We start from the raw sequence: 379,797 nt of genomic DNA on the forward strand, positions 1-379,797 counted from the left end.
GTTTCCCATTGTTTTTTTATTGATTTTAACCATCTTGGCCGGCTGCAGTTCAGCCTCGGACACAACGAGGGACAGATCGGCCGAAGGTGATTTTCCGCCGCCCGTGGCAGCGGCCATCCGGGATTCCTTTTGGAAGGGATAACCGAACCGATCGACTTATCTTCCTTAAAAAAACTTGTCAATCTAAAAAGCCTTACATTATCTTATACCAATGCTGAAAATTTAGATTTTTTGGGTGAACTTCCTCATTTGGAGTATTTGCAGTTGGAGGGGGTTGGTTTGGAGCAGTTGCCCGATTTTGGCAAGCTCCGCCTTAAATCGGTAAATATCAATGACAGCGATATCGAATCATTGGATTTTATTAAAAATTGGGATGCGCTTGAATATCTTTCTTTATCCAGTGCGAGGTTAAGCAGTCTTGAAGGTATACAGCAAGCTAAGAATCTCGAAGGATTGCTTATCTCCAATAACCCGGTTAATGATATCAGTTTATTGAAAGAGCTTGATGTCCTGGAGCGTTTAGAACTGCGGAGCACCCGGGTAACCGATCTTTCGCCGCTGGCCGCTCTCGAAGATCTTAAGCTTTTGGACATTCGCGATGCCGACGTTCGCAGTAGCCCCTGTTGCCAATCTGCCGAAGCTCAAAATATTGCTGGTTACGAAGAAAAACATAGACGATTTGCCAAAAGTTCCGGACACCGTCGAGGTATCGGAAACCAATGTCCTCGCTTATTAGCAGTTGCAATTACTCTGTGTAATAGGTAATATAGTCCACTTTGCCTTTTTGAGTGATTACATCCTGCAAGGTCGTGTTTTTGCTGCTTCCCGGGTCGTTTACTTTGAACATGGAAGCGGTGATTTCCGTGTAATAAGGATATCCGTCAATATCGACGGTAAGGGTGCCCGAAAAGCCTTTAACGACGACCAAATGATTAGGCACATGCACCATCACCGGGATTCGGCTGTTTACAATCAGTTCGAAAAGATCATCGCGAATATTGTCAAAAGAGCCGTTGGTTTTATTGTGCCAGGTGTGGGAATAAGCCTTAGCGGCGGTATCCCAGGCGAACGGACAATCGGCCCCTTTGTAATCCGATTTAAGTTTGTCCGTTAGCGTTCCGGGGTCTACATTATCGCCGAATCCCTTAAAGATCATGGCGGCCGAAGTCAAAAAGCAGCCTTCTTCACCAATCGTTCCGCCACAGCTCGTTTTTTTGCTGTACCACTTGTTTGTTCCGTCATTAAATTGTTTAAAACTAGGTGTTTTTAAATCGACATTATACGTTTTTTTTGCCATCATAACTCCACCTTCATGTTGAATTCGGAATGAAATAAATTCCGTATACTATTAAAGTGGAGTGAAGCTACTAAAAAACAACCGGAATTAGAGGATTCGGGGTATAGAAAAAATCAGGCCCTCATTTTTTTACCCAATCGATAGTCTTGTATAGTATTGTCAATACCTTTTTTACTATGTTAGAATGAAATCAAATGAAACTGCATAAAATAAAGAGTGAAGATGCGCACATCTTCACTCTGGCAACAGCCGCTTTGAAGAGCGGTCGGCTGTAGTCAAGGTCAGAGAAATAGACCATCTCCTACCACGGGCGGTCTATTTCTTTTTGTTTTGGTTTAACGTAGTGACTATCGTAATGACCAAACCGATCAGCGTTATTAAAAACGCTCCGAATTGAATCATTAAAGACAGCACGTCCTTAACCTCCACAGGCATCACCTCCTTCAAGGGAGACTAGCCGACCACCCATCTCAGCCATTCTGTTGTTAGGGGTATTATACCACAAATTGGAAAGGTACAAAGAGAGGATAATAGAAACAATGGCAATATTAGCAATCTCTCAAATTCATCATGTCTTCTAGGCTCGTTCGACTATCCTACTCTGGTAACTCATCAGGAAAATGGCTTAATTTGTTGGCAAGTTCATTTTTGCCCGTTAAAATTTCTGCCACCAGTCCCGCTCCAAGTCGAAATCCGCAGGTGAAAGTTGCAATCAACTCCATATCATGAATCTGAGCGTACAAATCCAGCAAAGCCTCAAGCTCCTTAAATTCCTCTTCGGAATGCCGTTTTTTCCAGTCCGTCATCGTTTCGGATACATCTATGTTTACCTGACGATACTGCGGATCCTCGGGAACTATCTTTTCAGCCGGACATAAAATGCCGTTGTAAAGCTGTTCTATAAGACTGTTCATTTCTCCCCATCCTTTCAGAACATGATTTCAAGACAATACCTCTTTTTGGATTTATTATCCCGTTGTCTACAACAACAATCCACGGAGTATACTCTACAAAATGATATTTTTTTATGTTATAGAGTCTTATAAAGAAACCGCTACTTTAAAGCGGTTTTTCTATTTTTATTTGAGGACCAGTCCGCATGGAATGGTCAAATATAAGGAGGATTAACATTTGATTTAATAAAAACGGCACTAAGCCGAGATCAGTGCTTGACGAAATAAATTATGACTCTAGCTCTATTGATTCGAGGAGCCGGACTGAGGAATGAGATGGCTGTCTATATATAGCATTCTTGTCTTGGTTTCCCTGCAGGCTGCTTTGCACGATTATCCCTTTCGTTCAGAGGGCAGGGGGGGGGGCTAGGATGTGAGGGATTAATAAGGAAAAAATATCTGCTTCTTACAAACCTATCTTCTTACAAACCTATCTTCTTCTCCTGAATTTATCTTCTTCTCTGATTAAACGGGATAATCGTGCAAAGCGTCCGGACAGCGGATGTTGATCTGCCGACCTGCCCACCGGCCTTCCCTGTCCTCAAGCTTTCAACGCCTTTCCAGCTTTTCTTTCCATGACCGGTTGCCGACATCACTGTCAAGCACTGATGATTAGACTGAGTCAAAAAAACATTATTTCCCTGTTGTATAAAGAACGTGTGTTTGCATATACTACAAACAAACGTTCTTATTTGGAGATGGTACTGGTGAAAAAATACATTGGCCGGACCGTTGAGATCATTTACATGGACCGCTTGGGAAAAATCACCCAGCGAAAGATCAAGATTCATGACGTCCGTGAAGGTCTGGTGCGGGCAACTTGCCTTGCTTCCGGCGAACCCCTGGCTTTTCGGCTGGATCGGATTTTGGCCTGTGTCCCGGTTAATCATCGGGGACACGATGCTTCTTAACCTAGATTAGTAAATTAGCCTTATGAACATGATCGGGGCAGTTCTCCAAATTCATAATATACGTTTGAGATGATGCAATCGGATTAGTGTTAACAAATTATGATGGGGTAGGAGTCTTGGCCTTCCGGTGTTTTTCAACCGTTCATACTGCATAGCATGCTTCAGGAGTAAGTGTTATCATAGAAATACAATATAAGTTGGTTGGAGGTGTAGACGTTGAAGTGGGAGGAAGTTCGCAGGCTGTACCCAAACCGTTTTGTTAAACTCCGTATCTTGGAGGGGCGCATCGAAAATCAAGTGCGATATGTTGACGATATGGCAATCATTCAGGCTTTTGACGATAATGTAGAAGCCACACGAGAGTTAGTTCGAGCAAAAGACGACATTCTCGTCTACCATACGGGTAAAGAGAAAATTGAAGTCCCCATCAAACAGTTGTTCGGACTAAGGGGTTAATTATGATAAACGTCGTGTCTGAAAACGGCCTTTTGTTCACGTCAGTAGAGATTTTATTTCGAGGAAGATCTACAGTGGTCAACCGGATTGTTATAGATACCGGAGCTGCTGAAACGATCATTTCCCCCGACGCGGTCGAAACAATCGGTATCGCTGCAGAACTTGATGATTATATCCATTCTTCTTATGGTATTGGTGGAAGTTTGCATAATTTTTACATGAAACAGGTTGACGGGGTAAGGCTAGGAGCAGTAGGCCTGAACGATGTAAAGCTGGATTTTGGCGTTATTGACCCTCAGGGGCATATCAACGGACTGCTTGGACTTGATCTTCTTATGAAATTAAATGCCGTTATCGATTTGAAGCATCTAACTTTATCCCTGGGTACTTCTTAGCCTAGATTAGTAAATTATCCTCATAAATATGTCCGGGGCAGATCCATGCTGCTCCGGACTTTTTGTTCATTTATATAGGTGAAACGGATCATTTGTGGGATGTTATCCCAACTGAGGAATTGTGAGGCCGGCGGCGGGCTGATAGAATGTATTGAAGTGTTTTTTCCATAAAATATCTAAATGTCCAGGAGTACGGAATGAATAGGACAAACTATGTGCTGTCGCAAGATGAATGGTTTTACCTATGCTTGCTTTCCGGTGCCACTACCTTGTTCGGTGTGGAAAATGTGCTGGATGGCCTTGATTTGCAGGAGGCCCGCCAACGATGGGAGAAGGTGTCCGGCCGGCTGAAGAGCAAACATATTATGACGGAGGAAGATGAGGATCAACTATACATAGAGCGTGATTATGCTGCGATTGCGGAAATTTTGTCGTTCCCGGACCAGGTGTTTGCTTGTTTGGTGGAAAAAAACGGGGCAGTCTCCATGGAATTTATCCATTGCCGGGCGGGGATGTTCACGCGCTTAACTGGGGGAGAGACTTGCGAGGTCCAGCTTTGTACCGGGCGGGAAGAAGCGATTGCCATGCTCCGGGAGCAGTTTTTGCTTAGCGATTGTGAGCAGGAGGCGTTTTATCGTTTACCTGCGGTGGAGGCCAATTACGCTCTGGCGCTTGCGGGAGCTGGAGAACAAGGAGCAGCAACGGCTCTTTTGCAAAAGCTTGGGATAGATGGCCAAACCTCGTCAGACTTAGCGGAAGCCTTTGGGCCACAGTCCGATTGCCAGGTCATTGCCGGATACCATCTAGCTTCTGGAGAGGAGGCCGAATCGTTGTTTACCTGCGCGAGAACAGAAAAAGGAACCTGGATGCTGGGGATGATGCCGGAGCGGGGTCAGGTCCTTTTGTTTCGGTGCAAACCGCTTTCTTCCCTTGAACAACTTTTTGCGTTTCCAAGCATGTTGGCGAAAGGAGGGGAACGTCTTGGAACTGAAGGTCGATCCGGCCCGCATTAACGGGCTCGCAGACGAAGTACGCCGGTTGGAGCAACAGTTCGGGGATCAAGTCACAGTTACGCTAAAAAGAGTATCGGAGTTAACCAGTAGAACAAGCTCGGCTTATTCCGAGTCGGGAGTCCGCTCTGCAATATCTGAAGTGGAGCGGCGGATGGAGCGGATTAGGCAGCTGTCCCGGGAGATCGGCGACGAATTGCGCACGAAAGAGAAAACGCTGCGCTGGGCGGCGGACGAGTATACTCGCCAGGAGCAGGAGTCCTCTTTGAAGGCGAAGCAGTTAAAACTTCCGGTTACCTTAAACAAATTTGCCGGGCTCCCAACGATTTCAGAGAATAAAACGACCGTCCTTCCTTTTCCGTTTTCGGCGTTTTCCTTATTCTCCCGAGCGGCGGTTTACCTCCCTATCACGGTGGAGCCGCTTACGAAAGAACTGACCCTGGACCCGGAGCATTACAGCGATGAAGTGCTAAAACTTCAGGAAAGATTGCACGAGCTGGGATATGAGCTGGAAGCGAACGGTTATTTTGACTCGGCCACGCTAGAAGCAGTTAATCGGTATAAAGAAAAATACGGACTGGACAATGCTGGCGATCGGCAAGGAATCGTGGATGAAAATGTGTGGCGGACTTTGTTCGGGACGCTGAGCGGGCTGCTGACGGTGCAAATGCATGGTCAGACCTACTCCGAGCCGTTGAAAATGGCGCAGCTGCGTTTGCAGGAGCTGGGGTTTGAGGTCGAGGCGAACGGCTATTTTGATGAAGCTACCGTACGTGCGTTGGAAGGGTTCCGGGAGGTTTACGAGAAGGATCAAGACGGGCTCGAGGGTGTAATCGGGCCAGCAACCTGGCAGGCGCTGTTTAATATGCCGAAAGTGGAACCGGTTGAGGAGGCCAAGAACGAACCGCAATACTTTATTATGGCGGATGATCCACGTAGCTATTCGCTGGACGACGTACTAAACCGCGATGATCCGGAAGTTCAGGAGCGGCTGAAACAGACCTGTTGGGCAGATTTGACCAAGGAAGAACAAGACAGGATCTATAACGAGCTGAAAGAACATGAGAAAAAAGAAGAAAACGAGATGCGGCAAAAACAAAGCGGCATCGGCAATCCTTTTTTTGCGAACCTAATGGTCGGTGGATCGAATGCTGTGGTGAACGCAATCAACACGGCCTCGGCAGGATTGCCGGAGCTGCTTGCCGAATGGATTATGGGACCGGAACCGGAAGGTTACGTAAATCCGTTGGACGATCCGTACGGCAAAGGAGCTGGCGAAGCTGCCGGAAATGTAGTCGGGTTCTTTTTGCCCTTTAAGTATTTGAAGGCAGTGAAAACCCCGGCGGCCCTCTCCAAGCTATCACCCACGCTTGTCAGATCCATGACGGCGGGAGCGATCTTCGGCACAGCCACCGAAGCATCTGACGCGGTAACCGACTTCAAGAATGACGGCGCCCAAAACCTCACAGGCCGCGCCCAAAATATCGCTCTCGATACCGCTATGGCCGGAGCCGGGGACGTGACCTTCACCTATGCGTTTAAGCTCGTTTCCAGCGCGCTCAAGAGTACTGCGGGACAAAGGCTGACCGGGTGGCTGAAGCGTTCGGAAGTGGATGAGGTGCCGGCAACGGAAGGAAAGTTGGAGACGCCTGTTCCGAGTAAGGTGGCTGAGGGAACGGGGGATGCCGTTCCTAAGATAAAAGAACCTGTAGTAACTAAAACCCATAGAGGATTAGAGTATGAGTTTGAAAATCCATCTGGATGCACTTTGAATTGGATTGAACAAAATCTCAATAATATTCCTAATGCAATTACAATTGCTAAAAGTAGCAAGAACCCTGGAACTGCTATTGAGGGGAAAGTGGGTGAATTTGTAAACAGCAAAACAGAAGTTACCCATTTCGGTGTAAAAGTGGAAAACATTACAACTGGAAAACGAGCTGGAGATATTGATATTGCTACACCAAATCAGTTCATTGAGGCCAAAAAGTCCACAAGTGTACTTAAAAAGGATCAAATAATAAAATATACAGATTCAAACGACCCTAATTATTTTAACTATCAGAATAAAGAGGTTATCATTTATATTGATGAGCCGATTAATATGTCAAATCCTAGAGTAGTAGAATTAATTAAGAGCATAGAAGAGATACCAGATGTAAAAATAGTTAATTCCCTCGATGAACTTGGAAAGGTGCTGAAGTAATGGCGATTTTTTTAGCTAAAGAATCTTCAAATATTTCATTATTGGATATTTTGGAAAATATTGAAAAAATATCAGAGAATAATAATTTATATTGGGTGTTTGATAAGAGATTTGACGAGTCTGGAAATTTTAGATGTATTCATGCCACTATAAGTGATATTCCGCTTGACAAATATTCAGAGAGAAAGATTCCATTCTGGGCATTTGATGAGAAGTTTGAACATAATAACTACATAAACCTTGATTTTTATAATTCAAGTGAAAATCTCTTCAGACTGATTATGGTGGAAGATTACAACCTGAACGAAGAAATACTGCTTAAATTTAGTTATCATTTTATCAAGGCATATAAAGATATCAAGCTCTGGACCGAATTTGATTGGTTTTATGAATTAGATGATTTAGAGAAAATAATTAGAAATCCGTTTGATAATGAATGGTGCTATAAAAATCCAAAGGATAGTTTTTAAGGGCTACTTGGAGGCTGTTAAAAGGGCCTAGGAATTTTGTGTAACCATCGTTCAATATAATCAACCACACCACAATGCGAGCTAGCCGCCCGTGTTGTGTTTTCTTTTTTTAATACTAGTTGTAGCTGATGACTCCGAATTTAAGAATTAAGAACAATTTTTACGAAATGAACACATCATTCATCCAATAACACATATGAAATCTGGAAACTTTCATATGTGTCATTTTTTTATAATCCCCCCTCTGTCGTCTGTGATGGGGACAACAAGGTCCACACTGATGCTTACAACAGAAACCGCTGGCATTTTATTATTAATAACCAAACTGGGGAAATGACAAGAGGAAATTTAGCGTATTAGACAACAACAGCGCTAACGGTTGTGAGCGCCGCTATTTTGGCAAAATCAAGCTGAAATAAATCGTAACGGTTGCAGGAGAGCTTATTTTGCATTTTTTTAGGGTTCTGGGGCATTTTTACGCTAATTAAGCCCCACTACAACCGTTAGAAATCGAACCGCCCGTTTTTTCGCCAAATAAGCGCGTCCGCAACCGTTAGGAATCGCCGCTAGCTCAGACATTTACCACGGCCCCTCCCCTTTAGTATCCAAACATTCAGGCTTACTCCCCTTCGGAATAAGCCCTTTCATTTGCCGCCACGCGAGTTTATCCGCCCTCTCATAAACCCATTCGAGCCTATCTGCCCAAGTCTTTATACCCAATTACTGGGATGTATCAAGTAGGAAGGGTATATATTTTTAACATTGGATTTATAGTAAAATTAATCCAAACTGCCGTAATTTAAACTTCCTGAATTTTCCTAAGGTTAAGGTTGGTGCATAGGGTGACTGTGCTTCGCATATCAAGAATCGTGGAAAAAACAAAAGTCGAAGGTCCCGGGCTTCGTTATGCGATATGGGTGCAGGGGTGTCCGATTCGCTGCGCGGGATGTTTTAATCCGCATACGTGGGAGATGGACGGCGGGGAAATCCGCGACATCGACGAGATCGTTTCAGATATACAGGCTGTCCGAAATACCTCTCCCGAATTGGAAGGTGTAACTTTCCTGGGGGGCGAGCCGTTTAGTCAGGCGCATGAGCTAAGTGTCTTGGCCAGGAAGGTCAAAGAGATGCACCTGTCGGTCGTTACTTTTTCCGGTTATGACTATGACACTATTCGTAAATCAAGCCATGCGGGTTGGCAGCAATTGCTAAAGGAAACCGACCTGCTGATCGATGGTCCATATATCCAAAGCCAGCATGATTTAAGCCGTCCCTGGATCGGTTCGCGAAATCAGCAGTATCGTTTTCTCACGGATCGATATAAAGAACTGGAGGCCCGTTTGCCTGACATCGCGAATAAAATAGAAATACAGCTGCACGCCGACGGCACCATCACTGCTAATGGAATGGCTCAATTGGCGGATTTGGAGCTTTTGCTGGGACTGGGTTATGAACGTAAGGAGGATAAAGGATGAGTCTGGAAATTGTGCTGATTCCCGTCGCGATTGCATTAACCAAGGAAATTGCCGAAGGGATCTCCCGCAAGCTGGAAAACAAGGAGAATAACCTTCTAATCCTGGAAACGCGCATGAAGGATGAAACTCTTCTGAAGCAAGCGCTCGAGGATTGGGATTGTTCGTTCCGTACCGCTGAGGGGGTGGAGGCCGTGGGGGTTGCTTCTTCCGTTACGAACGAGGTTATTTTTACGGTCAATGAAGCAGGTTGCTACACGCTGATTCTGCCTGAAACGGCGGACCAGGCCGCTTATGAAGAGTGGATTGCCAACGTTGAGCAATCTTATGCTCGTCTCCTTCAGCAAAAGGTCTATCAGAATCTGGTGGAGAAGGCAAGAAGCCAGGGATTGATCCTGGAACAGGAGGAGCGGCTTAGGGATCGTTCGATCCAACTGACGTACATATTGAATAGATAAGGAGATAGGCATGTTTAGAACGTATACCGAGCGCGGGAAAGCCTGGGAAATCACCAACAGCTGGTGGATTCTTCTGACTTTGGTTCCTTTTGCGATGACAAGTTTTATCGCTTTTTTGTACATAGGACTCCGGGTAAAGCAGCGGCGTTGGCAAATCTGGGGGATTGTTTATTTGGCAGCCATGATTACCGCCTTTTCTACAACAGCAATTGGGATTGGCGCGGCCATCGCACTGTCCGTGTGGGTTGCGAGCATTGTGCATGCTTTTAACGTAAGGCCGGCTTTTCTGATTCAGCTGGATGTGTATAAGGCTAATGAGAAAGTAAGGAGCCAGCAAAAAGCCACCCAATTGAGGCAAGAGGCGGAAGCGAAGTTCCAAGCGGCGGGGAGCACGACCCAGTTTAAGCCTCCGGCACCCAAAAAGAAGGCGGAAGCGGATCAGCCGGAACGTGCGGGGAACGAGGATCAAGAGTCCGAACATCGCGAAAAGACGGATGGGCCCGCAGCAGATGCGCCTGCAACCAACCTAAACCAAACCGGCAGCGGACGCCGGATCGATTACTAATGAGATGGGGTTGAAAATGTGACTACCGCGAACCCAACCAATAAAACGAAAAAACATCTGGCCAATTTGTTCCGGGCGCGCTTTCCGTACCTTTACATTCAGACCTGGGAGGAGAACCGGATTTTATCCTTGATTCGCGAGGTCGCCCAGGACGCCGAACTTATCAAAACGCCGCGGGAAGTGATGATGTGGCGGGTAACGACCGGCATGATCGACGGGAAAGGCCAAGCGAAGGGGGATACGAAACCGCCCCTGAAGGCGCTGGAATTCATCGAAAAATACGATAAACCGTGCATTTTTGTGCTGCAGGATTTTCATGTGTTTTTTGGCGGGGAATGGCGGGCGCCGGATTATCAGATCATCCGCAAGCTCAGGGATATGCTGACCAATATCAAGCAGAGCGAGCATCCGATCAACGTTATTTTTACGTCTCCGTTTTTGATGCTTCCGGACGATTTGCAAAAGGACGTCACGATCGTCGATTTCGAGCTGCCTTCCTTTGAAGAGATCAAGGCCGTGCTTGAGCAAATGATTCAAATCAATGAGCAGAGCGGGCGGATTCAGATCGATCTGGATGATGAAGGCAAGGAGCGGTTAGCCAAGGCGGCGCTTGGCCTGACGCTTTCGGAGGCGGAAAACGCCTTTGCCCGCGCCATGGTCGAGGACGGAAAGCTGAATGTCCACGATGTCGAAGTCGTCCTCCAAGAAAAAGAACAAATCATCAAGAAAACCGAAATTTTGGAGTTTGTACGCAGCGATTTGAAAATGGCGGATGTCGGCGGGCTGGAAAACTTGAAGCGCTGGCTGTCCAAACGCAACAAATCCTGGCTGGATTCGGCCCGCAAATACGGGCTGCCGGCTCCTAAAGGGGTGCTGATTACCGGCGTTCCGGGCTGCGGCAAAAGCTTGATCAGCAAATCGATCAGCTCGATGTGGCAGCTGCCGCTGCTGCGGCTGGACATGGGCAAAATTTTCAGGGGAATCGTCGGAAGCAGCGAGGAGAACATGCGGAAAGCGATCAAAACGGCGGAGGCGATTTCCCCTTCGATTCTGTGGATCGATGAGATCGAGAAAGGCTTCAGCGGATACTCCGGGGGCTCCGATAGCGGCACCTCGGCCCGGGTGTTCGGGCAATTTCTGACCTGGATGCAGGAGAAAACAAGCCCCGTATTCGTGATCGCGACGGCGAACAACATTTCCGCCTTGCCCGCCGAACTGATGCGCAAAGGAAGATTCGACGAAATTTTCTTTGTGGACCTGCCAACCAAGCGGGAAAGAAAGGATATTTTGAAGGTCCATATTTCGAAACGGTTGACGGACCCGGAAGTTTCCGGCGAGTTTGAGCTGACGGATGAAATCCTGGAGCATTTGTGCTCCAAATGCGAAGGTTTCGTCGGCGCGGAGATCGAGCAGTTGGTGATCGATGCTTTGTTTGAGGCCTATGCGGAAAATTCGGCGGTTCGTCTGGAGTATTTTGAACGGGCCATCGCCAACACCGTGCCGCTTTCGGTGACGTTGGCCGAACAAATTCGCGGGATCCGGGATTGGGCGAACGTTCGGGCGGTGGCGGCAACTCCGAGAGAGGACCGGGAAGAGTACGCGAATGAAGGCCTCGCCAACCCCTATGGCGGAATTCTGGCGGGCACAGGCGAGTTTGATGACGTCCGTTTTAAACGCGGCGGAAGAACGGTCGATTTTTAAGGAGGGCATGATGATGGAAAAAATTCAAATCCGGATATGTCCCGATGGCCGGATCAAAGCGGAAACGCTGGGCATCAAAGGGGAGAAATGTAAGGATGTGATCGGGCTGCTTGAAGGGTTGCTGGATGCTGATGTGGTGGAGACCCATTTGAAGCCGGAGTTTTATGAAATGGCTGGGTTAAAGTTACACGAAACGTTAAGGCGGGAGGAATAAGCAGTGTATTCAACGAGTGAAATCCGTTCGGCCGCGAGAAGAACGGCGCAAGGAGAAGCGGACTTGAGAAGGACCGAGAAACAGCTTGGCTCCCATGTACAGGAGACGTCTTCCTGGTGGAAAGGAAAGGCCGGGACTGCGTTCAAGGATGATTATACAGGAAAAACCAGGAATGAAATCAACCGGCTGTGTTCGGAGATCCGCGATATAGAGTCGGGGCTTGAACGGCTGGCCCGGGAAGTCCAGATCGCCGATGACCGGCGCAGGGCTGAAGCGGCAAGAAAGGCACAGGAGCTAGAGAAGCAAAAGAAAGCCAAGAGATAATCCGAGATACGGAGTGCGATTGAATGATACTGAATGAACAACAATACCTATGGTTATGTGAATTGACGGGCACCGGGCTGCTGACTTCGCAGCACTCCGGCAGTGTGAAGGAAATCGCTCGCGGCCTGCAGCCCTCCCTTGCGGATCGGGGGCTGGGGGATTTGGCCGAGGCCATTCTGGAGTCCGCACATTTAGCGGATTTGGAATTGCTTGGGCAGGGCGGCGAACGCGGCACCGAGTGGGTTCTTTTTGCGGATCAGGCGCATCGTCAAGGCGTAATCACCGTTTCGGACCCTAAGGCGTCCGAAGATGACGATACATATTCGTTCCCGTTGGATGGAGTGGTCCATAAACTTCGGGAAGTGCTGGACCCCGGGATAAAGCATGTGTTTACCGGACTGGGGCAAAGAGGCTGGCATGCCGCTTTGCTCGCGGAAGCGCTGGAGGCGGAAGCCGTTGTTTTTGGCGCCCCGGCCATGGAAGAACTTCCGGGGAAGGCCGTCAACTTTGTGGGAGAAGATGATCCGGTAGGGGACCATACCAGGAAAGTTGTTTTTGTGAAGCAGGCGGAGGAACTTAGCGAAGATGACGAAGCTTTTTTGTATAGAAAGCTGGTCTTTGAAGAAAGCGGGAAGGCGGTTGTATCGGGGCAAAGCGAATTTTCCCGGTTTGTAAGCTGGTTTTATAATACGGCCGGGACTGTGGAACCTGAGGTATGGAAAATCTTTTTCCCCGGATCGGAAGAAGAGGAAGCTACGCTGCTGGCGGATCTTGGGGTTTACTCCGTTTTCATGAAGGTCGGTGAACTGAATAAGGAGAAGCTTCTTCACGCCATTGACACAACAGTGCGATATGCCGCCGGACAATTGGAAGCGGGCCGCGATCAGTTGGCAGCCGAGCTGGATAAACTGCCTGATGAAAACTATGAAACCTTAGTTTCGGAGAAGGCGGAAAAATATGCAATGAAGGCAACGGATTTCGTGATGCGTATCTTTGAAAGCGTCCAGACGGTGCTGATGGGAGTCACTCTGTTTACGCTGGAGCAGGAAACGTTTGATATGGATACCCCGATTGACAGTTTCCGAACGCAAATCTATGACTTGCTGGACCAGGAATTGGAGCGGGTAAAGGCTTGCCTCGACCAAGCGATCGCCCGCCGGCTGGAAAACTCCTTCCAAATCCCCGATTTCGGCTTTGAATGGTAAGGGAGAAAACGGATGAGTCAACGGGTGGTGCGAATTTTGCTGGTTGTGCTGGCAGGTATGATGATTACTTTAGGAGTGAGCGGCTGTAGGGGCAAGAAGCAGGATCAGCAAGCCGAGGAAAAACAAATCAAGCCCGGAAGTCATTAAAGAACGGGTTCTGACTCATTTGTAGGAGAAATATGGGGAAGAGTTCGTGGCGGTGTCCTTTAGCGGCAGCGGTTGGGCTTACCCTTATAACCAAATGTATTTGTATCCGAAGAGTGGTTTGGAATCAAATCGTTTTGAAGCTCGTATTGTGATTAATAAGGATGGTACCTACGATATTTCAGACGGGTATTTTGGGGTTTTAATTGCTCCCGAATACGCGAAAGTGGTTTCCGGATTGGTAAAAGAGATTTATGACGATTTCAAGTTTTCTTTAAGTTTTAATGAAGGCGTGTATCCGGAAAGGCTCACATAAAATGGTTGGCAATTCGAAGTGAAGTGAAAACATATGGGGAGAGAACTAATGGCGGAATTAAGCGAAAGCCAATTAATACTCTTCCCGGTTCGGCTTTGGATGGTAAGGGGGAAAACGTATGAGTCAACGGGCGGTACGAATTTTGCTGATTGTGTTGGCAGGAATGATCATTACTTTAGGAGTGAGCGGATGTATGGGTAAGAAGCAGGAACAGCAAGCCGGGGAAAACAAACCGAACCCGGAAGTCATAAAAGAACGGGTTCTGACTCATTTGCAGGAGAAATACGGGGAAGAGTTCGTGGCGGTGTCCTTTAGCGGCAGCGGTTGGGCTTACCCTTATAACCAAATGTATTTGTATCCGAAGAGTGGTTCGGAATCAAATCGTTTTGAAGCTCGCGTAGTGATTAATAAAGATGGTACCTACGATATTACAGACGGGTATTTTGGGGTTTTAATCGCTCCCGAATACGCGAAAGTGGTTTCCGGATTCGTGGAAGAAATTTATAAAGATTTTAAGTTTTCCGTCGATTTTGGCGAAGGTGTGTTTCCGGACCGTTTGAACAAGAACACGAAACTGGAAGAAATTTATAACGAAAACGAATATTTCAATGCGGATATTACGGTTTTTGTAAAAGAAGAATCGGCCAAGGGAATTGATACTATTGATAGTTTAAGTAAGGTTGCTGCGAAAATGATAGAAAAGAAATTGGTCGGGAATGTATCCATTTATATAGTTAAGAATGAAAAGTTTGAATCTATAACGATGGAAGCTTTGAATGCGGTAAACGAGGATGAATACTTCATTGGAGATAGCAACACTGTTATGATCGGCAACGATTTGAAGATTTTGGATTTGGAGTAGGAAGGAGGCGGAACAATGGGGGAACTAAGTGAAAGTCAGTTAATACTTTTGGATAATTTAATTTATCTTGATGGTGTGGCAAACAGAAACGGTAAAACCGTTAAAGTGATTGTAAATGATCTTTTAAAGGGCGGGCTGGACAAAAACCGCACCGTAAAAGACGGTATCGTCAGCTACCCCGGTCAAATGTCCAGAGAAGAATGGATTACTGTATTACAAGCCACTAAAAAAGATCCCCAATTAATGAATTTAAAAGTTAAACATGGTGATGTCGGAAATGTATACGATAAAAATGGAAATCTCGTCATTGATAAGCACGGGAAACCATTAGAAGTCGGGGCCCGTATGGCCACCTTTGTCGATTCCGACAAGAACGCGACTGTTGTTTTCCGCGGTACTTCCGGAGATCTCGAATGGCATGACAACGGTACAGGCGGATATTTAACTGATACCGAGATGCAGCAGCGTGCTTTGGCATATATTGAGAAATTGCCCTATAACAACATTACGGTTACCGGCCATTCCAAGGGAGGCAACAAGGCTCAGTATGTCGGGATTCTTTCCGATAAGGTGGATCGGGTCGTTTCCTTGGACGGACAGGGATTTTCTAAAGAGTTTATTGAAAAATATAAGGATCTGATCGAAGCAAATAGTCATAAAATCACATCTGTTTCCGCGGAAAATGACTACGTAAATTGCCTGCTGATTCCGGTGGCGGGTAAAATCATCTACATCGATACCGAATATCAAAAAGATTTTCTCAGAAATCATAGTCCGGGTATCGTGCTGGATGAAAACGGGCAGCTGCGGGAGGTCACCGACCAAGGGGCGATACCTCAGCTCGTAAACGATTTAACGATTTATTTGAACGCCCATATGGAAGAGCCGGATCGAAGTTATGCGATGGATGGATTGTTGGCTTTAATGGAAAGCGGGAAAGAAGGGTTTCAAAAAGAGAGCCAATCCCAAACCGATCAAAGCATCAAAATTGTGCTGCCGTATGTAGGGGATTACCTGCTGGAGAAAGCCGCCCAGGGAGGAAAAGATTTTGGAGGCCTTTTGGCAAGCGCTTTGGGTGCCGCAGTCATGCCTCGGGAATATCTGGATGATTTTTTGCGTTATTTGAAAATCAATGCCGACAATTTCGGCTACATGTTTCAACTGGGGAAAGAAGTCGGAACGATCATTAAAGATATTGTCCTGGAGAAATTATTGGGCTTCTTGTCCGATTTGGCGGATAAAATTTCGGATAAAGCTAAAGCGATTGGGGATGCCATCGCCAGCTTTGCCGGCAAAATCAAAGACGGTTGGGACGCCATGGTCCGCAGTATCGAAAACTTTTTCGCGGATGTCAAACAAGCTGGCGAAGCCGCCATGCAGGCGGTGAACCGGTTTATGGACAAACTCGTTCAGGGGGTTCAAAGTTTCTGCAACTGGATTGCCGAGGGAACCAGAAAGGCGATCGAAGCTGCCAAAAATGCCTGGAACAGTTCCGTGGATAAGGTAAAAAGCTGGTTTGGGGACGTGGAAGAAAGCATTTCCAATAAAGTGGGTGCCCTGAAAGACGGGATTAAACATGTAGTCGAACTAACCCGGGAAGGTTTCCGTAAATTTATTGACGCGTCGGTAACCAAAGCGAAGGAGATCGGGAATTGGCTCGTTACCAAGCTGGATCAGGCCCGGAACACGGCGATCGAGATCGGCGCCAACGTCAGCGCCGCCTTTACGGCGATGGCGGATAAATTGAAGGGAGGTTGGGAAAGCGTGAAGACCGGCATGAAAAATTTGGCCGGGAACATTAAAGAGACCGCTGTCCGGGTTGCCGAGGCGATGGCGCGTTTTGCCCAAACCTTGAGCCGGGCGGTTAAAAGCTTTTGCGATAAGATTGTTGCAGCCTATAAACGGATGATGGAAGGCCTGAAACAAGGCTGGGATAACCTCGTTGGCAATATCAGTACGCTTTTCAGCAAAGCGACAAATTTGATCCGACAGGAAGTCGCTGAATTTAAAGACAATGTGAAGTCGGCGGTAAGCATGACCAGGGGCAAAGTGAAGGATTTGGGTAAACAGGCCGTTAAGGGAATCAAGGGATTTACGGGCAAAGTCGTGAAGGGAATGTCCAAAATCTCCGGCGGGCTGCTCATGGTCAGCATAAACCGGCTTACCGACCTGCAGACCAAATTTAAACGAATGGACGATGATTTTGTTTCCACAACCAGCCGAATCGTGAACGATGCGGAGCGGATCGCGTCGAACGTCTCACGCGCCTACAGCGAGTCTAACGTGCAAGGTCAAGTTCGCCAGCTGCAAAGGGCGATCGACGGTGTTCGGAACCGCCGCAATCAAGTTGCTGCCGAAATGCAGCGGAAAATTCGCTCCCTCGCGATGGCGCGGGATCAATACATGAAGATCGAACGAATGTTGAAGAGTAACATGGGGAGTTTGACGTAATCTAAAGCAACTTGCAAGAATAGCTTAGCATCCTGGGAAACCAAGGAGGGCTAAGCTTTTTTTGTCTATATGAATATATAAAAATATAACTAAAATCATTGACAAAATATAGTACATAAGGCAAATTATTAATCGTAGAATTGCCTGCATTTTACATAATAAAAAATAACTTGATAGCTTGCCAGGCAATTATACGAAATTTTGACAGAAAGGGAGGGGATAGCAAATCCATCAACTTGATCACTTTACGTTTCCAAATGAGAAGGAGGAATACTATGACAAAAAAATGGCTTCAGTGCAGCACCGTTTTGTTCATCGCTTTTCTGTTATCTTTTACTATGAATACCTCTTCTATGAACGTCTCGGCAGCGCAGGATTTTACTCAGGGCGTTGACGTATCCGGCAAGAACGTGACTTTATGGTTCAAGTCAAAGGTCGATACGACATGGGTGGATGTCCATTATACGGTGAATTCGGGCGTTCAGCAAAATCTCAGAATGACTTACAACGCCGGTGCCGGAAGATACGAGCAATTTATCGATTCGGCCGCCGGAGCCGTGATTAAATATTTCTTTACTTATAATAACGGAAATCCGGCTTATGACACGACGACCTTCACCTATCAAGGCACGGGGCAAACGGAACCAACGGAACCAACGAAGCCAACGGAACCAACAGGCGGCTCGATTTACTCGATCCCGGCTTCTTCGATTCCCAATCCTACCGGAGGCGGAGTCAGCCTCAAAGTTATGAACGGCACGGGCGGGGCCTATGCCGACAATCAAATTTACTGGGGGGTTATCGGCAAAAATCCGGCCAACGGCCAATGGAGTTATTTGAACCTGTCCGGTCAACTCGTGCCCATTTCAACCGCTTTAAACGATGCTCCCGGTCATTTAACGAAAAATGGCGCCAACTATGCCAACATCTATCACAAGGTTAGCGACACTTCCTGGGTTAATCTTCCCAAGATCACTTCGGGCAGATTATTCCTTAGTGTAGGTTCTCCTTTGTATATTAAAACCTTTAATGACGGTTTCGCTGGTCCGGATCTCAACAATCCTACCGATCCCAACCTTGATGTCTATTTCGACTTTGCCGAATTTACGGTCGATGATGCCGGGTATCATGGGAACACAACAAGGGTTGATCAGTTCGGCTTCCCGGTTCAGCACCGCTTGGTCAATAAAGTGGGGAATTACGACCGGACCGTAGGCGAGTTTGAATCGGAAACCCGTTCCGGTTTGTTTGCAAAATATAAAAACGAAGTGCCTACCGAGTTCAAATCGCTGGGAACCTTGCAGGCGCCCTATCGCATAGTCAGTCCCATGATCGGGGCGTTTAAGTCCGGGGGAGCCTATGAAAACTATTTTGCTGGCTATTCCAGCATCTCCACCCGCGACATCCTGCTCGGCATCGGCGGCGCCAGCGATCCTCAGGTTTGCGCGGCACTCAACCGGCACGTATTTACGTCTTCCAATTGGAACGATGTCAGCCAATACTATAAAGCTGCGCCGGCCAATTATTATGCAAAATTCTGGCATGATCACAGCATTGACGGTCTGGCCTACGGCTTCGCCTACGATGACGTAAACGGACAAGCCGCTTACCTGGAAGTCGGCGATCCCAAAGGTGTGATCGTTAGAGTAGGATGGTAGATTTCTGCCTATTTCAATTTTAGTAGATTGATGAGAAGAAAGGACTGAACATATGAGGAATCATAAAAAGAAATTCTCTTTTTTAGTCGTATTGGCATTATTGATTTCACTTTTCACTCCACTAGGGTTTAACGCGCAGGTGTCCCAAGCGGCAGCCGATCAGGCTGCGGCCGCGGCCGATACCGGCCGGGTTTTACTGGCCAGCGCCTATCCGGAATGGGATAGCAGCAAAGTTTATCTCAGCGGAGACATCGTCTCCTATAACGGTCAGGAATACAAGGCCAAATGGTGGACCCAAGGAGACACCCCCGGTACATCTGAGGTTTGGGAATTGGCCGCACCATCGGACGGTACCTATCCGGCATGGAACAGCGGTGCAGCTTATGTTGCCGGTAATATCGTTTCTTACAACGGCCAACTGTATAAAGCCAAGTGGTGGACTCAAGGGGAAACCCCCGGCGCTGCGGACGTTTGGGAACTGATCGGGGACAATCCGACCGATCCAACCGACCCGACCAATCCAACGGATCCAACCGATCCGACAGATCCGCCCCTTCCAGGCGGCTTCAAAGTAGTGGGCTATTACCCAAGTTGGGAACCCGGCAAGATCAACACCATTCAATATCATAACCTGACGCATATCAATTATGCATTCGCCATTCCGACCAGTGAAAGCGGGCTTCTGCCGCTGGAGAATGCCAGTGCTGCCAGCCAAATTATCCAGACGGCTCATGCCAACGATGTGAAGGTCCTGCTTGCGATAGGCGGCTGGTCTTACAATGGAACCCCGCTGGAGAACACCTTCATGGCAGCGACCAGTACGCCGGAGAAAATTAAAAAGTTCGGCGACGCTATCATCACCATGGCCAAGCAATACGGGTTTGATGGCGTGGATATGGACTGGGAGCACCCGAGATCGGACGGTTCAAGCAAGCAGCAGTATGAAGATTTGATGGTGTACTTGAGCAAGGAGCTTAAAAAGCAAAACATGCTCCTGACTTCCGCCGTCATTAGCGGCGTGACTCCGGAAGGCGTGATTTACTGGGATGCAGCGGCTCACACTGATAAGGTCATCAATGCGGTGGACTGGTTTAATGTGATGGCTTATGACGGAGGCGACGGAAACAGACATTCCACCTATGATTTTGCCGTCCTTAGCGGAAAGTATTGGAAGGAAACGAGAAAAATGCCCGCGGAAAAAGTTGTTTTGGGCGTTCCTTTCTACGGCAGACCTTCCTGGGCTACCTATGCCGCTATTTTGCAAGCCAACCCCAATGCCTATAACACCGACGTTTCTATGATCAACGGTATGGAAGCTTACTATAATGGAATTCCGACCATTAAGAAAAAGACCCAATTTGCCCTGGAGCAGCTTGGAGGCATCATGGCCTGGGAGCTGACCCAGGACACCACCGATACCAGCAAAAGCTTGCTGCAGGCCATCGGCGATACCGTAAGAGCTTATAATAAATAGTCAAAAAAAGCGCGAGCAGCAAGGGAACTAATCCCCTGCTGCTCGCGTGCTTTTCACTGTACGGAACCCTTAATTGATCTCCAAATCAAACCCGTTCTGAATGTAATACAGATCAGGATAGGCGATATTGCGGGTAACCAGGTTGTTGAATGTGGCCGAACCGTTGCCGGTGTAAGTAAAGATCGCGGCGCCTTGATGCGGTCCGGAGAAACGCGAAGTGGTTACCCCGTCCAGGCCGGTGCCGTCGATCGTGATGTTGTTGAACACGATGTTTTGGAAGCCGCCGCCGTATCCGAGCTGGATGGCGTCACGTTGGCTGTTGATGATATCGATGTTGTTGAACGTGACGTTCTGGATGGCGTCAGTCGAAGCTTCCAGATCGATGGCGCCGCGTTCTCCGTTATATAGGTCTTTGCTGGTGCCGCTGTTGATGATCGTGGTATCCGTGAACTCAATGCCGATATTATTTTGGAAATGATAACCCGGGAACACGGTGTTCATACGGATGCCGGAGCCGCCGACAGCGTCGATGATCAGGTTGTGGGTAGCCTTGTGTCCGCTGCCGCCAAAAATGCCGATGCCGCCGGCGCGCCAGTTGTTTTCGATCGTGTTGTACGAGAACGTATTGTTAACTCCGGCGGGAACGCCGTTTACGTTACTCGTCCAGATGGCCAGCGCGTCGTCGCCGTTATTGCGCAGGTTGCTGTTGCGTACGGTCGAATGGCTGGTGCCTTGGGCGAAATTGACCCCATCGGCAAGGTTGTTGCGGATGCGGCTGTTTTCGATGACCAGCCCCGTTGCGGTCATGGCCGGCGTATGGGCGTAATCCCCGACCCAGAACCCGCATTCAAAATGCTCCACCCATACGTTGTGGATCTTCGAGTTCGTGCCGAAATTGTCCATGAAACCTTTATACACGGCTTCCTGGTTGTATCGCGACCGCAAACTCGAGTTCATGTATACATTACTAAAATCAAGCTGACCTGAAATGCGGAGCGAGATGCCGCCGGACGCCCGATTGGAATTGGTGAACTGCAGATTCGTATGCCAGATCCCCGCGCCCATGACCTTGAGATCATCGATCATTTTGCTCGCCGAACCGATTTCCCACATGCCTCCAAGATGGAAGGTGCCCTCCGGAATATACAGAGTTTTGCCTTCCGCCACAGCCGCATTCACGGCTGCTTTAAAAGCGTCAAGGTCATCCTGGCCATCGTCCGCGACAGCGCCGTAATCGGTGACGGAAACCGCATTGGCCGGACGCGCGATAGGATCGGGAACCTGCTCAATTTCAATGAAGTCTACACCGTATTCGATGTTGTCGCTGCCCTTTTGAATGCGGATCGTGTCGCCGGGTTCAAGGGACGTGTCCAGCTTCCAATGCACTTCATCGAAACGGAAGAGCGGGCGTCCCGCGCCGGGCGTATCTCCGGGCTGATCACCCGAGAAGTATTGCCAGTTATAGTACGAGGTCAACGGTACGGCCTTCACCTTGGCGCCGTTGACATAAACGTCAAGTGAGCCGTTTTGTCCCATCCCGTCGGAGGAATCGGGCATCGTGAAGCGCATCGTCACACCGTCCCCGCCTTGCCCCGGTTTAACCGTCCATTCCAGATAGGAGCCGCTTGAAGGCAGGGCGACGTATTTTTGACCGGAGGCCTCGGATGCGGTCAGCGCCTGATCGAAGGCCGGCGCGCTCATCAGTACAGCGCCGCCGCCGCGGACAGCCTCATCGGTGTCATAGCGGAAATACGGCATGCTTGCCCCACGCTGAGCGTACACGGCCAGGCTGGCCGAACTGGTGTTGTTTTCCCGTTTCACCGCAGCTTCATTCTCGTCCGGGGCCACGGTGATCTGGACCGTGTAGTTTCCGTCCGCTGCCGTCCACGTTCCCGGAATGGCGATATCGGCGTCTGCGCCTGCCGCCAAAGCGCCCTGATAAGCTCCGTTTAACGTTTGCAGCGTTGTGCCGGCGGCATTTTTAAGCGTTAGCGTAACTTCATGTGCGCCGCCAGCCGTTGCGATCGAGCCTTGGTTTTTTAGGTTCACATGAAAAGATACCGCGTCCCCGGAAGCCGGGGGGCTTGGCGTCCAGGAGACCGTTCCGACCAGGTCGGAGCTGGCTATGGGCGCGATGACGAGCGGTGTTGGATTCGTAAATTCGTTGTTCGTCTTATCCAGCTCGATTACCGAATTGCGCTCGTCGGCCTTGGCGCTGACCGTGTAAGATGCGGCGGTTTTCGCGCCGGCATTCAGCGATACTGTCGCTACAGCGCCGGCATCCAGCGCTTCGACAGGGGAAGTGCCGGCCAGCGTTCCGTTCAGGTAGAAGCCCACATCCGTCGCTGGAGAGGGGGATGTGCCGATATTTTTCACGGTTGCATTTAAAGTAACCTCATCCGTTTCACCCGGGTTATTCGGCGTCCAGGATAAAGCGGTCACGGTTAAGTCCGGATTGGCCGCCGGGACACCGAAAACCTGAAACTCCGCAACCTGCCCGCCAGGCGCTCCGGAGTTTGCCGTGAACCGCAGCTGTACGCTGCTCGCCGTTCCGCTGACGGGAATCGTTACAGTGTTTTGCGTAGCCGGGTTAAAGGTGTATTTTGCCGCGGAAACCAGGTTCGCAAAGGTCGAGGAGCCTTGCTCGCGGCCCAGCACCTGGATCGTTTGCGTGCGCGTTCCCCACTCGCTTGCCGGGTTTAGTTTGATCACTACCGAGGAAAGGTTGGCGTTGGCTCCCAAGTCTACGGTTAATGTGCTTGGATGGCCGTTTCCTTCCCAATACGTGTTTATGTTGTCATCATTGGCATTGGCGGCCACATAATTGAAGGTGGCAGAGGAGGCCTCAATCGGTTTGCCGGCCGCCAGATTTGTCCCGTCGCCTGGCTCTTCACCAGGATCGGTGCCAGGATCAGGATCGCCGCCCCCGTTCTCGCTCCCGTATACCTCCACTTCGGAAAATTGCGCTGCCGGCCAGCCCGTATTGGCCGTCACTTGGATTCGGACGTAACGGGCGGTAAAGGCCGCAAAATCGATCTCCACCGTGTTGTCGGCTGCCGGATCAAACGTATACTCGGCGGAGTCGACGATGGGCGAGAAGCTTGCGCCGTCATCGCTTCCCTGAACCGATAACGTTTGCGTGCGCGATTCCCAGCCCGCCGGCAGCTTCAGAACCACCCGGTCGACGCTGGTTTCGCTGCCCAGGTCGGTTTGAATCCACTGCGGAAACGCATTGTTTGTACTCTCCCAATAGGTGTTTTGATTATTGTCGAAAGCGTTTGCAGCAACATAAACGTCGTTATGGCCGCTTGCCGCACTGGCTTTACCCAAGGCCAGGTTGGCCCCTTCGGCGGCTTGAACCGCAGATGAACCGAGCGGGAGCAGAACGGCCCCTACCAACAATGCCATGATGCTTAACCATACCCAATACTTTTTCATTAGTACCCTCCAATTTTTTAAGAAGTTCAACAATTTTAGACTAATAAAACCTACGATATATTCACTCCTTTTCAATAATTTAGAAAATAAGCATAAACGCCAATCCTTCTAAATGGAAGTAGTTTTTCTACGGGAATGATGTGTAATTTTACGCAAAAGAATGGTAATTTTCTTCCCGAAGGCTCGACATTTTTTTGCAAAAGACTCTTGACTATCTAGTCTATCGGACTTATTCTAAAACTAGATTGGTAGATTTATGAAAGTTAAATATTTTAGTGGTTGATAAAGGCAAATCCATCGAAAGGTGGAGACGCAAAACTATAGGGGTTAAGGCGGCATGTTCGCTATACCAGCCAGTTACCGATCAAGAGGCCAGCGTTTCTTTAACGTTGCATGGCGGACCTTCTTATTTCGGTAAGAAGGTCTTTTTTGTTGGCTTGGACTTCATTTTCATATTGATAAAGGCAAATCCATCGAAAGATGGGGACGCAAAGCTATAGGGGCTACCACGGGAATCCGTAACGCCAGCCAGTTGCCGATATGGAAGCCAAACGTAAATACACGGTATTTCGTTTCTTCCTGAATCGGTTGAATACGCATCGTATTCGGTGCGCTTCGGGAGGAACACGGGATGAGACGAATCGTTTATTTGGCGTTTGCACTTATTTTTGCTATGAATCTAGCGGCAATTCCGGCCCATGCGGAAGATAATCAAAGTTTGGTTAATGATATTGTCGTGTTGCCTAAAGAGGAATACAACAAGAGCGATGCAGGCAAAATGATAAGCCGTCTCTCCGAAATTCCGGCTTCTCTTCTTGAGGGCTTGAAGGACAACGGCGTCAAAATCAAACTGGTCAACGGCAAAATTACCGATGAACCGGAATTTGCCCAGTACAAGGGCGTTACTCCGAGAGGCTGGGAGAAGACCGGGCTGACCTGGGACGATGTGCCTGGCGTCAGCATGAACGTGGTGATCGTAAGAATCGGGTACAGCAACAAGGGGAAAGGCCACAACGGACAAAACCTGGAGCTTCATGAAACGTTCCATGCGATTGACCGGATTGTGTTGAATAACATTAGCTCTTCGCTTGAATTTACGGAAATTTGGCAAAAAGAAGCTAACAATGATTACAGCGGGGACGGTTATCTTTCGGCGTATTCGAACGAGTATTTTGCGGAGACGTCAACCTTGTATTTTTACAGTGAAGAAACGAAGAAGAAGCTGAAAGAGGACATGCCTTTGACCTACGAGTTTTTGGACAAGCTGTACGCCGCCAATTAAACATAAAAAACAGCTCCCCTCCGGTTGGCTTAACCGGAAGGGAGCGTGCTTTGTTCTTATTAAGGATAGACGCGGCCAGGTTTTACTTCTTCCCAAACCTCGACTCCGGATTCATTTCTGGAGTATTCATGATGATTGGTGGCTTCAAGAATATCGTAGTAATACCACATGCTAGAGATATTGTCCGGCCACTGCTTCGTATCCTTATGAATTCCGTCCTTATCGACTTTTCTGTTCAGTACGCTGTTGATGAATTTCGCTGCTTCAGCCCGGGTAATATATTGATCCGGTTTGAAGGTTCCGTCCGCGTAGCCTTTGATCCAGCCTTTGTTGGCTGCGGAGGCGATATATTTTTCCGCCCAGTGTCCCGTGATGTCCGTGAACATATCGTTTGACCGTTCGTCCAGCTTGTCAAAGCGGGAAGCGATCGCCGCAAACTCGGCTCTGGTAATATATTGCCCCGGCTTAAAGGTGCCGTCCGGATATCCCGTAATAATTCCGGCATTCCCCATCGTAGAAATGTGCTTGTTGGACCAGCGCGTATTTCCAACGTCGGAGAAGGAATTACCGGTTTTCAGGTAGGCGGAGCGGCTTTCATCATCCAGCAACCGGTAGAAGATCGCCGCGACTTCTTCACGGGTAATATTGTTCAGCGGCTTAACCGTGCCGTCCGGGTAACCGTTAATGTAGTCGTAATGGTTTTCCATTTCAAGTGTTGGCGGAACGGCAGGCAACGGCGGAAGTGGATCTACTTCCGGTGTGCTTGGGCTTGGATTTGGGTTTGAACTTCCCGAATTATCCGATCCGCTGGAGCCGGATGAATCCGACGATTTTTTAGTGTAGTAGAACGTGTACTCTTGGCTTTCCTGATCACTAAACGTGTAGGAATCGGTTGTTTTCACCGGAGTGTAGCCGGATACCGATACGGCCGTAAGTGTTTTCGTCTCCCCCGGCTTGCCGGATACCGTGGTCGGGTTCGCAAGTTGCCGGTTCGTGCCCTTTTCCAAATACTTGACGGTTAATTGACGATCCGCTGATGCGTTTTTCGTGTAAAAGAAGACATAAGTCTGATTCGGATCGTTGGTCCAAGTATGCGTGTGGTTCGCAACTTCCGGAGTATATCCATCTACCTGTTTAGCGGAGAGGTCTATTTCGGCGCCAATGCGGCCTTTGTAGATCTCCTGTGCGACCAGCTCGTTACCTGTTTCTCGATCTCGATAGGAGACGGTGATCTGTGCCAACTCAGCCGGTTCGCCTTTAACGTAGTAGATGGTGTATTCCTGTCCCGGTTCTAGTGTAATTTTAATGTCGTACTTGGTTTGTTCCGGGAAATAAACGGCGTCGGTCACTGAAATAGGTTCAGGATAAAAGACCAAATTCGTTCCAGCAATACCTTTGGAAGTCGTTGGCCCGATAAGCTCTTCATTGGTCTCTCGGTCCACATGGTGGATCGTTATATTACGTTCCTGACCGGTATTACTTTGAGTATACTTGAAGACGAATTGCTGCACCTGATCTTCCGTGAAGGTGTACGGTACTTCATAAGCGTGCGGTTTGTATACCGCCCCCGTGACGGTGTCCGTGTAATCTACGGCCGTCAGAGTAATTTTTTCGCCTACTTTGCCCAAACGCTCGGTTGGATTCAGCAGGTCTTTACCTGTCTGCTGATCCACGTATCTGACGGTCAGAGTTCTGCTGTCTTCTGGTTCGGTGGCGTTGGCTGTGTAGTAGAAGATGTGCGGAGCATTTTCCACGCCAAGCTCATAGTTGTAAGTTGGCTCGACCGGGGTGTAGCCCGGGATGCCAATCGCTTTGAGCTCGAGCGTTTGCCCGGTCACGCCTTCAACCGTAGTTGGGTCAGCGAGTTTCTTGTTCGTGCCTTGCTCGAGATACTGCACTTCTACGCTTTGCTTATCAGCCGTGTAGTAGAAGGTGTACTCGTTGTTGCCTTCGGCTTTAATCGTGTACTCATACGACTCGTTTTCCGGGGTGTAGCCCGGGACTTCGACAGCCTTCAGAGTTACGGTTTCGCCGGTGTGCCCCGTTACGGTTTGAGCCTTAGCAAGTTCATTCCCCAATTCCTTATCAACGAACTTCACTGTAACGGTTTGCTCGCTCGGTGTGTAGAAGAAGATATGCGGAGCATTTTCCACGCCAAGCTCATAATTGAAAGTTGGCTCCACCGGGGTGTAGCCCGGGATGCCAATCGCTTTGAGCTCGAGCGTTTGCCCAGTCACGCCTTCAACTGTAGTTGGGTCAGCGAGTTTCTTGTTCGTGCCTTGTTCGAGATACTGTACTTCTACGCTTTGCTTATTAGCCGTGTAGTAGAAGATGTACTCGTTGTTGCCCTCGGCTTTAATCGTGTACTCATACGACTCGTTTTCCGGGGTGTAGCCCGGGACTTCGACAGCCTTCAGAGTTACGGTTTCGCCGGTGCGCCCCGTTACGGTTTGAGCCTTAGCAAGTTCATTCCCCAATTCCTTATCCACGAACTTCACTGTAACGGTTTGTTCGCTTGGTGTGTAATAGAAGATATGCGGAGCATTTTCCACGCCAAGCTCATAGTTGAAAGTTGGCTCAACCGGGGTGTAGCCGGGGATGCCAATCGCTTTGAGCTCGAGCGTTTGCCCAGTCACGCCTTCAACCGTAGTTGGGTCAGCGAGTTTCTTGTTCGTGCCTTGCTCGAGATACTGTACTTCTACGCTTTGCTTATTAGCCGTGTAGTAGAAGATGTACTCGTTGTTGCCCTCGGCTTTAATCGTGTACTCGGCAGTTTTGTTTTCCGGAGTGTAGCCCGGAATTTCAGCTGCTTTGAGAGTTACGGTTTCGCCGGTCACACCCGGAACATTTTGAGACGGAAGCAGTTCTTTCCCCGTGTTCTTATCCACAAACTTCACCGAAACGGTTTGTTCGCTTGGTGTGTAATAGAAGATATGCGGAGCATTTTCCACGCCAAGCTCATAGTTGAAAGTTGGCTCAACCGGGGTGTAGCCGGGGATGCCAATCGCTTTGAGCTCGAGCGTTTGCCCAGTCACGCCTTCAACCGTAGTTGGGTCAGCGAGTTTCTTGTTCGTGCCTTGCTCGAGGTACTGCACTTCTACGCTTTGCTTATCAGCGATGTAGTAGAAGGTGTACTCGTTGCCTTCAGGCTGAATCGTGTACTCGTAAGACTCGTTTACCGGGGTGTAGCCCGGAACATCGGCAGCCGTCAGAGTCACTTTTTGTCCAGCAGCACCTTTTACCGTGGTCGATTGAGCGAGTTCTTTTTCAGTTCCCTGCTCCAAATAATGAACGGTGACTGTTCGTTCAACCGCTTCCTCATATCCAAACCAAACCGTTGGTGTTGGATTGGCGGCGGTGAGCCGGATGCTTGCAGGATTTTCCCCTACTTTCCATTGATACCCGGCAATGTTTTTGGCTGTTACGGAATATTCCGCAGCCCCGATCGGCAAAGCCTCATTCCCGTTTTGATCCTTGTAATACTCGCTATAAAGCAATTCCGCGAATTCCGGCCCTTCCACTTCAACGCCTTCGGCATTGACGGGCTTGCCGTTCGCATTGACTTTATAGCCCTTCATGAGGATGGAACCGTTGCCGATACTTACTTTCGGCACCTCAAAATCCTTCGAAACTTTCTCGTTGTTAACATTCGTATAATCGATTGTCGTTTTGCCGTTCGTAGGATAGAGGATGTCAGAAACGGGGTTTTTGGATTGGTCCAAGACCACTTTGTAAGTCAGTGTAGCAGGTTCACCTTCGGCGATGTTGCCGATGTCCCAAGTAAATGTCTCGGTTGCGGCGTTCCAAGTTACCGTACCTTGCGATGCGGAATAATCCTGAGGACCAACTTGTGCGCCTTGCTTCTTGAGATTGAACATGTCTCCCATGGGATCAACGACTTTGGCCTCTTGAGCCGCATAGGCGATTTTTCCGGCCATTTCGCGGAAAATCGTGTTCAAATCATCGCTGTTGGCAGGGAAGTAACCTTCGCTTTGAATATCTTTCAAGACGTTCATCGCGTTGCTGTTGTTTGAGACTTCCAAGCCTACCGAAAAAATCTTGAGTCCTGCATCTTTGGCGATTTTTGCTTCGGAAATGGTACCGATGCCGTTATCTTTCACAGAATAGTTGTCAATTTTGTAATTCGACAGAGTGTAATTACTACCATTTCCAAGCCTATTCCCATAATTAAATTTTGTGATCGCAAATTTATAATTGCTGTTAGTCCAATCGAAACTCGTAGCCTCTGTTCCTTTGAAGCTGTAGGTCGGCTCGCCGTCGCTCAAAACAACGATGAATTTATTTTGCGCCGAACTGCTGCTCAAAAGATCGCGGGCATTTTTCACCCCTGCCTGAATATTGGTGCCGCCGTTGGCATTAATGCCGTCAATGGCATTCTTCAACGCTTCCTTTTGCGCCGGTCCTTTAAAATCAGAAACCAGCGTGGCGGATTCGTTAAAGGATACTACCGCAATCCGGGTGGACGATTCGGTTAACAGCAAATTATCCACGAATTTTTTCGCGGCCGTTTTTGCGTTGGCCATTTTTTTATTGGTTTCCCAAGGCCAAGTTGTATTCACCATACTCCCTGACTTATCGATGACCAGCACCACGTCCGAGCTAGTCTGGACGTTTTTTCCCTCAGCCTTGAGCGTGATTTCCCATTCGCCCGGGTTCCCCGTAGGTTGGGCGGTTTTGCTCAATTGAATGGCTCCGGGATTCGGCCAGACGGGATCCCCCGAACTTGCGCCGAAGACAGAGATGGGACTCGCAAAAAGCGAAAACATGCAAATCCAAGATAATATAATTTTTAACCCGCGTTTCATAGGTTCCTCCTCATTTTTTCATAGAATTCCTCCCTTTCAGGCACTAATGATCTACCCTCCCTTGCTGCTTGGGTATTTTATATATCTCACGGAAAAATCCGTTGAGAACGAGGGGAAAATAAAAAGGCTGCATAAACAATTACATTCATTGTTATGCAGCCGGACGGTCATTAATTCTTCACAAATTGTTAGACTCCAAGGCTTTGCGACCTAATCTTTCGATTAGTGTGCCAGATATTCGCTTGTGGTTAAAAAGGCCTAGCGATTAGTTAGATATTACCAAACAGATATTAAACAATTTCAATATATTTCAAAAAAAAGCACTTGTCAACAATGAAATTGATAAAAAAATCACAGCAAAGATGATCCAAGCTTCCTCAAAATCGGAAATACTCACAAGCAAGGCATCTTATATTAAACATTATAACGTTATATTTACTATACGATACTTCCGTGTTATGCTAAACGCAGCTTAAACATTATAACGTTTATCCAAAAGAGGCGATCAAAGTGAAAGAAAAATTCGTTCTCCGCCATCTTAAACGGGTGACCGGAGAAGAGATCGACATCGTGATCGAGGCTGGGAAAATCGCCGCGATTACCCCAGCCGGCCAGGCTCATGGAGACAAAGGATGGAGCGGACAGGAGCTTGCGGGCGCCCCGGCAACATCGGAGGCGTCCAGTCTACCCGGACGTGTGGACATCACCGACGGAACAAGAACACGCAGCGCTTCCCCCGTCTACGTATCTAGCGGTTGGATTGATATGCATGTCCACGCTTTTCCGGAATTCGATCCGTACGGTGACGAAATCGACGAGATTGGCGTCAAGCGGGGCGTCACGACGATCGTGGACGCCGGCAGCTGCGGCGCAGACCGGATCGGCGATCTCGTGGCCAGCGGGAAGCAGGCCGACACCAACCTGCTGGCGTTTTTGAACATTTCGCGGATCGGGCTGAAACGCATCGACGAATTGGCGGAATTGGCTTGGATCGACCAGGACCGTGTGAAACAGGCGCTTGCGGATTACGGTGCTTCCATCGTCGGCCTCAAGGCGCGGATCAGCCATAGCGTGGTCCGTGAGAACGGCGTGGAGCCGCTGCGCATCGCGCGGGAGCTTTCGCAGAAGACGGGGCTGCCGCTGATGGTGCACATCGGTTCCGCGCCGCCCGATATCCGGGAGGTAATCCCGCTGCTGCAGCGAAAAGATATCATTACTCATTACCTCAACGGCAAAGCCAACAACCTGTTTGATGCCGAGGGCGAACCGCTTCAGGTGCTCCGTGACGCCATCAGCCGGGGCGTTCATCTCGATGTCGGCCACGGCACGGCCAGCTTCTCCTTCCGGGTGGCCGAGGCGGCCAAACGGCACTGCATCGGCCCGGATACGATCAGCACGGACATTTACCGGGGCAACCGGCTGAACGGCCCGGTGTACAGCATGGCGAATGTGCTGAGCAAGTTCCTATACCTCGGCTACTCGCTTGAAGAGGTCATCGCCGCGGTTACCACGCGCGCGGCGCAGTGGCTAGGCAGGGAGGAGCTTGGCCGCATCAAGGTCGGCGATCCCGCTAATTTAACGTTGTTTACCGTAGAGGAAGCAGCGGCTACGCTTGTCGATTCAGAAGGAGAGCAGCGCGTCTCGGACCGCCGCATCGAAGCCAAAGGAGTGATTGTTGATGGAAAATTCATTAAATGCCAAGTACGGGCTTAAACGCGTCATTAACGCCAGCGGGCGGATGAGCATTCTGGGTGTGTCCGCGCCAAGCGACACCGTGATGGAGGCGATGAAGCAGGGCGGCCAAAGCTATGTGGAAATCGCCGACCTGGTCGACAAGGCTGGAGATCATATCGCAAACCTGATCGGTTCCGAGGCGGCGGTGGTCGTAAATTCGGCTTCGAGCGGCATTGCCCTTTCGGTTGCGGCGATCGTGACCCGGGGTGACCGGCGCCGCAGCCTGCGTTTGCATCAGGAAGAAATTCCGCAAAATGAAATCATTATTTTGAAAGGGCATAATGTGCAGTACGGGGCACCGGTGGAAACGATGGTTTATCTCGGCGGCGGCAAGCTGGTGGAAGTCGGCTACGCCAATGAAGGCCGGGCGGAGCATATTGAGGACGCGATCGGCGATAAGACGGCGGCGATTTTGTATGTGAAGTCGCACCACGCTGTGCAAAAGAACATGATCTCCGTCGAGGAAGCGTGGGAGGTGGCCCGGCGCAACAACGTGCCGATGATCGTGGACGCGGCGGCGGAAGAGGATCTGCAAAAATACGTGAAGTATTCCGATCTGGCGATTTATAGCGGCTCCAAGGCGATCGAGGGTCCCACTTCGGGGATCGTCGCCGGGAAGCGCGCCTTCATCGAATGGGTGAAGGTGCAACTGCACGGAATCGGACGAAGCATGAAGGTGGGCAAGGAAACTTCCTTCGGCTTGCTCCAGGCGCTGGACGAATACATCGTCAAAAAGGACAACAGTGAGCAGGAAAAAGCGGCTTTGCAGGCGTTGATGCCGCTCGGCAGCATCCCTGGAATCTGTGTGACCATCGTGCAGGACGAAGCCGGCCGGGCGATTTACCGGGCTCGGGTACAAATCGATCCGCAGCAGGCTGGTATCACTGCCAAGGAAATGGCCGAGCGGCTGCAAACCGGCGAGATCGCCATCTATACCAGGGACTATGGGGTTAGACAAGGGTATTTCGATATTGATCCACGCCCGCTATTGGGCGACGATATCCTTGTGCTTGCCGCAAAAATACGTGAATTGGCAGGAGGACGTTAACATGTCGCAGATTGCAAAAAGATTTTATAAAAACCGGGTTGCCCTCAATGTGCTGGCGAAAGATATCGCCAATGCCAAAGAGGTTTTCGAAGCGGCGGAAGGCTGTGTGCTGGTCGGAGTGCTGTCCAAGGACTATGCCACGGTAGAGGAAGCCGTGACGGCGATGAAGCAGTACGGCCGGGAAATCGACGACGCGGTGTCGATCGGCCTCGGCGCCGGCGATAACCGCCAGGCGGCGGTCGTCGCGGAGATCGCCAAGCATTATCCCGGAAGCCACATCAACCAGGTGTTTCCGGCCGTCGGAGCCACGCGGGCCAATCTTGGAGCGCAGGACAGTTGGATCAACAGTTTGGTTTCGCCGACGGGCCAGGCCGGGTACGTGAATATTTCCACCGGCCCGGTCAGCGCCGCGCAGCAGGAGCTTGCGGTCGTTCCGGTTAAGGCGGCGATCGCTCTGGTGCGCGACATGGGCGGCAACGCGCTGAAATATTTCCCGATGCAGGGACTTAGCCGCGAAGACGAGCTGCGCGCCGTAGCAAAGGCTTGCGCCGAAGCGGACTTTGCCCTTGAGCCGACCGGCGGCATTGACTTGGACAACTTTGAAGCTATTTTACGGATCGCCCTGGAAGCTGGAGTTCCGCAAGTGATTCCGCACGTGTATTCTTCGATCATCGACAAGGAGACAGGCAAAACCAATGTAGCGGACGTACTGCTGCTGACCAAAATCATGAAAATGCTGGCGGATCAATATGCCTAAGCGCATAGCGGCGTTCGGCGAGGTCATGATGCGCCTGCAGGTGCCGGGGTATGAGACGCTGCAGCAGGGAGATACACTGAAGTACTCTTTTTCCGGCACAGGCGTCAACGTCGTTTCCGCTTTAACCCGCTACGGGCATACGGGATGGCTGGTCACCCGCTTACCGGACAATTCGCTGGGCGACGCCGCAGTAGCCTACCTGCGCAAGCTTGGCATCGATGTCGCCCGCGTCGTCCGCGGCGGCCAATACATCGGCATGTACTTTTTGGAAAACGGCTTTGGCGCGAGGCCCAGCCGCGTGACTTACACGAACCGTCTGGAGAGCAGCTTTAACACCGCAACCGAAGGGACTTACGATGTTGCGGAGATCGCGGCCGGTATCGATGCGGTTCATTTCTGCGGAATTACGCTGGCGATGAATGACAGCGTGCGCGCGCAGATGAAATTGCTCGCCGAAGCGGTCAAACGGCGGGGCGGCCAGGTGATTTTCGACTGCAACTACCGTCCGTCCCTCTGGGGAGAAGGCGGCTATGCCAAAGCCAAACCGCATTATGAGGCGATGCTGCGGCTGGCCGATATCGTGTTGATGAACGAAAAAGACGCCATGCTCACCCTCGGCATGAACACAACGAAGCGGGAACGGGAAGAACAGCTCGCGGAGCTGATTCCGGGCGTGGCGGCAGAATACGGTATTTCCGTGATCGCCGGAACGCACCGCTTTATCCACGGGGACAATTCCCATTCACTGCGCGGATTTGTGTACAGAGACGGGCGATTGGTCTTTTCCGAGCGGCTGACGTTTTCCGTTTATGATAGAATAGGGGCAGGAGACGCTTTCGCCAGCGGGATCATCCACGGCGAGCTGGCGGGCTTCGCCCCGGAGCAAACCGTCCGGTTTGCGGCCGCGGCGGGGATGCTGGCGCATACCGTGCCGGGCGACACCCCGATGGCGACAGAGGCGGATATCCTCCGGGCGATGGAGCAAGCTTCCCCCGGCGATGTGGAAAGGTAGGGAACAGGGCTGTGAGTTTGTCCCGCAAAGATAGACCGTTATACTTGCAAATCAAAAATATCATCAAGGATCGGATTCTCCATGGCGTTTATCCCCTGGGGACGAACATCCCCTCCGAACCTCAGCTTGAGCAGGAATTCGCCGTAAGCAAAATCACCGTCCGCGGAGCGATCCAGGAGCTCGTTCAGGAGGGGTTTTTGGAAAAGGGCAGCGGCAAAGGCACCCGGGTGATCCGCAACAAAACCGCCTCCAAATGGTCGAAATGGAAGCATTTCACGGAGATTTTGGTGGAAGATGGCCATCGTATCCAAAAAGAGTGGCTGAGCGCCGAAACCGTCCGCAACACAGCGGAATCGGAGCTTTACGGGCTGTTCGGAGAACGTTGCACCAAGCTGGAACGGGTTTATTTTCTCGACGGCAAGCCTTATATTTATTACGTGCATTATGTGGCACCGACGCGAAAAGATTTGGAACTGGCGGATCTTCAGGATCATTCGTTTTACGAACTGTTGGAAGAGCAGGGCATTGTCCTGGATAAGCTTCGGGACGAGTTTGCGGTATCCGTTCCGCCGTCCGAAGCAAGGGAGTTCTTGCGCCTGGCCGAGGGGCTGCCCGTCCTGAAACGCTCGCGTTATTCGCGGGATGCCCAGGGTAAGGTGGCGGAATACAGCATCGGCTACTACAATACGGAATTGCAAAATTACGTCGTCGATTATGATGCGTAAGCGCGGCGTTCATTCTTTATTAAATAAAGGCTGTCCCGGCAGGCGGTCCAATCCGCTTCGGGAGAGCCTTTTACTTTGGCTGTTAAAAGGTGAAACACAGCTTTGCCTGTAAAAGTTGAACTAGAGCACAGGACGGGGGAAGGCAAGAGGGGGAAATGATTCTGAAGAAGCGGTAGCGTTCGCCTTTGTGAGCGGATTTCTACTATATTTGAATTCGCACAATCAAAGAAATCCGGGAACAACAGCGATCGTAAGAACATTTCACCCGGCTGCCTCTATCCGTACAATTTTTAGTTCAACTCATATGACTAGCGGATGAAGCCTCACGGCAAACCAACGATATTATTCGGACGTTTTCGAAAGTTTATGGGATATTTCCTCCGAAAAGCCGGGGCTATAATAGCAGTAGGGCATATATAAAGGGCTTACATGAGGAGGAGCACAGATGAAGATTACGAGGCACCCGGACAATCCGATCGTGGTACCGGGAGATTTTGAATGGAGAAAAGTAACCGTATTCAATCCTGCGGTGATTATCGATAACGGCAAATTTTATATGATCGAGCGGACGGCGGGATCGCTGACCCCGTGTAAAAACTTCTTGGGGCTCCTGGAAAGCGAGGATGGCGTGCATTTCACCCATGTGAAGGATGAACCGATCGTCACGCCGGACATGCTTGGTTTTCCTTACGGAAGCGTGCAGGACCCGCGGATCGTCAAAATCGACGGTACGTTTTACATGAACTATGCGCTGCGTCCGTGCGCGATGAGCTACTATCCGACCGGCCGGGGCGTGCCGGAGCGCTCGATTCCCGAGTATCCGGACGGCTGGGGCGAGCAGGAGGGGCATTGGCTGACGCGCTCGTCGATCCTGGCCTCCAAAAACCTGATCGACTGGGAGTTTGTGGCCGACACGACGCCGCTCGACATTAACGACCGTGACAACATCTTGTTCCCCGAGAAAATAAACGGCAAGTTCGTGCTGCTGCGCCGGCCGGAGGAATATGTAGGCGAAGCCTATGGCACGGAAAAAGCGGCGATGTGGATCACCTATTCTGACGATCTGATCCATTGGGAGGAGCCGAAGCTGCTGGCGAAGGCCGAAAACCCGGCCTGGGAATCGCGCAAAATCGGGGGATCGACGCCTCCGGTGCGCACCGATCGGGGCTGGCTGGTGTTGTACCACGGGGTGGACGACGAGATTGTGTACCGGGTCGGCGCGATGCTGCTTGATCTGGATAATCCGGAAAAAATTATCGCCCGCACGAAAAATTTCATCATGGAACCGGAAACGTATTACGAAAAATTCGGCTACCAGATTCCGAACGTGATTTTCCCGACGGGGAACGTGGTGAAGGACGGCCTGCTCTACATCTACTATGGAGTGACCGACACGGCGATCGCACTGGCCACGGTACCGGTAGAGGAGCTCGTCGATTACATTTTGAACGAACCTCAAGCTTAAAGAGGTAGTTCAAAAAGTCAACTTTTGAAGATTTAAGAATGAATAGTCACCGAAGTGTGCCTTCCTTAAATCGCAAGAAAAACTTCAACTTAGGGCGGTCTGTCTTCTTTGATTGTGCGCCGATAGAGTTTTTCTTATCACGAAGCAGGTCAGAAAGTGGTCTCGACGTCGAATCTTGAATTCAGCCGGGCCTTCCGTTGCTCACGTACCCAACGTACGCTCCGCTACTCAGTCCCTAGCTTCATTCAACCTTCTCGGTGCTGAAAAGCCGACTTTTTGAACACGCACTTAATGCTCGTTCCATGGAATGACCGCGTCAGAGCGGTTATTCTCAGAAGGGAATTGCAAACGCTTACTGAAAGCGTGACGAAAATTCTTGCCATAGTGTGACATCGTAAAAATAAAATTAGAATGTTAGATTATATAACATATTTTCTGCAACTAAAATCTAAGTCGTCAAAATCACCTTAATATTTTGGATATAATCGAAGATTTGTGGGATATAGTCGAATATTCACTCCTTTTATAATAGGTAATATAACGGATGAAGATATAAAATAGGTCATTATCTGTTATGTTTCGGAAATGATTATAAAATAACACGAGAAGAGGGTTGATTATGGGCAAAACACAGAGAGGCAAAAAAGTGGTACTGCTTGGTTTGGTTGCGGTGCTGTCCCTGTTCGCGGCGGCTTGCGGCAACGATAATGCGGCCGAGGGCGGCAGCGGCAACGCCGGCGCGGCAGGCGGGACGGAAACGATTACTTTGAACATGATGCATCCTTGGACGTCCCCGAACGTGGACAATGAAGTGTACAAGGCGCGGATCGCCGAATTCGAAAAAGAGCATCCAAACATCGTGATCAAGCAAGACGGCGTGCCGTCGGCCCAATATAAAACGAAGCTGCGTACCCTGGCGGCGGCCAACAATTTGGCGGACATCAACGTCGTATGGCCTGGTGCGGATTTGGCTCCGCTCGTTGCCGGCAACCTGCTGGAGCCGATCAACGGGATGATGGACAACTGGGGTTCGATTCTGCCGGAGAGCGCGCTTGCCGGATTCAACGTGGACGGACAGCAATATGCGATACCAACCAAACAGAACTTCGTGGACATCATTTACTACAACAAAGAGATGTTCGCGCAGGTGGGTTATGATCAATTCCCGGACACCTACGATAAATTCATCGATGCGGTGAAAAAGCTGAAGGCAGCGGGGATCACCCCGATTTCGCTCGGCAACAAGGAGCAATGGCCGCTGCAATCGTCTTACATTTCGATCATCGGCGACCGCTTTACGGGCAGCGATTTCCTGCCGGCGGTGCTGGCGGGAAAAGCGAAGTTTACCGATCCGGAGTTCGTCAAAGCATTATCGGTCATCGATGAGCTGACGAAGCTGGGCGCCTTCAATACGGACGCCAACAACATGGACTCCGTGCAAGCCCAGGATTATTTCATTCAAGGCAAGGCGGCGATGCATATTTCCTCCGCGACCGTTGACGGCAGAGTGCGGATCAACAACGAAGAGGGGGACAAGTTCGGCATCGCCCTATTCCCAAGCGTAGAAGGTGGCAAAGGCGATCCGAAGAAAAGCGCCGGCGTCGTACAATACGGAATCGCCATTAAAAGCGGACTTGATGAGAAAAAGAAACAGGCTGCCGAAGAGTTCATGAAATATTTTGTAAATGAAGATCTGTACAAAGAGCTGATCCGCAACGGCGTTGTCGTGCCGGCGAAAGTGGAGATTCCGGAGGATGCCAGCCCTTATCTGAAAGAAATGCTAGCGCTGACCGGGAACGGAACGGCTCCGGTATTCGACAGCGTCATTCCTACGCAGGTGGTGGACGTGCTGCAAAACGGGCTGCAAGCGTTGACAGTGGGTCGAGGCACGCCGGAAGAGCTGGCCAAGGAAGTTCAGGAAGCCATGGATAACATGAACTGATTTAAAAATCTGCCTTGTGGAGAAAACCCGATTACCGGGTTTTCTTCATTCATAGGCCTTAAAAGCAAGGCATGAAGCCTAATCTCGACATAAAGGAGGGACCTGAAGATGCAAACTTTACGAGGAACGAAGCTGGCGATATTTCTCGGCTTGCTTCCGGCGCTGATCGTCTATGTGGGCATTGCCATCGTTCCGATCGGGCTGTCGCTTTATTATTCGTTAATGGATTGGAACGGCATTGGCGCGATGAAGTTTATCGGGCTCAAAAATTTCGCGCACATTTTAAGCGATGACACGTTTTGGCTGTCCGTCAAAAACAACGTCATCATCATGGTGACCGGCCTGATCGGGCAAATTCCGCTGGGGCTGCTGCTTGCGCTCCTGCTGAACCGCGGCCTGAAAGGTTCCGGCTTTTTCCGCACCGTCGGCTTTATGCCGGTTGTCATTTCCTCCGTGATGGTGTCCCTGATCTGGGGCATGATCTACAACACGGAGTACGGCATGCTGAACAATCTGCTTGGCTTTCTCGGCCTGGACGGCTGGAAGCAGAACTGGCTCGGCGATAACCGCTGGTCCATGCTGGCGATCAGCATCGCCTACATCTGGCAAAACTGCGGGCTTTATATGGTTATTTTCCTGGCCGCGCTGCAAAATATTCCCGACGAGGTCAACGAGGCCTCCGAGCTGGACGGGGCAACGGGGCTCAAGCGCACCTGGCGCATCACGATTCCGATGATCCGCGGTACGATCATGGTGGGAGTCGTTTACAGCATCAGCAACTCTTTCCGCGTTTTCGATCTAATCCAGATTTTGACTGGCGGCGGCCCTGCTCATCAGACGGAGGTCATGACGATCCATATGTACAACAGCGCCTTTATGAACATGCGTTACGGTTACGGCAGCGCCGTGTCGATCCTGATCTTGCTGTTCAGCCTGATCGTCATCAGCCTGATCAACCGTTTAGGCCGCGAGAAAGATGCTTAAGGAGGGAGGGATTTGCGATGCATAAAAAGTCCTTAGGGTTTCGATTATTTGCGTACACTTTTTTGAGCCTATTCGCTATTATGAATATAGTCCCGCTTTTTTGGATGGTGGTGAACTCCTTCAAAAAGGAGCAGGAATACGCGGCCAGCCCGTTTTCGCTGCCGGAAGGCCTGCAGTTCTCCAACTATACGGAAGCGTGGAAGGTCGCGCATATGGACGTTTATTTTTTGAACAGCATCATCGTCACGTTTGCTTCCTTGCTTGTGACCGTATTTTTCGGGGCATTGGCCTCCTATTTCCTGTCGCGGTTTGATTTCAAGCTGCGCGGCTTGACCTACGGATTGTTCCTGTTGGGCATGCTCGTGCCGATTCACGCGACGCTGATTCCGATTTTTCTGATTATGCAGAAACTGCATTTTCTCGATACGTATTTGTCGCTTATTTTGCCGTACACCGCGTTCCACCTTTCTTTGACGATCATTATTCTGGAGGGCTTCATGCGGGGTTTCCCCAAAGATTTGGAGGAATCGGGCGTTATGGACGGCGCGGGGATTTTCCGGATCTTCTGGTCGATTATTCTCCCGATCACCAGGCCGGCGCTCGCCACCGTTATTATTCTCAACTTCATTTATAACTGGAATGAATACCTGTTTGCGCTCGTGCTGATCAGCTCGGCCGAACTGAAAACGCTGCCGCTGGGCCTGGCCAACTTCGTTGGCATCGAAACGGCAAGCTTCACCTTGCAGATGGCCGCGTTGACGATGGCTTTGATCCCGATCATCATCTTTTATCTGCTGCTGCAGAAGCAACTGGTCACCGGCATGACGGCGGGCGCAGTCAAAGGGTAGGCGAGAGGGACAGGCGAGTGGAAGGCCGCCCGCGCCAGGCAAGAACTAGCGGTAAGGCCGCCGGTGCTATGGAAAGAACTGGTGGCAGGCCGCCTGCGCAAGGCAAGAACTGGCGATAAGCCGCCGGTGCTATGGAAAGAACTGGTGGCAAGGCCGCCATGCAAGGCAAGAACTGGCGATAAGCCGGCCTGAGCAAGACAAAGAACTGGTGGCAAGGCCGCCCGCGCTAGGGAGAAATGGCGTGCCGAACGCCAACGCACAAGGCGATGAAGCTAACGGACACCAGAGACGTTAATCGGCTCAAAACAGTGGCTTAAAAATTGTAACGGACACAGGCGACGTTATTGCCCTTCAATCAGCTCAAATAGTCACCATTGGAGGCAAATAAGGTCTTCCGTGTCCGTTAAATCGGGAAATACCCGGGAAATGGGCAAATAAGGTCATTACAGTCCGTTACAGCGCTGATCGGCGCTTTTCTTGATCACCCAGACCTAGCATCAACATCACGACCCCACGGAGGCGACAGCATGATGACAAGCTACAGAAAGGTTCTCGGCAACTTTGGCTTAAAACGGAAGGCGCTGGTCATCTTTTTGCTGTTCGTCATTTTGCCGACCTTCGGCGTTGGTGTGGTTGTGCAGTACCAATTCAACAGGGTGCTGAGAAACGAATTCATCAATTCGACGAAACGAAATTTGGACAATGTCATGGGCCAGCTCGGCGAACAAACGAAAATGGTCGAGGACATCGCCAACTATTTGATATTAAGTCCGGACATGAGGAACTTTCTAAGGACCTCCCCTCCGCTAAGCAGCGAACAGCAGGCCAACCTGAAACGCAACATTGAGGATTTCCTGACGTTCCAGCTGATGTCAAAAGCCTACATCCGGTCGATCGAAATTTCCGGGTTTAACGGCAGCTTCATCGAAATGGGTGAACCGTTCAGCGGCGACGAACAAAGGTGGGAGCAGGCCGCCAAAGCGCGGAAAGGTGCGATCACCTGGACCGAAGGTTACACGCTGCACAGCGATTGGAATGGAGAAGTCCGCGTGCTGTCGATGTTCCGTGTCCTCAATTCCTACAGCCAGATTACGAAACCGCTCGGCCGGTTGATCATCCGCATGGATGAAGCGAGTATCGTTGGTTTGCTGGAAAAAGGAATCTTCAAGGACGGGGCGGGCAGCGTGTTTATCGTTGGTGGCGACGGGCAGCTCATTTTGGGATCGCAGGATCATATGCCAAGCGGCTTCAAGCCGGATGCTTCGCTTTTGGACAAGCTGGCTTCCGGCCGGGGCGATCTGACCTATGAAGTGGAAGGCAAACGTTATTTGACGATTTACAACCGCATGGAAAACACGGACTGGCAAGTGATCGCGATGATCCCGGAAGACAAGGTTGCCGAAGAATTCCGTGGGATCAAGCTGACCATGCTGGTGATTTTGACGGCGATCCTCCTGCTTGGGTTAACGGCTTTGATCGGTTTTCACTATACGATTATCCGTCCGATTTTGCGCTTGAAAAAAGAAACCAACAAAGTTGCGTACGGAGATTTCAACGCGCGGGTTCCTGTGAGTTCCAATGACGAAATTTCCGAATTGAACCGCAAATTCAACGAGATGGTGCAAACGATCCAGCAGCTGATCGAGCATAAATACAAGCTGGAGCTGAGGGAGCGGGAATCGGAGCTGAAGCTGCTGCAAAACCAGATGGACCCGCATTTTTTGTACAATACCCTGGACATGATCCGCTGGACGGCGCGTTTGGAAAAAGCGGCCAAATCGAGCCAATTGATCGAAATGCTGTCGAAATTTTTCCGTTCCAGCGTGAATAATGGGAGCTATCAAACGACGATGCGCAAGGAGCTGGAGTTTGCCCAGTCCTATTTGTATCTGCAGCAGCGCCGGCTTGGCGGCAAGCTGAAATATTCCCTGTATATGGAGGCGGGGATTGAGGAGGCCGTCACGCTCAAGGCGACGATTCAACCGCTGGTGGAGAATTTCCTTAAACACGGGTTGGACCGCAGCAAGCCGGTAAGTGCAGTTCGTGTGCGCTGCTATACCCATGAAGGCGAAATCTGGGTGGACGTCATCGATAACGGCAAAGGGATGGACCCTGGCAGGGAGGAAGAGATCCGGGCGGCCCTGGAGCATTCGCCAAGGAACGGCAATCGGGAGGGCGCCATGCACAACATACACGAGAGATTGTCGATCTATTTTGGGCAGGATTATGGTTTGCAAATCGTTAAAACTTCGGCCAAAGGGACATGGGTGCGGCTGCGTTTTCCCCATACCCAAGGCCAAGAATTAGGGGGTGAGCGCCGTGATTCGTAATCTTTATTCGAGTTTGGCGTCCGACGGAGCGGATAAGCGCATAAGAATGCTGATTGTGGACGATGAGTCGGTGATCTGCCAAGGGCTTCACTATACGATCGACTGGGAGGAGCTTGGCGTGGAGGTCGTGGGAGAGGCCTATGACGGACAAGAAGCGCTGCGTTTGGTTGCGGAACAAAACGTCGACCTGCTGCTCACGGATATCCGCATGGACGGCATGGACGGACTGGAGTTGGCCGCCCGGCTGCGGCAGGACCATCCTGAGGTGCAGGTGGTCATGATCAGCGGTTATGAGGATTTTGGCTATGCGCGCCAGGCGATCCGGCTTGGGGTCAATGATTATTTGCTGAAGCCGGTCGATATCGAGGAATTGACGGAAGTGGTCAAAAAAATCGTCCAAGATATCCGCGTGCGCCAAAGCGAGAGCAGCGACCAGGAAATCAAGCTGTGGCTGTTGGGCATGGCCCGTCATGGGACCGCTTACGGAAAAGAGGCACCGGCTTCGCTGCAGGGCGTCCAGTTCCGCATTTTGGCCACCCAGTTGGCCGAGTTCCACGAACGGTTCGCGAATATGGAGCAGGAGCATTATGAAACGGTCCAGGATTCCTGGCTTCGCGGGCTTCACGGCCATTTGGAGTGCGCTTCCTTTCGGACGGTTTCCGTCTTTGACCACGATAATTTGCTGATCACGCTGCTGTTATCGGAGACCTGGGTCAAGCCGAAAATTTGGGACGATTTGCTGGCCTCGGCCATACCGCCGCTGGCGCCTTTCGAGGGCGGACGAATCTACTGCGGCGCTTCCCGAATTTACGAAAACCTGGCCGATACCGCAGACCGCTGCGCCGAAGCCGCCCGGCTGCTGGCCTATCATGCTTTAGAGGGCCGCCGGGTTCTGTTGGCCGGGGACGACGAAGAACTCCTGGCCGGCCGGAAGAAGGCTGACTTCGATATCGCGGGAACGGTGCAGCGTCTCGTCTCCGCTTTGTTCAAACAGGACCAGAAGGAAGTCAAAACATTGGTGGAAGAGATGTTCGGTCTTTTCCGCGAATCGCGTTTTTTGCTTGCGGAAATCGTGAAAACGTATGAGGAATTATTGGCCCTGCTGCGCCAGCGCCTGCGCAAAAGCGGCATGACCGGACTCGACTTTGGCCATCAGGGCCAGCTGGATCTGAACATTTACAACTCCTATGCCGGGCTCGAAACGCTTGTCCTGGAGGATATGGAGGAGCTGCAGCGGCTGATCGATAAAAACGGGATCGACAAGTCTTACTGGATTATCGAAAAGGCGAAAAAATTCATCATCGAGCAGCACCGCACCGACCTCAAAGCTTCCGAAGTGGCCTCCTGGCTGAAAATCACGCCGAGCTATTTCAGTTATATTTTCAAGCAAAGCACGGGAAAAGGGTTCACCGAATACATGAATGAAATGCGGATCGAACATGCCAAAGCCCTGCTCGCGACGACGCATGACAAGGTGTTTGAGATCGCCGACAAGGTCGGCTACAAGGAATATAAATATTTCGTGTCCGTGTTCAAATCGTATACGGGCATGACGCCGAAGGAATACCGCGGGCTCATGGTCAGCATGGATGCGGCTGCGGACCCAAATGAATAGAGGCCGATAGAACGGGGGAAACGGGATGGAAAAATACAAGCAGTCCGCCGCACCGGTGGAGGAGCGGGTGGAGGATTTGCTCGCCCGGATGACGCTTAGGGAAAAAGTAGGGCAGCTCAACCAGCGGATGTACGGCTGGGATGCCTACGTCCGGCAAGGAGATGAAATTGCGCTCACTGGCGCGTTTAAAGAAGAGGTGTCCCGCGGCGGGGGAATGGGGGCGCTGTACGGCTTGTTCCGCAGTGATCCCTGGTCGGGCGTAAACTACGAAAACGGCATCACCGCGGCGGAAAGCGCCAAAGCGGCGAACATGGTCCAGCGGTACGTGCTGGAGAATACCCGGCTCGGCATCCCCGTGCTGTTGACGGAAGAATGCCCGCACGGCCACCAGGCGCTGGGCGGGACGCTGCTGCCGGTCAATCTCGGCGCCGGCGCGACCTGGAACCCGGCGCTAATGGAGCGGGCATACGCCCATGTGGCGGCGGAAATCCGCAGCCGCGGCGCCCATGTCGGCCTGGTCTCGGCGCTGGATATTTTGCAGGAGCCCCGGTGGGGGCGCTCCGAGGAATGCTTCAGCGAAGACCCTTGCTTGGCCGCCCGGTTTGCGGAGGCCGCGGTCCGCGGAATGCAGGGCGAAGACCCGACGAAGCTGGACGCGCCGGACAAGCTTGCGGTCGTGCTGAAGCATCTATGCGCGCAGGGAGCGGCGCAGGGCGGCCGCAACGCCGGTCCGGCGGCGATCGGGCCGCGGGAGCTGCGGGAGATCCATCTCCCGGCAGCCCGGGCGGGAGCGCTGGCCGGAGCCGCCGGTTTTATGGCGGCGTACAACGAGATCGACGGCGTGCCCTGCCATGCTAACCGCGAACTGCTGACCGGCATTCTCCGCGAGGAATGGGGATTTGACGGTATCGTGATGGCCGACGGCTGCGCAGTCGACCGGCTGCTGGCGCTGACGGGCAGCCACGAATCCGCGGCCGCGCTGGCGTTAACGTCCGGCGTCGACCTCAGCCTGTGGGATACCGCTTTTTCGACGCTGGAGGAAGCGGTCTTGCAGGGGCTGGTGCAGGAAGCCGACATCGACCGGGCGGCCGCGCGCGTGCTGCGGCTGAAATTCCGGCTGGGCCTGTTTGACCGGCCGTATGTTCCGGAGCTGCGGCCGGTGAGCGTCGTCGGCAACCCGGCATTTCAGGAGGTGAACCTGCAGGTCTCCCGCGAAGCGGCCGTGCTGCTCAAAAACGCAGCCGGTTTGCTGCCGCTTGCGCCGAGCGTGAAGCGGATCGCGGTGATCGGGCCAAACGCCGACCGGTTGTACAACCAACTCGGCGATTACACGAGCGTGCAGCGCGAAGGCACCGGTATTACGGTGCTGCAGGGCATCCGCTCGTGCGCCCCGCAAGGCGTGGAAATCATTCACGCCTTGGGCTGCGGCATCCGCGACCGTTCTATGGCGGGGATCGCGGAGGCGGTGGCGGCCGCGAAGGGTGCGGACGTCGCGGTGCTCGTGCTGGGCGGCAGCAGCGCCCGGCAATTCGGCGGCGACTTCGACAGCAACGGCGCGGCCATCGTCTCGGAGGGCAGTCCGTCCGAGATGGACTGCGGCGAAGGCGTCGACCTCGCGGACCTGTCGCTCGGCGGCGTGCAGCGGGAGCTGGCCGAGGCTGTCGCCGCCACCGGCACGCCCGTCGTTGCCGTTGTGATCCAGGGCCGGCCGCATGCGCTGACCGGGATCGACGACCTGTGCGGCGCCGTCCTGTGCGCCTGGTATCCCGGCACGCAAGGCGGCCGGGCGATCGCGGAAATCCTCTTCGGGAAGGTGAACCCGAGCGGCAGACTGCCGGTTTCGCTGCCGCGTTCCTCGGCCCAGCTTCCCGTTTATTACAATCAGAAGGACCCCGGCCGGCCCCGCGTCTACGTCGATATGCCTTCCGTGCCCCTGTACCCGTTTGGTTACGGGTTAAGCTATACGACTTTTGCTTATGCGAATCTGTCGTTGTCGCGAAACGCTGTCTCGGTCGGCGAGTTGGAGAGCGGGGAGAAGGTAACGGTGCGCGTTGAGGTGGAGAACACGGGGGCCTGCAGCGGCGCGGAAACGGTCCAGCTGTATATCCGCGCCCGCGAATCGTGCATTACCCGGCGGATCGCCGAGCTGAAGGGGTTCCGCAAAATCGAGCTGAACCCGGGAGAACGCCGGACAGTCGAATTCGCCCTTGGCCGCGAAGAGCTGGGCATCTGGAACCGCGAACTGCGCTTTACGGCCGAGCCTTGCCGCGTCGCCGTTCAAGTCGGCAGCAACTGCCGCGACACCATCTCCGCCGAGCTGATCGTGACGGGTTGAAACGATTGGGCGGTCGAATGAACGAATGAACGAATAGCGTCTTTCGCCAGAGTACTAGAAAAAGCGCGAGGGCAGGAGTACATAACTCCTGTCGGTCTCGTGCTTTTTTTGCTAGGACGCTACCGGGTAGAGGGAACCAAATGCAAAAATGCATTTGATTTTTCCGCTAACCCCCCTTTTCGAGCAGGTGAAATGCAAAAATGCATTTGATTTACAGCCGTTCGATAAAAAAGTCTCTTTCGACCGGATATGAACTGCACATTTGCATTTGAACCCCCTGTTTCGAGGAATCTCGACAAAAACCGCCTGCACTTTTGCGTTTCGTAGGAAGTTCGCACACTCCTCGCGGTTCTTTTCCCCGTCTATCCCCTGCCAAACGTAAGAGAACAACTTTTCTGCGGTTTATCGGGCGCCCTCACTTGATGGTTGATCAGGCGCCCCACATGATGGTTTAGCGGATAAATCCGTCGCTACGATTTAGCAAACAAATCCGTCGCTACGGTTTAGTGGACTAGTCCGTCTCTGCGTTTTACCGTGCACTTCCGCTGCTCAACGCTCGGAATGCTCATCGCGCTTTTGCTTTTCCGCTGCTCAACGCTCGGAACACTCATCGCGCTTTTGCTTTTCCAAGTCCCGGTAGGCGCTGGGCGACTGGCCGGTCACTTTTTTGAACAGCATGGAAAAATATTTGTCGTTACCGTACCCGACGCGGGAAGCGATTTCATGGACCGGTGCGTCGCTATCCGACAGCAGGCGTTTGGCCTCTTCGATGCGGCGGGTGATCAGGTAGTTGACGGGCGAATCGCCCAGTTCCTTTTTGAACAGGTGGGATAAATAATGTTGGCTGACGTAAAGCGTGTCGGCGATTTCTTTTAACGTGATGCTGCGGGTGTAGTTCTTATCGATAAATTGTTTGGTTCGGACCGTGATTTCGTTTTTGTCCTTGAACGGGTCAAATGGATGTTTGACGTCGACGATCCGGTACAGGAGCGTAATGAGCGACATCAGCAGGTTGTTGCTGAGCGTTTCGTAGCCCAGTACCTGCGAATCGCACTCCTGCAGCATTTCCGACAGGCAGCTTTCCACTTTGTAGGCGTATTTTTCGCACGGAATAACCGGCTCCACGTACGCGGGAAGCAGTTGCCCCTGCGGAACGCCGCCGATATGCACGTTGCTTACGCCGCAGTAAATCAATTTGAATGGTTCCGGACTCAGCGAGCGCTCCTCGTGCGGTACTCCGGCGTTGTATACAGCCACGTCCCCGGGGTGCACCTCGTAAGTTTTGCCCGCGATCCGGAATTCTCCGGCGCCTTCGACAATATAAATAATTTCGCAAAAATTGTGGATCTGCGGCGGGGCGTAAAAACGGCGCTCATCGACGACTTGGCCGGCGAACAGCAGCTCGGGCGTTTTTTTTGAAACGGAAACGGTCGCTTTTGCGATGCGGAATTTCGATTTTCGGCACGCTAGGGTTCCTCCCCACGATCGGATGGATACTCCTATTATATCCCAAGCGGGTGAGGTTGAAAAAAAGCTGGACCGTAGGCTTCACATCTCAACAAGCCGATATGATCGGGGGCGGTTCCAGGTTTTCGCGGCCTGCCTGGCCTGGCGTTCTGATTGGAAATCTCCAATGGAATCAGAAGTGAAGTGGGGATGCAGCGGTTTGATTGGATTTTTCCAATGAAGGGGTAGAGTAACTCCGACGGGCTGAGAAGATCACTAGTGTACGGTACGCGAAATTCACGCCTGCGCAGGCCTCATATTTTCAAAGGATGCTTATTTGGAATCTGTGCCGGTCGGCTGGAGACGATTTGCGGGCGAGGTTCACTTTTTTGCGGTTTTGCGCTGCGAATAGGGCAATATAGTAGGTTCTCGAAGTTGGTTAATTCATTTTAAAATGGGACCATATTCCAAGGTTAAGGAGGCAGGGCGGGTATGGTTGAAAACGATTACAGATGGAAAAACGGATTTCCGAAAATCGGCATTCGCCCGACGATTGACGGCAGACGGCGGGGGGTTCGGGAATCGCTTGAGGAACAGACGATGAACCTGGCCAAGGCGGTTGCCCGCCTGCTCAGCACCGAGCTGCGGTATCCGAACGGGCAGCCGGTGGAATGCGTCATTGCCGATACCTGCATCGGCGGGGTAGCGGAAGCGGCGGCCGCGGCGAAAAAATTCAAGCAAGCCGAAGTTGGCCTGTCGATCACGGTGACGCCTTGCTGGTGTTACAGCACGGAAACGATGGATACCGCCCCGATGATTCCGAAGGCGGTGTGGGGTTTTAACGGCACCGGGCGGCCGGGGGCGGTCTATTTGGCGGCGGTCTTGTCCGCGCACGCGCAAAAAGGGCTGCCGGCGTTCGGCATTTACGGGGAAGACGTGCAGGACGAAGGCGACGACCGGATTCCGGCCGACGTGCAGGAGAAGCTGCTGCGTTTTGCCCGCAGCGGGCTGGCGGCGGCGATAATGCAGGGCCAGGCCTATTTGTCGATGGGATCGGTGTCGATGGGGATCGCCGGGTCGATGGTGAACGACGCTTTTTTTCAGGAATATATGGGCATGCGGAACGAATACGTTGACATGAGCGAATTTACGCGCCGGATCGCAGAGGAGATTTATGACCCCGAGGAATACAAGCGGGCGCTGGACTGGGTGAAAAAGAACTGCCAGGAAGGGCCGGACAACAACCCGGCGCATCTGCAAACGTCCCGGGAGCGCAAGGATCGGGAATGGGAAACGGTCGTAAAAATGACGCTGATCGCGCGCGATCTGATGATCGGCAATCCGCGCTTGGCTGAACTGGGCTTCGAGGAGGAAGCGCAAGGCCATCATGCGATCGTCTCCGGGTTCCAGGGACAGCGCCAGTGGACGGAAGCTTCCATCTGCTGAAAACATCATGGGGCTGTGGATTTTGCAGGAATGCAAGCGCAAATGGGAGCAGGGAGGCGATAGCTTCACGTTTGCCAAGCTCGTCACTCTGGCGGAGGAGGCCGAGCCGCTGCGTTCCTTGATCGATCCGGATGATCTGCGTTTTATGAATCCTGCGGATATGCCGGGGGAAATTCGCAGCTTCTGCCGGGAGACCGGCCAGCCGCAGCCGGATTCGGCCGGCAGCACGGTTCGCTGCATCCTGGAAAGCCTGGCGCTGCGCTACCGGCAGGTGTTGGAGCAGGCCGAGACGTTGACCGGCTCGCGTTTTGCCGGCCTGCACATGGTGGGCGGCGGCGTTCAGAACGAGCTGCTGTGCCGCTTTACGGCCGATGCCATCGGACGCCCGGTCTGGGCCGGACCGGTGGAGGCCAGCGCGATCGGCAATCTGCTCGTACAATTCAGAGCCTCCGGCCGGATCAAGGATATGCGGGAAGGGCTGGAACTGGTGAAGTCGTCGTTCCCGCTGCAAACTTTTGAGCCGGGCGGCCTGGAGCGCCAGTCGGAATGGACGGCAGCCTATGAGCGATATCTGCTGCTTGCCGCTTCCCTGATCGACGGGCGTTCCCGTTCCGGCAGCTAGGTTGGCGGTTCGTTTACTTACTATAAAAAATTTGGGAGGCCGGTGTATGTTAAAAGGAATTTCCGGCTTGATCACGCCGGATTTGATCAAAATTTTGATGGAGATGGGGCATTCGGACGAAATCGTCATCGCCGACGGCAATTTTCCGGCGGCCAGCCATGGCCAGCGTTTGGTCCGCTGCGACGGGCACGGAGTCCCCGAACTGCTGGAGGCAATCCTGCCGCTGTTTCCCCTCGATGTGTACGTCGACCGGCCCGTGTCCTTGATGGCGGTGACGCCGGGGGAAGCGGTGGAAACGCCGATCCGCGACAAATACCGGGAAATCGTAAGCCGGTACCATCCGCTGGACGACAATGACCCTTTTGAGGAGGTCGAGCGTTTCGCTTTTTACGAAAGGGCCAAACAGGCCTATGCCATCGTATCCACCGGGGAAAAAGCGCTGTATGCCAACGTGATATTAAAGAAGGGTGTCGTCATTCAAGCGCCTTAGTGCCTTAGAGGCTGCTCTAGCCAGATAGCTGATTCCTGCGGTCTGGGTGCAACGCAACGTTCTGATTGGAAATATCCAATAGAATTGAAAAAATACCGGCAAATACAACGGCTATATTGGATGTTTCCAATAGAATCGCACTAGCGTTGCATTAAATCCGACAAGATACATTTTCTCGCCACCACATTCTAACGGTTGCCACAGCCGCTATTTGCTCCAATATCGCTGTTTTCAAATTCTAACGGTAGCCATAGCGCTTATTTAGCTAAAACCCGATTATTTGGGCTCGGATTTGATCAGATAACAGCGCTCACAACCGTTAAAATTTAGAAAGGGCCTTTTTTTGCAAAATAGTGACTGATACAACCGTTAGATTTCTGGCGTGATCTCAAATGGAATAGCGCGCAAGGTGTACCAGAGATTTTGTGTAAGCGTTAATGCAACGCCAGTGATAGAAATTGGCTTGGCACGGTGAAAAACGGGCGCTTTGAGCGAAATCTATTGGATTTTTTCCAATCAGGCGGTAGGGCAACTGAACTTTGTTACGGTTATCGGCAGGCCGATTCGAAAATCTTCCGTGAAGGGAACGGAGGATTTTTTTATTTTTTTTGAAAGCGCTATATCCAAAACGAAACAAATGATTTAAAATTAAAACAAACAAAAATAAAGAAAAAAATAAATATTCAAAAATGGAGGTAAAGAAAAAACATGGTTCAGAACTTATGGGATTCATCCAAAGCAGCAGCATTAACTCCCGGACTCGATGAGCTGGTGTACCGTTCCAACCTGTTGGGCGCGGACCGCCGGGTATGCAACTGGGGCGGAGGCAACACGTCGAGCAAAACAATCGAACAAGATTTTCGCGGGCGTGATGTCGAAGTGATGTGGGTGAAAGGCAGCGGCTCCGATCTGGCGACGATGAAGGCGGGGAATTTCACCGGCCTGCGTATGGACGATATCCGGCCGCTGTTCGAGTGGGAGGAGATGTCCGATGAGGAGATGGTCGCTTACCTGGCGAACTGCATGATCGATGCCAAACATCCGCGCGCGTCGATCGAGACGCTGCTGCACGCATTTTTGCCGTTTAAGCATGTGGACCACACCCACCCGGACGCGATCATCAGCTTATGCTGCGCCCATAACGGCAAAGAGATTGCCCGGGAAATTTACGGCGACCGTTTCGTCTGGGTTCCTTATATCCGGCCGGGCTTCACATTGTCCAAGATGATCGCCGAAGGCGTGCTGGCCAATCCCGAAGCGGAGCTGGTGCTGATGGAGAAACACGGGCTTGTGACCTGGGGCGATACGCCGGAAGCCTGCTACGCCAAAACGATCGCGATCATCAATGAAGCGGAGCGTTACATCGAAGCGAAGATCCAGAAGCAAGCCGCGGAAGGCCGCGTGTTCGGTGGGGCTAAGGCCAAGCCGCTTCCGGCGGAGCAGCGCAAACAGATCGCGGCGGCGGTTATGCCGCTGGTTAGAGGGCTGGCGAGCGGCGACAAGCCGGTGATTGTCACGTTTGACGACGAAGCAGACGTGCTGGAATTCGCCGGCAGCCGTGAGACCGCGCAGCTGTCGCAAATCGGCGCCGCCTGCCCGGATCACCTGGTGCACACCAAGATGGTGCCCTTGTTCGTCGACTGGACGCCGGACGAGGACGACATCGACGGGCTAAAGAACAAATTAAAGGCCGGTATCGCCGCCTATAAACAGCAGTATCAGGCTTATTTCGACCGCAACAAGCAGGCGGATGACGTGATGTTCGACGCGGCTCCCCGCGTGATCCTGATCCCCGGCCTTGGGATGCTGAACACCGGCAAAAGCTGGACCAACTCCAAGCTGAGCGGCGCTTTGTACCACCGGGCGATCGCGGTGATGAAAGGGGCGACCGCGCTCGGCCGATTCGTGTCGCTTAGCGAAAACGAATCTTATAACGTGGAGTACTGGCCGCTGGAACTGTACAAATTGTCGCTTGCGCCCGCAGAAGCGGAATTCTCCCGCAAGGTCGCTTTTATTACCGGAGGGGCCGGCGGCATCGGCAGCGAAACGGCACGCCGTTTGGTAGAAGAAGGCGCTCATGCTGTGCTCGCGGACCTCAACCTGGAAGGCGCGCAAAAAGTAGCCGCCGAAATCAACGCCAAATACGGGGAAAACCGGGCGCTGGCGGTCAAAATGGACGTGACCCAGGAAGAGCAGGTGGCGGCGGCTTATGCCGAAGCGGCGCTTGCCTACGGGGGCGTCGACATCATCGTCAACAACGCCGGACTCGCCACCTCCAGCCCGTTTACGGAGACGTCGCTGAAGGAATGGAATTTGAATATTTCCGTGCTTGGCACGGGGTATTTTCTCGTGGCGCGCGAAGCGTTCAAGCTGATGAAGGAGCAAAATACCGGCGGCAGCATGGTGTTCATCGGCTCAAAAAACTCGGTGTATGCGGGGAAAAACGTCACCGCCTACAGCTCCGCCAAAGCGCTGGAAGCTCATTTGGCCCGCTGCATCGCGGCCGAGGGCGGGGAGCTCGGCATTCGCGTTAACACGATTTTGCCGGATGCGATTTTACAGGGCTCGGCGATCTGGAACTCGGGTTGGCGCAATGAGCGGGCCGCCGCTTACGGCATCGAACCGGATCAATTGGAGGAGTATTACCGCAAGCGGACAACGCTGCTCGTCAACATTTATCCGCGCGACATCGCCGAAGGCGTTGCGTTTTTCGCTTCGTCCAAAGCGGCCAAAACAACCGGCAGCATGCTGACGATCGACGGCGGGGTGCCGGCGGCTTTTGTCCGCTAATTTGTTTGCTAATATGAAGACTAGTAGATTGTTCCTGAAATAAACGTGAGCATGGGGACGTTCTTTCTGTAGGTGATAAAATAAAGACAAAAAACGGCGTTATTTCAGCGGTATTTCTCATTTTGAGTAAAATAGAGGAATCTTTTACCGCTATTTTCTTATATCGCCGGAAAATAGCCGTTTCTCCCACCGTTCATGGGAAAATAAGGACATAAAATTCCGCTATTGGTGATAGGCTACTTCATTCCGGAAAATAAGGGCATAAAATTCCCCTATTTTTATGAGGGGGTTCACGGAGGGGCTCAGGCAGCACCTCACGTTATTTTCAAATCGTTCAACTAGAAAGGATATGGCAGGAGGATGCAGATGTTAGCTGCGGAGAGATATGAAAAAATCGTCCGCCTCGTCAACGAACGCGGCAGCATACGGGTGTCGGAGCTGAGCGAGCTGTGCCAGGTGACCGAGGAGACGATCCGGCGCGACCTGGACCGGCTGGAAAGCGCGGGGCGGCTGCTCCGCTCCCACGGCGGCGCGGTCAGCGTGCAGGGCCACCAGCCGGAAACGCCGTACTTCGAACGCGAGGTCATGCAGGCGGAGGAGAAAAAAAGAATCGCCCGCGAAGCGGTAAAGCGGATTCAGCCCCGGGAGCGGATTTTGCTTGATGCAAGCACGACGGCCTGGTATATGGCGGCCGGTTTACCGGATATGCCGCTGACCGTGCTGACCAATTCGCTGAAGGTGGCCGCCGAGCTTGGGAACAAGGAGCAGATCGAGGTCATTTCCACCGGCGGCCAGCTGGCGCGGCGTTCGATGTCCTGGGTGGGGCCGCTCGCCGAGCGCTCTTTGGACGCGTACCACGTCGACAAGCTGTTTTTATCCTGCAAAGGATTCCATCTTGGACGCGGGATCAGCGAGTCGAACGAGTTGCAGGCGATGGTGAAGCGGAAAATGATCGACATCGCGGACGAGGTTGTGCTGCTGGCCGACGCTAGCAAATTCGGGCAGCAGTCTTTTGCCCATGTGGCTTCGACCGAGCGGTTGCATACGATCATTACTGATTACCGGCCGGATGAAGCGGTTTTAGGCGAGCTGGGCAAGCGGTCGATCGAGTTGATCTCGGTTTGAGCGGATGACCGGATTGACCGGAGCATCCGTTGCTCCGCGAACACCGGTCAGCGAGAAAACGCATGGGAGGTGCTTAAGATGAACAAACAAACGGACGATGGAGTGCGTGCGGAAACAGGGGGGATCGCAACAAATTCAACGATGAAGACAGATTCGGACGCTGCCCCGGACATCAAGGTGTCGATGTTTATCACCTGCATCAGTGACGCGGTTTATCCGCGCATCGGCGAGGCGATGGCCCGGCTGCTTGCCCGGCTGGGCGTCAAGCTGGAGTTCCCGGCGAAGCAGACGTGCTGCGGCCAGCCGGCGTTCAACAGCGGGTACTGGGACGAGGCGCGGAAGTCGGCGGCCACACTGCTGGAGGCTTTTGCGGACAGCGACTTTGTCATCGCGCCTTCGGGGTCGTGCATCGGGATGATCCACCACTATCCCAAGCTGTTCGAACACGATTCCGTCCGGCTGGAGCTGGCGCGGGAGCTGCAAAGCAAATCGTACGAGTTTACACAGTTTCTTGTGCAGGTGCTGGGAGTTACCGACCTGGGTGCCGTGTTTCCGCATAAGGTCACGTACCATCCTTCCTGTCATGGCAGCCGGCTGCTGGGCATCAAGGACGAACCGATGGCGCTGCTGCAAAACGTCCGGGACCTGAACTTGGTTCCGCTTCCGTTCGCCGAGGATTGCTGCGGCTTCGGCGGGACGTTTGCGGTGAAGATGGCCGACATCTCCGGGGCGATGGTGACGGAAAAAGCCGACCACGTGCTGGAGACGGAGGCGGAGGTGCTGACCGGGCTGGACATGGCCTGCCTGATGAACATTGCCGGCAATTTGCGCTACCGCAAGCAGCCGGTGCGCGTCATGCATCTGGCCGAACTGCTGTACGAGGGGGTGAGCGAAACATGAACCAGGGAAGTACGACAGCGCCGCAAGCCCAAGCCCAAACCCGGCCTTCCACGGTCAAAAAGCGGGCTGAGCTGGCGCTGAACAACGATTTTTTGCGCAAAGCGGTACGTTTTACGACAGAACGGCTGCGGAACGGAAAAAAGAAAGCGTCTGAAGATCACGGTCATTGGGAGGAATGGCGGGAGCGCGGGCGGCAGATCCGCCTGCATACGATCGCACATCTTGACTACTATTTGAACCGCTTTGCCGAGCAGGCCCGGGCGAACGGCGCGCACATCCATTTTGCCGCGACCGGCGAGGAGGCGGTTCGCATCGCCCTGGAGATCGCCGAGTACAAGCACGCCGGCTCCGTGGTCAAATCGAAGTCGATGGTCAGCGAGGAGCTGCACATCAACAAAGCGCTGGAAAATATCGGCGTAGAGACGGTGGAAACCGACCTGGGCGAATACATCATCCAGCTCGCCGGGGAGGCCCCGTCCCATATCATTATCCCGGCGATCCATAAAAACCGCTACCAGATCGCCGAACTGCTGTCGCGCGAAGCGGGGGAGGAACTGCCGCCCGATACGGCCGTGCTGGCCGGTTTCGCCCGGCGGAAGCTGCGCGCCAAATTTCTGGAGGCGGACATCGGCATGACCGGCTGCAACTTCGCGATCGCCGAGACCGGCTCGATCGTACTGTTCGAAAACGAGGGCAATGCGCGGATGGTGTCGACCGTGCCGAAAACGCAGATCACCTTTATGGGCATGGAACGGATCATCCCGTCCTGGACCGATCTCGAAGTGATGGCGACGCTGCTGCCGCGTTCGGCGACGGGGCAAAAGCTGACCGTCTACATGTCCGGCATTACGGGACCGCGGCGAACCGGCGATGGCGACGGCCCGGAGGAAATGCACATCATCATCCTCGACAACGGGCGCTCCGAGCAGCTCGGCGATCCGGAGTTCCAGGAGCTGCTGAACTGCATCCGCTGCGGCGCCTGCCTGAACGCCTGTCCGGTGTACCGCCACATCGGCGGCCACGCTTACGGCGGGACGTACAGCGGCCCGATCGGGGCGGTGCTGACGCCGGCGCTCAACCGCAATGTGGCCGAATGGGACGACATCGCTTCGGCCTCCAGCCTGTGCGGAGCTTGTTACGAAGCTTGCCCGGTCAAAATCCCGCTGCATGACATGCTTGTCTATTTACGCAGACGCAAGGTCGAGCGTGGCTACGGGAACAAGCTGGAGAACGCCGGGATGAAAGGCTTCGCCGCCGTGATGGGAAATTCCAAGCGGTTTCACCAAGCGCTGAAGCTCGGGCGCGTAGCGCAAAAGCTCGTCGTGCGCGGCGGCGAAATCCCTTCGCGGATCGGCCCGCTGAAGGGCTGGAACAGCTACCGCGTCGCTCCGAGCCTAGCGCGGCAGCCGTTCCGCGAGCGCTGGGGCGGGCTGGAGCGGGAGCTGAACGCGGCATCCCAAGCGGCGCAGCCGGCGGCGAGCCGGAACGCGCAGGAGCGGCTGCAGGCCGCGCTGAAGCAAAGGCTGGCCGGCGGGCAGCAGTCTTCAGGCCAGCAATCGCCCGGCCAGGCAACTGTGCAGAAAGAAGGTCATACGTATGATGGATAAGAACTACGGGAATTGGCTTAAGGAGATGGAAGCGGATTCGCACGCCAAACAGGAGCAGTTTATGAACCGGATCGCGGAGCGCTTGAAGCGGCCGAGACTGCAGGAGGCTCCGCCGCGCGCCTTGAGGGGAGCGCCGGATTACTGGCAGGAGTTTGCGTGGAGTCCGGAGGAGCGGCTTAACCGGTTTGCGGAAAACTTCACGAGCGCCGGCGGGCATGTGGTGCGGCTGGCGGATATGGATGCGGTTAAGGCATTTATGCTCGAAAAAGCGGAGGAATTGAAGGCGCGTTATATTTTGCGCCAAAACGATCCCGCGCTGGCGGAGCTTGGGCTGGAAGCGGACCTCGCCGCGTCCGGGGTCCGGCTGTCGGTGTGGAACACCGCTGCCGAAGAGCCGTGGATCGCCCGCGCGGCGGAGGCCGATTTTGGCATCGTCATGGCCGATTACGCCGTGGCTTACACCGGCTCCCTGGTCGTGGGTTCGTCCCCGGAAAAAGGCCGCTCCGTCAGCCTGCTGCCGACGGCGCTGATCGCCGTCATCCCTGTCGACCGGATGAAGACACGGCTCGGCGAGGTGCTGGACGAATTTGACGAAGCTGGACGCTCCGCCCTGCCGGCCGGCATCCATTTCATCTCCGGGCCAAGCCGCTCTGCGGACATCGAAAACGACCTGACGATCGGCGTGCACGGCCCCGGCGTTGTGTTTGCCCTGCTGGTCGGTTAGTACAGCACCTCGATATTTTTGTCCCGCAGCAGCTTCAGCCAGGTTTCGGAAGGGCGGCGATCGGTGATCAAATAATCGATCTGCTCCCAATCGGCCAGCTTGACGAAGGCGGTTTTGTCGAATTTGGTGTGGTCGGCGAGCAGGATCACTTTGCCGGCATGGCGCAGCATATGCTTCTTGAGCTCGCATTCCGGCTCATTGGAATCGGAGACACCTTTTTCCGGCGACATGCCTTTGCAGCTGATGATGGCCGTGTCGGCGTTGTATTTTTGCACCGTCTGTTCAGCGGTTGGCCCGACCAGCGACAGCGAGCGGCCGCGCAGCGAACCGCCGGTCGAGATGACCTGCAGCCCGGAGCCGGCGAATTCCTGCAGCACGCTGACGGAATTGGTGATGACGGTGACGTTGTTTTTCGGCGGCAAGGTTTTCAAAAACTCAAAACAGGTCGAGCTCGGGTCAACCATCAGCGTGTCGCCGTCATGGATCAGGTCCATCGCTTTCAGGGCGATTTGCCGCTTGACCTCCACGTTCAGCGTATTGCGGGTCGTATACGGAAGATCCTCGTTCGTGTGCAAGACCAGCATGGCGCCGCCGTAGGTGCGGTTGACGATCCCCTCCTTTTCCAGCTTTTCGAGATCGCGGCGGATCGTCTCTTCCGTCACCTCGAACATCCGGCTTAATTCCGATACCAGCACGCGTTTGTCCTGATGCAGCAGGTCGATGATTTTTTGTTTTCGTTCAGCCGCCAGCATGGCGTTCACCTCGGGATTCGTTCTTTTTGTAAGGCCCCAATTGGCCTAGGCTTCCATTTCATCATAGCGGTAAACCTTAACCTTATCAATGTCATAAATCAGACAAAAACAAAAATAAAACAACATATACAATCTTTATTTTGTTGACAACACAGAAAAACGGGCGTAGGATGAAATTGAACATTTCAAAGCGAGGAGCGCTGAAGGGATGAATCATCATATCGCTGTCGATATCGGCGCCTCCAGCGGGAGGCTGGTTGCGGGAAACTTGCGGGGCGGTTTAATGACGCTGCGGGAAATCCACCGGTTCGACAACGGCTTTGCGGAGAAAAACGGACATTTTTATTGGGATATCGATCATTTGTTCCGGGAAATTTTGCGGGGGCTGACGGAGGCCAAACGGCTCGGCATTGCCAAATGCACGCTTGGCATCGACACCTGGGCCGTGGACTATGCGCTTCTGGACAGCCAAGGCGAACGGATCGGGGACGTGTTCTCTTACCGCGATCCCCGCACGAATGAGGCGGTGGACGAGGTCCACCGGCAGATGCCGTTTGCCACGATCTACGCCAAAACCGGAATCCAACACCTTTCTTTTAATACGCTGTATCAATTGTACGCCCATGACCGCCGCGAGCTGGCGGCCGCCGAGCAGATCCTGCTCGTTCCGGACTATTTGTATTATTTGCTGTCGGGGCGGCGGATTCATGAAACGACAAACGCTTCGACAACGGCCATGCTGAACCTGCAAACCCGGGATTACGATGCGGAATTGCTGGCCCTGCTCGGGTTGCCGCGGGCGAAGTTTCCCGCTTTGACCGAACCGGGAACACCGCTTGGTCCGCTGAAGCCGGAGCTGATGCGGGCGTACGATCTTCCCGAATGCGAGCTGATTTGCGCCGCCACGCACGACACGGCTTCCGCCGTGCTTGGCGTACCGGCCAGCGGAGAATCCTGGGGATATCTCAGCAGCGGAACGTGGTCGCTGATCGGCGTGGAGCGGGACGCGCCGCTTGCTACACAGGAGGCGATGGAGCGGAACTATACGAACGAATGGGGCGCTTACGGGACGTATCGCTTTTTGAAGAACATCATGGGCATGTGGCTGATCCAGGAGGCCCGCAAGGATTACGGGAAGCAGTACAGCTTTGCTGAGCTCGTCACGCTGGCCAAGGAAGTCCCGCCTTTCCGTTCGCTGATTTCCTGCAACGACGACCGCTTCCTCAACCCCCGGCAAATGACGGAGGAAATCCGGCGCTGCTGCGCGGAAACCGGTCAACCCGTTCCGGATACGCCGGGCGAGGTGGCGAGATGTATTTTTGACAGCTTGGCCTTATCTTATGATTTTTACATTAAAGAATTGGAACGTTTGACCGGGGAAAAAATCAACACTTTGCATATCGTCGGCGGCGGGGCCAATAACGAACTGTTATGCCAATTGACGGCGGATGTGCTGGGGATCGCGGTGGAAGCGGGGCCGACGGAGTCGACCGCTTTGGGCAATCTGGCCGTGCAGATGGTGAGCTGCGGCGTTATCTCGAATATCGGCGAGGCCAGGGAAATCATCCGGCGCTCTTTTCCGGTTCGCAGTTATGCCCCGCAGCCGGTCGATGCCGAAACGATCGCTGAGGCGCGCAGCCGGTTTGCGGCACTGGCGGCGCCGACGGTCCACCCATAAATGAAAAAAGAGGAGGAGAAAACGATGGAGCAAAGCATTGCAAACAGCTATAACGAAGCCAAAAAGCTGTACGAACAGCATGGGATTGACGTTGAAGGCGCGCTTAAGCAGCTCGCCCAGATCAAAGTATCCGTACACTGCTGGCAGGGGGACGATGTTCGGGGATTTTTAAATAAAGACAAAGAATTGAGCGGCGGCATTGCGGTCACCGGCAGCTATCCCGGCCGGGCGGGGACGCCGGATGAGCTGCGAAAAGACTTGGAGCAGGCGTTCGCTCTAATTCCGGGAAAACATAAGGTCAACCTGCACGCCATTTACGCCGACACGGATGAAACCGTGGATTTGGATGCCTTGGAGCCGCGGCATTTTACCGGGTGGGTTGACTGGGCGAAGGAGCAGGGGCTTGGCCTCGATTTCAACCCGACATGTTTTTCGCATGATAAGGCGAAAGACGGGTTTACGCTCAGCCATCCCGACCCGGAAATCCGCCGGTTTTGGATCGACCACTGCAAAGCTTCGCGCAAAATCGCCGAATCGTTCGGCAAGGCGCTGGGCCAGCCGTGTGTGACGAATGTTTGGATTCCCGACGGGTTCAAGGATTCGCCGGTCGACCGCCTGTCGCCGCGGGTACGGTTGAAGGAAGCGCTTGACGAGGTTTTCGCCGAGAAGATCAGCGAGGAATATAATATCGACGCCGTCGAAAGCAAATTGTTTGGCATCGGCTCGGAAAGCTACGTGGTCGGATCGCATGAATTTTATATGGGCTACGCGCTCACGAGAGGCAAAGCGGTATGCTTCGATTCCGGCCATTTCCATCCGACCGAAACGATTTCGAATAAGCTGTCCTCCTGGCTGCTGTTCGGCGATCAATTGCTGCTGCACGTCAGCCGTCCGGTTCGCTGGGACAGCGACCATGTGGTCACGATGGACGACGAGTTGCTGGATATCGCGCGGGAACTCGTTCGCGGCAATTTGCTGGACCGCACGCATATCGGGCTCGATTTCTTCGACGGCAGCATCAACCATATCGCGGCTTGGGTCATCGGCACCCGGAACACGCTCAAAGCGCTGCTGCGCGCAATGCTGGAGCCGGTCGACCGGTTGAAGGAGCTGGAGCTGGCGGGCGATTACACGTCCCGGTTGGCGCTGGTCGAAGAATTCAAATCGTATCCGTACGGGGCGATCTGGGATTATTTCTGCGCTTCGCAGGGCGTTCCGGTGAGAGAAGCGTGGCTGGCGGACGTGAAAAAATACGAAGAGAACGTCCTGGCGGTCCGCGGGTAAAGTAAACCAGCGTTTTACTGATTTTTTTCAAAATATAAATATATAGAAGGAGAGGAACCTGCTGTGAATACGATAACAGAAGTGGAGAAGAGCCGGGTTTCGCGGGAGATGGAAATTCCTTTTATCCGGGAAATGGCGGAAATCACGTATCACATGTGGCGGCTGGGCTGGGACGAACGCAACGGCGGCAACATCAGTTATTTGCTGGACGAGGCAGAGGTGCTGAAGTATCTTGGCAACGGGCAAGGAGAGGAGAGCCAAAGAAGCATTCCGCTTTCTTTTCCGGTGAAGGAACTGGCGGGCAAATATTTTATCGTGACGGGGTCGGGCAAATATTTCCGTAACGTGATCTCCGATCCGGAAGCGAATCTGGGCGTTGTGCGGGTTGCCGCAGACGGGGAGCGGATCTCCGTGCTGTGGGGACTGCGTGACGGCGCGGTTCCGACCAGCGAGTTGGCCTCGCATTTCATGAGCCACATCGAACGGTTGAAGGCCGATCCCGAGCATCGGATCGTCATGCACTGCCATGCCACTAACGCGCTGGCGATGACGTTCATTCATGACCTGGACGAGAAAAAGCTGACGAAAACGCTGTGGGAAATGTGCACGGAATGCCTAGTCGTTTTTCCGGACGGCGTCGGCATCGTGCCGTGGATGGTTCCGGGCAGCCCGGACATCGGGCGGGCCACCGCCGCCAAAATGTGCGACCATCGCGTCGTGATTTGGCCGCAGCACGGGATTTTCGGCACAGGCCGCACGATGGACGAAACGTTTGGGCTGATCGAGACGGTGGAGAAAGCAGCGCAGATTTACATGCTGGTCGCGCACCATCCGATCAAGCAAAGAATCACTGACGCGCAGTTGCTTGATTTGGCTAAAGCGTTTGGGGTCACACCGGCTTCAGGGATATTGGAATAAAGGATACGCACCGAAAAAAACGGGCTCCGATTTGGGGGGCCGTTTTTTTAACATATCAGAAAGTATAAAATTCCGAGGGAGGAGAAGAGGAATCAGGGGGCTAAGGGACACCAGAGCCGTTATTTGCGAAAAAACGGGAGTATGCAAAATGTAACGGACACAGATGACGTTATTTACCTCAAATCGGTCTGGATGAACGGGTTTAGAGCGAAATAGGGTCGCCTGTGTCCGTTAGGCTGGGAAATCCCCGGGAAATAGGCGGATAAGGCCGCTGGTGTCCGTTAGAGTAACGTCCAAAGTAGAAGTCAGAGCCATTAAAGGACGCCGTTAGGCGTTTTTCTTAATTATACGCGGCGCTTTTTAGCGAAAAACGCTATTGCCTTTTTGAACGGACGACTTTAAAATAAAGGTATCAAAATTTGTACGTACAACATTTTGTTATAAGTTTTTTGTAATCCGATGTATGTACAAGTTGGCGATGAAGAAACAATACTTTTTTGGGAGGCGTTTTATATTATGATGCAATTGAAACCGCATTCTTTTTGGTTTGTGACCGGCAGCCAGCATTTGTACGGCCCGGAGACCCTGGAGCAGGTTGCCGAGCATTCCCGTATCATCGTCGAACAGTTTGGCAAAGATCCGGTGTTTGATTTTCCGGTGGTGTTTAAACCGATTGTTAAGAGCTCTGATGAAATATACAAATTGATTTTGGAGGCGAACGGCGATGAGTCGTGCGCGGGGATCATCACCTGGATGCACACGTTCTCGCCGGCCAAAATGTGGATCGCGGGGTTGTCCCAGCTGCAGAAGCCGCTGCTTCATTTCCATACGCAATTTAACCGCGATATTCCGTGGGAAACGATCGATATGGACTTCATGAACCTGAACCAGTCGGCGCACGGCGACCGCGAATACGGCCACATCGGCGCGCGCTTGGGGATTGCCCGCAAAATCGTCGTCGGCCACTGGGAGGACGCGGAGGTGCGCGCCAGCATCGCCGGCTGGATGCGGACGGCCGCGGCTTACGCCGAAAGCCGCCAGCTGAAGGTGGCCCGGTTCGGCGACAACATGCGCGAGGTGGCTGTGACCGATGGCGACAAGGTTGAAGCGCAAATCAAGTTCGGCTGGTCGGTGAACGGCTACGGCATCGGTGACTTGGTGCAGGTGCTGAACGAGGTGAGCGATGCCGAAGTGAAGGCGCTGCTGGAAGAATACGCGGAAACGTACACGATCACGCAAGCCGGCTTAAGCGAAGGACCGGTCCGCGATTCGATCGCCTATCAGGCGAAACTGGAAATCGCCATGAAACGCTTCCTTGAGGCCGGCGGGTTTGGCGCGTTTACGACGACGTTTGAAGACCTGCACGGGCTGAAGCAGCTTCCGGGCCTGGCGGTGCAACGCCTGATGGAAGCCGGTTACGGCTTCGGCGGCGAAGGCGACTGGAAAACCTCGGCCCTGACGCGCGTGCTGAAGGTGCTGGCGAACAACAAAAGCACGTCCTTTATGGAGGACTACACGTATCATTTCGAGCCGGGCAACAACATGATCCTGGGCGCGCACATGCTTGAGGTATGCCCAACGGTTGCGGCAACGAAGCCGGCGATCGAAGTGCATCCGCTTGGCATCGGCGGCAAGGCCGATCCGGCGCGGATCGTGTTCGACGGCCAGGACGGACCGGCGGTGAACGCTTCGCTGGTTGACCTGGGACACCGGTTCCGGCTGCTCGTCAACGTCGTGGACGGCGTGAAGGTCGACAAGCCGATGCCGAAGCTGCCGGTGGCCCGCGTGTTGTGGAAGCCGCAGCCATCGCTGCGCGAATCGGCGGAAGCGTGGATTTTGGCCGGCGGGGCGCATCATACCGTCCTGTCCTATGCCATCACGGCGGAAAATCTGGCGGACTGGGCGGAAATGGCCGGCATCGAAGCGGTGTTCATCGACAAAGACACCTCCGTGCAGCGCTTCAAAAACGAGCTGCGCTGGAGCGACGCCGCATACCGCTTGCGTTAATCGCAGCCGAGTCGGACCAGCGGGTGGATATTGCTCGCGCTAATCGCAGCCGCTTGGACGGCCCCGGCAGTTGCATTGGTTTCGTATCTTGCTTAACCTATGCGTTCACCCGGCGTGTGATACAATAGCGGTTATATAGGTGAATTGTGAGGGTGGACGAGAAATGAACGATAAGAGAGTTCCAAAATATTTACAGTTGAAACGTGAATTGCTGTCGTGGCTGGAGTCCGGAAAACTGCAGCCCGGCAACCAATTTCCATCGGAAAACGAAATTGCCGAGCAGTTTGGCTTAAGCCGCCAGACCGTGCGGCAAACGTTTGGGGAACTGGAGAAAGACGGCTGGCTGGAGCGGATCCAGGGCAAGGGGACATTCGCCCGTAATCCCGAGCGCCGGGAAGGCGAAGCCGTCAAAACGATCGGCATCATTACGACGTATATTTCCGATTATATTTTTCCCCATATCGTCAGGGGAGCGGAAGCGGAGCTGCGCAGCCGGGGATACCGTCTGCTGCTGTCGAGCACGGACAACACGAAAGAGAAGGAAATGGACAGCCTGCAGCTGATGACAAGCCAGCCGCTCAGCGGCCTGATCATCGAGCCGACGAAAAGCGCGGAGGGAAATCCGAATTTGGGGTATTTTTTGGACCTGCAGGAAAGGGGGATCCCGTATTTGATGATCAACGAAAAATACCGCGAGCTGGAATGCCCTTGCCTAAAAGTGGACGACGAGGCGGGGGGCCGCAAGGCGGCGCGTTATTTGCTGGAGAACGGGCATCGGCAGGTCGCCGGTTTTTTCAAAAGGGACGACCTGCAGGGCGTTAACCGATTGAAGGGCTTTTTGTCGGCGCACCGGGAATACGGAATTTCTGTCTCGCCGCAGCACGTTGTGACTTATACGACAGAGCAGAAGGCCGACTTTACGTATATGCGGACCATCGAGCTGCTGCAAGGACCGCCCGAGCAGCGGCCGACTGCCTTCGTCTGCTACAACGACGAACTCGCGGTTATCTTGATGGATGCCGCGGCAGCCTGCGGTTTGCGGGTTCCGGAGGACCTTTCCGTCATCGGGTTCGACGACTCCAGCCTGGCGGCCGCTTCGGGAACGAAGCTGACGACGCTGACGCATCCGAAAACCGTCATGGGCGAGCTGGCGGCGAGGCAACTGATCGGCATGATCGAACAGGGCGATAGATATGAGGATACGGTGTTTGAACCGGAGCTGATCGTGCGGGATTCCGTGCGGAAGCTAAACGGCAACTAGAGCGGGATTCCGTGCGGCAACCAGAACGGGAACCTGCGCGGCAGTTGAACGCTAATTCGAGCGGGAATCCCTCCGCCTGCGGCGGGAGTATTTTTGGGAATGTGAAATTTTGGGTTAACTTGAAATGGGTTCGGAAAGGAGCTGGACGAACGATGCTGGAAACGTTAAAACAGCAGGTGCTGGAAGCGAATCTGGACCTGCCGAAACACGGGCTTGTCACTTTTACCTGGGGGAACGTGAGCGGAATCGACCGGGAAAGCGGTTTGTTTGTCATTAAGCCGAGCGGTGTGCCTTATGAGGAATTGAAGGCGGAGCATATGGTCGTCGTTGACCTTGAGGGGAACGTGGTGGAGGGCGATCTGCGCCCATCCTCCGATACGCCGACGCATATGGTGCTTTACCGTTCGTTCCCGGATATCGGCGGCGTCGTGCACACGCATTCGCCTTGGGGCACAAGCTGGGCGCAGGCCGGACGGGCGCTGCCGGCGTACGGGACGACGCACGCGGATTATTTTTACGGGGAAATTCCCGTGACGCGGCCGATGACCAAAGCGGAGATCGATGGTGCTTACGAACTGGAGACCGGCAATGTGATCGTAGAGCGTTTTAAAGGGCTCGATCCAAATCAGGTGCCGGGTGTGTTGGTGCATTCGCATGCGCCGTTTGTGTGGGGCAAGGACGCCCACAATGCCGTGCATAACTCAGTGGTGCTGGAAGAGGTGGCGAAAATCGCCGCCCTTATGCTGCAAATCAATCCGGGCACGCCGCCGATGGACCAGACGTTGCTCGACCGCCATTTCCTGCGCAAGCATGGGGCGAACGCGTACTACGGGCAGAAGTAATTAAAGCAAGTTGTGCGAAGGTCAAAGCAAATGAAGCGAACGTCCATGGGGAAACAACAAGTTTTGCCGCTAGCAGGCGTTCGCTATTTTTTGGGGGAGGGTATGAACATGGGCAAAAAATACACGATTGGCGTCGACTACGGGACCCAGTCGGGACGCGCCGTGCTGGTCGATCTGTCGAACGGCCAGGAGGTTGCCGATCACGTTACGCCTTATCCGCATCACGTGATCGATGAGCGTCTTCCCGGATCAGGGATCAGGCTGGAATATGACTGGGCGCTGCAGCATCCCGGCGATTACCTGGAAGTGCTGCGGCGTTCCGTGCCGGCGGTGCTAAAGGAGTCGGGGATCGACCCGGCCGACGTGATCGGGATCGGGATCGATTTTACCGCCTGCACGATGCTGCCGGTCGATGCCAAGGGGCAGGCGCTCAGCTTCGACCCGGAGCTGACGGACAATCCGCATAGCTGGGTGAAGCTGTGGAAGCATCATGCCGCCCAGCCGGAAGCCGATAAAATCAACGAGATTGCCGCCGCGCGGGGAGAGGCCTTTTTGCCGCGGTACGGGGGGAAAATCTCGTCCGAGTGGATGATTGCGAAGGTATGGCAAATTCTCGACGAAGCGCCGGAAATTTATGAAAAAGCCGACATGTTCCTGGAGGCGACAGATTGGGTCATTGCACAAATGACCGGCACCATCGTGCGCAACAGCTGCACGGCCGGCTACAAGGCGATCTGGCACAAACAGGACGGTTATCCGAGCAAGGAGTATTTCAAAGCGCTTGATCCGCGTCTGGAAAATCTGACGGACACGAAGTTGCGCGGCGAGGTGATACCACTTGGTACGAGCGCGGGCGGGCTGCTGCCGGAGATGGCCGAGATGATGGGCCTTGCGCCGGGCATCGCCGTCGCGGTCGGCAACGTTGACGCGCATGCGGCCGTGCCGGCCGTTGGCGTTGTAACGCCGGGGAAATTGGTGATGGCCATGGGCACGTCAATCTGCCATATGCTGCTGGGCACCGAGGAGAAGCAGGTGGAAGGCATGTGCGGTGTCGTCGAGGACGGCATCATTCCGGGGTATTATGGTTATGAGGCCGGGCAATCGGCGGTGGGAGACATTTTTGAATGGTACGTGGAGGAAGCACTTCCGGCGTACGTCAAAGAAGCAGCCGACAAAGAGGGCCTGAACGTGCATCAATGGCTGGAGCGGGAAGCTGCCGCTTACAAGCCGGGGCAAACCGGTCTGCTGGCGCTTGACTGGTGGAACGGCAACCGGTCCGTGCTCGTCGATACCGATTTGACCGGGATGATCCTCGGCATGACGCTGCTGACCAAGCCGCAGGAAATTTACCGGACGCTGCTGGAGTCGACCGCTTTTGGCACCCGCAAAATCGTCGACGCGTTCCATCATAACGGCGTCAGCGTCGATGCGCTGTATGCCTGCGGCGGCCTGCCGCAAAAAAACCGCCTGCTGATGCAAATTTACGCGGACGTGACGAACCGCGAAATCTTCGTGGCCGATTCCAAGCAGACACCGGCGCTGGGCGCGGCGATGTTTGCGGCCGTGGCGGCCGGCGCGGCGGCGGGAGGCTACGACACGATTCTCGACGCGGCCGATAAAATGGCCCGGGTCAAAGAGGAAACGTTTAAGCCGATTCCGGAGCACGTGAAAGTGTACGACCGCCTGTATCAGGAATACAGCAAGCTGCACGACTACTTCGGCCGCGGCGAAAACGATGTGATGAAGCGGTTGAAGCGGATTAAGAAATCGGCGGAGTAAGGGTGTTCTGATTGGAATTACTCCAATAGAATTGGAAATTAAGTGGTAAATACAGCGACTTGATTGGATATTTTCCAATAGATTGGCTCGGAAGGATGCAAAATGGGCATCTGAGCGAAATCTATTGGAAGTTTTCTAATGAGCGGGTGAAACGGCGTTCGATTTCCGACAATCTATTGGATATTTTCCAATGTGAGGTGGAGGGCGTCAGGTTGCGGAGAAATGTTTCATAGGATTACCGGCGTATGGTATGCCACAATATTGATAGGCAGTGCGTTCATGCAAATAGTAGACAGGTTGAAATAGTAGACAGGTTGCAAATAGTAGGCAGGTTTATGTGAATAGGAGGGAGAAGGACCATGCTGGAGATGGATGGTTGGCAATTACAGCATCTGGAGCGGATTGAGCTGGAGCAGGGAGTGCTTCGGGAGGTCGCGCCTTTTTTGCGGGAGCGGGAATATCACCGCTCTATTTTGGTGGCGGACGAGAACACGTATAAAGCGGCGGGCGAAAGGCTGGCCCGCGATCTTGAGGGCGCCGGACTCGCTGCCAAGCTGTGCCTGATCCAGCCAAACGACATGGGCGATGTCGTGGCTGATGAGGCGTCGCTGGTCCAATTGCTGCTGGAGATCAGTCCGGAGGAGACGAATGCGCTGATCGCCGTCGGGTCGGGCACGATCCACGACATCGTCCGCTTTGCCGCCCATAAAAGCGGCAAGCCGTTTGTTTCCGTCCCGACGGCACCTTCCGTGGACGGTTTCACCTCTGCCGGCGCGCCGCTGATCATCCGCGGCGTCAAAAAGACCGTCCCGGCCGTGCCGCCGGTCGCTATTTTTGCCGACCTCGATATCTTGATGTCGGCACCTCAGCGCCTGGTCGCCGCCGGCTTCGGCGACATGCTGGGCAAATACACCTCCCTGTTCGACTGGAAGTTCTCCAGCCTGACGGCGGGGGAACCGTATGACGAACAGGCGGCGCTCATTACCGAACGGGCGCTGCGTTCGTGCGTGGAGCATGCCGGTGAGATCGGCGCCCGCTCGGAGGAAGGCATCCGCGCCCTGATGACGGCGCTGATCGAGTCGGGCATCGCCATGCTGCTGTTCGGGCAGTCGCACCCGGCCTCGGGCGCGGAGCACCATCTCTCCCATTATTGGGAGATGGAATTTTTGCGCCGGGGCGAGCGGGCGGTGCTGCATGGCGCAAAAGTCGGCGCGGCCTGCGCCGAGATCGCCCGCGTCTACCATGACGCGGCCGCGCGGGGGATTTACCCGGGCGCCGAGCCGGAGGCGCTCGGGCAGCGCGGCGCGCAGGTGCGCGAATGGCTGAAGGCTGTGCCCGAGGAGGGGCAAATTCGCGATTTGCTGCGCCAGGCGGGCGGAACGGCGAGCCGGACGGAGCTGGGCATCGACGATGAATTGTTCGCGCGCAGCCTGCGCGAAGCCCATCGGGTCCGGGACCGCCATACTTTGCTGCGGGCGCTCAACGAAGCGGGCGAGTGATCACGGAACGGAAGCGTTGTGGGGACCTATCTTCAAGGTAGCGGTGAGGAACTCCGAGGCTTTTAGCCGATTCGAACAAAAACGAGCTGAAGGCGGTATAAACCGCGAATCGGCTCGTTTTTTTTGGCATTCGTTTTTTTATGAAGAGATTTTTTCCGCTTCTCCAATGTTCAGCATGGACATGAGGGCCAGCAGGGCGCTGGTGGGATGCGAGTTTTTCCGCACAACCAGCTCGGTTTTCGTTTGCCGGAATGACTCCGGAACCTGGTGGACGCAAAGATTGCCGGCGTTCGCTTCTTTTTCGACGACGACCCGCGGCAGCAGCGAGATGCCAAGCCCAGCGGATACGCCTCCAATTATCGCTTCCAGCGTGCCGAATTCCATCGTGTACGGGTGGTTTTTGCCGCGGGTGTGCAGCCAATGCTCCAGCACCTCCCGGTACGCGCAGCCCCTGCTGTACACGAGGTTCGGTTTGGCGAGCGCTTCGTCGAGATCCGTGATGTCCGGCGGGGAAATCAGCACCACTTCTTCCTCGAAGACGGGATAGGCCTCCAGGTCGGGGTGGTTGGAGTGCCTGCTGATGAAGGCGACGTCCAGGTCGTATTGCAGCATTTTTTCCATCAAACGCTCCGACAAGTCGGTGATCAACGAAATTTCCACTTTCGGATACCGCTTGTAATATTGGCTCAGCAGCTTGGGCAGGCGCACGGCCGCCGTCGTCTGCGAAGCGCCGATCAGGAGCGGGCCGCTCGGTTCACCGGAAGAGGTGAGGGCCGCGGCGGCTTCATCCAGCAAGCCGATGATTTTGTCGGCGTAATCCAGGAGCATTTTGCCGCTGGAGGATAACGTCATTCCCCGGTTATGGCGATGGAACAGCGCGGTCCCGAGTTCGGATTCCAATTGGCGAATGCGCGAGGTCACGTTGGACTGCACGTAGCCAAGCCGCAGCGCCGCTTTCGTAATGGAACCCTCCCGGGCCACCGTCTGAAAGATCCGCAAATCCGCACTCTCCATGGTCGATTCCCTCCCGTTTATTTTAGTATCAGAAAAAATGATATTTAATATCTATATCAATCATTATACATAATCATAGTCCTCCGGTACAATACAAACATGAATTCAGAAAAGGGGGCTGCAACATGAAAATGAACGGATTCAAATATACCGGCCTGCTTTTGTTGACCACATTTTTGATGGGGATTGCTTTTCCGGTCGGCAAGCTGGGGTTAAATTATGCTCCGCCTTTTTTATTAATGGGGATGCGATTCGTTTTGGCCGGAGGTTTGCTCGCGCTGTTGACGATGAAAAAGCGGCAGCCTTGCGGGTTAAAGCAATGGCTGCAAGCCGCAGCCCTCGGCTTGTTTCAGTCGGCCGGCGTGATGGGCTGCGCCTACTACAGCATGCACTGGATCACTTCGGGGGAATCGGCGATCACCACCAGCACGAGCCCATTGATGCTGCTCGTCATCGGGGCGGTCATGAACCGCGGCGGTTACCGCGTTTGGCAATGGTTTGGGGTTGTCATCGGGTTTGCCGGCGTGCTGCTGACGTTTGGATTGCATATGAAAATCGAGCTAGGGACCTTTGTTTCTTTTGCGGGAGCGGTTTGTTTTACGGTCGCCACGCTCATCATCAACCGCATCGGCCCGGCATTCGATTTGAAGGTCCTCGCCGCCTATCAGATGATGGCTGGAGGAATTACGCTGCTTATTTTAAGCGGGCTGACGGAAAAGCCGTTTTTCTCCGTTACTTTGACATCGGTGCTGGTGCTGCTCTGGTTGGTGGTTATGTGTTCGATCGTGCAATTTTCGGTCTGGTTTTATTTGCTTCAAAACAGCGATCCGGCCAGGACAAGCGCTTTTCTGTTTTTGGTGCCGCTGTTTGGCGTGCTTACAAGCTGGCTGCTGCTGGGCGAGCAGGTGAGCTGGTATGTATATGCGGGCGGAGCGTTGATCTGTGCGGGTATTTTTATGGTGAATTGGCAGGGCAAGCGGGAAATCAGTGGCGCCGAAGAAAGGGAGGCCGGAAAGAGTGACACGGCCGAGGCGAAGGGGCAAGGGAGCCGTACCATAACGGACATGTAAAGAGGAGGGACAGAGATGAGTTTCTATAACAAAGTAGTTTTAGTCACCGGCGGAGGCACGGGAATTGGCCGGGCCACCAGCCTGCTGCTGGGCGAAAGAGGAGCGGCCGTCGCCGTCAATTATTCGCGATCCGCGGTGGAGGCGGAAGAAACCGTACGGGAAATCAAACAGGCGGGGGGCCGGGCGTTTGCCATCCGGGCGGACGTGTCGCGGGACGGCGAGGTTCGGGATATGATGGAGCAGGTGGTACGCCAATTCGGCACGCTTGATTATCTGGTCAACAACGCCAGCATCACTCGGTATATCGCGATGAACGATCTTGAAGCTGTGACCGAGGAAATATGGGATGATCTGCTTGGGGTCAACGTCAAGGGGATGTTCAATTGCGCGCGCGCCGCGGCACCCTATTTGAGAGAGGGAAAACAAGGGGCGATCGTCAATGTCGGAAGCATCGCGGGAACGACGGGAAAAGGCTCGTCCCTCCCTTACGCTGTTTCGAAGGCGGCCGTACACGGCTTGACCAAATCGCTGGCGCACGCTTTGGCGCCGGAGATCCGCGTATGCGGCATCGCTCCGGGAGCGGTTGCGACGAGATGGTGGGAAGGCAAAGAAGAACAAATGCGGTCGCTTATCACCCATCTGCCGCTAAAGCGCATTTCCCCGCCGGAAGAGGTCGCCCAGCTCATTTGCGCCGTGTTGGAGCAGCCTTCGCTGACAGGGCAGATTATTACGGTGGATAATGGGCAGACGATGTAGCCTGGTAGCGTGGAGCAAGTTGTGAAAATCCGGCTGCTAGCAACGGACCTGAGCGACTTTATTTGCTCGAAAAGACAGAGTTTCTTTTTCTAACGGGCCTGCTTGCGGGACCACCATCATAGAAATAGCGGAACTTTATGGTCTTATTTTCCGGAACCCGGCATGTTCATCTCCATTAGCGACAATTTTTGTCCTTATTTTCCAATGAACGGTGCGAAAAGTGGCCATCTCTCTGTGATTCACTAGAATAGCGACATAAATTTCCCCTATTCCTCTCCAACTGGGTGATCCCGCCGAATTAGCGACATTTTTTGTTCTTATTTCCTGGCTTGAGTTTAGCCCAAAGCGCAAGTCTGCCAGAAGTTCAAAAACCGAGCTTCCGGGCAGACTTTTTGTTATGCCACCGTTCGGCTATCGTCTTCAGTTATTGTCTTCAGTTATCGTCTTCAGTTATTGTCTTCGGCTATCGTCTTCAGCCATCGTTTCCGGCTATCGTTTTCGCACATTGTTTTCCCGCTCTCCTTTTCCCGCAAACGGCCATTGCCGCATCGCTTATGAGACGGCAAAGACGACGCGCCTAGTGGACCTGGTGCACCAGGACAACAAGCTCGTGTCCTGCCCACCGCTTGCCTCACTCATCATGCACGTCATACAGCACGCGGGCCAGCAGGTCCTGGCTGTAGTTGCCGAAGTTTTTGCCGTAGATCGTCAGGCCCCGCTTGTTGACGGCTTTGTCGGTGACGGCGATGCGCAGCGTCAGCTCGGATTTGTAGTCGAGTCCGATTTCACCCAGCGTGACGTCAGAAATCCGGCAGCCGTCGATAAAGCTGCCTTCATGGTTGATGCGGATCAGTTTGAGCATGCCGTACTGGTTCAAATGCGGCGGCCACCAGTCCGGGTTGAAGGTCCCGCGCGCGTCCCCGAAATCACCCGGACTGGTCCAGAAGCCAAGCTCCACGCCGTTCAGATAAAAATAGATATCCGACGGATAATTGTCGTTAAAACCTGGGGCTTCCGAGCCAAGCTCCAGTGAAAATTGGATCTCGCGGAACGTCTGATTCGGTTTGAGATAGTTCGGGATCCGGTATTCCAGGTAACCTTCGGACAGCCAGATGATCTCCGAGTCGATCCGTTGCGGATCGGCGAAATAACGGGGATCGTCGAAATCGCCGATGATGCTGTCCTTGGTGGCCAGCCCGCAGGTGGGGAGAACCTGATAATTGCTGTAGTGCCCGACCTGAATTTCCACTTCGTATAAATTGTCCACCTCTTTGCTCCGCAGATCCACCATCAATTTATCCTTGTTCAGATAGCAAATTTTCTGGATGCCGTGTTTGCCGACGGAGGTGTTGATTTCGATCAGTCCGCTCTCTTCCAGCTTTTTGATATGCATCGTGATCGCGCCGTTGCTCAAGCCCAGCTTGGTGGCCAGGTCGTTTAAATTCAGCGCCTGATTTTTGGCGAGCAATTCGAGGATTTGAATTCTGATCTCCGAACTTAACGCTTTAAAAATTTCAATTCCGCTCATCAAATCCTTAATGTAGATCATCGTCATAAACCTTCTTCCGCTAGAGATAATAGAGTTCTATTTTTGTTTATTTTAGATAATTATAAACTAATGGCACTGTTTAATAAATAGTTAAATGAAAAAATGTAAACCTCCCTTCAAAATTAGTTAAAATTTGCAGAAAATTCACGCTTAAATTTACTGAACTCTAAAATAAAACACTCGATAATACACGATACAAATGATTATTTCGCCGTAAATCCACAGTTTATTTGCTTGTTTTAAATTTATTTCACAAAAACATAAAAAGATTTAGAAAAATATATTTACAACGATATTCTCGTGTGCTATTTTATACCTGTAAGCGGATTCATTCAAGTTATTTCGAAACAATTTATAAAATTGTAAAACGGAAGGTGATACCATTGTCGTCAACCGCACCTAGAGCAAGCATGGTCGTAGACAAAGCATTCAAGATTGCCGAAGTAGATAAACGCATATACGGCTCTTTTATCGAGCATTTGGGCAGGGCGGTATACGGGGGAATTTACGAGCCTGCGCACATTACGGCGGACAGCTTAGGTTTCCGCAGCGACGTAAAGCAGTTGATTCAGGAATTAAACGTACCTATTATCCGCTATCCGGGCGGCAACTTCGTTTCCGGCTATAACTGGGAGGATGGAGTTGGCCCCGTGGAAGCTCGCCCCAAGCGGCTGGAGCTGGCCTGGAGAACGGTGGAGCCGAACGATGTTGGAACTAACGAGTTTGCGGCCTGGGCGAAGGAAATCGGCTCGGAGGTGATGATGGCCGTAAACCTGGGCACCCGCGGTGTGGACGCGGCCAGAAACCTGATCGAATACTGCAACCATCCCGGCGGCAGCTACTGGAGCGATTTGCGCCGGAGCCACGGCTACGAACAGCCGCATCGCATCAAAACCTGGTGCCTGGGCAACGAGATGGACGGACCGTGGCAGATCGGGCAGAAGACGCCTCAGGAATACGGCCGGATTGCTTATGAGACGGCCAAGGCGATGCGCCTTGTCGATCCGGACATCGAGCTCGTGTCCTGCGGGAGTTCCAGTTCCTCGATGCCAATGTTCCCGGAATGGGAAGCGATTACGCTCGATCACACCTACGAGGTAGCCGACTACATATCCTTGCATCAATATTACGGCAACCGGGACAACGACACGGCCAATTATTTGGCCAGATCAATGGATATGGACCATTTCATCCGCACGGTGATCGCGACATGCGACTACATCAAAGCAAAAAAACGCAGCAAAAAAACGATGAACCTCAGCTTTGACGAATGGAACGTCTGGTACCACTCCAATCAGGCGGACGCGCAAATCGCGCCGTGGAGCATCGCTCCGCCGCAGCTCGAGGACATCTACAACTTCGAGGACGCGCTGCTCGTCGGCAGTATGCTGATTACGTTCCTGCGCCATGCCGACCGGGTCAAAATGGCCTGCATGGCCCAACTGGTCAACGTCATCGCCCCGATTATGACCGAAAACGGCGGCCGGGCCTGGAAGCAGACGATTTTTTATCCATATATGCATGTGTCTAAGTATGGACGCGGCACGTCGCTGCTGCCGATCGTCGACTCGCCGGTTTATGACGCGCAGGATTTCACCGATGTTCCTTACCTGGACAGTGCCGTCGTCTACAACGAGGCGGAAGAGGAACTCACGATTTTTGCCGTCAACCGCCATCTTCATGAAGCGCTGGAGCTTACCTGCGATATTCGCGGCTTTGAGGGATACCGCTTGACCCAGCATCTTGTGCTGGAGCATGAGGATTTGAAGGCCGTCAATACGGCGGACCGGGAGAACGTAAAACCTCATACTGGGGGAAATGCAGTGTGCATGGACGGTATGGTCAGCGCCCGTCTTGCCAAAGCGTCTTGGAACGTCATACGCCTAAGCAAACAAGCAACTGAATAGTATAAAGCGTGTAGAAATTCAAATTCCAGGGAGGGTCAAATATGAAAAAAGGAATAGCCATGCTTTTGATTTTAACGATGGCCACGTTTTTATGGGGCTGCAACAAGTCCGCGTCGACGGCCGGAGGGGAAACCTCCGTGCTCGAAGGCGGGGCCGGCGAAAGCGCGACGGAGCTGTCCTATTGGACATTCGTGGAACTGCACGGACAGCATTTCGAGAAGATGCTGGAGAAGTGGAACGCGGCAAATCCGGACCGGCAGATTAAGTTGAACGTGACGGTCATGCCTTATGACGATATGCATAATAAATTGTCCATCGCCGTGCAAACGGGCGTAGGTGCTCCGGATATCGCCGATATCGAGCTGGGGAAATATCCCGACTTCATGCAAGGGACCCCGCAACTGGAATCGTTGAACGACGTGGTCGAACCTTACAAGGATACGGTCGTTCAGTCGCAATTGGATCTTTACAGCAAAGACGGAACGGTTTACGGACTTTCCACGCATGTCGGGGCTACCGTAGCTTTTTACAACACGGAAATTCTAAATGAAGCGGGCGTCGATTACAAGACGATCGTTACCTGGGACGATTTCAAAAAAGCCGGGATGCAAGTATATGAGAAAACCGGCAAATACATGGGGACCGCGGACACAAGCGCAACCTGGCAAGCCTCGATGCTGCTGGCCCAGCAAGGGGCCGATTTTACCGATGATGCTGGCAATCCCAAGGTGAACTCCGAGGAGTTGGTCAAAGGGCTGTCGATCCTTAAAGACCTGCAGGACAACAACGTCATCGCCACAATCGCGGGCGGTCAACCCGATACGGAAGAAGCTTACGGCGAATTTAATGCCGGAAACTATGCGACCGCTTTCATGCCGCTCTGGCAAATGTCGAGATATACGAACTATATGAAGGATCTCTCCGGGAAGATCGCCATCGCTCCTTTGCCCGTCATCGAGAAAGGGATGCCTCGCTCATACGGCGGCGGCGGTACGGCAACCGTCGTCTCCAAAACGGCCAAGGACATTCAGCTCGCCAAAGAATTTATCGCTTACGCCAAGCTTTCGCTTGATGCCAATATCGAAATTTGGAATACGCTTGGCTTTGATCCGATCAACATGGACGTGTGGGATATGAAAGACGTGACGCACAATCCGGAAAACCAGTTCGTGAAATATTTCGTCAACAACCCGTTTGACGTGCTGAATGAGATTAAAGACGAAATCCAGCTGATCAAATCGACTTCGGCTTCACCGACGATCAACAACGTGCTGTGCACGGTCGCGCTGAACGAAATTTTTGAAGACGGCAAAGACGTCAAGCAAGCGCTGGACGATGCCCAGGCGCAAATCGAACAAGAACTCAAATAGAATGAAAAAGTCCCGGAGCTGCTCTTTCCATGAAGAGTAGCTCCGTTTAAAAAGGAGTAGAGTGATGATAAAAAAATTCCTATACTCGCAAAAAGTTGCTCCTTACGTTTTTGTGTTGCCGTTTGTGCTGGTGTTTCTGATGTTTTGGGTGTATCCGCTGGCCAACTCGGTCGGGATGAGCTTCCAAAAAGTCACGCTGGGACAGGAACCGGCCTGGATCGGTTTTGACAACTACGGCAAATTGATGGGCGACGGCGTGTTTCTTAAAGCGGTGATAAACAGCGCCATCTATATGGTGCTGACTTTGGTGATCCTCATTCCGTTTCCGATGCTGTTTGCGGTGTTGATCAACACTAAATTCATGTGGGGAAGGGAATTTTTCAAATCTTCGTTTTTCTTTCCCGCATTGACTTCTGTCGTTGTGGCCGGGACGATCTTCCGGCTGATGTTCGGCGAAATGGAAGGCTCGCTCATCAACAGCTTTTTGGGCTGGTTCGGCCTCGATCCGGTCAAGTTCTTGAAGGGACAGGCGACCGGGATGATCGCTTTGGTGGCGCTGGCGACGTGGCGGTGGACGGGGGTTAATATGCTTTATTTTTTATCCGGACTCAAAAGCATCCCCGAAGAATACTACGAAGCCGCGTCGATCGACGGAGCCTCCCGCTTTCAGCGCTTTACGAAAATCACCATGCCGCTGCTGAAGCCCACGACCATTTACGTGCTGACGATCAGTATTTACGCGGGGCTGGCGATGTTTATCGAGAGCATGATGTTATGGAACGGCAACAATTCTCCGAAAAATATCGGGCTCACAATCGTCGGTTACTTGTACCGGCAGGGCATCGAGAAGAACAATCTGGGATACGCGGCGGCGGTTGGTATCGTGCTGCTCGTCATTACGATGGCGATTAATTTAACGCAGCTGGCCTTCACCGGCATGTTCAAAAAGGAGGAGGAAGCATGAAAAAAGAACTGCCGCTCAAAGTCGTCCTTTTTGCTTTTTTCGCCGTGTTGTGCGTGCTGATCCTCATTCCGTTTTACGCGGTGACGATCGCCTCCTTCAAACCGGGGGAAGATTTGATCCGTTACGGGCTGAATTTGCGGTTTGACCTGTCCGCCATGAGCTTCGACAACTTCATTTATTTGTTTACCGGCGATCATTCTTATTTTCTGTGGTTTTTCAATTCGCTGCTGCTGACGGTTGTGCAGGTCGTCCTGACGCTGCTGGTCAGCGCAACGGTTGCTTACGGATTTTCGGCCTATGAATTCAAAGGGAAAAACACGCTGTTCGTTTGCGTCCTGCTCATCATGATGGTCCCGTTTGAAATTTTGCTGCTGCCGCTGTATACGCTGACCTACAACATCGGGTTGATGAACTCGTATTCGGCGATCATTTTACCGGGCATCGCCAGTGCGGCGACGATTTTCTTCTTCCGCCAATATTTGCGCGGGATTCCGAAGGAGATCATCGCGGCCGGCCGGGTGGACGGAGCGAGCGAATACGGCATTTACGTCCGGTTGATCCTTCCGGTCATGAAGCCTTCTTTTGCGGCGATGGCGATTTTGAACGGGATGAACAGCTGGAATAATTTCCTGTGGCCGTTTATGGTGCTGAGCAACGCCGATAAATATACGCTGCCGATCGGGCTCAAAACGCTGCTGACACCTTACGGCAACAACTACGATCTGCTGATCGTTGGCTCCTTTTTTTCCATCATTCCGATCTTTATTTTGTTCGTCGCGTTTCAAAAGTACTTTATCGACGGCATGACCGCGGGCGCGGTGAAAGGTTGAGCGGGTAACAGAGCATTGGGGAATTGGGAAGCTGAATTAAAATTAGGGCGAGGCTCTGGGCATAAGCAAGCTATAAAAACTCGGGCGAAAAATAACGGGAAAAAATGGCGCTAATTCGGCAAGGTTACCCACTTTGAGAGAAATAGAGGAAATTTATGGCGCTATTTTCTTGAATCGCAGGGAGATGACCGCTTATTGGACCGTTCGTTAGAAAATAAGTACAAAAAGTTCCGCTAATGGCGATGAACATATTCAATCCTCGAAAATAAGACCATAGAATTCCGTTATTTCCGAACACATATATAAAGGAGAGAGAACCGATGGACAAAAATAGAGAATTTGTAAATCCGCTCGTGGAGCAGCGGGCCGACCCGTGGGTATACAAGCATAGTGATGGATATTACTATTTCACCGCCTCGGTCCCCGAATACGACCGGATCGAAATCCGCAGATCGGCGACTATTCAGGGTTTGGGAGAGGCTGAGGCGGTCGTAGCCTGGCGCAAATACGACTCCGGCCCGCTGAGCGCTAACATCTGGGCGCCGGAGATTCATTATATCGACGGTAAATGGTACATCTACTTTGCCGCCGCCCGTACGACGGAGACGAAGGAAGGACTGTTCGACCACCGGATGTATGCGCTTGAGAATGAAGCGGCCAACCCGCTGGAAGGCCAATGGGAAGAAAAGGGACAGGTTCGCACTCGCTGGGAAACGTTCTGCCTGGACGCAACGACGTTCGAGCACCGTGGGGTGCAGTATTATGTCTGGGCGCAGAAGGACCCGGACATTGAGGGCAACTCCAATCTATACATTTCAAAAATGAGCAACCCGTGGACGCTGACCGGGGAACAGGTGATGATTTCGACGCCGGAGCATCCGTGGGAAACGATCGGCTTTAAGGTGAACGAAGGTCCGGCGGTGTTAAAGCGGAACGGGCGTATTTTTATCGCGTATTCGGCCAGCGCCACAGATCATCACTACTCTATGGGGCTGCTGTCGGCGAGTGAGGATGCCGATCCGCTCGACGCCTCAGCCTGGACGAAATCGCCAGATCCCGTGTTCTGCACGAACGAGGAGACGGGACAATACGGGCCGGGGCATAACAGCTTTACCGTCTCCGAAGACGGCCGGGACGTCATGATTTACCATGCTCGCAATTACAAGGAAATCGCCGGCGATCCGCTGTACGATCCAAACCGCCACACCCGGGCCCAGTATTTCGGCTGGAATCCCGACGGAACGCCGGATTTTGGCATTCCCGTGCCAGATGGAGTCCGCTCTTGAGGCGAGAGAAGACGGGATAGACCCGGAGAAAAAAGGCGACCAACCGCTGCCGGCTTGATGGCAGCAGGGAGGTTGCTTTTTTTTACACTATAGAGGGAACAGGAGGCTAAAGGACACCAGAGCCGTTATTTACGGAAAAACGGAGGTTTGTAAAATGCAACGACACAGATGACCTTATTTAGCTCAAATCGGCCTGGGTGAACTCGTTTAGAGCGAAATAACGTCAACTGGGTCCGTTAGGCCGGGAAATATCCGGGAAATGGACGAATAAGGTCGCTGGAGTCCGTTAGAGCAGTATACCCATCCCTCCAATCGCTCTAACGTAGAAGTCAGAGTAATCGCCGTCAGGCGTTTTTCTTATGGTTTGCGCCGCCGGAGGATCAAAATAGTGCTATAACGGAGCAGGATAATGTTTGTTCCTCTTTTTGTGAATAACTTATAATTATTGTAAACGTTTCATCAGACCATTCGCTGGAAGGTTGGTGTATGCGAAACATTTTCCGGCTGGAGGAATGCAGCATGATTAAAGTGCTAATTGTTGACGACGAGCCGAAGCTGCGCGAGGGACTTCGCACGTTTATCGACTGGAATGCGCTCGGGTACACCGTGGTTGACACGGCCGCAAACGGAAACGAGGCGCTGGATAAATATGGGCGGTATCATCCCGGCCTGGTCGTGGCCGATATCCGGATGCCCGGGATGAACGGTTTGCAGCTGATCGAAAAGCTGCGGAGCGAGGATCCGCGGCTTCATATTGTGATCCTCAGCGGTTACGCGGACTTCAGCTATGCCAAACAAGCGATGACGCAGCGGGTGGACGGTTATTTGCTGAAGCCGGTCGACGAGGACGAGCTTACGGATTACTTGGTGAAAATCAAAAAGGCGGTCGACGAAGAGACCGCATCCGAGGAATGGAAACACGTTACGGCGGAGTGGACCCGCGAATCGCTGATCCAGTCCGTTTTGGCGGGTACGGATGAGCAGCAGACGGTGCCGATCTGCGAACGGGCCGGAGAAGTGGGAATCACGGGCAAGATTTATCAGGTTTTGCTGTTGGCCGTACATGCCGAGGACGATGCCGATCTGGGCGCGGGGGAGTTGCTGAGAAAAAAACTGGCCCACATGTTTGAGGATACCGGGCGGGGCTGGGTGTTCGGCATTCATGCCAAGCTTGGCGTGCTGTTAAAAGATCCGCTGCTTGCTGTGGAATACGAAAGCGTATACAGAGAGATCCGGGAAGAGCTAAGCGGCACCGGAGCCGAGTTTACCGCGGCGCTTGGGAACAAGGTCGGATGTCTGCCGGACATCCGCAGTTCCTACCTTGAGGCGTGCGAACTCCTTAAGCTGCATTTCTTTTTGGATCAGGGTGCCATACTTTCCCCGGAGGCGCTGCGGAGCGGGGCGCCATCGGAATTGCCGGACACCTCGATCGAAGAAATCGGCGAGCAGCTGTATTATGCTCTGGATATCGGGAACCAGGAGGCGATACAATCGCTCGTGCGGAAAGCCGGGCAGACCCTTGCCGCCGGCGGGTATCCGGAGAAGGAAATCAAACGCCGTTTTGTGGAAGTGCTGACGTCGATTCTCGGCAAGGCCTTGAAGCAGTCTTCCGCGTTGCAGGACCGCAGCAAAGAGTTTTCCGATTTTTTATCGGAAATTCACAAAATGCGGACGATTGAGGGGCTGTATGAGAAAACGGAATTCCTGCTGCAGCAAATTATGCACCAGCTCGGGGAAGGCGGCAAACACCGCGAAGTGAAGATCATGCTGGACCTGATTCACCGCAATTTCAACGAAAATTTGAAGCTGGAGACGTTATCGGGGATTTTTAATTATAACAGTGCTTACTTGGGCAAATTGTTCAAAAACGCCACAGGGGAATACTTCAATACTTACCTGGACAAAGTGCGGATCGAAAAGGCCAAGGCGTATCTGGAAGAAGGGCTAAAGGTGTACCAGGTGGCCGAAAAGGTCGGTTATACGAACGTCGATTATTTCCACAGCAAGTTCAGAAAGTACGTTGGAACTTCCCCGTCCGCTTACCGCAAAACAGCAAGCAATGCATGAGGGAAGATGCTTAAAATGAAATGAAGCGCCTGAAAACAAAGCAGCGAATGTGGGTTGTCTGGACAAACATCGCTGCTTTTTTGTGACTGGGTGAAGAAAAGTGGAATATTCGTTGTATAAGTTGTACGTACAACATGGAAGAATATCGAAGGTCCTTATAGTATAAGTATGTGGACACGGTTGTGTACTCCGGTTTTACGAGGGATGAAGCATATGACAAGGACAGCCGGGTGAACAAAAAGTGGACGAATACCAATATTGATCGGCTGATTGAGAGCGGCGAGCTCACGGGCGTGAACACGGGGTGGTTCAATAGCGACGGCTCCTACAACAACGCACTTTATCCGAACGCGATCGACGCTGCGCCGTTTTTTGAAGAGGACGGGAAGCTGTGGATGGCTTACGGTTCCTGGTCGGGCGGCATTTTCCTGCTGGAGCTTGATCCGGCGACGGGACGGCCGATTTTTCCCGGTAAAGATGGAACGACGGCGGACGGCAGGCTGGTCGACCGTTATTTCGGCACGAAAATCGCCGGCGGGTATACGAAATCCGGGGAAGGTCCGTACATCGTTTATGATCGGGGGACCGGCTACTATTATTTGAATGTGTCGTACGGTTGGCTCGGCGCAAGCGGCGGATATAACATCAGACAGTTCCGCGCGGCGAGCCCGGACGGCCCGTATGTGGACGCGGCGGGGCAAAATGTCGGACGGCGTTGGCGGCAAGGCGGCGGTGTTTGACGGAAATTCCGGGATCAAGCTGCCAAGCGGACTGATTGCCGGAAACTGTTATTCGGTTTCGTTTTGGGTCAATCCGCAGCAGTATACGCAGTTTACGACGGCGTTTTTTGGCGCCAATTCCACGTCAAGCTGGATCAGTCTGGTGCCGGAATCATGGGACAACAATACCATGCTTTGGTCGGGCGAAGCCTGGTACGACGGGGCGACCGGCGTTAAGCTCCCGTTGAACGAGTGGCACCATGTCGCCTTCACGGTCGATGAGGGAGCGGTGAAGGTCTACATCGACGGGGAGCAGAAGTTCGCCGGCACCGGATTCCCGGGCGTGTTCACGACTGACTCCGGCACATTTAGCCTGGGCGTGAACTGGTGGGACCCGCCGTTCAAAGGCATGCTGGATGAGCTGCGTATCTATGATATCCCGGTCACGGAGGCCGTGATTCGCAAGCTTGCAGAAGAAAAAGGATGATAGAAAGCCCAGGTGGGGCGTTGGCAGCGGCCGTTTTCCGAGTGCGGAAAGCGGCCGTTTTGGTGTTGGGCGCGGCTGGTGATTCCTAACGTTTTTGGGATATTTCTCTGATTCCTTTCCCAACCCAGTGCCCAAATATGCTAAAGGAATAAAGGACCAGTGTATTTATGATAACCATGGCTGGCGCAGACTGAAGTTCATAGAAATGACTTAATCCGTATAAAGGACCTGCGAAAATAAACACTGCAAGCATAGGAAGCAACTCAAGCCACTCAAGTTGTAACAAGTAACCCAATATATATATTAACATCCCGATCCCCCAATAATACGTTAAGAACCTGATGAACCCTATCCCTTTCCTGCCTAATATAAACCCGTAAACGCCCCAAAGAATGACATAAATAACGGATAGCAGAGCTTGCTCAGAGCTTGGGTCGCCACCTTTCAGATAGGCACTGAAATTTACAATGCTTATAGGGATAGAAGTGATCAGAACGAATAGGGTATGCATATTTTTGGGGGCCATGGACACCATCCTTTCATGAGGCATATTCATACCACTCATAGATATACTCTACAACGCCGTCGCACCTCATTCCAGTAATCTCGCTCACATTAACCCAAACGCCTAGGTCTTCTCTTCGATCCTAAGATCCGAGATGGAAAAGAACGCAGCATCCTTTAATTGGTGTCTTGGTATCCCTGCATGCTGCCTTGCACGATTATCCCTTTTGTTCAGTGGGTAGAGGGTGGGGGCTAATCACGGTCCTTTCATTTTTGCGGTGTCTTGCCCCATTCCTCCCGTCAGGTCCGCTTCACTTCTCCTAAACCTCCTTCTCACAAACCTGTCTAACGATCTCGAACATGTCTGCTTCTCCCAAACCTATTTTCTTCTCCTGAATTTATCTTTCTCTCTGCTTCCGGATCAAATGGGATAATCGTGCAAAGCGTCCGGACAGCGGATGTTGATCTGCTGACCAACCCTCATTTGCTTGATCTTTAAGATCGTCTTTTAATTTCTTGTTGATTCAATACGTGGATTTAAGAAAGCGAGTTGATCTCAGAGATCAACTTCTCCTCTCCTTAAGCAGATAATCTAGATTTTTACATGAAAACATGACTAATTATCGTTGTATAAAGCGCTTTCGGACCATTGTATGATGGGGGAGATGAAACGGAAGCGGTTTTGGAACGCGTGATTTATGCAGCGCTTATAAACCGGAAATTCAAAATGGGATGAGGTCGTGACATGAGTTATCCTTATCAAAACCCGGATCTTCCGCTAATGGAACGGGTGAACGATTTAATATCGCGTTTTACGCTCGAAGAGAAAATCGAACTGATGTGTCAGTATCAACCGGATATTCCGCGCCTTGGGGTGAACAAATACAAGCATGGCACGGAGGGGGCGCATGGCGTGGCCTGGCTTGGCGAAGCGACGGTGTTCCCGCAAAATACGGGGCTGGCCTGTACCTGGAACCCTGAACTGCTGCAAAAAATCGGCTCCGTCATCGGGGACGAGGCCAGGGTTTACTACCAGCGCGACCCGGCCGTTAACGGGCTGACGATTTGGGCGCCGACGGTCGATATGGAACGGGACCCGCGCTGGGGGCGCACCGAAGAGGCTTACGGGGAGGATCCGCATTTGACCGGGGCCTTGACGACAGGGCTGGTCAAAGGTATGCAGGGCGATCATCCTTTTTATTACAAGGCTGTAGCCACCTTAAAGCATTTTTACGGCAACAATAATGAGGTGGACCGCGGAAGCGCATCGGTCAGCATTGATCCGCGGAACAAGCGGGAATATTACTTGAAGGTGTTTGAGCTGGCTTTTCGCGACGGGCGCGCAGGTTCGATGATGACGGCGTACAACGGCATCAACGGAACGCCGTGCAACTTTAATCATGAGGTGAACGAAATCGTCAAAGGTGAATGGGGCATGGACGGCTTCGTCGTGGGCGACGCCGGGGACGTGCTCGGCACCGTGATGGATCACCATTACGTGGACTCTTACGCCGAAGCGGTCGCCGGCTCAATTAAGGCCGGTATCGACAGCATTACGGATGATCAGCCGATCTCGCAGCAGGCGCTGCGCGATGCGTTGGAGCGGGGACTGCTGACGGAGGCCGAATTGGACCATGCGCTGAGCAATACGTTCCGCGTCCGTTTCCGGCTTGGCGAATTCGATCCAGCGGAGCGGAATCCGTACAGCCATGTGCCGGAATCAAAGCTGTGCGCGCCTGAGCATGCCGCGCTTGCGCTGGAAGCGGCCCGCGAATCGGTCGTGCTGCTGAAGAACGACAGGCTGCTGCCGCTGGGCAAGGACGCGGCTTCGGTGGCGGTGATCGGCCCGCTGGCGGACGAGGCGTTCACCGACTGGTACAGCGGCACGCCGCCGTACCGCGTAACTCCGCTGCAGGGCGTAACGGAGAAAATGAACGGCCGTCCGGTGCATTTTACGACGGGGCTAGATCGGATTCGCTTGCGTTCGGCGGCCACCGGCAAATACGTCGGTATCGCCGCCGGCGAAGAGGGCGGAGCTGCTCTGACGGCAAACTGCGAAGACGCGGAACAGGCCGAAGTGTTCGAGCGGAACGATTGGGGCTGGGGACAAATTACGCTGCGGGCGCTCAGCAACGGGAAGTTCGTAACCGAAAGCGAATCGGGCCGGCTCGAGGCGACGGCGGACGAGGCGCGCGGCTGGTTCGTGAAGGAAGCGTTCGGGTTCGAGACGCAGGAAGGCGGCTCCGTGCGGATGCTGTCGTGGGAAGGCAAGCCAGTGTCGGTAGACGTCCGGGGATACATGAACGTCGAAGCGGACCAGGAAAAGGGCGCCGGTGAAACTGAAAGAGCCGTAATGGTTGGCGCTGGTGCAACTGTTGGTGCGGGAGCCGCAGTAAGCGAGGGGGCCAACTTCGCCAATAGAGGAGCCGCTGCCAGCGTACATGACGGATTTATCGTTGAAGTGGTGCAGAGCGGTTTGCAGCAAGCCGCCTCAGCGGCGAAAAACGCGGAAACGGTGATCGTGTTCGTCGGCAACAGCCCGTTCATCAACGGGAAGGAAACGATCGACCGGCCGGACATTACGCTGCCGCCATCCCAGCAGGCGCTGATTCAGGCCGTTAAAGAGGCCAATCCGCGAACGGCTGTTGTCATTGTCGGCGGGTATCCGTTTGCGGTGAACTGGGAGCAGGAGCATGTCCCGTCGATCATGTTTACATCCCATGCAGGACAAGAGCTGGGGCATGCCGTGGCTGACGTGCTGTTTGGCGACTACAACCCGGCGGGCCGGCTGAACATGACTTGGTACAAGTCGGCCGAACAGCTTCCGGATATTATGGATTACGACATTATTAAAGGGAAGCGGACCTATCAATATTTTGACGGAGAAGTGCTGTATCCTTTCGGACATGGTCTGAGCTACACGGCGTTCGAATACGAAGGAGTGTCCTTGAGCGAGACGGAAACCGGACAGGACGGTACCGTCACCGTATCGGTGAACGTCCGGAATACCGGTGAGCTGGATGGGGACGAGGTTGTTCAATTGTATGTCCGGGCCGAAGCTTCCCGCGTGCCCCGGCCGCTTAAGACATTAAAAGGCTTTAAGCGGATTCATTTGGCGGCCGGCGAGTCCAAGACGGTAACGCTGGAATTAAAAGCATCCGAGCTCGCTTTCTGGGATGTGACCCGCGAACGGTACTGTGTGGAAACCGGCGCCTACACGATTATGGTCGGCCCGTCCTCGGGGAAAATCGCGGCTGCGGCAACGCTTCGGGTCAACGGGGAGACGGTTCCGCCGCGTTTGCTCCGCGAATCGGTCAAAGCGGTGAATTACGATAATTATGACCGGGTCTTTATCGACGAATGTCGCGAAGGCGGGGAGAGCATCCGCACCGTTCAAGACAGCGGCGGCTGGATCGCGTTCCATGATGTGGATTTCGGCACAGGGGCGTCGGAGTTCGAGGCGAGAGTTTCCGGGCATCTCAAGGGCGGGGAGATCGTCATCACGCTCGATTCGCCGGATGGAGAAGCCATTGGAACGTGCCGGGTACTGCCGACCGGCGGCCGTCAGGCCTGGACGACGGTGACCGCGCCGGTAACGGGGGCTTCAGGCCGCCGGAGTGTATACCTTCACATCAAAGGCGAGGTACAGATCAACTGGTTAAAACTGAGTTGATCGAGAATTATCTCGTCGGAAGCAAGACTTAACTACTGAGAGCTACTAGGGAAGCGATTGCGGATCGCAGTTGTTCGGCAATGATTTTGCGTTCGTAAATCTCACAAGGGGAAAGGGATACAAAAAGAATATTCTTTTCAATTTCGTCATCAGCGTCCAGTGAATAGTGGGCTTTGTCATAGAAGCGGCGGCGAATGTAATTCTTCTCCAACCGTTCTGCTTCCAGCAAAGCGTCCTTTATTTCGTTGGGTATATTAACAAAAAAGTCTGAATTATAAAACGGTTAAAAATCCCGCAGATTGATTTTTGCCATAGGGCATTCCTCCATTTCGATTTTTTAGGGATTAATGAATCGAAATGGAGAGGGGGAGAGCGGCAGCGGAGCCGGTCTGCATTTATTATAATTTTTTTGAACTTTTGGAGAAATGGAACGTCAGCTAAGCCAAACCGTTGCAATAAAACAACGGTTCCTCCCAAATATGAAATAGCGGCTTTGGATTCATGAGATCCTCCTATCCTAAAGCCGCTATTAATGAAATTTTGGACTTTTATATGCCGTTTGGCAGCTATTAAACTATAATCCTTATTCAAAATCCCAAAGATTCACCAACGAGGATAATCTTTATTCTCCCCGCTGGTTTACACATTCTTGTTTGGACGATGTAAGAACAGATACAATCATCTGTTTTACAATCTCCGCAAGCACCATTAATCAGGCAGGGCGTTTTTTGCGGCGAATGTAAAAATGGGCTGGACGAGCACGAACAGCGGTACACATTAATGGGGGCCGCATATGTTCTGGCTCTTATAACTGCGTCTTCAGCGGTCTTACAAACCTTATTCATCCCAACGATAGCAATAACACTTTTCGGTCCAAAGGTAATCGCCGCCGTTCGATTGCCCACACTGTCTACATTGACCAATATGCCATCTTCGCTAACTGCGTTAATGCTCGTTAAATAAGTGTCGCACAAAAGAGATTGGCGCATGAGGTCATAACGTTCATCCATTGTTTGCGCTTTATCACGATCAGTGATTATATAGCTACCTTGACGTACTCGATTAAGGAGCCCGATTTCCTCAAGCGTGACTGACCCACCCCATGATACCGAAGAATGTTCCGGAATAAATGATAGTGCCTTTTCTACAGCTTCTATGGCGTTATCACAGTAATAAGCCTCAAACTTTCTGCTTTGCAGATTTTTAATAACCTTTGATGCTAAAAGCCGATTTCTCGCTTTTATTGAATTTTCTTTCCCTTGCATTGTTCTTCCTCCATTCTGACGTTAGAAAAGGTGACTAAATTTCTTGTGTATTCACGATTAATATAATATAGTAAAAGGAAAAATTATGTTGCATGTGCAACGAGGGGCCTCTCATGAACAACTTAGATTCCCTATGTCAATCACGTTTATTTTCGGGGATTTCACCAAATGATATTCCCCAAATGCTTAAATGTCTGTCAGCCACACGGAAAGAATATGCAAAAGATGAGATGGTTGTCCGTGAGGGCGATTTAGTTGATGATGTCGGCATCATATTGCAGGGTAGCGCTCAAAGTACGAAATTGAGCGTCACGGGAAAACAAATTATTGTATCCCTCCATTATCCGGGCGGATATACCGCTGTTTTAACAGCGGCTAGCCGTGGAAGAAGATGCCCTATGTCAATACAGGCATTGGAGCCGCTTGAGGTTCTGTTTATTCCTGTCAAAAGCATATTGAGCCGTTGTACGAAGCTTTGTGTGGCTCACGAACAATTACTTGGAAATCTTTTTGATAGTATTGCAGAACGAGCATTAGAACTGCATGACCGAAACGACTGTCTGATTATGCCTACTATTCGGGATAAGGTCTTAACTTATTTAACAAGAGTTATGCGTGAAACTGGAACAGAAACTTTTACTATTCCTTTTGATAGAGAAGCGATGGCCGAGTATTTAGATGTAGATCGAAGTGCTTTATCCAGAGAGCTTGCATGGATGAAGCGGGACGGCTTGATTGACTTTTATAGAAACGAATTTAAGCTATTGCAAAAAGCGGTAGAAAAAGATTTTCACTAACCGGCAAGCAGGGCAAGTGTATTGACACTTGCACATTTTTGAGATTTTCCCTTGCGGGAAAACTCAAAAATTGCTTGTTGGGGAGTGCCTTCCCCAAACCCTACGACTTCGGGCCAACTTGGCCCGAAGTCGATGCTTCGCACCTCATGTTGCGTCATGTCCGCTATCGCTCCATTTCCTTATTTTTCTGCGCGTCCGTCAGGCCGAGCAGATGGTCTATATTGCTTTTCACCGTTACAATTTCCTGCATGGCCTTTTTAGATTTTGTTGCGTTCGGCTACAATCTCATTGGAGCGTTGCCCGTTGCCGGTACGTGGACCCTGCTTTTTGATGGCTTCCAACTGCATTTGCAGGGCTTTGGCCCGTTCACTGGGCAGGATATTTTCACGCTGATTGGTGTTGTCCTCTACCATCTGCGTGATGGCCTGTTCGTCTGTCATGTTGCGGATAATACAAGGCATATCCGCAAATCCGGCTAATTCACTGGCTTTCTGGCGGCGGTGGCCGGATACGATTTCATAGCCGCCATTTCTTCATCATTACGAACCTGAAACGGGTGGTCTTTGAAAGCGAAAAGCTCGGAAAGATTAAGGTAAACAATCTGTTCCTGTTCGCCGGGGCGTGGTGCTTCCCTCGGTTCGGGTTTTTCCTCTTTATCTGTTTTATGGCATGAAAAAAGGGACTTGATTTTTTAGGTCAAGCCCCAACGGGATATTTGCAATCCCTCCTTTCAACTTCGGGGCAAGTTGACCCGAAGTTCCGCTATCCAGATACAAAAATACCGCCCATCTTGTCCCATTGGGCGGTATCCTGTGTAATTTTGCAGTTTTCCTTAATTAACTGGTTCAGTTGAGCCCTAAGCCTCGACCGGTTCTTGCAGCTTTTTGCGGAATTCCGAAGGCGAGCAGTTCATCGCCTTGCGGAACACCCGAATAAAGTAGCTGATGTTGTCGTATCCGACCTCGAGCGCGATGTCGGATACTTTCCGCTCCGGCTCGCGCAGCAGTTCGGTGGCCTGGCGGATGCGGTACGAGTTGATGTAATCGATCGGCGTCTGCCGGGTCATCGACTTGAAGAAGCGGCAAAACTGCCCTTCGCTCATCGGAATCAGCGCGGCGAGCTCAGCGAGGCGGATCGGATGGCCGTAGTTTTGCTGAATGTGCAAAATGACCGTTTTCAGCCGCTCGATTTTGGACGATTCGCTGCGGCTGCTGGCTATGCGGCTGACGGCCCGGCCTTCGGCGGCGATTTCGGCCAGCATCAAATACAGATGGCCTTTCACCGCGCCTTCGTATCCGGTCGTTTCGTTGCTGCAGACTCGCATCATCGCGAGGATGTGCTCAAGCAGCGAAATTTCAAAAGGCTGCTCCCGGCGGATATGGCGGGGGAACGTCGCTTTCCGTTCCTGCAGGGGGAGAACGAGATTTTCCTGGACCGCGTCATAATGTGCGCTGGCCAGCAGCTGTGTATCGAACACGAGGGAGAAAAAAGTGCAGCCCAGATCCCCGAGCGCATGCGCGGCGTGAATGTCGCCCCCGTCGATAAACACCGCTTCCCCGGCGCGAACCGGAAAATAATCGGTGTCGACCTGGAATAACGTTTCCCCTTCAAGGCAATAAAAAAGCTCGGCTTCCTCGTGCCAGTGGCAGTCGATGACATGCTCGCCCGGCCCGAAGCGGTACCAGTATGTGCCAAACGGCAGGCGCTGTGTGCCGTGGCTTTTATTCTCATGCAAAGAGCGGCGGAGTGCTTGGTCCATCCATCATCACCTCATCAATATAGTGTTATATTATCGTCGAATTATGTTAGTTTATTGTGATGCGTATCAGTATAATGCAAGTATAGAACGTTTTTCACCGTAAAACAATGCGATATGAGGAAGGACGGTATTGAAAAATGAAATTTACCGATGGCAACTGGCTGATTCGCGATGGGATTACGTTATCTCCTGCGGTACAAGCTTACGATTTTCAAGTCCAAAACAACACGCTGATCGCTTCCGCTTCAACGACGCCGCTGCGCGGCCGGGGTGACATGATCAATACAACGCTGCTGACGATGCAATTCCATTCCCCGCTTCCCGGCGTGATCGGCGTCAAGCTGATTCATTTTGCCGGCGTTGTGGACCATGGTCCTCACTTCGAGCTCAACGAAGGCGGAGCCCATGCGGAAATTACCGAAAACGAGCAATATGCCGAACTAAAAAGCGGCAGTCTGAGCGTCCGCATCAACAAAGGCGCGCAGTGGTCGGTCGATTTCTATCGTGGCGACGAGCGGATTACCGGCAGCCGCTTCAAATCGATGGCTCATGCAACGGAATCAAACGGCAATACGTATATGCGTGAGGAGCTCGATCTGCGTGTCGGAGAATGGGTATACGGCCTCGGAGAACGCTTTACGTCGTTCCTGAAAAACGGCCAGATCGTCGATATCTGGAACAAGGACGGCGGCACCAGCTCCGAGCAGGCGTACAAGAACATTCCTTTTTACGTCACCAATAAGGGGTATGGCGTACTCGTCAACGATCCGGGAGCGGTTTCGTTTGAAGTCGCTTCGGAAAAAGTGAAAAAAGTGCAGTTCAGTGTTCCCGGAGAATCGCTGGAATATTTCGTGATTGATGGTCCCGAGCCAAAAGACGTGCTGAACAAATACACTGATTTGACGGGCAAACCTTCGCTTCCGCCGGCCTGGACGTTCGGCCTCTGGCTGACGACCTCTTTTACGACCGACTACGATGAAGCGACGGTAAACTCCTTCGTGGACGGCATGGCGGAGCGCGATCTTCCGCTGCACGTCTTCCATTTCGACTGCTTCTGGATGCGGGAGTTCCACTGGACGGATTTCAAGTGGGATGAGCGCGTTTTCCCGGATCCGGTTGGCATGCTGAAGCGCCTCAAAGAAAAAGGGCTGAAAATTTGTGTGTGGATCAACCCGTACATCGGCCAGCGCTCCCGCCTGTTTGAGGAAGGCAAGAAAAACGGCTATTTGGTGAAAAAAGCGAACGGCGACGTATGGCAGTGGAACCTGTGGCAGCCGGGCATGGCGCTTGTGGACTTCACGAACCCAGCCGCTTGCGAATGGTTTGCCGGCTACCTGCGCGAACTGGTCGACATGGGCGTTGACTCGTTCAAGACCGACTTCGGCGAGCGGATTCCGACGGACGTCGTTTATTACGACGGCTCCGACCCGATAAAAATGCATAACTACTACACGTACCTGTACAATAAAGTCGTATTTGAAGTGCTGGAAGAAAAATTGGGCAAAAACGAAGCCGCCCTGTTCGCCCGTTCCGCAACGGTCGGCGGCCAGAAGTTCCCGGTTCACTGGGGCGGCGACTGCTACGCCGATTATGAATCGATGGCGGAAAGCCTGCGCGGCGGCCTGTCGCTCGGACTCGCCGGCTTCGGCTTCTGGAGCCACGACATCGGCGGATTCGAAAACACGGCCCCGGCCCATGTATTTAAACGCTGGCTCGCCTTCGGCCTCCTGTCCAGCCACAGCCGCCTGCACGGCAGCAGCTCGTACCGGGTGCCTTGGGCTTACGACGACGAAGCCGTCGACGTCACGCGCTTCTTTACGAAGCTGAAATGCCGCCTGATGCCTTATATGTTCGACACGGCGGTGCAGGCGACACAGCAGGGCGTGCCGACGATGCGGGCGATGTTCCTGGAGTTCCCGGACGACCCGGCGTGCGATACGCTGGACCGTCAGTATATGCTGGGCGACTCGCTGCTTGTGGCCCCGGTATTCAGTGAAAAAGGCGCTGTCACGTATTATTTGCCGGAAGGCAATTGGACGCATTTGCTGACCGGAGAAGCGGTGGAAGGCGGTAAATGGCGCAAGGAAAACCACGATTTCTTCAGCCTGCCGCTGTTCGTCCGCCCGAACTCGATCCTGGCCACCGGGGCGAATGACACGCGTCCGGATTACGATTATGCCGACGGTGTAGAACTCGGCTTGTACCAGCTGGCCGACGGAGCCGCGGTATCCCGCACGGTGCGCAATGCCAAAGGGGCCGCGGAGTTGAACGTGACGGTATCCCGCAATGGCAACGTTGTGACGTTAAGTGCCGAGGGCGCCGGCAAGCCGTTCCGCGCCGCACTGCACGGCATGGGCGAAATCGCCTCCGTCCAAGGCGGGACGCTCGCCGCGAACGGAACCATTGAAGTGGCTGCGTTCACCGGCAAGGCGGAGCTGCAAATCACCTTGAAATAATGCTTCATTGCCTGTCGCGGCGACGGCGCGAGGGTGTACAATTAAACACGGACAGACGGACCGTAGAGAACGGCCGCCTGGAAATATCCCCTTTTCCCCTTGGCAAGAGGGGATATTTTCCTTTTAAGTGAGTGTTCAAAAAGTCAGGTTTTCAGCACCGAGAAGGTTGGATGAAGCTAGGGGCTGAGGAGCGGAGCGTACGTTTTGGGTACGTGAGCACCGGAAGGCCCGGCTGAATTCAAGATTCGACGTCGAGTTCGCTTATTGACCTGCTTCGTGATCAAAAGATGACTTTTTGAACTACCTCTTTAAGGAGGCGTCATTTATTCCAATGATCAGTAAAATCGTACAGTTCACGAATAACTTAAAACTCAAGCACAAACTGCTCATCTCCTATATCGTTGTCGTGATGATTCCCGTGTTGATTGTCGGCGCTGTCGTCACCGCATACTTCCGCAATCAGGCGATGGACCGGGCGATCGCCCAGACCACCAACAACGTCGAAAGGGTGAAATCGCGCGCGGCGTCGATGCTTCGCGTGCCCAGCGACATCTCGGATATTTTTATGCTGGATGAAAAACTCGAAACCCTTGTCACTACCCGCTATCCGTCGGTGCTTGAGCTGACCAAAGCTTACCTGAACTATAACGATTTTCGTAGCTACGTTAGGCAGTACCGGGAAATTTCGGGGATTCGGTTCTATTTCGACAATCCTACATTAATCAACAACCTCGAGTTTATACCGGTCGATGAGCGGACCGCGTCGGCGAACTGGTACCGGCGGGCGGTGTCCGAAAAAAGGATCGGCTGGTTTTATATTAACGACAAAGAGGATGTGGAGCTTCCCGTCCGCAAATTAAGCCTCGTCCGCCAGATTTCGTTTGAAGGCACGCGGAAAAGCGGAGTGCTTATGGTCGTTCTGAATCAGGACGAACTGAACCGGATGCTGCAGCAGGAGCCTTTTGAAACGTTTATCGCCGATGAGCAGGGGTATGTTGTGGCTGCGAAAAACCCGTCATTGGTTGGCACGACGCTGGAATCGCTCGATTTCGGCATTGATTTGCGGGTCCTGCAAAAAGGGACGTTCAAGGCGGATGTCCAAGGTGCGCCTTCTTACCTGGTGGTGGATACCTTGCTTCCCGATTCAAGCATGAACGGGCTGAAGATCGTATCCGTGTTTGCGACGGAGTCGATCGTCAAGAGCGCCAATACGGTTAGCCTTTTTGGAATGGGGATCATTTTACTCGTCCTGCTTATCGCCTTCGTGTTCGTTTATATCGTTTCTTTTTTGACCACGAGCCGGATGCTGCGGTTAAGCCGTCACTTAAACCGGCTGGCGCTCGGGGATCTGACCGTCGTATCCCCGATAGACGGGAATGATGAAATCGGGCATTTGTCGCGCCAATTCAACTACATGGTCGGCAGCATCAATCAGCTGATGCATCAGGTGGTGGAAAAAACGGAGCAAAACAACGCCCTGGAGCTGGCGCAGCGGGAAATCAAGCTGAAAATGATGGCCAGCCAGATCAACCCGCATTTTCTGTTTAATGCGCTGGAATCGATCCGGATGAACGCGCATCTGAAGGGGGATAAAGAGATTGCCAACGTCGTGCGCCTGCTCGGGAAAATGATGCGGAAAAGCCTTGAAGTCGGCCGGGAAAACACACCGCTCAAAGAGGAATTGGAAATGGTGCGCTCCTACCTGGAGGTCCAGAAATTCCGCTACGAGGACCGCCTGAAATACGAGCTGCGGATCGATCCGGCGGCGGAGGACATCCGGGTGCCGCCGCTCATCATTCAGCCGTTGGTGGAAAACGCCGTCGTTCACGGCGTAGAGGGCAAGGAGGACGGCGTCAGCGTGGAGATCAGGGTGGAAGTGAAAGAAGCGCTGGTGCATGTGACCGTCAAAGACAATGGAACAGGGATGACGCCGGAGCGTCTGGAGGAAGTGAAGCGTTCCATTGCTGCCGCCGAGGAAACTCAGCGGACGCGGATCGGCCTGCGCAACGTCCATCAAAGATTGGTGTTGTCCTATGGAGAGGAGCACGGTCTGCAAATAGCCAGCACGCCTGGATCCGGAACGGAAATTACCTTTACGCTGCCGGTATATGTCTAATTTTTATATGGTTTTGTTTGAAATCTGTCGGGTATTTCCATTCTTCCCCTTCGCTTATGATAGAACTATAGAAATGAAAGGGGGACTGGAACCTGTGGAAACGCTGTCATCAAAGCCCGGCACTAATGTAAGCGTTGCCCCTAAACCGCAAAAGAAGCGGAGAAAAGGTACCTGGCAGAGTTTAGTGCAGCAAAAGTATTTATACTTGATGTCCATGCCGTTTGTCATATGGTTGTTCGTATTTAACTATGTTCCGATTTGGGGCTGGACGATGGCTTTTCAGAATTATAAGCCGGCCAAATCTTTTACCAACCAGAAATGGGTGGGGTTCGATAATTTCGTGGAGTTGTTCCAGGACGAAAGGTTTTATCTCGTGCTAAGAAACACGCTGGCCATGAGCGTCATGGGGCTGATCGCCAACTTTATTTTTCCGATCGCCTTTGCGGTGCTGCTCAATGAACTGCGGGGCAAATACTTCAAGCGTACGATACAGACGGTTTCCTATTTGCCGCACTTCGTATCCTGGGTCGTTGTAGCCGGGATCATCACGAAAATGCTTTCCAACGACGGCGGGATCGTCAACGAGCTGCTGATGGCGCTTCATATTACCAACGAACCGATTCAGTTCATGTCGCAAGGGAAATGGTTTTGGGGGATTGTAACCGCTTCCGATGTATGGAAGGAAACCGGCTGGAACGCCATCATCTATTTGGCGGCCATTACGGGGATCGACAAAGAGCTTTATGAAGCCGCTCGTGTCGACGGGGCCGGCCGTTTCCGGCAAATCTGGAACATCACCCTGCCGGGGATTCGGACAACGATTTCGGTGCTGCTGATCATGTCGATCGGCCATTTGATCGGCATTGGCTTCGAGAAGCAGTTCCAGCTCAGCAATACGCTGGTCACCGACTATTCCGAAGTCTTGGATATGTACGCGTTGAAGTACGGTATTAATATCAGCCGTTTCTCGTACGGTACGGCGATCAGCATGTTCACTTCGGTTGTAGGCATCATCCTGCTGCTCGTAGCCAACGGCGTTATGAAGAAAACGACGAAAGAAAGCATTATGTAGGGGGAGGGAACATAGATGGCAAGCAGCAGCAAAGCGTTCAACCTCACCAGAGGCGAAAAAGCGTTCAATGTTTTCAACTTTATTCTGATGTCGGTCATTTTGATTATCACGCTGTACCCTTTCCTGAACGTGCTGGCGATATCGCTTAACGATTCGACGGATACGGTCCGGGGCGGCATTTACATCTGGCCGCGCGAATTCACCTGGAAAAACTACGAAACGATCTTCGGTTATACCACCCTGATTCAGGGCTTCAAAAATACGATCCTCCGGACGGTGCTGGGCACCGTGCTTGGGCTGATCAGTTCTTCGATGCTGGCCTTTACGCTCAGCCGGCCCGATTTCAAATCGCGCAAATTCGTATCCACGTTCCTGGCCCTGACGATGTACTTCACGGGCGGTCTGGTGCCGACGTACATGCTGATGCGTCACCTCGAACTGATCGGGACGTTTTGGATTTATATTCTGCCCACTTTGGTCAGCGCCTTTAACGTATTCGTCATCCGCTCGTTTATCGACGGACTGCCGTATGCGCTGCAGGAATCGGCGAAGCTCGACGGGGCCAACGATTTCACGATTTACTACAAAGTGATCTTGCCGCTGTGTAAGCCAGTTTTAGCGACGATCGCTTTGTTCCTGGCGGTGGGCCAGTGGAACTCCTGGTTTGATACGTATTTGTACAACGGCAGCAAACCGCATTTGACGACACTGCAATACGAATTGATGAAAATATTGCAAAGCACCAACCAAGGCGCGAATATGGCAAATGCCAACGATTTGGCCAACCAGATGGCACAAGTGTCGCCGGAATCGATCAAAATGGCCATCACCATCGTCGTTACTGTTCCGATTCTGGTCGTGTATCCGTTCCTGCAGCGCTATTTTGTCGACGGGATGACGCTGGGTGCGGTTAAAGCTTAAGATGATTGGCTCTCAGCCGGTAGACGCAGGTCTATATAAGTTGAACTAAAGAACTGCGGAAGTTAGGCAAGATCAACTTATATAGCCTGTTATACAATATATTTTTTTGAATAAGAATACGGAGGGAAAGAATACATGAAATGGAAAAGCCCTAAAACTTTCGCGGCGATTTTGCTGGCCAGCACCTTGCTGGTCGGAGGCTGCGGCAGCAACAACGGCGGGTCCGGCGGCTCCGGCGCAAATGGCGGAGCGAGCGATGATACGAGCCCTGTCACCTTTACATTTTTCGGTGCTGACGCCAGCCCGAACTGGAACAATATGCAGGATGAAGTGGGGAAAGTCATAACCGAAAAAACCGGCGTAACGATCGAAGCCGAATTCGACGTGGGCAGCGGCGGCGGCGACAACAAAGTCGCCTTGATGGCGGCGAGCGGCGATGTGCCTGACCTGATTTTCGCCAAAGGGAATTTGTCCAAACTGGTGGATGCCGGCTATATCGTGGATATGACCGATCTGATTGAGGAGCACGCGCCAAACATTAAGAAAATATTCAGTGAAAATATGAACCGCCTAAAATACAGCAATGAAGATCCGGCGATTTATTCGCTCCCGACCAACGTTGGCGTGGATCAGCAATATTTTGATGCTGGCGGCGGGTTTGAAGTTCAACAACGCGTCTTGAAGGAACTCGGATATCCGAAGGTGAACACGGTGCAAGACTTTGAAAACGTCCTCAAGCAATATGTGGAAAAACATCCAACCACGGACGGACAACCGACGATTCCGCTGACGTTGAACGCCGACGACTGGAGAATCATGATCTCTGTTACGAATCCGGCATTTATCGCTACGGGCGCTCCGGACGACGGCGAATACTACGTGGACCCGCAAACCTACGAAGCAAAGCTTCATTATAAGCGTTCGGAAGAAAAGGAATATTTCCGTTGGCTGAACCACATGTACAATGAAGGTCTGCTTGATAAAGACACGTTTGTGCAAAAAGACGACCAATACAAAGCGAAAATCGCCAGCGGCCGCGTGCTTGGCCTGATCGACCAGGAATGGGGTTACATGGATGCCGAAAACGCGCTGAAAACGGCCGGCAAAGACGAATACACGTATGCGCATTTCCCGGTCACGTTAAGCGAAGAGTATAAAGACCACTCCTTCCAATCCGCCGGCATTGACGGTTACGGCATCAGCATTACGACCGAATGCAAAGATCCGGTGCGGGCGATTAAATTCATCGACTGGCTTTCTTCCGATGAAGGCCAGGTCCTGGTAAACTGGGGGATTGAAGGCAAACACTACACGGTTGACGAGAATGGCAAACGCGTTATACCGGACGAGATTACAGATCGTAGGGTAAATGATACAACGAATTTCACGAAACAGACCGGTCTCGGCAATCCGGACGGTTTATACAAAATCTTTGGCGCCCGCTACGGCGACGGTGTTAAAGATCCTTCCGGCAATTATTATACGACCAACTTCCCGGAACAAATCGTAGAGAACTACACCGAAGCCGAGAAGGAAACGCTGAAAGCTTACAATGCAACCACCTGGAAGGATCTGTTCCCGCAAGAGGACGAATTCCCGGCTAAAGAATGGGGCGCTCTGTACAACATGCCGGTTCCGACAGACGGGGATTATCAGGTTATTTTCCAGAAAACGCAGGACATTATCCGCAAACGGATTCCGGAAGCCATTTTGGCCAAGGAAGCGGACTTCGACAAGGTGTACGACGCTTTCCTCTCCGAACTGGACAAAGCCGGGGCCGCGAAAATGGAAGCCGAATATACCGAACTCGTTAAGAAGAGAGTCGAATTGTTCACCGGCAAAGAATTGTGATAAAACAGGACTGTCGGGGATACCCGTAAATATGGAAATGAACGAAAAGGCCCGTATTTTCATCGGGCCTTTTCTGCGGATTTATCGTAAAATCTAGAGGTGTACAAAAAATCGGGAGAAGGTGGCCAAACTGGTACGTTCAGCAGAAGCCGGATGGAAGTTATGGTATAAGCAGCCCGCATCGCGTTGGGAGGAAGCGCTTCCTGTAGGCAACGGGCGAATCGGCGGCATGATCTATGGTGGGGTGCGGCAGGAGCTTATCGCTTTAAATGAAGATACGCTCTGGTCGGGTTTCCCCCGCGATACGCAAAATTACGACGCGCTGCGGCATTTGAAAAAGGCCCGGGAGCTAATATTTTCCGGGAAATATAAAGAAGCCGAGCAGTTGGTTGAAGCCAAAATGGTCGGCACAGGGACCGAAGCGTACCAGCCGCTGGGCAATTTAAAGCTGGAGCTGTTGGAAGATGTTCCGGAGATTTCGGATTATTGGCGGGATTTGGATTTGGACGCGGGTGTGGCGACCGTTTCTTACCGGCTTGGCGGGACGGTCTATAATCGCGAGGTGCTGGTCAGCGCGGTGGATCAGGTGCTTGCGTTACATATTAGTGCTGAAGGAGAGGGGACGATCGACCTTTCTGTGTCCCTCGATTCTCCGCAAGTGTTCCGAACGGAAGCACTTCCGGGGCGAGTGGGGATTGTCATGAAAGGACGCTGCCCCAGCCATATTGCCGACAATTACCGCGGCGACCACCCGCAATCCATATTGTATGAAGAGGAATTGGGGTTATCTTTTGAAGCGCATATGCATGGGCTAACAGAAGGCGGAACCGTCGGGGCGGATGAGTCCGGCCGGCTGATCGTCCGCGGAGCGCGGAAGGCGATGTTTTTGCTGGCTGCGGCTACCGATTTTGCCGGATATAAAACGATGCCCGGGACGGGGATGGCTGAAGGTGAACTTGGTGAAAAATGCAACGCTGTTTTGAAGGAAGCGGCTTCGCTTGGCTATGAGCGGCTGCGGGAAAGACATATCGCGGATCACCGCGGCTTGTTCCGCCGTGTCGAGCTGCGGCTTGGGGGCGGGGAGGCTTCGGAGATGCCTTCCGCTGAAGGGCTTGCGGGCACGGAGCTTTCGCAACTGCCCACCGACAAGCGGCTCGAAGCTTATCGCGATGGAGCGCAGGATCCGGAACTGGAAGCGTTATATTTTCAGTACGGCCGCTATTTGCTGATGGCCAGCTCCAGACCGGGAACGGAACCGGCCAATTTACAGGGAATCTGGAATCCGCATATTCAGCCGCCCTGGAACAGCGGGTATACGACCAATATCAACGCGCAGATGAATTATTGGCCGGCGGAGGTGGCCAATTTAAGCGAGTGTCATGAACCGTTGTTCCGGCTAATCCGGGACCTGAGCGACACGGGGGCGAGAACCGCGCGGATTCATTACGGCTGCCGGGGATGGACCGCTCACCACAACGTCGACCTGTGGCGCCAATCGACGCCGACGGACGGCCAGGCCAATTGGGCGTTTTGGCCAATGGGCGGCGTATGGTTGTGCCGCCATCTTTGGGAGCATTACGAATTCGTGAGGGATGATAAGTTCCTGCGGGAGACCGCCTATCCGCTGATGAAGGGGGCGGCGGAATTTTGCCGGGATTGGCTCGTTCCGGGCCCGGACGGGCTGCTGACGACAGCACCGTCGACCTCGCCGGAAAATCAGTTTCTGACGCCCGAGGGCGAGAAGTGCAGCGTATCGGCGGGAACGACGATGGATCTGACGCTGATTCGCGAGTTGATTGAGCATACGATTCGGGCGGCGGAAATTTTGGGCGTGGATAAGGAGTGGCGCCGTGAACTGGTGGAAATTGCGGAACGGATGGCCAAGCCGCAAATCGGCCCGGACGGCAGGCTGCAGGAGTGGAGCGAGAACTTCGCCGAACCGGAGCCGGGACACCGTCACGTCTCGCATTTGTATGGGCTTTATCCCGGCGATTCGATTACGGTGCGGGATACCCCGGAGCAGGCGGAAGCCGTACGGAAATCGCTGGCATCCCGCATCCAAAACGGCGGCGGCCATACCGGCTGGAGCTGCGCTTGGCTGATCAATCTGTACGCGCGTCTGGGGGAAGGCGAGACGGCGCACCGGTTCGTGGAAACGCTGCTGTCCCGTTCGACGTATCCGAACCTGTTTGACGACCACCCGCCGTTTCAGATTGACGGCAATTTTGGCGGGGCGGCAGGAATCGCTGAGATGCTGCTGCAAAGCCATATGGACGGCATCGATTTGCTGCCGGCGCTGCCCAAGGCCTGGGCGTCCGGCCAGGTCAAAGGGCTGCGGGCGCGCGGCGGATTTACCGTCGATATAACCTGGGAGAGCGGCGGGGTCGCATCGGCCTGCATCACATCGGCTGTCGGCGGATGGTGTACGGTGCGCGGCCTAAACGGACGGCGGATTCATCTCCCGGACGGAAGCACCGCCGGGGACGGGGAACGCTTTTGGACTGAAGCGAATACGTCGTATTGGATTCGGTAGGCTTTCTGCGCAGGAGCTAACCCTCTAGCTAACGGACCTGGATGACCTTATTTGCCTGAAAAGACGCTAAGTTTACTTCTAACGGACAGTAGAGCCGCTATTTGCTCAAAAAAGGCTCGAAATGTGCGCATAAGCGCCCAATAAGGTCTATGGTGTCCGTTACATTTTGTAAACTGTTGATTTCGCCGAAATAACGTCGCTGATGTCCGTTAGGATTCTCTTTATGGCCAAAGTAGCCTACTGGCTAGTTAAAACCGAACAGTATGCAATACAGTTGTATGGAAAAATCGGGGCATCGTGCAGGAATACCTGAATTTTTGCAGTATTGTGCCCGCCGGAAATCTAACGGTTGTAGCAGCGGCTATTTTACGGAAAATGACCTTTTCTAGATTCTAACGGTTGTGATCGCCGTTATTTGCCCTAGTCGAGGTGAAAATAGCCCGGTTTTAGTGAAATAAGCCCTACAGCAACCGTTAGAGTTCGAAATCGGCGTTTTTGGATCAAATAGCGGCTGTGGCATCCGTTAGAGTTTGTTTTTTGGTCAGAAACGATATGTTGCCGCATCACTGGCCGCCGGAACTGTTTGGACATCGTGCCGGGCCGAAATGGCGATCGTCGGAACTTGGTGTGTGTACGCCCGGTCAAGCTTTATGGCGATCAGCGTTACTTGGGGCGTTTACGCCGGGCTGTGCTTAAGGCAACCACCGGCCATCCCTAATGCAATTTCGGCTACCTTAATGCAACTCCGGCCACAACCGATGCAACCACCGGCCGCATCTAATGCAGCCGCCGGAACTGCTGCGGCGTCATGCCGGTATGCTTGCGGAACGTGGCGACGAAATGGCTGGCGTCACGGAACCCGGTTTTGCCGGCGATGGCGGCTACGGTAACTCCCGGTTCGCCGGCCAGATGCTCCTTGGCTTTATGGATACGCATTTGGGTGAGATAAGCGTATGGGGATACGCCAAGCGTATGCTGAAACAGCTTGCTTAAATGACGCCCCGACATGCCGATGACTTCGGCCAGTTGATCCAGACCGGTGTCGGGGTTGCCGTACTCTTGCTCCATCCAATGCAGCAGCGGCGCCAGCTTCGCCATATTGCGGGAGACGGACATGTTGCTGGCTTGCCCGAATTTGCTGAGCATGCCCAAAAAACGGTAGGTGCCGGCCGACGTCTCCAGGCCGAACAGGTCGGTGCCGCTGCCGACCTTGTTCAGCATTTCGCCGAGCAGCGGGACTAGAGGAGCCTCCTGGTCCCAGCGGAATAAGGCGGAGTCGCGGATGCCGAAAGCCGACAAAATCGCCGCGGCAGCCACGCCGCCGAAGGTTAGGTAATACGTTGCCCAGCCGGCGCCCCGCTTCGCCTCATAGGCGTGGGGCATCCCGGGAGGCAGCAAAACGCCGCAACCGGACGATAACACGACACTTTCGCTGCCGTAGGTAACCAGGCCTTCGCCTTCTTCGGTTTGCAGCCAATGATAATAGGGATATCCGTTCGGACGGGTGATTTTTTCCTGACTCGGATTGTAACCGATGCTCTCCACAAGAAGCGGAAGATCGGGGTTGGCGGCGGGAGAAAAAACAAAACGGGTAAACGCGCGTGCGCTCATATTTTTCCCTCCTGGGATGAGTTCCACATTATTATATATCAAAACAATAATATTATATATAAAGCGGATAAGAAACTTCCTAAAATGGAGATATAATTATATTACTCTTAAAAGGATGTGTGCGCAGTGATCAACGAAAAACTGCCGAAAATATGGTACGGCGGCGATTATAATCCGGAGCAGTGGGGACCTGAAACCTGGCAAGAGGATGAACGAATGTTCAAGCTGGCCGGCATCGACGTGGCTACCGTAAATGTGTTCTCCTGGGCGATGCTGCAGCAGGACGAGGATACTTATGATTTCAGTTCCCTTGACGCAACGATCGACCGTTTATTTAAAAGCGGCGTGCACGTGTGCCTCGCGACAAGCACGGGCGCTCATCCCGCCTGGATGGCCCGGAAATACCCGGACGTGCTGCGCGTCGATGTGCAGGGGCGGAAACGCCGGTTCGGCGGCCGCCACAATTCATGCCCGAACTCGCCGGCTTACCGGAAATATTCGGAGAAGCTTGCCGGGCTCTTGGCCGAGCGGTACAAGGATCACCCGGGCCTTTTAATTTGGCACGTATCCAACGAATACGGCGGATATTGTTACTGTGACAACTGCGCCGCGGCGTTCCGCACTTGGCTCAAGGAGCGTTACGGCACGCTGGATGAAGTGAACCGCGCCTGGAATACCCGCTTCTGGGGGCATACGTTTTACGATTGGGAAGATATCGTTGTTCCGAACGAGCTGAGTGAAGAATGGAACGGAAACCGCACCAACTTCCAAGGGATTTCCCTGGACTATCGCCGCTTCCAGTCCCAGTCGCTGCTCGACTGCTACAAGCTGGAATACGAGGCCATCAAAAAACATACGCCGAACATACCGGTAACGACGAACCTGATGGGCTTTTATCCGGAGCTTGATTACTTCGAGTGGGCCAAATACATGGATATCGTGTCCTGGGACAACTATCCTTCCCTCGATACGCCGGTTAGCCATACGGCGATGACTCACGATCTGATGCGCGGACTGAAAAGCGGAGCGCCGTTTATGCTGATGGAGCAGACGCCAAGCCAGCAAAACTGGCAGCCGTACAACTCGCTCAAACGACCGGGCGTGATGCGGCTGTGGAGCTATCAGGCGGTTGCCCATGGGGCCGATACGGTGTTGTTCTTCCAACTGCGCCGGTCCATCGGAGCGTGCGAGAAATACCACGGCGCCGTGATCGAGCACGTCGGCCATGAGCATACCCGCGTGTTCCGCGAAGTTGCCGAACTCGGCCGGGAGCTGCAGCAGTTGGGCGACACGCTGCTTGATGCCCGCACGGAAGCCAAGGTGGCGATTCTGTATGATTGGGAAAACCGCTGGGCGACGGAGCTCTCGAGCGGACCGACGATCGCGCTGAATTACGTCAAAGAGGTTCATAAATTTTACGATGCGCTCTTCGGGATGCATGTGGAATGCGATATGGTCTCGGTAGAAGAGGATCTGAGCAAATACGAGATCGTGATCGCGCCGGTCATGTATATGGTGAAGCCGGGTTTTGCAAAAAAAGCGGAGGAATTCACCCGGAACGGCGGCACGTTCGTTACGACGTTTTTCAGCGGCATCGTGGACGAAAACGACCTCGTGACGACGGGCGGCTATCCGGGAGAACTGCGTCAACTGCTGGGCATTTGGGCGGAGGAGATCGACGCGTTGTTCCCGGAGCAGAAGAATCAAATCGTCATGAAGCGGCCGTGGGGTGATTTGCAGGACCAATACGAATGCGGTTTGCTCTGTGACCTCATTCATGCGGAAGGCGCCGAAGTGCTGGCGGAATACGGCTCGGATTTCTATAAAGGCATGCCGGTGCTGACGGTGAACCGCTTCGGAAACGGCCGGGCGTATTATGTCGCCAGCAGTCCGGAGGCTTCATTCCTTCAAGGGTTCCTCAAAAATCTATGCGAGGAAAAAGGAATCAAGCCTTTGCTCGAAGCCCCCGCAGGCGTGGAGACGGCACGCCGGGTGAAAGATGGCAAAGCTTATCTGTTCCTGCTTAACCACAACGCGGAAGACGTCCAAGTGGACATCGGCGCTGATGCCAAAAAGGAACTGCTTAGCGGGGACACGCTGACCGGAACCGTAACCGTGCCCGGCCGTGGCGTGCTTATCCTGGAAGGTAAATAGAATCACGTTCATCAAGCACCCTGCAGACGCTTTTCGTGTGAACGGGGTGCTTTTTCATAGGAGGCAACGGTATGGAAAGCGCAATCAAGCGGCAGCTGTCCGGCGAGGAGCTCACGGCCTTAGTGGAGCGGGCATTTCAAGGACAGAGACGATTGGAAGGATATGAGGAATTAAAGGACGGCTGGTTCAACTCCGCGTACGCCTTGACCCTGGATAACGGCATGAAGACGGTGCTGAAGCTTGCTCCCATTTCGGAGGAAGGGATGCTGCGGTATGAGCGGAATGTGATGACGGCAGAGGTGGAGGTGCTTCGTCTGCTGGACGCGGCGGAAGGCATCCCGGTGCCCCGGATTCTGTACGAGGAGCGCGGCGTAGAGGGGAGCGAGTGGTTCCTGATGGAGTTCGTTCCGGGCGATCCTTACAACAAGGTGAAGGAGCAGCTGGGGCCTGAGGAACGGCGGGATATTGAAGTTGAACTGGGCCGGGTGAACCGGCGGATTAACGAAATTCAAGGAAAAAGCTTCGGGTATTACGCAAGGGAAGACGGTCAAGGGAATAGCTGGCCGGCCGTCTTTACGGATATGATCGGCGGCCTTTTGGCCGATGCTGCGGATAAAGCCGTACCGCTCCCGATGGATGCAGAGGAGATATTCGTCCTGCTTCGGGAGCGGCAGGCCAGCCTGGCGGAGGTCACGGTTCCGCGGCTGGTCCATTGGGACTTGTGGGATGGGAACGTATTCGTCAAAGACCGGCGTCTTATCGCCATCATCGACTGCGAAAGAGCGCTGTGGGGCGATCCGCTGATGGAATACTACTTCCGCTCGTTTGTGGAAAACGGGGCGTTCCTGGAAGGCTACGGCAAGCCGGCTTTTACGGAGGCGGAGCGCGAGCGGATGGCATTGTACGACCTGTATATCGCCTTGATTCTGCACATCGAATGCAGGTTCCGCCAGTACACCGACACGAATCATATCCACTGGGCGGAGGAGCATTTAACCCGTACCTGGAATGGATTTAAATAAGGGTGTTTAATGGTGGCCCGCATTCTGGCCGATTACCTGGATGAAGTATATTTTAGCGAGATGAGGTAAGCACAGGGCCGATGAAATGAATGACACATGAGCATGACTCGTAAAGGCATAAGCATGACGCACGAGATACGCACGAGATACGCACGAGATACGTACGAGATACGCACGAGATAAGCACGAGATGACGCACGAGCATATACATGATCGTTGTATAACAACGGGGGCCGCTTCATGCTGTAACGGTAGGAGCAACAAAATCGCGGGTTGCAGGGAGATACTCCTCGGCAACCCGCGATTTTTAGGAATAAGATGTAAGAGTGTTGGCATAACCAACTGCAAAAGTGCATTTGATTTTCCGTAATTCCCCTATTCGAGGCAAGTGAGATGCAAAAGTACAGTTGTTTTGTGCCTATTTCGGCAAAAAGTGGCTATTGGCCACAAATGAACTGCACTTTTACATTTGAACCAAGTGTTTCGGGGAATCTCGACAAAAACCGCCTGCACTTTTGCATTTCGCATAATTCCTCGCCGAGGAACCGTGGACCCGCGCAATGTTACCTCTTCTTAATACTGCATCAGCAGACTAACATTTTGCCAACCGGCGCCAACGGTCCAGAAGACGAGATAGTCGCCGCGCCGCACTTGGCCGGCTTGCACGGCCTCATGAAGGGCCAGCAAGGGGCTGGTCGAAGCGGTGTATCCGAATCTGTCGCCGATGTAGACGACTTTGTCCTGAGCGATTCCCAGACTTTCGGAAACACGTTTAATATTGCCGATCGTAAACTGGGAGAACAGGAAGCCGCCGATTTGCTCCTTGTTCAGATTGTTGCGCTCCAGCAAAATGCGGATCGAGTTCACCGCGGATTCCGCGCAGACCGAATCATCGAACGGCGTAAACTGCACTTGTGCGTCTTTGGCCGTGAACTCCTCGCGGTACAAATTCGACAAACCATGGGCCGGGAACAGGGAGTTGTCGATCACGGACGTATCGGTTTGATAGACGGAATCGATCAGCCCGCGGGTTCCTTCTGCCTGCTCCAAAATGACGGCAACCGCCGATTCGGCAAAGTTGGAATAATAGATGGGCTGCTCCGGGCTGTGAACCGACAGATAATCGGCCCCCACGACAAGCGCCCGCTCCACCCGGGGGTTGGCCGTCATATAGCGGCAGGCTTGCTCGATCGCCACGAGCATGCCCGCGCAGTTGGCGTTGATATCAAAACAGGCTGTAGAGAGGTCGCCGCCCAGCGTATGGTGCAGCTTCAGCGCATTGCTGGGGAGCAGATACTCCGGTGTTTGCGATGTAAAAATAATCAGGTCTACATCCTTGGCCTCAAGACCGCTCTTCCTCAGCACCAGCTTTGAGGCTTCCGCCGCCATCGTCAGCGTATTTTCTTCCTTATTGTCGATTATAAAACGCTTGTTACGGCCGAGCGCGGTTACGAGACCGGTCACATCCGTCCCTTTTTCCGCAAAATAGTTGATGTAGTATTCGTTGTCCACTTCATTTGCCGGATGGTAGATGGCAATCTCGCGAATTTGCACACCTCTCATAGCCATCTCTCCTTACACTTCGATGATTTCGTAGCTGTCCAACTTAACGGTCCGGGCCACGCGCGAAAGCTGCATTTTTAAAATCGGATTTTTCGCAATCCGCAGCGTCACTTTTTTGAAGCCGTCTTTTTTGTAAAGCCCAAAGCAGCCTTCCAGCAGCGGCAGTGAATCCGGCGCGGAGACGTTCAGTTTGGTGCAGTCGATGTCGATTTCATACTCCGGCACGGAAATGGTTGAAATCGCTTTGCTGTAAGCTTCGATGGACGATTGTCCGTCTTCGGGCGAAAAGGTTCCTTCTACTTCGGCGTGAAATACTTTAGCGGATTGATCGATTTTAATATTAAAGCTTCCCATTGGATGTGGTTCCTCCTGTAATCGTTAATAGTTAAAAATTGAAAAAAATTACTTTTTCAGCGCCTTTAGACGATCGAGAATCGGCGCCGGCTCGCTGCCGTCGGTATTCACCTCGATCAGGCAAGGGCCCGCCATTTCCCGGATGAATCCGGGGATTTCGTCCATATCCTCCAGCCGGTCCACGGACATCGTGCGGATTCCGGCCGTCCGCATCATGTCGGCGATGGAAATCCGCTCCTGCTTATAGTCCGGCATCGTGCGGTTGTACAGAAATTTTTGCCCGCGTTCGACATAGGAAAGCATGGCGTTATTGATGATGATGTAGGTGATAGGCAGCTTGTACTCTTTGGCCGTAAGCATTTCGGAACCGTTCATGAAAAATGAACCGTCTCCGGCGATCACGGCCACCGGACGGCCCGGATCGGCCAGTTGCAGCCCAGGCCCGCCAGCCATCGCCGAGCCCATCGCCCCATAGTTCAAATTGATTTCAAAGTCCCCGCCCGCGGGAACTTCCAAATATTTTAGCGCGAAGTTGGTGAATTCTCCGATATCGCACACATAACGCGTATCCTGCGGCATCACCTTGGACAGCTTCTCCAGGAACAGCCGCAGCGACAACCCCGTATGATTGAGTTCATAAGGTTCATTAAGCGGCAGCGGCTTCTTGAACGCCCCTGGCGACGGCTGAACGTGCCGGAGAAGATAGGGAACCGCGTCCTTGAGATCGGCGACTACCGCCGCATCGGTTTTGAAGACCTTCCCAAGCTCTTTGCCATCGCGGTCGATATGAATCACTTTCCGTCCGGCCACCAGCGCTTCGTTAAAGTTGCAGGTAGAGGCTTCGCCAAGGCTGGTTCCCAAGATGAGCAGGCACGAAGCCGGGGAAGCATTGACGTGTTCGAACGCCGCGTCGGTGCTGGAAAATCCGTAGTTCCCCAGGTTAAGGGGAAATTCCGCGGGAATGATTCCTTTCGCCGACGGCGTCGTAATGATCGGCCACTGCAGCCGCTCGCTAAGGCGCATAATCTCTTCGGCAGCGTTCCGCCCGCCGCGTCCGACCATAATTAGCCCACGCTCCGCTTCGTTCAGCAGGGCGGCCGCCCGGTCCAGCTCCGCCGGATCGAACGGAATTTGCTGAAGCAGCGCGGGATTCGGGGCGGCGGGAAGGCTAAGGGGCGCATCCATCCGCTGTATATCGATAGGCACGGAAATATGTACCGGCCCGAAAGGAGGTGTAAGGGCGATCCTTACCGCCTTGTCCAGCTCGGCCATGACTTCCGCTTCGTTCATGACCGTGTTGCTGTATTTGGTGATCGGTCTGACGATATCCTGGGCATCCATCTCCTGGATGGCTCCTTTACCGATTTGCCACCGGTTCACGTAGCCGGTAATTACGAGCAGGGGAGCCTTGGCCCGCATGGCGTCGGCGATCCCGTTCATCATATTCGCTACGCCTACCGCCCCGGCGCCGGCGCAAACGGCCAGCTTCCCGGAGGAGCTGGCATACCTCGCCGCCATATAAGCCGCACCGGCTTCGTTTTTCGTAATGATCGGCTTCATATCGACATCGATCAACGCATCATAAATCGGACCGATGATTCCTGCCGGAATCCCAAAAATATAATCCACTCCGGTTTCCTTCAAATACTTGAGTATGGCTTCGGCTATGTTCATATTCCGGATGTCTCCTTGTCCTAGAGTTGAAACGCATCTCTGTATTCGTTCACCAGTGCTTCCGCACGTTCGATCTCCTCCGCGGAGAAAAAGTGCAGCTTGCCTATCGAGGCGACGACGACAATGCCTTGTACCGCTCCATCCTGCATGACGGGAATAACCATGATGCTGTCGATCCCGAACAGGAAAAACTCATCCGCCGATCGAGGATCATTTTTGACGTCCTGGACCACCGCCGTTTCAGGATGGGCCAGCAGTTCGCGAAGCAGACGGTCATGTTCGATATAGACCGGATTTTGCGCATGTACGCTTTTCCAGCGCTCTACGCCAAGGTGATCCGTTTTCGTTTTCAACACCGGATTCAAGCGGCCTTCCCTGATTTCGTGATAGGCGATATCGGCCACGCCGGTCAGGCGCTCCAGCGCATCAAACAGCAAAGCTAATCGCTCCATGCCCATCCTCCTCGCCGCTAGATTGAATATCTGTTTAATAGGGACTTCAGTTTATCCGCTTCCGTCTCAAGCTGCTTGGAAGATTCGAGCGTTTCTTCCATGGCGGTCAACTGTTCTTCCGAGCAAGCCATGATCTCTTTGGTCCCGGCCAGATTGACCTCGGTAATCTCGAGCGTTTGTTTTACGGAGTCCATGATTTGTTCCGTGCTTGCGCTGATCTGCTGCGTAACCGCGGAAACCTCCTGAACTCGGGTGGACACTTGCTCGGCCAAATGCACGATTTGCTGGAAGGAGTCGCCGGCAGAGGTAACGAGGATGCTTCCGGTCTCGACCTCGGTCATGACCCGTTTCATCGCTTCGATCGATTGATCGGAGCCTGTTCGGATATGTCCGGCCATCTCGGCGATATCCTTGGCCGATGCCGCTGACTGCTCGGCAAGCTTGCGGATTTCGCCTGCAACCACCGCGAATCCTCTGCCGTATTCGCCCGCTCTTGCGGCCTCGATAGCCGCGTTGAGCGCCAGCAGATTGATTTGGCTGGAGATTTCCGAGATCAGCAGAGTGACTTTGTCGATTTCCTCCGTTCGCTCGCCGAGTTGGTTTACGGTTTCCGACGAAGCGACCGTGGTTTCGTAAATTTTGCTCATTTGGTCAACCAGGCGGTCGATGCCTTCATTGCCCGCATTCGCCTGAGCCGCGGCCTCAGTCGCTTCCTCCGCGACCCCTTGCGATGACAGGGCGATGTGCTCCATGCCTTTTCCGACTTCTTCCAGCATCAGGTGGTTGTTCCGCGCGCTTTCGACAAGCTGCTCGCTTCCTTCGGAAATCATTTTGATTGATTCCGTCACCCCTACAACAAGGTCGTTGCAAAACTCCATATTGCCCGTTAAATTCCGCGACGTATCGGCTACCTTGGCCGACATATCCTGCATATGCCCGGCCGCTTCCCTTAATTGGACGCCGATAAGCTTCAGGTGGCCGGCCAGCTCGCCGAACTCGTCCGTCATCTGCACGTCGCCGTCAAAAGCTAAATTGCCTTCTGCCATAGCTTTGGTCCGCTCGGCCATTTTTTGGACCGATTTGTCGAGCAGGCGGGCAATCAGCACGGCTTCCCCCGCGCTTATCAAGGCAAACAGAACCATCATCAGCACGGCGCTCCAGCCGTTCATCAGCCCAAGCAGATAGAAGACCAGAACGAGCACGATCGCCAGCACCGCAAGCGGTCCGGCAACCAGCAACAACAATTTGCGGGCTAAGCCTTTACCGAAATGTGATAATTTCAAGTTACTTACTCCTTTGCCGTCACTCTATTTCCCTTAGCAGCTGCCGTTTTCCGTGTTTCGCCGTTTTTACTTTTTGGAAGCAGGTCCCCTCCTTGCCCGTAACTTGCCGCGACGATGTAACCAGCCCCAAAGCCCAAATGAAGCCAAAAAAAAGAACTTTCGCGAAGAAAGTCCGGCGGCCAACAAGCCCAAGGTTCAGCATAAGGTTGGCATCCCGGCGGTCATGATTCCGTTAAGAATTTTAGACCCGTGGCTTTGCGTCCCTGCCTTTCGGACAGGTTTGCGATTTACATCTTATTCCTTGTATTTGTTTGTGAATGATGGGAGATTGAGGTCGCGGCGCTCCCACAAATTTAGGAATATAATACTTATATCGGAGGGCAGGTCTTGATTTTTCATAAAATTTTTCGGTAAATTCAAAAAATTTTCAAAAATAGGGGACTAGAGGTGGGTGTCCATGGTTCTAGATGTGGAGGGAAAATATGGGATTGATGGGATAAAAGAACTATATATCCCATTTTTAGATTCGAAGCATTGATAGCTGACCTGCCATATACGGCTGGTTGTCCTCTGACGTAGAACCACCGCAACCGTGAACCCACCGCAACCCCGTAGCGGCTAACGGACCTGAGCGACCTTATTTGCCCTGAAAAGCGGAGTTTCAATTTCTAACGGACCAGAGAGCTCTTATTTGCGCGAAAATGACTAAAAAAGCGCCTTTATATGCCCAATAAGGTCTCTGGTGTCCGTTAAGTTCAAAAAGCCCGCGATTTTGCCGAAATAGCGGCACTCCGGTCCGTTAGGATGCGGCGGGGAGCTCATCGGCTTGATTAAGCGAAAATAAAGCTCGCCGGACGGATGGTCAAGTCAAACAAGAAGTTCGCCTGCCAGCCAAGCGTTAGGTAAAGCAGCGCTTCGACCGTTCTACTAGCTCTGTTCCAGGATGGTGGCCAGCGTAGTGCGGTCAAGCCCTTTGACCAGCCGGATCAGCAGCTCCTTGGCGGCCGCGTAGTCGTCGGTATGGATGATGGACGACGAGGTGTGGATGTACCGCGAGCAGATGCCGATCACGCCCGAAGGCACGCCGATGCCGCTCAAATGTACCGGGCCGGCGTCGGTTCCGCCCGTAGACACAAAATATTGGTATTTGATGCGGTGCGTGTCCGCCGTGTCCCGGATGTATTCCACCAGCCCCCGGTGCGTCAGCATCGTCGGGTCGAATACCCGCAGCAGCGCGCCTTCGCCCAGCTTGCCGAAGGCGCGTTTGTCGCCGGTCATATCGCCTGCCGCGCTGGCGTCCAGCGCAAAAAAGATGTCCGGCTGGATCAGATTGGCCGCCGTGCGGGCTCCCCGCGTGCCCAGCTCCTCCTGTACATTGGCTCCGCAGTACAACACGTTGGGCAGTTTTTCCCCATGCAAAGCTTCCAACAGCTCGATCGCCAGACCGACGCCGTACCGGTTATCCCAGGCCTTGGCCATGATTTTTTTCGGGTTGACGAGCGGCATAAATTCGCAAATCGGCAAAATTTGCTGCCCGATTTGCACGCCGGCTGCTTCCGCTTCCTCGCGGCTGTCGGCACCGATATCCAGGTACATCGATTTTAAGTCGACCGGCTTGCTGCGCTGGGCTTCATCCAGCAGGTGGGGAGGCGTCGATCCGACCACGCCGACGATTTTCCCTTTCGGCGTAATGATCTGCAGGCGCTGCGCCAATACCGCCTGGCTCCACCAACCCCCGAGCGGTTGAAAATACACCATCCCGTTATCGCTGATGCCGGTAGTGATGAAACCTACCTCGTCAAAATGCCCGGCGACCATAACCCGCGGACCCTGCTCATCGCCGCGCAGAACCCCAAACAAACTGCCAAGCCGGTCCTGAACGAACTCCTCTGTATAAAGGGATATTTTATCCTTAACGAAAGCGCGCAGCTCCCGCTCAAACCCGGGAGCTGCCGGAAATTCGGTCAGCTGTTTAAACAGCTGCTGCGTTTTTTCATTCATCTTGTTCCTCTCCTTTTTTCCTGTAAATGGCAAGATCGAACGCTCTTTACTTAGTATGAACTACCTTGTTCCGATTGTCCACGCGCCTGAAAAGGCCTGTTCTTTTGCCGCCGGGCCAAGCACCAAACCCTTAGCGATGCATATACTGCAGCAAGCAAGGGGCCAAATAAGGGAGGCAACAAAATGGAACGCCGCTCCATGGATTGGCTGTTGATCTGTCTTCTTTTTATCCTGTTGGTCATCATTCTTCTACTTCTTTTTTAAAAACAAATAGGACGCCTTGGACGCCAGTTCCGTTGACTACGCTAATCATTTTAACCCAATGCCCGGTGTCCCGAACCCGCCTAAGCGATCTTGGGCGGGTTTTGTTTTGTTTCCGCTGCGCTATGGATGATTTACCAAACATAACAAGCCGGGTACTGACAAATAATGAATATACCGTGCTTATAAGGCATGAGCAGAAAAAGGAGGGATACCGTTTGCCAACAAAAAGTAAACCGGGCGCCCGGGTAAAGCTGAACCATCTGCTGCTGACGGAAGAGGAGTACAAGCAGGTTGCCGATGGGCATAAGCCAAAGCCGAACATTTGGGGCAATTGCCTTAAAGCTTTTCTGGTCGGCGGTTTCATTTGCCTAGTCGGACAAGGTATCCAGCAGTTGTTCATGACGTTTGCCGGGATGACTTCCAGGGAAGCGAGCAGCCCGACCGTCGCCGTGCTGATTTTGATTTCCGTCATTCTCACCTCGCTTGGGGTGTACGATAAAATCGCGCAATGGGCCGGGGCAGGCACCGCTGTTCCCGTAACGGGCTTCGCCAACTCGATGTGCTCCTCCGCCATCGAATCCCGAGCGGAAGGGCTGGTGCTTGGCGTAGGGGCCAATATGTTCAAGCTGGCAGGATCGGTGGTCGTGTTTGGCGTGGTGGCCGCTTTCGTCGTAGGGATGATTTATGCGATTTTCGGTTTGGAGGGAGGCCACTGATGCTTATCGGCGCACAAACATGGGAGTTCCGATCCAAACCGGCCATCGTTGGGGCGGCCACGGTCGTGGGTCCTGAGGAAGGAGGCGGACCGCTGGGCGGTACCTTTGATTTCGTGTACGACAATTTGGAAATCGACGAGAAGACGTGGGAGAAAGCCGAACGCAAGCTGCTCGAGCATGCCTCCGCCCTGGCTCTGGTCAACGCGGGCATCGCCCGGGAAGAACTGTCCTGCTTTGTTGGCGGTGATTTGATGAATCAGATCATTTCCGCCACCTTTGCGGCCAGGGCCATCGCCGCCCCGTATCTCGGCGTCTTTGGCGCCTGCTCCACCTCCATGGAGAGTTTGGCGCTGGCCGCGCTGATTGCCGATAGCGGAGCCGGACGATACGTGATGGCCGGCACGGCGAGCCATAACTGCACGGTGGAGAAGCAGTTCCGTTATCCGACGGAATACGGCTCGCAGAAGCCGGCAACGGCCCAATATACGATAACCGGGTCGGGGTGCGCTATCGTGTCTTCTGAGGGAAAAGGACCGCGGGTCACGCATGCCACGATTGGCCGCATTCAGGACCTCGGCGTGAAAGACCCGTTTAACATGGGAGCAGCGATGGCGCCCGCGGCCGCGGATACGCTCGTTTCCCATTTCCGCGATACCGGGCGGGGACCGGAGGATTATGATTTGATCGTCACCGGGGACCTTGCGTCGGTCGGACATGCTATCGTCCAGGATATTCTGGCTAAAGACGGCGTCCGGATGGACAAAACGGAATTTAACGATTGCGGGCTGATGATCTACGACCGCGACAAACAGCCTTTCGTCATGGCCGGAGGCAGCGGCTGCGGGTGTTCTGCCGTGGTTACCTACGGTTCGATTTTGCAAAAATTAAAAAACAAGGAGCTAAACCGCGTACTGGTCGTTGCCACCGGAGCGCTTTTGTCCCCGCTATCTTATCAGCAGGGGGAGAGCATTCCATGCATTGCCCATGCGGTCGCTTTGGAAAAGGAGGACAACGAATCATGATTTATGTATGGGCGTTTGTGGTCGGAGGGCTGATCTGCGTTGTCGGCCAGCTGATGTTCGATGTGTTTAAATTGACGCCAGCGCATACGATGAGCACGCTGGTCGTGGTGGGGGCGATCATGGATGGGTTAGGCTGGTACGATCCGCTTGTCAAATTCGCCGGAGCGGGGGCTTCCGTGCCGATCACCAGCTTCGGGAACTCCCTGGTTCACGGTGCGCTGACTGAGCTTTCGCAAGAGGGCTGGGTCGGGGTCATTACCGGCATATTCGAAGTGACCAGCGCAGGGATTTCTTCAGCGATCATCTTCTCCTTCCTGGCGGCGTTGGTCGTCCGGCCAAAAGGTTAGGAAATAAATAGCAACCCGGCTTTTGCGGGCAGGTGAGTGTACTCTCAATCTATCTTCATGTAGAATAGGTAGATATATACAGGTTCTATTTGGGAGGGAAAGACACGTGCCCGTTCAAGAGCAATCGATACGAACTTTAACCGCAGTAAAGAACAATTTAGAATCTTGCATTTTAGGAAAATCCTTTGAAATCCATCTCCTGCTCTCCGCGCTGCTTGCCGGCGGACATGTATTAATCGAGGATGTCCCGGGTACGGGGAAAACGCAGCTGATCAAAGCCCTGGCCAAGTCTATGCGCGGCGATTACCGGAGGATTCAATGCAATCCCGACATTTTGCCTAGCGATATCACGGGCGTATCGGTGTTTCATCCCCATGAGGAACGCTTCGTATTCCGGCCCGGGCCGGTCATGACCAATATTTTGCTGGCCGACGAAATCAACCGCGCGACCACTAAAACACAGTCCGCGCTGTTGGAAGTGATGGAGGAGCGCAGCGTGACCGCCGACGGCCTCACCTATGAGCTGCCTCGGCCTTTCATGCTGTGCGCAACCCAGAACCCGATCGATTTCGAAGGGACTTATATGCTTCCCGAGGCTCAATTAGACCGGTTCATGCTGAAGATCGGGCTCGGTTACCCCGATGCGGCCACCGAAAAAACGATGCTCCGCTCCCACAGCCAGGGGCAGCCTGTCGATCAGCTGCAGCCGGTGACGACGATGGATGAAATCGCGGCCATTCAGCACGAAATCCGCGATGTTTACATCAGTGAAGCGCTGACCGATTACCTGCTGGAAATCGTCCGCCGCACGCGCGAGCACCAAGATGTGCTGCTCGGAGCTTCGCCGCGCGCTTCGCTGGCCTTCGTGATGGCCGCCAAAGCGTACGCTTTTTTACAGCAGCGGGATTACGTGCTGCCGGATGACATCAAGACGCTGGCGCCGTACGTGCTTGGCCACCGGATTTTGCTTCGTCCGGAATCCCGGTTGGGGCAAATCCATACCGCCCAGGTCCTGGAGCAAATCATGCGGCAGGTTCAAGTGCCGGTTTCCATAGGGCGGTAATTATGCGGGCGATTCTTGAAGGAGTTAAAGCGGGGCTTGCCACCCGGAAATTTTGGAGAGTGGCCGCCGTATGGCTGATCTGTCTCCTGTACGTTTTGTTTCAGGGCGGCAAAACTTCGTTTATGTTGTTGATGATGGTATCGGTACTGGCCGCTTATTGGGCGCTCGGGGGGCTTGGCGGTGTCAAGCGGATCCGGGGGGCGAGAAATTTAGCGCTCGAAGAACGCGGCGGGGTGCTGCAAGCGGGCGGGCAGGTACTCGTCAGGCTTCAGCTGCAGCTTCCAGCGTTTATGCTGCTGCCGTACCTCGTCATCCGCGAGACGCTGAAGCGGCACAACGGCGATACCTGGGCGTTTGAAGACAGTGTGGTTCCGTATTTTCGCGGACGCGCGGAGCTGGTGTATAAGACGCCTCCGCTTGAACGGGGGAAATACGTCTTTGCCGGCACGACCTGCAGTGCCGAGGATATTTTCGGGTTGATGGAGCATACGGGAACGGTCCAGTCCGGCGGAGAGTTCCGCATTTTGCCGCGCACCGTGTTCATTCCGCATTGGGAGCTGTACAGCCGCAATTCGCGTTTGGCCGGGCCGGAGACGGCCATTTCCCTTTCGCGGCGGGAGACGACGCAGATTAACGGGGTTCGCGATTACGTATACGGCGACCGGATTTCCCGGATTCACTGGAACGCTACGGCTAAAACCGGGACGTGGAAATCCAAGGAGTTCGAGCATGAGTCGCTGCCGAAGACGTTTTTGCTGCTCGATGCCCATGTGGCCAGCTATGCGAATGCAGCCCAGTTCGAGCTGGCCGTGTCGACGGCCGCCTCTTTGCTGGAGTATGGGGCAAGGGCGCGGATCAGCATGGGCATGGGCACGATGGGAAAAACGTTCCGCCTCTTTGCTCCCGCCGAAGCTTATCTGGAGCGTCAACAGATGATCCATCATCTTGTGGACATTGACGCGGACGGCTACGGCAACCCTCTCGACAAGCTGGAATCGCATAAAGAATGGTTTCCCCCGGGAGCGTTTTTTATTCTTATCAGCCCGCTGGCCGATGACAAAGCGCTGAACATGATGCGTTGGGCCAAAATGCGGCAAATGGTGCCGTATCATATCCAAATCGGGAGGGAACATTCCGCGTCCGCTCATCCGCGGGCGAATCGAAGCCAGCCTTCCGCTTGGCAGCAGACGCTTCACGAGCGGGGACTGCGGGGCGTTAAGATCGCTTCCCTGGACGAGCTGCCCGCAGCCATGTGGGGGGTGAGGTTATGATGACGGCGGCGCCGCACTGGAAATGGTTTTCGTACCGGCTGCTCGTCATGCTCTGGCTTACGGTTATCGCCATGCAATGGATCGATTTTACGGAGCCGATATGGTTTTCAGTCACGACCACGCTGGTCACGGTCACCGTCATAACCATAGCGCTTATCGAAGTGCTGCTGCCGATTAAGTCGGCCTGGAAATGGACGGTCAAAATCGTGCTTGTTCTCGCCGGATGGCGGATCGTCTTGACCGGCTACGGCGTTTACGTCCCTTACGGTCCGCTGTTCCCCGATCAGATCCGCGGCATGGCGCTTTCGTTCGTTCCGTATATCTGGTTTTCGCTGGCGGCTTGGGCGCTGCTGGAGCTGGCCGTGCGGCTGGTCGTCGGCCGTAAACGCATCCTGTTGTTTCTGGCCGCGCATTTCCTGGCTTTCACGATTTTGGACTCCTTTACTTCCTATTATCTATGGTCCAATGTCGCTTGGCTCGTTTTTGCCGGACTTGGCTGGCTGGCCAGCTGGCATTTTTACGAGTACCGGTTGAAATATCCGCAAGGATGGAAGCGGCTCCGGCGGCAGCCGATCAAGATTGCTGTAAACATCGCCCTCGTGTTTGCTTGCGTCTTGCTGATCGGCATCAGCATGCCGGCGGTTTCGCCGACGCTGACCGATCCTTACACGGCCTGGATCAAGCGAAGCGGTGGAGCGGGGGGCGATGCGGAAACACCGCTTGCGGGTGTTGTTGAAACCACCGGAACGGTCGTGTCCCAGGAGGAAGTCATGTCCGGATACAGCCGGGACGACAAAGACTTGGGCGACGGCTTCGAATTCAGCTATAAGCCGGTCATGTCGGTATCCACGCCCGTTAGGTCTTATTGGCGCGGGGAAACCCGCCGGATCTATTCGGGGAAAGGCTGGGCCGATCTTGAGGATGAACCGAGGCAAACCGAACGGTATCGGGGAGCGTCCTCCGCTGGACCGCTTGCCGCAGATCATCCAAATAAGATCGAGACGAGGCAGGTTGAACAAATCATTACGATGAACACCGACCAGGCATATCCGGTGCTGTTCGGCGGCTACGCGATGGAGAGCGTTGAGCTGCTGGACGACAGGCAGCAATCTGCCGATATGCGCTGGGCCCGGCGGGAAGGCGAACTGTTCTGGAACGGATACCGCGATCCCGGCGACTTGCCGGATTACCCGCGAAAATACAAGGTTGTGGCTAATATTCCGCTCATTCCGCTGCAGGAGTTGAAGCAGGCCGATTATGACACGCTGTATCCGGAGCCCCCGGACAGGGAGTACTTGCAGCTTCCGGACAGCCTGCCGCAGCGGGTGAAGGATCTGGCGCAGGAGGTCACGGCGGAAGGGGGTACGCCGTATGAGAAAATGGAGCTGCTGCAGGCTTATTTGCGGCAAAACTTCGAGTATACGAATAAGCCGGATTTGTCCCGGCGCGAAAGCAGCGACTTCGTCGACGGTTTTCTGTTTGAAATCAAGCAGGGCTACTGCGATTATTATTCGACGGCGATGGTGATCATGGCCCGGTCGCTGGGGGTTCCGGCCAGATGGGTGAAGGGCTATGCGCCGGGAACCCAGCCGAGCGAAGAAATGATGATGCGAAACCCGGGGATCAGCGGGGATTACACGGTGAGCAACGCCGACGCCCACTCCTGGGCGGAGCTGTACTTTGGCGACTACGGCTGGATTCCATTTGAGGCGACGCCCGGCTTTGACGCGCCGATTTTGTTCGCCGAGGAGGACAGTGTGGAGACGCTGGCGCCGGAGCCCGCTCAAGAGACGGAAACCGCATCCGTAGAAGAAAGCTTCCTGGATAAGATCGACCCGGCCGTGCTTCGCCGCGTATCCTTCATCGCTCTGGCCGTGCTGCTGGCTTGGGGGCTGTATCAGGTACGGAACGAGCTTTACTTTGCCTGGCTTCGCCTGCGACTGGGCCGGCCGTTGACGCCCGGTGAGAAGACGGTGTTTGAGACGCTGCGGGTGGTCAAAAGGCTGCGGCTCAGAGGACTGACGCGCGGCGACCAGGAAACGCTGCGGGAAACGTTCGCCCGCTGGAAGCGGGAAAAGCCGCAGTTGTCCGGTGTACTCGACCCGCTGCTGGCCAGCTTCGAAAAAGCGAATTACAGCCCCGCCTCCGTCTCGGAGGAAGAATGGCAAGCGGCCCGTCGTCTCGCCCGCGATCTGCTCAAGCGGACGACTAGGCGCGGCGGTCCGAACCGCGAGCTGCCATCGCAGCTTTAAGCTGGTGAAACGAAGCTGATTTTACGTTCCCCCCGCGCCACCCGCGCGAGGGGGCGTTTTCTTTTAAATTGAGAGTTCAAAAAGTCAGGTTTTCAGCACCGAGAAGGTTGGATGAAGCTAGGGACTGAGGAGCGGAGCGTACGATTTGGGTACGTGAGCACCGGAAGGCCCGGCTGAATTCAAGATTCGATGTCGATTAATCCCCATAGTTCACACTTCGTGATCAAAAGATGACTTTTTGAACAACCTCTTAAAGGTAGGCATTGGGCGGCAGATTATGGTATAGTTTGTCGTATGGAAACTGAGGTGAACATAATTGTTTGAGATATTCATACCGAAAAAACGCGTCGACAGCGTGTTCGAAATCGACCTTGATGAGCTGTACGCTAAGGGTTACCGGGGCATCATCACCGATTTGGACAACACCTTGGTCGGGGCGAAGGCGCCGCTTGCCACGCCCGAGCTGATCGAATGGTTCGGGAAGGTGAAAAAAAGCGGGTTTAAACTGGTCATTGTGTCAAACAATAATTTGAACAGGGTGTCGGTGTTTGCGAACCCTTTAAATATCGAGTTTGTGCATGCGGCCAAAAAACCGTCCGCCGCGGCGTTCCGCCGGGCGATGGAGATGATGGGGCTGACGCCGCAGGAAACGGTGGTGGTTGGCGACCAGATGATGACCGACGTGTTTGGCGGCAACCGCCTGGACTTGTTCACGATCCTGGTGCTGCCGATCTCCGTGCAGGATGAAGGGTTGGGAACGCGGATCAACCGGCTGCTGGAGCGTTTCGTCAAACGGCGGCTGGGCAAAGTTGGATTATGGCTGGAGGAGGAAAAAAAACGATGACGGAGGAACGGGGAACTGCAAGCGGACTTCGCTGCAGCGGGTGCGGCATCACGCTGCAAAGCGAGGCGCAGGATAAGCCGGGATACGTCCCAAGCGGAGCGCTTGCCAAAGAGCCGGTGATCTGCCAACGCTGTTTTCGCATTAAAAATTACAACGAATCGTCTTCGGTGACGGTGGAGCAGGATGAATTCCTGCGGCTGCTAACGCAGATCGGCGGCAAAAAAGCGCTTGTCATCCATATCGTTGACCTGTTTGATTTTCAGGGCAGCGTCATCTCCGGGCTGCAGCGGTTTATCGGCAACAATCCGGTGCTGCTCGCCGTGAACAAGATCGACTTGCTGCCGAAGGTGACAAACTGGAACAAGGTGCGGAACTGGATGCAAAAGGAAGCGAAGGATATGGGGCTGAAGGTGGAGGACGTCGTGCTGTGCAGCGCTAAGCAAAGCAGCGGGTTTGACCGCCTGCTGGAGGCGGTGGCGGCTCATCGCGGCGATCGCGACGTATATGTGGTCGGGGCGACCAATGTCGGCAAGTCTTCGCTCATCAACCGGTTGATCCGTGATTACAGCGATTTGGAGCAGGAGCTCACCGTTTCGCGTTACCCGGGCACGACGCTCGATATGGTCCATATTCCCCTCGATGACGGCCGGGAGATCATCGATACTCCGGGCATCGTGTACCCTTCACGGTACAGTGAGATGGTCGCCCCTGGCGATCTGGGCGTCATTTTGCCGGAGAAGCCGCTGAAGCCGGCGGTGTATCAACTGAATGAAGGGCAGACGTTGTTTTTCGGCGGCTTCGGACGTTTCGATTTCGTGCAAGGGGATCGGCAATCGTTCACCTGCTTCGTCAGCGGACGCGTGCCGATTCACCGGACGAAGCTGGCGCGGGCGGATGAGCTGTTCGCGGACCATGCGGGAGAAATCTTGGCGCCGCCAAGCCGGGAAAACATAGACAAGCTTCCAGGATGGACGCGGCATGAGTTCAGGATTGACAAAGGAAGCCAAAGCGATCTGTTCATTTCCGGCCTGGGCTGGATTAAAATCAACAGCGACGCCGGGGCCGTCGTGGCCGCCCATGTTCCGAAAGGAATCAAGGTGCTCGTGCGCCGTTCGTTAATTTGATTTTGAGATGGCCCAGGGGGAAAAACTATGAATGATCAAGTAAGAGAGCATTATAAACCGCCGCTGCTGCTCGGCGTGATCGGCGATCCGATCATGCATTCCAAATCGCCGGCCATGCACGAAGCAGCGATGAAGGCCTGCGGACTCGCCGGCTCTTACCTGCCGTTTCATGTCAAAAGCGAGCGGCTGCAGGAGGCCGTGCAAGGGATCGCGGCGCTTGGTTTTCGCGGCATCAACGTCACCGTCCCGCATAAATTGGAAGTGATGAAGTATTTGGACCGGATCGACGAAGGGGCGCGTTATATCGGCGCCGTCAATACGGTGGTCAACGATGGCGGCACGCTGACGGGGTACAATACTGACGGCATCGGATATATCCGTTCCTTGAAAGAGGAGGCGGTGCCCGATCTGACCGGCAAAACCGTGGTCGTGTTGGGTGCCGGCGGCGCTGCCCGCGGCATTATTTACGCGCTGCTGCTGGAACGCCCCGCGCAGGTCATCGTGGCTAACCGGACAGCCGATAAAGCAAACGAACTGGCCGCTGAATGGGCCCATCTCGGCCGCCTAAGCGGCTGCGGTATGGGGGAAGCGGCGGAATATTTGCAAGCGGCGGATATTGTAATCAATACGACATCGGTTGGGATGTACCCGCATGTACAGGATACCCCGATCGATCCCGATCTCCTTCCGGAAGGGATCGTCGTCAGCGATCTGATCTACAATCCGCTGAACACAGAGCTGCTGCGGAGAGCAGAACTGAAGGGCTGCACGATCCACAGCGGACTTGGAATGTTTATTTACCAGGGCGCGTACGCGTTTGAACATTGGACCGGCCTGCCCGCTCCGATCGAGGCGATGCGCGCGGCGGTCATGGCCAGTATGGCTATGCACATTTGAATGTTAAGGGGTTTTGAATATACAATGCTAACAGGAAAACAAAAACGTTATTTGCGCAGTTTGGCGCACGGGCTACAGCCGATTTTTCAGGTAGGCAAAGGCGGAACGAACGAGCATATGGTCCGCCAGATCGCGGAGGCGCTGGAACGGCGCGAACTGATCAAAATTTCCGTGCTGAACAACAATCTGGACGATCCCAAAGAAATTGCCGAAGAGCTGGCCGAGGGGGCCGGCGCGGAACTGGTGCAGCTCATCGGCCGTACAATCGTCCTGTACAAGGAATCGCGCGAATATAAACAAATCGAGCTTCCTTAGGGTTGCCCGGGGGGAAACGAACATGAAAAAAGTCGGGATTATGGGCGGGGCGTTCGACCCGATCCACCTCGGCCATTTGCTTGCGGCGGAATCCGCCAGGGAGCAGCATTATCTTGAAGAGGTTTGGTTTATGCCTTCGCATATTCCGCCGCACAAACACCGGGCCGGGGTCAGCGGCAAGCAGCGGCTGGAGATGGTCGAGGCGGCCATTCAAGGCCATCCTGCCTTTAAGCCGCTCGACATTGAGCTGAAGCGGGGCGGCGTCTCCTATACGGTGGATACGATCCGGGAAATCCGGGGGCAGCATCCCGATCTTGACTTGTATTTTATTATCGGCGCGGATATGGTGAATTACCTGCCCAAATGGGAAGGGATCGAGGATTTGACCGGAATGATCACGTTCATCGGGCTGCAGCGGCCGGGCAGTTTTCTGGAGTTGGATGCACTGCCTCCGTTTATCCAGGAAGCGGTGCGGCTGGCGGAAATGCCGCTGGTCGACATCTCTTCCAGCCTGATTCGCAGCCGTTTGGCGCAAGGTCGTTCAGTAAGGTATATGGTGCCGGATTCCGTGCATGATTATATGACAAGGAGCGGATTGTATGGAATACAGTCGTGACGAGCTCATTGCGGCGGTTTCGTCGGGGATGCCGTCAAAACGCTGGAAGCATGTCGAGGGCGTAATGGAGACCGCCGTCATTCTTGCCGGGCGTTATGGGGCCGACCCGGTCAAAGCGGACCTGGCGGCCTTGCTGCATGATTTGGCCAAGTTTTGGCCGATTGACAAGCAGGAAGCGATCATCCGCGGCAACGGCCTGAACACCGAGCTGTTGGAGCATGACAAGCAATTGCTGCACGCCGAGGTGGGCGCGTTTATCTCCCGCAGGGATTACGGGGTGGAGGATCAGGAGGTGCTTGACGCGATCCGCTACCACACCTCCGGCCGGGTCGGCATGACGCTGCTGGACAAAATCGTCTGCCTGGCCGATTATATGGAGCCGGGGCGCGAGTTTCCCGGCGTGGAAAAGATTCGCGAACTGGCCAAGACGAATCTGGAAGACGCGTTGATCGCCGGCTTCGATTCGACCATTTCTTTTTTGCTGGAGAAGGGCAAACCGATTTTTCCGCTGACGCTGCTGGCACGCAACGATTTGATCAAACAAAGAGCAAAAACCAAGGAGGCTGAATGAATGGCGGTAACATCAAATGAATTGTTAAACCTGGCGGTTCAGGCCGCTGACGATAAAAAAGCGATGAACATCGTGGCTCTCGATTTGAAAGGCATTTCCCTGATTGCCGATTATTTCGTCATTTGCCACGGCAACTCGGATACGCAGGTGCAGGCGATCGCCACCGAGGTGCGCAAACGGGCCCAGGAGGCCGGAGCGCAAATCCGCGGCATTGAGGGCATGGATTCCGCCCGCTGGGTGCTGATGGACCTGGGCGATGTCGTCGTGCATATATTCCATCGCGATGAGCGCGAATATTACAACATCGAACGGCTCTGGTCGGATGCCAAAGTTGTGGAGACGGTATGAGTCTCGTTGCGGGCACTATCGTTTCTTTGCCGATCGACCGGGAGGTTTCGCCTTACGGCTATTTTCTCAGCGCGGGCGGGCAGGACATCCTGCTGCATTATTCCGAGCTGACCCGGCAGGTGAAGCCGGGCGAAACGGTTGATGTGTTTTTGTTTTACGATACGGAGGACCGGCTGGCAGCGACGATGAAAAAACCGCTGCTTACGCTCGGCGAACTCGCTTTGCTGGAGGTGGCGGACGTGCATCCCCGGCTGGGTTGTTTTCTGGAAATGGGGCTGGGGCGGCAGCTGCTGCTTCCGATCCGTGAGCTGCCTGAGCTTAAGGAGCTGCATCCACGGGTGGGCGACCATGTTTACGTGATCATGGAGCATGACAAGCAGGGACGGCTAAAGGCCAAGCTCGCCGGGGAACAGGAGCTGGCTCCGCATACGTTTCACGCCCCGCAATCGTGGAAAAACACTTGGGTGGACGCGATTGTGTACAAGCCGCTGCAAATGGGCACGTTTGTGATCGTGCAGGGCGGCGTGCTCGGGTTTGGCGCGATCGGCATGATCCATGCCTCGGAGCGAGGCCGTTTGCTGCGGCTAGGCGAGAGCGTTCACGTGCGGGTCGCCCATGTCCGCGAGGACGGGCGCATCAATCTGTCGATGGCGCCGCGCAAGGAAATCGGCATGGGCGAGGACGCTGAGCGCATCTTGGCCTATTTGCGCAGCCGGCCCGGCGGCGGTATGCCGTATTCGGACACGACGCCGCCCGACTTGATCAAGCAGCGCTTCGGCATCAGCAAGGCGGCGTTTAAGCGCGCGCTCGGTAAGCTGATGAAAGAGGGCAAGGTCGTGCAGAAGGAGAGCTGGACCTACTTGACGCAGCCGCCTGAGGCCGGGGAAGGAAATGCCGGGGAATAGGCTAAATCACAGAAAGCGCGGTGACGAAATGGCTTCGTATCGAAAATTTGCCTACGTATATGACGAACTGATGGAGGATATGCCATACCCGGACTGGATCCGCTTTGCCCGTACAGCCTGGGAGCGGCACGGGATGCCGAAGTCAGTCGTCGATCTCGGCTGCGGCACGGGCAGCATCACGATTCCGCTCGTGAATTCCGGCTTCGAGGTGACGGGCATCGATTTATCCGCCGACATGCTGGCGGTGGCCCGGCGTAAAATGGAAGGCACGCCTCAGGGCGTCCGCCTGTTCCGGGAAGGCAGTGTGCGCTGGGTGCAGCAGGACATGACGGAATGGGCCATGCCGGAACCGGTGGATTCGGTGATTTCCTTTTGCGATTGCCTCAATTATTTGCTGGAAGAGGACGATATCGTCCGCACCTTCCGCCGTACATACGAGGGGCTGAAACCCGGCGGGACGTTCCTGTTTGACGTGCATCACCCGAATACTTTGATCCGGTACGAGGAGGAGCAGCCGTTTATTTGGGACGAACCGCGGGTGGGGTATATTTGGACGTGCGAGCGCGACCCGTTCCGGAATGAAATCGAACACCATTTGACGATTTTTGCCCGTGAAGAGGAAAATGGACCGGGTTTGTACCGCCGCTTTGAAGAGACGCATACACAGCGCGCCTATGATCCGGCGTGGATGAAAAGCGAGCTGCTGAAATGCGGCTTCCGCGAAGTGAACTGCTATGCCGATTTCGAGTGGGTCGAGGCGGGGGATGACGCCGCGCGGTTGTTTTATGTAGCCGTGAAATAGGGCATGCTGCGACGGTAGAATAAGGGCCGGCGATAAGGCTAACAGTATAAAACGACATAATAGCGTTCGTGTCCTGGTATCCCTGCATGCTGCTTTGCACGATTATCCCTCTTGTTCAGGGGGTAGAGGGGGCTAATCTCGGCCCTTTCCTTTTTCCCGGTGTCTTGCCCTCCATTCCTCCCGTCAGGTCTGCTTCACGTCTCTAAATCTCCTTCTCACAAATCTGTCTAACGATCTCGAACATGTCTGCTTCTCCCAAACCTATCTTCTTCTCATGTATTTATCTTCATCTCTGCTTCCGGAGCAAACGGGATAATCGTGCAAAGCGTCCGGACAGCGGATATTGACCTGCCGATATTTCTTGCCACGGTCGCTTACCGACCCTCCCTGTTAAGCGCTAATTATTAGGTTGAGCCCTATTTTTTTGGTTTATTTTTCGCCTCTCCTCAGCGAGTTTTTTTCTTGAGACCACTTACTTCACAGTATTACTGTCAACAACTTTTATCGGTGTACTGAAACTTGGGCGTGGGTTACTATCCGGAAGAGGGAGACTAACGGTAGTATTAAATTGATGGTTTCCGACTTCCGTTTTCAGATGACCGCCGTATTTTCCGGTTACTCTTCTAGTATTTGTTAGAATCGAACAGGGTAATATGCAGGCAAATTCATATGAAGTTTCTGTTTGAAACTTCACAAAAAAGACACATACTACTTCATTTTTTGTTCACCTAAAACAGTTATACATGATGGAGAGGGGGGACGAGGTTGGACGAGAGTGAATGGATTAGGCGTATCCAGCAGGGGGAAACCCAATATCTGACGCAACTGATTGAACTCTACTATGCTGACATTCAGAAATATTGTTACTGGCGGATAAGGAATGAGGAAGAGTCGAAGGATTTGACACAAGAAACCTTTTATCGTTTTTGTCGACATATTGAAGGTTATAGAAATACAGGAAAATGCCGCGCTTACTTATACACGATCGCTCGCCATCTTTGCAATGATCATCTACGGAAGCGGCCGCCCCTATCTTGGGAGGAAGCAGCGGAGGAGGCGGAAAGGAAAGTCTTGCAGCAAAGCATCTCGATAGAGGATCAGGTAGAAAGGGGGCAACTGGTACATGAGTTGCTCCATTTGTTGCCTGAAGAGCAACGGGAACTGGTGTTCATGCGGTTTTGCTTGGATTTGACCTTCCGAGATATCGCTCGCATAACAGGAGTGAATGTTTGTATGGTGCAATATCGGGTTAAACGTGGTTTGACTGTACTAAGGCAGTACTGGGAAAGGAGTGAATCTGTTGGACAAGGAATCGCGAAATACCATCATCGCCGCCCTACAGAATTACCCCTCCCTCCCCGTTGACAAGCAGAAGTTAGAGGAAACCGTCAAAGGGGCGAGAGAGATACTGCACCGAACACGGGTGACCCGCAGAACATCCTTTTCAGAGTTTTATATGACCCAGATTCGCTTCATCAGCTGGAAGGTGTGGGTTGCGCAGTTGTTTATTGTACTTGGGACAGCTCTGATGTTACAGCATTCTCTTCACAAATCGAATGAAAATATCCAACTTATCATGCTGGTCTCTATTGCCGCACCGTTACTGGTGACAGCGGGTATACAGACGCTAACGCGATCGTTAAGCTGCCGTATGCTGGAGATCGAATTAAGTACGCGTCATCTTCTGGAGAAGCTAATATTGGTTCGCATGAGTTTGTTGGGAATAGCGGATCTGATAGGTCTGACAGTGTTGGCCATATTATTGAGCACCTACATGAAGATGGATATCAGCATCATTCTGCTCTATTTGCTTGTGCCCTTCAATTTGACCTGTCTTGGTTGCTTATGGCTGTTGAATAGAGTTCGCACCCCGAGCTGCGGGTATTACTGTTTGATTTATTGCGGTCTTGTGGCATTAGTACAAATGATACTGGCACTTAATCCCTCACTCGGAATGTTTGAAACATCGGCAATCGGAGTATGGCTGGCATTGCTGCTGCTTACCGTCACAGGAATTACTTTCGAGGTACGCGGAGTACAAAAGGCCTGTCGGAGTATAGAAACTGCGTTGAGAATAGTTGTGTAAAATTATGGTTATATAGTAATAAATCGGTGTGGAGGGACGCTCAATGATGGAAATAACCTTGAAACAGGTAAGTAAGCAATTTTCCGCTAAAAAAGCGGTGAACGATATTTCGGTTCGCCTGTCCAGCGGTGTGTATGGTCTGCTTGGGGCTAATGGCGCGGGAAAAACAACGTTGATGCGGATGATCTGCGGAATACTCAATCCGACATCGGGAACGATTCAGATGAACGGCCAGGATATTGCCCGCATGGGGGAGCGTTATCGTGATCTGCTGGGCTATTTGCCGCAGGACTTCGGTTATTACCCTGATTTCAGTGCGGAGGAGTTCCTGTGGTATGTAGGTTCGTTGAAGGGACTGACGCTATCGGCGGCGAAGGGGAAAACTCGTGAATTGCTGCGCACAGTTGCTCTGGAGGAAGTGGCCCGCAAGAAAATCCGGACCTTTTCCGGAGGCATGAAGCAAAGGCTGGGCATTGCCCAAGCGATGCTTAACAATCCTAGTGTGTTGGTGCTGGACGAGCCGACGGCGGGACTTGACCCCAAGGAGCGGGTACGGTTTCGCAATTTGATTGCCGATTTGGCCAAAGATAAGATCGTTATTCTTTCAACGCATATTGTGTCGGATGTGGAGTACATAGCCGACCAAATTATGGTGATGAAGAAAGGAGGACTGTTGATGACCGGTACGGTGGCCCAACTGACTGCTACCATGGAAGGTTGTGTATGGTCCTGCCAAGTTTCGGCCAGAGAGGCGGATGAATGGAATGCCCGCTATTGTGTAAGCAATCTGCGGCATGAAGGGAATCAGGTGGAGTTGCGCATCGTGTCCCCGGTAAAGCCCTCCCAGGATGCGGTATCGGTTGCGCCTACGTTGGAAGATTTGTATTTGCACCATTTTCAAGATGAAACGGCTGTAACAGCCGGTGAAGAAAAATAGGGGGACCACTTATGGATGCGTTGACCCGATTTGAACTGGGGAAGATCACCCGCCGGAAATCATTTTATGCAGGGATTGCGATTTTGGCGGTAATGATCGTATTTATGGCAAGTGTGTTAATTGCGAACACCCAGATAAGAGGTAAAGATGGGAACTATTTATACGGAATACCGGCTATTCAATTAATAAGGGAGTACAACCGTCAGCTTGCCGGCCCGTTGACCCCCGAAAAAGCAGCGGATGCGGTGGAATGGAGCCATAACGTGAGGCATGATCCGAAAAACCTTGATGAAAAGGGGGAAATGAGCATAAAGGCTTATGCTCAATATGAAGTAAAAAATAATCAGATTTATTCCTTGATTAGTTTTGCTTTTAATCCTTCGGGTGAGTACGGTTATGATATTATCGACAGAATGAAGCCAAGTGACGCAAAGGCGTTTTACCAGAAGCGGATGGAAAAGGTGAATCTGTATTTGAATGATGAATATTCCTATGGCAATTATTCAGCGGAGGAGAAAGCTTTTTTTATGAAGATGAATGAAAGCATTCCTGTTCCCTTCCAAATGGATTATGTCACCGGTTGGGAAAATGTGTTTGAAAATCTGCCGAATCTCTTCTTAGTCATTGCTTTTGTGATCGCAATCTGTCTCGCTCCCGTGTTTGCCGGTGAATACCAGAGCGGGGCTGACTCGATCATCCTATCCTCCCGCTATGGCCGAAACAAGGTTATCGCTGCTAAATTAAAAGCCAGTTTCTTCGTATCCCTGGGACTCCTGATCTTTGCGGTGGCGGCCTATACGCTCCTGCTATTGGGGATCTATGGATTTGATGGCGGGAGTGCAAGCGTACAGATGATTAAGGACTTGGCACCTGTGCCCTACACGGTTTTTCAAGCGTATTTATGGGCGGTCCTCATCGGCAGTCTGGCCTGCCTGCTTGTGGGAGCGGTGACGCTGTGGTTGTCGAGCCGGATGAGGGGCCCCTTTCCCGTTATCATTGTTATCGGAATTTTTCTGATCGGTCCGTTGTTCATTCCGGCCAGCAAAAGCAGCCGCCTGTTTAATCATTTAATGAATTTGTTTCCGGGAAATATGATGGACGGATTTAAAAAACTAACCGGTTATGAAGTGTACCATATTTTTGGTCAAATGATTTTGGAGTATAAAGTCATGACAGGGTTTGCAGTAGTCGTTATAGCGTTGTTGGTGCCTCTCTCTTATCGTGCATTCCAAAAGCATCAGGTGGTTTGACGGCGAGTTATGGTGCCGCAATTATGCAAAACATCAAAAAGATCATCCTCCAGGGAGAAGTGGACACTGTTGAGTACAACGGAGAGCAGATTGAGTTATCACATTGAGTACAATCGCGAGAAACTACTTTGAAAGCACGCCGATATACGTTTGTCTACGATTTTACGGATGAAGACACCCGGATGGAAAAGGGTGTATACTATTGGGGCGGCTTGACGGCAAATTTTGCGCTTGTTTCGTATCGAACAGGAGAACAAAAAGGGAGAGAGATTTAAGATGAAAAAAGGGCTGGTTGTCTTGTTTCAAGGGGATTCCATTACCGACGGCAATCGGGACCGCGGAACCGACCTCAACCATATTTTGGGGCACGGCTACGCCTACATTATCGCCGCCAAGCTGGGGAACGAATACGCTCATCTCCAGCCTTCTTTTATCAACCGGGGGATTAGCGGAAACCGGGTATCCGACTTATACGCGAGATGGAACGAGGATGCCATCAGCCTAAAGCCGGACGTCATCAGCTTGCTGATTGGGGTCAATGACGCCTGGTTCACCGTGAACGATCAGCCGGGCGGGTTTACGGACCGGTTTGAACGCGCTTACCGCCATCTGTTGCAGGAGACGAAAGAGGTTTTGCCGGACGCCAAGCTTGTTCTCTGCGAGCCTTTCATCCTGAAAACGAGCGCAACGGCGGAGAAGTGGGAGTTGTGGTGGGAGATCATTTCCCGCTACCAGCAAACCGTACTCCGTTTGGCGGAAGAGTTCGGCGCCGTGCATGTTCCGCTTCAGGCGGCATTTGAGGAAGCCGCCCAAAAGGCAGATGCGGAATATTGGTTGTGGGACGGCATGCACCCGACCGCAGCCGGCCACGATCTGCTTGCGAAGCAATGGCTTGCGGCCGCGGAAAGCGGCAGGGTGTGGGGGTAGGCATTTATTAGTATCATACAGGGTTCTATTAACGGAGGAGTATCCGTTTATGGAACCTTTTCTTGTGCTCTGATCTTATTACGTGTGAAACAGCCCCTGCGCTTCCCGGTGAGCGCAGGGGCTGTTTTTGCGTGTAGCTGCAAAGCTCTATTACTTGGAAGCTTTATATTTATCTAAGTATTCCTTAACCTTCGCCGGATCGGCGGCGAGCTCGTTGCCGGTTTTGACCAGCGGGCTGACGGTGGAGGCGGCTTTGATTTTGTTGTTATTGTAGAAGGCGAGAATTTCGTCCTGGTTGATGGAATAAAGCACCGCTTTGCGCAGGTCTTCGCTTTTGGCTACGTCCCGGCCCGCCGTATTGAAGAGCAAGTAGCTTACGCCGTTGCTTTCGATCGTTTGCAGCTTCAGCTTGCTGTCGCCTTTCACGATATCGTATTTCGTTTCCGGCACACCATAATAGAGGTGGATTTCGCTGTTGCGCAGCGCAGAAAGCGCACTGTCTGTATCGGCGATGAAGCGCACCTTCACCGTGGAAATTTTAGGCTCGTCTTTGGAGCCCTTGCGGTAACCGGGATTTTTGTAAAAGATCGCTTCGTAATCATTTTTGGATGACAAAATATAAGGGCCGCTGGCATACAAAGTGTTGTTGTACTGGCTGCCTTCCGTGACCGTGTTTTGGTCGCCGTACGGGATGTCTTTGTTGACATCGAAGGTGGCTACGTCATACGTATTAATGCTTTCCACCTGTTTCTTCGACACGATGCCAGCAGATTGATGGGCCAGGTAGTTCAGTACCTGCGGGAAGGGTTCGGTGGTGGTCAATTTGACCACCTGGTATTTGCCCGCTTTGTTGTTGGCTTGGGTTTTATCGGCGACGAGCTCTTTAATTTTCGTATCCAACCCCGCTTCCAAAGCCTCCTTGACGGTTCCGCCGCCGCCGGCTTGCTTGATTCCCTCCAGGGAAGCGATGTTCGTGACGATCTCTGCGGTTTTGATATGTTCATGAAGGCTGTACGTCCGGTGATCCGGCACCGAGTTTTTATCCTTGGCCCGGTTCAGGGAGAAAACGACGTCGTCGGCGCCCACGCGTTCGCCCGAATCCACGGCTTGTTTATTTTCAATCTTGGCGAAATGGATATCGTCCCGGAGCAGGAAATAGTATTCCGAGTTGCCTTCGGCGATGCTGTGGTTGTAGGACAACGAGCCGTCCGAGGTGATTTTGTCGTCATCCGTAAGATTGATTAAGCGGACGTACATATTGGTATTGAGCTGATTGATCGAGCCGTCGTTGCCTTTGATCGGGTCGAGCGAAGTCAGCACGGAAGCCGATTGGGTAAGCAGCAGCGGCTCTTTGTTCCGTTTGGACGTGTCGTTGAAGTCGATGCTTTCCCAGGCCAGAGCGCGGGATTTGGACAGTCTGACGGTCTCGGGATTCAGGATGTCTTTGTTGACGGCTTGGCTTTTCAATGAAATGTAAAGCGGAGCGATATAGGCTTTGTCGAACACGAGGCGCTGCTCCAGTTGCTTATACGTTTCTTTGTATTGTTCCGGCGTTTCCGTCGCGGCCTGATCGATCAGCTTGTCGATCTCCGGGTCGGCCAAAATGCTGTAGTCCCCGCCCGTTTTGAACAGCGATCTGACCGCGTAATCGGGATTGCCCGTCACGGTTGTCCAGCTGGAGTGGGCGATATCAAAATTCCCCGCATCCTCCTGGGCCTTAAAGCTGCCGTAGTCCGGCTGAATGTTCAGCTTGACGTTGAATCCGTTTTTGGTAAGCTGGTCGCGGATGATGTTCAGATCCGATTCATTGATGCTCATCCCCAGAAGTTCGATATCGACGGGCGTTTGGTCCGTTACTTTCTCCGTTTCGTTTTCCGTCTTCGTCTCGGTGTTCGTGGCCACGTCCGATTTGGTTTTGACCGTGCAGCCGCCGGCGATAAGGACAAAAGCAAGCAACAGGATAAACCAAGCGTATTTTTTCATAATGACTCCTCCCATAAATAAAAAGATGTTTCAGCAGTTAAGGTTAGCCGAGCTTTGGATCCAGGGCGTCTCTGAGGCCGTCGCCGAAAAAGTTAAAGGACAACACGAGCAGGATAATCGCCAGTCCGGGGAATACGGCCAGATAAGAATGGGTTTCCAAGTAGGCGCTGCCCAGCTTTAAAATATTGCCCCATTCCGGAATATGCGGCTCCACCCCGAGACCGAGAAAGCTGAGGCTGCTTGTGGAAATGACCGCGGTGCCGATCGTTAAGGTGGATTTGACGATCATCGGCGCGAGCGAACCCGGCACGATATGCCTGAAAATGATAGCAGCGTTCGAAGTCCCCAAGGCCCGGGCCGCTTCGACAAATTCAAAGGTGGACACCAGCAGCACATTGGCCCGCATCGTTCTGGCGTAGGTGGGGATTGCGCCCACACTCAGCGCCAGGATCAGATTCACCGTATTGGCGCCGAACGCGGCGATAATCGCAATCGCCAGCAGAATCCCGGGGATGGCGTAAAGAATATCCAGCGCCCGCATGATGATATTGTCAGTGTGCCGTCCGTAATATCCCGATATCGCGCCCAACGTGCCGCCGATCAAAACCGGAATCACGGTGGAGATGAGGCCGACCACCAGGGAAATCCGGGCGCCGAACACAATGCGCGAGAACAGGCATCTGCCAAAGTTATCCGTCCCCAGCGGATACGCAAGGCTTGGCGGCTGGAGAATCGCCCCGTAATTGTTTTCCGTGGCCATCGCGTAATCAAACGTAAAGTAGCTGCAAACGGACAGCGAAAACAAAAAAATGATAAAAAACAAGCCAAGCATCGAAGTGACGCTTGCGTTGAGCTTCTCCCACACGTCCTCCCATCTGGTAGCCGAAGGATTGTCGCGGTTATGGATTTTAACGAGCAGATTCACGCCCAGCAGCAAAGCGAACAGGTTGCCGGTAACGGAGGTCAAAATCAGCAAACACGCCACCCAGGCCAGCCATGGAGCGGGCTTTCGGCCGCCGGCATACTTGGCGACGAGCAGCAGGGCGACGAGGTGAAACAGGGCGAAAAACAGCAAACCGGACATGGACGGCAAAAACGTATCCGATACATAGGGTTTGAACAGGTTTAATGCGGACAGCGCCATCACGAACAAACCGGTCAGCAACGCGTATACCGCCAGCGTGTACTCCGGGCTCCGCCGTTGTTTAATTTTGTTCATATCTCAATTGCACCCGCTTTTAGAGGTAGTTCAAAAAGTCATCTTTTGATCACGAAGCAGGTCAAGAAGCGGATTCGGCATCGAATCTTGAATTCAGCCGGGCCTTCCGTTGCTCACGTACCCAAAACGTACGCTCCGCTACTCAGTCCCTAGCTTCATCCAACCTTCTCGGTGCTGAAAAGTCGACTTTTTGAACGATTACTTTTAATATTGTTTCATCTTCGTCCGGATACGAGGATCGAAGAAAGCGTAAAAAATATCGACGGCCATGTTCACTAGAGATATGGTAATCGCGGTATAAACGACCCCGCCGATGATGCTGGGGATGTCGGGGATAAATTGCTTGTCGACGATGTAGCTCCCGATCCCGCTGATGTTGAACACCTTTTCCGTGACGGCCGAACCGCCCAGCATCCCGCCAAATTGCAGGCCGATCACGGTAATGATCGGAATCATCGCATTGCGCACCGCGTGCTTCAGCAAAACTTGGCGTTTGCCCAGCCCCTTGGCCTTGGCGGTAAGAATATAGTCTTCGTGAATGACCTCCAAGGTGGACGACCTGGTCATCCTGGCCACGGCCGCCGTCAGTCCGGTCCCCAAAACGACGGTCGGCATGATGTAGGACAGTGCATTTTGCGGATTAAAGGTGGCGGGCAGCCAATGCAGCTTGATCGAAAAGTTCAGGATGAAAATAAGTCCCTGCCAAAAGCTGGGTATCGATAAACCGATCAACGCGATGAACATAAACGTATAGTCCCACAGCGAATTTCGTTTGACGGCGGAAATGATTCCAACCGGAATAGCAATCAGGATGGCCAGCAGCAGCGAAATCACGGTTAACACCAGCGTGACCGGAAACTTGCGGGCGATGGTGGCCGTGACTTGTTCATTGCCCGAGAACGATTTGCCCAGATCGAACGAGGCGATGCCTTTGATCGTGTTCCACAATTGGACGAAATAGGACTGGTCGAGTCCGTAAATTTTGTTGAATTGGGCGATTTGCTCCTCCGTCGCGGTTTCGCCGAGAATATTGGCGGCGGGATTCATCGGAGAGAGGTGCAGAATCGTAAATACGAGGATGGACACGCCCATGATCACGAACAGGCTCATCACCAGTCGCTCAAACACGTACTTCAAGTAAGGATGGGTATAAAGAAAGATCAAAGCATACATCGGCAATCCGGGAAGGAACGTCAGCGCCAAAAACAGCGGCTGTTGAACCAGGGCTTGAAAAGTGCTGGCGAAGCTGGTTTTTTGCAGCCGGCCTTGCGCCAGCTTTCGTTCGGCTTCATTTACGGCCGCCTCATGGAAGCGGACTTCGGCTTCTTTCTCCGTTTGACGTTTCAGTTTCCCATCCGCTACCGCTTGACCGAAAAATAACTGCTTGCACTGCAATTCCTCGGCAATTTCCGCTCTCAGCCTCTCTTTATAGCCGGATTCCAGAAGCTCCTTCCTGGCAGCGGTCAGGAGTGAACCGTAAGCGTCGTTTCTTTTGCGAAATATGTATATCAGCAGAACAACGAAATGGACCGGGGCCCCCAATAACCAGATGAAGTAACGATAAGCGGGATTTATGCTCATTTTGCCGTAAGCGATGCTGATCGTTTCTCTGATGGACAGGGTCTCCATTTGCTCTTTTGTCGCCGTAACGGCCGGCATAGTTACACCTCCTTACGTTTTTAAATTGAATTATTCCGATCGATATAGTATATATTAGGTAAGCTTGTTTTTGATGTCAATGATTGATTTTCATGAGTTAAACTGGAAGGTGTTGCGGAAAATGGAACCATTACTGCGGGTCAACAATCTCTCGGTTACTTTTCGGACGCGTGATCAGGAGGTCGAAGCCGTGCGCGGGGTCAGCTTTGTGGTGGGAAAAGGAGAAACACTGGGCATTGTCGGCGAATCCGGCAGCGGAAAAAGTGTCACCGCCCGTTCTATCATGCGCCTGCTGGCTTCCCCTCCTTCATATGTGCAAGAAGGGGATATTATTTTTCTGGGGAACAATCTGGCCGATTACTCGGAAAAAGAGATGGAAAGCATTCGCGGCCGGGACATGGGAATGATCTTTCAGGACCCGATGACCTCGCTGAATCCAACGCTCAAGATCGGTGAGCAAATTTCCGAGAGCTTGGTTAAGCACCGGAAATTATCACGCAAGGAAGCGAAGGCGGAAGCTATCGAACTGTTGAAGCTAGCAGGCATTCGTCATAGCGAGCTGCGGTATGAACAATATGCCCATGAGTTCTCCGGCGGGATGCGTCAGCGCGTGATGATCGCCATCGCCCTCGCTTGCCGTCCCGCGCTGCTTATCGCCGATGAGCCTACGACGGCGCTGGATGTCACCATTCAGGCGCAAATTTTAAGCTTGATGAAAACGATGCAGGAGCGGTTCGGTACTTCGATTATTTTGATTACGCATGACTTGGGCGTTGTGGCCGGAATGTGTGATCGGGTTGTGGTGATGAAGGATGGCGAGATTGTGGAAAGCGGAACGGTGGAGGGAATTTTCGAGCAGCCGCGCCACCCGTATACCCTGAAGCTGCTACACGCTCTGCCGCGCCTTGACGAGAAAAAGAAGCCGAAGCCGGCTCCGCTTGTATCTGCGGGTTCGGACAAAGCACGGCCTTTGCTTGAGGTTAAATCATTGAAACAATATTTTGACTTGGGCAAAGGAACGATTTTAAAAGCGGTCGACGACATTAGCTTTCAGATCCAAGCAGGGGAAACGCTTGGCGTGGTCGGCGAGTCGGGAAGCGGCAAATCGACGACCGGACGCGCTATCCTGCGTCTGCATCAACCGACGGCCGGGAATGTGTATTACCAGGGGATTCCGGTAAATCGGTTGTCTTCCGCCGAAATGAAAACGATGCGCCGTTATATGCAAATGATCTTTCAGGATCCCTACGCCTCGCTCAGTCCCCGGCTGAAAGTAGAAGATATCGTCGGCGAGGCCCTCGATGTTCATCGGCTGGCCGGCAGCCGGGCCGAGCGGAAGAAAAGGGTGGAGGAACTGCTGGATATGGTCGGGCTTGACCCCGCTTTTGCCCGGCGTTATCCGCATGAGTTCTCCGGGGGACAGCGGCAAAGAATCGGCATTGCCCGCGCGCTGGCGGTGGAACCCAAGTTTATCGTTTGCGATGAGCCGCTTTCCGCGCTTGACGTATCTATTCAAGCCCAGGTGGTCAAGCTGCTGGAGGAGCTCCAGCAGCGGTTAGGCCTGACTTATTTATTTATCGCACATGATCTTTCCATGGTGAAGCATATCAGCGACCGCGTGGCGGTGATGTATATGGGCAAAATCGTGGAGTTGGCCGAAAGCGAGGAACTGTATGCCAATCCGCAGCACGAATATACGAAGTCGCTTTTGGCCGCCATTCCGGTGCCCGATCCGAAGCTCGAAGCCCGTAAAAAGCGGGAGCTCGCCGATGACCATGCCGAAACGGTTAAATACGATGTCGAGCATTCACGGCTCGTTGAGGTGTCCGAGGGGCATTGGGTGGCAGAACGAAAATAACCCGCCCGGGTTAGCGCCAAGGGAATCGGGTTATTTTCAAGACATGTTCTTGGAGGTTTCCCACCCAAGTGTTTGTACCGGGGAGGCTGTGGCGCAGCCTCCTTGTTTCTATTGTTATCTTAGCATATCGAATCTTATACCTCAATACACACGGTATAAAAGGGCTCAAGTTGGAAATCGGTGCTTGATAGCCGGCTGCTGGAACGACGAATCATTGGCCTGCAAAATAGCGGAACTTTATGCACTTATTATCCAGAGCCTAGCATGTTCATCCCCGTTAGCGGCATTTTTTGTACTTATTTTCCTGTGAAAGGTCCAGAATGCGGGCATTTCCTTGTGATTCGAGAAAATAGCAACATAAAACTCCTCTATTTCTCTCCAATTGATGGATATCTCTGGAATAACGCCATTTTTTGCCTTTATGTTTTGCTGGAGTTTGTCAAGTACCGTTTTTGGTTTTGAGCCCGTCTAAACTCATCCACCTTACTTTTTATACAAATCTTATTCGCCGTTGTTTCAGTCATAACAATTTGGCCATATATTAAGTAAGACTATTAAAATTTAATAGAATAGAGGAGTGAATCACCTAAATGCGTATCCGATTGCATAGGAGCAGAAAGCTGATGAGTTTGCTGTTGGCTATCGCAATGCTCCTGAGTATCTTCGTTCCATTCGGTCCTGTGCACATGGTACAAGCTTCCCCCCAAAATGATCAGGTCGTGATCAGCCAGGTGTACGGAGGTGGAGGGAATAGCGGGGCGGTGTACACCCACGACTTCATCGAATTGTTTAATCCTACAGACCAAGCCGTTGATCTTACAGGCTGGAAGGTACGTTATGCCAGCGCAGCAGGTAATTTTACGAACGCAACTTCACTAAGCGGTATTATAGGGCCTCAACAATATCTATTAATTCAGCAAAACGGCGGTTCCACGGGGAATCCTCTCCCCGCGCCGGACCTGACAGGGAACCTCAATCTGAGCGGAACCAACGGCAAAGTGGATCTGGTTAACGCAGCGGATGAACGGATCGACTTGATCGGCTACGGTACCGCAAACGATTATGAAACCGGCGCGACGGCAGCCTTGTCCAACGGCACGGCCGCGATCCGCAAGGAATTGGCCACGGGCCAATCCGGAAACCGTGGTCTGGATACGGATAACAACGCCGAGGATTTTACGATCGCGGCGCCGGAGCCCAGAAACAGCGCGTATACGGATTCGCCGTCAAACCCCGGCAATAGCCTGGGGCCTGTGACGGCCAACCCGGAACCAAACGCCTGGCCGGCCGGGACAGAGATTACGCTGAGCCCCCCTACAGTGACCGCTTCGGTCTATGCGGCTGTCTATCTGCCGGGCGATCCTGAAGCAGAATTCCAGCCGGTGAACGGTCCGCTCGTGATCAACGGGCCGGCACGGATCGATGCCTACGCCGCCATGGACGGCATTCCGGATGGGCCGGTCACCTCGTTTGAATACGAGGTTTTGACGAAAACGCCGGTTGCCGAAGCACGCGGCAAGGCTAAAGGCGACAACGTTTGGACGGAAGGCATCATTACGCATATCGAAGGCAGAGAAACTTATATTGAGGACGATACGGCCGGCATCGTGCTTTACGACTACCCGCTTAATGCGGGTGTTGGTGATCGGGTCAGCGTGGCCGGCGTAATGGACATCTACAACAACCTGCAGGAGATCAAGCCGCATGCCCTGCTGCCGCATGAGGTCACGGGCAGCAATGTCGGATCGCCGGAGCCCCTCCGGATCAGCGGAGCGAATCTCGCCCCGGATCAAGGAGAAGCTTATGAGGCAAGATTGGTCTCCCTGGAAAATGTCTTCATCAAGTCCGAAAACCGGGCGGGCGAATATACGGCCGTACAGGACGGCCACGAATTCATTATTTATTCCGGCCTGTCCAAGCTGGAACCAGGCAAAACCTTCAGCCGCGTGACGGGCGTGGTAAAGCAGTATGGCAGTGTCTATGAGCTGATCCCGCTGAGTGACGGTGCTTTGATCGAAGACATGTTCTCCGTAATCGCTAGTCCGGGAGCAGGTCCGATCATCACCGGCAGTACGGTTACGTTATCCAGCCCGACTGCGGGCGCAAGCATCTATTATACGGTGGACGGGACTGAGCCGACAACGGCAAGCACGCTTTACAGCGCGCCGATCCAAGTGGATCGCGATATGACGATCAAGGCGATCGTCGTTTCCGGCACAGATGTAAGCAAAGTGTATGATTTTGCTTATACGGCCACTGAGCAGCCGCGGATCGCGGACATTCAGGGTGAAGGGCATATGTCGCCTTATAACGGCCAAACCGTCAAAGATATCGAAGGTATCGTCACGCAATACGGCTATACTTTCTCGAACGGAAGCATTAAAGGATTTTACATCCAGGATACCGCGCCGGACTCCAATCCGAATACGTCGGATGCGATTTTTGTTTACTCAATGAACAACAGCCGCCCTCAAGTGGGCGATGTCGTATCCGTCACCGGCAAAGTGGCGGAATATAATGAAGGAAGCTCCACGAATCTGACCACAACCCAGATTGAGCTTCAGTCCTACAGGACCATTGAGGAGAAGAAGCCGCTGCCGGAACCGGTCACGCTGGGCAAGGGCGGACGTCCGATCCCTGCGTCGATCATCGATAATGACGGTTTTCAGGTCTTTGATCCGGACGAGGATGCCATCGACTTCTATGAATCGCTGGAAGGGATGCGGGTAAGACTGCCGCAGCCAACAATTATTAGTCCATATTGGACGAGCAATGGCACCTACAATATTCCAACCCGGGTCGAAAACGATGTACCGGACGTCATTACGCCGGCTGGCGGTCTGGTGCTGAAGGAGCAGAGGAATTTCAACCCGCAGCGCCTGCTTGTTGCCTACGGCAATCCGGGACAGGAAGTGAGCACGGGCGATACGTTCGCGGATGACGTGATTGGCGTTATCGGGTACAACAGCGGGAATTTCAAAGTGATTCCTGGATTAGGCGGGCTGCCTGCCATCAACAGCGGTTCTTATGAACAAGAGGTATCCACGATCGAGGTGAAGGACGATCAGTTGAGAGTAGCGACCTACAATATCGAGAATTTCTATCCGGGTGTAGGCTCCGCCAAAATCAACAAGCTTGCGGAATCCATGGTCCGGAACCTGAAATCCCCGGATATCATCACCTTAGTTGAAGTCCAGGACAATAACGGGGAAAAAAATGACGGGACAACGGCGGCGGATCAGAGCTACCAAGCCTTGATCACCGCCATTCGGGCAGCCGGCGGACCGGCTTACAGCTACACGGACATCGAACCGGTTAATAACAACGATGGAGGAGCGCCGGGGGCGAATATCCGGGTAGGCTTCCTTTATAACCCTGAACGCGTCCAATTGTCGGATAGCATCCTTGGTAAAAAAGGCTCCTCCACCGATGCGGTGGTCTATGACGCGGCCAAGGATCAACTGAACTATAATCCGGGCCGGATCGATCCGATGAACAGCGCGTTTGAGGCTTCCCGTAAGCCGCTCGCCGCACAGTTTGAATTCCGCGGCGAAAAAGTGATCGTGATTGCCAATCATTTCAATTCGAAGTCCGGCGATCAGGGGCCGTTCGGCAATACACAGCCGCCGCTTCTCTCCAGCGAAGCCCAGCGCCACCAAATTGCGGCTGTCGTGAACGGATTCGTGAAAGATGTCCTGAAGGACAATCCTGAGGCCAATATCATCGCCATGGGCGACTTGAACGATTTCCAATTTACCCAAACCGGGACGATCCTGAAAGGAAACGAGCTCGACAACCTGATCGAAACGCTGCCGTTGGAAGAACAATACACATACACCTATGACGGCAACTCGCAGGTGCTGGACCATATTCTGGTTAGCAAAAACCTGACCCGGTCCGCCAATGTGGATGTGGTTCATCTCAACGCGGATTTTGCCCCGTCCAAAGGCCGCGTGTCCGACCACGATCCGGTCGTAGCACAGATTGAACTCCAAGGCGGGGCGGCTGGCGGATTCCCGCTGACGATCCTGCATACGAATGACACGCATGCAAATCTGGATACCGTCAGTTCACCGGATAACATCGCGCGCCGGGTGGCGGCCATCCGGGAGGAAAAAGCAGGCGCGATCAACCCGCTGCTCGTGGATGCGGGCGATGTGTTCTCCGGTACACTGTACTTTAATCAATACCTGGGGCAGGCGGATCTGGAGTTTATGAATTTGGCGCAGTACGATGCGATGACCTTTGGCAACCACGAGTTCGATAAAGGGTCCGAGGTGCTGAACAAGTTTATCGAGAATGCCAGCTTCCCGTTTGTCTCTGCGAACGTGAATTTTTCGGCGGATCCTCTTTTGCGGGAAAAATTCAAGAATGAAGTCTCGCGGAATGCGAAAGCCGGCAACATCTACCCGGCAATGATTACGGAGGCGGACGGCCAGCAGGTAGGTTTGTTCGGCCTGACTACCGAGGACACGGCTAATATTTCGTCTCCGGGGCTCGTTACGTTTGACAACGCGGTGCAAAAAGCGAAGGACACCGTTGCGATGCTGCAAAACGAAGGTGTCAACAAAATTATCGTACTGTCGCATCTGGGTTATGACGTTGACGTGAACCTGGCCAAAGCGGTGGAAGGCATCGACATCATCGTCGGCGGCCACAGCCATACCAAGCTGGATCAAGCCGTGGTGGACCGCACCGGCAGCGCTCCGAAGCTGATTGTGCAGACCGGTGAAAAAGGCCAGTTCCTGGGCAAGCTCGAAGTCGTCTTCAACGACGAAGGCGTCCTGCAGGAATGGAACAGCCGCTTGATCTCCATTGACGAGAAGGACGCAGACGGGCAGTATGTCATCAAACCCGACCAGGAAGCGCTGGACATTCTGAACACGAAGTACAAACCGGGGGTCCAGCAGCTTATGCAGGCGGAAGTCGGTTTGACGGAAGTGAAGCTGAACGGGGTTCGCGCCGATGTGCGGACGAAGGAAACCAATCTCGGCAATCTGATTGCGGACGGTATGCTGAATGCGGCGCAAGCGGCCGGTACGAACGCGGTGATCGCCCTGCAAAACGGGGGAGGCATCCGCGAGTCGATCGAAGCCGGCAAGGTCACGATGGGCGGCGTCATGACGGTGCTTCCGTTCAATAACGATTTGGTGACCATTACGCTGACAGGACAGGAAATCAAAGAGGCGCTGGAAAACGGGGTGTCCAAAATCCCTGCGCAGGACGGGCGGTTCCCGCATATCGCCGGCATGAGATTTTATTATGATTCAACCAAATCGCCGGGAGAGCGGGTGCTCCGCATCGAGGTGAAGGGCAAGAACGGCTATGAGCCGATCAATCCGAACCAAACGTACGAGGTGGCCACGAATGCATTTACCGCCAAGGGCGGTGATTTCTATGCTTCGCTGGAGCGGGCTTATTTGGAAGGACGCGTGAACCTGCTTTATCTGCCGGACTACGAGGTATTTTCGAACTATGTGAAAAAGATTGGCACCATTACGGCCGCAACCTCGGCTGTGGAGGGACGGATCGTTGATTTGAAAGGAGCTCCGCTCCCTGAAGAGCCTGGGAAACCGGGCACACCAGGCAAACCGAGCAAGCCGGGAGATTCGGGCAATTCAAACAAGCCAAGCACCTCGGGGCAAACAACACCTCCGGCAACGACTCCGGTACCTGGTTCGACAACACCGGCCGAGCCGGGTAAAGTACAGGTGCAGGTTCAGGTCGAACAAGGCGAGGCCACAGGCACGGTGACCGGGGCAGCCATGAAGGAAGCTTTGAAGCAGTCTTCGGGCGGTAAAGTTACGATTGAAGCCGTAAGCACAGAGCCGGTTCAGTCCGCTTCCATTACGGTGGAAAACGAGGCGCTGCAAGCTTGGCTTGCCGGGTCGGACGCTCAGGTGTTGAATGTTGTAACGCCTCTCGGAAGCTACGACTTGCCGAAGCAGGAAGTTCATCTGCAAGCTTTGGCGAATGAGACAGGCACCGACACGGCCGGTGTCCGGCTGGTAATCGGGGTGAACGTGGATGCCGATGCGCTTAAGGCCGCGGCGTCTAAAGGTTACCGCGGGCTGCAAGCGGTGAAGTATAGCGTGGCAGCACAAGCCGGAGACGGCAAAACCGTTGCGCTGAATGAGTACGCATCCTACGTGAAACGATCGATATTGCTGGAACAGCCTGGTCCATCCGCTTCGCTTGCGGTGGTGCGCCTGGACGGCGGCGGTTATACGCCGGTACCGTTCAAAGTGAACGGGCAGCAGATCGATATCTACAGCCAGGCGAACGGGACCTATCTGGTGATCGAGAACGCGGTTACGTTCCGGGATATTGCTTCCCACTGGTCTAAGGCGGATGTCGAATCCCTCGCCGCCAAGCTGATCGTCACCGGGCGCACGCAGCAAACCTACGTGCCGGATGCCCCGGTCACGCGGGCCGAGTTCGCAGCGCTGATCGTGAGAGCCCTGGGGCTGTCCACTTCAGAAGGGACGGGATTCTTCGAGGATGTAGCGGCGTCCGACTGGCACGCTGGTCAAATCCAGGCGGCCGTGAAGTCGGGCATCGTGGGCGGATATGCTGATGGCACGTTCAGACCGGATCGGACGATCACGCGGGAAGAGATGGCCGTGATGGTATTCAAGGCGCTTGAATACGCCGGATACCAGCGCGGCAGCGCTCCGCAGGCCGCTTTCGCCGACGGGGCCGAGGTCGGCGCTTGGGCCGAAGAAGCGGTGCAAGTCCTGAATGGGCTCGATATCGTAAACGGCGACAGCCGCAAGCGATTCGCGCCGAAGGCGAACATGACAAGAGGCGAAAGCGCCGCCGTGCTCAACCGGATGATACGGGAACTGACGTATGAGAAGTAAGAGGAAAGCCGGGCATTTGCCCGGCTTTTTTTGAACCTTATAGAATTTATAAAAATTTCGGGCATGGCAGAGGGCGATCCGCAGGTAGAGAGGGGGAGGAGAAGAGGGACCTGGGGGGCTAAGGGACACCAGAGCCGTTATTTGCGAAAAAATGGGAGTTTGCAAAATGTAACGGACATAGATGACGTTATTTACCTCAAATTGTCCTGGATGAACGGGTTTAGAGCGAAATAGGGTCGCCTGTGTCCGTTAGGCTGGGAAATACCCGGGAAATGGGTGGATAAGGTCGCTGGTGTCCGTTAGAGCCGCGTCCAAAGTTGAGGAAGAGCCTCCAATCGCTTCAAAGTAGAAGTCAGAGCCACTAAAGACGCCGTCAGGCGTTTTTCTCATGCTCCACTGGCATAAAAAATGGCTCATGCGGATACATTGCGGCATGAGCCATTTTGAATCCAGTCTGTTAGTGTGACTGTCAGTGCTCCTGAATTAAAGCTCTGACTTCGTCTGCGGAAAGTTCGGTCATGTCTGCAATAGTCGAAACGTCGAAGCCACTTCAGCCGTTTATTTGAGCGGCATCGGAAGGAGTATAAACTCATTATTCCTATTGCCGTTTTTACGGCGGACGAAGTCAAGGAGGAGAAGAATACGCTGGAGATGGGCACGCCGCAGCAGTCAATTTTGCGGTTTGAATTTATGAAGGTGGAGCTGCGGAAGCAACCCTGGCGGCAATTTATCGATTCCGGCAATCCGGTGGCTGCTGCACTGCTGGCGAAAATGGGCTATACTAAGGGAGAAGAGCGAGAAATACGCCTGGCGTATTTACGGATGATTTTACGGCTACAAGGAAAGTTGGATGATGCGCGAATGGCCTTGCTCATGTCGGTAGCGGATCAGTATTTCAATGCCGATCCCGAGCAAGACAAGCAGTTGCTGGAAGAGTTGAAAGAACAATACCCGGAGGTAGGTGAGTCTATTATGAAACTGATGCCTGCGTGGAGTCGTAGGGGGTACGAGGAAGGCTTGAAGGAAGGTTTGGAAGAAGGCTTGGAGAAAGGGATTGAGAAAGGGATTGAGCAAGGAATTGAGAAGGGCAGAGAGCAAGGCATAGCCGTGGGCATGGAAAAGGGAATCGAGAAAACTGCCCTCAATATGCTTCGCGAGGGAGTGGAGATTTCGCTGGTTGCCAAAGTTACGGGGCTGTCTGAAGAGCATGTCGTGAAGCTGAAGAAAACAAGCCCCATAAAATGAACTGAACTACTCCGCCCAATACTGCAAAATGTACCTCAATTCGGTTTATTGGTTCCATTGAGAATGGAACAACTCCATGCCGTCTTTACCACCACGAGAAAAATTTAAATAGTTATTATGCCCATTATTCAGTATAATTTTGTATGAATGCTTACGAAGAATGAACCCTTCAGGAGAGGATTAACGATCTAATGAATGTAGCAGTAAATAAACCAGCAAAAACAAACCGGCGCTCCAAATCGTCTCCGCCGCCCGTCCGCATTTTTTCGCTTGGCGGCATCGGCGAAATCGGCAAAAACATGTACGGCATCGAATACAGGGATGAAATCATCCTGATTGATGCCGGCCTTAAATTTCCGGATTCCCGGCTTTCGGGGATCGACTGCATTATTCCGGATATTCGTTATTTGATTGATAACAAACATAAAATGAAAGGGCTTTTTTTGACGCACGGTCATGAAGACCATATCGGGGCCATTCCCTTTGTGCTTCGCCAGCTGCAGATTCCGATTTACGGCGGGCCGCTTACGATCGGTTTGGTCAAGGCGAAATTGGAAGAATACCGGCTGCAGGGTGAGGCGGAGCTGCATGTTTTTCATGAGGAGGACCGCTTTAAGTTTAACCATTTGGCTGTGCATTTTTTCCGGACGACACACAGCATTCCCGACGCATTTGGCATCGTGGTCGATACGCCTTACGGCTCCGTCGTACATACGGGGGACTTTAAGTTTGATTTCACGCCGGAGGACCGTCCGGCCGACCTGTTCAAAATGGCCAGCGTCGGCGGAGAAGGCGTACTGGCGCTGCTGGCCGACAGCACCAACAGCGAGAAGGAAGGGTTCACTCCTTCCGAACGCCGCGTCGGCGACGCGATCCTGGACTCATTCCGCGGCTGCAAAGGGCGGATTTTATTCGCCACGTTTGCGTCCAACGTCCATCGGCTTCAGCAGGTTGTGGAGGCGGCGGCGCTGTGCAACCGGAAAATTGTCGTCATCGGCCGCAGCATGGAGAAGGTATTTGCCATCGGACAGGATCTGGGGTATATTCGCGTACCGGAAGGCATGCTGGTTGATGTGAAGCATATCGACCGGTTTGAGGACCGGCAGATTTTGATCGTATGCACGGGCAGCCAAGGCGAACCCAATGCTGCCTTAAGCCGGATCGCCTCGGGCGCTCATCGCCATGTGCAGGTTTATCCCGGGGACACGGTGATTTATTCTTCATCCCCGATCCCGGGCAATGCGCCGAACATCAACCGGAGCATCGACGCGTTGCTGCGGGCCGGGGCGCACGTCATTTATGGCTCGATTTTCGATATCCATACGTCCGGTCACGGCAACCGCGAAGATTTGAAGCTGATGCTCAGCTTTATCCGGCCGAAATATTTTATCCCGATTCACGGCGAATACCGCATGCTGCTGAACCATCGCAATTTGGCGCTGCAGACGGGCATTCACGAGGACCGCGTGTTTATCCTGAACATCGGCGACACGCTGTCGGTGTTCCGCAACCGGGCCAAACGGGGCAAAACGATCCCGTCCGGCGAAGTGTTCATCAGCAACGGAGAGATGCGCACCTTCGAAGATGAGCTGCTGGTCGAGCGGATGGAATTGGCTCAGGAAGGTATCGTGATCGTGGTCATGACGGTGGACCGGAACACTAGGCAGATTTTGGCGGGACCCGACATCGTGACGCGCGGTTTCGTCTATATGCAGGATGCCAGACCGCTGTTGCGGCGGGCTGAGGCACAACTGAAGCGGAGCCTGAACCGGATGCGGGACAAGGAATATGACCGCAAAGCCTGGCTGCGGGCGACTCAGCAGGTGATGCGGAGGTATTTTATGAAAGAGGTTGGCCGAACGCCGCATATCATGCCTTCCATTTTGGAGGTATAAAGCTAGGTCGACAGGAGCTTCCCGAATCAGGGAGGTTCCTTTTTTTAAATTGACCCTTGATTCATAGTTTCATATAATGTGTAAAAATATAGTAAAAATGGGGCGGGAGGGAGAGAGGAATGACGGAAACATCAACGATACGTTCGGTAATCAGCCATCAGTTGGAGATGAAAGGCTACTCGCTGAACAGCTTTTCCAATCGCTCGGGAATCAATCGCGGAACGCTCAGCGCGATTTTAAACGGCAATCCTCCCAAACCGATCTCGATCGGTCAGTTGGATTCCATTACTGAAGCCCTTGATCAGCCTCCCGGGAAATACTATTCGTTTTATATCGACGAATGTATCAATACGAATCATCCGAACCGGCGGCGGTTGAAGGCGTTTTTGCTGCGGTGCGCGGAAATTGGGGAGTTGGCAAGGATTGAGGAAGTATTATCGCGTGTAACGGAGGACCTGTCCTATCTCCCGATGGTTTTTGCGACCGGCGAAGAGCTGTATGCGAGCGGCAATTATGAAGCGGCGATTCTTTTCTACTATAGCGTCTGCGAAAATGAGAAGTATCAGCATGCCGAGCGGCTGGCGATCAGCCAGTATAGGCTGTTCCGCTTATCCATCGGCGACGATGCGGAAAAAAACTTGCGGGCCGCCACCTGGTTCGAGCCGTACCGCAACCGTCTGCCCGAGGATATTCAGCTCGACGGGCTGCTGCATTTGGCCAATGTGTATTACACGCTGCGGCGGTGGAAGTACGTCGAAGTTTTTGCCTATGAACTGCGGGCTCTGGCTACGAACATCTATGAGTGCAACAAAAAAAACCGGGGTTTTTTCGATGGGGCCAGATCGGAGCGCGAGCTGGTGGTGTATTACGGCCAAAGCTTTTTGCTTAAAGGATCGGCGCTGGAGCACCAGGGCAAATACGGCGAAGCGCTGGATTGCGTTGACGGCTATGCGGATCTAAGCTGGTTCGAGGGCTTAAACGAAACCGGCCGGGCAGAGGTGGCGAAGTTTAAAATCTGGGCCAAAGCGAACAGGTACAATTTGGAGGTATTGAACGGCAACGAAGCGATTCTCCCGGAATACGTGGCGTTCCTGAAAAACCATCCGCATGAAGTTCTCCCCAGCTTGCGAATCATCGTCGAGGCGGCGAATATTAACAATTTTTTGATAGACGATGTATTAAAAGAGTTTTCAGTTAGTACAAATTTATATAGCCGGTCCGATAATTACTATGTTTCGCTGGTCAACAAGGATCGTTATCTCGACTTGATTTACCAGCTGGCGATTTACCATTTTCGCCACAAGGAGATCGCTGCCGGGTTGGAGAAGTTGTTATATGCCCTAAGCTATGGGATTTCTCTCAACAACAAGGAGCATTTCTTTAAGATGGTTCCTTGGTTCGAGCAGCATAGGGGGCAAGCTTCGGCTCAGCAGCTGAAAGATTATGAAACATTGATGGGAGTGGTGTTAAAAGATGCGGAATTGGGTTCTGGCCTTCGTGTTGGTGATTAGTTTGGGCGCCGGCATCGTTGGGATTACGCCTCCATCCGGCGGAACAACGGCTTGGGAGAACGGGGTTGGGGGGTAATTTTCCCTTAGAAACATAACTGGTTATTGAAATGTTAAAGTCGATCCATCTAGGGTTAAAAGCCCTGGCATTTCGGCTTTTTTTATTGGATTTTTAAGCTGGTAGTGGAAATATGGTGTTATTTAAGTGCAACAAACAAAATTTTACCAAGGAAATATTTGCAATTTCGTTCTACTCGAGTAAAATGAAATCACAGATATTCTACTGCAGTAAAACGCCTTGGCAAAGGAGATTAGCCATGCAAATAAAGTTATTCGATTCTGAACTAAAGATAATGGATGTTCTTTGGAAAAACGGCGATACAACAGCAAAGCAAATTGCGGAAACCCTGAAAGAGCAAGTCGGATGGAATAAAACCACGACTTACACCCTAATCAAAAGATGCATCGACAAGGGGGCTATTAAGCGCATTGAGCCGAATTTTCTATGCCATCCCCTTGTGTCCATTGAACAGGCAAGAGAACTTGAAACAACGGAACTAATCAACAAAATGTATGATGGTGCTGCCGATCAGCTTGTCGCTTCCATTTTAGGACGTAAAAACCTGTCTGCGGAAGAAATCGAAAGACTAAAGCAGCTTGTTAACAGACTCGAGTAAGGGGGATGGTTATGAGCCTGTTAAAAATGAGCTTTTCGGCTGCTATCCTTATTCTGGTCATAGTGGTAATCCGTGCGTTGCTACTGCACAAGCTGCCCAAAAAGACCTTTCTTGCACTGTGGGGAGTAGTCTTATGCCGCTTGTTGATGCCCTTTTCTATCCCGTCAAGGTTCAGTATTTTTACTATTGCGGATATATTGAAAAACAGATTTTATGAAGCGGATTTGACTCTAACAGGAATGTCTGTTTCCCCTAACCATATGGCTATTACAGAAACCATTCCAACCTTGCCGGAAGCGGTGCCTGAAAATAATTCGCTTGTATTAGTGATTTGGCTTATTGGTTTGTTAGCCTGCGCCTTGTTTTTTCTTGTAACACATCTTCGTTGCCGCAGGGAGTATAAAACCGCGCTTCCGGTTGACAATGCGTTTCTGAAGCTCTGGCAGCAGAAGCATTCAACAAGGCGAAATGTTCAAATCCGGCAGTCGGATAAGATTGCCTCGCCGCTGACCTATGGAATATTCCGGCCCGTAATACTTCTGCCTAAGCAAACGGATTGGACGGATGAAACCCGGCTGCGCTATATCCTAACGCATGAGTTTGTGCATATCCGGCGCTTTGACACGTTTACCAAGTTATTGCTGGTTAGTGCATTATGTCTGCACTGGTTTAATCCTTTTGTATGGCTGATGTATGTGCTGGCAAACCGGGATATTGAACTGTCCTGTGACGAAACCGTTGTGAGAACATTTGGGGGAAATATGAAATCTTCTTATGCTCTGACCTTGATCGAGTTAGAGGAAAAGAAGAACCAACTTACACCTCTTGTAAACAATTTTAGTAAAAATGCGATCGAAGAAAGGATTGTGTCTATTATGAAAATTAAGAAGCATTCGATAGCAGTAATATTTGTTGCCGCTCTGCTTGTAGTAGGTGCTACAGCGGTGTTTGCATCAACCTATCCATCAGAAAACGAACCAAATACAGGTATAGCTATTGCTGATACCAATACGTCCAGCTACGAAGCCGAATCGTATGAAAAATACGAACCATTTGGTTTAACTGCGGATTTAGACCATGACAATCTATATTACGAGGGCCAGTTAGTGCGTATTTTTGAGGATGAAATCCCGTTTACTGACGGTGCAAGTGCTAAAACCTCTCACTATACTCAGGAAGGAACTATTGATGTAAAAGTGATAAGAAATACTGACCTTTCTATTATGAAAATTCAGCAAAATAGTCAACAAGAATTTGAATCAAGAGATTTAGCTTCTTTTGAAGTTCAGGCAAGCGATAAGGTCGTTGGTGCAGCTACGGTAAATCAAACTTCAGATGAAAAAGCAGAAGATATCTTTGCTCCTTATAAAGATTTTGGACTTGAATATGACGCTGACAAAGACCGCCTGATCTACAAGGGGCAAACCGTAAGAACATTCGCAGATGTTTTTAATGCTGAAGGTGAGATGATTTCAAGATTTGATGAAGAAGGTGTTATCAATGTCAATACAATACGGGATTTAACAAACGGAGATAAACTGACTGGCTTGGAGACACAAATACCGACTGAATGAGATATAGTATCGTTGATACAACCAGTAGGCAGACCGAGTTGTTATTATTGCCGCTAATTTTCGCCTGTTTCAAAGGATTTTGCGGATTGCCAGCAATAAGGGAAAGCACGTCTGAACATCGACGGAAGCAACGCTGGTCCTAAACCTTGGCGACACGTTGCCAGTGGTGCATTATCCATGTCTTCCATTTTAGAAGTATAATTCAAGATTGACAGGAGCTTTTCGAATAAGGGAGGCTTCTTTTTTTACTTTATAGAATTTATTAACTCAACTTTCGCAGCAAAAAATCGGCAGACAAGCCTTGATTTAGCTGGGTAAAGCAGCAATCCAGTGCCGAAGTTGACGCTGAATCAGAGGCGGACAGTGTCTTCCCTAAATCGGGCAAGCAACTCGACCGCTTTGCTGCGATTCCGCTCAAACATGGAAGCATGGAAGCGCCAACGATGAAGAGGACGTTACGATCCGCCGAGGTCAGCGCATCTACCTTTTGCACCGTAGCCGTTTCGAGCAGTGGCTCAAATCGACGCCAGGTGGGGGGCTATCTAAAGGGTTCGTGTCTTGGTGTCTTGGTGTCCCTGCCTGCTGCTTGCCTTTGCACGATTATCCCTTTCGTTCAGAGAGCAGGGAGTAGGTGGGGGGGCTAGAGCAAGGGTTCCCAAAAAAGAGAGAAGAAAAAGAGAGAAGAAAAAGAGAGAAGGAAAAAATGAGGCGGTTCAGGTGAGATTTTCGGCTTGATAAAGGAACGTACGTTTGGTATAATGAAATAAATAGAACACACGTTCGCAAATTCTTGATTTGGAGGGCGAGCGAACATGGAGGTCAATGCAGGAACGGAACTTCAACCATTCACCAGCCGTTATAACAGCGAGCAGGCCTGCATGGAGGCGCTGATCGCGATGAAGTGGCCGAACGGCTTCGTCTGCTCGCGCTACCGCTCACACACGGTGCAGTCGTCTGACTTCCCGGCGTATCCTCTTGTTCGAGTGCGGAAGGTGCGCGCATCAAACGTCGGCTTTGGTCGGTACGATTTTTTGAACGAACGCATCTGCCCCTGCCCAAGTGGTTCAAGGCACTGGAGTTGTTCCTGCTTGAGGGCGGCATCTCGGCGATTCGGCTGAGCCAGGTGATCCGGGTCACCTACAAAACCGCCTGGTGATGCTGCACAAAATACGCCATGCCGCCCTAGAATTCGATGCCCAGGAGCTGCTCTGCGGAGACGTGAAGGTGAACAGCGATCTGTATGGGCGCAATCCGTCCCGGTGTCAGTTTCTGCACCCGTATGCCACGGCGGTCATAGCGGGATGCACGGTCACGGAGTCGGGCGAGCCGGAGTAGGTCAAAATCCGCCTGATACCTCATAAGAGAGGAGACGGAAAAAGAGCAAACTGTCACGAACTCGCCGCGTTCATCAACGGGCATGTGGATGTCCGTACATCGGCGGTACAATCGCTCCTTCTAGCCTAGCGGCTGTATGCGCCTTTGCGGAAAGTGGTGAGAGAGGCGTGGGAATCACTGAAGAGTACATTTGTAGCCTTGGGACTGAAGCATCTGCAGGCGTACCTAAACGAATACACCGGACGCCGCCGGCTGCACCTGCCCGGAGCGAAAGAAACGATGCGGCAGAATTTACTGCGCATGTGTGTGGCGATTCCGGCGCTCCCTTACCGCCGGCTGATCGCACGCCAACCGAATCAGCCCCTTGCGGCTGCGGCCTGATGGTGGCGCTTGGACGGTAGGTTAGCTTAATGCGAATCAACTTGCTTGGTGTGGGCTAACATGAACGGTACAGGCGTTGCTGCAGAGGGAAGGGTTCAGGCTACAGCAAAATCACGGTCTTTTCGTTTCCCTCGCGTCTTGTCCTTGATCTCCTGTCTTGACTCTTGTCCGTTCTGTTTCACCCCCCCTAAACCTGCTTTCTTCTTCTAAGAAGTCTCATTATCTCGAATCGATCAACTTCTTCACCAAATATTTTCTTCTTCCGAGCTTGTCTGTTTCTCTGCTACCCTGATCAAACGGGATAATCGTGCAAAGTCTCCAGACAGCGAGTGTTGATCTGCCGCCCAACCCACCGGTCTTCCCTGTCCTCAAGCTTTCTTCGCCCTTTCGCGTTTCTTGCCACGATCGGTTTTCGGCTTGACTGGTAAGCAAGGATGATAAGGTTGAGCCAGAAAAGAATACTATGATTCGTTTGGCAGTTGATTTAGGTCGGGCTGATGGTCTATAACAATGAAACACACCTCTTCTGTCTGATCGTAGAAGCTCGTCACTCTCGCTTTACCAAACGAAGCAGTGTTTTTCTATTTTGCCAGTCGACTATCTTAATTCTTTGAAAACCTTCAGCTCAAGGACTCAAGCTGATTTTTGCTCTGTGAAAGTTGAGTTATAAAATTTCGGGTCTGGTAGAGGGCGATGCGTAGGTAGAGAGGGGAGGAGAAGAGTAATCTGGAGGCTAAGGGACACCAGAGCCGTTATTTGAGGAAAAACGGAGGTTTGCAAAGTGTAACGGACACAGAAGACCTTATTTACCTCAAATCGTCCTGGATGAACTGGTTTAGAGCGAAATAAAGGTATGTAGGTCCGTTAGGCTGGGAAATACCCGGGAAATAGGCGGATAAGGCCGCTGGTGTCCGTTAGAGCAGCCAAAGTAGAGGCCAGAGCCATTAAAGGACGCCGTCAGGGTTTTTTTTATTGCCTCGGATGCTGCTCAAGCGAAGATGCGGGAGCGTCCTTTTTTATAAAAAATCGTAAATTTTTAGGATTACACTAGCGTTTAAGAAGTTTCAACCTTAATGTTTCGCTGAGCAAAAAGCGGCTGCAAGGGCATTAAGGACACGCGGAAATCCTGTGTATGGAATCAACTGAATGATGCCTTCAACAATTTGAGCTGCTGTTAATCCGAATGTAAGACCTGTGTTAATATGCATTTCCAACTGTGGCTCTGTACCCTGGGTTACAAGAGATGAAATGGTAACTAGCGCACGTTGTTCATACGCAAATTCAATAATGTATTTTGCTACATCTGGAGCAATGTCCTTGAGATCATCCGAGATCTTGAGGTGGGTAGATATTTCATCATGGTTTGGCAGAGTGTACTCCATCAATTTATCGAAGCCGTGTTGGTACCGGTTTTTATCCATTTTACCGTCCTCCTGAAAGTGTGTGTTTTGCTGACAGGAGATACTATACCTCAGTTTCTTCCAGGTGTTCTTTATATAGCGATGAAATGTACGTTATGAATTCGCGTACCGCATATGAGATATACTTTCCTTTCTTTAAAATAATCCCTAATTTCCATGGGATAGCAAGCCATCGTGATGGATGGCGGTTACACCGCGCAATAACGCAAGCAGCGACAGCCATGGGAAGGGAAAATAACCTTCCGGGCTGTCGCTGTTCGATTGAACTATGGTATCACGTCGGCATAACGGACATCACGCTTCCGATGTGCCGGTTAGCTTAGGTTTGTTACTCCGCGAACGCAGGGACAAAGCGAACATCGCCGGGATCAGGGCAATGGCGACGCCAACCCCGCCGAGCCAACCGACCGCAGCAAGGGACATCCCTTCCACAATAATGCCGCCGATGACGGCCCCCGCAGCCATCCCCAACTGTACGATGGATGTGTTCAAGCTTAGGACGATCCCCGAAGCCTCCGGCGCCATGCCGATTAGGAAAACTTGCTGAACCGGTCCTGTCGACCAAGCGAAAAAGGCCCATAACATCAGCAAAGGCAGCACGAGGATAGTCGAATGGGGGAACGCCGCCAATAAAAATAAGACACCGGTGTGAAAAAGCAAGCCTCCGATCAGCGTGCGGGGGATTCCCCATTTATCCGCGCCGTAGCCGCCAACTTGGGAGCCAAGGAGACTGGCCAAGCCAAAGGCAAACAAAGCGATGCTTACCATTTGTTCGCTCATTCCCGTAATCGTCAGAAGGAACGGCGAGATATAGGTGTAGAGAATCGTGTATCCGAATATCCAGAAAAAACTGATGGACAAAGCCACGGAGATTCGGGGACTTTTCAGTAAGGAAAGTTGTTCGCGAATCGGAACGGGAGCATCTCCCTGCGCTTTGGGGATCGCCAGCAAAAGAACAAACATCGCGATCAGGCTAAGTACTCCGATACCCGTAAAGATCAGTTTCCAATCATAAGTGCCGGCAATAATCCTCCCCAGCGGAACCCCGAGAATGAGCGCGAGGTTAAAGCCCAGAAGAACGGTAGCGATGGCGCTGCCTTGCTTGCCGGGATGAGCGATCTTGGTCGAAACGGTCAGGGCGACGACCATAAATACCCCTGTGCTTATCGCCAAAATAATTCTCGCCCCGAACAGCATGGCGAAACCAGTCGTTGTGACGGTAATGACGTTGCCTGCGAAAAATAACGCTAGGGCCGCCAGCATCAGTTTTCTTCGCTCCATTCTAGCAGTGAGTGCAATTAGAATGGGAGTTCCGATCGCATAGGCAAGCGAGTAGACGCTGATGAGCTGCCCGGCCGCCGCTACCGATACCCCAATATCGCTTGCGACCATATCCAATATGCCGGCGATAACGAATTCCGAAGTTCCGACCAAAAAGCTGACAATGGCCAGCACATAAATTTTCCATGAGTTCCTCATGTGGTTCCTCTCCTTATTCATTTCATTTTTACATTTCTAGAACTATAGAAATCATGCTTAAAAAAAATTACGACAATAAATAAGGGGCGTATTTCTCCGCCATTTCCCGATTGACGCTATAGTAAATAAACGATCCGTCCTTGCGAAAATCAATCAAGCCGGAGTCCGTCAATTGCTTCAGATGATGCGATAGCGTTGAACCGGCAACCGATCCAAGTCTCTCGCCGACCGCGGTGAAGCATAAATAATCCTCTTTCGCGAGCAATAAAGCGATTTTCAGCCGGGTGGGTTCCCCCAAAGCTTTATACACTTTTACCGCTTGCCCGATATCTTCTTGAAGCTGCCCCATTTATGGTCTCCTTTCCACATGTTCTGTAGTTCTATAACTGTCGAAATCCATATTAGCATTGCGTTACTTAAAAGTAAAGGGGATTGTTCCCGGGATTTTTGAAAACGGTTTATTGACAAGTCGAATATTGTCGTTTATACTGGGGGCATACCTGCAGGGAAAGATATTTTTTTAAAGCATTACTGAAACGTTTCAGTATTGTTGAGACGATTTTTTTTGAACATTTACTGTAACGTTTCAGTAAACGCGAGCACATGAGAAAAAAGTTACCGGGGTGACGCAAAAATGAGTAACAAAGAGGCCGCAACAAGCATTATCAAGCTAGTGGGGGGAAAGAGCAATATTTCCAGCTTGATTCATTGCGCCACAAGGCTGCGCTTTGAACTAAACGACAGCTCTCTTGCCGATCGGGACGCGCTTAAAGCGCTGCCGGCGGTGCTCGGGGTAGTCGATTCTCAAGGGCAAACGATGGTGATTATCGGCCCGCAAGTGAATGAAATGTATGCCGAGATTATGCGGCAGTTAGAGACCGGCCCAGACGCACAAGCGCTGGACAGCGGTCCCGCCAACCCGGGGGATAGCGCTCCAACCACCGCCAAAGCCCCTAAAAAATCGTGGTTCGATAAGCTGCTTGCCACGATTTCGGCGATTTTTACGCCGTACATTCCCATTCTGGCGACCTCCGGGATTATTAAAGGTCTGATCGATATTTTGGCGCAATCCGGGATTCTCCCTAACACAAGCAATACGTATTTGATTCTGGCCGGTGCGGGCAACGCCTTGATTTATTTCTTTCCGATCCTGCTGGCGTTTACGGCCGCGCAAAAGTTTGGGGCCAGCCCTTATATTGGCGCGGTGATCGGTGCGGCTTTGATGGAGCCGAATATTACGGGGATTACGACAACGGGCAATGTGATCGACTTTTTGGGGATTCATTTTACCGCGATGAATTTTTCCAGCACCGTCATCCCGATCATTTTGGCGATTTGGGCCTACTCTTATCTGGACAAGCTGCTCAAAAGATTTTTGCCCAAAGCGCTCCAGTTCATCTTTGTACCGCTCCTGTCCGTGCTGATCATGGTTCCTTTGACTTTGATGGTGTTTGGGCCGGTCGGCGGATTTTTGGCTAATCTTGTCGCTGACGGATACGAGTTTTTCCTTAATTCCAATGTCATTATCTTTAATGCGATCTTCGGGGCTTTGTTTGTCTATGTCATTATGCTGGGCATACACTGGGTCGTCCTGCCTCTGCAGTTATCGTACCTGGCGGAACATGGCATGGAATACAGCCTCGGATCGGGCGGAATGGGCAACTATGCGCTGCTCGGAGTCTGCCTGGCCGTGATGGTGATTTCCAGAAACAAGGAAGAACGAACAATCGCCAGTTCCTCCGCCTTCGTCAATTTTCTGTCGGGCGTTACCGAACCCGGGTTGTACGGGGTGGTGATGAAGAACAAAAAATATTTCATCTCCTTGACGCTAGGCGGTTTGGCCGGAGGCATTATCTGCGGCGTGACCAAAACCTACATTACGAACTTTGCCTTTACCGGTTTGTTCGGATTGCCGGCATTCCTGTCGTCCCCGACCGCGCTGACTTATTTTATCGCCGTGGGCGTTACGCTGATCGTATCGTTTTTTACGACGGTTCTGTTAAGCAAGCAAAATATCCGGTTCAAAAAGCCGCAGGCATAAACGGGAGACGCCAACGTCGGGCAGCCGAAGCCGCAGATCGCGCAGACTCTTAAAACTACTCTATAATAAAAATAAAAACGGATGAATAGGCGCGAGGTGCAAATAGAAATGGCTACGATCAAGGATATTGCAAAACTGCTGGATATTTCGGTTTCGGCTGTGTCCATGGCTTTGAACGACAGTCCCGAAATCGGTGAGAAAACCAAAATCAAAGTAAGAGAAGCGGCAAAACAGTTGAACTATGTCAGAAACGGCTCGGCGATCGATCTACAGCGCAAAAAAACCAATGTGGTTCTGCTCATAACCGATAATCCGACCCGCCCGTATTTTACGGATTCCTTAACCGTCGTGCAAAATGAGCTGATGATGAAAAATATCGATTTGGTTATTATTACGGCAAACGACAAGCACAGAGGTACGGCGGAGCGGTTTATTTCCGAAAATAGAGCGGATGCCGTGATCTGTATGTCCAAGTTTATTTCCGACGAATTTGTCAATTTGTATGCCAACAAGAGCATGCCGATTTTTGTCATGGGCAGAGCGCCGGAGTTAATTGCGAACGAGAATGCGGTCAATGTCGCCCTGGATTATGAACGCGTCGGAGAGGATATTACGGAATATCTGATTGCGAAAGGGCACCGTAAAATCGCCTTCGTCAGGGGCAGCAAAACTTCGGTCGGGACGAGTTACCGGTATAAAGGCTACTTGCGAACTTTAAAAAGATATCAGCTTACGCTCGACAAGGAGCTCATTTTTGAGGCGCGCGGCAGCGATTACGACCATGGATACGGTGTTACGGAAAAAATCATCCGCAAAATCGCTTCCGGGCAGGTCGACGCGATTTTTTACGCCACTGACGATCTGGCGGTCGGCGGTTTGCAAAAGCTGCTGGAAAACGGAATTGCCGTGCCTGAGGATGTATCGATCGTAGGTTACAACAATTATCCGATTTCCAGAATGGTTACTCCCCCGATCACGACGGTGGACCTGCATCAGCAGAAGATTATGCGGAGAGTGGCCAAATCTTTGATCGCGATGATGGAAGGAAGCAAGACGAAAGCGGACGTGGTGAAAAAACTGCAAAAAGACGCTATTTTCCAATCGGAAATTATCGAAAGAGGTTCCGTTAAAAATAGAGAGTAAGGAGAGAAACCGTATGTCAACTCGGAAGTTGCCGGACGACTTCTTGTGGGGAGGAGCCGTATCGGCCAATCAATGCGAAGGGGCGTGGAATATCGGGGGGAAAGGAGTGAGCACCGCCGATGTCGCCGCCGCCGGCAAGCATGGCCAAAGCCGATTGTATACCGAAGGCATTCTGAATGACGTTTATTATCCGAATCATCAGGCGATTGATTTCTATCACCGCTATCAGGAGGATATCGCTTTGTTCGCCGAGATGGGGTTCAAATGCTTCAGAACGAGCATTCACTGGACGAGAATTTTCCCCCAAGGCGATGAAACGGAGCCAAATGAGGAAGGGTTGGCTTTTTATGACCGGGTGTTTGACGAGTGCCTTAAATACGGAATCGAACCGGTGGTCACGATTTCCCATTATGAGACCCCGCTGTACTTGGTCGAGAAATACGGTTCCTGGACGAACCGGAAGATGATCGATTTTTACGTCAAGCTATGTGATACCTTGTTCCGGAGATACCGCACGAAAGTAAAATATTGGATGACCTTTAATGAAATCAATGTCATTACTTTGAATCCGCTGATTGCCGCGGGCATCCGCGCCGAGCAATACGACCGCCCGGAGCAAGCGGTGTATCAAGCGGCGCATTACCAATTGGTGGCCAGCGCCAAAGCCGTGGAATTGGGGCGCCGGATCAATCCGGATTTCAAAATCGGTATGATGATGCTGTACCCGCTGTCTTACGCGGAAACCTGTTCCCCCGAAGACAACTTGGAAAATATGCACAATATGGATCTTCATTATTACTTCTCCGATGTTCAGGTCAGGGGCTACTATTCTCCCAAAGCCGATAAATTTTTGGAACGGCAGCAAATCGTGCTTGATGTAACGCCGGAAGACAAACGGGATTTGATGGCCGGAACCGTCGATTATGTCGGCATCAGCTATTATATGTCCCTTGTCACGAGCGCTAACCCCGAACGGAAAATTCAAGTGAAAGGGAACATGCTGGACGGCATTGTCAACCCTTATCTGGAGAAAAGCGACTGGGATTGGCAAATCGACGGCTTAGGTTTGCGAATCGCTTTAAACAACCTGTATGACCGGTATCAGCTGCCTATTTTTGTGGTGGAAAACGGCCTTGGCGCCGTGGACGACAAACGGGAAGGCGAGATGATCCAAGACGATTACCGGATTGACTATTTGAAAAAACATATCGCTCATATGAAAGACGCGGTTTTGCTGGACGGGATAGACGTGATGGGTTATACCGTCTGGGGCTGCATTGACCTCGTCAGCGCCTCCACCGGGGAAATGAAAAAGCGCTACGGCCTGATCTACGTGGACCGGGATGATCAAGGCCGGGGAACTTTGAACCGCGAACGGAAGAAGTCTTTTTACTGGTATAAAAATGTCATTTTGTCAAACGGCGAGATGTTGGATGATCCCGATAAATAGCAGACAGAGGAGTGGTACGGATGAAATTTCCCAACCTATTCAAGCCGATCCGCATTAAAAATGTAGTGTTCCACAACCGGATTATCGCCACCCCCGCGGGGCCTTACCATGACAAAGCGATCGGCGGCGCCGGCGTGATCATTACCGGCAGCGTCAATGTCAGCCGTAAAAGAGCGAGCTATTCCCGGCCGGACGAGCCCTACGCCTTTGATAAATACCAGATGGAAGCAACGCGAAACCGCGTCATTGTCGCCCATCAGGCCGGAGCGAAGGCTTCCCTCGAGTTGATCCATTCAGGCCAATACGCGCGCGTCGACGATTATGCGATCGGCCCGGTCGATCTTGTCAGAGCGGACGGCACCATCGTAAAAGCGATGGACGAGCAAATGATGGACGAGGTGGCGAACGACTGGGCGGAAACCGCAAAAAGGGCCAAGGAAACCGGCTTCGATCTGGTGATGCTGCATTTTGCCCACGGCTGGCTGCCGGCTGAATTTCTCTCTCCGCTGTTCAATAAACGCACGGACGAATATGGCGGTTCTTTTGAAAACCGGATCAAGTTCCCGAAAATGATCATCGACCGGGTGCGCGAAGCGGTTGGCCCTGATTTTGTCGTGGACATGCGAATCAGCGCTTCCGAAATCGTCGACGGTTCGATCGAATTCAAGGACGTACTGGAGTTTATCAAAATTGTCGAAGACAAACTCGATATGGTGCATATTTCGGCGGGCCTGGACATCAATTACGAAGGCAATGTGCATATGGCCCCGACTATTTTTAAAGAGCATATGCCCAACGTGGAATGGGCCGCCGAAGTGAAGCGGAACGTCAAGATTCCCGTGGCCGTCGTCGGCGCGATTATGAGCCCGGCCGAAGCCGAATCGATTATCGCCGAGGGCAAGGCCGATTTCGTGGCCCTGGGACGCCCGCTGATCGCCGATCCGTTCTGGCCGCAGAAAGCCAAGGAAGGCCGAGACGAAGATATCGTCCCCTGCCTGCGCTGCCAGTACTGCTACCATATTTCCACGGAGCGGAAAAATGTCGGCTGCTCGGTCAATCCGCGATATACCCGTTACGACCTGGTTCCTCTGGAGCTGCCAAAAGCGAAACAGCGCAAGAAAGTCGTTATTATCGGCGGTGGCCCGGCCGGCATGAAAGCCGCTTTGGTGGCGGATGAGCGGGGGCATGAGGTTATTTTGCTGGAAAAGCAGGATTCGCTTGGCGGGGCGCTGCGGTATGCCGAGTATGAGGAACTGAAAATCGATTTATACAATTACATGAAATATCTGATCACCCAAATCAAGAAATCCGGCGTTAAGGTACAATTGGGCGTAGAGGCTACACCGGAGCGGGTCAAGCAACTGTCCCCGGACGCGATCATTATCGCCGTTGGCGCGGTGCCGTTTACGCCTCCGATTAAAGGGGTGAACCAAAGCCATGTGCTCGGAGCGCTGGACGTATATACCCGAATGGATGAAGTAGGGCAGGAGGTCGTGCTGATCGGCGGCGGTTCGACCGGCTGCGAGCTCGGCATCGAGCTGGCGCGGCACGGCAAAAACGTGACGATTATGGAAGCGGGAGACTTGCTGGCGAAAAACGGAAATATTCTGTATCGCGTTGCTTTAAGACAAGCGATGGACAAACAAACAACGCTGCATGTCAAAATGAACGTCCGGATCGGGGAGATCGCCCCGGATGGCGTGGTTTACGAGGAGAACGGCGAGCGAAAACTCCATAAGGCCCAGACCGTTATTCTCTCGACGGGGATGCGGACGAATCCGCGGCTCATCGACTCCTTCTATAACATCGTCCCGGACACCTTCATCATTGGCGACGCCAACAAGCCGAGAAACGTGATGGATGCGACCAGAGAAGGTTATTTTATCGCCAAAAATCTATAAGAGGTAGTTCAAAAAGTCATCTTTTGATCACGAAGTAGAATCATGGAGCTTAATCGGCATCGAATCTTGAATTCAGCCGGGCCAAGCGGATGCTTCCGATGTATGTTTCCTACGGAAACATTTCAGTTGCTCACGTAGGATCATCCTACGCTGCGCTACTCAGTCCCTAAGCTTCATCCAACCTTCTCGGCGCTGAAAACCTGACTTTTTGAACACACATTTAAAGTTTGATAACGGAGGCAGAGTATGTTTGGTTGGAAAAAGAAAAAGGCTGTGGAGCAGGTTCTGGAAGTTCCGGCTCCGCTGTCAGGCAAGGTTCTCCCCCTTGCAGAGGTGCCTGACGAAGCGTTTGCCGGCGGACTGATGGGAGAAGGCATTGCGATTCAACCTGTGGAAGGGAAGGTGACCGCTCCGTTTGCCGGCAAGGTGGTTCATGTGATGGAAAAAAGCAAACACGCCGTCATGCTTGAACACGAATCCGGCGCGCAAATTTTGATTCATGTTGGAATGAATACCGTCGCCCTGAAAGGTGAAGGCTTTACAGCTCATGTGAACTCCGGTGACTCCGTTGCACAAGGGCAACTGCTGCTGGAATTCGATATCCCCGCGATCGAGCAGGCGGGTTACACGGTGATTACGCCGGTCATTGTCCCGGCGGGCCAGGAGCATATTAAGCGGATTGAGGTTGCGGAAGGCCAGACAGACGGACAGCAGGGTGTTATACGGATTTATTATTAGAACTTTGCTCCATTAGGGCGGCTGCTTCATTGACTTTAGTCAGGGGACAGCCGCTTTGCCTTTTTCCATTCCTCGTGCAAGCGGTATACTCTCTTCCAAAGCTCATCCCGTTCCAGTGTGCTGTAATTAACGAGACGTTCCTGAAATATGTCCGCAAGCACATCCAGCCAGCGCGATTTTGTAACAAGTTCCTCTTTCTGTACGGAGTTTCCTTCGCGTTTACTCCATATACAGCCTCTTAATTCGTTCCCGCCGTTCGCATGCCGTTGCCGGACGAGGAATAAGTTGATCCAGGGCGATTGCGGTAAAAAATGGTCTTATTTTGAGCAAAACAGCGGTTGGGGAGGAATAGAGGAATTTTTTACCGTTATTATGGACGATCGTGGCCGGATTGCGGCGAATAGGCGAGTGATCAAGGAAATAGAAACAAAAAATGTCGTTATTTTCTTTGAAAGAGCAGGAACTGATCAAATAACGCCTAAAATTACCGCTATCTCAGTTCAGGCGCGAATATCGAGCGAATTGATGATCGTACATCATTATTTTTATAAATCCATCATGAAAGCGTTGACATGTAGAAAGTACGTTGCTATGATGTAATCATTAAAGAAGCCATATAAAAAATAACAGATTGGCGAGGATGGAGTATGGAACTGGAAAGACGATTGACGCTCAAGGAGTTGGCCAAGCAAATCGGGGTCTCACCGGCGACGCTGGACCGTGTGCTGAACAACCGGGGAAACGTGAAACGGCAGACTTACGAGAAGGTGTTGGAGAAGATCAAAGAGCTGAATTACATGCCGAACCGGTCGGCAAGCTTCTTGTCGCGGAAAAATGAATACGCCATGGCCGTTGTTTTCCCGGAACTGCCAGAGTACTTTTGGCAGCAGGTGGAGAAAGGGATCAACATCGCCATCGAGGAGTTTCGCGATTTTGGCTTGCATGTCTCCGTGATCCGCTCCGACAAATACGATCTGGAGCCGCAGAAGAAAACCGTACAGCAGTTGATCGATTCCGGCAAATACGACGCGATTGCGATCTCGCCCAACGATCCGCAGGAAATGGCCGATATCATCGACCATGGCGTCGATCAGGGCGTGGCGATCAGCACGTTCAACAGCGACTCTCCGCTCAGCAAAAGGCTGTTTTACGTCGGCTGCGATTACCGTATTGCCGGCCGCCTGGCCGCGGATGCCTTGTGCAAGTTTGTCGGGCACAAAACCAAAGTGGGGCTCGTCATGTCCTACACCAATTTTCAGATGCAGCAAAAGGTGACGGGATTCCGCGAGGTGGTGGCCGAATACGATCATATCGACATGGTTGGCCCGCTGAAGCTGAGCCAGGAGGATTACGAGTCGCCCAAAGTGTTCGCCGATTATTTCCGGGAAGTGGACGGCGTTTACGTATCCAGCGCGAAGCTGGATGTCGTCGGCAAGCATCTGGAGGACATGGGAATGGACAACCCTCCGGTTCTGATCGGTCATGACATGACAGAGGAGACGTACCAGTTGATGAACAAGGGGATCGTCACCGCGACAATCTGCCAGGATCCCGTAAATCAGGGGTACCTGACCGTAAAGTCGATGTTCGATTATCTCGCGTCCGGAGACAAGTCAGGCATCAAAGAGAACATCACGAAGCTTGAACTAGTAACAAAGGAAAATGCGCGTTATTACGTGTAGAGGTTGTTGAACTTGCACGTATAGTCGGCAGGCTGCTGTAAGCGCGCTTTTTTTAAATCAAAATGATGTACGTACATCATTTTGTTGATGGAAAATATATGAATGTGGCATAACTGCCTCCGTTTTTAGCAGAGTTTTGAGCAGAAAAGCGGCAGTGCATGCAAATACAAACAAAGTCAGACTAAGGGGGATTTGGACATGTTGAAAAATGTAAGGGCTCTCATGGCAGCAATGGTCGCATTGGTGGTATTACTCACAGCTTGCGCGCCGAATACGGAGTCAGGCGGCTCCAACTCGGCGGCAAACGCCGGGGGCGCGGGCGGCAATGGGAATAAGGTCGTCATTAAGTGGTGGGATTCGATGACCAGCGACGCGACCCAAGGGGCGCTGCAAAAAATCATCGCCGATTATGAGGCAGCGCATCCCGACGTGAAGATTGAACGCACTTATGTTTCGTTTGCGGACATCAAAAACAAGCTGTTGCTTGGCTCGGTCGGCAATGACATGCCCGATATTGTCTGGCTGGACAATCCGGACCATCAGGCTTTTGCAGCCGCGGGCATCCTGGCCGACTTGACGGACCAGATCAAAGAGTGGGGCCAGGCGGACAAATATTTTAAAGGCCCGTGGTCCTCGACGATGTATGAAGGCAAAAACTACGGTGTGCCGATCGGCAGCAACAATCTGGCGCTTTACTACAACAAGGACCTGCTGGCAGCCAAAGGCCTGACGCCGCCGAAAACCTGGGATGAACTGAAGGAAGCGGCCAAACAGCTGACGACAAAGGATGTATACGGGTTTGCCATGACCGCGGTGAAAACCGAAGAAGGCACGTTCCAGTTCCTTCCCCTGATGTACCAATCCGGGGCGGATATCGACAGCTTTGACAGCCCGGGAACGGTTGAAGCGGCAACGCTCTTGAAATACATGGCCGACAACGGCTACATGTCCAAAGAAGTCATCAACCAGAAGCAGTCCGACACGGTCGTCCAGTTCTCCACGGGCAAAGTCGCAATGATGATCAACGGTACATGGCAAATTCCGCTTTTGCGAAAAGAAGGCAAAGTGAACTGGGGCGTCGTCGAACTGCCGGTGAACAAACAAGGCGGCACGATTCTCGGCGGGGAAAACTGGGCGATCACGAATGCGTCCAAGCATAAGGATGTCGCCTTCGACATCATCAAATTCGCCAACGAGCCGGAACGTTTGAAAGCGTTTGATCAGGCGGCGGGCCGTCTGCCGAGCCGTTCCGACCTGCTGCAGGATCCGTTCTGGCAGAACGATCCGGAACTGAAGGTGTTCGCCGACGCCATGGAAGTGGCCAAAGCGAGAGCTTATGGTCCGGAATATCCGAAAATTTCCGAGGCCATTCAAATTATGCTGCAGGAAGTCATTACGGGCGGCAAGTCGCCGGAGCAAGCCGTGAAGGAAGCTGCCGGCAAAATCGAGCCGTATGTGAAAAAATAGTCCAATAGGGGGAGATGTCATGTCCCGGAAAACAACGGCTTCCGGCGGGGAAATCTCCCGCGGAGCGAAATGGTTTTCGTCATGGAACAATTACTTGTTCGTCGTACCTGCCTTGGTGTTCATGGTTGTTTTTATCGGTTTTCCGCTTTTTTACAACCTGATGCTGAGCTTTCAGAACGTTAATGTATACAATTTGAGCGGACAACACGATTTCATCGGGTTGTCCAATTACATCAAGTCGCTGAAGGATCCGGTATTTTATGCCGCATTGCAGAATTCCGCCGTGTTTACCGTGCTGAGCATCTTTTTTCAATTTACGATCGGGTTTGCGTTGGCGCTCTTTTTCAATTTGAAATTTCCCGGGCGCAACCTGTTCCGTTCCTTGATGCTGCTCGCCTGGATGCTTCCGGTGGTGATCAGCGGCACCGTGTTTCAGTGGATGCTGTCCGGTGACTACGGGGTTGTCAACTATTTTCTGCAGGCCTTGGGGATCATCGATCAGCCGGTGAACTGGCTTAGCGAAAGCAATACGGCTTTGCTCGGAACGATCGTAGCCAACGTCTGGATCGGGATTCCGTTCAACATGATCATTTTGCTGTCCGGATTGCAGGGCTTGCCCGAGCATCTGTATGAAGCCGCCAAGCTAGACGGGGCCAACCGGCTGGTGCAGTTCCGTCATATCACCCTGCCGCTGATGCGCCCGACGATTCTCGTCCTGCTCATCCTCGGCATTATCAATACGTTTAAGGTGTTCGACCTCATCTTTATCATGACCGCCGGCGGGCCGGTCACGGCTTCGACCGTGCTGCCGATCTACGCCTACCAGTTGTCCTTCTCGACGCTGGAATTCAGTCAGGGCGCTTCGGTGTCCATGATCATGTTTCTGATTCTGATCGTGATTTCGATCGTTTACCTGAGAATGTCCAGCAAGGAGGAGGTCCGCTAATGACGAACGCCAAATGGAAATCCACCGGAGCGGCCTTCATCGGCATATTGATCATGGTCGTGTTTCTGTTTCCCGTGTATTGGATGATAAAAACATCGCTTACCCCGGTCACGGAGCTGTACCATAATCCGCCGCATCTCTGGCCGGTTGGAGCTACTCTGGAATCGTACATCAATAACTTCGTCCGCAACCAGGACATGATCGGCTATATCGGCAACAGCTTGATTATCGCAACCGGGACGATGGTGATGTCACTGCTGCTGTCGATTCCGGCGGCTTACGCCTTGGCCCGCCTCCCGATCAAAGGCAAGGCGCTGATGATGATCTCGGTGCTGTCGATTCAGATGCTGCCGGGCATTATGATGGCGATGCCGCTGTATATCATGTTCTCGAAGGTGCATTTGAACGATAATTTCGCCGGGTTGATTTTTGCCGACCTGATCCATTCCCTGCCGTTTGCCATCATTACGCTGCGGCCGTTTTTCCTGGCGCTGCCAGGTGGGCTGGAGGAGGCGGCGATGATCGACGGCTGCAACAAGTTCACTTCGTTTACGAAAATCATCCTGCCGCTGGTCAAGCCGGGTCTGATGACGGTGGCCGCGTTCTGCTTCCTGTTCGGCTGGGGTGACTTCATCTTCGCGTTGACACTGACCTCGAGCAATGCGGTTCGTCCGCTGACGCTGGGCCTGTACCGATTTATCGGCCAGTACGGGACGGAGTGGAACAACCTGATGGCGGTCGCCACCTTGGCGGCGCTGCCGATCATCGTCATTTTTGTCTCCATGCAAAAATACGTGGTCGGCGGGATAACGGCGGGTTCCATGAAGGATTAATTTTTTAAATATCTTATAGTGCGAGTGGAGGAAACAGAGATGAAATTTACTGATGGGTATTGGCATGTCCGGCCGGGGGTAACGCTTAATTATCCGGTGGAGGTGCGCAACGTCAGAGCTTCGCGGGAGCAATTGACGGTGTTCGCTTCCTGCAAAAAAATCGTCACGCGCGGGGACACGCTGAATACGGCGATCTTGACCGTCAACTACACGTCTCCGATGAAGGATGTCATCGCGGTGGAACTGGTTCACCATAAAGGCCGGCAGGCGAAAGGGCCCGAATTCGAGAAACGGGTTGACGGCGGACTTGAGGTTCATATCGAAAACGGCGAGGAGATCGCCAGACTGACCAGCGGGAAGCTCAGCGTGGAGGTTCATAAAAAGGAAGGCTGGAGCACGCATTTCCTCTATGGCGGCAAGCGGCTCACCGGCAGCGGCTATAAAAGCCCAGGCCACATGAAAATGCCGGATCAAAGCACCTATATCCGCGAACAATTGGACCTCGGGGTTGGCGAATACATCTACGGTCTTGGCGAGCGCTTTACTCCTTTCGTAAAAAACGGGCAAGTCGTCGACCTGTGGAATGAAGACGGCGGCACCTGCAGTGAGCAAGCTTATAAAAACGTACCTTTTTATCTGTCCAGCTACGGCTATGGCGTGTTCGTCGATCATCCGGAACGCGTCTCCTATGAAGTGGCTTCCGAGGTGGTATCCAAGGTGCAGTTCAGCGTGCCCGGCGAATCGCTCAAATACTATATCATCGGCGGCGAAAACCTCAAGGAAGTGCTGGACAACTACACCAAGCTGACGGGAAAACCGGCTTTGCCTCCAGCCTGGACGTTCGGGCTGTGGTTGACCACCTCGTTCACCACCAGCTATGACGAACAAACGGTGACAAGCTTTATCAACGGCATGCTTGAGCGGAACATCCCTTTGCACGTATTCCATTTTGACTGCTTTTGGATGAAGGAATTTCAATGGTGCGATTTTGAATGGGACAAAGACGTCTTCCCCGACCCGGAAGGCATGCTGAAGCGTCTCAAAAGCAAAGGCCTGCACATCTGCGTTTGGATCAATTCGTATATCGCCCAGCAGTCCTGCTTGTTCGATGAGGGCAAAGCAAACGGTTATCTCGTAAAAACGAAAGACGGCGACGTGTGGCAGTGGGACCGCTGGCAGGGCGGCATGGGCCTGGTCGATTTCACCAATCCGGCGGCTGTCCGCTGGTACAAGGATAAGTTAAAGGCACTGCTCGAGATGGGCGTCGACTGCTTCAAAACAGACTTCGGCGAGCGAATTCCGACGGATGTCGTGCATTTCGACGGATCGGACCCGGTCAAAATGCACAATTACTACACGCATCTGTACAATAAAGCGGTGTTTGAGGTCCTGGAGGAGGTGCGGGGCAAAAACGAAGCCGCGGTGTTCGCCCGTTCGGCCACAGCCGGCGGCCAGCAGTTCCCGGTGCATTGGGGCGGCGATTGCTCGGCAACGTACGTCTCGATGGCGGAAACGCTGCGCGGCGGGTTGTCGCTCGGCATGTCCGGCTTCAGCTTCTGGAGCCACGACATCGGCGGCTTCGAGAACACGGCCACGCCGGACCTGTATAAGCGCTGGACTGCCTTCGGGCTGTTGTCGTCGCATAGCCGGCTGCACGGCAGCCAGTCCTACCGGGTACCGTGGCTGTTCGACGAGGAAGCCGTGGACGTGCTTCGTCACTTTACGCAGCTGAAGGACACGCTCATGCCGTATATTTACGGCGCCTCCGTAGAAGCGACCAAAACGGGCGTGCCGGTCATGCGCGCGATGGTGCTGGAATTCACGGGCGACCCGGCCTGCGAAACACTGGACCGCCAGTACATGTTGGGCGATTCGCTGTTGGTCGCTCCGATCTTCAACAGTGAAGGAATCGCCAAGTATTACTTGCCGGAAGGGCGTTGGACGAATTACCTGAGCGGCGAGGTTAAGGAGGGCGGACGTTGGGTGGAGGAGCGGCATGATTACTTCAGCTTGCCGCTGCTGGTTCGTCCCGGCAGCTTGATCGCGGTGGGCGCGAACCGGGAGCGTCCGGATTATGATTACGTGGACGGTGCCCGGCTGCACCTGTTTGAGCTGGAGGACGGCCGCGAGACGGCGGCCCGGGTGTACAACCCGCAAGGCGAGCTGGAACTCGAGGTGTGCGTGCAGCGGCAGGGCGAAGCCTTGACGGTGAGCCGGGTGCGCGAGGCGGCGGGCAAGCCTTGGGAGTTGGTGCTGCGCGGCATTTCGGAAGTAGCCTCGGTGGAAGGTGGCACGGCGGCTGCCGGCGAGCAGGGCGTGCGGATTGTTCCGCAGGCGGGAAGCGGTGAAATAAGCATAACCTTGGCTTAAGCCGAAGGTTGGTGCTAAAGTGAAACTTGATCAGACTGGGACATAAAGCAAACCGGTCCAGATTATTTCAAGGAGGCGGAGCGGGCGGGGAATAGCGGTAAAAAATGGTCTTATTTTGAGCAAACCGCAATTTGGGGAAGAATAGCGGAACTTTTTACCGCTATTGGTGGATAACTAGGGCAGCAATAGGGCAATGGGCCGTTTCACTGAGAAATAGCGCCCTAAATTACCTCTATTCCTGATGAATAGCCAAATCGATCACAATAACGCCCTCTAATACCGCTATTTTACCGCCGCGGCCCGTGTTCCTGCCAAGCCAGCATGTTAGAATGGCCCTCATCTACTTGTCTTTCAAGCCAGCATGTCAGAATGGCCCCCCATCTACTTGCCTTTCAATCCGGCGTGTCAGACTGCCCTCGTCCACTTGTTTTGCCGGCTCTCACGGCTGTGGACTGGGCCGCCTCGGAAGGCAGCGTTATTCCGCGTTCCCCTTCCCCTCTCCTCAAGCATCCGCATATACCAACTCCACCACCAGATGCTCGTCATAGTTTCCGAAACCTTTGCCAAATAGCGTAACCCCACCCTGATGCAGGGCATCCTCCTCCACGGAGATCCTGAGTGTCCATTGCTTGCGCCGGATATCGACGTCGTTCAGCGTAACGCCGGATAACTTAACGCCATCCATATAAGTCCCCTCATCCGTGACGCGCAATTGCTTCAACAGCCCGTACTGGTTCGTATATTGCGGCCACCAGTCGGGCGTGAATTTTCCCCGCCGATCGCCGTAATCGCCCGGGCTGGTCCAGGTTCCCAGCTTGACCTCATTCAGGGTAAACGTAATGTCGGACGGATAGTTGTTGTTTACGCCGGGCGCTTCCGAGGCGATTTCCATCATGATCAAGAGCTCGCGAGGCCGCTGGCTCGACAGCAGAAAATTCGGGCATTTGTATTCGATATACCCTTTGCCGAACCACAGGATGGCGGCATGAATCCGCTCCTGGTCCCAAAAGTAGCGGGGATCGTCAAAGCTCCCGATAATATGGACGGTTGTGGCCAGGCCGCAGGTAGGCTCGATATGGAAATCGGAGTAATGCCCGATCGGAATTTCGGTCCGATGACTTTGGCGGCTCGCGATTTGTTCGGCCGGAAAAACAATTTCAAGCGAAGTGGCGGCCAGGGAGCATATTTTTTGCAGCCCGCTTTTGCCTGGGGCCATTTGCGTGGCGATCAAGCCCGCTTCGCTAAGTTTGCGTACGTGCATGGTCATGATGGCGCTGGACAATCCGGCGGCGCCGGCCAGTTCCTTGACGTTCATCGGCTGCTCGGACAATAAACGCAAAATATGCAGCCGCACAGGGCTCGCTAACGCCTCGTACACAGGCAAAGATTTTTCCGTAAGATCGAGTTTCATCATGCTTCCGCCTTTATCCATTTAATTAATAAATATATTACTTAAAAGTCGAATGGTTTACAATACTCAAAATGAATTGGGCCATTTTTTCGGAACATGATTGACGTTAATTATGATGTGCAGCTATAATGAGTTTGTAATATATAAATTAATTAATATAAATATTAACAAAGGAGTGAAACGACCGATGACGCTGAAGGGTGTGCTTAACGCCGATTTGGGGCAAGGAACGATCAACCGGAATATTTACGGCCATTTTTCCGAGCATTTGGGCAGATGTATTTATGAAGGGATTTGGGTCGGGGAGGACTCGCCGATTCCAAATACGAACGGAATACGCAGCGACGTTGTGGAAGCGCTTAAAAATATTAAAATCCCGGTGCTGCGCTGGCCGGGAGGCTGTTTTGCCGACGAATACCATTGGAAGGACGGAATCGGCCCGCGCGCAGGCAGAAAGCGGATGGTCAACACGCACTGGGGCGGGGTTGTGGAAAACAACCATTTCGGCACCCATGAATTCATGGAGCTGTGCCGCCAGTTGGAATGCGAGCCTTATATCAACGGCAATGTGGGCAGCGGAACCGTTCAGGAGATGTCCGAATGGGTGGAGTACCTCACCTTTGGCGGCGAATCCCCGATGTCGCAGCAGCGCGCGCAGAATGGGCGGGAAGAGCCGTGGAAAGTGACCTATTTCGGAGTCGGCAACGAAAACTGGGGCTGCGGCGGGAACATGCGTCCGGAATATTATGCCGACGTATACCGGCGTTATCAGACGTACGTGCGCAACTACGGCGACAACAAAATTCACCGGATTGCCTGCGGACCGAATTCGGACGATTACAACTGGACGGAGGTCCTGATGCGGGAAGCGGCCCGGTTCATGGATTCGCTTACGCTGCACTACTACACGGTCCCTGGAGAATGGCAGAGTAAAGGTCCGGCCACGGGGTTTACGGAGCGCGAATGGTTCACGACGCTGCGGAAAGCGCTGCACATGGACGAGTTGATCACCCGCCACAGCGTCATTATGGATCAATACGATCCGGAGCGGCGGGTCGGGCTGATCGTGGACGAATGGGGCACCTGGTACGACGTGGAGCCGGGCACGAACCCCGGGTTTTTGTATCAGCAGAGCACGATCCGCGATGCGCTGGTGGCCGGGCTTACGCTGAACATCTTCCATAAACATCATAAACGCGTACGTATGGCCAACATTGCCCAAACCGTGAACGTACTCCAGGCGGTGATCCTGACCGAAGGGGAAAAAATGCTCCTGACGCCGACGTACCACGTCTTCGACATGTACAAGGTGCATCAGGATGCCGAATTCCTGGACCTGACGCTGGATGACGGAAGCTTCAACTTCGATGGGGAGGAACTCCCCGCGGTGTCGGCTACGGCTTCAAGGAACAGTGAAGGCAAAATCCACATCAGCTTGTGTAATCTAAGCCACCTTGCGCCAACCGAAGTCGCTCTGGATATTCGCGGGCTGGCGGGGCAAAAGCTGTCCGTCACCGGGACGACGCTGGCCGGCGACAAGATCGACGCGCACAACACGTTCGCCGCGCCGGACAATGTCAAGCCGCAGCCGTTTTCCGGGTTTGCCCTGCAGGACGGCCGACTCGCGGCCACGCTGCCGCCGATGTCGGTCACCACGCTGGAACTGACGGCGGCAAGCTAAGGAGCGCCCAAGATGGCTGGAGAAACAGCGGAATGCAAAGGCTGCCGGGAGGAATACAAGGTGACCGAGGCGCAGATCGCCCGGATTTTGGCGGCGCCGATGTTCGCTGCGGAGCACTGCGTGCCCGACGAGATTTATGAGGAGCGCCTCCGGGCCTGCAGCGCCTGCCCCAAACTCGAAAACGGCATAACCTGCCGGGTTTGCGGATGCATCGTTCCGGTCGTCGCCAAGCTGAAAGAACGCGCTTGCCCCATGCCGGGAGGCGGCAGGTGGCCGGCGTAAGAGCGAGCAGGCGTAATCGGCGGATCGGTAAGGTTTGCAGAAGTATTTCGTTACCGGGATTACACTGGGGTCGGTGAAGGAATAGCAGCGATTCCGGTCACTTTAAAGTAAAGAGCTTATACCAGCGGCTGGCATAAGCTCTTTTACTTATGATCATTCGCTTAATTCACCAGGCTCGAAGGCCAGTTGCCGTACCATGCATATCCGGTTCTTCTCTCTTGATCAATATCGCTGAGTTTGTACTTCACTACGCCATCACGCATTTGTAAATTGTTTACTTCTCCAATGCAAGCAGTCTGGTTTTCATCTCCAGGCCGCCGCGGTAGCCGGTGAGCGCGCCGTTTTTGCCGATGACCCGGTGGCAGGGCACGGTCACGAGCAGCGGGTTGGACCCGATCGCCGCGCCGACGGCCCGTACGGAGGACGGCTTGCCGATAGACTCGGCGATATCCGAATAGGAACAGGTTTGTCCAAACGGAATGTCGCAAAGTGCTTGCCAGACGGTGAGCTGAAACGGGGTTCCCTGCAAGTCGCTGGGAATGGTAAAGCTATGGCGTTTGCCTTGAAAATACTCGATAAGCTCGGCGGCATAGGACGCCAGCTTCCGGTCGTCGCGAACGAGCGGGCTGCCGGGGAAGCGGCGGGAAGCCCATACGGTCAATTCGTCAAAAGGCCGATTAGGAGAGCCGACATACGCTAACCCTTTCTCCGTTGCACAGATGTATAAGTTCCAATCTTGATCGGTAAGCTGCGACCAGAATAAGGTTTGCGCTTGGGTTGTTTTCATCATATTAAGCACCTCCAAAAGTGATAAATAGCTCTATGGTTTCCGCCGGTCAACGCTTTTGCGAGCTTCTATATTCCGCAGGCGTGAGTCCGGTTGTTTTTTTAAACAAAGTGATGAAATAAGCCGGGCTGCCGATGCCGACATCCAAGGCGATGTCCGTGACGGTTCGCCGTGAATGGATCAGCGCCATTTTCGCCTGATTGATTCTGCACTGCTGGATGTATTCTCCGGGGGTCATCCGTTTGACGCGTTTAAAAGTACGCTGCAAATGGAAGGGACTGCCGTGGCACATATCGGCCAGCGTTTCCAGCGTCAGCTTCTCCTGGTAATGCGCATCAATGTAATCGGCGATCTGGTCCACCCATTCCGCATCGGGCAACGGCCGGCCATCCGGCTTGCAGCGCTTGCACGGACGAAATCCGGCGGCTTTGGCCTGTTCGGCATCCGCGAATGTGCGCACGTTTTCCCGCTTGGGCGGTTTCGATTTGCATGATGGCCGGCAAAAGATCCCCGTGCTGCTCACCGCATAAAAAAACCGTCCGTCATACGCGGCATCGTTATGGATAATCGCCTGCCACCGCTCCTCGTTAACGATGGGATGCTTCCCGTTTGTCATAAGATCACCTCCAGACTCAGTATACCCCTGCCTTCCGAACCAAGCTATGCTTTTCGAATAGAAAAGCAAGATAACGAAATGATAGGATCGCGGATCGTGTTAAAACTATAAGTGTAGAAGCGTGCGCATAGAAGCGGACGCCAAAGTAAGGGGGTTACTTTTATCAGCCAGACATATTCAGGGGAGCCGGACGCGGTTTGGGAAGATCAGGGGGACCTGCTGCGGCTGACGGTTCCCAAGGAATTCAGTTTTGCCGAAAACATGAAATACTTGTCGCGGTCGTCCAACGAGTGTCTGTCGCGCATCAGTGATCAGCGGCTGTACAAAGCTATTCCGCTTAAATCCGGCGAAACTCCCGTCGTGGAGATTAGTGCGGACGGGAGCGATGTCCTTACGGTCCGGTTCCTGGGCGGCACCGCTCCTTTCCGGAAACAGGATCGTGAAGCGGTGGCCTGCTATGTCAGGGATTGGTTCGATTTGGATACGGATTTGCGGCCGTTTTATGAGTTGGCGAAAGGGGATGCACTGCTCCGGGAAGCGGTGAATTCATTTTATGGTTTGCGCAATATCGGAATTCCGGATTTGTTCGAAGCCATAGCCTGGGGGATTATCGGCCAGCAGATCAATCTGGCTTTTGCCTACACCTTAAAGCGCCGCCTCGTTGAGCAGTTCGGGCGGTCCGTGGATTGTGAGGGAGAACGGTACCTTGTATTTCCTTCCGCCGGGGACATCGCCGCCTTGAACGTTCAGGATCTGGAGGGAGTCCGCATGACCCTGAAAAAATCCGAATACCTGATCGGGGCGGCCCGGCTGATCGCTGCGGGAGAATTGACGAAGGAAGGGCTGCGGGCGGCAGGCGGGATCAAGGAAGCGGAGAAACAGCTCGTCAGCATCCGCGGCATCGGACCGTGGACGGCCAATTACGTGCTGATGCGCTGCCTCAGAATGCCGGACGCTTTTCCGGTTGACGATGTCGGATTGCATAACGCGGTCAAGCATGTGCTTGGAATGAACCGGAAGCCGAGCAAAAAAGAGCTTTTGGCCTGGGCGGAAGGCTGGAAAAAGTGGGAGTCGTATGCGACCTTCTATTTGTGGAGAGTGCTGTATTAGCGTTTGATAACTACCGGCGAGTATGGAAGCAGGCAGCCGCCGTGGAAGAAATCCGGAGCTGCCTGCAGGTGATTTCCGTTTAAGTGCGAGTTCAAAAAGTTGGGTTATCAGGACCGAGAAGGTTGAAAGAAGCTAGGGACTGAGTAGCGGAGCGTAGACAGATCTACGTGAGCAACGGAAGGCCCAGCTGAATTCAAGATTCGACGTCGAGTCCTCTCCCTGTACTGCTTCGTCATGGGAAGACGACTTTTTGAACAACCTTTTTAAAATTATCTGGCCATCCAGCCGCCGTCCACGCACAGAATATGCCCGTTCAGATAATCCGAAGCGGTGGAAGACAGGAACACGGCCGGGCCTTTCACGTCGTCCGGCGTACCCCAGCGGCCGGCGGGAATGCGGTCCGTAATCGAAGCCTTGCGGTTCTCGTCGGCGCGGATCGGTGCCGTGTTGTCCGTGGCCATGTAGCCGGGAGCGATCCCGTTCACCTGAACGCCGCTCTCCGCCCATTCGTTGGCGAACGCTTTGGTGAGTCCGGCGACCCCGTGTTTGCTGGCTGTATAGCCGGGAACGTTGATCCCGCCTTGATAGGAGAGCATGGAGCAAATGTTGATGATTTTGCCGCTGCCTCTTTCGATCATATGCCGGCCGGCGATTTGCGACAGCAGGAACACCGTATTCAGATTGATGTTAATGACGTCGAACCAGTCTTTTTCGCTGTGGTCTTTGGCCGGCGCACGGCGGATAATCCCGGCATTGTTGACGAGAATGTCGATATGTCCGGTGAGCTTAAGCGCTTCGTCGAACGTCTCCTGCAGCTTGCTGTGATCGCTCAAATCAACGATGATTTCCGCACCTTTTCTGCCGAACGCTTTGATTTGTCCGACCGTTTCCGCACTGGAGCTTAGCGAAGCGCTGACGACGTCGGCGCCCGCTTCAGCCAGCCCTGCGGCGATGCCCTGGCCGAGACCGCTGGCCGCGCCCGTAACTAAAGCTGTTTTCCCCGTTAAATCAAACCATTTCATGAATAATGCACCCCTTATCATTTCAATTTTCCGTTTCAAAACTCGATGATGATGCCGGTATGTTCGTACCTGCGCGCCGTGTCGGCGCTAAGTCCGCCGTCGGTGATGATCCGCGACAACTCCTTTAGCGAGGCGAATGTGCGCAGCGCCGTTTGTCCGAACTTTTGATGGTTCATAACGGCGATCGTCTCACGGGCCGTTTCGATCATGGCGCGCTTGAGGCCGATCAGGTCGCCGGTATAAATCGACAGCCCGTGTTCGGGATGGATCCCCGTCGCCGAGATAAACGCTTTTTGAATGTTCAGCTGCTTGACGTAAGCCGCCGCCTCCGGGCCGGCCAGCATGTTGCGGACCCGATAGCCGCCCGGAACAACGAGGCGGATTTGGTCTTTGACGGCCAGCTCGCCGATAATATATACATCGTTGGTAATGACGGTCAGCGGGCGGTTGTCGAGCCGGCGGGCGATTTCCAGCGTCGTGCTGCCTCCGTCCAGCGCAATAATGTCGTCCGCTTCGATATGAAGCAGCGCTTTGCGCGCGATCTCGGCTTTCTCCTCCGCATGCTTGGCCAAAGGCTCCCGGGACGGCAAAATCCCGAATTGGTCCCCTTGCGCGAGCACCGCCCCGCCGTGTACACGGACCAGCAGGCCCTGCTCCTCCAGCTTGGCGAGATCTTCACGGATCGTCTTGCCGGTAACCCCCAAAGTTTCGCTTAATTCCGCTACCGTAACCTCTTTGTTCGTTAGCAGAATCTCCATGATTTTCTCGTACCGCCGTATCTGACTCATCGTATAGCTTCACTCTTCCGTTAAGGTTTTACTTCCTAAAATAAGAGTTCAAAAAGTCAGGTTTTCAGCACCGAAAAGGTTGAATGAAGCAGGGACTGAGTAGCGGAGCGTAGGATAACCTACGTGAGCAACGGAAGGCCCGGCTGAATTCAAGATTCGATGTCGATTAAGCTTCTTGACCAGCTTCGTGATCAAAAGTTGACTTTTTGAACAACCTCTCTTATTTTAAATCTTTCATTGCCACCGCGTCCATGTCCCCGTATGCTTTGTTGTCGCCGGCCATGCCCCAGATAAATGTATAATTGCTTGTGCCGACGCCGCTGTGGATCGACCAGCTCGGCGAAATGACGGCCTGTTCGTTACGCATCACGATATGGCGGGTTTCATCAGGCCCACCCATCAGATGAATGACCACGGCGTCCTCCGGCAAATCGAAATACATATAAGCTTCCATGCGCCGCGGATGGACGTGAGCCGGCATCGTGTTCCACATGTTGCCCGCCTTGAGCTGAGTCATTCCCATAACGAGCTGGGAGCTTTGAAGGCCGTTTTCGTGGATCAGGCGGTGGATCGTCCGTTCATTGGAATTTTCGATCGATCCGAGCGCCGCCGATTCCGCCTCGGCCAAAGTCGTTTTGGCGGTAGGAAACTCCTTGTGGGCCGGAGCGGAGTTCAAATAGAACTTCGCCGGCTTCGCCGCGTCCTTGCTTTTAAAAATAACTTCCCGCGATCCTTTCCCCACGTACAGGCAATCTTTGGTGCCCAGCTCGTATTCAGTGCCATCCACCACGATCGATCCCGGCCCGCCGATGTTAATGGCGCCGAGCTCGCGCCGCTCCAGGAAATAAGCCACGCCCAGCTCTTTGAGATCGGTTTCCAGCTTCACCTCGCGATTTACCGGCGCAGCGCCGCCGACGATCAAGCGATCCTCATGCGTGAGCACGAGTTCGAGCTTATCCGGCGTAAATAGCTGCGGAATCAAAAACTCCTGGCGCAGCCGGGCCGTATCAAACTGTTTCACTTCATTCGGATGAGAGGCATAACGACGTTCCATTTTTCTACCGTCTCCTTTTTTTGTTTATTTGGGTGTATAATGTTCATATAGGTTCATATTAATCCCGTTTGTGTTCATTTGGCAAGTATTATCTGCGTGAATCCGTAAGCGATGGAAGGAGCGGTTATGAACCCTTATCAAAAAAGAATGAAGGAAATCGCCGGAAAAGCGGCCCGCGGAGCATGGAATCGGCCTTTGCTGAACAGCGGGTTATGGTTTCATGGGGACGTTCGGGATAACTTTTATTACGCATCCTATTTGTTTGCCGCCGCGGTGGATGTGGAAGAGGAGCCGCCGTTTGACCGCGATGAGGGCAGACGTTTGGCCGAAGCGGTAATGCTGCGCGTCCTTCGGCTGCAGGATACGAACCCGGACAGCCCGCTGTACGGCCATTGGCCGCTGGGCCTTGATCCGGTGCCCGAACAGGCGCCGCCGCATGTTCTGCCGGTTGAACTGATGGGCAGTCTCATGGTGTTTTTTCGCCAAACCTATGGCGGGCAGATGAGCAAGGAACTGGCGGAACATTTCGACGCCGCGTTAGAGCACGTATATCAGTGCGGATTTTACCGCAAACCGCTCGTGCATTACGGCCATCATGAGGCGAAATATACGGCGGCCAAGCTGATTTTCGGACGGTGTTATGACGATGCCGTGCTGTTTGCGAACGGAAGGCGCTGCCTGATGCAGACGCTGGAGAAGATCCGCCGGGAGGGCATGGCGGAATACGGGGGGCTGCCATGGTTCTGGCATTGGGTTCAAGCCTTCACCTGCGCCTGGGCGCTGATCGAGGAGCCGGAAGTAAAGGCTGAGCTCGCCGAAATGCTGGACCATCTATGGGAGGTCAGGGCGCTTTATTATTTGAAAGGGGCTTGGGCGGGCCCTCATTCCCGGGGCTGGCCGCATGATGCGCCGAAGGATGCCAATGTGCTGCACGATTACGTGCAGTTTGGGGATTTCGGGTTGCCGGAGGAAATGCCGCGTACGGAGTATGCCGGGTTCTTGTTTTATGAAGCTCCCGAAAACGCGCGCCGTAGAGCGCTGGAGCATGCGGAGCCGGCCGAGGTTTGCAGGGCGGTCATCAAAGAGGTTGATGGCGAGAAGCACAAACTGCATTCCTACGTATATGTGACGAACCGTTTTGCAGCCGGAGGACTCTGGGAAAGAGTGAAGGAATTCGACAACGAGCAGATCCGCTGGTTGTTCAGTCTTCCCGTGCGCCTAGAGGGGAAAGGGAATCAGCTGTATTTTTTTCATCCTGGCGAAGGGTATAATATGGAGGGCGGCGACCCGCGCCATCAGAGCGAATGGACTAGCGTACTGTATCGCAAAAACGTCGTCATGGCGCTGTACCCGCTGCCGGAGGACGTGCCGGATCTAGTGATCGGCGTGCTTCCGGAAGGAGAATGGACGTTTGGGGCGAATGCTATATTTGGCAGGGCGGAGGACGTGTTTTTCGCCGTTTACCTGACCGGTTATTATGAAATCTGTGATCAGGACGGGTATAACCTGGTCGTATGCCGGGGGCGCCGGGGCGGCGCTGTTATCGAAGCGATGGGTCTTGAGGATGCCGAACGGCTGGGTATTGCCGAATTGAAGGCTTTTTCCTCGACTATGTCTGCCCGCGCGCCCCGATTCACAGCGACGGCTGGGAAGATGAGCGTAGAGTACACCGTCAGCTTGAACGGCGACAGACTTTCCTTGTGTGCATCAGGTCCCGGCGATCCGGGAGAACTGAAATTGAACGGCCAACGTTTGACGTGGAATTATGATTCGTTTTAGATTACATTTAATATAGAGAATCAATAGAAAAGAGGAATTTCCATGAAAAAGCTGCAGCTCGTACAAAAAATCGTCGAGGAGGGCGTTGTTGCCGTTTTACGCGGCGAGACGCCGGAGGAAGTCGTGTTAATGGCCGAACAGGCGATTGCCGGCGGCATTAAAGTGATCGAAGTAACGATGACGATCCCGTTTGCGCTGGAGGCGATCGAGAAGCTGGCCCGCAAATACTCCTGGGATGCGAAAGAAGCGTCGAACTATGCGATTATCGGCGTTGGCACGGTGCTCGATCCCGAGACGGCGCGGGCGGCTATATTGAGCGGCGCCCAATTTGTCGTTGGGCCATCGCTGAACCGCGATACGGTGCTGCTCTGCAACAGATATCGTATTCCTGTCATGCCCGGCTGCATGACGATCAAGGAAATCCAGGAGGCGCTAGAACTGGGGGCGGACATCGTCAAGCTGTTCCCGGGCAACCTGTATAATCCATCGATGATCAAGGCGATCAAAGGACCGTTGCCGCAGGCCAACATCATGCCTACTGGCGGCGTATCGCTGGACAATTTGGGCGAATGGATCAAAGCTGGCGCTGCGGCCGTCGGTATCGGCTCCGATTTGACGAACGAAGCGGTGAAGCAACGCAATTTCTCGCTGATCGCCAAAAAGGCGGCGGCCTACAAGGAAGAATATTTGAAGGCCAAGGGATTGAAGTAATTTTGCGGAAAATATAATACCAGCCGTGAGCAGCCGTACGAATAAACAAACTAGCCGCACAATAGGCAGCGATTGTTTCGTACGGCTGCGTTAATCTATCTGGTGACATTCTATCCTGCACAGTTCCGGCGGGGACGAGCTGCAGGCTATTATAGTCTCGGGTTTGCAGACGGGTAACAGGTAACAGGTAACAGGTAACAGGTAACAGGTGGGGCAGGTAACGGGGATTCCACGGCCTGACACAACGTTCTGATTGGATATAATCCAATAGAATTGGAAATTGAGAGGTAAATACAGCAGCTTGATTGGACTATTTCCAATAGATGAGACTCGGCAGACGCAAAATGGGTGGTTTGAGCGAATTCTATTGGAAATTTTCCAATGTGGGGGCAAAACTTAGACCGTTGTTCGGCAATCTATTGGAATTTTTCCAATGAGAGGTGGAGGGGCGACCTTGGTGCGGGAGCTCTGACGTTATCACACACGACATTTCTTGTGGCGGTGAACTACGAGCCGATAAGTCGGGGCGGGTGGCAGATTTTCAATATCTGATGGCGCTTCGAGGCATCGACAACTATTTGGGAGGAATGAGGCATGGATCTGGGACTGAAAGGAAAGCGGGCGATCATCACGGGCGGCAGCAAAGGCATCGGTCTGGCTACGGCCCTGACGCTTGCCGGCGAAGGGGCGCGGGTGGCGATTGTAGCCCGCGGGCTTGAGGCGCTGGAGGAAGCGGAAGCCAAACTAAAGGAACAAACGGGAGTCAAACCGCTTATCCTGCAGGCGGACGTCTCCTCGGAATCCGAGGTGTGCCGGGCCGTGGAGCAGGCGGCCGCGGAGTTTGGCGGTATCGATATTCTCGTGAACAATGCCGGTACTTCGGCGGCTCAGCCCTTCGAGCAAGTGGAACCGGAAGCGTGGGGCGCCGACCTCGATCTCAAGCTGATCGGGGCGGTGAACTTCGCCCGGGCGGTCATCCCCCATATGCGAAAGAACGGAAGCGGCGCGATTCTCAACGTCACCGCGATCAGCGGCAAAGCGCCCGGCGCCTCTTCGCTGCCCACCTCGGTCAGCCGGGCGGCCGGGCTCGCCTTAACGAAGGCGATGAGCAAGGATTTGGCGCGCGCTAACATCCGCGTGAACGCCGTTTGCATTGGCCTCATCCGCAGCGGTCAGATCGAGCGCAAATGGAAGGCGATGGCTCCAGAGCTTACCTGGGAGCAATTCGCCGCCGATCCCCGCTTCGGCATCCCGCTTGGCCGCATCGGCCAAACCGAAGAAGCCGCAAAGGTTATCGCTTTTCTGGTATCGGACGCGGCGTCGTATGTGACCGGCACAGCGGTAAATATCGACGGAGGTACCTCGGCGGTGCTGTAGCGCGGGCGGCGCGGGGCGCGGCAACGCAGGTAAATGCGGTCATGAAACCTAACTATAGCGGTCCTGTCCGGAAAAGGCGGGGCCGCTTTTACTTCTTTAATGTCGAAAAATAAACTTTGCGAACCGCAATGCGGGAATTCGCTTCATCCCTTCCGTTCCCAAAGCGCTGCCCACCGTGCCAAGCAATGCGCTCGCGGTAGCCAGCTTAATCAGGTAGTAAAGTCCGGTTCCGGCGATTAAATCCAGGATGATAAAATTCCGGATCGTAGACGCCTTGATCGTCACAAATATAAAGGGACGATGTTTCGTTTCGGCCATGTGATGTTTCCACCTTTTCCGTAATGTAAGAAACAGTATTCGCTGTTTTTCATATATATTGATTGTTTGGTTTGTACCATGCGTGTAATCTGGAAGTCCCGTTTGGACAAAACCGCTTGGCGGTCTTTTTGTGCATGCCGGACTACAAAAAACTTAAAAAAATGCACATGGAGCTTAAAAACGAGCGGTAAGCTGAGAAAACCTGCATGTTAAAGTAAAGTGACGAAGCTGTATAATGGAAAACACGTAATCGTTCCATTTCGTTTGAGCTCGGTGTGATACCCTTGTGATGGGAGGAATGCGGCATGAGGATCAGGGTCATATTGGCGGACGACGAGCCGGTCATATTGCGCGGTCTAAAAAAACTGATAGCTTGGGAAGAATTGGGGTTTTCGATGATCGGAGAGGCCAATGACGGCAACGAACTGAGACAATTGCTGCGCGAATGCCGCCCGGATCTGATCATCAGCGATATCAGCATGCCGGGATGCAGCGGCATCGACATTATCCGCGAGATCCATGAACAATCCCTGCAGGTAAAAATCGTTTTCATTAGCGCATACCAGGAGTTTGCCTATGCCCGGCAGGCGCTTCAATACGGCGCTGTAGACTATTTGGTCAAGCCGGTGAACAAAGCGCATTTGGAAAGCGTCGTCGGCAAGGCGGCGGCGCTGATCCGCGAGGAATACGAAGGCGAGCGGGCCAGAGAAATGCTGACCCATTACAAACGGAAACAACGTACCGTGACGATCGAAGAGCTGCTGGACGGCTTGATGGACGGGGACAAGCGGGCGGCTTCCGAATTGACCCGCATGGGCGCGATGGCGCTGAGCCGGCATACGAGCGTCTGTATGCTGGAGCCGGATGAAACGATGGGAAGCGCCTCCCGCTGGGAAGAACGGGAACGAAAGCTTGTCCATTTCGCGCTGCACAACATTATCAAAGAAACGATCGAGCCCGGCGGCAACTGCTTGATGTTTCAGAAAGACGGAAGGTTCGGGATCCTGATCCAGCATGAACACGCGGACGAGCCGTGTAAGTTGGCGTACGACCTGCACGGGAAGATCAACGCTTTCCTCAAATTGCCGGTTTCTCTTGGAATAGGCCGGCCGGTATGCGGCATCGAGGCGGCCTCCGATTCCTACCGCGCCGCGTTGAAAGCGCTTAACAACAAATATTTCACTGGTCTTAACCGTGTGATCGAGACGGATGGAACTGCGGCGGATCGCTCTGAAGAGTTATGCAGCATCGCGGAGTTGGAGGAGAACATAGCCAAGGCGCTGATGTCGCAGAACAGGGAGGAACTGCATGTGGCGACGAACCGGCTTCTTGCGGCGATTGAGCGGCGGGCGGCGGACGATAAGCAACTGGCGGTGATGAGCGCGTACAATGCGATCCTGCTGCTGGATCAGCATATGGAAAGAATCGGCATCCAGCTGGGCGCATCGGGCCATGATCCCAACGCGTTGTTGGCGAGATTGTCGGGGCATGCGACTTATGAAGGCGTAAAAAAGGAGTTTGCGGCGATCGTGGAGCATGCCTGCAAACAGATCGTCCATAAGCTGGCAAACAAAGAAATCGCTGAGCTGCGCCGGATCCAAACGTATATGGAGAAGCACTACGCCGAGAGCATCACGCTGGAGTCCATGGCAGCCATGATTTATATGAACCCGTACTATTTCAGCAGCTTTTTTAAAAAGCATACCGGGAAAAATTTCAAGCAGTATTTGACGGAGGAACGGATGAAGCATGCGCTCCGCCTGCTTTTGGAAACGGACCTGATGATTTATGAAATCGCCGAGCGAGTCGGCTACAACAACGCCCGCCATTTCAGCGACATGTTCAAAAAGATGTACGGCAAGCTGCCGCAGGAGTATCGGCAATCCGCCAGCGTGGAATAGGAGAGGGGCATATGCGCTTACGCAGCAAAAAATTTACCAGCATTTTCGTTAAATTTTCGGGGGCCTTCATTTTGGTCGGGCTGGTTCCGCTGTTTACGCTGAGCCTTTTTTCGGTGAACACGTTTACGAGGTATGTAGAGCGGTATACCACCGGGAATTTGCAGCAGATGGTCACGTACATGAGCTATAACCTAAACACCGCTTTTAATGAATATAACGAAGTGTCGAAGCTGATGTATACCGGCAACTACGAAGGCTTCATTGAAAGCTCCAGGCAAAACCAGACTTATAATGTCGATGAACTGGAACAAATCAACAATATTCCGATCAATTCGTTTCTAAAGACGTTGCTGTACAGCGACAATTATATCAGCAGCGTGTATTTTGTCCGGGAGCGGGACGGGAAACTGTATTATCAGGAAAAAGAAAACAGGGGGATGGACGCGGAACTACTGCCTTATGGAGCATGGCGTCGGCAAATGAGCGCCAATCCTTCCAAAGTGGCGATCTTCCCTACGCATACCGACGATTATTACCTGGCATCAGGCCGCAAAGTGTTTACCATCGGCCGCAGCCTGATCGATATTTCCGGCAAAGTGACGGCCGAGCCGAAGATCGTCGGCACGTTGTTTCTGGACGTGGACGCCGCGATTTTCGATCAGTATTTCAAGGAGCTTCATCTGCGGGAGCAAGACGAACTGTATTTACTGGACGGGGACGGCAACGTCTATTTCAGCAATCGGGAGGAGGTGGCCCTTTCGCCTGGGGAACAGGATAAGCCCAAGCCGGATCAAGGAATGATGGTGATCTCGGAGCCGATCCCGTTTCTGAACGGCAGCCTTACCGCGCGAATTCATCGCGCTTCGTTGTTTCAGCAGTTGCTATCGGTGCGAATGACCGTGTTTATCGCCATCGCGCTGTGTGCCGCTTCGCTTGTCGTGATGGGCGCCTGGTTCTCGCGGCGGTTGTCCGCGCCGATCCTCAGGCTGATGAAGCAAATGGCCAAAGTCGAATCGGGAAACCTCGATACGCAGGTGGAGGTGCACAGCAACGACGAGTTCGGCAGGCTTAGCCATAGCTTCAACCGGATGGTCGAGCGTTTGAAGGCGTACATCGACGAAGCTTACGTGGCGCAGATCAAACAGAAGCAAACGGAATTAAACGCGCTGAAAAGCCAAATCCGCCCGCATTTTTTGTACAACACCCTTGAAGTGATCCGGATGAGCGCGGTGGATAAAGATGACCATGAAGTGGCCGACATGATTCTCTCGCTCTCCAATCAGCTGAAATACGTCATCGATTACGGCGAGGAGAAGGTCAGCATCCGCAGCGAACTGGACAATATCAGAGACTACTTTTACATTATTTCGGTCCGCTACGATCAGCGCTTTGAGTTCAGCTGCCATGTTGCTCCGGAAGTGGATTTGCATTGGCAAATCTTAAAGCTCTCCCTGCAGCCGATCGTCGAGAACGCGATCCAGCATGGGTTAAAGCAGCGGGGGAGAGGTACGGTCGGGCTTACCGTCGAAAGACGCGAGCGGACCATTGTCATCACGGTTTATGATGACGGCGTCGGGATGAGTTTCGATACACTAATGCGTTTGAACCGCGCGCTGAACGATCCCGAAGCTCCCGGCAAAAACATCGGGCTCAAAAACGTGCATGAGCGGATCAAATCGGTCTTCGGCGAACCCTATGGGATCGTCATCAACAGCCGGGAGCATGTCGGCACCTCGATTGTGCTTACTTTTCCCATTGTGGAGGAAACGGCGGCAGAACGGACGGGAACGTAAACTTTCCGTTCGTTTTTTTGTGCTTGCGGCTGCCCTGGCTTTCTTAAAAATACGCATGCCGAGCTTAAAAAAGTTCATTCTGCCCGAGAAAGGCAGATGTTATGCTTGAACTAAGGAAACGTTTTCAAAACGGTGGTGCGCACATCGTTTCATCCGTTTCCAGTTCGCAGGAACAAAGGGAGGTTACTTTAAAGATGATTAGAAAAAGAGGCTCAAAACTTTCCGCCCTGGTCTTGGCGGCATTCATGGTGCTCAGCGCATGCGGCGGAGGCAACTCCGGCGGAAATACGGCGACAACGCCTTCAACCGGCAGCAATGGAAATGCCGCCGGGGGAGATGCTCCGAAAGAGATCAGCTTTACGATCGGCTACGCTTCCGGCGACCCTGCCACGAAAAAAGCGATCGCCGATACGGTTCAGCGATTTATGGAAGCGAATCCGCAGATCAAAATCAAAGATATCAGCGAAACGTCGTCCGCCGCTTATCTGGATTGGCTGAAAACGAAGGATGCGGTCGGCGAGTTCCCGGACTTGGTGGAAATGCGGGATACGGAAGTGTTTGCCGATGCGGGCAAAATCGTAGAACTGCCGTCCGATTTGCTGGAGTTGTTCAACGACCCGCCGAAGGTGGACGGCAAGGTATGGAATGCGCCGATGCAGGTCAACTCGCCGCAGGGGATCATTTACAGCAAGAAAGCGTATGAGCAGGCTGGCATCACCGAGCTGCCGAAAACGTACGACGAATTCATCGATATCCAGGAGAAGCTGAAGGCCAGCGGCATTTCGCCGATCGTGGTCGGCGGCAAAGATATTTTCCATATGGGCTTTTGGGTCAACAAGTTCCTGATCGACCAGGTGTACGCAAACGATCCGGATTGGAACTCGAAACGTACGGCCAAAGAGGCGAGCTTCACCGACGCGAACGTCGTGCAAGCGATGACGGACTATAAAGAGCTGTTCCAAAATTACGTCGATAAAGGCTGGCTGAGCACGGGCGACAATCAGACGGCATCCTTCCTGGTAAGCGGAAAAGCGGCGCAGTTGTACTCCGGAACATGGATGTTCACGCAGATCGCCGAAGCCGACCCGAATTTCGAATTCGGCTTTTACGCGCTCCCTGACCGCGAAGGCAACGTAAACGTGATCGGCCTGCCTTCTCCGGCCGGCTGGTCCATATCGGCGGAGGCCTCCAAAGATGCGGACAAGGTGGAAGCGATCAAACAGTTTATCCGCTTCTTCTTCGAGCCGGAAAACTATTCGCTGTATTTGGCCAGCATCAATGCGATTCCTTCGACCAAAGAGCAGGTTACCTATGAATCCAGCGAGCAGATGCAGGTGGTGCTCGGTCTGATGGCCGATCCGAATGTTAGAAAATCGCTGGCGATCAACAACTGGTGGGGCGAAAACCAAATTCCCCCGCAGTTCCGCAACTGGTATTACAAGCTGCTTCAGGAACTGGTCGCAAAGGATGGGGACGTTCTGGAATACATGAAGCAGGCGGACACGGAATACGACAACGAAGTCAAAGCCAATGCGATGTAAGGCAGCCCGGCAAAAACCGCAGGAACCTCCTTCGGGGAGGTTCCTCTTTAATCTCAAGCGTTCCGAAGGAGGGAGACAACCATGGCTGCACCTGCCGTTAATTCCGGAAAAACGTATGCTGCTACGAAAAAGAAGAAAAAATGGCAGTCTTATGCATTGTTCTTCATCTTGCCGTCCTTTATTTTGTATACATTGTTTGTGATCGTTCCGACGTTTGGCAGCGTCTATTACAGCTTCACGTCATGGGACGGCATTAGCGCCGACGTACGGTTTATCGGACTGGCCAACTTCGTGGAAATTTGGAATAGTCCGCGCGTCCATAACGCGCTCCAGAACACGTTGATCTTAACGATCAGCCTTGTCGTTCTTGAGAACTTGTTTGCCATTCTGCTCGCGATGCTGGTCGACAAAGTGCGCTGGCTGAGCAAAATATTCCGCAGCATCTTTTATTTCCCCACGCTGCTTAGCGGCATCGTGATGGGGTTCGTCTGGGCGATGATGCTGAATTACAACTTTGGCGTCGTAGGCCAATTGCTGGCCAAGATCGGCCTCGGGGCTTTCGCGGTTGATTGGCTTGGAGATCCACGCTACGCTATGCTGGCGATTCTTTTATCCACGGTCTGGAAAGGCGCCGGCTATTATATGATCATATATCTCGCCGGACTTCAGGGTATTCCCCAGGAAATGAACGAAGCGGCCAGCATCGACGGCGCAAACGGCTGGCAGCAGTTCCGCCATATCACGTTTCCGCTGCTGGCCGGATCGGTGACCGTATGCATGGTCTTGTCCATGATCAGCGCCCTGAAAATCTTCGATCAGATCGCGGTCATGACGGACGGCGGTCCCGGCTTTGAAACCGAAACATTAACCTATCTGATCTATAAGGTCGGATTCGGCGAGCTGCGGCAAGGGTTCGGGACGGCGCTGGCCATGGTGTTGTTTTTCATTATTTTGATTATTACCGTGTTACAAGTGAAGATTCTCCAAAAAAGGGAGGTCGAAATGTAATGTCGTTGCAAACACGTAAGCTCGTGATCGATGTTTTGATATTAATGGCGACGGTCATCGCGGCGGTATTTTTCTTCTTCCCGATCTTCTTCAACATCATGTCCGCCTTTAAGAGCAATGCGGAAATCATGAAAGACGCGGTCGCACTTCCGACATCATTGTACTTGGAAAGCTTCAAATACCTGCTGACGGAAACGAACTACCCGCAGGCGATCGTAAACAGTTTGATTTTGACGGTCGTATCGATTGTGTTCCAGGTGCTGTTCATTCCGATGGCCGGATACGCCATCCAGCGGCGGAACGCGAAATGGACGAAATTCGTCTTTCTGTATTTTCTCGCCGGGATGATGATTCCGTTCCAGGCCTACATGATCCCCCTGTTCAAAGAGCTCAAATTACTGGGGTTTTACGGTAGCTTGGCGGGGCCAATCATGATATACGTCGCCGGTTCGGTCGGCTTCGGCAGCCTGCTGTATTCCAGTTTCGTCAAGGGGATCCCGGAGGAAATCGAGGAAGCGGCGGAAATCGACGGCTGCTCCCGGGTGCGGATTTTCTGGAACATCGTGTTCCCGCTGCTCGGCCCGGTAACGGCCAGCATGGTCGTGCTGAACGGGCTAGGTATCTGGAACGACTTCCTGATGCCGATGCTCGTCCTGCCGTCCGGTGAACCGAAGACGATGGTCGTGGAAATTTACCGCTATATCGGCGAGTTCTCCTCCCGCTGGGATATGATCTTTGCCGGTACAACGATGTCGGTCGTGCCTGTGCTGCTCACCTTTATTTTCCTGCAGAAATATTTCGTCAAAGGGATTGCGGCGGGAGCGACGAAAGGCTAGGAGCCTTTTACGTCGATTGCGGTTTTGTGCAAAATTTATTCTGTTGCCGCAAGCTACGATATATGGCCGATTTCAGCTGAACAAAGATTATGTCATGCGATTGACCAATGTCAATTTGCTGCGCAGCTTTTACATGGAGGCCGGATTGTGGAGTTACAGCGGAAATGGGGGTACGACGACCGCTTCCACGACGAACATTTCAACAAGCGAATCATCGGGTATTCGTGGTTAAGAGCAAATTCACGATGAAAGGAAGGGACACCCTTTGTTAAAGGATACAGAGCAGCAATGGTTGAATGACGTCATCGCCAAAGTGACGGTCAAGATGGACGCGGTCAGCGAGCGTTCCCGGAACAAAATTCCTTATACGACCGTAAACGGCGTGCATGACGACCGGGCTACGGAAAATCCGACGGGTGACGTTGCAGATGGCATCAACTGGTGGACGAACGGTTTCTGGGCAGGCATGTTATGGCTGATGTACCATGAAACCGGAGACGAAAAATACAAAGAAATTGCGCAAATTTCCGAAGCGAAGCTGGACCGGTGCTTTGAGGAATTTTACGGCCTGCATCATGACGTTGGTTTCATGTGGCTGCCGACCAGCGTCGCGAATTACCGGGTGACGGGGAATCCGGAATCCCGCAAGCGGGCGCTGCATGCCGCAAACCTGCTGGCGGGCCGGTTCAATTTGGCGGGAGGCTTCATTCGCGCCTGGAACGATCTGAAGGAAGGGGATACGCGGGGCTGGGCGATCATCGACTGTATGCTCAACATTCCGCTGCTGTACTGGGCCACGGAAGAAACGGGCGACCCGCGCTTCAAGCAAATCGCGATGAAACACGCGGATACGGCCATGTCGGCGTTTGTCCGTCCCGACGGCTCCGTCAATCACATCGTCGAATTCGATCCTTTTAACGGCGGCGTGGTCCGTACGCACGGCGGACAGGGCTACGGAGAAGGCTCCTCTTGGACGCGCGGACAGACCTGGGCCTGGTACGGATTCATGATGAGCTATAGTTATACCGGGAAAGACGAGTATTTGCAGACGGCCAAGCGGGTGGCGCATTATTTTATGGCGAACATTCCGGAGGACGGGATCATCCCGGTCGATTTCCGCCAACCGGAGGAGCCGAAACTGGCGGACGATACGGCTGCGGCCATCGCGGCCTGCGGGCTGATCGAGATCGCCGAGGACGTAGGCGGGCACGAAAGCCGATCGTATGCGGCGGCGGCGCTGAAGCTGCTGAAAACGCTGGACGAATCGCGAATCGATTGGTCGCCGGATACCGACCAATTCCTGCTATACGGTTCCGGAGCCTACCATGCCAAGACGCATCATCACCCGATTATTTACGGCGATTATTATTTTATCAAGGCGTTATTCAAGCTGAAGGGCAAGCATGGCGATTTCGATTACTTCGATTATATCGAGCATCCCGTCAAACCGGACAGTTAAAAGGTACATGAACGGATCAAAAAAATTGTGCCGGGAGAGATGAAAGGCTGAGGATGTTATAGTTTGAGCGGAGGGGCAAGGAGTTTCTTGGAAAAGACAGCAAAGACGACCTTAGTTAAACTCGGCGTGGTCGTCTTTTTGTACAATCACAAATATTGACGATTCATAGATATCTATGTATAATCGGATCATGCTAAAATACAATTCTGCTTCCATGATTGGAAGAATTCACGAAGCTGTTAACAGCAGGATTATATTCGAGCTGGAGCGTAGAGGCATTGAAGGGATAGTTCCTTCTCATGGGGATATTTTGGCTCGTCTTTATCAGGAAGACGGGTTGTCCATCAAGGAGCTTGCCGAGAAAATCCATCGTACGCAGCCAACCGTTACGGTACTGGTGAACAAGTTGGAAAAGCTTGGGTATGTCAAGAGAACCAAAGGGAAGGAGGATGCGAGAGTAACCTCTATATACCTGACGGACAAGGGAATGGAATTGGAGCCTGTTTTCCAATCTATTTCAGATGTCTTGAACGAAGTGATCTATGGGGGCTTATCCGATTCAGAAAGAGAGCAGCTTGAAAAATTGTTGGACCATGTTTATCGCAGGTTCTAAACAGTAAAATTTTTTTTAATCTAGTGCATAGATATCTATGTAACTTTGAATAATAATCAAAAATATTGCTAATGCGGAGGTACTAGTCATGAAACATTTGATCGTCTACGCTCATCCTAGCCAAGAAAGCTTCAACCACGCCATTCTGGAGACTGCGGCAGGTACACTGAAAAGCAAAGGGCATGAGGTTGTCGTACGTGATTTGTATGCACTCGGTTTCCAACCTGTTCTTAAACCTGAAGATACGCAAGCTATGAAAGCCGGACAAACTCCTGCGGATATTAAAACGGAACAGGAATATATCGCTCAAGCGGACGTTATTACGTTCATTTATCCCATTTGGTGGACGGGATTGCCTGCGATTCTCAAAGGATACGTTGATCGGGTATTTGCATACGGCTTTGCTTATGCCTATGGCGCTGAAGGCATTGATCAACTGCTGAAAGGCAAAAAAGGGCTGATTATCAACACCCACGGTACGCCTAAAGAAATTTACGATCAAATCGGCATGAGCGAAGCGCTGAAACTTACTTCGACAACGGGTATTTTTGCCTTCACGGGCATTGAATCCGTTGGACATTTGCTGTTCGGCAATGTTCCAAGCGTTGGCGAAGAGGCCCTTAAGGGACATTTGAAAGAGGTTGAAGAAACAATTAATTCTTTATTTTAAAGGAAGTTCTTGAAACCTGGTGCGGTAATCCGCACCGGTTTTTTTGTATGACGGTAACTACGTTTTTCTAAAATCACCGAAAGCGGAAATTCGGATACGCCTATATTTATATATTGTATATTCTCCCGAAAACCCATTAAAATGAAAATCACTTGGGTTTATGTTATTTCAACGAAGGAGCCGCGCGGTGTTAAAACGAATTGTTATCATCTGTTTGATCGGCTTGATTTTTTCGGCCTTCATTCCGTTATCGATATACATATGGAACGGCAAGACGGTACAGGACTTACGAATTCGGAATGGAGTTTTGGACCTCAGTTCCTGGGATTATGAACAACATGGGCGGATTAATTTGGACGGCGATTGGGAGTTTTATTGGCACAAGCTGCTCTCACCGGACGATTTCGCTCCTATGGGGAAGGACAAACCGGTTTACGACGCCCTCATGGAGGTTCCTTCGACGTGGAACGGCAAACGGGTAAACGGTGTAACGCTGCCTGCCTACGGATTCGCAACCTACCGGGCCGTTCTGAAAAATTTGCCCCATGGCGGCATCTTTGCGCTCAAAAAAACGAATATCCGCTTTTCCAGTACGGTTTACGTCAACGGACAAAAACTGTTTGACGACGGCAAGCCGTCCGGGCGGCCGGAAACGTATAAAGCGGGGAATATTCCGCAAATGGGGTATTTTGCTGCCGGGCCGGAGGATGTTGAAATTATCGTCCAGGTCGCCAATTACGATTATGTGAATGCCGGGATTCCCGTTTCCCTTTATTTTGGTGAGCAAGCTGCCATGGTTCAGCACCAGAAGAAGGCGCTGGCCCTTGAATTCAGTACACTGGCGGCGTTAGGCATCCTCGCTCTCATCTATTTCATCTGCTATGTTGCAGCCGCGTTATACCGCAGGAAAGACAATTTGGTGCTTTGGTCCGCAGCCATTTGCCTGTTGTTCGTGGTTTATCACGGTTTGATCGGAGAACGTCCGCTTTTGCTGTTCCTGCCGGGGGTTTCGTTTGAGACGATCTACAAAATCAAGGATATGAGCGCGATCACCTGTTTTATATTGCTGGCCTGCTTCTTTTATAAATCGCAAAAAAGCCTCACTTCTCTCAAACTGATTCAGGCCGTTATCGCGCTTTTGGCTTGTGATCTCGTTCTGATCGCAATTTTGCCGATCGGGGGTTATACCCCGCTGCAGCCCTACGTGATGGTGGTATATGAATTTTTGCTTATTTGGCTGCTGTGGGAATTCGCTGTGATTTTCATTAAGAGCAAGCGAAGCGAGCGATTTAATTCGTTGTTGCTGTTTATGGCGATTCTGACGATCAACTTATATTCCCTGGATACGATTTTATTTGCCCTTTCCTTGAAAGAGAGCCTTTGGTTGGAGCAGCTGTATATCCTTATTTTCAACGTCATCATGGTTTTCCTGGTTGTGCAAAAGTTCTTTGAAGCGTATCACACGGTCAATGAAATGAAAAACGATTTGATCCGGCTCGACGAAATCAAGGACGATTTTCTGTCCGACACCTCGCAGCGGTTGACCGCGCCGTTAAACAACATCGTGACGATCGCGGATTCGCTGCTGAAGGGAGCGGAGGGACCCGTTTCCGACAGCCAGGCGCTCAATTTGAACGTCGTCATCAGCAGCGGCCGGAGGCTGACGTTTATCGTTAACGAACTGCTGGACTACTCGAAAATAAAACATGGCGACATCAAACTTTTTAAAACCCGCATCCACCTTAAGGACGCGGTCGACTCGGTGATCCGGGTGCACATGTTTTTGCTTAGCGGAAGGCAGATCCGGCTGGTTAACAAGGTGCCAGACAAATGGCCGGCCGTTTACGCGGACAGCAACCGGCTGATTCAGATTTTGCACAATTTGCTTGGTTACGCGATCAAAGCTTCAGAGCGGGGAATTGTTGAAGTTAACGGGGAAATCCTCAGGAATCAAATCAGGATCACGGTAAGGAGCAGCGGCGCGGGCATGGCGGAGGATATGATCGATCGTCTGTTTCAAAGCTTGGAAGACCGGGAGGATTCCGCGGAAAATCCGTATGGCGGCACCGTTCTCGGATTAAGCATCACCAAGAAGCTGGTGGAGCTCCATGGCGGAACGATCAGCGCCCGCTCCGCCCCGGGGAAAGGCATGGCGCTTCACTTTACCCTGCCGCTCGCGGATTCATTTTCGGAAAATACGGACAAGGCGATAAACGCAAGCCTGGCGACGGGGTTCGCATTCAGCCACTCGAATGAGCCGGCCAATGGGCGCAAGGAGGCGCCTCTTTCTGCGGAATACCCCATTTACGTTCCGGGGACAAGCGATGAAACGATCCTGGTCGTAGAAAATGATTTGGCCAACCTGCAAGCCATGTCCAACTTGCTGAAACTGGAAGGCTACTCGGCAGTGTTCGTCAACCGCGGGCAGCAAGCGCTGGAGGAAATCGCCGCAGGGAAGTCTTTTTCCTTGGTCATATTGAACATCACGCTGCCGGATATGAGCGGCTATGAAGTGCTGATCCGCATCAGGGAGCGGTTTTCCCCGTTTGAGCTTCCCGTTTTGATGCTGACGCCGAGAAACCGGGTGAAGGACATGAAGTTATCGGTGGAAAACGGAGCCAACGATTTTGTCGGCATGCCGTTTGAATCCGAAGAACTGCTGGCGCGTGTGCGTAGTTTGACCGAATTGAAGGCTTCCGTAAAGAACGCCAAAGATGCGGAAATCGCCTTTTTGCGTTCGCAGATCAATCCGCATTTTCTCTACAATGCGCTCAACTCGATTGCCGAGTTATGCGTTCAAGCTCCCGGGCAGGCGGAGGAACTGACGTTGGAACTCTCCCGCTATTTAAGGGGCAGCTTTGACTTCAAGCAATTGGTTTCGCTGTCGACTTTGGGGAATGAACTGGAGCTGCTGGCCGCTTACGTTCATATCGAGAAAGCGCGATTCGGCGAGCGGCTGGAGGTCGAATATGAGGTGGATGCCGAGCCGTCGCTTCAAATTCCGCCGCTGATTTTACAACCTCTGGTGGAAAATGCCATTCGGCATGGCTTGATGTCCCATTTGCAGGGCGGAAAGGTGAAAATCAGCGTCAAGAAAACAAGCGAGTCCGGGATCCATTTTTCCGTGGAGGATGATGGACGCGGGATGAGCGAACGGAAGCTGAAGGATGTGCTGAGCAAGGATAGGTATCAAAAAGGCGTCGGATTGTGGAATATCAGTCAACGCCTCAAGCTGCTTTACGGGAGAGGGATCTCTATTGAAAGCGCCGAAGGAATCGGCACCAAGGTTTCCTTCGATATTCCTGGACAAACCACAGTAACGGACGGGAGGAAAAGGCATGCTGCGGACGATGATCGTGGACGATGAAGAACTGTCGTTAAAACGGCTATCGAGAATTTTGGCGGAGAGCGGACGAGTGGAGAGCTGCCGGACGTTTCAAAACCCGCATGAAGCTTATGAGTATGTCAAATCGCATCCGATAGACGTAGCTTTTCTCGATATTTCCATGCCGGAAATCGATGGAATGAAGCTTTCCAGCCGTCTGCAGGAGCTGGATGAAGCGATTTACATCGTCTTTGTCACCGGTTACGACTCGTATGCGGTACAAGCCTTTGAACTGAGCGCGCTGGATTATTTGCTCAAGCCGGTCACCGTGCAGCGGGTGGCCAAAACATTGGATAAAGTCGGCGGAAGAGGCGGATTAAAGCCGCCGGTACCCGAGCTCGATATTAGGCTGTTCAACGGATTCCAAATTTACCGCAGCGGCCTCTTGCGGGAACCGCTTAAGCTGCGGAGCCCGAAAACCATAGAACTGTTTGCTTACCTGATTTGCCGGCGTACCGTCAGCCGCGAAGAAATCATCGATACGTTATGGAGCGGCCTTGCTCCGGAAAACGCATGGAAGAACTTAAATTCGACGCTTTATTATATCCGCAAGGCGATTGACGAGTCCAAAACGGGGAGCAGGATCATTTCCGGCAAAAACGAAATTCGCATTGAAGCGGGCGGCCTTTTTTGCGATTTGTACGAATTTGAACGGTTGCTGACGGACATGAGGCAGGCGCCGGAAAGTAGTTCGTCCATGATTAAGCGGGCGGAGGCTTTGTATGCCGGACCGTTGCTCAAAGGAAAAACTTATGAGTGGGCGGCCGATATCGCGCGGCGGCTTGAACAGGATTACATCCGGATGCTGGAGCATGTCGCAAGGCAGCACTTGGGGCAGGAAGATTTTATGCAGGCGCTGCATTACTTTTGCATCATTATGGAACTCGATGCTTTAAGGGAGGACATCGCTCTGGAAGTGATTCGCATCTATATTCGGCTGGGCAGGAAGAATGAGGCGCTTAGGCAATACCGGAAGCTTGAGGAACTGCTGCGGCAGGAGCTTGGAGTGTTGCCCAATGAGCAAATCCGTGCGGTGATCACTACGTTAAAATCATAAACGCTTATGCAGCGAAGCTTCGGAAGCGGTAGACTTTCGGAGCTTTGTTTATTTTTGGTTTACTCGAATAATATAAAATTTACGCAAATACTGTCGAAATTTGAGTATCGATAAGGAGAAGGGAAGAACAGCATGAAGCAATCGATTATCAAAATAGCCTTAAGTACAACGCTGTCGGCCGGCCTGGCCGTAACCGGCGCTGCTCCGGTCCAGTTGGCCATGGCGCAGGCATCATCATCCATATCGTGGAACGACAGCGGTGACACACTCTCCGTGATGGTGCCGATTGCGGAGGATAATTACAGCAGTGCCGGGACGTATGTCCGGGATCTGTTGAACGGCAAAGTGGCGGATCCCGACAATACGGGTATCGCCGTCGTCAGCGTCGACGATGCTCAATTCGGAACCTGGGAGTTTTGGGATGCGGGCGCCAATCAGTGGTATGCCATTCTTCCCGATGCAGACCGCGCCTATTTGCTCTCCAGTACGGACCGGATCCGTTTCGTGCCCGCCCGCGACTGGAACGGGACATCGACGATAACCTATCAATTGTGGGATATGTCGGCGGGAGGTTATGCCGCCCATAGTTTGGTGGATACCGCTTCGGGATCGGGCGTTTTCAGCGCGCAGGCGGGGAATGCGCAAATTACGGTGATGCCGGAAAACGACGCCCCCCGTTTAACCGAGTCCGGCAGCGGCGGCTATTATCTCGGATTTGACGGCAACGGCGATTATGTCTCCATACCCGATCCCGGAATTTACGGGAATTCCTTTACCGTGGAAGGATTTCTGAAAGTTGACGGGTTTAAAACCTGGATGCGTTTCTTTGAGTCGTCCAACGGCGTAAGCAATTACAATGTGTTTGTCGGTTTTGACCAAGGAAAAATGAATTTTACCGCCTATACGACTTCCGGGCCGGCGAATGGCTACAACAATTTTACTACCGCGGAGACGTTCCCGCTGAACCGCTGGGTTCATACGGCGTTCGTGTACGACGCAAGCCAAAAGAAAGGATATATTTACTGGGATGGCGTACTCAAAGCCCAAAGTACGGTTAATTTAAGCGCAGCGGCTTACAATGTCAGCCGCGCAAACAACTGGCTCGGCAAGAGCTCCTGGGCTGTGGACGGCTATTATACCGGCGGCATGAAAGACGTGAGATTTTGGAGCAAAGCGAAAAGCCAGCAGGAAATCATCGATGAGATGAAAGCCGATTTTACGGGAACGGAGCCAGGGCTTGTCGCCAACTACAAACTGAACGACAATGGCGACGGAACGGTTGCCATCAGCACGCCTTCCGGCAGAAACGGGAATATTACCAATGCGGCCTGGACCCAAAACGATGGATTTATGGGCGTAACGACGATGAACAAAAACACGTCGGCGACGCGTTCGTTCGATGCGATTGATCCGGACGGCGGGGATGACGTCATCGCGACTGCCGTTTCTTCCAATGAGGCGCTGATTCCAGGCGCCAATCTGGTCATCACGGGAAGCGGCGAAGACCGGACGCTCACGATTACCCCGAAGGCGAATGCTTACGGGACCGCTACGATTACGGTAACGCTGGATGACGGCTCGGCGAGCAATTCGTATTCGTTTAACGTGATCGTTAACGATACGGGTGCGACGGTCGTTACGGGCGTTACCCTGGATAAGGATCATCTGGACTTGACCGAGGATGGAGCCGGCGAGACGCTGCATGCCACGGTGGAACCCGGGAATGCGGCGAACACGAACGTAACCTGGAGCTCCAGCGACGCATCGGTGGCCACGGTCGACCCAAACGGGATGGTAACTCCGGTAGGGCACGGAAATGCCGTAATTACCGTAACCACGGCGGATGGAGGTTATACGGCGACAGCAACGATTAACGTCGCCGGCGTCCCGGACGCACCAACCAATGTGACGGCCATTCCTGGCGACGGGAAAGCGACGATCAACTTTACGGCCCCGGCGGATAATGGGGGCAGCCCAATCAAGGAATACACGGTAATCGCCAGTCCCGGCGGGAAGACCGTGGCAGGAAGCGGAAGCCCGCTCACGATCACGGGCCTGGAAAACGGAGTGGAGTATACCTTCACGGTGATCGCCACCAATCGCGCCGGGGATTCGGCAGCTTCGGCGCCTTCCGGCAGCGTCACTCCGGTGCCTCCTGCTCCAGGCGCTCCGCTGCTGCTTCAGCCGGCAGCCGGCGATCGCCAAGTGTCGCTGAGCTGGCGCGGGGTAGAAGGCGCGGACGGATACAAGGTGTTCCAAAGCGAAACTCCCGACGTGATCGATCGCGAGGTGGCGAGCGTGACAGGCGCGGTTTATGACTATACGGTAACGGGATTAACCAACGGAACGACCTATTACTTTACCGTAAAAGCGATGAGCTTCGGCCAGGAAAGCGCAGCGTCCTTGCCGGTCAGCGCGACGCCGATATCCGTACCGGGAGCGCCGACGGATGTGAAGGCCGTAGCCGGAAACGGGCAAGCCGTCATCTCGTTCACGCCGCCGGCCGATCAAGGCGGAAGTCCGATCACGGGTTATGAAGTGACGGCTATGCCGGGAAATATTACGGTAACCGGGACCGCCAGCCCGATCACGATCACCGGTTTGACGAACGGGACGAGCTACACGTTTACGGTGAAAGCGATCAACGGCGTCGGCAACAGCGGTTCGTCGGCTTCGTCGAATGCCGTTACACCAACTCAGCCTAGCAGCGGCGGCGGCAGTGACAGCGGCAGCAACAACAACGGGTCCAAAAACAGCGGCGGATCCTCATCGTCGGCCGCAACTGCGCCGCAAACCCCGGCGGTTCCATCCGCTCCGGCCGATTCCGGGACTTCCGTGGATGTGCTGGTGAACGGCAAAGCGGAAAGCGCCGGTACGGCCAAGACCGGTAAGCGGAATGATCAAACCGTAACGACGATCGCCATCGATCCGGATAAACTGGAAGAACGTCTGGCGAATGAAGGTGAACATGCCGTCGTCGCGGTGCGGGTGGGCGACGCGCCGGATGTCGTTGTCGGGGAATTGAACGGCCAAATGGTCAAAAATATGGCGGCCAAGCAGGCAGTTCTGGAAATCCAAACGGATCGGGCTACCTATACTTTGCCGGCCGATCAAATCGATATGGATTCCATCTCCGCGCAAATCGGCGGATCGGTGGCGCTGAAAGATATTAAGGTGCAGGTTGAAATCTCAGCGTCGACCGCGGCGATGGCCCAGGTCGCGGAGGATGCTGCGGCAGCCGGCGGGTTTACGCTGACCGTAGCGCCGGTTGATTTTACCGTCAAAGCGGTTCATGGCGACAAGACGGTGGAGGTTTCCAAGTTTAACGCATATGTAGAGCGCCTGATCGCGCTTCCGGACGGCGTGGATCCGTCGAAGATCACTACAGGCGTCGTCGTGGAGCCGGACGGTTCCGTACGCCACGTACCGACCAAAGTGGTTGTTACAGGCGGCAAGTACTTTGCGCAGATCAATAGTTTGACGAACAGCACCTATTCCGTCGTATGGCATCCGCTTGAATTCAGCGACGTGGCCCAGCATTGGGCGAAAAACGCCGTGAACGACATGGGTTCGCGGATGGTGGTGGACGGCGTCGGCGGCGATTTGTTTAATCCGAATCAGGATATTACCCGCGCGGAGTTTGCGGCGATCGCAGTACGCGGACTGGGGCTGGAACCGGTAAATGCGGGCCAAGCGTTCCCGGATGTGCCGGCATCGGCCTGGTACAACGTGGCGGTCCAAACGGCTTCGGCCTATGGATTGATCAACGGTTTTGAAGACGGAACATTCCGCCCGGACGAAAAAATCACCCGGGAGCAAGCGATGGCGATCATCGATAAAGCGATGGCGATTACCGAATTGAAAGCCACCCTTAACGGCCAGGGCGAAAAGCTGCTTGCTTATCGCGATGCCTCGGCTGCGGCGGGCTGGGCGAAGGACAGCATCGAGGAGTGCCTGGAGGCAGGTATCGTGACGGGCAGAAGCGGCACAGAGCTTGCGCCGAAGTCGCATATCACTAGAGCCGAAGTTGCTGCGATCGTGCAGCGTCTGTTGCAGAAATCGAATCTGATCTGATTTGGATTTAATGGAAAAAGGGTGGTCCCGATCATGGGATCACCCTTTTTTTGGCGTGCGTTGTTTAGTCCAGGTGATACGGCTCCAGGTCCGCCGGAAGCGGGGCCGGGGGCGTACACGTGCTTTGCATTTCGTAATAGCGGCCCGAGTCCGAGGAATCGTGGAAGCCCCACATCGCTTCCAGCACGTGGTACGCGAGTTCGCCGCTGGCGCGGTGCGGGCGGCCGCGGAGCAGGGCGGCGGCCATATCGGCCGGGCCAATGCCGCGGCTGTTCTCGGCGTAGCCCGGCAGCAGCGGCGCCTCGGTCCACTCCGTTTCACCGAGCCTGCGGTATTTCACCGGGCCGCCGAACGTGTTGGGATCGGGCACTAGCAGCGTGCCTTCGGTGCCGTGGATTTCAATCGGCGGGAGCGTGCTGCCGCCGAACACATCAAAGCTCGTGATCAGCGTGGCGATCGCGCCCTCCGCGAATTCCAGCGTTCCGGCGACATGCGTCGGCACCTCCACGGGGACCCGCTGCCCGCGTTTCTTCTCGCTCGTGATCGTACGCTCCGCCAGCGCTTTGCCGGTGATCCCGGCGATGCGCCGAACCGGACCCAGCAACTGAATTAATGCCGTCAAATAATAGGGGCCCATGTCGAACATGGGGCCGCCGCCCTTGGCATAATAAAATTCCGGGTCCGGATGCCAATGCTCGTGGCCGCGGCTCATCATAAACGCCGTGGCTGACACGGGCCGGCCGATCACGCCGTCCCGGATCAGCTTCAGCGCTGTCTGAATGCCGGCCCCGAAAAACGTCTCCGGCGCGCTCCCGACCAGCAGCCCGCGGCGGCGGGCCGCCTCCAGGATGGCCTGCCCGTCCTCGCGGGTGACGGCGAGCGGCTTCTCGACGTAAACATGTTTGCCGGCCTCCAGCGCCTTCAAGCACACCTCCGCATGGGCTGCCGGGATCGTCAAATTGATGACGATTGCGATGTCCGGATCGCCCAGCAGTTCCTCAACCGTGCAAACCCGGGGAATGCCGTAGCGTTCCGCCTGTTCCCGCGCCCGGGACAGATCCAGATCCGCACAGGCCGCAAGCTCGAGCTCCGCGAATTTGCGGCAGTTTTCCATGTAAATGCCGCTGATTTTACCGCAGCCGATGATGCCAACCTTGATTTTTTCCATTACTGGCTGTCCCCCATCCCGGTGTAGGCCCCAGACCCGGCCGCATCCGAAGCTCCGGCGGCCTGAAGTTCCAAAGCCCGCTGCTTTCCTTCCGCAGCCCACAGCAGCCCGCGCGTCATCAGCTCCTTCACCGGAGGAAGCATGGTGACATCGGCATGATGGCCCAGCGAATTATAATACACCCGGCCTACGCCCCACCGTTTCGTCCAAACGACCGGCATATCGACGGATTTGTTGAGGCGATGCGGTCCATCCACGACCGGGAACCGGGTGGTGGCCAGCACTTCCACGGCAGGGTCAACATGAAGATAATACTGCTCCGTATCCACGAAGAAATCCTCGATCCCCTCGGTCAAAGGGCTTGATCCGGGCTTGATTTCGACCTTGTAATGTACCCCGTCGTTGCCCGGATGGGCAACCCACTGGCCGCCGGTCATGAACTGCCAGTCCACGTTGTTGCGGAACGAGTCGCACATGCCGCCATGGCATCCGGCCAGGCCGGTGCCGCTTTGCACAGCCGCCGACACGTTGCCGGCCTGCTCCTTGGAGATCTCCCCCATCGTCCATACCGGCACGATCAGGTCGAGCCCAAGCAGCTTTTCGGCATCCGCATAGGCCTCCAGCGTGTCGGAAACCTCCACGTCAAACTGATGCTCCCGCAAAATGCCGGCAAAAACGCTTGCAACCTGCTCCGGTTCGTGTCCGTCCCAGCCGCCCCAAACGATTAGTGCTTTTTTCATCTCGGTTTTCGTCTCCTTATCCATATCTTGCGAATTTTAATTTCTCACATCGCTCAAACCGCTCACATTTCAGAAATTTTCACCCAGCGCCGTTCATCCACCGAGCGTTCCACCGCTTCCAGCACCGCCTGGCATTTGACGCCATCGCGGAAGTTCGGCTCTGGCTGTCTGCCTTCGCGAATTGCGCTTGTCAGCTCCAGCATTTCGTGCGTAAACGTATGCTCGAAGCCAAGCGTATGCCCCGGCGGCCACCAAGCCTCGGCATACGCGTGCGCCGGATCGGTGGCAAGCACGCGCCGGAAGCCCTGAACGTCCTCGTCGTCCGAAGTGAAGTACACCTCCAGCTCGTTCATCCGCTCGAAGTCGAATTTCACGCTGCCCAGGCTGCCGTTGATTTCAAACGCGTTCGTCGAGCGGTGTCCGGCCGCAAACCGCGTCGCCTCAAAGCTGCCCAGCGCCCCGTTTTCAAAGCGGGCCAGAAACAGTGTAGCGTCGTCCACAGTAACCGGGCCCTTCGGCGCGTTTTTGCTGCTTTTGGCGCTGAGTCCGGTCATATTTTCCGCCAACGGGCGCTCCTTGATGAACGTTTCGCTCATGCCGATCACTTCCCGGATGTCGCCGACCAGGTAATGGGCCAGATCGATCAAATGCGCGCCGAGGTCGCCGTGCGACCCCGAACCGGCCACGTCCTTCTGCAGCCGCCAGACGAGCGGGAATTCCGGATCGAGAATCCAGTCCTGCAGGAACCAGGCCCGGAAATGATAGATTTGCCCGAGCCGGCCGCTTTCCACCAGCTTTTTGGCCAGCTTCACCGCCGGAGAAAACCGGTAGTTAAAGCCGACCATATGGGTGACGCCGGCCGCTTCCACCGCCACCAGCATCTCTCTGGAGTCTTGCAGTGAAAGCGCTAACGGTTTTTCGCAAAATATGTGTTTTCCCGCTTTCGCCGCGGCCAAGGCGATTTCCTTATGGGCGTCGCTTGGGGCGTTGATGTCGATCAGGTCGATATCGTCCCGGGCCACAACTTGCTTCCAGTCGGTGGCCACTTCCGGCCAGCCGAGCCGGTCCGCGGCCTCGCGCGCAGCCTCTTCGTTCCGCCCGCACAGCACGGCCATCTCCGGCTTCAAGGCCCCGGGGAAAAACATCGGCAGGGCCCGGTAAGCGTTGCTGTGGGCTTTGCCCATAAACTTGTAACCTATCATTCCGATACGCAGCTGCTTCATTGAATCCCTCCAAATCGATTGAAGAACAAAATTTTTGTCTTCATGTATTCATTATAAGTTGATAGAAGCCTTCGACGCTCGCCAGTTTATGCGGATTCATAGTCAAAAATTGCGTATTGAAGCTTTTAAGCTTGTTTTGCCTTGCGTTTCTATGATATTCGCGGAAACTGCTAGATATACTGGACTCGGAAAAAAATGCTATATCACCTTCAAAATAGCGGTACTTTATGTACTTATTATCCAGAGCTAGGCATGTTCATCCCCATTAGCGGCATTTTTGGTCCTTATTTTCCTATGAATGGTCCAGAACGTGGCCGTTTCCTTGCGACGGGGGAAAATAGCGACATAAATTGCCTCTATTTCCTTCGAATGGACGGATATCGTCGGAATAACGACCTTTTTTACCCTTATATTTTTCTCAGGAGTCCCGGGGGTACGATTCAGAACTTCAAGGCCCGGAATTACGCAAGGTAGAGGGAATGTATCCCCTTAGCTCCTTGAAGACGCGGTTGAACGTCCGAATGCTGGTGAAGCCGCATTCCAGCGCGATTTCCATAATGTTTAGATCGCTTGTTTGCAGCTTTTGCTCGGCGGTGAGCACCCGGATCGAATTGAGGTAGGTTTTGAAATTCATGCCGATGGCGCTTTTGAACGTTCTGCTGAAATGCGACGGCTCCATATGAAACTGCCGCGCCATGAAGCTGACGTTCAGTTCCTCATGATAGTGCTCTTCGATGTAGGAGAGGATCTGCTGGATCCTGGCCCGCCGCGATTCAAGCTTCTCCTTGGCGCCAGTGTCCATGCGGCGCGTCTCCAAATGCCGGAGCAGCGTCCCGCACACCTCCAGCACGCCGGCTTTCATCAACATTTGATATCCGGGCCGGGCGCCGGCCCGTTCCTGGAAAATCCGCTCCAGACACGGCTTGATCGGGTGAAACCGCGGGTCCTTGTCCGAAATGAACGGGGAGGCGAAGCGGAAATCCTGCGGCCAGCCCTTGACCGGACCGATCCACTCCGGCTTAAAGAGCAAAATCAGCACCTGAGAAGGCTGGTCCCGGCTGTCGAAGTAATGGATGTCGCTGCTGCTGCAGATGACGATATCGCCCTGGTTTACCTGGCGTTTTTCCTCGTTGACGCCGATCAGCAGGCTCCCCGATTCCACGTAGATAATTTCGATTTCCGCATGGAAATGGGGGTAAAACGACAGGTTTTGGCTGCGGAAAATATTCATCGGAAGGTCGGGATCGAGCTTCCAGTTTTGATAAAAGGATTTCACGATTTAGCTCACTCCGCACGGATTTGGTGTACTGCCTATCCTTAATGTACTGCATTTTTGCCGGAGAATCAGCCTTTTTTAAATAAAACGAAGACGGGAATAGGAAGCAAGCAAGGATCATAGGATAGGGAGGACAAGACAAAAAATGGAATTTTCCGGAGGGTATATGATTGAGCGATGGGTCAAAATATTTCAAATTGCCGCAACTTATATCGGCACGGTCGTTGGCGCCGGATTCGCTTCAGGCCAATCGATCATGCAGTTTTTTACCGTTTACGGACCCGTGGGGGCAGTGGGGATAACCATTACTACTTTTCTGTTTATGTGGCTCGGAACGAAAATGATGGTGGTGGCTCACCGGATCAAGGCGTTCTCCTATCAGGAATTTAACGACCATCTCTTCGGGCCGGTTCTCGGCAAGCTCGCGAATGCGCTGACTTTACTGATCCTGCTTGGCGTAACCGCCGTGATGCTGTCCGGGACGGGCTCCATTTTTGAGGAGCAGCTGCACTTGCCTTACCAGATCGGAATTGTTCTGAGCATCGTGCTGGCCTATTGGGTGATGACCAAAGAGATGAACGGGATCGTGGTGGTCAATGCGCTGGTCGTGCCGATGATGCTGCTGTTCACCTGCCTGATTGCGATTTATGTTGTCGAGCCGGGCGGCATCATGCGGATTACCGAGTGGCAGCGCCAGCAGCTGCGGGATTATGGCTGGGCGCTGAGCGCGTTTATTTATGTGGCGTTGAACTTTGCCTTTGCGCAGGCGGTGATGGTGCCTCTGGGCAGTGAGGTCAAGGAGGAAAGCACGCTGAAGTGGGGAGGCTTCTGGGGCGGAATCGGTCTTGGTGCGATGCTGCTGATCTATCATTTTGCCATCAATGCCCGCATGCCGGAAATCATGGAGCTGGAAATCCCGATGGCTGAAATCGTGCGCGGTTTGGGGGCCTTTCCATATGTGCTGTTCCTGCTGGTCATTTACGGGGAAATTTTCACCACCTTGATCGGCAACGTGTTTGGCATGACCCGGCAAATCCAAAGTCTGTTTCCGCTCCCGAAAAACGCCGTTATTCTGGCCGTGCTGCTGGCCTGCTTTCTGATCAGCCAGGTCGGCTTTGCTTCCTTGCTAACCTATCTGTATCCGCTGTTCGGTTATATCGGCATGCTGCTGCTCGCCCTGCTGGCGTTCAGGCGTCTGCCGCAGGCTGACGGCCCGCCGATTGACCCGCCCGCCGAACCTCCCGGCCTTACCGGCGGGCTGGGCATCCCATTTTCCGCCGCGCCCGCGTACGAGCTGCGAGCCCGCGGCCAGCAGCGGCAGAGCAGTCTGGAAAATGAAAAACAGGGCCATGGATTGAAAAAAGAGGAATGAATATATCTTGACTGCAAACACTCCAGGAATTATATTTGTTGTAATTTAGCTAACAGAATACGCTAACAAATCATCCCCCTTTAGTTCTAAAGGGGTGTTTGCGTTTCTGTGATTTTACGTCAAAAAGGAGGTTTTGCATGTTGGTGTTTCTCGTCAGGGCCTTAAATGACATGCAGCTGCGGAAAAAATTGTCGCTCATCTTCATCGCGGTATCGATGATCCCGCTATTGATCAGCGGGGTGTTCCTCACCGCCAAGCTGCGCGCAGTGATGATCAGGGAGGCCTTCGAGCAGGCGGAAAGCAATGTGGACCGCGTCAAAAAAAGAACCGAGGAAGTGATCAAGGTCCCCCTGGACATTTCCTACCAGCTCTCCAACGACAGCCGCATGAAGCTGGTGGCCGGACGGAATTACGGCAGTTATATCGAGGTGATCCAATCTTTCAGGCAGTATACGGATATTCGCGATTACATGCGGCTTTATAAAGAGGTGAGAGGTATCCGGCTGTATACGCCCAATCCGACGATCCTGAACAACTGGGAGTTCATGCAGCCGGACGCTGCGACGGAGCAATCCGCCTGGTACAGGAATGCGCTTGACCAAAAAGGACTGGCCGGCTGGAGCTACATTGAGGACGAGCGCGACCAGACCCACTACCTTAGCCTAACGCGGAAAATTACGCTGGATAACCGGAAGCAGGAATGCGTTCTGGTCATTAACGTGGATTCCTCGCTGCTGAATTCCATCCTCGCACAGGAGTCGTTTTCCACCATGATTGTTGATGACGACAACAATATCGTGGCCGCGAACCGCCCCGGCATGTACGGCAACAACCTGTCCGACGTGCATGTCGACCGCAATGTGCTTACGCAAGCGGCGGGCAGCTTTGACGCCTGGCTGGAGGGGCAGCCTTCGAAGGTTGTCATCGCCAGCCTGGTCCCGCAGAGCAGTTGGAACGGCCTGAGGATCATTTCGGTGTTTTCGGAAGCGGAAATCGTCAAGGACACGAACCGGGTGATTGTGCAGGCGACGATCGTCATTGCCGCCAGCATGCTGGCCGCCATTCTGCTGGTTTATGCCTCCGCCTCGCTGATCACGGGCCGGCTGCTGCGGCTCAGCAAACAGATGTCCAAGGTGGGCAGCGGCTCATGGAATACATATCTAGACATCGACGGCAAGGACGAAATCGGCCAGTTGTCCCGGCAATTCAACGCGCTCGTCGGAAGGCTCGGCCAACTGATGTCGGAAGTGCAGGAAACCCACCGCCAGAAACGGCGGCTCGAACAAAAGCAAAATGAAATCAAGTTTAAAATGCTGGCCAGCCAAATCAATCCGCATTTTCTGTTCAATACGCTGGAATCGATTCGGATGGAAGCCCATCTCCGCGGCGAGGAGGATATTTCCCAGGCCGTCTGGCAGCTAAGCCATATGATCCGCAGCAGCCTGGAGATCGGCAACGAACAGATCTCTTTAAAGGAAGAGCTGGATATGGCCGTATGTTATTTGGAGCTCCAGAAATTCCGTTATGAGGAAAAGCTGATTTATGAGCTGAATATTGAGCCGGGGGCCGAAGGCGCCAAAATCCCGCCTTTGGTCATCCAGCCATTGGTGGAAAACTCGATCATTCACGGATTGGAGAACAAGGAGGAAGGGGCGACCTTGATCCGGATTCATGCCGGCGCAATCAAGGATAAGGTCATGGTGGAGATTTGGGATGACGGTGCGGGGATGGAGCCGGAGCGGCTGTACCGGATTAACCGGGAGCTGAGCGAGCCCCAGGAAACGGATGGCGCGAGCCGGATTGGACTGCGCAACGTTCATGACCGGCTAAAGCTGTCATACGGAGAAGCGTACGGCCTGCATCTCGAGAGCAAGCGGGGAGAAGGCACCAGAGTTTCATTTTTCATACCGGGAGGGACCAAGGATGTATCAAGTGATGATTGTGGATGATGAGCCGAAGCTGCGGTCGGGTTTAAAAACGCTGATTCCGTGGGAGAGCTTGGGCTTTGAAGTGGCGGCTACGGCGGCGAGCGGTAGCGAAGCTCTTCGTTTATTTCAGGGGATTGTCCCCGATCTGCTGATCGTCGACATTCGCATGCCCGGCATGGATGGGCTGCATTTGATTCAGGAAATACACTCCTTGGGTTTATCGCCGCATTTCCTGATTTTAAGCGGGTATGCCGATTTCGAATATGCGCGCAAAGCGCTGGAATTCGGTGCGGACGGCTACCTGCTGAAGCCGGTGAACAAGGAGGAATTAACCGCCAAGCTGCGGCAATTAAATCATAAACTGGCGCAGGAACAGCGGGAGGATTGGCTCAAAAGCGGCGTGCTGACAAAGGAATGGCTGGTCTACTCCCTGCTGACCGGACAAATCGGGGAAGACGAGGAAAAGGTAAGGGAAATGGCCGGACAAACCGGGATGCTGTGGCCCTGGTATGAACTCGTGCTTGTGCGGCTGAGTGTTGCCGGGCCGGAACAGGCCGAAGCCCTCCCGCATTTCCGGGCTAAGCTGGCTTCCGCCTTTACGGCCGGCGGACGGGGCGTCGTGTTCGGGATCGCTCCTTACACCGTGCTTTTGGTCAATGGGCCGCTGCGGGGCGAATCCGGCCGCAAGCGGCTTTACTGCGAGCTGCGGGTGCTGGCGGACGAGGTGAATGCACAGGTGGACGCCGCGGCCGGGGGAGCCGTGCACGAGCTTCATCGCATCGGACAATCGTACAAGGCGGCCGCAACGCTCCTGGAGCGGAGCTTTTTTTACGAGCCCGGAAACATGTTAGGTCCGGATTCGCGCCGGGATTTTGCCGGAATTCCGCAGACCGGGCCTCACGAAGAACGGCTGGATGAAGGGGAGCTGGCGTTCCGGCTGTTTTACTTCGTGGATGTCGGCAATGCCGGGGCTTTGGAGCCGCTGCTGGAGACCGCTTTGCGGCAGTGGGTGGCCGAGGAATGCGGGGAGGCAGAGATCAAGCAGAGGTTGTTCCAGGCGGCAAACGAGGTGATCCGCAAAGTTCCGCCGGAATTCCGGGCCAAACCTGAAGATCCGCTGGAGCCGGCCGCGTTTTTGAGCGGGATTTACGAGCAAAGGCATATTCGCGGGCTGTTCGACTACGTATTGCGGTTTCTCGAAAAGCTTGCTCTTGCCGCGGACTCCCCCGGCCAGGATCAGGAAATCAAAAGGCTGCTCGACTTTATCCACCGCCATTATCACGAAAATCTCCGGCTGGAGATGCTGGCCGGCTTGTTTAATTACAGCAGCGCTTATCTGGGGCAGTTGTTCAAGAAGAAGACCGGGGAGTATTTCAACGCTTATCTGGATCAAGTGAGGATACAAAAAGCGAAGGAGATGCTGGCCCGGGGCATGAAGGTGTATGAGGCCGCGGAACGGGTCGGATACGCCAATGTGAACTATTTTTATGAGAAATTTAAAAAGCTGGAGGGACGTTCTCCTTCCGAATTCCGGCACCCACCGGATGAATGAAAACGCTGAAACTTTCGGAAAACCGTCTAAATTCGCGGGTGAAATCCCCGAAATTTCCCGTATGTCCCGGGCGGTCCGGTTGAATTACGATAAACGCGAGGAGGGAGGGGAGAAAATGAAAACGGTAACAGCCGAGCCGCGAACCGGCGGCAGCTTGGACAGAAAGCCGCGAAGGTGGAAGGTGTTCAAGAGCCAGAAGTACTTGTACCTGATGTCGTTTCCGTTTGTGATCTGGGTGTTCGTGTTTCAATATTTGCCTCTCTGGGGCTGGACGATGGCCTTCCAAAACTACAAGCCGGGCAAAAGCTTCTGGCAGCAAAAGTGGGTGGGGCTGGAGCATTTTGAGGCGTTGTTCCGGGACGGCCATTTTTATCTCGTGTTAAGAAATACGCTGGCGATGAGCCTGATGGGCCTGGTCGCGGGATTCGTGTTTCCGGTCATGTTCGCCCTGCTGCTGAACGAAGTCCGGGTTCAGGCGATGAAGCGGTTCGTGCAAACGGTCTCCTATTTGCCGCATTTCGTGTCTTGGGTGGTAGCCGCCGGTATCGTGAGCAAAATGCTGTCCACCGACGGCGGGGTCGTCAACGCGATTCTGGTCCAGTTGGGGCTGATCGATCAGCCGGTTCAGTTTATGGCCAAGGGAGAGCTGTTTTGGGGTATCGTGACGGCCGCGGATGTGTGGAAAGAGACGGGCTGGAACGCGATCATCTATTTGGCGGCGATCGCCGGCATCGGGCCGGAGCTGTACGAAGCGGCCCGGGTGGACGGGGCCAGCCGGCTGAAGCAGATGTGGCATATCACGCTGCCGGGCATCCGGCCGACGATCGTGGTGCTGCTCATTATGTCGATCGGGCATCTGATCGGAATCGGGTTCGAGAAGCAGTTTCTGCTCGGCAACCATATAGTCAGCGACTATTCGGAGGTGCTCGATTTGTACGCGCTCAATTACGGGTTGTCGATGGGCCGTTATTCATTTGGGACGGCGATCAACATTTTCAACTCGGTCATCAGCCTGCTCTTATTGTTTATTGCCAACGGAACGTTCAAAAAAATTACGAATGAGAGCATTATGTAAAACGGAAAGGGGGGTGAACATGGAAACGGCCAAAACCTCGGCGCCCGTCAGGGGCAAAGCGGGCAAACGGGCTTCCAGACCGCTTTCGGACTGGATTTTTGACGGCGTGGTGTATTTGTTGATTTCCCTGATTACGGTGGCTACGCTGTATCCGTTTTTGAACGTGCTGGCGATCTCGTTCAACGATTCGGTGGATACGGTGCGCGGCGGCATTACCATCTATCCGCGCGAGTTCACGCTGGAAAACTACAAGCAGATCTTTAGCTACGGCGGTTTGGTGACCGGGTTCAAAATCTCCGTGCTGCGGACCGTCATCGGAACCGTCGCCGGTCTCGTCAGCGGCTCCATGGTCGCCTATACGCTGGCCCGGAGCGATTTTCAGGGGAGAAAGTTCGTATCCACGTACCTCGCGATCACGATGTACGTTACCGGCGGATTGATTCCGGGGTTTATTTTGATCCGCAATCTGGATTTGATCAACACGTTTGCCGTGTACATCCTGCCGGGTCTTGTAAGCGCGTTCAATATTTTCGTCATTCGCTCGTTTATCGACGGTATTCCGTATGCGCTGCAGGAATCGGCCAAACTGGACGGGGCCAACGATTTTACGATATACTGGCGCGTCATTCTGCCGCTGTGCAAGCCGGCGCTCGCCACGGTCGCGTTGTTCCTGGCGGTCGGCCAGTGGAATTCCTGGTTTGATACGTATTTGTACAACGGTTCGAACGATGCTTTGACGACGCTGCAATATGAGCTGATGAAAGTGCTGCAAAGCACGACGACGAACGCAAACAACATCCGCGGGGAGAACATGTCCCAGTTGATGGCGCAAGTCTCGCCGGATTCCATCAAAATGGCGATCACAATCATCGCGACGGTGCCGATCCTGGTCGTCTATCCTTTCCTGCAAAAATATTTCGTCAAAGGGATGACTCTGGGGGCCGTAAAAAGCTGATATTCAGCACAAAAAAAGGAGTGATATCGCATGTTGAAGGCAAAAAAGAACAAGACTGCGGCGCTGCTGCTGGGATGGATCCTGCTGCTGAGCCAGCTTGCCGGCTGCGGCGGGGGAAATGCCGGGACGCCCGGGAGCGGGACGAACGGGGCGGATCAGAGCGGCGGGCAGAGCTCGAACCGTTCCGGGCCGGTTACCTTGACCTATTTTTCCGAGGATCCGAGCAGCAACTGGAATAACATGCAGGATCGGGTCGGCAAGGTGCTTACGGAAAAAACCGGGGTGATTCTCGATGCGGAGTTTGCGGTGGGTGATCCCGTGCAGAAGGTTTCGATCATGGCGGCTACCGGGGATGTTCCTGATCTGATTGCCGCCAAGTCGGACCTCGGCAAGCTGATCGATGTCGGCGCCGTACTCGATTTAACGGAGCTGATCGACCAGCACGCCCCGAATATCAAAAAGATGCTGGGCGACAAAATCGTCCGCATCAAATACAGCCTGGACGATCCGGCGATTTACGCGATCCCGACCTGGTCTGCGGTGGATGAGCGGAAGTTCAAGGCGGAAGGCGGGTTCGAATTGCAGCATCGCGTCGTCAAGGAAGCGGGGTATCCGGAAATCCGCACGGTCGAGGATTACGAGAAGGTGATCAAGGACTATTTGGCCAAGCACCCGACGGATGAGAACGGCAACAAAAATATCGGCCTTACGCTCAACGCCGACGATTGGCACATGTACCAGGTGACCAATTCGGGTTTCATGACGACCGGCGCTCCGGATGACGGGGAATATTATGTGAACCAGGAAACGTTTGACGTCACCTATCATTTCCGCCGTCCTGAGGAACGGGAATATTTCCGCTGGCTCAACCATATGAACGATATCGGGCTGCTGGACCCGGAGAGCTTTGTGCAAAAAACGGACCAGTTCAGAGCGAAGGTCGCCTCCGGGCGTGTGCTTGGGCTGATCGATCCCGCCTGGGACTTCGGCGAATCCCAGCAGGCGCTGAAAGCGGCCGGGAAATTCGATCAGACTTACGGGCATTACCCGGTTACCCTGACCAAGGAATACAAAGACACGAGCTTCTGGCCGGCCGGTTTTGACGGCGGGTACGGCATCGCGATCTCCAGCAAATGCAAAGATCCGGTGACCGCGATCAAATTCCTCGACTTTCTGGCGTCCGAAGAAGGCCAAGTCCTAAACAACTGGGGCATTGAAGGCACCGATTACGTGGTGCAGGACGGCAAACGCGTCGTCCCCGTGGAAATCCAGCAAAAGATGGATAGCCAAGGCAACGCCTACACAAAAGAATCGGGCATCGGCTTATATTGGAACCTGATGGTGCATTACGGGGACGGGATCAAGGATTCGACCGGCAATTATTTTACGAAATCGAATTCCGAGCTGCTGACAGCCACCTATAGCGAACCGGAAAAAGAGGCGCTCGCCGCCTACGGCATCGAGCACTGGCGCGATCTGTTCCCGAAGGAGGAGGAGTTCCCGGAAAGAAAGGCCGGCGCCGTTTACAACATCGCTTTGCCCAGCGACAGCACGGCCGCGATTCTCGGGACGAAAATGAGAGACATCACCTGGAAACGTATCCCGGAAGCGATTATGGCCGATCCGAGCAGGTTCGACCAAATCTGGGACGACTACATGGCCGAGCTGGAAAAAGCGGGAGTTCGCGAGATGGAAGAGGCGTACGGACAATTCGTCAAAGACCGCGTCAAGCTGTGGAGCGGGAAATAATATAGATGCCCGTACGTTCGCGTACGGGCTATATTTTATTGGGCCGTTGTACCTATTGTTCAGAAATTGTCGAGGTCGGTGTGGTATGATAAGATGATTATTTTCTTGTGGAGATCACATCTCAGAAAGTCGGGGCAGCAAAATGATGATGGAAGGCAGCTACAACTATTATATTGTCGCGCTATCGGTAGCCATTGCGATATTGGCATCGTACTCCGCGTTAAGCATCGCCGCCAAAATTTCGTTCTCTGACGGAAAAATGAAGTTATTCTGGCTGCTTGGCGGTTCGCTCGTCATGGGAAGCGGTGTTTGGTCCATGCATTTCGTGGGAATGCTGGCGTTTCATCTGCATGTTCCCATGAAATACGATCCGTGGCTCACCTTACTGTCAATGGGGGCCAGCGTAGCCTCGTCGTTTATCGTGTTTTATATTACCATGCCTAACGACGTCAAGCGCTACCTTATTGCCATCGGCGGCCTTATGATGGGAGCCGGGATCGTGACGATGCATTACATCGGAATGGAAGCGATGGTCATGCCGGTGAAGCTGTCGTACGATAAAACGCTGTGGGCGTTGTCGGTAGTCATTGCGATTGCCGCTTCCTACGCGGCGCTGTTTTTGTTTTTGCGATTTCGCAGCCAGAAAGCGTCCAGTTGGCCGAAATGGCTGTCTGCGGTCGTGATGGGGTTTGCGATTTGCGGGATGCATTATACGGGAATGAGAGCGGCGCGGTTTCACGCTGCCGGAGATATAAATATTACTCACGATTCCTCCATGGATATCTATTTGCTGTTTGCCGTCACCGTGACGATATTCATCATCCTGCTGGTATCCTGGGGAGCGATGTTTTTTGACCGCCATGTCCTCGAGAAAATGGCGTACATGGATGCCATCACCGGGCTTCCCAACCGCAACGAGATGAACCGGTTTTTTGACAAATATACGGGTGAGGAAACCTTGGCGGTTCTGTTTATCGATTTGGACCAGTTCAAAGCGATTAACGATACATTGGGGCATAATATCGGCGATTTGCTCGTACAGGAAGTGGGGCATCGCCTGCAGCAGTTTGTTCGCCCGGTTCGGCAGGCCTTCCGGATTGGGGGCGACGAATTTCTGTTCATCGTCAGAGGGTGCGAGCGGGAACAAGCCGAACAACTGGCGGGGGAAATTTTAAAGAGCATCAAGCAAGTGGTCCGAGTGGAGGGGAACGAGCTGTATGTCACGGGGAGCATCGGCATCAGCATCGGGTCGATCCGGGATTCCGACCGCTCCGTCCTGCTCAAGACCGCCGATACGGCGATGTATAAGGCTAAAGGCTTGGGCAAAAACCAGTACTCGGTTTACACCGATGAAATGGGCGTCAAAGAGGTCCGCAAAATGGAGTTGGAAAAGGACTTGCAGCTTGCCCTGGAGCAGCGCCAGTTCTATATCGAATATCAGCCGAAATGGAATGTGAAAATGCATCGGATGGCGGGATTTGAGGCGCTGCTCCGCTGGCAGCATCCCCGTTTGGGGATCGTTACGCCGACGGAGTTCATTCCGCTTGCCGAAGAAACGGGGCTGATCGTTCCGATCACCCGCTGGACTATGGAGGAAGCCTGCCGGCAATGCAAGGTTTGGCAAAGTCAGGGAATCCGCCAGCCGGTGTCCGTGAATTTGTCCGGGCGCCTTTTTCATACCGACAGCTTGATCGATATGGTACAAAGCGCGCTGGCGGCGGCGGAGCTCGCCCCGGACATGCTGGAGCTGGAAATCACGGAATCCATGGTGCTTTACGACATCAACGAGATCGTCCGGCAGCTGGAAGCGGTGCGGAAATTGGGGGTACGGGTGTCCATGGACGATTTCGGCACAGGATATTCGTCGATCGGTCTGCTCGACCGGATTCCGATCGACGCGCTCAAGCTGGACCGCCTGTTTATCAATGACCTGGAATCCCCCAGCAAACGCGCTATCATTAAAGCGATCGTCTTGATGGCGGAGAAGCTGCGGCTGGATGTGGTCGCCGAAGGCGTGGAAGACAAGGAGCACATCGATTTTTTGATGCAGCTGGGCTGTCACGTCATGCAAGGTTTTTTCTACGGCAAGCCGATGAAAAACGAGGAAATCGCCGATTGGGTAAGGTCGGCGGGAACGGGGATGGGTGGCGCCTTGCAGGCAGTACCGGAGTCCGGCACGGGTCCGGTAATCGAGTAGTTGGCTCTGAGGCTTGGCCGAGTTGCCTGCTGCTTAGTTCTTTGTTAACTAATAGAGGCGCCTTGTGGGCTGGCTGCTTAATCGATGAGTTGGCGAGTGGCTTGCTGGCCTAGTCGGGGGAGTTGCGAGTTGTCATCTGGTCTGTTCGGCGTCGGGTGGCCCGATCGCGTGCGGCTAACGGACCTGAATGCCCTTATTTGTTTGAAAAGGCGGGATTCCAATTTCTAACGGACTGAGATGCTCTTATTTGCTTGAAACGGAGCGAAATTCAGCGTCTAACTGCCAAATAAGGTCTCTGGTGTCCGTTACGTTTTGAAAACGCTTGATTTCGGTGAAATAAAGACGCTGGTGTCCGTTAGAATCGGTATTCGGTCTATTAGGTCTATGTTACTATTAAATAGGAAAAATTATCCGGGAGGTAGAATTCATGAAAAAGCGGATTGTTGTCTTGAGTATGGCGATCATGATGGTCGCGGCAAGCGCTGCCCCTGCCGGTGCGCATCCGGGCCGTACCGATGCCAATGGAGGCCATACGTGCCGGACCAACTGCGAGAAGTGGGGGCTGGAGTACGGGGAGTACCATTATCATAATGGCGGAGGTTCAAGCTCCAAGTCCGGCGGCGGTAAATCCAGCAGCAGTAAATCCGGTTCGAGCACAAAAAGCAGTTCTACTTCGAAGAAAAAGCCGGCGAACAAGAAAACGTCCAGCAAGCCTGCCGCTCCCGCCTATCAAACGACAAATTTGACGTTGAAAATAAACGGCGAGCAGGTGTCAATGGAGCATTCTCCCATCATGATTCAAAATACGAACCTCGTACCTCTGCGCGAATTGGCGAAAAGTTTGGGGGCGTCAACGACTTGGGATCCCGACTCTCAAACGATCGGCGTCTCCAAAGACGACAATAAGATCACGCTGACCATCGGAAGCACAACGGTGTTCTATAATGGCGTTCAAGAGACGATCAGTGCCGCCCCGAAGATCATCGAAGGTGTTACTTACGTGCCGGCGCAAGCCGTTGCCAAGGGATTGAAAGCAAACTTAAGCTACGATAAAGAGTCGGAGGTTTTGGACATATCCCTGTGATATTAAACCATAAGCACAAATGCTGCGATATACGGGTACAAATCCCGTCCGCGGCGTTTGTGCTTTTTGTTTGCCCTTTTTTGGAAGGGAGTCATTGACAAGGCCATCCGGATCAATGTAAAGTAAACTAAGAGTTTACTTTATTGCATGCATGCGTAAACGGTGGGAGGGAGCCTATTGGGAACTCGGGAACGAAGACAGAAAGAACAGGAAATCCGCCGAAACGATATCATCGAAGCGGCGGAGAAGGTTTTTTTCGAAAAAGGGTACCATTCGGCCACCATGGATGACGTAGCCAAGGCGGCGGAATTCAGCAAAAGAACGGTATACATCTATTTTACCGGCAAGGAACAAATTTATTTTGAAATCATGATCCGGGGTTACAAACGGCTGATCGGCATGCTGCAGGAGGATTTGAATAACGGGGATTTTGCGGACGCGATTGAAGCGATCAGGCGGATGGGCTGGACGATGTACCGGTTCAACCGGACGTTTCCGGACTATTTTAAGGCGATTATGGAATACGAAACCGGAGAACGCGATTTTCAAAAAGGAATCCCGGATGCGTCAAGGGAAGAATGTTATGGGCTTGGCGAAGAAATCATGGGAACCTTAATTAGCCTGCTGAAAAAAGGAATAGCGGAGGGTTCCGTCCGCGCCGACCTCGATCCCGCCAAAACGGCGTTAGTTTTATGGGCCTGTATTATTGGTGTTTTTAACACCGCAAGCAAGAAGGAAAAATACATCCAGAGCTATTACGGCACAACGGCGGAGGAATTGGTTTCGGAATCGGTTGCACTGATGATTTCGTCTATTCAGTCTGGACGGGGAGGAGACCCCCTATGAGCCGGCGAAGGGGGAGAAGAGCTTTGATGATAGCAATAGCAGGGATTGCAGGTTTAGGTCTGGCAGCCTTTGCGGGACTGCTGCTGGTTAGCGGAGCGTATATGCCCGCCGAATATTTGGAGCCTTGGCCAAAAAATACGGTACAGCAGTTTGACGACCCGCGTGTTCGCCTTACCGCCCACGGTTTGCTGGCGGCCAGCGGACATAACATGCAGCCGTGGAAGATCAAGCTTGACGACAGCGATCCGCTGGCTTTTTATCTGTACGCCGACAGTGAGCGCCTGTCCGAACAAGCGGATCCGCTTTCAAGGCAAATGATGGTGAGCCAGGGCACGTTTTTGGAGTATGTGCGGGTGGCCGGACGGCAGTTGGGTTACGAAACATCCGTCGCTTTGTTCCCGGATGGCGGATATGACGAAGGAAACCTGCGGGCAAGCATGGACGCCAAACCGGCGGCACGGATCGAACTTGAACAAACGGACCCGCAAAGCGAGCCGTTATATAACTTCCTGTTTTTGCCGGATACGAACAGATTGGCGTATCAGCCGGGCAAGCTTGCCCTGGAAGAGGCCAAAACGCTTGAACGCTTGAGCGTGGGGGGCGGCATCACCGTCAAGGTGTACCAGGACGAGGAAGATGTGCGCAAGCTGGGAAGCTATGCGCTCAGAGCTGCCGAGGTCGAAGCGGGCGTAAGCCGCGTAATGGAGGAAGCCGGCGTTATCTTCCGCGCCAATGAACGCGAGAAAAACAGTTACCGGTATGGCTTTTCCGTGGAAGGGCAGGGAACCTCCGGCATGATGCGGCATGTTGTTCAGGCGTTGGTTACCTTGTTCCCCTCGATGAACGCCGGGCAAGCCGCGGCCGATCGCTATGTGCGAATCGCTAAAGAGTCGGTCTCCGGCACCTCCGCTTACGTGATGATCCTTTCGAACGGCAACAGCCGCACGAGTCAAATCGCCAGCGGCATGGCGTACAGCCAATTGATCCTGGAAGCGCACCGCTTGGGGCTGGCGGTGCAGCCGCTCAGCCAGGCGTTGGAGGAATATGCCGAGATGAAGGAGCTGTACGATGGCATCCACCGTGAATATGCTCCCGGCGGAGAGACCATCCAGATGCTTGTCCGCATCGGCCGCCCTGCGCGGGAGGTTCCGCAAACGATGCGCCGTGATGTGCGGGAGTTGATCGTGGGAAATTAGCGGAATGATCCGGAAATTACGTGATAAATCCGCGGGCGGGTACCTCCTTATAACGCAGCGAATGTACGGCGGTGCGTTTAAGCAAAACAGGAGTGAACCGGTGATTATCCGGTTCACTCCTGTTTTGTATAGTATATTTAGAAACGTCCGCTAGTCCGATTCGTAAACCGCTTCGGGCATTTTTCCGGAGTAGATTAAGCATCTGTTTAGTACGCTTTGAAGGGTCTGTTCATTGTAAACTTGAGCGGAATGATTGTGAAGAATAATTTTACTGACCCAGTCTATGGCTTTTTGATAAGACTCGGGGTCATACACTGGGACATGAAAATTTGCCAATTGTCTATGAATCCAGTATTCTTCTTCGGTCGGAGTAATGCCGATCATCCGCAGCTGATTATACCGTACCTTTTTTGCACTCTCATTTTGTATGGTCAGGTATTGCCTTGATACTTGCCCTTCATGAGATCTGTAATAAAGTACACAAGAAGGCAAGTTAGCCAGCCGGGTGACTTGAGCGAGCCGTTCCCACAGTTCATAATCCTCCGCGTGTTTATATTGTTCGTCATAACGGATGCCGTGATTATGCAATACACTTGTACGCATTAAGATGGTAGGGTGACAAATGCAAGAGTGGAACATTTGCCAACAGCGAATTCCATCATGGGTAACCGGTTTAGGGATAAGGTTGCGGTTATGAAGCCATTTCATAAACCCTCCCAGCACCCCAATTTCGGGGTGGGTGTCGAGAAATGCGACCTGACGCTCAAACCGCCTCGGGACAGAAATATCATCGGCGTCCATTCTGGCGATGTACTCGCCGTTCGCCATTTCAATTCCTTGATTAAGGGAAAAAATTAACCCTTTATTTGTATTGTGACTTATGAGCCGTATTCTGGGATCATTTACTTGCTGCAATTTTGCTAAGGTATCGTCCTGGGATCCGTCGTCAATGATGATAAATTCAAAATCTTTAAATGTCTGATCCAAAATACTCTTTACGGATTTAAGAATATAGCGCGACGAATTGTAAGTTGAGAGAAGCACAGTAACTTTGGGCACAACCATCCCTACCTTCCGGTTAAAGTAATTTTCTTAGTCATCCTATGTTGTCTTCTAACTTCAAGAAACTGGCAACTACCGGATAAGGAAAAATATGTTTAGTGGATAGGAGAGGAAGGGAAAGTCCGCTGTATTCATAGGCGATTCCATACCGCCCTTGCAAGCCGTTCTACCGTGCAGGAATGTTATACCATGGATTACCTGAAGCAGTCTCGCCAGGGGCTGCTTTTTCTATCTCTCAAACAAGAGCATCCCAATCTTTAAAAACCGGCTGCAGCCCGTTCTGATATAGCATCTCGCGGATTTCCGGCACGCTGCGCCCGTCCGAGATCTTAAATTGCGGCGTTCCTCCGGCATCGGTGTGACCTCCAACCGCCGTGGACACCCCCGCCGACATCTTGGTCACCCCGAGATGCACCAGTTTATCGCGCAATGGAGCGGGTTCTCTGCTGGACAAGGTGATGCCGGCCCGGGGCAAAAAGAGGCGATAAGCGGCAATAATCTGCACTAGCGCCCTGTCCGTCACTTCCGCTGCCGGATGAAAGTCTCCCAGAAAAGGGCGGAATCTCGGGATCGACAAGCTGATCTCGCAGTCAGGGTACTTCTGCTGAAGATAATTGGCATGCAGCGCCGTAATAAACGCCTCCTGCCGCCAATCATATAAACCGAGCAGGGCGCCGATATTTACGGAACGAAATCCCGCCGCTGAGCCGCGCTCCGGCGCGTCAAGGCGGTTTTTAAAATTACGCTTGGGGCCTTTAATATGCAGCTTCCCGTACGTTTCCCGGTGGTACACTTCCTGAAAGACGGTTAAACTGTCAACGCCCGCCTCGGCAAGCTCCCGGTATTCGGCGGTGGACATAGGATTTACTTCAATGCCGATCGAAGCAAAATACCCGCGCAAAACCTTGACGCAATCCTTAATATATCCGACCGGAGAGTCTTTGCGCGATTCGCCCGTCAACAGCAAAATATGGCGGATGCCGGCAGAGGCGATCGCGGCCGCTTCCCGCTCGACTTCTTGCATATCCAATTTTCTGCGCGGAAAATCGTAGATAGAACTAAAGCTGCAATATTCGCAGTGATTCACGCAAAAATCGGACACATACATCGGGGTAAACAACTGTATGGTATGACCGAACTGGCTCCGGGTCACTTGCCGGGCCATCTGCGCTATTTCCTCCAGGTGCTTCCCGGCCGCCGGGGACAGCAAAACGAGCAAATCTTCTTCATTTATTTTCCGTTTTGCCAGCACCCGCCTAATATCCGCAGCGGAATATTGCGGCCAGCGCTCCTGAAAGGGAAACTGTTCCAACGACAATAGCCTGTTATAAAAACTCATTCGTCCGCTCCTATTCGTCCAGGAATCCGGTTAATGGGGAGGAGGCGACAGCTTCTTGCTGCACCGGGCCCAATCCCGCCAAATAGGCCTGTCTGCCCGCCGCTACCGCACCGCGGAACGCTTCCGCCATGCCAAGCGGATCGCGTGCGGTGGCGATAGCCGTGTTCAGTAAGACGGCGGCGGCTCCCATTTCCATCGCTTCCGCCGCTTCCGAAGGCCGGCCGATTCCGGCGTCCACGATGACAGGCAGCCCCGCTTCTTCGATCATCATGCCGATCAGCTCTTTGGTGCGCAAGCCCCGGTTGCTGCCGATCGGGGACCCAAGCGGCATGACCGCGACAGCGCCCGCGTCCCTTAACCGGAAGGAAGCCGTCAGATCCGGGTTCATATAAGGGAACACCGCGAATCCCTCGGCGGCCAGCACTTCCGTGGCTCTGATCGTTTCCATATTGTCGGGAAGCAGGTATCTCTGATCATTAATCACCTCTAATTTGATCCAATGGCCCATGTCCGCCGCCCGGGCAAGCCGTGCGATCCGGATGGCCTCTTCGGCGTTACGGGCCCCGGAAGTGTTTGGCAAAAGCGTCATATGCGGCGGGATATGGTGAAGGAGATTTTCCTCCTCCCAGTCCGGGTTAACCCGCCTTAACGCTACGGTAATAACTTCCGCTCCCGACCTTGCGATCACTTCGGGAATCAGCGTGTTCCGGTTATATTTGCCGGTGCCGATAAATAATCGGCTGGACAACACCTTGCCGCCAATGTGAAATACATCTTCCATGCTTATCAGCCTCCCCCTACAAAATGTACAAGTTCAATGTGATCGCCCTCGGTCAGCCGGGTACTGGTGTACGCCTCTTTTCGGACAACCGTTCCATTCAGCTCCACCAAAATTCTTTCCTTATTCCATGGGCTGTCAGCCAATAAATCGTCCACCGTAACGCAATTTTCTTTCAGCAGGGTGTCCCTGCCATTTAAATGAACCTGCAACATTTTCACCTCCTCTCAGGGCCACGCGGCATGAATGGCGTCGCGATAGGATTTGGCTTGCGCCGCCGGATCTGCGGAAGAGTAGAGGCCGGACAGAACGGCAATACCTTGCGCACCGTTGCGAATGATATCCGCCGCGTTATCCGGCCGTATTCCTCCAATGGCAATGACCGGAACAGGGCAGCGAGCGCAGACCTCCGCCAGGATGTTAAGCCCGCGCCCGGGAAGGCCGGGTTTGCTGGACGAATCATAGATATGGCCCAAAAGACAGTAATCCGCTCCTTCACTCGCGGCCGCAGCCGCTTCCTCGGCGGAATGAACGGAACATCCCATTCGCATTCCTTGGGCAAGGGGGCGTACGGAAGCTGCCGGAAGACTGTGGCCAGCCAGTTGAATATTTGCCGCACCGGCGGCCAGCGCAACATCCAGCCGGTCGTTGATGACGATTTTTTCCAGCGGTACTCCCGCTTGGCGCATCAGCTTTACCATCTCAAACTGCTTTTTGGCCGAAAGCTGCTTATCGCGCAAATGAATGTAATCGACATAAGGAAGAACAGCCATCGCCACCCTCAGCAGTTCATGGACACGGATTCCTTCGGCCGATATAAGATGAAGTTCAGGCGCAGCATAGGATGGGGAACGATTCATCATGCGGATATCACTCCTAGTTCCATATATCAATGCTAAAAATAAAGGTACTTTATGTACTTATTTCCTGAGCCCTAGCCTGTTCATCTCCATTAGCGACATTTTATGTACTTATTTTCCTGTAAATGGTCAAGAACGTGGGCATTTCCATGCGACGGGGGAAAATAGCGCTATAAATTTCCTCTATTTCTCCCAAATGAACGGATATCAGCAAAATAGCGACATTTTTTACCGTTATTGGTTTTGAGCTAAAATAAATGCCAAAAAACCGCCCTCCTTCAGGAGGGCGGCTAAGAACAATAACGGGAAATAAGCCATGACAGGCATCAATCCATTCTTAACTCTCCACTTCCCTACGCAGGTATTAACCAGTTCAGGTTCAAAGGGTCCGAATTTGCATTCGTCTCAGCCTTGCGGCACCCCTAGTGTCGATTCCATATGCGATTTATTTACATTTTACAATATACATGATTATCCACAAAATAACAATCATTCATGGTGAACAAAATCATTTTTTGCTGCCGATCAATAAAACATCAGCCTCGAAATCGTGCATTTCAATGATCGTGATGTTCTCCCGAACGGTAACTTGAGGGAGCGCGAACCGCCGATGCTCCAGGTCAATAAGCGTAAATTCGTATTCGCTAAGGTCGGCATCCAACTTCAGCACGGTGTTGACCGGCACATAAACGGCTACCTTGGTGAAGTCGGCGGTGGCGGCCGCGCGAATTTCCTCCGTGTTTTTCAGCACAATGTTCCAGGGGCGTAAATCGGTCAGTTCGTATAGCTCAAACAGCCGTTTGGCAAAACCGTAATCCCAGGCTCCTTCAAATTGGAGCGCGGACCGCCAATCGTAAGGGCTGTCGAAGCCTTCGCCGGTCACGCCGAAGCGCTGGCCTTTCCGATGCCAGCTCCAAATCCCATGCGCCCCGTAGGTCACTCCCGCTCCGGCCCCGGAAAGCAGGCTTTGCCAGGCGGCTTTGCGCACATCGGCCCGGGTAAAGCGGCCATAAACCCGGCGGCTATAGCCCATCTGCTCATAACACGGTTCGGAATTGATCGTAGGCCGGGTATTAGGCTTATTGTAGAACTCCAGCGCTAGCGTATATGCCGTAGCTTGAAATTGCGAATTATGGCCGGACTGGTACATATAGAAATCGAGATCGGGATTGGCGGAAAATTCATCGGGCAACATCGCCAGCCTGCCTTGGATATGCAGGGTGGTCAAACACTGCGGACTATGCTGTTTCACGGCACGCAGCGCGGTTAAGTAATATTGCTTAGCGCGTTCGGAAGGAAAATCGGTATCCCCGCTGACCACATAAATCGGATGATATTTGGAAAACCGGTTGGCTGCATAACGGACGTAGGGCTCCACCGCTTCCAGCGGCATCTTCTTCTCTTCACGAAGCTTGGAAGCCCAGGTATCCGGGATATAATTGCACCATAACAGGACAAGCGCGGGGACAAAGCCTCGATCTACAGCCATTTGCACCATCGTTTCCGCTCTGTCGAAATAGGACTCGTTGAATTCAAAAAAGTTGTAACCGCCGCCCGCATCGCTGGCGAAAGGTTCAAACTTTAGCTCACTGCCGCTGGCATCCCATTGCCTAAGCAAATTCATCTGCAGCACATTAAAACCCTGCTGTTTGCGGTAATCCAGATAGTAAGCCCATTCCTCCAGGGTAATATTGGTAAAGGCGCTCCAGACAGTATCGGCCAAATAGAAAAAAGGCGCGCCCTCATGCACGAAATAACGTTTGTTTGCGGATATTCCCAGTTTGATCATCGGTTCTCACTCCAGCTATCGTAATGGCGAAAAACGGCGGATGGTTAAAAATTCCCGCCGTTTTTCGTGGTGTCTCTCTTTACATACTATTATAGGGAAACCGGACTTACTGTAGCCACATCGGACCCCTCTTGCTTATTCTTTTCCTCAGCTTCGCGTTCCTTGTTCAGGAGCTGTTTGTCCAGCGCCCGGAAGAACGGATAGTAGATCAGCATACAAATCGGAATCAGCACCAGCTGCGCCGCGGCCAATTTCCAGCTGCCTTCAATAAAACCAAGCGCAACAATCGGTGTCCCAAATGGCGGATAAATTCCAATTGGCGCCGGCAGCAGGCCGATGGTGGTGGCCACGTATCCGAGCACTGCGCACACAAGGGGAGCTGCGACAAACGGAATGGCCAGTATGGGATTCAATACGACCGGGATGCCGAAGATCAGCGGTTCGTGAATCGAGAAAAAGGTTCCCGGAAGGCCCAGCTTGCCGATGGTGCGCAGCTGCTTGCTTTTGGCCATAAACACCAGCAGCAGGGTAAAACCAAGCATCGGTGCGTAATTGCAGAAGATGGACCAGAAAGCCACGCCGATAACGTTCGGCAGCGGAGCTCCGGCTTGAAACGCCTCCAGGTTGGCCAAATCCAGGCTCATCCAAATCGGTTTTACGATCGCCAGAGTAACGATGGCTCCGTGGATGCCGAACATCCATAGCGCCTGCATAATCAGCACCGCGGCGATCAAAGCCCCCAGCGATCCGCCAAGTCCTTCCAGCGGCAACTGCAGATACGTGTAGATAAAGTCATGGACCGTGCCGAAGGAAGTTTGCATGAATACGCCGGCCACAATGACGAACAACAGAGCCACCAGAATGGCGGGAATCAGTCCGGAAAAGGTTTTAACCACGGTTGGCGGAACACTGTCAGGCATTTTGATCGTCCAGTTGCGGTCGACAATCCAGATGTACAGGCGCGAGGCGAGCAGGCCGACGATCATGGCGACGAATAAACCCTGCGCCCCCAGCCATTGCATCGGCAACGCCCGTACCGTATCAAAAGTCTGAACGGGGGTGACGATTAAAAACGAAAGCAAGGCGGTAGCCGCGGGAAGCAGCGGATCCTTGTCGAAAGCTTGTGCCAGCCTGTAAGCGATGAAGAATACCGCGTACACTGCGATAATTCCGGTCGTCATCGTCGAGGCCAGGCCGATTATGCCTTTCACCGGTGCGATGAAGTTTTGATAAGGCTCCCATGCCAGCGCGGAGAAAAGCGTGGCGAAGGCGCCGATGATCAAGAATGGAAGGGTGGACATCAGCCCGTTGGAAATGGCGCTCATATAACGGTTTTGCTGAATTTTCCCGGCCGCTCTTTGCAGTTTGTGCGAGAACTTTGGTTGATTGTTCATTATTTTCAACTCCTGCTCCAGGCTTCATAATGAGATGCTAGAGAACGCTTCCATTTATTAGGATTAAGCGCTGAAATCTTAAAGGGCCAATGCGTCGGCAAGCACTTTTTCTCCGTTCATCATCCCGTAATCCATCGTATTAATAACGCTCACTTTGATGCCTTGAGGTTCATACTTTGCTTTGAAATCGCCTTCCAGGTAACCGACCTGCGGTCCGATCAATAGCACGTCCGTTTTGTCCGCGTACTCTTTAAAAGAACTTTCGGAAGTAGCTCTGATTTCAACTTCAAGATTTTGCGCCTCCGCGGCCTTCTTCATTTTCTGTACAAGCATGCTTGTCGACATTCCCGCCGCACAAACCAACGTAATTTGTTTCATTGTTTGTCCTCCTCTTACAGGTTATTTAGTCTGTTGTAAAGCTCCACGATATGTTCGGCCAAATCCCGCGTCGTGATCGCCGACATCAGATGATCCTGGGCATGCACCATCAGCAGTGTAACTTCATGGGCGGTTCCGCCTGCTTCCGCCTGAATCAAACGGGTTTGCGCCTTATGCGCTTTAACCAGTTCGTCTTTGCCTTCTTGAAGACAGGCTTCAGCTTGTTCGGTTTGCCCCTTTTGGGCGAGAAGGATGGCCTCCATCGCCTTGCTTTTGGCGACACCTGAATTTGTAATGATCTCCATTATGATTTCCTGATACTCATCCACAGCTATCACCTCGTAAATAATATCTCTGTCTCTTGCAAACTCAGTGTATACGATTTCATAACATATCTGTATGCATTCCTTTTCCGCTGCTAGCGGAAATCGGCTGCTCTAATCAGGATGCGGGCAAATTCATCATAAGAGTCGCAATTTAGCATCTGCTGGACGATTTCCGCATGATCCACGATCCTCATCAGATGATCGTACATGGTCGTCGGGGGTTCCTCGCCGTTCTTGTCTATGCTGAGCAGACAAACAAACTGCACGGGCTTGCCGGCCCAGTCAATGGGCTGCCCCAGCGTGCAAACCGCCCATACGGTACCGTCGCTTTGCGGGATAAGCGGATGGGGGATGGCCACTAAATTTCCGTAGGCAGTGGGCGCGGCATGTTCACGCTCCAGGACAAGTCCGATGAACCCCTCGGCGGAACGGATCAAACCGGCGGCATGCATACGCTTGCCAAGAAAAGAGATAACTTCTTCCTTGCTTGTAAAACTTTGTTGCAGAAAAACAAGATCTTCGCGAATATAACGGAGCGGGTGCTCTTTTTTGCCGCTGAGCAAAGCTTCGATCTTATCCATATCGCCTGTGCCAAGCAAGGTTTGCACTACAACGACCGGAACGGGCAAGCTCTGGTGAATCGGCACGGTGCTGACGACAAAATCGATGGCATGCAGCGGAATCTGCGAAAGCTTATAGTACGGGGTCGTTTCCGCCACTTCAAGCCGGGCCCCGAACGTGCTTTGCAGCTTATATTGCAGCAGGCGCGCACTGCCGACTCCGGAAGTGCAGACAACGAGGCAGCGTTTGGGCCGGGAAGTCATTCGCTGCCGTTCAATGGCGGCTCCGACATGAATCGCTAAATACCCCATTTCCGCTTCCGGAATCGCAATATTCAGTTTGCTTTCAATCAGCTTGGCGGCAATGACTCCGGCTTGAAAGGCTAGCGGATAATTGGTTTTCACATGGTCCAGCAGCGGATTGCGAATGTTCATCCCGTACTTCACCCGATTTAGCGCCGGCTTCAGATGAAGGCATATGCCCATCAACAGCTCGGAATCATGGCTGACGTTTAAGTTCAAGTCCCTGTCGATCTCAGCAAGAATGCTTTTGCCAAGCTCGTAGATTCGCGTATCCAGCAGCTTTTCCGGCGTTAAGCTCTCGCTTCGCTGATCTTTAATCCCCGCGAGCCATTTATTTCCGGACAGATGCAGGGAGATATAAGCAACCTCGGCCTCGGGAAAAACCATACCCAGTTCTTCCCCGATTAACGCCGCGATTTGCTCAGCGGCTTTAAATTCCTCGTTGCCGCGAATATCCGCAATTTCCGCCGAAGGCATGGCTACCTGATTGCCATCACGAATTCGCTTGCAAGCAATCGCCATATGAATGACCAGATTATTGAAGGCTACATCGGAAAGGGCTACGCCAAATTTTTGAATTTGTTCCAGAATGATTCCGCGAATCAGGGTCATCTCTCCGGGCGCGAGGATACGCGGCGTATTTTCCAAACGGCCGATTTGCTCGTCGCTTGAACGGTTGATGATAAATTCGGACATGCAAAAGCGCAGCCGCATTTCATCGCCTTTAAGCCTGATGCCGTAATTGGGGCGCGTCTCTATTGATATTCCGTAAGCTTGCAGGCTTCGCTTTACCTCTTTGAAATCGTTATTCAAGGTAGATCGGCTGACATAAAGCTCATCGGCCAAATCCTCCAATTTTAAAAAGTGATCCGCAATCAGCAGCCGCCGGATCATATATAATTGACGATATTCGGGAGAGGCGGGATCATTGGGTTCGTTTACGACGAACAGTTGCTGCAGCAAATCGCGGAAAGCACGGTCGTCCGTGATTTTGAGCGCATACCCCCTTGATCTTACAGGTTCGATGGTCGCCCCGTGCTTGTTCAGGAAATCATCCAGCTCCCGAATGTCGCTGCGAATCGTTCGTGAAGTGACTTGAATCAATTTGGCAAGATACTCGCTTTTGACAGGAGCGTCGGAAACCAGCAAATGCTGGAGAATGGAAACCATACGTGCATTCATTTCAAGAGGCAGCTCCTTTCATGCGGAATTTTGCTCCATGTGGTTTTAACATTGCCATAAGGGGCATGATCTAATAATCGTTGTTAGTTAACGAGGGTGTTGAGTGTGTGTTTAGTTTTAATTTATAAAGTTTATATGAATACAACCGCAAATGACACGCTGATTCGATATTACTATGCTATTTGGCAAAAGAGCAAGATGTAAATATTTAAAAAAGCTTCTAGAGTCCTAATTAAGTTTAGCAATTCGTTTAGTTTAAGGTGGATCAAAAAAACGCGGCACTATAGGGTTCTTTAACGCCTATACCCGCCGCTAAGCAAAAAATGTGGAGTTTCCATGCGATTTATAGTTGAAGCAATATAAGACATTCTATATAATACGGGTCTGAGTTTAACTAGGGGTTGATGTTATTGAAATGGATCATCGGATTGCGCAATGTGAAGACGGGGATTGCTATTTTCATCTGCTTAACTGTGTCAACGCTTCTGCATTTGGAGTATCCTTTTTACGCGGCGATCGCTACCATTATTTCGATGGAAAATTCGGTGACCAATTCGTTTAAGGCAGGCAAACACCGGACGATGGGTACGTTTATCGGCGCGATCGTCGGCGCCGGCTTTGCTTTTCTCGAGCCGCGGAACGCGTTTTACTGCGCCATCGGGGTCATGGTCGTGATCTACGTCTGCAACTTGCTGAAATGGAACAAATCGGTTTCGATTGCGTGCATCGTTTTTCTGGCCATTATGCTTAATCTAAAACCGGGCGAAAATCCGCTGTCTTACGGGTTTCACCGGATCACCGACACGCTGATCGGGATCGCCGTTGCGGTCATCGTCAATTACGTCGTGTTTCCGCCCAGGCATGAAGTCAGCCTGCATAAGGCGCGCAAAGCGCTGGCCAAGCGGATGGCCGAGATGTTCGAGCAAATGGCCGAACAAGGCGAAGAACCTGATTTAAAAGGTCTTCGTTCCCAGCTCAGCAGCCTGGAGAATTATTATCAGCTATGCAAATATGAGTTCCACCTAAAAAAAGATCTTGGCGATACGATGGACCAGATCGGCGAGGAAATCGAATCGTACCGGCATATTTACGAGCATTTTATTATTTTGCGGTGGCTGATTGACGAGCATCGCTTGAATCTGTCGGCGGCGGATGGCGGCGATGGGGCTGATGCGGCAGGGCGGCCCCGTACCGGACAGGCAGACACCGGAATGGAGGCCGACGCGGCGCCGGCCATCGTTTACGACTATCATGTGAAATGGATCTATGATGAAATGCAGCAGCTTGGGCTGCCCGTTCCGCTGAAAGAGCGGATCCGGTGGGCGGGAGGTTCTGTGAAAGTTGAGTACGGGGACCGATTGTTCTAGGGCAGTCCGGGCACGACGATGCTGCAGTCGCTCCGGTTCGCAAGGCAGCCGGGAACATGCCAGCGATCGGGTGTATCCTGTACCCCGCGGATGTCCGCGGCGAACGGTTCCGCGGGAAAAAGCTCTGAACACAGCGTCACCGACTGGCCGTCGGCGGCGGCATTCAAATCGGGGAGCGTTATCCGTTCCCCCTGCGTTGATCGGAAGCGGTAATGCTCCGTCCGCTCCGCCGAAGCGGTATCGATCCGCTTGTTGAAATCGATGCGTACGGCACCTTTTCCGAGGCGGCTCGCCTTCACCGCCCGCGGCGGCTCCTCATACATCCACCCGCCGATGGAATATTCGTAGGCGGTCCAGGAGGCGTAGCCAAGCGAATCCGCGGTTTCGGCGAACCGCTGCGTCCATGCCGCGCTTCGCCGCATTTGGCGCTGCGAGCCGATATCGGTCTGCAGCGCGAGCGGCAGCTCCGGATACAGGCGGCGCAGCGGTTCGGCGAACGGGCGGTACCGCTGGGCATAATCGGCGGGAAGACGCCGGCGCATCCAGTCGGGCCAGTGGGTCTGCAGCACGTGCAGGTCAGGCCTAACGGCCGCGATCATCTCCCCAGCGTCGATGCCCTGCAGCTCGCGGACGGCGCCGACCGGGTCCCGGCCCGCATCGACGGCAATGGACCATGTCGCGATGCGCAGCTTCGGCCGTGCCTCGCGGATGCCCCCGGGGCCGTTCACAAGGCGGGCGAGAAACCGGTTGACCGCGTGAACGCGGAATTCGACCCACTTGCGGTAACGCTCCCGGTCTTTTTTGTAATAGGCCGGGGAGGTGCGGTGCACGAATTCCGGAGGAAGCGTTCCGCTGTAGGAGCGGAATGCGGTTATAGCCAGCGGGCCAACATCCCCGTACGTTCCGGTGGCCAGACCGTCCCACTCCGGGAAATACGCCTCGGCAACTTCCAGCCCGTCGAACGGATGCTCTTCTACGAGACGGACCAAGGAGTGCCGTTTCCAATTGAGGTAACCCTCGCTGTGGGGGGAGAGGCGGGTGTAGCCGTCCTGGGGCGGCTTCAACAGCTCCATGCGCCAGCGCTCCCAACCTGCCGGCAAATGGTCGGTGACGTACGTGCCGTTCCCCAGCGTCATCGCCCAGACGAACAAACCATGGTACTTCAGTGCTTCCACCAATCTGCCGTCTACCCGGTCCTCCCGCGTAACGAAATACCGGACAGAGCGGTATCCGGCCTGCTTCAGCTCCCGCGCCACGCTGTCCGCCGAGCGGTCCCGGTAATAGGCAAACGCCGGATCGATTTGAATGGAAGGTCCGAGCCAAGCTTCTTTCCGCATTCGTTCTTCACCGTCCCTTACAGGCTAGGGCCGCACGCCTCCCAAACCCGATTCATCGTTTGTTTCCATGGTAATGGGATTAAAGTTTTTGTGCAACTTTTTACAAAGGTACATTTTTCCTATTCAGGTAAAATTAAAAATAGCCGATAAAATTTATATATCTGCAATACTTTGAACCGCAAGAGCACGGTGTGGAGTTGATATGGAATGACTAAGGATGTTTTGGTGGAGTTATCAAAAACGTTAAATACAGCATGTGAAAAAGGGATTTGGTTAGAAGCAACGTTTTTTATGACGTGGCAAGAGAATGTTGAAGACTTCTCTGTTGCGTATGATGCCGAAGAAGGTCAATATAAAATTGTGATTAAACTAAAAGAGTTTAGCTTACAAGCAGTAAAAACAATTTTTGCTTCTTTGGTAAAATTTATTGAATATAAATCGACGTTCTATGTTAGGGAAGATAAAAATGATTCCTTCGAATATTACCTGCTATCTTCAACTGATAGCAAAGAGGGATTCTTCTTTCATGTTATTTTTCAGTAAGTCTAAGGATCTTGGGATATTGTTCTCAAGGTCTTTTTTAGGCTTAACCTGGAAAACGGTGGTTGACATAGCCGGCTACTGAAACAGCGAACCGTTGGCTGAGCCTTCAAAATAGCGGAACTTTTTGTACTTATTATCCGGAGCCAGGCACGTTCATCCTCATTAGCGGCATTTTTTGTCCTTATGTTCCTGTGAATGATCCAGAACGCGGGTATTTCCCTGCGACCGGGGAATATAACGACATAAATTACCACTATTTCTCTTTGAATGGGGATATCGCCGGAATAACGCCCTTTTTTGCCCTTATGTTTTTTTGCAGGATTTTCTCAGGCTTAGGCAGCCTGGTTTATTGCAGGTTTTTCTGATTGTTTGGTTAATGCCGATGATAGGTTGTGGAAAACTATTATATGGCAGCTTCGACACAACCCTGTGGATGAAAAATATGGGGAATATTATAGAAAGCGGGACGACAGGATTTGAACCTGCGGACTAATTCTCACAAACCTTTGTCAGGAAAATGGGTAATTTGATGTACGCTTTTTATTCTTTATCCGATTCTTCCGTAAATCGTGCGACCTCCGAGCATTTCCAGATTATTTGGGGCAACAGGGATACAACCGGAACCGTAAATCGGCAATTTGCCGAAGGTAATTTGGCAAACCTGGAAGCTATTCGTTCATTTTACATTGATCAGATTGGCTTAGGGGATATCGGAAGTTCTCAAAACCCATGGATAACCGGAAAATATAAAACAAATATTTATATTGCGGAAACTGGACTGGATAAAATTTCTAATGATTGGGCTTATATGTCCGTTGACCAAGATTCGTTTGGCTTCATTGTCATGATGCCGGGAGCCATGCGCGTGGATCCGCCAAGCTGGGTGGTGCCCCATGAATTGGCGCATGTCTTTATTTTCCACAACGGAGGAGTTGTCCCTTATGCGTGGAATGAAGCGATTGCCAACTTCCTGCGCAATGAATATTTAGGCAGTGATTATTATAGTTATGGCGGCAGGGTATACGGCCCAACCTCTGACTTTTTCGCCCCCTATGTCCTGAATTCGGAATCCCATTTCCCGCATGTAAAAAATTGGTACGATGCTTGGCCTATTTTCCTGTACATTAACGAAAATCCGGACAACCTCGGCGGACTTGGCCATCAAGCATTGCTGAATTTATTAACTTACGGCCGGGAGGACTCTACCTATTTTGCATCCATGGAAAAGGTAACAGGCGTTTCTATTAAAGAAATCCTGGGCGGAATGGCGAGAAGAATGGTAACGATGGACTTTAAGAGTCAGGAATATTATTTGGATTATTTGGATGATCTTTTGAGAACCCGCGGCAATTATGAAAAGATTTATACGACTTTGGAAAAACAAAGCGATGGCTGGATGACTGTGCCTGCCAGCAAAGCTCCGCAACAGACAGGATATAACATTGTTCCTTTGAATATCGATTTAAGCAAAACTTCCGTCACGGTTGATTTCCAAGGAACGAGCACGGCGAGAGGCGCTGATTGGAGGGCCAGCATTGTTACCGTAACGCATGCGGGAGACGCCAGATATTCTACAATATGGAATAACGGTCAAAACACCGTCCGTCTGCAAGGCGATGAAAAAGCCGTTTATCTAGTCGTTTCCGCAACGCCTGACCAAATTCAATATCTTGATATTAATCAGGATGGCATTACGTACCCTTATAAAGTAAAGGTGACGGCGAATTAAAGCAAAAGTGATTCAAGATTTAGATTCCTTTCAAAGATAACGGACTGATCTTGTATTTCAAAAAAAGCAGACTCTACCTGACGGGTCTGCTTTTTTTGTATATTAAATGATATAACCAAATGATGGATTGGAGGAGCCATGATGGATTGGATCAGGGGCAGCAGCTTAATTGAATATGTTGGTGAAGAAAGAATGGTTTTCGACAGCCCGGATTTCCGCATGGAAAAAGCGGACCTAAACCGGATTCCGCAAACTATGACGGCATTGGGGCAATTTTTTACGGCGGCGAGCCTTTGGTTGGAACCGGACACGATGGTTATCCTTCCGGCGGATGACGAAGAGATGCGCAATTTAGTGGTGGACCAGTTGGCGGTGCATTTTGAAAAGGTGAGGTATCTGATCCGGGGGGACAAGGTGGAGGAGGTAAACATGCAGCGGTTAAAAAAAGGCTCAGCTGAGCTGTTTGACGCTGCTGACACCGGAATATTTCCGGTGTTAAAGGATTTGTACCGGGAGCCGCGGCCAACGGAACGCCAATGGAGCCGAAGAAGCCTACTGTATTATACGGTTGAAACCGGCAGGCTACAAGCTTATGATGCTTCAGGGACTGAAGATATAAAACGGTTTCTACAAAAAGCTTATTTTGACCGGGGCGAAACCTTTGTTTTGCAGCCGCAGGGTTGGACGTTTGAGGAGGATTTGCGTGAGTCCGTTGCCCTGCGGTTTTTTGCCGGATTTGTTCCGTTTCTTACGCTAATCGTTGATGGGGACACCCATCAGGTACTGTCGTTGGAGTTGTCCGGAGACGAGGTTATTCACTCCGTTCAATTAACGGGGGCAAATCTCTTAGCACCGCGCAGACATAAAAATTGCTTGTATTTTGACCTTGGCCAGGGCTTGGTTTATGTGGTTTATCTGGACGGGCAGCCTCCGGTTAACTCGTGGCAGGATTTGAAAAAATGCGTGTTATTTCAATTAGCCGAACATGAAAAGTTTGCGGATTTCGACCATGAGCAGGCGGAACAGGTTCCGGAGGGAGTCAGTATCTTGTTGGATCAGGATTCCATCCGATCGTTGCTTGACACGGTGAATCGGGTGTTAGCCGAAAATAATTCTCTTACTCGTAGCCAGAAAGTCTTTGATCAAAAAGCCAACTCCTTGAAATTATAAGGGGTTGGCTTCTTTTTTTAGAAAGTTGCAATTTTCCTATTTAAGAATTTTTATGAAAAGACGATAAAACAAAAGAGTCTATTAATACTTAATCTGGAAAGAGAGGGACTTAAATGAGATTGAGGAAGTTGCTTCTTGTTGTGATGGCTTTTTTACTGCTCATCGGAAATGAGGGGCTTATCTCGGTTTTTGCCGAAGGGGACAATGATCCCACTCTGAGGGTGGCCGCTGGTGCGAAACCGTATTTGCTGTCCGAAGAATTAATAGGGCCCGGGTTGCTTCAGCCGCCGGGGCAAGATCTCGAAGCAGTCGAATCTCCGGCTTTGCCTGAAGGGCAGTCCGTGACGGACAGCGTTTACCGCGCCCTGCTTGCGGTGGAGAAAACGGAGCTGGTGATCCATCCGGGAGAAAGCGTCCGGTTTACGAACGACTCTGGCGGTTATATCGCCATAACTGCGGATGCTAAGCCATCGAATGGTATTTGTTACGACTATGTCTCATACAACAGCAATGGAAAGGTAGTTTCTGAGGATATGTGCTCTACCGGGACTGTCGGTATGCAGGATGGCTATACTTCGGTCATTACCGTGGACTACGACCAGCCACTTACTGTCAAATTTAAACCGGAATTAACTTACAGTTATTCTTCAACTCCAGCTTTATTGAAAAAATCACTAGTTCGTGGAGAAAACTATATTTTTTCCAACCAAGGCGACGCAGCCAGAAGTATCATGAGCGATGCTTCAACTTCAAAAGAAAAAAGTTATGACTATGCGATTTATAAAGACGATGGCTCTTTAGTCAGCTCTGGTTTAGACTCGGTGTCCAAACCTATACTCGGCGTTGGAAACGAAATTGTTCTGACGGGGGCTTCAAACAATCCGGTAACGGTCGCGGTTCCTTACGAAGGCTATTCTGGTTATGAAAGTGACGAACCCGCTTACGATAGCGTTTTACTGAACTCGGGGGAAAGCTATAAATTTACCAATGTAGGCACAAAATCCGACCGGATCGAACATTCCGGGTCAACCAAAGATAAATTTGACTACGTTGTTTATAACGAGGAAGGCACGGAAACCTCCCGGGGAACGAATACTACTACTCTGCCCCAGGTAGCTGTAGGAAGATACGCTGTGGTTACACTTCTCACCGAAAATCCGGTTCGTGTGGGGGCTCCGTATAGAACATTTATGAGCGGAGGCCGGGAAGATGATGCGATTACGCGGATAACGTTATCCCCTGGAGTGTCTTACAAGTTTACGAATAACGGAACGCTTCGCAATCCGATTAAAAACAACGCGAGAAAGGTAGACGGTTTGTACGATTACACGGTTTTTGAAGCGGATGGCAGCTATTCCTCCGAAGGGTTTGACTCCATCAGCACGCCTTGGTTGCCCGCAGGCGGTTTTGCAATTATTACCGTACAAGGCACAGCTGCTGTTACCTTTGACTATACCGACGACTTTTCCGCCGATCCAAGCGATGAGTCTTCACATTTCAGAATGACTCTCTCGCAAGGCGAAAGTTATGAGTTCAAGAACATCACTTCGTCCGCGCGGTATTTACGCAGTAATGCGACAAAGGACAATCGTTTTGATTGGGTGGAGTATTATCCTGACGGAACGCAGCAAGGCAAGCGCGAAAATACGTATACCAACCCTCAGGTGTCCGGGGGCAACTCAATTGTGGTCACGACCGTGTCCGCTCCGGTGACCTTTGGCGCGAACTATCGCCTGTTCTCCTGGAAGGACAAGCCGGGTGAAGCGATCTCCAAGCAAGTCATCCATTTGGGAGAATCCTATAAGTTCAGCAATACGGGCTCCAAGCTGATCACAATAAACAGCGACGCAGGCGAGGTGGGGGGCAAGTATGATGTCGCCGTCTATAGTGGTGACGGAAGCGTCCACAGCGTCACGTTTGAAGAAACTGGAAATGTGTCGATTCCCGCCGGGGGATACGCGATCCTCACTGGGGAATCGGCAATTCCAGTGACGATCTCTTACACGGATACGTTCACCGTTGTCCCTGCGGAGCACCCGGCTTTGCTTAGAGCAACTGTGGCTCCGGGAGACTCGTACACCTACGTAAACATCAGCGATGAGACAGAAAACTTGTACAGTAATGATACCGCTACGAACGAGTTTGCTTATGTCATCCGGCGTCCGGACGGCACCGTTTCTAGCGATGGCCCGGGCCGCCATACTTATGTGCCGGTTCAGGCAGGTTATTCCGTTACGGTAACGCCGCTCACATCCTCCATCACTTTCGGAGGGGTGTATACCTCATTCACGGGTAAACCGGACGAAAATCAAATGGTGAAGCAGGTCATCCGTCTGGGGGAATCTTATAAGTTCAGCAATACGGGCTCCAAGCTGATCACAATAAATAGCGACGCAGGCGAGGTGGGGGGCAAATATGATGTCGCCGTCTATAGCGATGACGGTAGCGTCCACAGTTCCACGTTTGAGGAGAAGGGAAATGTGTCGATTCCAGCCGGGGGGTACGCGATCCTCACTGGACAATCGGTAAACTCGGTGACAATCTCCTATATGGATCCGGTCACAGTAACCCCCGCAGATCATCCGGCCCTGCTGCGAGCGACTGTAGCCCCAGGTGCTTCATACACCTATGTCAACACTAGTAATGAATTGGAACGCTTATACAGTAATGCAACCACGGCGAACAGGTTTGCTTATGTCATCCGACGTCCGGACGGCACCGTTTCTAGCGATGCCCCGAGCCATTATACTTATGTGTCGGTTTCAGCAGGCTACTCCGTTACGATAACGCCGCTCACATCCTCCATCACTTTCGGAGGGGTGTATACCTCGTTCACGGGCAAGCCGGACGAAAATCAAACGGGGAAGCAGGTCATCCGTCTGGGAGAGTCTTATAAAGTCAGCAATACGGGCTCCAAGCAAATTAAGTTAAATAGCGATGTAAGCGAAGTCCAGGGCAAATATGATGTCGTCGTCTATAGCGAAGATGGCAAAGTGTACAACAGCGTATTCGAGGAGACGAAGAATGTGACGATTCCCGCCGGGGGATACGCGATCCTTACTGGTCAATCGACAAACCCGATGACAGTATCCTATACGGATCCGGTTACTGTAGCTCCCGCAGATCATCCGGCGCTGCTGCGAGCGACCGTGAACCCAGGCAGTTCGTACACCTATAAAAATGTCAGCAAGCAAACGGGGTATTTGTACAGTAATGCTAGCGCGACGAACAAGTTTGCTTATGTCGTCCGGACCCCAGACGGTACCGTTTCTAGTGATGCCCCGAGCAACCAATTTTCGGTTGCGGTTCGTGAAGGCTACTCCGTTACGGTAACACCGCTTACGGCCTCCCTCACTTTTGGAGCGGTATACACCTCGTTCACGGGGATGCCAAGCGAGAATCCCATAGCTAAGCAGGTCATCCGTCTGGGAGAGTCTTATAAAGTCAGCAATACGGGCTCCGAGCAGATTAAGTTAAATAGCGATGTAAGCGAAGTCCAGGGCAAATATGATGTCGTCGTCTATAGCAAAGATGGCAAAGTGTACAACAGCGTATTCGAGGAGACGAAGAATGTGACGATTCCCGCCGGGGGATACGCGATCCTTACTGGTCAATCGACAAACCCGATGACAGTATCCTATACGGATCCGGTTACTGTAGCTCCCGCAGATCATCCGGCGCTGCTGCGAGCGACCGTGAACCCAGGCAGTTCGTACACCTATAAAAATGTCAGCAAGCAAACGGGGTATTTGTACAGTAATGCTAGCGCGACGAACAAGTTTGCTTATGTCGTCCGGACCCCAGACGGTACCGTTTCTAGTGATGCCCCGAGCAACCAATTTTCGGTTGCGGTTCGTGAAGGCTACTCCGTTACAGTAACGCCGCTCACGTCCTCCATTACTTTTGGAGCGGTATACACCCTGTTCACGGGGATGCCGGGTGAAAATCCGGCGGTAGGGCAAGTAACTTTAACGAACAATGAAAGCTATTTGTTCACCAACTTGGAATCTTCCGCGCAGACCTTGATGACGGATGCAAAGGCCGCGATTCCGGCGCTGTATGATTACGCGATCTATGGTACGGACGGAAAGCCGGAAAAAGCGGAGTTCGATCAGGACGGCAACTTGTCCGTTCCCGCAGGAAATCAGGTCGTCGTTACGGTAACTACGGCTAACCCTGTTACTTTTACCTACGGACAAGCCTTTGAGGCCAGTCCAAGTGCAGAACCTGCGCTGCTGAAAAAAACGTTGGAAACGAATCAAAGCATCGGCTTTAAAAACAAAAGTGCTTTTGAAGCTAAGCTTACGACAAACGCCAGCACGTCGTCCGGCCATTATTTCGACTACACGATCTTTGACTCAAGCGGAGCTGTGGTGCGGCAAGGAGAACAAACGGTGACTTCCTATGGCGTACCTTCCGGCGGAAAAATACAAGTCAAGACGACATCGGCGAATCCTGTGGTTTATGCGGCGCCTTACCGGATATTTGAATTCGCCGAAGCTCAGGAGCACATATTTGAAGAGCTCCAGCATCGTCAACTGCTTGACGTTAAGAAGGCCGCCGGGGAAAACGGTTATTACCGGTTTGTCGCTCCTGAAGCCGGGCGTTATCGCTTTGTGACGAAGGAAATGAACAATTTCGCCCAGCAGCCGGTTTTGACGCTGTATGACCGTCCGGATCTGCTGGAACCGATAGGCTCCAGTGAACAAGCCGCGCAGGAGTTCGGCATCGACTATACCGTGCTGGAAACCGATTTGACAAGCGGGCAAATCGTGTACCTGAAGCTGTCGGAAAAGAACGGGCTTCCGTTAGAACTGCAATTGATCGTATCGATAATGACGATCGTCCCGGAAACGAAACTGCAATACAGCCTGGACGGGAAGCTTCTGCAAATGACTTTTCCGACCGGAGACAAATTGATTTACGAGTATGACTCCAAAGGCAACCTGATGCAAAGAGTGAAAAAAGTGTATCCGTTCTAAACGGTTGGAACAACTAGGTTGGCTATAAAACAATCGAGGTGATATGGATGTTGAAAAAAGTCATGAGCCTGATGTTATGTCTGGCTCTGTTCACCACGGGACTAGTGGAAACCGCAGTCTATGGGGCTGAGAAAAACAACCGTGAAACGGCACCATCTTCATCAACGGCTCCAGAAGAGATCCTGACGGTTTCCGGCATAATGAAAAAATACGGCGTCAGTGAAACCTGGATGGATGAGCAACTATCCAAAGGATACACGCTGTACCAGATCTACACGGCGCTGAAAAACGGGAAAGGAAGCTATGAAAAGGCTGTTTCCCGGTTTAATGTAGTGCGCAACATCGGAAATAGTCCGGAGCTGCAGAACTCTACCGATAGGGGGAACAGCGGCTCCACATTGACCGCGCCTTCGGATGAGGCTGTGCAGCCACTGCAAGCGTCGGCCTTAGCCTCCGACGTTGATCAAGCAGCACTGGAGCATATTTCCCTGCAGGATGAGTCTTCCCAATACGAAATTAGCTATGGCGAAGACTCGATTTCTCCGGCTACAGGGGATATGAAGCTGCGGTATGCGGATTTTTCCCTGCCGGGAGTTCTCCCGTTCACACTGATCCGCACCTACGACAGTGCGCGGGCGAATGAGGAAATCGGAGTGGCGCTGGAGAATGGCGCGTATGTGAATCAGGCCCGCGAGCGCAGAGAAGAACGCGATTCGGCTTTGGGCCGGGGCTGGAGATGGGAACTGCCCTTAATCGAGGTTCGGGATGATTCACGGATTCTGGATTTTCCCGGTATCGGGCGATATAACCTGTCTGCCGATTTGAAGCTGGAAGGGTATCTGTGGAACGATCTTAAGCTGACGAAGGATACGGCCAAAACGGTCGGCGGACTGACCAGCGAAACGAAGGTGTCGGTGCTGAACGGGAACCAGTATTATTTCAGTTCTTCCGGCCACCTGATTCTGATTGCCGATAACTACGGAAACCAGGTTGAATTGCATTACACTGCCCACGGCAATGGGACCGTTCTGTCCCGTATCGTGAATAGCGACGGCAATGAACTGGCTTTCACGTATACGGGGAACCGGGTAACGGTAACCCAAAAGGGTACGGACAGAAAGATGGAATACTACACGGCAGTTGATGACGATCAGCCGATTCTATCTGAGGTTAAAGATGCCTTTGGACTTAGTACGAAATATTTTTACTATTATCCAGAATCCCGGTTTAACTTTTTGGCGGCGCTTAAAGATCAGGAGGAGCAGCAGCCCGTTAAGCACTCGGCACTGCTGCTCCGCATCGTTCATCCGAGTTCGGGGATGACGGAATTTGACTATACGCCGTTTAGTAAGCAAATCGGGGAGTACGCTACCGACTTTGTATTCAAAGCGAATCTGCGTAAGGATGTCTATTCCACGACGCTAGGGGATGAAGTCCTTCAGCGGCTGACGTTCAGTTATTCCGGTGAAGATCTGACGAGCTTCGGACAAGCGGCATCGTGGACGACTACGGTGGCAGCTCCCAGTTCCAAAGATACGCTTAAGTTTGGCAAGGCTTTTCAAGGAAGTGGCCAGCCGGATATTCATTACTTGAACGAGCGAGTAAGCGCTGACGGCGTCACGCAGTACAAGCAGCAATATACTTACGATGACATGACGGGCCGGAATCTGCCTGCGGAGGTTACGGAGAGCTACCTGCAGGGCGGCGGCGAGTCGCAGCCTCTATCGGTTACTTACAAATATAATGATCAAGGTCTGATTTTGTCGGAAAACTGGAGTACCGGGCAGGAAACCGTATACGAGTATGCCACGTCGGCTGAATCGTATTTCTGGGCCTTGCCGAAACAGGTGCAGACGAAAATCAGCGAAGGGCAAAAACGCTTTGAAACCGTAAAGTATAACGATCAAGGGAGCGTTTTGCAGTCTGCCATAAGGGAAAACGGGGCAAGCGGCAAACTGCTGGCCCAGACTGATTTCGAATATGATGCTTACGGAAACGTCACCGCTTCGAAAATCAAAGATGATAGCCGGGTGAATACCGTAACTTACGCCTACGGGTCTCCTTATGGCAAACATTTGTTGACGGGGCAATCGATAACCGTCAGTTCGGTCATCGGAACGCCTTCCGTTTCGAGCCAAAAGTTTACTTATTCGCCTGCAGGGGAAGTGCTGACGGCCGAAGACGAAGCGGGAGCGGTCACTACTTACTCGTATGATGCGGCTGGACGAATGGTAAAAGCGTTGTATAGCGACCAAAGCACGACAACCGTGAAGTATGATGATGTACTGAATACTGTAACCACGACGGGACCGGAAGGCATCGTTACCGTAGAAAGATACAATCCGTTGGGGCTGCTCAGGCAAGAGACCGTGGACGATGCTCTGTTTACGTATGCTTATGACGAAGAGGGGAACTTGAAAGAAGCGACCGATGCGGAGCAAAATAAAACAAAATACGCTTATGACGGGTTTGGCCGCCTAACAGGTACGGTTTATGCTGATGGTTCCCAAGACGCGACGGCATATGATATGGTGAACCGTACTGTAACTTATACGGATCCGGCCGGCGTGAAGAACCGTCAAAAATTGGACTTGCTCGGAAATGCGCTGGCCGTGGAAGAATGGAAGAACGGAACATATACACCGCTGCAGCAAGCTGTTTATGACCTGGCCGGGAATGCGGTATCCGTTACCGACGGAAACGGGCAGCAAACCGTATACAAATACGATGCGCTCGGGCGGATTTTGTCCGTGACCGATCCGGAGCAGCGTACCACGGAATATAAATACAGTCTGGCAGGGAATTTGATCGCCATCCAGTACCCGGACAACAGTTATGTGCAGAAAGAATATAACGAAGCCGGGCAACTGATTCGCCAAAGCAATGAGGAGCATAAAGCGGAACTTTTCTATTACGATACCCGAGGCAATCTGACAAAGTCGCTGGACCATGCAAGCCAGTTAACGGAGTACGAGTATAACAGCGATAATCTGCTGACGAAGATTCAGGCTCCGGATCAGCAAATCCAGTACACGTATGATACGATGGGACGCCGTACGGGGATGACCGACAGCACGGGCAGCACGACGTATGACTATAATCCGTCGGACGGCTCGCTAACTGGGATTCATTATCCGGATGGTACGCGCATCGATTATACCTATAACAAGCAAATGCGTACGGGATATACGCTGACGGATGCCTCCGGCAAGGCTGCCGGCGCAAGTTACACGGTAAATGAAATGAACCGGGTCAGCGCTTTGGATGTGCTTCTTCATGTGTCGGGATCCAAACAATCGACGCTAGCAGCTAAAGCGAACGCATCAGGATCTCTCGACCGGATCACGTTTAACTACAAGGCCAACGGACAGCTGGAGAAGGGAGCCTCGGGCAACGGACCGAGCACGTCCTTTAGCTATAATGGATATGATTTGACGGGGATGACGGTAAACGCAGGCGCTGCGGCGAATGCGAAAAGAGCGGCAGCACTTGCGGAAAGCGAAATTGCCGAATCCGAAACGCCAGAGAGTTCGGATTCCAAAGCTAAAACAGATAGCTCTACAACAGTAACCGAGGCGACTTACGCCTTTTCCAAGCTGAATGCAGCCACCGGTCATGAGTTTACGTATGAATACGACCTGAACAAAAATATTATCGGCCGGACGCAAAACGGAGCGGCGGATACGTTTACGTACGATCCGCTCAATCGAATTAAGATCGAAACTGGTTTAGACATCAACAAAAAATACAAATACGACGAGCGTGGCAACCTGATGGATGTAGAAGGCCGATCGCTTCGCGGGCTAACGAATGCGAACTACACTTTCGACAGTTTGAACCGTTTGACGAAGGTGAAAACCGAAGACGGAACCGAAGTCATCTATACTTACAACGGTGACGGCCTGCTGTACGAACGTGTGGCAGGAGAAAAGCGAACCCGTTATTATTATGATGAGGGAGCTAAACTGATCGCCGAAGCCGACGTCAGCAGCGGAACGCCAAACGTCACCTATACCTACATTTACGATTTAAGCGGCCGACTGTGGTCCCGCGTTGACCAGGCTACGGGACAAGTCCAGTACTACCAGCTTAACGGCCACGGTGACGTCGTCGGCCTGACCGATAGCCAAGGCAACCAGTTCAACACCTACACCTACGACATCTGGGGCAACCCGGAAACCGAAGTAGAGACGGTTCCTAACGTGTTCCGTTATTCGGGAGAGTATTGGGACAACACAACGGATTTGCAATACCTGCGCGCCCGTTGGTATGACCCGAATGCGGGAAGATTCGTGTCGAAAGATTCATTCGAAGGAAGTATTAACAATCCGTTGAGTTTGAATCGATATTCGTACGTTGAGAACAATCCGTTGATTTATGAAGATCCTACGGGTCACTATATCATGCCCATGGCGCCGACTCCTTCGTTAACCTGTGCTGTAGACATGAAAAATTGTAAGACGAACCTTGACGCACAGGTCAAGGGGGGCAAAGCGGCCTTTGATACCGTGTATCTGGACGACGCCAAAACTTTAATGAGTAATGAAGCAAGTAATCTCGAAAAAGGGCTGGTACTTTCTCAGTTTTTACCTACAATTAAGTTTATTAAAATGTACAAGAAAACGGAAAAGGTTGTTGATTCAAGTAAGGATGTTATTAAATATACGAAAACAATAGAAAAAGCATGCAACTGTTTTACAGCAGGAACCAAGGTTCTTACAGACGAAGGGGAGAAGAATATCGAAGACATTAAGGTCGGAGATAAGGTTCTCGCCAAGGATGAGAATAACCCTGATGGTGAATTGGCTTATAAGGAAGTAGCGGCTTTATACCGTAACCAACGTGATGATATAATTGAAATACATGTTGGTGAGCAAATCATCGAAACGACAGATAACCATCCGTTTTGGGTTGAAGGCAGAGGGTGGGTCTTAGCCGATGAACTTCAAGTGGGCGACAAACTCCAAAAGGCTGACGGAAGCAACTTGATGATTGATAAGGTCGAGTTTGTTAAACTTGATGATCCTATTACGGTTTATAACTTTACGGTTGCGGACTTCCATACGTATTATGTGACGGATATTGGAATTTGGGTGCATAATACGAATTGCGTAAATGTTATCTCGAATATCAAAGATAAACGTCTGGTTAAAGCTGCTGAAAAGATGGGAGAAAACAAGAGAATACAGAGTGAAGCAGACGCATTAGTGACGCGTTTGCAACAAGGAAACACAAATCCTGGTAAAGGTAACAATTCTTTGGGTTTCGGCGGTATACATGAACTTCGAGGCGATAACGGAGCGCGAGTATATTTTAGAAATACTAGCAATGGTGTGGAGATTGTTGCCAAGTCATCTAAAGCTAATCAGGACGAAGTAATTCGTGTATTACGTGATTTATATGGAAAATAAGATGATTGGAGTTTGCGATGAAAATCATAAATATTGAATACCCTTTGTATTATGACGGCTTAGATAAAGAAAATGGGAACATGGATATTTTCGTTAAACTTGATGATGGGATGACATACACCATGGTGGTTACTACACCTAATAATTACTATTGGTATATGGACAAGGAAGGTCTTGATTATATTCCAGCTTCACCTCCAGATATTATTGTAAGAAGTTTGGATAAGGAAATAGTGGAGAAGGCACTTCAAACTTATATTCAAGACAATGCCTATTGGCTAAAACTATATTTCCTTGCAGGTGAAAGCAACGGTGTATTCGATGAAAAGCAAATGGACAGAATGATACAGAAAATCAGAAAATCTAAAGAAGAGATATTTGGTTCTGAATAAAGTAATGTCGATACTAAAACCTTGAGGGCGGCAATCCTCAAGGTTTTCTTTTACCCCCACCCAGCGCCGAGTGATTCGGGCGGTAAGTCCCGAAAGAACTTAACCCTCATCACACCTGAATGATATTCCTCTTATATGCCTGTACGCGCATGCAATGCTTGAGAAATATAACCTTTAATATAATCCTCTAATCTCGAAAAAGCCCAATGTCATCAGTTACCATCATGTTAACGTGATGATATTATTAAATTGCATGTTGGGGAGCCAATCAACAAGACAACCGACAACCATCCGTTTTGGGTCGAAGGAAAAGGGAGGGTCTTCGCAGATGAACTTCAAGCAGGCGACAACCTCCAAAAGGCTGACGGAAGCAATCTGACGATTGACAAGGCCGAGTTTGTTAAATTGGATGAGCCAGTAACGGTTTACAACTTTACAGTTGCGGACTATCATACGTATTGTGTAACGGATATTGGGATTTGGGTGCATAATACGAACTGCTTCATTAGGAGGATATATCAATTTTAATGAGGCACCATCATACGTGCAAAATACGATTACAACAATTAGGAACACTGGCAGTGCCCCACAAGGATGTGTAGGAGGCCGAACATTTAATAATCGAGGCAATAATGGAGAGATGAAACTCCCTACAACTACAACCTATAAAGAATATGATGTTCATCCTTATCAACAGGGCGTAAATAGAGGGACTGAGTAGCTCGTGATAGGTGATGACGGCATAGTTTACTATACAAATGATCATTATAAGACATTTGTTAAAATTAAGTAGGAACGAGGTCAGTGAGTATATGATTGCTAACAATTTGAATGTGACTTTAGGTCAACCGCACTTCTATATTAAGATAGGTGACCAATCAGACTTTACGAACTTACTATGGGATTGTATAAAGGTTAATAATAATATTAAATTAATTGCCAAATTGGTACGGGGAACAAAATGTAATACAGTTGAAAAATTATTTGATGAGTTTTCTGCTGTGCTTCAGTTCCCTTGGTATTTCGGGGAGAATTGGGATGCTTTTGAAGAGTGCATAAACGATCTTGGGTGGTTCAATGCCGATGCTTATGTAATATTCATTAGTAATTCAGAGTCTCTTTTAGAGTTAACCAATAAAAATCTTGATACATTCTTAAATATATTGAAGACCACTACTTATGAATGGGAGAAGGGGAGGGACTTTGGAGCCATGAAGACATCTCCCACACCATTTAATATTGTATTTCATGGTACCGGAAGTAAAGAGCAGGAGATTATCGTTAGATTTCGAGAAGTAGGGATCAATTTAGAAAGATTGTAACAAACGTGAGGCCTTGGGGGATATTTACCCCGAGGTCTTCTATATACTTTAGTCACCCAGTGCCGAATAATTCGGACAACGTGACCCCAAAGAACTTGACCCTCATCCTCCCCGTATGGTGCTTCGCTAAGATGGTTTGTACGCACATGTAAGATATTGAAACATATTCACCTTTATTACTATTCTTTAGCCATGCAAAAGCGCTATAAGGACATATTGGAAAAAGGATATTGGAAAAAATGACTTGAATATAAGGCACACGGCGATGAATTCTTGAGATATATTTATGGATAAAAATATTCAGTTAAAGGAGAGGTTATATGCTCGAAAAACTTATTAATGTCTTTAAAGGTAATTCAATCCAAGATATTTATTTGCTTGGTTTTGTAGACATTGAAGATGGGCGCGCGGACTTTTGTCCTGATATGCGTTATTATTATTTTGAAGTTGGCGAGAAGTATATCGAATTTGAATCAATTGACCAATACTCAAAACTAAGTGTGAAGATAGTTGATTCAATACGATATCAATTTGAAATTGATGAGGATATGTTTCCGTGCAAGACGTCAGTGAGTCAAATTATATTGACTGACTCGATGTCTGTCAAAAATACTGTTAAGAGTATCGTTATAAACGGTTTAGATTTGAAAGATAAAGAACAAATTATCTGCGATAGCCTTCAGTTAAACTTGAATAATGGACAAGAATTGTTTTTTGACCCATCTTTTTATTTTGGTATAAACATCGGTGGGGCAGAACAACGGAAGTTTTGGATTGAGAACCTTGCAGAAAACACAAAACCTGATGAATTAGTAATTGAAGTTTAAATTTGCTACTGGCCATGAGGAGACAAGCCTCAAGGTCTTTCTTTTATCTCTACTCAGTGCAAAAAGAATTGGGACTAAATAAGAACGTATGATTGCATCCTAAAAGTTGAGATGCTATAATATTCCTGTAAAGATGATTTTCACCCCTACACTCCCCTATTGCTGGAGACAAGGGTTTGCCCGCCGCTCAACTTTGATCTTCACAAAGTCACTTCGAGTAGGGCGTTTGTACCGAAAGGACAAGCCAGTGCAGTACCTCTCCTGCGAACTTCCGTCAGATGAAGACTGGATGTGAAGTGAGGATAAAGCAGGATAAAAGGCGAATGCCACCTGATTCCGAAACTCCCTTTGCCGGAGACGAGGAACGACGAGAACCGAAAGGCTCTGATAAAAGCAGTTACCCGCGCATGCACATGCGCCCTGAAAATTGAATGAAGTGTTTTTAAAAGCCGATTCTTGCATGGATCATTTCATGCCGGGATCGGCTTTTTTGCATTTTATAAAAAAATTGAGAGGATGATCCGAGTATGTTTAGACGCTGGTTTAAAAAAGTGAAGAATGTTGATTCTGCAGGTCCGACAAATAGCAGTTCAAGTCATATTCCCAATAATGAGGAATGGCTGGCGCTTAAACGAAAATGGGAAAAGTCCAGGCTTGAACAGAGTCAACAGTTGCTTATTCAGGAAGGAGTCGCTTCTATGCAGAAAGTGAAAGAGACTCTTGAAGAAGCATTATCATTATTAGACGATGCTTGCATTGAATCGGAAGGTCCGTTAAGAGTGAAGCTGCATCAAATCTGGAGCGAGTTGGACGAACTCGTAAAGACTTATATGGGTGAATAATTCAAAAAAAATGACTACGACCTGTCTGATGGCTCGCTAACCGCGATTCATTATCCGGATGGAACGCGCATCGATTATACCTATAACAAGCAAATGCGTACGGGATATACACTGACGGATGCCTCCGGCAAGGCTGCGGGTGCAAGTTACACGGTAAATGAAATGAACCGGGTCAGCGCTTTGGATGTGCTTCTTCATGTGTCGGGATCCAAACAATCGACGCTAGCAGCTAAAGCGAACGCATCAGGATCTCTCGACCGGATCACGTTTAACTACAAGGCAAACGGACTGCTGGAGAAGGGAGCCTCGGGCAACGGACCGAGCACGTCCTTTAGCTATAATGGATATGATTTGACGGGGATGACGGTAAACGCAGGCGCTGCGGCCAATGCGAAAAGAGCGACAGTACAGGCGGAAAGCGAAGTTGCCGAATCCGAGACGCCGGAGAAATCGGACTCTAAGAAGGCCGAAACAGCTCGCTCTGCGACGGCAACCGAGGCGACTTACGCCTTTTCCAAGCTGAATGCAGCCACCGGTCATGAGTTTACGTATGAATACGATCTGAACAAAAATATTGTCGGCCGGACGCAAAACGGAGCGGCGGATACGTTTACGTACGATCCGCTCAATCGAATTAAGATCGAAACTGGATTAGACATCAACAAAAAATACAACTACGACGAGCGCGGCAACCTGATGGATGTAGAAGGCCGATCGCTTCGCGGGATAACGAATGCGAACTACACTTTCGACAGTTTGAACCGTTTGACGAAGGTAAAAACCGAAGACGGAACCGAAGTCAGCTACACTTACAACGGTGACGGCCTGCTGTACGAACGTGTGGCAGGAGAAAAGCGAACCCGTTATTATTATGATGAGGAGGCCAAGCTGATTGCAGAGGCTGACATCAGCAGCGGAACGCCAAACGTCACCTATACCTACATTTACGACCTAAGCGGCCGTCTGTGGTCCCGCGTCGATCAAGCTACAGGCGAGGTGCAATACTACCAGCTTAACGGTCACGGCGATGTTGTTGGCCTGACGGACAGCCAGGGCAACCAGCTCAATACCTACACCTACGACATCTGGGGCAATCCGGAAACCGAGGAAGAGACGGTTCCTAACGTGTTCCGTTATTCGGGGGAATACTGGGATAACACAACGGATTTGCAATACCTGCGCGCCCGGTGGTATGACCCGAATGCGGGAAGATTCGTGTCGAAGGACCCGTACCAAGGCAGCATCGGTAATCCGCTCAGTTTGAATCGGTATTCGTATGTAGAGAATAATCCGTTGATTTATACTGACCCAAGTGGGCATTTCAAATGGAAACCCTATGATGTCCAGGAACTTACACTCTTACTGGATGACGCCAGGGTGAAAACAGAATTCAGCAGAAAAAATAAAAATTATCAGTTATACAAGGATACCATATGGGATCGCTACAACTTTGAATCCTTCATGGATGAAAACCAGTACAGCTACTTATATGACCTGGTAACAGGGACAAGCGCCTATAACAACAATGCTGGAACTGCAGTTTGGGCTAGAGAACAATTAGCAAGTGCATATTTTAAATCGAAAGAGGCAGAATATGTCGCAGCCCTTGCCCTTACAATGGCAGGAGGCATAGGTAACAGAACTATAGTTAAGAGTAATCAAGGTAAGAAGATGACTTCTAACAATACTAAATTGGGATGCAACTGTTTTATTGGTGGCACTAAGGTTCTGACAGACGAAGGGGAGAAGAATATCGAAGACATTGAGGTCGGAGATAAGGTTCTCGCCAAAGATGAGAATAACCCTGATGGTGAATTGGCTTACAAGGAAGTAACAGGTTTATACCGTAACCAACGTGATGATATTATTAAATTGCACGTTGGGGAACAAATCATCGAGACGACCGACAACCATCCGTTCTGGGTTGAAGGTAAAGGTTGGGTCTTCGCAGATGAACTTCAAGTAGGCGATAAACTCCAAAAGGCTAATGGAAGCAACCTGACGATTGACAAGGTAGAGTTTGTTAAATTGGATAATCCAGTAACAGTTTACAACTTTACGGTTGCGGACTACCATACGTATTATGTAACGGATTTAGGGATTTGGGTGCATAATACCAATTGCTTTAGCGGTTCGGGGGCTGACTTAGCCAATTTAGCAAGAAATTCTAAAAAGATAGACGGGTTACAAGGTATGACTGTTTCTGCTAATTTAGTGAATGAAGCGGCAAGTAATTTCGTCGGTAAAGGTGCTAAGATACAGAAGATTGATGGAGGTATGTGGTATGTAAGTAAAGATGGGCTAAGTAGAGTAAGAACAGGTCAAAAAGCTAAAGGTACTTATGAAGCTAACTTTGAGACCCTTGACTCAAAGGGGAACGTTTTAACGAATTACCATGTTCAGATTAAATAATATTGGGATTTTTGCATAGGGAGGATTCTATGATAACACCTGTACTAAAAAGGATATTAGTGAGTAGTGAACCACAATCCGAAAATGATTTTGTTGTTCCTGCAATTGCGGATATTGGTTCTAAGGATTTTGAAGGAGTGGACTATTTTTATTTCAGAATAATGACACCTACAAGACTAGTTACTATTTTAGAAGAAGATAAGATTTTAGATGGGAGGGCTACATTTATTGTCAATGAATTTGATTTGGCACTAGTGGAAAAGGAAATCAATAAAATTTTGGAGGATTGTATTCGTCCTACTTGGGATGAAGTAGCAAAGGCTATTAACCGCCATTTGAATTGGGAATACGATAACATCCAGTACGAGACACTTGATGAAGCAATGGCAAGATTGAACAAGACTAAATGATTTCAAAGACCTTGAGGGAGTTAACTCCTTAAAGGTCTTTCTTTTTACCCCCACCCAGAGTCGAATGAATCGGGCGGCACATTTTGAAAGAACTTAACCCTCATCACCCCCGTATGAAATTCCCCCTGCCGAGAAAAATCATCGTGAGAGTAATGATTGGATTGACTTTTCGTCCTGACAATAATATATTATTGTCAGGACGAAAAGCGGGGTGAAGCCATGTCGTCCAAAAAGATGGGGCGTCCTCCATCTGACAATCCCAAAAGTGAAAAGATTGAGATACGTGTCGATCAGGAAATGCTGAGCAAGCTCGATGCTTCCGCCGAGAAGCTGAATACGACACGTTCAGATATCGTGCGCAAAGGGATTGAGATGGTGTATGACGATCTCCAAAAATAAAGAAGGAAGCGGCTCGTCCAACGAAGAACACTGCCGCTTCCTATCCCGCAATCGCTTTAATAAGCAGACTGCATAAATATCCTACCATGTGCAGGAATCTCATTCAAGCGATGCGATTACATTTATGGGAGGAATGAACATGAAAACGATTCTGGAAGCCCTGTACCGAGGGCAGCTTCATCCTGATGAGGCGATTGTGCCGTCTCATCCTGAATATCGTCCTTTAAGCCGACAAGTGGAAGCACAGACGGAGAAGTGGCGTGAACGATTGGGTGAGGATGCGTTTCGTGAGCTGGAGGAATATTTTGATCTGTGCGACAGTGTGGACAGCATGCATATAGAAGCTGCTTTTCTGCAAGGATTCAGGCTTGGAGCCAACCTGATAATTGAGGTCATGAGCAAACGAGAGGAGTTGGTTCCGAATGCAGCTTCGGGCATGTCATTATGATGACAAACAGCAACACATTGACAGTTATAGATGCGGACGGGACAATATACCGCTTCTACTGCTTTGAAATAGAAAATGCTCTCGATATGTAAACAGCAGAGAGTAATTGAAGCAGCAAGACGAGTTTCATATTGAAGAAATATTTGGGCCTGAGAATCTTGAAAAGGAGTTATCAAAATATCTTTCTGACTTCTCAAAAATGGATGTCGAATGGAAATGTGATAACCCACTATAACTTTGTATTAGACCTTGGGGATGGTAATCCTAATCCTCAAGGTCTTTTTTATGCCTCCGCCCAGTGCCGAAGAATTTTAGCAACGAAACTTTGGGAGAAGCTAAATTTCATATTCAGGTGGAAGGTGTCTTTTCCGTTTACAAATCCATAATCCAATCTTCGCATTGTCTTAACTGTAGGTTACTAGAATTAAGGATACAATACGCGATGGAGTGGGAGAACCGAGTCCGGTATGAAGGTGATGATCGTTGAAGACGAAATCTTGGTGCGGCTCGGTTTAAGGAAATCGATTCCATGGTCAACGCTTGGGATGGAGCTGGTATGCGAGGCCAAAGACGAAGAGGAAGCTTACGACATGTTCAAACGGCATCTTCCCGACATCGTGCTTGTCGACATCGCGCTTCCCAAGATGGACGGGCCGCAAAGTGATAAATGAAAAGCAACAATCGGACAAATCGGCCTCCTTTTAACATATAGAGATAAATAATCGGTTACTTCCTGTCATGTCCTCCCTGCCGCATCCCTCTTATAATCTGAATTGTCGAACAACAAGAAATACGAGGAGGAGTTCAAATGAACGCCGGCAAAATTGCCATGCGTACCCTGAAAGTATGGATTGCTGTTATCATCGTTTTTGTCTCGATCAGCCCCGGTATGAACACATTCGCCGCTGGGCCAGTTTCCGCGAACGGAGGTAATACCGGCAGCAATGGCGGCAAACCGCCAAAGAACCCTGTTCTGACGTTTCCCGTCATGAGCGATGCGCATGTTGGCATTGAGGATGTATCCGTAGATGGAGCAGCTAAATTTAAAGAAGCCTTAGCGGTCTATAACTCTCTTGCCAAATATGATGCCGTCGTGATCAACGGCGACCTTGTGGACAGCGGGACGATCGAACAGTACGACACGGTCATGAACATTTTGAATAAAAATAAAATAAAAGGGGCCAAGTCGATCATCATTCCCGGCAACCATGAATATTACGCCAGCGATGAATTTGGCGGCGATAAGTTTAAAGCGACGGAACGGTTTTATGATAAAACCGGTATGAACACAGGCGGAAACCATGTGGAAGCCGTGGACCCGCAGACGGAAAATGCGGGCGTTTTCTACGACACCTGGGTCAAAGGGTACCATTTTATTGTGATGGATCATGACCGAAGCGCCATGTCCGACGCCAAATACCGGTGGCTTGAGGAGAAGATCAGCACGGATCAGAAAGGGAAGAAGGCAGACCCTGCAAAACCGGTATTTGTGTTTACTCATTATCCGTACCGGGATACGACTTATGGCAGCGAAAGCGCAGGTTGGAAAAATCCGGCCGAGTATGCCAAATTTAAAACGGTCATGGACAAACATCCCAATGCCATGGTGTTTACCGGGCACACGCACTACACCCTGGAGCACCCCAATACGATCAACGCAGACGACGGTTTCATCCGCGTGAATGACGGCGCAACCGCGTTTGTGCAAGCGCACGGTTACAGCAACGACGGCGATATTTACTTGGACAAAAAATTATCGCAAGGTTTGCTCGTCAAGGTATATAACGACCAAATCGTCATCGAAAGAAGAGAACTTGACCAAGGGGGCGCCGTCATCGGAGAGCCTTACAAGATTAATTTGAAAGATCCCGTGAAATCGGCAAAACAATATTCGGCCGATACCCGGAACCCTGAATTCAAGACGGGGACGAAACCGACAGTATCTTCTGTCACCGCGGTATCCGCCATGCTCACATGGCCAAAGGCCGTAGACGATACTCGTGTAGATCATTATGAAATATACGCGAATGGTAAGCTGATCGGCGCGCCGCTCGTTATATCACCATATGCCGAGGCTCAGACCCATTCTTTTGCGGCAAAAGGTTTATTACCCGATACGGAATATGCCGTAGCTATAAAAGCGGTCGATGCGTTCGGAAAATCGTCGCCGCCGATAACCGCAGCCTTCAGAACAGCGGCTGCCCCAGCAGGTTACGACCCGCAGCAAGCGGATGTTCTGGACATGGATTTTACGGACATGGCGGGCAATGTCGTGAAAGATCGTTCCATCAACCAAAACGATGCGGTTCTCGAGAATAACGCCAAGGTAATTTAATGATTTTCCCCGTGAAGCAATGATATCATGTTGGTAGGTACTGATTGATCTCCTGCTAATCCCGGCAAAACGACACTAACCAACGAAGTCAGCAACATTGTGAAGATAACTAATTTCTTCCTCCTTTAATCCTCTTTTGATCATTTTTACATATTGGTTGTTCTGAGTAGCTGTCGCAAAATCCCTTAATGTCTCATAATAAAAAACGGCCTTTTTAAAAAATCGGCTGTTATCCGTTTCAAAGGATAATTGCAGCATATTTAAGCAGTTATCGATTGCACGTTTATATTCTGATTGATTTACAAAGTATACGATTAATTCATTGTATAACCATTTGTAAAGGCAAGTAATATCAATGATCTCGTGATTGATAGGTTTATTTAACTGCTCAATTTGTTTAGTAAATAAGCTTATCTCCTTATCCACTTTAAATTTATGCATATTTGCGGCTCTTAAAATACTTGTTAAGCCGGGGATGATTTCACCCTGATTTTCTTTAAGAAATTCCACATAGCTGTTAAGGATGTTGATATTTCCGGATAGCAACTCAACCTCATATCGATTGGGTAAAGCTATATATTTGAAGAACTCGACTTCATTTTTACCCTCATGGTCTTGAGGATTAAGCCAACTTAAATCAGAGTATTGTTGGATACATTGTTTAGATTCATCATATCTTCTCAATTCTTTTAACGCTGACCCTTTAATTAGTAAGCTATAACCGTAGTAGTAAATATAGGATTTCGTTGGTTTATAGCTTTCCAGGGTGATGTTCTTTGCACGTTTCAATAAATCATCGGAAAGCTGTATCAGCTTATCCCACAGTTCCAACGAATAACTCATTTTTAACATTTTAATAATGGTGTCAAGATCGAGGTAGTTAGTATCAATGTTGTCGTTAGCATATAACCCTGCTATAAATTCCATTCGTTTTCAACTCCCTATATCTACCATTTGTACAATATAGTTTACGGAGATTTTGAATTATAGTCAATATTGAATTATTGGTTCAATATGTGAAATCAATAAATATGAACAAAATAAGAAAAATTTACAACTCCATAATAACTTTCAAGCGGATATTTGATATCATGGCGGTGGAGTGTGATCGAATGGCTAAAATTTTGATCGTCGATGATGAGAGGGCAATCAACGACTTGATTGCTCTAAATTTGAAAATGGTAGGGCATGAATATATTCAATTATTCAGCGGAGAGCAAATTTCGGAGGTTTTAAATGAGACTCGTGTCGATTTGGTCATTCTGGATGTGATGTTGCCAGGGCTTGATGGATTTGAACTTATTGATCGGTTTGTGAAACGTGGGATTCCGGTAATCTTCCTGACGGCGCGAAATGGCGTTTCCGATAAAGTGCATGGCCTGGAGAGCGGGGCGGAGGATTATATCGTCAAACCGTTCGAAGCGGTGGAGTTGATCGCCCGGATCAATGTGGTGCTGCGCAGAAACCAGAAAAACACCACCGAATTCAGCCTGGACGGAACGACGGTGGATCTGGAGAAGCATATCGTGACGGTGAATGGACAGGCCGTGGAAATGACCAATAAAGAATTTCAACTGCTTGATTTTCTCGTTCAAAACAAAAATATCGCGCTCTCTCGCGAAAAAATCATTGAGCAGACCTGGGGCTTCGATTTTTATGGCGATACGAGAACCGTTGACGTGCATATCCAGAGGCTGAGAAAGAAGCTGAACTGGGAGCACTGCATCAAGACGGTGTATAAATACGGATACAGGCTAGAGGTGTAAAGGTGAAATTTTGGCAGAAAACGTATTTATGTGTGCTGTTGGTGTTCTTGATCGCTTTTGATCTTGGAGCCTATGCGCTGCTGCAAAAAAGCTACCAATTAAACGAGCAGATGGATATGTCCAGGGGTGTAAGCGAATATGAGAGCATCGAGCAAACATTAAGCTATATCCTGCGGGCTTTTGCCAACAATACCGGCAGTTCGGGCTATGAGATCGTCATTTCCGGGATCGCTCAAAATTATTATAAAGAGGGCATCCTGACCGAGGTTTATGATGGGGATCGGTTGGTCTTTTCCAATGCCTATCAGTTTGTGGGCGAGCGGGAAGAGCTGCAGGGAGGGCAGCGGGAAACTACATACAGGAAGCTTGACGGGAAGCTGTGGATCTTCGTAGGCGGCAGCATGGAGTTTAACGGGCTTAAGCTGGTCATATCAAGAAGCTCCGCTTATCTGCAGGATTATTATAATACCCTGCTCAACTATTTTATTGCCTTGAGTGTAGTCATTTCCTTGATTTTATCTGCTGTGCTTATTTTGCTGTTATTCAGGTTAACCGCTCCGGTCAGAAACCTGAACAATGGCGTAAGGGACATTGCGGCCGGTGCCTATCACGAAAGGGTCAAGGTCAAGGGAAGCGATGAGATCGCCGAATTGGCCCAGGATTTTAATAAAATGGTGGTCGCGGTATCCGCGAATATTGAAGCGATTCAAAAAGCGAGCGAAGAAAAAGAAAACTTCATCAATAACCTGACCCATGAGCTGAAGACGCCGATTACGGCGATCAAAGGATACAGCGAGTTTTTAAATCATGCCAACAGCACCGAGGAAGACCGCAGAATGGCGGTCGATTATATTCATGAGCATGTGGCCCGGCTGGATCTGCTGTCCGGAAAATTGATGGAGCTGCTGTATTTGAAGAACGAAGAGATTACTTTGCAGCCTGTGGAGATTGCACCCTTGTTTGCTTATGTGGAACAGATGGAACGGCATTATTTGGAGGCAAAACAGATCACGTTGGTGAAGGAGTGCGGAGCAGAGCGGATATATGGAGATCCCACCCTGCTGCAGACGCTGCTGATGAATTTGGTTGAAAACAGCATTAAGGCTTCTCACAATGGAGGGGAAATCCATCTGAAAAGCTATTCGCGGCAGCAGGGTATCGTTATTGAGGTCATGGACTATGGAAAAGGCATCCCGGATAAGGACATCGAAAAAATTACCGGGGCCTTCTATGTCGTAGACAAATCCCGTTCCAAAGAGCTGGGGGGGATCGGGCTGGGGCTGTCCATCTGCAGTCAAATTGCCCGGCTCCATCATGCGCAGTTGCACATTGAATCCAAAGAACGTGAGTATACGAAGGTGTCCGTTCTTTTTACAGCTTCGTTACAACTCGAACATTAGTCTATAATACGCCCCCCTCATAATGGCCTTGTAGCTACGAAATCCCAATCATTTTATGACGGAGGTATGAAAAATGAAAAAGAAGCTTTACGCAACAGCACTTACGGTAGGAGTAGCTGCCGCATTAATCGCAGGCAACGGGGCATTTTCCGCTTTCGCTTTTGCAAATGAGACAGCCCCGACGGTAAAGGTTACCGGTCAGCATCAGCAAACGGAGTTCGAGGGCGTATTCTCTGCGGTCCCTGCAACTAATACCCTAGGCCTCTCAGTCGCCCCTGAGAAAACAAGCGGGGATATGAGCGAAGACAAAGCGGTGGATATTGCAAAACAAGCGCTTGAGGAGAAATTCGATGTGTCCTTGGATGGCATGAAGGCTTTCCCGATCTTCTGCTCGAGAGAGGATATGGAAGGAACGTTTTATTTTGTATCCTTCATGGATATCCAGGTTGTGGATGCTCAGTGGGCCGTACCGGCTAAAAGCGGTAAAACAGTATCCAGTGAGACCGTCGCAGTCTCTGTCACAGGTAAAAACGACAAGGTGGATGTCTATATCGCATTTGTGGATTCCAAAACCGGCGAAGTTGTTTCCGCTGAAAAAAATCCGATAGCTGAAAAATGATACAGCAAGCGCCGACAGCGCCAGTTGATCCGGTCAACTAATACGGCCTTGCTGCAGTACCTGCGGGATCGCCATCCCCCGGAAATTCATCTACACTGGTAGAGTGGAAAATCACAAAAAGGCAATCTTCCAGGTCACCAGCGACCTAAAGATTGCCTTTTCTATTGCTAAAATTTAAGGATTCCGGTTGTATGCAGCAGTACCAGGAACACGAGAACCGGAGCGATATACCGCACCATGAACAGCCATACCCGGAACCAGCCCACTTTGAGCCCGGCGGCTTCCGCAGCATTTTTCCAGAAATATCCTACGAAGACTGTAGTAATGAGGCCGCCGATCGGCAGCAGAATATTCGATGTGATGAAATCGAGCCAGTCAAAGAACGTTTTACCGCCCATATCCGTGAATGCCGGTATGATTCCAAAGGACAAGACCGAAGGAAGTCCGACCAGCAGCACCAATATGCTGATGATTACTACCGACTTCACGCGTCCCCAGCCCCAACGGTCCATGACGTAGGATACGGGTACTTCAAGCAGTGAAACCGAGGAAGTTAATGCGGCTATCGCCAGCAGCACGAAGAACAGCCCGCCAAAGAATGCGCCCAGCGGCATCGCCGAGAATGCGGCAGGGAGCGCGATGAAGACTAGGGACGGACCCGCATCGGGCTCAATTCCGAATGAAGCGGTTGTAGGGAAAATAATTAGCCCCGCAATGAACGCATAGATCAAGTCTCCGGCTCCGATCGCGAGAGTAGCTGTACCAAGAGATTGACGCTTGTCCACGTAAGCTCCGTAGGTAAGCAGAATACCCATTCCGAGCGACAGCGAGAAGAAGGCATGTCCCAGCGCTACTAATGCCGCTTCCGGGCTTAATTTCGAGAAATCGGGCTGGAGAAAAAAGGATACGCCAGCTCCGGCTCCGGGCAAGGTTACGGCACGGATCATCAATACGATCAGGAGGATGATCAGGCCGGGAATCAGCACCTTGTTGAATTTTTCGATACCTCCGGATATCCCTTTGGCCACAACCCATCCGGTGATCAGGATGGCCACTATCTGCCAAACGATCGGCATGTAGCCTTGGGTAAACGAGCCGAATTGCCCACTATAGTCGGAATTGCTGTATAGCGCTCCGCTGAAGGACTGCACGGCATAATGGAGTGTCCACCCGGCAACGATGACGTAAAAGGTCAGGATAAGAAAAGGCGCGATCACCTGCAGCAAACCGAGACGGCCGAAGATTTTGGGCCCGCCGGCTTTCACAAAGGACGTAGCTGCACTGCCTCTGCCCGCCCGTCCGATAGCCAGTTCGGCCAAAAGCAAAGGCAAGCCGATCAAGATCAAACAGACGATGAACAGCAGAAAGAACGCGGCTCCTCCGTTTTCACCCGTAATATACGGAAATTTCCACATATTGCCCAGACCCACGGAACTTCCGATGGCGGCCAATATAAAACCAGTTGAGGAAAAACGATCGTTTCTTCCCTGCACTGGGTTATTTTGTGATGGTTTCATAGTGCTCCCCCAGTTTTATTTTTATAAACATCTTTTTATTATATTTCAAATTTCATAGAAAAGGGATATGAAATTTTTCACAAGGTAAGATTGTTTCTTCGCACATTTAAATGATGGCAATCCAGCGTAGCCAATATTGAACAACTTGATCTCAGGTGTAAAAAATATTCTTGCTGGAAATTTATTATGAACATTATCTTGGATGATAAATGTCACTATTTTTGTGCAATTTAAATTGTAAATGAATTGAAGTAAGGGGTGTGTTCATGAATTATATCGACCAAGGGGCGGGCTCCTTGATTATCGGTATCGACGTTGGCTCAACCACAGTCAAAGCAACAGTAGTGGATACGAACAGCAAAGAAATCCTTTGGTCGGATTATCAACGCCATCATACGAAGCAGGCGGAGAAGGTAATGGGGCTCTTGGTCGATATCGGAAACGAGTTTCCGGACGTTAAGAAAGAGAATGTCCGCGTTTTCGCGACAGGTTCCGGCAGCGGACCTATCGCTCCGCATATCGGAGCGAAATTCGTGCAGGAAGTCAACGCGGTCACCATGGCGGTGGAGCAGTTGCATCCCGATGTCGGGAGCGTCATCGAGCTTGGCGGCCAGGACGCGAAGATCATCATTTTTAAAGAAAATGAGGAGACGGGAAACAAGCAGGCGATCACGTCCATGAACGACAAATGCGCGTCCGGCACCGGCGTCACGATCGATAAATGCATGATCAAGGTAGGGATGCCTATGGAAGAGGTTGGCAAGCTGCACTTTGACGCTTCGGAATTGCATCATGTTGCCGCAAAATGCGGGGTATTCGCCGAAACGGATATCGTCAATCTGGTGAAGAGCGGAATCTCTTCCGGGGAAATCATGTGCTCGCTGGCGGATGCCATCGTGATGCAGAATCTGTCGGTGCTTACCCGCGGCAATACGTTGCGCCACCGCGTACTTCTCCTGGGCGGGCCGAATACTTACCTGCCTTTCCTGCAGGAATGTTGGAGGCAGCGGATTCCCCAGACCTGGCGGGAACGGGGATACAATTATCCGAAGGATGTGCCGATCGAGGATCTGATTTTTGTGCCGGACAATTCACAGTATTACGCCGCTTATGGAGCCGTGCTGTACGGCCTCCACGAACCGGCGGACGTTGGGGTGTATCAAGGACTGGAAGGGCTGAAGGAATTTATCGCCCACGGGCGCAAAGCCAAACTCGGCGAGAAAGCAGGTCCTCCCTTGGTGGAGACCGATGAGGAACTGGAGCAATTCCGCCGGAATTACAGCATCCCCGGGTTTGAGCCGGCCGTGTTCGCTCCGGGGCAGCAAGTGCGGGCGGTGATTGGCCTGGACGGCGGGTCCACTTCGTCCAAAGCCGTTTTGGTGGATGAACACGGCCGCATCTTGCTGAAAGAATACCAGCTTTCCAAGGGGAACCCGCTGGAAGACACGAAAGAAATGCTGCTGCGCATCCAAGGCAAGGTGCGGGAACAGGGGACAGAGCTGGAGATTATCGGCTTCGGCGCTACGGGATATGCCGCGGATGTCCTTGAAAAAACGTTGAAGGCGGACGTCAACATCGTCGAAACCGTAGCCCATATGATGAGCGCCGTTCACCAATTCGGAGATATCGACGTCATCTGCGACATCGGGGGACAGGATATCAAAGTGCTCTTTTTGAAAAACAGAGACATCCGAAACTTTAAGCTGTCCAATCAATGTTCGGCCGGGAACGGGATGCTGCTCCAGGCGATGGCCGACCAGTTCGGCATTCCGGTTCAGGAGTATGCGAATACGGCATTCAGCGCCGATCTCAGCCCTAAGTTTTCTTACGGCTGCGCGGTGTTCCTCGACGCGGATCGCGTGAATTTCCAGAAGGAGGGATATTCCAAAGAGGAATTGCTGGCCGGACTCGCCCTCGTCCTGCCGAAAAACATATGGCAATACGTCGTGCAAATTCCGCGCATGGCCGAACTTGGCCGCAAATTCGTGTTACAGGGAGGCACCCAGTATAACCTGGCCGCGGTCAAGGCCCAGGTCGATTATATCAAGCAGCGGGTCCCTGATGCCGAAATTTACGTTCATCCTCATCCGGGAGAAGCGGGCGCCATCGGAGCGGCGATGGAGACGCTGCGCGTGGTCAAGCGACGGGGATATTCCACCTTTTTGGGGCTGAACTCGGCGATCCATCTGCGCTATACCAGCCGCAACGACGAATCGACCCGCTGCAATTTCTGCCCCAACCACTGCAGCCGCACCTTTATCGACTCCGAGATGCCGGACGGCCAAACCACCCGCTACATATCCGGCTTCTCCTGCGAAAAGGGGACGGTGGAAGATCAGGAAACTGTCGTCCAATTGACCAAAAAGCGGCAGGAACTAAAAAAGCATTACCCCAATCTCGTCGAATACGAAGCGCGCCGGATGTTTCAGCATTTTTACGATCCGGAGCCGCTGCCCGAAGCGAAGCCGAAGACGGAGGACGCTCGGCACAAACACGGCCTCCTGGGGCTGTTGGGTAAGCGCGCCGAGCCCGGCGGGCGCCGGTTTGCGCGTTCTTCCAACGAGGCGATGGAACGGCGTGCCCGGATCCGGATCGGGATTCCCCGCGTACTGAACATTTGGTCGACGGCGCCTTTTTGGCGGACGTATTTCGAAACTTTGGGCATCGGCGGGAGAAACATCGTGTTCAGCGACCATACGAGCGAGGAAATGTGGCAGGAGGGCGGCAAATACGGCTCGATCGACCCGTGTTATCCGTCGAAGGTGGCCCAGGCCCACGTCCACAACCTGCTGTTTAAGCACCATGAGCAAAAAGTGCTGGATTACGTCTTTTTTCCGTGCATCACCCATATCCCGACGCATCTGAACAACGTAATGGATTCGACCAGCTGTCCGATCGTAGCCGGTGCCCCGAACGTGATCAAAGCCGCCTTTACCAAGGAAGTGGATTTCTTTGCAACGCGCGGAATCGCCTATCTGGATCCGGCGGTGACGTTCATCGAACCGAATCTTATGAAAAGGCAGCTGTATGAGGCGCTTGCCAAACATCTGCAGATCACCGAGGACGAAAGCGATTTTGCCGTGGAGCAGGGCTGGAAGGCGCTGGAGCTGTTCGATGCAGAGATGCAGGAGAAAGGGCGTCAGATCCTGGAACAGGTCGAACGGGAAAACCGCCTGGCCATTTTGATGATCGGGCGGCCTTACCATTCCGATCCGGGCATGAACCATGGCGTGCCCGAAGAATTCCAGGTGCTGGGCTATCCCATTTTGTCGATGCGCTCCATTCCCAAAGATGAAGCCTGGCTGCGCCGCTTTTTCGCAAGCGACCTAGCGATCGGGCGGGCCCATTATGCGCTTGAAGTCAGCGATGTGTGGCCGGAAAATTTCAGTTCCAACAGCGTGCAAAAAGTATGGGCGGCCAAATTTGCCGCGCGCCATCCGCACGTGGCGGTGCTGGACTTGTCCAGCTTCAAATGCGGCCATGACGCGCCGACCTACGGGCTGATCGATTCGATCATCAGCGCCGCGGGCACCCCTTACTCCGCGCTGCACGAGATCGACGCCAACAAGCCGGGCGGCTCGATCAAGATCCGGGTCAAAACGTACGCCCACAGCTTGGGGCTTCATGAGGAGCGCCTGCAGGACCTGGCCGGCAAAAAAGCCGAGCTGCAGCAGCGCCTGGAGCAAAAACGCGCGGAACTTCTGGGGGAGAAGCAGGACAAGAAGGCCGGAGCGATATAAATTTAACAGGAGTGATTCGACCATGACTGTTGCCAAAAGGAAGATAAAACCCGCAGCATCGTCCTCTATCGAGGATATCCTGGCGGAGTATCAGAAAGAGCAGGAAAAATTGCTGGGCTTAGAGCAAGAGGATAAACAGCATTGGTTTGACTCCGTCCCGCGCCAGTTTTTGGCCAAAGAAAAAGCCGTCACCACGATTCTTTTCGGAAGGGCTGACGATGGCCCAGGATTATTTGACTGAGGGGGCGTTGAAAGGGCTCGGGTACCGGATTGAGCATATGGAATGTCCGGACAACGAGTCGCTGCGTTACGGCAAGGAATTCGGGAACCGCGGGCAGTGCAACCCGACATATTTCACGATTGGCAATTTGATTAAGTACCTATGCTACCTTCGCGATGTGGAAGGCAAAACCAAGGAAGAGATCGTCGGCAATTACTTGTTCGTGAGCAGCGGGTCCTGTGGTCCCTGCCGCTTCGGCACCTATGTGACGGAGTATCGGAAGGCTTTGCGCGACGCGGGATTCGACGGTTTTCGCGTGCTGCTGTTCCAACAGACGGACGGCCTGAAGCAGGCGACCGGCGGCGAATCGGCGCTGAAGCTGGATATCTCGTTTTTCCTTGGCTTTCTGAAAGCCATTTTGATGGGGGACATTCTAAATGCGCTGGCTTACCGGATCCGTCCCTACGAGGTGAAGGAAGGCGCGACGGACGCCGCACTGGACCGCTGCAAACGGCTGCTATATGAAGCCTTAAGCGAGCGGAAGCAGTTGGTTCCGGCTTTGATTCGCTGCCGCAAAGAACTGCGGGCCGTGCGCGTGGATCGCACCATAGTCAAACCGAAGGTCAGCATTATCGGCGAATTTTGGGCGACGACAACCGAAGGCGACGGGAACTATCAACTGCAGCGCTTTTTGGAAAACGAGGGGGCCGAGGTGGAGGTGCAGTCGATGACCGCCTGGATTTTGTTCCTCATCTGGTCCGCGCGCTACGATACGCTCAAACGAGTCTCCCTGCGCGAAGCCGACGGAGGGAAGCACGGCCTGAAAGGGAAAAAGCCGCACTCGCGGCTGCGCATGTTATGGCTTGCCGATCGCGCCGTCCGCATCATCTTTCAAACCTATGCCCAAACCATCGGGCTGCGCCAATACCATCTTCCCGACATGGAAGAGATCGCCCGCGTCGCCCATGAACACTACAATAACCAGGTGCGCGGCGGAGAGGGGCATATGGAAGTCGGCAAGCTGATCTTGAACGTAATAAAGCGGAAAGTGAATATGACCATTTCGGTCAAGCCCTTCGGCTGCATGCCTTCTTCCGGCGTTTCCGACGGGTGCAATCACTGATCACCGAAAAATACCCCGACGCGATCTTTCTGCCGATCGAAACAACGGGGGACGGAGCGATCAACGTATACAGCCGCGTACAGATGATGCTGTTTAAAGCAAAACAGGCGGCGCAGAGGGAATTTGAAGCGGCTTTGGCACAAAAAAAGCTCACGACCGACGGGCTCCGGCATAAGAAGTACTTTTCAAAATTCGCCGATCCGCTGCGGGCAAACTGACACGTTGTCGCTTGTACGGCAGCGAATGGGGTATATGGCTTGACGAGATTCATAGGGGGGATTGAACTCCGAAGAAACCAGCAGAACGTCCAGAGGATATAAGGGGTGGATCGCGAATTTTTCGAGAAGAAAGGGAAGTAGCCATGCTGTAAAGACAACATGGCTACTTCCCTTCATTATTAAAATTGTTTGTAATTTGTTGAAGAATTTCCTTTAGGCCTGGCAGTAAAAAAGATCTCGTTATAGAGAAGGCACTTTCTAAATTTTTTCAACAACTGACAGTCATACTGCTGATTTATAAATAACCGAAGGTAATCGTCCTCATTTCGGATATAATTTCCATCGTCAAATCGGGTCATAAACCAATTATTGAATCTGCTTTTCTGAGATAAATAAGGTTCAATGACAGCCACATTCCCTTCAGGCTTCAAAACTCTACGGAACTCATGTAAATAGTGGCTAATAAGCTCGTTCGGTATATGGTGAAGAACTGCAACAATCAAAATGAGATCAACCGTTTGATCCGGTATTTGGATACGTTTCCCGTCGAATACCATGAAAGTATGGTTCTTAAACAGCCGCTTAGCAAATTCGATTCTCTTCAAATTGACATCGATGCCATAATATTTATCGACAGGACTCATGCAACTATTTGCCCCGGTGCCGCAGCCAAAATCAAGAACCATTTTATTATCCATAGCGAAATGGCTTTTTATATGGTTGTGAATATATTTTTCAGTAAACCATCGCGGGCGAACAAAAGAGTGGTACAATCGCGGAGCCAGATACATGGAGTTGACCTCATCCTCCTGTTGGTGATTAATGGAGTCATTGAAGATTTGAAAACCATCGGTTTTTCGGGATTTCCAACAAAATTATGTCCTAATAAAGTTGAATTATGCAAAATGAACTCCCTTGTTTTGAATGAATAATACATAAGGACCTGTGATACCCTTTATTTTGGAGGTGAGAATAAATCATTGATTTGGATTATTTTTGCTCTTTTATTGTTGGTTTTCCAAATTGCTGCGGTTGTTATTTTTGAATATTCGCGTCCATATAAAGCGATCACCTGGGTCGTCATCTTGTTCATATTTCCGCTGTTCGGTTATTTGCTTTATTTTTTTATGGGAAAAGAATATATCCTTAAACGTCCGAAAAATCCGGCAGATCACATCCGGTTGGAGCAAGTTAGAGAACGTCTATCGGACCGTTGCGAACGGGAGCGTATCAAGGAAGGAGCAACCCCTGTAGTATTGCCTAATGATAGGATATATTCGATATTGGAACACGCGGCATCCTTCCCTGTTGCTGTCGGCAATGAAACGGCTGTGTACGCTGAGGGGGAAGAAGCCTTTGAAGATATGCTGCAGGCCATCTCCTTGGCCAGGCACCATATTCATATCGAATTTTATATTATCCGTGACGATGGGCTCGGCTTACGCTTTCAGCAATTGTTGATCCGAAAGGCTCGGGAAGGGGTAAAGGTGAAGTTGATGTATGACGGAATCGGCAGCCATAAGTTGAAAAAGTCTTATGTGGCTCAATTGCATGAGGCCGGGATAGAAACCGGCTGTTTTTCCCCTCCGTTAATCTCTTTTTTTGCTAGAAGCCTCAATTATCGAAACCATCGGAAAATTGTCGTCGTGGACGGGAGAATCGGGTATTTTGGCGGTTTAAACATAGGGGATGAATATTTAGGGAAAGATCCGAAAATCGGCTACTGGAGGGACACTCATTTCCGTATCGAAGGTGATGCGGTTTGGTGGATTCAATATACGTTTCTGACCGATTGGTATTTCGTGAAGGGGAAATTACTGGCCAACCCAGAATACTATCCGCTTCAAGAAAGAAAGGGCAACGAATGGGTTCAAATCGTAAAAAGCGGTCCAGATGAACCGATACTAGACCTCTTTTTCTCCTGTTTCGTTTCCGCTAAGAGAAGGATTTATATCGAATCGCCCTATTTCGTGCCGGAGCCTGGGATCATCTTGGCTTTGAAAACAGCTGCTATCAGTGGAGTAGACGTTAGGGTCATCTTGCCTGCTGTTCCAGATTCAAAAGTCGTTTACTTGGCTTCCTTGTCCTATATTCAGGAATTGCTGCAAACCGGGGCACGACTTTTTCTGTATGAGAAAGGGTTCATTCATTCGAAAGTGGTCATTGCTGATGATCTGGCGTGCTCCGGATCAGCCAATATGGATCATCGCAGCTTTTGTGGACAATTCGAATTGAATGCGATCTTTTATGACGGGAAGACCGTTAATCAGTTAGTTCGTGATTTTTGCAGGGATCTAAGTACAAGCAAGGAAATTGAACTATCCCAATATGAGAAACGTCCGCAGCTTCAAAAGTACAAAGAAGCATTCGCCCGTCTATTTTCGCCTTTGTTTTAATAAAGGGCACCGATTCGGTACCATATTAGTCGGTATCATATTAGATAGTCAAAAAAATTAAAACCCCCTTGATACCAAGGGGGTTATCAATCGAGACGACAGGATTTGAACCTGCGACCTCTTGCTCCCGAAGCAAGCGCTCTACCAAGCTGAGCCACGTCTCGTTAGTGGAGTCATAACAATGTATAATTTTACTCGTCTTATTATGATTTGTAAAGAGAGTTTTAAAATTTTTTTCATAATCGGTTCTGAAGAAAAAAAGGTGTTGAATGGATTTGGTGCAATCCGTGCACCCAAACATGTTAACGTTACTATGTTTTATCGGTTTATAGCCTCATTTCTTGTTTCTAAATATGAATTTAACGCCAATATTTTTTGTGAAAACGTTTGACATAAAAACGGATACATTTATAATAAAGATTGAGCTCACACATTTTATTCATTCCAAAAAACGAAGACTGGGGGAAACAAAATGAAGAAGTGGATGTCACTTTCCATCGCCTTGGCACTAATTATGACAGTGCTATCGGCATGCGGAGGCGGGGGCAAGAGCAGCAATGCAGGTGCAACGGAGAATGGGGCGTCAGGCAAGACGGTTGACATTACCGTTTTGGTCGGCAAGGAAGAAATCGCGAAGCCGTTTGAATCCATGGTAAGCGATTACAACAAATCGCAGGACAAAGTAAAGGTATCCATTATACCTCTGTCAGGGGCGAACGGTTATGAAAGAATGACCACACTGTATGCGTCGAACAATGCTCCTACCGTAATGAGTATCGGACAGGAACTGGAGCTGATGCAGGACAAGCTGCTTGATTTGTCCGATCAGGAGTGGGTCAAGAACGCTTCTCCAGGCACCCTGGATTACGCTACATACGATGGTAAAGTTCTGGGTATGCCCATGTCCGTAGAGGCCTTCGGCTTTATTTACAATAAGGCTGTTTTGGATAAAGTGACAGGCAGCAGCTTCGATCCGTCGAGCGTTAAAACCATCGATGATCTGAAAGCTCTTTTTGAGAAAATCGAGGCAGCCGGTGTTACACCAATCACTGTAACTCCGCTCGATTGGTCGCTGGGGGCTCATTTTGCCAACATTCTGTTTACCGACCAATCGTCGGACCGCGATGCGCGTCACAAATTCCTTGCGGACATGAAGAGCGGGAACGTCGATCTTGCCAACAACGCGGTGTTTAACGGCTGGATGGATACCTTCGATTTGATGAAGCAATACAACAAGGCTAAGGATGCTCCGCTTTCCGCGCAATACGACGAAGCGCCGTTGCAACTGGCCGACGGGGAAGCGGCGCTGTGGTTTATGGGCAACTGGGCTTACCCGCAGCTTAAGGAAGCGGATCCGGATGGAGAGTACGGATTCCTGCCGGTTCCTGTGAGCAACAACGCCGATGATTACGGCAACAGCCAAATTTCGGCCAGCGTTTCATTGTATTGGAGTATCGACAAAGAACAGTCCACTCCGGAAGAACAGGCTGCCGCCAAAGATTTCTTGAACTGGATGGTCAGCAGCGAACAAGGCCAGGATTACTATGTCAATCAATTCAGCGCGATCCCTGCGTTCAACAACTTTAAAATTATTCCGGAAGACAGCTTGTCGCAGTCGCTATTGTATTACATGGACAAGCAGCAAACGCTGGAATGGATGAATTTGTATTTCCCGCCGGACGGTTATCCGACCATGGGAGCAACACTGCAGAAATATTTGACCGGCAACATCGATCGTGCCGGCGTTGCTAAGGAATTTGCGGAATACTGGAAAAAGACCAAATAAGGTAACGTTTTCATATTTTTTCTGATTAGAAAAAGAATCCGAGGGATAAGCCGTTTGGCTTATCCCCCGCTTGTTATAAAGAGAGTTGGAAATAGAGTGGGAGGGCTATCATGAACGATCGGAAAGAACAGAAACAACAGTGGTGGAAGGAAAGCATCGCCTACCAGATTTACCCGCGCAGCTTCCAGGACTCGAACGGCGATGGGATCGGGGATTTGCGGGGCATTATCGAACGTCTCGATTATTTGCAATATCTTGGCATTGATTTGCTGTGGCTTTCTCCGGTATACGATTCGCCAAACGACGATAACGGATACGATATCCGCGATTATCACGGGATTTTGGCCGAATACGGAACGATGGAAGATATGGACGAGCTGATTGCGGAAGCCGGAAAGCGGGGAATTCGGCTGGTGATGGACCTGGTCGCCAATCATACCTCGGATGAGCATGCCTGGTTTATCGAATCGCGTTCCGCGAAGGACAGCCCCAAACGGGATTGGTATATATGGCGCCCGGGCAAAGACGGTAAGGAGCCAACCAACTGGGAATGCGGATTCGGCGGATCGGCCTGGGAGTATGACGTGCAAAGCGGCGAATATTTTCTGCACTGTTTCTCTCCCAAGCAGCCGGATTTGAATTGGGAGAATCCCGAAGTGAGACGAGAACTTTATTCAATGATCGACTGGTGGATGGATAAAGGGATTGCCGGGTTCCGCGTCGACGCGATTACCTACATTAAGAAAAATCCCCAATTTCCCCAGCTTGCAGCCGAACCGGGGCGGAATTTTGCTCCCATTGAAAAAGTCAGCTTAAATCAGGAAGGAATCCTCGATTTTCTGCGTGAGATGAAGCAGGAAGCGCTGGAGCCGAGAGGGGCGATTACGGTCGCCGAAGCTCCGGGGGTGCCGCTCGAACAAATCGGCGATTTTGTGGATGAAACGGACGGCGTGTTTACGATGCTGTTCCAATTTAACCATGTGGATTTGGACATCAAGCCCGGCGGCAAAGCGGAGTTCGTTGATTGGGACATGAAAAAATTCAAGGATGCCCTGTCGTTATGGCAGCAGGAATCCAACCGCCATGGCTGGATGGGGTTGTTCCTGGAAAACCACGACCATGTCCGCTCGGTATCCAAATTCGGCAACGACGGGCCCTATCGTGACTTGTCCGCCAAAATGCTTGCGGCGTATTATTTTTTGATGCGGGGAACGCCGTTCATTTATCAAGGGCAAGAGATCGGTATGACCAACTGTCCTTTTGACTCCATTCATGAATACCGCGACATCGGCAGCCTCAACCTGTTCCGGGATGAGACGGCCAAAGGGCGGCAGACGGAGGAGATTTTGAGCTACCTCGGCAAACGCAGCCGCGATCAAGGGCGAACCCCGATGCAGTGGAACGGTGAGCGGGAGGCCGGCTTTACCTCCGGAACGCCTTGGATCAAAGTGAACCCCAATTATAGAGAAATCAATGTCGAGGAGAATATGAAAAACGAGGATTCGGTACTGCAGTTTTACCGTCGTCTCATCGCGCTGCGGCGGGAGCACCGGAGTTTGGTTTACGGATACTATGACGACCTTTGCAAGGAATCCAAGGAGGTTGGAGCCTATCAGCGCACCTATAACGGCGAACGCTGGATCGTTTTGTGCAATTTTACCGGGCAGTCCGTCTCTCTGCAGCAGCTTAAGGAAATCCCGCTGGACGGCGAACGGGTCCTGTCCAATTACGAAGGCCGGGACGAACATGCATTGAGACCGTATGAGGCGGTGGTTTTCAGATGGCAGAGAAAATGATGGAACAATCGATAGAACGGATTCTCACGCAACTGACGTTGGAGGAAAAAGCAAGCCTTTGCTCGGGTCAGGATTTTTGGCGCTTGAAGGAAATAGGCCGATTGGCGGTTCCCTCAATCAGGATGGCGGACGGGCCCCATGGCCTGCGCAAGGAAGCGGAAAATGCGGATTATTTGGCCGCGGGACAGAGCCTGCCGGCCACCTGCTTTCCTTCCGCCGCCGGGCTGGCCTGCACCTGGAACCGGACCTTGATCCGGCAAATGGGGGAAGCGCTCGGCAAGGAATGCCAGGCCGAGGGTGTATCGGTATTGCTCGGACCGGGCGCAAACATCAAGCGCAGTCCGCTCTGCGGCAGAAACTTCGAATACTTCTCGGAGGATCCTTATTTGTCGTCGGAAATGGCGGCCAGCCATATTGAAGGGGTACAGAGTCAGGGAGTCGGAACTTCACTCAAGCATTTTGCGCTGAATAATCAGGAATACCGCAAGATGACGGTGGACGCCGTTGCCGATGAACGGACACTGCGGGAAATTTATCTGGCCAGCTTTGAGGGTGCGGTGAAAAAGGCCCGCCCATGGACGGTGATGACCGCCTACAACCGGGTGAACGGGGATTACTGCGCCGAGAACAAGCGGCTTTTGACCGATATTTTGCGCGAGGAATGGGGATATGAAGGCGCTGTAATCTCCGACTGGGGCGCGGTAAACGAGCGGGTAGCCGGTCTGCTGGCCGGGCTCGATCTGGAAATGCCGTTTAATCTCGGAGAAGGCGATGCCAAGATCGTTCAAGCCGTGCGTAGCGGGAAGCTTTCCGAAGAACAGTTGAACAGAACGGTCAAAGTGCTGCTGGAGCTGGCCTTTAAAGGCCAGGCGGCAAAACGGGAGCAAGCTTCGTTTGATGCCGCCGGGCATCATGACCTGGCCCAAAAAGTGGCCGCCGAAAGCATGGTGCTGCTCAGAAACGAGCAGGGCATCCTGCCGCTCTCCAAGGAAGCGAACATTGCCGTCATCGGCGGCTTCGCGCAGCGGCCGAGATTTCAAGGCGGGGGCAGCTCGCATATCGTACCGACCAGGCTGGATATCGCTTATGATGAAATCAGACGTAAAGTAAAGGATCCGGCGCGAATCACCTATGCGCAAGGATACCGCCCGGACGATGACGAGCTGGATGCCGCTTTGCTGGCGGAAGCCGCGGAAGCCGCCGCCAAGGCGGAGGTTGCCGTTATTTTTGCCGGCTTGCCGGATCGGTACGAAACGGAAGGGTATGACCGCAGCCATCTGCGTTTGCCGGATAATCATATTCGCCTGATCGAAGAGGTGGCCAAGGTCCAAAGCAATCTGGTCGTGGTGTTGAGCAACGGCTCGCCGGTGGAGATGCCTTGGATCGGCCAAACCCAGGCCGTGCTGGAGGCTTATTTGGGCGGACAGGCGGCCGGCGGGGCGGTGGCCGATCTGCTGTTCGGCGATGTCAATCCGAGCGGCAAGCTGGCCGAAACTTTTCCGGCGGCGCTCGAGCATAACCCGTCTTATCTGTTTTTCCCGGGCGAAAAGGACCGCGCCGAATACAAGGAGGGAGTGTTCGTCGGCTACCGCTACTATGACGCTAAGGCGCTTGAACCGCTGTTTCCGTTTGGACATGGCCTAAGCTATACCCGGTTTGAATACTCCGGTTTGACGCTCGGCAGCTCCAGAATCCGGGAAGATGAGACATTGACGGTCAGTGTGCGGATCAAAAACGCCGGAGAGATGCCTGGGAAGGAAATCGTGCAGCTGTACGTAAGCGACCGGGAAGCGTCGGTGGCCCGTCCGCCGAAGGAGCTTAAAGGCTTCGAAAAGATCGAGCTTCAGCCCGGCGAAGAGAAGACGGTAGTTTTTGAGCTGAACAAAAGAGCGTTTGCTTATTACGATGTGGAGTTGGGCGATTGGCATGTCGAGAGCGGCTTCTTCGATATTATGATCGGACGTTCGTCCCGGGATATCGCCGTTGCCGAAGCGGTTTATGTGGAGAGTGCCGCCAAGATAAGGCCTTCATTTACGCGCAATTCGACGTTGGGCGATCTGTTGACGAAAGCCGCTCCGGACCAGCTGACGCTGGCGCTTATCGAGCAATTTAAGCTGAACAGTGGGATTTTTCCGGAGGACAAACCGGCTGATATCGCTGAGGCCGATCTTCATTTCCTGCCGCTGCGTGCGCTTGTCACGTTAAGCAAGGGCGGCCTTCGGGAAAAAGACATGGAAGCTTTGCTAAGCCGGGTAAACAAGAGTTGATCCGGCGTGATCCGGCGCCAGAAGCCTTCGTTCCTGTGCCCGGGTTTAGCCGAAGACTGCCGTTGACTTTGGGGAGACGGATTGGATATAATAGTCTATAATCAATTTTAAAGCTGGATATTGCAAAGCAGTGATGAGGAATCAGTATTTTCGGACAGACCATGCAGAGAGCCGGCGACAGGTGCAAGCCGGTTGGCCGCGGAATGAACTCGCCTCGGAGTGCGGTGCAATTGCGGTAGCGGCGGATACGCTGACGGCTTCCTTGCCGGCCGCATGAACATCGCCGTTTCACCCGCGTTAAGGGTGCAAAGTGAGCCGAAGACAAAGCATGTCCGAAGCTAACTAGGGTGGTACCACGGGAATTTCCTCTCGTCCCTAGCGATGATACGCTACGGGGGCGGGAGGTTTTTTAATTTCTACATTAAGGGTTGTTCAAGGAGGATTTTCGATTATGGCGGATAATAACGCGCCTCATGCCGTTTACCGGGCTCAGGACATCGAACCGAAATGGCAGGCTTACTGGGATGAGCATCACACATTCAAAACACGGGAAGAGGCGGGCAGACCGAAGTTTTACGCGCTCGACATGTTCCCTTATCCTTCGGGAGCGGGCCTTCATGTAGGCCACCCGGAAGGTTATACGGCGACGGATATCGTCTCCCGCTATAAACGGATGCGCGGCTACAACGTGCTTCATCCGATGGGCTGGGACGCTTTCGGACTGCCGGCCGAGCAGCACGCGCTCGATACGGGCGAGCATCCCCGCGACATTACGGTCAAGAACATCAACAATTTCCGGCGCCAAATCAAATCGCTGGGCTTCTCCTACGATTGGGACCGCGAGATCAGCACGACCGATCCGGAGTATTACAAATGGACGCAGTGGATTTTTATCCAACTATATAAGAAAGGTCTCGCTTATGTGGCCGAGGTGCCGGTCAACTGGTGCCCTGCGCTGGGCACGGTGCTGGCCAACGAAGAGGTGATCGACGGTAAAAGCGAACGCGGTGGCCATCCGGTTATCCGCAAGCCGATGCGCCAATGGGTGCTGAAAATCACCGAATATGCGGAACGGCTGCTGGAAGATCTGGAAGAGCTCGACTGGTCGGAAAGCATTAAGGATATGCAGCGGAACTGGATCGGCAAATCCGAGGGCGCTGAAGTCGTTTTTGCGATCGATGGCCATGACGCCACGCTGACCGTGTTTACGACGCGCCCGGACACCTTGTTCGGGGCCAGCTACGCGGTGCTTGCACCGGAGCATGAGCTGGTCAAAACGATTACGACGGACGCCCAGCGTGAAGCCGTGCAGGCCTATCAAGACCAAGCCGCGCGCAAAAGCGACCTGGAGCGGACCGATCTGGCGAAGGAAAAAACCGGCGTATTCACCGGTGCCTACGCGGTCAATCCGGTGAACGGCGCCAAGCTGCCGATCTGGATCGCCGATTACGTGCTCGCCGGCTACGGTACCGGTGCCATCATGGCCGTACCGGGGCATGACGAGCGGGATTACGAGTTCGCCAAACAATTTGATCTGCCGATCGTTGAAGTCGTCCAAGGCGGCGACCTGGCGAAGGAAGCCTACGCGGGCGATGGCCCGCACGTCAATTCCGATTTCCTGAACGGGCTCGGCAACGCGGAAGCGATCAAGAAAATGATTTCCTGGCTGGAGGAAAGCGGCAAAGGGCGCGGCAAAGTTACGTACCGTCTGCGCGACTGGCTGTTCAGCCGCCAGCGTTATTGGGGCGAGCCGATCCCGATCCTCCATCTCGAGGACGGCACGATGAAGCCGGTGCCGGAGGACCAGCTGCCGCTGGTGTTGCCGGACGTCGACGCCATCAAGCCGTCGGGCACCGGGGAATCGCCGCTCGCGAACGTCACGGAATGGGTGAATACGACCGATCCGGAGACCGGCCGGCCGGCCCGCCGCGAGACGAACACGATGCCGCAGTGGGCGGGAAGCTGCTGGTATTATCTGCGGTACATCGATCCGCGTAACGACAAGGAGCTGTGCTCCAAAGAGAAGCAGCAGGAGTGGCTGCCGGTTGACCTGTACATCGGCGGCGCCGAGCATGCCGTGCTTCACCTGCTGTACGCCCGCTTCTGGCACAAGGTGCTGTACGATCTCGGTGTGGTAGCCACGAAGGAACCGTTCCAAAAGCTCGTCAACCAAGGGATGATCCTCGGCACCAACAACGAGAAAATGAGCAAATCACGCGGCAACGTCATCAATCCGGACGAAATCGTGGGCGAGTACGGCGCGGACACGCTGCGCGTGTACGAGATGTTCATGGGGCCGCTGGAAGCCACCAAACCGTGGAACATGAACGGCGTGGAAGGCATTCACCGCTTCCTGTCGCGAGTATGGCGCCTCTTCGTAGCCGAGGACGGCAGCCTGAACCCCAAAATTACTACAGACGGCGGCAGCGACGACTTCAAACGCACCTGGCACAAAACGATCAAAAAAGTAACCGAAGATTTGGATAATCTGCGCTTTAATACGGCGATCAGCCAGCTGATGATTTTCGTCAACGATGCTTATAAAATGGATAGCGTACCGAAAGCCGCAGCCGAAAACTTCGTACAGTTGCTGTCCCCGCTGGCCCCCCATTTGGCGGAAGAGCTGTGGGAGCGTCTGGGGCATGCCGGAACGATCACGTACGAGCCATGGCCTTCCTATGACGAGGCTTGGACGGTCGAAGCGGAAGTGGAAATCGTCGTGCAGGTGAACGGCAAAATCGTGGACCGTACGAAAATTTCCAAAGACCTGGATCAGGCGGCCATGCAGGAACACAGCTTAAGCCTGCCGAACGTACAGCAGGCTGTGGCTGGCAAGACGATCCGCAAAGTGATCGCTGTTCCGGGCAAATTGGTCAACATTGTCGTCGGTTAAAAGACGGCGGCCTGCGGCAGCGGCGGTGCATTGGAGGCCACCGGTTTTAAGGCAGAGTAGCGGCCCCCGAACTTTCCGGCGGATCCGCCTTGGATAAGGGGCTGACGGCCGCCTGATGCGAGGAGGGAGAAGTTTCTTCTCTTTCGCCATCGGCTGCCGTTTTAACGCCAGGTGACGACGGATTAAACAGCGCGTGCAGTTTGCCGAGGTCTTCATCATACTTGCGGTGCGTTGCTCCGATCAGCTCGGCGAACACGCCGCGAAGACCGGCTTCCAGCGCGGCCAGCCCCTCGGCGGTAACGCCGCCGGGGACGGCGACGCGCTCGATAAGCTCCTCCGTGGTTAATCCGCCTTCGGTCAACAGCTTGCCCGTTCCGAGCAGCATTTCGGAGCCGAGCGTAATCGCGTCCGCCCTTGTTAGGCCGGTCTGCTTTTCGGCGGCTTCCGCCCACAGCTGCAGCATGTAGGTGATGAAAGCGGGCCCACAGCTGGAAATGTCGGAAGCAATGCGAGTCTCGGTTTCTTTTAGCGTAAATGGGGTGCTGACGGAGGACATCAGCTGCTCCAGCAGGAGACGGTCTTCGGGCCGAATCCGCTTTCCGTACATGCAGAGCGAAGCTCCGCTGTGCACGGAGTGCGTAATGCTGGGAATGATTTTGGCGATTTTGGCCGGGAGGGCCTGCTCCAAAGTTTCGATTTGCACCGGACTCGTAATCGATACGACGATCTGTTTGTCATCGAGCACATCCCTGATTTCCTCGATAACTCCGGGGTAGTCCAGGGGTTTGATGCACAGGAAAATGATTTTGCTGTCCCGTGCGGCTTCCGCGTTGCTTCCGTATATTTTTAGTCCGGGATAACGTTGGGCCAGCCGTTTCGTTTTGAGGGGAGAACGGTTGCTGGCACAGATGTGATGCGGGAGCAGCGCACCGGAACGCGAAAAAGCTTCAATCAGCAAGCTCCCCATGGATCCGGTTCCGATGAAGGCGACTTTCATCCGGGTTCCCCTTTCCGTGCGTGACGCACTTTTCGTTGCCATCATGGATTTTAGCTTCACAGCGAACTCGATTTTCACGTTAGAAACGAACGGCCCTTTGCCCCCGGTTATTGCCGGCGGACCTATCGTTTCTACTTCACCTGTATAAATATGTATGCATCTTGATTGGATCTTCATGACCTTATCGGGCAGATTCTTTTAAGATTGGGGTGGCAGGACATGAGAAAAGAGTATGTGCTGACATCGGTCGTATCCGCCGTTATTGGCGCCGGCCTGATGCTGCTTGCGGTTGGCGGAAGCAAACCGGCCGGGATTGAAGGCTGGGTTCCGCTGAACGCCGAGGTGGCTTCGGCGCTGCAGGCCGAGGAGGCGTCTGCCGGAGCAGGAGGCGGGGCGGCAAGCAGTGCTGCCAAGGCAGGTGGAGCTGCGAAGGCAGGGGACGCCGGCAAGGCGGATCAGAGCGGAGTGACGCAAGGCTTGGGAATAGCCGGCGGGGGTGCAGCGGCTGGCGGCGCGGATGGAACCGCTGCGGTGACGGTTCCGGCAGCGAGTTCAGCAGCGGGTTCGGCCGCCGGTGCAGCCTCCGAAAAGGCAGGCGAGCTGACTGCCGGCAATCCGGCAACCGGCAATGCCACTGCCGGTAACCCGCCGAATATGGGCGAACAGGCGGCCGGAACAGCCGCCGCCGCTTCTACGGCCGGCAGCTCGGCTTCATCCGCTGCACCGCAGCAGCAGGTGGACACCAGCCTGATCAGCATCAATCAGGCGGGGCTTACCGAGCTGCAGGACATTCCCGGCATCGGCGAGAAAAAAGCGCAGGCCATCATCGACTACCGTACCGCGCGCGGCCCCTTCACATCCCTAAGCGATTTGACGAAGGTGAAGGGGATCGGGGACAAGATGCTGGAAAAAATGAAGCCATATATCAGACTGTAAGAACAGGAGTGCCAAAGGGATGAATCCGGATCAACGCAAAGATTGGGATACGTATTTCATGGATATCGCATATATGGTATCAACGCGGTCGCGCTGCAGCCGCCGGCATGTCGGAGCCGTCCTTGTCCAGGGCAAAAAGCTGCTCGGGACGGCCTATAACGGAGCTCCTTCAGGCGTTCCCGACTGCTCGGAAGCCGGCTGCATGATCGCGGAGGAATACGAGGTCGTCAGCGAGAACGGAGAAGAAAAAATGGTGAAAAAACAGCGCTGCGTACGCACGATTCACGCCGAGCAAAACCTGCTGCTGTTCACTGACCGCATCGACCGGGAAGGCTCCAGCGTCTACGTTACGGACGAACCTTGCTGGACCTGTGCCAACATGCTGGCCAACAGCGGCATTACGGAAATCGTGTTTCACCGGCCTTATCCCAAAGATTCAGGCAAGGTGACGGCCATGATGAAGCAAAAAGGCATCCGATTCCGCCGTTTGGAATCGTACCAGCCGCCGCCGGAAACGGTTGCCGGTGTGGAAGAATAAAACCGGCAGCAGACCGAACAACATACTATGATTGTACGGATATACGTGATGATTTATAAGGATATACGTGATGATTTATAAGGATATACCCAGCGATTTACATGGATGCAGGAAGCACCTCATCCGCCCAAGGGCGGGTGGGGTGCTTTTTTTCTTAACATTATAGAATTTATAACTTTTCGGAGTGGAAGAGGGCGATGCACAGGTAGCGGGGGGGAGGAGAAGAGGAACCTGGGGGCTAAGGGACACCAGAGCCGTTATTTGCGAAAAAACGGGAGTTTGCAAAGTGTAACGGACGCAGAAGCCCTTATTTACCTCAAATCTGCTTGGATGAACTGGTTTAGCGCGAAATAGGGTCGCCTGTGTCCGTTAGGCTGGGAAATACCCGGGAAATGAGCGGATAAGGTCGCTGGTGTCCGTTAGAGCAACGTTCAAAGTAGAAGTACAAAGTAGAAGTCCAAAGTAGAAGTCAGAGCCACTAAAGGACGCCGACAGGCGTTTTTCTTAAAAACATTTTTATTCTCTGTATTGGAGCACAAATCAGAGCCTGACCGCAGGCCGGAGAGGGGGCTTGTTGGAGGCAGGAGTCTTAAACGATGGCGAAGATTTATGTCAGACGTGGCCGCCATCTGAAAGGAAGGAGGACTTATAATGTTCCGTAGACCTTTAACCGCTATCGTTTGCTGCTGGATAGCCGGCAGCGGTTTGACCATACTGCTCGGCAGCGGCCGGTTTTGGCTGCTGTGGGGCGGGATTACGCTAGTTTGTCCGGCGCTGTTGGTGATGGGACGTTGGCCTTGGCGACGGCTGGCGGTGTTGTGGCTGGCATTTTCTCTGGGCGCCGCCTATTGGCAGTATAACGAAGCCCAAAATACGAGCCGGATTGAACATGCTTTGACCGGTGGGAACGAGACGGTTGTTGGACTAGCTGCTGGGCTATCCGGCGAGTGGGAGTCATCTGGCGGTCTAGCCGCTAAGCTGTCCGGCCAGCGGGGGCCATCTGACGCAGACGGTTTAACCGCTGAGCTGTCCGCCGATCAGGACCCCATTAACGAGCTTGCCGTACGGATGGAAGGCATGATCGTTTCGTCGGTGGACATCGATGGTGACCGGGCCGACTTCACGCTGCGGATCCGCCGGATCGCCCGTTCCGGCGGAGGCGACTTGAAGAAAGCGCAGGAGGAAGGGAACATCCCTGGCGGTGAGAAGGTGGCGGTACAGCTGCGTTTGGAGGCCGAGGAGGAGCTGAGTACGGCCGCCTCCTGGCGGCGCGGGCAGCGCATTGCTCTGGAAGGTACCCTTGAGCGGCCGGAGCCGGCCCGCAACTTTGAGGGCTTCGACTACCGCCGCTATTTGCATAACCAGCGTATCCATTGGCTGGTCAAAGCGTCCGGCGCATCCGCGTTAAACGTGCTCCCCGGCAAATGGAGCGCTGCCGCACTGTTCGGGGAGGTCGACGCCTTTCGCGCTTATTTGGGCGCGCGGATCGAGCGCTTGTTTCCGGGCTGGCAGGCCGGTTACATGAAGGGCTTGCTGATCGGGCTTCAGGACGAGCTGGAACCGGAGAAATACGCGGAGTTCACCCAGCTTGGTATGACGCATATTTTGGCGATTTCGGGCAGTCATGTAGCGATTAATGTGGCGATCATTTTTTGGCTGCTGCGTTTATGCCGGGTCAGCCGGGAGACCGCGCTGATCGTCGTGTTGTTTTTTGTCCCGGCCTATGTGCTGATCACCGGATTTTCGCCGTCCGTGATCCGCTCAGGGATCATGACGATACTCGGCATCTATTTGCTGAGGCGGGGGAAGCTCAAGGACAGCATCAATGTGCTGTCGGCCGCGGCGCTTATGATGCTGCTTTGGGACCCTTATTTTTTGCTGAACGTCAGCTTTCAGCTTTCGTTTGCTGTCACCGCCGGGCTGATCGTTTTCGTCCCGCTGATCTCTCCTTATTTCAGCTGGCTTCCGCCCAAAATCCGGGGGAGCGTAGCCATTACGCTAGCGGCGGAAATCGTCTCGTTTCCTTTAACGATCTACTATTTTAACCAGTTTTCCCTTTTGTCGCTGGCGGCAAATTTGCTGATTGTTCCCGTCATTGGAGCGCTAGCGCTGCCTATGGGGACGGCGGCGCTTCTGCTCAGCTTTTTCGCATACCGGCTTGGCGTCTGGGCGGCTGTTCCGGTACGGCTGCTGAATTCGGCAACGTTTTGGGCCACAGGCTGGCTTGGTGAACGAAGCGGCTTCATGACCTATTGGAAATCCCCTTCCTTACTGTGGATCGCCGGATATTACGGTGCCGTGTTTTTGCTTTTTTATTGGAGCTCGCGGCGGGAAAAGCAGATTTTATCGGCGGCCGTTGTCATGGACGATGAAACGGTGCCGCTTTCGCCCGTTCCGGCCGGAATGACGGCCTCGGGCACAGGGAAACGACCGAACCGGCATGGCCGCAACCAAGAGGTGAACATCGCCGGGGGTGGCTGGGATCAGCACCAACGGAATACCGGCGGCTGGGGCAAGCTCCAGGGGGAGTCCGTTACGTCGGTTGCTTTAAAGGTATGGCGGTGGGCCGCCGTCCGGCGCAGGGAAGTTTTGCGCATTGCAATAGCGGCCGGCCTCGTGCTGCTGATTGCGACCGGGTACCAGTCGGCATATGCCAAAGGCGTCGGCCACATCGAATTTATCGATGTGGGACAAGGGGACTGCGCGCTGATCACGACGCCGTCCGGGGTTCATATTCTCGTGGACGGCGGCGGCACGGTTTCGTTCCGCAAAGCTTCCGATAGCTGGAGGAACAGGAGGGAGCCGTTTGAAGTCGGGGCGAAGACGGTCGTTCCGCTGCTAAAAAAACGGGGGATCCACCGCTTGGACGCCGTCATTTTAACCCATGGCGATCAGGATCACATCGGCGGACTGCAGGCTGTAATCGAGGAATTCCCGGTGGAGGCGCTGTTAATGAACGGAAGCCTGGCCGAATCGGCAACAATGGAAAAGCTGATGTCGACCGCTATCGCCAAAGCAATTCCGATATATACGGCCCAGTCAGGCATGAAGCTTAAACCGGATGAAAAAACATCCCTCTTTTTTTTATCGCCAAGCCTTGAAACTAATTTCAGAGAAATTTCATATGTCAAAGATCAAAATCATCGTTCAATTGCCTTTCTGCTTGAAATGGACGGAGGTACCTTCTTGTTTACAGGGGATATGGATGCATCCGCTGAAGACGATATATTGGAAAAAGCGGAATCGTCCGAAATGTCCTCGACCGTTCCGCTGCCGGCCAGTATCGACGTTTTGAAAGTAGCGCATCACGGGAGCAAAACATCAACGTCCGAAAGGTGGCTTGAGCGGTTAAAACCGGCGGTTTCACTCATTTCTGTCGGACGATCGAATGTTTACGGCCATCCCAACCCGCAAGTCATTGAACGCCTTGAACGAATGGGCGGTGTAATCTGTCGAACGGATCTGCAGGGAGAAATTCAGATGAAAGTGAAGGCGGGCATACTTTCGATCCGAAAAAAAATGCTTTACACAAGTAAAGAAACATGATTTAATAATTCTGAAACCGGTATCAATATATTATTGATTTTGTTTCATGGAATTTCATGAATACCAACTTTATTCAACAGCTGTTCAACAATGAGATGTAACTCCTGGAGGTAGGATGAAACTATTTTTGGTTCGTCATGGTCAATCTGTCGGTAATCTGCACGCTGATGAAGATATGCCGGATTCTCCACTGACTTCGACTGGTGAAATGCAGGCGGAAAAGGTTGCTTCATATCTTTGCCGAAAATCGGTGACGAGAATTATTTCTAGCCCGCTGATCCGCGCGATACAGACCGCCAAGCCGCTCTCGGATCAAATATCCGTCCCGGTCGAGGTATGGACGGAACTGTACGAATACAGAGAGGGGCCTGCCTTTCACAGTTTGCCGCGTAAAGAGATTCAAAAGGCTGTTCCGGGCATTATTCTGCCGGGAGAAATCCTTGAGACGGGCTGGCGTTGTCAGGGTGAGGAAAACATTGACGCCGTTTGTAAGCGGGCTAAATCGATAGTCCAAAAAATTCGTTGCTGTCCCGATGACGACGTTGCGCTGTTTGCCCATGGGATGCTGATAGAATTTCTGATCCGTGAAATTCTGCATCTTCCACACATGATTAATGTTCATTTTTTTCAAGAAAATACTGGAATCAATTGCTTCCAACTGGAAGGGAACAGAGTGAAGGTTCTGAGTTTGAATCAAACGGAACATTTACGCTGCAGTTAGAAAAATTTTTCTGAATAAAAAGAGCGGAAGGAGATGAAACGTTTTTGCACCTGTACGTAATAAGGCATTCCCAATCTACAATGAATGTCGGCAAGGGGGGCGGGGCCAATTGCGGCCTGTCCCCGATCGGAGAATGGCAGGCGGAGCAGGTTCCCCGATTTTTTGAAAATATTCCGGTTAAGGCAATATTTTGCAGTCCGTTGAAAAGGGCTATCTTAACGGCCATGCCGTTGGCCAGGCATAAAAACATGCGGATTGTTCTGGTGCCGCAAATGTCGGAAGTGTTTTACGGGGAGTGGGAAGACTACCGTGATTATCCTTGGGAAAGCTGCGAGAAAATTGTAAGCGATTTCCCGAATACCGTGTTCTTGCACTCCCATGATTCTTCCCGGCCCTGGTGGCCCGTTTGGCCGGAAACCTTCACACAAGTGAGAGCGAGAGTTCAATCGTTTTTTGATACGGAGCTGGCGCCCTACTTGGGAACGGATGAACATATTGTAGTCTTTGGGCACGGGCAATCTACCGCGGATTTGAAGCAGATTGCCAACCCCGGCGATATAATTCCGGTATACAATGCGGGGATCGTTGAATTTGTTCTGGACAATGAAGGAACATGCTTGTCTGCCGAAGTGCATACAGGCCATTTGGGCCCTTACGTTGCGGACTAATTTTTTTAAAATAATGGGGGATTATCGATGTTGAAAAAAGTGGTTTGTTTTATCCTTTCTTGCACCATTGTGTTAACGCTTTCAGCCTGCGGGCCGAAACGCGACGCCGGTCAAGCTCCGGCATCCTCCGGTACTTCGCAGGGTGAGGCGGCCAAACCCGAAAAATTAACCGTATGGGCAAATGACTCGGAGAAGGAGCTTGCGTCCATCCGAACGATTACCGGCAGATTCGCTGCCGACAACGGGATCGAAGTGGAAGTCGTGCCGGTAAATGCTCGCGAACAATCAAAAAATTTCTCCTTGGACGGACCTGCCGGACGAGGGCCGGATTTGTGGTGGGCGACGCATAACTCCATGGGGAAAAACGTTCTTCAAGGGTTGGCCGAACCGTACGAGTTGGATGAAGAAACGTTAAAAAACTACTCTGAAGAAGCGATCCAGGCGGTGACGATTGACGGAAAAATCTATAATTTGCCCATGGTTGTCGAAACGGCGGTTCTGTTTTACAACAAAAAACTGCTGCCGGATCAACCGGAATCTTGGAGTGAACTGGAGGAATTCGCATCCACCTACACCAATCCGTCTCAAAATCAATACGGCTTCCTGATTGACGGAACTAACTTCTATTATACGAATATGTTCATGCAGGGAAATGGCGGCTACATATTCGGTTATGACAAAGACAAGGGTTACGATGTCGAGGATATCGGATTGAATAATGACGGGGCGGTGAAGGGCGCCCGATTGGTCCAGTCATGGTTTGAGAAAAACTATTTGCCCAAGTCCATTACCGGCGATGTCATGGATGGACTGTTTAAAGAAGGTAAGGTCGGAGCGGTCGTGTCAGTGCCCTCTTCACTGATGAATTACGCTGATGCATTGAAAGACGACTTGGGAGTCGCCCCGATTCCGAAACTGGATAACGGCCAGCGGGCCCCATCTTTTTTAGGCGTCAAAGGCTGGGTTTTGTCCCCTTATTCGAAGAATAAAGAGTGGGCGGTAAAGCTCGCGCTTTATATGACCAGCCATGCTTCGCTTGAAAACCACTTCAGGGTAGCCGGTGAGGTTCCGGCAACGCTCGGCATTTTGTCCAGTGATCTGATCACAAAGGATCCGTATTTCTGGGCGGTTGCGGAACAGAGCAAATTTGCGACGCCGACGCCTAACATTCCTGAAATTTCGCAAACCTGGGAGCCAATGAAGAATGCTTTCGTGTTCTTGTCGCAAGGAAACGATGCGAAAGAAGTGCTTGATGAGGCGGTAGAGCAAATTAAGGAACAAATTAACATAAACAATTCATCAGCGAAATAATTTGGGACGGCGGATGAGGATGAACTTAATCTTCTTCCGCCCTCACTCGCCGGTTGGGAGGTCTAATCATTGAGCGGGAACGAAGAGCGTAAGCGGAGCAGCGGCGGTTCGCACAGTCCTCGGATAGCGCTGTTGCTATCCATTATTCCGGGGCTGGGACAGTTTTATAATCGAAGATATTTCAAAGGTGCTTTATTTTTAGCGCTAATGGTTTCGTTTTTTATTGTTTTTGGCAATTTCTTAAATATTGGTTTTTGGGGATTGGTCACTCTGGGGACTTTGGAGGGAGTGGACGATTCCCGGATGCTGCTGATCCAAGGCATTGTATCCTTGATTCTGACCGTTTTCGCCCTGGGAGTCTATGGGCTGAATCTGATTGACGCGAAAAAGGACGGCGAGCGGATCAAAGCGGGGTGGAGACGTACGACCTTGCGGGAAGGATTTAAAAACGCCTGGGACAAAGGCTTTCCGTACGCGCTAGTCGCCCCCGGATTTTTTATGATTATATTCGTACTCATTTTGCCTTTGCTTTTCATGGTGGCATTAGCGTTCACCAATTACAATATTTATAATTCGCCGCCCAAGTTCCTGCTCAACTGGGTGGGGCTAGAAAATTTCTTCAATGTGTTTTCTGTTCCGGTGTGGCGGATAACATTTTTCTCCGTCTTGTCATGGACCATAGTCTGGACATTGGTGGCAACCACTTTGCAAATAGGGCTGGGGCTGTTCTTGGCAGTTATCGTTAATGATAAACGGATAAAATTCAAGAAATTTATCCGTACGATTCTGATTTTGCCCTGGGCTGTTCCGGGTTTTGTGTCGATTTTGACGTTTGCGGCTATGTTTAATGACCAGTTTGGCGCCGTTAACAATCAACTTTTGGCTCCGTTTGGGTTAGCCGTTCCGTGGATGACGGACCCGTTATGGACGAAGGTTGCCATCATTTTTGTCGAGGTGTGGCTCGGTTTTGCTTATATCTTTGCTCTGTTCACAGGGGTGCTGCAGAGCATATCCGAAGATCTGTATGAGGCCGCAGAAGTGGATGGAGCGAGTAGATGGCAGCGGTTCCGGAATATTACGCTTCCCCATGTCCTGTTTGCCTCCGCCCCCCTGCTGATCATGCAATATACGGGCAATTTCAACAATTTTAATCTGATTTATTTGTTCAATCAGGGCGGTCCGCCAGTTCGCGGTCAAACCGCGGGTTCCACGGATATCATCATTTCATGGGTGTATAAGCTGACCTTTGACACCCTGAACTATAATATGGCTGCCGTAATATCCATTATGCTTGGTGTATTCGTTGCCGGCATAGCCTTTTTCCAATTTAGACGGACCCGTTCCTTTAAAGAAGGGGGAGCTAACGGTTGAGCGGAAAATTGAAGTCCAGACTTGAAGTCGCGGGAATTTATCTGGTTGTTGTAGTCATGTTTTTGGTTATCATTTACCCGTTGTTATGGGTGTTCGGAATCTCGCTGAACCCGGGAACCAGCATGTACAGCGCCACCATTATCCCGAAAAATGCCTCATTTGAGCACTACAGATGGCTGTTCACCAATCAGGACAGCAATTACCTGCTGTGGTACAAAAATACATTGATCGTGGCTAGCGCCAAAACAGTGCTTTCGCTCACGGTGACGTTATTTATCGCTTACGCCTTTTCGAGGTATAATTTTATCGGTCGGAAAAACGGGCTGTATGTCCTGATGCTTATTAAAATTTTCCCGGTTTTAATGGGAATGGTAGCCATATACATTTTGTTGAATCTGGTGGGCCTTCTCGACTCCCTGCTGGGCTTAACTTTGGTATACGTGGGAACCTCCATTCCTACGCACGCCTTCCTGGTCAAAGGTTTTTTCGATACGATTCCCAGGGATTTGGATGAAGCCGCCAAAATCGACGGGGCCGGTCATTTCCGTATCTTCGCCCAGATCATTTTGCCGCTGGCGGTTCCGATCGTTGCCGTAGTCGCTTTGTTTAATTTTATGGCGCCGTTTATGGATTTTCTCTTGCCGCGCATCGTCATCCGCAGTCCGGAAAATTACACGTTGGCCTTAGGATTATTCAATCTCGTAAATCAGGAATTTGGCCAAAATTTCACTCGTTTTGCCGCGGGCTCGATATTAATTGCCGTTCCGATTGCAACCGTATTTCTGTATTTCCAACGGTATCTGATTAGCGGATTAACCGCAGGCGCTTCCAAAGGCTAAAAATATGATCAGCAACTGAAAAGGATGTGCAAAATAAGCTATGGCTAGTCCTTGGCATATAGGAGCGCTGGAACTGATCATGCGCCTGGTCCTATCGCTTTTTTTGGGCGGAATTATCGGATACGAAAGAGAAATTAACCGCCATGCGGCCGGATTGAGAACCAACATTTTGGTCTGTGTAGGTTCAACCTTGATTATGCTGTTGTCAATCTACGGGTTCACCCAATTTCTGAATGAGCCTTCCGTCCGAAGTGACCCGGCCAGATTGGCGGCTCAAGTCATAAGCGGTATCGGCTTTTTGGGAGCGGGCACGATCATGCAGAGGGGCTCTTCCATCAAAGGGCTAACCACGGCGGCTACGCTATGGGTTATGGCGGCGATCGGTCTGGCCGTAGGTGCCGGGTTTTATTATCCGGCAGTGGTTACTTGCGCTTTCGTATTCATTTCGCTCAAAGTATTAAATAAAGTAGAGCATCGCTTTTTGGCTTCCCGAAAAGTTCACACAATGAGAATTCATGTGGCGCCCGAATCTTCGAATATACATGAAATATACGATTGCTTTGCTGCATTCGATTTTGATATTAAAACGATCAATGTTGCAAAAGAGGGCGTTAGCCGAGGAGATAAGGTTCAACATATAAAAATAACATTTATGGCGCCTATAAAAACACCTTGGTTCGAAGTGTTGGAAAGATTTCATTCGCTTCCGTACATTTCATCGGTTAATGTGGAAAGATAACTGGTTTTGATTCGGAAATTATAGTAAAATATATACATTTATAATCCCGGATCTTTATTATCCGTTTGAGGTGATTTAAAATCGCAACGATCAGAGATGTTGCTCGGGAAGCCGGCGTATCGCCTGCAACCGTCTCTAGAGTGATCACGAACAAGGGAAACACGACTGAAGAAATAAAACAGCGCGTGCTTAACGCTGCGGAGAAACTGAAATACGTTCCCAACGTCAACGCCCAATCGCTTTCTTCGAATAAGTCCAGAACCGTTTGCTTTTCAATTGCAAGGAATCCGAAAGAAATTCTTGGGAATTCTTTCTTTAGCGATGTGCTGTTCGGCATATCGGATGCTGCCAAACTGCAGAATTATAATCTGCAGTTTGCTTTGTTCCACTCGATTGAAGAACAAATGGAGAAGTGCGTAAAACTGTTTAGGCAGAAACAGGTGGACGGGTTTATTTTTACTAGTATTCGTTCATCGGATAAGGACTGTTTTCTGAAAAACCTGCAGGCGAAGCGGCTTCCTTTTGTGATGATAGGGAACAGCTTAACGCATAATGTGCTGTCTATCCATAACGACAATATCCGCGACAGTTATATATCGACTAAATATATGCTGGACAAGGGATACCGCCGCATTCTGCTGCTTACTCCAAACTTAAAGCAGGATGTTGTATTTGATCGTATTCATGGATATAAGCGGGCTATTGATGAAACCGGTCTTGAGCTGTCTTCGGATTATATTGTTTATTGCGAGGAAGAAGAGGCTGAGGTAACCAAAGCATTGGAGCAGGCCGAAAAGGACGGGCTTGCTTTTGACGCGATCATTACGATGGAGAGCATCATGTCTCTCAGTGCATTGAAATACTGTCAATCAAGAGGTAAAAAAGTTCCAGAAGATGTAGGGATTTTATGCTTCAACAATGCTCCTTATCTTGATAAGGTTTCTCCTTCAATCAGTTGCGTTGATTTGAACCCTACTCTGCTTGGAACCGAGGCGTTTAAATTGCTGTTGGATATGATTGAACAACCGTCCGGCTCATTTGTTAATAAGAGTATTACTCTGCCGTCCAGAATTATCGAACGTCAATCCACCTAACAGATTTTAAATAATGAAGAAAAAGCTGGAAGCGGACCGCCGCACCGGCTTTTTTTGTTTGTTTATGCAGGAAGAAGGATTCGAGTGACGGCTCCTGTTTTTTTTGGTATCATAGGTGAGATTAATGGGATATCCAGGGGTTACGGACTTTTATTCCAAATAAATATTTTTCTAAAATTAAAATAGTAACAACATTGCAACATTTTGTCGGACGCCAGCGTCTGAGTAGTTGCAAGAAAGGGGGAGCCTTTGTGGTGGAGCAAGGTCTCATCAGAGCCGCTCAAGAGGGCGATCGCGACGCTCTAATCACCCTATTGCGAGAGATTGAACAGCATGTGTACCGGACAGCTTATTATATATTAAACAACGAGCAGGATGCGCACGACGCCGCTCAGGAGGCACTTATCCGCATTTATACCAAAATCGGTTCATATGAGGAAAAAGCTCAATTTAAAACTTGGGTGCAGCGAATCGTGACGAACATCTGCATTGACAAATTTCGAAGGAATAAACCGACGGTTTCGATCGAAGAGCATGAAATGGTGTTTCAGGGCAACGACAGCGTTGAACATGAGGTGATGACCGGCTATTTGGCCGAGGATATCCGCACCGCGATCGAGCAGCTCCCGGAGCATCACAAGTCGGTGGTTGTGCTGAGATATTTGCAGGACTTTTCCTATAACGAAATTGCCGACAGTCTGAACCTGCCCTTGAACACCGTTAAATCCTATCTGTTTAGAGCCAGGCAGCAGCTGCAGCATTTACTTCGAGATTATCAGAAAGGTGGTGTATCAGGATGAATTGCCAGGAGGCGGTGGAATGGATGAATCGTTATCTCGATCGGGATTTGAACGAAGAGGAAACTTCTCTTCTGTTTGAACATATTCAGCATTGCCAGGATTGCGCCGAGCAGTTTGAATGGCTGAACAAACTGTCCGCGCAGCTCGAGGACCTGCCGAAGGTCGTCCCGAATTACAGCCTGGTCGATGCGATTCTTCCGCAATTGGACGCGATCGATCAGGCCCGCCGGGAAGGCAGCGTATCCGAAATGGACGCCCTGCCGATGATGACCGAAAGCTCCCCTGCGCTGGGCCGAAGCGGCAAGCAGGAACGCGAGCAAAGCTCAGTCTCGCGCCGGGCCCGCTTTTATCGGTACGGGTCGCTGGGCGTGGCTGCGGCGTTGATCTTGGGCGTGTTTATTTATCAGTATGAGCCGCGAACGGTTCCCAACGCCGAAATCGCCTTGAAGAGCGCAAGCGATCAATCGCCAAGCGCGGACGATGCAGGGGCGGCGGGCGAACCGGAAGATATCGCCCGGCTGTTCATAAGCAAGGATGGGGCAGATGCGGGCTCGGCCGGCGGTCAAAGCGGGGCAAGCGATTCGGCGCAGACGGCTCCGCCTGAAGAGGAACTTAAGTCCTCCGCAAACAGCGGCGAAACCGGCAGCCTTCCTGATAAAGGGGCAGCGGACGCTCAGGATTCCGGCGATTCTGCCAAGGGGAAGGAAACCCCGGAGGAAGAAGCGCTGGCTGACGCGACCGGTGCTCCGGCAAGCAATGGCGGAGGAGGCTCGGCTCAGAAAGGAACGGATAATACAGAATCGTCGGCCGGCCAGCTCGGAACCTCCGGTGCCGCGAACAGTGATGACGGAAAGACCCTGGAACCGGGGATTGTTCAGCAGGGTATCTCCCGAGAAGCCGATCCGAATCAATCGATGATGGGGATTGCCGCTGTTGTGCCTAAAGCCCCGACTACCTGGACTTCTCCGGACGGAGCCTACGAGGCTGAGGTGAAGGACGGACATCTGTATATATACAAAAAAGAGTCCGATCAGAAAAAAACGCTTGTTTCCGATCATTCGCTGGGTGGAGAATGGGTTCAGGGCGAGTGGTCGGAGGACAGCAAAACTTTTAATTATGAGACTGCAAAAGACGGAGCCGTGACGGCCCATTCGGTTGAGGCGGCAGCCAAGGCGGATGCTTCCGCGAACGGGGCTTCCGGCACCTCCACGAATGGAGCTTCTACAAACGGAGTTTCCACAAACGGCAGCTCAACTGATCAGCCGTAAAGCCCTCAATCAGATAAAGAAACTCACAAAATTGGGCGGGGCAAGAGCTTTAAGGCAGTCACCTTTTTGGGAGATATGGAATAGGTTATAAGTATAGAGACAAAGGATTGGAACCCTGATCGTCGTATGACCGCAAGCGGGAAAGTTTCTAGAGCTTTTCTGCCCGCGTTTATATAGATGTTCTGGGACAGAGGGACCTTTCGCCGCAAGGCAGAGGTCTCTCTGTTTGCTTTTGGCCCCGGATTTGGACTATTGGCCGTTTTCGAAGTATCATAGGAAATAGGCAATGCGTTGCGGAAGGAGAGGCCGAATTGGACGCAAAAACAGCGGTGAAGGATATCAAACAGGGGCGGATCTCCCCGTTATATTTATGCTACGGCACGGAGAAATATCAAATACAGGAGTTTGTCGGGCTGCTGCAGGACAAGCTGGTCGACCGGGACCAGAAGGACTTTGCCATGGCGGTATTCGATCTGGCCGAGACGCCGATTGAGGCGGTGGTGGAGGAGGCCGAGACACTGCCTTTTCTCGTCGAACGCAAGCTGATCGTCGTCCGCGACGCCGGGTTGTTTACGGCGGGCAAAGAGGGCGGCAAAATCGAGCACGAGGTGGAGGCGCTGCAGGCGTATATCGGCAATCCGGCGGAGCACAGCGTAATCGTGTTTGTCGTTTACGCCGAGAAGCTCGACGAACGTAAAAAGATCGTGAAGGCGATGAAGGCTTCCGGGACGGCTTTGTCGTTTATGCCGCTGGGCGGGTCCGAACTCGTGCAGTGGGTCGTGCACGAGGTGGAGAAACGCGGCTGCCGGATCGGCAAGGAAGCCGCGGAGGCGCTGATTGCGGCCGGTGGTGTGCAAATGGCCGCGCTGGCGGCGGAGGCGGACAAGCTGTGCCTGTACGCCGGAGCCGGGGGCACGATCGACATGGCCGCCGTCGAGCAGCTTGTCGCCCGCAGCACGGAGCAGAACGTGTTTGTGATGGTCGAGCATATCGCCGCGCTGCGGTTGGAGAAGGCGTTAGGCATTTTCTACGAGCTGCTCAAGCAGCGTGAAGAACCGATCAAGATAGCGGCGCTGATCGCCCGCCAGTTCCGGATTATGATGCAGGTAAAGGATCTGGGCCGGCAAAGCTACTCGCAGCAGCAAATCGCCTCGCAGCTTAGCCTGCACCCCTACGTCGTCAAGTTGGCCGGCGAGCAGGCGCGGAAATTCGAAGCCGGGCGGTTGCGGGAAATTATTTCCGAGCTCGCCGAACTGGATTACCGGATGAAAAGCGGCGGCGTCGACAAAGTGCTCGGCTTGGAGCTGTTTTTGCTTAAATTGGGGGCATGACCTGTATGCAGGCGGCGCTTCCGGCCGGAGTTAGCAGAACAATCCGGAAATAATGTGTAAAGAGAATCCTAACGGACTCCAGCGCCGCTATTTCGCTGAAAACAACGGTTTTCAAAATGTAACGGACACCACGGGCCTTATTCGGTGCTAATACGCACGTCTCTGGCCGTTTTCAAGCAAATAGCGGCTCTCCTGTCCGTTAGAAATGAAAATAGCGTTTTTTCAGGCAAATAAGGGCGTCTAAGTCCGCTAGCTTCCATGCGGGCACCGGCCGCGCGAACAACCGGAGCCCCCGATAAGAAAGGCCCGAAAAGAAAGGCACAAAACGAAAGGCACAAAACGAAAGGCACAAAACGAAAGGCACAAAACGAAAGGCCCGAAAGGAAAGAAACCAAAAAAGACCTGAACGAAAATCGTTCAGGTCTTTTTGCGCTTAGTTTAACACTCTTATAAATAACGGCGCTTACGCTTGTTGGGACGTAAGGGCGTTCAATTTTTTAGCCAAGCGGGATTTCTTGCGGGCTGCTGCGTTTTTGTGGATCAAACCTTTCGTTACGGCTTTGTCCAATTTTTTGGTAGCAGCGGCTAAAGCAGTTTTGGCTGCTTCGACTTCGTTAGTCGCCAGAGCGCTGTCGGCAGCTTTCACGGCCGTACGCAGAGCGGATTTTTGCGAAGCGTTGAGCGCGCGGCGCTTTTCGTTCGTTTTCACACGTTTGATTGCGGATTTAATGTTAGGCATTGCATTCACCTCCTGTAAAGCATATATCATCCCAGATGATTCACAACTTAAAATATTTTATCACGCAGCACCGCAAAAAGCAATAAATTATGGGTGCAAGGATTGATGAACGGATGAATAATCGCTTTGCCTCTCCCGCACAATAAAGGTAACTTGAGGAAGTGGAGGTCTTATGGGATGAATTTGGATTTACAGGAATATTCCGTGCGTACCGATTTGGCCGTTGAAGCGAAGGAGATGGCCGAAACGGCCCATGGCGGGCCGGTGCAGGGCCTAAGCGAGGACGTAACCGAGAAGGACGGCATAAAAATCACCCGGCTTGACGTGGCCAATGAAGCTGCTTCACGGCAAATCGGCAAGGTTAAAGGCCATTATGTTACGATCGAGGTTCCGGGGCTTCGCAATCAGGATACCGAACTGCAGGAGAAGGTTTCCGCCGCTTTTGCCAAAGAATTCACCGCATTTTTAGATAAAATCGGAGTCTCCAGCCATGCCAAGACGCTGGTTGTCGGGCTCGGGAACTGGAATGTGACGCCTGACGCTCTCGGCCCTCTAGTCGTGGAGAACGTGCTGGTGACCCGCCATTACTTTGAGCTTACGCCGGATCAGGTGGCTCCCGGATACCGCCAAGTCAGCGCCGTAGCCCCCGGGGTGCTGGGGGTTACCGGCATCGAATCAAGCGAAGTGGTGCAGGGCATCGTGGACCGGACCCGGCCCGATCTGATCATCGCGATCGACGCGCTGGCCTCCCGTTCGCTCGAGCGGGTGAATACGACGATTCAAATCGCTGATATCGGCATCCACCCCGGTTCCGGCATCGGCAACAAAAGAAGGGGGCTGACGAAGGAAATTCTCGGCATCCCGTGCATCGCGATCGGCGTGCCAACGGTTTGCTACGCTTCCACGATCGTGAACAACGTCTTAGATCTGATGAAATCGCATTTCAATCAGGAAGCCGGGGAAGGGGAGCAAGCGCAAACGAAGCAGATCATGGGCTTGCTTACCGAGCTCAGCGAAAACGAAAGATTGGGGCTCGTCAAAGAGGTGCTGGACCCGCTTGGCCATGACCTCATCGTCACGCCGAAGGAGATCGACGAATTTATCGAGGATGTTGCGAACGTGATCGCGAGCGGGCTCAACATCTCTCTGCACGAAGCCGTTACGCCGGAAAACGTAGCGTCCTATACTCATTGATTCCGAGCAGCCGCCCCTAAACTCAAAAACTAAACACGGTTTTTACAAACCGGTGAACAGGATCCGCTAGCCAAATCTAGCGGATTTCTTTTTTTTGGGAGAATTTGAGGTTCTACCCTAGCAAATAGGTTCATAGATTTGGGATATGAAGTTTGAAAGCGGCTGGAGGAGGACATGCGAAAATGAAATTTAAAGCTTTGAACATTGCGAAACTGAGACGGAACCTGCTTTATGTGCTGGCGATGGGTAGGACCTTTTTGCTGCTGACGGTCATGTCGGTCGTATTTTTTATTCTGCTGGGCGTATTCGGGATTGCCGAGAAACAGCTCAACACCTCGCCGGTTTCTTCGATGAAGGGGCTTGCGGCTTCCCTGTCCAGCGGTTTCTTTATGGAGATGGTTGGGATGGAGCTTCCGCATGCGGCCCCAACCAACGAAACGCCTGCGATTTCGGGTAGACACATAACCAATTTCGTATTCCAACTGTTGACCGACGTGAACCCGTCCGATCCGAAAAGCCTGGTTGCCCGCGAGGTGCCGGGACTTGGTGCGGACAGCCCGATTTTGCTGCGAACCGGCTCGGGCAACGGGCTGGCGCAGGCGCCCGAAGATTACCGGCCCGGAACGGGGGCGCAAGGGAGCGCTCCGGATCATCCGGAGCCGGGCGAGGAAGGCCAGGAAGGAACGAACCCGGGCGGAGACGCCGGGGGAGGCGCGGCGGGGAATGGCGGCGCTCCCGATGCTCAGGAACCGGGGCAGGAGGACACCGAGGAGCCCTCGATCAAACCCGGCAACAAAAACATCGTCATGATTTACCATTCCCATCCGCAGGAATCGTATAATCCGGTCTTGGGGTCGAACGTCGACAACCCGGGCTCGGCGGAAAAGATGAAAAACGTCAGCCTTGTCGGTGATGCGCTGGCCAGGGAGCTTGAGCGCAAGGGCGTAGCGACGTTGCATTCGTACGAAAATTATGCGGCCAAAGTAAGCAATTACAACTACAACTATTCATATAAATATTCGCGGGAGACGGTCAAAACGGCGATGGCCGAAAACGGTCAGCTCCAGTATTTTATCGACATTCACCGCGACTCGCAGCGCCACGACAAAACGACGACGACGATCGGCGGACAGTCCTACGCACAGGTGTATTTTATCATCGGACACGGCAACGAAAATTGGCGTAAAAACGAAGCCTTTGCCACCTCTATCCACGAGCGCATGGAAAAGTCGTATCCCAGCATTTCGCGTGGCATTTGGGGCAAAACGTCATCGCAGGGCAACGGAGAATACAACCAGTCCCTGTCGCCAAACAGCGTGCTGATCGAGATCGGCGGGATCGACAACACCCGGGAAGAGCTGAATCGGACCGCCAAAGTGCTCGCCGGCATCCTTGCCGACCTGTATTGGGAAAGCCAGGATGCAAAAAAAGCCGGCTCCCTGACGAAAGGCGACGGGAAGCAAAAATCGGGCGAAGCGGCGCAAACAAGCAAAAAGTCATAGGGATACGAGAACTTGAAAGGGAACAGAGGATCAGATTCGGGAGGGCGGGTTGATCATGGCCAAAACGATGCGAAAAACATTGCTGTACGGCATCCTGCTTGCGGCGGGCGTGACGCTGGGGATGCAGCTGGCGGATAGCGGGACCGCAACCGTATACGGCCCGGGTGAAGCCGGCGCAAACGGTGCAAACGGCCAGTTTCCCCAAGCTTATGGGGGCGGGGTGCCGGGGTATGGTTCATCGGCTTGGCCAGCGAACCCGGCTCCGGGCTGGTCCGGCTGGCAGGGAGGGAGCGCGGTTCCCGACGCGGGTTACGGCTACGGTGCGGGCGGCGGTTACGGTTATGGGAATTATAACTACAATTACAACGGATACAACAGCGCAAACGGCGGGTATGGAACGGGAACCGGAAGCAATGACGCGGGCTCCTCTTCGGTGAACGGAGGAGGTCAGACCGGCCCATCCGGAGGAAATTCCGCCATGCAGACGCCAGCGGATCTGCTTCTGCCGCCCCAGACGCCGCCGACCGTGGACCGCTTTGCCGACAAAGCGGCGCATTTGCTGCAGCAGGCATCCCAAAAGAGCATCCATTGGGTCGCCTCATTATTCGACCGGACGGAATGACGGTTTCCGCTCTCCGGGAAGTTCACGGATTTACGGTTTATAACAGGAGCCGGCTTTGTTATACTATTGTTAGATTGTTATTTGAACCGTTATTGACTATTCCGGAGGTAGGAATCCGCTTGAAAAAAGTTACGATGCAGCAAATTGCCGATCATTTGGGCGTCTCGAAGTTCGTCGTCTCCAAGGCGTTGTCCGGTAAAGGCGGAGTCAGCGAGACTACCAAGGAGCGAGTCATTCAGGCCGCTTCCAGGCTCGGCTATTTTAATCAGAAGAACGGGTACGTTAAAACAAACGTATCCCCAGGGCCGCAGTTTTCCGCATCCCCCGGCAAACAATCAGTGCTGGTGCTGATGCCCAATATCCGGTTTCAAAACAAGGAGTCGCTCTATTGGGGAAGATTGCTGGAGGGGATATCCCGGGAACTTGAGCAGCAGGGGCTCGGGATGATTATCATTTCCGAGCCGCGGGGGGAAAACTTCATGAGCATCCTGAATCCGGAAGGCATCCTGGGCATGGTGGGCGTCGGCCAGATCGCGACTTCCCTGCTGCTTGAGGCGCATCGAAGCGGACTGCCGATGGTGCTGGTCGACCATGAAGATCCGCTGATTCCGTGCGATACGGTTTTTGCCAACAACCTGGACGGCATGGCGAGACTGACCAGTCATTTGATCGGTTTGGGCCATCGCGAGCTGCATTTCGTGGGAAGCTCCGCATTTTCAAGAAGCTTCCGCGACCGGTGGATCGGCTTTCGGAGCGCCTTGGAAGAGAACGGTCTGACCCCGCAAGGGGCTGACGATCCGCTGTTGAAGCTGGAAGGGGTGGAGACCGGCGCTTTCCGTGACGATGTGGCCGCCTGGATTCAGCGCCGGAAAAAGGGGCGCGGCCTTCCGACGGCGCTGGTGTGCGCAAACGACGCGATCGCCGTAAACGTGTGCTCCGTCCTGGACGAGCTAGGGTTATCGGTACCGGAAGATATCACCGTTACCGGATTCGACAACATCGATGACGCGGTGCAAAATGTCCCGTCGATCACGACCATCAATGTGCCGAAGGAGGACTTCGGCCAGCGGGCGGTGAAGAAGCTGCTGGACCGGATAGCCTATCCTGGCGCGCCGCAGGAGAAAATCATGATTTCGGTGGAGATCGTGTACCGCAATTCCTCCTCCGAACCGCAGCGCGCGGCCGGAACTGCCCGGAAATGACCGGCAGACACCACCAAACGAAGGCCCTGAGGGATAACGGTAAAAAAGGGCCTTATTTTCGTCAAAAAAGAGAGTATAGCAAAAATAGAGGATTTTTTTTCCTTTATTATAGAAAGATGGGGGTAAACAGGCGCGGATTACCTGCTTAGCCCTCAAATGACGGAAATAATTTCCTCTATTTTGCGTACGAGGGAGAAAATATTAAAATAACGACACAAAATTCCTTTATTTTCGGCAGATGTCTTTCTTTAACTATTTTAGCCCAGCCCCAAACCGCTCGTTGCGCTCGATCAGGCTAAGTCTTTGCTGAACGCAAGCGTAGGAGCGCAAAGGGTCCTCCGGCGTGTTCATCACATAGTCGAGCAGCCGGTCAACGGTTGAGGTGGCGACATGGATGCGCGTGTCGGAGGAGGCGTAATAAATGAACACGTCCCCGTTATTGCGGGCGATGACGCCGTTGCAGAATACGACGTTCGACACGTCGCCGACGCGCTCTTCGCCTTCCGGCGCGATCAAATGGCCGCCGGGACGATGCGTTACGCATTGCGGCTCCTTAAGGTCGGACAGGAAGGCGTACAGCACGTACCGCAGCCCGGCCGCCGTACCCCGCACGCCGTGAGCGATGTGCAGCCAGCCTTTTTCCGTTTTGATCGGAGCCGGGCCTTGGCCGTTTTTGACCTCTTTAATCGTATGGTATTTGCGGTCGTCAACGATGATCTCCTCTGCAATCACCGCGTTTTCGATCGAATCGGACAAGCCCCAGCCGATGCCGCCCCCGGAACCAGCGTCGATAAAGCCGTCTTGGGGCCGGGTGTAGAACGCGTATTTACCGTTCACGAATTCCGGGTGCAGCACAACGTTGCGTTGCTGCGGAGATTTCGTTTTCAGGTCGGCCAGGCGCTCCCAGGCGATGAGATCCCTGGTGCGGGCGATGCCGCATTGGGCCACAGCGCTCGACAGGTCGCCGCGCAGGGCGTCCGGATCTTTTCGCTCCGTGCAGAACAGGCCGTAAATCCAGCCGTCTTCATGGTGCACGAGCCGCATGTCGTATACATTCACGTCCGGATCTTCGGTTTCCGGCATCACGATCGGGTGATCCCAGAAGCGGAATCCATCAACGCCGTTATCGCTTTCCGCCACTGCGAAAAACGATTTGCGGTCCACACCTTCGACCCGGGCCACGAGATAAAATTTGCCGTTCAGCTCGATCGCCCCGGGGTTGAATACGCCGTTTACGCCAAGACGCTCCATGAAATACGGGTTCGTGTCCGGATTGAAATCGTATTTCCAGAGCAGCGGCGCGTGTTCCGCGGTCAAAATCGGATAGCGGTAGCGCTCGTAAATCCCGTTGCCATAAGGGAGCTTTTCGTTAGGGCGATTGATTAGTTGCTCGTAACACTCCGTCAGTTGCCGCTTTCTTTCCTCAAACAAACTCATTCTTATTCCCTCCGCATATTGAAATTAAAAGTTCTACCGCTGCAAACGCTCCAACATTTCCAGACAAGCCCGGCTGTTATGGTAAGGGCATTTCCACGGGCTGACCTTCGGCTCTCCCGGCAGGGGACGGCCGCCCTGATCCACACCCCAGAACCACTCGCCGTGCTCCCGGTCGATCAGGTGCGTTTGGATGAACTTCCAGGAATTTGCCGTGGCGGTCCGGTACCGCTCATCGCCGGTCAACTGATAGGCGTTATAGAAGCCGACCATCGCTTCTGCCTGGGGCCACCAATCCTTGTTCGTATCGGTCAGGCCGCTTGGGCCGGCCTCGTTCCAAATGCCGCCGTCTTTGTCCACGCCTTCGTTATAAACCGCTTCCGCCATGGCTACCGCTGTTTCCTTCACACGCTGCAGCAGGGCAGGATCGCCAAGCACCTCGGCGGCTTCGATGAGCAGCCAACTGCCTTCGATATCATGCCCGTAGGAGATATGGCGGCTCTTGACCTGCCATGACTCATCAAAAAACAGCCAAAAATGGGCGTTTTGCGGGTCGATGATATGTTCCAGCATCACTTCGATCAGCTCGGACAGGCTGTGCCGCAGCTCGGGGGACTTCCATACCCGGTACAGGTTGGTATAGGCTTCCAGCACGTGCAGATGGGTGTTCATCGATTTCTTTTCGTTGAGGTCCTTGTTGCTGAGGCTGAAGTCGCCGGTTTGCTTCCAGTCGCGGGACAAAGCTTCAATATACCCTTTATGGACAGGGTCATAGCTGTATTTCTCCAGCAGCCGGTAGATGTCCGCCGCCAAATCCAGAGCTTCCTTGCTAGAGGTCGCGCGGTAATATTCGGCTAGCGCATAAATGACGAACGCTTGCCCGTAAACCTGCTTTTTATCTTGGGCAGGGCGCCCCTCGTAGTCGACCATCCAGTAGAAGCCCCCGTACACGCGGTCCAGGAAATGTTCCGTCAGATAATCATAGGCGCGCCGCGCCATCTCCAGATATTTTGCAGTAGGAAAGAGGCGGTGAGCGGAAGCGAACGTCCACAAGAGCCGGGCGTTAAGCACCAGTCCTTTGTCGGCTTGGCTCTCGGCATTCATTTGCCGATCGATGAAGCCGATAAACCCGCCATGCTCGGCATCGATCGTATGGTCGATCCAAAATGGCAAAATATTGTCCTGCAGCTCCTGCCGCAGCTGTCCCATCCAATGGTGTTTATCCATGGGGAATGGACCTCCTTATCGCTTAGGTAAATTCAATTTGGCGGCGTATGCCTCGGCAACGACAGCCTCGGCCTGTTTGCCGTAAATGCAGTAGCCGTCATCGGCGGCGGCTTGCTCGCGGGCGTAAAGCTGCGCCGGCCAATCCCACAGCATAAAGCCGCGCACCCAGCTGCGCTCACCGCATTTTTGCAGCATCGTGCGGTAGTAGTCGGCCTGTTCGGCTGCATTGGCATCCCCTTGAAGCATCCAGTCGTTGGGGATTTTCGCCGAGCCGGTTCGGCTGGGGCAGCCGGCCTCCATAAAGAAGAAAGGTTTTCCGTACTTTAGTACAACGCTTTCAATCCGATCCAGCTGGCGGTCCCAATCATCGATCGGATAGTAGCCGCTGGAGCTGATAATGTCGAGGGCATCCCACCAAGCGACGTTATCCTCCTGGTATTTGTCACAATTGTAAGTGACCAACCCCTTAAACACTTTTCTTACATCGGCAATCAGTTCCCGCCATTCGCGCTCACGCCGGTCGGTCTGCACCATCTCGCAGCCGATGCAAAACATTTCGCAGCCCGTTTCCTCGGCGATTTCCGCAAAATGCAAAATGTAGGCCCGGTAAGAGGAGAACCAGTCGGACCATTTGGGTTCGCACGGAACATCTTTGTCAAAAAAGTTGATATGCGCCCGCCAAGTGCCGTCCGCACAATTCACGATCGGCTTCAGGCATACCTTCAAGCCAAGCGACTTGGCTTTGCCGATCACCCGCCTGACTTCCTCATCGGTTACCGCCGGCTCCTTCCAATAAGGGATTTCCATCGAGAAAGCCGTTGCTTGCAGCGCGGAAAAAGCGATCGCCGTCCAGTTGACTCCAGTCGATTTCACCATTGTTTCCATGGAACGGTCCGCGGCTTCATTGCCCCAGGTGCCTCTAACGCCCATAAACCCCCAGGTCATCCCGGCCACATAAGGCGCTAACGAATTCATGCAAGAGCTCACCTCACCAGTTTGAATTTCTGATTTTTTGTTATCATTTGTTATTTAAAATTAGATAACAAATTATGATTATGTCACTAATATATATCTAAAGATTAGGAGAATTCAACATTTTAATTTTATAGTTTGTTAGCGGATCATGGAGAGGAGTTAGGGTTGGAAATACCCGGGAAATAGGCGGATAGCGCCGCTGGAATTCGCCCCCAGCTTAGATAGGACTAAAGTACTCCTTGGAACGTGGGCGCAGAAGGACTAATGTCTTTTTTTGGCGAAATTAAAAAGGTTAGTGAAAATAACGGTTGAGAGAGGGACATGAGATGAGGAAGATATTAGTTTTGGTCCTTACGGTCGGCCTGATCCTGGCTTTAGGAACAGGCGTCTGGGAGCCGATGGCGGCTGAAGCGGCCTCTGAAGGAGAGCAGGGGATCAAGGACATGGCGGGCGATTATGCGATGCTGATGGACAATGGCACGATGTGGACTTCGATTTACGGAGAACAGATGATGCGCACGCCGGGTGATGTTGTTTCGATTTCCCTGACTTCACAGTACGCCGGTTTGGGGGTAACCCGGGACGGTAAACTGATCGAGTGGGATATGGGCATCACCCCGCGAGTAGTGGAAGGCCAAACGGAGGTCAAGCAGGTCGCAGGTAAAGCTTGGCTAAAAGAGGATGGGAGCGTTTGGACCCGCACGGGCAAAATCAAAGGCCTCGAGAATATCGAACATATCGCTTATGGAGATCGCCGACTTGCTGCTTTGTCGTCGAGCGGGGAACTGTTTTTCGAAGATTCGTATAAACCGAATGTTTTCTCAAAGATCGGGCCAGTATCCGATCCGTCGGCCGTAACGGCCATTGCCGCTTATGATATGCGCGTTGCGCTGCTCTATAACAACGGCAAAGTGGTATTGTATCAAACTTTTGATTTTGATGACAACGGCAAACCTATTCCCTATACCGTGACTGAAGATGCCGTTCATATCGCGTTTGCCGAAAGCAAATCTGGGCGCTCCCTGGACGCTCTGATCGTTACGCGCAAGGATGGTACGGTGTGGGCGACGGGTGATTATCGGGACCGGATCAAACTGACCGAGCAGTACCCGGGATTAAGCCAGATCGTCAAAACGTCCGTAATCTCGGACTCCATGATCTCAGACATGGACCATTTGTACGCGCAGCGCAGCGACGGCAGTTGGCTGTTGTTTGAAGCGGGAGAAGTGAAGCCGGTCGAAGCGCCACGGGTGAGCGCTTTGAACGTAGCGGTATCAGAAGCCAAACCTTTCGTAGGCGACAAAATTAAGGTGGATATTCAGGAGACCTACACGAACGGGGCGGACATCAAGGTGAAGGGCGACGCGACAAATGTAACGGTCGATAACCCCCACTTGTTGCGGATCGAATCGGATGGAAGCCTTAAAGTGCTTGGCGTGGGCGAATCGAAGGTCACGGTAACCTCCGGCGGCCTTTCGCAAACGATAACGATATCGGCCAGCCTGCGCAACAACCTAAAATACGCCAAGGTTGTGGGCGGCGTAGTGTACATTCCCGCCAAAGCGGTATTTCAGGCGATGGGCGGCACGGTCGCTCCCTCGGGCGGCGGGCTTGACGTCAAGCTCGGCGATACATCGCTGTTTTTTAAAGCGAATGAAAAAAGCGCGCAACTCAACGGTGGGAATATTACTTTAAAAGCGGCCCCCCTGACCGAAAAGGGTGAGACGCTCATTCCCGCTTCTTTGCTTACGGAAGCTTTAGAAGCCCAAGTGAAATGGGATAGCGAGTGGCAGGAGGCGAATATCTCTTTTGGCTTGGCAAACATGACCATCGTTTCGACGAAAACGGCATCTTTGATCAAGAAAGCGATGCAAGGCAGCCTGGCTAATTATATCGGCAAAAGCTACTGGGTGAATTATTTCCAGGGATGGGACCGTTTTTCGAAAGTGACGGTAACGGACATCCTGCCCGATGATACGGGAAGCTTTATCGTCGTTTTTAAATCGGCATCCGGTAAAACTTTGAAAAGCTATTCTATGACTTCAAGCCACGTATCGGACTTGTTTAGTGATGGCTCGGCATTTTTTAACTATGATCCTTACAAGAAGTATAAATGGTCTTCCGCCATTTGGAATCAAATTAAAGCCGGACATATCAATCTTGGCATGACCAAGGAGCAGGTTCTGCTATCCTGGGGAGAGCCTGCGGGCAAAAGCACGGCGAATGCCAATGGCAAAACTGTTGAAACCTGGGTATACGCCAACTTCGACACCGTCGTATTCATGAACGGTAAAGTTACGATCATTATTAACTGATTCTAAAACGGAACGGTACCGATTGCTGCCTGCCCCTGCAACTGATATAATAAATTGATTAGACTTCAACGATTTGTGGTGGGGGTAAGGATGACTGATATTAGAGCAAGACAACAAAAAATTCGCAATTTCTGCATTATTGCACATATAGACCATGGCAAATCGACGCTGGCCGACCGGATTCTGGAGTATACCGGGGCGCTCTCTTCCCGGGAAATGCAGGAGCAGGTGCTCGACCAGATGGACCTGGAACGGGAACGCGGGATTACGATTAAGCTGCAGGCGGTGCGGTTGGCTTACCGGGCGGATGACGGGGAGGAGTATTTGCTGAACCTGATCGACACGCCGGGACACGTCGACTTCACGTACGAGGTTTCCCGCAGCTTGGCGGCCTGTGAAGGCGCTTTGCTGGTCGTGGATGCCGCCCAGGGGATTGAGGCCCAAACGCTGGCCAATGTCTACCTGGCGCTGGACAACGACCTGGAGATTTTGCCGGTCATCAACAAAATCGATCTGCCCAGCGCCGATCCGGACCGGGTAAAGCAGGAGGTCGAGGACGTCATCGGGCTCGACGCCAGCGAGGCAGTGTTGGCTTCGGCCAAAGCGGGGATCGGGATCAAGGAGATCCTGGAGCAGGTCGTGCAGAAGGTGCCGGCGCCGTCGGGCGATCCCGACCGGCCGCTTAAAGCGCTCATTTTCGATTCGCATTACGATCCGTACAAAGGCGTTATTGTGTATGTGCGCGTCATTGACGGCCATATCAAAGCCGGCTCGAAAATCAAAATGATGGCGACGGACAAAACGTTTGAAGTCATTGAGGTCGGCGCGTTCAAGCCGCGGATGACGATCGTGGACGAGCTGAACGTCGGCGATGTTGGCTTTATCGTGGCCGGTATCAAGACGGTCGGCGACACCCGGGTCGGCGATACGGTGACGGACGCGAAAAATCCAACGCCTGAACCGCTGCCGGGCTACCGCAAAATCAACCCGATGGTCTTCTGCGGTCTGTATCCGATCGAAACGTCGGATTACAACGATCTGCGCGAAGCCCTGGAGAAGCTGCAGCTCAACGACGCTTCGCTCAGCTTCGAGCCGGAAACGTCCAGCGCGCTTGGCTTCGGGTTCCGCTGCGGCTTCCTCGGCCTGCTGCATATGGACGTCATCCAGGAGCGGATCGAACGGGAATTCAATATTCCGCTGATCACGACCGCGCCAAGCGTTATTTACAAAGTGACGCTGACGAACGGCGAAACGATTTCGATCGACAACCCGTCCAACTATCCGGAAGTCGGCAAAATCGACTATGTGGAGGAGCCATACGTCAAGGCGGCGATCATCGTGCCAAACGATTACGTCGGAACGGTGATGGAACTGTGCCAAAACAAACGCGGCGAATTCGTGAATATGGAGTATCTGGATACGACGCGCGTGACAATTACGTACCAGATCCCGCTCTCGGAAATCGTTTATGACTTTTTTGACCAGTTGAAATCGGGCACCAAAGGATATGCTTCGTTCGATTACGATCTGTCGGGGTATCGCCAGTCCAACCTGGTGAAGATGGACATTTTGCTCAACAGCGAGCAGGTGGACGCCTTGTCCTTCATCGTGCACCGCGACCGCGCTTACCATCGCGGCCGGATCATTTGCGAGAAGCTGCGCGAGCTGATTCCGCGCCAAATGTTCGAGGTGCCGATTCAGGCCTCGATCGGGACGAAGATTATCGCGCGCGAGACGGTCAAGGCGATGCGCAAAAACGTCCTCGCCAAGTGTTACGGCGGCGACATTTCGCGGAAGCGCAAGCTGCTGGAAAAGCAGAAGGAAGGCAAAAAGCGCATGAAGCAGGTCGGCAGCGTCGAGGTGCCGCAGGAAGCGTTTATGGCTGTACTGAAGATCGACGACAATTAAGCGGAAACGCCTGGTTCTGGCGATACGCAAATGCGGTCGCCGAAGCAGGATGGCAAGTTAAAAGCGATTGAACATGATGAAAGAGGAAAGCCGCAGGGCTTTCCTCTTTCAAATAAGAGCCGGGGGGCGGCAAGTTAGCGGTAATTTATGTCGCTATTTTGCGGAACTGGGTTCCTTCGGTAGTATAGCGGAATTTTATGTCCTTATTTTTTCGCGCAACAAGTTTTTTCACCGAAAATAGCTGAAGTTGCTAAGAATAACGCCATATTTTTCCTCTATGGTTGATGATTCTGCAGAACTGCCGTAAATAGCGCCATTTTTTACCGCTAATGCCCATTGCGAAAGCGTGATGTTACTATGACGGTACCACATTACGCCAACACATTACGCCAACACATTACGCTACCACATAGCGCTACCTTTAGCGCTGCAGCAACGCACATAGGCCGAACAATTTCCGGGTTTAAATTTTTCTACTATATAATATGAAATAATAAAAAGTTTAGGAGGCATGACCATGGACCAACAGACGAAGCGGCAAGGGCCGGGAATGCCGGACCTTGAGCAGACGGCGGGCAGCGTTATGCTAAGCGGTCAGCCGGCGGCGGAAAGCGCCGCGTCTAACAGCGAAAAAAAGCGAGCGCCGCAGGCCGTTTATATACACATTCCGTTTTGCACCAATAAGTGCTTCTATTGCGACTTTAACTCCTACGTGCTGAAGGATCAGCCGGTGATGGACTATCTGAAGGCGCTGGACCGCGAGATGGAGCTGACCGTAAGCCAAACGCCGCCCGGTGAGATCCGGACAATTTTTGTCGGGGGCGGGACGCCGACCGTGCTGAATCCGCAGGAGATGGAGTTTTTCCTGACTTCGGTGCGGAAGCATTTCCCGCGTTGGGCGAGCGACATCGAGTTTACGATGGAAGCCAATCCCGGAACGACCGACCGCGAAAAACTGGCCGTCATGAAGGCAGGCGGGGTCAACCGGGTCAGCTTCGGCGTGCAGGCCTTTCAGAACGAGCTGTTGAGCGGGATCGGCCGGATTCACAACACCGACGACGTGTACCGGAGCCTGGAGAACGCCCGGGCCGCCGGTCTCGACAATCTGTCGATCGACCTGATGTTCGGATTACCGAACCAGACGGTGGAAATGCTGGACTACAGCGTTACCCGCGCGCTTGAGTTGGGGCTGCCCCATTACTCGATCTACAGCCTTAAAGTGGAAGAGAACACGCTGTTCCATACGCTGTATCAGAGAAATCAACTGCCCCTGCCGAGCGAAGAAGACGAACTGAAAATGTATCTGCTGCTGATGGAGCGGATGGCAAAGGCGGGACGCAAACAGTACGAAATTAGTAATTTCGCCAAGCCGGGTTACGAAAGCCGCCACAACATCACCTATTGGCGCAATGAAGACTATTACGGTTTGGGCGCGGGAGCGCACGGATATGTCGAAAGACAGCGGCACGTCAACATTAAAGGCGTAAATCCGTATGTGGAGGCGGCCGGCCAAGGGCTGCCCCGGCTTGAACAGTTCGCCGTGTCCCGCGAGGAGGCCATGGAGGATTTTGTGATGGTCGGGCTGCGCATGTTGAACGGCATCCGCAAGGCGGACTTCCGCTCCCAGTTTGGCGCGGACAGCGAATTGGAACGGATTTTTGCCGGGCCGCTGCAAAAGATGCTGTCGGCCGGGCTCCTGGAGCAACACGAGGATCAAGGCGGTTACCGGCTTAGCAAACAAGGCGTATTGTTCGGCAATGAAGTGTTTGCCGAGTTTATCGGCGTATTAACGGTTTAAGCGAATATATTCAATCACAGAAAAAAGGCAGCTGCCCAGCTTGATATGAAGCGAGGCGGCTGCCCTTTTTTGGGCTTATGTATATCCTTTAGGGCCGACAAGAAATGGCTTGAAGTTTTATACCTTATCATGTATATTTATTCATATTACATGACTTGGGAGATCGAGGGGGAAAAGCTATGCAAGCCGTTGTCGTGTGCAGACAGGCGAAACTTGAGGACGTCGAACCTCTATATACAATGATTGATGAATATGCCAAAAGAGGGATTATGCTGCCGCGTTCCCGCGCAGTGCTCGAACGTCAGATCAACGATTTCGTTGTCGCGGAAGTGGACGGACAGGTCGTAGGCTGCGGCTCGCTGTGCAAGCTCGGCGACGAGCTTGTGGAAATCCGTTCGCTTGGCATCGCCGAAGGGTACAAAGGGCGCGGTCTCGGCTCCATGCTGGTGGAGAAGCTGGTGGAGCAAGCGCGGAAGCTGGCGATCCCTAAAGTCATGGCTTTGACCTATGAGGTTTCATTTTTTGTGAAGAATGGTTTTACCGTCGTAAATAAAGAGATTTTCCCGGAAAAAGTTTGGACGGACTGCGTAAATTGTGCGAAGCAGCAATGCTGTGATGAAATAGCTGTGCTTAAGATACTGGACTGACTTGACAATCGTCAGGTCGGTTTGGTATTTTTGTATTAGCGATTAGCACTCGTTAGCTTAGAGTGCTAACGATCGATAAATTGATTAGATCAGGAGGGATCGCCATGTTAACGGAACGCCAGAGAATGATATTGACTGCGATTGTGGATGACTATATTCGATCGGCGGAGCCGGTGGGATCCCGGAGTATTTCCAAACGTGGAGATGTCGGGTACAGCCCGGCGACGATCCGCAATGAGATGGCGGATTTGGAGGAGCTCGGATTTTTGGAGCAGCCGCATACGTCGGCGGGGCGCATACCTTCCATTAAAGGCTACCGTTACTATGTGGATCACCTGACTCCGCTAAATCTGATTACGCCGGAAGAGCTTAAAACCCTCAAGGCGTTTTTTGCCGAAAAGCTGAATGCGGCGGAACAGCATATTCAGCATGCCGGCACGATTTTATCCCATATGACCAATTACACTTCCATCCTGCTGGGGCCGGAAGTTTTTCATACGTCTTTGCGCCATTTTCAGTTGCTGCCGCTGAACGAGAACACGGCGGTGGCGATCTTGGTCACGAATACGGGACAAGTGGAGAACAAAACCGTGTCCGTTCCGGCCGGCGTATCGGTTTCGGAGATGGAAAGAGTGGTCAACCTGCTTAACGTCAAGCTTGCGGGATTGCCGATCTACAAACTGAAGACCGCCCTTTATAACGAAATCGGCCAGGAAATGCAGCGGCATATCGAGCATTTTGAAGAGCTGATGAAAGTGCTTGATCAAGTGCTGGGCAGCGGCTCGGACGGGCAGCGCCTGTTCCTGAGCGGGGCTACCAACATGCTGACGCAGCCGGAGTTCCGCGACGTGGACAAAGTGAAAAGCATTCTGGATCTGTTGGAGGAGACGCCGACGCTGACGAAACTGATGTCTTCGGCATCCCTCGGCTCGGGCATTCAAGTGAGGATCGGCACGGAAAATGACCATGAAGCTTTCGCCAACTGCAGCCTGATCACCGCAACGTATCAAATTGAAGGGGAAACGGTCGGGACGATCGGCATTCTTGGGCCAACCCGGATGGAATACGGCCGGGTGATTCGAATTTTGGACATTTTATCGAAGGATTTGAGCAAATTTTTGTCCCGGTTGCATTAACATGCATGAACTCTGGCCCTAACTGCATGTTAAGGAGGTGAACATCTTGAAGGAATCACAGCCAATTCAAGACAACATCAATCACAGTGTAGAGGAAGAACAAGAGATGAATGATAACGTTAAAGAAGAGCAAAACCTGGAAACGGAAGACAGCAGGCAGGACGAAACGGTTCAGCAGGAGCAACCGCAGGAACCGGTAAATGCAGACGAAGCGGCAGGTTCCGCTGCGGAAGGCGGCGCCGATTTGAGCCCTGAGCTGGCAAAATTGCAGGCGGAGAATGAAGATTACCAGCAGCGGCTGCTTCGCGCCCAAGCCGATTTTGATAATTTCCGGCGCCGGACGTTGAAGGAAAAAGAAGAACTGGGAAAATACGCATCCGCCAAGCTGATTACCGAATTGCTGCCCGTGATCGATAATTTCGAAAGAGCGATCAGCTCCGCCGGCGAAAGCGCGGACAACAGCTCGTATTCCAAGGGCGTGGAGATGATTTTCCGCCAGCTCGAAGGCGTGCTGAAGGCGGAAGGACTCACCGCGATGGAAGCCGAGGGGACGCCGTTTAATCCCGAATTCCATCAAGCGATCATGCAGGTGGAATCCGAGGAATACGAGGAAGGCATCGTCGTCGAAGTCGTGCAAAAGGGATACATGTTGAAAGACAAAGTGCTGCGCCCGGCGATGGTCAAAGTCAGCGGCTGAAACACCTGCTGAAAACACATAGAAAAACATGCACCTATTAAGGAGGACATAAGCAAATGAGTAAAGTTATCGGTATTGACCTTGGAACGACCAACTCTTGCGTTGCGGTCATGGAAGGCGGCGAAGCCGTCGTCATTCCGAACCCGGAAGGCGGACGTACGACTCCTTCCGTCGTCGGTTTTAAGAAAGACGGCGAACGGATCGTCGGGGAAACGGCTAAACGCCAGGCGATTACGAACCCGGACCGCACGATCATCTCCATCAAAAGACATATGGGGACGAACCATAAAGAAGCTATCGACGGCAAAGAATTTACACCGCAGGAGATTTCGGCGATCATTTTGCAGAAGCTGAAATCCGATGCCGAAGCTTATCTGGGTCAACCCGTAACCCAGGCGGTCATCACGGTTCCGGCTTATTTTAACGACAGCCAGCGTCAAGCGACGAAGGATGCCGGGAAAATCGCCGGCCTGGAAGTGCTGCGGATCGTCAACGAACCGACGGCGGCGGCACTTGCCTATGGCCTGGAGAAAGCCGAGGATCAAACGATCCTGGTGTACGACTTGGGCGGCGGTACGTTCGACGTATCGATTCTGGAGCTTGGCGACGGCTTCTTCGAAGTTAAAGCGACGAGCGGGGACAATCACCTTGGCGGCGACGACTTCGACCAAAAGGTCATCGATTATCTGGTGGAAGAGTTCAAAAAGGATCAAGGCATCGACCTGAGCAAGGACAAAGCGGCCGTTCAACGCCTGAAGGACGCTGCCGAAAAAGCGAAAAAAGAATTGTCCGGCGTGCTGACGACAACGATTTCCCTGCCGTTCATCACGGTCGTTGACGGCGTGCCGCAGCACTTGGAAGTGAACCTGACCCGCGCGAAATTCGAAGAATTGACGGCGGATCTCGTAGAGCGTACGCTTGGACCGACTCGCCGCGCGCTCAGCGATGCCGGCATGACTCCGGCCGATATCGATAAAATCGTCCTGGTCGGCGGCTCAACGCGGATTCCGGCCGTTCAGGAAGCGATCAAGAAGCTGACCGGCAAAGAGCCGCACAAAGGCGTCAACCCGGACGAAGTCGTTGCCCTGGGCGCAGCCGTACAAGCGGGCGTGCTGACCGGCGACGTCAAGGACGTCGTATTGCTCGACGTAACTCCGCTTTCGCTTGGTATCGAAACGGCCGGCGGCGTGTTTACGAAAATGATTGAACGCAACACGACGATCCCAACGAGCAAATCGCAAGTTTTCTCCACCTACGCTGATAATCAGCCTAGCGTGGAAATCCACGTGCTGCAAGGGGAACGCGAGATGGCCGCGGGCAACAAAACGCTCGGCCGCTTCATCCTCGGCGACATTCCGCTCGCGCCTCGCGGCGTGCCGCAAATCGAAGTTACCTTCGATATCGATGCCAACGGGATCGTCAACGTATCGGCGACCGACAAAGGCACCGGCAAGAGCCAAAAAATCACGATCACGTCTTCGAGCGGCTTGAACGACGAAGAAATCGATCGTATGATGAAAGACGCGGAGCTTCACGCCGAAGAAGACAAAAAACGCAAGGAACTGGTCGAAGCGAAAAACAACGCCGATCAGCTCATTTACAGCGTAGACAAAACGCTGAAGGAGCTGGGTGATAAAGTGGACGCCGCCGAAACGGAAAAAGCGAACGCGGCGAAGGAAGAGCTCAAAAAAGCGGTCGAAACCGACGATCTGGAGCAAATCAAATCCGCTTCGGAAAAACTGACCGAGATCGTGCAGCAGCTCTCCGTCAAGCTTTATGAGCAGGCTCAGCAGGCTGCTGGCGCAGCCGGCGCCGCAGAAGGAGCCGAAGGCGCTGCGGCCGGCGGCGGAAGCCGCGACAATGTCGTGGATGCCGATTACGAAGTTGTTGACGAAGACAAGAAGTAACGTTTAAGATATCACGGACCGGTAAAGCATTGAATACACTTTGGTGAACTGGGAAGGTCAAAGCGCGGGCGGCTTCCGCACTTTGACTTTCCTTTTGCCGGATTAAGGGAACGGTGCTGACGCGGCTGGTTCGCGAGAGTCAAGACGGGGGTGGAAGGATGGCAGAAAAACGCGATTATTATGAAGTGCTGGGCGTCGGGAAAACCGCGACCGAAGAAGAGGTCAAAAAAGCTTATCGCAAGCTGGCCCGTCAATATCACCCGGACGTAAACAAAGCGGCGGATGCGGAAGCGAAGTTTAAAGAAGTGAAGGAAGCCTACGACGTGCTCAGTGATGAGGGCAAACGCGCTCGCTACGACCAATACGGACATGTGGATCCGAACCAGGGCATGGGCGGCGGATTTTCCGGCACGGATTTTGGCGGATTTGGCGATATTTTCGATATGTTCTTTGGCGGTGGCGGCGGCAGACGCGACCCGAACGCACCGCAGCGGGGGAACGATCTGCAATATACGATGACGATCGAGTTCGAGGAAGCGGCATTTGGGAAAGAAACCGATATTTCGATTCCGCGTACCGAAAACTGTGATACGTGCTCCGGCACCGGCGCAAAACCGGGAACCAAACCGACGGTTTGCTCCGTCTGCCACGGAACCGGGCAGCAGGAGGTCGTGCAGAACACGCCTTTCGGCCGCATGGTCAACCGGCGTTCCTGCTCGGCCTGCGGCGGCCGGGGCCAGATCATCAAAGAGAAATGCCCAACCTGCTCCGGCAGCGGCAAGGTGAAGAAGCAGCGTAAAATCCACGTCCGGATTCCGGCGGGGGTTGACGACGGCGCCCAATTGCGGATGACGGGCGAAGGGGAAGGCGGACTGCGCGGAGGCCCTCCCGGCGATTTGTATATCGTGATCCGCGTGAAAGAACATGAGTACTTCGAGCGGGAAGGCGACGACGTTTATTTGGAAGTGCCGATTACGTTCGCGCAGGCCGCGCTTGGCGACGAGATCGAAATCCCGACGCTGACGGAAAAGGTGAAACTGAAAATTCCGGCCGGTACGCAGACAGGCACGTTCTTCCGCCTGAAAGGCAAAGGAATTCCGCGTCTTCGCGGCGTCGGCCAGGGCGATCAGCATGTCAAAGTGGTGTTGATGACACCGCGGAAGCTAAGTGAAGAGCAGAAAGAACTGCTGCGCCAGTTCGCTTCATTGGAAGGCGAATTTACGCATGAAAATGAGCAATCGTTTTTTGACCGTATGAAACGGGCGTTTCGCGGAGAATAATAAGGAAAAACACGCGCGGGCGAAAGAGAGTTCTGAAAGTAAGGACTCCCTTACGCTCGCGCGTTTTTGTTTGAGCATCCCGGTTTCAGGGTTATCACCTCCCGGAGTACGTAACCTCATAGCCGCATTCCCGGCCCTTCGGTAGAATAAATTTATGTACATGCTTACCGACGGGAGGAAGCAACATGATGAGAAGAACAAAATTCCGTCTGCAAACAACGGGTACCCGGTTTAGTTTGAGCTTTCCGTTTGCGCCAAAGGAGGCGGCCATATGATCAGGGTCTTAATCGTGGAAGATGATCCGATGGTGGCGAAGTTCAACCAAAGTTACCTGGAACTGGTGGAGGGTTTCCGCTGTGTGGGTACGGCGGAGTCGGCCGAAGCGGCCAAACGGTTGTTGGAACGGGTCAAACCGCAGCTGATTTTGCTTGAGTTGTACATGCGCCGACAGGACGGCTTCGCTTTGCTTAATTATATCCGCAGCCGCGCTCAAAATATCGACGTTATTGTCATTTCGGCCGCGAGGGATCCGGAAAGCATTATAAAAACACGGCAGTATGGTGCAATTGACTATCTGATCAAACCGTATCATTTCTCGCGATTCAAAACGTCGCTGGAATTGTACCGCGATACGTACCGTGCGATGAATTCCTGCCGGGTCATGAGCCAAAACGATGTTGATCGTTTGATCTGGCGCGGCGATTGTCAGGCGGCATCACGTCCGCTGCCCAAAGGGCTGACCTCGGGTACTCTGCAGATGGTCTGGGAGGCGATCGCCCGGCAAGACAACTCGGGGTTCTCAACGAATGAGCTGTCCCGGACAGTCGGAATTTCCCGCGTTTCCGTGCGCAAATACCTTGATTTTCTGGCGGACATCGGCGTGCTCGAAACGGAGATCATTTACGGAACCGGGGGCAGGCCGCTCGACAAGTTCTGGACTGTGCCGGAAAAATCCAGCATGGTTTCCCTGTATTTTTAAAAAGACGGCATGCTTACATTACTTACTTTACGGTTTCTGTACTTACATAAGCTGGCCGAACCCAGACTCTCCTCTTACAATTACATTTGTGAAATATTGCACAATATTTCGTGCATTTTACGCTTACAACCAGAAAGGGAGAGGGAATCGGGATGAAAAGCACAAAGACAGTTTGGGCTCCGGGAATGCTGGTCATGATTTTGGCGGCAATGTTGATTTTGCCGGGCTGCGGCGGAAAAAGCGGGGACTCTGCGGACATTGTCGTCATCGGCGCCGGCGGAGCCGGCATGACGGCGGCCATCGAAGCGCAAAGTTTGGGGGCCAAAGTGATATTGCTGGAGAAAATGCCGATGGTCGGCGGGAATACGGTCCGCGCGGAAGGCGGTTTAAACGCGGCGGGCACCGAATATCAGAAAGCTCAGGGGATCGAAGATAGCCCGGAACTTCATTTTGAAGACACGATGAAAGGGGGCAAAAATCTCAATAATCCCGATTTGGTTAAAGTGCTGACGGAAAATGCCAAAGATTCAGTGGAATTTCTGAAGGAGAACGGTGCGGAGCTGTCGGAAGTCGGAAAGGCCGGTGGAGCCAGCGTTCCGCGCATTCATAGACCTGAAGGCGGTGAAGCGGCCGGGAACTTTATCGTCATGGCTTTGAAAAAGAAACTGGAGGAATTGCAAATCGATGTCCGGCTGCAGCACGAAGTGACGGAAATCTTGACGGATAAGGATGGCAAGGTGAGCGGCGTCAAAGGGACGGACAAGGACGGCAAAACCTTTTCTATCGGCGCTAAGGCGGTTATTTTAACCACGGGCGGCTTCGGGGCCAATTTGGACATGGTCGCCAAATACAAACCCGAACTGCGGGGATTCGCGACGACCAATGCGCCGGGAGCGCAAGGCAGCGGCATCGGGCTTGCCCAGGCGCTTGGTGCTAAGCTGGTGGACATGGAACAGATTCAAATTCACCCGACAACGATTCCTGGTGATGGCGTGCTGATCACCGAGGGCGTACGCGGCGATGGAGCGATTTTGGTTAATCAGGAAGGCGTGCGGTTTACGAACGAATTGCTGACGCGGGATGTCGTATCCCAAAATATCTTGGCGCAAAAAGACGGTATTGCTTACTTAATTTTTAATGATGAGTTGCGTGAAAATTTGGGTGCAACCGAGACGTATTTTGAAATGGGCTTGGTTGAGGAAGGCCAAACGCTTGCGGAACTGGCGTCTAAAATCGGTGTTGATGCCGCTGCGCTGGAACAGACCGTAAACCGTTACGCCGACATGAAAAACAAAGGTGCGGACGAAGATTTCCAGCGGGACGACATGCGGCTTGATTTTACGAAAGGAGCCTATTACGCCATCAAGGTAACGCCGGGAATCCATCACACGATGGGCGGCGTGGCGATCAACACCCAGACTCAGGTGCTGAACGAATCGGATGCTGTGATAACCAACCTGTATGCGGCAGGTGAAGTTACCGGGGGCGTTCATGGCGGCAACCGTCTCGGCGGCAATGCACTGGCCGACATCGTAACATTCGGGCGCATCGCCGCCCAGGAAGCCGTCAAAGCTTTGAACTAATCCGGGTGCAGAACCTGATACCATTAAGGAGATCAAAAGGAGATCAAATTCAACATGTACAAAAAAGCAAAGATAGGAATTTTTACGGTTATTCTTGGCGTGTCCCTGGCCTTGGCGGGTTGTTCCGGCGCAGGCGGCGGAAACTATGTGGACGGTACTTATGAAGGCAGCGCCCAAGGGGCAAAAAGCGAAGTGAAAGTAGCCGTTGAAATTAAAGGGGAGAAAATAGCCAATATCGAAATTGTCGAACACGGAGAAACGCAGAGCATCATCGACGCGGCGGTGGAGACGACCATTCCGGAAATCATCGAAAAGCAAACCACGGATGGAGTCGATGTTGTCTCCGGCGCGTCCAAATCCAGCGCAGCGGTTATTGAAGCGGTAACCGAAGCACTCGAAGGGGCCCAAAAATAACAAAGGCAGCTTCCCAAAGAAAAGAACCTGGTTCATGAATAATGACCAGGTTCTTTATTTTTCCGTTTGAGCAGTCTACAGGTCCTTCCGAATAATCGCGATGATTTCTTCGTGCAGTTCGAGCGTAATATCTTCCCGGAACGTGCGCATGCCATATTCCCGATAAACGTATTGGATGATCGATTCCATGATATTGGATTCCACCAGGTAACGGCTACGGCCGTTAACCCACACCTCCGCGGTGTAACCGGTATCCTCGTCCCAGCTTAATTCCACCTGAACGTCAGTGGGGCGGACTCCCGTTCTGTCCGCAGTATGAAGACAAATCGCGTTGATGATTTCATCCATGCCGAGAACCATGATTTAGTATCTTCCTCCACGCGGGTGCTCTTGGCGCGGCTGGCGTTTGAAACGCCGGTACAAAGCCACGGCGGCAGCGATGATCACGTAAATGGCAAGCAGGTTGACGGCAAGCCCCAGCAAGTTGCCGAAGAAGCCCATATTGCCGAACAAACCGCCGAACAATAGTCCTGCTAGTCCGCCGACCATCAGGCCGCGCATAAAGCCGCCGCCGCTAAAAAAGCCTCGCCCTGTCGTGGAGCCTACTGTTCCGCCGTTTTTATTGCTGGTTGCTCCATCGGTCCGCTGGTAATCGCCAGTAGCCGGCTTGTTAGGCGCCGGGTTATAGGTTCTTGGACCGGATTTGAAGCCGCCTCGCTTGGCATCGGCCAAATCGGGGGTCGTGAAGGCGAAAAATAAAGTAAAGGCCATCGCGATCAGCATCAATTTTTTCATCATAATTAGCAGAAACCCTCCTATGCACATAATTATGTTCTGTTCTTTAGCAAGTAATACGGACGAGAGCCGCAGGCGTTTCAATTTTAAAATATTATTTCGATAGCGGTCTCACTTTCGAGAAACATTGCATAAAGCCATGGGCAAATTTGCATCCTACTTATCATGAACTGCAGCGGTGCAGCTTCATTTTCAAGCTGAAACGAAAGGCAGGGATACGTATGGGCGAAAAAAATATTTTGGCGTATTTCAAAAGTCCGGAGCAGGCGGAAGGCGCAGCGCGCAAGCTGAGCGCTTTGCGGGTCGTCGATATGTCGATCGACCGCTTCAGCCGTTACCCGGGAGAGGGATATGATCCCGGAAATTCGGTAACCGGGAGCATTTCCGGCTTGGCGGCCATCACGCAGGACGCCGCGATCACAAACCGTTCCGCAGGGATCCTGGCGGCGGCGGATCCGGCTGCCAGCGGGCTCAGCCACGGCGGCCAGGGCGGACCAACCGGGCACGATATAGTGCTGACCGCCGTGGTCGACGAGTCAGTGCATCATCAGGCGCTGCGCATCGTGGAAGAAGCGGGCGGTTTGATTTAGTGTTAAACCGCGAGCGTTACATTTTGGAATATTCGTGAAGGGAGCTGTGAAGGAATGAGTCAAAGCGAGCAGGATCGCCGGACGAAACGGACGACAGCCAAATCGCGGCTTACGATCGGGCATAACGAGGACGTGGAATTTTCCGAAGAAATGGCCGACCAGGAGGATTGGGAGGCGCTGCAGCGCAGTGAACGGGCCGATGCGCGCCAGCAAGGACAATATCGGCTATAGGCTTAAAAAGGATATGGAACAGGGCGGAGGAACCCGCAAAACGGTTCGCTCCGCCCTGTTTTGTCTCCATCTGCATTCTATAGTACAATAAATCTTATGCATGAGAGCCAAGGAGGAAAACTTGCGATGATTTGGAAGGAAATTACTATACATACGACGGAAGAAGCCGTGGAAATGATCTCGAATTTTCTGCATGAAGCCGGGGCCGGGGGCGTTACGATCGAGGAGCACGCCGACAACGATAAGCCGCGCGATACCTCGCTGGGCCAGTGGTTTGAAATTCCGCCCAACGACATTCCCGAGGGCGAAGCCAAAATCAGCGGCTATTTTCCGGAGGGCTTGGAGATCGAGGCGATCATCTCCGAAGTGAAGGAACGGATCGAAGAGCTTAGAGGTTATGATATCGACCCGGGCCAGGCGGAAATTTCGGTTAGAGATGTAAGCGAAGACGACTGGGCCAACAACTGGAAGCAGTATTTCAAGCCGCTAAGGGTATCCGATAAATTAACGATTAAGCCGACCTGGGAGGATTACGCGCCCCAGTCGCCGGAGGAAAAAATTATTGAGCTTGATCCCGGCATGGCATTTGGCACAGGAACACACCCCACGACATCTTTATGTTTGCGCACACTGGAGGGGGTTATCCGCGAAGGGGACGAAGTAATTGACGTTGGAACCGGTTCGGGCATTTTGGCGATCGGCGCATGCCGCCTGGGCGCTTCCCGGGTGCTGGCGCTTGATCTCGATCCGGTGGCCGTGTCCAGCGCAAGCGAAAACACGAAGCTGAACGGGCTGGAGGACAAAATCCAGGTTGTGGAAAGCGATTTGCTGTCGGTGCTGAAAGGCGGCGGAAGCGGCAAATTGCAAGTGTCGCTGCCGGTCCGGGTCGTCGTGGCCAACATTTTGGCGGAAATCATTTTGCTTTTTATCGACGATGTATTCCAGGCCCTGCAGCCGGGAGGATATTATATCGCTTCGGGGATCTATAAAAATAAAGAACAAGCCGTAGAGGAAGCGCTGCTTGCAGCGGGGTTTGAGATCGAGCAAACGGCCCGGGAAGAGGATTGGGTTGCTTTCGTGGCGAGAAAGAGGTAGCTTGCATGGATTTTTTAAACCAAATATTACGCGTCCCTTTGGACCAGCTTCCGTTTTATTTGATCACGCTGGTGATCGCTTTTACGTTACATGAGTTTTCGCACGCTTATTTCGCCAACAAATTCGGCGATCCCACGGCCAAGCTGCTTGGCCGCGTAACGCTGAATCCGGCGGTTCATTTCGATTTTTTGGGGATCATTCTGCTGCTGATCGCCGGCTTCGGCTGGGCGAGGCCGGTTCCGGTCAACCGGGACAATTTCAGCAAGCCCCGCCTGATGGGAGTGGTCGTCTCGGCGGCCGGACCGCTCAGCAATTTGCTGCTCGGTGTGCTGGGCACCCTGGTGTACGTGATGCTGGCGCAGTTTGGCGTTTTGGACTCGATTACGAACGAGCGGCTTTTTCAAGCGATTATGATTTTTTTCAATCTGTTCAACAGCATGAACTTTTTCTTATTTTTATTCAACTTGATTCCGCTGCCGCCGCTGGACGGATACCGTATCCTGGAGGATATCGTCCCGCGCCGCGTACTCGGCAAATTGCAGCAATTTGAGCAATGGTCCGTCCTTATCTTTTTGATCATCCTAATGGTTCCCGCTTTGCGGGCATATACGATCGAACCCCTGTATCAGGCGGCCTATTCAATGTACTTCCAATTCGGCCAATTTTTCATGCTGTTGTTCGGGGCTTGAGGCGGGAAGAAAGACTGGAACAAACATATTAAAAGTTGTATGATGTAATTTAGTGATTTTTAGAGGTAGTTCAAAAAGTCAGCTACTTTTTGAACTTGTATTTTTTTGGTGAGGATGATAAGCATGCAGCGTTATTTTGTGGAGCCATCGCAGTTTGGTGAACGGGAAGTGGCGATTGTCGGGGAGGATGCGCGCCATATCGGCAAGGTGATGCGTTCCAAACCGGGCGATAAGCTCATCGTAAGCGATGGAATATCCCGTGAAGTCCTCGCAGAAATAACGACAATGGAGCCGCAGCAAGTTACTGCGGCTATTATAGAGACACTGGCTGCGTCCGGAGAGCCGTGGCTGCAGGTGATGGTGGCCCAGAGCTTGCCGAAAGGCGACAAGATGGAAACCGTAATCCAGAAGTGCACGGAGATCGGGGCGTCCGTTTTCCTTCCTTTTTTGTCCGCGCGCACGGTTGTGCAGTACGATCAGAAGAAGGAAGAGAAGCGCCTTGGTCGCTGGCGGAAAATTGCCAAAGAAGCCGCCGAGCAGGCGCACCGCAGCAAAATCCCGGCGGTGGAGATGCCGGTGAAATGGGAAGGGCTGATGTCCGCTTTGGGTTCCTGCGATTTGGTGTGCTTGTGTTATGAAAAAGAGCATGGCCAGCAGTTGCGGGACGTATTGCAGCCTTTTGCTAAGCGGATTGATCCCGAACAGACTTACAAAATCGCCGTTGTGGTTGGACCTGAGGGCGGTTTTTCCGAAGAAGAAGTGCGGGAAGCCGAAGCCAAGGGAGCGGTTGCCGTCGGTTTGGGACGACGTATTTTGCGGACCGAGACGGCCGCTATGGCCGCTTTGACCTGCATCATGTATGAATCCGGAGAAATGGGGGGAATTTGAACGATGCCATCTGTCGCATTTTACACCTTAGGTTGTAAAGTCAACTTTTACGATACCGAAGCCATATGGCAGCTGTTTAAAAACGAGGGCTACGAGCAGGTCGATTTCGAACAACAGACCGCCGACGTCTATTTGATTAATACGTGCACCGTGACGAATACGGGGGATAAAAAAAGCCGGCAGATCATCCGGCGCGCCGTGCGCCGCAATCCGGACGCTATCGTGGCCGTGACGGGCTGTTACGCGCAAACGTCCCCGGCGGAAATTTTGGACATCCCTGGCGTCGATTTGGTCATCGGCACGCAGGATCGGGATAAAATCATCCCTTACGTGAAGCAAATCCAGGAGCAGCGCAAGCCGATCAACGCCGTACGCAACATTATGAAAACCCGCGAATTCGAAGAGCTGGACGTTCCGAATTTTGCCGACCATACCCGTGCTTTCTTGAAAATTCAAGAGGGCTGCAACAATTTCTGCACTTTCTGCATCATCCCTTGGTCGCGTGGTCTGTCACGCAGCCGCGATCCGCAAAGCGTGGTTCAGCAGGCGCGCCAACTGGTCGCCGCAGGCTACAAGGAAATCGTGTTAACCGGTATCCATACCGGCGGGTATGGCGACGATCTCGAAAACTACCGCCTGTCGGATTTGCTGTGGGATTTGGATAAAGTGGAAGGCCTCGGCCGGATCCGCATCAGTTCGATCGAAGCGAGCCAAATCGATGAGCGCATGCTGGAAGTGTTGAAGGGTTCTTCCAAAATGTGCCGGCATTTCCATATTCCGCTGCAGGCGGGCAGCAACGAAGTGCTTAAACGGATGAGAAGAAAGTATACTATCGAGGAATACGAGCATAAAATCAGAATGATCCGAGAATTTATGCCGGAGGTTGCTATTACGACGGACGTCATCGTTGGCTTCCCCGGCGAAACCGATGAGCAGTTCCGCGAAGGTTATGAAGCGATCAAGCGGATCGGCTTTTCGGAAATCCACGTGTTCCCGTATTCCAAACGGACCGGGACGCCGGCCGCGCGGATGGAGGACCAAGTGGATGAAGAGGTCAAACATGCCCGCGTGCATGAGTTGATCGATTTGTCGGAACAAATGCAGCTAGCCTATGCCGAGAAATTCGTCGGTCAGGTGCTGGAGGTCATTCCGGAAAAAGACGACAAAGGAACGGCCGGAGACGGTTTCGCGACCGGCTTCAGCGACAACTATTTGCAGATTCGTTTCCCGGGCACCCCGGACTTGACCGGCAAAATTTGCCGCGTCAAACTCACCAAGGCCGACGTCAATACAAACGAAGGCCAACTGGTGCGCGTCCTGGACGAATCCGCGCAAGCCTTGGCTTAAATAGGTTTTTGCCCACTCGGGCGTTAAGCAAGGATTTCAACCCTCCAGGGTTGAAATCCTTGTTGTCGCATTAGGGCGAAAGCAAGATAGCGAGCAATGCATTTCAACGGTAAACCAGGAGCGCAAAAAGTAAGACGTGCCCCGAAAGGGGGGAGCACTTCTAACGGTTGCCACAACCGTTAGATTTCCGGCGGACTCTATTTCGATTCGAAAGCTAGTGGTTCCATGCACGAAGTAGAGCGAATCCCGCAGGGAGAGCGGCTAAAGAACGTCTCTGTTGCCCCCACGTTATTTGCGGTTTTCAGCAGGTAACCCGAGAGCGCAAAAAGTAAGACGTACCCCGAAGGGGAGAAAAGCGTTCCACCCACGAAGTTAGGCGCATTCCCGAAGGGAACAGCAGCAGGAGCGCCTCAGTCCCTCCCACGTTAGTCCAGTTTGCAGGTTTCCCAAGGGCTGCTAAGCCCTTGGGGCCCTCCCTTACCGTAAGGGAGGGTTTGGGAGGGATGAGATCCCGGTTTGGCAGGGATGAGGCCCATAAGAAGGAGGTACAGCCAGAATGGCATTCAAAGAAATCTCTGCAGGAGGGGTTGTCTATCATAAGGATGGCGGCCGGATGCAAATTCAGTTGATTACCGATCGGTACGGCAAAATATCGTTTGCCAAAGGAAAAAGAGAGCCCGGCGAGACCGTGGAGCAAACAGCGCTTCGGGAAATTTGGGAGGAGACGGGCATCGTCGGCCGGATTATAAAGCTGATTGATATCATTGCTTATACTTATATGCATCCCAAATATGGGAGTGTGGATAAGGAAGTCCACTATTATCTGGTGGAATGCGAAAGCGGCAAGCTTCGCCCGCAGTTGGAGGAAATCCGCAGCGTTGCCTGGTACGATCCGCAGGAAGCGTGGAAGCTTCAGCAGAAATCGGGATACGATAATAACGATTTTATTTTGGAAAAAGCGCTCAAGATGCTTGGTTTACAGCCCTAGCTTCAAGCCAAAGAGGCCCGGAACCGGCGCCGCCCCTTGTTTAAATCGGCTTTGCGGGCGGCAGAGCCGGTGCGGCGTCCGAACCGGAATGGTCCAACCGGGACCAAATGGGCAAATAGCAAAACGGCAGCGCCAGCAACGAACTAGCCACGTTAAAAATCGTTTGCGTATGTGCGATTTGCGCCGAAAGATCCGGGGACAGCCAGGTTACGGCAGCTTCAAGCCACGGTGCCATCGGAAGAAACAACGCGGCACCGAGCACATTTAGTATAACATGCGACCAGGCGACGAATTGCCCGGGGCGCGTTCCTCCGATGGCGGCAATCAGCGCGGTGACACAGGTCCCGACATTGGAGCCGATCACCATGGCGATCCCGAGCTCGACCGGAAGGGCGCCGCTTCCGACCAGCCCCATCGTCATGGCGACGACCGCCGCGCTGCTGTGAATGATTGCCGTCAGCACCGCCCCGGTGACAGCTCCCCACAGGAGGCTGCCGGTGGCATGCTCCAGCAGCCAGTCGATGGCGCCGCGCGCTTCCAGCGCCGGGCCGATCGACTGCATCATGCGGATCGCGATCATCACCAGACTGAACCCGGCCGCGGCCAAAGCGCCAAACTGCAAGGGAAGAAGCATAGGGAACCTCCGTTTTACATAGGCGGGCAGCATTTCATCCCCAAGTACGGCTCCGGCCCACAGCAGCAAAGATACGATCAGCATCGGCGCGCCGAGCTTGGCGATATTTAAAGCGATCAATTCCGTGGTGATGCAAGTCCCAATATTGCCGCCAAGGATAATGCCGAGCGTCCGGGCATAAGAGAGCAGGCCGGCATTGACAAGACCGATCGTCATGACGGTAACCGCCGTACTGCTCTGCAAAATGGCAGTGATAAATGTGCTGGACAGCATTCCCGTCCAGGGCGTACGCGTCGTCGTATGCAGAAACCGCATCAGCTTCGGGCCGGCCCAGGCGTGAAGGGCTGCCTCCATGATTTTCATGCCGAACAAGAACAGGGCCAGTCCAAATGTGACCGGAAAAATAATCTCTTGAAACATGCTGCAAGGCCCCCTTTTTAAGTGAGAGTTCAAAAAGTCGGCTTTTCAGCACCGAGAAGGTTGGATGAAGCTAGGGACTGAGTAGCGGAGCGTAGGAAGATCCTACGTGAGCAACGGAAGGCCCGGATGAATTCAAGATTCGATGTCGAGTCCGCTTCGTGATCTGCTTCGTGATCAAAAGTTGACTTTTTGAACAACCATTTTAAGTGTACAAGTTACATATATGATGGCGGGACGACTTACATGCTTGATGCAAATGGCGGGGATGCCGCGCACACCTTAGAACGAGAGAGAACAACAATCTTAATTAGGAGTGAATTAAACAAGTGGCCAAAGTCATTTTAGAGCGTAGCCGCAAAAAACGGCTGGAAAAAGGGCATCCGTGGATTTACCGCAATGAAATTGCATCCGTAGAGGGCGATCCGGCCCCGGGAAGCCTGGTAGACATCGTCGACCACCGGCACAGATATTTGGCGACAGGGTACTACAACCCTGCTTCGCAAATTACGGTCCGGGCGGTTTCATATCAGCCGCTGGCCGAAATGGACAAGGACTTCTTCATCAAAAGGATTTCGGACTGCCTGCGGCACCGCGAGCGGTTCGTGAACGAAGAATCGTACCGGCTTGTCTACGGCGAAGCCGATTTTTTGCCGGGCCTGATCGTGGACAAGTTCGGCGATGTCCTTGTCGTTCAACTGCTGACCCTAGGGATGGATCGCTGCCGGGAAAATATCGTAGCAGCGCTGGCGGAAGTGCTCCGGCCGGTCGGCATATATGAGCGGAGCGACGTGTCCGTACGCGAGATGGAGGGGTTGGGGCAGGTAAAGGGGCCGGTTTACGGCAATCCGCCGCGCCATGTGATCGTAACGGAAAACGGGCTGAAAATCGAGGTTGATATCGAACAGGGGCAAAAAACGGGGTATTTTTTCGATCAGCGCGAAAACCGGGCCTCAATCAAACCTTTGATGACGGGCTGGGGCGGGCACAGCGGAATTGCGCTGCAGGAGCTCCCGGCAGAGGATGGCGGCGTCCGGCTTGCTCCCGTGAACCGCAACGGCAAAGAGGTAACCTTTCCTTACTGGGACGGAGCCACGGTGCTGGAATGCTTTTCGCATACGGGCAGCTTCACGCTGCATGCCTGCAAATACGGTGCCAAAAAAGTGACCTGCCTCGATATTTCCGAGCACGCGATCGATAGCGCGAAGCGGAACGTGGAGCTCAACGGGTTTGAAGACCGCGTGGAATTTGTCGTCGCCGACGCGTTTGACTATCTCCGCAGCCAAGTGAAGGGAGTGGAGGAGCGCGCCCGCAGGGCTGCGCCGGGCGGCAAGGTGGATACCTCCGTGCCTCTTCCGGCCGGAGGCGGACGGACCTGGGATGTGGTCATTCTCGATCCGCCGGCGTTCGCCAAAACGAAAAGCGCGGTTAAAGGCGCGTGCCGCGGCTACAAGGACATCAATCTGCACGGGATGAAGCTGGTTAACGAAGGCGGGTATTTGGTGACCGCCAGTTGCTCCTACCATATGCGGCCCGACTTGTTCCTGGAGACGATTCTGGAAGCGGCGGAGGATGCGGGAAAAGTGCTGCGGTTGATCGAATGGCGGGCGGCCGGAAAAGACCATCCGCAAATCCTCGGCGTGGATGAGGGGCATTATTTGAAATTTGCGATCTTTGAGGTGCGCAGCAAAACGTTTTGATTAGGTATAGTAAAACCGGAAGTTTACACGCCATTTCTCCCAAATTGGAGGAGTGGCGTTTTTCTTAAATTTTATAGGATTTATAAAATTTCGGACAGGGTGGAAGTCGATGAGCAGGGAGAGAGGGGAGGAGAAGAGTAATTCTGGGGGCTAAGGGACACCAGAGCCGTTATTTTCGGAAAAACGGAGGTTTGCAAAATGTACCGGACACAGAGGACCTTATTTACCTCAAATCGGCCTGGATGAACTGGTTTAGAGTGAAATAAGGTCATGTGGGTCCGTTAGCCTGGGAAATACCCGGGAAATGGGTCGATAAGGGTCGCTGGTGTCCGTTAGAGCAGCGTTCAAAGTTTAGAAAAAGCCGAAGTCCTCGGGCAATTTTCGGATAAGTATCGGATAAGTAACTGTACATTTTGCAACTATTCATTCAATAATGGAAAATCCGTAAAATCATTAGTTCAACTGATCTAGTGCGAATGTTTGATCGCATCTATGCTATACTGTTGGTTGTACGAATCGTCCGTGGTAGCTAGGAGGGAATCCCATGTCTTTACAGTTCATTATCGGCCGTTCCGGAAGCGGGAAGAGCAGCCTGATTCTCGAGCGGGTCATCACCCGGCTGCGGGAAGATCCCGCAGGTCCGCCGCTTATCATTCTCGCACCGGAGCAGGGAACGTTCCAGATCGAGCAGCGAATCGTGACCGCGCCGGACCTTAAAGGGACCGTCCGCACCCAAGTGCTCGGATTCCGCCGTCTGGCGCTGCGCATCATGCAGGAGACGGGAGGAGCGGCGCTTGTGCCGATCAACGACGAGGGCAAAAAAATGCTGCTCTACAAAATCCTGCGCCGGCGCCGCGATGAGCTGAAGCTGTTCGGCCGCGGCGGAGACCAGCTTGGCCTGATCGACCGGATCGCCGCGCTGTATACGGAAATGAAGAAATATAACGTGGAGTTCTCCAATTTGCCGGAGCATCATCAATTGTTGCAGTCGGCCGCCGGGGAATCTCCGCTGCTCGTGGATAAAATACATGATCTCGGCTTGTTGTTCGCCGAGTTTGACGCTGAACTTGCCCAGCTGTACATCGATAATGAAGATCATGTGGTCAAGCTGGCGGAAGGAGCGGCCGACTCGGCGTATTTGCGCGGGGCGGAAATCTGGATCGACGGATTTCATACGTTTACGCCTCAGGAATATACGGCGATCGGCGCCCTATTGAAGGCCGCGTCGAACGTCACCGTGGCGCTGACGCTAGACCGGCCTTACGATGACGGCGTCCTGCCGCATGAATTAAACCTGTTTTATGCGCCGGCGGTCGCCTACACCAAGCTGCGCCGACTGGCCGAAGAAACCGGGGTTGAGGCGGGGCGGACGGAGCTTCTGGACCAGCGGCCATATCCGCGATTCCGCGAAAGCGAAACGCTGTCTTATCTGGAATCGGCATATGAGCGCCGCAGTCCGTGGCCCGGCACGACAGCGCCAAACGATCTCGGCCACGCGCTGTCTCTTCGCCGGGCCGGCAACCGCCGCGCCGAAGTGGAGGGAGCGGCCCGCGAGATGGTGCGGCTGGCGCGCGAGGAAGGCGTACGATGGCGGGATATGGCTCTATTGGTGAGGAATCTGGATGACTACGATCCTATAATCGCTCCGATTATGGAGGAATACGGCATCCCTTATTTTATGGACCGGAAAAATAGCCTGCTTCACCATCCCCTGATCGAATTTATCCGCGCGGCGCTCGATGTCGTGATCGGTTACTGGAAATATGAAGATGTATTCCGCTGCATCAAAAGCGATTTTTTACTGCCGCTGGACGGCAGCCTGACGCGCGAGCATATGGACGTGCTGGAAAATTACGTGCTCGCCAGCGGAATCCAGGGCTATCGCTGGTATGACGGGCGGCCTTGGAAAGCCGCGCCAAGCCTGTCGTTGGAACAGGGCGAAGATGCTGGAGCGGCGTCAGCCAAAGGGGACGCGGTGCTGCGGATGCTGGAGCAATGCCGTACTGCCGTGACCGGGCCGCTTTCGGCGTTCGAGAAAAGGATTAAAAAAGCGAAGACGGCGGCGGAGATGTGCGCGGCCGTTTACCAGCTGCTTGAGGATACGGAAGCGGCGCGGCATTTGGATATGCTGGCGCACCGGATGCTGCGCGAAGGCCGGCCCCAGCGGGCCATGGAGCACCGGCAGCTTTGGGGGGCGGTGCTGGACCTGCTGGATCAGATCGTCGAAATGATGGGCGGCGAAGCGCTGGAGCTGGAGCTGTTTGCCGGGGTGTTGGAAACCGGGCTTAAGGACCTCAAGCTGTCGCTGGTGCCTCCGTCCCTGGATCAGGTGCTGATCGGCAGCACGGACCGGACGCGTTCGGGTGCGGTCAAGCATTTATTCCTGGCCGGCGTTAATGAAGGGATCATGCCGGCAGCATTGCAGGAAGAAGGCGTCTTCAGCGAACAGGAGCGCCTCAGGCTGGCGGAAATCGGCCTCGAGCTCGCACCCGGGCTGACCCGCCAACTGCTTGATGAGCGATTTCTGATCTATGGCGCTTTGACTTTGGCCAGCCGGTCGCTGTGGATCAGTTATGCGGCGGCGGACGAAGATGGGGGGGCGCTGCTGCCTTCCGAAGTGATCCGTCATGTCCGGCGTATTTTCCCGGATTTGCGGGAACAGTTTATTGGCCAGGCGCCGCCGGCTGTTGCCGAAGCCGGGCCCGGCCATGATGAAGCACAGCTGCAGTACGTGTCGCGGCCCGCACCGGCGTTGTCCACGCTGATCGGGCAGCTGCGCTTGTGGAAAGCGGGGGAAGCCGTTTCGCCGGTATGGTGGAATGTGCTGGAGTGGTGCAGAAGCAAGCCGGAGTGGGAAGAAAAAACCGCCCGCCTGCTTGACTCGCTTGCTTACCGCAACCGGGTGCGCGGGCTTAGTCCGGAGGCGAGCCGCAAGCTGTACGGCAAACGGCTGCGGACAAGCGTGTCGCGGATGGAGAAGTTTTCGGCCTGTCCTTTCGCGCATTTTGCTTCCCACGGGCTGAAGCTGAAGGAACGCCAGCTGTACCGCCTGAAAGCGCCGGATATCGGCCAGCTGTTCCACGCCGCGCTGAGCGCGATGGCCATGACGTTCAAGGCGCAGAACCGGAGCTGGGGTTCCCTGACGCCGGAGGAGTGCCTGCGCGAAGCGGATGCGGCCGTGGACCAGCTGGCGCCGAAGCTGCAGGGCGAGATTTTGCTCAGCTCGAAGCGTTATGGCTACATATCCCGCAAGCTGAAGACGATCGTGGGCCGGGCATCGCTGATCCTGGGCGAGCAGGCGCGGCGGGGCAGCTTTGAGCCGGTGGGGCTGGAGCTCGATTTCGGGCCGGGCCGGCCGCTGCCTCCGCTGACGTTTGAGCTGCCGAACGGCTGCGTGATGGAAATCGTCGGACGCATCGACCGGGTCGATATGGCCGAAGGGGACGGAGGCCTGCTGCTGCGGGTCATCGACTACAAATCGAGCCAGACCGACCTGAAGCTGCACGAGGTGTATTACGGATTGTCGCTGCAAATGCTGACGTATCTTGACGTGCTGCTGTCCTCGGCGGAGGAATGGCTCGGGCGGCCGGCCATCCCGGCGGGCACATTGTACTTCCACGTGCATAATCCCCTGCTGCAGAGCAGCAACGGCATGAGCCCGGAACAGGCGCACCAGGAGCTGCTCAAGCGCTTCAAGATGAAGGGGCTGCTGCTGGCGGATCGAGACGTGATCGCGAAAATGGATGGACAACTGGAAAAAGGATATTCCGATATTTTGCCGGTGGCTGTTAAAGCGGACGGCGGATTTTACAGCAGTGCCTCGGTGGCTACACCGGACCAGTGGCAAACGCTGCTGCGCTTGGTGCGGCAAACGATCACCGAGATCGGCACGCGCATTACCGACGGGGACGTGCGGATCGCCCCGTACCGGATCGGGATGGAGACGGCGTGCACGCATTGCGTGTACAAGCCGGTATGCCGCTTTGAGGAGTCGCTGGAAGGCAGCTCTTATCAAATGCTGAGCAAACCCGGAAAACAGGAAATTTGGCCGCTTCTGGCGCAGGGGAGCTGGCAAGCAAGCGGAAGGGAAAGCGGACAACAAAGCGGACAACAAAGCGGACACGGAAGCGGAAAGGAGGCCATGCCATCATGATGACAGTCCCGGCAAAACCGCAGGGAAGCACCTGGAGCGACGACCAATGGCGGGCGATCACGCTGTCCGGCGGCGATATGCTGGTCGCGGCGGCGGCGGGCTCGGGCAAAACGGCGGTGCTCGTGGAGCGGATCATCCGCAAGCTGACGGACCCGGAGCGGCCGCTTAGCGTCGATCGGCTGCTGGTCGCGACGTTCACGAAGGCGGCCGCTGCGGAAATGCGGCAGCGGATCACGGAGGCGCTGGAAAAGGAGCTGGCCAAAGATCCGGCGAACGCCGAAATCAGCCGCCAGCTGGCCATGCTGGGGCGCGCCTCGATCACGACGCTGCACTCCTTCTGCATGGAGGTGATCCAGCGCTATTATACGCTGATCCCGCTCGATCCGGGCTTTCGCATCGCGTCCGAAAGCGAAACCGCTCTGCTGCGGCAGGAGGTGCTGGAGCAGCTGTTCGAGGAAAAATACGGCGCTGCCGTACCGGGCAGCCCATTCCTTACGCTCGTCGACCTGTTTGGCGGGGAGCGGAGCGACGACGCAGTGTTCGCGCTGGTGCTGCGGCTTTACGAGTTTTCCCGCAGCCATCCTTGGCCGGAGGGCTGGCTGCGCCAGGCTTCGGCCGCGTTTTTGGTCTCCGATGCGGCTGCGCTGGAGAACAGCTCTTGGGTGGCCAGCATCCTGGCGGATACGGCGCTTACGCTGAGCGGGGCCGCGGGGCTCCTCTCCCAGGCCAAAGCCTTGGCCCTGGCACCTGGCGGGCCTGAGCCGTACGCGGCGACACTGGAGGAGGAGCTGGCCCTCGTGGAGCGTCTGCAGGAGGCCGTGGCCGCCGGAAAGTGGGCTTCGCTCTTCGAGGTTTTTCAGACCGTCACTTTCGGCAAGCTGAAGCCCTGCAAAAAGGATCAGACCGACCCGGACCTGCAGGAGCGGGTCAAGGCACTGCGCGAGGAAGCGAAAAAAACGATCGCGGATTTGCGCACGCAGCTGTACGGCCGGCCGGCTGGGGAATTCCTGCGGGAGCTGCACGAAATGGCGCCGCTGCTCGGTGCCTTGTCCGATCTGGTCAGCGAATTCAGCGAGCGTTACCGGCAGGAAAAGGTGGCCAAGGGCTGGCTTGATTTTTCCGACCTTGAGCATTACTGCCTGCAAATTTTACGCCACCCGGACTCTGCTCCGGACGAAATGCGCCCCTCGGAGGCTGCGCTGGAATACAGGCAGCAGTTCGATGAGGTGCTGCTGGACGAATACCAGGACACCAATACCGTCCAGGAAGCGATCGTCCGGCTCATTTCGCGGGAGGCGCCCGGCAACCGGTTTATGGTCGGCGACGTCAAGCAGAGCATTTACCGCTTCCGCCTGGCGGAACCGGGGTTGTTTCTGGAGAAATACCGGAGCTACGGCGACGATTTCACGGGAACGGGCCTGCGCATCGATTTGGCCCGCAACTTCCGCAGCCGGCAGGAAGTGGTGGACGCGGTCAACCTGCTGTTCCGGCAAATCATGAACGAAAACGTAGCGGAGATCGCTTACGATTTGCGCGCCGAGCTGGTGTATGGTGAGGGGTTCCCGGACGGCGAGGGGGATGATTACCGTCCCGAGCTGCTGCTGATCGACCGGGATAACGGCGCCTCGAATGAGGCCGCCGATGCCGGGGAACCGGGAAGCGGCAGCTTCTCCGTTTCGGCGGCGGACGGCGAGGACGGCGGCGTGGAGGACGAAGCCGCCGTGCTGGAAGCGGTGCGCCTTGAGGCGCGCGCGATCGCGGCGCGCATCCGCGGCATGCTGGGCGATGGCGGCGCACCGCTGCGCATTTACGATAAGCAGCTGAAGGCCATGCGGCCTGTGCGCTACGGCGATATGGCGATTTTGCTGCGTTCGACTTTATCCTGGGCGCCGGCGATGATCGAGGAGCTGCGGCTGGAAGGCATCCCGGCGTACGGGGAACTGAGCCAGGGTTATTTTCAGGCCTCGGAAGTGGAAACGATGCTGTCCCTGCTGCAGGTGGCGGACAATCCGCTGCAGGATATTCCGCTTGCGGCCGTGCTGCGCTCGCCCTTGTTCGGTTTGTCGGAGGAGGAACTGGCGGAAATCCGGCTTGCTGCTCCGGGCGGAAGATTTTATGAAGCCGTTTTGGCGCGCGCGAGGGCCGGAGCATCCGTGGGAACGGACGCTGCGGACGGCGCCGGCAGTGATGCACCTTTGGATCAAGCGGGCGAGGAAGAGCTAACGGACAAGCTGAAGGGCTTCTTGCAGCGGTTAAATGACTGGCGAAACATAGCCAGGGAAGGAGATCTCAGCAACCTTATCCGTGTGATTTACCGTGAGACCGGATATTTGGACTGGGCCTATGGGCTGCCGGGAGGAGCACAGCGGCAAAGCAATTTGCTGGCCCTGCTGGACCGGGCGCGGCAGTACGAGGCTTCCGCGCAGGCTCCGGGATTGTTTCGCTTTTTGCGGTATGTCGAACGGCTGCGGGAAAACGGCGGCGATCTTGGCGCGGCGGCGGCTTCCGGAGAGCAGGGTGACACGGTGCGCATCATGACGATTCATAAAAGCAAAGGGCTGGAGTTTCCGGTCGTGTTTGTGGCCGGATTGTCCAAAATGTTCAACCGCCAGGATTTGAACGCGCCGTTTCTGATGCACAAGGAAATGGGCTTTGGCCCGAAATTCGTGGATACGGAAACCCGCGTCAGCTACCCGACTTTGCCGAATCTGGCCATCCGCCGGCGGGCCCAGATGGAGCTGCTGGCGGAGGAGATGCGTGTGCTGTACGTCGCTTTGACCCGTCCGAAGGACAAGCTGGTGCTCGTATCCGCGGTAAAAAATTTACGCAAAGCCGTTGAAGTATGGGGGGCGGCGCTGGAAGCGGCGGACGAACAATTGCCGGACTATATGCTGGCGCGAGGCCGCTGCTACCTCGACTGGATCGGACCGGCGATCGTTCGCCACCGGAGCGCCGCGGAGCTGCGGCGGTTCGCCGGACTGCCCGAGCAGGCGCCGGTATCGCTCAAGGACGGCGCTTCCGAATGGAACATCGCGTTTGTCCCTTCGCGGGAGATCGCCCAAACTGGCAGCGCCGAAGCGGCGTTAGCGATGGCAGCGTCAGCGCCGGAGGGAGCCTTGCCGGACACAACGGCGTTACAAGCGCTGCTGTCAGGCAGGCCGGTGGCGGTACAGCCCGCCACTCCCGCCGACGCCAAGCTGCGCCAGGAAGTCGCTGCCCGTCTGGACTGGGCGTACCCTTACGCCGCGGCCAGCCGGGTTTCCGCCAAAACGTCGGTGACGGAGATGAAGTCGCTGCTGACGCGGCCGGAGGAAACCGCGCGCGACGTTTTCGCCGAGACGGAACTGCGGCAGGAGCGGGAGACGCCGGAGGACAAGATAGAGTTCCGGCTCCACTTGCGGCGTCCGCGTTTCATAGAGCAGCGTAAGGCTACGCCGGCCGAACGAGGGACGGCCTACCACATGCTGATGCAGCATCTGCCGTTCGAAGACGGTTCCGGCGAAGCGCTTGTCCGTTCTACATTGGAACGGCTCGTGGCGCGAAAAATCATGACGGCAGAGCAAGCGGCTGAAATCGATCCGGCCAAAATCGCCGGGCTGCTCCACAGCCCGCTTGGCGAACTGCTCAAGCGGGCCGATTGGATAAAGCGCGAGATGCCCTTCAGCTATGGCTTGCCTGCTGTCGAAGCGTCTCCGCAGCTGAGCGGGCTGGAACCCGGGAATCCGGAGGCCGATGCGGCGGCAGGGCTGCAGCTGGCAGGGGAAACCGTGCTGATCCAGGGGATCGTGGACTGCCTGTTTTCGGTGGACGGCAAGGTGTTTTTGCTGGATTATAAAAGCGACCGGGTGCTCGATCACCGCGGCGGTGTCGAAGCTTTGGCGGCTTCATACCGTTTTCAGCTGGAGCTGTACGCCCAGGCGGTGGAAGAGATTACGGGCCGGCCGGTGGATGAGAAGTGGCTGTATTTCTTCGACAGCGGCGATGCCGTCAAACTGTAACATAAAGCGGGCGAAAAAGGAGCAAGGGCATTGAAAATAAGCAACGCGCATCCTGACGGAAGAAAAGTTGACCAAGCCGCTTATATTAACGACTTTTGACGATGATGAATTCATCGTGGATGCGGTCCGTTTCGGTGCCAAAGGGATATCCAAGAGGGAAATCGCGGGAGATATCTTTATTTCCGAAGGAACGGTGGCCAATTATATTACCTCGATCCTCAATAAAACGGGGCTGGAACACCGGACGCAAATCGCCATTTATTATTTGACGGGGAGGACCCGCTAGCGCATGGAATTATGGACCATCGGCAATAAAATGACGGTGCTTGGGCTGGTCATCGCCATGGCTTATTTTTCCGTGGAGGCGCCATCGCCCTGGTTTGTGCTGTATGTGCTGTTGTACTTGGCGTTGAATCTTGCGGCGCTTTTTCTGAAAGGCCGCGGCCGCCAAGCAGTGAACGGACTGGTGATTCTAGAAAAACGTTTTGGGGAAAAGCACCGTTCGGGTTGCTGCTGCTGCATTATTACTTACTCAGCTATTCGGTGCAGCAGGCTCGGTTTCTGCCGCAGGCAAAGATGTAGAAGTACACTTGTGCAGCTAAAGCTTCATAATTTAGAACGTATTCATATCTTATCGTAAGACAGGAAAACACATCTGTATGGGGATATAAGCACCCTTCTATACTTAAACCTCTCGTTATTTGAGTTATGAAAAGGTTTATCTGGAAGAGTGCTATTTCCTTTATAGGCTGTGTTTTTCTTCTTTTATCTTTGTGATTCAATGTAGGGAATCACATCGAGAAATAATAGTGTTTTATACCCGTAAATATTCTTTTTCATCATTTCAAGGTCGATGATGTTACCAAGTATTATTTTTGATGTTGCTGTCACAAAATGAGCTGCATCGGTGTATTAAGAGTAAAGCCAGGAGGGGGGGATGATTTTTGGATAGACAGCACAGAGAGTATAAATCAGACTCCGAAGAAATTGAGATGCTGATTGAAAGGACTAAGCAAGGTGATAAGGAAGCTTTCGCGTCAATTATAAGAAACTTTGAAAAACCAATGTATATCTATTGTTACCATATGCTCAAAAGCAAGGAAGAAGCCGAGGATGCTAGGCAAGAAATCTTTATTAGAGTGTATGAACAGATACATAAGTATCGTCCGAATATGAGTTTTTCGGCATGGCTGTACAAAATTGCCTACAATTACAGTCTGAATCAAATCCGGAGCAAAAAAAGGTGGTTTCGTTTTATAGATCGTTATAAATATGATCAGCCTGAGACCTCGACTCAGCAAATCGACAGTCAAACTACACTGAAGGATTTTCTAAATTTACTGACGATCGAAGAGAGACATATATTAGTTCTCCGGGCGATTCATCAATATCACTTTGACGAGATTAGTGAAATGTTGAATATGAAACCAGCCACTGTGCGCAAAAAGTATGAACGCCTTCGCAAAAAACTACAGACGAAGGAAGTTAATGAAGGAGGAAGAGTGAATGCGTCAATCACCAAATCCATCTAAAACTCTAAGTATTCAACAGGTGGAGCAAATGATTCGGGATACGGAGACGCCAGAGCATAGCATTAGTCAACAGATTGTAGAAAAACTTGAATCAAAAAGCGTGCCACCCCAAAAGCCAGTCTTCACAAGAAGAGCGGGAGTCATCGCAGCGGCACTGGTTGCTTTTTGTGTGTTTCTAACTCCTGTCATGGCTCAAACCATAGAGCGGCTATCCTTGCTTGAATATATCAACCCTTTTGCCAAAGAAATGAAAATGAATCCAAATGAGAAGGTGGATACACTTTATGCGACAGGTTTGGATGGGAATAAGCATTTTCATACGGGGATGATTCGCTTTGATGACATTGAGGACCAAGAGTTTAAAAGCCAGTTGCAAAGGGTTTGGAATGAGATTTTTCCCCAGGGAGAAGGAATTAATGATGTGATTATGTACGAATATAAGAAGGACACATTTCACATAGAGGCGCGAAACGAAAACAGATCCATCGAATTTGACCAAGGTCACTGGTATTATGCGAGTCAACCGATTGAAGAGAAGCAGGTTCCAGATGCTGCAAAAGATGCAGCGGACCAAGCTTTTAATAAAGTTGGGGATTTTAAACAAAGTAAACGGTCAGTAAGTCAAATGATCTTAAGGCCCAATCAAAACCCGGTGTATAAGTTCGTGTACAACACAGGCAAGGGTTCTATCCTCATTGATGTACAAAAAAATACGAATCAGATCACAAGGATTGTAGCTTTTCCGTTGTCGGATCAACTTAATAAATTGAATGATAAAAATAAATATCATGATTTAGTCGAGAAAACAAAAGCAATTGAGCTGGACAAGATCCGTGAGGAAACAGTGAAACAAGCTAAAGCATGGATGAATTTGGACTTGGCTGATTATAACGTATCCAAACTTGAATCACGGTTAGATACATTAACTTTCACCAAAGCGGGTTCTCCAGACGTGACTGCGCTATTCACCTCTAAAGGAACGATCTATTCAATTAAAATTGAGCTAAAGCAGCTATCTGAAAAAGGAACGGACTAACCAAGGAATGCAGAGATCAGGCTGAATTAAAATGGCACAAGCTGTATTGTCTAGCAAGTTGAACGTGCTGCTGATCGGTCTAAGGCAGAGAGAGGGGGTGATGACTACTGTTTTTCTATAGATTCATTTCAACGTGACTGAAGCATTCCATTAAAAAGCTGTGGGTAAGCAAAATAAAAAATAAAGGAGTTTATTAATATGAACAAAAAAATAATTTTTCCTATCGTCGGAGTAGCCTTATTATCAGGAAGTCTGCTTGGATATGATACACCGATTCAAGCTAATACGTATAACAACCTGGATGTGAACATTGAGCAAGATGCTAAATCTGAGCAAACGCTTATGCAAACGGCTCAGGATAAGCTTAAAGAATTGACAGGAAATACGTATACGTTGATTTATGGAACTGCCGCGAAAGATTCTATCCATTTTAAAAGAGAGAACTTCAAGGACGATATTATTGCTTATAAAGCTAATGGAAAGCTCGAAGATATCGGTATTAAAATCAATTATGAAGATTTAAACGGTGGGAAATATCAAACCAAACTGAAGGAAACGTGGGCAGCTTTGTTCCCGGGAGAAGAACCGAAATATGTGAGTATCTCAGAGTCAATCTACAGTGTGGGTACAATCTCATCGAATGCTATGCAAAATAAGCAAATTTATATGCAAGAGAATGGCGAGGCTTATGGCGTAAATTATGCTCCTGACGATGCCTCAGCAAGCGTGCATAAGAAGGCTGCTCAGGTATTATCCAAGCTTACCGATGGAAAGGTCAAGCAGGGTGCTAAGTTGGATCGTATGTTTGTCCGTGATGGCAAACCAAATGTGTATCAATATAAGTATAAATCAGAAGCTATGGAAGTCAGCTTTGCAATTGAAGAACAAACGCTGGAACTGCTCCAAGCAGATGTATATCATACCGATGGTAAGGGTGTAGACAGTTATGAAGAATTTCAGAAACGAGAAAAAGAAAAAAATGCAAAGATGAAGAAGTTGACGTTAGACACTTTAATGAAGAACGCAATAAATGACGCGAAAACGATGCTAAATCTTGATTTGGAAGGATATAAGGGAGCAAGAGGAACAAATGCATGGGATGAGGATAATATGACGTTCACCAAAGAAGGGGCTCCTTCAGTTACTGCTAGATTTGACAAAGACGGATCGTTTAACAGCTTTATTATTGATAAGTATAATCAGGAAATCGATTTTTACGGAATGACCATCGTAGGTCCCCCAAATGAAGAACTCAAATTATTAATTGACTGATATGTATTGAAAAGCAGCTTGGAGATGAACTTATATTTCAGTAAAACCATGAGATAGCAAAGTAAAGGAGTTTATAAACATGAACAAAAAGAAAATTTTTCCTATAATCGGGGTAGCCTTATTATCAGGAAGTTTGCTGGGATGCCAAACACCTGTTCAGGCAGCACCTAACACGGTAAATATCAATGCTTCACAGGGTGTTAAGCTTGATCAGAAGCTTATGCAACAGGCTCAGGATAAACTTAAAGAGCTAACAGGGAATACGTATACGTTAATTCAAGGAACTGCCATGAAGGATTTTGTGAGTTTTAAAAGAGAGAATTTCAAATATGATACTATTACTTATAAAAAGAATGGAAAGCTAGAAAATATCGGTATTAACATCAATTTTGAAGATTTAAACGGCGGGAAATATCAAACCAAACTGAAGGAAACGTGGGAAGCTTTGTTCCCAGGGGAAACACCAAAGTATGTGAGTATCTCAGAGTCAATCTACCGTGTGGGTACAATCTCATCGAATGCCAAACAAAATAAACAAGTTTATATGGACGAGAATGGCGAGGTACATGGCGTAAATTATGCACCTGACGATGCCCCAGCAAGCGTGCAGAAGACGGCTGCTCAGGTATTAAGCAAGCTTACCAATGGTAAGGTCAAGAAAGGGGAAAAGTTAGATTGTGTGTTTGTCCTTGATGGCAAACCAAATGTGTATCAATATAAGTATAAATCAAAAACGATGAATGTGAGCTTTGCAATTGAGGATCAAACGCTGGAACTGCTCCAAGCAGGCGTACATCAAAGTAATGGTAAAGGCATAGATAATTACGAAGACTTCCAGAAGAAAGAAAAAGCAAAAGATACAAAGATCAAGAATCTGACGTTGGATACATTAATGAAGAACGCAATGAAAGACGCGAAAATGATGATAAATTTTGATTTGAAAGGATATAAGGGAGCAAGAGGGACAAATGCATGGGACAAGGATCAAATGACGTTCACCAAAAAAGGGGCTCCCACAGTCATTGCCACAGTGGATACAGACGGATCGTTTAACGACTTTATCGTAGAGAAGTATGGTCAGCATCTCAGTTTCGGCGGAAACACGATCGTAGGGCCTGCAAATGAGGAACCAAAATTATTATTCAACTAATTCTAAAAATTTAGTTCAGACTGAAGCTAGTAGGGGCTCAAGATAGAGCCCGAGCTAAAATAGTAATAAATAGAGATGATTAAGACTCATCCACAGGAAGCCTCTCCGTAATCCGGAGGGGCTTTGGTTACTCATCAGCATACCACCAATCGACTCCATTTATGGTAGAAATGAAGGGTAGTTTACACTCTTCAAACAGAGGCGAAAACGAGCTGTTTTTATGTAAAATTTCAGCCGGAATTTTGGTTCAACCTAATCATCAGTGCTTGACAGTCAAGCCGGGAACAGACCGTGGCCTGAAGCGAGGCTCGTTATCCGGGGCTTTGCACGATTATCCCGTTTGATCGGGTGACTTGGCTTCCTGAACCAGAGGGATAATCGTGCAAAGTGATTTGGAGAGACAACACCCTCTATCTCCGTCATCTTTTATTTTGTCAAGCATTGATTTTGGTCTTGACCCGAAATTTTTACCAAAAAGGTTACGGTTTATTCGTTTACTGCCAACCCTTTCGATTGATGCGGATATGATTCCGTTGTGCTATTTGCTGGTGGATTGGTGCTTTGCGCCGCTGTTGACATGGAGCGCACGTTTCATTACCGGATTGGTGAGGTTCCTGACTATCAGGCTTTCAAGACGGTGTAGACGAATAGGAAAAAATAACGATACAAGACAGTTTGTGTAAGTAAAGGGAAATTCATTTTTTAGGTGATATTAATCACAGATACAGTATCACTCTGCTGTTATACTACAGTTAAGCCGACATCACTTTGCAAGCACCCCGCCGGACGTATTGGTGAGGAGAAATACTTATTTTTCCGTCCAATACGTCCGTGCGACCAGCTTCTCTACAAGAGCAGCAGGGTGCTTCTTTTTTTTGCCTTTTTTCGGTATGATGGATTTATCGGAAAAGACAACCGAATTAGGAGGATCAAGATGGACAACTGTTTGTTCTGTAAAATCGTAGAAGGATCGATTCCGTCCAGTAAAGTTTACGAGGATGACCGGTTTCTCGTATTCCGCGATATTCAGCCAGCCGCGCCTGTGCACGTGCTGATCATTCCGAAGAAGCATATCGGTTCGATGGACGAGGTCGCTCCGGAGGATTTTGTTTTGATCGGCGAAATGCACCGGATCGCCCAGGATGTCGCCAGACAGCTTGGCGTCGCTGAAAGCGGGTACCGTTTGATCAATAATTGCGGCCCGGACAGCGGACAGGCGGTGCAGCATATTCATTACCATCTGCTCGGCGGGGCGAAGCTGGGGGCTTTGGTACAATCTTCTGACTCGCATGCGCTATAAGGGCCATTTAGAAGGTTGACACTCTATTTCACTTTCCCCTATAATGAAGTTTGATGAACCGTGTTATGCTCTTGGACGGTCTGGTCGGAGGGAGGGAAAACTGGTGTCTGAAACTAAAGTTCGCAAAAACGAGACAATTGATGCTGCACTTCGTCGCTTTAAACGTTCCATCGCGAAAGATGGAGTATTGGCTGAGGTGAAGAAACGTAAGCATTATGAAAAGCCAAGCGTAAAGCGCAAGAAAAAGTCCGAGGCTGCTCGTAAGAGAAAGTTTTAGGAGGATTTAACTGCTATGAATCTTAGCGAGCGATTGAACGAAGATATGAAGCAAGCGATGAAGAATCAAGACAAGTTCAAGCTCTCCACCATACGAATGGTTCGTGCTACGATGAAAAATCTTGAAATAGATTTGAAAAGAACTTTGAACGATAATGAAGTGCTTGATATCCTTAGTCGTGAAATCAAACAGCGCAAAGATGCCCTCCAAGAATTTGAAAAAGCGGGTCGTGACGATCTTGCCGCACAAGTGAAAGCGGAAGCGGAGATCCTTGCTGAGTATCTTCCCGAACAGCTAACCGAAGAAGAAATTAAAGTCATTGTACAGCAGACCATCCAGGAAACCGGTGCTTCTTCGAAAGCCGATATCGGGAAAGTGATGAGCGCGCTTATGCCAAAGGTCAAAGGCCGGGCAGAAGGCAAGCTTGTAAACCAGGCGGTTCAACAGCTTTTGCAATAACTCACAGACGAACACCTTCTACGTTACTATTGATGTAGAGGGTGTTTTTTCATTTTCATAAAGAGGTAGTTCAAACGCGCTTTATGATCCCGTTCTCTTATCGAGGGCGGGATTTTTTCCATTTTCATAAATCCGCGGACCCCAGCATAATTTGTACAGTAGGGGAAGGAGGATTGCCTCATATGAGCCGGTTTGTCCGCAAAATCCGCAAATGGACGGTCGATGCGCTCGACTTGCCCAGCGACCTTGTATACGATTTGCCCAGGCTCACCTTGATCGGAGGTCAGCAGTTGTACATAGAGAATCATCGGGGCGTCATCCACTTTTCTCCCGAGGAGCTGCATTTGGCGCTAAGCCAAGGCACTTTGGAGGTAGAGGGTAAGGAACTGGTCATCAAAGCGATCATGCCCGAGGAAGTGGTTATTGAGGGCCGAATATTCGGCATTAAATATCGAGGAATGGAGGAGTGAAATGTGAAATCACCGGCCATCACCAAACTGCGTGGCGTGGTCACCATCCTGGTTCGCAGGGGAAAGACCGAACAGCTCGTCAACGAGCTGGCCAGGGAAGGCATCGAAGTCTGGGACGTAATGCCCTTGCCTGAAGGACAAATGGAAATGAAAGTGGGGCTATCCGATTTTTTTCGCTTGCGTCCCTTTTTAAAAAGGACAGGCTGCCGGATCACGGTCAAAGGACGGTCAGGGCTGCCTTTTATTTTGACGCGGATGTGGAAAAGAAAAATGTTTATCGCCGGCTTTGCCTTTTTTATCGCGGCGATCTTCTGTTTATCCTCGCTGGTATGGGATATTGAGGTTCAAGGCAACGAAAAAATCGCCACCGAAGACGTGCTTGCCGCCGCCAAACAGGAAGGGCTCTATCCGTTTCAGTGGATTTTTCGCCTGCCCAAACAGGACAAGCTGTCGGCGGAGTTGACGCGCAAACTTCCGGGGACATCCTGGGTCGGCGTCTCCCGAACCGGCACGCGGATCATGATTCAGGTGGTGGAGGCGACCAAGCCGAAGGAAGAAGCGCTGCTCAGCCCGCGCCATCTCGTCAGCAAAAGCGATGCGGTCGTTTCCCATATTTACGCGGAAAAAGGCCAGCCGGAAGTGAGCAAAAACGACCGGGTCAAAAAAGGACAGGTGCTCGTATCCGGTTTTCAAGGAGGAAAGGCTGTCGTCTCCAAAGGTGTGGTGCGCGGCATCGTGTGGCATGAATACAAGATCGAGGTTCCGTTTTTGCATAAACAGAAGGTGTACACCGGGGAAAGAAAGCAGCGCGGTTACTTGTATTTCGGAAATACGGCGATCCAACTCACCGGTTACGGCAAAATTTCGTTCCAGCAATCGGAGACGATAACCGAGCTTGATCCGCTCAGTTGGAGGAGCTTCAAGCTGCCGATCGGCTGGATGACCGAAAAGGTGCTGGAAACGACGGACATGGAATGGAAACGGACCGCGGAACAGGCCAAGCAGGAGGGGATCGAGCGGGCAAAACGGGATATTTTGGCCAAATATGGGGTGGACAGTGTCATTATGAATCAAAAAATTTTGCATGAGAACACAGACAATGGTAAAGTTTATATGAAAGTGCATTTTGAAGTAGAGCAAAACATTGCGGAAGAACTTCCGATAGTACAAGATCAAGGAGAATGAGGCTATTTGTCTGAACAACTGGTGAGCATCAAGTTACCGCTTCAGAGCGCGGGGGAAGGACTTGCTTTATTTGGACCCCAAGACGCGTTCCTGAAATTAATCGAAGAGCATTTGCGCGCAGGCATCGTTTTGCGCGAATCGGAAATTACGATCCGCGGCGAACAGCATGAGGCGGAGAAAGTGGAGCAGTTGTTTGAGGTGTTGCTTGAACTGATTCGCAACGGGTACGTGTTGACCGAAAGGGACGTGCTTTATGCGATCGAACTCGCCAAGGATTTCCGGGCGGATCAACTGCTTGATCTATATAAAGGGGAAATTGCGGTCACTTACCGGGGTAAGCCGATCCGCGTCAAAACGATCGGACAGAAGCATTACGTCACGACGATCAAGAAACGGGATGTCGTGTTTGGGGTCGGTCCGGCCGGTACGGGAAAAACGTATCTTGCCGTCGTGCTGGCGATCGCGGCGCTGAAGGAAGGAACGGTCAAACGGATCATTTTAACCCGGCCTGCGGTCGAAGCCGGAGAGAGCCTGGGCTTTTTGCCGGGCGACCTGCAGGAGAAGGTCGATCCTTACCTGCGCCCGCTCTACGATGCGCTCTATGATGTGATGGGGCCGGAGCAAACGGCCAAAGCGCTGGAGCGCGGCCTGATCGAGATTGCGCCGCTGGCGTATATGCGCGGCCGGACATTGGACGATTCGTTTATTATTTTGGACGAGGCTCAAAATACAACACCGGAACAAATGAAGATGTTCCTGACCCGGCTCGGCTTCGGCTCCAAGATGGTCATTACCGGAGACGTTACGCAGATCGACTTGCCCAAAGGCAAAAAGTCCGGGCTGGTGGAAGCCAAAGCGATTTTAAGCGGCATTGAGGAGATCGGCTTCGTATACTTTGCCGAATCGGACGTTGTCCGCCATTCGCTGGTACAGAAAATTATTGTTGCATATGACCGTGCTGCTGAAAATCAAGGGTAAGCAGGAGGGCTGTCTTTATGACGAATAACGATCAGCAAAATAAAAGCGCGTTTCAATCCACCTTTGCGGGATGGAAACATAGCACAACGGTGCGTTATTTGTTATATGCGGTGCTTGTTGTTATGCTGTATGCCGGCATGGCGCCCAAACTGCTGCCCGAAACCTACGATATCGCCGTGGGGATGCCCAGCGACAAAGAGATTATGGCGCCGATGGACATTCCGGACACCAAAGCGACGCTGAAAGCCCAGGAAGACGCGGCCGAGAAGGTCGGACAAGTATATACGATCCTTCCGCTTCGCAATGAAGCGCTGGTTGGCCAGCTGCTGGACCGGATTTTCCGGCTTAATCAGGACGACCAGGTGTCCGAGGACGACAAAATCAAAATTTACCGCGAAGAGCTGCCGCAGCGCGTTAAGGACTACGTTCAAACTTTTATTATGAACAACCGGAACAACAGCGCATATTCGCCGACCTTGTTTGAGGAAGTCACCCAGCGGATCGATGAACAGCAGTACCATATTTCCGAGGAAACGTTCATCAAAATTCCGCGATTGACCGCCGAAGATATCAACGAAATGAAACGGGTGGCGGCCGACATCGTGGCCCGTTTGACCGCGGATCCGATCGTGGACGCCCAGACGGCCCGGACCAAGGTGGCGGAAATGGTCAGCACGAGTTCCCTGAGCAAGCGGACTTCCCGGGAAGTTGTGCAGGAACTGGCGCGTTTGTCGATTACGGCCAACAAGTTTTACGACGAGGAAGCGACGAAGGCGGCCAAGGTCGAAGCACGCGAAAATACGCCCACCGTCTATATCAAGCAAGGGGATGTCCTCGTTAAAAAGGGCGAAAAAATCACCGAGGAAATGTACACCCTGTTGGAGAAAAACGGGTTGTTGAAGAACGAGGTCGACTATTCCCCGCAGTTTGGCTTGATTTTGCTGTCTCTGCTGATGGCGACGGGACTTATTATGTATATCCGCCATTCGGAAGGAACCGGCCGGTTTAAATACAATAACGCCCAATTTGTTATGCTGCTGATGATTATTTTGATTGCGATCGTTTCGATGCATGTCATCAACCTTCTGCAAGACGAGCAGCATCCGTACATCGGCTATTTGGCGCCGATCGCGACGGGGGCGATGCTGATCACGCTGCTGCTCGAAGTGCCGCTGGCTTATATTTGCTCCATCCTGTTCGGCGTGTTGGCAAGCATCATTTTGAATGTGCATCAAGGGGAGATTTTTGATTTTAAGTTTGGCTTTTTCGCCCTTGTCATCTCCTTTGCTTCGATATTCGCCATTCATCGGGCCAGCCAGCGGTCGACGCTGCTTAAGGCAGGAATCATGATTTGCCTGTTTGGTTCATTTGCCGTCTTTTCGCTGACCTTGCTCGGCAACAATGACTGGACGCAAACCAGCACACTGTACGATTTAGGTTTTGCCGTGGCGGGGGGCCTGTTGACAACGATCCTTGTGATCGGCCTGATGCCGTTTTTCGAGGTGACTTTCGGCATTTTGTCCGCGCTGAAGCTGGTGGAGCTGTCCAACCCGAACCATCCGTTGCTGCGCAAGCTGTTGACGGAAACGCCGGGAACGTATCACCACAGCGTTATGGTCGGCAACCTGTCGGAAGCGGCTGCGGAGGCGATTGGAGCCAACGGGCTGCTCTGCCGGGTCGGTTCGTATTACCATGATATCGGCAAGACGAAACGGCCGAGTTATTTTATCGAGAACCAGAACAATATGGAAAATCCGCATGATTTCATCGATCCGAAGCTGAGCAAATCGATCATTATCGCCCATGCCCGGGACGGCGCGGAAATGCAGAAGGAATATAAAATCCCGAAGCCGATTCGCGATATCGCGGAGCAGCATCACGGAACGACCTTTTTGCATTATTTTTATCACAAGGCGTTGCGCTTAGCTGAAGAGCAGGGGGTAGAGCCCGACTTCACAGAAGAGGATTTCCGCTATCCGGGGCCCAAAGCCCAGTCCAAGGAGGCGGCCGTCGTCGGCATCGCCGACAGCGTGGAGGCGGCCGTGCGCTCGCTGCGCAAGCCAACGGTGGAGCAGGTCGAATCGATGATCGAAAAAATCATCAAAAGCCGGCTTGACGATCACCAGTTTAACGAATGCGATTTGACGATGCGTGAACTGGATATCATCGCCCAGACGCTGAAGGAAACCGTCATGGGGATCTTCCACTCCCGGATCGAATATCCGGAGGAGATCAAGAAAAGCCAGGAAAACAAACAGAATGAAGAGAAGGACAGGGGGCAGGGCGTAAATGGGCCTACAACTGGCTTGGAGCAATGAGCAAGATAAAATGGAGATCAGCGAGGACCTGATCGATTTGCTTGATCGGGCGCTGCAGATCGCCGGGGAAGCCGAGGGCATTACCGAAGGGGAAGTCGCTTTGACGTTCGTGGACGATGCCGCCATTCACGAGCTGAACCGGGATTACCGCGGGATCGACCGCCCGACCGACGTCCTGTCGTTTGCGATGAACGAGTCGCTGGACGAGGAGCTTGAAATCGTTTATGAGCTTGAAGAAGACGAAGAGCTGGACGATTTGGCCGATGTGCTCGGCGATATCATCATTTCCGTCGAAAAGGCCAAGGCGCAAAGCGAAGAATACGGGCATTCTATCGAACGCGAAATCGGCTTTTTGTTCATTCACGGGTTTTTGCACCTGCTCGGCTACGATCATCAGAACGCAGCGAGCGAAGCGGAAATGATGGGCAAACAGGAAGCGGCGTTGGCCAAGGTGGGGCTGACGCGCTGATGAAGCCCACAGCCAGGTGGACCGCTTCGTTCCGGTACGCGCTGGAAGGGATTGCGGCTTCGCTGAAGACGCAGCGAAACTTGCGTTTTCATTGTTTTGCCGCCGCCCTCGTGATTGCGGCTTCCTTTTATTTTGCACTCCCGCCCCGCGATATTGCTGTCCTGCTGCTGACGATCGCTTTGGTGATATCTCTCGAGCTGGTGAACACAGCGATTGAAGCGGCGGTTGATCTTATCACCCCGGAGCGGCATCCTCTCGCCAAACTGGCTAAGGATGCCGCTGCCGGGGCAGTGCTGGCTGCGGCGTTTTTTGCCGCCGTGATTGGAGTCTTGATTTTCTACCGGCCGGTTATGGCTTGGCTTCATGCTTTATTCGGCTGAAACCTAGAAATCGGTACATGACAGCCGGCAACTGGAACAACGAACCCTCCGCCTTCAAAATAGCGGAACTTTGTGTTCTTATTATCCGGAGTCCTAGCATGTTGATCCCCATTAGCGGTATTTTTTGCCCTTATTTACCTATGAATGATCCAAAACGCGGGTATTTCCTTGAGATTTGAGTAAATAGCGACTTAAATGTCCTCTATTTCTTTCAAATGGACGGATATCGCTGAAATAACACCTCATTTTGCCCTTATGTTTTTAGCTGGAGTTTCTCGGGCAGCTTGGTTTTTATGGGTTTTCTCGGTGCAATACCATATAGCGCCGCCGACTTATCAGCGGACTTCTGCTTTGATATTCAGCGGCATCCCACTTGCCTTGAGCCCTTCGGTCCAAGTACCATCGAACCGGAAGGATGAACAGGTTAGACGAAGATGTGCGCCTGATTGCTTTGTCAAGCGCCGTTTTTAGTTTTGAGCCTTGTTATCTTGGTCATTTAAGGAGATGATATGTTTATGGATTATAACAAACTGCTTCAAGAAGCTATAGAGGCCCGTAAAGCGGCTTATATTCCTTATTCGGGTTTTGGCGTAGGCGCAGCCTTGTTGGATGAGCGCGGACAAGTGCACCGCGGCTGCAACGTCGAAAACGCCGCCTACACCCCGACGAACTGCGCCGAGCGTACGGCCCTGTTTCGCGCTGTTGCCGATGGACACCGTCCCGGCAGCTTTCAGGCGATCGCCGTTGTCGCGGACACGGACGATCCCGTTGCTCCCTGCGGCGTTTGCCGCCAGGTGATGCTCGAGCTGTGCGGCCCGGATATGCCAGTCATTCTCGGCAACCTGGGGGGCGGCGTCCGTCATACGACAGTTCGCGAACTGCTTCCGTACGCCTTTGCTCCTTCCCATCTGGAGGAGTCCGGCAAATAATCCGCCAAGTCACTTCACGAAAGGAACAAACGACTTATGTCAAAAGCGAAATTCAAATCCGGCTTCGTGGCGATCGTCGGACGGCCAAACGTCGGCAAATCGACGCTGATGAACCATATTATCGGCCAAAAAATTGCCATTATGTCCGATAAACCGCAGACGACGCGGAACAAAATTCATGGGGTGTATACCTCGGAATCGATGCAGATCGTCTTTTTGGATACCCCCGGCATCCATAAACGCCAGTCGAAGCTTGGCGACTACATGAACACGACGGCGCTGAACACGCTGGGAGAGGTGGAAGCGGTGCTGTTTCTCGTCGACGTCGCGGAAGGTTTGGGCGGCGGCGACCGGTTTATCATCGAACGGCTGAAGGGCGTCGGCACGCCGGTCATTCTAGTGCTGAACAAAATCGACCGCGTCGAGCCGGAGCAGCTGCTGCCGATCATGGAGGAATACCGCAAGCTGTACGAGTTCGCGGAAATCGTGCCGATTTCGGCGAAACTTGGCAACAACGTAAACACGCTGATTGAGCAAATCGGCAAATATTTGCCTGAGGGGCCGCAATATTACCCGGAGGATCAGGTGACCGACCATCCGGAGCAGTTTGTGTGCGCCGAACTGATCCGCGAGAAAATTTTGCACCTCACGCGTGAGGAAGTTCCGCACTCGATCGCGGTGACGATCGAAGATATGCGCGTGCAGGAGAACGGAGTCGTCTATATCTCCGCCGTCATTTTCGTTGAGCGCGATTCGCAAAAGGGGATAATCATCGGCAAACAGGGGGCCTTGCTAAAGGAAGTCGGCAAGCTTGCCCGTAAGGATATCGAAAATTTGCTGGGTTCGAAAATTTTTCTGGAGCTGTGGGTGAAAGTCAAAAAAGACTGGCGCAACCAGGAGCGGATCCTGCGGGATCTCGGCTTCCACCAGGACGCTTAAGCCCGTGCTTAAGTCCGGCGTATTCTATACTGGGAGTTATTGCAACGCATAGTTCCGGTCCTTCGGCACATCCTATTCTTTGAAGATGCAGGCGTCATTTCCGAAGAAAGGATGAATACGAATGCGAGATTTTTCGTGGAAGTATTTTGCGATGACTGGAGATGTCGATGCTTACTTGCTGTATAAAGAAGCCTGCGGCAGTTCCGACGAGGAGGCTGCGGCCGAAGAGCTGGTCTTGGAAGAAGAGGCCGAGTGACCGAAGGGAAAAATCGGGGAGAAGCAGCCAGGACGGTTTGGGGGAAATATCATGCTTTACAGGGTGGAAGGAATCGTCATCCGCAGCATGGATTATGGTGAAGGCAATAAAATCATTACTTTATGCACAGAAAGCTACGGTAAAGTCGGGGTTCTGGCCCGTGGAGCCAAAAAGGTGAAAAGCCGGCATGCGGCGCTGACCCAGCCTTTTACGTACGGAGAATATGTGTTCTTTCGTCAAAACGGGGGGCTTGGAACGCTCAATTCAGGTGAGATCATCGAATCTCACTTTTCTTTGCGTGAGGACCTTTTTTTGGCGGCCTATGCCTCTTATGTCTGCGAGCTGCTGGACCGGACCTTGCAGGACGAGGAGGTCGGGAGCTTTTGGTTCACGCAATTAAAAGCTTGCCTCGATGCGCTTTCATCCGGGAAGGATCCGCAAATCGTCGTCCATTTGTTCGAAATGAAAATGCTGCAGGCCGCGGGCTACGGCCCGTCCTTTGCCAGCTGCATTGCCTGCGGGAGAATTGATGAGTCGCTGTATGTCAGCCCCCGCTTGGGCGGGAAGCTATGCAGCGGCTGCCGGCACCAAGATCCGGCGGCAATGAAAGTATCGCCCGGAACTTACAAGCTATTGTCGCTGTTCGAAAAAATGGATCTGCGCCGGCTCGGTAACGCCAGCGTCAAGGATGAAACGAAGCAGGAGCTAAAAACGGTAATGCGGGCCTTCATGGACATGCAGCTTGGCCTTAAGCTGAAATCGCGGAATTTCCTCGATCAGCTGGACAAATACGAGATTTGACGATCGGCATAAAATCATATATTATAAATAAGAATTTCTCCTTTTTGGAGCCATGCGTTGAACGGGAAAAGTAGTGAGATGGGAATCCGATTTGGTTTTGGCAAAAAATCAGCTTTTCAGCACCGAGAAGGTTGGATGAAGCTGGGACTGAGTAGCGGAGCGTACGTTTTGGGTACGTGAGCAACGGAAGGCCCTGCTGAATTCAAGATTCGATGCCGAGTAAGCCTCATGAATAACTTCGTGATCAAAAGTTGATTTTTTGCCTACCTTGAAGCGAGCTGGGGATGGTGGGAGCCTGGCTGGATCATCTCACGAAAACGGCGCCCCGGGAGCATGAATGATCGTGAAAAGCGGATTTGCACACCGGGTTTGTGCTTTAGCGCAAGTTGCGCGTATGAGCGGAACATGGTTGCAAATCAAGTAGGGTGGAACCGCGGGAACTTTCAGCTCTCGTCCCTACGTCTGTCAGCAGGCGTAGGAGGCGGGGGCTTTTTGGCTTGCTTCGTTACGATCGGCTGATGCGGGAGCGGCTGAGCCTTGTTTTACGGGCGGCGCTTCTCCAAGTTCCAAAGCCCAGGGCGGCGAGCCTTTCGGCGCCGGCCGAGTCTGCTTCGTTTCGTTTTGGGTATCCTCTATAGTGCAAAGGAGATGTGGTAGATGAATTTTCAGCAAATGATTTTAACGCTGCAGCAGTTTTGGGCGGAACAAAACTGCATCGTCGTTCAGCCGTACGACGTGGAGAAGGGGGCCGGCACGCTCAACCCGATGACCTTCCTGCGGGCGATCGGTCCAGAGCCGTGGAACGTAGCTTATGTGGAGCCCTCCCGGCGTCCGGCCGACGGACGTTACGGGGAAAACCCGAACCGGCTGTATCAGCATCACCAGTTTCAGGTCATCCTTAAGCCGTCTCCGGACAACATCCAGGAAATTTACCTCGAAAGCTTGAAACGGCTCGGTATTAATCCGCTGGAGCATGACATCCGTTTTGTTGAGGACAACTGGGAGCATCCGGGTCTCGGCGCGTGGGGCCTTGGTTGGGAAGTGTGGCTGGACGGGATGGAAATCACCCAGTTCACCTACTTCCAGCAGGTCGGCGGAATTGAAGCGAATCCGGTCGCGGTGGAAATCACCTACGGGATGGAGCGGCTTGCCTCCTACATTCAGGACAAGGAAAACGTGTTCGAGCTGGAGTGGGTGGACGGTACGACTTACGGCGACGTTTTCCATCAAGCGGAATATGAGCATTCCAAATATACATTTGAAATTTCCGACGTCAAAATGCTGTTTACGTTGTTCAATATGTACGAGCAAGAAGCCGGCAAAGCGATGGAGCAGCATCTGGTGTTCCCGGCGTACGATTACGTGCTGAAATGCTCGCATACGTTCAACCTGCTCGACGCCAGAGGTGCGATCAGCGTAACGGAACGGACCGGTTATATTACGCGGGTGCGGAACTTATCGCGGCAAGTCGCCGCAACGTATTTGGAGGAGCGCGAGAAGCTTGGCTTCCCGATGCTTCAGAAAGGGGGAGCTATACGTGCCTAAGGATCTGCTGTTTGAAATCGGTTTGGAAGAAATGCCGGCCCGCTTTATCCGCGGAGCGATGGAGCAGTTGAAGGAACGGACGGAAAAATGGCTGGAGGAGTCGGTCATTGCCCACGGCGCTATTGAAGCTTACGCCACGCCGCGCCGCTTGACCGTACTGGTAAGAGATGTGGCCGAAAAGCAGGAGGATGTACACGAGGAAGTCAAAGGCCCGTCGCGCAAAATCGCCCTGAATGAAAGCGGCGAATGGAGCAAAGCGGCGCTCGGGTTCGCCCGCAGCCAAGGGGCCGATCCGGAGCAGTTCATGTTCCGCGAGGTTGCCGGCACGGAATACGTCTATGTCAGCAAAAGCCGCACAGGCGTGGAGACAGCGGGGATTTTGGCCGAAGGTTTGCTGGGCATTTTGCAGGCGATGAATTTTCCGAAAAACATGCGCTGGGGCAGCTACGACTTTAAATTTGTACGCCCAATCCGCTGGATGGTGGCTTTGTTCGGCAAGGACGTGATCGATCTGGAAATCGCCGGCGTCAAATCGGGCAACGTTACGCGCGGCCATCGTTTTCTCGGTGCCGAAGCCATCATCAAAGAGCCGGCGGCGTATGTGGAAACGCTGCGCGCCCAGTTCGTGATCGCGGATGTGAATGAACGGCAAAACATGATCCAAAGCCAAATCGACGCCTTAGCCAAAGAAAAAGGCTGGCATATCGCGGTGAAGGACGACCTGCTGGAAGAAGTGTTGTTCCTGGTCGAGACGCCGACCGTGCTGTTCGGCACGTTCGAGGAATCGTTCCTGAACATTCCGCAGGAAGTGCTCATCACGTCGATGCGCGAGCATCAGCGTTATTTCCCGGTATTGGACGGTCAGGGGCGCCTGCTGCCTTATTTCGTTACCGTCCGCAACGGGAACAACGCTTCCCTGGACGTCATCGCCCGGGGGAACGAAAAGGTGCTGCGCGCCCGGTTGTCCGACGCCAAGTTCTTTTACGAGGAAGACCAAAAGCTGGCGATCAAGGACGCGTTGTCCAAGCTGGAAAGCATCGTGTTCCATGACGAACTCGGCACGATCGGCGACAAGGTCCGCCGCATTCGCCGCAATACGGAGAAGCTGTCCGCCCTGCTCGGCGCCGACAGCGGCACGGTCGAAGCGGCCGCGCGCACCGCGGAAATCTGCAAATTCGACCTCGTTACGCAAATGGTTTACGAGTTTCCCGAACTGCAAGGTGTGATGGGTGAGGATTACGCCGGCAAAGCCGGGGAACCGGAAGCGGTAGCGAGAGGGATTTTCGAGCACTATCAGCCGCGTTTCGCCGACGATGCGGTACCTGCGTCCACCGTTGGTTCGATCGTCAGCATCGCCGACAAGATCGACACGATTACGGGCTGCTTTTCAATCGGGATCATCCCGACGGGTTCCCAGGATCCGTATGCATTGCGCCGTCAGGCGGCCGGCATCGTGCAGATCGTTTTGGAGCACAAGCTGCCGATTTTGCTGACGGATATTTTCAAAATCGCGTTGGAAACTCATCAGCAGTTCCAGGGGCTGAAACGCGGCGAAGAGGAAATCCTGAAAGATCTGCTGGAGTTCTTTGGGCTTCGCGTCAGAAAGACATTGTCCGATAACCTGCGTTACGATGTCGTGGATGCCGTTATCGCCGCAGGATATGATGATGTCGTGTCCGTCGTTGCCCGGGGGAATGCGCTGATGGATGCCGTAACCACCCAAGCGGACTTTAAGCTGACGGTCGAATCGTTCGGACGGGTGAGCAATCTGGCCGCCAAGGCGACCGGCGAAAAAGTCCGTTCCGATCTGCTGGCGGAACCGGCGGAACAGGCGCTGCATGAGGCGTGGCGCGCGATCACGGACAAATACCGCGAGGCGCTTGCCCAGCGGAAGGCCGCCGAGGCGCTTGACGTAATCAGTAGTTTGAAAGACGCTATTACCGTTTTCTTTGATGCCGTCATGGTTATGGCCGAAGACGAAGCGATCCGCACGAACCGTTTGGCACTGCTCGCCGCTATCGACGGAGATCTCAAGGCGTTCGCCGATTTCGGCAAATTGGTTTGGTAGGGAACCCGGCGTCTTGTTTCTAACGGACACCAGCGCCGCTATTTAGGCGAAATCGAGAGTTTTCAGAATCTAGCGGACCTCAGTGAGCTTATTTGGCGTTGAAACGCATGTTTTCGGCCCTTTTTAGGCAAATAAGAGCACTCCGGTCCGTTAGAAATTAAAATTCCGTTTCTCACGCTAATGGCATATTTCCGGAAGGCGAGGCGATGATTATGCGCATTGTCGTGGATGGGGACTCCTGCCCGGTGAAGGCGGAGATCGCCGAAACGGCCGGCCGCTACGGCGTCCAGGTAGTGATGGTTTCTTCCTACGACCATACACTGCAGCCGGCGGATGGAGTTTCGGTCATCCAGGTAGACCGGAGCAGTCAGAGCGCCGATTTGTATATCGCGAATCATGTCGCCAAAGGCGATATCGTTGTTACCCAGGATTATGGCCTTGCCGCGCTGGTTTTGGCCAAATCCTGCTCCAGCTTGTCGCCCCGCGGCGAAATCTTTCATCCGGGGAACATCGACCGTTTGCTGGAGCGGCGGCATGTTCACGCGAAGGCAAGGCGCGGAGGGCAGCGCCATAAAGGGCCGAAGCCTTTCACGAATGAAGATCGCAAACATTTTACCGAAGTGCTGTCAAAACTTTTGGAACATTTGCAGGAGAATGTATAGTTTTAGCGAATTACTATTTACGTGTCATAGAGAAGCTTCAAAATGTCCGAAATTTTGACGTGTTGAATGATTCTCTTTGCGAAAGATGAAGGTGATTTGAATGAGTACCGGACGCGGCATTCCGGAAGAAGTCATCGAGGCCGTCTTGCGGCAGCATGATATCGTCGACACGGTCAGCAAGCACGTTCATCTGACAAAACAGGGCAAGTATATGAAGGGGCTTTGTCCGTTCCATTCGGAGAAAACCCCGTCTTTTACGGTAACCCCCGAACGTCAAATCTTCCACTGTTACGGCTGCGGCAAGGGCGGAAACGCCATCAAGTTCAGGATGGAAATCGAAGGATTAACTTTTCCCGAAGCTGTCCGGATCATGGCGGAAGAGGCGCATATTCCTTATGAAGACAAAGGAAGAAGTTTTGGGGATTCGCCGCAAAACCGGGAATTGGAGCAGCTGTTGCAAGCCCATGAATGGACCTCCAAGTTCTATCACTATTTGCTGAAAAATACGGAACACGGTAAACCGGCCATGGAGTATTTGAAATCGCGCGGTTTTACGGATAAAGCGATCGACACGTTCCAAATCGGTTACGCCCCGGCCAGATGGGATACATTGGTCCAGTTTTTGGACAAGCGTTCTTTCGATCTCGGTGCGATGGAGAAGGGCGGGCTGTTGTCCTCGAAGCAGGATGGGAGCGGGTTTGTCGACCGGTTTCGCGATCGGGTCATTTTTCCTTTGCACAACCGGAACGGTAAAGTCATAGCATTTGCCGGCAGGGTGCTTGGCGAAGGACAGCCGAAATATTTGAACTCCCCGGAGAGCAAGCTGTTCAGTAAAAGCCGAACGTTATACAATTTGCATCAAGCGAAGAACGAAATCCGGAAAACGCGGCAAATTGTGCTGTTTGAAGGTTATGGCGACGTGATCAGCGCTTGGGAGGCAGGGGTTCATAACGGGGTGGCCACGATGGGAACCGCGTTGACGGAAAGCCATGCGTCCATGATGAGGAGTCTGGCGGACGAAGTGCTGGTGTGCTATGACGGAGATCAGGCCGGACAAGCCGCCGCGCTCAAAAGTATTCCGATCCTGGAGAACGCCGGTTTTCAGGTCAAAATCGCGCTGCTCAGCGAAGGGCTGGATCCCGACGAGTTTATCCGTAAATACGGGGCGGAACGATTCAAACATCAAGTACTGGACGGCGCCGTCTCATCCGTCAAATTTAGGCTTATATATCTGAAAAAAAACCATATACTGCTAGAAGAAGACGGAAAGGTCGCTTACATCAAGGAAGCGATGCCCATTATCGCGGTGTTGGCTTCGCCAAGCGAACGCGAGATATATTTGAAGGAATTATCCGCCGATTTGCAGGTGTCCTTCGACAGTTTGAAGCAGGAATGCAACGAACTTAGAACAGCCATGCAAAAAAAGGCAAACGCCGGGGATAATAAGCCCGAACGGTGGAATAATGGTAGGCATAAAAAAGGGCAGGCTTCGATGCCGGCTCTGCTGCCCGCTTATCAAGTGGCGGAACGGAGATTGCTTTCTTTTATGCTGCAGGACGAAGAGGTGACCCGTTATGTGGGCGATCGTCTTGGCACCAATTTTAACATCGAAGATCATGTGGCGATTGCCGCTTATCTATACGCCTATTATGCGCAGGGAAAAACCCCGGATGCCAGCCGGTTTATCTCCTCGCTTCAGGATGAACGGCTTGAGCAGACGGTTATCTCGATTGCGATGACGGATACGCCGGAGGAATGGACGACACAAGAGCTGGACGATTGTATTCGGGAGATCCGCAAAGTACCGATCCTCGCGCAAATCAAGCAGAAGAAGGAAGAAATGGTGTCCGCGGAACGAGCCGGGGATTTTATGCGTGCGGCGCAAATTGCAAGTGAGATTATTGCCCTAGAGAGACAGTAAGACGATGGACTTTCGGTGACGTTTCTAGGGAGGAGGGAGCCAGATATGACGAATGACCAGCATGCTGAACTAGAAACTGAATTGACGCTGGACCAAGTAAAGGATCAGCTGATTGAGCAAGGCAAGAAAAGATCTTCATTATCTTATAAAGAAATTATGGAGAAGCTCTCGCCCTTCGACCAGGATCCGGAACAAATGGATGAATTTTATGAACAATTGGCGGATTTGGGCATCGACGTCACGGGTGACGGCGATGAAGAGCATCGGCGTGGGGATGAGGAGACCTCGCATGATGACGATTTTAACTTTGACGACGATTTGAGCCTGCCGCCGGGCATCAAAATCAACGACCCTGTCCGTATGTACTTGAAGGAGATCGGCCGGGTTCCCTTGCTTTCTGCAGATGATGAGATGGAATTGGCCAAACGGATCGAAAACGGGGATGAAGAAGCCAAACGCCGCCTGGCTGAAGCGAATCTTCGTCTCGTGGTGAGCATCGCCAAGCGTTATGTGGGGCGCGGCATGCTGTTCCTCGATCTCATTCAGGAAGGCAATATGGGTCTCATTAAAGCGGTCGAGAAATTTGACCACAAGAAAGGCTTTAAATTCAGCACGTACGCAACGTGGTGGATTCGCCAGGCGATTACGCGGGCGATAGCCGACCAGGCGAGAACGATCCGGATTCCGGTTCATATGGTGGAGACGATCAACAAGCTGATCCGCGTCTCCCGCCAGCTGCTGCAGGAGCTTGGACGCGAACCCACGCCGGAAGAAATCGCCGCCGAGATGGAACTAAGCGTCGAGAAAGTCCGTGAAATCATGAAAATCGCCCAGGAACCGGTATCGCTGGAAACGCCGATCGGGGAAGAGGACGATTCCCATCTGGGAGATTTTATCGAAGACCATGAAGCTTTGGCTCCGGCGGACGCCGCCGCTTACGAGCTCCTGAAGGAACAATTGGAGGACGTTCTGGATACACTCACGGAACGGGAGGAGAACGTGCTTCGGCTTCGGTTCGGACTGGACGACGGACGGACGAGAACGCTGGAGGAAGTAGGCAAAGTGTTCGGCGTAACGCGGGAGAGAATTCGGCAAATCGAAGCAAAGGCGCTCCGCAAGCTGCGCCATCCGAGCCGCAGCAAGCGGTTGAAGGATTTTCTCGAATAAGCGTCACGGGTAGGCGTGTTAGCTCTGACCTTCTGCAGCCAAAGCAGCAAGGTCATTTTTGTTAAAAGAGGCATTGCCTTGGGTCCCTTTCATTTGCATAATTTCCTTCTTTTTCTTTATTGTTTTTTATTTTAGCGCTTTTCCCTGGGGTTTGCAAATCGCAGGGCTGCGCTGCTGGGTGGTGTGGATTGCTTCATGAAATTATCCGCAAGATTGCAGTTAATATCCGACTTGCTGCCAAAAGGCTGCCGTTTTGCCGATATCGGGTCGGATCACGCCTTGCTGCCGGTTTCGGCGGTGCAGAGCGGCCAGGCCGCATTCGCCGTGGCCGGCGAGGTCAACGACGGGCCGCTGGAGGCGGCCAAACGCCAGGTCGCCGAGGCCGGGGAGACGAAGCGGATTTCCGTCCGCAAAGGAGACGGGCTGGCCGTCATCGCTCCCGGCGAAGTGGATGCGATTACGATCGCGGGCATGGGCGGAGCCTTGATCGTTTCGATCTTGGACGGCGGCAAGCTCAAACTGGCCGGGGTTAAGCGGCTGGTGCTGCAGCCGAATGTGGGCGAGGAGTTCGTGCGCCGCTGGCTCGCCGAAAATGATTGGTTTCTGGCGGAAGAAGCCATTCTGGAGGAAGACGGCAAAATATACGAAGTGATGATGGCGGAGGCGGGTTCCGATGCCGCGGCGCGGAATGCGCAGCTATACGCGGAACGCGAATTAACCGATCATGAAGGCCGCGGGATCACGCTATCGAAGGATTTGCTTTTTTTGATGGGACCGCGGCTTACGCGCGAGCCGGACGATGTTTTTTTTAAGAAATGGGAATCCGAAATCCGCAAACTGGAAAAGATCCGGCGTTCGGTGTCCGCATCCGCCTTGGTAACGTCCCGGGAAAAGGAAGAGGAACTGGGGCGGCTTAAGGAACAATTGAAGGAGGTGCTAACTTGTTTGCAAAAGGTCAAACGGTAATTCAATATATGGAGCAGCTTGCTCCGAAACATGTAGCGATGGAAGGCGACAAAATCGGGCTGCAGCTCGGCAGCCTGCAAAAGGAAATCCAAAACGTGCTGGTCGCCTTGGACGTCAACGAAGCGGTGGCGGACGAAGCGATCGCCCTGAACGCCGATTTGATCATCGCCCACCATGCGATCATTTACCGTCCGCTTGCCAATCTGCAGAGCGATACGCCGATGGGCAAAGTGTACGAGAAGCTGATCAAAAACGATATCGCGGTGTACATCGCCCATACGAACCTGGATGTGACCGACGGCGGAATGAACGATTGGATGGCTGAGGCGCTTGGCATCGAAAGCGCCGCTCCGCTGGAAGACCTTCATACCGACAATTTGTATAAACTGGTTGTGTTCGTACCAAAGGACCATCATGAGAAGGTGCTGAACGCGATGCTGGAAGCCGGGGCGGGCGCCATCGGCAACTACAGTCACTGCAGCTTCAATATCGAAGGATACGGCACGTTCAAGCCCGGAGAAGACACCGATCCCTATATCGGGACGCAGGGCAAACTGGAGAAGGTGGAGGAAATCCGCATCGAAACGATTGTCCCGCAAAGCCTGCGCAGCAAAGTGATTCAGGCGATGCTGAAGCAGCATCCTTACGAAGAGGTCGCCTATGACCTGTATCCGATGGAGCTCAAAGGCCGGACGCTGGGGCTTGGCCGCGTCGGCAAGCTGCGGGAACCGGTAACGCTGGAGGACTTCGTACAGCGGGTTAAAGAGCGGCTGGACGTGCCGATGGTGCGCGTCGTCGGTGACCTGAAGCGGCCGGTCCGCAAAGCCGCCGTGCTGGGCGGATCGGGGGGCCGCTATTGGAAGCAGGCGCAGTTCCGCGGCGCCGATGTGCTTGTCACCGGGGATGTCGATTACCATACGGCCCAGGACGCCTGGATGGCTGGAGTAGCCATCGTTGATCCGGGACATAACGCCGAAAAAATCATGAAGCGGAAAGTGGCGGAGTGGCTGGCGGAGAAGCTTCAGGATAGCAAATATGACACCAGGGTGCATGTCTCCGCCATCCATACGGAACCGTTTGTGTTTATGTAAAACCATGAAAAGCCAGTTTTTCCGCTGATTCACACTTGTCAGCGGCCGTCAATGTCTGTATACTATGTAATGTTGCCTATGAAAGTTTGACAGACAATCGCCGGCGGCTTTAAGGCCGCGGGAGGAAAGTCCGGGCTCCACAGGGCAGGGTGCTGGATAACGTCCAGTCAGCGCGAGCTGAAGGATAGTGCCACAGAAATGGACCGCCGATGGCCGCCGCAAGGCGTGCACAGGCAAGGATGGAACCGAGGTGTAAGAGACCCCGAGGAACGCTGGCGACTTCGTTCCTGGTAAACCCCATCTGGAGCAAGACCTAATGGGACGCAGCTTCTTAGGAAGCAGCCTTTGCCCGAGGCGCGTCCGGGTTGGTTGCTGGAGCCGTACAGTAATGTGCGGCCTAGATAGATGATTGTCGCTCGAGGCGGGAGGGTAGTTCCCGTTATAACCGCAAAGAGTACAGAACCCGGCTTACGGCAAACTTTCAACACTGCAAGGCATGATAAACTTATATCTATGGACGAAGCCTCCGCGGCGCGTGAATGCATTTGCGCGCTGCGGAGGCTTTTGGTTTTGACTTACTTATTCTGATCGATCACGCGGTCCATTTTGCGCTGGATCGATTGCGGCCAGAATTGCAGCGGCGGGGTTCCGCCGCCGGCGGCCTGCAGCGCGGCATACACGTCGACCTGGCCGTATCCGTAATATTTGTCCCGGCCGGAAGCGCCGAGATCAATTACGTTTTTGCGGATAATGTCCATGACCTCCGTATTTTTCAGGTCGGGATTGATCGAGCGGATCAGCGCCGCCAGGGCAGCCACATGCGGGCTGGCCATCGAGGTGCCGGATAAAGCGGCGTACTGGTTGTCCGGATAGGTGCTGGCAATGCTTTCGCCGGGGGCCATGACATCGATGTAGTCTCCGTAATTGGAGAAAGAAGCCTTCTTCAGGTTATAATCTGTGGCGGAAACGGACAATACTTCCGGATAAGCCGCCGGGTAGCCCGGGCGTTCCGTATTGTCGTTGCCCGTGGCGGCGATCAGCACGACGTCATGGTTATAAGCGTATTTGATCGCCTCATGCAGAAACTGGGCATCCGCGTAGTTGCCAAGGCTCATATTGATGACTTTGGCCCCGTGGTCCGTCGCCCAAATGATCCCCTGCGCCACGGAGTAGGTTGTTCCGGAGCCGGATTTGTCGAGCGCTTTGACCGGCAGGATTTTGCCGCCCCACATCATCCCGGCGATGCCTTCGCCGTTGTTGACGTTGGCCGAAATGATGCCGGCTACGTGGGTGCCATGGCCGACGTCGTCCTTCGGCTCCGCGTCGGGATTAATCACGTTGTAGCCTTTCAGCAGCCGCCCTTGCAGGTCGGGATGCTTGAGGTCCACGCCAGTGTCCACGATGCCCACAATCACGTCGTTGCTGCCTTTGGACAGCTGCCATCCCCGGTTTGTCTCAATGATCGGCAAGTTCCATTGATATTCCGAGAACAGCAGATCATTCGGAATTTCTGGCGTTTCCTCCTTCAGCCCGATATTTGCGTTGTCGTTAAATAAGCCGCCATCGTCCCAAATTCCGTCGCCGAACTCATTGGTAAGATACAAATAGTGGGGCTCGATGTATTTGGGCTTCCACTTTTTCTGGAAATAACGTTTTAACTGCTTCATGTCCATGTTTTTGGAGCGGAAAATATACGTGTGGTTCAGCTTCCGCGCCTTTGGACCGCTGATGTCCTTTTCGATCTGCCGCAGTTCCTGCGGCGTCGGCGCCTTGTCGAAGGTAACTACGATTTCGTTCTCGTAGTAATGGCTCGCTTTTTCATTGTCATGGCCGGTTTTGACGGTGATATCATGAAGCGTGTCGGCGTGCACGGATTCAATTTTGAATTTGCCTTCCTTCGGATAGGGAATCAGCCGTAAATTTTTGTGCTGGTGTTCTTCAACCCGGTTCAAAATGCGGGTGTCCATAATCGCGATAACGCCTCTTTTTCCGGTTTTGGCCGGCTCCGCCGACACGAAGTATTTGGGTTGCTTTTCCGGAAAAACAGGGGATTCGTAGGACCTTGATTTGTTCAGCGCCTTGCGGGCGTAACTTACATACGTATCAAGCTGTTCTTTCACCGCAGAATCCGGCTGGAAATCCGCACGGCGAAACTGCTTTTCTTGGCGGTTTTCCGCATCATACCAAAAAATCGCCTGAAACTGCTTGTGATCTTTCTGCAGCTCCTGAGCCGTATTGGGCAGTTTGCCGGATGGGGCTTGAGCAAAAGCGGAAGCAAGGGCGCGAAGATGCCCTTTGGCGTCCAGGCGGTAAAGGCGTTCCGTTGCGGTGACATCGCGCCGCAGCAAGTTTTGCTTCAGCTGCTGTTCTTCCGCCGGCTTCGGTACGGAGAGCTTGGTTATTTGATTCCTCGGTCTTGCATCGTTGTCCGTTCTCGGAAACAGGGAAATCGCCGCAATGGCGGCGGCTCCCGTAAGTCCGATTGCGGCCCATCTGCGCCAGTTCATCGTTGATCCTCCTTCACATTCGTCATGCCGATGGGTATAGCGTGAGGTGAACTGCCTGTTTTTATTCTTGAGGGATACCGGATTTGGTCAAATTGTGATACGATAAGGGCGTTAATGACTGTACGATCATTACAGGTGAAGGAGAATTGTTTGCATGCCACAAGCCAATAACATCAGGCAACTTTGCGAAACTGCCAGAGAACAGCTGAAGAACGCGTCCGGCCGGGTCGAGACGTTTCTGAACCATTATTCGCTGCCGCAGCTTATGGAAGGCCAGAACGAAGACAGCGGTTTATTTTACAAGGGATTGCTGTCAGACCTGCGGCATTTGCTCGTTTATTGCGAAAATTGCTATGAGAAGCTGGGAATCGTGCTGCGCCGCGGCACCTTTGATGAGGAATCGGCCGAAAAAGCGCTGTATCATGTGTACCACGACTGTGTGAATAACTTCTTCTATCCTAAAAACGAAAGCTACTCCGAGGACGGAAGATATGCATATACGGGGCAAGACGCCATTCGCTTCCGCAAGAAGCCGTCCCGTCCGGCGCGCGACGTCGTGCTCGATATCACCCGGGCGTTTGAGGAACTGCGCGATGATCTGGCCTATTATGAAAGCGATTATTTGACTCAGCTCCGCTTGAACCGGACCCATTCCAAATAAACCGGATTCACCGATTAGATAACTGGATGCCGATACAGGCATCTTTTTTTATTTTTCCCCCGATTTGTCAGTTCGTGATCTGTATAGCTGTTTGCCGCTGCGGGAAAAATGTTAACCGAGGTGATCAATATGCCAAACGGGGATAAACCCTTGGTGAAATGCAGCGTCTCCAACTGCACGTATTGGGGAGAAAAAAACGTATGCAACGCCGATGTGATCATGATCGATATCGACCAGCACGCGGATAAGCATTATAAAGCGGAATTTGCCGGCGAAACGTTCGATACGGAGCATCAGGATACAGCAGCGTCGTCCTCGGCCACCTGCTGTCACACGTTTAAAGCGAAATCGTCTTAACCGGAAATATAACCTACTAGCGGAGGTGCTTATTGATGACTGATTCCATAAAAGAAGAAGACAAAACGGATCTGCCGTCAACCGAAAAGCAAAACCGGATCGACTATCCGCGTAAGGACCACCGTGAGGAATATGCTGCGGAAGTAACGCCGGCGGGAACATTCAGCGGAAACGCGGTTCGCGAACGCCATGCGGATGCGGATGGAGAAGTCCGCGATGTGAACCGGGTTGAAGACGCCGATTCGGACGTAAATACGGCCGGACGAACGGTTGGTTATGTCGGCGTTGGTTTGGGGATCGCCTCGCTTTTCCTGTGGTCGATTATTTTGGGCCCGCTCGCTGCTGTGATGGGTTTTTACGCTTACAGCCAAGGCAATAAAACATCCGGAGCATGGGGAATCGGGCTAGGGATCGTGTCGACGCTTAGTTATTTTGTACTCATGCCGTTTACTCGTTAATTACCGCCGTTTCCCCTTGTTTTTAGCTGTTAACGGCTGGCTGACGTCGCTTCCCCGGACGTTGGCCTTTTTCGTTTTCGCCTTTTTTCGCAAAAAAGTGGTGGTTATTGACGCCGTTTACGTGTAAAATATAGGCATCGAACTTGTACACGGAAAGAGGAGTAACACGCATGCAAATTGATCCGCGCACTTTGGGACAGCTCATTCAGCTGCAGACGATGAACGGCCTGGATCTGCAGGGAACTTCGGTGGGGCGCACGGCCGTCGATACCGATGGCTCGTTGTTTGATATTCTGCTTCAGGAAATGATGTCGGCGGAGCAGGGGGAGATGGCAGCTTCGTCTTTGCCGGGATACCTGCCGGCAAGCGGTTTGGATCTATCGGAGGTGCTTGCCATGCTTTCGCCGTCGACGGTGAACATGGACTATGCGGACGCGACCCCCATGGAACCCGTCCACACTTCAGCGGTGCCGATTAAAGCCGGAGATGATAATATCGAAGCTTTGATCGCCCGGGCCAGCCGAACCTACGGTGTTCCGGAAAGCCTGATCAAAGCGGTTATCGATACGGAGTCGTCCTTTAATCCCATGGCGGTTTCATCCGCGGGGGCCAAAGGGCTGATGCAGCTGATGGACGGAACGGCCCGCGGGCTCGGAATCAGCGATCCGTTTGATCCGGCGCAAAATATCGATGGCGGCACCCGGTATTTGTCCAATCAGTTAAGCCGCTTCGGCGGGGAGCTGAAAACGGCGCTTGCGGCCTATAATGCCGGCCCGGGGCGTTTGCAAAGACTGGGGATCAGCAACGACGAGCAGTTGATGGAGAAGCTGCATATGCTTCCGCAGGAAACGCAAAATTATATCCGCAAAATTTTGACGGCGCAAACCAAATACGAAGTCTGATGACCTAATAAAAATTTAGAGATTGTAAAGAAAAAACGCTCCGAATCCTTTTCGAATTTCGGCGTTTTTTCTTTTGGTCTTTTTTGGAATGAAGGTGAATTGATGATTTATTTCGACCACGCGGCTACAACGCCCCCCTATAAGGAAGTGACCGAAACAGTGGCCGAAGTGATGGGCCGTCATTACGGGAACCCGTCTTCCCTGCACCGGCTCGGCGAAGAAAGCGGTAAGCTGCTGGACAAAGCCCGTGAGGTTTGCGCGGCGGCGCTATCGGTGAAACCCCGGGAGATTGTTTTTACAGGCGGGGCTACGGAGAGCAACAATACGGCGATTAAAGGAGCGGCCCTACAGTATACGAACCGGGGAAAACATCTGATCACGACGGAAACCGAACATCCGTCCGTCTACGAATGCTGCAAGCAGCTTGAGTCCTGGGGCTGGGAGGTTACCTATCTGCCGGTTGACACGGACGGTCTGGTATCCCCGGAACAGGTATACTCGGCGCTTCGCCAAGACACCGTGCTCGTTTCGGTCATGCACGTCAATAATGAAACCGGGACCGTTCAGCCGGTTGCGGAAATCGGCACGATGCTCAAGGAAAAGGCGCCGCGGGTTTTGTTCCATGTGGACGGGGTGCAGGGATTCGGGAAGCTTTCACTTGCGCTTGATGGCTCCGGAATTGATTTATACAGCTTGTCCGCGCATAAACTAAGGGGGCCCAAAGGGGTTGGCCTGCTGTACGTCCGCGAAGGGTTGAAGCTGTCTCCGCTGCTGGCGGGCGGCGGCCAGGAAGGCGGCCTGCGCTCCGGCACGGAAAACATTCCTTATATCGTCGCCTTCGCCAAAGCAATGCGTCTCGCGCGCGAGGGGCAATCTGGCCGGGCCGCCAAACTGGGAGGGCTGAAGGATCGCCTGCTTCGAGGGCTGATAGCGTTGCCCGAGCTTTTGATCAATACGCCGGCGGTTTCGGCGCCGCATATCGTTCATTTTTCGTACCCGGGAACGAAAGCGGAGGCGCTCCTCCATATGCTGGAGGAAGAGGGGGTTTTCGTGTCCACCCGTTCGGCTTGCTCTTCCAGACGAAGCGAACCGAGCCGCGTTCTCCTCGCCATGGGAAAAAGCCCGAAAGCGGCAGCGTCCGGCATTCGGATCAGCCTGGGGGAAGAACACGTTGAACAGGATATTGACGCTTTGCTCGCCGCGTTGAAGAAATCGGTGCAGCGGCTGCAAAGTTTACGATAGGAGAGAATACGTTTATGTTGCTGTACGATATGTTGCTGCTTCGTTTCGGAGAAATTACGGTTAAGGGGCGGAACCGTCCCCGCTTTGAACATGTAGCGCTCAAGCATGTAAAGACGTTGCTTCGCGCCTACCCGCGAACGGAAATCCGGCGGGAGTTCGGGCGGATTTACATCGTGCTGAACGGCGAGCCCGCTCAGGCGATCATCGAGGAGCTGAAAAATGTGTTCGGCTTAACTTCGATCAGCCCGGTCAAGGTGGCCGCCTCCAAGCTGGAAGACATTGTGGCCACGGCCGTATCTTTCATGAAAGAGGCGTCCGTCAAAGAGGGAACGACGTTTAAGGTGCATGCCCGGCGCGTGTGGAAGGCGTTTCCTCATTCCTCCCAGGAGATGAACCACCTGGTCAGCAAGCCGGTCCTGAATGCGTGTCCGCAGTTGAAAGTGGACGTGCACCGGCCCGAGCTCGAACTGCGCGTGGAAATTCGCGAGCAGGGAACCTATTTGTTCTCCGAGGTCATTCCCGGCCCTGGAGGGTTCCCGCGGGGCACAAACGGCAAAGCGATGCTGCTGCTATCCGGCGGAATCGACAGCCCGGTGGCCGGCTGGTCCGCGATGCGGCGGGGGCTTGAAATCGAATGCGTGCATTTCCACAGCTATCCGTTCACGAGCAAAAAGGCGGAGCAAAAGGTGATCGATCTGGCTGCCGTGTTGTCCAAATATGCCGGGGAAATTAAACTGCATCTCGTGCCGTTTACGGACATTCAGACGTCTTTGGCGCAAACGGGGCAGGATAATCTGATCATCACCCTGATGCGGAGAGCGATGCTCCGCATCGCCACCCAGCTGGCCGAGCGCAGCGGCGCTTTGGCGCTGGTGACGGGGGACAGCCTCGGTCAGGTGGCGAGCCAAACCTTGCCCAGCATGAACGCGATCGGGCGGGCGACCGACCTGCCGCTGCTTCGTCCGCTGGTCATGAGCGATAAGCTGGACATTATTTCTTTGGCGCAGCAGATCGGAACATACGATTTGTCGATTTTGCCTTACGAGGACTGCTGCACGCTGTTTGTGCCCAAATCGCCTTCGACCAATCCGAATTTGCGGATACTGGAAAATATCGAGCGTTCGCTGCCGGATTTGCCGCAGCAGATCGAGTGGGCCGTCGAGGAGACGGAGACGATTCTGATCCGGCCGGGACGTGAAATCAAACGTAACTCGTCGGCGGAAGAGGAAGTCGTGCAGAGCAAGTGGTTTTGAGTTTTGACTATCCGGCCGGGTACCGGTCCGGTTGCGGAGCTGGACATACGGAAAATTTGGGCAGCTAACCATAGCCTATGCTGCTAACGGACTCCACCGACGCTAAATGGCTCAAAACGGGGATTGTAAAATTGTAACGGACTGAGGGAACGCTATTTCCTCTAAAATCCTGATAATTGCCTCAATTGGAGCCGAATAACGTCTCCCCGGTCCGTTAGCTTGGGAAATAGCCGGGAAATGAGCAAATAAGGTCGTTACGGTCCGTTAGGTGATCGAAAAGTGGAAGCCACAATAAAAAGCGCGGGCAAAAGGGTTTAACCCTTAATGCTCGCGCTTCTGCATTTGTTGCCCCTGCTTCTTAGCGAATTGCCGGATGGGTGCGGGCGTTGTCCCTTTCTTTCTGTTGGCGTCTCTTCTTCAGGAAGCCGGCCAGCAGCACGCCGCAAATCACGACCGCGATCAGCCCGTATCGCAGGATGGGGTTGTCCGCAAAGAAGGCAAGAAAATGCGGTTCCTCCGTGATCATATGGCCCGCGGTGTAAGCGAGCACAGCGGCCCCAAGATAGGCGATCCACGGAAACTTCTCCAGCAGCTTGATGAACAGCGTGCTTCCCCATACAACGATCGGCACGCTGATCATAAGACCGATGACGACAAGAACCATATGCCGTTGGGAAGCGCCGGCGACCGCAATCACATTGTCCAGGCCCATGGCGGCATCGGCGATGACGATCGTCCGCACGGCCGGCCACAGCTTATCCTTCGCTTCGATGCTGTCGTGGTCGCCTTCATCGGCCAGAACTTTGTAGGCGATAAAAATCAGCATCAGTCCGCCGGCAGCCAGCAGCCATGGAATACCAAGCAGCCAAACGACGATTAAGGTCGCCGCAATCCGCAGAATGACAGCGCCGGCAGTTCCGTAAATAATCGCCTTCTTCTGAACGGAGCGGGGAAGCTTTCTCGCGGCCATTCCGATGACGATGGCGTTGTCTCCTGCCAAAATCAGATCAATAAATATGATATTGACCAGGGATAGAAAAAAAGCCGCACTAAATAAATCCATTATGGTCACTTCCTTATAAACGTAAATACGTATTAATGCTCCCAAAGGGTTCACTTGTCCGGAGATGATTTTTCAAAATGGCATAGCTTGGCTCATTTCCTCATACAAGTTGTAAGGGGGAGGGAAGAGCGTGGATCATTTGATTTTATTGTCGGAAATTTTGATTATAAATCTGGTGCTGAGCGGCGATAACGCGGTGGTCATCGCGATGGCCAGCAAAAGCCTGCCGCTGCATCAGCGCAAACAGGCGGTGTGGTGGGGCGCCCTAGGAGCGGTTGTGCTCCGTTGCGCGCTAACCTGGATCGCCGTCATTTTGTTGAAGATTCCTTTTATTCATGCCGCGGGGGGACTTCTTCTCGCGGGAATCGCCTTCAAGCTGCTGCTTCCGGCGCACGAGGAAGATTCCCGCGTAGCCGGGGCGGCGTCGATGTGGAAAGCGGTGCAGACGATTCTGGCCGCGGATTTCGTGATGAGCCTGGACAATGTCCTGGCCATTGCCGCGCTTGCGAAAGGCGACCTGTCCATTCTCGTGATCGGCATCGCCATCAGCATTCCGATTGTCGTCTGGGGCAGCAATCTGATTGCCGATTGGCTGCAGCGCCTGCCGATCCTGACCTATGCGGGGGCAGGTATCCTCGGTTATACGGCCGGCGACATGTTTCTGCAGGATCCGCAGCTGGGCCCGGCGCTGTCGGCGGCCTTGCCGAACATAGCCCATGCCGTGCCTGCGGCGTTTGCCGTGCTCGTTATTATGTTCGGCTGGATGAAGAAATCTAAGGCCGGACGCGGCTGAATAGCCTGGAGCCAGGGGAACGGTCCGTTTTTCGGAAGGTCTGGAAAATCATTTTTCGGACCGCAGGGGGAGGAGTGGTTTTTTGCCCGCTTTTCAGCTAAACTGGAAGAGAACAGGGATGTCGTAATTTGCTGCGGCCTGTCCCTCATTGTCTTCTGGAAGGTGTGTGATGGATATGTCCAACAACAACAAGCTGATGACGGGGATTTTGATTCTGGCTGCCGGGATCGTCATCCTCCTGGGGAAACTGGGCTTTTTCGGCTTTCTCGGAAGGGCGTTTTGGCCGCTTCTTCTGCTGATTCCCGGAATTTTGCTGCACCTGTGGCATTTCTGGAGAAAGGGACCTTCCGAACTTCTTTTGCCCGGGGCGATTTTGGTCGTATACAGCATCGTTTTCTTCATCGGCATCATCGGCGGGTGGGATACGCTGAAATACACCTGGCCGCTGTTTTTCCTGGGGATCGCCGTTGGTTTGTTCGAATATGACTATTTTTCGCCGCGCCGCCAGAACGGCATGTTCATCGCCGCGTTGATCATCGGCGCGATTTCTGTCATCCTGCTGGGATGGACATTATTTTCGCTGTCGCTGATTTATGTGTTGGCCATCCTGCTCATTATCGGCGGGATTTGGCTTATCGTGGCGCGAGGCCGCGGGAAAAACCGGAGCATCTGGTGATGGTGCAAGTTCTTGAATTCTGCGCAATTTCGCGTATAATATAAACGATATGTCAAGCGTCGGCATTTTGTCCGGCGCTTTGTTTTGTGACAGAAATAAAGAGACGAAAGGATATGGAGATAAACCTATGCATGATAGAAGTCAAATCCGCAACATTGCGATTATTGCACACGTAGACCATGGCAAAACGACGTTAGTCGACAAGCTGCTGCAGCAATCCGGTATTTTCCGGGAACACGAAGCCGTTCAGGAGCGAGCAATGGACTCCAACGACCTGGAACGCGAACGCGGCATCACGATTTTGGCCAAAAATACGGCCATCACGTACAAAGATTATTTGATCAACATCGTGGATACCCCGGGGCACGCCGATTTCGGCGGCGAGGTGGAACGGATCATGAAGATGGTTGATGGGGTGCTGCTCGTCGTCGACGCTTACGAAGGCTGCATGCCGCAGACGAAATTCGTGTTGCGCAAGGCGCTGGAGCATCACTTGACGCCGATCGTCGTCGTCAACAAAATCGACCGTCCGGCCGCGCGCCCGGCCGAAGTCATCGATGAGGTTCTGGACCTGTTTATTGAATTGGAGGCTAGCGACGAACAGCTGGATTTCCCGGTGGTGTACGCGTCCGCTCTGAACGGAACATCCAGCCTTGATCCGGAAAAACAGGACGACAATATGCTGGCCCTGTACGAGACGATTATCGAGCACATTCCGGCGCCGACCGAAAACGTTGAAGAGCCGCTGCAATTCCTCGTAACGCTGATGGACTATAACGAATACTTGGGCCGGATCGCGATCGGGCGCGTCAACCGCGGCGTCATCCGCCAGGGGCAGCCCGTGGCCGTCATGACGCGCGACGGCGGCAAAAAAGCGGCCCGCATCGAGAAGCTGTTCGGGTTCCAAGGCCTTCGCCGCGTGGAGATCGAGGAAGCCGGCGCCGGCGACATTGTCGCCGTGGCGGGAATCAAGGACATTAACATCGGCGAAACGATCGCCGACCCGAACCAGCCCGAGGCGCTGCCTGTCCTGAAAATTGACGAGCCTACGCTGCAAATGACGTTTCTCGTCAACAACAGTCCGTTTGCCGGCCGCGAAGGTAAATGGGTCACCTCCCGCAAGCTGCGCGAACGCCTCTTCAAGGAACTCGAGACGGACGTATCGCTGCGGGTGGACGAGACCGACAGCCCGGATGCGTTTGTCGTGTCGGGACGCGGCGAGCTGCACCTCGGCATCCTGATTGAAAATATGCGCCGCGAAGGCTACGAGCTCCAAGTATCCAAACCGGAGGTCATCGTCCGCGAGATCGATGGCGTGAAGATGGAGCCGATCGAACGCCTGCTGATCGACGTTCCAGAAGAAAGCATGGGCGCGGTAATGGAGAGCCTCGGCTCCCGCAAAGCCGAAATGGTGAACATGATCAACAACGGAAGCGGCCAGGTGCGGCTTGAGTTCTTGATCCCGGCCCGCGGACTCATCGGGTACCGGACGCATTTCCTGACCTTGACCCGCGGCTACGGCGTTATGAACCATGCTTTTGACAGCTATGGTCCTTATGCGGGCGGTCAGGTTGGCGGACGCCATGAAGGCGTGCTCGTTTCGAGCGAAAACGGCGTCTCAACGCTGTACGGTATTTTGTCCATCGAGGATCGCGGGATTCTGTTCGTCGAACCGGGCACCGAAATTTACGAGGGCATGATCGTCGGCGAACATACGCGCGATAACGACATCGTCGTGAACATCTGCAAAGAAAAGCAGCTTACCAACGTCCGGTCGGCGACGAAAGACGAGACGGTGAAGATGAAAACGCCGCGGCTGTTTTCGCTGGAACAGGCGCTGGAGTATTTGAATGATGATGAGTACTGTGAGATTACGCCGAAATCGGTCCGCCTGCGCAAAAAGATTTTGAACAAAAGCGAACGCGAACGGGCCGAAAAACATCGCAAAATGTCAGAAGCTAATTTATAATAAAAAGGTACTTGCAGTATCCTTTTAAAGGAGGACGCCCAATTGCAAGCCTGGTTTGCGCAACATCCGGTCATTTCGTATCTGCTGATTTTGGTGCTGATCATTTTCGTGTACAACAAGGTATTTCGCGCGCAGCAAAAGCTTCCGCTATGGAAGGAAGCGATTCTGTACCTGCTTATGGCGATAGGTTCTTTCCTGCTGCTTATTTTTCAAATCGATAAGCTGCCGATTATCCAGTGCCTTCTGGTTGCCGTTGCGCTGATGCTGATGGTGCGCATCCGTTATTTTGTCGAAGGTCGGCAAAAGAAAAAAGATGGGGCGGACCCGGCCTCGGGCGACAAGTCGGCATAATTTTCCGGGAAATAAACCGGTAACTTTTCAGCGATGCAATTCGTCTTTTAGATGCGGCTTAATATCACAGAAATAAGGTGTTTGATTGCATGAGTTCCAATCGCAGCGGTTTGCCTCCCAGAAAGCAAACCCAAAGCCGGTCCACGAAAAAAGCGGTAAATAAGAAGAAAAAGTCGAGCGGGATCAGGACATTTTTCAAAACCCTGCTGACGGTCATGATCGTTGCGATCATCGGCGCGGGGTTATATGCGGGATATTTGATCTACACGACCGATCAGGTGATCGATGCAACGGGCACATCGGGAAAGGTGGCTCCGGAGAAATCGGCCAAGGTCAAGCCGCTTACGATGCTGCTGCTCGGGACGGATTACCGTCCGGAAACCGGGACGCATCTCAGCGACGTGATGATGGTGGTTGCGATGAATCCGAACACCAAATCCGCTACGATCGTGTCGTTGCCCCGCGATACCAAGCTTGAAATGGACGGCTATAAAACGAACAAAATCAACGCATTTTACCCGAACTTCCTGGTGGCGGAGAAAAAAAGCGGCACTCCGGCCGAACAGGAAATGAAGACGATGATGAGCAAGTTTTTCGATACTTCGATCGATTACGTCACGGTGATCAACTTCCAAGGTTTTCGCGATATCGTTGACGCTTTGGGCGGCGTGGATGTCAATGTCGATGCCAACATGTGTTACCGGGACAGAGCCGACGGTACGGATATCAACTTGAAGAAGGGGGCACAGCACCTGAACGGGGAAGATGCCCTCGGATATGTCCGGTACCGGAAGTCCAACTGCAGCCCGAGAACGAAAGGCTCCGACGATTTTGACCGCAACCGGCGCCAGAACGAAGTGCTTCACGCTTTGATCGATCAAGCCAAGTCGCTTAACGGGGTTTTGGGAGCGGGCAATGTGATCCAATCCGTCGGCAAAAACCTGGAGACGGACTTGGAATCGGAGCAAGTGAAAAATCTGATTTCCGCCTATTGGAACATTTCCAAGGAAAACGTGGATTTCATGCCGGTTACCGGGGATTGGAAAAGCCCTTTCGTCTATTTGCATCAGGATGAGCTTGATGCGGCCAAACAAGCCTTGAAGGATGAGCTTGCCGGGACGAAGCAGCCGGCTCAGGAGGAGAATGCCGCGGAAGCGGCGGACGGGTCATTAAACGATTGAATGCAAGTTTTGCCTCATGCTATAATACAATTAACATACAGGATGACTGAAGTTCCCTAAGTTCAATCCCTTGAAGGGTTATGTGCAGGAGGGCTGGTAATTATGTCAGAGATCGTCACCCAATTGTCCGATTCGCTTTTCGACACTCTCCAGTCCGAAACATTTGTACTGCTGAATACGGTGGATCGGGAATCCGGGGGGCCGACGTCCAGCGCCATCTCATGGGTTTACGCCGTTAACCACGCCACGCTGCGGCTGGCTCTGGATCATCGCTCGAGACTCGTCGGCAATATTAAGACCAACCCCAGAGTTACGGTTTCGGTGTTCGGCAAAGAAACGATTTATGCCATTAATGGCCGGGCAACTGTTGTGAAGGACCCTTTAGAGGGAGTTCCGTTCAAGATGTGCTGTTTCGATGTGCATATTGATGCGGTGCGCAACGCCTTGTTTTACGGGGCACAATTGGTTTCTGCTCCGGTTTATGCCAAAGTATACGACCAGCGTGCCGCAGACATGCTGGACAGCCAAGTGTTTGCCGCGATGAAAAAAGCCTAGCGACTTGTTCGCCAGGCTTTTTTTCCTTATTGGGACAAACTTAGCGGGTTTTTGGCGGGATTTGCCTGCTCTGATCGCCCGGGGCCAAATTCATCCGCGTTGGGTTTTCTCCCGTTTGCGGCCGGGTGTCGCTCGGCATCTGCGGAACGATCCGTCCGATGATATCGGCGAGTTCGGTGGCCACACCGGCTACAGGATGGCCTTGGCGGATTTTTTTACCGATTTCCGCGAGGCGCTGGTTCAAGTCCATATCGGCCGTAACGATGGCGCCTGCCCCATGGGGATCTTTACGAAGAGCTTCAGCCACTGTATATTTGATGCTTCCTACGCGGGCGCGTTCCAGCCGGCTGTCGACATCGATGCCGACAACGGCGGTTTTGCCCATAACAACGCAATGCGCGCCTTTGACGCCAGGCACTCTTTTTACCAGCTGTTCCAAATAAACTTGTCTATCCCGATCTGACATCTTCCCTACGTTCGCCATATCCGGATTTGCGTTCGGGCTTACGCTTTGCGTCCGGGGAACGGTGCCTGTTTGATTTTGTGGAGAGGGTGATGCCTTCTTATTAACAGTTCCGCAGCTCGTAAGCAGGGTAGCCGTCAATAACAAACACAGCCATATTCGCATGTTGGATCCGTCCTTTCGGAAATGATCTCTTGATTCGACGATAAGTCATCACAATATAGATTTCCCGGGGCGGAAAAAAATATGTATGAAGACATAAGGCTGCAATGACCGCGGTGGAGGGGATAAAGATGAAAAAAATCTTTGTATTGGATACCAATGTATTGCTGCACGATCCAAATGCGATTTTTGCCTTCGATGAACATGATGTGGTCATACCGGCCGTCGTGCTGGAGGAGATCGATACGAAGAAACGCAACGCCGATGAATTGGGCCGCAACGCCCGGGGCGTCTCGCGGCTGCTCGATGGATTGCGCGAAACGGGCCACCTGTACGACGGGGTTCCGCTCGAAGGGGGCGGCAGGATCAAGGTGGAGTTAAACCATCGCAGCTTCATCAAAGTTCAGGAGATGTTCGGCGAGGTAACGAACGATAACCGGATTTTGGCCGTGGCGCTCAACTACCATTTGGAACAAAAGGAGCTGCCCGATCCGCGGCCGGTCGTGCTGGTCAGCAAGGACGTGCTCGTCCGCATCAAAGCGGATGTGCTCGGGCTGACCGCCCAGGATTATTTATCGGACCGTACGGTCGGGCCTAGCGATTTGTACGGGGGATATTCCACCGTTAAAGTCCATCCTTCGCTCATCGATGAGTTTTACACCTATCGTTCCTTGCCGGTCAAACTGCTGGGACTCCATTATTCCCTTTATCCGCACGAGTTTGTTATTTTAAAAGATGAGATGGGCAGCGGAAAATCCGCCCTGCTGAAACTGAACGAAGATGCCAGCCGGCTTGAGCCGCTGTATTTAAGCAATGAGCCGGTATGGGGAATCAACGCCCGCAACGCGCAGCAACGGATGGCGCTGGAGCTTCTGCTGAACGACGATATTCCGCTGGTGACGATCACCGGCAAGGCGGGAACCGGCAAAACGCTGTTGGCCCTGGCCGCCGGCCTGCTTAAAGTGGAGGATGAACACAAATACAAAAAGCTGCTGATCGCCCGCCCCGTCGTGCCGATGGGGAAGGACATCGGATTTTTGCCCGGGGAAAAGGAAGAAAAGCTGCGCCCCTGGATGCAGCCGATTTACGATAACCTGGAATTCCTGTTCGATACGAAAAAATCGGGAGATATCGAGAAAATATTGATGGGGCTCGGCAGTATCCAGGTAGAGGCGCTGACCTATATCCGCGGGCGCTCCATCCCCGGGCAGTTTATTATCGTGGATGAGGCGCAAAACCTGACGCGCCATGAGGTGAAAACGATTGTGTCCCGGGTTGGGGAAGGCAGCAAAATCGTACTCATGGGAGATCCTGAGCAAATCGACCATCCCTACCTCGACTTTTCCAGCAACGGTCTGACAGGTCTCGTGGAACGCTTCAGGGATCAGGGGATCAGCGGTCATATCACGCTGGAAAAGGGGGAACGTTCCAAGCTGGCGCAAGTGGCGGCCGATTTGCTGTGAAAAGTGGTAGTTCGAAAAGTCCGCTTTTGATCACGAAGCAAATCAAGAAGTAACTCGGCATCGAATCTTGAATTCAGCCGGGTGGGGCATATGCTTCCGAAGCATGTTTCCTCCGGAAACATTTCAGTTGCTCACGTACCCAAAACGTACGCTCCGCTCCTGACGTCCCTGGCTTCATCCAACCTAAAGCGTTTTGAAAAAACGCACTTCGGAAGCATGCGCTTCGGTGCTGAAAACCGGCCTTTTTGAACACGCACTAAAGTGTGTGAAAAGATAAAGAACAATTTAGGCGCGAGCTGATCCAGCTCGCGCCTTTCTAAACGGAATTATAGGAAGCGAAGGTAGAGAGGAGGAGAAGAGAAATCTGGAGGCTAAAGGACTCCAGAGACGTTATCTGCGGAAAAATGGAGGTTTGCAAAATGTAACGGACAGAGATGCACTAGCCATGCAAACAACCTGACATGAAAAGTTGAAATTATGGTCCAATTACTATTTTGGTAATTAATGAAATATATTTACAGGTTTGTTTCGGTCTTAGATTCAAAAAGGAGAATGTCCGTGGAGAAGTGGCACAGTTTTCCTTTTAATGGAAATATGCAGTTCGACCTATCGCACGATAACTTTCTTTTGAACCGGTTGCGGCTCACGGGGAGCCGGCAAGCGCTGCCTGCCTTTAGAGGTGCGCGACGGTTTTCGT

At 52.5% G+C, this 379,797-nt stretch carries 307 protein-coding genes, 1 tRNA gene, 1 other RNA gene, 6 pseudogenes and 5 riboswitches (1 of these 320 cut by a window edge); of the genes and pseudogenes, 247 read left to right on the forward strand and 68 right to left on the reverse strand.

Features of this window, described 5'->3' with window-relative positions:
• On the reverse strand, positions 1-117 hold the 5' portion of the coding sequence (locus ACLD72_RS11500; protein WP_411002624.1) for a hypothetical protein. It extends 6 nt beyond the left edge of the window; only the first 117 of its 123 coding nucleotides appear in the window; the start codon lies at positions 115-117; its stop codon lies off the left edge, out of view.
• 12 nt (positions 118-129) lie between these two features.
• Here ACLD72_RS11500 and ACLD72_RS11505 point away from each other — a divergent pair, with 12 nt between their 5' ends.
• The gene (locus ACLD72_RS11505) at positions 130-765 is read left to right on the forward strand and encodes a leucine-rich repeat domain-containing protein (RefSeq protein WP_411002623.1); all 636 of its coding nucleotides are present in this window, start codon (positions 130-132) and stop codon (positions 763-765) included.
• Here ACLD72_RS11505 and ACLD72_RS11510 read toward each other — a convergent pair.
• The 3 genes from ACLD72_RS11510 to ACLD72_RS11520 all read right to left on the reverse strand — a co-directional run bounded on the left by ACLD72_RS11510 (position 746) and on the right by ACLD72_RS11520 (position 2,211).
• Entirely contained in the window at positions 746-1,297 is a 552-nt protein-coding gene (locus ACLD72_RS11510) for a C39 family peptidase (protein ID WP_036620946.1), read from the reverse strand. The two genes, ACLD72_RS11505 and ACLD72_RS11510, sit on opposite strands and share 20 nt — an antisense overlap.
• Positions 1,298-1,612: 315 nt before the next feature.
• Positions 1,613-1,732: a putative holin-like toxin gene (locus ACLD72_RS11515; RefSeq protein ID WP_230877209.1), complete on the reverse strand. Its 120-nt coding sequence runs from the start codon at positions 1,730-1,732 to the stop codon at positions 1,613-1,615.
• 161 nt (positions 1,733-1,893) lie between these two features.
• Positions 1,894-2,211 (reverse strand): DUF6809 family protein, encoded by a 318-nt coding sequence (locus tag ACLD72_RS11520; protein WP_411002622.1) that lies wholly within the window; start codon positions 2,209-2,211, stop codon positions 1,894-1,896.
• A 737-nt stretch (positions 2,212-2,948) separates the two neighbouring features.
• Here ACLD72_RS11520 and ACLD72_RS11525 point away from each other — a divergent pair.
• The 19 genes from ACLD72_RS11525 to ACLD72_RS11615 all read left to right on the forward strand — a co-directional run bounded on the left by ACLD72_RS11525 (position 2,949) and on the right by ACLD72_RS11615 (position 20,542).
• Entirely contained in the window at positions 2,949-3,161 is a 213-nt protein-coding gene (locus ACLD72_RS11525; RefSeq protein ID WP_411002666.1) for a hypothetical protein, read from the forward strand.
• A gap of 216 nt (positions 3,162-3,377) precedes the next feature.
• Positions 3,378-3,617: a hypothetical protein gene (locus ACLD72_RS11530; protein WP_036623350.1), complete on the forward strand. Its 240-nt coding sequence runs from the start codon at positions 3,378-3,380 to the stop codon at positions 3,615-3,617.
• A gap of 2 nt (positions 3,618-3,619) precedes the next feature.
• On the forward strand, positions 3,620-4,012 hold the full coding sequence (locus ACLD72_RS11535; RefSeq protein ID WP_411002621.1) for an aspartyl protease family protein: 393 nt from the start codon (positions 3,620-3,622) through the stop codon (positions 4,010-4,012).
• A 197-nt stretch (positions 4,013-4,209) separates the two neighbouring features.
• Positions 4,210-5,025 carry a hypothetical protein gene (locus ACLD72_RS11540; RefSeq protein ID WP_411002620.1) on the forward strand — a complete coding sequence of 272 codons (816 nt, stop codon included), beginning with the start codon at positions 4,210-4,212 and terminating at the stop codon, positions 5,023-5,025.
• Positions 4,994-7,228: a peptidoglycan-binding protein gene (locus ACLD72_RS11545; RefSeq protein WP_411002619.1), complete on the forward strand. Its 2,235-nt coding sequence runs from the start codon at positions 4,994-4,996 to the stop codon at positions 7,226-7,228. The genes ACLD72_RS11540 and ACLD72_RS11545 overlap by 32 nt, the downstream gene beginning before the upstream one ends.
• Positions 7,228-7,698 carry a hypothetical protein gene (locus ACLD72_RS11550; protein WP_411002618.1) on the forward strand — a complete coding sequence of 157 codons (471 nt, stop codon included), beginning with the start codon at positions 7,228-7,230 and terminating at the stop codon, positions 7,696-7,698. Before ACLD72_RS11545 ends, ACLD72_RS11550 begins: the two co-directional genes overlap by 1 nt.
• Positions 7,699-8,567: 869 nt before the next feature.
• A complete protein-coding gene (locus ACLD72_RS11555; RefSeq protein WP_458475773.1) occupies positions 8,568-9,173 on the forward strand; it encodes a 4Fe-4S single cluster domain-containing protein in 606 nt (201 codons plus the stop codon).
• Positions 9,170-9,628, forward strand: a complete 459-nt coding sequence (locus ACLD72_RS11560; protein ID WP_411002616.1) for a hypothetical protein — start codon at positions 9,170-9,172, stop codon at positions 9,626-9,628. Before ACLD72_RS11555 ends, ACLD72_RS11560 begins: the two co-directional genes overlap by 4 nt.
• A 10-nt stretch (positions 9,629-9,638) precedes the next feature.
• On the forward strand, positions 9,639-10,193 hold the full coding sequence (locus ACLD72_RS11565) for a hypothetical protein (protein WP_411002615.1): 555 nt from the start codon (positions 9,639-9,641) through the stop codon (positions 10,191-10,193).
• A gap of 18 nt (positions 10,194-10,211) precedes the next feature.
• Complete coding sequence (locus ACLD72_RS11570; RefSeq protein WP_411002614.1) at positions 10,212-11,894, forward strand: AAA family ATPase; 1,683 nt, start codon at positions 10,212-10,214, stop codon at positions 11,892-11,894.
• A 13-nt stretch (positions 11,895-11,907) separates the two neighbouring features.
• Positions 11,908-12,108 carry a DUF2997 domain-containing protein gene (locus tag ACLD72_RS11575; protein ID WP_458475774.1) on the forward strand — a complete coding sequence of 67 codons (201 nt, stop codon included), beginning with the start codon at positions 11,908-11,910 and terminating at the stop codon, positions 12,106-12,108.
• Positions 12,109-12,111: 3 nt separating this feature from the next.
• A complete protein-coding gene (locus tag ACLD72_RS11580) occupies positions 12,112-12,432 on the forward strand; it encodes a WXG100 family type VII secretion target (protein WP_411002612.1) in 321 nt (106 codons plus the stop codon).
• A 23-nt stretch (positions 12,433-12,455) separates the two neighbouring features.
• A complete protein-coding gene (locus tag ACLD72_RS11585; protein WP_411002611.1) occupies positions 12,456-13,637 on the forward strand; it encodes a hypothetical protein in 1,182 nt (393 codons plus the stop codon).
• A 12-nt stretch (positions 13,638-13,649) separates the two neighbouring features.
• Positions 13,650-13,784 carry a hypothetical protein gene (locus ACLD72_RS11590; protein WP_411002610.1) on the forward strand — a complete coding sequence of 45 codons (135 nt, stop codon included), beginning with the start codon at positions 13,650-13,652 and terminating at the stop codon, positions 13,782-13,784.
• Between the two features lie 46 nt (positions 13,785-13,830).
• Positions 13,831-14,097, forward strand: a complete 267-nt coding sequence (locus tag ACLD72_RS11595) for a hypothetical protein (RefSeq protein WP_411002609.1) — start codon at positions 13,831-13,833, stop codon at positions 14,095-14,097.
• Positions 14,098-14,215: 118 nt separating this feature from the next.
• The gene (locus tag ACLD72_RS11600; RefSeq protein ID WP_411002607.1) at positions 14,216-14,959 is read left to right on the forward strand and encodes a hypothetical protein; all 744 of its coding nucleotides are present in this window, start codon (positions 14,216-14,218) and stop codon (positions 14,957-14,959) included.
• A gap of 15 nt (positions 14,960-14,974) precedes the next feature.
• The gene (locus ACLD72_RS11605; RefSeq protein WP_411002606.1) at positions 14,975-17,410 is read left to right on the forward strand and encodes an Mbeg1-like protein; all 2,436 of its coding nucleotides are present in this window, start codon (positions 14,975-14,977) and stop codon (positions 17,408-17,410) included.
• A gap of 275 nt (positions 17,411-17,685) precedes the next feature.
• Entirely contained in the window at positions 17,686-19,068 is a 1,383-nt protein-coding gene (locus ACLD72_RS11610) for a glycoside hydrolase family 64 protein (RefSeq protein ID WP_411002604.1), read from the forward strand.
• A gap of 91 nt (positions 19,069-19,159) precedes the next feature.
• A complete protein-coding gene (locus tag ACLD72_RS11615; protein WP_458475775.1) occupies positions 19,160-20,542 on the forward strand; it encodes a glycosyl hydrolase family 18 protein in 1,383 nt (460 codons plus the stop codon).
• A gap of 69 nt (positions 20,543-20,611) precedes the next feature.
• Here ACLD72_RS11615 and ACLD72_RS11620 read toward each other — a convergent pair whose 3' ends face one another.
• The gene (locus tag ACLD72_RS11620) at positions 20,612-23,980 is read right to left on the reverse strand and encodes a discoidin domain-containing protein (RefSeq protein ID WP_411002602.1); all 3,369 of its coding nucleotides are present in this window, start codon (positions 23,978-23,980) and stop codon (positions 20,612-20,614) included.
• A 277-nt stretch (positions 23,981-24,257) separates the two neighbouring features.
• Positions 24,258-24,345, forward strand: a riboswitch (cyclic di-GMP riboswitch).
• Positions 24,346-24,433: 88 nt separating this feature from the next.
• Positions 24,434-24,520: riboswitch (cyclic di-GMP riboswitch) on the forward strand.
• 91 nt (positions 24,521-24,611) lie between these two features.
• Between ACLD72_RS11620 and ACLD72_RS11625 the strand changes: the two genes are divergently transcribed.
• Positions 24,612-25,262, forward strand: coding sequence for an anthrax toxin lethal factor-related metalloendopeptidase (locus tag ACLD72_RS11625; RefSeq protein ID WP_411002600.1), 651 nt, complete (start codon positions 24,612-24,614; stop codon positions 25,260-25,262).
• A gap of 59 nt (positions 25,263-25,321) precedes the next feature.
• Here ACLD72_RS11625 and ACLD72_RS11630 read toward each other — a convergent pair whose 3' ends face one another.
• Complete coding sequence (locus ACLD72_RS11630) at positions 25,322-30,088, reverse strand: MucBP domain-containing protein (RefSeq protein ID WP_458475776.1); 4,767 nt, start codon at positions 30,086-30,088, stop codon at positions 25,322-25,324.
• Between the two features lie 151 nt (positions 30,089-30,239).
• Positions 30,240-30,330, reverse strand: a riboswitch (cyclic di-GMP riboswitch).
• A gap of 268 nt (positions 30,331-30,598) precedes the next feature.
• Here ACLD72_RS11630 and ACLD72_RS11635 point away from each other — a divergent pair.
• The 12 genes from ACLD72_RS11635 (at position 30,599) to ACLD72_RS11690 (ending at position 46,883) form a co-directional block, all read left to right on the forward strand.
• On the forward strand, positions 30,599-31,801 hold the full coding sequence (locus tag ACLD72_RS11635) for an amidohydrolase/deacetylase family metallohydrolase (RefSeq protein WP_410999523.1): 1,203 nt from the start codon (positions 30,599-30,601) through the stop codon (positions 31,799-31,801).
• A complete protein-coding gene (locus ACLD72_RS11640; protein WP_410999525.1) occupies positions 31,767-32,870 on the forward strand; it encodes a DgaE family pyridoxal phosphate-dependent ammonia lyase in 1,104 nt (367 codons plus the stop codon). The genes ACLD72_RS11635 and ACLD72_RS11640 overlap by 35 nt, the downstream gene beginning before the upstream one ends.
• A 1-nt stretch (position 32,871) precedes the next feature.
• Positions 32,872-33,627 carry a 2-dehydro-3-deoxy-phosphogluconate aldolase gene (gene dagF / locus ACLD72_RS11645; protein WP_410999527.1) on the forward strand — a complete coding sequence of 252 codons (756 nt, stop codon included), beginning with the start codon at positions 32,872-32,874 and terminating at the stop codon, positions 33,625-33,627.
• Positions 33,620-34,639: a sugar kinase gene (locus ACLD72_RS11650; protein ID WP_410999529.1), complete on the forward strand. Its 1,020-nt coding sequence runs from the start codon at positions 33,620-33,622 to the stop codon at positions 34,637-34,639. The genes dagF and ACLD72_RS11650 overlap by 8 nt, the downstream gene beginning before the upstream one ends.
• An 11-nt stretch (positions 34,640-34,650) precedes the next feature.
• Positions 34,651-35,364, forward strand: a complete 714-nt coding sequence (locus ACLD72_RS11655; RefSeq protein ID WP_410999531.1) for a GntR family transcriptional regulator — start codon at positions 34,651-34,653, stop codon at positions 35,362-35,364.
• A 445-nt stretch (positions 35,365-35,809) separates the two neighbouring features.
• Positions 35,810-36,829 (forward strand): glycoside hydrolase family 130 protein, encoded by a 1,020-nt coding sequence (locus ACLD72_RS11660; RefSeq protein ID WP_410999533.1) that lies wholly within the window; start codon positions 35,810-35,812, stop codon positions 36,827-36,829.
• Positions 36,830-37,448: 619 nt separating this feature from the next.
• Complete coding sequence (locus ACLD72_RS11665) at positions 37,449-38,771, forward strand: extracellular solute-binding protein (protein WP_410999535.1); 1,323 nt, start codon at positions 37,449-37,451, stop codon at positions 38,769-38,771.
• A 108-nt stretch (positions 38,772-38,879) separates the two neighbouring features.
• A complete protein-coding gene (locus tag ACLD72_RS11670; RefSeq protein ID WP_410999537.1) occupies positions 38,880-39,755 on the forward strand; it encodes a carbohydrate ABC transporter permease in 876 nt (291 codons plus the stop codon).
• 17 nt (positions 39,756-39,772) lie between these two features.
• The gene (locus ACLD72_RS11675; RefSeq protein ID WP_410999539.1) at positions 39,773-40,603 is read left to right on the forward strand and encodes a carbohydrate ABC transporter permease; all 831 of its coding nucleotides are present in this window, start codon (positions 39,773-39,775) and stop codon (positions 40,601-40,603) included.
• Positions 40,604-41,133: 530 nt separating this feature from the next.
• Positions 41,134-42,933: a cache domain-containing sensor histidine kinase gene (locus ACLD72_RS11680; protein ID WP_458475777.1), complete on the forward strand. Its 1,800-nt coding sequence runs from the start codon at positions 41,134-41,136 to the stop codon at positions 42,931-42,933.
• Positions 42,923-44,548 carry a response regulator gene (locus tag ACLD72_RS11685; protein WP_410999543.1) on the forward strand — a complete coding sequence of 542 codons (1,626 nt, stop codon included), beginning with the start codon at positions 42,923-42,925 and terminating at the stop codon, positions 44,546-44,548. The genes ACLD72_RS11680 and ACLD72_RS11685 overlap by 11 nt, the downstream gene beginning before the upstream one ends.
• A gap of 25 nt (positions 44,549-44,573) precedes the next feature.
• Positions 44,574-46,883, forward strand: coding sequence for a glycoside hydrolase family 3 C-terminal domain-containing protein (locus ACLD72_RS11690; RefSeq protein WP_410999545.1), 2,310 nt, complete (start codon positions 44,574-44,576; stop codon positions 46,881-46,883).
• Positions 46,884-47,474: 591 nt separating this feature from the next.
• Here ACLD72_RS11690 and ACLD72_RS11695 read toward each other — a convergent pair.
• Positions 47,475-48,212, reverse strand: a complete 738-nt coding sequence (locus ACLD72_RS11695) for an AraC family transcriptional regulator (RefSeq protein ID WP_458475802.1) — start codon at positions 48,210-48,212, stop codon at positions 47,475-47,477.
• Between ACLD72_RS11695 and ACLD72_RS11700 the strand changes: the two genes are divergently transcribed.
• The 9 genes and pseudogenes from ACLD72_RS11700 (at position 48,150) to ACLD72_RS11740 (ending at position 58,033) form a co-directional block, all read left to right on the forward strand.
• Complete coding sequence (locus ACLD72_RS11700) at positions 48,150-48,302, forward strand: hypothetical protein (RefSeq protein WP_458475778.1); 153 nt, start codon at positions 48,150-48,152, stop codon at positions 48,300-48,302. The two genes, ACLD72_RS11695 and ACLD72_RS11700, sit on opposite strands and share 63 nt — an antisense overlap.
• 519 nt (positions 48,303-48,821) lie before the next feature.
• Positions 48,822-49,760 (forward strand): annotated as a pseudogene (gene fucI / locus ACLD72_RS11705) (L-fucose isomerase); the annotation flags it as partial.
• A 22-nt stretch (positions 49,761-49,782) separates the two neighbouring features.
• On the forward strand, positions 49,783-50,397 hold the full coding sequence (locus tag ACLD72_RS11710; protein WP_410999549.1) for an FGGY-family carbohydrate kinase: 615 nt from the start codon (positions 49,783-49,785) through the stop codon (positions 50,395-50,397).
• A 46-nt stretch (positions 50,398-50,443) separates the two neighbouring features.
• A complete protein-coding gene (gene fucU, locus ACLD72_RS11715) occupies positions 50,444-50,887 on the forward strand; it encodes an L-fucose mutarotase (protein ID WP_410999791.1) in 444 nt (147 codons plus the stop codon).
• A gap of 708 nt (positions 50,888-51,595) precedes the next feature.
• Complete coding sequence (locus tag ACLD72_RS11720; RefSeq protein ID WP_410999551.1) at positions 51,596-53,677, forward strand: bifunctional aldolase/short-chain dehydrogenase; 2,082 nt, start codon at positions 51,596-51,598, stop codon at positions 53,675-53,677.
• A gap of 366 nt (positions 53,678-54,043) precedes the next feature.
• Positions 54,044-54,802 (forward strand): DeoR/GlpR family DNA-binding transcription regulator, encoded by a 759-nt coding sequence (locus ACLD72_RS11725; protein ID WP_410999553.1) that lies wholly within the window; start codon positions 54,044-54,046, stop codon positions 54,800-54,802.
• Positions 54,803-54,973: 171 nt separating this feature from the next.
• Entirely contained in the window at positions 54,974-55,702 is a 729-nt protein-coding gene (locus ACLD72_RS11730; RefSeq protein WP_410999793.1) for a (Fe-S)-binding protein, read from the forward strand.
• Positions 55,699-57,309 carry a LutB/LldF family L-lactate oxidation iron-sulfur protein gene (locus ACLD72_RS11735; protein ID WP_410999555.1) on the forward strand — a complete coding sequence of 537 codons (1,611 nt, stop codon included), beginning with the start codon at positions 55,699-55,701 and terminating at the stop codon, positions 57,307-57,309. Before ACLD72_RS11730 ends, ACLD72_RS11735 begins: the two co-directional genes overlap by 4 nt.
• Positions 57,302-58,033, forward strand: coding sequence for a LutC/YkgG family protein (locus ACLD72_RS11740; protein ID WP_410999795.1), 732 nt, complete (start codon positions 57,302-57,304; stop codon positions 58,031-58,033). The genes ACLD72_RS11735 and ACLD72_RS11740 overlap by 8 nt, the downstream gene beginning before the upstream one ends.
• Here ACLD72_RS11740 and ACLD72_RS11745 read toward each other — a convergent pair.
• Positions 58,030-58,785 carry a DeoR/GlpR family DNA-binding transcription regulator gene (locus ACLD72_RS11745; RefSeq protein WP_410999557.1) on the reverse strand — a complete coding sequence of 252 codons (756 nt, stop codon included), beginning with the start codon at positions 58,783-58,785 and terminating at the stop codon, positions 58,030-58,032. The genes ACLD72_RS11740 and ACLD72_RS11745 overlap by 4 nt on opposite strands.
• 208 nt (positions 58,786-58,993) lie before the next feature.
• Between ACLD72_RS11745 and rhaB the strand changes: the two genes are divergently transcribed.
• The 8 genes from rhaB to ACLD72_RS11785 all read left to right on the forward strand — a co-directional run bounded on the left by rhaB (position 58,994) and on the right by ACLD72_RS11785 (position 70,053).
• Positions 58,994-60,463 (forward strand): rhamnulokinase, encoded by a 1,470-nt coding sequence (gene rhaB / locus ACLD72_RS11750; protein ID WP_410999559.1) that lies wholly within the window; start codon positions 58,994-58,996, stop codon positions 60,461-60,463.
• A gap of 24 nt (positions 60,464-60,487) precedes the next feature.
• Complete coding sequence (gene rhaA / locus ACLD72_RS11755) at positions 60,488-61,747, forward strand: L-rhamnose isomerase (protein WP_410999561.1); 1,260 nt, start codon at positions 60,488-60,490, stop codon at positions 61,745-61,747.
• A gap of 63 nt (positions 61,748-61,810) precedes the next feature.
• On the forward strand, positions 61,811-62,665 hold the full coding sequence (gene rhaD / locus ACLD72_RS11760; RefSeq protein WP_410999563.1) for a rhamnulose-1-phosphate aldolase: 855 nt from the start codon (positions 61,811-61,813) through the stop codon (positions 62,663-62,665).
• 516 nt (positions 62,666-63,181) lie between these two features.
• Positions 63,182-64,672, forward strand: coding sequence for an L-arabinose isomerase (gene araA / locus ACLD72_RS11765; protein WP_410999565.1), 1,491 nt, complete (start codon positions 63,182-63,184; stop codon positions 64,670-64,672).
• A gap of 163 nt (positions 64,673-64,835) precedes the next feature.
• Positions 64,836-65,933 carry a GntR family transcriptional regulator gene (locus ACLD72_RS11770; protein ID WP_410999567.1) on the forward strand — a complete coding sequence of 366 codons (1,098 nt, stop codon included), beginning with the start codon at positions 64,836-64,838 and terminating at the stop codon, positions 65,931-65,933.
• 152 nt (positions 65,934-66,085) lie between these two features.
• Complete coding sequence (gene araD / locus ACLD72_RS11775; protein ID WP_410999569.1) at positions 66,086-66,775, forward strand: L-ribulose-5-phosphate 4-epimerase; 690 nt, start codon at positions 66,086-66,088, stop codon at positions 66,773-66,775.
• A 108-nt stretch (positions 66,776-66,883) separates the two neighbouring features.
• A complete protein-coding gene (locus tag ACLD72_RS11780; protein WP_410999571.1) occupies positions 66,884-68,554 on the forward strand; it encodes a ribulokinase in 1,671 nt (556 codons plus the stop codon).
• Positions 68,555-68,913: 359 nt separating this feature from the next.
• Entirely contained in the window at positions 68,914-70,053 is a 1,140-nt protein-coding gene (locus ACLD72_RS11785) for a sn-glycerol-1-phosphate dehydrogenase (protein ID WP_410999573.1), read from the forward strand.
• A gap of 138 nt (positions 70,054-70,191) precedes the next feature.
• On the opposite strand, the gene ACLD72_RS11790 is transcribed toward ACLD72_RS11785, so the two are convergent.
• On the reverse strand, positions 70,192-71,067 hold the full coding sequence (locus tag ACLD72_RS11790; protein ID WP_410999574.1) for a LysR family transcriptional regulator: 876 nt from the start codon (positions 71,065-71,067) through the stop codon (positions 70,192-70,194).
• 125 nt (positions 71,068-71,192) lie between these two features.
• Here ACLD72_RS11790 and ACLD72_RS11795 point away from each other — a divergent pair, with 125 nt between their 5' ends.
• The gene (locus tag ACLD72_RS11795) at positions 71,193-72,137 is read left to right on the forward strand and encodes a DMT family transporter (protein WP_410999575.1); all 945 of its coding nucleotides are present in this window, start codon (positions 71,193-71,195) and stop codon (positions 72,135-72,137) included.
• Positions 72,138-72,152: 15 nt separating this feature from the next.
• Positions 72,153-72,893 carry an SDR family NAD(P)-dependent oxidoreductase gene (locus tag ACLD72_RS11800; protein WP_410999577.1) on the forward strand — a complete coding sequence of 247 codons (741 nt, stop codon included), beginning with the start codon at positions 72,153-72,155 and terminating at the stop codon, positions 72,891-72,893.
• A gap of 631 nt (positions 72,894-73,524) precedes the next feature.
• On the opposite strand, the gene ACLD72_RS11805 is transcribed toward ACLD72_RS11800, so the two are convergent.
• A complete protein-coding gene (locus ACLD72_RS11805) occupies positions 73,525-74,442 on the reverse strand; it encodes an ArsR/SmtB family transcription factor (RefSeq protein WP_410999579.1) in 918 nt (305 codons plus the stop codon).
• A gap of 410 nt (positions 74,443-74,852) precedes the next feature.
• On the opposite strand from ACLD72_RS11805, the gene arfA reads away from it, so the two are divergent.
• The 7 genes and pseudogenes from arfA to ACLD72_RS11840 all read left to right on the forward strand — a co-directional run.
• Entirely contained in the window at positions 74,853-76,349 is a 1,497-nt protein-coding gene (gene arfA / locus ACLD72_RS11810) for an arabinosylfuranosidase ArfA (protein ID WP_410999797.1), read from the forward strand.
• A gap of 41 nt (positions 76,350-76,390) precedes the next feature.
• The gene (locus ACLD72_RS11815; RefSeq protein ID WP_410999581.1) at positions 76,391-77,719 is read left to right on the forward strand and encodes an ABC transporter substrate-binding protein; all 1,329 of its coding nucleotides are present in this window, start codon (positions 76,391-76,393) and stop codon (positions 77,717-77,719) included.
• Positions 77,720-77,783: 64 nt separating this feature from the next.
• Positions 77,784-78,683 (forward strand): carbohydrate ABC transporter permease, encoded by a 900-nt coding sequence (locus ACLD72_RS11820; RefSeq protein WP_251594023.1) that lies wholly within the window; start codon positions 77,784-77,786, stop codon positions 78,681-78,683.
• Positions 78,680-79,513, forward strand: coding sequence for a carbohydrate ABC transporter permease (locus tag ACLD72_RS11825; protein ID WP_251594022.1), 834 nt, complete (start codon positions 78,680-78,682; stop codon positions 79,511-79,513). Before ACLD72_RS11820 ends, ACLD72_RS11825 begins: the two co-directional genes overlap by 4 nt.
• 320 nt (positions 79,514-79,833) lie before the next feature.
• Positions 79,834-80,799, forward strand: coding sequence for a family 43 glycosylhydrolase (locus ACLD72_RS11830; protein WP_410999584.1), 966 nt, complete (start codon positions 79,834-79,836; stop codon positions 80,797-80,799).
• 519 nt (positions 80,800-81,318) lie between these two features.
• Positions 81,319-82,866 carry a response regulator gene (locus ACLD72_RS11835; protein WP_410999586.1) on the forward strand — a complete coding sequence of 516 codons (1,548 nt, stop codon included), beginning with the start codon at positions 81,319-81,321 and terminating at the stop codon, positions 82,864-82,866.
• Between the two features lie 161 nt (positions 82,867-83,027).
• A pseudogene (locus ACLD72_RS11840) lies at positions 83,028-84,072 on the forward strand (LamG-like jellyroll fold domain-containing protein); the annotation flags it as partial.
• An 85-nt stretch (positions 84,073-84,157) separates the two neighbouring features.
• On the opposite strand, the gene ACLD72_RS11845 reads toward ACLD72_RS11840, so the two are convergent.
• A complete protein-coding gene (locus ACLD72_RS11845) occupies positions 84,158-84,637 on the reverse strand; it encodes a hypothetical protein (protein ID WP_458475779.1) in 480 nt (159 codons plus the stop codon).
• Between the two features lie 684 nt (positions 84,638-85,321).
• Here ACLD72_RS11845 and ACLD72_RS11850 point away from each other — a divergent pair.
• Positions 85,322-88,249 carry a glycoside hydrolase family 3 C-terminal domain-containing protein gene (locus ACLD72_RS11850; protein ID WP_410999588.1) on the forward strand — a complete coding sequence of 976 codons (2,928 nt, stop codon included), beginning with the start codon at positions 85,322-85,324 and terminating at the stop codon, positions 88,247-88,249.
• Between the two features lie 28 nt (positions 88,250-88,277).
• On the opposite strand, the gene ACLD72_RS11855 is transcribed toward ACLD72_RS11850, so the two are convergent.
• Both ACLD72_RS11855 and ACLD72_RS11860 read right to left on the reverse strand, forming a co-directional pair.
• The gene (locus ACLD72_RS11855) at positions 88,278-88,460 is read right to left on the reverse strand and encodes a hypothetical protein (RefSeq protein ID WP_458475780.1); all 183 of its coding nucleotides are present in this window, start codon (positions 88,458-88,460) and stop codon (positions 88,278-88,280) included.
• 376 nt (positions 88,461-88,836) lie between these two features.
• Positions 88,837-89,514 carry a lactate utilization protein gene (locus ACLD72_RS11860; protein WP_410999592.1) on the reverse strand — a complete coding sequence of 226 codons (678 nt, stop codon included), beginning with the start codon at positions 89,512-89,514 and terminating at the stop codon, positions 88,837-88,839.
• A gap of 113 nt (positions 89,515-89,627) precedes the next feature.
• On the opposite strand from ACLD72_RS11860, the gene ACLD72_RS11865 reads away from it, so the two are divergent.
• On the forward strand, positions 89,628-90,311 hold the full coding sequence (locus ACLD72_RS11865; RefSeq protein ID WP_410999594.1) for a Crp/Fnr family transcriptional regulator: 684 nt from the start codon (positions 89,628-89,630) through the stop codon (positions 90,309-90,311).
• Positions 90,312-90,568: 257 nt separating this feature from the next.
• Here the strand turns inward: ACLD72_RS11865 and ACLD72_RS11870 are convergent, their stop codons facing one another.
• Together ACLD72_RS11870 and ACLD72_RS11875 are read right to left on the reverse strand one after the other, a co-directional pair.
• A complete protein-coding gene (locus tag ACLD72_RS11870) occupies positions 90,569-90,826 on the reverse strand; it encodes a ParB N-terminal domain-containing protein (RefSeq protein ID WP_410999799.1) in 258 nt (85 codons plus the stop codon).
• A gap of 341 nt (positions 90,827-91,167) precedes the next feature.
• Positions 91,168-92,070 (reverse strand): AraC family transcriptional regulator, encoded by a 903-nt coding sequence (locus tag ACLD72_RS11875; RefSeq protein WP_410999598.1) that lies wholly within the window; start codon positions 92,068-92,070, stop codon positions 91,168-91,170.
• A 137-nt stretch (positions 92,071-92,207) separates the two neighbouring features.
• Here ACLD72_RS11875 and yicI (ACLD72_RS11880) point away from each other — a divergent pair, with 137 nt between their 5' ends.
• The 6 genes from yicI (ACLD72_RS11880) (at position 92,208) to ACLD72_RS11905 (ending at position 103,019) form a co-directional block, all read left to right on the forward strand.
• On the forward strand, positions 92,208-94,526 hold the full coding sequence (yicI, locus tag ACLD72_RS11880) for an alpha-xylosidase (protein WP_410999600.1): 2,319 nt from the start codon (positions 92,208-92,210) through the stop codon (positions 94,524-94,526).
• Between the two features lie 331 nt (positions 94,527-94,857).
• Positions 94,858-96,642, forward strand: a complete 1,785-nt coding sequence (locus ACLD72_RS11885) for a sensor histidine kinase (RefSeq protein WP_410999602.1) — start codon at positions 94,858-94,860, stop codon at positions 96,640-96,642.
• Positions 96,643-96,736: 94 nt separating this feature from the next.
• Positions 96,737-97,714, forward strand: a complete 978-nt coding sequence (locus tag ACLD72_RS11890; protein ID WP_410999604.1) for an ABC transporter permease — start codon at positions 96,737-96,739, stop codon at positions 97,712-97,714.
• 15 nt (positions 97,715-97,729) lie between these two features.
• The gene (locus tag ACLD72_RS11895; RefSeq protein ID WP_251593995.1) at positions 97,730-98,635 is read left to right on the forward strand and encodes a carbohydrate ABC transporter permease; all 906 of its coding nucleotides are present in this window, start codon (positions 97,730-97,732) and stop codon (positions 98,633-98,635) included.
• A gap of 135 nt (positions 98,636-98,770) precedes the next feature.
• Positions 98,771-100,486 carry an ABC transporter substrate-binding protein gene (locus ACLD72_RS11900; RefSeq protein ID WP_410999606.1) on the forward strand — a complete coding sequence of 572 codons (1,716 nt, stop codon included), beginning with the start codon at positions 98,771-98,773 and terminating at the stop codon, positions 100,484-100,486.
• Positions 100,487-100,607: 121 nt separating this feature from the next.
• Positions 100,608-103,019: a glycosyl hydrolase family 95 catalytic domain-containing protein gene (locus ACLD72_RS11905; protein WP_410999608.1), complete on the forward strand. Its 2,412-nt coding sequence runs from the start codon at positions 100,608-100,610 to the stop codon at positions 103,017-103,019.
• A gap of 777 nt (positions 103,020-103,796) precedes the next feature.
• On the opposite strand, the gene ACLD72_RS11910 is transcribed toward ACLD72_RS11905, so the two are convergent.
• Positions 103,797-104,630, reverse strand: coding sequence for an AraC family transcriptional regulator (locus ACLD72_RS11910; protein ID WP_410999610.1), 834 nt, complete (start codon positions 104,628-104,630; stop codon positions 103,797-103,799).
• A gap of 126 nt (positions 104,631-104,756) precedes the next feature.
• Here ACLD72_RS11910 and ACLD72_RS11915 point away from each other — a divergent pair, with 126 nt between their 5' ends.
• Both ACLD72_RS11915 and ACLD72_RS11920 read left to right on the forward strand, forming a co-directional pair.
• Entirely contained in the window at positions 104,757-106,784 is a 2,028-nt protein-coding gene (locus ACLD72_RS11915) for a beta-galactosidase (RefSeq protein ID WP_410999612.1), read from the forward strand.
• A 71-nt stretch (positions 106,785-106,855) separates the two neighbouring features.
• The gene (locus ACLD72_RS11920) at positions 106,856-107,806 is read left to right on the forward strand and encodes a phosphotransferase family protein (protein ID WP_410999614.1); all 951 of its coding nucleotides are present in this window, start codon (positions 106,856-106,858) and stop codon (positions 107,804-107,806) included.
• Between the two features lie 573 nt (positions 107,807-108,379).
• Here ACLD72_RS11920 and ACLD72_RS11925 read toward each other — a convergent pair.
• From ACLD72_RS11925 to ACLD72_RS11950, 6 genes are all read right to left on the reverse strand, one after another.
• A complete protein-coding gene (locus ACLD72_RS11925; RefSeq protein WP_410999616.1) occupies positions 108,380-109,369 on the reverse strand; it encodes a ketoacyl-ACP synthase III in 990 nt (329 codons plus the stop codon).
• Between the two features lie 12 nt (positions 109,370-109,381).
• A complete protein-coding gene (locus ACLD72_RS11930; RefSeq protein WP_410999618.1) occupies positions 109,382-109,723 on the reverse strand; it encodes a hypothetical protein in 342 nt (113 codons plus the stop codon).
• A 48-nt stretch (positions 109,724-109,771) separates the two neighbouring features.
• Positions 109,772-111,397 carry a thiamine pyrophosphate-binding protein gene (locus ACLD72_RS11935; protein WP_410999620.1) on the reverse strand — a complete coding sequence of 542 codons (1,626 nt, stop codon included), beginning with the start codon at positions 111,395-111,397 and terminating at the stop codon, positions 109,772-109,774.
• Between the two features lie 20 nt (positions 111,398-111,417).
• A complete protein-coding gene (locus ACLD72_RS11940) occupies positions 111,418-111,849 on the reverse strand; it encodes a GAF domain-containing protein (protein WP_410999622.1) in 432 nt (143 codons plus the stop codon).
• Between the two features lie 17 nt (positions 111,850-111,866).
• Positions 111,867-113,132: a methyl-accepting chemotaxis protein gene (locus ACLD72_RS11945; RefSeq protein ID WP_410999624.1), complete on the reverse strand. Its 1,266-nt coding sequence runs from the start codon at positions 113,130-113,132 to the stop codon at positions 111,867-111,869.
• 205 nt (positions 113,133-113,337) lie between these two features.
• Positions 113,338-113,427, reverse strand: a riboswitch (cyclic di-GMP riboswitch).
• Positions 113,428-114,059: 632 nt separating this feature from the next.
• Entirely contained in the window at positions 114,060-115,133 is a 1,074-nt protein-coding gene (locus ACLD72_RS11950) for a M42 family metallopeptidase (RefSeq protein WP_410999627.1), read from the reverse strand.
• 479 nt (positions 115,134-115,612) lie between these two features.
• Between ACLD72_RS11950 and spoVAC the strand changes: the two genes are divergently transcribed.
• The 20 genes from spoVAC (at position 115,613) to ACLD72_RS12050 (ending at position 133,690) form a co-directional block, all read left to right on the forward strand.
• Positions 115,613-116,113, forward strand: coding sequence for a stage V sporulation protein AC (gene spoVAC / locus ACLD72_RS11955; protein WP_410999629.1), 501 nt, complete (start codon positions 115,613-115,615; stop codon positions 116,111-116,113).
• Positions 116,113-117,135, forward strand: a complete 1,023-nt coding sequence (gene spoVAD, locus ACLD72_RS11960) for a stage V sporulation protein AD (RefSeq protein ID WP_410999631.1) — start codon at positions 116,113-116,115, stop codon at positions 117,133-117,135. Before spoVAC ends, spoVAD begins: the two co-directional genes overlap by 1 nt.
• A complete protein-coding gene (gene spoVAE, locus ACLD72_RS11965) occupies positions 117,132-117,482 on the forward strand; it encodes a stage V sporulation protein AE (protein WP_410999633.1) in 351 nt (116 codons plus the stop codon). The genes spoVAD and spoVAE overlap by 4 nt, the downstream gene beginning before the upstream one ends.
• A gap of 106 nt (positions 117,483-117,588) precedes the next feature.
• Positions 117,589-118,545 carry an AAA family ATPase gene (locus ACLD72_RS11970; protein ID WP_251593959.1) on the forward strand — a complete coding sequence of 319 codons (957 nt, stop codon included), beginning with the start codon at positions 117,589-117,591 and terminating at the stop codon, positions 118,543-118,545.
• A gap of 2 nt (positions 118,546-118,547) precedes the next feature.
• Entirely contained in the window at positions 118,548-119,816 is a 1,269-nt protein-coding gene (locus ACLD72_RS11975) for a DUF58 domain-containing protein (protein ID WP_410999635.1), read from the forward strand.
• Entirely contained in the window at positions 119,813-122,068 is a 2,256-nt protein-coding gene (locus ACLD72_RS11980) for a DUF4129 domain-containing transglutaminase family protein (RefSeq protein WP_410999637.1), read from the forward strand. Before ACLD72_RS11975 ends, ACLD72_RS11980 begins: the two co-directional genes overlap by 4 nt.
• A gap of 316 nt (positions 122,069-122,384) precedes the next feature.
• Positions 122,385-122,912: a YqeG family HAD IIIA-type phosphatase gene (locus ACLD72_RS11985; RefSeq protein ID WP_251593953.1), complete on the forward strand. Its 528-nt coding sequence runs from the start codon at positions 122,385-122,387 to the stop codon at positions 122,910-122,912.
• The gene (gene yqeH, locus ACLD72_RS11990; protein WP_410999639.1) at positions 122,909-124,036 is read left to right on the forward strand and encodes a ribosome biogenesis GTPase YqeH; all 1,128 of its coding nucleotides are present in this window, start codon (positions 122,909-122,911) and stop codon (positions 124,034-124,036) included. Before ACLD72_RS11985 ends, yqeH begins: the two co-directional genes overlap by 4 nt.
• 27 nt (positions 124,037-124,063) lie before the next feature.
• Complete coding sequence (locus tag ACLD72_RS11995; protein WP_410999641.1) at positions 124,064-124,933, forward strand: shikimate dehydrogenase; 870 nt, start codon at positions 124,064-124,066, stop codon at positions 124,931-124,933.
• Between the two features lie 24 nt (positions 124,934-124,957).
• On the forward strand, positions 124,958-125,248 hold the full coding sequence (gene yhbY / locus ACLD72_RS12000) for a ribosome assembly RNA-binding protein YhbY (RefSeq protein WP_128634637.1): 291 nt from the start codon (positions 124,958-124,960) through the stop codon (positions 125,246-125,248).
• 22 nt (positions 125,249-125,270) lie between these two features.
• Positions 125,271-125,864, forward strand: coding sequence for a nicotinate-nucleotide adenylyltransferase (locus ACLD72_RS12005; protein WP_410999643.1), 594 nt, complete (start codon positions 125,271-125,273; stop codon positions 125,862-125,864).
• Complete coding sequence (yqeK, locus tag ACLD72_RS12010) at positions 125,848-126,435, forward strand: bis(5'-nucleosyl)-tetraphosphatase (symmetrical) YqeK (RefSeq protein ID WP_410999645.1); 588 nt, start codon at positions 125,848-125,850, stop codon at positions 126,433-126,435. Before ACLD72_RS12005 ends, yqeK begins: the two co-directional genes overlap by 17 nt.
• Entirely contained in the window at positions 126,436-126,783 is a 348-nt protein-coding gene (gene rsfS / locus ACLD72_RS12015) for a ribosome silencing factor (protein ID WP_410999647.1), read from the forward strand.
• Positions 126,780-127,688, forward strand: a complete 909-nt coding sequence (locus ACLD72_RS12020; protein ID WP_410999649.1) for a S1 RNA-binding domain-containing protein — start codon at positions 126,780-126,782, stop codon at positions 127,686-127,688. Before rsfS ends, ACLD72_RS12020 begins: the two co-directional genes overlap by 4 nt.
• Positions 127,689-127,716: 28 nt before the next feature.
• Positions 127,717-128,490: a class I SAM-dependent DNA methyltransferase gene (locus ACLD72_RS12025; protein ID WP_410999651.1), complete on the forward strand. Its 774-nt coding sequence runs from the start codon at positions 127,717-127,719 to the stop codon at positions 128,488-128,490.
• 765 nt (positions 128,491-129,255) lie between these two features.
• Positions 129,256-129,855, forward strand: coding sequence for an RNA polymerase sigma factor (locus tag ACLD72_RS12030; RefSeq protein ID WP_410999653.1), 600 nt, complete (start codon positions 129,256-129,258; stop codon positions 129,853-129,855).
• Complete coding sequence (locus ACLD72_RS12035) at positions 129,791-130,576, forward strand: hypothetical protein (RefSeq protein ID WP_410999655.1); 786 nt, start codon at positions 129,791-129,793, stop codon at positions 130,574-130,576. The genes ACLD72_RS12030 and ACLD72_RS12035 overlap by 65 nt, the downstream gene beginning before the upstream one ends.
• A 43-nt stretch (positions 130,577-130,619) precedes the next feature.
• Positions 130,620-131,513, forward strand: a complete 894-nt coding sequence (locus ACLD72_RS12040; protein WP_458475781.1) for an ABC transporter ATP-binding protein — start codon at positions 130,620-130,622, stop codon at positions 131,511-131,513.
• Between the two features lie 11 nt (positions 131,514-131,524).
• The gene (locus ACLD72_RS12045; protein WP_458475782.1) at positions 131,525-132,763 is read left to right on the forward strand and encodes a hypothetical protein; all 1,239 of its coding nucleotides are present in this window, start codon (positions 131,525-131,527) and stop codon (positions 132,761-132,763) included.
• A 276-nt stretch (positions 132,764-133,039) separates the two neighbouring features.
• On the forward strand, positions 133,040-133,690 hold the full coding sequence (locus ACLD72_RS12050) for an SGNH/GDSL hydrolase family protein (protein WP_410999661.1): 651 nt from the start codon (positions 133,040-133,042) through the stop codon (positions 133,688-133,690).
• Positions 133,691-133,840: 150 nt separating this feature from the next.
• Here ACLD72_RS12050 and ACLD72_RS12055 read toward each other — a convergent pair whose 3' ends face one another.
• The 3 genes and pseudogenes from ACLD72_RS12055 to ACLD72_RS12065 all read right to left on the reverse strand — a co-directional run bounded on the left by ACLD72_RS12055 (position 133,841) and on the right by ACLD72_RS12065 (position 138,551).
• Positions 133,841-135,673, reverse strand: coding sequence for an ABC transporter substrate-binding protein (locus tag ACLD72_RS12055; protein ID WP_410999803.1), 1,833 nt, complete (start codon positions 135,671-135,673; stop codon positions 133,841-133,843).
• Between the two features lie 43 nt (positions 135,674-135,716).
• Positions 135,717-136,865 (reverse strand): annotated as a pseudogene (locus tag ACLD72_RS12060) (ABC transporter permease); the annotation flags it as partial.
• Positions 136,866-137,096: 231 nt separating this feature from the next.
• Positions 137,097-138,551, reverse strand: a complete 1,455-nt coding sequence (locus ACLD72_RS12065) for an ABC transporter permease (protein ID WP_410999663.1) — start codon at positions 138,549-138,551, stop codon at positions 137,097-137,099.
• Between the two features lie 121 nt (positions 138,552-138,672).
• On the opposite strand from ACLD72_RS12065, the gene ACLD72_RS12070 reads away from it, so the two are divergent.
• The 7 genes from ACLD72_RS12070 to ACLD72_RS12100 all read left to right on the forward strand — a co-directional run bounded on the left by ACLD72_RS12070 (position 138,673) and on the right by ACLD72_RS12100 (position 154,171).
• Positions 138,673-140,409 (forward strand): dipeptide ABC transporter ATP-binding protein, encoded by a 1,737-nt coding sequence (locus ACLD72_RS12070; RefSeq protein WP_410999665.1) that lies wholly within the window; start codon positions 138,673-138,675, stop codon positions 140,407-140,409.
• A 623-nt stretch (positions 140,410-141,032) separates the two neighbouring features.
• Positions 141,033-147,272 carry a 5'-nucleotidase C-terminal domain-containing protein gene (locus ACLD72_RS12075; protein ID WP_410999667.1) on the forward strand — a complete coding sequence of 2,080 codons (6,240 nt, stop codon included), beginning with the start codon at positions 141,033-141,035 and terminating at the stop codon, positions 147,270-147,272.
• A 675-nt stretch (positions 147,273-147,947) separates the two neighbouring features.
• Positions 147,948-148,517 (forward strand): hypothetical protein, encoded by a 570-nt coding sequence (locus ACLD72_RS12080; RefSeq protein WP_458475783.1) that lies wholly within the window; start codon positions 147,948-147,950, stop codon positions 148,515-148,517.
• Positions 148,518-148,708: 191 nt separating this feature from the next.
• Positions 148,709-150,412 (forward strand): ribonuclease J, encoded by a 1,704-nt coding sequence (locus ACLD72_RS12085; RefSeq protein WP_410999671.1) that lies wholly within the window; start codon positions 148,709-148,711, stop codon positions 150,410-150,412.
• Between the two features lie 119 nt (positions 150,413-150,531).
• A complete protein-coding gene (locus ACLD72_RS12090) occupies positions 150,532-151,923 on the forward strand; it encodes a helix-turn-helix domain-containing protein (protein WP_410999673.1) in 1,392 nt (463 codons plus the stop codon).
• A gap of 314 nt (positions 151,924-152,237) precedes the next feature.
• The gene (locus ACLD72_RS12095; RefSeq protein WP_410999675.1) at positions 152,238-152,597 is read left to right on the forward strand and encodes a BlaI/MecI/CopY family transcriptional regulator; all 360 of its coding nucleotides are present in this window, start codon (positions 152,238-152,240) and stop codon (positions 152,595-152,597) included.
• Positions 152,598-152,608: 11 nt separating this feature from the next.
• Complete coding sequence (locus ACLD72_RS12100) at positions 152,609-154,171, forward strand: M56 family metallopeptidase (RefSeq protein WP_410999677.1); 1,563 nt, start codon at positions 152,609-152,611, stop codon at positions 154,169-154,171.
• Positions 154,172-154,539: 368 nt separating this feature from the next.
• Here the strand turns inward: ACLD72_RS12100 and ACLD72_RS12105 are convergent.
• Positions 154,540-154,700, reverse strand: a pseudogene (locus tag ACLD72_RS12105) (IS4 family transposase); the annotation flags it as partial.
• A gap of 283 nt (positions 154,701-154,983) precedes the next feature.
• On the opposite strand from ACLD72_RS12105, the gene ACLD72_RS12110 reads away from it, so the two are divergent.
• From ACLD72_RS12110 to ACLD72_RS12120, 3 genes are all read left to right on the forward strand, one after another.
• Positions 154,984-155,289 (forward strand): hypothetical protein, encoded by a 306-nt coding sequence (locus ACLD72_RS12110; protein ID WP_410999679.1) that lies wholly within the window; start codon positions 154,984-154,986, stop codon positions 155,287-155,289.
• A gap of 34 nt (positions 155,290-155,323) precedes the next feature.
• On the forward strand, positions 155,324-155,506 hold the full coding sequence (locus ACLD72_RS12115) for a hypothetical protein (protein ID WP_458475784.1): 183 nt from the start codon (positions 155,324-155,326) through the stop codon (positions 155,504-155,506).
• A 156-nt stretch (positions 155,507-155,662) separates the two neighbouring features.
• On the forward strand, positions 155,663-155,887 hold the full coding sequence (locus ACLD72_RS12120; protein WP_458475785.1) for a hypothetical protein: 225 nt from the start codon (positions 155,663-155,665) through the stop codon (positions 155,885-155,887).
• 1,070 nt (positions 155,888-156,957) lie between these two features.
• Here ACLD72_RS12120 and ACLD72_RS12125 read toward each other — a convergent pair.
• The 3 genes from ACLD72_RS12125 to ACLD72_RS12135 form a co-directional block, all read right to left on the reverse strand.
• Positions 156,958-157,308, reverse strand: a complete 351-nt coding sequence (locus ACLD72_RS12125) for a carboxymuconolactone decarboxylase family protein (RefSeq protein WP_410999681.1) — start codon at positions 157,306-157,308, stop codon at positions 156,958-156,960.
• Positions 157,309-157,602: 294 nt separating this feature from the next.
• Positions 157,603-158,787, reverse strand: a complete 1,185-nt coding sequence (locus ACLD72_RS12130) for an MFS transporter (RefSeq protein ID WP_410999683.1) — start codon at positions 158,785-158,787, stop codon at positions 157,603-157,605.
• 67 nt (positions 158,788-158,854) lie between these two features.
• Positions 158,855-159,136, reverse strand: a complete 282-nt coding sequence (locus tag ACLD72_RS12135; protein WP_340928440.1) for an ArsR/SmtB family transcription factor — start codon at positions 159,134-159,136, stop codon at positions 158,855-158,857.
• 285 nt (positions 159,137-159,421) lie between these two features.
• Here ACLD72_RS12135 and ACLD72_RS12140 point away from each other — a divergent pair, with 285 nt between their 5' ends.
• From ACLD72_RS12140 to ACLD72_RS12160, 5 genes are all read left to right on the forward strand, one after another.
• Entirely contained in the window at positions 159,422-160,828 is a 1,407-nt protein-coding gene (locus tag ACLD72_RS12140) for a PTS transporter subunit EIIC (protein ID WP_410999685.1), read from the forward strand.
• Positions 160,829-160,936: 108 nt separating this feature from the next.
• On the forward strand, positions 160,937-161,971 hold the full coding sequence (locus tag ACLD72_RS12145; protein WP_410999687.1) for a LacI family DNA-binding transcriptional regulator: 1,035 nt from the start codon (positions 160,937-160,939) through the stop codon (positions 161,969-161,971).
• 13 nt (positions 161,972-161,984) lie between these two features.
• Positions 161,985-163,421, forward strand: a complete 1,437-nt coding sequence (locus tag ACLD72_RS12150) for a 6-phospho-beta-glucosidase (RefSeq protein ID WP_410999689.1) — start codon at positions 161,985-161,987, stop codon at positions 163,419-163,421.
• 20 nt (positions 163,422-163,441) lie between these two features.
• Positions 163,442-165,322, forward strand: coding sequence for an oxidoreductase (locus ACLD72_RS12155; RefSeq protein ID WP_410999691.1), 1,881 nt, complete (start codon positions 163,442-163,444; stop codon positions 165,320-165,322).
• A gap of 246 nt (positions 165,323-165,568) precedes the next feature.
• Positions 165,569-166,060, forward strand: a complete 492-nt coding sequence (locus ACLD72_RS12160) for a PTS glucose transporter subunit IIA (protein ID WP_410999693.1) — start codon at positions 165,569-165,571, stop codon at positions 166,058-166,060.
• A gap of 35 nt (positions 166,061-166,095) precedes the next feature.
• Here ACLD72_RS12160 and ACLD72_RS12165 read toward each other — a convergent pair.
• Positions 166,096-166,362, reverse strand: a pseudogene (locus ACLD72_RS12165) (arylamine N-acetyltransferase family protein); the annotation flags it as partial.
• Between ACLD72_RS12165 and ACLD72_RS12170 the strand changes: the two are divergent.
• From ACLD72_RS12170 to yicI (ACLD72_RS12195), 6 genes are all read left to right on the forward strand, one after another.
• On the forward strand, positions 166,346-166,660 hold the full coding sequence (locus tag ACLD72_RS12170) for a hypothetical protein (RefSeq protein ID WP_410999695.1): 315 nt from the start codon (positions 166,346-166,348) through the stop codon (positions 166,658-166,660). The pseudogene ACLD72_RS12165 and the gene ACLD72_RS12170 overlap by 17 nt on opposite strands.
• 47 nt (positions 166,661-166,707) lie before the next feature.
• Entirely contained in the window at positions 166,708-167,742 is a 1,035-nt protein-coding gene (locus tag ACLD72_RS12175) for a LacI family DNA-binding transcriptional regulator (protein WP_410999697.1), read from the forward strand.
• 222 nt (positions 167,743-167,964) lie between these two features.
• Positions 167,965-169,209: a sugar ABC transporter substrate-binding protein gene (locus ACLD72_RS12180; protein WP_458475786.1), complete on the forward strand. Its 1,245-nt coding sequence runs from the start codon at positions 167,965-167,967 to the stop codon at positions 169,207-169,209.
• A gap of 19 nt (positions 169,210-169,228) precedes the next feature.
• A complete protein-coding gene (locus ACLD72_RS12185; RefSeq protein WP_410999701.1) occupies positions 169,229-170,155 on the forward strand; it encodes a carbohydrate ABC transporter permease in 927 nt (308 codons plus the stop codon).
• A complete protein-coding gene (locus ACLD72_RS12190) occupies positions 170,155-170,988 on the forward strand; it encodes a carbohydrate ABC transporter permease (protein ID WP_410999703.1) in 834 nt (277 codons plus the stop codon). Before ACLD72_RS12185 ends, ACLD72_RS12190 begins: the two co-directional genes overlap by 1 nt.
• 39 nt (positions 170,989-171,027) lie before the next feature.
• Entirely contained in the window at positions 171,028-173,358 is a 2,331-nt protein-coding gene (gene yicI, locus ACLD72_RS12195) for an alpha-xylosidase (protein WP_410999705.1), read from the forward strand.
• A gap of 502 nt (positions 173,359-173,860) precedes the next feature.
• On the opposite strand, the gene ACLD72_RS12200 is transcribed toward yicI (ACLD72_RS12195), so the two are convergent.
• A complete protein-coding gene (locus ACLD72_RS12200; protein ID WP_410999807.1) occupies positions 173,861-174,769 on the reverse strand; it encodes an ArsR/SmtB family transcription factor in 909 nt (302 codons plus the stop codon).
• 187 nt (positions 174,770-174,956) lie between these two features.
• On the opposite strand from ACLD72_RS12200, the gene ACLD72_RS12205 reads away from it, so the two are divergent.
• Complete coding sequence (locus ACLD72_RS12205; protein WP_410999809.1) at positions 174,957-176,450, forward strand: alpha-N-arabinofuranosidase; 1,494 nt, start codon at positions 174,957-174,959, stop codon at positions 176,448-176,450.
• A gap of 12 nt (positions 176,451-176,462) precedes the next feature.
• On the forward strand, positions 176,463-176,732 hold the full coding sequence (locus tag ACLD72_RS12210) for a DUF6171 family protein (protein WP_410999707.1): 270 nt from the start codon (positions 176,463-176,465) through the stop codon (positions 176,730-176,732).
• A 161-nt stretch (positions 176,733-176,893) separates the two neighbouring features.
• On the opposite strand, the gene ACLD72_RS12215 is transcribed toward ACLD72_RS12210, so the two are convergent.
• The 3 genes from ACLD72_RS12215 to ACLD72_RS12225 are packed head-to-tail and all read right to left on the reverse strand — an operon-like array spanning position 176,894 to position 178,135.
• The gene (locus ACLD72_RS12215; RefSeq protein WP_410999709.1) at positions 176,894-176,995 is read right to left on the reverse strand and encodes a pectate lyase; all 102 of its coding nucleotides are present in this window, start codon (positions 176,993-176,995) and stop codon (positions 176,894-176,896) included.
• An 11-nt stretch (positions 176,996-177,006) separates the two neighbouring features.
• The gene (locus tag ACLD72_RS12220) at positions 177,007-177,519 is read right to left on the reverse strand and encodes a methylated-DNA--[protein]-cysteine S-methyltransferase (RefSeq protein ID WP_458475803.1); all 513 of its coding nucleotides are present in this window, start codon (positions 177,517-177,519) and stop codon (positions 177,007-177,009) included.
• Between the two features lie 49 nt (positions 177,520-177,568).
• A complete protein-coding gene (locus ACLD72_RS12225; protein WP_251593850.1) occupies positions 177,569-178,135 on the reverse strand; it encodes a bifunctional transcriptional activator/DNA repair enzyme AdaA in 567 nt (188 codons plus the stop codon).
• Between the two features lie 162 nt (positions 178,136-178,297).
• Here ACLD72_RS12225 and ACLD72_RS12230 point away from each other — a divergent pair, with 162 nt between their 5' ends.
• Positions 178,298-179,245: a DNA-3-methyladenine glycosylase family protein gene (locus ACLD72_RS12230; protein ID WP_410999813.1), complete on the forward strand. Its 948-nt coding sequence runs from the start codon at positions 178,298-178,300 to the stop codon at positions 179,243-179,245.
• A 269-nt stretch (positions 179,246-179,514) separates the two neighbouring features.
• Here the strand turns inward: ACLD72_RS12230 and kduD are convergent, their stop codons facing one another.
• From kduD to kduI, 3 genes are all read right to left on the reverse strand, one after another.
• On the reverse strand, positions 179,515-180,267 hold the full coding sequence (kduD, locus tag ACLD72_RS12235; RefSeq protein WP_410999815.1) for a 2-dehydro-3-deoxy-D-gluconate 5-dehydrogenase KduD: 753 nt from the start codon (positions 180,265-180,267) through the stop codon (positions 179,515-179,517).
• Between the two features lie 35 nt (positions 180,268-180,302).
• On the reverse strand, positions 180,303-181,055 hold the full coding sequence (locus ACLD72_RS12240; protein ID WP_251593847.1) for a DeoR/GlpR family DNA-binding transcription regulator: 753 nt from the start codon (positions 181,053-181,055) through the stop codon (positions 180,303-180,305).
• A 220-nt stretch (positions 181,056-181,275) separates the two neighbouring features.
• Positions 181,276-182,109 carry a 5-dehydro-4-deoxy-D-glucuronate isomerase gene (gene kduI, locus ACLD72_RS12245; protein WP_410999711.1) on the reverse strand — a complete coding sequence of 278 codons (834 nt, stop codon included), beginning with the start codon at positions 182,107-182,109 and terminating at the stop codon, positions 181,276-181,278.
• 126 nt (positions 182,110-182,235) lie between these two features.
• On the opposite strand from kduI, the gene ACLD72_RS12250 reads away from it, so the two are divergent.
• The 3 genes from ACLD72_RS12250 (at position 182,236) to ACLD72_RS12260 (ending at position 185,976) form a co-directional block, all read left to right on the forward strand.
• Positions 182,236-183,888, forward strand: a complete 1,653-nt coding sequence (locus ACLD72_RS12250) for a hypothetical protein (RefSeq protein WP_410999713.1) — start codon at positions 182,236-182,238, stop codon at positions 183,886-183,888.
• Between the two features lie 42 nt (positions 183,889-183,930).
• A complete protein-coding gene (locus ACLD72_RS12255) occupies positions 183,931-184,599 on the forward strand; it encodes a bifunctional 2-keto-4-hydroxyglutarate aldolase/2-keto-3-deoxy-6-phosphogluconate aldolase (protein WP_410999715.1) in 669 nt (222 codons plus the stop codon).
• A gap of 594 nt (positions 184,600-185,193) precedes the next feature.
• Positions 185,194-185,976: an SDR family NAD(P)-dependent oxidoreductase gene (locus ACLD72_RS12260; RefSeq protein WP_410999717.1), complete on the forward strand. Its 783-nt coding sequence runs from the start codon at positions 185,194-185,196 to the stop codon at positions 185,974-185,976.
• Between the two features lie 96 nt (positions 185,977-186,072).
• On the opposite strand, the gene ACLD72_RS12265 is transcribed toward ACLD72_RS12260, so the two are convergent.
• Positions 186,073-186,294 (reverse strand): hypothetical protein, encoded by a 222-nt coding sequence (locus ACLD72_RS12265; RefSeq protein WP_410999719.1) that lies wholly within the window; start codon positions 186,292-186,294, stop codon positions 186,073-186,075.
• Between the two features lie 305 nt (positions 186,295-186,599).
• On the opposite strand from ACLD72_RS12265, the gene ACLD72_RS12270 reads away from it, so the two are divergent.
• The 12 genes from ACLD72_RS12270 to ACLD72_RS12325 all read left to right on the forward strand — a co-directional run bounded on the left by ACLD72_RS12270 (position 186,600) and on the right by ACLD72_RS12325 (position 204,631).
• Positions 186,600-188,195 carry a response regulator gene (locus ACLD72_RS12270; RefSeq protein WP_410999721.1) on the forward strand — a complete coding sequence of 532 codons (1,596 nt, stop codon included), beginning with the start codon at positions 186,600-186,602 and terminating at the stop codon, positions 188,193-188,195.
• An 11-nt stretch (positions 188,196-188,206) separates the two neighbouring features.
• Positions 188,207-189,988, forward strand: coding sequence for a sensor histidine kinase (locus tag ACLD72_RS12275; protein WP_410999723.1), 1,782 nt, complete (start codon positions 188,207-188,209; stop codon positions 189,986-189,988).
• A 194-nt stretch (positions 189,989-190,182) separates the two neighbouring features.
• Entirely contained in the window at positions 190,183-191,529 is a 1,347-nt protein-coding gene (locus ACLD72_RS12280; RefSeq protein ID WP_410999725.1) for an ABC transporter substrate-binding protein, read from the forward strand.
• Between the two features lie 81 nt (positions 191,530-191,610).
• Positions 191,611-192,537: a carbohydrate ABC transporter permease gene (locus ACLD72_RS12285; RefSeq protein ID WP_410999727.1), complete on the forward strand. Its 927-nt coding sequence runs from the start codon at positions 191,611-191,613 to the stop codon at positions 192,535-192,537.
• Positions 192,537-193,373: a carbohydrate ABC transporter permease gene (locus tag ACLD72_RS12290; RefSeq protein WP_410999729.1), complete on the forward strand. Its 837-nt coding sequence runs from the start codon at positions 192,537-192,539 to the stop codon at positions 193,371-193,373. The genes ACLD72_RS12285 and ACLD72_RS12290 overlap by 1 nt, the downstream gene beginning before the upstream one ends.
• Positions 193,374-193,416: 43 nt before the next feature.
• Positions 193,417-193,605 carry a hypothetical protein gene (locus ACLD72_RS12295; protein ID WP_458475787.1) on the forward strand — a complete coding sequence of 63 codons (189 nt, stop codon included), beginning with the start codon at positions 193,417-193,419 and terminating at the stop codon, positions 193,603-193,605.
• A 33-nt stretch (positions 193,606-193,638) separates the two neighbouring features.
• Positions 193,639-194,832, forward strand: coding sequence for a glycoside hydrolase family 88 protein (locus tag ACLD72_RS12300; protein ID WP_410999733.1), 1,194 nt, complete (start codon positions 193,639-193,641; stop codon positions 194,830-194,832).
• Between the two features lie 190 nt (positions 194,833-195,022).
• On the forward strand, positions 195,023-195,445 hold the full coding sequence (locus ACLD72_RS12305) for a MarR family winged helix-turn-helix transcriptional regulator (protein ID WP_410999817.1): 423 nt from the start codon (positions 195,023-195,025) through the stop codon (positions 195,443-195,445).
• Positions 195,446-195,533: 88 nt separating this feature from the next.
• On the forward strand, positions 195,534-196,115 hold the full coding sequence (locus ACLD72_RS12310; protein WP_410999735.1) for an NAD(P)H-dependent oxidoreductase: 582 nt from the start codon (positions 195,534-195,536) through the stop codon (positions 196,113-196,115).
• Positions 196,116-196,302: 187 nt separating this feature from the next.
• On the forward strand, positions 196,303-199,482 hold the full coding sequence (locus ACLD72_RS12315) for an ATP-binding protein (protein ID WP_410999737.1): 3,180 nt from the start codon (positions 196,303-196,305) through the stop codon (positions 199,480-199,482).
• Positions 199,454-200,557 (forward strand): response regulator, encoded by a 1,104-nt coding sequence (locus ACLD72_RS12320; RefSeq protein WP_410999739.1) that lies wholly within the window; start codon positions 199,454-199,456, stop codon positions 200,555-200,557. The genes ACLD72_RS12315 and ACLD72_RS12320 overlap by 29 nt, the downstream gene beginning before the upstream one ends.
• A 132-nt stretch (positions 200,558-200,689) precedes the next feature.
• Positions 200,690-204,631, forward strand: coding sequence for a fibronectin type III domain-containing protein (locus tag ACLD72_RS12325; protein WP_458475788.1), 3,942 nt, complete (start codon positions 200,690-200,692; stop codon positions 204,629-204,631).
• 64 nt (positions 204,632-204,695) lie between these two features.
• Here ACLD72_RS12325 and ACLD72_RS12330 read toward each other — a convergent pair whose 3' ends face one another.
• From ACLD72_RS12330 to ACLD72_RS12345, 4 genes are all read right to left on the reverse strand, one after another.
• Positions 204,696-205,799 carry a Gfo/Idh/MocA family protein gene (locus tag ACLD72_RS12330; RefSeq protein ID WP_458475789.1) on the reverse strand — a complete coding sequence of 368 codons (1,104 nt, stop codon included), beginning with the start codon at positions 205,797-205,799 and terminating at the stop codon, positions 204,696-204,698.
• On the reverse strand, positions 205,799-206,539 hold the full coding sequence (locus ACLD72_RS12335) for a ThuA domain-containing protein (RefSeq protein ID WP_410999743.1): 741 nt from the start codon (positions 206,537-206,539) through the stop codon (positions 205,799-205,801). The genes ACLD72_RS12330 and ACLD72_RS12335 overlap by 1 nt, the downstream gene beginning before the upstream one ends.
• 62 nt (positions 206,540-206,601) lie before the next feature.
• Entirely contained in the window at positions 206,602-207,762 is a 1,161-nt protein-coding gene (locus ACLD72_RS12340) for a Gfo/Idh/MocA family protein (protein WP_410999745.1), read from the reverse strand.
• A gap of 448 nt (positions 207,763-208,210) precedes the next feature.
• Positions 208,211-209,038, reverse strand: coding sequence for a helix-turn-helix domain-containing protein (locus ACLD72_RS12345; protein WP_410999747.1), 828 nt, complete (start codon positions 209,036-209,038; stop codon positions 208,211-208,213).
• Between the two features lie 145 nt (positions 209,039-209,183).
• On the opposite strand from ACLD72_RS12345, the gene ACLD72_RS12350 reads away from it, so the two are divergent.
• The 10 genes from ACLD72_RS12350 to ACLD72_RS12395 all read left to right on the forward strand — a co-directional run bounded on the left by ACLD72_RS12350 (position 209,184) and on the right by ACLD72_RS12395 (position 222,992).
• The gene (locus ACLD72_RS12350) at positions 209,184-210,410 is read left to right on the forward strand and encodes a YkvI family membrane protein (RefSeq protein ID WP_458475790.1); all 1,227 of its coding nucleotides are present in this window, start codon (positions 209,184-209,186) and stop codon (positions 210,408-210,410) included.
• A gap of 137 nt (positions 210,411-210,547) precedes the next feature.
• The gene (locus tag ACLD72_RS12355; protein ID WP_458475791.1) at positions 210,548-212,359 is read left to right on the forward strand and encodes a cache domain-containing sensor histidine kinase; all 1,812 of its coding nucleotides are present in this window, start codon (positions 210,548-210,550) and stop codon (positions 212,357-212,359) included.
• On the forward strand, positions 212,334-213,890 hold the full coding sequence (locus tag ACLD72_RS12360; protein WP_410999753.1) for a response regulator: 1,557 nt from the start codon (positions 212,334-212,336) through the stop codon (positions 213,888-213,890). Before ACLD72_RS12355 ends, ACLD72_RS12360 begins: the two co-directional genes overlap by 26 nt.
• Positions 213,891-214,005: 115 nt before the next feature.
• A complete protein-coding gene (locus tag ACLD72_RS12365; RefSeq protein ID WP_410999755.1) occupies positions 214,006-214,965 on the forward strand; it encodes an ABC transporter permease in 960 nt (319 codons plus the stop codon).
• 19 nt (positions 214,966-214,984) lie between these two features.
• Positions 214,985-215,920, forward strand: a complete 936-nt coding sequence (locus ACLD72_RS12370; RefSeq protein WP_410999757.1) for a carbohydrate ABC transporter permease — start codon at positions 214,985-214,987, stop codon at positions 215,918-215,920.
• A gap of 30 nt (positions 215,921-215,950) precedes the next feature.
• Positions 215,951-217,669, forward strand: coding sequence for an ABC transporter substrate-binding protein (locus ACLD72_RS12375; RefSeq protein WP_410999759.1), 1,719 nt, complete (start codon positions 215,951-215,953; stop codon positions 217,667-217,669).
• 148 nt (positions 217,670-217,817) lie between these two features.
• The gene (locus ACLD72_RS12380) at positions 217,818-219,866 is read left to right on the forward strand and encodes an EAL domain-containing protein (protein WP_410999819.1); all 2,049 of its coding nucleotides are present in this window, start codon (positions 217,818-217,820) and stop codon (positions 219,864-219,866) included.
• Between the two features lie 427 nt (positions 219,867-220,293).
• On the forward strand, positions 220,294-220,950 hold the full coding sequence (locus ACLD72_RS12385; protein WP_410999761.1) for a copper amine oxidase N-terminal domain-containing protein: 657 nt from the start codon (positions 220,294-220,296) through the stop codon (positions 220,948-220,950).
• 177 nt (positions 220,951-221,127) lie between these two features.
• On the forward strand, positions 221,128-221,796 hold the full coding sequence (locus ACLD72_RS12390; RefSeq protein WP_410999763.1) for a TetR/AcrR family transcriptional regulator: 669 nt from the start codon (positions 221,128-221,130) through the stop codon (positions 221,794-221,796).
• A gap of 26 nt (positions 221,797-221,822) precedes the next feature.
• Entirely contained in the window at positions 221,823-222,992 is a 1,170-nt protein-coding gene (locus tag ACLD72_RS12395; RefSeq protein ID WP_410999821.1) for an Acg family FMN-binding oxidoreductase, read from the forward strand.
• A 150-nt stretch (positions 222,993-223,142) separates the two neighbouring features.
• Here ACLD72_RS12395 and ACLD72_RS12400 read toward each other — a convergent pair whose 3' ends face one another.
• From ACLD72_RS12400 to ACLD72_RS12445, 10 genes are all read right to left on the reverse strand, one after another.
• Positions 223,143-224,057, reverse strand: a complete 915-nt coding sequence (locus ACLD72_RS12400) for a glycosyltransferase family 2 protein (protein ID WP_410999765.1) — start codon at positions 224,055-224,057, stop codon at positions 223,143-223,145.
• Between the two features lie 232 nt (positions 224,058-224,289).
• Positions 224,290-225,393, reverse strand: coding sequence for a 2-iminoacetate synthase ThiH (gene thiH / locus ACLD72_RS12405; protein WP_410999767.1), 1,104 nt, complete (start codon positions 225,391-225,393; stop codon positions 224,290-224,292).
• A 10-nt stretch (positions 225,394-225,403) separates the two neighbouring features.
• Entirely contained in the window at positions 225,404-226,174 is a 771-nt protein-coding gene (locus ACLD72_RS12410; RefSeq protein ID WP_410999769.1) for a thiazole synthase, read from the reverse strand.
• A gap of 5 nt (positions 226,175-226,179) precedes the next feature.
• A complete protein-coding gene (gene thiS, locus ACLD72_RS12415; protein ID WP_410999771.1) occupies positions 226,180-226,386 on the reverse strand; it encodes a sulfur carrier protein ThiS in 207 nt (68 codons plus the stop codon).
• Between the two features lie 12 nt (positions 226,387-226,398).
• Positions 226,399-227,034 (reverse strand): thiamine phosphate synthase, encoded by a 636-nt coding sequence (locus ACLD72_RS12420; RefSeq protein WP_316561010.1) that lies wholly within the window; start codon positions 227,032-227,034, stop codon positions 226,399-226,401.
• Between the two features lie 330 nt (positions 227,035-227,364).
• A riboswitch (TPP riboswitch) is annotated at positions 227,365-227,465 on the reverse strand.
• A 74-nt stretch (positions 227,466-227,539) separates the two neighbouring features.
• Entirely contained in the window at positions 227,540-228,820 is a 1,281-nt protein-coding gene (locus tag ACLD72_RS12425; RefSeq protein WP_410999773.1) for an apiosidase-like domain-containing protein, read from the reverse strand.
• Between the two features lie 89 nt (positions 228,821-228,909).
• On the reverse strand, positions 228,910-230,214 hold the full coding sequence (locus tag ACLD72_RS12430; RefSeq protein WP_410999775.1) for a PTS sugar transporter subunit IIC: 1,305 nt from the start codon (positions 230,212-230,214) through the stop codon (positions 228,910-228,912).
• A gap of 78 nt (positions 230,215-230,292) precedes the next feature.
• A complete protein-coding gene (locus ACLD72_RS12435) occupies positions 230,293-230,592 on the reverse strand; it encodes a PTS sugar transporter subunit IIB (RefSeq protein WP_036621177.1) in 300 nt (99 codons plus the stop codon).
• A 14-nt stretch (positions 230,593-230,606) separates the two neighbouring features.
• Entirely contained in the window at positions 230,607-230,921 is a 315-nt protein-coding gene (locus ACLD72_RS12440; protein ID WP_410999777.1) for a PTS lactose/cellobiose transporter subunit IIA, read from the reverse strand.
• An 89-nt stretch (positions 230,922-231,010) separates the two neighbouring features.
• The gene (locus tag ACLD72_RS12445) at positions 231,011-232,963 is read right to left on the reverse strand and encodes a BglG family transcription antiterminator (RefSeq protein WP_410999779.1); all 1,953 of its coding nucleotides are present in this window, start codon (positions 232,961-232,963) and stop codon (positions 231,011-231,013) included.
• A 410-nt stretch (positions 232,964-233,373) separates the two neighbouring features.
• Here ACLD72_RS12445 and ACLD72_RS12450 point away from each other — a divergent pair, with 410 nt between their 5' ends.
• On the forward strand, positions 233,374-234,330 hold the full coding sequence (locus tag ACLD72_RS12450; RefSeq protein WP_410999781.1) for an FUSC family protein: 957 nt from the start codon (positions 233,374-233,376) through the stop codon (positions 234,328-234,330).
• On the opposite strand, the gene ACLD72_RS12455 is transcribed toward ACLD72_RS12450, so the two are convergent.
• On the reverse strand, positions 234,327-235,667 hold the full coding sequence (locus ACLD72_RS12455; protein WP_410999783.1) for an N-acyl-D-glucosamine 2-epimerase: 1,341 nt from the start codon (positions 235,665-235,667) through the stop codon (positions 234,327-234,329). The two genes, ACLD72_RS12450 and ACLD72_RS12455, sit on opposite strands and share 4 nt — an antisense overlap.
• A gap of 207 nt (positions 235,668-235,874) precedes the next feature.
• Between ACLD72_RS12455 and ACLD72_RS12460 the strand changes: the two genes are divergently transcribed.
• The 17 genes from ACLD72_RS12460 (at position 235,875) to ACLD72_RS12540 (ending at position 258,889) form a co-directional block, all read left to right on the forward strand.
• On the forward strand, positions 235,875-236,210 hold the full coding sequence (locus tag ACLD72_RS12460) for a hypothetical protein (protein ID WP_410999785.1): 336 nt from the start codon (positions 235,875-235,877) through the stop codon (positions 236,208-236,210).
• A 517-nt stretch (positions 236,211-236,727) separates the two neighbouring features.
• Positions 236,728-237,939, forward strand: coding sequence for a DUF6055 domain-containing protein (locus tag ACLD72_RS12465; RefSeq protein ID WP_458475792.1), 1,212 nt, complete (start codon positions 236,728-236,730; stop codon positions 237,937-237,939).
• Between the two features lie 141 nt (positions 237,940-238,080).
• Complete coding sequence (locus ACLD72_RS12470) at positions 238,081-239,109, forward strand: hypothetical protein (RefSeq protein WP_458475793.1); 1,029 nt, start codon at positions 238,081-238,083, stop codon at positions 239,107-239,109.
• A 113-nt stretch (positions 239,110-239,222) separates the two neighbouring features.
• Entirely contained in the window at positions 239,223-244,091 is a 4,869-nt protein-coding gene (locus ACLD72_RS12475; protein WP_458475794.1) for a hypothetical protein, read from the forward strand.
• A gap of 50 nt (positions 244,092-244,141) precedes the next feature.
• Positions 244,142-249,502: a polymorphic toxin-type HINT domain-containing protein gene (locus ACLD72_RS12480; RefSeq protein WP_458475795.1), complete on the forward strand. Its 5,361-nt coding sequence runs from the start codon at positions 244,142-244,144 to the stop codon at positions 249,500-249,502.
• 17 nt (positions 249,503-249,519) lie between these two features.
• On the forward strand, positions 249,520-249,894 hold the full coding sequence (locus ACLD72_RS12485; protein WP_411003933.1) for a hypothetical protein: 375 nt from the start codon (positions 249,520-249,522) through the stop codon (positions 249,892-249,894).
• 249 nt (positions 249,895-250,143) lie between these two features.
• Positions 250,144-250,422, forward strand: coding sequence for a polymorphic toxin-type HINT domain-containing protein (locus ACLD72_RS12490; RefSeq protein WP_411003932.1), 279 nt, complete (start codon positions 250,144-250,146; stop codon positions 250,420-250,422).
• 284 nt (positions 250,423-250,706) lie between these two features.
• Positions 250,707-251,216: a barstar family protein gene (locus tag ACLD72_RS12495; RefSeq protein ID WP_411003931.1), complete on the forward strand. Its 510-nt coding sequence runs from the start codon at positions 250,707-250,709 to the stop codon at positions 251,214-251,216.
• Between the two features lie 320 nt (positions 251,217-251,536).
• Positions 251,537-252,043, forward strand: coding sequence for a hypothetical protein (locus ACLD72_RS12500; protein ID WP_411003930.1), 507 nt, complete (start codon positions 251,537-251,539; stop codon positions 252,041-252,043).
• 527 nt (positions 252,044-252,570) lie between these two features.
• The gene (locus tag ACLD72_RS12505; protein WP_411003929.1) at positions 252,571-252,885 is read left to right on the forward strand and encodes a hypothetical protein; all 315 of its coding nucleotides are present in this window, start codon (positions 252,571-252,573) and stop codon (positions 252,883-252,885) included.
• 93 nt (positions 252,886-252,978) lie between these two features.
• Positions 252,979-255,297, forward strand: coding sequence for a polymorphic toxin-type HINT domain-containing protein (locus ACLD72_RS12510; protein ID WP_458475796.1), 2,319 nt, complete (start codon positions 252,979-252,981; stop codon positions 255,295-255,297).
• A 29-nt stretch (positions 255,298-255,326) separates the two neighbouring features.
• Positions 255,327-255,707 (forward strand): Imm8 family immunity protein, encoded by a 381-nt coding sequence (locus ACLD72_RS12515; RefSeq protein WP_411002146.1) that lies wholly within the window; start codon positions 255,327-255,329, stop codon positions 255,705-255,707.
• A gap of 219 nt (positions 255,708-255,926) precedes the next feature.
• A complete protein-coding gene (locus ACLD72_RS12520) occupies positions 255,927-256,106 on the forward strand; it encodes a ribbon-helix-helix protein, CopG family (protein ID WP_411002145.1) in 180 nt (59 codons plus the stop codon).
• Between the two features lie 139 nt (positions 256,107-256,245).
• Positions 256,246-256,554, forward strand: coding sequence for a DUF6809 family protein (locus ACLD72_RS12525; protein WP_251587185.1), 309 nt, complete (start codon positions 256,246-256,248; stop codon positions 256,552-256,554).
• 106 nt (positions 256,555-256,660) lie between these two features.
• A complete protein-coding gene (locus ACLD72_RS12530; RefSeq protein WP_411002144.1) occupies positions 256,661-256,789 on the forward strand; it encodes a hypothetical protein in 129 nt (42 codons plus the stop codon).
• A gap of 232 nt (positions 256,790-257,021) precedes the next feature.
• Positions 257,022-257,225, forward strand: a complete 204-nt coding sequence (locus ACLD72_RS12535) for a response regulator (protein ID WP_411002143.1) — start codon at positions 257,022-257,024, stop codon at positions 257,223-257,225.
• A 137-nt stretch (positions 257,226-257,362) separates the two neighbouring features.
• Positions 257,363-258,889, forward strand: a complete 1,527-nt coding sequence (locus ACLD72_RS12540) for a metallophosphoesterase (protein WP_411002142.1) — start codon at positions 257,363-257,365, stop codon at positions 258,887-258,889.
• A gap of 75 nt (positions 258,890-258,964) precedes the next feature.
• On the opposite strand, the gene ACLD72_RS12545 is transcribed toward ACLD72_RS12540, so the two are convergent.
• On the reverse strand, positions 258,965-259,816 hold the full coding sequence (locus ACLD72_RS12545; protein ID WP_411002141.1) for a hypothetical protein: 852 nt from the start codon (positions 259,814-259,816) through the stop codon (positions 258,965-258,967).
• Positions 259,817-260,001: 185 nt separating this feature from the next.
• Here ACLD72_RS12545 and ACLD72_RS12550 point away from each other — a divergent pair, with 185 nt between their 5' ends.
• The 3 genes from ACLD72_RS12550 to ACLD72_RS12560 all read left to right on the forward strand — a co-directional run bounded on the left by ACLD72_RS12550 (position 260,002) and on the right by ACLD72_RS12560 (position 262,674).
• Positions 260,002-260,655, forward strand: coding sequence for a response regulator transcription factor (locus ACLD72_RS12550; RefSeq protein ID WP_251587180.1), 654 nt, complete (start codon positions 260,002-260,004; stop codon positions 260,653-260,655).
• A 2-nt stretch (positions 260,656-260,657) separates the two neighbouring features.
• On the forward strand, positions 260,658-262,055 hold the full coding sequence (locus tag ACLD72_RS12555) for an ATP-binding protein (protein ID WP_411002140.1): 1,398 nt from the start codon (positions 260,658-260,660) through the stop codon (positions 262,053-262,055).
• Between the two features lie 73 nt (positions 262,056-262,128).
• The gene (locus ACLD72_RS12560) at positions 262,129-262,674 is read left to right on the forward strand and encodes a hypothetical protein (RefSeq protein WP_411002139.1); all 546 of its coding nucleotides are present in this window, start codon (positions 262,129-262,131) and stop codon (positions 262,672-262,674) included.
• Positions 262,675-262,841: 167 nt separating this feature from the next.
• On the opposite strand, the gene ACLD72_RS12565 is transcribed toward ACLD72_RS12560, so the two are convergent.
• Positions 262,842-264,191: a sodium-dependent transporter gene (locus tag ACLD72_RS12565; protein ID WP_411002138.1), complete on the reverse strand. Its 1,350-nt coding sequence runs from the start codon at positions 264,189-264,191 to the stop codon at positions 262,842-262,844.
• Between the two features lie 266 nt (positions 264,192-264,457).
• Between ACLD72_RS12565 and ACLD72_RS12570 the strand changes: the two genes are divergently transcribed.
• The 4 genes from ACLD72_RS12570 to ACLD72_RS12585 are packed head-to-tail and all read left to right on the forward strand — an operon-like array spanning position 264,458 to position 269,492.
• The gene (locus ACLD72_RS12570; protein ID WP_411002137.1) at positions 264,458-267,931 is read left to right on the forward strand and encodes a BadF/BadG/BcrA/BcrD ATPase family protein; all 3,474 of its coding nucleotides are present in this window, start codon (positions 264,458-264,460) and stop codon (positions 267,929-267,931) included.
• 22 nt (positions 267,932-267,953) lie between these two features.
• Entirely contained in the window at positions 267,954-268,172 is a 219-nt protein-coding gene (locus ACLD72_RS12575; RefSeq protein WP_411002136.1) for a hypothetical protein, read from the forward strand.
• The gene (locus tag ACLD72_RS12580) at positions 268,150-269,274 is read left to right on the forward strand and encodes a 2-hydroxyglutaryl-CoA dehydratase (protein WP_411002135.1); all 1,125 of its coding nucleotides are present in this window, start codon (positions 268,150-268,152) and stop codon (positions 269,272-269,274) included. The genes ACLD72_RS12575 and ACLD72_RS12580 overlap by 23 nt, the downstream gene beginning before the upstream one ends.
• A complete protein-coding gene (locus tag ACLD72_RS12585; protein ID WP_411002134.1) occupies positions 269,262-269,492 on the forward strand; it encodes a hypothetical protein in 231 nt (76 codons plus the stop codon). Before ACLD72_RS12580 ends, ACLD72_RS12585 begins: the two co-directional genes overlap by 13 nt.
• A gap of 179 nt (positions 269,493-269,671) precedes the next feature.
• On the opposite strand, the gene ACLD72_RS12590 is transcribed toward ACLD72_RS12585, so the two are convergent.
• Positions 269,672-270,283 (reverse strand): class I SAM-dependent methyltransferase, encoded by a 612-nt coding sequence (locus tag ACLD72_RS12590; protein ID WP_411002133.1) that lies wholly within the window; start codon positions 270,281-270,283, stop codon positions 269,672-269,674.
• Positions 270,284-270,472: 189 nt separating this feature from the next.
• Between ACLD72_RS12590 and cls the strand changes: the two genes are divergently transcribed.
• A complete protein-coding gene (cls, locus tag ACLD72_RS12595) occupies positions 270,473-271,888 on the forward strand; it encodes a cardiolipin synthase (protein WP_411002132.1) in 1,416 nt (471 codons plus the stop codon).
• A gap of 90 nt (positions 271,889-271,978) precedes the next feature.
• Here the strand turns inward: cls and ACLD72_RS12600 are convergent.
• Positions 271,979-272,052 (reverse strand) — tRNA-Pro (locus ACLD72_RS12600).
• A 308-nt stretch (positions 272,053-272,360) separates the two neighbouring features.
• On the opposite strand from ACLD72_RS12600, the gene ACLD72_RS12605 reads away from it, so the two are divergent.
• The 5 genes from ACLD72_RS12605 to leuS all read left to right on the forward strand — a co-directional run bounded on the left by ACLD72_RS12605 (position 272,361) and on the right by leuS (position 280,630).
• Positions 272,361-273,674, forward strand: a complete 1,314-nt coding sequence (locus tag ACLD72_RS12605) for an ABC transporter substrate-binding protein (protein ID WP_411002131.1) — start codon at positions 272,361-272,363, stop codon at positions 273,672-273,674.
• Positions 273,675-273,784: 110 nt separating this feature from the next.
• On the forward strand, positions 273,785-275,470 hold the full coding sequence (locus tag ACLD72_RS12610) for a glycoside hydrolase family 13 protein (RefSeq protein ID WP_411002130.1): 1,686 nt from the start codon (positions 273,785-273,787) through the stop codon (positions 275,468-275,470).
• Positions 275,470-277,737, forward strand: a complete 2,268-nt coding sequence (locus ACLD72_RS12615) for a glycoside hydrolase family 3 C-terminal domain-containing protein (RefSeq protein WP_411002161.1) — start codon at positions 275,470-275,472, stop codon at positions 277,735-277,737. Before ACLD72_RS12610 ends, ACLD72_RS12615 begins: the two co-directional genes overlap by 1 nt.
• Before the next feature lie 133 nt (positions 277,738-277,870).
• Positions 277,871-278,014, forward strand: coding sequence for a hypothetical protein (locus tag ACLD72_RS12620; protein ID WP_458475797.1), 144 nt, complete (start codon positions 277,871-277,873; stop codon positions 278,012-278,014).
• Positions 278,015-278,188: 174 nt separating this feature from the next.
• Entirely contained in the window at positions 278,189-280,630 is a 2,442-nt protein-coding gene (gene leuS, locus ACLD72_RS12625; RefSeq protein WP_411002129.1) for a leucine--tRNA ligase, read from the forward strand.
• 46 nt (positions 280,631-280,676) lie between these two features.
• Here leuS and comER read toward each other — a convergent pair whose 3' ends face one another.
• Complete coding sequence (gene comER, locus ACLD72_RS12630) at positions 280,677-281,627, reverse strand: late competence protein ComER (protein WP_411002160.1); 951 nt, start codon at positions 281,625-281,627, stop codon at positions 280,677-280,679.
• Positions 281,628-281,846: 219 nt separating this feature from the next.
• Here comER and ACLD72_RS12635 point away from each other — a divergent pair, with 219 nt between their 5' ends.
• From ACLD72_RS12635 to holA, 13 genes are all read left to right on the forward strand, one after another.
• A complete protein-coding gene (locus ACLD72_RS12635; RefSeq protein WP_458475798.1) occupies positions 281,847-282,563 on the forward strand; it encodes a ComEA family DNA-binding protein in 717 nt (238 codons plus the stop codon).
• 19 nt (positions 282,564-282,582) lie between these two features.
• A complete protein-coding gene (locus ACLD72_RS12640; protein ID WP_411002127.1) occupies positions 282,583-283,101 on the forward strand; it encodes a deoxycytidylate deaminase in 519 nt (172 codons plus the stop codon).
• A 651-nt stretch (positions 283,102-283,752) separates the two neighbouring features.
• Entirely contained in the window at positions 283,753-286,647 is a 2,895-nt protein-coding gene (locus ACLD72_RS12645; RefSeq protein WP_411002126.1) for a ComEC/Rec2 family competence protein, read from the forward strand.
• A 115-nt stretch (positions 286,648-286,762) separates the two neighbouring features.
• Positions 286,763-287,368, forward strand: a complete 606-nt coding sequence (locus ACLD72_RS12650) for a histidine phosphatase family protein (RefSeq protein WP_411002125.1) — start codon at positions 286,763-286,765, stop codon at positions 287,366-287,368.
• A gap of 44 nt (positions 287,369-287,412) precedes the next feature.
• Complete coding sequence (locus ACLD72_RS12655) at positions 287,413-288,036, forward strand: histidine phosphatase family protein (protein ID WP_411002124.1); 624 nt, start codon at positions 287,413-287,415, stop codon at positions 288,034-288,036.
• Positions 288,037-288,063: 27 nt separating this feature from the next.
• Positions 288,064-289,347 (forward strand): extracellular solute-binding protein, encoded by a 1,284-nt coding sequence (locus ACLD72_RS12660; RefSeq protein ID WP_411002123.1) that lies wholly within the window; start codon positions 288,064-288,066, stop codon positions 289,345-289,347.
• Positions 289,348-289,416: 69 nt separating this feature from the next.
• Positions 289,417-290,718 (forward strand): ABC transporter permease subunit, encoded by a 1,302-nt coding sequence (locus ACLD72_RS12665; protein WP_411002122.1) that lies wholly within the window; start codon positions 289,417-289,419, stop codon positions 290,716-290,718.
• A complete protein-coding gene (locus ACLD72_RS12670) occupies positions 290,715-291,557 on the forward strand; it encodes a sugar ABC transporter permease (protein WP_411002121.1) in 843 nt (280 codons plus the stop codon). The genes ACLD72_RS12665 and ACLD72_RS12670 overlap by 4 nt, the downstream gene beginning before the upstream one ends.
• 103 nt (positions 291,558-291,660) lie before the next feature.
• Positions 291,661-292,296 (forward strand): MgtC/SapB family protein, encoded by a 636-nt coding sequence (locus tag ACLD72_RS12675; protein WP_458475799.1) that lies wholly within the window; start codon positions 291,661-291,663, stop codon positions 292,294-292,296.
• A gap of 89 nt (positions 292,297-292,385) precedes the next feature.
• Positions 292,386-293,390: a LacI family DNA-binding transcriptional regulator gene (locus ACLD72_RS12680; protein ID WP_458475804.1), complete on the forward strand. Its 1,005-nt coding sequence runs from the start codon at positions 292,386-292,388 to the stop codon at positions 293,388-293,390.
• 251 nt (positions 293,391-293,641) lie between these two features.
• Entirely contained in the window at positions 293,642-294,190 is a 549-nt protein-coding gene (locus ACLD72_RS12685; RefSeq protein WP_251587168.1) for an RNA polymerase sigma factor, read from the forward strand.
• Complete coding sequence (locus ACLD72_RS12690; RefSeq protein ID WP_411002119.1) at positions 294,187-295,458, forward strand: zf-HC2 domain-containing protein; 1,272 nt, start codon at positions 294,187-294,189, stop codon at positions 295,456-295,458. The genes ACLD72_RS12685 and ACLD72_RS12690 overlap by 4 nt, the downstream gene beginning before the upstream one ends.
• 311 nt (positions 295,459-295,769) lie before the next feature.
• Positions 295,770-296,789, forward strand: a complete 1,020-nt coding sequence (holA, locus tag ACLD72_RS12695; protein ID WP_411002118.1) for a DNA polymerase III subunit delta — start codon at positions 295,770-295,772, stop codon at positions 296,787-296,789.
• 463 nt (positions 296,790-297,252) lie between these two features.
• Here holA and rpsT read toward each other — a convergent pair whose 3' ends face one another.
• Positions 297,253-297,528 carry a 30S ribosomal protein S20 gene (rpsT, locus tag ACLD72_RS12700; protein ID WP_128634541.1) on the reverse strand — a complete coding sequence of 92 codons (276 nt, stop codon included), beginning with the start codon at positions 297,526-297,528 and terminating at the stop codon, positions 297,253-297,255.
• A 177-nt stretch (positions 297,529-297,705) separates the two neighbouring features.
• Here rpsT and gpr point away from each other — a divergent pair, with 177 nt between their 5' ends.
• The 4 genes from gpr to ACLD72_RS12720 all read left to right on the forward strand — a co-directional run bounded on the left by gpr (position 297,706) and on the right by ACLD72_RS12720 (position 302,048).
• Complete coding sequence (gene gpr, locus ACLD72_RS12705) at positions 297,706-298,722, forward strand: GPR endopeptidase (RefSeq protein ID WP_411002158.1); 1,017 nt, start codon at positions 297,706-297,708, stop codon at positions 298,720-298,722.
• Positions 298,723-298,904: 182 nt separating this feature from the next.
• On the forward strand, positions 298,905-300,224 hold the full coding sequence (locus ACLD72_RS12710) for a stage II sporulation protein P (RefSeq protein WP_411002157.1): 1,320 nt from the start codon (positions 298,905-298,907) through the stop codon (positions 300,222-300,224).
• A gap of 55 nt (positions 300,225-300,279) precedes the next feature.
• Positions 300,280-300,846 carry a hypothetical protein gene (locus ACLD72_RS12715; protein ID WP_411002117.1) on the forward strand — a complete coding sequence of 189 codons (567 nt, stop codon included), beginning with the start codon at positions 300,280-300,282 and terminating at the stop codon, positions 300,844-300,846.
• 119 nt (positions 300,847-300,965) lie between these two features.
• Complete coding sequence (locus ACLD72_RS12720; protein WP_458475800.1) at positions 300,966-302,048, forward strand: LacI family DNA-binding transcriptional regulator; 1,083 nt, start codon at positions 300,966-300,968, stop codon at positions 302,046-302,048.
• 252 nt (positions 302,049-302,300) lie between these two features.
• On the opposite strand, the gene ACLD72_RS12725 is transcribed toward ACLD72_RS12720, so the two are convergent.
• Genes ACLD72_RS12725 through ACLD72_RS12735 form a run of 3 tightly spaced genes read right to left on the reverse strand, consistent with a single transcriptional unit; the run spans position 302,301 to position 305,684 of the window.
• Entirely contained in the window at positions 302,301-303,485 is a 1,185-nt protein-coding gene (locus tag ACLD72_RS12725) for a glycoside hydrolase family 130 protein (RefSeq protein WP_411002116.1), read from the reverse strand.
• 33 nt (positions 303,486-303,518) lie between these two features.
• Positions 303,519-304,709, reverse strand: coding sequence for an AGE family epimerase/isomerase (locus ACLD72_RS12730; RefSeq protein WP_411002115.1), 1,191 nt, complete (start codon positions 304,707-304,709; stop codon positions 303,519-303,521).
• 15 nt (positions 304,710-304,724) lie between these two features.
• Positions 304,725-305,684, reverse strand: a complete 960-nt coding sequence (locus ACLD72_RS12735; RefSeq protein ID WP_411002114.1) for a glycoside hydrolase family 113 — start codon at positions 305,682-305,684, stop codon at positions 304,725-304,727.
• Positions 305,685-306,010: 326 nt separating this feature from the next.
• Between ACLD72_RS12735 and ACLD72_RS12740 the strand changes: the two genes are divergently transcribed.
• The 11 genes from ACLD72_RS12740 to ACLD72_RS12790 all read left to right on the forward strand — a co-directional run bounded on the left by ACLD72_RS12740 (position 306,011) and on the right by ACLD72_RS12790 (position 320,348).
• On the forward strand, positions 306,011-307,999 hold the full coding sequence (locus tag ACLD72_RS12740; protein ID WP_411002113.1) for a stalk domain-containing protein: 1,989 nt from the start codon (positions 306,011-306,013) through the stop codon (positions 307,997-307,999).
• Positions 308,000-308,089: 90 nt separating this feature from the next.
• Positions 308,090-309,907 carry a translation elongation factor 4 gene (gene lepA / locus ACLD72_RS12745; protein ID WP_411002112.1) on the forward strand — a complete coding sequence of 606 codons (1,818 nt, stop codon included), beginning with the start codon at positions 308,090-308,092 and terminating at the stop codon, positions 309,905-309,907.
• Positions 309,908-310,490: 583 nt separating this feature from the next.
• Positions 310,491-311,705: a radical SAM family heme chaperone HemW gene (gene hemW / locus ACLD72_RS12750; protein WP_411002155.1), complete on the forward strand. Its 1,215-nt coding sequence runs from the start codon at positions 310,491-310,493 to the stop codon at positions 311,703-311,705.
• 179 nt (positions 311,706-311,884) lie between these two features.
• Positions 311,885-312,352 (forward strand): N-acetyltransferase, encoded by a 468-nt coding sequence (locus ACLD72_RS12755; RefSeq protein WP_411002111.1) that lies wholly within the window; start codon positions 311,885-311,887, stop codon positions 312,350-312,352.
• A gap of 104 nt (positions 312,353-312,456) precedes the next feature.
• Complete coding sequence (gene hrcA, locus ACLD72_RS12760; protein WP_411002110.1) at positions 312,457-313,488, forward strand: heat-inducible transcriptional repressor HrcA; 1,032 nt, start codon at positions 312,457-312,459, stop codon at positions 313,486-313,488.
• A gap of 106 nt (positions 313,489-313,594) precedes the next feature.
• A complete protein-coding gene (grpE, locus tag ACLD72_RS12765) occupies positions 313,595-314,185 on the forward strand; it encodes a nucleotide exchange factor GrpE (RefSeq protein WP_411002154.1) in 591 nt (196 codons plus the stop codon).
• Positions 314,186-314,241: 56 nt separating this feature from the next.
• Positions 314,242-316,092, forward strand: coding sequence for a molecular chaperone DnaK (gene dnaK / locus ACLD72_RS12770; RefSeq protein ID WP_411002109.1), 1,851 nt, complete (start codon positions 314,242-314,244; stop codon positions 316,090-316,092).
• 158 nt (positions 316,093-316,250) lie between these two features.
• Entirely contained in the window at positions 316,251-317,372 is a 1,122-nt protein-coding gene (gene dnaJ / locus ACLD72_RS12775; protein WP_411002108.1) for a molecular chaperone DnaJ, read from the forward strand.
• 271 nt (positions 317,373-317,643) lie between these two features.
• Positions 317,644-318,351 carry a response regulator gene (locus ACLD72_RS12780; protein ID WP_411002107.1) on the forward strand — a complete coding sequence of 236 codons (708 nt, stop codon included), beginning with the start codon at positions 317,644-317,646 and terminating at the stop codon, positions 318,349-318,351.
• A gap of 152 nt (positions 318,352-318,503) precedes the next feature.
• Complete coding sequence (locus tag ACLD72_RS12785; protein ID WP_411002106.1) at positions 318,504-319,934, forward strand: flavocytochrome c; 1,431 nt, start codon at positions 318,504-318,506, stop codon at positions 319,932-319,934.
• A gap of 54 nt (positions 319,935-319,988) precedes the next feature.
• Positions 319,989-320,348 (forward strand): FMN-binding protein, encoded by a 360-nt coding sequence (locus tag ACLD72_RS12790; protein ID WP_411002105.1) that lies wholly within the window; start codon positions 319,989-319,991, stop codon positions 320,346-320,348.
• Between the two features lie 75 nt (positions 320,349-320,423).
• Here ACLD72_RS12790 and ACLD72_RS12795 read toward each other — a convergent pair whose 3' ends face one another.
• A complete protein-coding gene (locus tag ACLD72_RS12795) occupies positions 320,424-320,708 on the reverse strand; it encodes a YxcD family protein (protein WP_251587133.1) in 285 nt (94 codons plus the stop codon).
• Positions 320,709-320,711: 3 nt separating this feature from the next.
• Positions 320,712-321,146, reverse strand: a complete 435-nt coding sequence (locus ACLD72_RS12800; RefSeq protein ID WP_251587131.1) for a hypothetical protein — start codon at positions 321,144-321,146, stop codon at positions 320,712-320,714.
• 218 nt (positions 321,147-321,364) lie between these two features.
• Between ACLD72_RS12800 and ACLD72_RS12805 the strand changes: the two genes are divergently transcribed.
• The 7 genes from ACLD72_RS12805 to ACLD72_RS12835 all read left to right on the forward strand — a co-directional run bounded on the left by ACLD72_RS12805 (position 321,365) and on the right by ACLD72_RS12835 (position 326,971).
• On the forward strand, positions 321,365-321,733 hold the full coding sequence (locus ACLD72_RS12805; RefSeq protein WP_411002153.1) for a hypothetical protein: 369 nt from the start codon (positions 321,365-321,367) through the stop codon (positions 321,731-321,733).
• 54 nt (positions 321,734-321,787) lie between these two features.
• Positions 321,788-321,964, forward strand: a complete 177-nt coding sequence (locus ACLD72_RS12810) for a YfhD family protein (RefSeq protein ID WP_251587127.1) — start codon at positions 321,788-321,790, stop codon at positions 321,962-321,964.
• A gap of 126 nt (positions 321,965-322,090) precedes the next feature.
• A complete protein-coding gene (gene prmA, locus ACLD72_RS12815; RefSeq protein WP_251587125.1) occupies positions 322,091-323,059 on the forward strand; it encodes a 50S ribosomal protein L11 methyltransferase in 969 nt (322 codons plus the stop codon).
• A gap of 5 nt (positions 323,060-323,064) precedes the next feature.
• Entirely contained in the window at positions 323,065-323,748 is a 684-nt protein-coding gene (locus ACLD72_RS12820) for a site-2 protease family protein (RefSeq protein WP_411002104.1), read from the forward strand.
• Positions 323,749-323,871: 123 nt separating this feature from the next.
• A complete protein-coding gene (locus ACLD72_RS12825) occupies positions 323,872-324,636 on the forward strand; it encodes an RsmE family RNA methyltransferase (protein WP_411002152.1) in 765 nt (254 codons plus the stop codon).
• 3 nt (positions 324,637-324,639) lie between these two features.
• Positions 324,640-325,983: a tRNA (N(6)-L-threonylcarbamoyladenosine(37)-C(2))-methylthiotransferase MtaB gene (gene mtaB / locus ACLD72_RS12830; RefSeq protein WP_411002103.1), complete on the forward strand. Its 1,344-nt coding sequence runs from the start codon at positions 324,640-324,642 to the stop codon at positions 325,981-325,983.
• A gap of 556 nt (positions 325,984-326,539) precedes the next feature.
• Positions 326,540-326,971 carry an NUDIX hydrolase gene (locus ACLD72_RS12835; RefSeq protein WP_411002102.1) on the forward strand — a complete coding sequence of 144 codons (432 nt, stop codon included), beginning with the start codon at positions 326,540-326,542 and terminating at the stop codon, positions 326,969-326,971.
• A 40-nt stretch (positions 326,972-327,011) separates the two neighbouring features.
• Here the strand turns inward: ACLD72_RS12835 and ACLD72_RS12840 are convergent, their stop codons facing one another.
• Entirely contained in the window at positions 327,012-328,025 is a 1,014-nt protein-coding gene (locus ACLD72_RS12840; RefSeq protein ID WP_411002101.1) for a Na/Pi cotransporter family protein, read from the reverse strand.
• 326 nt (positions 328,026-328,351) lie between these two features.
• Here ACLD72_RS12840 and ACLD72_RS12845 point away from each other — a divergent pair, with 326 nt between their 5' ends.
• The 30 genes and pseudogenes from ACLD72_RS12845 (at position 328,352) to rnpB (ending at position 363,530) form a co-directional block, all read left to right on the forward strand.
• Positions 328,352-329,722 (forward strand): class I SAM-dependent rRNA methyltransferase, encoded by a 1,371-nt coding sequence (locus ACLD72_RS12845; RefSeq protein ID WP_411002100.1) that lies wholly within the window; start codon positions 328,352-328,354, stop codon positions 329,720-329,722.
• 544 nt (positions 329,723-330,266) lie between these two features.
• Positions 330,267-333,875: a helicase-exonuclease AddAB subunit AddB gene (gene addB, locus ACLD72_RS12850; protein ID WP_411002099.1), complete on the forward strand. Its 3,609-nt coding sequence runs from the start codon at positions 330,267-330,269 to the stop codon at positions 333,873-333,875.
• Positions 333,872-337,873: a helicase-exonuclease AddAB subunit AddA gene (addA, locus tag ACLD72_RS12855; protein ID WP_411002098.1), complete on the forward strand. Its 4,002-nt coding sequence runs from the start codon at positions 333,872-333,874 to the stop codon at positions 337,871-337,873. The genes addB and addA overlap by 4 nt, the downstream gene beginning before the upstream one ends.
• 40 nt (positions 337,874-337,913) lie before the next feature.
• A pseudogene (locus ACLD72_RS12860) lies at positions 337,914-338,159 on the forward strand (LuxR C-terminal-related transcriptional regulator); the annotation flags it as partial.
• A 3-nt stretch (positions 338,160-338,162) separates the two neighbouring features.
• Positions 338,163-338,513 (forward strand): hypothetical protein, encoded by a 351-nt coding sequence (locus tag ACLD72_RS12865; protein ID WP_411002097.1) that lies wholly within the window; start codon positions 338,163-338,165, stop codon positions 338,511-338,513.
• A 304-nt stretch (positions 338,514-338,817) separates the two neighbouring features.
• On the forward strand, positions 338,818-339,405 hold the full coding sequence (locus tag ACLD72_RS12870; protein WP_411002096.1) for an RNA polymerase sigma factor: 588 nt from the start codon (positions 338,818-338,820) through the stop codon (positions 339,403-339,405).
• Positions 339,380-340,441, forward strand: a complete 1,062-nt coding sequence (locus ACLD72_RS12875) for a hypothetical protein (protein WP_411002095.1) — start codon at positions 339,380-339,382, stop codon at positions 340,439-340,441. The genes ACLD72_RS12870 and ACLD72_RS12875 overlap by 26 nt, the downstream gene beginning before the upstream one ends.
• Before the next feature lie 198 nt (positions 340,442-340,639).
• Positions 340,640-341,713 carry a hypothetical protein gene (locus ACLD72_RS12880; RefSeq protein WP_411002094.1) on the forward strand — a complete coding sequence of 358 codons (1,074 nt, stop codon included), beginning with the start codon at positions 340,640-340,642 and terminating at the stop codon, positions 341,711-341,713.
• Positions 341,714-341,792: 79 nt separating this feature from the next.
• The gene (locus ACLD72_RS12885; protein ID WP_411002093.1) at positions 341,793-342,863 is read left to right on the forward strand and encodes a hypothetical protein; all 1,071 of its coding nucleotides are present in this window, start codon (positions 341,793-341,795) and stop codon (positions 342,861-342,863) included.
• Between the two features lie 934 nt (positions 342,864-343,797).
• Positions 343,798-344,163, forward strand: a complete 366-nt coding sequence (locus tag ACLD72_RS12890) for a histidine triad nucleotide-binding protein (protein WP_128634502.1) — start codon at positions 343,798-343,800, stop codon at positions 344,161-344,163.
• A gap of 103 nt (positions 344,164-344,266) precedes the next feature.
• Positions 344,267-344,440, forward strand: coding sequence for a 30S ribosomal protein S21 (gene rpsU / locus ACLD72_RS12895; RefSeq protein WP_005547957.1), 174 nt, complete (start codon positions 344,267-344,269; stop codon positions 344,438-344,440).
• Positions 344,441-344,455: 15 nt separating this feature from the next.
• Complete coding sequence (locus tag ACLD72_RS12900; RefSeq protein ID WP_036621306.1) at positions 344,456-344,899, forward strand: GatB/YqeY domain-containing protein; 444 nt, start codon at positions 344,456-344,458, stop codon at positions 344,897-344,899.
• Positions 344,900-345,081: 182 nt separating this feature from the next.
• A complete protein-coding gene (yqfC, locus tag ACLD72_RS12905) occupies positions 345,082-345,369 on the forward strand; it encodes a sporulation protein YqfC (protein WP_128634500.1) in 288 nt (95 codons plus the stop codon).
• Between the two features lie 3 nt (positions 345,370-345,372).
• Positions 345,373-346,554, forward strand: a complete 1,182-nt coding sequence (gene yqfD / locus ACLD72_RS12910; RefSeq protein ID WP_411002092.1) for a sporulation protein YqfD — start codon at positions 345,373-345,375, stop codon at positions 346,552-346,554.
• Between the two features lie 6 nt (positions 346,555-346,560).
• On the forward strand, positions 346,561-347,532 hold the full coding sequence (locus ACLD72_RS12915; protein ID WP_411002091.1) for a PhoH family protein: 972 nt from the start codon (positions 346,561-346,563) through the stop codon (positions 347,530-347,532).
• Positions 347,533-347,549: 17 nt separating this feature from the next.
• Positions 347,550-349,850 (forward strand): HD family phosphohydrolase, encoded by a 2,301-nt coding sequence (locus ACLD72_RS12920; protein WP_411002090.1) that lies wholly within the window; start codon positions 347,550-347,552, stop codon positions 349,848-349,850.
• Positions 349,822-350,319 (forward strand): rRNA maturation RNase YbeY, encoded by a 498-nt coding sequence (ybeY, locus tag ACLD72_RS12925; RefSeq protein WP_411002089.1) that lies wholly within the window; start codon positions 349,822-349,824, stop codon positions 350,317-350,319. Before ACLD72_RS12920 ends, ybeY begins: the two co-directional genes overlap by 29 nt.
• Positions 350,319-350,699, forward strand: coding sequence for a diacylglycerol kinase family protein (locus ACLD72_RS12930; RefSeq protein WP_411002088.1), 381 nt, complete (start codon positions 350,319-350,321; stop codon positions 350,697-350,699). Before ybeY ends, ACLD72_RS12930 begins: the two co-directional genes overlap by 1 nt.
• Before the next feature lie 515 nt (positions 350,700-351,214).
• Positions 351,215-351,628, forward strand: a complete 414-nt coding sequence (gene cdd, locus ACLD72_RS12935; protein ID WP_411002087.1) for a cytidine deaminase — start codon at positions 351,215-351,217, stop codon at positions 351,626-351,628.
• A gap of 36 nt (positions 351,629-351,664) precedes the next feature.
• Positions 351,665-352,567: a GTPase Era gene (gene era / locus ACLD72_RS12940; RefSeq protein WP_411002086.1), complete on the forward strand. Its 903-nt coding sequence runs from the start codon at positions 351,665-351,667 to the stop codon at positions 352,565-352,567.
• Between the two features lie 121 nt (positions 352,568-352,688).
• Complete coding sequence (locus tag ACLD72_RS12945) at positions 352,689-352,823, forward strand: YqzL family protein (RefSeq protein WP_128634493.1); 135 nt, start codon at positions 352,689-352,691, stop codon at positions 352,821-352,823.
• A 51-nt stretch (positions 352,824-352,874) separates the two neighbouring features.
• A complete protein-coding gene (gene recO, locus ACLD72_RS12950; RefSeq protein WP_411002085.1) occupies positions 352,875-353,624 on the forward strand; it encodes a DNA repair protein RecO in 750 nt (249 codons plus the stop codon).
• Between the two features lie 657 nt (positions 353,625-354,281).
• Positions 354,282-355,169, forward strand: a complete 888-nt coding sequence (glyQ, locus tag ACLD72_RS12955; RefSeq protein ID WP_251587072.1) for a glycine--tRNA ligase subunit alpha — start codon at positions 354,282-354,284, stop codon at positions 355,167-355,169.
• The gene (glyS, locus tag ACLD72_RS12960; protein ID WP_411002084.1) at positions 355,162-357,237 is read left to right on the forward strand and encodes a glycine--tRNA ligase subunit beta; all 2,076 of its coding nucleotides are present in this window, start codon (positions 355,162-355,164) and stop codon (positions 357,235-357,237) included. Before glyQ ends, glyS begins: the two co-directional genes overlap by 8 nt.
• Before the next feature lie 206 nt (positions 357,238-357,443).
• Positions 357,444-357,899: a YaiI/YqxD family protein gene (locus tag ACLD72_RS12965; RefSeq protein WP_411002083.1), complete on the forward strand. Its 456-nt coding sequence runs from the start codon at positions 357,444-357,446 to the stop codon at positions 357,897-357,899.
• Between the two features lie 100 nt (positions 357,900-357,999).
• Positions 358,000-359,820, forward strand: coding sequence for a DNA primase (gene dnaG / locus ACLD72_RS12970; RefSeq protein WP_411002082.1), 1,821 nt, complete (start codon positions 358,000-358,002; stop codon positions 359,818-359,820).
• A gap of 45 nt (positions 359,821-359,865) precedes the next feature.
• Complete coding sequence (gene rpoD / locus ACLD72_RS12975) at positions 359,866-360,987, forward strand: RNA polymerase sigma factor RpoD (RefSeq protein ID WP_411002081.1); 1,122 nt, start codon at positions 359,866-359,868, stop codon at positions 360,985-360,987.
• A 195-nt stretch (positions 360,988-361,182) separates the two neighbouring features.
• Entirely contained in the window at positions 361,183-361,953 is a 771-nt protein-coding gene (locus tag ACLD72_RS12980) for a tRNA (adenine(22)-N(1))-methyltransferase (protein ID WP_411002080.1), read from the forward strand.
• On the forward strand, positions 361,929-363,044 hold the full coding sequence (locus ACLD72_RS12985; RefSeq protein ID WP_411002079.1) for a Nif3-like dinuclear metal center hexameric protein: 1,116 nt from the start codon (positions 361,929-361,931) through the stop codon (positions 363,042-363,044). The genes ACLD72_RS12980 and ACLD72_RS12985 overlap by 25 nt, the downstream gene beginning before the upstream one ends.
• Positions 363,045-363,125: 81 nt before the next feature.
• An RNA gene (gene rnpB, locus ACLD72_RS12990) (RNase P RNA component class A) lies at positions 363,126-363,530 on the forward strand.
• Between the two features lie 89 nt (positions 363,531-363,619).
• On the opposite strand, the gene ACLD72_RS12995 is transcribed toward rnpB, so the two are convergent.
• Complete coding sequence (locus ACLD72_RS12995) at positions 363,620-365,551, reverse strand: S8 family peptidase (RefSeq protein WP_411002078.1); 1,932 nt, start codon at positions 365,549-365,551, stop codon at positions 363,620-363,622.
• 154 nt (positions 365,552-365,705) lie between these two features.
• Here ACLD72_RS12995 and ACLD72_RS13000 point away from each other — a divergent pair, with 154 nt between their 5' ends.
• The 6 genes from ACLD72_RS13000 to thiI all read left to right on the forward strand — a co-directional run bounded on the left by ACLD72_RS13000 (position 365,706) and on the right by thiI (position 370,424).
• Positions 365,706-366,212, forward strand: coding sequence for a YpuI family protein (locus tag ACLD72_RS13000; protein ID WP_411002077.1), 507 nt, complete (start codon positions 365,706-365,708; stop codon positions 366,210-366,212).
• A 129-nt stretch (positions 366,213-366,341) separates the two neighbouring features.
• Entirely contained in the window at positions 366,342-366,569 is a 228-nt protein-coding gene (locus tag ACLD72_RS13005) for a DUF1540 domain-containing protein (protein ID WP_411002076.1), read from the forward strand.
• Between the two features lie 35 nt (positions 366,570-366,604).
• Positions 366,605-367,027, forward strand: a complete 423-nt coding sequence (locus tag ACLD72_RS13010; protein WP_251587053.1) for a hypothetical protein — start codon at positions 366,605-366,607, stop codon at positions 367,025-367,027.
• Between the two features lie 170 nt (positions 367,028-367,197).
• Complete coding sequence (locus tag ACLD72_RS13015) at positions 367,198-367,929, forward strand: lytic transglycosylase domain-containing protein (protein ID WP_411002151.1); 732 nt, start codon at positions 367,198-367,200, stop codon at positions 367,927-367,929.
• 102 nt (positions 367,930-368,031) lie between these two features.
• Positions 368,032-369,171, forward strand: coding sequence for a cysteine desulfurase family protein (locus tag ACLD72_RS13020; protein ID WP_411002075.1), 1,140 nt, complete (start codon positions 368,032-368,034; stop codon positions 369,169-369,171).
• 17 nt (positions 369,172-369,188) lie between these two features.
• Positions 369,189-370,424: a tRNA uracil 4-sulfurtransferase ThiI gene (gene thiI / locus ACLD72_RS13025; protein ID WP_411002150.1), complete on the forward strand. Its 1,236-nt coding sequence runs from the start codon at positions 369,189-369,191 to the stop codon at positions 370,422-370,424.
• A 358-nt stretch (positions 370,425-370,782) separates the two neighbouring features.
• On the opposite strand, the gene ACLD72_RS13030 is transcribed toward thiI, so the two are convergent.
• Positions 370,783-371,487, reverse strand: a complete 705-nt coding sequence (locus ACLD72_RS13030; protein ID WP_411002149.1) for a TerC family protein — start codon at positions 371,485-371,487, stop codon at positions 370,783-370,785.
• A gap of 130 nt (positions 371,488-371,617) precedes the next feature.
• Between ACLD72_RS13030 and ACLD72_RS13035 the strand changes: the two genes are divergently transcribed.
• The 6 genes from ACLD72_RS13035 (at position 371,618) to ACLD72_RS13060 (ending at position 377,012) form a co-directional block, all read left to right on the forward strand.
• Positions 371,618-372,280, forward strand: a complete 663-nt coding sequence (locus tag ACLD72_RS13035) for a TerC family protein (protein ID WP_411002074.1) — start codon at positions 371,618-371,620, stop codon at positions 372,278-372,280.
• A gap of 175 nt (positions 372,281-372,455) precedes the next feature.
• A complete protein-coding gene (locus ACLD72_RS13040) occupies positions 372,456-372,956 on the forward strand; it encodes a hypothetical protein (RefSeq protein ID WP_458475801.1) in 501 nt (166 codons plus the stop codon).
• Between the two features lie 127 nt (positions 372,957-373,083).
• On the forward strand, positions 373,084-374,925 hold the full coding sequence (gene typA / locus ACLD72_RS13045; protein ID WP_411002148.1) for a translational GTPase TypA: 1,842 nt from the start codon (positions 373,084-373,086) through the stop codon (positions 374,923-374,925).
• A 42-nt stretch (positions 374,926-374,967) separates the two neighbouring features.
• Complete coding sequence (locus ACLD72_RS13050) at positions 374,968-375,276, forward strand: YlaH-like family protein (protein ID WP_411002072.1); 309 nt, start codon at positions 374,968-374,970, stop codon at positions 375,274-375,276.
• A gap of 89 nt (positions 375,277-375,365) precedes the next feature.
• Positions 375,366-376,457 (forward strand): LCP family protein, encoded by a 1,092-nt coding sequence (locus ACLD72_RS13055; protein WP_411002071.1) that lies wholly within the window; start codon positions 375,366-375,368, stop codon positions 376,455-376,457.
• Positions 376,458-376,559: 102 nt separating this feature from the next.
• The gene (locus ACLD72_RS13060) at positions 376,560-377,012 is read left to right on the forward strand and encodes a pyridoxamine 5'-phosphate oxidase family protein (RefSeq protein WP_411002070.1); all 453 of its coding nucleotides are present in this window, start codon (positions 376,560-376,562) and stop codon (positions 377,010-377,012) included.
• A 40-nt stretch (positions 377,013-377,052) separates the two neighbouring features.
• On the opposite strand, the gene ACLD72_RS13065 is transcribed toward ACLD72_RS13060, so the two are convergent.
• A complete protein-coding gene (locus ACLD72_RS13065) occupies positions 377,053-377,640 on the reverse strand; it encodes a YhcN/YlaJ family sporulation lipoprotein (RefSeq protein ID WP_411002069.1) in 588 nt (195 codons plus the stop codon).
• A gap of 128 nt (positions 377,641-377,768) precedes the next feature.
• On the opposite strand from ACLD72_RS13065, the gene ACLD72_RS13070 reads away from it, so the two are divergent.
• A complete protein-coding gene (locus tag ACLD72_RS13070; RefSeq protein ID WP_411002068.1) occupies positions 377,769-379,100 on the forward strand; it encodes a PhoH family protein in 1,332 nt (443 codons plus the stop codon).
• Positions 379,101-379,797: the final 697 nt, after the last annotated feature.

The organism is Paenibacillus lacisediminis, from assembly GCF_046567315.2.

What these genes read in the sequence shown, in the direction of transcription:
- ACLD72_RS12215 (WP_410999709.1), bottom strand. Translation starts at nt 176,995, where the DNA reads ATGCGTGATGGCGTAGTGAAGTACAAACTCAGCGATATTGATCAAGAG.
- ACLD72_RS12320 (WP_410999739.1), top strand. Translation starts at nt 199,454, where the DNA reads ATGCTGCGGACGATGATCGTGGACGATGAAGAACTGTCGTTAAAACGG.
- ACLD72_RS12575 (WP_411002136.1), top strand. Translation starts at nt 267,954, where the DNA reads ATGACTGTTGCCAAAAGGAAGATAAAACCCGCAGCATCGTCCTCTATC.
- ACLD72_RS12995 (WP_411002078.1), bottom strand. Translation starts at nt 365,551, where the DNA reads ATGAACTGGCGCAGATGGGCCGCAATCGGACTTACGGGAGCCGCCGCC.
- ACLD72_RS11845 (WP_458475779.1), bottom strand. Translation starts at nt 84,637, where the DNA reads ATGAGTGGTATGAATATGCCTCATGAAAGGATGGTGTCCATGGCCCCC.
- rhaA (WP_410999561.1), top strand. Translation starts at nt 60,488, where the DNA reads ATGGAGCAAAGCATTGCAAACAGCTATAACGAAGCCAAAAAGCTGTAC.
- ACLD72_RS11745 (WP_410999557.1), bottom strand. Translation starts at nt 58,785, where the DNA reads ATGCTGGCGGCTGAACGAAAACAAAAAATCATCGACCTGCTGCATCAG.
- ACLD72_RS12510 (WP_458475796.1), top strand. Translation starts at nt 252,979, where the DNA reads ATGCGTACGGGATATACACTGACGGATGCCTCCGGCAAGGCTGCGGGT.
- ACLD72_RS11665 (WP_410999535.1), top strand. Translation starts at nt 37,449, where the DNA reads ATGGGCAAAACACAGAGAGGCAAAAAAGTGGTACTGCTTGGTTTGGTT.
- ACLD72_RS12635 (WP_458475798.1), top strand. Translation starts at nt 281,847, where the DNA reads ATGAGAAAAGAGTATGTGCTGACATCGGTCGTATCCGCCGTTATTGGC.
- ACLD72_RS12090 (WP_410999673.1), top strand. Translation starts at nt 150,532, where the DNA reads ATGACGGAAACATCAACGATACGTTCGGTAATCAGCCATCAGTTGGAG.
- ACLD72_RS12020 (WP_410999649.1), top strand. Translation starts at nt 126,780, where the DNA reads ATGAGTCTCGTTGCGGGCACTATCGTTTCTTTGCCGATCGACCGGGAG.
- ACLD72_RS12840 (WP_411002101.1), bottom strand. Translation starts at nt 328,025, where the DNA reads ATGTTTCAAGAGATTATTTTTCCGGTCACATTTGGACTGGCCCTGTTC.
- recO (WP_411002085.1), top strand. Translation starts at nt 352,875, where the DNA reads ATGCTTTACAGGGTGGAAGGAATCGTCATCCGCAGCATGGATTATGGT.
- ACLD72_RS11835 (WP_410999586.1), top strand. Translation starts at nt 81,319, where the DNA reads ATGATTAAAGTGCTAATTGTTGACGACGAGCCGAAGCTGCGCGAGGGA.
- ACLD72_RS12330 (WP_458475789.1), bottom strand. Translation starts at nt 205,799, where the DNA reads ATGGAAAAAATCAAGGTTGGCATCATCGGCTGCGGTAAAATCAGCGGC.
- ACLD72_RS12380 (WP_410999819.1), top strand. Translation starts at nt 217,818, where the DNA reads ATGGAAGGCAGCTACAACTATTATATTGTCGCGCTATCGGTAGCCATT.
- ACLD72_RS11785 (WP_410999573.1), top strand. Translation starts at nt 68,914, where the DNA reads ATGCTGGAGATGGATGGTTGGCAATTACAGCATCTGGAGCGGATTGAG.
- ACLD72_RS11670 (WP_410999537.1), top strand. Translation starts at nt 38,880, where the DNA reads ATGCAAACTTTACGAGGAACGAAGCTGGCGATATTTCTCGGCTTGCTT.
- ACLD72_RS12270 (WP_410999721.1), top strand. Translation starts at nt 186,600, where the DNA reads ATGAGGATCAGGGTCATATTGGCGGACGACGAGCCGGTCATATTGCGC.
- ACLD72_RS11565 (WP_411002615.1), top strand. Translation starts at nt 9,639, where the DNA reads ATGTTTAGAACGTATACCGAGCGCGGGAAAGCCTGGGAAATCACCAAC.
- ACLD72_RS11550 (WP_411002618.1), top strand. Translation starts at nt 7,228, where the DNA reads ATGGCGATTTTTTTAGCTAAAGAATCTTCAAATATTTCATTATTGGAT.
- ACLD72_RS12470 (WP_458475793.1), top strand. Translation starts at nt 238,081, where the DNA reads ATGGATTGGATCAGGGGCAGCAGCTTAATTGAATATGTTGGTGAAGAA.
- ACLD72_RS12100 (WP_410999677.1), top strand. Translation starts at nt 152,609, where the DNA reads ATGAGCCTGTTAAAAATGAGCTTTTCGGCTGCTATCCTTATTCTGGTC.
- leuS (WP_411002129.1), top strand. Translation starts at nt 278,189, where the DNA reads ATGGCGGATAATAACGCGCCTCATGCCGTTTACCGGGCTCAGGACATC.
- ACLD72_RS12560 (WP_411002139.1), top strand. Translation starts at nt 262,129, where the DNA reads ATGAAAAAGAAGCTTTACGCAACAGCACTTACGGTAGGAGTAGCTGCC.
- yqfC (WP_128634500.1), top strand. Translation starts at nt 345,082, where the DNA reads ATGAGCCGGTTTGTCCGCAAAATCCGCAAATGGACGGTCGATGCGCTC.
- ACLD72_RS11885 (WP_410999602.1), top strand. Translation starts at nt 94,858, where the DNA reads ATGATCAGTAAAATCGTACAGTTCACGAATAACTTAAAACTCAAGCAC.
- ACLD72_RS12125 (WP_410999681.1), bottom strand. Translation starts at nt 157,308, where the DNA reads ATGGATAAAAACCGGTACCAACACGGCTTCGATAAATTGATGGAGTAC.
- ACLD72_RS11600 (WP_411002607.1), top strand. Translation starts at nt 14,216, where the DNA reads ATGAGTCAACGGGCGGTACGAATTTTGCTGATTGTGTTGGCAGGAATG.
- ACLD72_RS12500 (WP_411003930.1), top strand. Translation starts at nt 251,537, where the DNA reads ATGCTCGAAAAACTTATTAATGTCTTTAAAGGTAATTCAATCCAAGAT.
- gpr (WP_411002158.1), top strand. Translation starts at nt 297,706, where the DNA reads ATGAATTTGGATTTACAGGAATATTCCGTGCGTACCGATTTGGCCGTT.
- ACLD72_RS11540 (WP_411002620.1), top strand. Translation starts at nt 4,210, where the DNA reads ATGAATAGGACAAACTATGTGCTGTCGCAAGATGAATGGTTTTACCTA.
- ACLD72_RS12265 (WP_410999719.1), bottom strand. Translation starts at nt 186,294, where the DNA reads ATGGCCGAAACGAAACATCGTCCCTTTATATTTGTGACGATCAAGGCG.
- ACLD72_RS12795 (WP_251587133.1), bottom strand. Translation starts at nt 320,708, where the DNA reads ATGGTTCTCGGCATGGATGAAATCATCAACGCGATTTGTCTTCATACT.
- ACLD72_RS12640 (WP_411002127.1), top strand. Translation starts at nt 282,583, where the DNA reads ATGAATCCGGATCAACGCAAAGATTGGGATACGTATTTCATGGATATC.
- ACLD72_RS12340 (WP_410999745.1), bottom strand. Translation starts at nt 207,762, where the DNA reads ATGAAGCAGCTGCGTATCGGAATGATAGGTTACAAGTTTATGGGCAAA.
- ACLD72_RS11815 (WP_410999581.1), top strand. Translation starts at nt 76,391, where the DNA reads ATGAAAAAAGGAATAGCCATGCTTTTGATTTTAACGATGGCCACGTTT.
- ACLD72_RS11940 (WP_410999622.1), bottom strand. Translation starts at nt 111,849, where the DNA reads ATGGAGCGATTAGCTTTGCTGTTTGATGCGCTGGAGCGCCTGACCGGC.
- ACLD72_RS12310 (WP_410999735.1), top strand. Translation starts at nt 195,534, where the DNA reads ATGAAACATTTGATCGTCTACGCTCATCCTAGCCAAGAAAGCTTCAAC.
- ACLD72_RS11820 (WP_251594023.1), top strand. Translation starts at nt 77,784, where the DNA reads ATGATAAAAAAATTCCTATACTCGCAAAAAGTTGCTCCTTACGTTTTT.
- ACLD72_RS11800 (WP_410999577.1), top strand. Translation starts at nt 72,153, where the DNA reads ATGAGTTTCTATAACAAAGTAGTTTTAGTCACCGGCGGAGGCACGGGA.
- ACLD72_RS12370 (WP_410999757.1), top strand. Translation starts at nt 214,985, where the DNA reads ATGGAAACGGCCAAAACCTCGGCGCCCGTCAGGGGCAAAGCGGGCAAA.
- ACLD72_RS12920 (WP_411002090.1), top strand. Translation starts at nt 347,550, where the DNA reads ATGACGAATAACGATCAGCAAAATAAAAGCGCGTTTCAATCCACCTTT.
- ACLD72_RS12525 (WP_251587185.1), top strand. Translation starts at nt 256,246, where the DNA reads ATGAAAACGATTCTGGAAGCCCTGTACCGAGGGCAGCTTCATCCTGAT.
- ACLD72_RS12335 (WP_410999743.1), bottom strand. Translation starts at nt 206,539, where the DNA reads ATGAAAAAAGCACTAATCGTTTGGGGCGGCTGGGACGGACACGAACCG.
- ACLD72_RS12945 (WP_128634493.1), top strand. Translation starts at nt 352,689, where the DNA reads ATGCGAGATTTTTCGTGGAAGTATTTTGCGATGACTGGAGATGTCGAT.
- ACLD72_RS13000 (WP_411002077.1), top strand. Translation starts at nt 365,706, where the DNA reads ATGCCACAAGCCAATAACATCAGGCAACTTTGCGAAACTGCCAGAGAA.
- ACLD72_RS11930 (WP_410999618.1), bottom strand. Translation starts at nt 109,723, where the DNA reads ATGGGAAGCTTTAATATTAAAATCGATCAATCCGCTAAAGTATTTCAC.
- spoVAD (WP_410999631.1), top strand. Translation starts at nt 116,113, where the DNA reads ATGCTTATCGGCGCACAAACATGGGAGTTCCGATCCAAACCGGCCATC.
- ACLD72_RS12820 (WP_411002104.1), top strand. Translation starts at nt 323,065, where the DNA reads ATGGATTTTTTAAACCAAATATTACGCGTCCCTTTGGACCAGCTTCCG.
- ACLD72_RS12505 (WP_411003929.1), top strand. Translation starts at nt 252,571, where the DNA reads ATGTTTAGACGCTGGTTTAAAAAAGTGAAGAATGTTGATTCTGCAGGT.
- ACLD72_RS12875 (WP_411002095.1), top strand. Translation starts at nt 339,380, where the DNA reads ATGCGTCAATCACCAAATCCATCTAAAACTCTAAGTATTCAACAGGTG.
- ACLD72_RS12305 (WP_410999817.1), top strand. Translation starts at nt 195,023, where the DNA reads ATGCTAAAATACAATTCTGCTTCCATGATTGGAAGAATTCACGAAGCT.
- typA (WP_411002148.1), top strand. Translation starts at nt 373,084, where the DNA reads ATGCATGATAGAAGTCAAATCCGCAACATTGCGATTATTGCACACGTA.
- ACLD72_RS12250 (WP_410999713.1), top strand. Translation starts at nt 182,236, where the DNA reads ATGAACCCTTATCAAAAAAGAATGAAGGAAATCGCCGGAAAAGCGGCC.
- ACLD72_RS13065 (WP_411002069.1), bottom strand. Translation starts at nt 377,640, where the DNA reads ATGCGAATATGGCTGTGTTTGTTATTGACGGCTACCCTGCTTACGAGC.
- ACLD72_RS11520 (WP_411002622.1), bottom strand. Translation starts at nt 2,211, where the DNA reads ATGAACAGTCTTATAGAACAGCTTTACAACGGCATTTTATGTCCGGCT.
- ACLD72_RS12110 (WP_410999679.1), top strand. Translation starts at nt 154,984, where the DNA reads ATGGAGGTCAATGCAGGAACGGAACTTCAACCATTCACCAGCCGTTAT.
- thiH (WP_410999767.1), bottom strand. Translation starts at nt 225,393, where the DNA reads ATGAGTTTTTATAACAGGCTATTGTCGTTGGAACAGTTTCCCTTTCAG.
- ACLD72_RS12065 (WP_410999663.1), bottom strand. Translation starts at nt 138,551, where the DNA reads ATGCCGGCCGTTACGGCGACAAAAGAGCAAATGGAGACCCTGTCCATC.
- ACLD72_RS12225 (WP_251593850.1), bottom strand. Translation starts at nt 178,135, where the DNA reads ATGACAAACGGGAAGCATCCCATCGTTAACGAGGAGCGGTGGCAGGCG.
- ACLD72_RS11680 (WP_458475777.1), top strand. Translation starts at nt 41,134, where the DNA reads ATGACAAGCTACAGAAAGGTTCTCGGCAACTTTGGCTTAAAACGGAAG.
- addB (WP_411002099.1), top strand. Translation starts at nt 330,267, where the DNA reads ATGTCTTTACAGTTCATTATCGGCCGTTCCGGAAGCGGGAAGAGCAGC.
- ACLD72_RS11975 (WP_410999635.1), top strand. Translation starts at nt 118,548, where the DNA reads ATGCGGGCGATTCTTGAAGGAGTTAAAGCGGGGCTTGCCACCCGGAAA.
- ACLD72_RS12790 (WP_411002105.1), top strand. Translation starts at nt 319,989, where the DNA reads ATGTACAAAAAAGCAAAGATAGGAATTTTTACGGTTATTCTTGGCGTG.
- ACLD72_RS12800 (WP_251587131.1), bottom strand. Translation starts at nt 321,146, where the DNA reads ATGATGAAAAAATTGATGCTGATCGCGATGGCCTTTACTTTATTTTTC.
- ACLD72_RS12615 (WP_411002161.1), top strand. Translation starts at nt 275,470, where the DNA reads ATGGAACAATCGATAGAACGGATTCTCACGCAACTGACGTTGGAGGAA.
- ACLD72_RS11710 (WP_410999549.1), top strand. Translation starts at nt 49,783, where the DNA reads ATGGGGCTGTGGATTTTGCAGGAATGCAAGCGCAAATGGGAGCAGGGA.
- ACLD72_RS12425 (WP_410999773.1), bottom strand. Translation starts at nt 228,820, where the DNA reads ATGATCAAACTGGGAATATCCGCAAACAAACGTTATTTCGTGCATGAG.
- spoVAE (WP_410999633.1), top strand. Translation starts at nt 117,132, where the DNA reads ATGATTTATGTATGGGCGTTTGTGGTCGGAGGGCTGATCTGCGTTGTC.
- ACLD72_RS11995 (WP_410999641.1), top strand. Translation starts at nt 124,064, where the DNA reads ATGAATGATCAAGTAAGAGAGCATTATAAACCGCCGCTGCTGCTCGGC.
- ACLD72_RS12520 (WP_411002145.1), top strand. Translation starts at nt 255,927, where the DNA reads ATGTCGTCCAAAAAGATGGGGCGTCCTCCATCTGACAATCCCAAAAGT.
- ACLD72_RS11865 (WP_410999594.1), top strand. Translation starts at nt 89,628, where the DNA reads ATGAACAACTTAGATTCCCTATGTCAATCACGTTTATTTTCGGGGATT.
- ACLD72_RS12550 (WP_251587180.1), top strand. Translation starts at nt 260,002, where the DNA reads ATGGCTAAAATTTTGATCGTCGATGATGAGAGGGCAATCAACGACTTG.
- ACLD72_RS11525 (WP_411002666.1), top strand. Translation starts at nt 2,949, where the DNA reads ATGGTACTGGTGAAAAAATACATTGGCCGGACCGTTGAGATCATTTAC.
- ACLD72_RS12885 (WP_411002093.1), top strand. Translation starts at nt 341,793, where the DNA reads ATGAACAAAAAGAAAATTTTTCCTATAATCGGGGTAGCCTTATTATCA.
- ACLD72_RS12395 (WP_410999821.1), top strand. Translation starts at nt 221,823, where the DNA reads ATGATAGCAATAGCAGGGATTGCAGGTTTAGGTCTGGCAGCCTTTGCG.
- ACLD72_RS12260 (WP_410999717.1), top strand. Translation starts at nt 185,194, where the DNA reads ATGGATCTGGGACTGAAAGGAAAGCGGGCGATCATCACGGGCGGCAGC.
- ACLD72_RS11920 (WP_410999614.1), top strand. Translation starts at nt 106,856, where the DNA reads ATGGAAAGCGCAATCAAGCGGCAGCTGTCCGGCGAGGAGCTCACGGCC.
- ACLD72_RS12540 (WP_411002142.1), top strand. Translation starts at nt 257,363, where the DNA reads ATGAACGCCGGCAAAATTGCCATGCGTACCCTGAAAGTATGGATTGCT.
- ACLD72_RS12535 (WP_411002143.1), top strand. Translation starts at nt 257,022, where the DNA reads ATGAAGGTGATGATCGTTGAAGACGAAATCTTGGTGCGGCTCGGTTTA.
- ACLD72_RS12185 (WP_410999701.1), top strand. Translation starts at nt 169,229, where the DNA reads ATGTCCCGGAAAACAACGGCTTCCGGCGGGGAAATCTCCCGCGGAGCG.
- ACLD72_RS12095 (WP_410999675.1), top strand. Translation starts at nt 152,238, where the DNA reads ATGCAAATAAAGTTATTCGATTCTGAACTAAAGATAATGGATGTTCTT.
- ACLD72_RS12715 (WP_411002117.1), top strand. Translation starts at nt 300,280, where the DNA reads ATGGCCAAAACGATGCGAAAAACATTGCTGTACGGCATCCTGCTTGCG.
- ACLD72_RS11735 (WP_410999555.1), top strand. Translation starts at nt 55,699, where the DNA reads ATGAACCAGGGAAGTACGACAGCGCCGCAAGCCCAAGCCCAAACCCGG.
- lepA (WP_411002112.1), top strand. Translation starts at nt 308,090, where the DNA reads ATGACTGATATTAGAGCAAGACAACAAAAAATTCGCAATTTCTGCATT.
- ybeY (WP_411002089.1), top strand. Translation starts at nt 349,822, where the DNA reads ATGGGCCTACAACTGGCTTGGAGCAATGAGCAAGATAAAATGGAGATC.
- ACLD72_RS12580 (WP_411002135.1), top strand. Translation starts at nt 268,150, where the DNA reads ATGGCCCAGGATTATTTGACTGAGGGGGCGTTGAAAGGGCTCGGGTAC.
- ACLD72_RS11515 (WP_230877209.1), bottom strand. Translation starts at nt 1,732, where the DNA reads ATGCCTGTGGAGGTTAAGGACGTGCTGTCTTTAATGATTCAATTCGGA.
- ACLD72_RS12605 (WP_411002131.1), top strand. Translation starts at nt 272,361, where the DNA reads ATGAAGAAGTGGATGTCACTTTCCATCGCCTTGGCACTAATTATGACA.
- ACLD72_RS11590 (WP_411002610.1), top strand. Translation starts at nt 13,650, where the DNA reads ATGAGTCAACGGGTGGTGCGAATTTTGCTGGTTGTGCTGGCAGGTATG.
- ACLD72_RS13040 (WP_458475801.1), top strand. Translation starts at nt 372,456, where the DNA reads ATGTCCAACAACAACAAGCTGATGACGGGGATTTTGATTCTGGCTGCC.
- ACLD72_RS12085 (WP_410999671.1), top strand. Translation starts at nt 148,709, where the DNA reads ATGAATGTAGCAGTAAATAAACCAGCAAAAACAAACCGGCGCTCCAAA.
- yhbY (WP_128634637.1), top strand. Translation starts at nt 124,958, where the DNA reads ATGCTAACAGGAAAACAAAAACGTTATTTGCGCAGTTTGGCGCACGGG.
- ACLD72_RS12055 (WP_410999803.1), bottom strand. Translation starts at nt 135,673, where the DNA reads ATGAAAAAATACGCTTGGTTTATCCTGTTGCTTGCTTTTGTCCTTATC.
- ACLD72_RS12385 (WP_410999761.1), top strand. Translation starts at nt 220,294, where the DNA reads ATGAAAAAGCGGATTGTTGTCTTGAGTATGGCGATCATGATGGTCGCG.
- hrcA (WP_411002110.1), top strand. Translation starts at nt 312,457, where the DNA reads ATGTTAACGGAACGCCAGAGAATGATATTGACTGCGATTGTGGATGAC.
- ACLD72_RS11510 (WP_036620946.1), bottom strand. Translation starts at nt 1,297, where the DNA reads ATGGCAAAAAAAACGTATAATGTCGATTTAAAAACACCTAGTTTTAAA.
- ACLD72_RS12045 (WP_458475782.1), top strand. Translation starts at nt 131,525, where the DNA reads ATGGATGCGTTGACCCGATTTGAACTGGGGAAGATCACCCGCCGGAAA.
- ACLD72_RS12660 (WP_411002123.1), top strand. Translation starts at nt 288,064, where the DNA reads ATGTTGAAAAAAGTGGTTTGTTTTATCCTTTCTTGCACCATTGTGTTA.
- ACLD72_RS12475 (WP_458475794.1), top strand. Translation starts at nt 239,223, where the DNA reads ATGAGATTGAGGAAGTTGCTTCTTGTTGTGATGGCTTTTTTACTGCTC.
- ACLD72_RS12190 (WP_410999703.1), top strand. Translation starts at nt 170,155, where the DNA reads ATGACGAACGCCAAATGGAAATCCACCGGAGCGGCCTTCATCGGCATA.
- ACLD72_RS13055 (WP_411002071.1), top strand. Translation starts at nt 375,366, where the DNA reads ATGAGTTCCAATCGCAGCGGTTTGCCTCCCAGAAAGCAAACCCAAAGC.
- ACLD72_RS12725 (WP_411002116.1), bottom strand. Translation starts at nt 303,485, where the DNA reads ATGAGTTTGTTTGAGGAAAGAAAGCGGCAACTGACGGAGTGTTACGAG.
- cdd (WP_411002087.1), top strand. Translation starts at nt 351,215, where the DNA reads ATGGATTATAACAAACTGCTTCAAGAAGCTATAGAGGCCCGTAAAGCG.
- dnaG (WP_411002082.1), top strand. Translation starts at nt 358,000, where the DNA reads ATGAGTACCGGACGCGGCATTCCGGAAGAAGTCATCGAGGCCGTCTTG.
- ACLD72_RS11790 (WP_410999574.1), bottom strand. Translation starts at nt 71,067, where the DNA reads ATGGAGAGTGCGGATTTGCGGATCTTTCAGACGGTGGCCCGGGAGGGT.
- ACLD72_RS12280 (WP_410999725.1), top strand. Translation starts at nt 190,183, where the DNA reads ATGATTAGAAAAAGAGGCTCAAAACTTTCCGCCCTGGTCTTGGCGGCA.
- ACLD72_RS12290 (WP_410999729.1), top strand. Translation starts at nt 192,537, where the DNA reads ATGTCGTTGCAAACACGTAAGCTCGTGATCGATGTTTTGATATTAATG.
- ACLD72_RS12780 (WP_411002107.1), top strand. Translation starts at nt 317,644, where the DNA reads ATGATCAGGGTCTTAATCGTGGAAGATGATCCGATGGTGGCGAAGTTC.
- ACLD72_RS11630 (WP_458475776.1), bottom strand. Translation starts at nt 30,088, where the DNA reads ATGAAACGCGGGTTAAAAATTATATTATCTTGGATTTGCATGTTTTCG.
- comER (WP_411002160.1), bottom strand. Translation starts at nt 281,627, where the DNA reads ATGAAAGTCGCCTTCATCGGAACCGGATCCATGGGGAGCTTGCTGATT.
- ACLD72_RS12285 (WP_410999727.1), top strand. Translation starts at nt 191,611, where the DNA reads ATGGCTGCACCTGCCGTTAATTCCGGAAAAACGTATGCTGCTACGAAA.
- ACLD72_RS12135 (WP_340928440.1), bottom strand. Translation starts at nt 159,136, where the DNA reads ATGGGGCAGCTTCAAGAAGATATCGGGCAAGCGGTAAAAGTGTATAAA.
- ACLD72_RS11795 (WP_410999575.1), top strand. Translation starts at nt 71,193, where the DNA reads ATGAAAATGAACGGATTCAAATATACCGGCCTGCTTTTGTTGACCACA.
- ACLD72_RS12485 (WP_411003933.1), top strand. Translation starts at nt 249,520, where the DNA reads ATGAAAATCATAAATATTGAATACCCTTTGTATTATGACGGCTTAGAT.
- ACLD72_RS11830 (WP_410999584.1), top strand. Translation starts at nt 79,834, where the DNA reads ATGGACAAAAATAGAGAATTTGTAAATCCGCTCGTGGAGCAGCGGGCC.
- ACLD72_RS12965 (WP_411002083.1), top strand. Translation starts at nt 357,444, where the DNA reads ATGATTATGCGCATTGTCGTGGATGGGGACTCCTGCCCGGTGAAGGCG.
- ACLD72_RS12690 (WP_411002119.1), top strand. Translation starts at nt 294,187, where the DNA reads ATGAATTGCCAGGAGGCGGTGGAATGGATGAATCGTTATCTCGATCGG.
- glyQ (WP_251587072.1), top strand. Translation starts at nt 354,282, where the DNA reads ATGAATTTTCAGCAAATGATTTTAACGCTGCAGCAGTTTTGGGCGGAA.
- kduI (WP_410999711.1), bottom strand. Translation starts at nt 182,109, where the DNA reads ATGGAACGTCGTTATGCCTCTCATCCGAATGAAGTGAAACAGTTTGAT.
- yicI (WP_410999600.1), top strand. Translation starts at nt 92,208, where the DNA reads ATGAAATTTACCGATGGCAACTGGCTGATTCGCGATGGGATTACGTTA.
- yicI (WP_410999705.1), top strand. Translation starts at nt 171,028, where the DNA reads ATGAAATTTACTGATGGGTATTGGCATGTCCGGCCGGGGGTAACGCTT.
- ACLD72_RS11605 (WP_411002606.1), top strand. Translation starts at nt 14,975, where the DNA reads ATGGGGGAACTAAGTGAAAGTCAGTTAATACTTTTGGATAATTTAATT.
- ACLD72_RS12160 (WP_410999693.1), top strand. Translation starts at nt 165,569, where the DNA reads ATGTTTGGTTGGAAAAAGAAAAAGGCTGTGGAGCAGGTTCTGGAAGTT.
- ACLD72_RS13010 (WP_251587053.1), top strand. Translation starts at nt 366,605, where the DNA reads ATGACTGATTCCATAAAAGAAGAAGACAAAACGGATCTGCCGTCAACC.
- ACLD72_RS12610 (WP_411002130.1), top strand. Translation starts at nt 273,785, where the DNA reads ATGAACGATCGGAAAGAACAGAAACAACAGTGGTGGAAGGAAAGCATC.
- ACLD72_RS12200 (WP_410999807.1), bottom strand. Translation starts at nt 174,769, where the DNA reads ATGAAACTCGATCTTACGGAAAAATCTTTGCCTGTGTACGAGGCGTTA.
- ACLD72_RS12810 (WP_251587127.1), top strand. Translation starts at nt 321,788, where the DNA reads ATGAGTCAAAGCGAGCAGGATCGCCGGACGAAACGGACGACAGCCAAA.
- ACLD72_RS12735 (WP_411002114.1), bottom strand. Translation starts at nt 305,684, where the DNA reads ATGAATTCGTTAGCGCCTTATGTGGCCGGGATGACCTGGGGGTTTATG.
- ACLD72_RS12650 (WP_411002125.1), top strand. Translation starts at nt 286,763, where the DNA reads ATGAAACTATTTTTGGTTCGTCATGGTCAATCTGTCGGTAATCTGCAC.
- ACLD72_RS11560 (WP_411002616.1), top strand. Translation starts at nt 9,170, where the DNA reads ATGAGTCTGGAAATTGTGCTGATTCCCGTCGCGATTGCATTAACCAAG.
- ACLD72_RS12890 (WP_128634502.1), top strand. Translation starts at nt 343,798, where the DNA reads ATGGACAACTGTTTGTTCTGTAAAATCGTAGAAGGATCGATTCCGTCC.
- ACLD72_RS12145 (WP_410999687.1), top strand. Translation starts at nt 160,937, where the DNA reads ATGGCTACGATCAAGGATATTGCAAAACTGCTGGATATTTCGGTTTCG.
- rhaB (WP_410999559.1), top strand. Translation starts at nt 58,994, where the DNA reads ATGAATCATCATATCGCTGTCGATATCGGCGCCTCCAGCGGGAGGCTG.
- grpE (WP_411002154.1), top strand. Translation starts at nt 313,595, where the DNA reads ATGAATGATAACGTTAAAGAAGAGCAAAACCTGGAAACGGAAGACAGC.
- ACLD72_RS12150 (WP_410999689.1), top strand. Translation starts at nt 161,985, where the DNA reads ATGTCAACTCGGAAGTTGCCGGACGACTTCTTGTGGGGAGGAGCCGTA.
- ACLD72_RS11850 (WP_410999588.1), top strand. Translation starts at nt 85,322, where the DNA reads ATGAGTTATCCTTATCAAAACCCGGATCTTCCGCTAATGGAACGGGTG.
- ACLD72_RS11910 (WP_410999610.1), bottom strand. Translation starts at nt 104,630, where the DNA reads ATGAGCGCACGCGCGTTTACCCGTTTTGTTTTTTCTCCCGCCGCCAAC.
- rsfS (WP_410999647.1), top strand. Translation starts at nt 126,436, where the DNA reads ATGGCGGTAACATCAAATGAATTGTTAAACCTGGCGGTTCAGGCCGCT.
- ACLD72_RS11780 (WP_410999571.1), top strand. Translation starts at nt 66,884, where the DNA reads ATGGGCAAAAAATACACGATTGGCGTCGACTACGGGACCCAGTCGGGA.
- ACLD72_RS12730 (WP_411002115.1), bottom strand. Translation starts at nt 304,709, where the DNA reads ATGGATAAACACCATTGGATGGGACAGCTGCGGCAGGAGCTGCAGGAC.
- ACLD72_RS11925 (WP_410999616.1), bottom strand. Translation starts at nt 109,369, where the DNA reads ATGAGAGGTGTGCAAATTCGCGAGATTGCCATCTACCATCCGGCAAAT.
- ACLD72_RS12825 (WP_411002152.1), top strand. Translation starts at nt 323,872, where the DNA reads ATGCAGCGTTATTTTGTGGAGCCATCGCAGTTTGGTGAACGGGAAGTG.
- ACLD72_RS12460 (WP_410999785.1), top strand. Translation starts at nt 235,875, where the DNA reads ATGACTAAGGATGTTTTGGTGGAGTTATCAAAAACGTTAAATACAGCA.
- ACLD72_RS12710 (WP_411002157.1), top strand. Translation starts at nt 298,905, where the DNA reads ATGAAATTTAAAGCTTTGAACATTGCGAAACTGAGACGGAACCTGCTT.
- ACLD72_RS12365 (WP_410999755.1), top strand. Translation starts at nt 214,006, where the DNA reads ATGAAAACGGTAACAGCCGAGCCGCGAACCGGCGGCAGCTTGGACAGA.
- ACLD72_RS12930 (WP_411002088.1), top strand. Translation starts at nt 350,319, where the DNA reads ATGAAGCCCACAGCCAGGTGGACCGCTTCGTTCCGGTACGCGCTGGAA.
- ACLD72_RS12435 (WP_036621177.1), bottom strand. Translation starts at nt 230,592, where the DNA reads ATGAAACAAATTACGTTGGTTTGTGCGGCGGGAATGTCGACAAGCATG.
- ACLD72_RS12040 (WP_458475781.1), top strand. Translation starts at nt 130,620, where the DNA reads ATGATGGAAATAACCTTGAAACAGGTAAGTAAGCAATTTTCCGCTAAA.
- ACLD72_RS12430 (WP_410999775.1), bottom strand. Translation starts at nt 230,214, where the DNA reads ATGAACAATCAACCAAAGTTCTCGCACAAACTGCAAAGAGCGGCCGGG.
- ACLD72_RS12740 (WP_411002113.1), top strand. Translation starts at nt 306,011, where the DNA reads ATGAGGAAGATATTAGTTTTGGTCCTTACGGTCGGCCTGATCCTGGCT.
- ACLD72_RS11660 (WP_410999533.1), top strand. Translation starts at nt 35,810, where the DNA reads ATGAAGATTACGAGGCACCCGGACAATCCGATCGTGGTACCGGGAGAT.
- ACLD72_RS12590 (WP_411002133.1), bottom strand. Translation starts at nt 270,283, where the DNA reads ATGTATCTGGCTCCGCGATTGTACCACTCTTTTGTTCGCCCGCGATGG.
- ACLD72_RS11895 (WP_251593995.1), top strand. Translation starts at nt 97,730, where the DNA reads ATGGCAAGCAGCAGCAAAGCGTTCAACCTCACCAGAGGCGAAAAAGCG.
- ACLD72_RS11610 (WP_411002604.1), top strand. Translation starts at nt 17,686, where the DNA reads ATGACAAAAAAATGGCTTCAGTGCAGCACCGTTTTGTTCATCGCTTTT.
- ACLD72_RS12375 (WP_410999759.1), top strand. Translation starts at nt 215,951, where the DNA reads ATGTTGAAGGCAAAAAAGAACAAGACTGCGGCGCTGCTGCTGGGATGG.
- ACLD72_RS11585 (WP_411002611.1), top strand. Translation starts at nt 12,456, where the DNA reads ATGATACTGAATGAACAACAATACCTATGGTTATGTGAATTGACGGGC.
- ACLD72_RS12785 (WP_411002106.1), top strand. Translation starts at nt 318,504, where the DNA reads ATGAAAAGCACAAAGACAGTTTGGGCTCCGGGAATGCTGGTCATGATT.
- ACLD72_RS12175 (WP_410999697.1), top strand. Translation starts at nt 166,708, where the DNA reads ATGGAACTGGAAAGACGATTGACGCTCAAGGAGTTGGCCAAGCAAATC.
- ACLD72_RS11675 (WP_410999539.1), top strand. Translation starts at nt 39,773, where the DNA reads ATGCATAAAAAGTCCTTAGGGTTTCGATTATTTGCGTACACTTTTTTG.
- dnaJ (WP_411002108.1), top strand. Translation starts at nt 316,251, where the DNA reads ATGGCAGAAAAACGCGATTATTATGAAGTGCTGGGCGTCGGGAAAACC.
- ACLD72_RS12275 (WP_410999723.1), top strand. Translation starts at nt 188,207, where the DNA reads ATGCGCTTACGCAGCAAAAAATTTACCAGCATTTTCGTTAAATTTTCG.
- ACLD72_RS13070 (WP_411002068.1), top strand. Translation starts at nt 377,769, where the DNA reads ATGAAAAAAATCTTTGTATTGGATACCAATGTATTGCTGCACGATCCA.
- ACLD72_RS12155 (WP_410999691.1), top strand. Translation starts at nt 163,442, where the DNA reads ATGAAATTTCCCAACCTATTCAAGCCGATCCGCATTAAAAATGTAGTG.
- rpoD (WP_411002081.1), top strand. Translation starts at nt 359,866, where the DNA reads ATGACGAATGACCAGCATGCTGAACTAGAAACTGAATTGACGCTGGAC.
- addA (WP_411002098.1), top strand. Translation starts at nt 333,872, where the DNA reads ATGATGACAGTCCCGGCAAAACCGCAGGGAAGCACCTGGAGCGACGAC.
- ACLD72_RS11805 (WP_410999579.1), bottom strand. Translation starts at nt 74,442, where the DNA reads ATGATCTACATTAAGGATTTGATGAGCGGAATTGAAATTTTTAAAGCG.
- ACLD72_RS12445 (WP_410999779.1), bottom strand. Translation starts at nt 232,963, where the DNA reads ATGAATGCACGTATGGTTTCCATTCTCCAGCATTTGCTGGTTTCCGAC.
- yqeH (WP_410999639.1), top strand. Translation starts at nt 122,909, where the DNA reads ATGACGGAGGAACGGGGAACTGCAAGCGGACTTCGCTGCAGCGGGTGC.
- ACLD72_RS12355 (WP_458475791.1), top strand. Translation starts at nt 210,548, where the DNA reads ATGTTGGTGTTTCTCGTCAGGGCCTTAAATGACATGCAGCTGCGGAAA.
- ACLD72_RS12900 (WP_036621306.1), top strand. Translation starts at nt 344,456, where the DNA reads ATGAATCTTAGCGAGCGATTGAACGAAGATATGAAGCAAGCGATGAAG.
- ACLD72_RS12360 (WP_410999753.1), top strand. Translation starts at nt 212,334, where the DNA reads ATGTATCAAGTGATGATTGTGGATGATGAGCCGAAGCTGCGGTCGGGT.
- ACLD72_RS11900 (WP_410999606.1), top strand. Translation starts at nt 98,771, where the DNA reads ATGAAATGGAAAAGCCCTAAAACTTTCGCGGCGATTTTGCTGGCCAGC.
- ACLD72_RS12180 (WP_458475786.1), top strand. Translation starts at nt 167,965, where the DNA reads ATGGCAGCAATGGTCGCATTGGTGGTATTACTCACAGCTTGCGCGCCG.
- ACLD72_RS12835 (WP_411002102.1), top strand. Translation starts at nt 326,540, where the DNA reads ATGGCATTCAAAGAAATCTCTGCAGGAGGGGTTGTCTATCATAAGGAT.
- ACLD72_RS12980 (WP_411002080.1), top strand. Translation starts at nt 361,183, where the DNA reads ATGAAATTATCCGCAAGATTGCAGTTAATATCCGACTTGCTGCCAAAA.
- thiS (WP_410999771.1), bottom strand. Translation starts at nt 226,386, where the DNA reads ATGTTGCAGGTTCATTTAAATGGCAGGGACACCCTGCTGAAAGAAAAT.
- ACLD72_RS12005 (WP_410999643.1), top strand. Translation starts at nt 125,271, where the DNA reads ATGAAAAAAGTCGGGATTATGGGCGGGGCGTTCGACCCGATCCACCTC.
- ACLD72_RS12495 (WP_411003931.1), top strand. Translation starts at nt 250,707, where the DNA reads ATGATTGCTAACAATTTGAATGTGACTTTAGGTCAACCGCACTTCTAT.
- ACLD72_RS12805 (WP_411002153.1), top strand. Translation starts at nt 321,365, where the DNA reads ATGGGCGAAAAAAATATTTTGGCGTATTTCAAAAGTCCGGAGCAGGCG.
- mtaB (WP_411002103.1), top strand. Translation starts at nt 324,640, where the DNA reads ATGCCATCTGTCGCATTTTACACCTTAGGTTGTAAAGTCAACTTTTAC.
- ACLD72_RS11740 (WP_410999795.1), top strand. Translation starts at nt 57,302, where the DNA reads ATGGATAAGAACTACGGGAATTGGCTTAAGGAGATGGAAGCGGATTCG.
- yqeK (WP_410999645.1), top strand. Translation starts at nt 125,848, where the DNA reads ATGGAATACAGTCGTGACGAGCTCATTGCGGCGGTTTCGTCGGGGATG.
- ACLD72_RS11625 (WP_411002600.1), top strand. Translation starts at nt 24,612, where the DNA reads ATGAGACGAATCGTTTATTTGGCGTTTGCACTTATTTTTGCTATGAAT.
- ACLD72_RS11535 (WP_411002621.1), top strand. Translation starts at nt 3,620, where the DNA reads ATGATAAACGTCGTGTCTGAAAACGGCCTTTTGTTCACGTCAGTAGAG.
- ACLD72_RS11980 (WP_410999637.1), top strand. Translation starts at nt 119,813, where the DNA reads ATGATGACGGCGGCGCCGCACTGGAAATGGTTTTCGTACCGGCTGCTC.
- ACLD72_RS12255 (WP_410999715.1), top strand. Translation starts at nt 183,931, where the DNA reads ATGAAAAAGCTGCAGCTCGTACAAAAAATCGTCGAGGAGGGCGTTGTT.
- ACLD72_RS12050 (WP_410999661.1), top strand. Translation starts at nt 133,040, where the DNA reads ATGAAAAAAGGGCTGGTTGTCTTGTTTCAAGGGGATTCCATTACCGAC.
- ACLD72_RS12325 (WP_458475788.1), top strand. Translation starts at nt 200,690, where the DNA reads ATGAAGCAATCGATTATCAAAATAGCCTTAAGTACAACGCTGTCGGCC.
- ACLD72_RS12755 (WP_411002111.1), top strand. Translation starts at nt 311,885, where the DNA reads ATGCAAGCCGTTGTCGTGTGCAGACAGGCGAAACTTGAGGACGTCGAA.
- ACLD72_RS12240 (WP_251593847.1), bottom strand. Translation starts at nt 181,055, where the DNA reads ATGAGTCAGATACGGCGGTACGAGAAAATCATGGAGATTCTGCTAACG.
- ACLD72_RS12205 (WP_410999809.1), top strand. Translation starts at nt 174,957, where the DNA reads ATGACGCTGAAGGGTGTGCTTAACGCCGATTTGGGGCAAGGAACGATC.
- ACLD72_RS12420 (WP_316561010.1), bottom strand. Translation starts at nt 227,034, where the DNA reads ATGATGAATCGTTCCCCATCCTATGCTGCGCCTGAACTTCATCTTATA.
- fucU (WP_410999791.1), top strand. Translation starts at nt 50,444, where the DNA reads ATGTTAAAAGGAATTTCCGGCTTGATCACGCCGGATTTGATCAAAATT.
- ACLD72_RS11860 (WP_410999592.1), bottom strand. Translation starts at nt 89,514, where the DNA reads ATGCAAGGGAAAGAAAATTCAATAAAAGCGAGAAATCGGCTTTTAGCA.
- ACLD72_RS12075 (WP_410999667.1), top strand. Translation starts at nt 141,033, where the DNA reads ATGAGTTTGCTGTTGGCTATCGCAATGCTCCTGAGTATCTTCGTTCCA.
- araA (WP_410999565.1), top strand. Translation starts at nt 63,182, where the DNA reads ATGATGCAATTGAAACCGCATTCTTTTTGGTTTGTGACCGGCAGCCAG.
- ACLD72_RS11720 (WP_410999551.1), top strand. Translation starts at nt 51,596, where the DNA reads ATGGTTCAGAACTTATGGGATTCATCCAAAGCAGCAGCATTAACTCCC.
- ACLD72_RS11620 (WP_411002602.1), bottom strand. Translation starts at nt 23,980, where the DNA reads ATGAAAAAGTATTGGGTATGGTTAAGCATCATGGCATTGTTGGTAGGG.
- ACLD72_RS12465 (WP_458475792.1), top strand. Translation starts at nt 236,728, where the DNA reads ATGGGTAATTTGATGTACGCTTTTTATTCTTTATCCGATTCTTCCGTA.
- ACLD72_RS11825 (WP_251594022.1), top strand. Translation starts at nt 78,680, where the DNA reads ATGAAAAAAGAACTGCCGCTCAAAGTCGTCCTTTTTGCTTTTTTCGCC.
- ACLD72_RS13015 (WP_411002151.1), top strand. Translation starts at nt 367,198, where the DNA reads ATGCAAATTGATCCGCGCACTTTGGGACAGCTCATTCAGCTGCAGACG.
- arfA (WP_410999797.1), top strand. Translation starts at nt 74,853, where the DNA reads ATGGTCGTAGACAAAGCATTCAAGATTGCCGAAGTAGATAAACGCATA.
- ACLD72_RS12515 (WP_411002146.1), top strand. Translation starts at nt 255,327, where the DNA reads ATGATAACACCTGTACTAAAAAGGATATTAGTGAGTAGTGAACCACAA.
- prmA (WP_251587125.1), top strand. Translation starts at nt 322,091, where the DNA reads ATGATTTGGAAGGAAATTACTATACATACGACGGAAGAAGCCGTGGAA.
- kduD (WP_410999815.1), bottom strand. Translation starts at nt 180,267, where the DNA reads ATGAAATGGTTTGATTTAACGGGGAAAACAGCTTTAGTTACGGGCGCG.
- ACLD72_RS11690 (WP_410999545.1), top strand. Translation starts at nt 44,574, where the DNA reads ATGGAAAAATACAAGCAGTCCGCCGCACCGGTGGAGGAGCGGGTGGAG.
- ACLD72_RS12070 (WP_410999665.1), top strand. Translation starts at nt 138,673, where the DNA reads ATGGAACCATTACTGCGGGTCAACAATCTCTCGGTTACTTTTCGGACG.
- ACLD72_RS11770 (WP_410999567.1), top strand. Translation starts at nt 64,836, where the DNA reads ATGAACGATAAGAGAGTTCCAAAATATTTACAGTTGAAACGTGAATTG.
- rpsT (WP_128634541.1), bottom strand. Translation starts at nt 297,528, where the DNA reads ATGCCTAACATTAAATCCGCAATCAAACGTGTGAAAACGAACGAAAAG.
- araD (WP_410999569.1), top strand. Translation starts at nt 66,086, where the DNA reads ATGCTGGAAACGTTAAAACAGCAGGTGCTGGAAGCGAATCTGGACCTG.
- ACLD72_RS12140 (WP_410999685.1), top strand. Translation starts at nt 159,422, where the DNA reads ATGAGTAACAAAGAGGCCGCAACAAGCATTATCAAGCTAGTGGGGGGA.
- ACLD72_RS12220 (WP_458475803.1), bottom strand. Translation starts at nt 177,519, where the DNA reads ATGAAAACAACCCAAGCGCAAACCTTATTCTGGTCGCAGCTTACCGAT.
- ACLD72_RS13020 (WP_411002075.1), top strand. Translation starts at nt 368,032, where the DNA reads ATGATTTATTTCGACCACGCGGCTACAACGCCCCCCTATAAGGAAGTG.
- ACLD72_RS12455 (WP_410999783.1), bottom strand. Translation starts at nt 235,667, where the DNA reads ATGCGGAAAGAAGCTTGGCTCGGACCTTCCATTCAAATCGATCCGGCG.
- ACLD72_RS12350 (WP_458475790.1), top strand. Translation starts at nt 209,184, where the DNA reads ATGGAATTTTCCGGAGGGTATATGATTGAGCGATGGGTCAAAATATTT.
- dagF (WP_410999527.1), top strand. Translation starts at nt 32,872, where the DNA reads ATGTCGCAGATTGCAAAAAGATTTTATAAAAACCGGGTTGCCCTCAAT.
- ACLD72_RS12545 (WP_411002141.1), bottom strand. Translation starts at nt 259,816, where the DNA reads ATGGAATTTATAGCAGGGTTATATGCTAACGACAACATTGATACTAAC.
- ACLD72_RS12865 (WP_411002097.1), top strand. Translation starts at nt 338,163, where the DNA reads ATGGAATTATGGACCATCGGCAATAAAATGACGGTGCTTGGGCTGGTC.
- ACLD72_RS13005 (WP_411002076.1), top strand. Translation starts at nt 366,342, where the DNA reads ATGCCAAACGGGGATAAACCCTTGGTGAAATGCAGCGTCTCCAACTGC.
- ACLD72_RS13030 (WP_411002149.1), bottom strand. Translation starts at nt 371,487, where the DNA reads ATGGATTTATTTAGTGCGGCTTTTTTTCTATCCCTGGTCAATATCATA.
- ACLD72_RS13060 (WP_411002070.1), top strand. Translation starts at nt 376,560, where the DNA reads ATGTCAGAGATCGTCACCCAATTGTCCGATTCGCTTTTCGACACTCTC.
- ACLD72_RS11935 (WP_410999620.1), bottom strand. Translation starts at nt 111,397, where the DNA reads ATGAACATAGCCGAAGCCATACTCAAGTATTTGAAGGAAACCGGAGTG.
- ACLD72_RS12570 (WP_411002137.1), top strand. Translation starts at nt 264,458, where the DNA reads ATGAATTATATCGACCAAGGGGCGGGCTCCTTGATTATCGGTATCGAC.
- ACLD72_RS11650 (WP_410999529.1), top strand. Translation starts at nt 33,620, where the DNA reads ATGCCTAAGCGCATAGCGGCGTTCGGCGAGGTCATGATGCGCCTGCAG.
- era (WP_411002086.1), top strand. Translation starts at nt 351,665, where the DNA reads ATGTCAAAAGCGAAATTCAAATCCGGCTTCGTGGCGATCGTCGGACGG.
- ACLD72_RS12400 (WP_410999765.1), bottom strand. Translation starts at nt 224,057, where the DNA reads ATGGTTGTGCCCAAAGTTACTGTGCTTCTCTCAACTTACAATTCGTCG.
- ACLD72_RS12645 (WP_411002126.1), top strand. Translation starts at nt 283,753, where the DNA reads ATGTTCCGTAGACCTTTAACCGCTATCGTTTGCTGCTGGATAGCCGGC.
- ACLD72_RS12565 (WP_411002138.1), bottom strand. Translation starts at nt 264,191, where the DNA reads ATGAAACCATCACAAAATAACCCAGTGCAGGGAAGAAACGATCGTTTT.
- ACLD72_RS11950 (WP_410999627.1), bottom strand. Translation starts at nt 115,133, where the DNA reads ATGAATGAAAAAACGCAGCAGCTGTTTAAACAGCTGACCGAATTTCCG.
- ACLD72_RS12620 (WP_458475797.1), top strand. Translation starts at nt 277,871, where the DNA reads ATGAGGAATCAGTATTTTCGGACAGACCATGCAGAGAGCCGGCGACAG.
- ACLD72_RS12210 (WP_410999707.1), top strand. Translation starts at nt 176,463, where the DNA reads ATGGCTGGAGAAACAGCGGAATGCAAAGGCTGCCGGGAGGAATACAAG.
- ACLD72_RS11575 (WP_458475774.1), top strand. Translation starts at nt 11,908, where the DNA reads ATGGAAAAAATTCAAATCCGGATATGTCCCGATGGCCGGATCAAAGCG.
- ACLD72_RS12410 (WP_410999769.1), bottom strand. Translation starts at nt 226,174, where the DNA reads ATGGAAGATGTATTTCACATTGGCGGCAAGGTGTTGTCCAGCCGATTA.
- ACLD72_RS11640 (WP_410999525.1), top strand. Translation starts at nt 31,767, where the DNA reads ATGGAAAATTCATTAAATGCCAAGTACGGGCTTAAACGCGTCATTAAC.
- ACLD72_RS11875 (WP_410999598.1), bottom strand. Translation starts at nt 92,070, where the DNA reads ATGGACCAAGCACTCCGCCGCTCTTTGCATGAGAATAAAAGCCACGGC.
- hemW (WP_411002155.1), top strand. Translation starts at nt 310,491, where the DNA reads ATGCTAAGCGGTCAGCCGGCGGCGGAAAGCGCCGCGTCTAACAGCGAA.
- ACLD72_RS12130 (WP_410999683.1), bottom strand. Translation starts at nt 158,787, where the DNA reads ATGAGGAACTCATGGAAAATTTATGTGCTGGCCATTGTCAGCTTTTTG.
- ACLD72_RS12880 (WP_411002094.1), top strand. Translation starts at nt 340,640, where the DNA reads ATGAACAAAAAAATAATTTTTCCTATCGTCGGAGTAGCCTTATTATCA.
- ACLD72_RS12025 (WP_410999651.1), top strand. Translation starts at nt 127,717, where the DNA reads ATGGCTTCGTATCGAAAATTTGCCTACGTATATGACGAACTGATGGAG.
- ACLD72_RS11725 (WP_410999553.1), top strand. Translation starts at nt 54,044, where the DNA reads ATGTTAGCTGCGGAGAGATATGAAAAAATCGTCCGCCTCGTCAACGAA.
- dnaK (WP_411002109.1), top strand. Translation starts at nt 314,242, where the DNA reads ATGAGTAAAGTTATCGGTATTGACCTTGGAACGACCAACTCTTGCGTT.